General features: G+C 71.1%; 414 protein-coding genes, 2 tRNA genes, 1 other RNA gene, 7 pseudogenes and 3 riboswitches (2 of these 427 running past the window's edge). Of the genes and pseudogenes, 223 read left to right on the top strand and 201 right to left on the bottom strand.

Going from position 1 to position 455,986, the window contains the following annotated elements; genetic code table 11:
- From ACIBVL_RS03430 to ACIBVL_RS03415, 4 genes are all read right to left on the bottom strand, one after another.
- Positions 1-153, bottom strand: partial view of a hypothetical protein gene (locus ACIBVL_RS03430; protein ID WP_399090997.1) — the beginning only. The gene continues 819 nt to the left of window position 1, outside the view; only the first 153 of its 972 coding nucleotides appear in the window; its start codon is at positions 151-153; its stop codon lies beyond the left edge, outside the window.
- A gap of 111 nt (positions 154-264) precedes the next feature.
- Positions 265-1,269, bottom strand: coding sequence for a zinc-binding dehydrogenase (locus ACIBVL_RS03425; protein ID WP_399090994.1), 1,005 nt, complete (start codon positions 1,267-1,269; stop codon positions 265-267).
- Positions 1,266-2,426, bottom strand: coding sequence for a mandelate racemase/muconate lactonizing enzyme family protein (locus ACIBVL_RS03420; RefSeq protein ID WP_399090991.1), 1,161 nt, complete (start codon positions 2,424-2,426; stop codon positions 1,266-1,268). Before ACIBVL_RS03420 ends, ACIBVL_RS03425 begins: the two co-directional genes overlap by 4 nt.
- A 333-nt stretch (positions 2,427-2,759) precedes the next feature.
- Positions 2,760-3,092, bottom strand: coding sequence for a hypothetical protein (locus ACIBVL_RS03415; protein ID WP_399090988.1), 333 nt, complete (start codon positions 3,090-3,092; stop codon positions 2,760-2,762).
- An 81-nt stretch (positions 3,093-3,173) separates the two neighbouring features.
- On the opposite strand from ACIBVL_RS03415, the gene ACIBVL_RS03410 reads away from it, so the two are divergent.
- The 7 genes from ACIBVL_RS03410 (at position 3,174) to ACIBVL_RS03380 (ending at position 10,534) form a co-directional block, all read left to right on the top strand.
- On the top strand, positions 3,174-3,563 hold the full coding sequence (locus ACIBVL_RS03410) for a hypothetical protein (RefSeq protein WP_399090985.1): 390 nt from the start codon (positions 3,174-3,176) through the stop codon (positions 3,561-3,563).
- A gap of 346 nt (positions 3,564-3,909) precedes the next feature.
- On the top strand, positions 3,910-4,956 hold the full coding sequence (locus ACIBVL_RS03405) for a LacI family DNA-binding transcriptional regulator (protein WP_399090982.1): 1,047 nt from the start codon (positions 3,910-3,912) through the stop codon (positions 4,954-4,956).
- 136 nt (positions 4,957-5,092) lie between these two features.
- Entirely contained in the window at positions 5,093-6,097 is a 1,005-nt protein-coding gene (locus tag ACIBVL_RS03400; protein WP_399090979.1) for an ABC transporter substrate-binding protein, read from the top strand.
- Between the two features lie 237 nt (positions 6,098-6,334).
- A complete protein-coding gene (locus tag ACIBVL_RS03395) occupies positions 6,335-7,873 on the top strand; it encodes a sugar ABC transporter ATP-binding protein (protein ID WP_399090976.1) in 1,539 nt (512 codons plus the stop codon).
- Positions 7,870-8,979, top strand: coding sequence for an ABC transporter permease (locus ACIBVL_RS03390; RefSeq protein ID WP_399090973.1), 1,110 nt, complete (start codon positions 7,870-7,872; stop codon positions 8,977-8,979). Before ACIBVL_RS03395 ends, ACIBVL_RS03390 begins: the two co-directional genes overlap by 4 nt.
- A complete protein-coding gene (gene yjfF, locus ACIBVL_RS03385; RefSeq protein WP_399090969.1) occupies positions 8,979-10,004 on the top strand; it encodes a galactofuranose ABC transporter, permease protein YjfF in 1,026 nt (341 codons plus the stop codon). The genes ACIBVL_RS03390 and yjfF overlap by 1 nt, the downstream gene beginning before the upstream one ends.
- Before the next feature lie 332 nt (positions 10,005-10,336).
- A complete protein-coding gene (locus ACIBVL_RS03380) occupies positions 10,337-10,534 on the top strand; it encodes a hypothetical protein (RefSeq protein ID WP_399090966.1) in 198 nt (65 codons plus the stop codon).
- A 268-nt stretch (positions 10,535-10,802) separates the two neighbouring features.
- Here the strand turns inward: ACIBVL_RS03380 and ACIBVL_RS03375 are convergent, their stop codons facing one another.
- Positions 10,803-11,240, bottom strand: a complete 438-nt coding sequence (locus tag ACIBVL_RS03375; RefSeq protein ID WP_399090963.1) for a MarR family winged helix-turn-helix transcriptional regulator — start codon at positions 11,238-11,240, stop codon at positions 10,803-10,805.
- Positions 11,241-11,348: 108 nt separating this feature from the next.
- Between ACIBVL_RS03375 and ACIBVL_RS03370 the strand changes: the two genes are divergently transcribed.
- Positions 11,349-12,368 carry an NADP-dependent oxidoreductase gene (locus ACIBVL_RS03370; RefSeq protein WP_399090961.1) on the top strand — a complete coding sequence of 340 codons (1,020 nt, stop codon included), beginning with the start codon at positions 11,349-11,351 and terminating at the stop codon, positions 12,366-12,368.
- A 97-nt stretch (positions 12,369-12,465) separates the two neighbouring features.
- Here ACIBVL_RS03370 and ACIBVL_RS03365 read toward each other — a convergent pair whose 3' ends face one another.
- A complete protein-coding gene (locus ACIBVL_RS03365; protein WP_399090958.1) occupies positions 12,466-13,614 on the bottom strand; it encodes a serine hydrolase domain-containing protein in 1,149 nt (382 codons plus the stop codon).
- 199 nt (positions 13,615-13,813) lie between these two features.
- Here ACIBVL_RS03365 and ACIBVL_RS03360 point away from each other — a divergent pair, with 199 nt between their 5' ends.
- Together ACIBVL_RS03360 and ACIBVL_RS03355 are read left to right on the top strand one after the other, a co-directional pair.
- Positions 13,814-14,599: a hypothetical protein gene (locus tag ACIBVL_RS03360; protein WP_399090955.1), complete on the top strand. Its 786-nt coding sequence runs from the start codon at positions 13,814-13,816 to the stop codon at positions 14,597-14,599.
- Positions 14,600-14,645: 46 nt separating this feature from the next.
- A complete protein-coding gene (locus ACIBVL_RS03355; RefSeq protein WP_399090952.1) occupies positions 14,646-15,437 on the top strand; it encodes an EI24 domain-containing protein in 792 nt (263 codons plus the stop codon).
- A gap of 30 nt (positions 15,438-15,467) precedes the next feature.
- On the opposite strand, the gene ACIBVL_RS03350 is transcribed toward ACIBVL_RS03355, so the two are convergent.
- Positions 15,468-16,718 carry a pyroglutamyl peptidase gene (locus ACIBVL_RS03350; protein WP_399090950.1) on the bottom strand — a complete coding sequence of 417 codons (1,251 nt, stop codon included), beginning with the start codon at positions 16,716-16,718 and terminating at the stop codon, positions 15,468-15,470.
- Between the two features lie 43 nt (positions 16,719-16,761).
- Positions 16,762-17,325 carry a TetR/AcrR family transcriptional regulator gene (locus ACIBVL_RS03345; protein ID WP_399090947.1) on the bottom strand — a complete coding sequence of 188 codons (564 nt, stop codon included), beginning with the start codon at positions 17,323-17,325 and terminating at the stop codon, positions 16,762-16,764.
- Positions 17,326-17,456: 131 nt separating this feature from the next.
- Between ACIBVL_RS03345 and ACIBVL_RS03340 the strand changes: the two genes are divergently transcribed.
- Positions 17,457-19,895, top strand: coding sequence for a beta-glucosidase (locus ACIBVL_RS03340; protein WP_399090944.1), 2,439 nt, complete (start codon positions 17,457-17,459; stop codon positions 19,893-19,895).
- A 66-nt stretch (positions 19,896-19,961) separates the two neighbouring features.
- On the opposite strand, the gene ACIBVL_RS03335 is transcribed toward ACIBVL_RS03340, so the two are convergent.
- Both ACIBVL_RS03335 and ACIBVL_RS03330 read right to left on the bottom strand, forming a co-directional pair.
- Complete coding sequence (locus tag ACIBVL_RS03335; protein WP_399090941.1) at positions 19,962-20,939, bottom strand: aldose epimerase family protein; 978 nt, start codon at positions 20,937-20,939, stop codon at positions 19,962-19,964.
- 15 nt (positions 20,940-20,954) lie between these two features.
- The gene (locus ACIBVL_RS03330) at positions 20,955-21,848 is read right to left on the bottom strand and encodes an SGNH/GDSL hydrolase family protein (protein ID WP_399090938.1); all 894 of its coding nucleotides are present in this window, start codon (positions 21,846-21,848) and stop codon (positions 20,955-20,957) included.
- Positions 21,849-22,142: 294 nt separating this feature from the next.
- Between ACIBVL_RS03330 and ACIBVL_RS03325 the strand changes: the two genes are divergently transcribed.
- Positions 22,143-22,637, top strand: a complete 495-nt coding sequence (locus ACIBVL_RS03325) for a DUF3145 domain-containing protein (RefSeq protein ID WP_399090935.1) — start codon at positions 22,143-22,145, stop codon at positions 22,635-22,637.
- An 80-nt stretch (positions 22,638-22,717) separates the two neighbouring features.
- On the opposite strand, the gene ACIBVL_RS03320 is transcribed toward ACIBVL_RS03325, so the two are convergent.
- From ACIBVL_RS03320 to fasR, 5 genes are all read right to left on the bottom strand, one after another.
- Complete coding sequence (locus ACIBVL_RS03320; protein ID WP_399090932.1) at positions 22,718-23,998, bottom strand: beta-ketoacyl-[acyl-carrier-protein] synthase family protein; 1,281 nt, start codon at positions 23,996-23,998, stop codon at positions 22,718-22,720.
- A gap of 80 nt (positions 23,999-24,078) precedes the next feature.
- Positions 24,079-24,327: an acyl carrier protein gene (locus tag ACIBVL_RS03315; RefSeq protein ID WP_015660680.1), complete on the bottom strand. Its 249-nt coding sequence runs from the start codon at positions 24,325-24,327 to the stop codon at positions 24,079-24,081.
- A gap of 81 nt (positions 24,328-24,408) precedes the next feature.
- The gene (locus ACIBVL_RS03310) at positions 24,409-25,410 is read right to left on the bottom strand and encodes a ketoacyl-ACP synthase III (RefSeq protein ID WP_399090929.1); all 1,002 of its coding nucleotides are present in this window, start codon (positions 25,408-25,410) and stop codon (positions 24,409-24,411) included.
- Positions 25,411-25,422: 12 nt separating this feature from the next.
- Entirely contained in the window at positions 25,423-26,337 is a 915-nt protein-coding gene (locus ACIBVL_RS03305) for an ACP S-malonyltransferase (protein WP_399090926.1), read from the bottom strand.
- Between the two features lie 89 nt (positions 26,338-26,426).
- Positions 26,427-27,632, bottom strand: a complete 1,206-nt coding sequence (gene fasR, locus ACIBVL_RS03300; RefSeq protein WP_399090923.1) for a fatty acid biosynthesis transcriptional regulator FasR — start codon at positions 27,630-27,632, stop codon at positions 26,427-26,429.
- A 95-nt stretch (positions 27,633-27,727) separates the two neighbouring features.
- Between fasR and ACIBVL_RS03295 the strand changes: the two genes are divergently transcribed.
- The gene (locus tag ACIBVL_RS03295) at positions 27,728-28,384 is read left to right on the top strand and encodes a pirin family protein (RefSeq protein WP_399092021.1); all 657 of its coding nucleotides are present in this window, start codon (positions 27,728-27,730) and stop codon (positions 28,382-28,384) included.
- Positions 28,385-28,434: 50 nt separating this feature from the next.
- Here the strand turns inward: ACIBVL_RS03295 and ACIBVL_RS03290 are convergent, their stop codons facing one another.
- Entirely contained in the window at positions 28,435-29,256 is an 822-nt protein-coding gene (locus tag ACIBVL_RS03290) for a serine hydrolase domain-containing protein (protein WP_399090920.1), read from the bottom strand.
- Between the two features lie 19 nt (positions 29,257-29,275).
- On the bottom strand, positions 29,276-29,746 hold the full coding sequence (locus ACIBVL_RS03285) for a GNAT family N-acetyltransferase (protein ID WP_399090917.1): 471 nt from the start codon (positions 29,744-29,746) through the stop codon (positions 29,276-29,278).
- Between the two features lie 98 nt (positions 29,747-29,844).
- On the opposite strand from ACIBVL_RS03285, the gene ACIBVL_RS03280 reads away from it, so the two are divergent.
- Both ACIBVL_RS03280 and ACIBVL_RS03275 read left to right on the top strand, forming a co-directional pair.
- Complete coding sequence (locus ACIBVL_RS03280; protein WP_399090914.1) at positions 29,845-30,339, top strand: MerR family transcriptional regulator; 495 nt, start codon at positions 29,845-29,847, stop codon at positions 30,337-30,339.
- On the top strand, positions 30,336-31,352 hold the full coding sequence (locus ACIBVL_RS03275; RefSeq protein WP_399090911.1) for an aldo/keto reductase: 1,017 nt from the start codon (positions 30,336-30,338) through the stop codon (positions 31,350-31,352). The genes ACIBVL_RS03280 and ACIBVL_RS03275 overlap by 4 nt, the downstream gene beginning before the upstream one ends.
- On the opposite strand, the gene ACIBVL_RS03270 is transcribed toward ACIBVL_RS03275, so the two are convergent.
- The 3 genes from ACIBVL_RS03270 to ACIBVL_RS03260 form a co-directional block, all read right to left on the bottom strand.
- Positions 31,353-32,216, bottom strand: a complete 864-nt coding sequence (locus ACIBVL_RS03270; protein ID WP_399092017.1) for a DUF4429 domain-containing protein — start codon at positions 32,214-32,216, stop codon at positions 31,353-31,355.
- Between the two features lie 57 nt (positions 32,217-32,273).
- Entirely contained in the window at positions 32,274-33,491 is a 1,218-nt protein-coding gene (locus tag ACIBVL_RS03265; protein WP_399090908.1) for an alpha/beta hydrolase, read from the bottom strand.
- A gap of 92 nt (positions 33,492-33,583) precedes the next feature.
- On the bottom strand, positions 33,584-34,210 hold the full coding sequence (locus ACIBVL_RS03260; protein WP_399090905.1) for a TetR family transcriptional regulator: 627 nt from the start codon (positions 34,208-34,210) through the stop codon (positions 33,584-33,586).
- 65 nt (positions 34,211-34,275) lie between these two features.
- Here ACIBVL_RS03260 and ACIBVL_RS03255 point away from each other — a divergent pair, with 65 nt between their 5' ends.
- Together ACIBVL_RS03255 and ACIBVL_RS03250 are read left to right on the top strand one after the other, a co-directional pair.
- Entirely contained in the window at positions 34,276-35,919 is a 1,644-nt protein-coding gene (locus ACIBVL_RS03255) for an MFS transporter (protein ID WP_399090902.1), read from the top strand.
- Between the two features lie 257 nt (positions 35,920-36,176).
- Complete coding sequence (locus ACIBVL_RS03250; protein WP_399090899.1) at positions 36,177-36,479, top strand: small hydrophobic protein; 303 nt, start codon at positions 36,177-36,179, stop codon at positions 36,477-36,479.
- 36 nt (positions 36,480-36,515) lie between these two features.
- Here the strand turns inward: ACIBVL_RS03250 and ACIBVL_RS03245 are convergent, their stop codons facing one another.
- Both ACIBVL_RS03245 and aceE (ACIBVL_RS03240) read right to left on the bottom strand, forming a co-directional pair.
- On the bottom strand, positions 36,516-37,253 hold the full coding sequence (locus tag ACIBVL_RS03245; RefSeq protein ID WP_399090896.1) for a potassium channel family protein: 738 nt from the start codon (positions 37,251-37,253) through the stop codon (positions 36,516-36,518).
- Between the two features lie 70 nt (positions 37,254-37,323).
- Positions 37,324-40,071, bottom strand: coding sequence for a pyruvate dehydrogenase (acetyl-transferring), homodimeric type (aceE, locus tag ACIBVL_RS03240; protein WP_399090893.1), 2,748 nt, complete (start codon positions 40,069-40,071; stop codon positions 37,324-37,326).
- Positions 40,072-40,416: 345 nt separating this feature from the next.
- Here aceE (ACIBVL_RS03240) and ACIBVL_RS03235 point away from each other — a divergent pair, with 345 nt between their 5' ends.
- The 6 genes from ACIBVL_RS03235 (at position 40,417) to ACIBVL_RS03210 (ending at position 45,071) form a co-directional block, all read left to right on the top strand.
- Positions 40,417-40,854 carry a DUF3052 domain-containing protein gene (locus ACIBVL_RS03235; RefSeq protein ID WP_399090890.1) on the top strand — a complete coding sequence of 146 codons (438 nt, stop codon included), beginning with the start codon at positions 40,417-40,419 and terminating at the stop codon, positions 40,852-40,854.
- Positions 40,855-40,993: 139 nt separating this feature from the next.
- The gene (locus ACIBVL_RS03230) at positions 40,994-41,461 is read left to right on the top strand and encodes a peroxiredoxin (RefSeq protein ID WP_399090887.1); all 468 of its coding nucleotides are present in this window, start codon (positions 40,994-40,996) and stop codon (positions 41,459-41,461) included.
- Between the two features lie 148 nt (positions 41,462-41,609).
- Complete coding sequence (locus tag ACIBVL_RS03225; RefSeq protein WP_399090884.1) at positions 41,610-42,185, top strand: calcium homeostasis/redox stress adaptation protein; 576 nt, start codon at positions 41,610-41,612, stop codon at positions 42,183-42,185.
- A 119-nt stretch (positions 42,186-42,304) separates the two neighbouring features.
- Positions 42,305-42,880, top strand: a complete 576-nt coding sequence (locus tag ACIBVL_RS03220) for a TerD family protein (protein WP_399090882.1) — start codon at positions 42,305-42,307, stop codon at positions 42,878-42,880.
- A 183-nt stretch (positions 42,881-43,063) separates the two neighbouring features.
- A complete protein-coding gene (locus ACIBVL_RS03215; protein WP_399090879.1) occupies positions 43,064-44,206 on the top strand; it encodes a DUF475 domain-containing protein in 1,143 nt (380 codons plus the stop codon).
- A 130-nt stretch (positions 44,207-44,336) separates the two neighbouring features.
- Complete coding sequence (locus ACIBVL_RS03210; protein WP_399090876.1) at positions 44,337-45,071, top strand: Tellurium resistance; 735 nt, start codon at positions 44,337-44,339, stop codon at positions 45,069-45,071.
- A 36-nt stretch (positions 45,072-45,107) separates the two neighbouring features.
- On the opposite strand, the gene ACIBVL_RS03205 is transcribed toward ACIBVL_RS03210, so the two are convergent.
- The gene (locus ACIBVL_RS03205; RefSeq protein ID WP_399090873.1) at positions 45,108-45,860 is read right to left on the bottom strand and encodes a TerD family protein; all 753 of its coding nucleotides are present in this window, start codon (positions 45,858-45,860) and stop codon (positions 45,108-45,110) included.
- Between the two features lie 187 nt (positions 45,861-46,047).
- Between ACIBVL_RS03205 and ACIBVL_RS03200 the strand changes: the two genes are divergently transcribed.
- The 3 genes from ACIBVL_RS03200 to ACIBVL_RS03190 are packed head-to-tail and all read left to right on the top strand — an operon-like array spanning position 46,048 to position 50,509.
- The gene (locus ACIBVL_RS03200) at positions 46,048-47,220 is read left to right on the top strand and encodes an HpcH/HpaI aldolase/citrate lyase family protein (protein WP_399090870.1); all 1,173 of its coding nucleotides are present in this window, start codon (positions 46,048-46,050) and stop codon (positions 47,218-47,220) included.
- Positions 47,221-47,243: 23 nt separating this feature from the next.
- Positions 47,244-49,700 (top strand): phosphoribosyltransferase, encoded by a 2,457-nt coding sequence (locus ACIBVL_RS03195; RefSeq protein WP_399090867.1) that lies wholly within the window; start codon positions 47,244-47,246, stop codon positions 49,698-49,700.
- Positions 49,700-50,509 carry an HAD family hydrolase gene (locus tag ACIBVL_RS03190; RefSeq protein WP_399090864.1) on the top strand — a complete coding sequence of 270 codons (810 nt, stop codon included), beginning with the start codon at positions 49,700-49,702 and terminating at the stop codon, positions 50,507-50,509. The genes ACIBVL_RS03195 and ACIBVL_RS03190 overlap by 1 nt, the downstream gene beginning before the upstream one ends.
- Before the next feature lie 6 nt (positions 50,510-50,515).
- On the opposite strand, the gene ACIBVL_RS03185 is transcribed toward ACIBVL_RS03190, so the two are convergent.
- Positions 50,516-50,740 carry a zinc ribbon domain-containing protein gene (locus ACIBVL_RS03185; RefSeq protein ID WP_399090861.1) on the bottom strand — a complete coding sequence of 75 codons (225 nt, stop codon included), beginning with the start codon at positions 50,738-50,740 and terminating at the stop codon, positions 50,516-50,518.
- 289 nt (positions 50,741-51,029) lie between these two features.
- Between ACIBVL_RS03185 and ACIBVL_RS03180 the strand changes: the two genes are divergently transcribed.
- The 3 genes from ACIBVL_RS03180 to ACIBVL_RS03170 all read left to right on the top strand — a co-directional run bounded on the left by ACIBVL_RS03180 (position 51,030) and on the right by ACIBVL_RS03170 (position 55,834).
- The gene (locus ACIBVL_RS03180) at positions 51,030-53,231 is read left to right on the top strand and encodes a transglycosylase domain-containing protein (RefSeq protein WP_399092015.1); all 2,202 of its coding nucleotides are present in this window, start codon (positions 51,030-51,032) and stop codon (positions 53,229-53,231) included.
- A gap of 46 nt (positions 53,232-53,277) precedes the next feature.
- Positions 53,278-54,552: a hypothetical protein gene (locus tag ACIBVL_RS03175; RefSeq protein WP_399090858.1), complete on the top strand. Its 1,275-nt coding sequence runs from the start codon at positions 53,278-53,280 to the stop codon at positions 54,550-54,552.
- Between the two features lie 127 nt (positions 54,553-54,679).
- Complete coding sequence (locus ACIBVL_RS03170) at positions 54,680-55,834, top strand: amidase domain-containing protein (RefSeq protein WP_399090855.1); 1,155 nt, start codon at positions 54,680-54,682, stop codon at positions 55,832-55,834.
- Here the strand turns inward: ACIBVL_RS03170 and ACIBVL_RS03165 are convergent.
- Together ACIBVL_RS03165 and ACIBVL_RS03160 are read right to left on the bottom strand one after the other, a co-directional pair.
- Positions 55,822-56,403 carry a DUF4383 domain-containing protein gene (locus tag ACIBVL_RS03165; protein WP_399090852.1) on the bottom strand — a complete coding sequence of 194 codons (582 nt, stop codon included), beginning with the start codon at positions 56,401-56,403 and terminating at the stop codon, positions 55,822-55,824. The two genes, ACIBVL_RS03170 and ACIBVL_RS03165, sit on opposite strands and share 13 nt — an antisense overlap.
- A gap of 81 nt (positions 56,404-56,484) precedes the next feature.
- Complete coding sequence (locus ACIBVL_RS03160) at positions 56,485-57,882, bottom strand: hypothetical protein (protein WP_399090849.1); 1,398 nt, start codon at positions 57,880-57,882, stop codon at positions 56,485-56,487.
- Between the two features lie 188 nt (positions 57,883-58,070).
- Between ACIBVL_RS03160 and ACIBVL_RS03155 the strand changes: the two genes are divergently transcribed.
- Positions 58,071-58,145: transfer RNA gene (locus tag ACIBVL_RS03155), tRNA-Val, on the top strand.
- Between the two features lie 64 nt (positions 58,146-58,209).
- On the opposite strand, the gene ACIBVL_RS03150 is transcribed toward ACIBVL_RS03155, so the two are convergent.
- Entirely contained in the window at positions 58,210-58,554 is a 345-nt protein-coding gene (locus ACIBVL_RS03150) for a hypothetical protein (RefSeq protein WP_399090846.1), read from the bottom strand.
- 240 nt (positions 58,555-58,794) lie between these two features.
- Here ACIBVL_RS03150 and ACIBVL_RS03145 point away from each other — a divergent pair, with 240 nt between their 5' ends.
- Positions 58,795-59,337: a GNAT family N-acetyltransferase gene (locus ACIBVL_RS03145; protein ID WP_399090843.1), complete on the top strand. Its 543-nt coding sequence runs from the start codon at positions 58,795-58,797 to the stop codon at positions 59,335-59,337.
- A gap of 8 nt (positions 59,338-59,345) precedes the next feature.
- Here ACIBVL_RS03145 and ACIBVL_RS03140 read toward each other — a convergent pair.
- Positions 59,346-59,576, bottom strand: a pseudogene (locus ACIBVL_RS03140) (ketopantoate reductase family protein); the annotation flags it as partial.
- A 121-nt stretch (positions 59,577-59,697) separates the two neighbouring features.
- Between ACIBVL_RS03140 and ACIBVL_RS03135 the strand changes: the two are divergent.
- Positions 59,698-59,922 carry a DUF2277 domain-containing protein gene (locus ACIBVL_RS03135; protein WP_399090840.1) on the top strand — a complete coding sequence of 75 codons (225 nt, stop codon included), beginning with the start codon at positions 59,698-59,700 and terminating at the stop codon, positions 59,920-59,922.
- 33 nt (positions 59,923-59,955) lie between these two features.
- Here ACIBVL_RS03135 and ACIBVL_RS03130 read toward each other — a convergent pair whose 3' ends face one another.
- The 4 genes from ACIBVL_RS03130 to ACIBVL_RS03115 all read right to left on the bottom strand — a co-directional run bounded on the left by ACIBVL_RS03130 (position 59,956) and on the right by ACIBVL_RS03115 (position 65,248).
- Positions 59,956-60,582: a DedA family protein gene (locus tag ACIBVL_RS03130; RefSeq protein WP_399090837.1), complete on the bottom strand. Its 627-nt coding sequence runs from the start codon at positions 60,580-60,582 to the stop codon at positions 59,956-59,958.
- 220 nt (positions 60,583-60,802) lie between these two features.
- Positions 60,803-62,743: an FAD/NAD(P)-binding protein gene (locus ACIBVL_RS03125; RefSeq protein WP_399090834.1), complete on the bottom strand. Its 1,941-nt coding sequence runs from the start codon at positions 62,741-62,743 to the stop codon at positions 60,803-60,805.
- Positions 62,744-62,887: 144 nt separating this feature from the next.
- Positions 62,888-64,525 carry an alkaline phosphatase D family protein gene (locus ACIBVL_RS03120; RefSeq protein WP_399090831.1) on the bottom strand — a complete coding sequence of 546 codons (1,638 nt, stop codon included), beginning with the start codon at positions 64,523-64,525 and terminating at the stop codon, positions 62,888-62,890.
- Positions 64,526-64,603: 78 nt separating this feature from the next.
- A complete protein-coding gene (locus tag ACIBVL_RS03115; protein WP_399090828.1) occupies positions 64,604-65,248 on the bottom strand; it encodes an HNH endonuclease family protein in 645 nt (214 codons plus the stop codon).
- A 373-nt stretch (positions 65,249-65,621) separates the two neighbouring features.
- Between ACIBVL_RS03115 and ACIBVL_RS03110 the strand changes: the two genes are divergently transcribed.
- Positions 65,622-66,203, top strand: a complete 582-nt coding sequence (locus ACIBVL_RS03110) for a TMEM165/GDT1 family protein (protein WP_399090825.1) — start codon at positions 65,622-65,624, stop codon at positions 66,201-66,203.
- Positions 66,204-66,349: 146 nt separating this feature from the next.
- Positions 66,350-67,006 carry an HAD family hydrolase gene (locus ACIBVL_RS03105; RefSeq protein ID WP_399090822.1) on the top strand — a complete coding sequence of 219 codons (657 nt, stop codon included), beginning with the start codon at positions 66,350-66,352 and terminating at the stop codon, positions 67,004-67,006.
- A 476-nt stretch (positions 67,007-67,482) separates the two neighbouring features.
- Here the strand turns inward: ACIBVL_RS03105 and ACIBVL_RS03100 are convergent, their stop codons facing one another.
- Positions 67,483-68,511: a peptidoglycan-binding protein gene (locus tag ACIBVL_RS03100; protein ID WP_399090819.1), complete on the bottom strand. Its 1,029-nt coding sequence runs from the start codon at positions 68,509-68,511 to the stop codon at positions 67,483-67,485.
- A gap of 181 nt (positions 68,512-68,692) precedes the next feature.
- Between ACIBVL_RS03100 and ACIBVL_RS03095 the strand changes: the two genes are divergently transcribed.
- Positions 68,693-70,744, top strand: coding sequence for an MFS transporter (locus tag ACIBVL_RS03095; protein ID WP_399090816.1), 2,052 nt, complete (start codon positions 68,693-68,695; stop codon positions 70,742-70,744).
- On the opposite strand, the gene ACIBVL_RS03090 is transcribed toward ACIBVL_RS03095, so the two are convergent.
- Together ACIBVL_RS03090 and ACIBVL_RS03085 are read right to left on the bottom strand one after the other, a co-directional pair.
- A complete protein-coding gene (locus ACIBVL_RS03090; RefSeq protein WP_399090813.1) occupies positions 70,725-71,216 on the bottom strand; it encodes a GNAT family N-acetyltransferase in 492 nt (163 codons plus the stop codon). The two genes, ACIBVL_RS03095 and ACIBVL_RS03090, sit on opposite strands and share 20 nt — an antisense overlap.
- Before the next feature lie 4 nt (positions 71,217-71,220).
- The gene (locus ACIBVL_RS03085; RefSeq protein WP_399090810.1) at positions 71,221-71,481 is read right to left on the bottom strand and encodes a hypothetical protein; all 261 of its coding nucleotides are present in this window, start codon (positions 71,479-71,481) and stop codon (positions 71,221-71,223) included.
- Between the two features lie 161 nt (positions 71,482-71,642).
- Between ACIBVL_RS03085 and ACIBVL_RS03080 the strand changes: the two genes are divergently transcribed.
- A complete protein-coding gene (locus ACIBVL_RS03080) occupies positions 71,643-72,371 on the top strand; it encodes a hypothetical protein (protein WP_399090807.1) in 729 nt (242 codons plus the stop codon).
- A gap of 6 nt (positions 72,372-72,377) precedes the next feature.
- Positions 72,378-72,962 carry a hypothetical protein gene (locus ACIBVL_RS03075; RefSeq protein ID WP_399090804.1) on the top strand — a complete coding sequence of 195 codons (585 nt, stop codon included), beginning with the start codon at positions 72,378-72,380 and terminating at the stop codon, positions 72,960-72,962.
- Here the strand turns inward: ACIBVL_RS03075 and ACIBVL_RS03070 are convergent.
- The gene (locus ACIBVL_RS03070) at positions 72,951-73,385 is read right to left on the bottom strand and encodes a DUF1992 domain-containing protein (protein WP_399090801.1); all 435 of its coding nucleotides are present in this window, start codon (positions 73,383-73,385) and stop codon (positions 72,951-72,953) included. The two genes, ACIBVL_RS03075 and ACIBVL_RS03070, sit on opposite strands and share 12 nt — an antisense overlap.
- Before the next feature lie 126 nt (positions 73,386-73,511).
- On the opposite strand from ACIBVL_RS03070, the gene ACIBVL_RS03065 reads away from it, so the two are divergent.
- On the top strand, positions 73,512-73,904 hold the full coding sequence (locus tag ACIBVL_RS03065; RefSeq protein WP_399090798.1) for a hypothetical protein: 393 nt from the start codon (positions 73,512-73,514) through the stop codon (positions 73,902-73,904).
- A 63-nt stretch (positions 73,905-73,967) separates the two neighbouring features.
- Here the strand turns inward: ACIBVL_RS03065 and ACIBVL_RS03060 are convergent, their stop codons facing one another.
- On the bottom strand, positions 73,968-74,639 hold the full coding sequence (locus tag ACIBVL_RS03060) for an O-methyltransferase (protein WP_399090795.1): 672 nt from the start codon (positions 74,637-74,639) through the stop codon (positions 73,968-73,970).
- Positions 74,640-74,770: 131 nt separating this feature from the next.
- A complete protein-coding gene (locus tag ACIBVL_RS03055) occupies positions 74,771-76,579 on the bottom strand; it encodes a DUF2330 domain-containing protein (RefSeq protein WP_399090792.1) in 1,809 nt (602 codons plus the stop codon).
- Between the two features lie 336 nt (positions 76,580-76,915).
- Here ACIBVL_RS03055 and ACIBVL_RS03050 point away from each other — a divergent pair, with 336 nt between their 5' ends.
- Both ACIBVL_RS03050 and ACIBVL_RS03045 read left to right on the top strand, forming a co-directional pair.
- A complete protein-coding gene (locus ACIBVL_RS03050) occupies positions 76,916-78,967 on the top strand; it encodes a phosphatase PAP2 family protein (protein WP_399090789.1) in 2,052 nt (683 codons plus the stop codon).
- Between the two features lie 209 nt (positions 78,968-79,176).
- Positions 79,177-79,713: an AAA family ATPase gene (locus ACIBVL_RS03045; protein ID WP_399090786.1), complete on the top strand. Its 537-nt coding sequence runs from the start codon at positions 79,177-79,179 to the stop codon at positions 79,711-79,713.
- A 212-nt stretch (positions 79,714-79,925) separates the two neighbouring features.
- Here the strand turns inward: ACIBVL_RS03045 and ACIBVL_RS03040 are convergent, their stop codons facing one another.
- Positions 79,926-81,095, bottom strand: a complete 1,170-nt coding sequence (locus ACIBVL_RS03040; protein WP_399090783.1) for a steroid 3-ketoacyl-CoA thiolase — start codon at positions 81,093-81,095, stop codon at positions 79,926-79,928.
- A 163-nt stretch (positions 81,096-81,258) separates the two neighbouring features.
- Here ACIBVL_RS03040 and ACIBVL_RS03035 point away from each other — a divergent pair, with 163 nt between their 5' ends.
- Positions 81,259-82,494 (top strand): cytochrome P450, encoded by a 1,236-nt coding sequence (locus tag ACIBVL_RS03035; protein ID WP_399092012.1) that lies wholly within the window; start codon positions 81,259-81,261, stop codon positions 82,492-82,494.
- A 457-nt stretch (positions 82,495-82,951) separates the two neighbouring features.
- On the opposite strand, the gene ACIBVL_RS03030 is transcribed toward ACIBVL_RS03035, so the two are convergent.
- From ACIBVL_RS03030 to ACIBVL_RS03020, 3 genes are all read right to left on the bottom strand, one after another.
- Positions 82,952-83,368 (bottom strand): transglycosylase SLT domain-containing protein, encoded by a 417-nt coding sequence (locus ACIBVL_RS03030; RefSeq protein WP_399090780.1) that lies wholly within the window; start codon positions 83,366-83,368, stop codon positions 82,952-82,954.
- 429 nt (positions 83,369-83,797) lie between these two features.
- On the bottom strand, positions 83,798-84,259 hold the full coding sequence (locus ACIBVL_RS03025) for a nuclear transport factor 2 family protein (protein WP_399090777.1): 462 nt from the start codon (positions 84,257-84,259) through the stop codon (positions 83,798-83,800).
- Positions 84,260-84,332: 73 nt separating this feature from the next.
- Positions 84,333-85,376, bottom strand: coding sequence for an MBL fold metallo-hydrolase (locus ACIBVL_RS03020; RefSeq protein ID WP_399090774.1), 1,044 nt, complete (start codon positions 85,374-85,376; stop codon positions 84,333-84,335).
- Between the two features lie 111 nt (positions 85,377-85,487).
- Here ACIBVL_RS03020 and ACIBVL_RS03015 point away from each other — a divergent pair, with 111 nt between their 5' ends.
- Both ACIBVL_RS03015 and ACIBVL_RS03010 read left to right on the top strand, forming a co-directional pair.
- Positions 85,488-86,945, top strand: a complete 1,458-nt coding sequence (locus ACIBVL_RS03015) for an aldehyde dehydrogenase (RefSeq protein ID WP_399092009.1) — start codon at positions 85,488-85,490, stop codon at positions 86,943-86,945.
- 5 nt (positions 86,946-86,950) lie between these two features.
- On the top strand, positions 86,951-87,223 hold the full coding sequence (locus ACIBVL_RS03010) for a ferredoxin (protein ID WP_399090771.1): 273 nt from the start codon (positions 86,951-86,953) through the stop codon (positions 87,221-87,223).
- Between the two features lie 70 nt (positions 87,224-87,293).
- A riboswitch (TPP riboswitch) is annotated at positions 87,294-87,469 on the top strand.
- A gap of 8 nt (positions 87,470-87,477) precedes the next feature.
- On the opposite strand, the gene ACIBVL_RS03005 is transcribed toward ACIBVL_RS03010, so the two are convergent.
- Positions 87,478-88,095, bottom strand: coding sequence for a TetR family transcriptional regulator (locus ACIBVL_RS03005; RefSeq protein WP_399090768.1), 618 nt, complete (start codon positions 88,093-88,095; stop codon positions 87,478-87,480).
- Between the two features lie 225 nt (positions 88,096-88,320).
- Here ACIBVL_RS03005 and ACIBVL_RS03000 point away from each other — a divergent pair, with 225 nt between their 5' ends.
- The 3 genes from ACIBVL_RS03000 to ACIBVL_RS02990 are packed head-to-tail and all read left to right on the top strand — an operon-like array spanning position 88,321 to position 91,492.
- Complete coding sequence (locus ACIBVL_RS03000; RefSeq protein ID WP_399090765.1) at positions 88,321-89,697, top strand: glycosyltransferase family 4 protein; 1,377 nt, start codon at positions 88,321-88,323, stop codon at positions 89,695-89,697.
- Complete coding sequence (locus ACIBVL_RS02995; RefSeq protein WP_399090762.1) at positions 89,691-90,425, top strand: methyltransferase domain-containing protein; 735 nt, start codon at positions 89,691-89,693, stop codon at positions 90,423-90,425. Before ACIBVL_RS03000 ends, ACIBVL_RS02995 begins: the two co-directional genes overlap by 7 nt.
- Positions 90,422-91,492, top strand: a complete 1,071-nt coding sequence (locus ACIBVL_RS02990) for a prenyltransferase (RefSeq protein WP_399090759.1) — start codon at positions 90,422-90,424, stop codon at positions 91,490-91,492. The genes ACIBVL_RS02995 and ACIBVL_RS02990 overlap by 4 nt, the downstream gene beginning before the upstream one ends.
- Positions 91,493-91,590: 98 nt before the next feature.
- Here ACIBVL_RS02990 and ACIBVL_RS02985 read toward each other — a convergent pair whose 3' ends face one another.
- The 7 genes from ACIBVL_RS02985 to ACIBVL_RS02955 all read right to left on the bottom strand — a co-directional run bounded on the left by ACIBVL_RS02985 (position 91,591) and on the right by ACIBVL_RS02955 (position 97,688).
- Positions 91,591-91,884: a hypothetical protein gene (locus ACIBVL_RS02985; protein WP_399090756.1), complete on the bottom strand. Its 294-nt coding sequence runs from the start codon at positions 91,882-91,884 to the stop codon at positions 91,591-91,593.
- Between the two features lie 319 nt (positions 91,885-92,203).
- Positions 92,204-93,217, bottom strand: coding sequence for an LLM class F420-dependent oxidoreductase (locus ACIBVL_RS02980; protein ID WP_399090753.1), 1,014 nt, complete (start codon positions 93,215-93,217; stop codon positions 92,204-92,206).
- Positions 93,218-93,330: 113 nt separating this feature from the next.
- A complete protein-coding gene (locus ACIBVL_RS02975; protein WP_399090750.1) occupies positions 93,331-94,152 on the bottom strand; it encodes a DUF5336 domain-containing protein in 822 nt (273 codons plus the stop codon).
- Between the two features lie 170 nt (positions 94,153-94,322).
- The gene (locus ACIBVL_RS02970) at positions 94,323-95,303 is read right to left on the bottom strand and encodes an N-acetylmuramoyl-L-alanine amidase (RefSeq protein WP_399090747.1); all 981 of its coding nucleotides are present in this window, start codon (positions 95,301-95,303) and stop codon (positions 94,323-94,325) included.
- A gap of 72 nt (positions 95,304-95,375) precedes the next feature.
- Positions 95,376-96,203: a hypothetical protein gene (locus ACIBVL_RS02965; RefSeq protein WP_399090744.1), complete on the bottom strand. Its 828-nt coding sequence runs from the start codon at positions 96,201-96,203 to the stop codon at positions 95,376-95,378.
- Positions 96,203-96,745: a SigE family RNA polymerase sigma factor gene (locus tag ACIBVL_RS02960; protein ID WP_399090741.1), complete on the bottom strand. Its 543-nt coding sequence runs from the start codon at positions 96,743-96,745 to the stop codon at positions 96,203-96,205. Before ACIBVL_RS02960 ends, ACIBVL_RS02965 begins: the two co-directional genes overlap by 1 nt.
- A gap of 250 nt (positions 96,746-96,995) precedes the next feature.
- Entirely contained in the window at positions 96,996-97,688 is a 693-nt protein-coding gene (locus ACIBVL_RS02955) for a TetR/AcrR family transcriptional regulator (RefSeq protein ID WP_399090738.1), read from the bottom strand.
- Positions 97,689-97,741: 53 nt separating this feature from the next.
- Here ACIBVL_RS02955 and ACIBVL_RS02950 point away from each other — a divergent pair, with 53 nt between their 5' ends.
- The 4 genes from ACIBVL_RS02950 to ACIBVL_RS02935 all read left to right on the top strand — a co-directional run bounded on the left by ACIBVL_RS02950 (position 97,742) and on the right by ACIBVL_RS02935 (position 103,049).
- The gene (locus ACIBVL_RS02950; protein ID WP_399090735.1) at positions 97,742-98,860 is read left to right on the top strand and encodes an FAD-dependent oxidoreductase; all 1,119 of its coding nucleotides are present in this window, start codon (positions 97,742-97,744) and stop codon (positions 98,858-98,860) included.
- 372 nt (positions 98,861-99,232) lie between these two features.
- The gene (locus ACIBVL_RS02945) at positions 99,233-99,754 is read left to right on the top strand and encodes a hypothetical protein (RefSeq protein WP_399090732.1); all 522 of its coding nucleotides are present in this window, start codon (positions 99,233-99,235) and stop codon (positions 99,752-99,754) included.
- A 790-nt stretch (positions 99,755-100,544) separates the two neighbouring features.
- Positions 100,545-102,278: an MFS transporter gene (locus tag ACIBVL_RS02940; protein ID WP_399090729.1), complete on the top strand. Its 1,734-nt coding sequence runs from the start codon at positions 100,545-100,547 to the stop codon at positions 102,276-102,278.
- Between the two features lie 102 nt (positions 102,279-102,380).
- A complete protein-coding gene (locus tag ACIBVL_RS02935) occupies positions 102,381-103,049 on the top strand; it encodes a class I SAM-dependent methyltransferase (RefSeq protein ID WP_399090726.1) in 669 nt (222 codons plus the stop codon).
- A 99-nt stretch (positions 103,050-103,148) separates the two neighbouring features.
- Here the strand turns inward: ACIBVL_RS02935 and ACIBVL_RS02930 are convergent, their stop codons facing one another.
- Both ACIBVL_RS02930 and ACIBVL_RS02925 read right to left on the bottom strand, forming a co-directional pair.
- A complete protein-coding gene (locus ACIBVL_RS02930) occupies positions 103,149-103,781 on the bottom strand; it encodes a response regulator (RefSeq protein WP_399092006.1) in 633 nt (210 codons plus the stop codon).
- Between the two features lie 32 nt (positions 103,782-103,813).
- Complete coding sequence (locus ACIBVL_RS02925) at positions 103,814-105,070, bottom strand: sensor histidine kinase (RefSeq protein ID WP_399090723.1); 1,257 nt, start codon at positions 105,068-105,070, stop codon at positions 103,814-103,816.
- 280 nt (positions 105,071-105,350) lie between these two features.
- On the opposite strand from ACIBVL_RS02925, the gene ACIBVL_RS02920 reads away from it, so the two are divergent.
- Genes ACIBVL_RS02920 through ACIBVL_RS02910 form a run of 3 tightly spaced genes read left to right on the top strand, consistent with a single transcriptional unit; the run spans position 105,351 to position 108,298 of the window.
- A complete protein-coding gene (locus ACIBVL_RS02920) occupies positions 105,351-106,208 on the top strand; it encodes a MaoC/PaaZ C-terminal domain-containing protein (protein ID WP_399090720.1) in 858 nt (285 codons plus the stop codon).
- 55 nt (positions 106,209-106,263) lie between these two features.
- On the top strand, positions 106,264-107,340 hold the full coding sequence (locus ACIBVL_RS02915) for a Zn-dependent alcohol dehydrogenase (protein WP_399090718.1): 1,077 nt from the start codon (positions 106,264-106,266) through the stop codon (positions 107,338-107,340).
- 19 nt (positions 107,341-107,359) lie between these two features.
- Positions 107,360-108,298, top strand: coding sequence for a 3-oxoacyl-ACP reductase (locus tag ACIBVL_RS02910; RefSeq protein WP_399090715.1), 939 nt, complete (start codon positions 107,360-107,362; stop codon positions 108,296-108,298).
- A gap of 63 nt (positions 108,299-108,361) precedes the next feature.
- On the opposite strand, the gene ACIBVL_RS02905 is transcribed toward ACIBVL_RS02910, so the two are convergent.
- Positions 108,362-108,520, bottom strand: a complete 159-nt coding sequence (locus ACIBVL_RS02905; protein ID WP_399090712.1) for a hypothetical protein — start codon at positions 108,518-108,520, stop codon at positions 108,362-108,364.
- 93 nt (positions 108,521-108,613) lie between these two features.
- The gene (locus ACIBVL_RS02900) at positions 108,614-109,774 is read right to left on the bottom strand and encodes a hypothetical protein (protein ID WP_399090709.1); all 1,161 of its coding nucleotides are present in this window, start codon (positions 109,772-109,774) and stop codon (positions 108,614-108,616) included.
- Positions 109,775-110,239: 465 nt separating this feature from the next.
- Here ACIBVL_RS02900 and ACIBVL_RS02895 point away from each other — a divergent pair, with 465 nt between their 5' ends.
- The 3 genes from ACIBVL_RS02895 to ACIBVL_RS02885 are packed head-to-tail and all read left to right on the top strand — an operon-like array spanning position 110,240 to position 113,313.
- The gene (locus ACIBVL_RS02895) at positions 110,240-111,097 is read left to right on the top strand and encodes a Nif3-like dinuclear metal center hexameric protein (RefSeq protein WP_399090706.1); all 858 of its coding nucleotides are present in this window, start codon (positions 110,240-110,242) and stop codon (positions 111,095-111,097) included.
- On the top strand, positions 111,094-111,837 hold the full coding sequence (locus tag ACIBVL_RS02890) for a zinc ribbon domain-containing protein (RefSeq protein WP_399092003.1): 744 nt from the start codon (positions 111,094-111,096) through the stop codon (positions 111,835-111,837). Before ACIBVL_RS02895 ends, ACIBVL_RS02890 begins: the two co-directional genes overlap by 4 nt.
- A gap of 12 nt (positions 111,838-111,849) precedes the next feature.
- Positions 111,850-113,313, top strand: coding sequence for a bifunctional RNase H/acid phosphatase (locus ACIBVL_RS02885; protein WP_399090703.1), 1,464 nt, complete (start codon positions 111,850-111,852; stop codon positions 113,311-113,313).
- Here the strand turns inward: ACIBVL_RS02885 and eda are convergent.
- A complete protein-coding gene (gene eda, locus ACIBVL_RS02880; RefSeq protein ID WP_399090700.1) occupies positions 113,285-113,947 on the bottom strand; it encodes a bifunctional 4-hydroxy-2-oxoglutarate aldolase/2-dehydro-3-deoxy-phosphogluconate aldolase in 663 nt (220 codons plus the stop codon). The genes ACIBVL_RS02885 and eda overlap by 29 nt on opposite strands.
- Before the next feature lie 76 nt (positions 113,948-114,023).
- A complete protein-coding gene (gene yaaA, locus ACIBVL_RS02875; RefSeq protein ID WP_399090697.1) occupies positions 114,024-114,815 on the bottom strand; it encodes a peroxide stress protein YaaA in 792 nt (263 codons plus the stop codon).
- A gap of 76 nt (positions 114,816-114,891) precedes the next feature.
- Between yaaA and ACIBVL_RS02870 the strand changes: the two genes are divergently transcribed.
- Positions 114,892-116,340 carry an RNB domain-containing ribonuclease gene (locus ACIBVL_RS02870; protein WP_399090694.1) on the top strand — a complete coding sequence of 483 codons (1,449 nt, stop codon included), beginning with the start codon at positions 114,892-114,894 and terminating at the stop codon, positions 116,338-116,340.
- Here the strand turns inward: ACIBVL_RS02870 and ACIBVL_RS02865 are convergent.
- Positions 116,282-116,893 carry a hypothetical protein gene (locus ACIBVL_RS02865; protein WP_399090691.1) on the bottom strand — a complete coding sequence of 204 codons (612 nt, stop codon included), beginning with the start codon at positions 116,891-116,893 and terminating at the stop codon, positions 116,282-116,284. The two genes, ACIBVL_RS02870 and ACIBVL_RS02865, sit on opposite strands and share 59 nt — an antisense overlap.
- On the bottom strand, positions 116,890-117,645 hold the full coding sequence (locus ACIBVL_RS02860; RefSeq protein ID WP_399090688.1) for a MerR family transcriptional regulator: 756 nt from the start codon (positions 117,643-117,645) through the stop codon (positions 116,890-116,892). The genes ACIBVL_RS02865 and ACIBVL_RS02860 overlap by 4 nt, the downstream gene beginning before the upstream one ends.
- Positions 117,646-117,815: 170 nt before the next feature.
- On the opposite strand from ACIBVL_RS02860, the gene ACIBVL_RS02855 reads away from it, so the two are divergent.
- The 7 genes and pseudogenes from ACIBVL_RS02855 to ACIBVL_RS02825 all read left to right on the top strand — a co-directional run bounded on the left by ACIBVL_RS02855 (position 117,816) and on the right by ACIBVL_RS02825 (position 122,998).
- On the top strand, positions 117,816-118,394 hold the full coding sequence (locus tag ACIBVL_RS02855; protein ID WP_399090685.1) for a Uma2 family endonuclease: 579 nt from the start codon (positions 117,816-117,818) through the stop codon (positions 118,392-118,394).
- A gap of 43 nt (positions 118,395-118,437) precedes the next feature.
- A pseudogene (locus ACIBVL_RS02850) lies at positions 118,438-118,718 on the top strand (AraC family ligand binding domain-containing protein); the annotation flags it as partial.
- 58 nt (positions 118,719-118,776) lie between these two features.
- A pseudogene (locus ACIBVL_RS02845) lies at positions 118,777-118,950 on the top strand (EamA family transporter); the annotation flags it as partial.
- A 115-nt stretch (positions 118,951-119,065) separates the two neighbouring features.
- Positions 119,066-119,468, top strand: an RNA gene (gene rnpB / locus ACIBVL_RS02840) — RNase P RNA component class A.
- 296 nt (positions 119,469-119,764) lie between these two features.
- The gene (locus ACIBVL_RS02835; protein WP_399090682.1) at positions 119,765-120,931 is read left to right on the top strand and encodes a DUF262 domain-containing protein; all 1,167 of its coding nucleotides are present in this window, start codon (positions 119,765-119,767) and stop codon (positions 120,929-120,931) included.
- The gene (locus ACIBVL_RS02830) at positions 120,928-122,037 is read left to right on the top strand and encodes a DUF3696 domain-containing protein (RefSeq protein ID WP_399090679.1); all 1,110 of its coding nucleotides are present in this window, start codon (positions 120,928-120,930) and stop codon (positions 122,035-122,037) included. Before ACIBVL_RS02835 ends, ACIBVL_RS02830 begins: the two co-directional genes overlap by 4 nt.
- Positions 122,015-122,998: a hypothetical protein gene (locus ACIBVL_RS02825; RefSeq protein WP_399092094.1), complete on the top strand. Its 984-nt coding sequence runs from the start codon at positions 122,015-122,017 to the stop codon at positions 122,996-122,998. Before ACIBVL_RS02830 ends, ACIBVL_RS02825 begins: the two co-directional genes overlap by 23 nt.
- Before the next feature lie 234 nt (positions 122,999-123,232).
- Here the strand turns inward: ACIBVL_RS02825 and ACIBVL_RS02820 are convergent.
- Positions 123,233-123,644 (bottom strand): annotated as a pseudogene (locus ACIBVL_RS02820) (TetR family transcriptional regulator); the annotation flags it as partial.
- A gap of 66 nt (positions 123,645-123,710) precedes the next feature.
- A complete protein-coding gene (locus ACIBVL_RS02815; protein WP_399090676.1) occupies positions 123,711-124,202 on the bottom strand; it encodes an FBP domain-containing protein in 492 nt (163 codons plus the stop codon).
- 148 nt (positions 124,203-124,350) lie between these two features.
- Here ACIBVL_RS02815 and ACIBVL_RS02810 point away from each other — a divergent pair, with 148 nt between their 5' ends.
- Positions 124,351-124,920 carry a TetR/AcrR family transcriptional regulator gene (locus ACIBVL_RS02810; RefSeq protein WP_399090673.1) on the top strand — a complete coding sequence of 190 codons (570 nt, stop codon included), beginning with the start codon at positions 124,351-124,353 and terminating at the stop codon, positions 124,918-124,920.
- A gap of 16 nt (positions 124,921-124,936) precedes the next feature.
- Here the strand turns inward: ACIBVL_RS02810 and ACIBVL_RS02805 are convergent, their stop codons facing one another.
- Both ACIBVL_RS02805 and ACIBVL_RS02800 read right to left on the bottom strand, forming a co-directional pair.
- Complete coding sequence (locus ACIBVL_RS02805) at positions 124,937-125,329, bottom strand: MazG-like family protein (protein ID WP_399090670.1); 393 nt, start codon at positions 125,327-125,329, stop codon at positions 124,937-124,939.
- A 42-nt stretch (positions 125,330-125,371) separates the two neighbouring features.
- Positions 125,372-125,941 carry a DoxX family protein gene (locus tag ACIBVL_RS02800; RefSeq protein ID WP_399090667.1) on the bottom strand — a complete coding sequence of 190 codons (570 nt, stop codon included), beginning with the start codon at positions 125,939-125,941 and terminating at the stop codon, positions 125,372-125,374.
- A 143-nt stretch (positions 125,942-126,084) separates the two neighbouring features.
- Between ACIBVL_RS02800 and ACIBVL_RS02795 the strand changes: the two genes are divergently transcribed.
- Positions 126,085-126,411, top strand: a complete 327-nt coding sequence (locus tag ACIBVL_RS02795; RefSeq protein WP_399090664.1) for a nuclear transport factor 2 family protein — start codon at positions 126,085-126,087, stop codon at positions 126,409-126,411.
- 61 nt (positions 126,412-126,472) lie between these two features.
- Here ACIBVL_RS02795 and ACIBVL_RS02790 read toward each other — a convergent pair whose 3' ends face one another.
- Together ACIBVL_RS02790 and ACIBVL_RS02785 are read right to left on the bottom strand one after the other, a co-directional pair.
- Positions 126,473-127,201: an ABC transporter ATP-binding protein gene (locus tag ACIBVL_RS02790; protein WP_399090661.1), complete on the bottom strand. Its 729-nt coding sequence runs from the start codon at positions 127,199-127,201 to the stop codon at positions 126,473-126,475.
- Between the two features lie 97 nt (positions 127,202-127,298).
- Positions 127,299-128,762: an ABC transporter permease gene (locus ACIBVL_RS02785; RefSeq protein ID WP_399090658.1), complete on the bottom strand. Its 1,464-nt coding sequence runs from the start codon at positions 128,760-128,762 to the stop codon at positions 127,299-127,301.
- 232 nt (positions 128,763-128,994) lie between these two features.
- Between ACIBVL_RS02785 and ACIBVL_RS02780 the strand changes: the two genes are divergently transcribed.
- A complete protein-coding gene (locus tag ACIBVL_RS02780; protein ID WP_399092091.1) occupies positions 128,995-129,234 on the top strand; it encodes a hypothetical protein in 240 nt (79 codons plus the stop codon).
- 334 nt (positions 129,235-129,568) lie between these two features.
- Here the strand turns inward: ACIBVL_RS02780 and ACIBVL_RS02775 are convergent, their stop codons facing one another.
- A complete protein-coding gene (locus ACIBVL_RS02775) occupies positions 129,569-130,339 on the bottom strand; it encodes an SDR family oxidoreductase (protein ID WP_399090656.1) in 771 nt (256 codons plus the stop codon).
- 159 nt (positions 130,340-130,498) lie between these two features.
- On the opposite strand from ACIBVL_RS02775, the gene ACIBVL_RS02770 reads away from it, so the two are divergent.
- Complete coding sequence (locus ACIBVL_RS02770; protein ID WP_399090653.1) at positions 130,499-132,139, top strand: alkaline phosphatase D family protein; 1,641 nt, start codon at positions 130,499-130,501, stop codon at positions 132,137-132,139.
- Positions 132,140-132,155: 16 nt separating this feature from the next.
- Here ACIBVL_RS02770 and ACIBVL_RS02765 read toward each other — a convergent pair whose 3' ends face one another.
- Genes ACIBVL_RS02765 through ACIBVL_RS02755 form a run of 3 tightly spaced genes read right to left on the bottom strand, consistent with a single transcriptional unit; the run spans position 132,156 to position 135,591 of the window.
- Positions 132,156-133,142, bottom strand: a complete 987-nt coding sequence (locus ACIBVL_RS02765; RefSeq protein ID WP_399090650.1) for a small ribosomal subunit Rsm22 family protein — start codon at positions 133,140-133,142, stop codon at positions 132,156-132,158.
- 47 nt (positions 133,143-133,189) lie between these two features.
- Complete coding sequence (locus ACIBVL_RS02760) at positions 133,190-134,254, bottom strand: serine hydrolase domain-containing protein (RefSeq protein WP_399090647.1); 1,065 nt, start codon at positions 134,252-134,254, stop codon at positions 133,190-133,192.
- 56 nt (positions 134,255-134,310) lie between these two features.
- A complete protein-coding gene (locus ACIBVL_RS02755) occupies positions 134,311-135,591 on the bottom strand; it encodes a multidrug effflux MFS transporter (RefSeq protein ID WP_399090644.1) in 1,281 nt (426 codons plus the stop codon).
- A gap of 87 nt (positions 135,592-135,678) precedes the next feature.
- Here ACIBVL_RS02755 and ACIBVL_RS02750 point away from each other — a divergent pair, with 87 nt between their 5' ends.
- The 3 genes from ACIBVL_RS02750 (at position 135,679) to ACIBVL_RS02740 (ending at position 138,149) form a co-directional block, all read left to right on the top strand.
- The gene (locus ACIBVL_RS02750; protein WP_399090641.1) at positions 135,679-136,674 is read left to right on the top strand and encodes a Gfo/Idh/MocA family protein; all 996 of its coding nucleotides are present in this window, start codon (positions 135,679-135,681) and stop codon (positions 136,672-136,674) included.
- Positions 136,675-136,690: 16 nt separating this feature from the next.
- Positions 136,691-137,314: a TetR/AcrR family transcriptional regulator gene (locus tag ACIBVL_RS02745; protein WP_399090638.1), complete on the top strand. Its 624-nt coding sequence runs from the start codon at positions 136,691-136,693 to the stop codon at positions 137,312-137,314.
- A 106-nt stretch (positions 137,315-137,420) separates the two neighbouring features.
- Positions 137,421-138,149 carry a bifunctional DNA primase/polymerase gene (locus ACIBVL_RS02740; protein ID WP_399090635.1) on the top strand — a complete coding sequence of 243 codons (729 nt, stop codon included), beginning with the start codon at positions 137,421-137,423 and terminating at the stop codon, positions 138,147-138,149.
- Between the two features lie 12 nt (positions 138,150-138,161).
- Here ACIBVL_RS02740 and ACIBVL_RS02735 read toward each other — a convergent pair whose 3' ends face one another.
- The 6 genes from ACIBVL_RS02735 to ACIBVL_RS02710 all read right to left on the bottom strand — a co-directional run bounded on the left by ACIBVL_RS02735 (position 138,162) and on the right by ACIBVL_RS02710 (position 144,617).
- On the bottom strand, positions 138,162-139,169 hold the full coding sequence (locus ACIBVL_RS02735; protein WP_399090632.1) for a hypothetical protein: 1,008 nt from the start codon (positions 139,167-139,169) through the stop codon (positions 138,162-138,164).
- The gene (efeU, locus tag ACIBVL_RS02730) at positions 139,117-140,001 is read right to left on the bottom strand and encodes an iron uptake transporter permease EfeU (RefSeq protein WP_399090629.1); all 885 of its coding nucleotides are present in this window, start codon (positions 139,999-140,001) and stop codon (positions 139,117-139,119) included. The genes ACIBVL_RS02735 and efeU overlap by 53 nt, the downstream gene beginning before the upstream one ends.
- Positions 140,002-140,004: 3 nt before the next feature.
- The gene (gene efeB / locus ACIBVL_RS02725) at positions 140,005-141,252 is read right to left on the bottom strand and encodes an iron uptake transporter deferrochelatase/peroxidase subunit (protein WP_399090626.1); all 1,248 of its coding nucleotides are present in this window, start codon (positions 141,250-141,252) and stop codon (positions 140,005-140,007) included.
- Positions 141,253-141,261: 9 nt separating this feature from the next.
- Complete coding sequence (gene efeO / locus ACIBVL_RS02720; protein ID WP_399090622.1) at positions 141,262-142,401, bottom strand: iron uptake system protein EfeO; 1,140 nt, start codon at positions 142,399-142,401, stop codon at positions 141,262-141,264.
- 188 nt (positions 142,402-142,589) lie between these two features.
- Complete coding sequence (locus tag ACIBVL_RS02715) at positions 142,590-143,408, bottom strand: heme ABC transporter ATP-binding protein (protein WP_399090619.1); 819 nt, start codon at positions 143,406-143,408, stop codon at positions 142,590-142,592.
- Between the two features lie 123 nt (positions 143,409-143,531).
- Positions 143,532-144,617, bottom strand: a complete 1,086-nt coding sequence (locus tag ACIBVL_RS02710) for a FecCD family ABC transporter permease (RefSeq protein ID WP_399090616.1) — start codon at positions 144,615-144,617, stop codon at positions 143,532-143,534.
- A gap of 81 nt (positions 144,618-144,698) precedes the next feature.
- On the opposite strand from ACIBVL_RS02710, the gene ACIBVL_RS02705 reads away from it, so the two are divergent.
- Positions 144,699-145,352, top strand: a complete 654-nt coding sequence (locus ACIBVL_RS02705; RefSeq protein WP_399090613.1) for a PhzF family phenazine biosynthesis protein — start codon at positions 144,699-144,701, stop codon at positions 145,350-145,352.
- Positions 145,353-145,471: 119 nt separating this feature from the next.
- Positions 145,472-145,885 carry a hypothetical protein gene (locus ACIBVL_RS02700; RefSeq protein WP_399090610.1) on the top strand — a complete coding sequence of 138 codons (414 nt, stop codon included), beginning with the start codon at positions 145,472-145,474 and terminating at the stop codon, positions 145,883-145,885.
- A 75-nt stretch (positions 145,886-145,960) separates the two neighbouring features.
- On the opposite strand, the gene ACIBVL_RS02695 is transcribed toward ACIBVL_RS02700, so the two are convergent.
- On the bottom strand, positions 145,961-146,608 hold the full coding sequence (locus ACIBVL_RS02695; RefSeq protein WP_399090607.1) for a heme oxygenase (biliverdin-producing): 648 nt from the start codon (positions 146,606-146,608) through the stop codon (positions 145,961-145,963).
- 130 nt (positions 146,609-146,738) lie between these two features.
- Positions 146,739-147,596, bottom strand: a complete 858-nt coding sequence (map, locus tag ACIBVL_RS02690) for a type I methionyl aminopeptidase (protein WP_399090604.1) — start codon at positions 147,594-147,596, stop codon at positions 146,739-146,741.
- A 58-nt stretch (positions 147,597-147,654) separates the two neighbouring features.
- Here map and ACIBVL_RS02685 point away from each other — a divergent pair, with 58 nt between their 5' ends.
- The gene (locus ACIBVL_RS02685; RefSeq protein WP_399090601.1) at positions 147,655-147,888 is read left to right on the top strand and encodes a hypothetical protein; all 234 of its coding nucleotides are present in this window, start codon (positions 147,655-147,657) and stop codon (positions 147,886-147,888) included.
- Here ACIBVL_RS02685 and ACIBVL_RS02680 read toward each other — a convergent pair whose 3' ends face one another.
- Both ACIBVL_RS02680 and ACIBVL_RS02675 read right to left on the bottom strand, forming a co-directional pair.
- Positions 147,889-149,178, bottom strand: a complete 1,290-nt coding sequence (locus tag ACIBVL_RS02680) for an MFS transporter (protein ID WP_399090598.1) — start codon at positions 149,176-149,178, stop codon at positions 147,889-147,891.
- A 75-nt stretch (positions 149,179-149,253) separates the two neighbouring features.
- Entirely contained in the window at positions 149,254-149,853 is a 600-nt protein-coding gene (locus tag ACIBVL_RS02675; RefSeq protein WP_399090595.1) for a hypothetical protein, read from the bottom strand.
- A gap of 102 nt (positions 149,854-149,955) precedes the next feature.
- Here ACIBVL_RS02675 and npdG point away from each other — a divergent pair, with 102 nt between their 5' ends.
- The gene (npdG, locus tag ACIBVL_RS02670; RefSeq protein WP_399090592.1) at positions 149,956-150,684 is read left to right on the top strand and encodes an NADPH-dependent F420 reductase; all 729 of its coding nucleotides are present in this window, start codon (positions 149,956-149,958) and stop codon (positions 150,682-150,684) included.
- A gap of 57 nt (positions 150,685-150,741) precedes the next feature.
- Positions 150,742-150,912 carry a hypothetical protein gene (locus ACIBVL_RS02665; protein ID WP_399090589.1) on the top strand — a complete coding sequence of 57 codons (171 nt, stop codon included), beginning with the start codon at positions 150,742-150,744 and terminating at the stop codon, positions 150,910-150,912.
- Here ACIBVL_RS02665 and ACIBVL_RS02660 read toward each other — a convergent pair.
- Positions 150,902-151,699: a site-2 protease family protein gene (locus ACIBVL_RS02660; protein WP_399090586.1), complete on the bottom strand. Its 798-nt coding sequence runs from the start codon at positions 151,697-151,699 to the stop codon at positions 150,902-150,904. The genes ACIBVL_RS02665 and ACIBVL_RS02660 overlap by 11 nt on opposite strands.
- A 337-nt stretch (positions 151,700-152,036) precedes the next feature.
- Here ACIBVL_RS02660 and ACIBVL_RS02655 point away from each other — a divergent pair, with 337 nt between their 5' ends.
- On the top strand, positions 152,037-155,363 hold the full coding sequence (locus tag ACIBVL_RS02655; RefSeq protein WP_399090583.1) for an AfsR/SARP family transcriptional regulator: 3,327 nt from the start codon (positions 152,037-152,039) through the stop codon (positions 155,361-155,363).
- A gap of 16 nt (positions 155,364-155,379) precedes the next feature.
- Here ACIBVL_RS02655 and ACIBVL_RS02650 read toward each other — a convergent pair whose 3' ends face one another.
- The 3 genes from ACIBVL_RS02650 to panB all read right to left on the bottom strand — a co-directional run bounded on the left by ACIBVL_RS02650 (position 155,380) and on the right by panB (position 158,264).
- Positions 155,380-156,198 carry an ABC transporter permease gene (locus tag ACIBVL_RS02650; RefSeq protein WP_399090580.1) on the bottom strand — a complete coding sequence of 273 codons (819 nt, stop codon included), beginning with the start codon at positions 156,196-156,198 and terminating at the stop codon, positions 155,380-155,382.
- Positions 156,195-157,220 carry an ATP-binding cassette domain-containing protein gene (locus ACIBVL_RS02645; protein ID WP_399090577.1) on the bottom strand — a complete coding sequence of 342 codons (1,026 nt, stop codon included), beginning with the start codon at positions 157,218-157,220 and terminating at the stop codon, positions 156,195-156,197. Before ACIBVL_RS02645 ends, ACIBVL_RS02650 begins: the two co-directional genes overlap by 4 nt.
- A gap of 177 nt (positions 157,221-157,397) precedes the next feature.
- Complete coding sequence (panB, locus tag ACIBVL_RS02640; RefSeq protein WP_399090574.1) at positions 157,398-158,264, bottom strand: 3-methyl-2-oxobutanoate hydroxymethyltransferase; 867 nt, start codon at positions 158,262-158,264, stop codon at positions 157,398-157,400.
- Positions 158,265-158,458: 194 nt separating this feature from the next.
- Between panB and ACIBVL_RS02635 the strand changes: the two genes are divergently transcribed.
- The 4 genes from ACIBVL_RS02635 to ACIBVL_RS02620 all read left to right on the top strand — a co-directional run bounded on the left by ACIBVL_RS02635 (position 158,459) and on the right by ACIBVL_RS02620 (position 163,338).
- Positions 158,459-160,051 (top strand): MFS transporter, encoded by a 1,593-nt coding sequence (locus ACIBVL_RS02635; RefSeq protein ID WP_399090571.1) that lies wholly within the window; start codon positions 158,459-158,461, stop codon positions 160,049-160,051.
- Positions 160,052-160,125: 74 nt separating this feature from the next.
- Positions 160,126-160,746, top strand: a complete 621-nt coding sequence (locus ACIBVL_RS02630; protein ID WP_399092000.1) for a TetR/AcrR family transcriptional regulator — start codon at positions 160,126-160,128, stop codon at positions 160,744-160,746.
- Positions 160,747-160,932: 186 nt separating this feature from the next.
- Positions 160,933-162,000, top strand: a complete 1,068-nt coding sequence (locus ACIBVL_RS02625) for an endonuclease/exonuclease/phosphatase family protein (protein WP_399090568.1) — start codon at positions 160,933-160,935, stop codon at positions 161,998-162,000.
- A 114-nt stretch (positions 162,001-162,114) separates the two neighbouring features.
- Positions 162,115-163,338 (top strand): MFS transporter, encoded by a 1,224-nt coding sequence (locus ACIBVL_RS02620; RefSeq protein WP_399090565.1) that lies wholly within the window; start codon positions 162,115-162,117, stop codon positions 163,336-163,338.
- Positions 163,339-163,467: 129 nt separating this feature from the next.
- Here ACIBVL_RS02620 and ACIBVL_RS02615 read toward each other — a convergent pair whose 3' ends face one another.
- From ACIBVL_RS02615 to ACIBVL_RS02600, 4 genes are all read right to left on the bottom strand, one after another.
- Positions 163,468-165,504, bottom strand: a complete 2,037-nt coding sequence (locus ACIBVL_RS02615; RefSeq protein ID WP_399090562.1) for an NAD(+) synthase — start codon at positions 165,502-165,504, stop codon at positions 163,468-163,470.
- 125 nt (positions 165,505-165,629) lie between these two features.
- Entirely contained in the window at positions 165,630-167,570 is a 1,941-nt protein-coding gene (locus ACIBVL_RS02610; RefSeq protein ID WP_399090559.1) for a protease pro-enzyme activation domain-containing protein, read from the bottom strand.
- A gap of 186 nt (positions 167,571-167,756) precedes the next feature.
- Positions 167,757-168,377: a DUF305 domain-containing protein gene (locus ACIBVL_RS02605; RefSeq protein ID WP_399090556.1), complete on the bottom strand. Its 621-nt coding sequence runs from the start codon at positions 168,375-168,377 to the stop codon at positions 167,757-167,759.
- On the bottom strand, positions 168,374-169,045 hold the full coding sequence (locus ACIBVL_RS02600) for a DUF3105 domain-containing protein (RefSeq protein ID WP_399090553.1): 672 nt from the start codon (positions 169,043-169,045) through the stop codon (positions 168,374-168,376). Before ACIBVL_RS02600 ends, ACIBVL_RS02605 begins: the two co-directional genes overlap by 4 nt.
- Positions 169,046-169,206: 161 nt before the next feature.
- Here ACIBVL_RS02600 and ACIBVL_RS02595 point away from each other — a divergent pair, with 161 nt between their 5' ends.
- Both ACIBVL_RS02595 and ACIBVL_RS02590 read left to right on the top strand, forming a co-directional pair.
- Positions 169,207-169,644: an RrF2 family transcriptional regulator gene (locus ACIBVL_RS02595; protein WP_399090550.1), complete on the top strand. Its 438-nt coding sequence runs from the start codon at positions 169,207-169,209 to the stop codon at positions 169,642-169,644.
- Positions 169,645-169,724: 80 nt separating this feature from the next.
- Complete coding sequence (locus tag ACIBVL_RS02590; protein WP_399090547.1) at positions 169,725-170,795, top strand: ferritin-like protein; 1,071 nt, start codon at positions 169,725-169,727, stop codon at positions 170,793-170,795.
- 10 nt (positions 170,796-170,805) lie between these two features.
- On the opposite strand, the gene ACIBVL_RS02585 is transcribed toward ACIBVL_RS02590, so the two are convergent.
- Complete coding sequence (locus ACIBVL_RS02585; protein WP_399090544.1) at positions 170,806-171,999, bottom strand: globin domain-containing protein; 1,194 nt, start codon at positions 171,997-171,999, stop codon at positions 170,806-170,808.
- 321 nt (positions 172,000-172,320) lie between these two features.
- On the opposite strand from ACIBVL_RS02585, the gene glnA (ACIBVL_RS02580) reads away from it, so the two are divergent.
- Positions 172,321-173,682 carry a type I glutamate--ammonia ligase gene (gene glnA / locus ACIBVL_RS02580; RefSeq protein ID WP_399090541.1) on the top strand — a complete coding sequence of 454 codons (1,362 nt, stop codon included), beginning with the start codon at positions 172,321-172,323 and terminating at the stop codon, positions 173,680-173,682.
- Positions 173,683-173,797: 115 nt separating this feature from the next.
- On the opposite strand, the gene ACIBVL_RS02575 is transcribed toward glnA (ACIBVL_RS02580), so the two are convergent.
- Together ACIBVL_RS02575 and ACIBVL_RS02570 are read right to left on the bottom strand one after the other, a co-directional pair.
- On the bottom strand, positions 173,798-174,403 hold the full coding sequence (locus ACIBVL_RS02575) for a dihydrofolate reductase family protein (RefSeq protein WP_399090538.1): 606 nt from the start codon (positions 174,401-174,403) through the stop codon (positions 173,798-173,800).
- Between the two features lie 210 nt (positions 174,404-174,613).
- Positions 174,614-175,054 (bottom strand): VOC family protein, encoded by a 441-nt coding sequence (locus tag ACIBVL_RS02570; protein ID WP_399090535.1) that lies wholly within the window; start codon positions 175,052-175,054, stop codon positions 174,614-174,616.
- A gap of 159 nt (positions 175,055-175,213) precedes the next feature.
- Between ACIBVL_RS02570 and ACIBVL_RS02565 the strand changes: the two genes are divergently transcribed.
- Positions 175,214-178,213 (top strand): bifunctional [glutamine synthetase] adenylyltransferase/[glutamine synthetase]-adenylyl-L-tyrosine phosphorylase, encoded by a 3,000-nt coding sequence (locus ACIBVL_RS02565; protein WP_399090532.1) that lies wholly within the window; start codon positions 175,214-175,216, stop codon positions 178,211-178,213.
- Between the two features lie 31 nt (positions 178,214-178,244).
- A pseudogene (locus ACIBVL_RS02560) lies at positions 178,245-178,753 on the top strand (amidohydrolase); the annotation flags it as partial.
- Between the two features lie 2 nt (positions 178,754-178,755).
- On the opposite strand, the gene ACIBVL_RS02555 reads toward ACIBVL_RS02560, so the two are convergent.
- Both ACIBVL_RS02555 and ACIBVL_RS02550 read right to left on the bottom strand, forming a co-directional pair.
- Positions 178,756-179,616 carry a phosphatase PAP2 family protein gene (locus tag ACIBVL_RS02555; RefSeq protein WP_399090529.1) on the bottom strand — a complete coding sequence of 287 codons (861 nt, stop codon included), beginning with the start codon at positions 179,614-179,616 and terminating at the stop codon, positions 178,756-178,758.
- Between the two features lie 131 nt (positions 179,617-179,747).
- Positions 179,748-180,782 carry a LacI family DNA-binding transcriptional regulator gene (locus ACIBVL_RS02550; RefSeq protein ID WP_399090526.1) on the bottom strand — a complete coding sequence of 345 codons (1,035 nt, stop codon included), beginning with the start codon at positions 180,780-180,782 and terminating at the stop codon, positions 179,748-179,750.
- Between the two features lie 408 nt (positions 180,783-181,190).
- Here ACIBVL_RS02550 and ACIBVL_RS02545 point away from each other — a divergent pair, with 408 nt between their 5' ends.
- The 5 genes from ACIBVL_RS02545 to ACIBVL_RS02525 all read left to right on the top strand — a co-directional run bounded on the left by ACIBVL_RS02545 (position 181,191) and on the right by ACIBVL_RS02525 (position 187,311).
- Entirely contained in the window at positions 181,191-182,465 is a 1,275-nt protein-coding gene (locus tag ACIBVL_RS02545) for an extracellular solute-binding protein (RefSeq protein ID WP_399090523.1), read from the top strand.
- A gap of 147 nt (positions 182,466-182,612) precedes the next feature.
- Positions 182,613-183,617 carry a carbohydrate ABC transporter permease gene (locus ACIBVL_RS02540; protein ID WP_399090520.1) on the top strand — a complete coding sequence of 335 codons (1,005 nt, stop codon included), beginning with the start codon at positions 182,613-182,615 and terminating at the stop codon, positions 183,615-183,617.
- A gap of 14 nt (positions 183,618-183,631) precedes the next feature.
- Complete coding sequence (locus ACIBVL_RS02535) at positions 183,632-184,540, top strand: sugar ABC transporter permease (RefSeq protein ID WP_399090517.1); 909 nt, start codon at positions 183,632-183,634, stop codon at positions 184,538-184,540.
- 203 nt (positions 184,541-184,743) lie between these two features.
- Positions 184,744-186,417: a glycoside hydrolase family 13 protein gene (locus ACIBVL_RS02530; RefSeq protein ID WP_399090514.1), complete on the top strand. Its 1,674-nt coding sequence runs from the start codon at positions 184,744-184,746 to the stop codon at positions 186,415-186,417.
- A gap of 111 nt (positions 186,418-186,528) precedes the next feature.
- Positions 186,529-187,311 (top strand): Fpg/Nei family DNA glycosylase, encoded by a 783-nt coding sequence (locus tag ACIBVL_RS02525; RefSeq protein WP_399090511.1) that lies wholly within the window; start codon positions 186,529-186,531, stop codon positions 187,309-187,311.
- 48 nt (positions 187,312-187,359) lie between these two features.
- On the opposite strand, the gene ACIBVL_RS02520 is transcribed toward ACIBVL_RS02525, so the two are convergent.
- From ACIBVL_RS02520 to ACIBVL_RS02510, 3 genes are all read right to left on the bottom strand, one after another.
- Entirely contained in the window at positions 187,360-187,677 is a 318-nt protein-coding gene (locus ACIBVL_RS02520) for a hypothetical protein (protein WP_399090508.1), read from the bottom strand.
- Between the two features lie 182 nt (positions 187,678-187,859).
- Positions 187,860-188,165, bottom strand: coding sequence for a carbohydrate-binding module family 20 domain-containing protein (locus tag ACIBVL_RS02515; protein WP_399090505.1), 306 nt, complete (start codon positions 188,163-188,165; stop codon positions 187,860-187,862).
- Between the two features lie 64 nt (positions 188,166-188,229).
- Positions 188,230-188,388, bottom strand: a complete 159-nt coding sequence (locus tag ACIBVL_RS02510; protein ID WP_399090502.1) for a hypothetical protein — start codon at positions 188,386-188,388, stop codon at positions 188,230-188,232.
- Positions 188,389-188,576: 188 nt separating this feature from the next.
- Here ACIBVL_RS02510 and pulA point away from each other — a divergent pair, with 188 nt between their 5' ends.
- Together pulA and ACIBVL_RS02500 are read left to right on the top strand one after the other, a co-directional pair.
- A complete protein-coding gene (pulA, locus tag ACIBVL_RS02505; protein WP_399090499.1) occupies positions 188,577-193,970 on the top strand; it encodes a pullulanase-type alpha-1,6-glucosidase in 5,394 nt (1,797 codons plus the stop codon).
- Between the two features lie 158 nt (positions 193,971-194,128).
- Positions 194,129-194,497, top strand: a complete 369-nt coding sequence (locus tag ACIBVL_RS02500) for a 5-carboxymethyl-2-hydroxymuconate Delta-isomerase (RefSeq protein ID WP_399090496.1) — start codon at positions 194,129-194,131, stop codon at positions 194,495-194,497.
- 3 nt (positions 194,498-194,500) lie between these two features.
- Here the strand turns inward: ACIBVL_RS02500 and ACIBVL_RS02495 are convergent, their stop codons facing one another.
- The 3 genes from ACIBVL_RS02495 to ACIBVL_RS02485 form a co-directional block, all read right to left on the bottom strand.
- Positions 194,501-195,190 carry a TetR/AcrR family transcriptional regulator gene (locus ACIBVL_RS02495; RefSeq protein WP_399090493.1) on the bottom strand — a complete coding sequence of 230 codons (690 nt, stop codon included), beginning with the start codon at positions 195,188-195,190 and terminating at the stop codon, positions 194,501-194,503.
- A 68-nt stretch (positions 195,191-195,258) separates the two neighbouring features.
- Positions 195,259-197,181 (bottom strand): hypothetical protein, encoded by a 1,923-nt coding sequence (locus ACIBVL_RS02490; RefSeq protein WP_399090491.1) that lies wholly within the window; start codon positions 197,179-197,181, stop codon positions 195,259-195,261.
- A 49-nt stretch (positions 197,182-197,230) separates the two neighbouring features.
- On the bottom strand, positions 197,231-197,734 hold the full coding sequence (locus ACIBVL_RS02485) for a tetratricopeptide repeat protein (protein ID WP_399091997.1): 504 nt from the start codon (positions 197,732-197,734) through the stop codon (positions 197,231-197,233).
- 111 nt (positions 197,735-197,845) lie between these two features.
- Here ACIBVL_RS02485 and ACIBVL_RS02480 point away from each other — a divergent pair, with 111 nt between their 5' ends.
- Entirely contained in the window at positions 197,846-198,292 is a 447-nt protein-coding gene (locus ACIBVL_RS02480; protein WP_399090488.1) for a hypothetical protein, read from the top strand.
- A 70-nt stretch (positions 198,293-198,362) separates the two neighbouring features.
- Here the strand turns inward: ACIBVL_RS02480 and ACIBVL_RS02475 are convergent, their stop codons facing one another.
- The 7 genes and pseudogenes from ACIBVL_RS02475 to ACIBVL_RS02445 all read right to left on the bottom strand — a co-directional run.
- Positions 198,363-199,910: a DUF1996 domain-containing protein gene (locus ACIBVL_RS02475; protein ID WP_399090486.1), complete on the bottom strand. Its 1,548-nt coding sequence runs from the start codon at positions 199,908-199,910 to the stop codon at positions 198,363-198,365.
- Positions 199,911-200,081: 171 nt separating this feature from the next.
- The gene (locus tag ACIBVL_RS02470; RefSeq protein WP_399090483.1) at positions 200,082-200,738 is read right to left on the bottom strand and encodes a LuxR C-terminal-related transcriptional regulator; all 657 of its coding nucleotides are present in this window, start codon (positions 200,736-200,738) and stop codon (positions 200,082-200,084) included.
- On the bottom strand, positions 200,723-202,000 hold the full coding sequence (locus ACIBVL_RS02465) for a sensor histidine kinase (RefSeq protein WP_399090480.1): 1,278 nt from the start codon (positions 201,998-202,000) through the stop codon (positions 200,723-200,725). Before ACIBVL_RS02465 ends, ACIBVL_RS02470 begins: the two co-directional genes overlap by 16 nt.
- 88 nt (positions 202,001-202,088) lie before the next feature.
- Positions 202,089-203,096 carry an NAD-dependent epimerase/dehydratase family protein gene (locus tag ACIBVL_RS02460; RefSeq protein ID WP_399090477.1) on the bottom strand — a complete coding sequence of 336 codons (1,008 nt, stop codon included), beginning with the start codon at positions 203,094-203,096 and terminating at the stop codon, positions 202,089-202,091.
- 71 nt (positions 203,097-203,167) lie between these two features.
- A complete protein-coding gene (locus ACIBVL_RS02455) occupies positions 203,168-203,725 on the bottom strand; it encodes a winged helix-turn-helix domain-containing protein (RefSeq protein ID WP_399090474.1) in 558 nt (185 codons plus the stop codon).
- Between the two features lie 365 nt (positions 203,726-204,090).
- Positions 204,091-205,122 (bottom strand): glutamine synthetase, encoded by a 1,032-nt coding sequence (glnII, locus tag ACIBVL_RS02450; RefSeq protein WP_399090471.1) that lies wholly within the window; start codon positions 205,120-205,122, stop codon positions 204,091-204,093.
- A 273-nt stretch (positions 205,123-205,395) separates the two neighbouring features.
- Positions 205,396-205,803 (bottom strand): annotated as a pseudogene (locus tag ACIBVL_RS02445) (MarR family winged helix-turn-helix transcriptional regulator); the annotation flags it as partial.
- Between the two features lie 49 nt (positions 205,804-205,852).
- Here ACIBVL_RS02445 and ACIBVL_RS02440 point away from each other — a divergent pair.
- A complete protein-coding gene (locus tag ACIBVL_RS02440; RefSeq protein ID WP_399090468.1) occupies positions 205,853-206,296 on the top strand; it encodes a hypothetical protein in 444 nt (147 codons plus the stop codon).
- A gap of 3 nt (positions 206,297-206,299) precedes the next feature.
- Here ACIBVL_RS02440 and ACIBVL_RS02435 read toward each other — a convergent pair whose 3' ends face one another.
- The 3 genes from ACIBVL_RS02435 to ACIBVL_RS02425 form a co-directional block, all read right to left on the bottom strand.
- Entirely contained in the window at positions 206,300-207,001 is a 702-nt protein-coding gene (locus ACIBVL_RS02435) for a hypothetical protein (RefSeq protein WP_399090465.1), read from the bottom strand.
- A gap of 117 nt (positions 207,002-207,118) precedes the next feature.
- On the bottom strand, positions 207,119-207,913 hold the full coding sequence (locus ACIBVL_RS02430; protein ID WP_399090462.1) for a hypothetical protein: 795 nt from the start codon (positions 207,911-207,913) through the stop codon (positions 207,119-207,121).
- A 66-nt stretch (positions 207,914-207,979) separates the two neighbouring features.
- Positions 207,980-208,339 carry an arsenate reductase family protein gene (locus ACIBVL_RS02425; RefSeq protein WP_399090459.1) on the bottom strand — a complete coding sequence of 120 codons (360 nt, stop codon included), beginning with the start codon at positions 208,337-208,339 and terminating at the stop codon, positions 207,980-207,982.
- Positions 208,340-208,592: 253 nt separating this feature from the next.
- Between ACIBVL_RS02425 and ACIBVL_RS02420 the strand changes: the two genes are divergently transcribed.
- Complete coding sequence (locus tag ACIBVL_RS02420; RefSeq protein WP_399090456.1) at positions 208,593-208,907, top strand: hypothetical protein; 315 nt, start codon at positions 208,593-208,595, stop codon at positions 208,905-208,907.
- Between the two features lie 64 nt (positions 208,908-208,971).
- Here ACIBVL_RS02420 and ACIBVL_RS02415 read toward each other — a convergent pair whose 3' ends face one another.
- Positions 208,972-210,156 carry a winged helix DNA-binding domain-containing protein gene (locus tag ACIBVL_RS02415; RefSeq protein WP_399090453.1) on the bottom strand — a complete coding sequence of 395 codons (1,185 nt, stop codon included), beginning with the start codon at positions 210,154-210,156 and terminating at the stop codon, positions 208,972-208,974.
- A gap of 285 nt (positions 210,157-210,441) precedes the next feature.
- Here ACIBVL_RS02415 and ACIBVL_RS02410 point away from each other — a divergent pair, with 285 nt between their 5' ends.
- Both ACIBVL_RS02410 and ACIBVL_RS02405 read left to right on the top strand, forming a co-directional pair.
- Positions 210,442-211,938 carry a DUF2252 domain-containing protein gene (locus ACIBVL_RS02410; RefSeq protein WP_399090450.1) on the top strand — a complete coding sequence of 499 codons (1,497 nt, stop codon included), beginning with the start codon at positions 210,442-210,444 and terminating at the stop codon, positions 211,936-211,938.
- A 172-nt stretch (positions 211,939-212,110) separates the two neighbouring features.
- Positions 212,111-212,374 carry a hypothetical protein gene (locus ACIBVL_RS02405; RefSeq protein ID WP_399090447.1) on the top strand — a complete coding sequence of 88 codons (264 nt, stop codon included), beginning with the start codon at positions 212,111-212,113 and terminating at the stop codon, positions 212,372-212,374.
- 39 nt (positions 212,375-212,413) lie between these two features.
- Here the strand turns inward: ACIBVL_RS02405 and ACIBVL_RS02400 are convergent, their stop codons facing one another.
- From ACIBVL_RS02400 to glnA (ACIBVL_RS02385), 4 genes are all read right to left on the bottom strand, one after another.
- Positions 212,414-212,998, bottom strand: coding sequence for a hypothetical protein (locus ACIBVL_RS02400; RefSeq protein ID WP_399090444.1), 585 nt, complete (start codon positions 212,996-212,998; stop codon positions 212,414-212,416).
- 3 nt (positions 212,999-213,001) lie between these two features.
- Entirely contained in the window at positions 213,002-213,922 is a 921-nt protein-coding gene (gene htpX / locus ACIBVL_RS02395; RefSeq protein WP_399090442.1) for a zinc metalloprotease HtpX, read from the bottom strand.
- A gap of 147 nt (positions 213,923-214,069) precedes the next feature.
- Complete coding sequence (locus tag ACIBVL_RS02390) at positions 214,070-214,327, bottom strand: hypothetical protein (protein WP_399090439.1); 258 nt, start codon at positions 214,325-214,327, stop codon at positions 214,070-214,072.
- A gap of 116 nt (positions 214,328-214,443) precedes the next feature.
- Positions 214,444-215,853, bottom strand: a complete 1,410-nt coding sequence (gene glnA / locus ACIBVL_RS02385; RefSeq protein ID WP_399090436.1) for a type I glutamate--ammonia ligase — start codon at positions 215,851-215,853, stop codon at positions 214,444-214,446.
- A 200-nt stretch (positions 215,854-216,053) separates the two neighbouring features.
- Between glnA (ACIBVL_RS02385) and ACIBVL_RS02380 the strand changes: the two genes are divergently transcribed.
- Entirely contained in the window at positions 216,054-216,521 is a 468-nt protein-coding gene (locus ACIBVL_RS02380) for an RDD family protein (RefSeq protein WP_399090433.1), read from the top strand.
- 121 nt (positions 216,522-216,642) lie between these two features.
- Here ACIBVL_RS02380 and ACIBVL_RS02375 read toward each other — a convergent pair whose 3' ends face one another.
- The 4 genes from ACIBVL_RS02375 to lipB form a co-directional block, all read right to left on the bottom strand.
- Positions 216,643-217,344, bottom strand: coding sequence for a DUF4191 domain-containing protein (locus ACIBVL_RS02375; RefSeq protein ID WP_399090430.1), 702 nt, complete (start codon positions 217,342-217,344; stop codon positions 216,643-216,645).
- A gap of 89 nt (positions 217,345-217,433) precedes the next feature.
- Positions 217,434-217,637 (bottom strand): hypothetical protein, encoded by a 204-nt coding sequence (locus ACIBVL_RS02370; protein ID WP_399091994.1) that lies wholly within the window; start codon positions 217,635-217,637, stop codon positions 217,434-217,436.
- A 298-nt stretch (positions 217,638-217,935) separates the two neighbouring features.
- Positions 217,936-218,901, bottom strand: a complete 966-nt coding sequence (gene lipA, locus ACIBVL_RS02365) for a lipoyl synthase (protein WP_399090427.1) — start codon at positions 218,899-218,901, stop codon at positions 217,936-217,938.
- Between the two features lie 75 nt (positions 218,902-218,976).
- A complete protein-coding gene (gene lipB / locus ACIBVL_RS02360) occupies positions 218,977-219,777 on the bottom strand; it encodes a lipoyl(octanoyl) transferase LipB (protein ID WP_399090424.1) in 801 nt (266 codons plus the stop codon).
- Between the two features lie 243 nt (positions 219,778-220,020).
- Here lipB and ACIBVL_RS02355 point away from each other — a divergent pair, with 243 nt between their 5' ends.
- A complete protein-coding gene (locus ACIBVL_RS02355) occupies positions 220,021-221,514 on the top strand; it encodes a regulator (RefSeq protein ID WP_399090421.1) in 1,494 nt (497 codons plus the stop codon).
- Between the two features lie 55 nt (positions 221,515-221,569).
- Here the strand turns inward: ACIBVL_RS02355 and ACIBVL_RS02350 are convergent, their stop codons facing one another.
- Entirely contained in the window at positions 221,570-222,985 is a 1,416-nt protein-coding gene (locus ACIBVL_RS02350) for an NAD(P)/FAD-dependent oxidoreductase (RefSeq protein WP_399090418.1), read from the bottom strand.
- A 238-nt stretch (positions 222,986-223,223) separates the two neighbouring features.
- Entirely contained in the window at positions 223,224-224,123 is a 900-nt protein-coding gene (locus ACIBVL_RS02345) for a TIGR01777 family oxidoreductase (protein WP_399090415.1), read from the bottom strand.
- 69 nt (positions 224,124-224,192) lie between these two features.
- Here ACIBVL_RS02345 and ACIBVL_RS02340 point away from each other — a divergent pair, with 69 nt between their 5' ends.
- Positions 224,193-224,690, top strand: coding sequence for a GNAT family N-acetyltransferase (locus ACIBVL_RS02340; protein ID WP_399090412.1), 498 nt, complete (start codon positions 224,193-224,195; stop codon positions 224,688-224,690).
- Positions 224,691-224,711: 21 nt separating this feature from the next.
- Here ACIBVL_RS02340 and ACIBVL_RS02335 read toward each other — a convergent pair whose 3' ends face one another.
- Complete coding sequence (locus ACIBVL_RS02335) at positions 224,712-225,896, bottom strand: MarP family serine protease (protein WP_399090409.1); 1,185 nt, start codon at positions 225,894-225,896, stop codon at positions 224,712-224,714.
- A gap of 190 nt (positions 225,897-226,086) precedes the next feature.
- On the opposite strand from ACIBVL_RS02335, the gene ACIBVL_RS02330 reads away from it, so the two are divergent.
- Positions 226,087-226,965: a peptidoglycan recognition protein gene (locus ACIBVL_RS02330; RefSeq protein WP_399090406.1), complete on the top strand. Its 879-nt coding sequence runs from the start codon at positions 226,087-226,089 to the stop codon at positions 226,963-226,965.
- A gap of 72 nt (positions 226,966-227,037) precedes the next feature.
- Positions 227,038-227,265: a hypothetical protein gene (locus ACIBVL_RS02325; RefSeq protein WP_399090403.1), complete on the top strand. Its 228-nt coding sequence runs from the start codon at positions 227,038-227,040 to the stop codon at positions 227,263-227,265.
- A gap of 16 nt (positions 227,266-227,281) precedes the next feature.
- On the opposite strand, the gene ACIBVL_RS02320 is transcribed toward ACIBVL_RS02325, so the two are convergent.
- The 10 genes from ACIBVL_RS02320 to ACIBVL_RS02275 form a co-directional block, all read right to left on the bottom strand.
- Positions 227,282-227,800 carry a DUF4240 domain-containing protein gene (locus tag ACIBVL_RS02320; protein ID WP_399091991.1) on the bottom strand — a complete coding sequence of 173 codons (519 nt, stop codon included), beginning with the start codon at positions 227,798-227,800 and terminating at the stop codon, positions 227,282-227,284.
- 58 nt (positions 227,801-227,858) lie between these two features.
- Positions 227,859-228,836 (bottom strand): helix-turn-helix transcriptional regulator, encoded by a 978-nt coding sequence (locus ACIBVL_RS02315; RefSeq protein WP_399090400.1) that lies wholly within the window; start codon positions 228,834-228,836, stop codon positions 227,859-227,861.
- Positions 228,837-228,913: 77 nt separating this feature from the next.
- Entirely contained in the window at positions 228,914-231,616 is a 2,703-nt protein-coding gene (aceE, locus tag ACIBVL_RS02310; RefSeq protein WP_399090397.1) for a pyruvate dehydrogenase (acetyl-transferring), homodimeric type, read from the bottom strand.
- A gap of 360 nt (positions 231,617-231,976) precedes the next feature.
- Entirely contained in the window at positions 231,977-232,447 is a 471-nt protein-coding gene (locus ACIBVL_RS02305) for a hypothetical protein (protein ID WP_399090394.1), read from the bottom strand.
- An 84-nt stretch (positions 232,448-232,531) separates the two neighbouring features.
- Positions 232,532-232,663 carry a hypothetical protein gene (locus tag ACIBVL_RS02300; RefSeq protein WP_399090391.1) on the bottom strand — a complete coding sequence of 44 codons (132 nt, stop codon included), beginning with the start codon at positions 232,661-232,663 and terminating at the stop codon, positions 232,532-232,534.
- Between the two features lie 65 nt (positions 232,664-232,728).
- Complete coding sequence (locus tag ACIBVL_RS02295; RefSeq protein WP_399090388.1) at positions 232,729-237,225, bottom strand: HAD-IC family P-type ATPase; 4,497 nt, start codon at positions 237,223-237,225, stop codon at positions 232,729-232,731.
- 245 nt (positions 237,226-237,470) lie between these two features.
- The gene (locus ACIBVL_RS02290; RefSeq protein ID WP_399090385.1) at positions 237,471-238,109 is read right to left on the bottom strand and encodes a GntR family transcriptional regulator; all 639 of its coding nucleotides are present in this window, start codon (positions 238,107-238,109) and stop codon (positions 237,471-237,473) included.
- A gap of 279 nt (positions 238,110-238,388) precedes the next feature.
- Positions 238,389-240,185: a 2-oxoglutarate dehydrogenase, E2 component, dihydrolipoamide succinyltransferase gene (gene sucB / locus ACIBVL_RS02285; protein WP_399090382.1), complete on the bottom strand. Its 1,797-nt coding sequence runs from the start codon at positions 240,183-240,185 to the stop codon at positions 238,389-238,391.
- 59 nt (positions 240,186-240,244) lie between these two features.
- A complete protein-coding gene (gene lpdA / locus ACIBVL_RS02280; RefSeq protein WP_399090379.1) occupies positions 240,245-241,633 on the bottom strand; it encodes a dihydrolipoyl dehydrogenase in 1,389 nt (462 codons plus the stop codon).
- Between the two features lie 293 nt (positions 241,634-241,926).
- On the bottom strand, positions 241,927-243,465 hold the full coding sequence (locus ACIBVL_RS02275) for a leucyl aminopeptidase (protein ID WP_399090376.1): 1,539 nt from the start codon (positions 243,463-243,465) through the stop codon (positions 241,927-241,929).
- Positions 243,466-243,926: 461 nt separating this feature from the next.
- On the opposite strand from ACIBVL_RS02275, the gene ACIBVL_RS02270 reads away from it, so the two are divergent.
- The 4 genes from ACIBVL_RS02270 (at position 243,927) to ACIBVL_RS02255 (ending at position 249,874) form a co-directional block, all read left to right on the top strand.
- A complete protein-coding gene (locus tag ACIBVL_RS02270; protein WP_399090373.1) occupies positions 243,927-245,945 on the top strand; it encodes a hypothetical protein in 2,019 nt (672 codons plus the stop codon).
- Positions 245,946-246,102: 157 nt separating this feature from the next.
- Entirely contained in the window at positions 246,103-247,641 is a 1,539-nt protein-coding gene (gene pelF / locus ACIBVL_RS02265) for a GT4 family glycosyltransferase PelF (protein ID WP_399090370.1), read from the top strand.
- Positions 247,638-249,074, top strand: coding sequence for a hypothetical protein (locus ACIBVL_RS02260; RefSeq protein ID WP_399090366.1), 1,437 nt, complete (start codon positions 247,638-247,640; stop codon positions 249,072-249,074). The genes pelF and ACIBVL_RS02260 overlap by 4 nt, the downstream gene beginning before the upstream one ends.
- Positions 249,071-249,874: an endo alpha-1,4 polygalactosaminidase gene (locus tag ACIBVL_RS02255; RefSeq protein ID WP_399090364.1), complete on the top strand. Its 804-nt coding sequence runs from the start codon at positions 249,071-249,073 to the stop codon at positions 249,872-249,874. The genes ACIBVL_RS02260 and ACIBVL_RS02255 overlap by 4 nt, the downstream gene beginning before the upstream one ends.
- Here ACIBVL_RS02255 and ACIBVL_RS02250 read toward each other — a convergent pair.
- Positions 249,871-250,665, bottom strand: a complete 795-nt coding sequence (locus tag ACIBVL_RS02250) for an adenosylcobinamide-GDP ribazoletransferase (RefSeq protein ID WP_399090361.1) — start codon at positions 250,663-250,665, stop codon at positions 249,871-249,873. The two genes, ACIBVL_RS02255 and ACIBVL_RS02250, sit on opposite strands and share 4 nt — an antisense overlap.
- Positions 250,666-250,732: 67 nt before the next feature.
- Here ACIBVL_RS02250 and ACIBVL_RS02245 point away from each other — a divergent pair, with 67 nt between their 5' ends.
- Positions 250,733-251,488 carry a hypothetical protein gene (locus ACIBVL_RS02245; RefSeq protein WP_399090358.1) on the top strand — a complete coding sequence of 252 codons (756 nt, stop codon included), beginning with the start codon at positions 250,733-250,735 and terminating at the stop codon, positions 251,486-251,488.
- On the opposite strand, the pseudogene ACIBVL_RS02240 reads toward ACIBVL_RS02245, so the two are convergent.
- From ACIBVL_RS02240 to cobT, 3 genes and pseudogenes are all read right to left on the bottom strand, one after another.
- Positions 251,472-252,107: pseudogene (locus ACIBVL_RS02240) on the bottom strand (hypothetical protein); the annotation flags it as partial. The gene ACIBVL_RS02245 and the pseudogene ACIBVL_RS02240 overlap by 17 nt on opposite strands.
- Positions 252,104-253,813: a phosphatidylglycerol lysyltransferase domain-containing protein gene (locus ACIBVL_RS02235; RefSeq protein ID WP_399090355.1), complete on the bottom strand. Its 1,710-nt coding sequence runs from the start codon at positions 253,811-253,813 to the stop codon at positions 252,104-252,106. The gene ACIBVL_RS02235 and the pseudogene ACIBVL_RS02240, both read right to left, overlap by 4 nt.
- Positions 253,814-253,885: 72 nt before the next feature.
- Positions 253,886-255,004, bottom strand: coding sequence for a nicotinate-nucleotide--dimethylbenzimidazole phosphoribosyltransferase (gene cobT, locus ACIBVL_RS02230; protein WP_399090352.1), 1,119 nt, complete (start codon positions 255,002-255,004; stop codon positions 253,886-253,888).
- Between the two features lie 151 nt (positions 255,005-255,155).
- Here cobT and ACIBVL_RS02225 point away from each other — a divergent pair, with 151 nt between their 5' ends.
- Positions 255,156-256,076 (top strand): class I SAM-dependent methyltransferase, encoded by a 921-nt coding sequence (locus ACIBVL_RS02225; RefSeq protein WP_399090349.1) that lies wholly within the window; start codon positions 255,156-255,158, stop codon positions 256,074-256,076.
- 83 nt (positions 256,077-256,159) lie between these two features.
- Here ACIBVL_RS02225 and ACIBVL_RS02220 read toward each other — a convergent pair whose 3' ends face one another.
- Positions 256,160-257,371, bottom strand: a complete 1,212-nt coding sequence (locus ACIBVL_RS02220; RefSeq protein ID WP_399090345.1) for a bifunctional adenosylcobinamide kinase/adenosylcobinamide-phosphate guanylyltransferase — start codon at positions 257,369-257,371, stop codon at positions 256,160-256,162.
- 114 nt (positions 257,372-257,485) lie between these two features.
- Between ACIBVL_RS02220 and ACIBVL_RS02215 the strand changes: the two genes are divergently transcribed.
- Complete coding sequence (locus ACIBVL_RS02215; RefSeq protein ID WP_307162898.1) at positions 257,486-257,698, top strand: hypothetical protein; 213 nt, start codon at positions 257,486-257,488, stop codon at positions 257,696-257,698.
- 375 nt (positions 257,699-258,073) lie between these two features.
- Here ACIBVL_RS02215 and ACIBVL_RS02210 read toward each other — a convergent pair whose 3' ends face one another.
- Both ACIBVL_RS02210 and ACIBVL_RS02205 read right to left on the bottom strand, forming a co-directional pair.
- The gene (locus tag ACIBVL_RS02210; RefSeq protein WP_399090341.1) at positions 258,074-258,784 is read right to left on the bottom strand and encodes a class I SAM-dependent methyltransferase; all 711 of its coding nucleotides are present in this window, start codon (positions 258,782-258,784) and stop codon (positions 258,074-258,076) included.
- An 83-nt stretch (positions 258,785-258,867) separates the two neighbouring features.
- Positions 258,868-259,464, bottom strand: coding sequence for a DUF3043 domain-containing protein (locus ACIBVL_RS02205; RefSeq protein ID WP_399090338.1), 597 nt, complete (start codon positions 259,462-259,464; stop codon positions 258,868-258,870).
- 329 nt (positions 259,465-259,793) lie between these two features.
- Between ACIBVL_RS02205 and ACIBVL_RS02200 the strand changes: the two genes are divergently transcribed.
- The 6 genes from ACIBVL_RS02200 to ACIBVL_RS02175 all read left to right on the top strand — a co-directional run bounded on the left by ACIBVL_RS02200 (position 259,794) and on the right by ACIBVL_RS02175 (position 268,507).
- Positions 259,794-260,570, top strand: a complete 777-nt coding sequence (locus tag ACIBVL_RS02200; protein WP_399091988.1) for a PspA/IM30 family protein — start codon at positions 259,794-259,796, stop codon at positions 260,568-260,570.
- Between the two features lie 22 nt (positions 260,571-260,592).
- Positions 260,593-260,913, top strand: coding sequence for a hypothetical protein (locus ACIBVL_RS02195; RefSeq protein WP_399090335.1), 321 nt, complete (start codon positions 260,593-260,595; stop codon positions 260,911-260,913).
- A 66-nt stretch (positions 260,914-260,979) separates the two neighbouring features.
- Positions 260,980-262,203, top strand: coding sequence for a sensor histidine kinase (locus ACIBVL_RS02190; RefSeq protein WP_399090332.1), 1,224 nt, complete (start codon positions 260,980-260,982; stop codon positions 262,201-262,203).
- Entirely contained in the window at positions 262,200-262,883 is a 684-nt protein-coding gene (locus ACIBVL_RS02185) for a response regulator (RefSeq protein ID WP_399090329.1), read from the top strand. Before ACIBVL_RS02190 ends, ACIBVL_RS02185 begins: the two co-directional genes overlap by 4 nt.
- Before the next feature lie 147 nt (positions 262,884-263,030).
- Complete coding sequence (locus ACIBVL_RS02180) at positions 263,031-266,135, top strand: efflux RND transporter permease subunit (RefSeq protein ID WP_399090326.1); 3,105 nt, start codon at positions 263,031-263,033, stop codon at positions 266,133-266,135.
- A gap of 110 nt (positions 266,136-266,245) precedes the next feature.
- On the top strand, positions 266,246-268,507 hold the full coding sequence (locus ACIBVL_RS02175) for a PQQ-binding-like beta-propeller repeat protein (RefSeq protein ID WP_399090323.1): 2,262 nt from the start codon (positions 266,246-266,248) through the stop codon (positions 268,505-268,507).
- Positions 268,508-268,528: 21 nt separating this feature from the next.
- Here the strand turns inward: ACIBVL_RS02175 and nadA are convergent, their stop codons facing one another.
- Positions 268,529-269,725: a quinolinate synthase NadA gene (gene nadA, locus ACIBVL_RS02170; protein WP_399090320.1), complete on the bottom strand. Its 1,197-nt coding sequence runs from the start codon at positions 269,723-269,725 to the stop codon at positions 268,529-268,531.
- 244 nt (positions 269,726-269,969) lie between these two features.
- On the opposite strand from nadA, the gene ACIBVL_RS02165 reads away from it, so the two are divergent.
- Positions 269,970-270,326 (top strand): iron-sulfur cluster assembly accessory protein, encoded by a 357-nt coding sequence (locus ACIBVL_RS02165; RefSeq protein ID WP_030582488.1) that lies wholly within the window; start codon positions 269,970-269,972, stop codon positions 270,324-270,326.
- Positions 270,327-270,400: 74 nt separating this feature from the next.
- Here the strand turns inward: ACIBVL_RS02165 and ACIBVL_RS02160 are convergent, their stop codons facing one another.
- Entirely contained in the window at positions 270,401-272,119 is a 1,719-nt protein-coding gene (locus tag ACIBVL_RS02160) for a hypothetical protein (protein ID WP_399090317.1), read from the bottom strand.
- Positions 272,120-272,243: 124 nt separating this feature from the next.
- The gene (locus tag ACIBVL_RS02155) at positions 272,244-272,453 is read right to left on the bottom strand and encodes a hypothetical protein (RefSeq protein WP_399090314.1); all 210 of its coding nucleotides are present in this window, start codon (positions 272,451-272,453) and stop codon (positions 272,244-272,246) included.
- A 131-nt stretch (positions 272,454-272,584) separates the two neighbouring features.
- Here ACIBVL_RS02155 and ACIBVL_RS02150 point away from each other — a divergent pair, with 131 nt between their 5' ends.
- Positions 272,585-273,559 (top strand): carbohydrate kinase family protein, encoded by a 975-nt coding sequence (locus ACIBVL_RS02150; protein ID WP_399090312.1) that lies wholly within the window; start codon positions 272,585-272,587, stop codon positions 273,557-273,559.
- A 25-nt stretch (positions 273,560-273,584) separates the two neighbouring features.
- Here ACIBVL_RS02150 and ACIBVL_RS02145 read toward each other — a convergent pair whose 3' ends face one another.
- Positions 273,585-274,934, bottom strand: coding sequence for a cysteine desulfurase/sulfurtransferase TusA family protein (locus ACIBVL_RS02145; RefSeq protein WP_399090310.1), 1,350 nt, complete (start codon positions 274,932-274,934; stop codon positions 273,585-273,587).
- A gap of 283 nt (positions 274,935-275,217) precedes the next feature.
- On the opposite strand from ACIBVL_RS02145, the gene coxB reads away from it, so the two are divergent.
- The 4 genes from coxB (at position 275,218) to ACIBVL_RS02125 (ending at position 279,698) form a co-directional block, all read left to right on the top strand.
- The gene (coxB, locus tag ACIBVL_RS02140; RefSeq protein WP_399090307.1) at positions 275,218-276,177 is read left to right on the top strand and encodes a cytochrome c oxidase subunit II; all 960 of its coding nucleotides are present in this window, start codon (positions 275,218-275,220) and stop codon (positions 276,175-276,177) included.
- Entirely contained in the window at positions 276,174-277,910 is a 1,737-nt protein-coding gene (gene ctaD, locus ACIBVL_RS02135; RefSeq protein WP_399090304.1) for a cytochrome c oxidase subunit I, read from the top strand. The genes coxB and ctaD overlap by 4 nt, the downstream gene beginning before the upstream one ends.
- Positions 277,907-278,305, top strand: coding sequence for a cytochrome c oxidase subunit 4 (locus ACIBVL_RS02130; protein ID WP_399090301.1), 399 nt, complete (start codon positions 277,907-277,909; stop codon positions 278,303-278,305). The genes ctaD and ACIBVL_RS02130 overlap by 4 nt, the downstream gene beginning before the upstream one ends.
- A gap of 130 nt (positions 278,306-278,435) precedes the next feature.
- Positions 278,436-279,698: an Ig-like domain-containing protein gene (locus ACIBVL_RS02125; RefSeq protein WP_399090298.1), complete on the top strand. Its 1,263-nt coding sequence runs from the start codon at positions 278,436-278,438 to the stop codon at positions 279,696-279,698.
- A 15-nt stretch (positions 279,699-279,713) separates the two neighbouring features.
- Here the strand turns inward: ACIBVL_RS02125 and ACIBVL_RS02120 are convergent, their stop codons facing one another.
- Positions 279,714-280,115 (bottom strand): hypothetical protein, encoded by a 402-nt coding sequence (locus tag ACIBVL_RS02120; RefSeq protein WP_399090295.1) that lies wholly within the window; start codon positions 280,113-280,115, stop codon positions 279,714-279,716.
- A 146-nt stretch (positions 280,116-280,261) separates the two neighbouring features.
- Between ACIBVL_RS02120 and ACIBVL_RS02115 the strand changes: the two genes are divergently transcribed.
- The 6 genes from ACIBVL_RS02115 to ACIBVL_RS02090 all read left to right on the top strand — a co-directional run bounded on the left by ACIBVL_RS02115 (position 280,262) and on the right by ACIBVL_RS02090 (position 287,387).
- Entirely contained in the window at positions 280,262-280,882 is a 621-nt protein-coding gene (locus ACIBVL_RS02115) for a heme-copper oxidase subunit III (protein WP_399090292.1), read from the top strand.
- A 77-nt stretch (positions 280,883-280,959) separates the two neighbouring features.
- Positions 280,960-281,772, top strand: coding sequence for a c-type cytochrome (locus tag ACIBVL_RS02110; protein WP_399090289.1), 813 nt, complete (start codon positions 280,960-280,962; stop codon positions 281,770-281,772).
- The gene (locus ACIBVL_RS02105) at positions 281,769-282,830 is read left to right on the top strand and encodes a Rieske 2Fe-2S domain-containing protein (protein ID WP_399090286.1); all 1,062 of its coding nucleotides are present in this window, start codon (positions 281,769-281,771) and stop codon (positions 282,828-282,830) included. Before ACIBVL_RS02110 ends, ACIBVL_RS02105 begins: the two co-directional genes overlap by 4 nt.
- Positions 282,827-284,464 (top strand): cytochrome bc complex cytochrome b subunit, encoded by a 1,638-nt coding sequence (locus ACIBVL_RS02100; RefSeq protein WP_399090283.1) that lies wholly within the window; start codon positions 282,827-282,829, stop codon positions 284,462-284,464. Before ACIBVL_RS02105 ends, ACIBVL_RS02100 begins: the two co-directional genes overlap by 4 nt.
- A 141-nt stretch (positions 284,465-284,605) precedes the next feature.
- Positions 284,606-285,670: an anthranilate phosphoribosyltransferase gene (gene trpD, locus ACIBVL_RS02095; protein ID WP_399090280.1), complete on the top strand. Its 1,065-nt coding sequence runs from the start codon at positions 284,606-284,608 to the stop codon at positions 285,668-285,670.
- Positions 285,671-285,744: 74 nt separating this feature from the next.
- A riboswitch (SAM riboswitch) is annotated at positions 285,745-285,861 on the top strand.
- Positions 285,862-286,025: 164 nt separating this feature from the next.
- Complete coding sequence (locus tag ACIBVL_RS02090; protein ID WP_399090277.1) at positions 286,026-287,387, top strand: aminotransferase class V-fold PLP-dependent enzyme; 1,362 nt, start codon at positions 286,026-286,028, stop codon at positions 287,385-287,387.
- Between the two features lie 34 nt (positions 287,388-287,421).
- Here ACIBVL_RS02090 and ACIBVL_RS02085 read toward each other — a convergent pair whose 3' ends face one another.
- Both ACIBVL_RS02085 and ACIBVL_RS02080 read right to left on the bottom strand, forming a co-directional pair.
- Positions 287,422-287,703, bottom strand: a complete 282-nt coding sequence (locus ACIBVL_RS02085) for an Lrp/AsnC family transcriptional regulator (RefSeq protein ID WP_089101146.1) — start codon at positions 287,701-287,703, stop codon at positions 287,422-287,424.
- Positions 287,700-288,434, bottom strand: coding sequence for a rhomboid family intramembrane serine protease (locus ACIBVL_RS02080; protein WP_399090274.1), 735 nt, complete (start codon positions 288,432-288,434; stop codon positions 287,700-287,702). The genes ACIBVL_RS02085 and ACIBVL_RS02080 overlap by 4 nt, the downstream gene beginning before the upstream one ends.
- A gap of 169 nt (positions 288,435-288,603) precedes the next feature.
- Between ACIBVL_RS02080 and ACIBVL_RS02075 the strand changes: the two genes are divergently transcribed.
- The 5 genes from ACIBVL_RS02075 to ACIBVL_RS02055 all read left to right on the top strand — a co-directional run bounded on the left by ACIBVL_RS02075 (position 288,604) and on the right by ACIBVL_RS02055 (position 294,030).
- Entirely contained in the window at positions 288,604-288,843 is a 240-nt protein-coding gene (locus tag ACIBVL_RS02075; RefSeq protein ID WP_055541554.1) for a hypothetical protein, read from the top strand.
- Positions 288,844-288,915: 72 nt separating this feature from the next.
- Entirely contained in the window at positions 288,916-290,259 is a 1,344-nt protein-coding gene (locus ACIBVL_RS02070) for an NYN domain-containing protein (RefSeq protein ID WP_399090270.1), read from the top strand.
- A 214-nt stretch (positions 290,260-290,473) separates the two neighbouring features.
- Entirely contained in the window at positions 290,474-291,514 is a 1,041-nt protein-coding gene (locus ACIBVL_RS02065) for an NlpC/P60 family protein (protein ID WP_399090267.1), read from the top strand.
- A gap of 263 nt (positions 291,515-291,777) precedes the next feature.
- A complete protein-coding gene (locus ACIBVL_RS02060) occupies positions 291,778-292,800 on the top strand; it encodes an NlpC/P60 family protein (RefSeq protein WP_399090264.1) in 1,023 nt (340 codons plus the stop codon).
- Between the two features lie 39 nt (positions 292,801-292,839).
- Positions 292,840-294,030: a hypothetical protein gene (locus tag ACIBVL_RS02055; RefSeq protein ID WP_399090261.1), complete on the top strand. Its 1,191-nt coding sequence runs from the start codon at positions 292,840-292,842 to the stop codon at positions 294,028-294,030.
- Positions 294,031-294,269: 239 nt separating this feature from the next.
- Here ACIBVL_RS02055 and ACIBVL_RS02050 read toward each other — a convergent pair whose 3' ends face one another.
- Positions 294,270-295,508 carry a glycosyltransferase 87 family protein gene (locus tag ACIBVL_RS02050; protein WP_399090258.1) on the bottom strand — a complete coding sequence of 413 codons (1,239 nt, stop codon included), beginning with the start codon at positions 295,506-295,508 and terminating at the stop codon, positions 294,270-294,272.
- Between the two features lie 78 nt (positions 295,509-295,586).
- On the opposite strand from ACIBVL_RS02050, the gene ACIBVL_RS02045 reads away from it, so the two are divergent.
- Together ACIBVL_RS02045 and ACIBVL_RS02040 are read left to right on the top strand one after the other, a co-directional pair.
- Positions 295,587-296,729: a glycosyltransferase family 4 protein gene (locus ACIBVL_RS02045; RefSeq protein ID WP_399090255.1), complete on the top strand. Its 1,143-nt coding sequence runs from the start codon at positions 295,587-295,589 to the stop codon at positions 296,727-296,729.
- Between the two features lie 104 nt (positions 296,730-296,833).
- Entirely contained in the window at positions 296,834-298,420 is a 1,587-nt protein-coding gene (locus tag ACIBVL_RS02040; RefSeq protein WP_399090252.1) for a GMC oxidoreductase, read from the top strand.
- A gap of 13 nt (positions 298,421-298,433) precedes the next feature.
- Here the strand turns inward: ACIBVL_RS02040 and ACIBVL_RS02035 are convergent, their stop codons facing one another.
- Positions 298,434-300,230: an AMP-dependent synthetase/ligase gene (locus ACIBVL_RS02035; RefSeq protein ID WP_399090249.1), complete on the bottom strand. Its 1,797-nt coding sequence runs from the start codon at positions 300,228-300,230 to the stop codon at positions 298,434-298,436.
- Between the two features lie 295 nt (positions 300,231-300,525).
- Between ACIBVL_RS02035 and ACIBVL_RS02030 the strand changes: the two genes are divergently transcribed.
- The 6 genes from ACIBVL_RS02030 to ACIBVL_RS02005 all read left to right on the top strand — a co-directional run bounded on the left by ACIBVL_RS02030 (position 300,526) and on the right by ACIBVL_RS02005 (position 305,702).
- Positions 300,526-301,323 carry a metallophosphoesterase gene (locus ACIBVL_RS02030; RefSeq protein ID WP_399090246.1) on the top strand — a complete coding sequence of 266 codons (798 nt, stop codon included), beginning with the start codon at positions 300,526-300,528 and terminating at the stop codon, positions 301,321-301,323.
- A gap of 119 nt (positions 301,324-301,442) precedes the next feature.
- Positions 301,443-301,883, top strand: coding sequence for an SRPBCC family protein (locus ACIBVL_RS02025; protein WP_399090241.1), 441 nt, complete (start codon positions 301,443-301,445; stop codon positions 301,881-301,883).
- Between the two features lie 115 nt (positions 301,884-301,998).
- On the top strand, positions 301,999-303,165 hold the full coding sequence (locus ACIBVL_RS02020) for an ArsA family ATPase (RefSeq protein ID WP_399090239.1): 1,167 nt from the start codon (positions 301,999-302,001) through the stop codon (positions 303,163-303,165).
- Between the two features lie 100 nt (positions 303,166-303,265).
- Positions 303,266-303,757: a DUF5304 domain-containing protein gene (locus tag ACIBVL_RS02015; RefSeq protein ID WP_399090235.1), complete on the top strand. Its 492-nt coding sequence runs from the start codon at positions 303,266-303,268 to the stop codon at positions 303,755-303,757.
- Positions 303,758-303,921: 164 nt separating this feature from the next.
- Positions 303,922-304,875, top strand: coding sequence for an ROK family glucokinase (locus ACIBVL_RS02010; RefSeq protein WP_399090232.1), 954 nt, complete (start codon positions 303,922-303,924; stop codon positions 304,873-304,875).
- 71 nt (positions 304,876-304,946) lie between these two features.
- Entirely contained in the window at positions 304,947-305,702 is a 756-nt protein-coding gene (locus ACIBVL_RS02005) for an endonuclease/exonuclease/phosphatase family protein (RefSeq protein ID WP_399090229.1), read from the top strand.
- Here ACIBVL_RS02005 and ACIBVL_RS02000 read toward each other — a convergent pair.
- Positions 305,699-306,352: a hypothetical protein gene (locus ACIBVL_RS02000; RefSeq protein ID WP_399090226.1), complete on the bottom strand. Its 654-nt coding sequence runs from the start codon at positions 306,350-306,352 to the stop codon at positions 305,699-305,701. The two genes, ACIBVL_RS02005 and ACIBVL_RS02000, sit on opposite strands and share 4 nt — an antisense overlap.
- Entirely contained in the window at positions 306,345-307,124 is a 780-nt protein-coding gene (locus tag ACIBVL_RS01995) for an alpha/beta hydrolase (protein WP_399090223.1), read from the bottom strand. The genes ACIBVL_RS02000 and ACIBVL_RS01995 overlap by 8 nt, the downstream gene beginning before the upstream one ends.
- A gap of 158 nt (positions 307,125-307,282) precedes the next feature.
- On the opposite strand from ACIBVL_RS01995, the gene ACIBVL_RS01990 reads away from it, so the two are divergent.
- The 4 genes from ACIBVL_RS01990 (at position 307,283) to ACIBVL_RS01975 (ending at position 311,050) form a co-directional block, all read left to right on the top strand.
- A complete protein-coding gene (locus tag ACIBVL_RS01990) occupies positions 307,283-308,041 on the top strand; it encodes a lysophospholipid acyltransferase family protein (RefSeq protein ID WP_399091985.1) in 759 nt (252 codons plus the stop codon).
- Between the two features lie 31 nt (positions 308,042-308,072).
- A complete protein-coding gene (gene macS / locus ACIBVL_RS01985) occupies positions 308,073-309,299 on the top strand; it encodes a MacS family sensor histidine kinase (RefSeq protein WP_399090220.1) in 1,227 nt (408 codons plus the stop codon).
- Entirely contained in the window at positions 309,296-309,979 is a 684-nt protein-coding gene (locus ACIBVL_RS01980) for a response regulator (RefSeq protein WP_399090217.1), read from the top strand. The genes macS and ACIBVL_RS01980 overlap by 4 nt, the downstream gene beginning before the upstream one ends.
- Before the next feature lie 75 nt (positions 309,980-310,054).
- Positions 310,055-311,050 carry a 2-hydroxyacid dehydrogenase gene (locus tag ACIBVL_RS01975; protein ID WP_399090214.1) on the top strand — a complete coding sequence of 332 codons (996 nt, stop codon included), beginning with the start codon at positions 310,055-310,057 and terminating at the stop codon, positions 311,048-311,050.
- On the opposite strand, the gene ACIBVL_RS01970 is transcribed toward ACIBVL_RS01975, so the two are convergent.
- Together ACIBVL_RS01970 and ACIBVL_RS01965 are read right to left on the bottom strand one after the other, a co-directional pair.
- Positions 311,002-312,882 (bottom strand): anthranilate synthase family protein, encoded by a 1,881-nt coding sequence (locus tag ACIBVL_RS01970; protein ID WP_399090211.1) that lies wholly within the window; start codon positions 312,880-312,882, stop codon positions 311,002-311,004. The genes ACIBVL_RS01975 and ACIBVL_RS01970 overlap by 49 nt on opposite strands.
- Positions 312,883-312,984: 102 nt before the next feature.
- On the bottom strand, positions 312,985-313,050 hold the full coding sequence (locus tag ACIBVL_RS01965) for a trp operon leader peptide (protein WP_399091982.1): 66 nt from the start codon (positions 313,048-313,050) through the stop codon (positions 312,985-312,987).
- Positions 313,051-313,170: 120 nt separating this feature from the next.
- Between ACIBVL_RS01965 and ACIBVL_RS01960 the strand changes: the two genes are divergently transcribed.
- Both ACIBVL_RS01960 and ACIBVL_RS01955 read left to right on the top strand, forming a co-directional pair.
- Complete coding sequence (locus ACIBVL_RS01960; RefSeq protein WP_399090208.1) at positions 313,171-314,523, top strand: class II 3-deoxy-7-phosphoheptulonate synthase; 1,353 nt, start codon at positions 313,171-313,173, stop codon at positions 314,521-314,523.
- A 124-nt stretch (positions 314,524-314,647) separates the two neighbouring features.
- Positions 314,648-314,890 carry a bacterioferritin-associated ferredoxin gene (locus ACIBVL_RS01955; RefSeq protein ID WP_399090205.1) on the top strand — a complete coding sequence of 81 codons (243 nt, stop codon included), beginning with the start codon at positions 314,648-314,650 and terminating at the stop codon, positions 314,888-314,890.
- A gap of 10 nt (positions 314,891-314,900) precedes the next feature.
- Here the strand turns inward: ACIBVL_RS01955 and bfr are convergent, their stop codons facing one another.
- Positions 314,901-315,380, bottom strand: a complete 480-nt coding sequence (bfr, locus tag ACIBVL_RS01950; protein WP_399090202.1) for a bacterioferritin — start codon at positions 315,378-315,380, stop codon at positions 314,901-314,903.
- Between the two features lie 185 nt (positions 315,381-315,565).
- On the opposite strand from bfr, the gene ACIBVL_RS01945 reads away from it, so the two are divergent.
- Positions 315,566-316,198 (top strand): sulfite oxidase-like oxidoreductase, encoded by a 633-nt coding sequence (locus tag ACIBVL_RS01945; RefSeq protein ID WP_399090199.1) that lies wholly within the window; start codon positions 315,566-315,568, stop codon positions 316,196-316,198.
- A 13-nt stretch (positions 316,199-316,211) separates the two neighbouring features.
- Here ACIBVL_RS01945 and ACIBVL_RS01940 read toward each other — a convergent pair whose 3' ends face one another.
- The 5 genes from ACIBVL_RS01940 to thiO form a co-directional block, all read right to left on the bottom strand.
- A complete protein-coding gene (locus tag ACIBVL_RS01940) occupies positions 316,212-317,099 on the bottom strand; it encodes a deoxyribonuclease IV (RefSeq protein ID WP_399091979.1) in 888 nt (295 codons plus the stop codon).
- Positions 317,100-317,209: 110 nt separating this feature from the next.
- Positions 317,210-319,159, bottom strand: coding sequence for a Stk1 family PASTA domain-containing Ser/Thr kinase (gene pknB / locus ACIBVL_RS01935; RefSeq protein WP_399090196.1), 1,950 nt, complete (start codon positions 319,157-319,159; stop codon positions 317,210-317,212).
- A gap of 123 nt (positions 319,160-319,282) precedes the next feature.
- On the bottom strand, positions 319,283-320,077 hold the full coding sequence (locus tag ACIBVL_RS01930; protein ID WP_399090193.1) for a thiazole synthase: 795 nt from the start codon (positions 320,075-320,077) through the stop codon (positions 319,283-319,285).
- Positions 320,078-320,082: 5 nt separating this feature from the next.
- A complete protein-coding gene (gene thiS, locus ACIBVL_RS01925) occupies positions 320,083-320,283 on the bottom strand; it encodes a sulfur carrier protein ThiS (protein ID WP_399090190.1) in 201 nt (66 codons plus the stop codon).
- Entirely contained in the window at positions 320,280-321,446 is a 1,167-nt protein-coding gene (gene thiO, locus ACIBVL_RS01920) for a glycine oxidase ThiO (RefSeq protein ID WP_399090187.1), read from the bottom strand. The genes thiS and thiO overlap by 4 nt, the downstream gene beginning before the upstream one ends.
- Positions 321,444-321,555, bottom strand: a riboswitch (TPP riboswitch). It overlaps the preceding gene by 3 nt.
- A 53-nt stretch (positions 321,556-321,608) precedes the next feature.
- On the opposite strand from thiO, the gene ACIBVL_RS01915 reads away from it, so the two are divergent.
- From ACIBVL_RS01915 to ACIBVL_RS01890, 6 genes are all read left to right on the top strand, one after another.
- Complete coding sequence (locus tag ACIBVL_RS01915; RefSeq protein ID WP_399090185.1) at positions 321,609-321,959, top strand: hypothetical protein; 351 nt, start codon at positions 321,609-321,611, stop codon at positions 321,957-321,959.
- Between the two features lie 32 nt (positions 321,960-321,991).
- Entirely contained in the window at positions 321,992-323,239 is a 1,248-nt protein-coding gene (locus ACIBVL_RS01910) for an NAD(P)/FAD-dependent oxidoreductase (RefSeq protein WP_399090182.1), read from the top strand.
- A gap of 128 nt (positions 323,240-323,367) precedes the next feature.
- Entirely contained in the window at positions 323,368-323,733 is a 366-nt protein-coding gene (locus tag ACIBVL_RS01905; protein WP_399090179.1) for an Rv2175c family DNA-binding protein, read from the top strand.
- A gap of 85 nt (positions 323,734-323,818) precedes the next feature.
- Entirely contained in the window at positions 323,819-324,466 is a 648-nt protein-coding gene (gene thiE / locus ACIBVL_RS01900; RefSeq protein WP_399090176.1) for a thiamine phosphate synthase, read from the top strand.
- A gap of 116 nt (positions 324,467-324,582) precedes the next feature.
- Positions 324,583-325,506, top strand: coding sequence for a methylenetetrahydrofolate reductase [NAD(P)H] (metF, locus tag ACIBVL_RS01895; protein WP_399090173.1), 924 nt, complete (start codon positions 324,583-324,585; stop codon positions 325,504-325,506).
- A gap of 56 nt (positions 325,507-325,562) precedes the next feature.
- Positions 325,563-326,582: a hypothetical protein gene (locus ACIBVL_RS01890; protein WP_399090169.1), complete on the top strand. Its 1,020-nt coding sequence runs from the start codon at positions 325,563-325,565 to the stop codon at positions 326,580-326,582.
- Between the two features lie 59 nt (positions 326,583-326,641).
- Here ACIBVL_RS01890 and ACIBVL_RS01885 read toward each other — a convergent pair whose 3' ends face one another.
- The 4 genes from ACIBVL_RS01885 to ACIBVL_RS01870 all read right to left on the bottom strand — a co-directional run bounded on the left by ACIBVL_RS01885 (position 326,642) and on the right by ACIBVL_RS01870 (position 332,103).
- Positions 326,642-328,114 carry a phytoene desaturase family protein gene (locus ACIBVL_RS01885; protein ID WP_399090166.1) on the bottom strand — a complete coding sequence of 491 codons (1,473 nt, stop codon included), beginning with the start codon at positions 328,112-328,114 and terminating at the stop codon, positions 326,642-326,644.
- Between the two features lie 455 nt (positions 328,115-328,569).
- Complete coding sequence (locus ACIBVL_RS01880) at positions 328,570-329,196, bottom strand: TetR/AcrR family transcriptional regulator (RefSeq protein ID WP_399090163.1); 627 nt, start codon at positions 329,194-329,196, stop codon at positions 328,570-328,572.
- 44 nt (positions 329,197-329,240) lie between these two features.
- Entirely contained in the window at positions 329,241-331,325 is a 2,085-nt protein-coding gene (locus tag ACIBVL_RS01875; RefSeq protein ID WP_399090161.1) for a YhgE/Pip family protein, read from the bottom strand.
- Positions 331,297-332,103, bottom strand: a complete 807-nt coding sequence (locus ACIBVL_RS01870; RefSeq protein WP_399090158.1) for an ATP-binding cassette domain-containing protein — start codon at positions 332,101-332,103, stop codon at positions 331,297-331,299. The genes ACIBVL_RS01875 and ACIBVL_RS01870 overlap by 29 nt, the downstream gene beginning before the upstream one ends.
- A 178-nt stretch (positions 332,104-332,281) precedes the next feature.
- Between ACIBVL_RS01870 and ACIBVL_RS01865 the strand changes: the two genes are divergently transcribed.
- The 3 genes from ACIBVL_RS01865 to ACIBVL_RS01855 all read left to right on the top strand — a co-directional run bounded on the left by ACIBVL_RS01865 (position 332,282) and on the right by ACIBVL_RS01855 (position 334,493).
- Positions 332,282-332,845, top strand: coding sequence for an SAV_6107 family HEPN domain-containing protein (locus ACIBVL_RS01865; RefSeq protein WP_399090155.1), 564 nt, complete (start codon positions 332,282-332,284; stop codon positions 332,843-332,845).
- Positions 332,846-333,053: 208 nt separating this feature from the next.
- Complete coding sequence (locus ACIBVL_RS01860; RefSeq protein ID WP_399090152.1) at positions 333,054-333,824, top strand: methyltransferase; 771 nt, start codon at positions 333,054-333,056, stop codon at positions 333,822-333,824.
- Between the two features lie 276 nt (positions 333,825-334,100).
- On the top strand, positions 334,101-334,493 hold the full coding sequence (locus ACIBVL_RS01855) for a DUF3040 domain-containing protein (RefSeq protein ID WP_399090149.1): 393 nt from the start codon (positions 334,101-334,103) through the stop codon (positions 334,491-334,493).
- Between the two features lie 91 nt (positions 334,494-334,584).
- Here ACIBVL_RS01855 and ACIBVL_RS01850 read toward each other — a convergent pair whose 3' ends face one another.
- The 4 genes from ACIBVL_RS01850 to ACIBVL_RS01835 form a co-directional block, all read right to left on the bottom strand.
- Positions 334,585-337,089 (bottom strand): DUF3488 and DUF4129 domain-containing transglutaminase family protein, encoded by a 2,505-nt coding sequence (locus ACIBVL_RS01850; protein ID WP_399090146.1) that lies wholly within the window; start codon positions 337,087-337,089, stop codon positions 334,585-334,587.
- Entirely contained in the window at positions 337,086-338,462 is a 1,377-nt protein-coding gene (locus ACIBVL_RS01845) for a DUF58 domain-containing protein (RefSeq protein WP_399090143.1), read from the bottom strand. The genes ACIBVL_RS01850 and ACIBVL_RS01845 overlap by 4 nt, the downstream gene beginning before the upstream one ends.
- Positions 338,462-339,499, bottom strand: a complete 1,038-nt coding sequence (locus tag ACIBVL_RS01840; RefSeq protein ID WP_399090140.1) for an AAA family ATPase — start codon at positions 339,497-339,499, stop codon at positions 338,462-338,464. The genes ACIBVL_RS01845 and ACIBVL_RS01840 overlap by 1 nt, the downstream gene beginning before the upstream one ends.
- A gap of 250 nt (positions 339,500-339,749) precedes the next feature.
- Positions 339,750-340,358, bottom strand: a complete 609-nt coding sequence (locus ACIBVL_RS01835) for a beta-class carbonic anhydrase (protein ID WP_399091976.1) — start codon at positions 340,356-340,358, stop codon at positions 339,750-339,752.
- Positions 340,359-340,625: 267 nt separating this feature from the next.
- On the opposite strand from ACIBVL_RS01835, the gene rsmH reads away from it, so the two are divergent.
- From rsmH to ACIBVL_RS01755, 16 genes are all read left to right on the top strand, one after another.
- Positions 340,626-341,582, top strand: coding sequence for a 16S rRNA (cytosine(1402)-N(4))-methyltransferase RsmH (rsmH, locus tag ACIBVL_RS01830; RefSeq protein WP_399090137.1), 957 nt, complete (start codon positions 340,626-340,628; stop codon positions 341,580-341,582).
- Between the two features lie 49 nt (positions 341,583-341,631).
- Positions 341,632-342,204, top strand: a complete 573-nt coding sequence (locus tag ACIBVL_RS01825) for a septum formation initiator family protein (protein ID WP_399090134.1) — start codon at positions 341,632-341,634, stop codon at positions 342,202-342,204.
- A 5-nt stretch (positions 342,205-342,209) separates the two neighbouring features.
- Positions 342,210-344,174, top strand: coding sequence for a peptidoglycan D,D-transpeptidase FtsI family protein (locus tag ACIBVL_RS01820; RefSeq protein WP_399090131.1), 1,965 nt, complete (start codon positions 342,210-342,212; stop codon positions 344,172-344,174).
- Positions 344,175-344,245: 71 nt separating this feature from the next.
- Entirely contained in the window at positions 344,246-345,901 is a 1,656-nt protein-coding gene (locus ACIBVL_RS01815) for a UDP-N-acetylmuramoyl-L-alanyl-D-glutamate--2,6-diaminopimelate ligase (protein ID WP_399090128.1), read from the top strand.
- 4 nt (positions 345,902-345,905) lie between these two features.
- Positions 345,906-347,336 carry a UDP-N-acetylmuramoyl-tripeptide--D-alanyl-D-alanine ligase gene (gene murF, locus ACIBVL_RS01810; RefSeq protein ID WP_399090125.1) on the top strand — a complete coding sequence of 477 codons (1,431 nt, stop codon included), beginning with the start codon at positions 345,906-345,908 and terminating at the stop codon, positions 347,334-347,336.
- Positions 347,333-348,406, top strand: coding sequence for a phospho-N-acetylmuramoyl-pentapeptide-transferase (mraY, locus tag ACIBVL_RS01805; RefSeq protein WP_399090122.1), 1,074 nt, complete (start codon positions 347,333-347,335; stop codon positions 348,404-348,406). The genes murF and mraY overlap by 4 nt, the downstream gene beginning before the upstream one ends.
- The gene (gene murD / locus ACIBVL_RS01800; protein ID WP_399090119.1) at positions 348,388-349,818 is read left to right on the top strand and encodes a UDP-N-acetylmuramoyl-L-alanine--D-glutamate ligase; all 1,431 of its coding nucleotides are present in this window, start codon (positions 348,388-348,390) and stop codon (positions 349,816-349,818) included. The genes mraY and murD overlap by 19 nt, the downstream gene beginning before the upstream one ends.
- Before the next feature lie 122 nt (positions 349,819-349,940).
- Positions 349,941-351,305 carry a putative lipid II flippase FtsW gene (gene ftsW, locus ACIBVL_RS01795; RefSeq protein ID WP_399090116.1) on the top strand — a complete coding sequence of 455 codons (1,365 nt, stop codon included), beginning with the start codon at positions 349,941-349,943 and terminating at the stop codon, positions 351,303-351,305.
- A 6-nt stretch (positions 351,306-351,311) separates the two neighbouring features.
- Positions 351,312-352,409, top strand: a complete 1,098-nt coding sequence (gene murG, locus ACIBVL_RS01790; protein WP_399090113.1) for an undecaprenyldiphospho-muramoylpentapeptide beta-N-acetylglucosaminyltransferase — start codon at positions 351,312-351,314, stop codon at positions 352,407-352,409.
- Positions 352,410-352,430: 21 nt separating this feature from the next.
- Entirely contained in the window at positions 352,431-353,234 is an 804-nt protein-coding gene (locus ACIBVL_RS01785) for a cell division protein FtsQ/DivIB (RefSeq protein ID WP_399090110.1), read from the top strand.
- A gap of 277 nt (positions 353,235-353,511) precedes the next feature.
- The gene (ftsZ, locus tag ACIBVL_RS01780; protein WP_399090107.1) at positions 353,512-354,708 is read left to right on the top strand and encodes a cell division protein FtsZ; all 1,197 of its coding nucleotides are present in this window, start codon (positions 353,512-353,514) and stop codon (positions 354,706-354,708) included.
- Complete coding sequence (pgeF, locus tag ACIBVL_RS01775; RefSeq protein WP_399090104.1) at positions 354,705-355,433, top strand: peptidoglycan editing factor PgeF; 729 nt, start codon at positions 354,705-354,707, stop codon at positions 355,431-355,433. The genes ftsZ and pgeF overlap by 4 nt, the downstream gene beginning before the upstream one ends.
- A 5-nt stretch (positions 355,434-355,438) precedes the next feature.
- Positions 355,439-356,158, top strand: a complete 720-nt coding sequence (locus tag ACIBVL_RS01770; protein ID WP_399090101.1) for a YggS family pyridoxal phosphate-dependent enzyme — start codon at positions 355,439-355,441, stop codon at positions 356,156-356,158.
- Between the two features lie 128 nt (positions 356,159-356,286).
- Complete coding sequence (locus tag ACIBVL_RS01765) at positions 356,287-356,928, top strand: cell division protein SepF (protein WP_399090098.1); 642 nt, start codon at positions 356,287-356,289, stop codon at positions 356,926-356,928.
- A gap of 72 nt (positions 356,929-357,000) precedes the next feature.
- On the top strand, positions 357,001-357,285 hold the full coding sequence (locus tag ACIBVL_RS01760) for a YggT family protein (RefSeq protein ID WP_399090095.1): 285 nt from the start codon (positions 357,001-357,003) through the stop codon (positions 357,283-357,285).
- A 52-nt stretch (positions 357,286-357,337) separates the two neighbouring features.
- Entirely contained in the window at positions 357,338-358,597 is a 1,260-nt protein-coding gene (locus tag ACIBVL_RS01755; RefSeq protein WP_399090092.1) for a DivIVA domain-containing protein, read from the top strand.
- A 162-nt stretch (positions 358,598-358,759) separates the two neighbouring features.
- Here the strand turns inward: ACIBVL_RS01755 and ileS are convergent, their stop codons facing one another.
- The gene (gene ileS / locus ACIBVL_RS01750) at positions 358,760-361,897 is read right to left on the bottom strand and encodes an isoleucine--tRNA ligase (RefSeq protein WP_399090089.1); all 3,138 of its coding nucleotides are present in this window, start codon (positions 361,895-361,897) and stop codon (positions 358,760-358,762) included.
- 602 nt (positions 361,898-362,499) lie between these two features.
- Here ileS and ACIBVL_RS01745 point away from each other — a divergent pair.
- The 6 genes from ACIBVL_RS01745 to ACIBVL_RS01720 all read left to right on the top strand — a co-directional run bounded on the left by ACIBVL_RS01745 (position 362,500) and on the right by ACIBVL_RS01720 (position 368,556).
- On the top strand, positions 362,500-363,891 hold the full coding sequence (locus ACIBVL_RS01745; protein ID WP_399090086.1) for a TraR/DksA C4-type zinc finger protein: 1,392 nt from the start codon (positions 362,500-362,502) through the stop codon (positions 363,889-363,891).
- A 67-nt stretch (positions 363,892-363,958) separates the two neighbouring features.
- A complete protein-coding gene (gene lspA, locus ACIBVL_RS01740) occupies positions 363,959-364,567 on the top strand; it encodes a signal peptidase II (protein ID WP_399090083.1) in 609 nt (202 codons plus the stop codon).
- An 87-nt stretch (positions 364,568-364,654) separates the two neighbouring features.
- Positions 364,655-365,599, top strand: coding sequence for an RluA family pseudouridine synthase (locus tag ACIBVL_RS01735; protein WP_399090080.1), 945 nt, complete (start codon positions 364,655-364,657; stop codon positions 365,597-365,599).
- Positions 365,596-366,069, top strand: a complete 474-nt coding sequence (locus ACIBVL_RS01730) for a GNAT family N-acetyltransferase (RefSeq protein WP_399090077.1) — start codon at positions 365,596-365,598, stop codon at positions 366,067-366,069. The genes ACIBVL_RS01735 and ACIBVL_RS01730 overlap by 4 nt, the downstream gene beginning before the upstream one ends.
- A 65-nt stretch (positions 366,070-366,134) precedes the next feature.
- On the top strand, positions 366,135-367,721 hold the full coding sequence (locus ACIBVL_RS01725; protein WP_399090074.1) for a Na+/H+ antiporter: 1,587 nt from the start codon (positions 366,135-366,137) through the stop codon (positions 367,719-367,721).
- 94 nt (positions 367,722-367,815) lie between these two features.
- Positions 367,816-368,556 (top strand): SDR family NAD(P)-dependent oxidoreductase, encoded by a 741-nt coding sequence (locus ACIBVL_RS01720; RefSeq protein WP_399090070.1) that lies wholly within the window; start codon positions 367,816-367,818, stop codon positions 368,554-368,556.
- Positions 368,557-368,568: 12 nt separating this feature from the next.
- Here ACIBVL_RS01720 and ACIBVL_RS01715 read toward each other — a convergent pair whose 3' ends face one another.
- Positions 368,569-369,660 carry a mechanosensitive ion channel family protein gene (locus ACIBVL_RS01715; protein ID WP_399090067.1) on the bottom strand — a complete coding sequence of 364 codons (1,092 nt, stop codon included), beginning with the start codon at positions 369,658-369,660 and terminating at the stop codon, positions 368,569-368,571.
- A gap of 99 nt (positions 369,661-369,759) precedes the next feature.
- Between ACIBVL_RS01715 and ACIBVL_RS01710 the strand changes: the two genes are divergently transcribed.
- Positions 369,760-370,329, top strand: coding sequence for a dienelactone hydrolase family protein (locus ACIBVL_RS01710; RefSeq protein ID WP_399090065.1), 570 nt, complete (start codon positions 369,760-369,762; stop codon positions 370,327-370,329).
- A gap of 7 nt (positions 370,330-370,336) precedes the next feature.
- Here ACIBVL_RS01710 and ACIBVL_RS01705 read toward each other — a convergent pair whose 3' ends face one another.
- From ACIBVL_RS01705 to ACIBVL_RS01690, 4 genes are all read right to left on the bottom strand, one after another.
- Complete coding sequence (locus tag ACIBVL_RS01705; RefSeq protein WP_399090062.1) at positions 370,337-372,016, bottom strand: alkaline phosphatase D family protein; 1,680 nt, start codon at positions 372,014-372,016, stop codon at positions 370,337-370,339.
- Between the two features lie 80 nt (positions 372,017-372,096).
- Positions 372,097-372,909 carry a thioredoxin domain-containing protein gene (locus tag ACIBVL_RS01700; protein ID WP_399090059.1) on the bottom strand — a complete coding sequence of 271 codons (813 nt, stop codon included), beginning with the start codon at positions 372,907-372,909 and terminating at the stop codon, positions 372,097-372,099.
- A 105-nt stretch (positions 372,910-373,014) separates the two neighbouring features.
- A complete protein-coding gene (locus ACIBVL_RS01695) occupies positions 373,015-373,707 on the bottom strand; it encodes a hypothetical protein (protein ID WP_399090056.1) in 693 nt (230 codons plus the stop codon).
- Positions 373,708-373,775: 68 nt separating this feature from the next.
- Entirely contained in the window at positions 373,776-375,125 is a 1,350-nt protein-coding gene (locus ACIBVL_RS01690; protein ID WP_399090053.1) for a DUF2252 domain-containing protein, read from the bottom strand.
- Positions 375,126-375,362: 237 nt separating this feature from the next.
- Here ACIBVL_RS01690 and dnaE point away from each other — a divergent pair, with 237 nt between their 5' ends.
- Entirely contained in the window at positions 375,363-378,902 is a 3,540-nt protein-coding gene (gene dnaE, locus ACIBVL_RS01685) for a DNA polymerase III subunit alpha (protein ID WP_399090050.1), read from the top strand.
- A gap of 82 nt (positions 378,903-378,984) precedes the next feature.
- Here dnaE and ACIBVL_RS01680 read toward each other — a convergent pair whose 3' ends face one another.
- Complete coding sequence (locus ACIBVL_RS01680) at positions 378,985-379,149, bottom strand: hypothetical protein (RefSeq protein ID WP_399090047.1); 165 nt, start codon at positions 379,147-379,149, stop codon at positions 378,985-378,987.
- Between the two features lie 223 nt (positions 379,150-379,372).
- Between ACIBVL_RS01680 and ACIBVL_RS01675 the strand changes: the two genes are divergently transcribed.
- From ACIBVL_RS01675 to ACIBVL_RS01660, 4 genes are all read left to right on the top strand, one after another.
- Positions 379,373-380,593: an NYN domain-containing protein gene (locus ACIBVL_RS01675; protein ID WP_399090044.1), complete on the top strand. Its 1,221-nt coding sequence runs from the start codon at positions 379,373-379,375 to the stop codon at positions 380,591-380,593.
- Between the two features lie 118 nt (positions 380,594-380,711).
- On the top strand, positions 380,712-381,686 hold the full coding sequence (locus tag ACIBVL_RS01670) for an ABC transporter ATP-binding protein (protein ID WP_399091973.1): 975 nt from the start codon (positions 380,712-380,714) through the stop codon (positions 381,684-381,686).
- 112 nt (positions 381,687-381,798) lie between these two features.
- Positions 381,799-382,620: an ABC transporter permease gene (locus tag ACIBVL_RS01665; protein WP_399090040.1), complete on the top strand. Its 822-nt coding sequence runs from the start codon at positions 381,799-381,801 to the stop codon at positions 382,618-382,620.
- 34 nt (positions 382,621-382,654) lie between these two features.
- Positions 382,655-383,338, top strand: coding sequence for a hypothetical protein (locus ACIBVL_RS01660; RefSeq protein WP_399090038.1), 684 nt, complete (start codon positions 382,655-382,657; stop codon positions 383,336-383,338).
- A gap of 25 nt (positions 383,339-383,363) precedes the next feature.
- Here the strand turns inward: ACIBVL_RS01660 and ybaK are convergent, their stop codons facing one another.
- The 4 genes from ybaK to ACIBVL_RS01640 form a co-directional block, all read right to left on the bottom strand.
- Positions 383,364-383,867 carry a Cys-tRNA(Pro) deacylase gene (gene ybaK / locus ACIBVL_RS01655; RefSeq protein ID WP_399090035.1) on the bottom strand — a complete coding sequence of 168 codons (504 nt, stop codon included), beginning with the start codon at positions 383,865-383,867 and terminating at the stop codon, positions 383,364-383,366.
- 45 nt (positions 383,868-383,912) lie between these two features.
- Positions 383,913-384,653 (bottom strand): LON peptidase substrate-binding domain-containing protein, encoded by a 741-nt coding sequence (locus tag ACIBVL_RS01650; RefSeq protein ID WP_399090032.1) that lies wholly within the window; start codon positions 384,651-384,653, stop codon positions 383,913-383,915.
- Between the two features lie 11 nt (positions 384,654-384,664).
- Positions 384,665-385,708 carry a hypothetical protein gene (locus ACIBVL_RS01645; RefSeq protein WP_399090029.1) on the bottom strand — a complete coding sequence of 348 codons (1,044 nt, stop codon included), beginning with the start codon at positions 385,706-385,708 and terminating at the stop codon, positions 384,665-384,667.
- A gap of 130 nt (positions 385,709-385,838) precedes the next feature.
- Positions 385,839-387,407 (bottom strand): oxidoreductase, encoded by a 1,569-nt coding sequence (locus tag ACIBVL_RS01640; protein WP_399090026.1) that lies wholly within the window; start codon positions 387,405-387,407, stop codon positions 385,839-385,841.
- A 168-nt stretch (positions 387,408-387,575) separates the two neighbouring features.
- Between ACIBVL_RS01640 and hisD the strand changes: the two genes are divergently transcribed.
- From hisD to ACIBVL_RS01595, 9 genes are all read left to right on the top strand, one after another.
- Positions 387,576-388,943: a histidinol dehydrogenase gene (hisD, locus tag ACIBVL_RS01635; RefSeq protein WP_399090023.1), complete on the top strand. Its 1,368-nt coding sequence runs from the start codon at positions 387,576-387,578 to the stop codon at positions 388,941-388,943.
- Positions 388,940-390,079 carry a histidinol-phosphate transaminase gene (locus ACIBVL_RS01630; RefSeq protein ID WP_399090020.1) on the top strand — a complete coding sequence of 380 codons (1,140 nt, stop codon included), beginning with the start codon at positions 388,940-388,942 and terminating at the stop codon, positions 390,077-390,079. Before hisD ends, ACIBVL_RS01630 begins: the two co-directional genes overlap by 4 nt.
- A complete protein-coding gene (gene hisB, locus ACIBVL_RS01625; RefSeq protein WP_055632936.1) occupies positions 390,076-390,669 on the top strand; it encodes an imidazoleglycerol-phosphate dehydratase HisB in 594 nt (197 codons plus the stop codon). Before ACIBVL_RS01630 ends, hisB begins: the two co-directional genes overlap by 4 nt.
- Positions 390,670-390,673: 4 nt before the next feature.
- A complete protein-coding gene (locus tag ACIBVL_RS01620) occupies positions 390,674-390,838 on the top strand; it encodes a hypothetical protein (protein WP_399090017.1) in 165 nt (54 codons plus the stop codon).
- Entirely contained in the window at positions 390,835-391,479 is a 645-nt protein-coding gene (gene hisH / locus ACIBVL_RS01615) for an imidazole glycerol phosphate synthase subunit HisH (RefSeq protein ID WP_399090014.1), read from the top strand. Before ACIBVL_RS01620 ends, hisH begins: the two co-directional genes overlap by 4 nt.
- Positions 391,476-392,201: a bifunctional 1-(5-phosphoribosyl)-5-((5-phosphoribosylamino)methylideneamino)imidazole-4-carboxamide isomerase/phosphoribosylanthranilate isomerase PriA gene (gene priA, locus ACIBVL_RS01610; RefSeq protein ID WP_399090012.1), complete on the top strand. Its 726-nt coding sequence runs from the start codon at positions 391,476-391,478 to the stop codon at positions 392,199-392,201. Before hisH ends, priA begins: the two co-directional genes overlap by 4 nt.
- Positions 392,198-392,602: a RidA family protein gene (locus ACIBVL_RS01605; protein ID WP_399090009.1), complete on the top strand. Its 405-nt coding sequence runs from the start codon at positions 392,198-392,200 to the stop codon at positions 392,600-392,602. The genes priA and ACIBVL_RS01605 overlap by 4 nt, the downstream gene beginning before the upstream one ends.
- The gene (gene hisF, locus ACIBVL_RS01600) at positions 392,599-393,354 is read left to right on the top strand and encodes an imidazole glycerol phosphate synthase subunit HisF (RefSeq protein WP_399090006.1); all 756 of its coding nucleotides are present in this window, start codon (positions 392,599-392,601) and stop codon (positions 393,352-393,354) included. The genes ACIBVL_RS01605 and hisF overlap by 4 nt, the downstream gene beginning before the upstream one ends.
- A gap of 398 nt (positions 393,355-393,752) precedes the next feature.
- Positions 393,753-395,018, top strand: coding sequence for an MFS transporter (locus ACIBVL_RS01595; protein ID WP_399091970.1), 1,266 nt, complete (start codon positions 393,753-393,755; stop codon positions 395,016-395,018).
- Positions 395,019-395,051: 33 nt separating this feature from the next.
- On the opposite strand, the gene ACIBVL_RS01590 is transcribed toward ACIBVL_RS01595, so the two are convergent.
- A complete protein-coding gene (locus tag ACIBVL_RS01590; RefSeq protein WP_399090003.1) occupies positions 395,052-395,687 on the bottom strand; it encodes a TIGR03085 family metal-binding protein in 636 nt (211 codons plus the stop codon).
- Between the two features lie 83 nt (positions 395,688-395,770).
- Here ACIBVL_RS01590 and hisI point away from each other — a divergent pair, with 83 nt between their 5' ends.
- From hisI to lgt, 11 genes are all read left to right on the top strand, one after another.
- Entirely contained in the window at positions 395,771-396,166 is a 396-nt protein-coding gene (gene hisI, locus ACIBVL_RS01585) for a phosphoribosyl-AMP cyclohydrolase (protein ID WP_399090000.1), read from the top strand.
- An 11-nt stretch (positions 396,167-396,177) separates the two neighbouring features.
- Positions 396,178-397,656 (top strand): anthranilate synthase component I, encoded by a 1,479-nt coding sequence (locus tag ACIBVL_RS01580; RefSeq protein WP_399089997.1) that lies wholly within the window; start codon positions 396,178-396,180, stop codon positions 397,654-397,656.
- Between the two features lie 122 nt (positions 397,657-397,778).
- Entirely contained in the window at positions 397,779-398,429 is a 651-nt protein-coding gene (locus tag ACIBVL_RS01575; RefSeq protein ID WP_399089994.1) for a TIGR02234 family membrane protein, read from the top strand.
- A 144-nt stretch (positions 398,430-398,573) separates the two neighbouring features.
- Positions 398,574-398,825 (top strand): HGxxPAAW family protein, encoded by a 252-nt coding sequence (locus ACIBVL_RS01570; protein ID WP_399089991.1) that lies wholly within the window; start codon positions 398,574-398,576, stop codon positions 398,823-398,825.
- An 82-nt stretch (positions 398,826-398,907) separates the two neighbouring features.
- On the top strand, positions 398,908-399,342 hold the full coding sequence (locus tag ACIBVL_RS01565) for a DUF2752 domain-containing protein (protein ID WP_399089988.1): 435 nt from the start codon (positions 398,908-398,910) through the stop codon (positions 399,340-399,342).
- 121 nt (positions 399,343-399,463) lie between these two features.
- Complete coding sequence (gene trpC, locus ACIBVL_RS01560; RefSeq protein WP_399089985.1) at positions 399,464-400,273, top strand: indole-3-glycerol phosphate synthase TrpC; 810 nt, start codon at positions 399,464-399,466, stop codon at positions 400,271-400,273.
- Between the two features lie 21 nt (positions 400,274-400,294).
- Positions 400,295-400,531, top strand: a complete 237-nt coding sequence (trpM, locus tag ACIBVL_RS01555) for a tryptophan biosynthesis modulator TrpM (RefSeq protein WP_399089982.1) — start codon at positions 400,295-400,297, stop codon at positions 400,529-400,531.
- Between the two features lie 68 nt (positions 400,532-400,599).
- Positions 400,600-401,883 carry a tryptophan synthase subunit beta gene (gene trpB / locus ACIBVL_RS01550; RefSeq protein ID WP_399089979.1) on the top strand — a complete coding sequence of 428 codons (1,284 nt, stop codon included), beginning with the start codon at positions 400,600-400,602 and terminating at the stop codon, positions 401,881-401,883.
- Positions 401,880-402,698, top strand: a complete 819-nt coding sequence (trpA, locus tag ACIBVL_RS01545; RefSeq protein ID WP_399089976.1) for a tryptophan synthase subunit alpha — start codon at positions 401,880-401,882, stop codon at positions 402,696-402,698. Before trpB ends, trpA begins: the two co-directional genes overlap by 4 nt.
- Before the next feature lie 79 nt (positions 402,699-402,777).
- Positions 402,778-403,554, top strand: coding sequence for a DsbA family protein (locus tag ACIBVL_RS01540; RefSeq protein ID WP_399089972.1), 777 nt, complete (start codon positions 402,778-402,780; stop codon positions 403,552-403,554).
- Positions 403,555-403,636: 82 nt separating this feature from the next.
- Positions 403,637-404,668 (top strand): prolipoprotein diacylglyceryl transferase, encoded by a 1,032-nt coding sequence (lgt, locus tag ACIBVL_RS01535; protein WP_399089969.1) that lies wholly within the window; start codon positions 403,637-403,639, stop codon positions 404,666-404,668.
- Positions 404,669-404,761: 93 nt separating this feature from the next.
- On the opposite strand, the gene ACIBVL_RS01530 is transcribed toward lgt, so the two are convergent.
- Genes ACIBVL_RS01530 through ACIBVL_RS01500 form a run of 7 tightly spaced genes read right to left on the bottom strand, consistent with a single transcriptional unit; the run spans position 404,762 to position 412,678 of the window.
- Positions 404,762-405,592 carry an HpcH/HpaI aldolase/citrate lyase family protein gene (locus ACIBVL_RS01530; RefSeq protein WP_399089966.1) on the bottom strand — a complete coding sequence of 277 codons (831 nt, stop codon included), beginning with the start codon at positions 405,590-405,592 and terminating at the stop codon, positions 404,762-404,764.
- Positions 405,589-406,785, bottom strand: coding sequence for a CaiB/BaiF CoA transferase family protein (locus tag ACIBVL_RS01525; protein ID WP_399089963.1), 1,197 nt, complete (start codon positions 406,783-406,785; stop codon positions 405,589-405,591). Before ACIBVL_RS01525 ends, ACIBVL_RS01530 begins: the two co-directional genes overlap by 4 nt.
- Positions 406,782-407,675 (bottom strand): ribokinase, encoded by an 894-nt coding sequence (gene rbsK, locus ACIBVL_RS01520; RefSeq protein ID WP_399089960.1) that lies wholly within the window; start codon positions 407,673-407,675, stop codon positions 406,782-406,784. Before rbsK ends, ACIBVL_RS01525 begins: the two co-directional genes overlap by 4 nt.
- Positions 407,672-409,111, bottom strand: coding sequence for an ADP-ribosylglycohydrolase family protein (locus ACIBVL_RS01515; protein WP_399089957.1), 1,440 nt, complete (start codon positions 409,109-409,111; stop codon positions 407,672-407,674). Before ACIBVL_RS01515 ends, rbsK begins: the two co-directional genes overlap by 4 nt.
- A complete protein-coding gene (locus tag ACIBVL_RS01510; RefSeq protein ID WP_399089954.1) occupies positions 409,099-410,265 on the bottom strand; it encodes an ADP-ribosylglycohydrolase family protein in 1,167 nt (388 codons plus the stop codon). Before ACIBVL_RS01510 ends, ACIBVL_RS01515 begins: the two co-directional genes overlap by 13 nt.
- 8 nt (positions 410,266-410,273) lie before the next feature.
- The gene (locus ACIBVL_RS01505; protein WP_399089951.1) at positions 410,274-411,623 is read right to left on the bottom strand and encodes an ADP-ribosylglycohydrolase family protein; all 1,350 of its coding nucleotides are present in this window, start codon (positions 411,621-411,623) and stop codon (positions 410,274-410,276) included.
- Positions 411,620-412,678 (bottom strand): ADP-ribosylglycohydrolase family protein, encoded by a 1,059-nt coding sequence (locus ACIBVL_RS01500; protein WP_399089948.1) that lies wholly within the window; start codon positions 412,676-412,678, stop codon positions 411,620-411,622. Before ACIBVL_RS01500 ends, ACIBVL_RS01505 begins: the two co-directional genes overlap by 4 nt.
- Before the next feature lie 286 nt (positions 412,679-412,964).
- Between ACIBVL_RS01500 and ACIBVL_RS01495 the strand changes: the two genes are divergently transcribed.
- The 3 genes from ACIBVL_RS01495 to ACIBVL_RS01485 all read left to right on the top strand — a co-directional run bounded on the left by ACIBVL_RS01495 (position 412,965) and on the right by ACIBVL_RS01485 (position 420,132).
- A complete protein-coding gene (locus ACIBVL_RS01495; protein ID WP_399089945.1) occupies positions 412,965-413,696 on the top strand; it encodes a VIT1/CCC1 transporter family protein in 732 nt (243 codons plus the stop codon).
- A gap of 384 nt (positions 413,697-414,080) precedes the next feature.
- Entirely contained in the window at positions 414,081-418,676 is a 4,596-nt protein-coding gene (gltB, locus tag ACIBVL_RS01490) for a glutamate synthase large subunit (RefSeq protein ID WP_399089942.1), read from the top strand.
- The gene (locus ACIBVL_RS01485) at positions 418,669-420,132 is read left to right on the top strand and encodes a glutamate synthase subunit beta (protein WP_399089939.1); all 1,464 of its coding nucleotides are present in this window, start codon (positions 418,669-418,671) and stop codon (positions 420,130-420,132) included. Before gltB ends, ACIBVL_RS01485 begins: the two co-directional genes overlap by 8 nt.
- Before the next feature lie 152 nt (positions 420,133-420,284).
- On the opposite strand, the gene ACIBVL_RS01480 is transcribed toward ACIBVL_RS01485, so the two are convergent.
- Positions 420,285-421,211, bottom strand: coding sequence for a rhomboid family intramembrane serine protease (locus tag ACIBVL_RS01480; protein WP_399089936.1), 927 nt, complete (start codon positions 421,209-421,211; stop codon positions 420,285-420,287).
- Positions 421,212-421,318: 107 nt separating this feature from the next.
- On the opposite strand from ACIBVL_RS01480, the gene ACIBVL_RS01475 reads away from it, so the two are divergent.
- Positions 421,319-422,041: a vWA domain-containing protein gene (locus tag ACIBVL_RS01475; RefSeq protein ID WP_399089933.1), complete on the top strand. Its 723-nt coding sequence runs from the start codon at positions 421,319-421,321 to the stop codon at positions 422,039-422,041.
- 9 nt (positions 422,042-422,050) lie between these two features.
- Here the strand turns inward: ACIBVL_RS01475 and ACIBVL_RS01470 are convergent, their stop codons facing one another.
- The 4 genes from ACIBVL_RS01470 to ACIBVL_RS01455 all read right to left on the bottom strand — a co-directional run bounded on the left by ACIBVL_RS01470 (position 422,051) and on the right by ACIBVL_RS01455 (position 425,978).
- Positions 422,051-423,211, bottom strand: coding sequence for a GDSL-type esterase/lipase family protein (locus ACIBVL_RS01470; RefSeq protein ID WP_399089930.1), 1,161 nt, complete (start codon positions 423,209-423,211; stop codon positions 422,051-422,053).
- Between the two features lie 4 nt (positions 423,212-423,215).
- Entirely contained in the window at positions 423,216-423,800 is a 585-nt protein-coding gene (locus ACIBVL_RS01465) for a TetR/AcrR family transcriptional regulator (RefSeq protein WP_399091967.1), read from the bottom strand.
- An 82-nt stretch (positions 423,801-423,882) separates the two neighbouring features.
- Complete coding sequence (locus tag ACIBVL_RS01460; RefSeq protein WP_399089927.1) at positions 423,883-424,839, bottom strand: acyl-CoA dehydrogenase family protein; 957 nt, start codon at positions 424,837-424,839, stop codon at positions 423,883-423,885.
- Positions 424,839-425,978: an acyl-CoA dehydrogenase family protein gene (locus tag ACIBVL_RS01455; RefSeq protein WP_399089924.1), complete on the bottom strand. Its 1,140-nt coding sequence runs from the start codon at positions 425,976-425,978 to the stop codon at positions 424,839-424,841. The genes ACIBVL_RS01460 and ACIBVL_RS01455 overlap by 1 nt, the downstream gene beginning before the upstream one ends.
- Positions 425,979-426,026: 48 nt before the next feature.
- Here ACIBVL_RS01455 and ACIBVL_RS01450 point away from each other — a divergent pair, with 48 nt between their 5' ends.
- From ACIBVL_RS01450 to ACIBVL_RS01440, 3 genes are read left to right on the top strand one after another with little or no spacing between them, the layout of a single operon-like run.
- Positions 426,027-426,815: an SDR family oxidoreductase gene (locus ACIBVL_RS01450; protein ID WP_399089921.1), complete on the top strand. Its 789-nt coding sequence runs from the start codon at positions 426,027-426,029 to the stop codon at positions 426,813-426,815.
- A 26-nt stretch (positions 426,816-426,841) separates the two neighbouring features.
- On the top strand, positions 426,842-427,453 hold the full coding sequence (locus ACIBVL_RS01445; protein ID WP_399089918.1) for a TetR/AcrR family transcriptional regulator: 612 nt from the start codon (positions 426,842-426,844) through the stop codon (positions 427,451-427,453).
- 23 nt (positions 427,454-427,476) lie between these two features.
- Complete coding sequence (locus ACIBVL_RS01440; RefSeq protein WP_399089915.1) at positions 427,477-428,634, top strand: acetyl-CoA C-acetyltransferase; 1,158 nt, start codon at positions 427,477-427,479, stop codon at positions 428,632-428,634.
- A gap of 13 nt (positions 428,635-428,647) precedes the next feature.
- Here the strand turns inward: ACIBVL_RS01440 and ACIBVL_RS01435 are convergent, their stop codons facing one another.
- The 4 genes from ACIBVL_RS01435 to ACIBVL_RS01420 are packed head-to-tail and all read right to left on the bottom strand — an operon-like array spanning position 428,648 to position 431,999.
- Positions 428,648-429,694 carry an NAD(P)H-dependent flavin oxidoreductase gene (locus ACIBVL_RS01435; protein WP_399089912.1) on the bottom strand — a complete coding sequence of 349 codons (1,047 nt, stop codon included), beginning with the start codon at positions 429,692-429,694 and terminating at the stop codon, positions 428,648-428,650.
- Positions 429,694-430,413 carry a CoA-transferase subunit beta gene (locus ACIBVL_RS01430; protein WP_399089909.1) on the bottom strand — a complete coding sequence of 240 codons (720 nt, stop codon included), beginning with the start codon at positions 430,411-430,413 and terminating at the stop codon, positions 429,694-429,696. The genes ACIBVL_RS01435 and ACIBVL_RS01430 overlap by 1 nt, the downstream gene beginning before the upstream one ends.
- Positions 430,410-431,246, bottom strand: a complete 837-nt coding sequence (locus tag ACIBVL_RS01425; RefSeq protein WP_399089906.1) for a CoA transferase subunit A — start codon at positions 431,244-431,246, stop codon at positions 430,410-430,412. Before ACIBVL_RS01425 ends, ACIBVL_RS01430 begins: the two co-directional genes overlap by 4 nt.
- A complete protein-coding gene (locus ACIBVL_RS01420; protein ID WP_399089903.1) occupies positions 431,247-431,999 on the bottom strand; it encodes an enoyl-CoA hydratase family protein in 753 nt (250 codons plus the stop codon).
- A gap of 85 nt (positions 432,000-432,084) precedes the next feature.
- On the opposite strand from ACIBVL_RS01420, the gene ACIBVL_RS01415 reads away from it, so the two are divergent.
- Positions 432,085-432,831, top strand: a complete 747-nt coding sequence (locus ACIBVL_RS01415; protein WP_399089900.1) for an SDR family oxidoreductase — start codon at positions 432,085-432,087, stop codon at positions 432,829-432,831.
- Between the two features lies 1 nt (position 432,832).
- The gene (locus tag ACIBVL_RS01410; protein ID WP_399089897.1) at positions 432,833-433,741 is read left to right on the top strand and encodes an SDR family oxidoreductase; all 909 of its coding nucleotides are present in this window, start codon (positions 432,833-432,835) and stop codon (positions 433,739-433,741) included.
- A gap of 46 nt (positions 433,742-433,787) precedes the next feature.
- On the opposite strand, the gene ACIBVL_RS01405 is transcribed toward ACIBVL_RS01410, so the two are convergent.
- Positions 433,788-433,967, bottom strand: coding sequence for a hypothetical protein (locus tag ACIBVL_RS01405; protein ID WP_399089894.1), 180 nt, complete (start codon positions 433,965-433,967; stop codon positions 433,788-433,790).
- A 129-nt stretch (positions 433,968-434,096) separates the two neighbouring features.
- On the bottom strand, positions 434,097-434,993 hold the full coding sequence (locus ACIBVL_RS01400; protein ID WP_399089892.1) for a hypothetical protein: 897 nt from the start codon (positions 434,991-434,993) through the stop codon (positions 434,097-434,099).
- Positions 434,994-435,079: 86 nt separating this feature from the next.
- On the opposite strand from ACIBVL_RS01400, the gene ACIBVL_RS01395 reads away from it, so the two are divergent.
- From ACIBVL_RS01395 to ACIBVL_RS01370, 6 genes are all read left to right on the top strand, one after another.
- A complete protein-coding gene (locus ACIBVL_RS01395; protein WP_399089889.1) occupies positions 435,080-435,430 on the top strand; it encodes a chorismate mutase in 351 nt (116 codons plus the stop codon).
- 91 nt (positions 435,431-435,521) lie between these two features.
- Entirely contained in the window at positions 435,522-438,005 is a 2,484-nt protein-coding gene (gene pepN / locus ACIBVL_RS01390) for an aminopeptidase N (RefSeq protein WP_399089886.1), read from the top strand.
- A gap of 399 nt (positions 438,006-438,404) precedes the next feature.
- Positions 438,405-439,040, top strand: coding sequence for a DUF3800 domain-containing protein (locus ACIBVL_RS01385; protein ID WP_399089883.1), 636 nt, complete (start codon positions 438,405-438,407; stop codon positions 439,038-439,040).
- Between the two features lie 175 nt (positions 439,041-439,215).
- The gene (locus tag ACIBVL_RS01380; RefSeq protein ID WP_399089880.1) at positions 439,216-441,420 is read left to right on the top strand and encodes a hypothetical protein; all 2,205 of its coding nucleotides are present in this window, start codon (positions 439,216-439,218) and stop codon (positions 441,418-441,420) included.
- A gap of 123 nt (positions 441,421-441,543) precedes the next feature.
- Positions 441,544-442,902, top strand: a complete 1,359-nt coding sequence (locus ACIBVL_RS01375; RefSeq protein ID WP_399089877.1) for a pyridoxal phosphate-dependent decarboxylase family protein — start codon at positions 441,544-441,546, stop codon at positions 442,900-442,902.
- Positions 442,899-444,314: a lysine N(6)-hydroxylase/L-ornithine N(5)-oxygenase family protein gene (locus ACIBVL_RS01370; protein WP_399089874.1), complete on the top strand. Its 1,416-nt coding sequence runs from the start codon at positions 442,899-442,901 to the stop codon at positions 444,312-444,314. Before ACIBVL_RS01375 ends, ACIBVL_RS01370 begins: the two co-directional genes overlap by 4 nt.
- Before the next feature lie 28 nt (positions 444,315-444,342).
- Here ACIBVL_RS01370 and ACIBVL_RS01365 read toward each other — a convergent pair whose 3' ends face one another.
- Positions 444,343-446,157 carry a bifunctional metallophosphatase/5'-nucleotidase gene (locus tag ACIBVL_RS01365; protein WP_399089871.1) on the bottom strand — a complete coding sequence of 605 codons (1,815 nt, stop codon included), beginning with the start codon at positions 446,155-446,157 and terminating at the stop codon, positions 444,343-444,345.
- 163 nt (positions 446,158-446,320) lie between these two features.
- Here ACIBVL_RS01365 and ACIBVL_RS01360 point away from each other — a divergent pair, with 163 nt between their 5' ends.
- Positions 446,321-447,022 carry an SIMPL domain-containing protein gene (locus tag ACIBVL_RS01360; RefSeq protein ID WP_399089868.1) on the top strand — a complete coding sequence of 234 codons (702 nt, stop codon included), beginning with the start codon at positions 446,321-446,323 and terminating at the stop codon, positions 447,020-447,022.
- A gap of 163 nt (positions 447,023-447,185) precedes the next feature.
- Entirely contained in the window at positions 447,186-448,622 is a 1,437-nt protein-coding gene (gene pyk, locus ACIBVL_RS01355; RefSeq protein WP_399089865.1) for a pyruvate kinase, read from the top strand.
- Positions 448,623-448,822: 200 nt separating this feature from the next.
- Here pyk and ACIBVL_RS01350 read toward each other — a convergent pair.
- Positions 448,823-448,896: transfer RNA gene (locus ACIBVL_RS01350), tRNA-Leu, on the bottom strand.
- A 101-nt stretch (positions 448,897-448,997) separates the two neighbouring features.
- Between ACIBVL_RS01350 and ACIBVL_RS01345 the strand changes: the two genes are divergently transcribed.
- Positions 448,998-449,654 (top strand): ANTAR domain-containing response regulator, encoded by a 657-nt coding sequence (locus ACIBVL_RS01345; protein WP_399089862.1) that lies wholly within the window; start codon positions 448,998-449,000, stop codon positions 449,652-449,654.
- 80 nt (positions 449,655-449,734) lie between these two features.
- On the opposite strand, the gene ACIBVL_RS01340 is transcribed toward ACIBVL_RS01345, so the two are convergent.
- The 6 genes from ACIBVL_RS01340 to ACIBVL_RS01315 all read right to left on the bottom strand — a co-directional run.
- Complete coding sequence (locus ACIBVL_RS01340; protein WP_399089859.1) at positions 449,735-450,451, bottom strand: ABC transporter ATP-binding protein; 717 nt, start codon at positions 450,449-450,451, stop codon at positions 449,735-449,737.
- On the bottom strand, positions 450,448-451,326 hold the full coding sequence (locus ACIBVL_RS01335; RefSeq protein ID WP_399089856.1) for an ABC transporter ATP-binding protein: 879 nt from the start codon (positions 451,324-451,326) through the stop codon (positions 450,448-450,450). Before ACIBVL_RS01335 ends, ACIBVL_RS01340 begins: the two co-directional genes overlap by 4 nt.
- A gap of 6 nt (positions 451,327-451,332) precedes the next feature.
- Positions 451,333-453,147, bottom strand: coding sequence for a branched-chain amino acid ABC transporter permease (locus ACIBVL_RS01330; RefSeq protein ID WP_399091964.1), 1,815 nt, complete (start codon positions 453,145-453,147; stop codon positions 451,333-451,335).
- 5 nt (positions 453,148-453,152) lie between these two features.
- Positions 453,153-454,079 carry a branched-chain amino acid ABC transporter permease gene (locus tag ACIBVL_RS01325; RefSeq protein ID WP_399089853.1) on the bottom strand — a complete coding sequence of 309 codons (927 nt, stop codon included), beginning with the start codon at positions 454,077-454,079 and terminating at the stop codon, positions 453,153-453,155.
- 135 nt (positions 454,080-454,214) lie between these two features.
- Positions 454,215-455,453 carry an ABC transporter substrate-binding protein gene (locus tag ACIBVL_RS01320; RefSeq protein ID WP_399089850.1) on the bottom strand — a complete coding sequence of 413 codons (1,239 nt, stop codon included), beginning with the start codon at positions 455,451-455,453 and terminating at the stop codon, positions 454,215-454,217.
- 287 nt (positions 455,454-455,740) lie between these two features.
- Positions 455,741-455,986, bottom strand: the 3' end of a protein-coding gene (locus ACIBVL_RS01315; RefSeq protein ID WP_399089847.1) for a Tat pathway signal sequence domain protein. It continues 486 nt past the right edge of the window; the window shows 246 of its 732 coding nt (coding positions 487-732); the start codon falls outside the window, past its right edge; it ends in the stop codon at positions 455,741-455,743.

The raw sequence follows: 455,986 nt of genomic DNA, 5'->3' as shown, positions 1-455,986 counted from the left end.
GCACGAAGGGACCTCGGTGCGCCAGCGGCCGCCGCCCGGGAAGGAGTGGGAAGAGGCGTCGGCGGGGTCGAGGGCGGGCGCGCCCAGGCCGAGCGCGGTCAGTGTCCGCTCACCGGGCCTGCGGGCTGCCGTGGCGGAAGCGTCGGTGGTCACATGCTGTCCTTCGTGTTCGGTATTTCGGACAAGGTTCGCGGCTCACGTCATACGAGGCTTGGGTGTACGCCGGTACGGGGACCGTCAGGTTGCCCCCGTACCGGCGTACGGCTAGGGGTGGAGCAGGACCTTCCCGACCTTCGGGTCCCCGGAGCCCACCAGTTCGATGGCCTGTGAGAACTCGGCCAGCGGCAGCTCGTGCGTGACCAGGGGCAGCGGGTCGAGCAGCCCGGCGCCGAACACCCGCACGGTGTGCGACCAGGCGTCCGGCGGCGCCCCGAAGACGGTGTGCACCTCAAGCTGCCGTACGACGAGATCGGTCGGGTCGAGCCCGTCCGCGCCCGGTGCCGGGATCCCCGTGAGGACCAGGCGGCCACCGCGCCTCAGCAGCGAGGCGGCGGTCTGCGCGGCGGACGCGGACCCGGCGGTCTCGATCACGACGTCGAAGTCGTCCGGGAGCTCCTGGTCCCGGGTGCGGAAGTCGGTGGCCCCGAACCGCCGGGACAGCGACTCCCGGTCCTTGCGCGTTCCCACGACCAGCAGCTCGGCCGGTGATCCGGCCTTCAGGAACTGGACGGCGAACATGCCCAGCGTCCCGGTGCCGACGACCGCGACCTTCTCACCCGGCAGGGCGTGCGCCTTGAGGGCGGCGGCCGCGATGCAGGCGGCGGGCTCCAGGAGTGCGGCGGCCGTGAGGTCGGCGTCGTCCTGGAGGGGATGCAGGAGCCGGGCCGGCAGGGTGAGGGTGGCCGCCATCGCTCCCGGCTGGGTGAAGCCGGTCTCCTCGTACCCGTCCGTGCACAGCGTCGTCTCGCCCGCGTGACAGCGGTCGCACACCTGGCAGTTGCGGAAGCCCTCACCGACGACCTTGCGGCCGACGAGGGAGGAGGGGATACCGGCGCCGACCTTCTCGACGGTCCCGGACCACTCGTGGCCCGGGGTGAGGGGGTAGCGGACGTACCCCTCGGGCCGGTTGCCCTGGTACACCTCCCGGTCGCTGCCGCAGATGCCGACGGCGTGGACGCGGACGAGCGCCTCGCCGGGCCCGGGCTCCCGGGGGGTGTGCTCCTCCAGGTGATGCTGCCCCGGCGCCTCGATGACGACAGCGGTGCTCACTTCTGCGTGCCCTTCGGCTTGCGCTGCTCCCATCCCTCGGCCCACAGGTCGAAGCGGGCCTGCTGCTGCGGGAACTCGGCTGCGGCGTCGACGTCCAGCTCGACACCGAGACCCGGGGCGTCGGAGAGGTGGAAGTATCCGTCGATCACCTCGGGGGCCCCCTTGACCACCTTCTTGATCTCCGCGTCGGCGAAGTCGTTGAAGTGCTCGAGGATCTTGAAGTTGGGGGAGGTGAAGCCGACCTGGAGAGAGGCGGCGGTCAGGACGGAGCCGCCCACGTTGTGGGGGGCGACGAGCATGTAGTGCGTCTCGGCGGTGGCGGCGAGCTTCCGGGTCTCCCAGATACCACCGATGTGGCCGACGTCCGGCTGGATGATGTCGACGGACTGGCTCTCGAAGAGCTCGCGGAACTCGATGCGGTCGTGGATGCGCTCACCGGTGGCGACGGGGATGTCGACCTTCGCGGCGACCTTCTCCAGGGCCTTCAGGTTCTCCGGCGGGCAGGGCTCCTCCAGCCAGGCGGGCTTGAACGGGGCCAGTTCGCGGGCGAGGCGGACGGCGGTGGCGGGGGAGAAGCGGCCGTGCATCTCCAGCATCAGCTCGGCGTCCGGCCCGATGGCGTCGCGCACGGCCTCGATGAGGGAGACCGCGTACAGGGTCTGCTCGTGGTCCAGCTCGAAGTGACCGGTGCCGAAGGGGTCGATCTTGAGGGCCTTGTAGCCGCGCTCAACGACCCCCTGGGCGGCCTTGTGGTAGGCCTCCGGGGTCCGCTCCGTGGTGTACCAGCCGTTGGCGTACGCCTTGACCTTGTCCGTCACCTTGCCGCCGAGCAGCTGCCAGACGGGGACGCCCAGGGCCTTGCCCTTGATGTCCCAGCAGGCCATCTCGACGACCGCGATGCCGGACATCACGATCTCGCCGGCCCGCCCGTAGTCGCCGTACTTCATGCGGCGGGTCAGGTCCTCGACAGCGAACGGGTCGGAGCCGAGAATGTGATTCTGCTCGGCCTCTCTCAGATAGCCGATCAGCGCGTCGGTGTGGCCCAGCATGCGGGTCTCGCCGACACCCGTGATGCCCTCGTCGGTGTGCACCAGGACGTAGGTCAGGTTGCGCCACGGCGTGCCGACCACGTGCGTGCTGATTCCGGTGATGCGCACGGAAGTTACCCTTCGGCTGTTCGAGATTTCGTCACATGTTCGAAATGCTGGGCAGACAGTAAGGATGCCGCGAGGGGAGTGTCAATGGGTCGAACAGGTAACGCTTTCGACTGTTTCGGTGTCGCTTTCGAAAATCGGGCGCGGCGGTGTGTGCCACATCACTCGAGTCACCGCGCCGGTATGGGCTGTTTACCACACAACTTTCACAGGCCGGCCTCGGAACCTGACCGCCGGGGAACCTAGTCTTCCCGCGTCATGGACTACTGCCACCCGTGCCGACGGCACCTCAACGGCGCCCTCGCCTGCCCGGGGTGCGGCGCACCTGCCGAACCGCTACGCGCGTATCCGCGGGGCGCGTACGAGCCGGGGCGGCAGGGCGACGCCGGTGCTCCCGTCGGTCATGGCGCCCTCGCCGGCCGCGCCGACGGCGATGATCACGCCGCTGACGACAGCCGGGACGACGGCGACCGCGGCGACGACGGCGACCGGGGTGATCGCGGCGATCCTGACGGTCCTGACGGTCCGGGCGCTCACGAGGGTGACGGCGGCGAGCCGCGGGGCCGTGCCGCGCGCCGTCGAGGGCAGGGCCGGGGTGGCCGGCGGGGCGGCGCCGGTGCGGCCGTCGCACCGGATGCGAGCCGTCGTGACCGCAAGGCCGCGGTCCACCGCAGGCGCCGCCGGCGCACGCTGCTGATCACCGCCGGGTTCGTCCTGGCGGCGGGTGGCCTCGGTCTGGCCGAACTCGGTGTGGACGCGCCAGGATTCTCCTCCCCGAACCCGGCGGCGGCCGGGGGCGAGTCGTCCGAGGTCGACGACTCCACGGCGCGTCCGAGCGCGTCCGCGCAGCCCCTGGACGACCGGTCGGACGCGGGTGACACCAAGGCCTCGTCCTCGCCCGACGTCTCCACCTCCCCCTCGGCGTCGCAGTCCTCCGACGACAAGGACGACTCCACCCCGACCCCGGACAAGGACGCCCAGTCGGCCACGATTCCCGGCTCCTCCGGATCGACCTCCGGCGCGACGACCCCGTCGGGCTCCGGTTCCACCCCGACCGCCGACCCGACGGCGCCGGACACCTCGTCCCCGGAACCCTCGCCGTCGGAGACGTGCACGCGGTTCCTGTGGTGGTGCTCGTAAGGCTCGGCGGCGTCGCCGACATCCCGGGCGTGGGCTGGGGTTGAGTGCCTCACGGCCGACCCGATCCACAAGTTCCGTCACGGTCTGCGTTATTCAACCGTGACGACCTTCCGGTGCAGCCCTCTTGACCGCCATGAATTGTTAGCGCTCACAATGACGTCCGCATTCACCAGTCAGTGTCCAGCGCCAGCGGGGGAGGTATGAGCGTCGTGTCCGCACTGCCGCGAATCGCCCTCCCCGTCACGGTCGTTGCACGTCCAGAAACCCCGGCGTGAAGCCGACGGCGCGGAGTGGTCCGCCCCCATCACAGGCCTTGTCCGCAGACGACCGCCAAGGAGGTGCGGCCGTGACACACGCGCAGCTTCGGCCGCCCACCATGGCCGACGTGGCACGCCTGGCCGGCGTGTCCCACCAGACCGTGTCCCGTGTGCTGGGTGATCACCCCAATGTGCGGGAGGAGACCCGGGCCAGGGTGCGGCGCGCGATCGAGGAGATGGGCTACCGCCGCAACTCCTCCGCACGGGCCCTGGTGACCCGGCGCACCCGGACCCTGGGTGTGGTCGCGTCCGACACCACCCTCTACGGGCCGGCCAGCACGCTGTTCGCGCTCGAGGAGGCGGCGCGTGCCGAGGGCTATCTCGTCTCGACGGTCAGTCTGCGCGAACTGACCATGGAGACCCTGTCCGAGGCCCTCGACCACCTCAGCGAGGGCGGGGTGGAAGGGGTGGTCGCCATCGCTCCGCAACGGTCGGCGGTGGACGCCCTGGCCGAACTGCGCCACCCCTTCCCGGTGGTGGTCGTGGGCAGCGGGCCGGGCGTGCACATCCCCAGTGTCAGCGTGGACCAGCACCTCGGGGCGCGGCTGGCCACCCGCCATCTGCTGTCCGCCGGCCACCACAAGGTCTGGCACCTCGCCGGGCCCGAGGACTGGCAGGAGGCGGCCGACCGGGCCGACGGCTGGCGGGCGACCCTCGAAGCGGCGGACGTCGAACCGCCCCTGATGCTGCGCGGAGACTGGAGTCCGCTGTCGGGCTACCGTGCCGGCCAGGAACTGGCGGGCTGGGTGGGCCGCGGGCTGACCGCCGTCTTCGTGGCCAACGACCAGATGGCGCTGGGGGTGTTGCGGGCCCTGCGGGAGGCGGGGGTGCGGACTCCCCAGGACGTCGCGGTGGTCGGCTTCGACGACATCCCGGAGTCGGAGTTCTTCGCTCCTCCCCTCACCACCGTCCGGCAGGACTTCTCGGCGGTGGGCAAGCAGGGCATCGCCCTGCTCCTGGGGATGATCGAGGGCAGTCCGTCCGCAGCCCCGCCGCGGGTCGCGATCGAGCCCCAACTCGTCGTCCGCGCCAGTACGTTCCCGCAGGCCTCGCAACCCGAAGGCGTGCCCCTCTGACAGACAGGCCCGTCGGCCGCTCCCCCAGCAGCGTGGCCGATATGCCGAACAATGATCGACAGGCTGGACGTAGTGCGGCCGGTCCCCCGAGTACCAGCAGGTCCGTCCCCGGGCCGGCTCTTCAAAGGAGAAGAACATGCTCAGCAGAAGGAACTTCCTCACCGCGGCGGTCGGCGTGGCGGCCGCGGGCGGCCTGGCAGCCTGCGCCAAGAAGGACGAGAGCGCCTCCAGCTCCTCCGCCGGGGGCAGCAAGACCATCACACTCGGCTTCTCCCAGGTCGGCTCGGAGAGCGGCTGGCGCAGCGCCAACACCACCTCGGTGAAGGACGCGGCCAAGGAGGCGGGGTACACCCTCAAGTTCTCCGACGCGCAGCAGAAGCAGGAGAACCAGATCTCCGCGATCCGCAGCTACATCGCGCAGAAGGTCGACGTCATCGCCTTCTCGCCGGTGGTCGTCACCGGCTGGGACGCGGTGCTCAAGGAGGCCAAGGCCGCGAAGATCCCGGTCGTCCTGACCGACCGCTCGGTGGAGACCTCCGACGACTCCCTGTACGTCACCCTGGTCGGCTCCGACTTCACCGACGAGGGCCGCCGCGCCGCCAAGATCCTCGAGAAGGTCCTGGAGAAGGCCGGCCACAAGGGCGCGGTCAAGATCGCCCAGCTGGAGGGCACCACCGGCGCCGCCCCGGCGATCGAGCGCGCCAAGGGCTTCAAGGAGGTCATGGACGCCGACCACGCGGACGACTGGAAGATCGTCGTCAGCCAGACCGGCGACTTCACCCGCGCCGGCGGCAAGCAGGTCATGGCGGCGTTCCTGCAGTCCAACCCGGACGTCAACGTGCTCTTCGCGCACAACGACGACATGGCCATCGGCGCCATCCAGTCCATCGAGGCGGCGGGCAAGAAGCCCGGCAAGGACATCCTGATCGTCTCGATCGACGGCGTGAAGGACGGCTTCGTGGCCATGTCCGAGGGCAAGATCAACGCCATCGTCGAGTGCAACCCGCTGCTCGGCCCCCAGTTGATGGACGTCGTGAAGAAGGTCAAGGACGGCGAGACGGTCGAGCGCTGGATCAAGACCAAGGAGGGCGACTTCATGCAGGACCAGGCCAAGGCCGCGCTCCCGAGCCGCAAGTACTGACCGACGCACCCACCGGCAGGGGCCTCCGGCCGACCGGAATGTCGGTCGGCCGGGCCCTGTGGGCCTGCAGCGGCTCGATCTCTCTCACGAGGAGCGCTGCCGTGACTCCGCCCCCGATGGGGCTTCCAGTCCGAAAGCTGCGGTCCAGCCCGAACCGGCCCCTTGCGGGGCGTAGTCAACCTAACGGACTGAAATCCCTCACCGGGCAAAGCCGGTGGTTCCCTCACAAGGAGAGGTATGGCAGAGCCGCGGCCCGTCCTGGAAATGACGGGCATAGTCAAAGAGTTCCCGGGGGTACGGGCTCTGTCGGACGTCGACTTCCGGCTCTTCCCCGGCGAGATCCACGCCCTGATGGGCGAGAACGGCGCGGGCAAGTCCACCCTCATCAAGGTGCTGACGGGGGTCTACTCCCTGGACGGCGGCACCATCACGCTGGACGGCAGGTCGGTGCGGTTCGGCAGCCCGCTGCAGGCCCAGCAGGCCGGCATCAGCACGGTCTACCAGGAGGTCAACCTCTGCCCGAACCTGTCGGTGGCGGAGAACATCTTCATCGGCCGCGAACCGACCCGCATGGGCCGCATCCAGTGGAAGCGGCTGCGCCAGGAGGCGGCGGAGCTGGTGGACCGGCTCGGCCTCGACATCGACGTCACCGCCCCCCTGTCCTCGTACCCGCTGGCGGTGCAGCAACTGGTCGCGATCGTACGGTCGTTGGGCACTGGTGACAGCGGCGGCGAGGGAGCAGGCACCAAGGTGCTGGTCCTCGACGAGCCCACCTCCAGCCTCGACCGCGACGAGGTCCTGCAACTCTTCGCCCTGATGCGGCGGTTGAAGGACCAGGGGGTGGCGATCCTGTTCGTCTCGCACTTCCTCGACCAGATCTACGAGGTCTGCGACCGGATGACCGTCCTGCGCAACGGCACCCTCGTCGGTGAGCACCTGGTGCGCGACCTCGACCAGGTCGGCCTCGTCCAGCTCATGCTCGGCAAGGCCATGGGCCAGCTCGAGGAGCTCCACGACCACCAGCTGCACTCCGACACGGGCGAGACGCTGCTCCAGGCCAACGGCCTCGGCAGGACCGGCGGTATCGCCCCCTTCGACCTGGAGATCAAGAAGGGCGAGGTGATCGGGCTCGCCGGACTGCTCGGCTCCGGCCGCACCGAACTCGCCCGCCTGCTCTTCGGCGCCGACCAGCCCGACAGCGGCAAGGTCTCCGTCGACGGCAAGCAGGTCTCGATGAGCGCCCCGAACGACGCGATCGGCGCCGGGGTCGCGTTCTGCTCCGAGAACCGCAAGAGCGAGGGACTGGTGCCCGATCTGACGGTGCGGGAGAACATCATCCTGGCCCTGCAGGCCGCGCGCGGCTGGACCAGGCCCATCCCGGCCGCCCAGCGCGACGAACTCGTCGCCAAGTACATCAAGGCGCTCGACATCCGCCCGGCCAACCCCGAGGCCAGGGTCGGCCAGCTCAGCGGCGGCAACCAGCAGAAGGTGCTGCTGGCCCGCTGGCTGATCACCCAGCCGAAGCTGCTGATCCTGGACGAGCCGACCCGCGGCATCGACATCGGCGCCAAGGCGGAGATCCAGAAACTCGTCGTCTCCCTCTCCGAGGACGGCATGTCCGTCCTGTACATCGCGGCCGAGCTGGAGGAGGTGCTCCGGCTCAGCCACACCATCGGAGTGCTGCGCGACCGCCGGCTGGTGGCGCGGATCACCAACGGGCCCGAGATCACCACCAGCAAGATCCTCGAGACCATCGCGAGCGGAGAACACCAGTGACCACCACCTCCCGCTGGCGAGCGCTGACGCACCACCATCTGTTCTGGCCGGTCGCGGTCCTGGTCGTCCTGCTGCTCGTCAACGTGCCCTTCACGCCCGACTTCTTCTCGATCAGGATGACGGACGGCCACCTCTACGGCAGCCTCGTCTCGATCGTCCTGTTCGGCTCGCCCCTCATCCTGGTCGCGGTCGGCATGACCCTGGTCATCGCCACCGGCGGCATCGATCTCTCCGTCGGCGCCGTGGTCGCCATCACCGGAGCCCTGACCTGCTCCTACATCAGCCACCGGGCCGACCAGGGCGCCCTGTCCGGGGTGCTGCTCGCGATGGGCATCGGCCTGCTGGCCGCCGTGGTCTGCGGTCTGTGGAACGGTTTCCTGGTCGCCCGGATGGGCATCCAGCCGATCATCGCCACGCTGATCATCATGGTCGCCGGCCGCGGTGTCGCCCAGCTCATCACCGACGGGCAGATCATCACCATCAACAGCGAGCCGTACAAGCTGATCGGCGGCGGCTACTGGCTGACGCTGCCCTTCTCCATCTTCGTCGTCGCCGTGGTCGTGGCCGTCACCGTGGCGCTCACCCGCCGCACGGCGCTCGGCCTGCTCGTCGAGTCGGTCGGCGGCAACGCCGAGGCCAGCCGTCTGGTGGGCATCAGGTCCCGCCGCATCAAGATCATGGTGTATGTGTTCTGCGCCCTGTGCGCCGGCATCGCGGGCCTGATGATCAGCTCCAACACCTCGGCCGCCGACGGCAACAACGCCGGCCTGTGGATCGAGCTGGACGCCATCCTCGCCGTGGTGATCGGCGGCACCTCCCTGCTGGGCGGCCGGTTCTCCATCGGCGGCACGGTGGTCGGCGCCCTCGTCATCCAGACCCTGACCACCACGATCTACACCATCGGCGTGCCGACCCAGACCAACCTGGTCTTCAAGGCCGCCGTCGTCATCGTCGTCTGCCTGCTGCAGTCCCCGAAGTTCCGCGCCAAGCTCTTCGGCGCCAGGTTCGGCGCCGGATCCGGCCCGAAGGCAAGCGCCAAGCCGGCCGCCGCCCCGGCGGACACCGCCTCGGCGACCGACGCCGCCCCCAAGATGGAGGTGTCGTGATGACCACGACCACCCAGAGCCCCACGGCTGCTCCGGACAGCCGTACCCCGTCCAGGGCGGCACGGCTGCTCGGCGACCGTCGCCTGCCCGTCGCGGCGACGGCCCTGCTGTTCCTCGTGATGTACGGCGTCGGCCTGGGCCGGTACCAGTACTACGGGTTCGCCGAACCGCAGGTCTTTCTGAACCTGTTCATCGACAACGGCTATCTGCTGGTCGCCGCCGTCGGTGTCACCTTCGTCATCCTGTCCGGCGGCATCGACCTGTCCGTCGGCTCGATGATCGGCTTCACGACGATGTTCACGGCCTGGCTGGTGGAACGCCAGGGCCTGCCGCTGCCGGTCGTGATCCCCATGGCGCTGGCCGTGGGCGCGTTCGGCGGCTTCCTGATGGGCTATGTGATCCACAACTTCGAGATCCAGCCCTTCATCGTGACCCTCGCCGGACTCTTCCTCTTCCGCGGCCTGTGCCTGGTGATCAGCAAGGAGTCGATCTCCATCACCGACTCCTCGGTGAGCAGCATGGCCCAGGCGCAGGTGTCGCTGGGCATGGGATTCCTGTCCATCGGCGCGGTGGTCTCACTGGTCGTCCTCGCCGTGGCCTTCTACGTCCTGCACTACACCCGCTTCGGCCGCCGGGTCTACGCCATCGGCGGCAACGAGCAGTCGGCCCTGCTGATGGGTCTCCCGCAGGGCGGCACCAAGATCGCCGTGTACACGGTGAGCGGCTTCTGCTCGGCCCTCGCCGGTCTTCTCTTCACCCTGTACATCCAGTCCGGCGACCCGCTGCACGCGACCGGAATGGAACTCGACGCGATCGCCGCGGTGGTCATCGGCGGCACCCTGCTGACGGGCGGCTCCGGGTACGTCCTGGGGACCCTCTTCGGGGTCCTGGTGCTGGGTCTGATCAAGAGCCTCATCCAGTTCGAGGGCACGCTCAGCTCCTGGTGGACGAAGATCGCCACCGGGGTGCTGCTGTGTGCGTTCATCCTGATCCAGCGGTTCATGACGACCCGCAAGAAGACCTGAGCGACAAGGCCCTCCCCGTGCGGGGAGGGCCTCTCAGGTGTCGTACGGCCGGCGCGATCCCAGCTCCTCGGCGCGCTTGCGGCTCCCGCCGGACACCCGGGGACATCTCTTCGGATCCCCGTCCGGAGTGCCGGCGCCGTGCCCCGGCGGGTACCAGGACTCCCGCACCACCTGGTCCCCCTCGCGACCCGGGCCCGACCGCGAAGACCGCCGGGAGGTATCCAGCCGGCCCGCAGCCGCTGGTCGGGGCACGAGCAGATCAACGGGAACCGGGCCCGTTCCGCGGACGTGTACAACTTCGGGGACCGAAGAAAGACACGAAAGAGGAGAGCGTGGAGATACTCGTCCTGATCGGATTGCTCGTGTTCGTGATCGGCGGATGCGTCTGCGTCGTGTGGGCGTCGCGCGGAGGCCCCCGCTGGGTGCGTGTGGTGGCCGCGGTGACGCTGGGGCTGGGTGAGGCGCTACGCGCGATGGACCGCAGGAGCCGGCGCTCGAGCTCCGGCAGTCAGTCGTACTCCGACGACTGAGGCGGGCGCTCCACCGGCGCTTGGCCGTGACCGGCCGGATTCCGGTCTTGTCCGGCTGTGGGAACGTTCCTACTCCTAATGCCGACGTCCTGGACGCCGCGTTGGCCGAGGGCGGCGACGCGTCGCGTGAGCAGGCGGTAGGGCGCATCCAGCGGTTCCTGCAGACGGCGGGCGCCGGCTGCCGGGCCACCCAGCAGCTGCTCACTCTCCTGGGCAACTGAGCGAAACCGGGCCACTGACACGAGACTCACCTCGCGACCCGCTCTCGTCAGGCGTCCAGCATCCGCCGCAACAACCCCCGCAACACCACCCGCTCCTGCTCCCCCAGGCCCGCCAGTGGTTCGCGGGCGAAGCGCAGGGACTCTCGCAGGCCCTTGGCGACCCTGCGGCCCTCCTCCGTCGCGGCCGCCAGCTTCACCCGGCGGTCGGTGGGGTCGGGTCGCCGCTCCACCAGGCCCCGGGTCTCCAGCCGGTCGACGATCCCCGTCACGTTGGACGGCTCGCACTTCAGCTTCTGGGCGAGTTTGCGCATGGGGAGCGGTTCGAGGGACAGGAGACTGAGGAGACGGGCCTGGGCGCCCGTCAGGGCGTGGTCGGCGGCCGCGTCCTCGTAGTCCTCGTAGAAGCGGGCCACGACCTCGCCGATCAGCTCGACGACCTCCATGGTCAGAGCGTCGGGGAGGGGGGTCCGTTGTGAGGTGGCCATGCGTCTCAGCGTACCCGTTTACTTGACATCCTGAAATGTTCAGGCGCATGGTTGTTTCAGGTAGTGAAGCTTTTTGATGTGAGAAGTGAAAGGCAAGGCGACCCTCCCATGACTGACTCCGCCGTCCCCGACACCAGCCGCGAGTGGCGTCTGCTCAGCCGTCCCGTCGGCTGGCCGAAGCCCGAGGACTTCGAACTGGCCGAGGCGGAGATACGGCAGCCCGGTCCCGGTCAGGTGCTCGTGCGCAACGCGTACCTCTCCGTCGACCCGTACATGAGGGGCCGGATGTCCGCCGCCAAGTCGTACGTCGCCCCCTTCGAGCTGGGCAAGGCCATGCAGGGCGGGGCCGTGGGGGAGGTCGTCGCCTCCGGGGCCGACGGGATCGCCGTCGGCGACCACGTCCTCCACTTCGGCGGCTGGCGCGAGTACGCCACCATCGACGCCAAGCAGGCCGTCAAGGTCGACCCCGAGGCCGCGCCCCTCTCCACCTACCTCGGCGTCCTCGGCATGACCGGCCTCACCGCCTACGCGGGCCTCCTGCGCACCGCCGCCTTCAAGGAGGGCGACTCCGTGTTCGTCTCCGGCGCGGCCGGGGCCGTCGGCAGCCAGGTCGGGCAGATCGCCAAGCTCAAGGGGGCCTCGCGGGTCATCGGGTCCGCGGGCTCGGACGACAAGGTCAAGCTGCTCGTCGAGGAGTACGGCTTCCACGCCGCGTTCAACTACAAGAACGGGCCGGTGGCCGAGCAGCTGCGGCAGGCCGCTCCCGACGGGATCGACGTCTACTTCGACAACGTCGGCGGGGACCACCTCGAAGCCGCCATCGGCTCCCTCAACCAGGGCGGCCGCATCGCCATCTGCGGCATGATCTCCGTCTACAACAACACCGAGCCCGCCCCCGGCCCGAAGAACCTCGCCCGTCTCATCCAGACCCGCGGCCGCATCGAGGGCCTGCTGGTCGGCGACCACTACGACCTGCAGCCGCAGTTCGTCCAGGAGGTCGGCGCCTGGGTCCGCTCGGGCGAGCTGAAGTACCGCGAGACGGTCGTCGAGGGCATCGAGAACAACCTGGAGGCGTTCCTCGGCGTCCTGCGGGGCGACAACACCGGGAAGATGATCGTCAAGATCTGACCCGTCTGAACTTCGGCGTGACGCCGGCTCGGCCCCGGTCGTTGCCTATGACGAGGGCCGCACCCCTGGACGTGGGGTGCGGCCCTCGTCTCGTACGTCACCTGGAAGCCAGCGCCGCCCTGTGGACGGCCGCCGCCAGCCGGTCGTTCTCCGGCGCCGCCCCGCCCGGGAAGGCGAACCGGCGCCTGGTGTACCCGTAGGCCAGCCCGCTGCGCGGATCCGCGAACGCCTGGCAGCCACCCGCACCGCTGTGCCCGAACGCCCCGACGCCCAGGAACGGGTGCCAGGTGTCCGCGACCGCCTGGAACCCCAGCCCGTACGACTTGTGCGTCCGCGCCACCAGGTCGTACCCGACCGAGTGGAACTGCCCGAACTCCGCCGCCGTGTCCTCCTTCAGCAGCGGCGCCTTCCCCTCCACCTCGCTGATCGCCGCCGCGTACAGCCCCGCCAGCCCGCGCGCCGAGGCGACCCCGCCCACCGAGGCCGGCCCCTTGGCCCGGACCAGCGGGTCGTTCGGGAGGAGTGCGAGGTCGGTGGGCTCGGCGGTGTGCCGGTTGAAGGCGATCGCGGCGAGCGTGTGCGGTCCGCCGGGCAGGGAGTCGAGCAGGGCCCGCTGCTCGGCCGTCGGCGCCATCGGCTGCGCGGTGCGGAAGCGCGGCTCGTGCGCCGCGGGCAGCCCCAGGAAGAAGTCCAGCCCATAGGGGGCGCGCACCCGTTCTTCGTACACCTCCTGGAGCGTACGGCCCGTGGCCCGCCGTACGACCTCACCCGTGAGCGCGCCGATGACCAGCGCGTGGTAGCCGAAGGCGGTGCCCGGGCGCCAGAACGGGCGCTGGTCGGCGAGGCGCTCGGCGAGCTGCCGGTCGTCGGCCAGTTCCTGCGGCGAGAAGCCGGTGTCCGTGCCGACCACCCCGGCCCGGTGCGCGATCAGCTCGCGCAGCGTCAGCTGGCCCTTGCCCTCGGCCGCGAACTCCGGCCAGTAGTACGTGACCTTGCGGTCCAGTTCGAGGGTGCCGTCCTGGACGAGCAGCGCGACCACCAGATGGGCCGCGCCCTTGGTCGACGAGTACACGCCGTACAGCGAGTCGGCGTCACCGCCCGCCCACAGGTCGACGACCCGCCGCCCGTGCAGATGAGCACACAACTGGCCCTCGTAATCCGGCTGTTCCTCCGCAACGAACGCGGCGAACTCCTGCCGCACCGCCTCGAAGCCGTCAGCCACGGTGCCGTGGATCTCCGTCGTCATCCGCTCCTCCTCCAGCTCAGCCGCCGGCCCTGCTTCCGCAGCTCGTGGGGCTTTCGTAGTTCGGTACGGCGAGGTGTACCCGTTCGACTCAACCGCGACAACACGGTGTTGGTGCCACCGATACCCCGGACCGCCCACGAGGGCCGCCGGGAGTGGGCATGCTGAGGGCACCGGGTGCGCGTGAGGCCAGGAGGATCCCATGGCAACGATCCCTTCCCTCCCCAGCAGGGACGACGTGCTGCGCATGGCCCGCAGCGCGACCGACATCACCGGCCAACTCCTCGACACGGCGGGCAACATCACGAAGATCGCGATCAACACCCTCGACCCGAGGGACGGTTCCGGCGGGGAGGCGCTGCGGATGCTGCGCTGGACGACCGCGCAGCTCGCGGACGCCGGCGCCTCTCCCGAGGCCCAGGAGGCCTTCTACCGCCTCGTCGCCGCCCTCGGGGACAGCCTGCAGCCGGTGCTGGACGGTGTGGAACCGGCGGTGGAGGAGCTCACGGCGGCGCTGGGCGAGCTGATCGAGGCGAGTTCGCCACTGCTCCCGGCGGGTGCCGGTCTGGCGGCGGGCACCCTGCTCGCCCTGGCCCCGCTGCTCCGAGCGGCGGCGGAGGTCCTGCGCGAGTCCTCCCCGGAGCTGCGCCGGATCGCGGACGCCGTGACGGCGGCCGTGGCGCCCCTGATGCCCGCGCAGGTGGCCCTCGCGGAACGGGCGGCGACGGCGGGAGCGGACGTCGTACGCGCCGCGCTGCCCGCCCTGGCCGACCTCACGGAGGCGGCGGCCGCCTCGGCGAATGCGGTACGGCCGGTGCTGGTGGCGGGGGAGGAACTGGTGGTGACGGGGCTGGAACAGCTCCGGCCCGCGCTGCTGGCGGGCGCCGCACGGGCGGGGCGGGTCGCGCGGGCGACGGCGGTGCGGGTGTCGGCGGTGGTGTCGCCGACGGGGGAGCGGGGGGTGGTGGTGACGGTGTCGGCGGGCTGATCACCCGAGCCGGAGACGATATGCACACGACCGATAGAGTTCGGCCATGCGAGATCTCGGGGCGGGTTTCCAGTATCTGATGAAGGGCCAGCGTTGGGTGGCCCGCAACGGCAAGCAGTACGGCTTCGGACTGCTGCCCGGTCTGATCACGCTCGTCCTCTACCTGGCGGCGCTCGTCGCGCTCGCCGTGTGGGGCACGGACTTCGTCGCCTGGGCCACCCCCTTCGCCGACGACTGGTCCAGCCCCTGGCTCGGCCTCTTCCGCGGCCTCCTCGTGCTCGTACTCTTCGCCCTCGGCCTCCTCCTCGCCGTCCTCACCTTCACCGCCGTCACGCTCCTCATCGGCCAGCCCTTCTACGAGAGCCTCTCCGAGACGGTCGACCGGGACGTGTCCCCCGACGGCACGGCACCGGAGTCGGGGCTGCCGCTCTGGCGGGAACTGTGGATCTCCGCACGGGACAGCCTGCGCATCCTGGTGCGCGCGGCCGTCTGGGGCATCCTGCTCTTCGCCGCCGGGTTCGTGCCGCTCGTCGGGCAGACCGTCGTGCCCGTGATCGGGTTCCTCGTCACCGGCTTCTTCCTCACCGAGGAGCTGACCGCCGTCGCCCTCCAGCGCCGCGACGTCGACCTGCGCGCCCGCCTCACCCTCCTCCGCTCCCGCAAGGCCCTGGTCTGGGGCTTCGGCACACCCCTGGGCCTGGCCTTCCTGATCCCCGTCGTCGCGGTGTTCCTGATGCCGGGCGCGGTCGCCGGCGCCACCCTCATGGCCCGTGACCTGCTGGGCGAGGAGATCCGGGAGGAGACCGGCGAAGCCGCCGAGGAGGAACTCACCGCATGACCGAGACGCCGTTCGCCGTCTGGTGGGTGTCTACTCGGCGGCGACGGCCACGGCCAGGATCGCCCGCACCTGGGCGATGATGTCCAGCCGGTTCCGTACGAACTCCGGGTCGGTCACCTCGCTCGTGTTCCCGGCGCCGAACTGCAGCACCGGCGTGTGCACATGCCCGCCCGGCAGCCGGTCGTGCAGCCCCAGCCGGTCCCGCAGCAGTGTCGCCCGGTACGCGATCTCGTTGGACAGGTAGTTCCCCCCGCCCCCGGCCCGGGCGGTCGACCCCGCCGTCGGCCCGTCCGCCCGCACCACGGCGTCCGTTCCGCCCGCCGGGATCTCGGTCACGCTCGTGTTGTCGTACACCGGGAACCGCCCGGTGTCCGCGGCGACCACGGCCGCGTACGGCAGGGTCGTCGCCGTCCACTGCGGCTGCGAGGCGGGATCGGCGACCGGGACGGTCTCGGTCCGCCCGATGTTGTCGTTGTCGGGGAAGCCCCCGCGCCAGGCGCCGTTCGTGCGCTCCACGTCGAAGCGCCCGATCCGCCCCTGGCTGACGGTCGCGAACAGGTCGACGTGCGGCAGATAGGGCCGCAGCGTGCGCTCCACCGTGCCGTCCGCGAAGTCCTGCCAGCGCACCGGGAACACGGCCGTCTCCACCCGGGCCGGCCCGTCCGCCGTCTCGATCACCGTGCCGTCGAGGGCGAGGGCGCTCGCGCCGGAGGGATTGGAGATCCGGATGTCGCGGTCCAGGGTGAACGGGTCGAAGCCGGTGACCAGGACGCGCTTGAGTCCCTTGGCGTGCCGCAGCGGGTGGTGGATGTCGGTCTGGCCGCGCGAGGTGCGCTCCAAGGCGTCGAGCAGGGCCGTCCGTTGGGCGCCCGTGAGACCGAACCCCGGCTCCCAGGTGCGTACTTCCCGGGTCATGCCGAGCCGGGCCCAGTACAGCGGCCGGTCGTCGTCCCGGCTCAGGTCACCGCCCGCCGGACCCCGCCCCTGCACCCGGTCGACGGCCCGCCGCCACAGCGCGGACCCCGCCCGCACGACGACGCGGCGTGCCTGCGCGTAGGAGCGGGCGGAGCCGAGGGCGGCGGTGAACTCGGGTGCCACGGAGTCGAATCCGGAGCGGGCGAGGATCTCCTGCGGTACGGCTTTCTCCAGCCGTTGTTCCTCGACGGTGGGGGAGGGCGCCACCTCGGAGGCGGTGGCGGAGGCGGCGGTCGGGGTCGTGGTGGACAGGCCGGCCAGCAGGGCCAGGCCGAGGATGCCGCTGCGAACGCGTAAGGAATTCACGGGGGTTGTATGCCCCACGGGTCACCCGTTCAACTCCCCGCGCTCAGCTCACGTCCTCGCCCAGCAGTCGCAGGAAGTCCCGGAACGCGCCCGGCATGTCCACCGACTCCGGGTCCAGCAGCCACTGGTACTGCAGGCCGTCCATCACCGCCACCAGCAGGGGAGCGGTGCGTTCGGGGGTGAGGCCGTTCGGGAGGCGGTCGCCGTACTCGGTGCGCAGGACCGCCGCCATGCTCTCGCGGACCCGGGTGTAGCGCTCGGTGAAGTACTCCCGTGCCGGATGACCCTCCGTCACGCTCTCGCCGAGCAGCGCCGAGAAGGTCTGGATGATGCCGGGCCGCATCGCGTTGTACTCCACGAGGGCGGCCAGCAGGTCGACCCGCCACCGCGAGTCCGGTACGGCGTCCCACTGGTCCCGTTCCTCGAGCACCGCGACCAGCAGTGCCTCCTTCGTCGGGAAGTGGTGCAGCAGCCCCTGCTGGGTCAGCCCGACCCGCTCGGCCACCGCCGCCAGGCTCGCCCCCCGGTAGCCGCGCTCGGCGATCACCTCCACGGCCGCCCGGACGATCTCGGCCCGCCGCTCCTCGCTCCTGGTTCTGGCACTCATGCCCGTCACGGTACGGCATCAGAGACCCTCGATATAACGTCAGGATAACGAAACCTACCGCTCTACAGGTGACCGATGCACGATGGAGGCACTGCACAGGCACGCAAGGCACTCGACGAGGAGGCATCGCCATGGCGGGAACCGAGGCGGACAGCGGGGCGGCGACGGAGGGGGCTGTGGAGGCAGCCCTCGACAAGCTCGACCTGGACGCCAAGACCCGGCTGCTGGCCGGCCAGGACATGTGGTCGCTGCCCGAGCTGCCGCAGATCGGCCTGAAGTCCCTGGTCATGTCCGACGGCCCGATAGGCGTCCGGGGCGTCCGCTGGACCGCCGACGACCCCTCCGTCGCCCTGCCCTCCCCGACCGCCCTCGCCGCCACCTGGGACCCGGAACTCGCCCGCCGCGCCGGCGTCCTGCTCGCACAGGAGGCCCGCCGCAAGGGCGTCCACGTCCTCCTCGCCCCCACGGTCAACCTGCACCGCTCCCCGCTCGGCGGCCGCCACTTCGAGGCGTACAGCGAGGACCCCTACCTCACGGGGCGGATCGGCACGGGGTACGTGACGGGCGTACAGGAAGGCGGCGTCGGCACCACCGTCAAGCACTTCGTCGCCAACGACGCCGAGACCGACCGCTTCACCGTGAACAACGTCGTCGGCGAACGCGCCCTGCGCGAGCTGTACCTCGCCCCCTTCGAGGCCATCGTCGCGAACGCCCGCCCCTGGGGCGTCATGACCGCCTACAACACGGTCAACGGCACCACGATGACCGAGCACCACCACCTGGTGAACGAGGTCCTGCGCGGTGAGTGGGGCTTCGACGGCTACAACGTCTCCGACTGGATGGCCGCCCGCGACACCGTCGGCGCCCTGAGGGGCGGCCTGGACGTGGCCATGCCCGGCCCGCAGACGGTCTACGGCGACGCCCTCGCCCGGGCGGTCCGCGAGGGCCGGCTCGACGAGTCCGAGGTCGACGAAGCCGTACGCCGCGTCCTGCGCCTGGCCGCCCGCGTCGGTGCCCTCGCCGACGCGGAGCCGGCCGTCCCCACGCCCCCCGCCCCCGTCGACGGCGAGGCCCTGGCCCGCGAGATCGCCCGCCGCTCCTTCGTCCTGGTCCGCAACGAGCGCGCCGCGCTGCCCCTGAAGCCCGGCACCGTCGCCCTCCTCGGCGCCGCCGCCCGTGACGCCCGCGTCCTCGGTGGCGGCTCCGCCACCGTCTTCCCGGCCCGGGTCGTCTCCCCGCTGGACGGCCTCACCGCCGCGCTCCCCGAAGGCACCCTCACCTACCGCGTCGGCGCCGACCCCACCACCGAACTCGCCGTCGCCGACAAGGGGTTCGCCCTCAGGGCCGTCTGCCGGGACACAGAGGGGACCGTCCTCGGCACCGGCTCCGCGCCCAACGGCCAGATCCAGTGGATGGGATCCGACCTCCCCGAGGGTGTCACCCACGACACCCTCCACACCGTGGAGCTGACCGGCACCTTCACCCCGCGCGAGAGCGGCCCGCACTCCTTCGGCGTCAAGGGCACCGGCACCTTCACCCTGACCGTCGCCGGGACGACGTACTTCGACGGCCTTCAGCCGCCCGCCGACGACAGCGACCCCTTCGAGGCGTTCTTCGGCGCCCCGGTGCCCCGCGCCCAGGTCGAACTGACCGCCGGCGAACCGGTCGACGTCTCCCTCACCCACGTCTTCGTCCTCCCCGAGGGCGTGCCCTTCAAGGTCATCGCCTTCGCCCTCGCCCACCAGGAGCCGCAGCGTGACGAGGACGAGCTGATCGCCGAGGCCGTCGAGGCCGCCCGCGCCGCCGACACGGCGGTGGTCGTCGTCGCCACCACCGACCGTGTCGAGTCCGAGGGCTTCGACCGCAAGGACCTCACCCTCCCCGGCCGCCAGGACGATCTCGTCCGCGCGGTGGCCGCGGCCAACCCGAACACCGTCGTGGTCGTGAACTCCGGCTCCCCGGTCGAGCTGCCGTGGCGCGAGGACGTCGCCGCGGTCCTGCTCACCTGGTTCCCCGGCCAGGAGGGCGGCGCGGCACTCGCCGACGTCCTCACCGGCGCCCACGAGCCCGGTGGCCGCCTCCCCACCACCTGGGGCTCCCTCAGCGACGCCCCCGTCACCCGGGTCGCCCCCTCCGACGGCGAACTCCCCTACACCGAGGACGTCTTCATCGGCTACCGCGCCTGGGAGAAGGAGGGCAGGACACCGTCCTACCCCTTCGGCCACGGCCTCGGATACACCGACTGGAGGTACGACTCGGTCGACGTCACCGGCGCCACCGTCACGGTGCGCGTCCGCAACACCGGCGAGCGGGCCGGCCGCGAGGTCGTGCAGATCTACCTCGCGCCGACCGAGCGGGACACCGGCCGCCCCGCCCGCTGGCTGGCGGGCTTCGCCGCCGCCGAGGCCGGGCCGGGCGAGACCGTCGAGGTCACCGTCGACCTCCCGCGGCGCGCCTTCGAGGTCTGGGACCAGGCCGCCCACCGGTGGTTGTTTGTGAAGGGTTCGTACGAAATCCAGGTGGGTAGCTCTATCGCGGACCGCAGGATCACCGCGACGGTTACCGTCTGATACGGGAACTCCTCACCCCATGAACAGCCCCGGTCCGGGACCTGACCCCTGGACCGGGGCTATTTCTCATCCGACCCGGAAGCCGTACACCGTCTCCGACCGGTACACCTCGCCCGGCCGCAGCTCGGTGCTCGGGAACTCCGGGCGGTTCGGGGAGTCGGGGAAGTGCTGGGTCTCCAGAGCGATGCCCTCGCAGGGCGCGAAGGGCTCGCCCAGGTGGTCCGCGGTGTACACCTGGATGCCCGGCTCGGTGGTCGCCACCGTCAGCACCCGACCGCTCGCCGGATCGTGCAGCTCGGCCACCTCCTCCGGCACGTCGGTGAGGCCCTTGTCGAGCACGAAGTTGTGGTCGTAGCCGTAGCCGGTCTTACGGGCCGTGCGGAAGTCGTGGGGGCCGCCCGCGACCGACGCCAGTTCCCCGGTCGGGATCAGATGGGTGTCCACCGGCGTGTACCGGGAGGCGGCCAGCCGCAGCTCGTGGCCGGTGGCGTCGCCGCTGCCCGGGCCGCCGAGGTTGAAGTAGCTGTGGTTGGTCAGGTTCACCACCGTCGGCGCGTCCGTGACCGCCTCGTAGACGAACCGCAGCGCCCCGGACGCGTCCAGCGAGTACGTCGCCGTGACCTCCAGCCGGCCCGGGAAGCCCTCCTCGCCGTGCGGGGACACCCGGCTCAGCCGCAGCCCGTGCCCGACCGGCTCCACCTCCCACACCCGCTTGTCGAAGCCGCGCGCACCGCCGTGCAGGGAGTTGGGCGCGTTGTTGGGCTCCAGCGCGTACGTCAGCCCGTCCAGCCGGAAGCGGGCCTGCGCGATCCGGTTCGCGTACCGGCCGACCAGGGCGCCGAGGTAGGGCTCCGGGTGGGTGAGATAACCGTCCAGGTCGGCGAAGCCCAGCACCACGTTCGCCGGCCGCCCGTTCCGGTCCGGGACCTCCACCGACTGCACGATCCCGCCGTACGACAGCACCCGCACCCGGGTGCCGGCCCGCTCCAGGGTCCAGCGATGCACCGGGGTGCCGTCGGAAAGTGTTCCGAAGTGTTCGCTCATGGTCGAAACCCTAAGTCACGAGACCTTCTCGGTGACTTTCCGGTACGCGATCTCCGCGAGCCGCGCCTGTCCGTCCATGCTCGGGTGGAACCAGTCCCAGTGACTCAACTGATCCGTGCCGAACCGGAAGCCGTACACCGCGCCCCCGTCGAAGCGGCACCGCTCGTCCTTCACGCAGACCTCCTCCAGCACCTTGTTGTAGTCCTCCACCCGCCGCTGCACGGTGTCGCGCCGCGCCGTCGCCGCCGCGTCCAGCGCGTCCGCGTCGCCGAGCATCGAGGGACAGATGCCGAGCTTCCAGATCCGCTTGCCCAGCGCGTTGGTCCGCCCCTGCGACCACAGCCGCTTCAGGTTCGGCACGCTCGCCACGTACACCTGCGCCTTCGGCAGCGCGCGGCGCAGCGTCCGCAGCGCCTCCTGGAACTCCGCGCGGAAGTCGACCACCGACGTCATCGCCCTCGTCGACGCCCGGCACGCGTCGTTCGCCCCCGCCATCACCGTCACCAACTGCGGTTTCTCCGCCGCCGCCTGCGTCATCTGGCCGGCCAGATCCGCCATCCGGGCCCCCGTCACCGCGTAGTTCCAGCTGTGCGTGGCCGCCTTCGAGGCACCCAGCAGCCGGACGGCGAGGCTGTTCACGTCGGCGCTGGCGCCGGTCGCCCAGGACACCTCGGGGCAGTCCTGCAGGACCGTACAGGCGTCGAAGCCCCGGGTGATGGAGTCGCCGACCGCCGCTATCGAGGCCGGGCTCGTGTCCCACAGCGGGGCCCGCGAAGGCTTCGCCCGCGCCGGGGCGCCCGGCCCCGAGCCGTCCCCGCCACCGCCCAGCGCGTCGCAGCCGGACACCCCCACGACGGCCGCGGTGACGACGGCGAGCACCGCCCGCACGCGCCGGTTTCGCTTCCGCATTCCCTGCCGATCCCCTCGCTCCTCGGGCCCCGTCGGACAAACGGCCCCTCCCATGACAACGCACGGGAGTTCCCGGACCCACCCGACCGGTCCGCAAGTGGTGCCCCACAAGAGGGAACGCTTCCCACCCGTACAGGCGTCCTGCCGAGTGAAAGGCGGACGTTCACGGCACCGGGACCGACGGTACGTCACACTCCTCGCGTCGCCGCACGGTAGCCTCGCCATCAACGCGGCTGCCCCGACACCGCCGCCATGCCAGCCAGCAAGACTGTCCCGCTCTGCCCGGAGGTCCCGGTGACGACACGTGGAGTTCTGTACGTGCACTCCGCGCCGCGCGCGCTGTGCCCGCACGTCGAGTGGGCCGTCGCCGGGGTGCTCGGCACGCGCGTCAACCTCGACTGGATCCGGCAGCCCGCCGCGCCCGGCACCTGGCGCTCGGAGTTCTCCTGGAAGGCCGAGGTGGGCACCGCCTCCAAACTGGCCTCCGCGCTGCGCGGCTGGCACCTGATCCGCTTCGAGGTGACCGCCGAACCCTGCGCCACCGCCGAGGGCGAGCGCTACAGCTGCACCCCCGACCTCGGCATCTTCCACGCCGTCACCGGCATCCACGGCGACATCCTCATCCCGGAGGACCGCCTGCGCGCGGCCCTGCTGCGCAGTCAGCGCGGGGAGACGGATCTGGAGGCCGAGCTGTCCAAGCTCCTGGGCAAGCCCTGGGACGACGAACTGGAGCCGTTCCGGTACGCCGGCGAGGGAGCTCCGGTGCGCTGGCTGCACCAGGTGGTCTGAGACATCGGTAAGCCCGAAGGGGCCCCACCTCTGCGGGTGGGGCCCCTTCAGCCGCGTACGAAATGTCGTACAGCCACGTCTCAGACCGTACGGAACGCCAGCACCACGTTGTGCCCGCCGAACCCGAACGAGTCGTTCAGGGCGGCGATACGGCCCTCGACGGGCAGCTTCCGCGCCTCCCCGCGGACGATGTCCGCGTTCGCCTCGGCCTCGGGGTCGATGTTCTCCACGTTGATGGTCGGCGGCGCCACCCGGTGGTACAGCGCGAGGACCGTCGCGACGGACTCGACACCGCCCGCACCGCCCAGCAGGTGACCGGTCATCGACTTGGTGGCGGAGACCGCCATGTGGTCCGCGTCGTCGCCGAACACCTTCCGCAGCGCCTTCAGTTCGGCGATGTCACCGGCCGGCGTGGAGGTGGCGTGCGCGTTGACGTGCACGATCTCCGCCGGGTCCAGGTCGGTGTGCTCCAGCAGGTTCTGCAGCGCGTGCGAGATGCCGCGGCCCCCGGGCTCCGGCTGCACGATGTCGTGGGCGTCGGCGGAGATGCCCTGCCCGACCGCCTCGGCGTAGACCCGCGCCCCACGCTTCGCAGCGTGCTCGGCGGACTCCAGGACGATCACACCGGCGCCCTCGCCCAGGACGAAGCCGTCGCGGGCGACGTCGTAGGGACGCGAGGCGCCCTGCGGGTTCTCGTTGTTCTTGGACATCGCCATCATGTTGCCGAACGCGGCGATGGGCAGCGGGTGGATCGCCGCCTCCGTGCCACCGGCGACGACGACGTCGGCCCGGCCGGTACGGATCATCTCGATGGCGTAGCCGATGGCCTCGGCGCCCGAGGCGCAGGCGGAGACCGGGGTGTGCACGCCGGCGCGGGCGCCCACGAGCAGACCCACGTTGGCGGACGGGCTGTTCGGCATCAGCATGGGCACGGTGTGCGGGGAGACGCGGCGGACGCCCTTCTCCTTGAGCACGTCGTACTGGTCCAGGAGGGTGGTCACGCCGCCGATGCCGGAGGCGATGACCGCGCCGAGCCGGTCGGGGTCGACCTTGCCGTCGCCGGAGTCCTCACCGGCCTTGCCGGTGAAACCGGCGTCCTTCCACGCCTCCTGAGCCGCGATCAGCGCGAACTGCGCCGAACGGTCCAGCTTGCGGGCCTGCGGACGCGGGATGACCTCGGTGGGCTCCACGGCGACCGGGGCCGCGATACGGACGGCCTGCTCGGCCGCCCACTCCTGCTCCAGGGGCTTGACGCCGGACTTGCCGGCGACCAGGCCCTCCCAGGTAGAGGCTGCGTCGCCACCCAGCGGTGTGGTTGCGCCGATACCGGTGACGACCACGGTGCGATTGGTCGGGCTCACGGATTCTTTCTCCAACGTTACGAGGATTCAGCGGCGCCACCGCCGGGTGGCGGGGCAGTTCAGCCCAGGGGACCGGTGGATCAGGCCTGGTGCTTGAGGATGTAGTCGGTCGCGTCGCCGACCGTCTTGAGGTTCTTGACGTCCTCGTCCGGGATCTTCACGTCGAAGCGCTCTTCGGCGGCGACGACAACCTCGACCATGGACAGCGAGTCGACGTCCAGGTCGTCGGTGAAGGACTTGTCCAGCTGGACGTCCTCAACCGGGATGCCGGCGATCTCGTTCACGATGTCGGCGAGACCGGCGACGATCTCTTCCTGAGTGGCGGCCATCTTGGCGCTCCTTCTTTGTTTTCCAGAGGGTGTGGCAGTGGTGCTCTCCCATACCGGACCGCATGATCCGGCACGGAGTGCCTAGGGGAGGGTAACGACAGTGGCGGCGTAGACGAGACCCGCCCCGAAACCGATGACGAGCGCGGTGTCGCCGCTCTTCGCCTCACCGGTCGCCAGGAGCCGCTCCATCGCGAGCGGGATCGAGGCGGCCGAGGTGTTGCCGGTGGTGCGCACGTCACGGGCGACCGTCACGGACTCCGGCAGTTTGAGGGTTTTCACCATCGAGTCGATGATCCGCTCGTTGGCCTGGTGCGGGATGAAGACGTCCAGCTCGTCGGCGGTGATCCCGGCGGCGTCCAGCGCCTCCTTGGCGACCTTCGCCATCTCGAACACGGCCCAGCGGAAGACCGCCTGGCCCTCCTGCGTGATCGCGGGGAACTTGGCGACCTCGCCGTCGCGGTAGTCCGTCCAGGGCACGGTCTGCTTGATGGTCTCCGACTTGTCGCCCTCGGAGCCCCACACCGTCGGGCCGATCGCCGGCTCGGCGGAGGGGCCGACGACGACCGCGCCGGCGCCGTCGCCGAACAGGAAGGCCGTGGCCCGGTCCTCCAGGTCGGTGAGGTCGCTCAGCCGCTCCACGCCGATGACGAGGACGTACTCCGCCGAGCCCTCGGCGACCATGCCCTTGGCGAGGGTGAGACCGTAGCCGAAGCCCGCGCAGCCGGCCGAGATGTCGAAGGCCGCGGCCTTGGCGGTGCCGAGCTTGTCGGCGATCTCGGTGGCGACGGCGGGGGTCTGCTTGAAGTGCGAGACGGTCGAGACGACCACGGCGCCGATCTGCTCGGCGGTGATCCCGGCGTTGGCGATGGCCTTGCCGGAGGCCTCGACGGACATGGCGGCGACGGTCTCCTCGTCGTTCGCCCAGTGCCGGGTCTCGATGCCGGAACGCGAGCGGATCCACTCGTCGGAGGAGTCGATCGTCTCCAGGATGACCTCGTTGGGTACGACCCGGGTGGGCCGGTAGCCGCCGACGCCGAGGATGCGCGCGTACGGATGGCCCTTACTGGGCTTGATCTTCGCCATCAGGGCTCCTTGTCAGGCACCGTGCTCGGCGATGAGCGCGCGAGCGGCGTCGAGGTCGTCGGGGGTCTTCAGCGCGAGCGTCGGCACGCCGGGCAGAGCACGCTTGGCGAGGCCGGTCAGGGTGCCGCCGGGGCACACCTCGACGAGGGCGGTCACGCCGAGCTCCTTGAAGGTCTCCATGCACAGGTCCCAGCGGACGGGGTTGGCGACCTGGCCGACCAGCCGCTCGAGGACCTCGGCGCCGGTGGCGACGGCCCGCCCGTCCTTGTTGGAGACGTAGGTGACCTTCGGGTCCGCCGGTGCCAGGTCCGCGGCGGCCTTCGCGAGGGTCTCCACGGCCGGGGCCATGTGGTGGGTGTGGAAGGCGCCGGCGACCTTCAGCGGGACGACCTTGCGGACGCCCTCGGGCTTGTCCTCGTTCAGCGCGGCGAGCTGCTCCAGCGTGCCCGCGGCGACGATCTGGCCCGCGCCGTTGATGTTCGCCGGGGTCAGACCGAGCTTCTCCAGGTGCGCGACGGACACCTCGGGGTCGCCGCCGAGCAGCGCCGACATCCCGGTCTCGGTGATCGCGGCGGCCTCGGCCATGGCCAGACCGCGCTTGCGTACGAGGGTCAGGGCGGCGGAGTCGTCGAGGACACCGGCGAAGGCGGCGGCGGTGATCTCGCCGACGCTGTGACCGGCGACCGCGCCCGGAGAAACGTCTCCGAGTGCCGTGGCGGACAGGATCCCGGCCGCGACGAGCAGCGGCTGGGCCACGGCGGTGTCACGGATGGCGTCGGCGTCGGCCTGTGTGCCGTAGTGGGCGAGGTCCAGGCCGACGGCGTCCGACCACGCGGCGACGCGGTCGGCGGCACCGGGCAGTTCGAGCCAGGGGGTCAGGAAGCCGGGCGTCTGGGCGCCCTGGCCGGGAGCGACGAGTACGAGCACTCTCACACTCTCTCTTGGGGACGGCCAACGCCGCCCGTGGGGACAGGGACGAAGAACGGCAGGGGGTTTTGTGGGCCCCCGACAAAAGCCTAGGTCTGGGGATCTCCATCGACGAGGCGCCCCAGGATGAGCGCGATCCGCAGGGTGAATGCGGAGCGTACATCCGACGGCGACCAACCGGTGACGTCAGTCACACGTCGAAGCCGGTAGCGCACGGTGTTGGGATGCACGAACAGCATCCGGGCCGCGCCCTCCAGGCTGCTCGCCTGTTCGAGATAGACGGAGAGCGTCTCCAGAAGTGCGGAACCGGCCTCCTCCAGCGGTCTGTAGATCTCCTCCACCAATTGCTCGCGCGCGCTGGGATCACCGGCGATCGCACGTTCCGGAAGCAGATCGTCCGCCAAGACCGGGCGCGGCGCGTCCTGCCACGCCGAACACGCCTTGAGTCCGGCGGCGGCGGCCTGCGCGGACCGGGTCGCGGCCAGCAGGTCGGGCACGACCGGCCCGGCGACGACCGGCCCGGCGGCGAACGGGCCGATCAGCGACTTGGCGACGGCGAGCGGATTGTCGCTCCCGCCGGCGATGACGACCAGCCGCGACCCGAGCACCCCGGTCAGCACCTGCAGCTTGGCGTGCCGGGAGGCCCGCCGGATGGCCTCGACGGTCAGCTCGGAGTCCCCGTCGGGAGCGGTCCCGAGGACGACGCACACGTGCTCCGGCGCGTTCCAGCCGAGCGCGGCGGCCCGGCTGACGGCCCCCTCGTCGGCCTCCCCGCTCAGCACCGCGTTCACGACGAGCGACTCCAGCCGGGCGTCCCAGGCACCGCGCGCCTCGGCGGCCTGGGCGTACACCTGGGCGGTGGCGAAGGCGATCTCCCGGGCGTAGACGAGCAGCGCCTCCCGCAGCATCCGCTCGTCACCGGGGGCCGCGACCTCGTCGATGGCGGACTCCATGACCTCGATGGTGGTGCGCACCATCTCCACGGTCTGCCGGAGAGTGATCGCCCGGGTCAGCTCGCGCGGCGCGGTCCCGAACACATCGGTCGAGATGGCCTGGGGCGCGTCCGGGTGCCGGAACCACTCCGTGAAGGCGGCGATACCCGCCTGGGCGACCAGCCCGATCCAGGAACGGTTCTCCGGGGGCATCGCCCGGTACCACGGCAGGGTCTCGTCCATCCGCGTGATGGCCTGGGCGGCGAGACTTCCGGAGGACTTCACCAGCCGCTTCAGGGTCGCGGGGTGCGGGTGGGCGGCGTTCGCTGTGGCGTCGGGGAGAGTGGTTTCGGGTTCGGGCACGTGGACAAGACTGCCTCATCGGGACGGCGGCATGCGCCGCCGGGTCGCAGGTGAGGCGTCCACCCTGCCATCGGCGGGTCTACGGTGGAGCCGTGATGGACGTACGCCGCGCCGACGAGCGCTACCCCGGCGGGGACCCGGCGGCCGGCATCGAGACCCGGCACGCCTTCTCCTTCGGCCCCCACTACGACCCCGGCAATCTCCGCTTCGGCGCGCTGATCGCCTGCAACGAGGAGCGGCTCGCCCCCGGCGCCGGCTTCGACGAGCACCCCCACAGCCACACGGAGATCGTGACGTGGGTGGTGGAGGGGGAGCTCACCCACCGTGACTCGACCGGCCACGAGACGAGGGTCCGCCCGGGAGACGTCCAGCGGCTGAGCTCGGCGGCGGGCGTCCGCCACGTCGAACGCAACGACGGTCCGGCCCCCCTCACCTTCGTCCAGATGTGGCTGGCCCCCCTGGACCCCGGCGGTGACCCGGCCTACGAGATCGTCCACGGCATCGCCGACTCCACCCCGTACGCCGTCCCGGAGGCGGCCGCCATGCTCCACGTACGGCGACTGGTGCCGGGGGAGCGGACGGCGGTGCCGGACGCGCCACGGGTGTACGTCCACGTGGTCCGGGGCGGCGTCCGGCTGGACGGCGCGGAGCTGGGCCCGGGCGACGCGGCCCGCGTCACGGAGGCCAAGGACATGGAGGTGGTGGGAGTGACGGAGGCGGAGCTGCTGATGTGGGAGATGGCACCCGCCTAGCCGCTCAGCGGCTCGGCCGCGGGCAGCCAGTCCCGTCCCGCCCCGGCGGTTCAGCCCCGCGACTCGGCCAGCACCGCGTCCGTGAAGCCGGGCCACGCCTCGATTGCCCACGGTCCGAACGCCCGGTCCGTCAGGGCGACCCCGGCGACCTGGGCGTCGGGGTCGATCCACAGGAACGTACCGGACTGGCCGAAGTGGCCGAAGGCGCGGGGCGAGGACGAGGAGCCGGTCCAGTGCGGGGACTTGGAGTCGCGGATCTCGAAGCCGAGGCCCCAGTCGTTGGGGTTCTGGTGGCCGTAGCCCGGCAGTACGCCTTTCGTGCCCGGGTACTGGACGGTCATCGCCTCGGCCATCGTGCGCGGGTCCAGCAGCCGGGGCGCCTGCACCTCCGCCGCGAACCTGAGCAGGTCCGCCACCGTCGAGACCCCGTCCTTGGCCGGGGACCCCTCCAGGGACGTGTCGGCCATCCCCAGCGGATCCAGCACCGCCTGCCGCAGATACTCGGCGAACGGGATGTCCGTGGCCTTCGCGATGTGGTCGCCGAGCTGCTCGAACCCGGCGTTGGAGTACAGCCGCCGCTCGCCGGGAGGGCCGGTGACCTTGTGCTCGTCGAAGGCCAGCCCCGAGGTGTGCGCGAGCAGATGCCGGACCGTCGCCCCGGGGGGACCGGCCGGCTCGTCCAGCTCCACCGCGCCCTCCTCGTACGCGACGAGGACGGCGTACGCGGCGAGCGGCTTGGTGACCGAGGCCAGCGGGAAGCGCTGCCCGACGGGCCCGTGGGTGCCCAGGACCGTACCGTCGGCCCGTACGACACCCGCCGCGGCGGAGGGGACCGGCCAGTTCTCGATCAGCGCGAGGCTCTTCAACGACATGCCGACGAGCCTATGCGCCTCACAGAAGCAGCTCCAGCAAGGGGTCCGGCTTGGGCTTGAAGCCGAGGGAGACGTAGAGCGGTTCGGCCTCGGCGGACGCCGTGAGGTGGACCTGGCGGACGCCCCGCTCGCGGAACCACTCCAGCAGCGCGTCCATGCACGCGCGCGCGTACCCCCGCCGGCGGGCGTCCGGGTCCGTCGCGACGCTGAAGACGAAGCCGACGGTGCCGAGCGGGTTGCCGGCCCGCCCGATCCGGTACTCGACCGTCCCGACCACCAGAGCGGCGAGCGACGCCGGCCGCTCCGGGTGGTCCACGACGAACGCGCCGAAGTCCCCGTCCGGCTCGGACAGCCGGGCCCGCAGCCCGGGCAGGGACTCGCTGTGCCAGTCGGTCGGCCCGGCGGTGTCGGCCATGGCGTCGATCATCACTTGACGCAGCCTCAGCACTTCGGCGGCGTCCTCGGGGAGCGCACGGCGTACAGGAGTCATGGCCCCGCACGCTAACCGGCGTGATCAGGCCGTGTCCCGCCAATTCTTTACCGATTCCGCTTGCTTGGAGCCCACTCCAAGGTCATAGCGTGGAGGCCATGACGGTGTTGCAGACCACGCCCGTGACCATCGAGCAATCCCCGAGCCCCGCAGACGTCTGCTCCGCGCCACCCCCGCGGCATCCCCGCCCCGACGGGCAGGACAGCTACACGATCAGCGAGGTCGTCGCGTTCACCGGCCTGACGGCCCACACCCTGCGCTGGTACGAGCGGATCGGGCTGATGTCCCACATCGACCGCTCGCACACCGGCCAGCGCCGCTACAGCAACCGCGACCTGGACTGGCTCGACCTCGTCGGCAAGCTGCGGCTGACCGGCATGCCGGTCGCCGACATGGTGCGGTACGCCGAGCTGGTGCGCGAGGGCGACAGCACGTACGGCGAGCGCTACGAGCTGCTCGAGGCGACCCGCCGGGACGTCCGGGCCCGGATCGCCGAGCTCCAGGACACGCTCGCCGTGCTCGACCGCAAGATCATGTTCTACTCGGACGCCGCGCGCGTCCAGGCGTACGAAGGCGAAAGGACCCCCCGATGACCGACAGCAGGATCCCGACCGCGCGACTCGGCGACAGCGGCCCCGAGGTCGGCGTCCAGGGCCTCGGCTGCATGGGCATGAGCTTCGCCTACGGCCCCTCGGACGAGAAGGAGTCCAGGGCCACCCTGGAGCGCGCCCTGGAGCTCGGGGTCACCCTCTACGACACCGCCGACGCGTACGGCGCCGGTGAGAACGAGCGGTTCCTCTCGCCGTTCTTCAAGGCACATCGCGACGAGGTCGTCATCGCCACCAAGTTCGCCCTGGCGATCCCGCCGGAGGACCCGACCCGGCGGATCATCCGCAACGACCCGCCGTACATCCGCGAGGCCGTCGAGGCGAGCCTGAAGCGCCTGGACGTCGACGTCATCGACCTGTACTACATGCACCGGCGCGATCCGGACGTGCCGATCGAGGACACCGTCGGCGTGATGGCCGAGCTGGTGCGCGAAGGCAAGGTCAGGCACCTCGGCCTGAGCGAGGTGACGGCCGGTGAGCTGCGGGCCGCGCACGCGGTGCACCCGATCGCCGCCGTGCAGTCGGAGTGGTCGCTGTTCAGTCGCGACATCGAGGCGAAGGTCGTTCCGGCCGCCCGTGAACTGGGCGTGGCCCTCGTCCCCTACTCCCCGCTCGGCCGAGGCTTCCTCACCGGCTCCTTCGCCGACGCCGACCAGGACCTCACCGCCGACGACTACCGCCGTACGCAGCCCCGCTTCACCGGCGAGAACGCGGCGGCCAACGCGGCCCTCCTGGACCCGATCCGGTCCGTGGCCAAGGCCCACGACGCCTCCCTCGGCCAGATCGCCCTGGCCTGGGTCCACCAGCAGTCCCGTGTCCACGGACTTCCGCTGGTGCCGATCCCGGGCACCCGCAAGCCGGGGAGGGTGGAGGAGAACGTCCGGGCGACCGCCGTCCGGCTGACGGAGGACGAACTGGCCGTGCTGGAGCCGATCGCGGGACAGGTGGCGGGAGACAGGTACCCGGACATGACGTTCACTTCTGTCGGGCGCGAGTAGCTACAGCTCCGCGAGCAGCTCCGCCTTCTTCACGGAGAACTCCTCGTCGGTCACCAGACCCGCCTGATGCAGTTCTCCGAGATGACGGATCCGCTCGGCGATGTCGGCGGGATCACGACGTGGGCCCGTGGCCGTGGCCGTGACCGCGGCCACGGGCCCACGGGTGCGCACGGCGGAAAGGACCGCCGCAGCGAACGGCAGCGACTCGTGCACCGGCCCGTACCCCAGCCCGAAGACGACGGTCGCCGGGTCCTGGTCCGCCTGCACCGCCCCGTCCTCCCCGCGCAACAACCGGAGGTGCCCTTCGAACACCTCCGGTGACCGCCACTCCACTCCGCTCAGCTCGGAGACGGCGAAGCTCTGGTCGCCGGCTTTCCACTTTGCCGACGACGCCCCCGTCCAGAACCACCGGAAGCGCACGGTCCGCCCGTCGAAGGACGCCTTGCCGTCGTACGCCTTGAAGGACAGCGGTGCCTCCGGGGCCGGTACGAGGTACCGGTCCGCCGGACCGGAGCCGGCCTCGGGAAGCCGGGACCGCAGCTCCTCGGCGTAGTACTCCGCGAGCACCTCCCGCTCGGCCGGCAGCACCAGCCGGTACGGGTCGCACCCTTCCTTCAGCTGCCCCGCCGCCGCCTCCATGAGGGGGTCGGCCCCGGGCCGCGGCTCGGCGCGCAGGACGACCGTCCCGCGTCTGCCGCGAGTGAGCGTCACGCCGGACAGAGCGGTGAGCGGAATTCTTCGTTCACCCAGCGCCGACAGCAGCTTGGGTGTGCGCATCCCCCGTTCGTAGCGGATGAGGACGGAGTCGGACTCGAACTCCCAGGTGGCTTGAAATCCGGCCAGTACGTCACCCATGCGGCTCATCGTATGCGGGACACGCATCTTCGTCCCCTCCCCACGCGCACCGCAATTCCTGCGTCTCTACGCGCGTCCGGCCGTGGTCGTGTCGGACAAACCCTCCTGGCAGGCGCCCGCATCGTCGGCGCACTCCACCGAGCGGTACGCGCCGGCGCCGATGCCGGCGAGGTTGCGCAGGCTGTCGGTGCCGGGCACGAAGTAGCCGCCGTGGCCCTCCGCGTCCCGGGAGGACAGCACTCGCGCGCCGAACGCCCGGTCCATCGGGTCCTCGCCGTGCCCGAGCCCGCCGACCTCCAGATGCGGTACGTCCCGCACCCAGTCGTCGGCGTCCCGCATCGCCCACACCCGGGCGTCGGTGCCCAGCTCGGCCGCCTTCTCCACCCGCATCCCGGGACTGCCGGCCACCGCTATGTCGGCGACCCGCTCCGGCATGGCGCGCGCGGCGACCCCGCACACCACGGAGCCGTAGCTGTGGCAGAACATCGAGACCGGCGCGGTGCCGGGGAGGGCGCGCAGCAGGGCGTTCAGGCGTACGGCGCCGGTCTCGGCGCGCATCGCGGTCGCCGAGTCGATGCCGAGGCCGTCGGGGGAGGTGTAGTCGGCCCAGGCGATCACCGCGGTCCGGGTCGAGGGGTTCACCTCGCGCTCGGCCGCGTACAGCGCTTCGGCCATGCCGACGGGCGCCGAGTACTTGCGGTTGGTGCGCTGGAAGGTGAGCAGATCGGTGTCGACGCCGGGGACGACGACGGAGATCCGGTCGGCCTCGTCCAGGTCGCCGAAGACCTCGGCGACCCGGCCCGAGCCCTCCGGGTCGAAGGCGAGGATCTGCCGGTGGCCGCGGCTCATCGCCTCGTAGCGGTGCATGCGCCGCCCGGCCTCCTGCTGCCCGGCGGGCGAGAGTCGGCTGTCGTGCACACGTCTGCGCTCCAGCCGCGTCTGCTGGCGCAGCGCGATCCGGTTGGCGCGGTAGCGCAGCTCGACCGGGGCGCCGTTCATATTGCCCACCGCGAGCGCGTAGTCCTGCACGAGTTCGGTGCGCTGGCGGGCGGTCAGCGAGGCGAAGAAGTGGGCGAGCCGGCCGGACGCCGCATCGGGCTCCGGCAGCTCGCGGCCGTCGATCCGGCCGTGTTCCCAGGCGGTGCGCGAGGCCTTCAGGGCGGTGGTCCCCTGGTGGTGGCGCAGGGCGGTCCAGCCCGTGGTCGCCAGCATCACGAACACCACGGCCAGGGCGAGCAGCGCGCGCCAGACGCTGAGTTGCGGGGAGGTGTCGAAGGAAGTCACTGGGAGGACACACTAGGAGAACGGGAGGGTCTCAGGTTAATAAAGTGACTGGGATCACGTTTGGACCGGCGTGTCGGTGGTCATGAACATTTTCAGGCCTCGCGCCAGCTCCCCAGCAGGGCCGGGCCCACCCGGTCGAGGTACTCGGACGTCAGCGCGTGGATGGCCGCCAGGCTGAACTCCTCGTTCACCAGCCACTGCCGTTCCGTCACCCGCATCACCCCGCTGAACACCGCCACGGCGAGCCGCGGCCTCGGGTCGGCGTCGACGTCCAGTCCCTCGCGCTCGGCGATCACCCGCGCCAGGGTCTCCTCGACCTCCACCGACCGCCGCAGGTGCGCGGCGAGCAGCACCGGCGTGGACTCGATCACCCGGTACATCCGCAGATACAGCTCGACGGGGGCGATGGACTCGACGATCTCGTTGAGCGAGTGCCAGCCCTCCAGCACGGCCTGGCGCAGCGCCTGCATCGGGGGTTCGTGGGGCGGCCGCTCCCGTACCGCCTGCACGAACCGCTCCACCGTCATCTCCACCAGGCCGAGCGCCGCCTCGTCCTTTCCGGCGAAGTAGCGGAAGAAGGTGCGCTGGGAGACGTCCACGGCCTCGGCGATCGCGTCGACGGTGGTCGCCTCGTACCCCTGGGTGGTGAACAGCTCCACCGCGGCCCGCAGCAGCGCGTCCCGGGTGCGCTGCTTCTTGCGTTCGCGCAGTGTTCGCATAGGTGTCAGTTACTGACTTGTGAACTGGTTTGTCAATTGTCAGTGGCTGTCATTAGCCTCACCGTATGACTAGTCAGACCACCATCGACACGACGGAGCCGGGGGACAAGGCCTCGTCGGCCCCGTCGGCCGGCCAGCCGGGCAGGGGACTGCGCGGCCATCCGTGGTTCACCCTCATCACCGTGGCCGTCGGGGTCATGATGGTGGCCCTGGACGGCACCATCGTGGCCATCGCCAACCCCGCCATCCAGAAGGACCTGGGCGCCACCTTCGCCCAGGTGCAGTGGATCACCAACGGCTACTTCCTCGCCCTCGCGGTCTCCCTGATCACCGCGGGCAAGCTCGGTGACCGCTTCGGCCACCGCCAGACCTTCCTGATAGGCGTCGTCGGCTTCGCCGCCGCCTCGGGCGCGATCGGGCTGTCCGACAGCATCGCGCTGGTCGTCACCTTCCGCGTCCTCCAGGGCCTCTTCGGCGCGCTGCTGATGCCGGCCGCGCTCGGCCTGCTGCGGGCGACCTTCCCGGCCGAGAAGCTCAACATGGCCATCGGCATCTGGGGCATGGTCATCGGCGCCTCCACCGCGGGCGGCCCGATCCTCGGCGGTGTGCTCGTCGAGCACGTCAACTGGCAGTCGGTGTTCTTCATCAACGTCCCGGTCGGCGTGCTCGCGCTCGTCCTGGGCGTGATGTTCCTGCTCGACCACCGCGCGGCCCTCGGGCGGAGCCCGGAGAACGGGAGCGCGCCGCGCTCCTTCGACCTGCTCGGCATCGCGCTTCTGTCGGCCGCGATGTTCTGCCTGGTCTGGGCCCTGATCAAGGCGCCCACCTGGGGCTGGGGCGACGGCAAGACCTGGGCGTTCGTCGTCGGCTCCATGGTGCTCTTCGCGGCCTTCGCCTTCTGGGAGACGAGGGTCGGGGAGCCGCTGATCCCGCTGGGGCTGTTCCGTTCCGTCCCGCTGTCGGCGGGCGTGGTCCTGATGGTCCTGATGGCCATCGCCTTCATGGGCGGCCTGTTCTTCGTGACGTTCTACCTCCAGAACGTCCACGGCATGAGCCCGATCGACGCCGGCCTGCACCTCCTCCCGCTCACCGGCATGATGATCGTCGGCTCCCCGCTGGCCGGTGCGATGATCACCAAGCTGGGCCCGCGCATCCCGCTGGCCGGCGGCATGGCGGCCACCGCGATCGCCATGTACGGCATGTCCACGCTGGACACGGACACCGGCAGCGCGGCCATGGCCCTCTGGTTCGCCCTGCTGGGCCTGGGCCTCGCCCCGGTCATGGTCGGCGCGACCGAGGTCATCGTCGGCAACGCGCCCATGGAGCTCTCCGGCGTCGCCGGTGGTCTCCAGCAGGCGGCCATGCAGATCGGCGGCAGCCTCGGCACGGCCGTGCTGGGTGCCGTGATGGCCTCCAAGGTCGACAGCGACCTGCCGTCCAACTGGACCTCCGCCGGCCTTCCCGAACTCACCCCCACCCAGCTGGACCAGGCCTCCGAGGCGGTCCAGGTCGGCGTTCCGCCGGTGGCCAAGGGCACTCCGCCGGAGATCGCCGCGAAGATCACGGACGTCGCCCATGACACGTTCATCTCCGGCATGAGCCTCGCGTCCCTGGTGGCGGCCGGGGTGGCGGTCGTCGCCGTGTTCGTCGCGCTGCTCACCAAGCGGGGAGAGAACGCGGAGGCGGGCGCGGGGGTCGGCCACATCTGACAGCCCCGAGGAACCGTCCGAACCTGACGGGATTTCAACGGAATTCCCCTATCAGGGTGACAACGCTAAAGGTTCCTCGCCTCCGGCACACGCCGCAGGTCACAGTTAGTCAAGCCCTCCGGATGGGAGGGCGGTCAGGGCCGCGACGCGCTGCCGGAGGGGGACAGCGCGCCGCGGCCTTGGCGTGTCCGTGCGCATGAACCGTGTGCCGTGGGTACCCGGCCATCGAAACATCCCCGGAACCCAGGGAGTTGACGATGGCCGGCTTCGGACACGGCACGCGCAGGTACCCCCGCTCACGTGGCCGGATGGGGTCACGGACCGGGCCGGACAGCGCGACGCTCGGCATCGTCGGCCTCGTCTGCGCGGTCGCCGGTTTCTTCACCCTCGGGATCGTCCTCGGTCCGGTGGCGATCGCCTGCGGCTGGCTGGCCATGGGCCGTACCTGGTCGGGCCCCCGCCCGATCCCGGCCCTGGTCGCCGTCGTCCTGGGTGCCATCGACACCCTGCTGGCGATCATCTGGCTGGCGGGGGCGGCGGGTCCGGGCAACGTGTGGTGAAGGCGGCGCCGCCCCGGGGCGCGACCGCGGCGCGGGTCAGTGCTTGAGGGAGGTTTCCTGCAACGCCGCCACCTCACGGCGCAGTGCCCGCACCTCCTCCGTCAGCGCGAGGATCGCCTCCGTCTGGGCACGCTCCTCCACGTCGTCCTTGTCGAAGCGCTCGATGAACCAGGCCGCGATGTTGGCGGTCACGACACCGAGCAGGGCGATGCCGGAGAGCATCAGGCCGACCGCGATCATCCGGCCCAGACCGGTGGTCGGGGCGTGATCGCCGTAGCCGACGGTCGTCATGGTGGTGAACGACCACCACAGCGCGTCACCCAGCGTGCGGATGTTCCCGTCCGGTGAGTCCCGTTCCACCGACAGCACGGCGAGCGATCCGAACATCAGCAGCCCGACGACCGCCCCCGCCACATACGTCGTCACCTGGATCTGCGTGGCCATCCGCGCCCGCCGTCCCACCAGCAGCAGGGTGGACACCAGTCGCAGCAGCCGGAGCTGCTGCACCAACGGCAGCACCACCGCGCACAGGTCCAGCCAGTGGGTGCGGACGAACGTCCGCCGGTCCGTCGTCAGCGCCAGTCGCACCAGGTAGTCCACGGCGAACGCCCCCCACACCACCCACTCGACGAGGGTGCAGGCGGACGTCAGCGAGTGCCCGGCCGACGTGTCCACGATCGGCACGGCGTAGGCGACGGCGAACACCACGGCGAGGGCCAGCAACGGCCTTTGGCTCCACTCTTCCCACCGGCCCTGTGCCGTTCGTTCGCGCATGCTCGCATCGTAAAGAACGAGTAAGGGGTGGCGGAGCCATCGGCTCCAACCACCCCGCGCCGCGCAGGAGCTACGCGTCGCCCCCGGCAGCCCCCGGGTCCGCCGCCGACACGTCCAGCAGCTGGTACCGGTCGATCGCCTGCTTCAGCACCGAACGGTCGACCTTGCCCTCCCTCGCCAGCTCGGTGAGCACGCCCACGACCACCGACTGCGCGTCGATGTGGAAGAACCGGCGGGCCGCGCCCCGGGTGTCGGCGAAGCCGAAACCGTCGGCGCCCAGCGACTGGTACGTCCCCGGCACCCACCGCGCGATCTGGTCCGGCACCGACCGCATCCAGTCCGAGACGGCCACGAACGGCCCCTCGGCCCCGGTCAGCTTCCGCGTCACGTACGGCACCCGCTGCTCCTCCTCGGGGTGCAGCAGGTTGTGCCGCTCCACCTCGACGGCCTCGCGCCGCAGCTCGTTCCAGGAGGTCGCCGACCAGACGTCCGCCCTGACGTTCCACTCCTCGGCGAGGATCTTCTGCGCCTCGACCGCCCAGGGAACGGCCACACCGGACGCGATGATCTGCGCCGGGATCTGGCCCGAGGTGCCCGCGCTGAAGCGGTGGATGCCCTTCAGGATGCCGTCGACGTCCACGTTCTCCGGTTCGGCCGGGTGCTGGATCGGCTCGTTGTAGACCGTGAGGTAGTAGAAGACGTCCTCGCCGTGCGGGTGCTCGGCGGAGCTGCCGTACATCCTCCTGAGGCCGTCCTGCACGATGTGCGCGATCTCGAAACCGTAGGCCGGGTCGTAGGCGACACAGCCCGGGTTCGTCGAGGCGAGCAACTGCGAGTGGCCGTCCGCGTGCTGCAGACCCTCACCGGTCAGCGTCGTACGGCCCGCGGTCGCGCCCAGTACGAAACCGCGCGCCAGCTGGTCCGACATCTGCCAGAACTGGTCGCCGGTGCGCTGGAAACCGAACATCGAGTAGAAGACGTAGACCGGGATCAGCGGCTCGCCGTGGGTGGCGTACGCCGAACCCGCCGCGATCAGCGACGCCGTGCAGCCGGCCTCCGAGATGCCGTCGTGCAGCATCTGGCCCGTCGGCGACTCCTTGTAGGCCAGGAGCAGGTCCCGGTCCACGGCCTCGTACTGCTGGCCCAGCGGGTTGTAGATCTTCGCGCTAGGGAAGAACGAGTCCATGCCGAACGTGCGGTACTCGTCCGGCGCGATCAGCACGAACCGCTTGCCGAGCTCCTTGTCCCGCATGAGGTCCTTGAGCAGCCGTACGAACGCCATGGTCGTGGCGATCGACTGCTGGCCCGAGCCCTTCTTCACGGTCGCGTACGTCTTGTCGTCCGGCAGCGCGAGCGGCTTGGAGCGCACGACGCGCGTCGGCACGTAACCGCCGAGACCCTTGCGGCGGTCGTGCATGTACTGGATCTCCTCCGAGTCCCGGCCCGGGTGGTAGTACGGCGGCGCGCCGGACTCCAGCTCCTTGTCGGAGATCGGCAGGTGCAGTCGGTCGCGGAAGCCCTTGAGGTCGGCGACCGTCAGCTTCTTCATCTGGTGCGTGGCGTTGCGGCCCTCGAAGTTCGGGCCCAGCGTCCAGCCCTTGACGGTCTTGGCGAGGATCACCGTCGGCTGGCCGGTGTGCTCCACGGCCGCCTTGAACGCCGCGTAGATCTTCTTGTGGTCGTGGCCGCCGCGGCCCAGGTGCAGCACCTGGTCGTCGGTCATGCCCTGGACCATCGCGCGCAACCGGTGGTCGTCACCGAAGAAGTGCTCGCGGATGTACGCGCCGGACTCGGTGGCGTACGTCTGGAACTGACCGTCCGGGGTCGTGTTCATCTTGTTGACCAGGATGCCGTCCCGGTCCTGCGCGAGCAGCGGGTCCCAGGTGCGGTCCCAGATCAGCTTGATCACGTTCCAGCCGGCGCCCCGGAAGACCGACTCCAGTTCCTGGATGACCTTGCCGTTGCCGCGCACCGGGCCGTCGAGCCGCTGCAGGTTGCAGTTGACCACGAAGGTCAGGTTGTCCAGGCCCTCTCGGGCGGCGATGGTCAGCTGGCCGAGCGACTCGGGCTCGTCCATCTCGCCGTCGCCGAGGAACGCCCACACATGCGACTTCGAGGTGTCGGCGATCCCGCGCGCGTGCATGTAGCGGTTCATCCGCGCCTGGTAGATCGCGCCGATCGGGCCGAGGCCCATCGACACGGTCGGGAACTCCCAGAAGTCGGGCATCAGCCGCGGGTGCGGGTACGAGGACAGCCCGTGCGGCGCCTTCGACTTCTCCTGGCGGAACGCGTCCAGGTTCTGCTCGCTGAGCCGGTCGAGCAGGAACGCGCGGGCGTAGATGCCCGGGGAGGCGTGGCCCTGGAAGAAGACCTGGTCGCCGCCGTCGCCCTCGTCCTTGCCGCGGAAGAAGTGGTTGAAGCCGACGTCGTAGAGCGACGCCGAGGACGCGAAGGTGGCGATGTGGCCGCCGACGCCGATGCCGGGCCGCTGGGCCCTGGAGACCATCACGGCCGCGTTCCAGCGGGTCGCGTTGAGGATCCGGCGCTCGATCTCCTCGTTGCCCGGGAAGAAGGGCTCGGCCCTGGTGGGGATGGTGTTGACGTAGTCCGTGCTGCGCATCTCGGGCACGGCCACGCGCTTCTCGCGGGCCCGCTCGATCAGGCGCAGCATGAGGTAGCGGGCCCGCTCCCGGCCGCGCTCGTCGATGGCGGCGTCGAGGGAGTCGAGCCACTCCTGGGTTTCCTCGGGATCGAAGTCAGGAACCTGACTCGGAAGGCCGCCAATGATGATCGGGTTGCGATCGGATCCGGAAGCCACGCTGTTCCTTACTCTCGCTGTCTGTTCTCCAGTAACTGCACCGACCCCATCGTGTACCTCGGGGGCGCAAACGTCATCTCTACCCCGAGGTAACCATCAGTCGTTCGAATCTCGTACCCTTGGATGGTTCTCAAATACGCAAACAGGGCAGATTGGTGTGGTGTACGTCACCATCCGTCCCGATCTCGTGCCTGAAGTTGCGTCGACACGGCCAGGATCGTCACCGTTTCGGCGGTCTGAACCGCCGGGTACTTGCGCGATCCGCCCCGCCCGTGTGGACTACGGCCAATGCTTCGCGCACGCGCGTGGCTGAGTTATTCCCAAGACATGATCAGGAGGCAACCCGTGAGCGCGACCGCGGACCACGCGGAGGAACGGACGAGCCCTGCCGTCAGGCTGGGTTTCCAGCCCGAGCAGGTGGTCCAGGAGATCGGCTACGACGACGACGTCGATCAGGAGCTCCGCGAGTCCATCGAGGAAGTCATCGGCAGTGACCTGGTGGACGAGGACTACGACGACGTGGCCGACGCCGTGGTGCTGTGGTTCCGCGACGAGGACGGCGACCTGACGGATGCGCTGGTGGACGCCACCACGTACATCGAAGAAGGCGGCTCGATCCTCCTCCTCACGCCGAAGACCGGCCGTGACGGCTACGTGGAGCCGAGCGACATCTCTGAAGCCGCGACGACGGCGGGTCTCTCCGCCTCCAAGAGCGTCAGCGTGGGCAAGGACTGGAGCGGCAGCCGGCTGGTGACGCCCAAGGCCGCCAAGTCCAAGAAGTGAAGTCCCAGCGGTGAAGTCCAGGCAGTGATGTGACCCCGGACGGGCCGAGCCTTCGTGTTCGGCCCGTCCGTCGGCTTCCGGGGGCCGCTGCGTAGGGTGTTCTCACCCAGACAGCCCCACCCGAAGGGACATCCCCGCGATGGCGATCCAGGTCGGCGACAAGGCCCCCGACTTCGAGCTCAAGGACAACCACGGCAGGGCCGTGAAGCTCTCCGACTTCCGGGGCGGCAGGGACGCAAAGAACGTCGTCCTGCTCTTCTACCCCTTCGCCTTCACCGGCGTGTGCACCGGCGAGCTGTGCGAGGTGCGCGACAACCTGCCGAAGTTCGCCGACCGCGACACCCAGGTGCTCGCCGTCTCCAACGACTCCATCCACACCCTGCGCGTCTTCGCCGAGCAGGAGGGCCTGGAGTACCCGCTGCTCAGCGACTTCTGGCCGCACGGCGAGGTCTCCCGCGCCTACGGCGTCTTCGCCGAGGACAAGGGCTGCGCGGTGCGCGGCACCTTCGTCATCGACAAGGAGGGCGTGGTCCGCTGGACCGTCGTCAACGCGCTGCCGGACGCCCGCGACCTCGGCGAGTACGTCAAGGCACTCGACACCCTCTGAGCCCCTTGGGCCCCAGTTGTCACCGACACCTGTGATTCATCGGCTCCAGGGCCTGCGGGGGGCGGGAACCCGTCACTAGGATCGACTCGTTGATCCGATATCCAACGCACGACGGGGCTCCCCGCCCCTGGACACCAATGGAGGACTCGTGGGAGTCAGCCTCAGCAAGGGCGGCAACGTATCGCTGACCAAGGAGGCCCCCGGCCTGACCGCGGTCATCGTCGGTCTGGGGTGGGACGTCCGCACCACGACCGGCACCGACTTCGACCTGGACGCGAGCGCGCTGCTGCTGAACAACTCCGGCAAGGTCGGCAGTGACGCGAACTTCGTGTTCTTCAACAACCTCAAGAGCCCCGACGGCTCTGTGGAGCACACCGGGGACAACATCACCGGTGAGGGCGAGGGCGACGACGAGCAGATCAAGGTCAACCTCGCGGCGGTGCCGGCCGACGTCGAGAAGATCGTCTTCCCGGTGTCGATCTACGACGCCGAGAACCGCCAGCAGTCGTTCGGCCAGGTCCGCAACGCGTTCATCCGCGTGGTGAACCAGGCCGGCGAGGCGGAGATCGCCCGCTACGACCTGAGCGAGGACGCCTCGACCGAGACCGCCATGGTCTTCGGCGAGCTCTACCGGCACGGCGCGGAGTGGAAGTTCCGCGCCATCGGCCAGGGGTACGCCTCGGGCCTGCGCGGTATCGCCCAGGACTTCGGCGTCAACGTCTGAGTCCGGGGCGCCCGATCGCTTCACCCATGTCCGGCGCCGCACCGTTTGGGGGCGGCGCCGGACGCGCAGGACAACCGAAGAAGCAGGACCTGAGCACCACCTAGGGGAGGACCAGCAAGATGGGTGTCACGCTCGCCAAGGGGGGCAACGTCTCCCTGTCCAAGGCCGCGCCGAACCTCACGCAGGTGATGGTCGGGCTCGGCTGGGACGCCCGCTCCACCACCGGAGCCCCCTTCGACCTCGACGCCAGCGCGCTGTTGTGCAACAGCGGGCGGGTGCTGGGGGACGATTGGTTCGTCTTCTACAACCAGCTCAAGAGCCCCGACGGCTCCGTCGAACACACCGGCGACAACCTCACCGGTGAGGGCGACGGCGACGACGAGTCGATCCTGGTGGACCTCTCCAAGGTGCCCGCCCAGTGCGACAAGATCGTCTTCCCGGTCTCCATCCATGACGCCGACGCCCGCGGCCAGACCTTCGGCCAGGTCTCCAACGCCTTCATCCGCGTCGTCAACCAGGCCGACGGCCAGGAACTCGCCCGCTACGACCTGAGCGAGGACGCGTCCACGGAGACCGCGATGATCTTCGGCGAGCTCTACCGCTACCAGGGCGAGTGGAAGTTCAGGGCGGTGGGCCAGGGGTACGCGTCCGGCCTCAGGGGCATCGCCCTCGACTTCGGCGTCAACGTCTCCTAGCCGGCCCGTCACCTCCCCCGGAAGCGCTGCTACCGACCGGTATGGGGGTGCCGGTGCCCTCCGGGGCCGCCGCCTCTAGACTTGCTCCGCAAGGTCAACGTTTTGTAAAGCCGAGTACGGCGCGGGGGAGACCCTCTCCCAAGCTTCACTCGGGGGGACCCCCAACACACGATTGGGTAGCCAGTGCTTCTGAAAACCTTCGGCTGGTCGTTCGCGATTACCGCGCTCGGCCTGGCCGCTGCGGTCATCTACGGGGGGTGGGAGGCCTTCGGCATCGTGGCGATCCTCTCCATCCTCGAGATCTCGCTGTCATTCGACAACGCGGTGGTCAACGCCGGAATCCTGAAGAAGATGAACGCCTTCTGGCAGAAGATCTTCCTCACCGTCGGCGTCCTCATCGCGGTCTTCGGCATGCGGCTGATCTTCCCCGTCGTGATCGTCGCGATCAGCGCCAAGATGGGCCCGATCGAGGCCGTCGACCTCGCGCTCAACAACAAGGACCGCTACCAGGAACTCGTCACCGACGCCCATCCGGCGATCGCCGCCTTCGGTGGCATGTTCCTGCTGATGATCTTCCTCGACTTCATCTTCGAGGACCGGGACATCCAGTGGCTGCGCTGGATCGAGCGCCCGCTCGCCAAGCTCGGCAAGGTCGACATGCTGTCGGTCTGCATCGCCCTGGTCGTCCTGCTCACCACCTCCTTCACCTTCGCCACCCACGCCCACCAGCACGGCGGCGGGCATGTCGACAAGGCCCAGACCGTCCTGATCGCCGGTATCGCCGGTCTGATCACGTACATGGTCGTCGGCGGTCTCTCCGGCTACTTCGAGGACAAACTCGAAGAAGAGGAGGAGCGCGAACACGAGGCGGAGGAGGAGGCCGCGCGGTCGGGCAAGCCGAAGTCCGCGGTGCTGCTCGCCGGCCAGGCCGCGTTCTTCATGTTCCTCTACCTCGAGGTCCTCGACGCGTCCTTCTCCTTCGACGGCGTGATCGGCGCGTTCGCGATCACCAACGACATCGTGCTGATGGCGCTGGGCCTCGGCATCGGCGCGATGTACGTCCGGTCGCTGACGGTCTACCTGGTCCGCCAGGGCACCCTGGACGACTACGTCTACCTGGAGCACGGCGCCCACTACGCGATCGGCGCTCTGGCCGTCATCCTGATGGTCACCATCCAGTACGAGATCAACGAGGTCGTCACCGGTCTCGTCGGGGTCGTCCTGATCGCCTGGTCCTTCTGGTCCTCCGTGCGTCGCAACAGGGCACTGGCAGCGGCAGAGGCGGAGGGCTCGGACGACAAGACCGAGGTCTCGTCCGGGGTCTGAGACACTCCGCGAGAGCCCGGCCGTGTGAACCGGGTTCCGCCGAGGAACGCTCTTTGCGGGGCGGCCGGTGAGGACACTGTCCTCCGCGGCCGCCCCGCCGGTTTGTCGTGTGAGAGACGTGGGGGCGGGAATGGGCATCTTCGACGGGCTGCTCGGCAGCCGTACGGCCGAGTTCGACTCAGGCAGCGCGGCGACCAACGCGATCGAGCTGACCAAACGGCATCACCAGGTGTCCCTGACCAAGCAGGGCGCGGCCACGGGGAACCTGCGGGTCAACCTCACCTGGCGGATGCGGACGTCCGACATCGGCGGACCGCAACGGGAGAGTCTGCTGCGGCACCCCTTCAAGGCGCTGCGGCCGCCGGAGGTCATCGGGCACAGCCAGAGCATGGTCAACGTCGACCTCGACCTCGGCTGTCTGTATGAGCTGGCCGACGGGACGAAGGGGGTCGTACAGCCGCTGGGCGGCCTGCTGGGGGACGTCAACGCGCCGCCGTACGTCAAGCTCAGCGGGGACGACCGGTTCGGGTCGGCGTCCGGGGAGACGATGTACGTCAACCTCGACCACCGGGACGACATCAAGCGGCTGCTGGTCTTCGTCTACATCTACGACCAGACGCCGGCCTTCGACCGGACGCACGCGATCGTGACGCTGTATCCCAGCAACGGGCCGCGGATCGAGATAGGTCTCGACGAGCGGCATCCCCAGGCCCGCTCGTGTGCGGTGGTGATGATCGAGAACGTGAAGGGGGAGCTGATGGTGCGGCGGGAGGTGCGGTTCGTGTACGGGTTCCAGGCCGAGCTGGACCGGCTGTACGGGTGGGGACTGCAGTGGGGGCGCGGTTACAAGAAGGTGGACAAGTAGCGCCCCGTCGAACGCCCCCGCCGTGCGGAGCTCCCCTCAGCGCCCGATGAACTGCGGGCCCTGCGGCGGCAGCTGGAAGGAACCGTCCGGGTACGCGTAGCCATGCGTCGGGAGGTTGGACGGATAGCCGTACGCCGGCTGCTGCGGCTGCTGGGGGACCGCCGACGTCGGCTGCTCCGGAGGCAAGGGCTGGGAGAGGCTCGGGGTGGGCGGGAGAGGAGCCGGGTCCGCGGTGTCCGGTGTCTCCTCCGACTCGTCGACCGAGATGCCGAAGTCCGTCGCCAGGCCCTTGAGGCCGTTGGAGTAGCCCTCGCCCAGGGCGCGGAACTTCCAGCCCTCGCCACGCCGGTACAGCTCGCCGCAGATCAGGGCCGTCTCCTCACCCGTCTCGGGGCGGATGTCGAAGGTCGCGATCGGCTCGCCCTCGGTCGACGCGTCGTAGAGCAGGATGCTGAGGGAACGCACGGTGTCGAAGGCGGCACCGTCGGCCGAAGCGACCAGGAGAATCTGGCTGACACCGGGCTCGACACCGGCCAGATCCGTCTGGATGGTGTCGGTGAGGCCCTCGGCGACCCGCTTCTTGCCGAGCCGCCAGACCTTCCCGGAAGGGTGCCGGGGCTGGTTGTAGAAGACGAAGTCCTCGTCGGAGCGCACACGACCGTCGGGGCCGAGGAGCAGCGCTGAGGCGTCGACGTCCGGGACTCCCTGCCCGGGCGTCCAGCGCAGCACGGCGCGCACCGTCGTGGCCTTGAGCGGGACGTTGGACCCCTTCAACATCGCGTGCGTCATGCGGTCATCCTGCCCTCTCGGTCCTGATCACGACAACGCGGGGTACACGGTCACACAGGGGAACCCACACGGGCGAGTTACCTGAAATTCATGCCCCGAGGGAACCCATGACATGGACTTCTACGTACTATTACCGGCCACCTCTTGGTGAAATCCACAGACTTACGTTGCAACACGGGGGAGATTTATGCGTCATTTCGGGCACCTCGCCCCGGAAGTGCGTCAGCGCCTCTTCCACCGGGAGCCGTGCGTCTTCGACGCGGACTCCCCGGCCAGGCTGCTCGCCGCGGCCCTGGGTGCCACGCTCTACAGCCCGGCCACGCGGTCGAGGCTGGCCGACGACATCGTCAAACAGACCGGGCGCGGTGTGGTCTCGATGGTGCTGTGCCTGGAGGACTCCATCGGCGACGAGGACGTCCTGGCCGGCGAGGAGAACCTCGTCCAGCAGTTCGCCGACCTCGCCGGACGTGCCGAACGGGGAGAGGAACTGCCGCTGCTCTTCATCCGGGTGCGCACCCCCGAGCAGATCCCCGACCTGGTGCAGCGGCTGGGAGCCACGACGAGGCTGCTGAGCGGGTTCGTGTTCCCGAAGTTCACCGAGGAACGCGGCATCCCCTTCCTGGAGGCCCTCGCCGCCGCCGAGCACGCGAGCGGCCGCCGGCTGTTCGGCATGCCCGTGCTGGAGACCCCCGAGCTGATGTACCGCGAGTCCCGCGTCGACGCCCTGGAGGGCATCGCCCGGGCCGTGGACAAGTACCGCCACCGCGTGCTAGCGCTGCGACTCGGGGTGACCGACTTCTGCTCCTCGTACGGCCTGCGTCGCGCGCCCGACATGACCGCCTACGACGTCCAGATCGTCGCCTCCGTGATCGCCGACGTGGTGAACATGCTGGGCCGCGCCGACGGCACCGGTTTCACGGTGACCGGGCCGGTGTGGGAGTACTTCCGCGTCCCCGAGCGCATGTTCAAGCCGATGCTGCGGCACAGCCCCTTCCTGGAGGGACAGGCCGTGGAACTGCGCGAGAAACTGATAGAGCACGCCATGGACGGGCTGCTGCGCGAGATCTCCCTCGACCAGGCCAACGGCCTGCTCGGCAAGACCTGCATCCACCCCTCGCACGTGCCGGCCGTGCACGCACTGTCCGTCGTCAGCCACGAGGAGTACAGCGACGCGGCGGACATCCTGCGGCCGGAACGCGGTGGTGGGGGTGTCCTCAGGTCCCAGTACACGAACAAGATGAACGAGGTGAAGCCGCACCGCGCCTGGGCCGAGCGGACCATGCTGCGCGCCGAGGTGTTCGGTGTGGCCAACGAGGACGTCAGTTTCGTCGACCTGCTCGCCGCCGGCATACCCGGCTAACTCGCCTCACTCTCTAGGGACGCATGAACAACGAAGTGAACAACGGGGTCTGGTCCGGGAGCTGGGTCGCCGAGCGACTCGGTCTCGAGCTCGTGGGGGACGACACGCTCAGCGACCTGCTGGGGCTGGCCCTGCGCCGCAACCCCAAGCGGGCGCATCTGCTGGTCTCCAACGTGCTGGGCAAGCACGTCCCGCAGTCCCCGTCCGTGGTCTACGGCTACGGCCACGCGCTCGGCCGCCAGGTGCGAGAGCTGCTCGGCGCGGAGGCGGCCGACGCCGTCGTGCTCGGCTACGCGGAGACCGCCACCGGCCTCGGCCACTCCGTCGCCGACGGCCTCGGCACCGCCCCCTGTCTGCACTCCACCCGCCGCCCGGTCGCGGGCGTCGCGGCGGCGGGCGGCTTCGAGGAGTCCCACTCCCACGCCACCTCGCATCTGCTGTTGCCGGAGGATCCGGCCCTGCTGGTCGGTAGCGGCCCGCTGGTGCTGGTCGACGACGAGTTCTCCACCGGCAACACCGTCATGAACACCATCCGCGATCTGCACGGGCGCTACCCGCGCCGACGGTACGTGATCGTCGCCCTGGTCGACATGCGCTCACCGGAGGACGCGGGCCGCCTAGAGCACTTCGCACGGGAGATCGGCGCGAGGGTGGACCTGGTGGCGGCGGCCTCGGGCACCGTCCGCCTGCCCGCGGGGGTGCTGGAAAAGGGCCGGGACCTGGTGGCGAAGCACGACCGTCACACCCCGGCCCCCACCGCCCCGCACCCGACGCACAAGCGAGTCGAACTGCACTGGCCCCGAGGCCTCCCCGACGGCGGCCGCCACGGCTTCACCCCGGCGCACCGCACACGACTGGAGGCCGCCCTCCCCGCGATGGCCGCGAGGCTCGCCGAGGCGCTGCCCGAGGACGCGCACCGGGTGCACGTCCTCGGCTTCGAGGAGCTGATGTACGCCCCGCTCAGACTCGCCCGCGAGCTGGAGCAGCTCGTGCCCGCCGAGGTGCGCTACTCGACCACCACCCGCTCGCCCGTCCTCGCGGTCGACGACCCCGGGTACGCGATCCGCAGCCGAATCGTTTTCCCGGCGCACGACGACCCGGCCGACGGCCCCGGCGAGCGTTTTGCCTATAACGTCGCAGGCGGCGGCTTCGACGCCGTGATCGCGGTCGTCGACTCGGTCGCCGACACGCCCGCCCTGCACGCTCCCGACGGCCTCCTGGCCCAGCTCGCCGCGCACACCCCGCACGTGGTCCTCGCGGTCGTACCGTCGTACGTCCCCGAGCCGCTGTACGCAGCCGCACTGCCCGAAAAGAGACCCGCCATGCTGCCCGAGCCCCTTCGCGGCCCCGCCTTCTCCTCGTACGCGCCGGAGGAGGTCGGCTGGCTGCTCCAGGACCTCTCGGACGTGACGCTGGAGGCGCCGACCGAGGAGCGCGAGGAGGCCATCCAGAGCGGCGGCGCGCACTACGCCGAGTCGCTGCCGGTGGAGTACCAGCCGAGCGAGCAGTACCAGGAGCTGTTCCACGCGGCCCTGGAGACCTCGGCGGCTCGTCTCGCGCAGGCCGTCGGGGCGGTGACCGAGATCGTGATCGCCGAGCGGTCGCCGAGGCCCGTGCTCGTCTCGCTGGCCCGCGCCGGGACGCCGGTGGGTGTGCTGATGCGCCGTTGGGCGCAGTACCGGCACGGCCTCGACCTGCCGCACTACGCCGTGTCGATCGTGCGTGGCCGGGGCATCGACGCCAACGCGCTGCGCTGGCTGGCGGCCCATCACGACCCGCGGGACGTGGTGTTCGTGGACGGCTGGACCGGCAAGGGAGCCATCACCCGGGAACTCGCCGCGGCGATCGAGGAGTTCGAGGCGGAGGGCGGCGCGGCCGGCTTCGACCCGGAGATCGCGGTGCTGGCCGACCCGGGTTCGTGCGTGCGGACGTTCGGCACCCGCGAGGACTTCCTGATCCCGTCCGCGTGTCTCAACTCGACCGTGTCGGGACTCGTCTCACGGACCGTGCTGCGGGCGGACCTGGTCGGCCCGGACGACTTCCACGGGGCGAAGTTCTACCGCGAGCTGGCCGGCGCGGATGTGTCCGTGGCCTTCCTGGACGCCGTCTCCGCCCGCTTCCCGGAGGTCGCGGAGGCGGTGGAGGCCGCGGCGAAGGAGCTGCTGACCGGTGACCGCACGCCGACCTGGGAGGGCTGGGCGGCCGTGGAGCGGATCAGCGAGGAGTACGGCATCCACGACGTGAACCTGGTCAAGCCCGGCGTCGGCGAGACCACCCGGGTGCTGCTGCGCCGGGTGCCGTGGAAGATCCTGGCCAAGGCCGGGGCGGGCGCCGACCTGGACCACGTACGGCTGCTCGCGGAGCACAGGGGAGTACCCGTGGAGGAGGTCGGCGACCTGCCGTACACCTGCGTGGGGCTCATCCACCCCCAGTACACGCGCGGGGCGACCGGCGCCGACGGCAAGGCGGTGGCGGTCTGATGCCGGTGCTGGTGGCGAGCGATCTCGACCGTACGCTGATCTACTCCGCGGCCGCGCTGGCCCTGACCATGCCGGACGCGCGGGCGCCCCGGCTGCTCTGCGTGGAGGTGCACGAGAGCAGGCCGCTGTCCTTCATGACGGAGACGGCGGCGCAGCTGCTGACCGACCTGGGGGACGCGGCGCTGTTCATGCCGACGACGACCCGGACGCGCAAGCAGTACCAGCGCATCAACCTGCCGGGTCCGCCGCCGAAGTACGCGATCACGGCCAACGGCGGCCATCTGCTCGTCGACGGGGTCTCCGACCCGGACTGGCACGCGGGCGTGACCGCGCGGCTCGCCGACCAGTGCGCGCCGCTCGAGGAGGTTCGGGCGCACCTGGAGCAGACCGCCGACCCGCTGTGGGTGCGCAAGCACCGGATCGCCGAGGACCTGTTCGCCTACCTCGTCGTGGAGCGCGAGCTGCTGCCCGAGGAGTGGGTGAAGGAGCTCGCCGCCTGGGCGGAGAACCGGGGCTGGACGGTGTCGCTGCAGGGCCGCAAGATCTACGCCGTGCCCAAGCCGCTGACCAAGAGCGCGGCCGTGCGCGAGGTGGCCCGACGTACCGGCGCCGAGCTGATCCTGGCCGCCGGTGACTCCCTGCTCGACGCCGACCTGCTGCTGGCCGCCGACCGCGGCTGGCGTCCCGGCCACGGCGAGCTCGCCGACACCGAGTGGACGGCCCCCGGGATCACCGCCCTGCCCGAGCGGGGCGTCCTGGCCGGCGAGCGGATCCTGCGGGAGCTCCTGAAGGGCTCCCGCGGGATGTGACAGGCGTCATCCGCAGCAACCCCCGCCGCAGCAGCCGCCCCCGCCCCCGCCCCCGCCGCCCGACCTGGGCGCGGGGGCGTTCGCCGTGCCGCCGACGGCGATGGTTGAGAGAAGCTTCACAGTGTCGTCGTGTCCCGCCGGGCAGTCGGCGGGGGCGGCGGACTCCGCCATCGGACGGCTCAGTTCGAAAGTGTCGCCGCAGGTCCGGCAGCGGTACTCGTAACGAGGCATGGCGACAGGTTAATCCTCATATGCCGGGCAGTCCCTACCAGAGTTTTGACCCTGTTCACTTCTGTCGATTTCTTATGTGGAGAATTTGCGAAGGGCGCTGGTAATTTGAGGGTGCCGCGATGAACCGCGAGGTCGGGGGGATTCAGGGTTTGCAGCCGAGTCCACGGCAACCATGCCAAACCCTCGTACGTCTGTACGTCTGCCTGTGCGAGCAACACGGAAGTGCGGAGGGAGACACGTAGTGACCCAGGTGGGGCAGGGGGAGGAGCCCCAAGAGCCGGACCAGACCATGCAGTTGAAGGTTCCCGCCTCATTCAGGGCGGACGAGACCATGCAGCTGCGAGTCTCGGACATACCTAATGTGTCGGACAAGTCGGAAGAGCGGCAGAAGTCGCGCTCCACGAAGAACCGCCGCAAAGCTCCTCGTCCTTCCCTCCCCGCCCGAATATCCGCGGCTCTGGGCCCCCGACTGGCCCCCCTCGTCGCCGCACTGGCCCCGTATGTGGCTCGTGTCACTCCCTACGCCCGCAAGCTGCGCCCGCAGTACCCGCGCCCGGGCCGTGCCGACTGGCGGCGCTGGATACCCTCCTGGCGGCAGTGCCTGGGAGGCGTTCTCGCGTCCATGGGTCTCAGCAGCGTCTTCCTCGTCGTCGCCTACGCGGCTACCGACATACCCGAGAACCTCAACTCGTACGCCACCCAGCAGGACAACGTGTTCTTCTGGTCCGACGGGACGCCCATGGCCCGCACCGGCTGGGTGCAGCGGCAGGCGATGCCGCTGAAGGACATCCCGGAGGACGTCCGCTGGGCGGTCCTCGCGGCCGAGAACGCGAGCTTCTACAGCGACCCCGGCATATCCTTCAAGGGCATCTCCCGCGCCCTGTTCCGCACCCTCGGCCAGGGCGACACCCAGGGCGGCTCCACGATCACCCAGCAGTACGTCAAAAACGTCTACCTGAACCAGAATCAGACGGTGAGCCGCAAGTTCACCGAGGCGATGATCGCCCTCAAGCTCGACAACCAGTTGAGCAAGGACGACATCCTGGAGGGCTACCTCAACACCAGCTGGTTCGGCCGCGGCACCTACGGCATCCAGCGCGCCGCCCAGGCCTACTACGGCAAGGACGTCAGCAAGCTCAACGCCAGCGAGGCCGCGTTCCTCGCCTCCCTCCTCAAGGGCGCGGGACTGTACGACCCGACCCTGAACGAGGAGAACCGCGCCCGCGCCGTCGAGCGCTGGTCGTGGACCCTGGACCGGATGGTCGAGATCGGGAAGCTGTCGAAGGCCGAGCGGGCCACGTACAAGACGTTCCCCGAGCCGTTGAAGACCAACCCGCTGTACGACACCGGTGAGCAGAGCGACTACCTGGTCGAACTCGCCTCCCAGTACGCCAAGAAGGCCGGCGGCCTCTCCGACAAGGACTTCGACCTCGGCGGCTACCAGATCTACACGACCTTCGACAAGAAGCGGGAGAAGCAGCTCACCGACGCCGTCACCAGGGCCCGCAAGAAGGCCCTCGAGGACGAGCCGAAGAAGGCGAAGACCGCACACTACGGCGCCGCGTCGGTGACCTCCGACGGACGGATCCTCGCCGTCTACGGCGGCCCCGACCACCGTACGCAGGGCTACAACGAGTCCAACGCCACCACCGTCCCGGCCGGCAGCGCCTTCCTGCCGTTCGTGTACGCCGCCGGGCTGGAGAACGGCATCCACAAGACCCGCGACGGGGACACCACGCAGGTCACCGGCCAGACGCTCTACAACGGCGACGACAAGGTGCTGCTGACCACCCCCGAGGGCTACTACTGGGATCGCAACGGCAAACGGGTCGCCGCCGAGAACGACGGGGGGAAGTCCTACGGGCAGATCTCCCTGCACCGCGCGCTGGAGCTGTCGGTGAACACGCCGTTCATGCAACTCGGCATGGACACCGGCCTGGAGAAGGTGCGTGAGACCGCGGAGGCCTCCGGCTTCCTGTCGTCCAGCATCGGCGCCCAGGTGCCCGCGCTGTCCCTGGGCAGCTCCACGCCCAGCGCGATCCGGATGGCGAGCGGCTACTCCACGTTCGCGGCCGCGGGCAACCACACCGAGCCCTACTCCGTGCGGAAGATCACCAAGAACGGCTCCAAGGTCGTCCTGGACACCCCTGCCACTCGCCGGGCGGTGCGTGCCGAGGTGGCCGAGGAGGTCACCTCCGCGCTCGCGGACTCCTTCCGCACCGCCCACCCCTCCCCCGTGTCCGCCGGGCAGCAGGCGGGCACGGCGGCCGGATCCGCCTCGTCCCCGCCGGCCGGCAAGGCAGGGACCACCGGCAACGACACCGCCGCCTGGTACGTCGGCACCGCGCGGTCGGTGTCCACGGCGGTCGTCGTCTACCGCATCGACCTCGCCAAGAGCCTTGAACCACAGCCGCTGGAGGGCCTCGCCGGCACCACCGACGACAGCGTCCCGTACGGCATCTGGTCAGGTGCCATGAGTCCGCTCGGCTGATCACCGAACGGGCCCCGCGTCCCCAACCCCGGAGAATGAGCCGCACATGAAGTCACCGTCGGGCCGCCGCCGCAAGGCCGCGGCACCGCGCCGTCCCGCCGCCACCCACCCAGGGTTCCTGACCCTGGCGGCGCTCCTCGTCGTCGCGTCCCTGGTGGCCGGCTACCTGGTGCTCAACCGCACGGACAACACCGAGCCGACCGCGTCCTCCGGGGACAAGAAGACGACGGTCAAGGCCACCCAGGAGCCGGAGTGGGACGGCAAGACCCATGTCCTGGGGGACGGCTCCACCTCGTACACCGGCCCGCAGACACAGCAGTTGAAGCCGGAACCGCTCAAGCCGGGTGAGAAGCCGCCGCAGTTCGTGGTCTTCTCCTGGGACGGCGCGCTGGCGGGCGACGACGGGCTCTTCGAGCACTACCGTGAGCTGGCCAAGGAGTACAACGCCCACATGACCTTCTTCCTCACGGGCATCTACCTGCTGCCCAAGAGCAAGAGGGACCTGTACTCCCCGCCCATGCACTCCAAGGGCTCGGCCGCGATCAGCTTCCCCACCGACGAGCACATCCGCACCACCCTGGGACAGCTCTCCAAGGCCTGGCTGGAGGGCAACGAGATCGGCACCCACTTCAACGGCCACTTCTGCGAGGCCAAGGGCGGCGGCTACTGGAGCGTCGAACAGTGGAAGAGTGAGATCGACCAGTTCTACGAGTTCGTCGAGAACTGGAAGACCAACACCGGCTACGAGAACATCGCCCCGCTGCCCTTCGATTTCAAGAAGGAGGTCGTCGGCGGCCGCGCGCCCTGTCTGGAGGGCCAGACGAACCTGCTGAAGGCCGCCAAGAGCTACGGCTGGCGATACGACGCGTCCAACCCGGGCGGCTTCCAGATCTGGCCGACGAAGAAGAAGGGCCTCTGGGACTTCCCGCTGCAGATGCTCCCGTACGGCGACATCCAGGCCCTGTCCATGGACTTCAACTTCCTCTACAACCAGAGCAACGGCCAGACCGAGGGCGACCCCGTCAAGTACCCCGAGTGGCAGCAGCAGACCACCGACGCCTACATGGCGGGCTTCAACCGCGTGTACTACGGCAGCCGGGCCCCGATGTTCATCGGCAACCACTTCGAGAACTGGAACGGCGGCATCTACATGAACGCCGTCGACGACGTCATCAAGAACGTGTGCACCAAGAAGGACGTCAAATGCGTGTCCTTCAAGGAGCTGGCCGACTGGATGGATGTGCAGTCCCCCGCCACGCTGGAACGGCTGCGCAGCCTGGACCCGGCGCAGAGCCCCGACTGGTCGACCGTGGTGAAGTGACGGTCGGGTAACTCCCTTGGCCCCACTGGGGCAACCCTCTTCACAACAGCCACACACGCCATGCAAAGATGCCCTCCCCGGCATCCCCAGCCGGGCAAGAGGGGAAACATCAGTGAAGTCAAGGAAATTGAGCCGAACGCGGCGTCGCGCCGCCATATTCGGGGCCGCCGCCGCTTCGGTCGTAGCGGGAGCGGCGCTGCTGCCCAACTGGTCCGCCGGTGCCGCGGTCGTCGACGACCCCACGGTGGACGCACAGACCAAGGCCACCTTCCAGCGGCTGGCGGACGCGGTCTTCACCGACCGCACCGACGCCCTGGTGACCGGCGCGCAGGGCGACCGCGAGAAGCCGCTGACCAACGGCTTCTCCGGTGACGTCAAGCTGTCCTCCGGAACGGCCCGCACCGAGGACTCCACCCTGTCCTCGCTGGGGCAGCGCAAGGACAGGCTGGCGAAGGCCGGCGAGAAGTACAGCAAGGCCAGCACCACCGTCACGCTGAACGCCACACGCGTGACGGGCCGTACGGCCAAGGCCGCGGTCACCGAGACCACGACCCTGACCTACGCGAACGCCCGGGGCAGCCAGCCGAAGACCACCGGCTTCCAGGCCGGCCACGAGCTCACCTTCAAGGCCGACCGGCAGGGCAACTGGCAGCTGACGGACATCCGCGACACCGACCAGGGCGGTCTCGCGGTGAACACCCTGTCCAAGCCGACGTCCGTCAAGGCGACCACCGCCGACGACACCATGCCGAACGCCCCGCGCGCGGCGACCACGCGCAACCCGGCCGCCGCACCGAAGACCGGCACGACGTACGACTACAAGGCGATGGCCACCTACGCCGAGAAGTACTGGAACGTCTACAACAAGGACTACCCGGACTTCAACGGCCACGGCGCGGGCGGCGACTGCACCAACTTCGTCAGCCAGTCGCTGAAGGCGGGCGGCTGGAAGCACGTCCCCGGCTACGTGTACGACTACACCAAGTGGTTCGGCAACGCCGACATCCAGTCGGACTCGTTCGTCGGCGTCAACGAGTGGTCCTGGTTCGCCCAGAACTCCAAGCGGACCACCCCGCTGGCCAACGTCTACCAGCTCGAGGTCGGTGACGTCCTGCAGATGGACTTCGACCGGGACGGGTCCAAGGACCACACGATGATCGTCACGTACAAGAGCGGCGGCGTGCCGTACGTGACGTACCACTCCAACAACACCCTCCGCAGGTCGCTGGCGAGCCTCGTGGCGTCGTACCCGAACGCGTACTACTACGCCTACCGCACCTGATCGGACGACGGGGGCGACGACGGGGGCCAGTTCTCCCTGAGCTCCCGGTGGCGGTCCCGCTCCTCGGCGAGGTCGGGGTGGCGGGCCCGCCAGTAGGGGTTGTCGTGCGGCAGGGCCGACCCGACCCTGCCGTACATCCCGAAGACCAGCAGCAGGATCCCGATCACGAAGCTGAGCATGCAGTTCTGGATCTCGAAGGCCAGGAAGTTGTAGTCCGTCTCCAGCAGGGCCATGTTCAGGAAGCCGCTGAGGATGAACAGCACGCCGAAGGTCATGTTCAGCGTGGAGGCGACGTTCCCGCCGATCACCATGCCCACGAAGAGCAGCAGCCCGACCGCGACGGACAGCCAGCTGAGGGCGCCGTTGGTGTTCAGGCTCCAGACCTCGTCCCCACCGGTGTCGAAGAAGCCGATCTTGTCGATGATGCCGAAGATCCCGAACACCAGCAGGCCCAGGCCCATCAGCCCGGCGCCGATCCGGTAGACCAGGTTCAGCCGGTGGTCGACCGGCAGGTGCTCGTCGAACCTGATCCGCCGCTTGGGCGGGGTGCGCAGTGCGTGTGAGGCCATCTCCGCCTCCCTGGGGGATGGACGTGCCGACGGAGGCCGTACATACCTTCAATATCCGCCCGCCGGGCCACGGGAGCAATGTCAGTGGCCGGTGCCGCGCTCCTCGCGGATCCGCGCCACCACCCCCGCCACCGTCCGCCGGACCGCCTCCGTCTCGGTGAGGAAGTGCCAGTAGTCGGGGTGGCGGCCCTCCAGACCGGAGATCGCCCGCTCCAGCCGGGCCACCGAGTCGTCCAGCGGGCGCGCGTCCCGGGGATCGGGCGTGTTGCGCCCCGCCATGGCCAGCCGCTGCGCGTCCCGGATCGCGAACCGGGTCCGGTCGATCTCCTGCCGCGGGTCCTTCTGCACGGCGTTCAGCCGGGTCAGCCGGTCACCGGCGGCCGAGACCGCCTCGTCGGTGGTGTTCAGCAGCGCCCGCGCCGTGGACAGCAGCGAGGTGGCGTCGGGCCAGCGCTGCGCGTCCCGCGCCGCCTGCGCCTCCCGCAGCTTCGCCTCGGCCTGCCGTACGTTCTCACCGGCCTGCTCGGGCACTCGCTGCAGGTCCTGCCAGCAGGCCGCCGTGAACCGGCGCCGCAGCTCGCTCAGGATCGGCTCCACCTGCCCGGCACGGGTCGTCAGCGCCTGGGCGCGGGTACGCAGCGACACCAGCCGGTGGTCGATCTCCGCGGCCTTCTCCGGCAGCCGCTCGGCCTCCACGCGGACCGCCTCGGCCTCCCGTGAGACCCGCTCGGCCCGCTCCAGCGTCTGCGGCACGCCGTGCTGGCCGGCGCCCTGGTTCAGCATGGTCAGCTCGGGGCCGAGGGCGGCGAGGCGCGCGGCCAGGTCGTCCGCCCGCAGCCCGGTCCGGCGTACGGCGTCCAGCGCGTTCGAGGCGGCCAGCAGCGCCTGCCGGGCCCGCTCCACGGCGGGCGCGAGCCGGGCCAGCTGGGTCTCGGCCTTGCCGAGCAGCGGGCCGAGCCCCTCGGTGAAACGATCCAGCTCCTTCTTCGCGTTGACCAGCTCGTCCTTGGCCCTCGTCAGCTCGGTGCGCGCCCGGGTGGCCGCCGAGGCCTCCAGGTCGTCCCGGTCGAGGTCATGGGCGTCGACCGCGTCGATGTACTGGCTGCTGACCTCGTCGATGCGCCGGCCGATCGCCTCGAAGTCGGAGACCGCGCGCCGGGCGGCCGGGGTGTCGTCGACCGCCGTGATCGTCTCTATCGAGATCCGCAGATCCCGCTGGGCGGTGTCCAGCTCGTAGAACGCGGCCGCCGCCGCGTCCTTGGCCGCCTGCGCCTCGGCGCGCTGGCTCTCCGCCCGCCCGCCGAACCAGCGCCGGGTGCCGCCGCCCGCGAACGCGGCGGGCAGGGCGAGGGCGGCGAGGAGCGGAAGGACGAGCAGGGTGAGGGTGTCCTTGGCGGCGGCCCTCGCGGTGTCCTCGAGCGCGGGACGGTGTGCGCGCGGCACCAACGGCGAGTACGACTGCGGTGGTGTCGCCGTCACATCCCTCTCCCGTGCTGTGATTCGCCCTGACCGGTGTTCATTCTCCCACCGGTTGAGGACGAACACACGGGCCTGTCAGTTCGCCGTCCGGACCGTGACTTTCCCGTGGGGACAACCTCCGCCGGTTGCCCCGCCCCAACCGGTTTGCAGGAGACCGCCCCGGGCAATGTAGGCTGTCGACTCGTTCTGGGTGCGTAGCTCAGGGGTAGAGCGCCTGCCTTACAAGCAGGATGTCGGCGGTTCGAAACCGTCCGCGCCCACCAGAAGGCGGAAGGGCCTCCGGAGAGATCCGGAGGCCCTTCCGCGTGCCCGGGGGGCCTTTGGGGGCTAGCCCTCCTCGCCGGATGCGCTCTCGTGCGCGTGCTTGAGGCGGGTGCGGGCGTCCACCCGGTCCTCGGCGGCCACCTCCGACCAGAAGCGGTGACAGCTGACGAACACCGCGAGCTCGTGCTCGCGCCGCCGGAGCTTCTCCACCTCGGCCTGCTCGTCGGCCGTCCAGCCGGGGGACGCGGGGCGTTCGATCTTGCGCCAGCCACCCTCGTCACTGAATCCGTCCAGGGGCTCCACCGACCAGGGGAGCCGCTTCAGCAGGGCCGACAGCTCGGCCCGGACCTGATGCAGCTCCTCCTGACCGGCGCGCAGGTCGCTGGGAAAGTCATAGGTCTTAGCCACACGACAATGCTACGCCTGTTCGATTTTAGGAGGCGAGCTCCTTTGGGTTGTTCGTGTGAACGTACGTTCGATTAGGTGGCGGAGGGGCTCAGGAGGCGGCCGCCCGGCTCCCTCGGCGCCGGGGGGACGAGGGGCGAGTGAGCAGAGCCGGGGGCGGCACCCGCAGTGCGGGGCGGTGGAACGCGCCACCGCAACCTGAGTGTCAGCATCGATGTCAGACCCTCGTTCTACGGTTGTCGCATGGACCTCACTGGTGTGGAACGGCGACTGGAGCAGGTGCGGCTCGTGCCCTGGGCGGAGGGTGACTTCTGGCTGCTGCGGCGGACCAACAGCCCGGAGATGACCGAGCACCTCGGCGGGCCGGAGACCGAGGAGCAGCTCGCCGTCCGGCACCGGCGGTATCTGGAGCTGGGCGCGGGGTGCATGTACCGGGTGACGCTGGCGGAGGGCGGGGAGACCGTCGGGACGATCGGGTACTGGGAGCGCGCGTGGCAGGGGACCACCGTGTGGGAGACGGGCTGGGGGGTCCTCTCCGAGTTCCAGGGCAGAGGCCTTGCCGCACAGGCCGCGCGGGCGCTCATGGCGGTCGTACGCCAGGAGGCCGGCCAGGGTGGCCACCCGGCCCTGCACGCCTTCCCCAAGGCGGACCACGCCGCGTCCAACGGGGTGTGCCGCAAGGCCGGGTTCACCCTGCTCGGCCAGGCCGACTTCGAGTACCCGAAGGGGAACCCGATCCGATCCAACGACTGGTACGTCGACCTGCGCCCCGCGGCCACCGGGTAGCGCCCTCCCGCAACTCCCCGCACGAGGCGGGCGGTCACCGGCACCGGCGCCCCGTGCCGCTCGGCCGCCCGCAGCAACGCCCCGCCGATCACGTCGAGTTCGAGCGGGCGGCCCGCCTCGTCGTCCCGCCGCATGGAGGACTTCGTGGCGGGCGGGCAGGCGTCGTACCGGGCGAGGGCCCGGGCGGGGTCGGCGGGGGCGCCGCAGGCGCTGCTGACGGCCGCGGTCTCCTCGACCACATGAGGCTGTGGTTCCTCTCGTCGGTCGGCCCCGACGATACGGGTGGCCGCCTCGGAGATGATCATGGCACGGGACCGGTGGCCGGGGGAGACTGTCGAGGAGCAGAGGGAGACTGGTGACATGTGCCGGAGTATCAAGACGCTGCGTCCGCCCGCGCTGCCCGAGCAGGCGACGGAGGACGAGATCCACGCCGCCGCCCTGCAGTACGTCCGGAAGGTGTCCGGGTTCCGGGCACCGGCCGCGCACAACAGGGAGGTGTTCGACCAGGCGGTCGAGATGATCGCCGAGGCCACGGCCCAGCTGCTCGACGGGCTGGAGGTACGAGGGGCGAGCCGGGCCTCGTAGCCCCCGACCGTGTCCGCACCGTGCGGACGCCGCCTACGACGTGCGCGCCTGCGCAGGCGGCCGGCGCATCACGTAGGCCGCGGCCGCCCCGGCGCCGAACAGGGCCAGGAAGGAGACTCCCGTGGCCAGCCAGGTCGTGCCCAGCCAGTGGGCGCCGAAGTAGCCGAGGGCGACGCTGTAGCCCGCCCAGGACAGGCCGGCCAGGGCGGACCAGGGGACGAAGTCGCGGGCGCGGCGGTGGGCCGCGCCCGCGATGAGGGAGACGACCGAGCGGCCGGCGGGGGCGAAGCGGGCCAGCACGACGAGCGGGCCGCCGCCCCGGGCGAGCGCCTCGCCGAGACGTTCCTGCGCGGTGGTCAGGCGCCGGGAGCGGGAGATCGCGCGGTCCAGGCGCTCCCCGCCCCGCCATGCCAGGCGGTAGGCCACGAGGTCACCCAGCACGGAGGCGGTCGTCGCCGAGAGGATCAGGGCCAGGATGTCCGGCACCCCGTCCGGGACCTGGCCGGTCGCCGCGCCCGAGCCCGCGGCCGCCGCGGTGGCCGCCGTGATGACGAGCACGCCGCTCGGCAGTACCGGCAGGAACACGTCGAGCAGGACCGACAGGCCCACCAACGCGTAGATCCAGGGACTGCCCAGCAAGGTCCCCACGCTCTCGAACACCGTTCGCTCCCCCGTGTCTCCCCCGTGTCGGCCCATCCGTGCCGCTGTGACGCGAGGGAGCGGCAGGTGCGGCCATAACAGCCATACAGCGTACGCCTCGGGTGTGACAGAGGATTCACGGGGGGCCAGTGCCGAGGCAGGCGCGGCGAGAGGGCGTGCCGGGCGTCGCGACGGGGCGAACGTTGCCTGCCACGGCACTGGTGTGTTCGGCACAGCGCGTTCACGAGGACGGGAACGCGCGGCGGACCCGATCGACGCTCGCGAGTTCGTCCTGCGGCCGTGGGCCGGCTTCCGTGCGCGGCTCCGGCCCGGCCGTCGCCGCCCGCAGGACGGCCCTCGCCACCGCGTCGGCGTCCGAAAGGGTGACCGAGTCCACGCCCGGACGGGCGCCCGCCGCGGTCACCCAGTGGACGCCCTCAGTGGGCACCCCGAAGGCGAACCTCCTTGCGTGCGCCCGGCCTTGACGGTCGATCAGGTGGTAGGGGCGTGGGGTCACGTCCAGGCCGCCGGTCACATAGCCGTCGACCGTGTGGGGACGGCACCGGCCGGTCTTCAGCAGCCGGGCGAGAAGGCCGTCGGCGGTGCGGCGCAGGTCGGGTTCCGGCAGCCGGGCCTCCACGAGGGTCGTCACCCGGACCGCCGAGCCCGGCACCTCCGGGGAGTGCGCCCGCCAGGCCCCGTCCTCCTCCCGTACCTCCAGACGCGGCCCGAGCACCTCCACCACCCCGGCCTCCACCAGCGCGGCCAGCTCCTCGATGCGGCGCCGGGGCGGGCCGATCGACAGGAAGGCGTTGAGCGGGGTGTACCAGCGGTCCAGGTGGTCCCGGCGGGAGGCGCCGGCCAGCCCGCCGTGGTCGACGACCAGCCGCAGCTCGTTGCGCAGATCGCGCAGCACGTCCAGGGCCGCCTTCAGCGGGCCCGCCACGTTCCCGCGCGCCGCTTCCCGCGCGTCCCGCCGCAGATACGCCAGCAGCCACTCCCGCCACTGCCCCGGATGCGCGAAGTCCCGGCCCGTGTACGGCCGGGAGACCAGATCCCAGCTCCAGCGGTCGGCCGGCGCCACCCCGAACTCGTCCAGGACACGGGCCTCTTCGGGGTCCCGGTGCGGCACGGCGAGAAAGCGGTCGGCGAACTCCGTACGACCCAGCAGGGCCGCGTAGTACACCGTCTCCACCTCCTTGGCCACCAACGGCCATACCTCCGCCAGGAAGTCGGGCGCCTCCCCGGAGTCCGCGCGCTTGCGCAGCCCCGAGATCACCTCCGGGGTCAGCACGAGCGGGGTGTGACGGCCGTAGGGCCCCTTGGCGTTGTCGCCGCGCGCCTGGTACGGGATGCCCCGCCGCGAGCCGGCGTGGAGCCGGGGCTCACGGCCGGAGGGTATGTAGCGCAGGCCCGAACCCGAGTCCGCGCCCGCGTGGACGAAGCGGCCGCCGCGGCCCGTGGTGAGGAGGGCCATGTGGTCGAAGAAGTTCAGGCCCAGGCCGCGCAGGAGAACCGGCTCGCCGGGGGCGAGGTCCGAGAGGTCGACGTCGGCCGGGTTGGCGGGCGGGATGTGACGCAGGCCGTGGCGCTCGGCGTAGGCGGCGTTGCGCTGCTGGGCGCTGTCGGGGACCTCGGGCAGATGGCCCTGGGCCAGGACGACGGCGGACAGACCGAGCAGCACCCGGCCGTCGTCCAGGGTGAGGATCTGATGGCCGTCGGCGGCGTCGTCGAGCCGGACGGCGCGAGCCCGGTGCGTCTCCACGCGCACCGACGGCGGTGCCTGGCGCACGGTCCGCTCGAACACCCACTCAAGGTAGCGGCCGTAATGGGCGCGGGTCGGGTACTCGTCCGGGCCCAGCGCGCCGCCCGCCCACTCGTGCAGGCTGGGGCCCGGCCGGATCGGGCCCGCGCAGTCCACGCTGTCGTCGGTGAACAGGGTCACCTGCGAGGCCACGGTGTTCATCAGCAGCTCCCGCGACTGCGCCGTGCGCCAGACACGGCCCGGGCCCGGCGGGCCGGGGTCGACGACGTGGACGGTCAGTCGCACCCCCGGCGGGAGGAGCTCCGGCGCCGAGGCGCAGAGACGTTCCAGGACGCTGGTGCCGCGCGGCCCGGCGCCGACCAGTGCGACGGCGACCGACGCCGGCCCGGCGGCCGCTTCCGCGTTCACTGAGGACAAGGGGTGACTCCCGGGCGTGTGGGGCGCGATGGAGCAGACCGCCCACAAGACCGCGGGGGGAAGCGGACGGTCCGCCTCATCATGCCGCCGGGCGTCACAGAAGCCAACGTGGGTCCCCCAGGCCCCAGTTGTCCCGCCTGACCCTCATCGGCGGGTCAAGTCCGACTCCTCCACCGTTGTCAGCGTGTCCTTCCCGCGCGCCTGCTCCAGCCGCAGCCGGGCCGAACGGCCGTGCAGGGACAGGGTCATGAGCTGGTTGCCGAACCACGGCCCGCCGGTCTTCCGCCAGTCGACGGGCGGCCGCCCACAGCGGCCGTGTCTGGCGAATCGCCGCCCGAGCGCACGGGCCACCGCGCTCCAGCCGAACCGGAAGCCCACGCGCATCGACAGCGGGATGGAGTTGTGCACCGGCGAACAGGTCAGCTGCAGCACGCGCGCGTCCGGGCCGGTCCCCTCGGGCCAGCGGGGCTCGGCGACGTACGCGTGGTGCACGTCACCGGAGAGGACGAGCACCGTCGCCGGCGCGCCCGCCCCCGAGCCCGCCTCACCCAGCAGGTCCGCCAGCGCGGCGAAGGAGCCCGGGAAGGCGGCCCAGTGCTCCAGATCCGCCGCCCGCCTGAGCCGTTCCCCGAACCGCGCCCAGCGCGCACCCCGCTCCCCCCGGCACAGGGCCGCGTTCCACGCCTCGGCGTCGTGCACCAGATGCGGCAGCAGCCAGGGCAGGGAGGTGCCGATGAGGAGGTGGTCGTAGGAGCCGCGGTCCTGGAGTGCCTGGGCGCGCACCCACTCGGCCTCGCCCGGGTCGAGCATGGCGCGCCCCTCCTCTGCCAGGACCCGCGCGGCCCGGGTGTCCACCATCAGCAGCCGCACCCGCCCGAAGTCACGCCGGTAGCTCCAGCGGACGGACGAGGGCTCGGCGTCGGCGCGGCAGGCGAAGGCGCGCAGGACGTCGGTGCCGTCGGGGGTGGCGCGTACGGCGGCGTAGAGCGGGTCGGCGGCGAGTTCGGCGGGGGAGAGGTTCCCCAGGTGCTGATGGACCCAGTACGACATCAGCCCGCTCAGGATCCGCTCGCGCCACCAGGGGGTGGCCCGCATGTCGGCCAGCCAGGCGGCGGAGGTGTTCCAGTCGTCGATGACGTCGTGGTCGTCGAAGACCATGCAGCTGGGCACGGTGGACAGCAGCCATCGCACCTCCGGGTCGAGCCAGGACTCGTAGTAGAGCCAGGTGTACTCCTCGAAGTCGGCGATCCCCGCGCCGGGCGGGTCGGCCAGTCCCCGGCGGGCCCGTATCCGTGCGCGTACGGCGTCGGAGACCTCGTCGGCGTACACCTGGTCGCCCAACAGCAGGAGGACGTCGGGCCGTTCGGCGTCCGGGTCGGTGGCGAGGCGGGCGGCCAGGCTGTCCAGGGCGTCGGGGCCGACGGGGTCGTCCGCGTCGGCCGGGGGCGCGGCCCAGCGGCAGGAGCCGAAGGTCACGCGGACGTCGTCACCGCCGTTCTCGGACAGGGTCCGGATGGCGGACGGAGGGAAAGGGGAGTCGGGCAGCGGCCACACGCGTGTGCCGTCGAGGAACACCTCGTACGCCGTCGCCGTGCCGGGGGGCAGACCGGTCACCGGGATCAGGGCGTAGTGATGGCCCGCCACCTGGAAGGTGCGGGCCGTGCCGCCGGCGCCGTCCGCGCAGCGCACCTCGGCGGTGCACGGGCGGCTCGCCTCGACCCAGACGGTCGCGGACGAGGCGTCGGCGAATCTCAGCAGGGGGCCCAGCCGCAGTCCGGCCACGCGATCACTCTCCTCCGTCGCCCCGTACGGTACGGAACGACGGAGGAGAGTGGGGAGTACCTGGCGCCTGCCGGTCGATCAGCAGTTGGCGAGGTAGCTGGTGAGCGCGGACTTCTCGGCGGAGTCGACGGAGAGGTCGTAGTAGTACTTCACCTGCACCCAGGCGCGGACGTAGGTGCAGCGGTAGGAGGTGACCGACGGCATCCACTCGGCCGGGTCCTGGTCGCTCTTGGACTGGTTGACGTTGTCCGTGACGGCGATGAGCTGCGGCCGGGTGACGTCGTTGGCGAAGGCCTGGCGCCGCGCGGTGGTCCAGGCGCTGGCGCCGGAGTCCCAGGCCTCGGCGAGCGGGACCAGGTGGTCGATGTCGAGGTCGGAGGCGGCGGTCCAGGTGGCGCCGTCGTACGGGGAGTACCAGCTGCCGCTGGTGGCGGTGCAGGCGGAGTTGGTGACGACGTTCGTACCGTCCCGCTTGAGGATGTACTCACGCGTGTTGCAGGTGCCGCTGATGGTGATCCAGGTCGGGAAGAGGTCCCGGTCGTAGCCCGTGCGGTTCTCGGTCGCCACGGTGAGCGAGGCGAGGTAGGTGCGGGCGGTGGCCGCGCTGACGGGGGTGGGGAGGGCGGCGGAGGCGGTGGGGGAGTTGAAAAGCGCGACGGAGGCTATGAGACCGGTGAGGGCCGCGAGTATGCTCACTCGTCGACGCGCGTAGAACCTGGGCATGCGAACTCCTTGGTGGAGCGGGGGCGTTGGAGTGCGAGCGGTGGAATGCTCGCCGTGTCGCGTTGCGGGGAGATGTGCGCTCGGTAAGAAGTTAGTGACGCGTACATGACAGAACAAGACGTGTGCGGAAACGATCTCGTATGATGGACGGCGCAGAAGGGGAGTAGCTCTTCGCCGGACCGTCGACATACTGCTCAGCTCGTCTGAGCCGGCGCCCGGAGGCGGGTCCTTCCACGGATCGGCCAGCGAGACCTTCGGCAAGCAGTGCACATCCGCGCCGTACGGCACGGGTGACGTGTGCTGCCGTGCCGAGGTGTCTCTTTCCTGAAGCTTCAGGACTCTCGGTGGGGCGGCCCCGACCGATTGAGGAATCTTGCTCAGCGTCACCGTCATGGCGGTCGTCTTCGGCGTCGTCTTCCTGGCCGAGCTGCCCGACAAGACCGCGCTCGCCGGTCTCGTCCTCGGCACCCGCTACCGCGCCTCCTACGTCTTCGCGGGGGTCGCCGCCGCCTTCGCGCTGCACGTCACCCTCGCCGTCGCGGCGGGGAGTGTGCTGACGCTGCTGCCGCAACGGCTCGTGCAGGCGCTGACAGGCGTGCTGTTCCTGGCCGGGGCGGCGATGCTGCTGCTCAAGCGGGACGAGGGGGACGAGGAGGTCCGGCGGCCGGAGAACCAGTCCTTCTGGAAGGTCGCGGGCGCCGGATTCATGCTGATCCTGGTCGCCGAGTTCGGTGACCTCACACAGATCATGACGGCGAATCTCGCCGCCCGCTACGACGATCCGCTCTCCGTCGGCCTCGGTGCGGTGCTGGCGCTGTGGGCGGTGGCCGGGCTGGGCATCGGGGGCGGGAAGGCGCTGATGAAGCGGGTGCCGCTGAAGCTGATCACGCGGATCGCGGCGCTGCTGATGTCGGGGCTGGGCGTGTGGAGCCTCTGGGAGGCGGTCGCCGGCTGAGCTGAACGCTCGGTGAACGGTGTCCGGCGGGGGTGGCGGTGGGCGCCCTTCATTTTGTACCGTGGGGGAACAAAGTGGCTCCCGCCCGTTTTCCCTGACCGGCGGGCGGGGCCGCCTTGTTTTTTCTACGTTCTCTGGAGCTGTCGATGCCGGTCCTGTCCGCACGTGCCCTTCTCCTCGACATGGACGGCACTCTCGTGAACTCCGACGCCGTCGTCGAGCGGATCTGGCGGCGCTGGGCCGAACGGCACGGGCTGGACGGCGACGAGGTGATGAAGGTCGTCCACGGGCGGCAGGGGCACGCCTCGATGGCCTTGCTGCTGCCCGACCGGCCGAGGGAGCAGAACCTAGCGGACAACGCGCGGCTGCTGGCGGAGGAGACGGCGGACCTGGATGGCGTGGTGCCGGTGCCGGGGGCACCGGAGTTCCTCGCCTCCCTGATCGAGCAGGGGATCCCGCACGCGCTGGTGACCTCGGCGGACGTCCCGCTGTCGACGGCCCGGATGGCGGCGGCGGGTCTTCCGCTGCCCGCGGTCCGGGTCACGGCGGAGTCGGTGGGGGCGAGCAAGCCGGACCCCGAGGGATTTCTGAAGGGCGCGGCCGAGCTGGGGGTCGCGCCGGGGGAGTGCGTGGTCTTCGAGGACTCCGGGGCGGGGATCGTGGCCGGGCGGGCGGCGGGGATGCGGGTCGTGGGAGTCGGGCCGAGGGCGGGTGTGCACGGGCCGGATGCGGGGGTGCGGGATTTGCGAGGGGTGCGGGTGGAGGCTGTGCCGGGGGCGGGTGTTCGGGTGCACGTCGGCTGAGACGGCGGCTGTGCCGGGGCGGGTGTTCGGGTGTACGTCGGCTTTCGGGTGTACGTCGGCTGAGGCGGCGGCCCGGTGCCGGTGCGCGCTGCCCGGCGCCGCGGGGGCCGCTGCGGGGTGCCGCCACGCCCACCCGTGCCGGCCCCGGCGCCACGACCGACGCTCACAGGTCTCCGGCTCGGACGTGAGCACGTGGAGTGGGTACGGCGGGCCGGGTGCGCCGGCGGAAGGCCGGCCGAAGCCCGGCGATCTGCCTCGAGGGACGTCCCCCGGCGATCACCATCGGCGGCCTGACGCATCCGCCGCTCAGGATGCCGGCGACACGCCGACGGCGGCCGCGGTGCAACGGGCGGCTGTGGGGGAGGGGACGCAGGCCGATGCCTGGCCGCGCCGGGCGTCCGCCTGACCCCCGGGCCGGGCGCGGTGTGAAAGAGCCCACCGACTCCCCGGGCAGGACTTTCCACCCGGTCGTGCGACTACGGCTCCTTGGTCTCCGCTTCCAGGCTCGCCCTCGTCGCCGCCCCGTACACCCCCGACTCGTCGTCCTGGATTTCACGGGACCACTGGTAGTTGCGCAGGGAGGTTTCGACCTCGCTGGTGAAGGTGCCGTTCGCCTCGCCGTTGTACAGGTACAACTGGCGCAGCCGAAGCTGGAGTTCGGTCACCTCATCGCCCGTGTCGCCGCGGCGCAGGACGGGGGCGGTGATGGTCTCCTGGCTGTCGTCGGCCTGGTTGTCGGGCCCGATGCTCCCGGTGGCGCGGGCCGTCGGCGCCGTCGCGCTCGCCTCGGCCGAGGCGGAGGCGGAGGAGGAGGCGGGGGCCGACGGTGAGGCGCTCGACTCCGAGGCGGACGGCGGCGGGCTCTCGCTCCCGTGGCGGGCCGGCGAGGTGCCGGTCGGTGAGGGGGAGGGGGAGCGGGGCGCGGCGGAGGACGCGGAGGCCGCGCCGGTCGAGGTGTCGGGTACGGCGGCCCGTACGTCCTTCGGGGCGGCGCCGTCGCGTGTCGGCTTCTCGTAACTGAACAGCCCGCCGGAGAATGCGGCCGCCGCCATCACCGCCACGGCGGCACCCGTGGCCGCGATCAGCAGGGTGCGGCGGCGCCGGCCGGGAGACGGTTCCTCGTCGTCGGGGGAGAGCCCGCCCTCCCCGTCCGGCGCCTCGTACAGGCTCAGCTCGGTGGTGCCGGGCTCGGCGCCGGGCCGGATCCGCCGCAGGGGCGTGGTCTCGTCGGCCGCCGGGACCGCCCGCAACGGCATCGTCGCGTCGGCCGCGTTGCCGTCCGCGCCGCCGGTCGTGCCCCCCAGTTCGACGTAGGGCCGTATCCGCAGCGGATCGAAGTCCTCCGCCGCGGCCGCCTCCGCCGTACGGGTGTCGCGCAGGGCGTCCGAGGCGCGCCGGGCGCAGGCGCAGGACGGGGTGTTGTCGGGTGCGCGCAGTGCTCCGCACTCCGGGCACGGAAGCCCCTGCGGCCCCGATCGCCCCTGCCGCCCCGTCCGATCGCTCACCTGTTCGTCCCTCCCCATGAGAAATCCAGAGTCTATGCGGATCCTCCACACGCCCGGTTCCCCGCGCCCTGGAATGTCTTCTCCCGTGGGGTTATCCCTCGGTACCCGGGAGGACTCGGGAAGCCATAACGGGACACACCGATCACGATGGACAGTGGCACGAGAGCCTCAGGAGGTATCCATGGCCTTGGACGCGCACAGCAGGACGGCGGATCCACGTCAGGAACACGTGTCCGGAAACGTCCTCGTCTCCATCGGGGCCCTGCTGCTCGGCATGCTCCTCGCCGCCCTGGACCAGACGATCGTGTCGACCGCCCTGCCCACGATCGTCAGCGACCTGGGCGGTCTGGAGCATCTGAGCTGGGTCGTCACCGCGTACATGCTCGCGTCGACGGCCGCCACCCCGCTCTGGGGCAAACTGGGCGACCAGTACGGGCGCAAGAGGCTCTTCCAGAGTGCGATCGTCCTCTTCCTGATCGGTTCGGCGCTGTGCGGAATGGCGCAAAACATGCCTCAGCTGATCGCCTTCCGGGCGGTCCAGGGGCTGGGCGGCGGCGGGCTCATGGTGCTGTCGATGGCGATCGTCGGCGACATCGTCCCGCCCCGGGAACGCGGCCGCTACCAGGGCATGTTCGGCGCGGTGTTCGGCGCCACCAGCGTCCTCGGACCGCTCCTCGGCGGGCTGTTCACCGAGCATCTGAGCTGGCGCTGGGTGTTCTACGTCAACCTGCCCGTCGGTGTCGTCGCGCTCGCCGTCATCGCGACCGCCCTGCGCATCCCGCGCAAGGAGACCCGGCACGTCATCGACTACCTCGGCACCCTCCTCATCGCCTCGGTCGCCACCTGCCTGGTGCTGGTCGCCTCCCTCGGCGGCACCACCTGGGACTGGGGCTCGCCGCAGATCGTCGGCCTCGCGGTGCTGGGCGTCGTACTCGCCGTGGCGTTCGTGGCCGTCGAACGGAAGGCGGCCGAACCGGTCCTCCCGCTCAAGCTGTTCCGTGTCCGCACCTTCACGCTCTCCGCCGTCATCAGCTTCATCGTCGGCTTCGCGATGTTCGGCGCCATGACCTATCTGCCGACGTTCCTCCAGGTGGTGCAGGGCGTCTCCCCGACCCTGTCCGGTGTGCACATGCTGCCGATGGTGGCCGGCATGCTGCTGGCGTCCACGGCCTCCGGGCAGATCGTCAGCCGCACCGGCCGCTGGAAGGTGTTCCCGGTGGCCGGCACCGCCGTCACCGCCATCGGCCTGCTCCTCCTCCACCAGCTCGACGAGCACAGCTCCACCGGCGGGATGAGCGCGTACTTCTTCGTCTTCGGCCTCGGCCTCGGACTGGTCATGCAGGTCCTCGTCCTCATCGTGCAGAACGCGGTCGCCTACGAGGACCTCGGCGTCGCCACCTCCGGCGCCACCTTCTTCCGCTCCATCGGCGCGTCCTTCGGCGTCGCCATCTTCGGTACGGTCTTCGCGAACCGCCTCGGCGAGAAGCTCACGGACGCCTTCCGGGGCGCACAACTCCCCTCCGGCCTCTCGGTGGACGCCCTGGAGTCCGACCCGCGCGGAATCTCCGAGCTGCCCTCCTCCCTGCAACCGCGGGCCCTGCACGCCTACGCGTCCGCCATCACCGACGTCTTCCTGTACGCCGCCCCCGTCGCCCTCCTCGGCTTCCTGCTGGCCTGGTTCCTCAGGGAGGACCCCCTGCGGGGCTCGGTCACGGCACCCGACGTCACGGAGACCCTCGCCAGCAATCCGGTCGAGCGGTCCTCCTACGACGAGGTGTGCCGGGCGCTGTCCGTCCTCGGCACCCGCGAGGGCCGCCGCGAGATCTACCGCAGGATCACCGCGCTGGCCGGCCACGACCTCCTGCCGGCGGCGAGCTGGCTGCTGCTGCGGATTAAGCGGTACGGCGGCGTCGAGCCGGGCAGGCTCGCCGAGCGCAGCACCGTCCCCCTTCCGGTGATCATCGAGGCCGCCCGCCAGGTCGAGGAACGCCGGCTCGCCGTACGCGAGGGCGTCGAGCTGGCCCTCACCCCGCAGGGCCGGGAGGTCGCCGAGGATTTGGCGCGGGTGCGCGAGGAGTCGCTGGCCGAGCTGCTGGGGGACTGGTGGGGCCCCGACCGGCCCACCGACCTCATCCAGCTGGTCAAGGAGCTGAACGACGAGCTGTGCGGCTCCGACCGCGAACAGCCGCACGACGAGCGGCCGGTGACCCGGCTCAGCCGAGAGCCTTCGTGAACCAGTGCTCGGCGTACGGGTCGTCGTTGTGCGGCTCGGTCTCCGTGTAACCGAGCCGGGCGTACAGGGCGCGGGCTTCGACCAGGTCGCTGCGGGTGTCCAGGATCATCCGCGAGGCACCGAGCGCACGGGCGGCGTCCTCGGCGGCCCGGACGAGGAGCGGCGCGCCGCCCTTCCCGCGCAGTTCCTCCCGGACGAACACCCGCGTCAGCTCGGCGGTCGCCGCGTTCAGCAGCCGTACGCCCGCACACCCGCCCGGCTCACCGCCGTAGCGCCCCACCAGCAACTGCCCGCTCGGCGGGGTGAGTTCGGACCCGCTGTGGGCGGCGATCTCCCGCTCCAGCTCGTCCGGACCGGTCCGCCGCCCCTCGCGCAGCAGATACCAGCGGTCGCTGACCTCCGTGTAGTACGCCCGCCAGAGCTCGGCGGCGACGGGGGAGTCGTGGGGTTCCGGGGTGATGGTCCAGGTCATGCGATCATTCTGCGGAGGCGGTGCGCGGGGCGCGCAACCCGATGTGTGTGAGCTCCGGGGAGTCGAGGACCTGCCTCTTCTCCCACTCGATGTGCCGCTCACCGAGGCCGTCGAAGAGCCGTCGTCCGCCGCACGCGAGCACCGGTACGACGTGCGGCGGCAACTCGTCGAGCCATCCGGCGCGGATGAACTGCTGGACGAGACCCGCACCGTCGGCCGGCGACCCGTTCAGGGACATGGCCGGCCGTGCGACGACCTCACCCATGGCACCCTCCTCTGCCGATGTCCGTCCTCACACGCGTGCGTCGAACGGGAGGCGGGCGGATCGACACGTGGGCGTGCGGTGTTCGGGGCCGTTTGGGAGGTGTCCTCCGGGCAACCCGGAACGGGAACCGGCCCGTGGGGCCGACACACCGGAAGGCAACCATGTCCACAGGCGTGATCATCGCTCTGATCGTGGCTGCGGCGGCCGTAGTCGCCGTGGCGGCGATCCTGGCCGTGCGGGCTCGGGGCTCGCACGGCGGACGGGGTCTGAAGCAGCGCTTCGGGCCCGAGTACGACCGGGCAGTGGCCCGGCACGACGGGGACGTCAAGGCGGCCGAGCGGGAACTCGGCGCGCTCGTGGAGCGGCACGGCGGGCTGCGTGAGCGGCCCCTGGAGCCCGCGGAGCGCGAGCGGTTCGAGGCCCGCTGGACGGCCGCGCAGGAGCACTTCGTCGACTCCCCCAAGGAGGCGGTCGCAGAGGCCGACCACCTTCTCGCCGAGGTGGCCGGCGCCCGCGGCTTCCCGGACGGCAACCAGTACGAGGAGCAGCTCGCCGCGCTCTCCGTCCACCACGCAGACCATGTGCACGGCTACCGGCGCGTGCACCGGGTGGCCCGGGTGCGGACCGGCGACGGCGATCTGTTCCACAAGGGCGCGGGGCGCAGCGAGGCGGGCATGCGGGACGCCGGCGAAACCGGCACCGGCGACGGCCGCGCGCCCGGCACCGAGGACATGCGGGCGGCCATGATCGAGGCCCGCGCCCTCTTCGACGACCTGCTGGGCCCGGCCCACCAGTCCGGCCGGCACCGCGCACAGCACCGCAGGACCGAGGCCGAACGCTCCCATCACCTGCCGTGGGGCTTCCACCGGCACCAGACGAAGGAAGGGTGAGGCGCGATGACCGACATGACACACGGCTCGGAGAGCCGTCGGCCCGTCACACCCATGGAGAAGGCACAGGCGGCGGCCCGCGGCCGGGCCGCCGCGGACACCGGGACGGCACCCGGCGCGGAGCCCGGGGACGAGCGCAAGGGCCCGGCCCCCGACGCGGCGGGGCACCGCGAGGCCGGCACGACCGGCACGACCGGCACGACCGGCACGACCGGCACGACCGGCACGTCCGTCGCCGACACCCGGGCCGAGACCGGAACCGTCGGACGCGGTGCCGGTCCCGACGACGGCGGTCACGGATCGCCGCTGCTGCCGCGCGACGAGTGCGACGAACTCTCCTCGCGGATGCAGCACGCCGTCGTCGGGTTCGTGGACGGCCCCCGGGACGCCGTCGCGGAGGCCGACCACGTCCTGGAGGAACTGGCCACGCGCTTCACCGACGCCGTGAACCAGCGGCGCCGCACCCTGCGCGGGTCCTGGCAGCTCGCCGAAGGCGGCAAGGCCAAGGAAGTGACCAGCGCCGACACCGAGCAGCTGCGGCTGGCCCTGCGGGACTACCGCGAACTGACGGAACGGCTGCTACACGTGTGACCCGTCCTCCGCGGACCCTGCCGCCGCCCGGCGCTCCCGCCATTCCCGTACGACCGCTTCCACGTCGTAGGGCTTCATACCCAGCGGGGGGCCGGGCGGCGGCTTGAACATCATGTCGCGGAGCTTGACGTTGACGTCCGTGATGATCTTCCGGACGATGCGCTCCGAGGGCGCCGCGTAGGCCGCCGCGAGGGCGTCCTCCGCCTCCTTGCGCAGAGCGAGGGCCGGAGGCAGCACCGAGAGCCCCTCACGGGCCATCTTGCCCCTGATCCACCAGAGTTCGTCGTACGACGTGTCGGTGCCCGGTGGCAACGGCTTGCCCGCGCCCGGGAGTTGGTCGAACTCGCCGCGCCGCTCGGCGTCACGGATCTGCTTGTCGACCCAGGACTCGAACGGCACACCCGGTGGCTTTCGCTCGGTCATGCGTCCATTGTGCCGGACGCGGCAGGCCCGGGCGATTTATCATGCGGCCGCTGTGCAAACACTGTTCAGCCGCTGGTCCAGTCACCATTACAGCCGTTGTCTCACGGTTTCACGAAGGAGCCGCACGTGCTCGAACTCACCATGGCCACCGTCTCCGGGACGGAAGAGGGTGCCACGGCCGGCATGCTCATGGCCGATGCGCCCAGTGAACCGGGCGCCGTGCTGCGGGTGGGCCGGGACAAGTCGGTGTGCCGCCTCGTGACGCCCGAGGACTGGCTGTTCGTCTCCCGTGTGCACCTGGAGTTCCTGTGCGGCCCCGAGGGCACCTGGCAGGTCTCCTGGCTGCGCGGCTCGCAGGACGAGCCCTCCTCCGAAGTACGGCTGATCGTCGGCGAGTACGCGCAGCCGGTCGTCTACGGCGGCACGGTACCGCTGCCGCGCGGCGGCTCCGGCGAGATCGTCGTCCTCGACCGCACCGGGCCGCGCAGCGTCAACGTGGGCTTCTACCACGAGGAGTAGACCGGGGGGAGTAGACCCGGGGGAGCAAGACCGGGGGAGCAGCCCTTGCCCGGGCTCCAGGGGCTACGCCAGGACGCGTGCCAGCGCGAAACCGTCGTAGCCCTTGGTGCCCACCGTCTGGATCGCGGTCCCGCTCAGCCGGGGGTGCGAGCCGATCAGCTCGATCGCCGCCCGGGTGCCCCGCACATCCCCTTCGTCGCTGTCCGCGGCGACGACCCGGCCGCCCCGCACGACGTTGTCGACGACGATGAGGCTGCCCGTGCTGGTGAGTCTCAGGGCCCACTCCAGGTAGTGCGGGTTGTTGGCCTTGTCGGCGTCGATGAAGACCAGGTCGAACGGCGGCGGGTTCTCGTCGGCCAGCCGCGGCAGCGACTCCAGGGCCGCGCCGACCCGCACGTCCACGATCTTGTCCAGGCCCGCGCGGGCGATGTTGCGTACGGCGACCTCCGCGTGCCGCGGGTCGTACTCCAGGGAGATCAGCCGCCCGTCGGAGGGGAGCGCGCGGGCCAGCCAGATCGTGCTGTAGCCGCCGAGGGTGCCGATCTCCAGGATCGCGCGCGCACCCTGGATCTCGGCCAGCAGCTGGAGCAGCTTGCCCTGGTTGGCGGTGACGTTGATCCCGGGGAGCCCGGCGGCCTCGCTGTCGCGCAACGCGGCCGCGGTCACCTCGTCGTCCGGGGCGAGGTGGGCCGTGAAGTAGGCGTCGACAGCGTCCCAGACCTGCGACTCGCTCATGCGCTCTGCCTCTTTCGTGTGCCTGCTGGTGACGTGGCATCTGGTGAGAGCCGCTCACCAGTCTGCCAACGGACCCGCCCGTGCGCGGGTTCCCCGGCGAGAGGTCCTCCCGGATGGCCTGCCGCGCGAATTCACCCGTTCGGCCGAGGCGCGACGGGGAGAGTGAAGGGCTTGGGGGGCGCCGGAGCAGCGGGGGCCGCAGGGGTCGGGGGGATCGGGGGCGGTGCGGAGGGCCGGGGAGGCGCGACGGGTGGGCGGAGCGGCCTCGGCGGGGTGACGGGTGGCGTGGAACGGGGCGGGGGCGCGGCCGGCCTCGGGGGTACGGCCGCGGCCGGCCCGGCCGGGTGCGTGGCTGACCTCGGTGGTGGGGCGGTCCTGACCGGGTGGGCGGCCGGCCTCGGGGGTGTGGCGGTCGGGGTGGGGCGTGTGGCCGGTTTGGGGGGTCTGGCCGGTTTGGGGGGTGTGGCGCTCGTGACGGGGCGGGTGGGCGGTCTCGGGGGTACGGCTGACCCGGCCGGGGTTGTGGCCGGCCTCGGGGGAACGGCTGCCTCGGCGGGACGGGAGGCCCGGTGCGGGGGGACATGGGTCGTGGCGGGGCGGGCGGTCGGCACCGGGGGTGGCACGGGGGCCCGTCGCCCCGCCGGTACGACCGGCGTGCTCCGCCCCGGCGCCGCTGCCGGAGGCGTCGGGCCCGGTGCGGTGGCCGGTGAGGCCGGAGGCGTCGGGCCCGGTGCGGTGGCCGGGGGCGCGGGACGGTGGCCCGAGGCGTGGCGGGGGCCCGGCTGGGCTGCCCGGCGTGCTCGTCGGGCCCGGAGCGCGAGGGCCACGCAGGCCGTGGTGAGCGCCGCGAGGCCGCCGAACACCGTCAGCAGCCACACCGGGACGTCGAGCACCCTGAGCAGCCGGTCCTCGTAGATCACCTGCCGGAACGCGGTGTCGGCGGCCGCCCGGCGCAGCTCGTGGTCCCCGGAGATCGCCCAGGGGCGCGGGAACTCCTGGGCGACCGCCGTCAGGAACGGCGTGCCCGCCGCCAGTTCGCCCAGCGGGCCCTCGGCCGACGTACCGATCCGTCCCGCGAAGGTGACCCGGGGCCGCTCACCGCCGATCCGGGACGCCGGTTCCATGCGGTGGGCGGCGAGGACGTACAGGCCCAGCGACTGCGGGGTGGCCGCCAGCCGGGACAGCCGCATCGGGTACACGGGGGCGTCGGCGGCGAAGGTGAGGTGGAGGGGGTCGAGCTCGCCGGTCAGGGCGGTGCCGGCGGTCTCGGGGGCCAGCCTGACCGCGACGTACTCCCACCGCTGGTCGACGTACGGCTGGAGGGCGGTCTCGAGGCGCGCCGGGAGGGTGAAGTCGTTCGAGGTGAGCCAGTCGTCGAGGGCGGCGGGATCGGTGGCCGTCAGCCGGGCCACGTCGAACGGCCCGAGCCGCTCGCGTCCGACCACGCCCACCTCGGCCCCGCCCGACTGCGGGGGCGGCGGGCGCCTCGCGCCGTCGTCGGCGGTCAGCGGCCAGTCGCCGTCCTGCGGCCAGAAGTGACTGCGGGTGCGCTGCACGGGCGCGGTGGCGGTCGCCAGCTGGTCGAACAGCCGCGCGTCACCGAGTTCCACCGTCGCCCGGTGCGGCACCGGCACGACCCAGGCGGCCCGTTCGGCGTCCCCACCGACCCGCAGGCTCATCACGATCTGCTCCTGCCGGCCGTCCCAGCGCACGACGGACACCTCCCGCCCGACCGTCAGCTGCCGCTGGTCGCCCGGGACCAGGGCTCCGCAGGCGCAGGCATGGGCCGGTGCGACGAGCGAATCGAGCTGGACCGCCAGCAGCGCCAGAAGGACGGCCGCGACCCGCGCGAGGGCCCGTGCGATCGGCCACGACCCGTCCCGCTCCCGCCGTCTCGCACGCCCCCTCGGTACACCGATCGTGCCGACCAAGCCGACCATGTGCCGCAGCCCCTTCGTCGTCCGTCACGCCCGTGTACCAGTCGCAGCCGTCCCGCTGCCTTCCGTGTCGCACGGGCGTACGACGGTACGGCTGAAGCGCCGCTTCCGTTCGGGAGAAGTGCCAGTTCCGGCCGCGCTGTGACCCACATCGCGCCCTGCGGAGGCAACCTCGGCCCCGGCGCACTATCGTCTTCCGGACAAAAGGAGGGCCGACGTCAGGTGAAGCGGGGGTTGCCTGCGTCTCCCCCCGGGGGCGGTGCGAGCCTCATAGGGTTCGTTCAGGGAACATCCACGCAACCGACGCGTGGCACGTACGGGGCGGGAGGCCGACGAGGCGTGGCGAATGCGGAGCACAGCGGGCGACCGGCGGAGGCCTTCGGGTCGACCGCGGTCGGCACGGCGAGGGCACGCCTGCGTGCGACCCGCCTCGGCCTCTGGCTGGTCGCGGCGGTCCTCGCCGTGCGCCAGGTGGCCGTCGTCCTCGGCACCCCGCGCGGGGAACGGCTGACGGACCTGGAGACCTGGGTCGGACCGGACGGCGTGTTGCACGTCAAGGGTTCGCTCTACGACTCCACGCGCTTCACCGGCACCCCCTTCGGCGGGCTCGTCCTCAAACCCCTCACTCGGTCGGCGGAACAGGCCCTCGGCTGGGGCTGGACCTTCGGCACACTGCTCCTGGTCGTCGCCCTGGGCCTGGTCGTCGCGCGGGCCCTGCCCCAGCCGGTGAGCAGACGTACGGCCCTCCTCGCCGCCCCGGTCGCGATCAGCCTGCTCATGCTCTCCCTGCCGGTCCGCAACACCCTCTGGCTCGGCCAGACCAGCATCATCCCCGTCCTGCTCGTCCTCCTCGGCTGCTTCGTCGCACGGGACTGGAGGGCCGCCGGCGCCCTGATCGGCCTGGCCGCGGCGCTCCAGCCCACGGTTCTCCTCTTCGCCGCGCTCCTCTGGTTCACCGGCCGCCGCCGGGCCGCCGCCGCGACCGGCGCCACGTTCGCCGGAGTCACCGCGCTCGCCTGGGCGGCGATGCCGCACGACTCGTACACCTACTGGGTGCACCACATGGCGGGCGTCGGCCTCGGCGGCAAGGCGGACGCCCTCGCCAACCAGTCCCTGCACGGCGCCCTGCTGCGCCTCGGTGTCTCCGGCCCGCTGGAGATCGGCCTGTTCCTGGCGCTCGGCGCGACCGTCGCGACCCTGGGCGTCCGCCGCGCGGTCCGTTACGCGCACGACGGCCAGATCCTGCTGGCGGTGGCCCTCACGGGCTGCGCGGCGATCACCGTCTCCCCGACGACCTGGCAGCACCAGCTGCTGTGGGTCCTGCTGGCGGTGGTGGGCCGGGTCGGCAAGCGCGCCTCGGACCGCTACGTCTGGCCCGTGGCGGTCATCCTCGTCATGACCCTCCCGGCGAAGATGATGCTGCCGAACATGGCGGCCCTGTACCCCCTGCGCGACAACGCGGTCCTCCTCGCCGCCATCGCCGCGGCCACGGTGATCCCGTTCCTCCCGCGCACGTCCCCGTACTACCGCTCCCCGATCCCCACGGAGTACGCGCCCCCGGTCCCGGCCCGCTGGAAGCACGTCCCCCTGCTGCCCTTCCTGCAGCGTGTCCTCACCCGCCCGAACCTCCTGATGGAACTGTTGCTGATCCGCGTGACGTACGCGGCGTACCAGCAGGTCCGGCTGGCGGCGACCGGAGGCTCGAATTCCGCGGGCCGGGTCCGGGCGGAGGTCCACGGCCAGCAGATCCTCGACCTCGAACGCTTCCTCCACATCGACATCGAGCACGGGATCAACCACTGGGTGGTGAAGGTCGACTGGCTCCGCGGCTTCTTCGACTTCTACTACGAGTCCTTCCACTTCGTGGTCCCCCTGTCGGTCCTGGCCGTCCTGTACTGGCGCCGCCCGGTCGACTACCGCTGGGCCCGCTCGGCCCTCGGCTTCGCCACGCTCCTGGCCCTGGTCGGCTTCTGGCTCTACCCGCTGGCGCCCCCACGTCTGATGCCGTCCCTGGGCGTCATCGACACCGTCCACGGCGTCCAGGACTTCTCCAAGCCGGACTACGGCACGCTCACCGCGTTGACCAACCAGTACGCGGCGATGCCGTCCCTCCACTTCGGCTGGTCACTGTGGTGCGGCCTGGTCATCGCGATCGTCGCCCCGAAGTGGTGGATGAAGGCCCTCGGCCTCCTCCACCCCTTCTTCACCGTCTCCGCGATCGTCGCGACGGGCAACCACTGGGTCCTGGACGCGGCGGGCGGCGCGGCGGTCGTCCTGGCGGGCTTCGGGCTGTCGTACGCCCTGATGGGGCCGCGGGCGGGGGTGGCGAGCGTGCCGGAGAGGGCCTCCGCGGAGCCCGCGGTGCCGGAGAAGGACCCGGCGCCGAGCTGATCAAGTCGGGGCGCCGGGCGCCTACGCCGGCTCGTCTCCAGCGCGCCCGGGTCCGTCCCCGTGGGGCCGGGCGCGTCGCCCCACCGGGGGTGTCCGGCCACAGGGGGAATCGCGAAGTCCCCCAGAGGGCGGTCGGCGAGGTCGAAGCTCCTCCTTCCCGATCGCCAAACGCGTCGCTGCCCCGGGGTGGTCACGTCTACCCTGGCGGCGTGCCATTGGTGTGGGTGACGGGCAACTCGGGGACTGGTAAGTCCACGGTCTGCGAGGCGTTGCGAGAGCGTGGCCACGTCGCGCTCGACGCCGACGAGGACGGCTTCAGCCGCTGGATCGACCGAGCCGGCGGCGAGATCGTGATGGATCCTCCGTATCCGGTCCCCCGGGGCTGGCTCGATCGATACGGGTGGGCGATCGTCCGCGAGCGCGTTGAGACCCTCGTCGAGGAGTCTCGTTTCCGCATCGCGTTCTTGTGTGGATCGGCGGAGAACGAGGCAGACGTCCGCGATCTTTTCGATCTCGTCGTGTGCCTGGTGATCGACGAGGACACCCTCCGCCACCGGCTCGCGACCCGTACTACCAACGCATTCGGTCAACATCCCGAAGAGCTTGCGGCGGCCCTGAAGTGGAATCCTCGGATGCGAGCGATCCACGAAAGCCGTGGCGCGACGATCATCGATGCGTCCAAGCCGGTGACCGAGGTGTTGGACAGTGTGATCGACGCAGCTCAGGAGCTGAGAGGCGGTGCGTAAGTTGATGTCCGTTCCGCTCTTTTTGATCTCGACGGCGACACGTCCACGTTCGTCTTCAGCGCTCACGGCGGCGAACCACGGGCGCGGGGGCTCTTCGGTGCCCTGACGCACCGCGTGGAGCGCGACCGGTCTGGCGCTCACGAACCCGGCGGGCCCGATCCTCACGATCGAGCCCGCCGCGTTCTCGACCTTCCTCAGCTGGACGGCGGCGTCTACAGCCGCTGAATGATCGTCCCCGTCGCCAGCGCCCCGCCCGCGCACATGGTGATCAGCGCGAACTCCTTGTCCGTGCGCTCCAGTTCGTTAAGGGCCGTGGTGATGAGGCGGGCGCCCGTCGCTCCCACGGGGTGCCCCAGGGCGATCGCGCCGCCGTTGACGTTGACCTTGGACAGGTCCGCGTCCAGTACCTTCGCCCAGCTCAACACCACTGACGCGAACGCCTCGTTGATCTCGACCAGGTCGATGTCCTTCAGCGACATGCCGGCCTTGCCGAGCACCGCTCGGGTCGCGTCGATCGGGCCGTCCAGGTGGTAGTGCGGGTTGGCGCCCACCAGGGCCTGGGCCACGATCCGCGCCCTCGGCTTCAGCTTCAGGGCGCGCGCCATCCGCTTCGACGCCCACATGATGGCCGCAGCGCCGTCGCTGATCTGGGACGAGTTGCCCGCCGTGTGGATCGCCGTCGGCATGACCGGCTTCAGACGGGCCAGGGCGTCCGCCGAGGTGTCTCGTAGGCCCTCGTCCTTGTCGACCAGGCGCCACATGCCCTGCCCCGCCGCCTGTTCCTCCTCCGTCGTCGGGACCTGGACCGCGAAGGTCTCACGCTTGAAGCGTTCCTCCGACCAGGCCACCGCCGCGCGGGACTGGGACAGCAGGCCCAGTTCGTCCACGTCCTGCCTCGTCAGGCCGCGGTTGCGGGCGATCCGCTCCGCCGCCTCGAACTGATTGGGCAGGTCGACGTTCCACTCCTCCGGGAACGGCTTTCCCGGGCCGTGCTTCGAGCCTGAGCCGAGCGGGACGCGGGACATCGCCTCCACCCCGCAGCTGATCCCGACGTCTATGACGCCCGCCGCGATCATGTTCGCCGTCATGTGCGACGCCTGCTGCGAGGAGCCGCACTGGCAGTCGACCGTCGTCGCCGCGGTTTCGTAGGGGAGGCCCATCGTCAGCCAGGCGGTGCGGGCCGGGTTCATGGACTGTTCGCCGGCGTGGGTCACCGTGCCGCCGACGATTTGCTCGACCGCGTCGGCGGGTATGCCGGTGCGGCCCAGGAGCTCGCGGTAGGTCTCGCCCAGGAGGTAGGCGGGGTGCAGGTTGGCGAGCGCGCCGCCGCGCTTGCCGATAGGGGTGCGGACTGCTTCCACGATCACGGGTTCGGCGGCCATGGGTGCGGATCCTCCTCCGAGGAACTAGTACGTGTTCTAGTTCGTCAGAGCAGTCTGCGGACGTGATGTGCGTCACCGCAAGGGTCTTGCAGCCTCAAGCGCCCTGAACTACCTTCACGGCAATCTGTATCTGATGACGTGTCAGATTTGGCTGGAGCTGCCCATGCCCTGTCCAGCGCTTCCCGACGGGTTCGACTTCACCGACCCCGACCTGCTGCACCACCGTGTGCCCCACCCCGAGTTCGCCGAGCTGAGGCTCGCCGAGCCGGTCCGCTGGATCCCTCAGCCGGGCAACGTCGCCGGCTTCCAGGACGAGGGGTACTGGGCGGTCACCCGGCACGCGGATGTGAAATACGTTTCCACCCACCCCGAGCTGTTCTCCTCCTGGGTCAACACCGCGATCATCCGGTTCAACGAGCACATTCCGCGTGAGTCCATCGACGCTCAGCGGTTCATCATGTTGAACATGGATCCGCCCGAGCACACGCGGGTGCGGCAGATCGTGCAGCGCGGGTTCACGCCCCGGGCCATCCGAGGTCTGGAGGAGCGGCTGCGGGCGCGGGCCACCGCCATCGCCGAAGCCGCCCGCGCCCACGACGGCCCCTTCGACTTCGTCACCGACGTCGCCTGTGAACTGCCGCTCCAGGCCATCGCCGAGCTGATCGGCGTACCCCAGGACGACCGGGCCAAGATCTTCGACTGGTCCAACAAGATGATCGCGTACGACGATCCCGAGTACGCCATCACCGAGGAGGTCGGACACCAGTCCGCCGCCGAGCTGATCTCGTACGCCATGAACATGGCTGCGGAGCGCAAGCGCTGTCCGGCGCACGACATCGTCTCCACGCTCGTGGCCGCCGAGGACGAGGGGAATCTCAACTCCGACGAGTTCGGGTTCTTCGTGCTGATGCTGGCTGTCGCGGGGAACGAGACCACCCGTAACGCGATCACGCACGGGATGCATGCCTTTCTCACGCATCCCGAGCAGTGGGAGTTGTACAAGGAGCGCAGGCCCGACACCGCCGCCGAGGAGATCGTGCGGTGGGCCACACCTGTCGTCTCCTTCCAGCGGACCGCCACCCAGGACACCGAACTCGGCGGCAAGCTGATCAGGAAGGGCGACCGGGTCGGGATCTTCTACGCCTCCGCCAACCACGATCCGGAGGTGTTCGACCGGCCTGACGAGTTCGACGTCACCCGGGATCCCAATCCTCATCTCGGATTCGGTGGCGGAGGGCCGCACTTCTGTCTCGGCAAATCGCTCGCCGTGCTCGAGATCAACCTCATCTTCAACGCCATCGCGGACGCCATGCCGGGGCTGCGGCTCGTCGAGGATCCCCGGAGGCTGCGGTCGGCCTGGATCAACGGAGTGAAGGAGCTGAAGGTCACCACCGGCTGAGTGTTCAGTCCTCCCCGGAGGCCACCACCGCCGGCACGCCCGACATCGCCGCCGCCGGCAGCAGCGGGGCGGCGATGCCGTGGTGGAGTGCCAGGGTCGCGCCGGAACATCGAGGTCACGGCCGCCGTAAGCCGACGTGAGCGGCGACCCGGGCCGCCGGCCGCGGGGGAGCCGGAGGCGAGGCCTCGGGGTCGTCGTCACCACGGTGGTCGTGGAGGGGGCGGGTACGGTCGGTTTCCGGACAATCCGTCGCGCGGGACGGCCTGGGCGCCCAGGGTGATCGGGGTCCAGGTGCGGCGAGAGCCGCCGCCGGTGCCCGGACGACCCGGCCGCCCGACGAGACCGAGATGGCTGACCGTGCCGATCAGGCCGCTGACACGGCCGACGGCGAAGGCGGCGGTCCCCGGGGATCGGGGGACCGCCGCCTTCGCGCGCGTCAGGGGGTGCTGGGCGTGGCTCAGTACCAGTGGTGCGCCTGCCAGAAGTTCCAGGCGCCGACCGGGCTGCCGTAGCGGGAGTTCATGTAGTTCAGACCCCACTTGATCTGCGTGGCGGCGTTGGTCTTCCAGTCGGAACCGGCCGAGGCCATCTTGGAGCCGGGGAGGGCCTGGACGAGGCCGTAGGCGCCGGAGGAGGCGTTGGTGGCGCTGACGTTCCAGCCGCTCTCGTGCTTCACGATGTTGGAGAAGGCCTTGTACTGAGCCGCGTCCGGGATCATCTTGTGCGCGATCGCCTGGGCCTGCGAGGCCGAGCTCGCGGTGGCCGCGTGGGCGGGCGCCGCGGACAGGGCCATACCGGCGGTGGCGGCGGCCACGGCGGCGGTGGTGAGGGCCTTCTTCGGGGAAGCGATGCGGCGGATGACGGAGAGGGACACGGAGAACCTTTTTTCTTCGGGGACGTGGTGGTCGCCCGCATGCCGGAGTCACGCGGTGCGTGGCCGCTCCGCGTGGGGTGCGGTGGGTGGCTGCATGCGTCGGCGCCGAGGCCCGTGGGCTTGTCGGCGCCGTGCGACGTCATCCAGAGAAGCAGGATCGAGAGGTGTCCGCAAAGACCCCTTTTGCTAGTTGTGGCCGTACTCGGGGTGAAGGTCGTTTCTGTGACCTGGCTCTCAATCCGCAGGTCAGAGGGCTGAATGGCGTGGACATGGCGTCCGATATGCACTACTGAAGTGATTAGTAGGTGATGTGGGTCATGTGGGGTGCTTCACCGGTCAACGGCCCTTGAACGTGACCGCGGTCTCGAACGCGGCGCTCCGTGTGGCTCTGCGTAGTGCCTTCGGTACCGGGCCCGCGCCGCCGACGGACTACAGGCGCGGTGTCGGGCTGCCGCAGGGCAGGAAGAGGACGCGGGCCGCCAGGAGCCAGGAGCCCTCGTGGGTGCGGTGGAGGGTGTCCTCGTAGTGGCCTATCCGGACCGGGGGCATGGCGCCCGGGGTGTCGTCGACGCGGTAGGTGGTGAAGTACGAGGTGGCCGTCGCCGTGTCCCGGGACGTCACCCGGACGCGGACGTCGGCCATCAGCCGGCGGGCGTGGCAGTCGGCGGGGCGGGAGCCGAAGTGGGCGCGCAGGTCGGCGCGGCCCTTGACCAGACGGTCGCCCTCGGGCCAGGCCCATGTGCCGTCCTCGGTGAACAGTTCGGCCACGGAGCCGGGTTCGCCGAGGTCGAGGCGGTGAACCAGGTCGAGGAGCAGGCGCTGACAGGCTCGTTCGGCGAGGAGTTGTTCGATCGGGTCCATGGGCGTCGCCACCAGAGGGTCCGGATGCATGTCAGGGGACCGTAGGGCGCGGTCGTGAACGGCACGGTTCCCCGGTGTGAACGGCACCGCTCACACAGACCCACTACACCGCCACGTACGTCACCGGTTCGCTCCCCGTCACCGCCTCCGCCCGCCCCAGCTTCACCAGGCGCCGCAGATGCGACTCCGCCTCCGAGACCGCGATGTTGCGGGAACCGTAGGGGATCTGGTCCCAGGGGCGGTTCCACTCCATGCGTTCGGCGAGCTGCCAGGGGGTGAGGGGGGTGGCGAGCAGGGCGAGGAGACCGGTGAGGCGGGTCTCGTGGTGGGTGAGCAGTTCCCGTACCCGGGACGGGGCGTCGGTGAAGGGGTGCTGGTGGGCCGGGAGGATCTCGGCGGGGGCGAGGCGGCCGACGCGTTCGAGGGAGTCGAGGTAGTCGCCGAGGGGGTCGGTGACGGTGACGTCGTCGGGATCCTCGTAGAGGCCGATGTGCGGCGTGATCTCGGGCAGGACGTGGTCGCCGGAGAAGAGACGGCCGTGGCCCGGGAGCCCGGCCGGGTGCTCCTCCTCCAGGTGGAGGCAGACGTGGCCCGGGGTGTGGCCGGGGGTCCAGATGGCGCGCAGCCGGCGGCCCGGCAGGTCGAGGAGTTCGCCGGGGGTGATCTCGCGGTCCGGGAGGGCGGGGGAGAGGCCGGGGAGCGTACGGCGGCGGGCCGTGCGCAGGGGGGCGATGTGGTCCTCGGGGGCGCCGGCGGCGGTCAGCTTGTCCGCCATGTAGGTGTACCAGCGTTCGGGGCGGGTCTCGCGGGTCCGCCGCACGATCGACGCGTCCGCCGCGTGCATCGCCACCCACGCCCCCGACGCCTCCCGCACCTGGCCGGACAGGCCGTGGTGGTCGGGGTGGTGGTGGGTGACGACCACCCCCCGGAGCTCGGAGACCGAGGTGCCGCAGGCGGTCAGTCCGGCGGTCAGGGCGTCCCAGGAGGCCGGGTCGTCCCAGCCGGTGTCGACCAGGACCGGGCCCCGGTCGGTGTCGACGACGTAGACGAGGGTGTGGCCGAGCGGGTTGTCCGGGATGGGGACCCGGAGGGAGCGGACGCCGCCGCCGTGGTCGTACACCCCGGGGTCGTCGCTGCTGCTCGTCATCTGCCCCTCCGTCCCGCGGCCCCTCCGGCGCCTGGCCATTGCCCACTATAACTAGAACTGGTATCAGTTTCTGAAACACCGTCAGAAACGATGCAGACGAAGGCAGTGGCCATGGCCGAGCTCGTGGAACACGGAAAGCTTTTCATCGGCGGCGAGTTGACGGACCCCCTGGGCGATGCCGTCATCGAGGTGATCTCGCCGCACACCGAGGAGGTCATCGGGCGGGTGCCGCACGCCTCTGCGGCCGATGTGGACCGGGCCGTCGCCGTGGCGCGGCGGGCGTTCGACGAGGAGCCCTGGCCTCGGCTGTCGCTGGACGAACGGATCGCGGTCGTCACCCGCATCAAGGACGGGATCCTCGCCCGCCACGAGGAGATCGCCCGGGTGATCTCCTCCGAGAACGGCTCCCCGTACTCCTGGAGCGTTCTCGCGCAGGCCCTCGGCGCGATGATGGTGTGGGACGCGGCGATCAAGGTCGCCGGGGACTTCCCCTACGAGGAGCGGCGCGACGGTGTGCTCGGGAAGATCCTCGTGCGGCGTGAACCGGTCGGCGTGGTCGCGGCCGTCGTCCCCTGGAACGTGCCGCAGTTCGTCGCCGCCGCCAAGCTCGCGCCCGCGCTGCTCACGGGCTGCACGGTGATCCTCAAACCGTCGCCGGAGTCCCCGCTGGACGCGTACATCCTGGCGGAGATCGCGCGGGAGGCCGGGCTGCCGGAGGGCGTGCTGTCGATCCTCCCGGCGGACCGCGAGGTGAGTGAGTACCTGGTCGGGCACCCCGGCGTCGACAAGGTCTCCTTCACCGGCTCGGTCGCGGCGGGCAAGAGGGTCATGGGGGTGGCGTCCAGGAACCTCACGCGCGTGACCCTGGAACTGGGCGGCAAGTCGGCGGCCGTCGTCCTGCCGGACGCGGACATCGCCACCGCCGTCCCCGGCATCGTCTCCGCCGCCTGGATGAACAACGGCCAGGCCTGCGTCGCCCAGACCCGTATCCTCCTGCCCCGCTCCCGCTACGCCGAGTTCGCCGACGCCTTCGCCGCGGCGGCCGACGCCCTCGTCGTCGGCGACCCGCTCGACCCGGCCACCCAGGTCGGCCCGCTGGTGGCCGAGCGACAGCAGCGCCGCAACCTCGACTACATCCGCATCGGCCAGGAGGAGGGCGCGAAGATCCTCACCGGCGGGGGCCGTCCGGAGGGCCTGACGCGCGGCTGGTACGTGGAGCCGACCCTGTTCGGCGATGTCGACAACTCCATGCGGATCGCCCGCGAGGAGATCTTCGGCCCGGTGATCTGCCTCCTCCCCTACGGCGACGAGTCCGAGGCGCTGAAGATCGCGAACGACTCCGACTACGGGCTGAGCGGCAGCGTGTGGACGGCGGACGTGGAGCACGGCATCGAGGTCGCGAAGCAGGTCCGGACGGGGACGTACTCCGTCAACACCTTCAGCCTGGACATGCTCGGCCCGTTCGGGGGCTACAAGAACTCGGGGCTGGGGCGGGAGTTCGGGCCCGAGGGGTACGGCGAGTATCTCGAGCACAAGATGATCCACCTGCCGGCCGGCTGGGAGGGCTGAGGGGGATGGAGGTACCTGCCGCGCGGGCCGATGCGGGCGTGGGGGCGGGCGATCGCTGGCACGTCGAGGTCGACCGCTCCCTGTGCATCGGCTCCGCCCAGTGCGTCCACCACGCCCCGGACGGCTTCCGCCTGGACAGCTCCCGCCAGTCCCGTCCGGCCGCCCCGGACACGGACGCGACCGAGCGGGTCCTGGCGGCGGCGGAGAGCTGTCCGGTGGAGGCGATCACGATCACGCTGGTGGGAAGCGGGGAGGCGGTGTTTCCGCCGGAGGACTGAAAATTTCCTCGAAATTCTCCCCAAAGGGTGTTGCATCCTGCTTCGCCCGTTTTATCCTAGTAGTGGCCTACGAGGCGAGTGAGGGAGTTCGACCGGAGTAGCCGACTTTGGCGAGACGCGAAGGCATCCGCTGAGGCCGACGTCGACGGACGGGCTGAGAGGCCGGAAGGCAGTAGTCGGGCTGGAAGGCGACCCCCATCACCTGATCCGGGTAATACCGGCGAAGGGAACCCGTCTCGTAGGTTTTTCGCGTGTCAGCCCGGTGAGCCGCCCGGATCCGTCACGTCGATCAGGCGGCAGACCGTTTCGATGTCGATCCGCACCTGCGCGATGGACGCACGGCCCGAGAGCCAGGTGATCAGGGCCGAGTGCCAGGTGTGCTCGATGACGCGGACCGCCGAGAGCTGCTCGGGGGTGGGGTCGGTGAGGCCCATCGCGTCGAGGATGATCGCCGTCGTCTGGCGGGAGACCTGGTCGACCTCGGGGGAGACGCTGCGGTCGGCGAAGGTCAGGGCCCGGACCATCGCGTCCGCCAGATGGGGCTCGCGCTGGAGGGCGCGGAAGGCGCGCATCAGCGTCTCCGCGACCCGGTCCGCCGCGTTCTCGCCGCTCGGCGGCTTCTTCCGCAGCGTGCCGTGCATCTGCTCCAACTGGTCCTGCATGGTGGCGACCAGCAGATGCACCTTCGAGGGGAAGTAGCGGTACAGCGTGCCGAGGGCGACCTGCGAGGACTCGGCGACCTCCCGCATCTGCACCGCGTCGAAACCGCCCCGGCTGGCCAACTGCGCGCTCGCGTGCAGGATGCGTCGTCGGCGGGCCTCCTGTCGCTCGGTCAGAGGGGAGGGGCGCTGGGGGGTCTCTTCCGCAGACATGGGTCGGGGTCCCGTCCGTGACAGTCGGTGAGGGTCGGTGATCACACAGCATGTCAGGTGGCCGGTCGCGGCGGAGTCGTGGCGTGAATCACCTGATCAACTTCTCCCCGCGCTCCTACCTGCCGGTAGATTCAGTGCCTCCCGAACGATCAAGTCTGAAACTTGTTCTAGATTAGCGTCCCGTCGTAGTCTCGCGGGACATCGCAGGCAGAAGGGGGCCCCGGAGTGACCGCTGAGGCCAGTCAGGCGGGGTCCCGGCATGACCTCGCCGCCGACGGCGAGCGACCGCTCAACATCGCGCTCCTCACCTATAAGGGGAACCCGTTCTGTGGGGGCCAGGGCGTCTACGTACGGCATCTGTCGCGGGAGCTCGCCCGCCTCGGCCACCGCGTCGAGGTCATCGGTTCCCAGCCGTATCCGGTGCTGGACGAGGGGCACGACGACCGGCTCTCCCTCACCGAGCTCCCCAGCCTCGACCTCTACCGCCAGCCCGACCCCTTCCGCACCCCCGGGCGCGACGAGTACCGGGACTGGATCGACGCCCTCGAGGTCGCCACGATGTGGACCGGCGGCTTTCCCGAGCCGCTCACCTTCTCGCTGCGGGCCCGGCGCCACCTCCGCGCCCGGCGCGGGGAGTTCGACGTCGTGCACGACAACCAGACGCTCGGATACGGGCTGTTGGGGGACGTCGGCGCGCCGCTCGTCACCACCATCCACCACCCCATCACCGTCGACCGGCAGTTGGAGCTCGACGCCGCCGAGGGATGGAAGCGCCGCTGCTCCGTGCGCCGCTGGTACGCGTTCACCCGCATGCAGAAGCGCGTCGCCCGCCGGCTGCCCTCGGTGCTCACCGTCTCCGGCACCTCCCGCCAGGAGATCGTCGACCACCTCGGCGTCCGCGGCGACCGCATCCACGTCGTCCACATAGGCGCCGACACCGACCTGTTCGCGCCCGACCCGTCGGTGCCCGTCATACCGGGCCGGATCGTGACCACCTCCAGCGCGGACGTGCCGCTCAAGGGTCTGGTCTTCCTCGTCGAGGCACTGGCCAAGGTGCGCACCGAGCACCCGCACGCCCACCTCGTCGTCGTCGGCAAGCGCCCCGCCGAGGGGCCCGTCGCCCAGTCGATCGAGCGGTACGGCCTCGAAGACGCCGTCGAGTTCGTCAAGGGCATCTCCGACACCGAACTCGTCGACCTGGTGCGCTCGGCGGAGGTCGCCTGCGTGCCTTCCCTCTACGAGGGCTTCTCCCTGCCCGCCGCCGAGGCCATGGCCACCGGTACGCCGCTCGTCGCCACCACCGGCGGCGCGATCCCCGAGGTCGCCGGACGGGACGGGGAGACCTGCATCGCCGTACCGCCCGCGGACGCGGGCGCCCTGGCGGCCGGTCTCGGCCGGCTCCTCGCCGACGCCGCACTGCGGGCGCGGCTCGGCGCGGCCGGGCGCGAGCGCGTGCTGCGGAACTTCACCTGGGCACGGGCCGCCGAGGGCACCGTGACGCGCTACCGCGAGGCCATGGCCGACGGCACCCGCCGACCGTCGTACACGGTCCCCCACGTTGTTGACGTTGAATCCGATCGCGAAAGCAGGGCCACGTGCTGACCGTCGACTTCTCCCGGTTCCCGCTCGCGCCGGGCGACCGAGTCCTGGACCTCGGCTGCGGGGCCGGCCGGCACGCCTTCGAGTGCTACCGGCGGGGCGCCCAGGTCGTGGCCCTCGACCAGAACGGTGAGGAGATCCGCGAGGTCGCCAAGTGGTTCGCGGCGATGAAGGAGGCGGGGGAGGCCCCCGAGGGCGCCACCGCGACCGCCATGGAGGGCGACGCGCTGGCCCTGCCCTTCCCCGACGAGTCCTTCGACGTCGTCATCATCTCCGAGGTCATGGAGCACATCCCGGACGACAAGGGTGTGCTCGCCGAGATGGTCCGGGTGCTCAAGCCGGGCGGGCGGATCGCGATCACCGTCCCGCGCTACGGGCCCGAGAAGGTCTGCTGGGCCCTCTCCGACGCCTACCACGAGGTCGAGGGCGGCCACATCCGCATCTACCGGGCCGACGAACTCCTCGCCAGGATCCGCGAGGCGGGACTGAAGCCGTACGGCACCCACCACGCACACGCGCTGCACTCGCCGTACTGGTGGCTGAAGTGCGCGTTCGGCGTCGACAACGACAAGGCGCTGCCGGTGCGGGCGTACCACAAGCTGCTGGTCTGGGACATCATGAAGAAGCCGCTCGCGACGCGGGTCGCCGAGCAGGCGCTGAACCCGCTGATCGGCAAGAGTTTCGTCGCCTACGCGACCAAGCCGCACCTCCCCCGGGTGGCGGCCAAGTGACCACCTCCCGGACAGAACACCTCGTCCTGCCCGGGGTCCTCACCGCCGAGCAGGCCGCCGCGACCGTCGCCGGCATCCTCGCCGTGCAGCGGGAGGACGGGGCGATCCCGTGGTTCCGGGGCCATCACCTCGACCCGTGGGACCACACCGAGGCCGCGATGGCCCTGGACGCGGCGGGCGAGCACGAGGCCGCCGAGCGGGCCTACCTGTGGCTGGCCCGGCACCAGAACGAGGACGGCTCCTGGTACGCGGCCTACGCCGACGGCGCCTTCGACGACGTCACCGACCGGGGGCGCGAGTCGAACTTCGTCGCCTACATAGCCGTAGGCGTCTGGCACCACTACCTGTCGACCGGCGACGACACCTTCCTGGACCGCATGTGGCCGGCCGTCCACTCGGCCGTCGAATGGGTGCTGCGGCTCCAGCAGCCGGGCGGGCAGATCGGCTGGCGGCGCGACGACGACGGCACACCCACCGCGGACGCGCTGCTCACCGGGTCCTCCTCGATCCACCACGCGCTGCGCTGTGCGCTGGCGATCGCCGATCAGCGCGAAGAGCCGCAGCCCGACTGGGAGTTGGCGGCGGGCGCGCTGCGGCATGCGATACGGCGTCACCCGGAGCGGTTCCTAGACAAGGACCGCTACTCGATGGACTGGTACTACCCGGTGCTGGGCGGCGCGTTGACGGGCCCGGAGGCCAAGTCCCGGATAGAGGCGGACTGGGAGCGCTTCGTCGTGCCCGGTCTCGGTGTGCGCTGTGTGGTGCCCAACCCGTGGGTCACCGGCGGAGAATCGGCCGAACTCGCCCTGGCCCTGTGGGCGATGGGCGAGTCCGACCGGGCGCTGGAGATCCTGCAGTCCATCCAGCACCTGCGGGACGCCGAGTCCGGCCTGTACTGGACGGGCTATGTGTTCGAGGACCAGGCCGTCTGGCCCCGGGAACTGACCGCCTGGACCGCTGGGTCACTGCTGCTGGCCGTGGCCGCGCTGGGAGGCCATGAGGCCACGTGCTCGGTGTTCGGCGGGGACCACCTGCCGACCGGCCTCGACCCTGACTGCTGCGCCTGAGAGCCGGGGGTACGGGGACGGCGGGTGCCGGCCGCGTGGGCTGATCGCGCCCGCCCGGCCGCCCCGCACAGGGAGACAGCCCCGCGCCCCATGGGGTGTCAGTGCCGGTGCACTCGATTGGCGATGGCGTGTCCGATGAACAGGTACACCACCGCCGCCAGACCGTAGCCGGCCACCACCCTCGCCCACGCCTCGTCGAACGTGAACAAGTCGTGCGACCAGCCCGCCAGCCAGCGGGCCGCGTCATGGATGAACTGCACGAAGTCGTTGCCGCGGTTGGCGTCGAACAGGTACATGAGGATCCACAGGCCCAGGATCAGGGCCATGATGTCGGCCACGGCCGCGATGACCGTGCCGGCCTGATTCGCACTGTTGCGATATCGAGGGGACATATCTGACGGGTTGCCCCTGCCCCGAGTCTGAAACCCGCCCTGCGGAGGGCCGCCGGTTCGCCTCCGTTGGTGTGGAGTTGACCCTTCCGGGGACGTTGTCCGAAGGGGTCTCCGATGATTCCCGCCCGGCGACCCCGCCGCCCAGGTACGGATCACCTGCGAGGCGGCCGGGGTCCGCGAGGGCTTCCAGAACGCCGAGTACTTCACCGGGGAGTTCCAGGCCCGCTGCCTCGGCAAGGTACCGACCTGGAGCCGCGACCGCGGCGAGCTGACGCTGAACCCGATCGCGATCTTCCTCTGAACGCTCCTCCGGCGCGCTCTACAGGGTGAGTTCGGCCAGCACCCGCAGGGTGTCCGGGTCCGGTGCCACCACCAGCAGGTCCGTCACCGGCCCCTTGCGCCACAGCTCCAGTCGCTCCGCGATCCGCTCACGCGGGCCGACCAGCGAGATCTCGTCGGCGAACGCGTCCGGCACGGCGAGCACGGCCTCCTCCCGCCGCCCCGCCAGGAACAGCTCCTGGATCCGCCGCGCCTCCTCCTCGTACCCCATGCGGCCCATCAGATCGGCGTGGAAGTTGCGGGTGGCGTGCCCCATGCCCCCGATGTAGAAGCCGAGCATCGCCTTCACGGGCAGCAGCCCCTCGGAGACGTCCTCGCAGACCCTGGCGCTGACCAGGGGGGCCACCATGAAGCCCTCCCGCAGCTCGCCCAGCCCCGGCCCGTACGCGTCCGGCCGGTTCGGCGACCAGTACAGCGGCAGCCATCCGTCCGCGATCCGCACCGTCTGCGCCACGTTCCGCGGCCCCTCGGCACCGAGCAGCACGGGCAGATCGGCCCTCAGGGGGTGGGTGATGGACTTCAGGGGCCGACCGAGCCCGGTGGCGTCCGGGCCGCGATAGGGGTGCGGGTGGAACCGCCCGTGGTCCAGCTCCACCGGCGCCTGCCTCCTGAGCACCTGCCGTACGACGTCCACGTACTCCCGGGTGGCCGTCAGCGGCGACTTCGGGAACGGCCGCCCGTACCAGCCCTCGACGACCTGCGGGCCGGACAGGCCCAGCCCGAGCATCATCCGCCCGCCCGAGAGGTGGTCCAGGGTGAGGGCGTGCATGGCGGTGGTGGTGGGGGAGCGGGCGGCCATCTGCGCGACGGCCGTCCCCAGCTTGATCGTCGAGGTCTGCGCGGCGATCCAGGTGAGGGGTGTGAAGGCGTCCGACCCCCACGACTCCGCCGTCCACACCGACCCGTATCCGAGCCGCTCCGCCTCCCGCGCCAGCTCCACATGGCCGGGGGAGGGGCCACGACCCCAGTAGCCGAGCGCGAGACCGAGCCGCATACCTGCCTCCTGACGGTCCGTCAGTTACCGGGCTGCGACTGTACGACAACGGCCCCCCGCCCGGAAGGGGCGAGGGGCCGTGCGGGCGACGGCGCGCAGAACGCGCGGCGGGCTCAGCCGCGCTGGATGCCGGAGGTGTCCCGCAGGACACCCCGACGACCGTCCTGCGTCTGGGCGACCAGACCCTGGGCGCCCTGCTCGACCGCGAGGTACCAGGTGCCCGGCGCCAGCTCCGCGATCGGCATCGGGGCACCGTCCTCCGCGTACAGCGGACGCGGCACCGGCACGGCGAACCAGAACGGCGAGAACTCCGGCGCCGGCGCCGGCGGCTGCGCGGCCGGACCGGGCTGGGCACCGAACGGCTGACCCGGCTGCCCCTGCTGCGGACCACCGAAGGCCGCCGGCTGCTGCGCACCCGGGTAGCCGTAACCGGCGGGCGGCTGGGCGCCGTAGGGCTGGGGCGCCGCCGGCTTCGGGGCCGGGATCAGACCGGCCTGCAGGGCGGGGACCAGGGGGGTGGCGATGGCGGCGGCGGCCAGCAGCAGGGTGGCGATGAGGGCGATGATCAGGCCGGTGCCGGCGTCCGGCCCGTTGGAGCTGTCACCGACGTTGTCGTAGCCGCCCGCCGGGTCGAAGACGTTGCCGAGCGCGCTCCACGCGGCGAAGACCGTGAAGGCCGCGCCGAACTGACGCAGGTCCAGCCCGACGATCTTGCGCTCCTGCGGCAGCACCCTGCTGACGACGACGAGCGCGGCGCCGATGATCCCCGCGAGGACGACACCCAGCAGAACCGGCCCGCTGCCCCACAGGCTCGGAAGGTCGATGTTGTCGGGCACGCCGTCGATCGAATAGAGGTCGAGAAACGACGCGATGAACAGCAACACCGCTGCTCCGATCACCACGCCGTCGCCTCGAGTGAGGGAGCGGATATTCACTTCAAGGTCCTTCGGTTCAGTCGTCTCGTCATCGGTACGTCCGTTGGAGGCGTCGCTGTCACAATGTCGCCTTAAGGCCCCGGTGTGAAGCGCGGGGGTGGCCCCTCATCGTGGGGACGACACTATCGTCCACACGATCGGGCTGTCCGCCGGGATCAGTGCCCTGATCGCTACCCGTGCAGGAAACTCACGATTCCCTCAGAGAGCCCTTGCGCCGCTTTCTGCCTCCAGGCGCCACTGGTCAGCAATGCCGCGTCCTTGGTATCGCGCATGTTGCCGCACTCGATGAACACCTTGGGAACCGTTGACAGATTGAGACCGCCCAGGTCCTCACGCGTGACGAGACCGGTGCCGTCGCCGACGTAGTTGGACGGCGAACTGCCCGTGCTGAGCGCGAAGTCGTCCGCGATCAGCTTTCCGAGGTCCTTCGACGGGGCGACGATGGCCCGGGTGTCGGCGGCGCCCTCGTGCACCGCGCCCGGCAGGATCACATGGAAGCCCCGGTTGCCCTCCGCGGAGCCGTCGGCGTGGATCGACACCACCGCGTCGGCGTGCGCCGCGTTCCCGATCCGGGCCCGCTCGTCCACGCACGGCCCGAAGGGCCGGTCCCCGTCCTGCGTCAGCTTCACCGTCGCGCCCTGCCGCTCCAGCAGAGCCCGCAACCGGTGCGCCACGTCCAGCGTGAACTTCGCCTCGCTGTAACCCGAGTTGGTGGACGTCCCCGTGGTGTCGCACTCCTTCCAGTTGGTGCCGATGTCCACCTTGCGGTTGATGTCGGCGGTGTGCTGGGAGTTGGTGAGGTTGTGCCCGGGGTCGATCACGACGACCTTGCCCTCGAGGGAGTCGCCGGTGCCGGCCCCCGTCGTCGGCCTCGCGTCGCCGTCCGTGCCGGTCGCCCCCTCCGCCGGGGAGCTGAGCACACTCGGCGTCGGCCCCGACCCGGCCACCCCGCCCGCTGCGCCGTCCCCGCCGCCCCCGCTCCCGCCCAGCGCCTCGTACGCCAGCCACCCCAGCAGCGCCCCGGGCACCAGCGCCGCGAGCGCCACGGTCAGGGGCCGCCGCAGCAGTGAGCGGCGTGGCCGCGGGGAGCCGTACGGGCCGTAGGGGTCGGTGGAGCCAAAGGGGTCGGAGTGCGGGCCGGAGGAAGACACGCCTGCCACCCTAACGGGCACCCCGGGCAGGGCTCAGGACGCGGCGACGCGCCGCCCTCCTCCCTGGGCGCCCTACTGCGTCACCTCCGCCGACTTGTACTCCGTGCCCTGCGGTGCCAGGCAGACGAACCAGTTGTACGGGGAGTCCTCGATCGTACGGATGGTGAGGTCGTCGCTCTTGATGTCGGCGTCCGCGGGGACCCTGCGGACCTCGGTCGTGGTGCCGTCCTTCCAGGCGCAGGTCACCCGCTGGACGGACTTCGCCACATAACCGATCACCAGACGGTCGGGCTTCCCGCCGGCCGGGGCGAGCGGGACCGCGACGGCGTCGACGTCCTGGCCCGACATGCTGTCGCCCTTGGCGGTCAGACCCTGCAGCGTCAGGTGCTCCCAGCCGATGCTGTTCTCCCCGGTGCCGCGGTGCACGAAGTAGGCGCTCCTGCCGACCAAGTCGGCGGGGGTGTTCACGCCCGCGGGGGCCTCGCCGTACTCCGCCATCGCGTTCATCAAGGACCGGGCGTCCTGGACGTCGACCGGAGCAGGCCAGACGTCGAGGGTGACCCGCCACTCCTCGCCCCCGTCGGTGCCGGTCGCGAGGGTGGTCCTGCCCTGCGGCTGGAAGGGTGTGGGGGTTCCGGTGACGGCCGGCTGTGTCGCCGGGGGCGCCGCCCGGTCCTCGTGCCCAGGCAGCCCGGTCAGCGCCAGCGCCCCCGTGGAGCCCGTGACCACCAGAGCCGTGGCCGCCGCCACCGCCCAGCGGCGGGCCTTGCGCCGGCGGCCGCCGCGGATCAGCGCCTGGGTGGGGGCTATACCGATCTCCACCTCGTCCGCCGCGTCGGCCAGCAGGAGGGCGATGTCGTGCTGTGTCATGTCGTGGTTCGTCTCCCGGTCAGCGCTCATCACTTCCGCCCTCCGTGCGTCACCATGTCCGCCAGTTCCGGTATGGCGCGGAGTTTCGCGATCCCCTTGGCCGCGTTGCTCTTCACCGCGCCGACCGAACAGCCCATCGCCTCGGCCGTCTGGGTCTCGGTCAGGTCCTCCCAGTAGCGCAGGACCACCGCCTCCCGCTGCCGTGGCGGCAACTCGGCCAGGGCCTTGAGCAGGGCGTGGCGGTCGTCGGCCTGGGCGATGCGGTCGCCGGTGTCGGCGATCTCGTGGGCCGGACCCGGGTCGTCGTCCCTCGGGGCGAGGAACTCGCGCAGTTTCCTGCGGTACCTGCGGGCGTGCGCGTTTATCATCACGCGCCGTACATACGCCTCCGGGTCGTCGGCCGAGGCGACCCGACGCCAGGCCACATAGACCTGTTCCAGTGTCGACTGGACCAGGTCCTCGGCGGCGTGCTGCTCCCCCGTGAGAAGAAACGCCGTGCGCATCAGCCGCGGCCAGCGGCCGATGACGAAGGCCTGGAACTCCGTGTTCCCGGCCTGCTTACGATCCCCCATGCGCACCTCCTAGATACATGAAGGAGGCCATGAGCGGCTCGGACCGTTGCCTCAGCCGAGAAGTCCGGGTTCATTGGACGCCCGCCGTGCCTGTCGTCAAACGATCGTTTGCCGACACCGAGTACCGTCATCCCGTGTCCGGCGCAGTGGCGACGCCTTCAGTGGCGTAACCCAGATCATCACCGAGTGCCGCCTTCACGGCCCATGGGCCCGGGCGCCGAGCTCGCTCACCTTCGGCAAGCGCCGAGCGTCATGCCGACGGCCGGGTGAGTTTGGCGGCCACGGCATCGAGGACCCAGTCCAGGCCGGTCTCGAAGGACGCCTCGGCGTCCACGTCCGTGCCGTCGTACACGGCCTTGGTCAGCGCGGGGAAGCGACCTGTGGCCAACATCCTTGTCAGATGCGGGCCGGAGGCGCGCTGCCAGTCGTGCTTCGACAGGCCCGTGGCGCGCTCGGCCCGCAGGTTCGCGATCTCGCGCCTGATCGCGCCGGTGAAGTAGGCGCCGACAGTCTCCACCGCGCGCATGGCGGTGTCGATGTCGGTGAGGCTGTCCAGGGCGGCCAGCGTGGCCTCGCCCACAGCGAGGGCGTTCGGGCCCAGGGCTGGGCGGCCGCCAAGCAGGTCGGCCAGCCATTCGTGCCGGAGAGCCGCGTGTCTGGTGCGCTGGGCGAGGGCACGCAGCGCTTCCCGCCAGTCGCCGGGCTGCTCCTGGGGGAGGATCTCGGCGTAGACCTCGTCCACCATCAGGTCGAACAGCTCCTGCTTGGTGGAGATGTATCCGTACAGCCGCATCGGGCCCGCGTTCAGCCGGGCGGCGACCTTGCGCACCGACACCCCGTCCAGTCCGCCCTCGTCGGCCAGCGCGATTGCGGCGGCCACGATCCGCTCCCGGTCGAGCGGTACGGGGCGAGTCGGCGGCTCCGGCCGGTCCCACACACTCATGGTTCACACCGTTCTGCTGCGATACGTCGTTTGGGGCAATACAGTGTATCGCCATGAGACATCGTATCGCCGTGGTCGGGAGCGGCCCGGGAGGCCTTGCCTTCGCCCGTGTCCTGCACCGCCACGGCTACCCAGCCGCCGTCCTCGAACGCGATCCCGCCCCCGACGTCCGCCCCCCGGGCGGCACGCTGGACCTGCACGAGGGGCTGGGCCAGCTCGCGCTGGACAAGGCGGGGCTGCTGGCGGAGTTCCGGGCGCTCTCCCGCCCCGAGGGGCAGGCCATGCGCATCCTGGACGCGGGCGGCACCGTCCTGCGTGACTGGCGACCCCGTCCAGATGACCGGGCCAATCCCGAGATCGACCGCGGGCAACTCCGTGACCTGCTGCTCGGCCCTCTCGACGTCCGGTGGGGGCGGAGCGTGACGCAGGTAGTGCCGGGAACCCGGGAGGGTGTTGTAGTCCGTTTCGCGGACGGACGACAGGAGACGTTCGACCTCGTGGTCGGCGCGGACGGCGCATGGTCCCGGACACGCCCGGCGGTCTCCTCGGTGACGCCGCACTACACCGGCGTCACCTACGTCGAATCCTTCCTCGACGACGTCGACACCCGCCATCCCGACCTCGCCCGGTTGATCGGCGACGGTTCCATGGCCGTGTACGGGGTGAACCGCGCTCTCGTCGCCCAGCGCAACAGCGGCGGCCACGTCAAGGTGTACGCCCAGTTCCGCGCGCCGCTGGACTGGCACGCGAACCTCGACCTGGCCGACGTTGAGGCCGTGCGATCGAGCCTGCTGGCGCTGTTCGACGGCTGGGCCGCTCCCGTCCTCGACCTCCTCCGCCACGCCACCGCTTTCGTCCACCGCCCCCTCTACGTCCTGCCCGTGTCCCACACCTGGACCCACGTCCCCGGGGTGACGCTACTGGGCGACGCCGCCCATCTGATGCCCCCATTGGGGGCGGGCGCGAACCTCGCGATGCTGGAGGGCGCCGAACTCGCCGAGTCCATCGCCACCGGCCCTGGAGATCTGGACGAGGCCGTCCGCGCCTTCGAGGAACAGATGTGGGCACGGGCCGGCAGGTGGGCGAAGATCACGACGGCCGGTCTGGAACGCCTCGTGAGTCCGGACCCCGCCGAAGCTCTCGCCCTCTTCGACCAAGTCCAGCCATCCTGACTGCCGAGCGCGAGAGCACCAGCGCCGACAGCTCGCCAAGGCCTCACGGGCCAGTACGGCACCACTACGGTCCCTTCCGGCGAAACCACCTCCCCGCCGGGGGCGAGGGCGTCAGTCCGTGTCGTCCTCGTCCTCTTCGTCGAGCTCGGGTGCATCCGGGTCGCGCAGTGGGCGCAGGGCGCCGGCGGTGAAGCTGTAGCGGCCGAGCAGGTTCAGGTTGCGGTGCCTGAGCGGGGAGAGCCGAGCGATGTCCTCTTGAACGGCTGGTCTTCGCGCAGGTAGAGCACCTGCGGACGCATCTGCAAGTGACGGTCCCTGATCGCGACTTGAAGGTGACAAACGCTCAGGGAACCTCGCTGGCACACTCTTCGCATGGATGCTGGAACGGCAGCGGTTCTAGGAGCTGGGGTGGGAGTGATGGGGACAACCCTGGCTGCAACTATTGCTGGGATAGCGGGGCAGCGGCAGGTTCGAGCTGAGCATCGTCACTGGCGTCGTCAGCTCCGCCGTGATGCCTACGCCGCCTTCACGGGCAAGGCCGACGAGGTTCATGAGGCCCTGCGGGGTATCGAGGCTGAGCTGGCCAGGCCAGGTCATGATCTCGACGGACTGCGTCACCTTCTCGAAGAGAGCCGCAGATTGCTTCGAGGGGACCTGGCGGATACCCAGACCGCGGTCGAGCTTGAAGGTCCGGAGGAATTGGCCCGGATGGCCGACGAGTTGCGACAGTCGCTGTCGGCTTGTGTGGCAGCGATTCAGGCGAGAATCCTTGGACGGGAGAGCGGCGATGCGATTGACGCGAACCAATCGCATCGCATCAGGAGTTACCTCGGCCATGCGTCGAATAAACGGCAGCAGTTTGTGAGCCATGCCCGCAGGGCCATCGATGTGTGAGGGTGTCAGGAGCAGGGGCTCTCAGGGCGGGTGGTGTGTCGGGGACCGAGGCTGCGTCGAGTTCGAGGGTCTCGCTCTGGGCGGCTTCGAGGGCCTGCCGCAGGGCTCGGACCTCGTCGCGGGTGGCGCCGCTTGAGCTCGGCGAGCTGGGCTGTGAGGGTGCGCACGACGCTGCTGGGTGAGTCGTCGGGCGGCTGTGTGGTTCGCTGTGGCGGGTGGCTTCGCTGCTGGTCCCGGAGCTGTTCGACGCGTCGGCGGAGCTCAGTGCACCGGTAGAAAAGTCGATGGAGACGTCGGCGGCCTGGGCAAGGCCGCGGAAGGTGATGAGCTGTCCGCGGCGGATCATCTCGCGCAGGCCCTTCTCGGCGCGGGCCTGGGCGGTGGCGCCCCTGCGGGCGGCGGCCTGGCGGAGATTGTCGGGGTTGCCGCGCATGCCGGTCAGCTCCCGTCCTGGCTGCGGGTGATCGCGCCGGTGCGGATGTCGACGCCGGCACCGCGGACGGCCTGTGGCCCGAGTGGACCGGGGCATGCCGGCGCCACGACCAGCCAGGCGGGGGAGTGGTACGGAGGGGGACGGCCGGGCTCGGGCGGTGTCGGCGGATTTCGGTATTCGTGTCATGGCCCCGAACGTTTTGCACCTCTTGCACCGGAATGTGCGCCTGCGACCCCGTCCGCACGTCAAGGAAAGTCAAAGAAATCGTTAGTACGCCAAAGCATCGGAATAGTTGCTCATGCATACCGGGTTCAGCTCTCACGTAACCCCGAACCGCCGCCCGGAGGCCCTCACCCCATGACGCACACGTCGACCGACCGGCCCACCCGCCAGGCGAGCGGAGCCGTCGTCCCGGTGCTCGCCTTCGCGGGCATCGTGGTCGCGGTGATGCAGACCCTGCTCGTCCCGGTCATCAAGGACCTGCCGCAGCTGCTCGGCACCGCGCCCAGCAACGCCACCTGGGTCCTGACCTCCACCCTGCTGTCGGGTGCCGTCGCCACCCCGATCATGGGCCGCCTCGGCGACCTGTACGGCAAGCGGCGCACGCTGATCCTCAGCCTGGCCGTGATGGTCGTGGGCGCGCTGGTCAGCGCGCTCACCAGCGACCTGGTCCCGATGATCGTCGGCCGCACCCTCCAGGGCTTCGCCATGGGGGCGATCCCGCTCGGCATCGGTCTGATGCGCGACATGCTGCCCCGCGAGAAGCTCGGCTCGGCGATGGCCCTGATGAGCTCCTCGATCGGCGTCGGCGGCGGCCTCGCCCTTCCCGCCGCGGCCCTCGTCGCCCAGCACGCCGACTGGCACGCGCTCTTCTACGGCGCCGCGGGGCTCGGCGCCCTCGCGATCGTTCTCACGCTCCTCGTCGTCCCCGAGTCCCCGGCGCGCGCCGAGGGCACCTTCGACGTCCTGGGGGCGATCGGCCTCTCCGCCGGTCTCGTCCTCTTCCTGCTGCCGATCACCAAGGGCAGCGACTGGGGCTGGGCCTCCGGCACCACCCTCGGCCTGTTCGCCGCCTCCGCCGTCGTCCTCCTCCTGTGGGGCGTGATGGAGCTGAGGGTCGCCGCGCCGCTGGTGGACCTGCGCACGACGGCCCGCCCCGCCGTCCTCTTCACCAACCTCGCCTCGATCATGGTCGGCGTCAGCTTCTACGTCGTCTCCCTGGTCCTGCCGCAGCTCCTCCAACTGCCCACCGCCACCGGCTACGGCCTCGGCCAGTCCATGGTCGTCGCAGGTCTGCTCGTCGCGCCGCTCGGTCTGACGATGATGGTCACCGCCCCCGTCTACGCCCGCGTCTCCGCCAAGTACGGCCCCAAGGTCACCCTGATCCTCGGCATGCTGATCATCGCGATCGGCTACGGAGCCGGCCTCGGCCTGATGAGCGCCGCCTGGCAGAGCCTCGTGATCTCGGTCGTCCTGGGCGCCGGCATCGGCCTCGCCTACTCCTCCCTGCCCGCGCTGATCGTGGGCGCGGTCCCGGCCTCGGAGACCGGCGCGGCCAACGGCCTCAACACCCTGATGCGCTCCATCGGTACGTCCGTGTCGAGCGCCGTCATCGGCATGGTGCTGGCCAACACCGCGAACGACGTGAACGGCGTCGCCGTCCCGACCCTGCACGGCTTCCGGGTCTCCTTCCTGATCGCCACCGGCGCGGTCGCCGTGGGCCTGCTGATGGCCCTGTTCCTGCCCAAGGCGAACCGCGCCCCCCAACTGCGGGCCAGCAGCGAGGAGGACGCCAACCTGGAGCGCGCCGAGGAGGCCCTGCGGGGCTTCCGCGGCCGGGTCCTCGACGCCGGGGGCAGCCCGGTCGCCCGCGCCAAGGTCACCCTGATCGACCGCCGGGGCCGCCAGGCGGGCGCCACCGTGTCGGCGGAGGACGGCAGCTACGCCCTGGCCGTCCCCGCCCGGGGCGCCTACGTCCTCGCCGCCAAGGCCGTCGGCCACGCCCCGCTCGCCTCCTCCGCTACCCACGCGGGCGACGAGCGGTCCGTGGAGCTGGACCTGGCGCTGCCGGAGGAGACCGTCAGCGCCTGACCCGTCCGTGACGGACGCCGTCCGCACCCCCCGTCGTTCCCACGGCGGGGGGCGTGGTGCACGATGGGCCGCCGGCACGCACGTACTACTGAAGGGACCCCGATGTCCGCGGCACCCAAGCCCGAGATCCTGGCCGCGTTCGAGGCGGCGAAGGGGTTCATGCCTCTGGACGAGGGGCTCGCGCTGTACGCGGCCGCGGTGGAGGCCGGGCGGCTCGGGCTGCCCCTGCTGGAGGTCGGCACCTACTGCGGGCGCTCCACGGTCCTGCTCGCCGACGCGGCCCGCGAGGCCGGGGTCACCGCGCTCACCGTCGACCACCACCGGGGCAGCGAGGAGCAGCAGCCGGGCTGGGACTACCACGACCCTCAGACCGTCGACCCCGAACTCGGCCTGATGGACACGCTGCCCACCTTCCGCCGCACGCTGCACCGGGCGGGTCTGGAGGAGCACGTCGTCGCCCTGGTCGGACGCTCCCCGCAGATCGCCGCGATCTGGAACTCGCCCCTCGGCCTCGTCTTCGTCGACGGCGGCCACACCGACGAGCACGCCACCGCCGACTACGAGGGCTGGGCCCCGCACGTCGCGGAGGGCGGCCTCCTGGTCATCCACGACGTCTTCCCGGACCCCGTCGACGAGTTCACCGGCCAGGCCCCCTACCGCGTCTACCTGCGCGCCCTGGAGTCCCGCGCCTTCACGGAGGTCTCCGACACCGGCTCGCTGCGGGTGCTGCGGCGCACGGGGGCGGGGCACCAGGGCGTGTTTGGACAGTAGCTCCGCGCCAGGCGTCGCGGGCCGGACGGGACTTTCGAAACACGCCCTCTTTTCCGGGCCCGTGCGACCGTTCCCGCCTTGCCGGGTGGCCGGTGGCCGTCAGAGCCAGCCCTGGTGGCGGGCCTCGCGCATCGCCTCCGTCCGGTTGCGGGTGCCCGTCTTGCCGATGGCGGAGGAGAGGTAGTTGCGGACCGTGGACTCCGACAGACACAGCCTCGCCGCGATGTCGGCCACCGTCGCGCCGTCCACCGATGCCTTCAGTACGTCGCACTCGCGGGCCGTGAGCGGATTGGGGCCGGCGCTGAGGGCGGCCGCGGCGAGCGCCGGATCGACGACCGTCTCGCCGGTCAGCACCCGGCGGATCGCCGCCGCCAGCTCCTCCACGGGACCGTCCTTGACCAGGAATCCCGCGGCTCCGGCCGCCATGGCCCGCCGCAGATAGCCGGGCCGGCCGAACGTCGTCAGTATCAGCACCCGGCAGTCGGGTGCCTCGTCGCGCAGCACGGCGGCGGCCTCCAGGCCGCTCATGCCGGGCAGTTCGATGTCCAGGAGCGCGACGTCCGGGCGGTGGATCAGGGCCGTGTCAACGATCGCGTCCCCGGCGCCCACCTGTGCCACGACCTCGATGTCCGGCTCCATGCCCAGCAGCAGGGCCAGCGCCCCGCGCATCATGCCCTGGTCCTCCGCCAGCAGGACCCTGATGGACTTGGCGGGACGGCGGTCGCGGGGCATCTCGTCCACGGGCCGGCGACCGGTCATGTCGTTCACGGCCCAAGCGTAGGGCCGGTGGGTGTCGAAGGCGCCCCCGCGTACGGCACCTTCGCCCCCTCGTACGACCGCTGCTCCGCCACGTCCACGGGGAGTTCCGCCGTGACGGTGAAGCCGCCGCCCGCTCCCGGACCGGCCGTCAGGGAACCGCCCGCCGCCGCGAGGCGCTCACGCAGCCCGGTCAGACCGGTGCCGCCGCCGTCCGCGCAGGAGGCGCCCGTGCCGTCGTCCGTGACCGTGAGACGGACGTGCCGTGGCGTGCCCGACACCGTGATGCCGCAGCGGGTCGCGCCGCTGTGCCGGACGACGTTGGTGACCGCCTCCCGCACCACCCAGCCCAGCAACGCCGCCGTCTGCGGCTCCACCGGCGTGCCCGACCGACTGATGGACGGTTCGACCCCCGCCGCCGTCAGGGCCGAACGGGCCCGGTCCAGTTCGGTGGCCAGACTGCTCTCGCGGTACCCGGTGACCGCCTCGCGTATCTCCGTCAGCGCCTGACGGCCCACCGACTCGATGTCCGCGATCTGGGCCAGGGCGGCGTCCAGATGGCCGGGTGCCAGTCGGCGGGCCGCCTCCGACTTCACCACGATCACGGAGAGGGTGTGCCCGAGCAGGTCGTGCAGATCGCGGGAGAACCGCAGGCGCTCCTTCTCCACCGCCCGCCGGGCCAGTTCCTCACGGGCGGCGCGCAGTTCCCGTACGGCCTCTGACATGATCAGGATCACGGCCGTCACGATCGTCGAGATCCAGGTGGCGTAGGCGGTCTCGATGCCGCCCCAGCCCTCGTGGACATAGGCGACCGCGCCCGCCAGGACGGCCAGGGCGATGCCCGTCAGACGCAGGGGCCGGCCGCGCAGGGCGGCGCCCGTCGCGAGGCCGAGCAGGGGGAAGAACTGCACCCAGCCGCCGCCGTACCCGAGGGCGAGACCGCAGGTCACTACCGCCATGACCGCCAGCGCCACCCGGGTGGAGACCGCCTCCCGCTTCTCCTTCACGAACGAGCGGACGGCGACGTAGACGTAGCAGGAGTTGAAGGTGAGCACCCCCAGGCCGCCGAGGAGCGGGTTGGGAGTCTCGCCCTGGAACAGATTGGAGAAGGCGCCCATGCCCAGCAGCAGCCAGGGCAGCAGGGCGAAGGGAAGCGGACCCGCCGGCTCGGCCTCCTTCTGTTCCGGCGTCCGTCGCACCCGCGCGCGCCAGGCGTTCCGTCGGCAGGCCGCCCCGCGCCGCCACTCCGTGTATGACCTCGTCATCCCTGCTGCCCCCGTTCCAGCGGTGTCCTCGTCCTCGACGCTACGGCTCCGGGCGGGCGTCCGGCAGAGAGGGATGTCATCAACCGGCCGGGACAAATGTCCCGGTCGCCCCGCCCGACCACACTGGTCTGACACTCCGTCAGGAGCCTTCACAACTGTCGAGCGCTGGGCTATACAGAGGGCGCCGGATTGGAACGCGTTCTAGATCGGCCCCGCGACGGCCTCGGTGCGCCCGACGGTGCGGACGGTCGCACCGAGGTCTTGGACACTCAGGAGCCCCATGCCCATCGACGCAGCCCAGGCACTCGCCGCCGAACCCCGCTCCGGCGAGATCTCCTGGACCCCGAAGGACGTCCAGCTCTACCACCTCGGGATCGGCGCCGGCGTCCCCGCGACCGACGCCGACGAACTGCGCTACACGCTGGAGTCCCGGCTGCACGTCCTGCCGAGCTTCGCCACCGTCGCGGGCTCCGGCTCGCCCGGAGTGATCAGCGGGCTGTCCATGCCCGGCGTCGACGTCGACCTCGCCCGCGTCCTGCACGGCGGACAGCGCCTGGAGATCCACCGCCCGATCCCCGCCGAGGGCCGGGCCACCGCCACCGGGCGCATCGCCGCCGTCTACGACAAGGGCAAGGCCGCCGTCCTCGTCATGCGCACCGAGGTGGCCGACGCCGACGGCCCGTTGTGGACCAACGACGCCGAGATCTTCGTAAGGGGCGAAGGCGGCTGGGGCGGCGACCGGGGCCCCTCCGCGCGCCTGGACCCGCCGGTCGGGGAGCCCGACAGGACGGTCGAACGAGCGGTCCGCGAGGACCAGGCCCTCCTCTACCGTCTCTCCGGCGACTACAACCCGCTGCACGCCGACCCCGAGTTCGCCAAGCGCGCCGGGTTCGAGCGGCCCATCCTGCACGGTCTGTGCACCTACGGGATCACCCTCAAGGCGGTCGTCGACGCCCTGCTCGACGGCGATGTGACCCGGGTGCGGTCGTACGCCACCCGCTTCGCCGGGGTCGTGTATCCCGGCGAGACCCTCCGCATCCGGCTGTGGCGGGGGGAGGGCGAGGTGCGGGCGGCCGTGAGCGCGGTGGAGCGGGACGACGCGGCGGTCCTCGCCGACACCGTCGTAGAGCACTCCTGAACCACCCATTTCCGTAAGGGGAACCGCCCGTAAGGGGACCGAGGGGAGCCGCACCATGCGCGCAGCCGTACTGCACGAGATCGGCCAGGACAAGCTGGAGGTCCTCGACGACGTCGAGGCGGTGGGCTTCGGGCCCGGCCGGGTCAGGATCCGGGTCCGGGCCACCGGGCTGTGCCACTCGGACCTCTCCGCGATGGGCGGGGTGCTGCCGCAGCCCGCGCCGTTCGTACCCGGACACGAGGGAGCGGGCGAGGTCGTGGAGGTGGGCGAGGGCGTCACCCGGCTCAAGCCCGGCGACCGGGTGGTGGTCTGCTGGCTGCCCGCCTGCGGCGCCTGTCCCGCCTGCAAGCGGGGCCAGACCGAGCTGTGCCTGGCCGGGTTCATGAACGCCGGCACACCCAACTTCCGCCGCTCGGGCGGGGACCTGTTCGGCTTCGCCGGGACCGGCACCTTCGCCGAGGAGGTCGTCGTCGACGCGGGCTGCGCGGTCCCCATCCCCGACGACGTGCCCTTCGACATCGCCGCGCTCATCGGCTGCGGGGTGACGACGGGGCTGGGCGCCGCACTCAACACCGCTGATGTGGAGGCCGGTTCGTCCGTCGCCGTCATCGGCTGCGGCGGGGTGGGCATCTCCGCGATCCAGGGCGCACGGCTCAAGGGCGCCGCCGAGATCGTCGCCGTCGACCCCGTCGCGGCCCGCCGGGAGGCCGCGCTCAAGTTCGGTGCCACGCAGGCGGTTTCGCCCGAGGAGCTGCCCGGAGCGAAACAACTGGTCACCGGCGGCGAGGGGTTCGACTACGTCTTCGAGGTCGTCGGCCGCTCCGCCACCGCCCGCACGGCCTACGAGAACACCCGGCGCGGCGGAACCCTCGTCGTCGTCGGCGCGGGCGCCCTGAACGACTTCCTCCAACTCAGCATGTTCGAGCTGTTCTTCGACGAGAAGCGGATCCTGCCCTCCATGTACGGCGGCGGCGACGTCCTGCGCTCCTACGAGCGGACCATCGCCCTGTGGCGGGCCGGCCGGATCGACCTCGCCGGCCTGATCACCCACCGTGTCCCGCTCACCGAGATCAACGAGGCGCTGGACCAGATGCGCACCGGCGCGGCTCTGCGTACCTGCATAGAGATCTGAGGGGACCCGGGAGACCGTCATGACACTGCCACTTGAGGGGCTGTCGGCCGTCGTCACCGGTGCCGGGCGCGGCCTGGGGCGGGCCGAGGCGCTGGAGCTGGCCCGGCTGGGCGCGGCCGTCGTCGTCAACGACTACGGACAGCCGGGACGCGACGGCTCGGGCCAGGCATCGGCCGGTCCGGCGGAGCAGGTCGTCGCGGAGATACGCGCGGCCGGGGGCACCGCGCTCGCCCACACCGGGGACGTGGCCGACTTCCCACAGGCACGTGAGCTGGTCGAGTTGGCGATCGCTGAGTTCGGCAAGCTGGACGTCGTCGTCAACAACGCGGGCATCCTGCGCGACCGCATGGTCTTCTCCATGGCGGAGGACGAGTGGGACTCGGTGATCCGGGTGCACCTCAAGGGCCACTTCAACACCACCCGCTTCGCCGCCGCGCACTGGCGGGAGCGGTCCAAGGCGGCGGGCGCTGCGGTGTACGGGCGGATCGTGAACACCGCGTCGGAGGCGTTCCTCGCCGGGTCGGCGGGGCAGCCCAACTACGCGGCGGCGAAGGGGGGAATCGTAGGGCTGACGACGTCCACGGCCCTCGCGCTCGCCAAGTACGGGGTGACGGCCAACGCGATCTGTCCGCGGGCCCGGACGCGGATGACGGCGGACGTCTTCGCCGGGTTCGAGCAGCCGGCCGAGGGGCTCGATCCGCTCGCGCCCGAGCATGTCGCTCCGCTCGTCGGGTACTTGGCCTCGCCGGCCGCCGCACGGATCAACGGGCAGGTGCTCGTGGCGCACGGCGGGATGGTCGCCGTCGTCGAACGGCCCCGGGTGCAGGCGAAGTTCGACAGCAAGCAGGACGCGTTCAGCTTCGAGGAACTGGACGGCGTCCTGGGCGCGCACTTCGCGGGCCGGCCCGAGGGGGAGACGTTCGCGGCGGCGGAGGTGCTGGGGCTGCGGCGGGGGTAGAAGCGCCGGGGAAGTGCGAAGGGGCTCGGCCGTTCTGGACGGTCGAGCCCCTTCGGCGTACTGTCAGGCAGCCGCCTCGGCCTTGTCCTCGGCCGGCTTGCGGTGCCGGCCGCTGGGTGCCGAGTCGCCGTCGTGGGACGAGACCGGGCCCCGGTGCCGGCCGTGACCGGCCGTCTCCTGGGAGTCGGCGGACAGCGGCTGCCTTGTGCTTGCGTCGCTCATTGGAGAGTTCACCCCGTCAACATGATCTTTTACAGCCGGGTGAGTTTATCCGGCACACCATGGGGCGAATCCAGGCGGCCACGCCAACCGCAGCTAGTTCGTTACAAGTCGCCCGAGCGGGGCTTGTTGGAGGGGGACCGGGCGGGGCGCGGCGGGCTCGGGAGCCGGGGGCGACTCCGGGTGCGCAGGGGCGGCCGGGGGTGCGGGGGCGGCGGTCGGTGGGGTCAGGTGGGCCACCGCACAGGGTTCCGTGTCCGTCGTGTACGGCAGCCGTAGTACGCCGTCCCGGGTCCACAGGCCACTCCCTGCCAACCATCCTTCAGGGGCGGCGAGTTGGTGCAGCTGTCGTCCCGCGGGGCGCCATACGCCGACCCAGCGGCCGAAGACGCCCTCGATGCGGAGCGCCACCGCGCAGCCCTCCGGGAGCAGCACCTGGCCGGGCTGGATGGCGAACGGCGTGAGCGTGCAGTCGGGCAGCCGCAGGGACTCCGGGAAACGGACCGGCAGCATGCTGCCCAGTACGCCCCAGCCCAGCCGGGGCTCGCCGGGGGAAGGGGCGTCCGAGCGGATGAGGAGCAGGCCGCTGTCCGGGTCGGCGAGCAGGAGGCGGTCGTCGCTGTCGGCGGCGATCTGCAGCAGCGGGGAGACCTCGCCACCGCGTTCCAGGTCCACCACGATCGCCTTGGTGCGGCCGCCGGTCTCACGGTCCAGCGCCAGCATGCGGCCCGTACGGTCCAGCCAGACGCCGCCCGAGCAGCGGCCCGGGATCTCGGCGAGGTGCTCGGGGCCGCAGGTGCCGCCGGCCACCTGCCAGAGGGCGGTGGTGTGCCGGCCCACGGCCAGGGCGTAGGCGCGTTCGCCGCAGGGGGCCGGGGGGAGCAGGTGCAGGCGGGTGCCGTGGTCCGGGCACGCCACGGAGCCCAGGGGGAGTTCGCCGGTGCCCGGGTCGGTGGGGTAGAGGAGGGAGAAGGTGTGCCGGTCCTGGACGCGCCGCCGGACCAGGACCCGTCCGTCGGCCATCGGCTGCACCTCCGTGCCGGGCTCCTCCGGCTGGTTCGCGGGAAGCGGTACGGCGTAGGGCTCGGGGCCGTCGAGGGTCCAGCGCTCCGGGAACCAGGAGTCGGGGCGGGGGCCGCGGGCGAGGCGGGCGGCGTAGGAGCCGTCCGCTGTGATCACGCAGGGGGTGGGCGAGGGGGGGGGGGTGGGGTCCTCGTCGCCGTCCTCCGCGGTGGGTTCGATCACACAGACCGTCATGGGTCGGTCACCTCCGGCGACGAAGCTAGTTTTCGTACGCGGGGGCGGGGGTGGTTGGAGGTGGGCTTCCCTCTTATGAGTGGTGCAGAAGCGATTCGTCTGAGGTGGGGGTGGGGGGTGTGTATCTGCCCGCCCGCCCGGCTCGGTGGGCAAGAGGTGACCGCCCGGGGCTCTGCCCCGGATCCCGGGTGGAGCTTGGCCCCTGCACCCCGGGGCTCTGACCCGTACGCCCGGCGGGGCTTCGCCCCTGCACCCCGGGGCTCTGCCCCGACCCCGGCCGGGTTCTGCCTCCCCCCGGGGCTTCGCCCCTCGGGGCTTCGCCCCCGCGTGCCTGCGGCGTTGTGCAGGCAGGCCACGTGCCGCCTGGAGGAGCGGGCGGGGGTGTGGGGTCGTAGGAGAGGGGCCCGCAGGGCTGGGCGGCGGCAGCGGTATTGCGGTGCAGGGCAGCCAGGTAGCCTTGCCTGCGTGCCCCGTCTGTCTGAAGTCATCGCCGCGCTGGAGAACCTGTGGCCCGCCGAGCGGGCCGAGTCCTGGGACGCGGTCGGTACCGTCGTGGGGGAGCCCGGTCAGGACGTGTCGCGCGTGCTGTTCGCCGTGGATCCGGTGCAGGACGTCGTCGACGAAGCCGTGAAGCTCGGCGCCGATCTGCTCGTCACCCACCATCCGCTCTATCTCCGGGGTACCACCACCGTCGCGGCCTCCACCTTCAAGGGGCGGGTCGTGCACACCCTCATCAAGAACGACATCGCCCTGCATGTCGCTCACACCAACGCCGACACCGCCGATCCGGGGGTCAGCGACGCCCTTGCCGGTGCGCTCGATCTGCGGGTCGTACGGCCGCTCGTGCCCGACCCGGGCGACAGTGAAGGCCGGCGGGGCCTCGGGCGGATCTGCGAGCTCGATCACCCCGTCACCCTCCGAGAGTTCGCCGCCCGCGCCGCCGAGCGGCTGCCCGCCACCGCGCAGGGCATCCGGGTGGCGGGGGATCCGGAGGCGGTCGTCAGGACCGTCGCCGTCAGCGGCGGGTCCGGGGACAGCCTCTTCGAGCACGTCCGGGCCGCCGGCGTCGACGCCTTCCTCACCGCGGACCTGCGGCACCACCCGGCCTCGGAGGCCCGGGCCCACAGTCCTCTCGCGCTGCTCGACGCGGCGCACTGGGCCACCGAGTGGCCCTGGTGCGAGCTGGCCGCAGCCCAGCTCGACGAGATCTCCGACCGGAAGGGATGGGGCCTGCGGGTCCATGTCTCCCGTACGGTCACCGACCCCTGGACCGCCCACGCGGCGTCCAACCCCACCACTAACGCCATGGGAGCCCCCAACTGAACGCCGCGCCCGCCGACCAGATCCGCCTCCTCGACGTCCAGGACCTCGACGTCCGTCTGCAGCAGCTCGCCCACAAGCGGAGGTCGCTGCCCGAGCACGCCGAGATCGAGTCGCTCGGCAAGGATCTGACGCAACTGCGCGACCTGCTCGTGGCCGCGCAGACCGAGGAGAGCGACACCGCCCGCGAACAGATCAAGGCCGAGCAGGACGTGGACCAGGTGCGCCAGCGTGCCGTCCGCGACCAGCAGCGCCTCGACTCCGGCGCGGTCACCTCCCCCAAGGACCTGGAGAACCTCCAGAAGGAGATCGTCTCCCTCGCCAAGCGGCAGGGCGACCTCGAGGACGTCGTCCTGGAGGTCATGGAGCGCCGCGAGTCCGTGCAGGAGCGGGTCGCCGAGCTGACCGAGCGTGTCGGCGCCGTCCAGGGGAAGATCGACGACGCGACCGCGCGCCGGGACGCCGCCTTCGAGGAGATCGACGGCGAGGTCGCCACGGTGACGAAGGAGCGCGAGGTCATCGCCGGGTCCATCCCCGCCGACCTGCTCAAGCTGTACGACAAGCTGCGCGAGCAGCAGGGCGGCATCGGCGCGGCCAAGCTCTACCAGCGCACCTGCCAGGGTTGCCGCCAGGAGCTGTCGATCACCGACATCAACGACATCCGCAAGGCCGCCCGCGACACGGTGGTCCGGTGCGAGAACTGCCGTCGGATCCTCGTGCGCACGTCCGAGTCCGGGCTGTAGGGGGCGTACGGCGTGCGGGAGTTCATCGTCGAGGCCGACGGCGGGTCGCGGGGCAACCCCGGGCCCGCGGGCTACGGCAGTGTCGTGATCGACGCGGTGACCGGGGAGACCCTCGTCGAGCGCGCCGAGTCCATCGGGGTCGCCACGAACAACGTGGCCGAGTACCGGGGACTGCTGGCCGGCCTGCGCGCCGCCCGTGAACTCGACCCGTCGGCCGCGGTGCGCGTCCGGATGGACTCCAAGCTCGTCGTCGAGCAGATGTCGGGCCGCTGGAAGATCAAGCACCCCGACATGAAGCCGCTGGCCGCCGAGGCCGCCCGGGTGTTCCCGGCCGGGCAGGTCACGTACGAGTGGATTCCGCGCGAGCAGAACAAGCACGCCGACCGCCTGGCCAACGAGGCGATGGACGCCGGGCGGCGGGGCGAGCAGTGGGACGCCGCCGCGTCCCGGGCCGCCCTCGACGCCCGTACGTCCATCGCCCCGTCGGCCCCGGTCGCCCCGGAGCCGTCCGGCCCGCCCGGCGACGCGACCGCCGGCGCGGCGAAGGCCCGAGAGGCGCTGGCCCGGGCCCAGACCCGCTCGACCCGTTCGACGGCTACTGCTCCGACGTCCGATTCGGCTACTGCTCCGACGACCGGGTCGGCGCCCGGCTCGGTGCCCGCCGCAACTCCCCGCCCGACAGCTGCCGCCGACACCGACACCGACACCGACCCCACGGCCGTCCCGACGGCCGAGGCCGATCTGCGCGCCGCCCGCACGGTCTCCACCTCGTCGGTCACGGAGACGCCCCCGGCCGCCACCACGGCCACCTCCGGCAAACCTTCCGTCGGCTGGGGTGCCGCCCCCGATCTCGGGGTGCCCGCCACCTTCGTGCTGCTCCGGCACGGTGAGACCCCGCTCACGCCCCAGAAACGGTTCTCCGGTCGCGGCGGCACCAACCCCTCCCTCTCAGACGTCGGCAGGGACCAGGCGGAGCGGGTGGCGGCCGCGCTCGCCCGGCGCGGGACCATCCAGCACATCCTCGCCTCCCCGCTCGCCCGCACCCGTGAGACCGCCGGCGCCGTCGCCGCCCGCCTCGGTCTGGAGGTCACCGTCGAGGACGGGCTGATCGAGACCGACTTCGGCGCCTGGGAAGGGCTCACCTTCGGCGAGGTCCGGGACCGTTACCCCGACGACCTGAACAAGTGGCTCGCCGATCCGGAGGCCGAACCCCCCGGGGGCGAGAGCTTCGCGGCCACCGCCACCCGTATCGCCGCCACCCGCGACAAACTGGTCGCCGCGTACGCGGGCCGCACGGTCCTGCTGGTCTCCCATGTGACCCCGATCAAGACGCTCGTACGGCTCGCCCTGGGTGCCCCGCCCGAGTCGATGTTCCGCATGGAACTCTCGGCGGCCTCCCTCTCGGCGGTGGCGTACTACGCCGACGGCAATGCCAGCGTGCGCCTCTTCAACGACACGTCCCACCTGCGGCCCTGAGGTAGGAGGCGGCGCGCGCCAGGCCCTCGATCCGCGCCCAGTCCCGCGCCGCCACCGCCTCCGCCGGAACCATCCACGTCCCGCCCACGCAGGACACGTTGGGCAACGCCAGGTACTCCGCCGCGTTGTCCGGGCCGATCCCGCCCGTCGGGCAGAAGCGGGCCTGCGGAAGCGGTCCGGCGAGCGACCGCAGATACGCCGTCCCCCCGGCCGCCTGCGCCGGGAAGAACTTCATGTCCCGCACCCCGCGCTCGAGGAGCGCCACCACCTCCGAGGTGGTCGACACCCCGGGCAGGAACGGCACCCCCGACGCCCGCATCGCCGTCAGCAGAACGTCCGTCCAGCCGGGGCTCACCAGGAACCGCGCCCCCGCCGCCACGCAGGCCGTCACCTGCTCCGGCGTGATCACGGTCCCCGCCCCGACCATCGCCTCCGGCACCGCCCCGGCGATCTCGCGGATCGCGTCGAGCGCGACCGGCGTCCGCAGCGTCACCTCGATCGCGGGCAGCCCGCCCGCCACCAGCGCCCGCGCCAGCGGTACGGCGGCGCGGACGTCGTCGACGACCACCACGGGCACGACAGGGGCGACGTCCAGTACCGAGGCAGCCGAAAAGGAGGGCAGCGGTGAGGTCATGCGCCTCATCCTGCCCCCGGCCTGCAACACACGCAAAGGTCATTGCGCATGCTGCAACGACATGGGTTCTGTCGGATCAGTGCACCTCGTCCACCAGCACATCCAGCGTCCACGCCGACCCCGCCCGGGCCGGCTCCCGCACCTCCACCACGTACCCGAGCTCGCGCAGCGCCTCCACCAGCTCCGCCGGGCCCTTCGGCGCGATCCCGGCCGTCAGCAGGCTCCGTACGATCCGGCCCTTCGTCGCCTTGTTGAAGTGGCTGACGACCTTCCGGGTCGGCGCGTGCAGTACCCGCACGGTCGCCGTCCGCCCGGCCACCTCGCCCTTCGGCTTCCAGGCCGCCGCGTACGCCGCCGAACGCAGGTCCAGCACCAGCCCGTCCCCGGCCGCCTCGGGCAGCACCGCCGCCATCGGCGCACGCCAGTGCGCGCCGAGCGCCCCCAGCCCCGGCAGCCTCACGTTCATCGAGCAGCGGTACGAGGGGATCCGGTCCGTCACCCGGACGGCGCCCCACAGCCCCGAGAAGACCAGCAGCGACCGAGCCGCGCGCTTCTTCGCGGCCGCGTCCAGGGAGGCCAGGCCGAGGGCGTCGTAGAGGACACCCGTGTAGATCTCACCGGCCGGCCGCGCGCCCGCCGTGCGCAGTTCCGCGTTCTTCGCGAGCTCGCCGCGCAGCCCCTCGCTCAGCCCGAGCACCTCGCGCGCCTTGTCGTTCTGGGAAGGGTCTCCCGCGCACAGCTCGACCAGCTCATCGAGCACGGCCTCACGGGCGGCCGTCAGCCCCGGCAGCGACAGCGACTCCGGCTTCAGCGGGGCGCCACGGCCGGAGGAGGCCTTGCCTTCGGAGGGGGGCAGCAGGACGAGCACGGGGGATCTCCTTCGAATGGGGCTCCGCGACAGCGTACGGCGTGCCACCGCGCGGCCCCGGTCCTAGGCTCATTGCATGCCCCGCCGCCACATTCGCGTGACCGGCGCCCCCGAAGCCCCTCTCCGGGCCGCGCTCGCCGCACTGCGTACGGAACTCGGCGTGCCGGTCGCCTTCCCGCTAGGAGTGCTGACCGAGGCCGAGCGGGCCGCGAAGGCCCCGTCCCTGCCTTCCCACGACGCCACCGACATCCCCTTCCTGACCCTCGACCCACCCGCCGCCACCGACCTCGACCAGGCACTGCACCTCTCCCGGCAGGGCAGCGGCTACCGCGTCCGGTACGCCATCGCCGACGTCGCCGCCTTCCTCGTACCCGGCGGACCGGTGGACGTGGAGGCCCACCGACGGGTGGCCACCCTCTACTTCCCCGACGGGAAGGTCCCGCTGCACCCGGCCGTGCTGAGCGAGGGGGCGGCGAGCCTGCTGCCCGGCCGGGACCGGCCCGCGGCTCTGTGGACCATCGACCTCGACGCGGACGGCCGTACGCTCGCCGTCGACCTGCGCCGCGCCCTCGTCCGCAGCCGGGCCAAGCTCGACTACGCGGGCGTACAGCGGATGATCGAGGAGGGGACGGCGGAGGAGCCGCTCCGGTTGCTGGCCACCGTGGGGCGGCTGCGGGAGGGGCTGGAGGCCGATCGCGGCGGGATCTCGCTCCACGTGCCCGAGCAGGAGATCGTCGAGCGGGACCACACCTACCACCTGACCTACCGCGCCCCATTTCCCGCCGAGGGCTGGAACGCCCAGCTCTCCCTCCTCACCGGCATGGCGGCCGCCGACCTGATGCTCGCCTCCGGCACGGGCATCCTGCGCACCCTGCCCCCCGCCCCCGACGGCGCCGTCGGCCGACTGCGCCGCACCGCGCACGCCCTGCACATCGACTGGCCGCACCACGTCTCGTACGCGCGGCTCGTCCGCTCCCTCGACCCGCACCGCCCGGCGCACGCGGCCTTCCTCCAGGAGTGCACGACCCTGCTGCGGGGCGCCGGATACACCGTCTTCCGGGACGGCGAACTGCCCGCCATCACCACCCACTCCGCCGTAGCCGCCCCCTACACCCACTGCACGGCGCCCCTGCGCCGCCTCGCCGACCGCTACACCACCGAGCTGTGCCTGTCCGCCGTCGTCGGCGAGACGCCGCCCGACTGGGTGCTCGCCGCGCTGGACGCCCTGCCGGAGGAGATGGCGGAGGGCGGGCGCCGCGCGAACGCCGTCGAGCGGGGCTGTGTCGACATCGTCGAGGCCGTGCTGCTGAGGGACCGGGTGGGGGAGGTGTTCTACGGGTGCGTGGTGGACGTCGACGAGCGGCGGCCGACCGTCGGCACCGTCCAGCTGGAGTCCCCGGCCGTCATCGGCCGCATCGACGGCGACGGCCACCACCTCCCGCTCGGCGAACGGCTGCGCGTCCGCCTCACCGCGGCCGATCCCGCGGCCCCGACGGTGCGCTTCGCCCCCGCATGGAGCGCGTGAGAGCCTGCACGAGACCGACGGCGTCATCGGCATGCAGACGCACCACGGTGACCTCCCGGCGGCGGCACAGGAAGGTGACATGCGTGACCGGCTCGGTCAGCCGGAGAGTGACCGAGGTCTGCGAGCCCACCGGGAGACTCAGTTCGCCGTCGGCGCGCTCGTGCGTGCCGCGCCGCTCGTGCCGTACCGCCGCGATCCGGTGCACAGGGATGCTCAGATCGACATGGGCGGCCTGGCGGACGCGCAGGACGTCGTCGTGGAGGACGTGCGGGCGGACGGTCCGGGCCGCGTGCAGGCCCGCCACGATCAGCAGGGTGTACAGGTCCAGGACCAGCGTCACCCCGCGCGCGGTGGGCCAGTCGCGCAGCAGTACGGACATCGTGAACGACTCCACCACGCACACGAACGCGAACCCGGCCGTCATCGGGCCCTGCCCCCGTGCGTACCCGAACGCCCGCCCCTCGCCCACCCCGTGCCGCCGCCGTGCCACCCACTGCAACAGGCTGGCCAGCAGTTGCAGTTCGTGTCGGACAAGGATGCCCGCGAGTCTCATGGCCCTTCCTCGGTGAGAATCCGCAGCGCCCGGCGGAGCGCCGCCGCCTGGGCCGGGGCGAAGTCGGCGTAGAGGGCGCGCAGGAAGCTGTTGTCCTGGTCGATGGCGGTTGTGTCCGGGAGCAGCTCGCGCGGGGTGCACTCGGCGAGCCGGCGGGCGGCCGTCTCCACCCGCGGGTCGTCGGGGCCGGCGTCGGTGAGCGCGTCGAGCAGGGCGTACGCCTCGTGGGCGCGGGCCACGGCCTCCGGGGACCGCACGACCGCGCCCACCGCCGCGAGCAGCCGCTCGCGTTCCTCGGGAGCGGCGGCCGTCTCGATCAGGGCGAGCACCTCGCGGTCCCGGGCGGCCATGGGGGAGTCGGACAACTGGTCGGCCGTCCGCGCGAACAGGGCGGAGAGTTCGGGGGAGACCGGTCCCTCGGCGGGCAGGTGGTCCGCGTCCAGCAGTGCCCGCAGCCGGGCCCGGCGGTCCCGGATCGCCGTCTCCTGGCGGGCCAGGTCCTCGTCGAGTTCGGTGAGCACCTCGACGAGGTCCTTGCCGGCGTCGTCCGCGACCACGTCCCGTACCTCCGCCAGGCCCAGGCCCAGCTCGGTCAGCCGCCGGATCCGGGCGAGGGTGACGGCGTGGCGGAGGGTGTACCGCCGGTAGCCGTTCGGGCGCCGCTCCGGCTCGGGCAGCAGGTCCAGGTGGTGGTAGTGCCGGACGGTCCGCGTGGTGACGCCGACGGCCTCGGCGAGTTCTCCGATGCGCATGTCGTCCAGTAGAGAGGTTGACGTCGCGGCAGGGTCAAGCGCGGGCGCGGCGGCGCCGTGCCTGACTGCGGCCCTGATCGTGTGCCACGATCGAGGGAACGGTTCCCGATCTCACGGACAGGTGATCCACCGATGCCCCAGTCTGCGAGCGACCGAAGGAGGGGCGTGACATGACTGCCATGGCCCATGAGCCGCTCACGCAGGAGGAGATCCTGTTGGACGGCTTTCTCGCCCTGGACACCCCTGAGGGTTTCCGGGCGGAGCTTGTCGAGGGGGAGACCGTTGTGACGCCGCCGCCGGACGGGGATCACGAGCACTACATCAGCCGGATCGTCCGCCAGGTGATCAAGCGGTCCCAGACCGACATGGACTTCTCAGGCAACAAGGGACTGAGGCTGAAGAAGGCGGAGGGTTGCCCCAAGGACCATGTGATCCCGGAAGGCACCTTCGCACCCGCGGCTCTGGAGCTCTATCGGGGTGCCGACCCCTGGATGCCGTGCCAGGGCGTAGTCATGGTGATGGAGGTGACCTCCACCAAGACCACGGCCGACCGCGAGATCAAGCGCCGCTGCTACGCCCGTGCGAGCATTCCGCTCTACTTGCTGGTTGACCGCGAAATCTCTGAGGTCACTCTCCTCGGCAACCCGAGGCAGGACGACTACCGCCGCCGCTACAGCATCCCCTTCGGCAAGCCCCTCACCCTCCCCGAGCCCTTCGCCTTCGACCTGGACACCTCGGACTTTCTCTGACCCACCCCGTGTTGCACCCCGACGAGGGAAGGGGCGCGACACGGAACAGGCACGGTGGACCAGAGCACGGCTCGGCCGGTGAGGCCGCCCCTCGACCTGCTCACCGCCCGCTTCGACAAACACGTCCACGCCCCGCACGCCCACGAGGAGTTCACGGTCGGCGTCTGCGTCGGCGGCTCCGAGATCATCGACTACCGGGGCGGCCGCATCCGCACCGGCCCGGGGTCCATCGTCGTCCTCGCCCCCGGCGAGACGCACACCGGCGGCCCCGGCAACACCACCGACGGTTACGCCTACCGCGCCCTGTACGCCGACCCCGCCCTGCCTGACCCTCGCGGCGCTCGTCTACGCACCGGCTGCGGCCGCCACCTGGCCCCAGCGGATGCCGTCGGCCACGGTCCTGGCGGCCCTCGCCGCTCTGGGGGTGATCTGCACGGCTGTCGCGTTCGTGGCGTTCCTGGAGCTGATCAAGGAGGTCGGCCCGACCCGGTCCACGGTCATCACGTACGTCAACCCGGCGGTGGCGGTGGCGGCGGGAGCCCTCTTCCTGGACGAGCCCCTCACGGCGACCGTCCTGGTGGCCTTCGCCCTGATCCTGGCGGGCTCGGTCCTGGCGACGGCCGCTGGTCCTCGGCGGGACACACGCCCGGTAACATGGTCGACACGGCAGACGAGCCGGGCGGACGGCCGCGTGGAGTCCCCCTAGGGGGCTTCCCGAGGAACGTCCGGGCTCCACAGGGCAGGGTGGTGGCTAACGGCCACCCGGGGTGACCCGCGGGACAGTGCCACAGAAAACAAACCGCCGGGGGCTTCGGCCGCCGGTAAGGGTGAAACGGTGGTGTAAGAGACCACCAGTGCCCAGGGTGACCTGGGCAGCTAGGTAAACCCCACCCGGAGCAAGGTCAAAAGGAAACACCCAGGTGTTTCTGCGCGGACGTTCGAGGGCTGCCCGCCCGAGTCCGCGGGTAGACCGCACGAGGCCGGCGGCAACGCCGGTCCTAGATGGATGGCCGTCTCCCCGGCCGCCGCGAGGCGACCGGGCGACAGAACCCGGCGTACAGCCCGACTCGTCTGCCGCTCTGCATTTTCGCAGGTCAGAGCCTGTTTCCTGAGTTGGTCAACCCCTCGGGGTCGAACCGCGCCGGCCATGCTGCAGCATCGCGGCCGGCTGCCAGCCGCCGCCCTGAACACACCGTGGACGGCGGACGCCAGTGCGGTCATCGCGCGGCCGTACGCGGCGAGGCCGACCCAGACCAAACCCGCGCTCGTACGCGCCTGTCGGGTACGCCGGGGAGGCGGAGCCGCCGCTGCCGGCGGGGATTCCGGCGACGGAACTGGTCCGGGACCAGGTCACGGATACGATCGGCCTCATGACCATCCCGGAGATCGAGAAGGCGCAGACCGTCCGAGAGGAGTACTTCCTCGACGAGGGCATGGACGTGGAGGTCGAGAGCGAGGCGGACGACGTCACGCTCGAGATCGCCAGGCCGTGGAATCCGGAGCAGATCAGGGTCAACACGAAGCAGTTCTCACTGCGCAACGCCCTGGACATGATCGACGACGAGTCGCTGGAGCTGGCTCCGGATTTTCAGAGGGGACGTGTCTGGAAGCCCGTCCAGAAGTCTCAGCTCATCGAGTCGGTCTTGCTGCAGATTCCCCTGCCTGCGTTCTACTTCGCGGAGGACGCGGACGGACTCTTGCGCGTAGTGGACGGTCTTCAGCGGCTCTCGACCATTCATGACTTCGTCCGAGGAGGGGAGAAGTCGGGTTTCGCGTTGAAGGGGCTCGAATACTTGGACGACGTGGTTGAGGGGAAGCGCTTCGATGAACTTCCCGCACCGTGGAAGCGGCGTATCAACAATGCCCAGATCATGGCGCACGTGATCGATCCGACAACTCCGCCGGAGGTCATGTACGACATCTTCAGGCGGATCAACACGCTGGGCACTCCACTCAACGCTCAGGAGATCCGGCACTGCATGAGCCGTGACCGGAGCCGTCACCTCCTCAAGGAGATGGCTGCGACGGACGCCTTCTACGAGGCGACGGGCATGCGCGAACACCTCCGGATGAACGACCGGGAGATGGCGCTGCGCTTCGCGGCGTTCTGGCTGATGGGTGTGGAGGGATACGTGGAGCACGCCGCCATGGATCCCTTCTTGCAGGAGGCAACCCGGCTTCTGGATTCGGTCAGCGAGGTCGATGATGACAAGGCATCCCGCCTTCTGGCAGATTTCAGCCGGGCCATGACCAACGCACGACTGGTCTTCGGGGATTATGCATTTCGGAAGTGGCCCGAGGGGGGCACGTGGCGGAACCCGATCAACCGTCCGCTCTTCGAAACGTGGTCCCTCACCCTTGCTCATTACGACGCCAAGGACCTCGAACGACGCAAGAACGCGATCGTGGCAGAGGCCCGCCGTCTGATGACGCGCGACATCAGCTATCTGGACGCCATCACGTCGTCCACCGGTGGCGTCAATCGTGTCACCTACCGCTTCCGCGCCACGGCGAAGGCGGCGGAGGCCGGCAAGTGATCACTTCTCTGGGCGTGAGTCACTTCAAGCGTTTTTCCGATGCGTCGTTCGAACTACGTCCGCTCACCGTGCTCACCGGCCTCAACGGCACAGGCAAGAGCACGGCCATTCAAGCCCTGCTGCTGGCCAGGCAGTTGGCCGACGTGCACAGCGGAAGCAGTGTGGTGCAGCTCAACGGGCCGTACGGGCTCGCGCTGGGCGAGGCGCACGAGGTACTGCACCCCGATGCGCCGGACTCGACCATCGAGTTCCGCCTCGCGAACGACAACGGCCAATCCGTCGTGTACCGCTTCGCCGTGCCCGATGAGCAGGCTCTCTACATCGAGGCGCTCGAAGCCCAGTTCGTGTTGCCGGAACTTAGCGGCTGGGGAAGCGAGTTCACGTATCTCTGCGCCGAGCGGCTTGGACCGAGGGACCAACTCGGTGTGTCCGCGGAGCACCCGAACGCCATCGGGGTGGGCGTCCAGGGCGAGTACACGGCCCAGGTTCTCGCCCTGCGCGACAGCGATCAGGTACCGGAAGCCCTGCTGCACCCGGACACCGAGGCGACGCACGGTGTCACCATCCTGCGCACCCAGGTCGAGACCTGGGCCTCCGACATCATCCGTCCGATCAAGATCACCGCCCAGTGGCCGCCGGGGATCACCGCGAGCACCATCAGGTTCCAGGAGCCGGGCCTGTTGAGCGAGCCGATCCGTCCCACCAACATGGGCTTCGGCTTCTCCTACGCCCTGCCCGTGATCGTCGCCGGACTACTCGCCCGGCCCGGTGATCTGCTGATCATTGAGAACCCCGAGGCCCATCTGCACCCCGGAGGCCAGTCCAAGCTGGGCCGGTTCCTGGCCCGGGTCGCGGGCACCGGCGTTCAGGTGATCGTGGAGACCCACAGCGACCATGTGCTCAACGGCGCCAGGATCGCTGTCGCGGAGGAACAGGTGCTGAACCCGGAGGGCGCGATTGTCCACTACTTCGGTGACCGGGAGGCCGGCTCGGTTCCGATCGGGTTCACGGAGCGGGGCGAGCTGACGAACTGGCCGCAGGGCTTCTTCGACCAGATCGAGCGGGACTTGGGGAGGCTGGCACGTGCCAGGCGCAGGGAGCGGTGAGCCGTACCGGTTCGTCGTGGACGAGACGTCATTCGACTTCCGAGGACTGCCGGAGGAACAGCTCACCGTTCTGCTCGACGACTTCAACGAATCCTTCGAGGAGTTACGGGAGCGCCACAAGGACAAGGTCGCCTTCTCGACCTCGTGGTACGAGGTGGAGTGCGTGGACGGGCTCAAGATCTATCAAGTGCTGTTCGAGCACGCACTTCCAGGCGTGGACCGCGACACCCTCATGAGAACACGCCTGTTGATGGACCGCTGCCCGTCCTGGGACACGGAGCCGTTCGATGGCCCGGAACTCGTCGAGGTGGACGGGGAGGTCGAGGTGGAGGCCCGGTCCATCGGCTATGCCTGGCATCACGCCAGAACCGGCCGCCATACGGCCTGCGTGGTCTTTCCCGTGGCGCACAGGCTTGGCTGGCAGGCCGTCTCCGCGGTGGAGGGTCCGAGTGGCGATCCCGAGACGGTGAAGGTCTTCTTCCTGGCCGAGCCCGCAGCCGTGACCGACTTCTGGCGGTCGCTGTTCAAACTGGAAAACGTCGCGGAAGCCGACTTCCTTGACCGTGCCAGGGAGGCGTTCCCGGGACTGGTCTTCGCCGACTCGCTCTCCTTCGGCAAGTTCGACGGCGTGTACCGGGAGCTGCGGGACTGGGTCGTGGACGTCCTGTCCGTGGTGCAGGACCACTTCGCGGATGCCCTGCGCAAGCATTCGGGCCAGCCCGATCGTGTCCAGGATGAACTCAAGCCGTACCGGCTCACGTTGTCCCCGGAGAGTTCCAATACGCACAGGAACAAGAAGGCCATGCGGCAGCGGGACGTCGACCACGACGGAGAGACCTACCGCTGCGAATGGCATGCCAAGAAGGACGGGCACCGCAACCGCGTGCACTTCAGCCTGCCGGAGCAGCGTCTCGGCGGCCGTGTCCTGATCGGCATCTTCGTGGATCACCTCGACACGTAGTGAGCGGACGGGGCGCGGCTCACCGTTGTTGAAGGGCGTAGTCGCCGATGACCTCGCCGTACGACTTGAGCAGTGACGAGTCCTGACCCGTTCGACACCGCCCTGACCCTGGCCGATTCGGGCCGCACAGAGGGCGGTCGCCTCTGCAAGTGCGGGCGGCGCGAAGAGTGTGTGGCGTGCGCCTCGCGGATTTCCGCGGACGCGTCGGCCAGGGTGCCGTGCTGGTGTGGCCTGTTCGACGCCCAGCAGCGCGAGGGCATTGTGGACGCCCTGCTCGAGGACCTCATCGGCGAGCTGCCGGTCGGCGGGGGCCCGCGAGAGCTGGAGCGTTCCGGCCATCATGGCGTAAGCGCTGAGTGTCTTCGTGCGGACCGAGAGCGGGTCGTCCGGCGCCAGGCGGGCCGCGATGCCGTCGGCGACCACCAGTACGCCGTCGGTGTAAGCCTGCTTGGTCGGGTGGGTGCAGCACCCTATCTTGTTCCTTGGACTCGAAGTGGGCGTAGAAGGCTCCGTTGGTGAGTCCGGCGTCCGACATCAGCGTGGCGATGCCGGAGCCGTCTATGCCGTCCTGCTTGAACCGGTGGCCGGCCCGCTCGATGATCCGCTGCCGCGTCACCTGCTTGTGTTCCTTGGTGTAGCGCGCCACAGGGTTCCTCCATCGACTCCGCCGGGCCGTTGCCTCGCATCCCCGCCGTCCTCGTGCCGGTTACCGCTACCAGAGCTTGTCCAGGAACGCGGCCAGGTTCGCCCGTGTGCGCTGGATCTTCTCGTCCACGCTGAGGGACTCCCTGGGGTGCCCTCCCGGCTGTACGCGCTTCAATCCCCGGACGTAGAGGGAACAGGCCAGGTCGCTGCAAATGTAGGTGCCGACCGTGTTGTAGTTGTCCCCGGTCGAGCGGGCCTTGTGCGCGGTCATCAGTTCCACGCCGCTGGCGGGGTGAGTGGTCAGGCACAGGGAGCACATGCTGCGGTGATGCGACCCGGCAACCCTCGCGGCGCGGCGGAACTCCACACCGACCAGTTCACCGCCGTGCTCGGTGACGATATAGCTGCGCTCGGGCGCTGACGAGTCGCGCCATCCCAGGAAGTCCAGGTCGTCCCAAGGGAGTTCGGACAGGAACCGAGGGACCGGGAGTCGCTTGGCTGCCCCTTTTGAGCAGTTGACGAACGATGCGCGGATCGCCGGCTCACTTATTTCCTTCATGCGCCGAATCATAACAAGGAAATGCCTATTGGTATTAGGCAATAAGCAAGTGGCACTAGGGATGGGGTGTGACCTGGCAGGCTGGATACACTGGGAAGCCGTCGGGACCGGGAAGGACTGGTGCGGCACATTGGGTGCGCATGCGGGGTTGACCGTCGAACGGATCACCCGGGCCGCGGCCGCTCTGGCCGATGAGGTCGGAATCGAAAAGGTCACCATTTCGGCGCTCGCGCGAGGCTTCGGTGTGAAGGACGCCAGCTTCTACTCGCACGTCAAGAACCTTCAGGAGATCCGGACGTCCGTGGCGATCCTGGCCTCCGGCGAGATGAACGACAGTATCGCCACCGCGATCGCCGGCCGGTCCGGCGGCGAGGCACTCACCGCGTTCGCCGACGCCTATCGGGACTACGCCCTCACGTACCCGGGCCGTTACGCGGCCACCCGGTTGCGGCTGGACCCGGCGAAGATCGAGGGAACCACGGTGTTCGCCCGCGGTGTCGAGCTGACCTACGCGGTGATGCGGTACTACGACCTGGACGAGCCCGATCTCACCGACGCGGTCCGCCTGCGGCGCAGTACCTTCCACGGTTACATCAGCATCGAGGCCACCGGGGGTTTCCGTCATCCTCGCCGGGTGGACGACTCGTGGCAGAAGACCGTAGCCGCGCTGCATCTGCTGCTGGAGCAGTGGCCGCGGACGGAGAGGCCCGCCTCATAGGCGCGGAAAGAGGGCTTCACCGGCCCAGCGAGCGCTCCGCCACGCGGCCCAGATGCGCTCCGAAGACCGCCTCCGTGTCCGGGGTCAGTGTCCGCAGGGCCACCAGCGCCGTGATCACCACGTCGCACAGCTCGCCCTGGACGTCCTCCCAGGTGTGGCTGACGCCCTTGCGGGGATTCTGGCCCATCGCGCCGATCACGGCTTCGGCGACCTCGCCGACCTCCTCCGAGAGCTTCAGCATCCTCAGCAACAGGCCCTCTCGGCCGCCGTGCGCCCGGTTGGCCTCCAGCCAGGTCCACAGGGCGTCCACCGTGGTCCAGATGTCCGGGGAAGGGGGAGGGGGAGGGGAAGGGGAGGGGCAAGGGGAAGCAGCGGAGGAGGTCTCGGGAGGGGTGGCCTGATCAGTCATGCGGGGCAGCTTGGCACGGCCGCCGCCCCCGGGGACACCGGGTCACTGCTCCCCGAACAGTGCCTCCTGCTCGTCGAACAGGGCCGCCTGCTCCCCCTGTTCCCGCCGCTCCAGCCGCCGGTTGCGCGCACCCACGACCAGTGCCGTCGCCAGACCTGTCACCGCGAGCGCCGCGGGCACCATCCAGCCCCGGTCGAAGACGTGCCGGAACGCGTGGTCGAGGGAGAGCCGGCCGGGGCCCGCGATCGCGAGGCCGGTGGTGGCCAGGCCCAGGGTCGCCGCGTACTCGTAGCCGCCTTCCTGGTTGAAGAAGCCGTTCGGCGCGTGCACCGCGGCCGCCCCCGCCATCGCGCCGGCCGCCGCCGCGCCCGCCGCCGGGGTGGCCAGGCCCAGCGCCAGCAGGGTGCCGCCGCCCGTCTCGGCGAGGCCCGCCGCCGTAGCGCTGGCCTTGCCCGGCTTGTAGCCGACGGTCTCCATGAACTGGCCGGTGCCCTCCAGGCCATGGCCGCCGAACCAGCCGAAGAGTTTCTGTGTGCCGTGCGCGGCCAGCACCCCGCCGGTGCCCAGCCGGAGCAGCAGCAGGCCCAGATCACGTCGGTCGAAAGAGGTCACGGTGACTCCCTGAGCAGACGGAGGAGAAAGACAGCAGGAACCCCCCCCACGCGTTTCCACGGTCGCATCCCTCACACCCCATCGGCCCCTCCTGCGTGCCGTTCGGGTGGCGGGGTTCGCGGGGCGGTGTGACGCTGGCCCGTATGACGATCCAGACCGGAAAACTCACCGACCCGGCCGTCCGGGCCTTCGTCACCGCCGTCAACTCCCATGACCGGGACGCGTTCCTCAGCCTTCTGACGCCGGACGCGACCATGGCGGACGACGGGTCCGACCGCGACCTCGCCGAGTGGATCGACCGGGAGATCTTCTCCTCCAACGGTCACATCGACGTCGAGCGGGAACGGGACGCGGGCCGCTCCCTCGTCGCCCGCTACCGCAACGACACCTGGGGCGAGATGCGCACCCGGTGGCAGTTCAGCGTCACGGACGACGGCCACATCTCCCGGTTCGAGACCGGTCAGGCGTAGCGCGCGACAGGGGCCGCCCACCTCGTCGGTGAGCGGCCCCTGCGAAAACCGTACGGAACGCTCAGTATCCCTGACCGCCCCCGTACGCCGCGGGCTCCGCGTACACGTGGGCGCCGCCCTGCTCGGTCAGCGTGATCCGGCCGGCCTTGATGGTGGCCAGGCGCGGTGCGCGGCGGGCGATGGACGAGTCGTGGGTGACCATGACGAAGGTCAGCCCGTACTCGTGCCACAGGCCTTCCAGCAGGCCCATGATGTCGTCGCGGGTGCCCTCGTCGAGGTTGCCGGTGGGCTCGTCGGCGAGCAGCACCTTCGGCTTCTTCACCAGCGCGCGGGCGATCGCGACACGCTGCTGCTGCCCGCCGGACAGTTCGGAGGGGGCGTGGCGGAGGCGTTCGCCCAGGCCCACCGAGCGCAGCGCCTCCGCCGCCCGCTCGCGCCGCTCGGCCGGCTTGACGCCGAGCGGGACCAGGGCCGTCTCGACGTTCTCCTGCGCGGTGAGCGTCGGGATGAGGTTGAACGACTGGAAGATGATGCCGATCTTCTCGGCGCGCAGCCGGGTCAGCCTGGCCTCGCTGATGCGGGCGAGGTCGACGCCGTCCAGCTCGACGCTGCCCTCGGTCGGCCGGTCCAGGCCGCCGATCATCTGCAGGAGGGTCGACTTGCCGCCGCCCGTCGGGCCCTGGATGACGAGCTGGTCGCCGTCCTCGATGGTGAGGTCGATGCCGCGCAGCGCCTCGACGGTGTCCTTGCCCCGGGAGTAGCGCTTGGTGACGCCGGTCAGTCTGTACATGGGTGGCTCCGTAGCCGCAGGGAGAAGAGAGAGGAAGGCGGGCGGGGCGCCGCGTCCCGGAGGGAAGGGGTCACGGCGCCCCCCGCGCGAGGGGGTGTTACGACACGCTGCGCAGGGCGTCCGCCGGGCGCATCCGGGAGGCGCGCCAGCCGCCCATCGCGCCGGCGATCAGACCGCCGGCCACCGCGAGGCCCACCGCGAGGGCGATGGTGGTGAGGGAGACGGGCGCCGACAGGGCGATCTCCATCGTGTTGGAGGCCTGCTGACCCGGGCCGCCGCCGGGGCCGCCGCCCATGCCGCCGGCGCCGCCCGTGTTGCCCAGCTCGGCCGTCAGCTTCGGGCTGACCGCGGTCACCGCGTACGCGGCCGCCAGGCCCAGGGCGATACCGAGGGCGCCGCCGAGCAGGCCGTTGACCATGGACTCGCCGACGACCTGCCGGGTCACCCTGCGGCTCGGCCAGCCCAGCGCCTTCAGGGTGCCGAACTCACGCACCCGGCGGGACACGGCCGAGGAGGTGAGCAGCGCGGCCACCAGGAACGCGGCGGCGAGAACGGCGATCGACAGCCACTTGCCGACGCTGGTCGCGAGGTTGGAGGCGGTGGAGAGGGAGCCGGAGACGGTCTCGGCCAGGTCGGCGGAGGTCGTCACAGTAGTACCGGAGATGTTCTCCTGGATCGTCGCCTTGACGGTGTCGATCTGCTTCGAGTCGGTCGCCTTGACGTAGATCGTGGTGACCTGGTTCTTGGCGTCGGCGAGGGTCTGCGCCTGCTTCAGGGGCAGGTAGACGTCGGTGGTGGAGTCGCTGCTGTCGGGTGTCGCGATACCGATGATCTCGTACTTGGTGCCGGAGATCTTCAGGGTCGAGCCGACCTTGTACTCGTTCTCCTTGGCGTACGACTTGCTGACGACGGCGACCTTCGCGTTGGTCTGCGTGGAGGTGAAGGTCCTGCCCGAGGTGATCTTCGAGCCGGCCAGCGGACCGAGGTCCTGGTCGGTGACGTCCACGCCGGCCACGGAGTAGGAGTTCACGTCGAAGGAGGCGCCGCCGCCCTGCACCTGCGGGGCCGCGGTGGAGCCGCTGTTCCCGCCGCCGGGGCCGCCCTGGCCGCTGGTGCCGGTGCCGCCGCTGGAGCTCTGCGCCTTGCCCTGGGTGAAGGAGCCGTCGACCTTGGTGACGTTCAGGGTGAGGGCGCCGACCGCGGACGCCACGCCCTTCTGCTTGGCGACCTGGGTCACCAGCGAGGACTTGAGGGCCTGACCGCCCTGGGTCATCACCCGGTCGGAGCTCTGCTCGGTGTCGTCGTCGTTCGACTTGGCGTCGAACTCGAATCTTGGCTGACCGGAGCTGTTGCCGGAGGGTGCCGTGCGGGCCTTGGTGACCGTCATGTCGGTGCCGAGGCCGTACAGCGACTGCAGGACCTTGTCCTGCGCCTGCGTCATGCCGGCCGACACCGAGTTGACGGTGATGACCAGCGCGATACCGAGCGCCAGACCCAGTGCGATGACCAGGGCGGCCTTCTTGCGCCGGCCCAGCTCGCGCTTGAGATAGATGCCAAACATCCCGTTCCTCGAAGGTTCTTGGCGCCCGCTGTGGGCGCGGCCCAAAAACTAGGGAGGAACCTTTGAGGCGGACTGAGTAAAGGATGTGTGAGGACTGAGAATGCGGGCCGAATCCGGGTCGCCGGATCAGAATTCCGTCAGACAGCTCATTCCTAAGCTGTGGAGGGGGTTTTCCCAGGTGGAGCGGGTTGGCTGCCCACAGGCTCCCCTTGTACCGTCAGGCCGTGCGCGCATGCTCCCGACGCTCTTCGCTGTCCTTCGCCGCGCTCGCCCCGCAGGCCCTGGCCACTCCGCCGCCGCGACGGGCACGGTGATCGGCGGGGCTCGGCTCGTCCGCGACGGCGTCCAGCCGACCGTCGAGCAGTTGGGGCAGGGCGTGTTCCTGCGCTCCGGCAACGACGCCGTGCACACCCTCGCCCTGATGAACGGCGGTGTCGCCAAGTCCGTCGCCGACACGGGACCCTGTCCCTAAGCGGCTGGGCGCCGGGGGGCGCGACAGGCCACGACGAACCCGCAGCCCGCGGACACCGGAACACCCCACCCCGAACCCGGCTGCCGCACTGAAAGTCGTGGCAGCCGTCCCACGCCCCCCCCCCGGGTGCTCACCTCGCGGTTCCGTGCGAGGCCCACCCCCCCCGGTGCCGTGGGACGGCTGCCCTTCCCCCCTCGGTATGGCCTCAACGGTCCACGCTGTGTGGAACCCTCGTGCTCCAAGTGTGAAGTTCTCGTGGAGAAGAGTTGAGCATAGAGTCACTACCGGCCGCAATGGGCCGGTTGGCCCCATTCCGCTTGTGCGGGTTGCGGAGTCAACCTCGCCCCACGTACGGCATCGCCGTCGCCAGTACCGTCGCGAACTGCACGTTCGCCTCCAGCGGCAGCTCCGCCATGTGCCGTACCGTGCGCGCCACATCGGCCACGTCCATCACCGGCTCCGGCGCGATCTCGCCGTTGGCCTGCAGCGCACCCGTCTGCATCCGGGACGTCATGTCGGTCGCCGCGTTGCCGATGTCGATCTGCCCGACGGCGATGCCGTACGCCCGACCGTCCAGCGAAAGCGACTTGGTGAGGCCGGTCAGCGCGTGTTTGGTCGCGGTGTACGGCGCCGACAGCGGCCGGGGTGTGTGGGCCGAGATCGAGCCGTTGTTGATGATCCGTCCGCCCCGCGGATCCTGCTCCTTCATCTGCCGGAACGCCGCCTGCGCGCACAGGAACGCCCCGTTGAGATTGGTGTCCACCACGTGCCGCCAGGCGTCGTAGGGAAGTTCCTCGAACGGCACGCCACCGGGTCCGAACGTCCCCGCGTTGTTGAACAGCAGGTCCAGTCGTCCGAACCGCTCGCGCACGGCGGTGAAGAGGGCGGCCACGTCGTCGGGGCGTGAGACATCCGTCCGTACGGCGAGACTCGCTCCCTCGGGCGCCAGGGCTGCCGTCCCCTCCAGCGTCTCGGTCCGCCGGCCGGCGAGCGCCACCGACCACCCCGCGCGCAGCAGTTCCACCGCGACGGCCCGCCCGATGCCGGAACCGGCGCCGGTGACGATCGCGATCTTCCCCTGGTCGGCACTCCGCTTGGCGTCCATGCCGCCGCAGCGTACGGCAGGCGGCCGGAAAGAGTCGTCCGCCAGGCGGAACGCGCCCGTCCGCCATCCGACTGTTGTGTACGTGTCAATCTGGCGCCGCTCCCGGGTCGTCCCCGGCCACTCCAATGCCAGGTACACCCACCGTCAGGGGAGGACCGGATGACACCCGCACCGCAACCGTCCCAGCACGCCCCCGAACTCCGGGAAGCCGCCCGCCACATCGGCCGCCGCCGCTTCCTCACTCTCACCGGCGCGGCCGCCGCCCTCGCCTTCGCCGTGAACCTGCCCGCCGCCGGCACCGCGGCCGCCGCCGAGATGAACCCCGCGCGCATCACCGACGACCCCTTCTCCCTCGGCGTCGCCTCCGGCGACCCGCTGCCCCACTCCGTGCTCCTGTGGACCCGCCTCGCCCCGGCCCCGTACCAGCCCGACGGCGGCCTCCCGGCCGAACGCGTCACCGTGCACTGGGAGTTGGCCCACGACGAGAACTTCCGCCGGACCGTCAGACGCGGCACGGCCACCGCGCACCCCGAGTTCGACCACACGGTCCACGTCGAGGTCGCCCACCTCGACCCCGACCGCGTCTTCCACTACCGCTTCCGCGTGGGCGGCTGGGTCAGCCCGACCGGCCGCACCCGCACCGCGCCCGCCACCCGCTCCCGCGCCTCGGCCCTCACCCTCGCCGCGGTCTCCTGCCAGGCGTACGCCGACGGCTACTACACCCCGTACGGCCATCTCGCCCAGGACGACGTCGACGTGGTCTTCCACCTCGGGGACTACCTGTACGAGTACGCCGTCAACGCGACCGGGAACAACCGCAAATACACCGACCGCACCCTCCCCGACCTGTTCAACCGCGAGACGATCACCCTGGAGGACTACCGGCTGCGGTACGCCCTCTACAAGTCCGACCCCGACCTGATGGCCGCGCACGCCGCACACCCCTTCGTCGTCACCTGGGACGACCACGAGACCGAGAACAACTACGCCGACGACACCCCCGAGAACGACGTCCCACCGGAGGAGTTCCTGCTGCGCCGCGCCTCCGCCTACCGCGCCTACTGGGAGAACCAGCCGCTGCGCCGCCCCCAGCTCCCGGACGGCCCCGACATGCGGCTCCACCGCCGCCTGCACTGGGGCGGCCTCGCCCAGTTCGACGTCCTCGACACCCGCCAGTACCGCTCCGACCAGGCCTACGGCGACGGCGCCCAGCTGCCCGGCCCCGACATCGACGACCCGGCGCGCACCATGACCGGCGACACGCAGGAGCGGTGGCTCATCGACGGCTGGCGCTCTTCCCGGGCGCTGTGGAACGTCGTACCGCAGCAGGTCACCTTCTCCCAGCGCAAGCTGGACCTGAACCCGGTGGCCAAGCTGTCGATGGACTCCTGGGACGGCTACCGCGCCTCCCGCCGCCGCGTCCTGGACGGCGTCAGGAGTGCCGGAGTCGACAACCTCATGGTCCTCACCGGTGACGTCCACGTCGGGTACGCCTTCGACATCAAGGACGACTTCGACGACCCGGCCTCACGGACCCTCGGCACGGAGATCGTGGCCACCTCGATCGCGAGCGGCCGCGACGGCTCGGACAAGCCCTCGAACTGGAACACCTACATGACGGCCAACCCGCACATGCGGTTCTACAACGGCCGCCGCGGCTACGTCACCGTCACCCTCGGCCGGGACGTCGCCCGCGCCGACTTCAAAACCGTCCCGTACGTCACCACCCAGGGCGCCCCGATCAGCACCGCCGCGTCCTTCGTGACGGAGGTCGGCGACCAGGGCCTCAAGCCCGCCTGAACCGCGTAGGGCCCTTTCACGACACCGGTGGCCAGGCGTCGCCCCAGTGCGCGTCCCGAGCCGCCTTGTACAGGTCGCCGTGCTTCTTCGTCACCGTCGTACGGCTCAGCCGCTCCTCGGTCTCGCACAGGTCGAGGAGCACCTGCCCCTTGCGGATCTGCGGCCGCCGCACCACCCGGGAGGCGGTGGGGGAGACGGGGAAACGGGCGGCGGCGACGTAGGAGAACTTCTCGTCCTCGTACGGCAGGGAGCCGCCCTTGACCTGCCGGTGCAGGGAGGAACGGCTGACCCGCGCCGAGAAGTGGCACCAGTCCTCGCCGGGCACGATCGGGCAGGCGGCGCTGTGCGGACAGGGCGCGGCGACCCGGAAACCGGCGGCGATCAGCCGGTCGCGGGCCTCGATCACACGGGCGTAGCCGTCCGGGGTGCCCGGCTCGACGATCACCACGGCCTGCGCCGCGGACGCGGCGGCGTCCACGAGGGCGGCGCGGTCGGCGGCGGCCAGCTCGTTCAGGACGTACGAGACGGTGACCAGGTCGGCGGGGTCCAGAGCCAGGGACGTGCCGATGCGGGCGCGCTGCCAGCGGGCGTCCCGGAGCGCCGGGTTCGCGGCGGCGACCTCGCGGCCCAGGGCCAGGGCGGGCGTGGCCCAGTCGAGCACGGTCACCGGGCGGATCCCCTCCCAGGTGTCGCTGACCGCCCAGGTCGCCGCGCCCGTCCCGCCACCGACGTCGACGTGGCTGCCCGGCGCCCACTCCGGCACCGCGTCCGCGAACGCCTCCAGCGCCGAGCGCACCGCCTCGAACGTCGCCGGCATCCGGTAGGCGGCATACGCGGCGACGTCCGCACGGTCGCGCAGGATCGGGGCGTCGGTCGGGGTGGCCCCCCGGTAGTTGGCGATGAGCCGCTCGACGGCTTGGGCGGCCTGCCTCGGCGGCAGGCCGTCGAGGAGCTCCCCGAGAGCGGTACGGAGGGTCTCGGCTGCGGAGACGGAGACGTTCACGAGCCGATTTTCTCAGGTCCCGGGTACGACTCGAACCGAGGAGGCCCTCACCGTACGGCCATCGCGAGACGCGTCCCGACCAGCGCCCGAGGCGAGCTGTCCGGCACCCGTCTCACCGGATGCACCGTGTTCGCCAGCAGGACGACGAACGTGTCCGTCGCCGGGTCCAGGACCAGCGAGGTCCCGGTGAACCCCGTGTGACCGGCCGCGCCCTCCCCGGCCAGCTCCCCCATGAACCACGGCTCGTCCACGGCGAACCCCAGCCCCGGCGGGGTCAGCAGCAGCTCCACGAAGTCGGGGCCGAGGATCCGGGCGGGGCCGTACGAACCGCCCGCGAGCAGGGTGCGGCAGAACACGGCCAGGTCGCGGCCGGTGGAGAACAGGCCCGCGTGGCCGGCGACCCCGCCCAGCGCCCAGGCGTTCTCGTCGTGCACCACGCCCCGCAGCATCCCCCGGTCCGCCTTGGCCCACGGGCGCCGCTGGTCCTCGGTGGCCGCCGCGCCCGGGCAGGGCCCGAAGCCCGTCGACGTCATCCCCAGCGGCCGGGTGATCCCCTCGCGCACGAGGACGTCGAGGGGGCGGCCGGTGAGGCGTTGAAGGAGCTGCTGGAGCAGAAGCATGTTCAGGTCGGAGTAGACGTACGTGCCCGGCTCGCGGACCGGCGTCTCCGCGCGCAGCAGCTCCAGCCGCTCGGCGGCGTCCGCGCAGTCGTACAGCGGCAGCTCGGGGCGGAGCCCGGAGGTGTGGGTGAGGAGTTGGCGGACGGTGAGGCCATGGGCGGCGGCCCCGCGGAAGTCGGGCAGGTAGGCGCCGACGCGGGCGTCGATGCCGAGCCGGCCCCGCTCGATCTGCTGCACCGCCGCGACCGAGGTGAACAGCTTGGTCAGCGAGGCCAGGTCGAACGGGGTGCCGACGGTCATCGGGACGCGTGCCCCGGGCGGCAGTTCCACGCCGGCGTCGCGCTCCGGGTCGTAGGCCGCGTAGCGCACCGCCCAGCCCACGGCCTCCGCCACGGCGATCACCGGGCCGCGCCCCGCGACCACCACGGCACCGGCCGCCCACGGCCGGTCGCCGACGGTCAGCTCCATGACGTCGAGCACGAGGAGGCGCATTTCCTCGGGGTCGAGCCCCGCCCGCTCCGGGGTGTCGACGCGCAGTCTCGGTGCGCTCAGTTCTCGGCTCCTTCTTCCGCCCGTGCCCAGGGACGGCACATTCCCACGAAGCAGGCGAGCGCCACCAGTGCGGCCACCAGTTGGACGACGGCCATCGGGACGGCGGTGTGCTCGCCGGCGATCCCGACGAGCGGGGAGGCGATCGCGCCGATGAGGAAGGAGGAGGTACCCAGGAGCGCGGAGGCGGATCCGGCGGAGTGGCGGACGCGCATCAGGGCGAGCGTCTGGGCGTTGGGCAGGCTGACGCCCATCGCGGACATCAGCACGAACAGGGCCGCCGCCACCGGGACGAGGCCCACCTCGCCGAACACGCCGGCCGCCATCAGCAGCAGCGCGGTCGCGGCCAGCGCCACCACCGTCAGGCCGAAGGCCAGCACCTTGTCCAGGCTGACCCGGCCCACCAGCACCTTGCCGTTGATCTGCCCGACCACCACCAGCCCCACCGAGTTCGCGCCGAACAGCAGACCGAACGTCTGCGGGGAGGCGCCGTAGATCTCCTGGACGACGAACGGGGAGGCCGAGATGTACGCGAACAGCGCGGCGAAGGCGAAGCCGCCGCTGAGCATGTAGCCGGTGAAGGGCAGGTCGGCCAGCAGACGGCGCATCGAGCGCAGGGCCTCGCCGACCCCGCCCGCGTGCCGCTCGACGGGCTCCAGCGTCTCCGGGAGCCTCGCCCACACCAGCGCGGCCAGCGCCAGCCCCACCACCGTGAGGACCGCGAACACACCCCGCCAGTCCGTCACCCGCAGGATCTGCGCGCCGATCAGCGGCGCCACCACCGGCGCCACCCCGGAGATCAGCATGAGGGTGGAGAAGAACCGGGCCATCGCCACACCGTCGTAGAGATCACGCACGACGGCCCGCGCGATCACGATCCCGGCCGCGCCCGCCAGCCCCTGGGCCAGCCGGAAGGCGATCAGCAGCTCGACGGTCGGCGCCAGGACGCACAGCACGGTCGCCACGACGTACACCGCGAGACCGGCGAGCAGCGGGCGCCGGCGGCCCCACTTGTCGCTCATCGGCCCGACCACCAGCTGTCCCAGCGCCATCCCGGCCAGACAGGCGGTCAGCGTGAGCTGGACGGTCGCGGCGGGCGCGTGCAGGGAGCGGGTGACCTCCGGCAGGGCCGGGAGGTACATGTCCATCGACAGCGGGGGAGTGGCGGTGAGACCGCCCAGCACGAGGGTGACGAGCAGACCGGTCCGGCGCAGGGCGCGCGGGGGCGGCGTCACGGCCGCCGTCTCCGGCACCTTCGGTATCGCCCCACCCTCCGGCATCCGGCCGCCCCTCCCTCTTCGATGTCTGCGCCACCTATGCTCTCAGCTCGAACGGACTGCTGGTACGGCCACGAGGGCGGGCGGGGTATGACGACGGACACGGTGCGATGGGGAATCCTGGCGACCGGCGGGATAGCCGCCGCCTTCACGGCGGACCTGATCGACCTGCCCGACGCGGAGGTCGTCGCGGTCGGTTCGCGCACGGAGACCTCGGCGCGCGCGTTCGCCGAACGCTTCGGGATTCCCAAGGCCTACGGCGACTGGGGTGCGCTCGCCGAGGACGGGGACATCGATGTCGTCTATGTCGCCACCCCGCACTCCGCGCACCGCACGGCGGCCGGGATGTGCCTCAAGGCGGGCCGGGCCGTGCTCTGCGAGAAGCCGTTCACGCTCAACGTGCGCGAGGCCGAGGAACTGGTCGCGCTGGCCCGGGACAACGGCCGCTTCCTGATGGAGGCCATGTGGATGTACTGCAACCCGGTGATCCGCCGCCTCAAGACCCTGATCGACGACGGCGCGATCGGTGACGTCCGCACGGTCCAGGCCGACTTCGGTCTCGAGGGCCCCTTCCCGCCCTCGCACCGGCTGCGCGACCCCGCCCAGGGCGGCGGCGCCCTCCTCGACCTCGGCGTCTACCCCGTCTCCTTCGCCCAGCTCCTGCTCGGCGAACCGTCCGGCGTCTCCGCCCAGGCCGTGCTGTCCGCAGAGGGCGTCGACCTCCAGACCGCGCTGGCCCTGTCCTGGGAGTCCGGCGCGCTCGCCGCCCTGCACTGCTCGCTCGTCGGCGGCACCGGCACCACCGCCTCCGTCACGGGTTCCCGGGGCCGCGTCGACATCCCGTCCGGCTTCTTCCACCCCGACCGGCTGGTCCTGCACCGGGCCGGCCGCGATCCCGAGGAGTTCACCGCCGACCCGGGCGACGGTCCCCGCACCACCTTCCGGCACGAGGCCCGCGAGGTCATGCGAGCGCTGCGGGCCGGCGAGACGGAGTCCCCGCTCGTGCCGCTCGACGGGACCCTCGCGGTGATGCGCACCCTGGATGCGGTACGGAAGCGGATCGGGGTGCGGTACCCGCACGAGTAGGCCGTACCGTCGACCCATGGTCACCAAGCCCGCCAGATCCACCCCCGACACCACCCGCCGCAGCGAGAGGTCCCGCCGCGCCATCTACGACGCGGCCCTCGCCCTCGTCGCGGAGGTGGGCTACCCGAAGACCACGATCGAGGGCATCGCGGCCCGCGCCGGCGTCGGCAAGCAGACCATCTACCGCTGGTGGTCGTCGAAGGCGGACGTGCTGCTGGAGGCGTTCCTCGACCTTGGCGAACAGGCCGCCGAGGCCGCCGGCCAGGTGCCGTACGCCATCCCCGACACCGGGGACCTCGCCGCCGATCTCAAGGCGGTCCTGCGCGCCACCGTCGACGAACTCCTCGACCCCCGCTTCGAGGCACCCTCCCGCGCCCTGTCCGCGGAAGGCGTGGTCAACGAGCAGCTCGGCCGTGAGTTCGTGGCCAAACTCCTCGAACCCCAGCTCCAGTTGTACGTCGACCGCCTGCGCTCCGCCCAGCAGAGTGGCCAGGTCCGCCCCGAGGTCGACCCGCGCATCGCGCTCGAACTCTTCGTCTCCCCACTGGCCCAGCGCTGGCTCCAGTACACGGGCCCCATCTCGTACGCCTACACGGACACGCTCGTCGACTACGCCCTGTACGGCCTCGCACCCCGCTGACCCGCCGGGCGGGGCTTTGCCCCGATTGGGGGTACCGGACCCCCGATGCGCGGGATGGTGGGACCATGAGGCATGCTGTCCGCACCACAGCGAGGCGAGGGGATAGATGAGCGCGGAGTTCGGCGGCCCGATCGGCCTGCGGGGCCGACTCACCCGGTGGCTGCGCGGAAGCGGCCCGACGGAAGCCGCCGACGGCGGCCGTGAGGCCCTGCTGCTCGCCGCCGCCGCTGCCGGACTGCCCCTCGCGCCCGCCGCGCACCCGGCCGCCGACTACCGCTGCTCCTGCGACCGCGTCGGCTGTCCGACCCCGGCCCGCCATCCGATCTCCTTCGCCTGGCAGACCCAGTCCACCACCGACCGCGCCCAGATCGAGCGCTGGGCCCGCCACCAGCCGCAGGCCAACTTCATCACCGCGACCGGCATGACCCACGACGTCCTCGACGTCCCCCTGGAGGCCGGCCGAGAGGCTCTCGACCGCCTCCTCGACTCCGGCGTCGAGGTCGGCCCGGTCGCCGAGAGCGACGACGGCCGCATGCTCTTCTTCACCCTCACCCGCGGCACCCCAGAGGACGAGGACGAGTGGTGGCCCTGCGAACTGGACTGCCACCCCGAGACCATGGACGAACACCCCGGCCTGCGCTGGCACTGCCGGGGCTCCTACGTCCTGATGCCGCCGGCCCGCCTGCCGGGCGACCACGGCCGGTCGGTGCGCTGGGTACGGGGCCTCGAACACGCTCTTCCCGACCCGCTGACCCTGCTCGAGGTCCTGACCGACGCATGCGCCCGCCACGGGGACCGACAGGACCGTGCGGGTACGGGATGGCAGCGTTTCTGAGGGGCGCCGGCCTCATTCCCCCTTCGCCCCGGTCAACCCCTCCAACCGACTGAGCACCGACACCGCACCGGAACCCCGCACCGGATCCACGGCGATCTCATTGGCGACGAACTCCATCGTCAACGACTGCTTCACCTCTCCGGTCGTCAACGCCCGCACACTCTTGTTGAGCGCCGGCACCGACGCCCCCGCCGCGGCCGTCTGCTTGACGTAGTGGTGGGAGGAGAAGAACACCAGCGCCCCGCCGTCCTTCGTACGCAACGCCAGCGGCGCGAAGTCGCCGCTCGTCAGGGGCTCGTCGATGTACTGCTGGACGAGCCCCGGCTTCTTCGCGTTCTTCGCGCGCGTGGCGCGCAACGTGCTGGTGTACGCCCCGTCCGCGAAGGTGCTGCCGCCGTCCTTGAGATAGGTGGCGTAGTCCTTGCTCAAGTCCGCGGGCATCCGCGTCAGTTCGGCGGAGTCGGCCGGTACGGCCTGCGCCCAGCCGTCCTTGTCCTTGGTGAACTCCGGCAGCGCGCCCGCCGCCACCAGCGTCAGATACGCCGCCTGCCACGGCTCGGAGAGATCGCCGCGGGTGAACACCAGCACCCAGCGGGCGTCGCCGCCCTTGTTGGCCTTGGCGTCGGCGACGAACCAGCGCGGCCAGCCCGCCTTCTTGGGGATCGTGTACGTCACGTCCGAGAGCACCAGCGGAGTGTGCTGCGGGTTGCCGTCCGGGCTGTTGGCCTGCCCGGCCTTCAGACGCGCCGCGTCGATGGCCCCGAGGGCGCCGGTGGTGTGCGCGGCGTCCAGGGAACCGTCGTAGGCCTTGTCGGCCTTGTTGTACGCGGTCGTGAACTGTTGCAGCGCCCTCGCGGCCTCCGCCTGCGTGGCCGCGGGCAGCATCTCGCGCTCCCCGTGCACCACCACACAACCGCTCGCCGTCAACGACAAAGCGGTCACGCAGGCCGCTGTCAGTGCGCTCCGGTCAAGCCTGCGGAGCCTTCGAGGGCCGCGACCCCTGGTCGTCAGGTGCGTCATCAGGTGCCTTCACCTTCCCCTTCCCGGAGGCGAACCCTACCGGGGCGAGGAACAGCGCGAGCGTCGGGACCAGGTACAGCAGCCACACCGTGACCTGGACAACGGTCGGATCGGGCTGGAAGTTGAGGACACCCTTCAGGAGGGTGCCGTACCAGCTGTCCGGCGGGATCGTATCGCTGATGTCGAACGCGAGGCTGTACTGGCCCGGGACCCAGCGGGCCTCCTGGAGGTCGTGGAAGCCGTACGCCAGCACGCCCGCGGCCACGACGACGAGCATGCCACCCGTCCAGGTGAAGAACTTCGCGAGGTTGATGCGCAGCGCCCCGCGGTAGAACAGCCAGCCCAGGAACACGGCCGTCGCCAGGCCCAGGGCGACGCCGATCAGCGGGCGCGGGGTGCCGTCGCCTGCCGCGTGCACCGACGCCCACACGAACAGGGCGGTCTCCAGGCCCTCCCGGCCGACCGCGAGGAACGCGGTGGCGACCAGCGCGCCCGTGCCCATGGCGAGGGCCGCGTCCAGCTTGCCGTGCAGCTCCGACTTCAGGTGCCGGGCGGTGCGCCGCATCCAGAACACCATCCATGTCACCAGCCCGACCGCGAGGATCGACAGCGATCCGCCGAGCGCCTCCTGCGCCTCGAACGTCAGCTCCTGCGAACCGAATTCGAGGACGCAGCCGAAGCCCATCGCGATGAGGACGGCGATGGCGATACCGGTCCACACCGGCTTCAGCGCGTCCCGGCGGCCGGTCTTCACCAGGTAGGCGATGAGGATGCAGACGACGAGCGAGGCCTCCAGCCCCTCACGCAGTCCGATCAGATAGTTGGAGAACACGGGCTACGCCTCCTCGGAGAACAGCGCCCGCCCCCACCAGTCGTCCTTGTCCCGGACGCCCGGCGGGACGGCGAAGACCGCCGAACCCACATGCTGGATGTACTCGTTGAGCGCGTCGGTCGCGAGGTTGCGCTGGATGCGGATGAAGCCCTCGCGCACGTCCCGCTGGTAGGCGAGGAAGAACAGCCCGGCCTCCAGCCGGCCCAGGCCGTCGGTGCCGTCGGTGAAGGAGTAGCCGCGGCGCAGGATGGTCGACCCGTGGTTGGAGTCGGGGTGCGCGAGCCGCACGTGCGCGTCGGGCTTCATCGCCTTCAGGAACGGCTCGTCGCGCTCCTTCGCCTTGCCGACCGGCGCGCCCTCGCCCTTGTCCCGCCCGAAGACGTCCTCCTGCTCCTGGAGGGAGGTGCGGTCCCAGGTCTCGATGTGCATACGGATCCGCCGGGCGACGAGATAGGATCCGCCGACCATCCAGTCGGGCCCGTCCTTCTCGCCGACCCACACGAACTTCTTCAGCCGGTCGGCCTCGGTCCCGGCGATGTTGCGGGTGCCGTCCTTGAAGCCCATCAGGTTGCGCGGGGTCTGCGCCTCGGGCGTGGTGGAGGAGGTCTTGCCGAAGCCGAGCTGCGACCAGCGGATGACGACCTTGCCCATGCCGATCCGGGCCAGGTTGCGGATCGCGTGCACGGCCACCTGTGGGTCGTCCGCGCAGGCCTGTACACACAGGTCACCGTTGGAACGGGCCGCGTCCAGTGCGTCCCCGGCGAACTTGGGCAGGTCGACGAGGGCGTCCGGCCGCTGGTCGGCGAGTCCGAACTTGGCGAAGAGGGAGGGGCCGAAGCCGATGGTGAGCGTCAGCCGCGAGGGCTTCAGCCCCAGGGCCTCGCCGGTGTCGCCCGGCGGGGCCTCGGCGAGCCCGCCGTACGCCCCGTCACCGACCGTGTTCCCGGCGGTCATCCGGCGCGCGGCGGCCGTCCAGTCCTTGAGCATCTGCACGAACGCGGCGCGGTCGGTGGTGTCCACGTCGAACGCGGCGAAGTGCAGCCGGTCCTGGACGGGGGTGGCGATGCCCGCCTGGTTGGCGCCGTGGAAGGCGACCGCGGCGCCCGTGTCGGCGGCCGTCGGCTCGACGTCGTCGCCGGTGCGGGTCATCGCCACCGCGCCGCCGGCCGCGACGGCGCCGAGTGCGAGCCCGGCACCGCCCCAGCCGATGAGCGAGCGGCGGGAAGGCGTGCTGCCCTCGGTCTCGGTCATGAGTGCCCCTTACTTGACCACGGCCGCGGCGAGCTTCGACAGGGGCTCCGCGAGCGCGTTCACCGCGTCCGAGAGCTCCTTGCGCTGCGCCTCGGTGACCTTGTCGTACGACACGAAGTCGTATGAGGTCTTGTCCGAGCGGTACTTGTCGAGCAGCGCGTTCAGCGCGGTGAACTGCTTGTCGAGTTCGGTGGTCAGCGCCTTGTCGTTGGTCTGCGCGACCGGCTTGAGCAGGTCGTAGGCCTTCTGCGCGCCCTCGACGTTGGCCTTGAAGTCGGACAGGTCGGTGTGCGAGTAGCGGTCCTCCTCGCCGGTGACCTTGCCGGTGGCCACCTCGTCGAGCAGTTCCTTGGCGCCGTTGGCCATGGAGGTCGGGGTGATCTCGGCCTTGCCGACCCGCTTCTGCCAGTCCTCGAGGTCGGTGACGAGCTGATCGGCGAGGGTCTTCTCCTCGTCACCGATCTTCTTGTCCTCCCACAGCGACTTCTCCAACCGGTGCCAGCCGGTCCACTTCTGGCCGTCCTCCAGGCCGTCCGCGCGGGTGTCGACCAGCGGGTCGATGTCACCGAAGGACTCGGCGACCGGCTCGGTGCGCTCCCAGCCGAGACGGGAGGGCGCGAACGCCTTCTGGGCGGCGGCGATGTCACCGGCCTTGACGGCCTTCACGAAGGTCTCGACGAGCGGGATGGTGGCGTCGGCCTGCTCCTGGGCGTACTCGCGGTACTCGGCGACGGCCTTGTCCAGTTCGGGGTTCCGCTTGGCGACGGTGCCGCCGGTGACCTTGAGGTCCTGACGGATGCCGTCGCCCTTCATGCCGGGCTTGCAGGCGATCAGATACGAGCCCGCCTTCACCTCGGCGGTGACCCGCTGCTTGGTGCCGGGTCCGATGTTCTCGCGCTCGCTGACGATCCGGTCGTCCGGGAAGAGGATGTAGACCTCGGTGACCTTGGAGCCCTTGTTCTCGACGGCGAGCTCGACGTGCCCGGCGGAGATCTCCTTCTTGGAGGTCTCGCACGCGGAGTCGGTGGCGGTCACCTTGATGACCCGATCGCCGTCCTTGGCGTCGCTCTTCTCGGTGCAGCCCGTGACGGCGGTCAGTGCGGTCACGGCGGCGACGGCGGTGGCGACGGACAGTCTGGCGGCTCGCATTCGGGCTCCCAGCGATGGCTGAATATTCACGTGAGCGGGCTCACAGGATTGGTGAGCCTCGCCTAACTTATCCAAGGCTTACCTGTGTAATACCCGGGCGGCCCGTGATTCAGCTCTCATAGACGGTGTAAGAGCACGAGCCGATCACGGTGGCTTAAAACGGACCCCAGCGTTCGGTCAAAGGTGATTCAAAGATTCCGCTTCGGGGTCACCAGAAGGGCCCCCGTGCGGGGGTGCGGAAGCACCTCGACGGGCTGCTCGTAGACGTCGGACAGCAGCCGCTCGCCGAACACCTCGGCAGGGGCCCCGTCCGCCACCACCCGGCCGGCGCACAGAATCGCGACCCGGTGCGCATAGGCGGCGGCGAGCCCCAGGTCGTGCAGTACGACGACCACCGCATCGCCCTCCCCGGCCCGCTCCCGGCACACCCGCAGCACCAACTCCTGGTGCCTGAGGTCCAGGGCGGCGGTCGGCTCGTCGAGGAGCAACAGCGGGGCGCGCTGGGCAAGCACCCGGGCAAGCGCCACCCGGGCCCGCTCCCCACCGCTCAACGCGGAGAACGACCGCCCCGCGAACGCGCTCACCTCGGCGGCTTCCATCGCCCCGGCGACCGCGAGATCGTCCTCGGCGGCCGAGGAGCGGTGGGGCGCCCGCCCCATCCGCACGACATCCTCGACGGCGAACGGAAAGGACAGACTCGCCGCCTGGGGCAACACGGCCCGCCGCAAAGCCAGTTCCGCCGCACTCCACTCCGCGGCGGGCCGCCCGTGAATCCGTACGACACCGTCGACGGCCACCAGGTCACCGGCGAGCGCGGCCAGCAGCGTGGACTTCCCTGCCCCGTTGGGCCCCACGAGGGCCAACACCTCCCCGGCCTGCGCCTCGACGTCCACCCCGCGCAGAACCTCCCGCCCCCCGAGCCGCACCCGCACCCCGACGGCCTGGGCGAGAACCGTCCCCGGGCCGGAGGGCGCCGACGGGTTCGGCCGACGACGAAGAAGTCTCATGGGGGCTCCTTGAGGGAAGCGAGGAAGGAAGCGGGGGCGCCGCGCCCCTTGGCCGGGGCACGGGTGGTCCAGGGGCGGATGACCTCTTGGCCGCGCGGGTCGGGTGGGTGGGTGAGCGAGGGCTCAGGCCCAACCGCCCTGCCGTCTCCGCGTCCTGCGCAGCAGCCAGAAGAAGAACGGGCTGCCGAGGAGAGCGGTCAGGACGCCCAGGGGCAGCTCGGCGGGGGCCGCCACCGTGCGGGACGCGAGATCCGCGGCGAGGAGGACCAGGGCGCCCAGCAGGGCACTCGCCGGGACCAGGAACCGATGACCGGGTCCCGCCGCCATCCGGAGCAGATGCGGGACGACCAGGCCGACGAAGCCGATGATCCCCGACACGCTCACCGCCGCCGCCGTCAGCAGCGCGATCACCAGGATCAGCACCATCCGCAACCGCTCCACCTCCACCCCCAGATGCCGGGCCGGCCGCTCCCCGAGCGCCAGCAGGTCGAGCCGGCGGGAGTGCACCGGGGCGAGGGCCAGCCCGATCACCGCACACGGCAGCACCGCCAGCACCTTCGGCCACGTCGCCTGCGACAGCGATCCCAGCTGCCAGAAGGTGATCTGCTGAATGGCCGCGGCGTCGGCGAAGAAGAGGAACAACCCGATCAGCGCCCCCGCGAACGCGTTCACCGCGATCCCCGTGAGGATCAGCGTCACCACCTCCGTGCGCCCGCCGGAACGCGCCATCGCGTACACCAGCAGCACGGTCCCGAGTCCCGCGAGGAACGCGAACGCCGACACCGTCCAGGTGCCGAGGACGTTCACGTCGAAGGCGATCGCGGCGACCGCCCCCACCGCGGCGCCCGAGGAGATGCCGATGACCCCCGGCTCGGCGAGCGGATTGCCGAACACGCCCTGCATCAGCGCCCCCGCGCACCCCAGCGAGGCCCCCACGAGCAGCGCCAGCACGATCCGCGGGAACCGCACGTTCCACAGCACGGACTCCGCGACCCGGTCCAGCTCCCCGCCCCCGAGGCCGATCCGGTGCTGCACGGAGGAGAGCACGTCCCCGACCGGGATCGGGTACGCCCCGAGCGCCCCGGCCACCGGCATCAGCGCGAGCAGCGCCAGGACCAGCCCTGCGGTGAGCAGCCGGGCCGCCCCGTGTCTCTTCTCCGGCACGGCCGGCACGGCCTCGGCCTCGGCTTGCTTGTCCAGGACGGTCATGGCGGTCATCTTAGGTTAGCCTTACCTACATTGAAACGCTCGTCGTTCGAACGGCTTCCCGCGCGGTGCTTCAATTCCCGAGTGACTGATTACGACGTGCTCCGCGTCTTCTGCGCGCCGAACGGCGGCTACGGCAACGAACTGGGCGTGGTCCGCGACGGCTCCGTGCTGCCCGACCGGGAGGACCGCCAGGCCCTCGCGGCGAAACTGGGCTTCAGCGAGACGGTGTTCGTCGACGATCCCGAGCGCGGGGTCATCGACATCTACACGCCCACCCTGCGCCTGCCCTTCGCGGGTCATCCCTGCGTCGGCGCGGCCTGGCTGCTCGACGTGCCCGAGCTGGTCACGCCGGCCGGGGTCGTGGGCGCCCGTCTGGACGGGGAGTTCAGCTGGATCGAGGCGCGGGCGGAGTGGGCCCCGCCGCGCACGTTCCGCCAGTACGCCACCGCCGCCGAGGTCGACGACCTGAGCGTGCCGCCGAAGGGTGAGTGGATCTACGCCTGGGCGTGGGAGGACGAGCCGGCCGGCCGGATCCGTGCCCGTGGCTTCCCCGGCCGTGACGACGGCATCGACGAGGACGAGGCGACCGGCGCGGCCGCCCTGCTGCTCACCGACCGGCTGGGCCGCGCCCTGAACATCACCCAGGGCGCGGGCTCCCAGATCCTGACCGCCCCCCAGCCGTACGGGTGGGTGGAGATCGGCGGCCGGGTCTTCCTCGAGGGCGCCGAATCCTGAGAGCGGGGGTACCGGCGTCCGTGGTGTTCCGGCCGCCCGTACGGGTGGTGTGGCGTGTGCGCGCGCAGGCGAACGGTTACCTCTGGGCGTGACCACTCCGCCTCCGTGAGAGGAGCATCATGCGTATCCGATCAGTCCTGGCCGCCACCGTCCTGGGGCTGGCCCTGGCCACCGCCGGGGCGCCGAGCGCCATCGCCGACGAGGGACCCCGGCACCACGCCTCGTACCAAGGGTCCGAGCACCACGGCAAGGACTACGGGTCCGAGCACCACGGCAAGGACTACGGGTCCGAGCACCACGGCAAGGACTACGGGTCCGAGCACCACGGCAAGGACTACGGCTCCGAGCACCACGGCAAGGACTACGGCTCCGAGCATCACGGCAAGCACTACGGGTCCGACCACTACCGCAAGGAGGAAGGGCGGCACCACCACTTCGGGGAGGGCGGCAAGGTCTGCAGCCCGTACGTCGGCAAGATCCACACGGCCTCCGGCGGCATCTTCTGGGCCGGCGCGCACTGCGGCTGGTTCTGACCGGGCCGGCCGGACCGACCCGTGGGGCGGGCCCCTTCCCCGCCGGGAAGGGGCCCGCCCCACGGGGCCCGGGGCTCACGCCGAGAGCCGGAACTCCTCGCCCAGCTCCCGGAACACGGCCGTGTTGAGGGCGAAGGCCCGCTTGCACTCGGCGACGATCCGCTGCTTCTCCAGGTCGTCCGCGCGCACCCCGTCCAGCAGCTCCCGGTAACCCCGCTTGAACGCCGCCGGGTTGCCGAGCTCCTCGAAGACGTAGAAACGGACGCCGTCGCCCTTCTTCTCGAAGCCCCAGGTCCGCTCCGCCCTGTCGCGGATGATCTGCCCGCCGGAGAGGTCGCCGAGGTAGCGCGTGTAGTGGTGGGCGATGTACCCGGCCGGCCAGTGCTCGGCGCATTCCCGCACCCGGTCCGCGTACTCCCGCGTCGCCGGCAGGGCCGCCAGTCCCGCCCGCCAGTCCGGTCCCCGCAGATGTGCCAGGTCCCGCTCCAGCGCGGCCAGCCGGAACAGCTCCGGCCGGATGAACGGCCCGGCCACCGGGTCCGACGCCAGCGGCTCGGCTCCCGCCTCCAGTGCCTCGTACACGCACCACAGTTGTTCGGTGTAGCGCGCGTACGCGTCCACGCCGAGTCGTCCGCCGAGCAGGTCGCTCATGAACGTCGAGGTCTCCGCCTCGACGTGCTGCTCGTGGGACGCGGTGCGGATGACGGTCGAGAAGGAGTCCATGGGCGATATCCTCCGAGGTTAGGCTTACCTAAGTCAATAGGTTTGCCGACACCGTGTCGGTAAAAGCGTACAAGCGAAAACCCGCCCCAGCGGGTGGGACGGGTCTCGACGGGTGCGGTCCGACCGGGTGCTACGGCAGCGTGAGGATCTCCGCCCCGCTCTCCGTCACCACCAGCGTGTGCTCGAACTGCGCCGTGCGCTTGCGGTCCTTGGTGACGACCGTCCAGCCGTCGTCCCACATGTCGTACTCGTGCGTTCCGAGCGTCAGCATCGGCTCGATCGTGAAGGTCATCCCGGGCTGGATGACGGTCGTCGCGTGCGGACTGTCGTAGTGCGGGATGATCAGCCCGGAGTGGAACGACGAGTTGATGCCGTGTCCCGTGAAGTCCCGGACCACCCCGTAGCCGAAGCGCTTGGCGTACGACTCGATGACCCGCCCGATGATGTTGATCTGCCGGCCCGGCTTGACCGCCTTGATCGCCCGGTCGAGGGACTCCCTGGTCCGCTCCACCAGCAGCCGCGACTCCTCGTCGACGTCACCCACCAGGTAGGTGGCGTTGTTGTCGCCGTGCACCCCGCCGATGTACGCCGTCACGTCCAGGTTGACGATGTCGCCGTCGCGCAGCACCGTCGAGTCCGGGATGCCGTGGCAGATCACCTCGTTGACGCTGGTGCACAGCGACTTGGGGAAGCCGCGGTAGCCGAGCGTGGAGGGATAGGCGCCGTGGTCGCACATGTACTCGTGCGCCACCTTGTCCAGTTCGTCGGTGGTGACCCCCGGCGCGATCAGCTTCGCGGCCTCCGCCATGGCCCGCGCGGCGATCCGCCCGGCGACGCGCATCGCCTCGATGGTCTCCTGGGTCTGCACCTCCGGGCCGGTGTACGGCGTCGGCGCGGGCTTGCCGACGTACTCGGGGCGACGGATGTTTCCGGGCACGGAACGGGTGGGGGAGAGGTCCCCGGGCACGAGCAGCGACTGGCCAGACATGCTCGCGAGTCTATCGAGCGGGTGTGGGGGAACATGTGGGTGGCGAGAGGAGCCGGTCATGCCCCTGTTCAAAAGGCGCGTCACGGGAAAACCGGGCGAGTGGTACTACTGCCTGGAGCACAAGAAGGTCGAGGAAGGGCCGGACTGCCCGGGCAAGGACCGCTTCGGCCCCTATGCCTCCCGGCAGGAGGCCCAGCACGCCATGGACACCGCCCGCGAGCGCAACGTCCAGTGGGAGAACGACCCGAAATGGCACGACGCCCCGGCGGGCGGGACCCCCGACGAGAGCTGATCACCCCTCGGCGACCGGAGCCGGCGCCCGCTGCTCGCGCAACCGCTGCGCGTGCTCGTCGGTCCGTACGTCGTACCGCATCAGCCCCGGCAGGCACAGTGCCAGCAGCCCCACCGCGGCGGCGCACAGCACCCCGCCCGACCAGACGGACGTCCGCACCCCCAGCCAGGCCGCGAAGCCGCCGCTGCGGACCTGGCCGACCGTCGGTCCCACCGAGTACGACAGCAGCTCGATCCCGGCGAGCCGCCCCCGCAGCTCGTCCGGGATCGTCTGGTTCCACATCGCGCCCCGGAAGATCCCGCTCACCATGTCGCAGGCTCCCGCGAGGGTGAGACAGAGCAGCACCAGCCACACGTTGCCGGCGAACCCGGCACCCGCGATCGCCACCCCCCACAGCGCGGCCGAGACGACGACCGCCCGCCCGTGCCGGTGGACCCGGGAGGTCCACCCACTCGTCAGGCTCACCAGCATCGCCCCGGCCGGCACCGTGGCGTACATCAGCCCCAGCGCCCACTCGGCGTCCAGCTCGTCGGCGAGGAACGGCAGCACGGCGAGCGGCATGGCGAGGAACATCGCGGCGAGGTCCACGGCGTACGTCCCGAGCAGCTCCTTGCGGCTCCAGGCGTACCGCGCGCCCTCGGCGATGGCCCTCAGGGACGGTTTCGCGGCCTCGTGCGCGGCGGGGGAGGAGGCGATCCGCACAACGAGGGCCACGGAGACGACGAAGGTGAGCAGATCGGCGCCGTAGGCCCAGCCGAGGCCCGCGTAGGCGACGACGATCCCGGCGAGCGCCGGCCCCGCGACCCCGCCGACGGTCCAGCGCAGCGCGTTGAGCGCGGTGGCGGCCGGCAGGTGCTCGTGCGCGACGATCCTCGGCCACAGCGAGTCCAGCGCGGGCCGCTGGACGGAGAACAGGACGGCGGAGAGCGCGGCGACGACGTAGAGCGGCCATACGGCCGGCCCCGGCAGCAGCGCGTTGACCAGCAGCGCGGCACTGAGCAGCCCCTGCCCGGCCTCCGTCCACACGATCAGCGTCCGTTTGTCGAGCGCGTCCGCGAGCGCCCCTCCGTACAGCCCGAACACCACGAGCGGCACGAGCTCCACGGCCCCGATCGCGCCCACCGCCGCCGCCGACCCCGTCAGCTCCTTCACCTGGACGGGAACCGCCACGAAGGTGAGGAAGCTGCCGAAGTTCGAGATCAGCCCCGATATCCAGAGCCTTCGGAAGTCGCGGGAGGCGCGCCACGGAGCGAGGTCGGGGAGGAGGCCGCGGAGGGTGTCGGACGTCACGAGGGGCCATGGTCGGGCGAGCCCGCGAGGAGGAGCAACCCCTTTTCTCCTCCTCCTCACCGAGGGGGAGCTTCCTCACCAAGGGGGCGGGGGCGGGGCCGTCAGTGACTCCGCCAGCCTCGACAGGCGGTCCCGGAGGCTGCGGCGGGCCCTCGCGGAGCGCCCCGCGTTCTCCCCGGCCGCCGCGCTGACCAGGTGCTGCACGGTGTCCAGGTCCAGTTCCGAGCCGTCCGGCACGGTCAGCGTCTCGTGCGCCAGGGCCGTCAGCTCGTCCTCGCCGGGGCCGAGGGTCAGCACGGTGAGCCCCGCCCGGCGCGCGTCGGACACCCGCTCGAGGAGCACGGCGTCCGCCTCCGGCGAGGCCACCAGCAGCGTCTCGCCCCGCCGGGCCGCCTCGATCCGGCCGAGCCCCACCGAGAGGTGCGCGGGGTCGGAGGGGCGCGCGTGATGCCGTACGAGAGTCGGTGCCAGCTCCGGCGTACCGGACCAGGCGGCCTCGTCCACCAGATGCGCCGCGAGATGCCAGGGCTCGTACTCCGCCGTCCCCACCAGCAGCAGCCCGCCGCCGTGCGACACCACCGACCCCCGCAGCACCGCGCCGAACCTCCGGGTGGCCCCCAGCCACTCCGTCCCGGCGAGCACCTCGCGCAGCAGCGCGACCCGTACGGCGTCCATGCGGCCGCATACTGCCCCACTCGGCCGGCGGGGTCAGGCGGTTCGCCGCTCGTTCACCCGGCACGGCGAAGGGGCCCCGCCACGCCCACGTAAAGTCGGGCCATGACCTCTACCGACAGTGCACACAACGCCCCCGCCGGCGCCCCCGCGAAGGCCCCCGCCAAGGACCCGTGGGACCTCCCCGACGTCTCCGGCCTGGTCGTGGGCGTGCTCGGCGGAACCGGACCGCAGGGCAAGGGCCTCGCCTACCGCCTCGCCAGGGCCGGCCAGAAGGTGATCATCGGCTCGCGCGCCGCCGATCGCGCCCGGACCGCCGCCGAGGAGCTCGGGCACGGCGTCGAGGGCGCCGACAACGCCGAGACCGCCCGCCGCAGCGACATCGTGATCGTCGCCGTGCCGTGGGACGGCCACGGCAAGACCTTGGAGTCCCTGCGCGAGGAACTGGCCGGCAAGCTCGTCGTCGACTGCGTCAACCCGCTCGGCTTCGACAAGAAGGGCGCCTACGCGCTCAAGCCCGAGGAGGGCAGCGCCGCCGAGCAGGCCGCCGCCCTGCTGCCGGACTCCCGGGTCACCGCCGCCTTCCACCACCTGTCGGCGGTCCTGCTCCAGGACCCGGAGATCGAGGAGATCGACACCGATGTGATGGTGCTCGGCGAGGAGCGGGCGGACGTGGAGATCGTCCAGGCGCTCGCCGGGCGTATCGCCGGGATGCGCGGCGTCTTCGCCGGCCGGCTGCGCAACGCCCACCAGGTCGAGTCGCTGGTCGCCAACCTGATCTCGGTCAACCGCCGCTACAAGGCGCACGCGGGGCTGCGGGTCACGGACGTATGAGCGCATGGGGGACACTGGACGGCACCAGCCGGTGTCCCCCCGAACAGGAGAGCAGCCATGCCCCGCCTCGCCGTCTACGCCCTCGTCGTCTGTCTCCTCGCGGTCGCGGCCGCCGTGGTGTCCTTCGCGCGGGGCAGCTGGCTGGGGATCGTGTGGGTGCTGCTGGCGGGGCTGTCCAGCAACATGTGCTGGTACTACCTCAAGCGCGGCAAGTCCGTCACGGGCTGACGCACAGCTCGGGGGTGCCCTGCCAGAAGCGGTACAGCCACTGGCCGCAGTCGATCTCCCCCGCCCGCACACCGAGCCCGTCCAGGACCGAGTAGATCAGGTGGAAGAACTCGCGGTTCACGGACGGAACCCACAGCAGCGCGAACACGAACAGCAGGCCGAACGGCGCGAACGGCTCCACCTGGCGCTTCACGTGGTACGACAGCCACGGCTCGATCACTCCATAGCCGTCCAGACCGGGGACCGGCAGGAAGTTGAGCAGCGCGGCGGTCACCTGGAGCATGGCGAGGAACGCCAGGGCGAACCGGAACTCGTCCGGCACCCCGTCCAGCGCGTCCAGCCAGAAGGGCGCGGTGCACACGGCGGCGAACAGGACGTTCGTCAGCGGGCCGGCCGCCGAGATGAGACTGTGCCGCCAGCGGCCCCGGATCCGCCCGCGCTCGATGAAGACGGCACCGCCCGGCAGACCGATCCCGCCCATGATCACGAAGATCACCGGCAGCACGATGCTGAGCAGGGCGTGCGTGTACTTGAGCGGGTTGAGGGTGAGGTAGCCCTTCTCGCCGACCGAGATGTCACCGCTGTGCAGGGCGGTCCGCGCGTGCGCGTACTCGTGCAGACACAGGGAGACGATCCAGGCCGCGGTCACGAAGAGGAACACGGCCACGCCCGGCCGCGCGGCGAACCCGGTCCAGGTCGCCCAGCCGGTGACCGCGGTCACGGCCAGGATCCCGACGAAGACGGGGCTGATCCGCCGGTCGCCGCTGCGGGTGGTGACGGTGGTCATGGGGCTCCCTGAGCTCGTCGGCACGCTTGGAACGGCCCGACCGTACCGGGCGCACCGGGAAAACGTCTCGCGGTGGGTCCAGGGTTCCGTGGAAGGGTGGGGACATGGGGCTTCGGCAGGTGTTCCCCGAAGGGAGGCGGAGGGAGGCAGGAGCGGCACCGGCGGCTTCGGGCCGCCTGACAACCCGGCCGCACCGGCGGCACCGGCGGCACCGGCCGCACCGGCCGCCCTGGTCGGGACCGGTCCGGCCAGCCGCTCAAGCCCGTAGCCCCCCTGTCCCCTCCGTCGGCGCCACCCCGGCGGAACCCCGTGACCGCCCCCGATCCCGCCGGAGAGAATGGACCTCGTGCGCTACCGCATCCTCGGCACCACCCAGGCAATCCGTACCGACGGCACCCCCGTCGCCGTCGGCGGGGCGCGGCTGCGTGCCCTGCTGACCGTGCTGGCCCTGCGGACCGGACGGAGTGTGCCGGCGGGGCTGCTCGTGGAGGAGGTGTGGGCAGGGGACCCGCCCGCCGACGCACCGGGCGCCCTGCAGGCGCTGGTCGGGCGGCTGCGCAGGGCCCTGGGCGCGGACGAGATCGCCTCCGCGGAGGGCGGCTACCGGCTCACCGCCGCCCCCGACGCCGTCGACCTGCACCGCTTCGAACGGCTCACCGCCGACGGCATCCGCGCCCTCGCCGACGGCGACCCCGTCAAGGCGGCCCTCCTCCTCGACGACGCCCTGGCCCTGTGGGAGGACCCGCCCCTCATCGACCTGCCCGACCGCACCGCCGAGGCGGCCCGCCGGGAGGCCCGCCGACTGGACGCCCTGCGCGCCCGCCACACCGCCGCCCTCGCCCTCGGCCACGCCGAACAGTCGCTGCCCGAACTCACCGCCCTCTGCGACGCCCACCCCCTGGACGAGCCCCTCCAGTCCCTGCGTCTGCGCGCCCTGCGCGACGCGGGCCGCCCGGCCCAGGCACTGGCCGCCTACGAGGACGTACGCCACCTCCTCGCCGAGCGCCTCGGCTCGGACCCGGGCCCGGAACTCCGCTCCCTGCACGCCGAGTTGCTCACCCCGACCGCGGCGGATCCCGACCCGGCCCCGCCCGCCGCGCACCAGCCGTCCCCCGGCTCACCCGCACAGAACGGCGCCGCCCCGGCCCCGCCCCCAGGCAACCTCCGTGCCCGGCTCACCTCCTTCGTCGGGCGGGAGACCGAGATCGGCGCCATTCGGGGGGATCTCGCCAGGGCACGGCTGGTGACGTTGCTCGGACCCGGTGGGGCCGGGAAGACGCGGTTGTCGCAGGAGGCCGCCGAGGCCGTGCGGCACGCCGCCCGGGACGGGGTGTGGCTGGCCGAACTCGCGCCCGTCGCCGACCCGGACGCCGTACCGCAGGCCGTGCTGACCGCCGTGGGAGCGCGCGAGACGGTGATGTACGGCGCCGGTGCCGAGGAGATCCGGGCGGCCGCCGAGCGGTACGACGACCCCGTGGAGCGGCTGGTGGAGCACTGTGCGCGCCGCCGGATGCTCATCGTCCTCGACAACTGCGAGCACGTCGTCACGGCCGCCGCCCGTCTCGCCGAAGAACTCCTCGGACGCTGCCCGGAGGTGACCCTTCTCGCGACGAGCCGTGAACCGCTCGGGGTGCCGGGGGAGTTGTTGCGGCCGGTCGAGCCGCTGCCGGAGCCCGTCGCGCTGCGGCTGCTCGCCGACCGGGGCGCGGCGGCCCGCCCGGGTTTCCGGATCGAGGACGACCCCGAGGCGTGTGCCGAGATCTGCCGGCGGCTCGACGGGCTGCCCCTGGCGATCGAGCTGGCCGCCGCCCGGCTGCGGATGCTGACGCCACGCCAGGTCGCCGACCGGCTCGACGACCGCTTTCGGCTGCTCACCTCCGGCAGTCGTACCGTCCTGCCCCGCCAGCAGACCCTGCGCGCGGTCGTGGACTGGTCCTGGGACCTGCTCGACGAGGAGGAGCGCGAGGTACTCGGCCGGCTGTCCGTCTTCGCCCGCGGCTGCGACCTCGCCGCCGTGGAGGCGGTGTGCGGGCCCGCCGTCCGTGACGCGCTCGACGCCCTCGCCTCCCTGGTCGACAAGTCCCTCGTCGTCGCCGCCCCCGCCGCCGACGGCGAGATGCGCTACCGGCTCCTGGAGACCGTCGCCGAGTACGCCGCCGAACGGCTCGACGAGACCGGCCGGAGGGCGGACGCCGAGCGCGCGCATCTGACGTACTACCGCGAACTCGCCCGCACCACTGAGCCGTTGCTGCGCGGCCCACGCCAACTCGCCGCCGTCGAACGCTTCCAGCTCGAGTACGAGAACCTCCGCACCGCGCTCGGCCGCGCCGTCGCCGCACGCGACGAGCAGGAGGCGCTCAGCCTCGCCCTCGCCCTCGTCTGGTACTGGCAGATGCGCGACCTGCGCATCGAGGCCCGCACCTGGTGCCGTGCGGTCATGGACCTCGGCCCCGACCCCTTCGCCGACCCCGTCCGCCCCGCCGCCCCCCTCTGGAAGCCCGTCACCGACGCCCCGCCGCCGCTGACAGGCGAGGTCCTCGAGGAGGCCCGCCGCGGGGTCCACCTCGTCCATCTCGCTTGCATGGACACCGAGTTGGAGGCCTGGCAGACCCCGGCGGCACAGCGCAAACTGCGGGTCATCACCGAGACCTACACGCCCGGCCTCCCACAGACCTGCCGCCCCCCGGGACTGCTCTGGTTCTACGCCGTGATGCTCGTCGACGGCATGGACCGCATCCGCGCCATCTTCGACGCCAACGTGGAGACCTGCCGCCGCACTCCCGGCTACGAGTACGAGCTCGCCGCCTGTCTGCACATGCGCGCCAACCTCCTCGCCCACCGAACCGAGTGGGCGGGCGACGCGACCCGGGACGCGGACGAGGCCCTGGAGATCTTCCGCCGCCTGGGCGACACCTGGGGCGTGGGCGAGGCCCTCTCCGCGCGCGCCGAGTCCCAGGAACGGCAGGGTGCCTTCCGGGAGGCCGCCGCCGACTACGAGGAGGCCATCCTCCAGGCCGAACGGCTGGGCGCCCGCCACCAGGTGGCGGTCCTCCGCGCCCGGCTGGGCAGCTCGCTCATCGAGGAGGGGGAGGAGGAGCGGGGTGAACGCCTGCTGCGCGAGGTGATCGACAGCCCCTGGGGCAGCGCCAACGAGGCGATGCCCGCCGCCCGTCTCTTCCTCGCCGGCTGGCTCGGCATCTCCGACCGCCGGGCCGAGGCCCGTGAACAGATCCGCCTGCTGCGCGAGGAGTTCAGCCTGGCGCGCTTCGTCGTCTTCGACGCCTTCATCCTGGGCGCGGAGGCCTTGTTGGACGCGGTCGAAGGCAACCACGAGGCGTCGCTGGTCGCCGTCCGTCAGGCCATGGAACGCGGCGGTGACCCGCTGTCCGTGACCATCGCCCCGCACATGCGCTCCTTCTACCTCTCCGTCGCCGCCCTCGCCCTGACCGGTGTCGACGGCGGCAGCCGGGCTCCGGACGCGGCCCGCTGCCTCGGCGCCGCCGCCGCCCTGCTGCCCCCGGGCCATGTCGCCGTCCGCCATGAGCGCGAGTGCGGACGGCTGGCCACCGCCGCCGTTCGGGCCGTTCTTGGCGACGAGGCGTTCGAGGCCGCGTACGCCGAGGGCGGCGGCCTCTCCTACGAGGAGGCCGCCGCCCTGGTCTGACCGGTCGTGCGGTGCTTCAGGTCTTGGTGCGGAACTTGTGGATCGCCACCGGCGCCATCACCGCCGTCAGCCCCACCGACCAGGCCATGGTCACCCACAGACCGTGCGCGACCGGCCCGCCCACCATCAGTCCGCGGGCCGCGTCCGCGAGCGAGGACAGCGGGTTGTACTCGGTGAAGTTCTGCAGCCAGCCCGGCATCGAGGCGGTCGGCGCGAAGATGGACGAGCCGAACTGCAGCGGCATCAGCACCAGAAAGCCCATCGCCTGCACCGACTGGGCGCTCTTCATCACCACGCCGAGCGTGAGGAACACCCACATCAGCGCCGAGCCGAACACCGTGGCCAGCCCCACGGCGGCGAACAGACCGGGCCAGTGGGTGATGTCGAAGCCCACCAGCACGGCCACCACCATGAGGATCACGCAGGCGACCAGCATGCGCATGAGCTCCACGGCGATCTTGGCGAAGAGCACCGAGCCCCGTCCGATGGGCAGGGACCGGAAGCGGTCCATGACCCCGGAGTTGAAGTCCGTGTTGAAGCCGGTGCCCACCCCCTGGGCCATGTTCATCCCCATCATGGCCAGCAGCCCGGGAATGACGTACTGGACGTAGGCCTCCTGGCCACCCCCCAGCGACTGACCGATGGAGCCGCCGAAGACATACACGAACAGCAGCGTGAAAATCACCGGGAAGAGGACCGCGTCGAACATCGACTCCGGGTCCTGCCGGATCCACAGCAGGTTGCGGCGGATCAGGGCGCCGGTGTGGCGGAGGTGGCCGCGCAGCGGGATGCGCGCGTCGGCGGTGAGGGGGGTGGTGGCGGTGGCGGCGCTCATACGGCGACCTCCTCGCGGGTGTCGGCGGGCACGGTGTCCTGCGGCGCACTGGCGCGGTGGCCGGTGAGCGACAGGAACACCTCGTCCAGGCTGGGCAGTTCGGTGGTGAGGGAGGAGAGGGTGACACCGCGCGCGGTGACCGCGCCGACGACGGCGGTGAGCTGCTCGTCGCTCAGCACCGGCACCAGCAGCGAGCCGCGCTCGGCGTCCACGACGGTGGCGGCGAGACCGGTGATGCCGAGCTCGTCGATCCAGCCCGCCAGCGGCCTCAGCTGCAGCGGATCGGCAGGCCGCACCCGCAGCGTCCGCCCGCCGACCTTCGCCTTCAGCTCCTCGATGCCACCGCCCGCGATCACCCGGCCCCGGTCGACGACGGTCAGCTCGGAGGCCAGCTGCTCGGCCTCCTCCATGTACTGGGTGGTCAGGACGACGGTGACCCCGTCCCCGACCATCGCCTTGACCTCGTCCCACACCTCGTTGCGGGTGCGGGGGTCCAGCCCGGTCGTCGGTTCGTCCAGGAACAGCACGGCCGGCCGCCCGATCATGGACGCGGCGAGGTCGAGCCGTCGCCGCATACCGCCGGAGTACGTGGCCGCGGGCCGCCTCGCGGCCTCCGTCAGCGAGAACCGCTCCAGCAGCTCGTCGGCCCGGGCCCGGGCGTCCTTCCTGGGCAGGTCGAGCAGCCGTCCGATCAGATACAGGTTCTCCCACCCGGGGAGCTTCTCGTCCACGGAGGCGTACTGCCCGGTGAGTCCGATGACCCGGCGCAGTTGCCGGGGCTGCCGTACGACGTCGTAGCCGACGACGGTCGCCTGCCCGGCGTCCGGGGCGAGGAGGGTGGACAGGATCCGCACGAGGGTGGTCTTCCCGGCCCCGTTCGGCCCGAGCACCCCCATCACGGTGCCCTCCCGCACATCCAGGTCCACCCCGTCCAGCGCCTTGGTCTCACCGTAGTGCTTGACCAACCCCCGAACGGTCACGGCGCTCCCCGCGCCACTGGGGTTCTTGTCGATTCGCGTCATGCCAGGAACAGTGCCAACCCCGACCGACAAACCACCGACATGCGGCCGACAGCGTCCGACAGCGGCCGACACCTCGCCCACAAGCCCGGGCCGGCCTTCCCGGGCGCGGCCGGAGCCACCACGCGCGGCAGCCCGCCGACGGGGGAAGATCGGCGGGCTGCTCTGTGCGGGGATGGCTCAGTGAACGCTGTGCTCCTCCAGCGGGAACGTCCCGCCGACGACGTCCTCCGCGAACGCCTTGGCCGCGTTGCCCATGACCTCACGCAGATTGGCGTACTGCTTGACGAACTTCGGTACGCGGCCGCCGGTCAGGCCCAGCATGTCGGTCCACACCAACACCTGCGCGTCCGTCTCGGGACCGGCACCGATCCCCACCGTCGGGATGTGCAGTACCCGAGTCACCTCGGCCGCCAGCTCCGCGGGAACGAGCTCCAGCACGACCGCGAACGCCCCGGCGTCCTGCACGGCCTTGGCGTCCCGCAGCAGCTGAGCAGCGGCTTCCTCGCCCCGCCCCTGCACGCGGTAGCCCATCGCGTTCACGGACTGGGGGGTCAGGCCGATGTGCGCCATGACCGGGATGCCCGACTCCACCAGCAGCTCGATCTGGCGGTGCGAACGCTCGCCGCCCTCCAGCTTCACGGCCCCCACCCCGGCCTCCTTGACCAGCCGGGTCGCGCTGCGCAGCGCCTGGACGGGGCCCTCCTGGTACGACCCGAAGGGCAGGTCGCCGACGATCAGGGCGCGCTGGGTGCCCCGTACGACCGCCGCCGACAGCATGGTCATCTCGTCGAGGGTGACGGGCACGGTGGTCTCGTACCCCAGGTGACAGTTGCCCGCCGAGTCGCCGACGAGCATCACGGGGATCCCGGCCTCGTCGAAGACCGACGCGGTCATCGCGTCGTAGGCGGTGAGCATGGGCCACTTCTCGCCGCGCTCCTTGGCGAGCGCGATGTCGCGGACGGTGATACGGCGTGTGCCCTTGCCCCCGTACAGCGCCTTGCTGCCGTCGACGGGCTTGGTCTGGGCAGCCGAAAGCTGCGTCATTGCAACGGCTCCTTACGTCATCTCGAGGCGCCCTCACGGCGTCCCCGGACCACTCCCCATGGTGGCACCTCGTGCCATCGAGGGCCAGACCACCCTCTGTGGCCAAAGACTCGTCGGTAAGAGCTGGGTAAGGGAATCGCGACACCATCCGATACGAGACGGTCTCGTATCGGAATTGATCTACGCTCGACCGTATGACTACTCCTGCAGTCCCCGCCGCGCCCCGGATACCGGAAGTGGTGCACCGGCGCCGTTGGGCGATCCTCGGCGTGCTGATGCTGAGCCTGCTGATCGTGGTGCTCGACAACTCGATCCTGAACGTCGCGATCAAGACCATCTCCACCCCGGCCCCCACCGGCCTCGGCGCCACGCAGAGCGAGCTGGAGTGGGCCATAAACTCCTACACGCTCGTCTTCGCGGGCCTGCTGTTCACCGCGGGTCTCCTCGGTGACCGCCTCGGCCGAAAGAAGGTCCTGCTCGGCGGTCTCGCCGTGTTCGGCATCGGCTCCGCGCTGGCCGCCGAGTCCGGTTCGCCGGCGCAGCTGATCGCCTTCCGCGCGCTGATGGCCGTCGGTGCGGCGTTCGTGATGCCGGCCACCCTCGCCGTCCTCATGAACGTGTTCGAGCGGGAGGAGCAGCCCAAGGCGATCGGCATCTGGGCCGGCGGCGTGGGCCTGGCCATCGCCATAGGACCGATCACCGGAGGCCTCCTCCTCGATCACTTCTGGTGGGGTTCGGTCTTCCTCATCAACGTGCCGATCGTGCTGCTGGCGTTCGGGCTGATGCTGTGGCTGGTGCCCGACTCCCGCGACCCGAACCCCGGCCGGATCGACCCCGTCGGCGTCGTCCTGTCCGTCGTCGGCCTCGTCCTGCTCGTCTACGGCATCATCAAGGGCGGCGAGCTGGCCGACTTCACGGACCTGACCGTGCTGTCGACCATCGGGGCCGGCCTGGTCGTCCTCGCCGCATTCGTCGTGTTCGAACAGCGCAGCGACCACCCGTCGATCGACGTCACCTACTTCAAGAACAAGGTGTTCTCGGCCGCGATGGCCGTCATCACCCTGGTGTTCTTCGCGCTGATGGGCGTGACCTTCTTCTCGGTCTTCTACACCCAGAGCGTGCGCGGTTACTCCCCGCTCCAGTCCGGCCTGCTCCTGCTGCCGCTGGCCGTCGCCCAGCTGGTCTTCGCGCCGCGCGCCCGGCTGGTCGTCGACCGCATAGGGGTCAGGGCCACCACCACGGCGGCGATGCTCGTCCTCACGGCGACCCTGGCCGCGTTCGCCACGCTCGACGCGGACACGCCGATCTGGCTGCTCGAGATCGTCTTCTTCTCCATGGGCGCCGGAATGGCCCACGTCATGACCCCGACCAGCGTCGTCATCATGCAGGCCCTGCCCCGCGAGAAGGCCGGCTCCGCCTCCGCGCTCAGCAACACCTTCCGCCAGCTCGGCGGCGCGCTCGGCATCGCCGTCCTCGGCTCCGTGCTGTCGGCCTCGTACCGCGACGGCATCGAGGGCAGGCTCGGCGCCCTGCCGACGGGCCTGCGCGAGACGGCGGGCGAGTCCATCGAGGCCACGCTGGGCGTCGCCGCGAAGCTCGGCGCACGCGGCAAGGAACTGGTCGCCCCCGCCAACGACGCGTTCCTGCACGCCATGCACATCACCGCGCTGTGCGGGTCCGTGGTGGCGCTCGTCGGCGCGGTCGTCGTGGCGCTGTACCTGCCCGGGAAGCCGAAGGCGGCTCAGGAGGGCGCCACCGAGGAGGAGTTGGTGCGCACCGAGTCGTAGACCCCGCCGTGAGGCGAGTCCCGGGCGAGCCCTTGGGTGAGAATCTCCCCACTACGACGAAAGGACCGATGGACGTGAGCCTTGCCGGCAGTGGCACCGACGCGGAGCAGCCCGTCAGGGGCCGGCCTCGCAGTGAGGCCGTGGAACGGGCCATCATCGAGGGCACGATGAAGCTCCTGGAGGACGGCGTTCCGCTCGCCGAGATCTCCATAGAGCGCATCGCCCGTACCGCCGGAGTCGGCAAGGCCGCCATCTACCGGCGGTGGAGCGGCAAGGAGGAACTCTTCGTCGACGTCCTGCGCGCCGCCGAACTCCAGGACCCCGAGCAACTCCCGGGCACCTCGATGCGGGACGACCTCGTCGTGCTCCTGGAGTCGCTGCGGCAGCGCGGCCTCGCCAACCGTTCCTCGACCATCCTGCACAACGTGCACACCCAGATGAAGAGCAGCCCCAAGATCTGGGCGGCGTACGAGAACTCGGTCATAGTGCCGCGGCGCAGAATCGGCGTGGAGGTCCTGCGGCGCGGTCAGCGCAACGGCGAACTCCGCGCCGACCTCGACGTGGAGCTGGTGAACGACATGGTCGTGGGTGCCATGCTGGTCCGCGCCGTGCTGCGTCCCGAGGCCGACCTCCCCGAGGGCCTTGCGGAACTGATCGTCGACACCCTGCTCGCCGGCCTGCGTCCCGTCGACTGACCCGGCGGAATTGTGCGCGTTTCGTCACAGCCCGGGCAGGGCGCCGCAGGCCCGGAACTCTCGGTGCCGCCCCGGTCGTCCTCGTGCGAGTACGGCCGTCGGGGGACGGCAGGATCGAAGGCGAACATCCCCTAGGGTCGTACCTACGGGGGAGACGGTGTGCACGGCAGGCAGTGAGGCGACGGTATGGCGCAGCAGGCGTACATGACGGAGACGGACGACAACGGCGGCTCGGGACCCGAGCGTCGGGGAGACCGGCTCCGGCGCCTGATCGGACGTCTGGCCGGCCGGCTGCCCGCCGGCTGGCGCGGCGACCCGCGCGTCTGGCGCCGCGGTCTGGTCGTCGCCGCCCTGGCCGTTCTCCTCTCGCTGGTGATGCTGCTGCACTCGCGCATCCCCAACCGCTACGGCAACCTCGGCAGCCTCACGGAGACCTTCCTGCCGTGGCTGGGTCTCCTCATCCCGCTGTTCCTCGTCCTCGCGTTGGTGCGCAGGTCCGCGAGCGCGCTGATCGCGGTGGTCCTGCCGGCCGTCGTCTGGCTGAACCTCTTCGGTGGGCTGCTCTCCGACAAGACCGGCGGCGGCGGCGATCTCACCGTCGCCACGCACAACGTCAACGCCGACAACCCCGACCCGTCCGACACCGCCCGTGACGTGGCCGCGTCCGGCGCGGACATGGTGGCGCTGGAGGAGCTGACCGCCTCGGCGGTGCCGGTGTACGAGAAGGCGCTGGCGGCGACGTACAAGTACCACTCGGTGCAGGGCACGGTCGGCCTGTGGAGCAAGTACCCGCTGAGCGGGGTGAAGCCCGTCGACATCAAGCTGGGCTGGACACGCGCGATGCGGGCGACGGCGGCGACCCCGGAGGGGAAGGTGGCGGTCTATGTCGCCCATCTCCCCTCCGTGCGGGTGAAACTGCAGGCCGGCTTCACCGCCCGGCAGCGCGACAAGAGCGCGGACGCGCTGGGCGAGGCCATCGCCGACGAGCCCTTGAGCCAGGTGATCCTGCTGGGCGACCTCAACGGCACGATGAACGACCGCTCGCTCAACGCCGTGACCTCCCAGATGCGTTCCACCCAGGGCGCGGCGGGCAGCGGCTTCGGCTTCAGCTGGCCGGCGTCGTTCCCGATGGCGCGGATCGACCAGATCATGGTGAAGGGCGTGGAACCGGTGACGTCGTGGACGCTCCCGCGGACGGGCAGCGACCACCTGCCGGTGGCGGCGCGTGTGAAGCTCACCACGTCGGCGTCCTGAAAAAGCCCACGGCAACCGGGACTTGACCTGCCGGAATATCGGACCGGGGAAAGTTTGTTCCGTCGTTGAACATACGATGGAAGCAATCCCCGACCCGAAAGGCTGCGTCCCCTCATGCCTCTGGCCCTGCTCGCCCTCGCCGTGGGTGCCTTCGGCATCGGCACCACCGAGTTCGTGATGATGGGCCTGCTGCCCGACGTAGCGGCAGACCTGCACATCTCCCTCCCCAGCGCGGGACACCTGGTCTCCGCGTACGCCCTCGGCGTCGTCATCGGCGCCCCGCTGCTGGCCGCGGTGACCGCCCGGATGGGACGCCGGACCCTGCTGATGTCGCTGATGGGACTCTTCGTCGCGGGCAACGCCCTGTCGGCCCTCGCCCCCGGGTACGACTGGCTGCTGGCCGCCCGCTTCCTCAGCGGCCTCCCGCACGGCGCCTTCTTCGGCGTGGGCGCGGTGGTGGCCACCAACCTGGTCGCGCCGGAACGCAAGGCCCGCTCGGTGTCGCTGATGTTCCTCGGCCTGACCGTCGCCAACATCGCGGGCGTCCCCGCCGCCACCCTCATGGGCCAGCACCTGGGCTGGCGGGCGACGTTCCTCGGCGTGAGCGCGATAGGCCTGGCGGCGATAGCCTCGCTGGCGCTGCTGATCCCGCGCCACATGGCCGGATCCCCCGCGGCGGGCCTGCGCGGCGAACTGGCGGCCCTGAAGTCGCTCCCGGTGTGGCTGGCGCTGGGCACGACGGTGGCGGGCTTCGGCGCGCTGTTCTCCGCGTACAGCTACATCACGCCGATGCTGACCGACGCCGCCGGCTATGCCGACTCCAGCGTGACCCTGCTCCTCGCGCTGTTCGGCGTGGGCGCGACGATCGGCAACCTCCTGGGGGGCCGCCTCGCCGACCACGCCATGCGCCGCACGCTGTTCGGCGGCCTGGTGGCGCTGGCGCTGGTCCTGGCCCTCTTCCCGCTGCTGATGACGACGCGGTGGGGCGGGGCGCTGGCCGTGGTACTGCTCGGCGTGGCGGCGTTCGTGGCCGGTACCCCGTTGAACCTGATGGTCCTGGAGAAGGCGGCGTCGGGCCCCTCCCTGGCCTCCTCCGCCAACCAGGCGGCCTTCAACCTCGCGAACGCCGGCGGCGCCTGGCTCGGCGGCCTCACCCTGGCGGCGGGCTTCGGCGTCACGTCCCCGGCGTCGGCGGGGGCGGTTCTGGCGACGCTCGGACTGGCGATGGCGGCGGTGGCGTACGGCGTGGACCGGCGCCGGGCGGCCACGGGCGTGGCCGGCCGGGAGCGGATCGTCGCGACGCATGTGCCGCAGCAGGCGGAGGCGCTCCACCACTGACGCCCACCACGCGCACGCCGGTCGGGCCTTCTCGGCCCGTCCGGCGCCTGAGGGCGGTACCGCCGGCGCCGGACGCGCGTCTTGTCCCGCCCGCCCTGCGGGCGGACGACGCTCCTTTCACCACACGCCCTAGTCGAAGCGGGCGAGGTCCCGCAGCCAGACCGTCGCCGAACTGTCGGACGGCGCGCGCCAGTCACCGCGCGGCGAGAGCGAACCGCCGGCCGAGACCTTCGGTCCGTTCGGCATCGCCGAGCGCTTGAACTGCGCGAACGCGAAGAATCGGCGGCAGAAGACCTCCAGCCAGTGCCGGATCTCCGGCAGCTCGTACGCCACCCGCTTGGCCTCCGGGAAGCCCGGCGGCCAGGCGCCGGTCTCCGGGTCGTGCCAGGCGTGCCAGGCCAGGAAGGCGATCTTCGACGGCCGGAAGCCGTAGCGCAGTACCTGGAACAGCGTGAAGTCGTGCAGCGCGTACGGGCCGATCCTCGACTCGGTCGACTGCATCTCCTCGCCCGGCACCAGCTCCGGGCTGATCTCGGTGTCGAGGATCGCGGCGAGGATCTTGCCGGTCTCCTCGTCGAACTGGCCGCTGCTGATGACCCAGCGGATCAGATGCTGGATCAGCGTCTTCGGCACACCGGAGTTGACGTTGTAGTGGCTCATCTGGTCGCCCACGCCGTACGTGGACCAGCCGAGCGCCAGCTCCGACAGATCGCCGGTGCCGAGCACGATGCCGCCGCGCTGGTTGGCGAGCCGGAACAGGTAGTCGGTGCGCAGCCCGGCCTGCACGTTCTCGAAGGTGACGTCGTACACCGGCTCGCCGGAGGCGAAGGGGTGGCCCATCTCCTTCAGCATCAGGCGCGCGGTCGGCGTGATGTCCAGCTCGGCCGCCGTGACGCCGAGGGCACGCATCAGCGCATGGGCGTTGTCCTTGGTGTGGTCGCTGGTGGCGAAGCCGGGCAGCGTCCAGGCCAGGATGTCGCTGCGCGGGCGGCCCGCGCGGTCCATCGCGCGGGCGGCGACGATCAGCGCGTGCGTGGAGTCGAGACCGCCGGACACCCCGATGACCACCTTCGGGCCGCCGATCGCGGCCAGCCGCTGCTGGAGGCCCTCGACCTGGATGTTGTACGCCTCGAAGCAGTCCAGGGCGAGGCGCTCGGCGTCGGCCGGCACGAACGGGAAGCGCTCCACGCGACGGCGCAGCCCCAGGTCGGTGAGTGGCGGATCGAGCTCGAACGCGACCGTCCGGAAGTCGCCGGTCCGCGCGCGGTGCGTACGGCGGTTGTCGTCGAACGTGCCCATCCGCTGCCGCTCCTGCCGCAGCAGGTCGAGGTCCACGTCGGCCACCGCGTACTCGTCGCCGAGCGGGAACCGCTGGGTCTCGGCCAGCAGCACGCCGTTCTCGTAGACCATGGCCTGGCCGTCCCAGGACAGGTCGGTGGTCGACTCGCCCAGTCCGGCCGCCGCGTAGACGTACGCGGCGAGGCAGCGGGAGGACGCGGAGCGGCACAGCAGCTTGCGGTCCTCGGCGCGCCCCACCGTGATCGGGCTGCCCGAGAGGTTGACGAGGAGCGTCGCCCCGGCGAGGGCCGCCTCCGCGCTGGGCGGCACCGGCACCCACATGTCCTCGCAGATCTCCGCGTGCAGCACGAGACCCGGGACGTCGTCCGCCGCGAACAGCAGATCCACGCCGAAGGGCACCGACTCGCCGCCGACGCGGATCGACCCGCCACGCTCGTCGGCGCCGTCGGCGATCTGCCGACGCTCGTAGAACTCCCGGTAGTTCGGCGGGTACGACTTGGGCACGACACCCAGGACGCGGCCGCGGTGCACGATCACCGCGCAGTTGTAGATCCGGTTGCGGTGGCGCAGCGGGGCACCGACGACCAGCACCGGCAGCAGCCGGGCCGACCCGGCCACCACCTCCCGGAGCGCCTCCTCGACCTGGTCGAGCAGTGCGTCCTGCAGCAGCAGGTCCTCGATCGAGTAGCCGCACAGCACCATCTCCGGGAAGACGGCGACGGCGACACCCTCCTCGGCGCACCGGTGGGCGTGGCGCAGGACCGCTTCGGCGTTGGCGTGCGGGTCCGCGATGACGGTGTGACCCGTACACGCGGCGACGCGTGCGAAGCCGTGCTGATAGATCGACCAGAAGTTCAAGGCAGGCACGGGCCCAGTGTAATCGTCAGAGCGACGCGATGGGTGGTGCGGGGTGTGGGCCGTGCCACGCACGGCGAAGGGGCGCGGCGTGAACACACCCCGCGCCCCCTCAGGTTGCCGTGGCCGGCGGTGCCTCAGCGGCGCTTGTACGACTCGACGTAGCCGTTCGTGGGCGTGCCCACGCCGGTGACGTCGTCGTAGCCCTTCACCGCGGACAGCGAGCTGTCCTTGCCGAGGCTGCGGACGGAGGTCAGCAGGCCGTCGGCGGCGTCGAAGCTGTTGGCGAAGTCGACGCGCGCGACCGCGAGACCGGAGCCCGTCGGGTTGTCCGTGACGTCGTGGTAGACCCGCGACCCGTACTTGGAGTAGATCGACGGGTTGGCGAAGCCGATCGCCGTGCCGCCGCGCGCCTCCTGGGCGAGAGCCTGGACGGCCGCGATGACCGGCGCGGCCAGCGAGGTGCCGCCGATGCGGTACTCGCTGTACTGCGCGGACCCGTCCGGGAAGGTCTGGGTCTGCCCGACCTTGAAGCCGGTGTTCGGGTCGGCGATCGCCGCGATGTCCGGGACGACGCGGTTGCCGGCCGCGTTGTTGGCCGTGGCCAGCGCGTTCGGGACGACGCCCTTCTGGTAGTACGGCTCGGCGACGGTCCTGCTGGTGCCGCCGCCCGCGCCCGAGGTGAACGCGCCGGGGAAGTTGGTCCAGCTCTTGCCGTCGTCCGACAGCAGGGCCTTCTCGGTGCCCCAGCCGGTCTCCCACAGGTACTTGTCGCCCTTGCCGACCGCCAGCGAGGTACCGCCGACCGCCGTCACCCAGGCCGAGTTGGCCGGGGTGTCGACCTGCTTCGTACCGGTGTTGGCGACCTCGTCGCCGTTGTCGCCGGAGGAGAAGTAGAAGCCGATGCCCTCGACCGCGCCGAACTGGAAGACCTGGTCGTAGGCGGCCGCCAGGTCCGGCGTCTGGTTGGCCTCGATGTCGCCCCAGGAGTTGGAGACGATGTCGGCCAGGTGGTTGTCGACGATCTTGCTGAGCGAGTCGAGCAGGTCGTCGTCGTAGCAGGACGAGGCGCCCACGTACGTGACGTTCGCGGCCGGCGCGACCGCGTGCACGGCCTCGACGTCGAGGGTCTCCTCGCCGTACCAGCCGGCCGCCCCGCACTCCTCGGTCTTGGTGTAGTTCTTCGGCAGGACCTGGGTCAGCTGGCCCGTCTTCCAGGCCGCGTCGCCGTGCGCCTTGGCGTAGGTGCCCGCGTCGTAGGCGATCGTCGGGGAGGCGTACGCGTCGGTGATGGCGATGCGCACGCCCTTGCCCGTGTAGCTGCCCGCGCCGTACGCGGCCCGCAGCTGCTTGCCGGTGTACCCCTGGACGGCGTACGGGATCTTCGTGCCGTACGCGTCCGGGAGGGTGCCCGCGATGTTCGAGCCGTAGTACGAGGAGAACGGCCCGGAGTTCTTGAACACCGCGTCCGGCGGCGGGAGCTGATCCTTGCTGCCGGCCTTGTGCGGCGCGTTGTCCAGGCCGGTGACGGTCAGCACGGCGCCGGCCAGGCTCGCGGGCGCCGACGCGGTCTTCGACGGCGCGCGGTAGGTCTTCGAGCCCTTGGCGTAGTTGTGCAGCTGGGTGCCGAACGCCTTCTCGGCGGCGGCCACATCACCGCTGACGGAGATGTAGTGCCGGCTGGTGCCCGTGACCTTCAGGCCGGCCGCCGTCAGCCACGCCTTGACCGCCGCCACCTGGGCCTCGGTCGCGCCGAAGCGGGACTGCGCCTGCTTGGCGGAGAGGTACTTGCCGTACGCGGGAGAGCTCGGGTCGGACACCGCCTTCGCGTACGCGGCGAGGCTGCCCGCGTTCCGGCCGGCGAGGTAGACACGGGCCGAGACCTGGGCGCTGTCCGAGGTCGCGCCCTTGTCCGCCTTGGCCGTCGCCCACGCGGGCTTGGTCCCGGCCAGCGTGTCACGGGCCGGACCGTCCGCGGCGTGCGCCGCGGGTATGCCGAGCGCCAGCGCGCCGGCGATCATGGGCAGTGTCGCCGCCATGCTCACCCCGGCGCGCCGTACGGCACGGTTGGATCTCATAGGACCCCCTGTATGTGGTTCGACGCGAGTGGATCACTCGACGTGCTGGCCACTCTTGCGACGAACCGTTCATGCAAGGGGAATGCGAACACCAAGAAGCGGCCAAGTGACCGCTTTCTGAGCCGGTTTGACGGATACGTCCGCGAAGTCGAGGGAAAACCCTATGGATTGGCCGGAAACCATGCGCTAAGGCTTGGCTCCCCGCTCCTTCAGCATGTCGGCCATGAGCTGGATCTCCGACTCCTGCGCGTCGACCATCCCCTGCGCGAGCCGCTTCTCCACGCCGACCGCGCACTTGGCGACACAGCCCTCGGCCATGTGGACACCGCCCTTGTGGTGATCGGTCATGAGCTGGAGGTAGAACACCTCGGCCGCCTTGCCGTTCAGCGTCCCGAGCTTCCTCATCTCGGCGTCGGTGGCCATTCCGGGCATGAGCGCGCCGTCCTCGCCGTCGCTCATGTCCCCCATGCCCATCCAGGTCATGGGCGGGTCGGACGACACCTTCGGCAGCCCCCACAGAGTGAGCCAGCCGAGCAGCATGCCGCGCTGGTTGGCCTGCGTCTGGGCGATGTCGTAGGCGAGCCGCCGCACGTCCTCGTCCGTCGTCCGGTCCCGCACGATGTACGACATCTCGACGGCCTGCTGATGGTGGACGGCCATGTCCCGGGCGAACCCGGCGTCGGCGGAGTCGGCGGAAGGGACCGAGGTGTCCGCCCCGCCGTCCTCGGCGACGGCGTAGGTGATCGCGCCGGCCCCGACGAGCGCCGCCGCGGTGACCGCCGCGATCCAGCCCGCGGGCTTCCTCACTTCATCGTCCCGCCGGTGCACGAGGCGCCCGGCTCGGGCGTCTGCTCGCCCTGCACGAACTCCTCGAAGAACGTGTTCACGGCCGGGTCGTCGGCACTCGTCACCGTCCGCTGCCTCCCCCACGCGGTGAGCATGATCGGGTCGGCCTGCTTGTCGTCCGGGCTCATGAACGTGTACGGCGTCTTCCTCACCTTCGCCGCGAGCGCGTCGACGTCGGCCTTGTCCGCCTTGCTCGTGTACGTCACCCAGACCGCCCCGTGCTCCAGCGAGTGCACGGCGTTCATGTTGTTGACCGGCTCGGTGTACACGGTGCCGTCGCAGGTCAGCCAGACCGGGTCGTGGTTGCCGCCGACCGGGGGCTCGGTCGGGTACTTCACGGTCTTGGTGACGTGCGTACGGCCCAGCTTCCCCGTCCAGGTCCTGACCCCGTCCGACCCGGTGACGAACTGCCCCGAGGACTTCGCGTCCCCGGCGGCCGCGGACGAGTCGTCCTTCCCGGACTGCGACGTCACGACGAACACCCCACCGGCGACCAGCGCGGCGACGGCGACGGCGCTGCCGCCGATGACGAGAAACCGGTTGCGCCGCTCCCGGGCCTGCTGGGCCCGCCGCATCTCCTCTATACGCGCCTTGCGCGCCGCGCTGCCGGTCGTGTTGGCGGAACCCATGAGGCCTGTCCTTCTGGGGGAAAGGGGGCGGGACGGTCGGGGGTGTTGCTCTGCTGTCCAGCGGGTCCGCTGATCGTAATGGGGGAGGTGGGGAATCTCGTAGGCAGATCACGGCCATGGATAATTTGAAGGAAGGATGCGCATTATCTAGCCTTCCTCTCATGCGGCTGCTGCGATCCACCGACCTGGCCCTGCGCGTCCTCATGCGCCTCGCGGTCGCGGACCAGACCACCCCCACGACACGCGAGGTGGCGGCCGCGATGGCGGTCCCCTACACCCACGCGGCCAAAGTCGTCGCCGAACTCCAGCACCTGGGCCTCCTGGAGGCCCGCAGGGGCCGGGGCGGCGGGCTGGCCCTGACGGAAAAGGGCCGTACGGCGTCCGTGGGCGCCGTGGTCCGCACCTTCGAGGGCGACGGTGACGTGGTCGACTGCGAGGGCACGACCCCGTGCCCCCTGAACACGGGCTGCCGCCTGCGCGGCGCGCTCCGCCGGGCCCAGGAGGCGTTCTTCGTGTCCCTGGACCCGATCACGGTCGCGGACATCGTGACGGAGCCGACGGGGCCGCTGCTGCTGGGGATCTCCAGGCCTGCGCCATAAGACTCCGAACATGCCGAAACCATCTCCCAATGCCAGACTGGACAGAAATCCGTCTTTTGTCCGCGCATAGGAGAATTTCCGTGACTGCGCTTCTCGACTACCGGAGCAACAGGATCGTCGAATTGCTGCAGGAGCCTGCCGAGCGACGCGACGCCGAGTGGTTGCGGCAGGCGTTGCAGCAAGCGGTCCTGCTGGAACTCGCCACCCTTCCGCCCTACTTGTGCGGTCTGTGGTCGATAGAGGACCCGAGCCGGGACGAAGGCGTCTTCACGGCCATTCGCGAGGTCGTCTTCGACGAGATGTCACATCTGGGCCTGGCCTGCAATCTGCTCACCACCATCGGTGGCGTCCCGCGTCTGGCGGACGAGAAGGTGGTGCCCAAGTATCCGGGCCCGCTGCCCGGTGGAGTGCGGCCCGATCTGACCGTCTTCCTGAGCGGGCTCACGAAGGATTCCCTGGACATGTACTCGAGCATCGAGGAGCCGGATCACCCGGTGGCGCATCTCGGGACGCACACCTCGATCGGGGCCTTCTACGACGCCGTCCTGGAGGCGTTCAGGAGCCGGCCCGACCTGATCACCGGTGCTCACCAGGTGACTCGGAACATGCAGCAACACGGGCAGGGCAACAGCATCGTGGCGCTCACCTCCCTCGCGGACGTCGAGGCGGCGATCGGAGTGATCAAGGAGCAGGGCGAGGGCACATCGGCCTCGCCCCGCAATCCGCACCCCGGGGAGCAGGAGGAGCTGGCCCATTTCTATGTCTTCCGGGAGATCTTCCACGGCCGAAAACTCGTCAAGACCGCGGACGACCCGGTCCGCTGGGAGTTCGTCGGCGACACGATCCCCATGCCGGTGTGCCGCCCCATGGCGACCGTCCCGTCCGGCGGCTGGGGAGCAGGGGGCACCGCGGCGCCCGACGCCGAGACCAGGGAGCTCCTCGACTCCGTGAACCACGCCTACAGCGAGCTCCTGCGGTTCCTGGAGGCGGCCTGGCAGGCGGATGCACCGGCCAAGGCGAAGGAGTTCCTGAACAAGGCCATCGGCCAGATGTTCGCCCTCCAGGGTCCCGCCCAGACGCTGATGGAGCGTCCCCTGCCGCAGGGCGGAGGCTCGACGTACGGGCCGGAATTCCGTTACGTCGCCCCATGAGCCCTTGGGGTCAGGCGCCGGCCAGCCACAGATCCGGCCCGAACACCTCGTAGTGGATGTCGGCCGCGCCCACACCCTTCTCGATCAGCTGCCCCCGCACCGCCCGCATGAACGGCAGCGGCCCGCACAGGTACGCGCGCGTGCCCGCCGGGACGACCACGTCCGTGAGGTCGACCAGGCCGGTACGGGCCCCCTCCGGCGCCTCGCGCTCGTACCAGAGGTGCACGGCCGCCTCCGGGAGCTTCGCCGCGTAGGCCGCGTGGTCGGTGCGCAGGGCGTGGCCGGCGGGGGAGCGGTCCGCGTGGACGACCGTGACCGGGGCGCGGTGGCCCGTCGCCGCCAGGTGGGCCAGCATCGCGACCATCGGGGTCACGCCGATACCGGCCGAGGCCAGCAACAGGGGCGTGTCCTCGGCGTCGTCGAGGACGAGGTCGCCGTACGGCTCGGAGAGCTCCAGGACACCGCCCTCGTGCACACGCGCGTGGAGGTGGTTCGAGACCTCGCCCTCCGGGGTCGCGGCGTCACCGGTGACGCGCTTGACACTGATCTGGCGCAGGGCGTCGGAGGCCGGGGCGCCGGACAGGCTGTACTGGCGTATCTGGCGCGCGCCGTCGGGGAGTTCGACGCGGACGGAGACGTACTGGCCCGCGCGGAAGTCGCGCACCGGTCCCCCGTCGAGCGGGCTCAGGCGGAGGGTGACGACGTCCTCGGTCTCTGCGACGCGCTCCACGACCTTCCACCGCCGCCACTCACCCGCGCCCCCGCGCTCCTCGTACAGCCGCCGCTCGATCGCGATCAGCGCGTTCGCCATCAGCCAGTAGACCTCGGTCCAGGCGGCCGCCACCTCGGGGGTGACCGCGTCGCCCAGGACGGCGGCGATGGCGCCGAAGAGGTGCTCGTGGACCACCGCGTACTGCTCGGGCGCGACGCCCAGGGAGGCGTGCTTGTGGGCGATGCGGGAGAGCATCGCGTCGGGGCGCTCGTCCGGGTGCTCCACGAGGTGGGTCGCGAAGGCGGCGATCGATCCCGCCAGGGCCTGCCGCTGGGTGCCGGCGGCCTGGTTGCCGCGGTTGAAGAGGTCGCGCAGCAGCTCGGGGTGGGCGGCGAAGAGGCCGGCGTAGAAGCGCTCGGTGATCTCGCCGATCGCCGCGCCCACGGCGGGGAGCGTGGCGCGGACGGTGGCTGCGGACTGCTCGGACAGCATGGGGTCTCCTCTGAGCTCGCCGGCGCGTGGGGCCGGCGTTCGGCTGGGCGGCACGTTAGTTAAACTTGCATCTTGGATGCAAATTAAGCCGGTGGGGGAGAGACGGAGGGGGCCGGGCATTACGGATGTCGGTCCGAGCAGGCAAGATGGGCAGCAGAGCAGTACACCTGCCGGACGTGAAGCGTTCAGGCCGGGGTCGCCGAGGCGATCATGGTCCGCAACGCGCACGAAATGGTGTTGTGGTGGGATGCTCAGGTGCCCGACCGCCTCTCGCGGGACGAGGGACAGGCGGCCTGACCAGCAAGGATGGGGAAGCGGAAGATGGACAAGCAGCAGGAGTTCGTGCTCCGGACACTGGAGGAGCGCGACATCCGGTTCGTACGCCTGTGGTTCACGGACGTGCTGGGCTTCCTCAAGTCCGTCGCCGTGGCCCCGGCCGAGCTCGAGCAGGCGTTCGACGAGGGGATCGGCTTCGACGGCTCAGCGATCGAGGGCTTCGCCCGGGTCTACGAGTCCGACATGATCGCCAAGCCGGACCCGTCCACCTTCCAGGTCCTGCCCTGGCGCGCGGAGGCCCCCGGCACCGCCCGCATGTTCTGCGACATCCTCATGCCCGACGGCTCCCCGTCCTTCGCGGACCCGCGCTACGTCCTCAAGCGCGCCCTGGCCCGCGCCTCCGACCTGGGCTTCACCTTCTACACCCACCCGGAGATCGAGTTCTTCCTGCTGAAGGACAAGCCGGTCGACGGCTCCCGCCCGACCCCCGCCGACAACTCCGGCTACTTCGACCACACCCCGCAGAACGTGGGCATGGACTTCCGCCGCCAGGCGATCACCATGCTGGAGTCGATGGGCATCTCGGTCGAGTTCTCCCACCACGAGGGCGCCCCCGGCCAGCAGGAGATCGACCTGCGCTACGCCGACGCGCTGTCCACGGCCGACAACATCATGACGTTCCGCCTGGTCATGAAGCAGGTCGCGCTGGAGCAGGGGGTCCAGGCGACCTTCATGCCGAAGCCGTTCTCCGAGCACCCGGGCTCCGGCATGCACACGCACCTGTCCCTCTTCGAGGGCGACCGCAACGCGTTCTACGAGTCCGGCGCCGAGTACCAGCTCTCCAAGGTGGGCCGTTCCTTCATCGCCGGTCTGCTGAAGCACGCCGCCGAGATCGCCGCCGTCACCAACCAGTGGGTCAACTCCTACAAGCGCATCTGGGGCGGCTCCGAGCGCACCGCCGGCGCCGGCGGCGAGGCACCCTCGTACATCTGCTGGGGCCACAACAACCGCTCCGCCCTGGTCCGCGTCCCCATGTACAAGCCCGGCAAGACCGGCTCCGCCCGCATCGAGGTCCGCTCCCTCGACTCCGGCGCCAACCCCTACCTGGCGTACGCCATGCTGCTGGCCGCCGGCCTCAAGGGCGTCGAGGAGGGCTACGAACTTCCCCCGGGCGCCGAGGACGACGTCTGGGCCCTCTCCGACGCCGAGCGCCGCGCCATGGGCATCGAGCCGCTCCCCCAGAACCTCGGCGAGGCCCTCACCCTCATGGAACGCAGCGACCTCGTCGCCGAGACCCTCGGCGAGCACGTCTTCGACTTCTTCCTGCGCAACAAGCGCCAGGAGTGGGAGGAGTACCGCTCCGAGGTCACCGCGTTCGAGCTGCGGAAGAACCTGCCGGTGCTGTAGGGGCGGGTCAGGGCGGGTTTCTCGCGGATTCGACGAGGGGGGCCGACGGTCTTGGACCGTCGGCCCCACCGTGTCTCACTGACTCTGGCCGTCCGGACCGGCGGACGGGGCGACGTCACGCAGGGAGGCCGAGCGGCGGGTGCTCGAGCACGCGGGGCTTGTACTCGACCAGCTGGATGCGGCCGTCGAAGGTGCGGTGCTCGATCATCTCGAGGGCAACGTCCGGATAGCCGTCGTAGATGCGTTCTTCGCCTGTGGCCCCGGTGATCACCGGAAACATCACGACCCGGAAGCGGTCGACGAGTCCGGCTCGTAGCAGGGACCGGCACAGGCTGAGGCTGCCGATCGTGCTGAGGAGCCCCGAGCCACTCGACTTCATGGCGCGGACCGCCTCGACGGCGTCGTCGCGGACGAGCGTGGAGTTGGCCCACGTCAGTGGCTCCTCGAGTGAGGAGGAGAACACCACCTTGGACGCCTGCGTGAGATTGTCGACGGACGCCTCTTCTTCGGGCCTGAACTCGTCCTGGCCATTCGGGACCTCGCCTGCCGCGAAGCCCGACATCAGGCGGTAGGTGTTCGCTCCCATCAGGTAGGTGGCCTCGGGCTGCTCGCCGAGCCACGCGAGGTACTCCGGGCCCTCGAGGCCCCAGAACCCGGGCCATCCCTCTCCCGATGCGTGGCCGTCGAGCGAGGTGATGAAGTCGACGAGAAGCTCCGACATGGCGCTGTCCTTTCCCAGGGTGTCACGAGCTTGGACCGGCCAGGGGCCACAAACTCATCGGCCGCGCCGTGGAGCAACGAGAAATCCCATGACGCCGCGGGTGATCTCCACGCGATGGGGAACGGCGGCTCGAGTTCTGTCAAAGCACCAGCTCAGCCCCACTCGCGAACGGCCCCGACGTCGGCTCCCCTGCGTTTCGCCGAGCCCGTCCTACTGCCCCCGCGCCGCCAGGTCTGCCAGCACCTTGTGCAGCGGTTCCGTCGCGCGGCGGCGGTATTCCTGGATCGCCCAGCCGTTGCCGTCGGGGTCCTTGAAGTACATGAAGGTCGCGCCGTCCTGGGGGGCGAACTGCTGGGGCTCGGTGACGTCGAGGCCACGGGCGGTGAGTTCCTCGTACGCCGCCTTGGCGTCCGTGACGCACAGCTGGAGACCGTGGTAGGTGCCTGGCTGCGGGGTGCCCGTGGGCACCTGGAGGCCGCTGACCAGGGCGATCGAGCAGCCTGAGCCGGGCGGGGTGAGCTGGACGATGCGTACTCCCGCCATGACCTCGCCGTCGAGGTCGACGTGGAAGCCGACCTTGTCGCGGTAGAACTCCTTGGCCCGGTCCACGTCGGACACCGGCAGCAGGATCACTTCTAGGGTCATGTCCATGTCTGACTCCTTCGTCGCGGACATCGCTCGCCACGGAACCTTCTCGCAGAACGCCTCTCGCGGAACGCCTCTCACAGAACCCGAATCCGGCACGGAGCGCCACCGAAAGGGCCGGGTTACGCTCGGTGCGTACGACCTTGATCCGAGGGAGGGCCGGGGATGGCGCCGGGGCGCAGGAGCAGTACCTTCACACGGCTGCTGCGGCACGGCTTCACGGACCCCTCCGCCGCCGAGCGGCTGTTGGACGGACCCGAGCTGTCCCCGGTGCGCAGCGATCCCTTCCTCCTGGAGGCGCTGGGGGCGACCGCTGATCCCGACCTCGCGCTGCACGGTCTCGTACGACTGCTGGAGGCGCAGCCCGGTCCCACCGCGCGGCGTGGACTGCTCGACACGCTGATAGCGGCCAAGCCGTTGCGGGACCGCCTGCTGGGGGTGATGGGGGCGTCCGCCGCGCTCGCCGACCATCTCGCCCGGCATCCGCGCGACTGGGAGGCGCTGGTCACGTACGAGCCCCGGGACCTGCACCCCGGGGTGGAGGAGTTCGAGCGGGGGCTCGCGGAGGCGACTGATCCGGTGTCGTTGCGGGTCGCCTACCGGCGGTGTCTGCTGTCGATCGCGGCGCGGGACGTGTGCGGGACGACGGACGTCGCCGAGACCGCCGCCGAGCTCGCCGACCTGGCCACCGCCACCCTGCGCGCGGCGCTCGGGATAGCGAGGAGCGCCGCGGCCGAGGAGGCGGCTCTGTGCCGGCTCGCCGTCATCGCCATGGGGAAGTGCGGCGGACACGAGCTGAACTACGTGTCCGATGTCGACGTCATCTTCGTGGCGGAGGCCGTCGAGGGGGCCGACGAGGGGAAGGCCCTGCGCGCCGCCACCAAGCTCGCCTCCCACTTGATGCGGATCTGCTCCGAGACCACCGTCGAGGGGTCCATCTGGCCCGTCGACGCCAATCTGCGGCCCGAGGGGCGCAACGGCCCGCTGGTGCGGACGCTCAGCAGTCATCTCGCCTACTACCAGCGGTGGGCCAAGACCTGGGAGTTCCAGGCGTTGCTCAAGGCCCGGCCGGTGGCGGGGGATCTGGAGCTGGGGACCGAGTACGTCGCCGCCGTCGAACCGCTGGTGTGGAAGGCCGCCGAGCGGGAGAACTTCGTCGCCGATGTGCAGAAGATGCGGCGGCGCGTCGTCGAGAACATTCCGGTCGCCGAGATCGAGCGGGAGCTCAAGCTCGGGCCCGGTGGGTTGCGGGACGTCGAGTTCGCCGTGCAGCTGCTGCAGTTGGTGCACGGGCGCTCCGACGCGTCGTTGCGGAGCGGAACGACCCTGGACGCCCTCCAGGCGCTGGCGGCGGGGGGCTATGTGGGGCGCGCCGACGCCGTACAGCTCGACGACGCGTACCGGTTCCTGCGGTCCATGGAGCACCGGATCCAGCTGTACCGGTTGCGGCGGACCCATCTCGTTCCCGAGGGCGAGGAGGATCTGCGGCGGATCGGGCGGTCGTTGGGGCTGCGGGCCGACCCGGTGGGGGAGCTGAACCGGGAGTGGCGGCGGCACGCGGCCATGGTGCGGCGGCTGCACGAGAAGATCTTCTACCGGCCGCTGCTGGATGCTGTGGCCCAACTCGCCACCGGCGAGGCCCGGTTGAGCCTCGAGGCGGCCCGGGAGCGGCTGGTCGCGCTGGGATACGCGGATCCCGCTTCCGCGTTGCGGCATTTGGAGGCGCTCGCGTCGGGCGTGTCCCGGAAGGCCGCGATTCAGCGCACTCTGCTGCCCGTTCTGCTCGGGTGGTTCGCAGATTCCGCCGATCCGGACGCCGGGCTGCTCAACTTCCGCAAGGTCTCGGACGCGTTGGGCAAGACCCCTTGGTACCTAAGGCTGTTGAGGGACGAAGGCGCGGCCGCCGAGAATCTCGCCCGGGTGCTGTCCGCCGGGCGGCTCGCCCCCGACCTGCTGATGCGCGCCCCCGAGGCCGTCGCGCTGCTCGGCGACGGTGACGGCGACGGGGGAGGGCTCCAGCACCGGGGGCGGGCGCAGCTGGAGCAGGAGATACTGGCCACGGTCGGCCGTGCCGGGAACGCCCAGCAGGCGGTCACCGCGGCGCGCGGGGTGCGGCGGCGCGAGCTGTTCCGTACGGCCGCGGGGGACATCGTCAGCTCGTACGGGACCGAGACCCGGCCCGCCGAGCCCGATCAGGGGGCGTTGGTGGACCGGGTCGGGGCCGCGGTGTCCGATCTGACGGCGGCCACCCTGGCGGGGACGCTGCGGGCCGTGGTGCGGGACGGGTGGGGGGACATGCTGCCCACCCGTTTCGCCGTCATCGGGATGGGGCGGTTCGGGGGGCACGAGCTGGGCTACGGCTCCGACGCGGACGTGCTGTTCGTGCACGAACCCCGGGAGGGGGTCGAGGAGCGGGAGGCCTCCGAGGCCGCCAACCGGGTGGTCTCCGAGATGCGGCGGCTGCTCCAGGTCCCGAGCGCCGACCCGCCGCTCCTGATCGACGCGGATCTGCGGCCCGAGGGCAAGTCGGGGCCGCTCGTGCGGACGTTGAAGTCGTACGACGCCTACTACCGGCGGTGGTCGCTGGTGTGGGAGTCGCAGGCGTTGCTGCGGGCCGAACCCGTCGCGGGTGACGAGGAGTTGGGGCGGCGGTTCATCGAGCTGATCGATCCGCTGCGATACCCGGCGGAGGGGCTGGGCGACGATGCCGTACGCGAGATCCGCCGGCTGAAGGCCCGTATGGAGTCGGAGCGGATGCCCCGGGGCGCCGACCCGAAGCTGCACACCAAGCTCGGTCCGGGTGGGTTGTCCGACGTGGAGTGGACCGTGCAGCTGCTGCAGTTGCGGCACGGGTGGGCGGAGCCCGGGCTGCGGACCACCCGGACCCGGGAGGCGCTGGGGGCCGCACGGGCGGCCGGGCTCATCCCGGGCGAGGACGCGGAGATCCTCGACGAGGCCTGGGTGCTGGCCACTCGGGTGCGGAACGCGGTGATGCTGGTGCGGGGGCGGGCCGGGGACACCTTCCCCTCGGAGGCCCGTGAGCTGGCCGCCGTGGGCAGGTACTTGGGGTATGTGCCCGGGCATGTGGGGGAGCTGCTGGACGATTATCGGCGTACTGCCCGGCGGGCCCGGGCAGTGGTGGAGCAGTTGTTCTACGCAGGGTGACCAGCCCGGCTTCTCATCGACTGCGCCTGCACCGGCCTTCCTGCGGCTCTACGATGGACACTCCGCGCTCGACACCGGCGCGGCGCTCGCCGCGGGCGTTCGCCCAGCGTTCGGAGGTGGTCTGCGACGCCGACGGGCGGCCCCCCGGACAGCTCGTCGAGCACGCCGCGACGGACCTGATGGCGGAGGTCGTGCCCCGGCCGTCGTACGCCGCCCGGCGGCAGCGGCTCGTCGAGCTGCTCACGGCGATGGCCGCGACCGGACTGACCGGGGCGCACGTCATGGACACCGGCGATCCGGAGCCGGTCGCGTCGCCGGCGCGGGAGACCGTGCTGCCGGTGCGGCCGCGGTTCGCGCCCTGGTACATGCCCGGGATCGACGAGGCCGGCCTCGCGGAGCTGCTCGAGCTGCGGGGGCGCCGTACGGCGACTGCGCCACCGCCGGGGTGCGTACGCCACGCACGCCATCGGGGACGCGGCCGTACGGCACGTCCTCGACGTGGTGGCCGGCCTGGGGGACCGAACCCGACGCCCCCGGCGAACCTAAGCCTTGGTCGGCAGCAGGGGGACGCCCGTCTCCCTCGCCGGTACCACCTTCGGCAGGGCGTACGGCAGGCTGCCGTACCAGAGGCGGGCCACCGTGAAACCGAAGGCGAGGCAGATCATGCCGCCCACCGCGTCCAGCCAGAAGTGGTTCGCCGTGGCGACGATGACCAGCAGTGTCGCCGCCGGGTAGAGCAGACCCAGGATGCGCACCCACGGCAGCCTGGCCAGCGCGAAGATCGTCAGGCCGCACCACAGCGACCAGCCGATGTGCATGGACGGCATCGCGGCGTACTGGTTCGACATGTGCTTCAGATCGCCCGAGGCCATCGAGCCCCAGGTCTGGTGCACCATGACGGTGTCGACGAAGGTCCCGCCGTGCATGAGGCGCGGGGGCGCAAGGGGGTAGAGGTAGTAGCCGACCAGGGCGACGGCGGTGGTGGCGAAGAGGACCAGGCGCGTCGCGGCATAACGGCCGGGATGGCTGCGGTAGAGCCAGGTCAGGACACCCAGGGTGACGATGAAGTGCAGCGTCGCGTAGTAGTAGTTCATGCCCACGATCAGCCAGGTCACCGAGTCCACGGTGTGGTTGACCGACTCCTCGAAGGCGATCCCCAGGTGGTGCTCCATCCGCCAGATCCAGTCCGCGTTGCTCAGCGCCTCGGAGCGCTGCTCCGGGACCGCGTTGCGGATCAGTGAGTACGTCCAGTAGCTCACCGCGATGAGGAGGATCTCGAACCACAGACGGGGGCGGCGCGGGGTGCGCAGCCCGTCGAGTCGGCGCCGGGGCGATTCAGCCGTGACGGAGTGAGGAACGGCCTGGTCACGGCCTTCCAGTGGCGTCACGGTCGATTCACCCATGGACACAGAGTCTGCCAGAAAAGCCCCCTCGGCCCGATCATCCTCCGGTCGGGTCCGACCCGCATGTTCTCCTACCGACAGACCTCATGGTCTCCTACCGGCGCACCGGAGGAAACCCCCCTTTCTCCACCCTAGGGACGATTCCGCTCCCCGGGGGCCGAAGCGGTCGAACCGCGTACCACCAGCTCCGGCATGAACACGAACTCGCTGTGGGGTGCCGGCGTCCCGCCGATCTCCTCCAGCAGCGTACGCACCGCCGCCTGGCCCATCGCGGGAACGGGCTTGCGGATCGTGGTGAGGGGCGGGTCGGTGAAGGCGATCAGCGGAGAGTCGTCGAAACCGACCACGGAGATGTCCTTGGGGACCGCCAGGCCCAGCTGCCGGGCCGCCCTTATCGCGCCGAGCGCCATCATGTCGCTGGCACAGACGATCGCCGTACAGCCCCGGTCGATCAGGGCCGCGGTCGCCGCCTGGCCGCCCTCCAGGGTGTAGAGGGAGTGCTGGACCAGCTCCGACTCGATCTTCTCCGCGCTCAGCCCCAGCTGCTCCTGCATGGTGCGCACGAAGCCCTCGATCTTGCGCTGCACGGGGACGAACCGCTTGGGACCCAATGCCAGCCCAATGCGGGTGTGGCCGAGCGAGACGAGGTGGGTGACCGCGAGGGTCATCGCCGCACGGTCGTCCGGCGAGATGAAGGGGGCCTGCACCTTCGGCGAGAAGCCGTCGACCAGCACGTAGGGGACGCCCTGCGCGCGCAGCTGCTCGTAGCGCTGCATGTCGGCCGTGGTGTCCGCGTGCAGCCCCGAGACGTAGATGATGCCGGCGACCCCGCGGTCCACCAGCATCTCGGTCAGCTCGTCCTCCGTGGAGCCGCCCGGTGTCTGGGTGGCGAGCACCGGCGTATAGCCCTGGCGGGTCAGCGCCTGCCCGATGACCTGGGCCAGGGCCGGGAATATCGGGTTCTCCAGCTCGGGCGTGATCAGGCCGACGAGGCCCGCGCTGCGCTGGCGCAGACGGACCGGGCGTTCGTAGCCCAGCACGTCCAGCGCGGCGAGCACGGACTGGCGGGTGGTGGCGGCGACGCCAGGCTTGCCGTTGAGGACGCGGCTGACGGTCGCTTCGCTCACCCCCGCTTGCGCGGCGATGTCGGCAAGCCGTGTGGTCACGGCACCGGACTGTACCGGCCGTATCGTCATCGCGGTCCCTTTGTTCTCGTCTGTTCTCGTCGGCGTCCCGCTCCCGCAAGGGATGATTCCCATGCCGGAGACGGATGGCAAGAGCTTGCAGAGTCTTGCACAACCGGGCCATTGCCCGCTCAGGCCCGTAAGACAAGGGTCTCGTGGCGGTCGACGAGGATCACGACGGGGTAACGTCCGCGCCCTCTTGCGCTTTTTTGCTGCAAGGACTTTCGCAACGCTTACATCGCTGTTACGTTCGGCGTCGCCCGGCGGCGTCCCCCACTCCCGAGCTCCCCCGAGCGGGGGTGGCCCCCATCGACGCGGTCGGCTCGGCAGGAGCGGCGGACGGGACCGCCTCCTGTTAGCTACACGGGCTTTCACCCTCAAGGAGAACTCATGCGGCGTGGCATAGCGGCCACCGCGCTGATGGCGTCCCTCGCCCTCGCGGCGACGGCCTGCGGCGGAGACGACAGCGGCAGCGACAACTCGAGCGGGCCGGTCACCATCACCTGGTGGGACACCTCGAACGCCACCAATGAGGCACCGACGTACCAGGCCTTGGTCAAGGAGTTCGAGGCCGCCAACAAGGACATCAAGGTCAAGTACGTCAACGTGCCCTTCAGCCAGGCGCAGAACAAGTTCGACACGGCCGCCGGCGCCTCCGGCGCCCCGGACGTGCTGCGCTCCGAGGTCGGCTGGACCCCCGCCTTCGCCAAGAAGGGCTACTTCCTGCCGCTGGACGGCACCGACGCCCTCACCGAGCAGGCCAAGTTCAAGTCGAACCTGATCGAGCAGGCCAAGTACGAGGGCAAGACGTACGGCGTGCCGTTCGTCACCGACACCCTCGCGCTGGTCTACAACAAGGAGCTCTTCGAGAAGGCCGGCATCACCGAGGCCCCGAAGACCTGGGACGACCTGAAGACCGCCGCCGCCACCATCAAGGCCAAGACCGGCGTCGACGGCTACTGGGGCTCCACCCAGGCCTACTACGCCCAGTCGTTCCTCTACGGCGAGGGCACCGACACCGTCGACGCCGACGCCAAGAAGATCACGGTCGACTCCGGCGCCGCGAAGAAGGCGTACGGCACCTGGCTGAGCCTCTTCGACGGCAAGGGCCTGCACAAGGCCGACGTCACCGCCGACGCCTACTCCCACATCCAGGACGCCTTCGTCAACGGCAAGGTCGCCGCGATCATCCAGGGCCCCTGGGAGATCACGAACTTCTACAAGGGCAGCGCCTTCAAGGACAAGGCCAACCTCGGCATCGCCACCGTCCCGGCCGGCTCCACCGGCAAGGCGGGCGCCCCGACCGGCGGCCACAACCTCTCGGTCTACGCCGGCTCGGACAAGGCCCACCAGGCCGCCGCGCTGAAGTTCGTCAACTTCATGACCTCCGCGAAGTCCCAGTCGACCATCGCGCTGAAGAACTCCACCCTGCCGACCCGCGACGACGCCTACACCACCGCGGTCAAGGCCGACCCGGGCATCGCCGGCTACGGCACCGTCCTGTCCGCCGCCCAGCCGCGCCCGGCGCTGCCGGAGTACAGCTCCCTGTGGGGCCCGCTGGACACCGAACTGCCCAAGATCGCGGGCGGCAAGGAGTCCCTCGACAAGGGGCTGAGCAACGCTGAGCTCGCCATCGCCAAGCTGGTGCCGGACTTCAGCAAGTGAGCCCCGCGTGGCCGTCGGGTCGGCCCCCACTCTCGACTTCGCCCGAGCGGGGGGACTCCCACTTCCCTGGGGGGAGCGACCCGGCGGCCACCGGCCTGTACGCCGTACACGCCCCTGATCTTCAAGCTTCGAGAAGGTTGTCGAACCATGACAGTCGCCATCGACCGCGCGACCGGCAAGCGCCGCGGTGACCGTGCGCCAGGGCCCGGGCCGGGCGAGCGCCTCAAGCGCGGATACCAGAAGCACTGGTACGCCTACGTCATGATCGCCCCGGTGGCGATCGTCCTCGGCGTCCTCGTGCTGTACCCCCTGGTGTACGGCTTCTATCTCACCCTCACCGACGCCAACAGCCTGAACACCGCGCGCACGATCGGCGTCAACCACATCGACGCCACCTACCAGTTCATCGGCTTGGACAACTACGCCGACATCCTCTGGGGGCCGACGGCGTACGACCGCTTCTGGTCGCACTTCATCTGGACGATCGTGTGGACGGCGGCCTGTGTCGCCCTGCATTACACCATCGGCCTCGGCCTCGCGCTGCTGCTCGACCAGAAGCTGCGCGGCCGTACGCTCTACCGGATGTTCCTGGTGCTGCCCTGGGCGGTGCCGACGTTCGTGACCGTCTTCGGCTGGCGTTTCATGCTCGCGGACGGCGGCATCATCAACTCCGCCCTCGACGCCCTCCACCTCCCCTCGCCGGCCTGGCTGGAGGACACCTTCTGGCAGCGGTTCTCCGCGATCATGGTCAACACCTGGTGCGGTGTGCCGTTCATGATGGTCTCCCTGCTCGGCGGCCTGCAGTCCATCGACGCCTCCCTCTACGAGGCCGCCGAGATGGACGGCGCGAGCGCCTGGCAGCGGTTCCGGTACGTCACCCTGCCGGGCCTGAGGACCGTCAGCTCGACCGTCGTCCTGCTGGGCGTCATCTGGACCTTCAACCAGTTCGCCGTGATCTTCCTGCTGTTCGGCAACACCGCGCCCGACGCGCAGATCCTGGTCACCTGGGCGTACTACCTCGGCTTCGGACAGCAGCCGCGTGACTTCGCCCAGTCCGCCGCCTACGGCATCCTGCTGCTGGCCATCCTGATCGTCTTCACCTCGTTCTACCGCCGCTGGCTGAACCGCAACGAGCAGCAGCTCGCGATCTGAGGCAGGAGTTCTTCATGAGTACGACCACCGTCGAGACCTCCGCCCAGGTCAGCAAGCAGAGCTCGGGGAAGGCGCCCCGCCGGGTCCGCCGCCGCGGCGAGACCGGCCTCGCCGGCTCCCTCGCCTCGCACGCCGTCCTGACCGTCGCGAGCCTGATCGCGCTCTTCCCGATCGCCTGGCTGTTCTATCTGTCCCTCGGCCCGGGCAAGGACGACTACCTCCACCCGGGCGGCATCTGGGACAAGATGACGATCGACAACTACACGTTCGTCCTCGAACACACCGAGTTCTTCGACTGGTTGAAGAGCTCGCTCATCGTCACGCTCGGCACCACCTTCATCGGCGTGCTGATCGCCGCCACCACCGGCTACGCGGTCTCCCGCATGCGCTTCCCCGGCTACAGGAAGTTCATGTGGGTGCTGCTGGTCACCCAGATGTTCCCGGTGGCCGTCCTGATGGTGCCGATGTACCAGATCCTCTCGGACCTGAAACTCATCGACACCTACGGCGGCCTCGTCCTCGTCTACTGCACGACGGTCATCCCGTACAGCGCCTGGCTGCTCAAGGGCTACTTCGACACCATCCCCTTCGAGATCGACGAGGCCGGACGCGTCGACGGGCTCACCCCCTTCGGCACCTTCTTCCGGCTGGTCCTTCCGCTCGCCAAGCCCGGTCTCGCGGTGGCCGCCTTCTACAACTTCCTCACCGCCTTCAGCGAGGTCGCCTTCGCCTCGACGTTCATGCTCAGCGACGACAAGTACACGCTCGCCGTCGGTCTGCAGTCCTTCGTCAGCGAGCACGACGCCCAGCGCAACCTCATGGCCGCGACCGCCGTACTGATCGCGATACCGGCCGCCGCGTTCTTCTACCTCGTGCAGAAGAACCTGGTGACCGGCCTCACCGCGGGCGGCACGAAGGGCTGAGCGGCCCGTTCGCGCACGAGACTCCCGCGTGCCTGAGCGCGCGGGTGGCGGCCGCGGGGTCCTTCCGACCCCGCCGACCCCGCGGCCGCCTGATCCACTCAACCCCACGTCACCCGCCGCAGGCCTCAACCGACCACGAACCCCACCCTCCCCCACTCTCGGCTTCGCCCGAGCGGGGGGACCGTCAACGCACCAAGGACGCCATGAGCCAGCAGCCCTCCGCCGCCCCGGCCCCCGCCCCCACCTCGGCCGTCGCCACCGTCGCCAAGCACCGCGACTGGTGGCGGGACGCGGTGATCTACCAGGTGTACCCGCGCAGCTTCGCCGACAGCAACGGCGACGGCATGGGCGACCTGGAAGGCGTACGCTCCCGCCTCCCGTACCTGCGCGACCTCGGCGTGGACGCCGTGTGGCTCAGCCCCTTCTACGCCTCCCCGCAGGCCGACGCCGGCTACGACGTCGCCGACTACCGCGAAGTCGACCCCATGTTCGGCAACCTCCTGGACGCCGACGCGCTGATCCGCGACGCCCATGAGCTGGGCCTGCGCATCATCGTCGACCTCGTCCCCAACCACTCCTCGGACCAGCACGAGTGGTTCAGGCGGGGGGTGGCGGAAGGCCCGGGCTCGCCGCTGCGGGACCGCTACCACTTCCGCCCCGGCAAGGGCCCGAACGGCGAACTCCCGCCCAACGACTGGGAGTCCATCTTCGGCGGCCCGGCCTGGACACGCGTCGCCGACGGCGAGTGGTACCTCCACCTCTTCGCCCCGGAACAGCCCGACTTCAACTGGGAACATCCGGCGGTCGCCGACGAGTTCCGCTCGATCCTGCGCTTCTGGCTGGACATGGGCGTGGACGGCTTCCGCATCGACGTCGCCCACGGCCTGGTGAAGGCGGACGGCCTCCCGGACCTCGGCTCCCACGACCAGCTCAAACTGCTGGGCAACGATGTCATGCCGTTCTTCGACCAGGACGGCGTCCACGAGATCTACCGCCAGTGGCGCCGGATCCTCGACGAGTACTCCGGCGAACGAATCTTCGTGGCGGAAGCCTGGACCCCCACGGTCGAGCGCACCGCGAACTACGTCCGCCCCGACGAACTCCACCAGGCCTTCAACTTCCAGTACCTGAGCACGGAATGGGAGGCGGAGGAACTCCGTACGGTGGTGGACCGCACCCTGGACGCGATGCGCCCGGTGGGAGCCCCCGCCACCTGGGTCCTGTCCAACCACGACGTGACCCGCCACGCCACCCGCTTGGCCAACCCGCCCGGCCTCGGCACCCAGATCCGCACGGCGGGCGACAGGGAGCTGGGCCTGCGGCGCGCACGGGCCGCGACCCTGCTGATGCTTGCCCTGCCGGGCTCGGCATACGTCTACCAGGGCGAGGAACTCGGCCTCCCCGACGTCGTGGACCTCCCCGACGAGGTCCGCCAGGACCCCGCCTACTTCCGCGGCGCCGGCCAGGACGGCTTCCGCGACGGCTGCCGGGTGCCGATCCCGTGGACGCGGGAGGGCTCGTCGTACGGCTTCGGCGCGGGCGGCAGCTGGCTGCCCCAGCCGTCGACGTGGGCGGAGCTGAGCGTGGAGGCGCAGGAGGGGGTCGCCGGCTCGACCCTGGAGCTGTACCGCTCGGCCCTCCGCATCCGCCGCTCCCAGCCCGACCTGGGCGCGGGCGACGCGGTCGAGTGGCTGAAGGCCCCGGAGGGCGTCCTCGCCTTCCGCCGCGGCGACTTCGTCTGCGTCGCGAACACTTCCGGCGAGTCGGTAAGCGTCCCCGCGTACGGCCGTGTCCTGCTCGCCAGTGGCGAGGTGGCCGAGACGGAGACCGAGGCGAAGGTCCCGGCCGACACGACGGTGTGGTGGACCACGGCCTGAGGCTCCACGCGGGCCCGCTGCTCCCCGGGGGGAGTGGCGGGCCTTCGTGCTGCTGCACCGGGGCCGGAGGAGCCACCATGGAGGAAGGGGGCGAGAGGGAGGACGTGTCCCATGCCCGAGCTGCCGGACGTCGAGGGGTTCCGGAAGGTGCTCGAGTCCTGCGCCAAGGGCAGGGTCGTGCGACACGTCGACGTGCGTGACCCGGGCGTCCTGCACGGAGTGACCGCACGACGGCTGAGCGACGCCCTGGAGGGCCAGCGTTTCACCGCACCGGAGCGGCACGGCAAGTGGCTGCTCGCCCGCACCGGCGGCCCCACCCTGATGTTCCACTTCGGCATGACCGGCCAACTGCTCTGCGCCCACCCCGACGACACGGCCGAGCCCCACGACCGCGTCCTGTTCACCCTGGCCCGCGACCGCCAGCTCCGCTACCGCGACCAGCGCAAGCTGCAGGGCCTCTGGCTGGCCGACGACGAGTCCGAGGTCGCACGGGTCCTGGGCCGCCTGGGCCCCGACGCGCTGGCGGTGGACCGTGAGAACTTCGAGGCCGCGCTCGCCGCGCACCCCCGGGGCAGTATCAAGACCGTCCTCACCGACCAGACCGTCCTCGCCGGACTCGGCAACCTGCTCGCCGACGAGATCCTGTGGCGGGCGAGCCTGCCCCCCAGCAGCCCGGCGAGGGACCTGTCCGAGGCCGACCGCCGCCGCCTGTACACCCACATGCGTCGCACCCTCCACTCCGCGATCCCCACCGGCCGCGTCCCCCCACGGGACTCCTGGCTCACCGGCCACCGCGACGACCCCGCCCCCGTCTGCCCCCGCTGCGGCAGCCCCCTGCGCCGCGCCCGCATGGCGGGCCGGGGCACGGTGTGGTGCCCGCGGTGCCAGCAGTGAGCAGGGGTTACCCGGCCGGGTCCAGGCCGCCCACGAGCCCCCACCGCCTCATGCGCGCATACCGCGCGCCCGCAGCACCCGACGCACCGCCCTGACAGCCAGCGCCAGCACGGTGAACGACAGCACGACGTTGAGCGTGTCCCCGGCCATGACGACGGCATGGGGCGCGAGCAGCAGGCTGGGCATCGTGCCGACGATCATCCCCACCCCCATGAGCAGAGGGAGCCACGCCCAGAGGAACCGCCCGCCCTGATCGGCACCCGCCCCCTCATACCGACCGGCCCGCTCCCACCACCGCCCGCCGAGACTCACGAGGACCAGCGCACACCCCAAGGCCACCACGGACCAGTCCATGAACCGCAGCATCACAACTCCCTCGATCGGCGGAAGGATCTTCCGCCCCGGAGGCGACCGCGGTCAAGGGAGGCAGCCCGCCTCGAGGCCGTCATCGACGCCGTGCCCGCAGTCCCGGCCGCCACGGGCCCGTGCGACACACTGCCATGGCGGCTGGGACTGCTCACCCGGACGAACTCGAACTGCTGAGACGTCTACGTCCAGGTGTCACTCGTGGAGTATCCGGACGCACTGCCCGTCGTGTACGAGCGGTTCGTCCCGGACGCCCAGGTCACGTTGCCCGAACCGTCCTTCTTCAGGAACTTGTACGCGAACGCCGTGCTCTTCGGGACGATCACCGTCCTGCTCCAGGTCGGGTACGAGGCCGACGACAGCGGGACGGCGTCGGCCGGCTTCCAGGAGCCCAGGGAGGCGATGGAGCCGACGACGTAGACGTTCGTGCCCCAGGCCGTCGTCGCGTCGACGTTGAAGGTGACGTCGGTGGCGCTCGCGTTCGCCACGTTCCAGGTGTTGTTCAGGCCGAGCGCCGCGGTCGTCGTGGTCGCCGGCCTGTTGGCGTTCGACTCATTCCCACAGGTTGGCGATGACGTCGCCCGCGGCGGCGGTGTCCGCGTGGGCGGCCGTGGCCGGCAGGGCGACGGCCCCGGCGAGGGCCAGGGTGGTGGCGGCCGCGACGGTCGCGGTGCGCCGTAGGACACCCGGGGGGTGGTGTCTGGTGGTCATGTGCGGCTCCGCAAAGGGGGGTTGGGTTTCAACAACCGGTGAGACCGCGTCAGTTGAGAAGGACACGTCAAGGCTTGCGTGAAAGTTCTTGCTGTGAATTGCAAGGCTCTTGCTGTAAAGCTTTCGTTGACGGTACGGTCGCGCGGGGTCGGACCCGACAGAGCCGTAATCGCAAGGAGTTCCCGCCTGTGATACCGAGATGGCCGGCGCCCTCGGCGCGCCGCACCGCGCAAGCCGGACGGGTCGCGGCCGTCACTGCGACCGCGCTGGCGGCAGCCCTCGTGCAGCCGCTCGCCGCCCACGCGGACAGCCCGCCCCCGCCCCCGTCCGACGCGAAGCTGGCCGCCGCGCCCGCCCGGCACGACGACACCCGCGAGCAGTTCTACTTCGTGATGCCGGACCGTTTCGCCAACGGCGACGCCTCCAATGACCGGGGCGGACTGACCGGCTCACGCCTCAGCACCGGGTACGACCCCACCGACAAGGGCTTCTACCAGGGCGGCGACCTCAAGGGCCTGACCCGGCGCCTCGACTACATCAAGGGTCTGGGCACCACCGCCATCTGGATGGCCCCGATCTTCAAGAACCGGCCCGTGCAGGGGACGGGCAGCAACGCCTCGGCCGGCTACCACGGCTACTGGATCACCGACTTCACCCGGGTCGACCCGCACTTCGGCACCAACAAGGACCTGGAGACCCTCATCTCCAAGGCGCACGCCAAGGGCATGAAGGTCTTCTTCGACGTCATCACCAACCACACGGCCGATGTCGTGGACTACGAGGAGAAGTCGTACGCCTACCTCTCCAAAGGCGCCTTCCCCTACCTGACCGAGGACGGCGAGCCCTTCGACGACGCCGACCACGCGGCCGGCGGCGAGAAGTTCCCCGCCGTCGACGCCGACTCCTTCCCCCGCACGCCGAAGGCCACCGCGAACTCCAAGGTCCCGTCCTGGCTCAACGACCCCACGATGTACCACAACCGGGGCGACTCCACCTACGCCGGCGAGTCCACGACCTACGGCGACTTCTCCGGCCTGGACGACCTGTGGACCGAGCGGCCCGAGGTCGTCGCCGGGATGGAGAAGATCTACCGGCGCTGGGTGCGGGACTTCGACATCGACGGCTTCCGGATCGACACCGTCAAGCACGTCGACATGGAGTTCTGGACCCAGTGGGCCACCGCCCTGGACGCGTACGCGGCCCGGCACGGGCGAGACGACTTCTTCATGTTCGGCGAGGTCTACTCCGCCGACACCTCGGTCACCTCGCCGTACGTCACCCAGGGCCGCCTCGACGCCACCCTCGACTTCCCCTTCCAGGAGGCGGCCCGCCAGTACGCCTCCCAGGGCGGCAGCGCGCAGGAGCTCGCCTCGGTCTTCGGCGACGACTACAAGTACACGACCGACAAGGCGAACGCCTACGAGCAGGTCACCTTCCTCGGCAACCACGACATGGGCCGCATCGGTTCCTTCCTGAACCAGGACAACCCGAAGGCGACGGACGCCGAGCTGCTGAAGAAGGACCGGCTGGCCAATGAGCTGATGTTCCTCAGCCGGGGCAACCCGGTCGTCTACTACGGCGACGAGCAGGGCTTCACCGGCGCCGGCGGCGACAAGGACGCCCGCCAGACGATGTTCGCCTCCCAGGTCGCCGACTACCTCGACGACGACGAGATCGGCACCGACCGCACCCACGCGAGCGACGCCTACGACACCTCCGCCCCGCTGTACCGGCAGATCGCCGCCCTGGCCAAGCTCCGCAAGGCCAACCCGGCCCTCACCGACGGCGTCCAGACCGAGCGGTACGCGGCCGACGGCGCCGGCGTCTACGCCTTCTCCCGGACGGGAAGCGACCAGACCGAGTACGTGGTCGCCCTCAACAACGCGGACACGGCCAGGACGGCGACCTTCGGGACCGGTTCCGCCGGCACGGCGTTCCGCGGTGTCTACGGCACCGAGGACACGGTCACCTCCGACGCCGGCAAGAAGGTCACCGTCACCGTCCCGGCGGGCTCGGCGATCGTCCTCAAGGCCGCCCGCGGGCTGCCCGCCCCCACCGCCGCGCCTGCCATCACCCTCCAGGCCCCCGCCACCGGCGCCACCGGCACGGTGGAGATCACCGCCGATGTCGACGGGGGCCGGCTCAACCGGGTCGTGTTCGCCGCCCAGGTCGGCAACGGCACATGGCGGACGCTGGGCTCCGCCGACCACGCCCCCTACAAGGTCACCCAGCTCATCGGCAAGGACGTGCCGGCCGGTACCGCGCTCCGGTACAAGGCGGTCGTCATCGACTCCGCCGGGCGAACGGCGAGCGCCACCGCCGCGTCGACCACCGGTACCCCGCCCGCCGAGGAGACTCCCACCGCCTCCTCCCGTGACTACGCGGTCGTGCACTACAAGCGCACCGACGGCGACTACGACGACTGGGGCCTGTACGCCTGGGGCGACCTGGCCGACGGCGAGTCGACGAACTGGCCGGACAGCCACCCCTTCACCGGCCGTGACGCGTACGGCGCCTTCGCCTACGTCAAGCTGAAGCCGGGCGCGTCGAGCGTCGGCTTCCTCGTCATCGACAAGGACGGCGACAAGGACGTCTCGGCCGACCGCACGATCGACGTGACGAGGACCGGAGAGGTCTGGATCGAGCAGGGCGAGGAGGCCGTCCGCACGGAGAGACCCGACTACCCTGCCCAGGACAGGACCAAGGCGATCCTGCACTACCACCGGGCCGACGGAAGCTACGACGGCTGGGGCCTGCACGTCTGGACGGGCGCCGCGCACCCCACCGACTGGTCGAACCCTCTGAAGCCGGTGAGGACCGACGCCTACGGCGCCGTCTTCGAAGTACCCCTCACCGACGGTGCGACCAGCCTCGGTTACATCGTCCACCGGGGCGACGAGAAGGACCTGCCCACCGACCAGTCCCTCGACCTCACCGCGAACGGTCACGAGGTGTGGCTGCTGAACGGTCAGGAGAAGTACCTGCTCCCGCAGCCCGCCGGGTCCGCCGCCGCGCTCGACCCGACCACCTCCAAGGCGATCTGGATCGACCGGGACACGGTCGCCTGGAACGGCTCCGAGGCGGCCGCCTCCACCCAGCTGCTGTACTCCCGCGACGGCTCGATCACCGTCCAGGACGGGAGGCTGACCAGCGACGACGAGCGATGGCTGCGGCTGACCGAGACCACCCTCACCGATGCCCAGAAGGCGAGGTTCCCGCATCTGAAGGACTACACCGCCTGGTCCGTCGACCCGCGTGACCGCGACCGGGTGCGTGAGGCGTTGAGCGGCCAGGTCCTCGCCTCCCAGCGGGCCGCGAACGGCGCGGTACTGGCGGCGACGGGCGTCCAGATCGCCGGTGTGCTCGACGATCTGTACCCTGCCGCGACGAAGGCCCGGTTGGGTCCGACCTTCCACGACGGCCGTCCCACCCTGGCCGTCTGGGCGCCGACGGCACAGAACGTGTCACTGGACCTCGACGGCACCACCGTCGCCATGCGCCGCGACGCCACCACCGGCGTGTGGTCCGTCACCGGCCCGAAGTCCTGGAAGAACAAGGCCTACCGGTACGTCGTCGAGGTGTGGGCGCCCAGCGTCCGGAAGGTGGTGACCAACAAGGTCACCGACCCCTACTCGGTCGCCCTCACCACCGACTCCGAGCGCAGCCTGGTCGTCGACCTGGACGACAGGTCCCTCGCCCCCAAGGGCTGGTCGTCGCTCGCCAAGCCCAAGGCCGTACCGCTCGAGGACGCCCAGATCCAGGAGCTGCACATCCGTGACTTCTCGGTGGCGGACAAGACGGCCACCGACCCCGGCACGTACCTCGCCTTCACCGACGAGGACAGCGACGGCTCCAGGCACCTGCGCGAACTGGCGAAGGCCGGGACGTCGTACGTCCATCTCCTGCCCGCCTTCGACATCGCCACCATCGCCGAGAAGGAGGCCGACCGGGCGAGCGCCGACTGCGATCTCGCCTCCTACCCGGCGGACTCCGAGAAGCAGCAGGAGTGCGTGGCCGCGGTCGCCGCGAAGGACGCCTACAACTGGGGGTACGACCCGTACCACTACACGGTCCCCGAGGGGTCGTACGCCACCGACCCGGACGGGACGGCCCGCACGGCCGAGTTCCGCGAGATGGTCAAGGCGCTGAACGAGGACGGGCTCAGGGTCGTCATGGACGTCGTCTACAACCACACCGCGGCGAGCGGCCAGGCGGACGCCTCCGTCCTCGACCGGATCGTCCCCGGCTACTACCAGCGGCTTCTCGCCGACGGATCGGTCGCCACCAGCACCTGCTGTGCCAACACCGCGACCGAGAACGCCATGATGGGCAAGCTGGTCGTCGACTCGGTCGTGACCTGGGCCAGGGAGTACAAGGTCGACGGCTTCCGCTTCGACCTCATGGGCCACCATCCGAAGGCCAACATCCTGGCGGTCAGGAAGGCCCTGGACGCGCTGACCCCGGCCAAGGACGGCGTGGACGGCAGGAAGATCATCCTGTACGGGGAGGGCTGGAACTTCGGCGAGGTGGCCGACGACGCCCGCTTCGTGCAGGCCACGCAGAAGAACATGGCCGGGACCGGCGTCGCGACCTTCTCCGACCGGGCGCGGGACGCCGTACGCGGCGGTGGTCCCTTCGACAGCGACCCCGGTGTCCAGGGCTTCGCGTCCGGGCTCTACACCGACCCCAACTCCTCCACCGGCAACGGCACTCCGGCCGAGCAGAAGGCCCGCCTGCTGCACTACCAGGACCTGATCAAGGTCGGCCTCTCCGGCAACCTGAAGGACTTCGCCTTCACCGACACCGACGGCAAGGAGGTCACCGGCGCCGAGGTGGACTACAACGGACAGCCCGCCGGGTACGCGGACGCGCCGGGCGACGCCCTCGCCTACGCCGACGCGCACGACAACGAGTCCCTGTTCGACGCCCTCGCCTACAAGCTGCCCGCGTCGACGAGCCCCTCCGACCGGGCCAGGATGCAGGTCCTCGCGATGGCCACGCCCGCCCTCTCCCAGGGCCCGTCGCTCTCCCAGGCCGGCTCCGACCTGCTGCGCTCCAAGTCCCTGGACCGCAACTCCTACGACAGCGGCGACTGGTTCAACGCGATCCACTGGAACTGCGCCGACGGCAACGGCTTCGGCCGCGGGCTGCCCCCGGCCGCCGACAACTCCTCCAAGTGGCCTTACGCCAAACCCCTGTTGAGCTCCGTACGGGTCGGCTGTCCGCAGATCACCGCCGCCTCCGCCGCGTACCGGGACCTGCTGAGGATCCGTACGACCGAGAAGGCGTTCTCCCTCGGCACGGCCGAGCGGGTGCGGTCGGCGCTGTCCTTCCCGCTGTCCGGCACGGAGGAGACGCCCGGTGTGATCACCATGGAGCTGGGTGATCTGGTCGTCGTGTTCAACGCGACCCCGGCCGAGCAGAAGCAGCGGATCGTTTCTCTCGCCGGCAAGGGCTATCGGCTGCATCCGGTGCAGGCGTCGGGCGCGGACTCCACCGTCAAGTCCTCTTCGTACGCGAGGGAATCGGGCACGTTCGCCGTTCCGGGTCGTACGGTCGCGGTGTTCTCCCGGGTCTCCTGATACCGGACCGCGTGGTGGGGCGGTCCCCGCTCGGGGCCGCCCCAGGACGCCCTGTGCGACCAGCTGCTCGTCCGCTTCGGCCACGACCAGGACGACGGCATCGCGATGCCGGCGCTGCGGTTAGGGTGAGTCCCCGGACGCCCAGAACAGGAGTGCTCATGCCGAACATCACCGTCGACTTCTCGGCTGCGATGGACGCCGACTTCGACAAGGCTGCCTTCGCGGAGGCCCTGCACGTGTCGGTGGTCGAGATCGCGGCCGCCAAGCCGGAGGCCTGCAAGACCCTGTTCCGCCGGGCCGGAATCACCGCCTACGGATACGAGGACCCCGTGGAGCAGCGGCACGCGGTCGTCCACGTCACCATCGGGCTGCTCGCCGGCCGCACCGACGAGACCAAGGTGAAGCTGACGGAGGCCGTGCTGGAACTGCTGCGCGAGCACGTCCCGGGGGGCGAGGGCGTCGTGCTGCACGCCTCTGCCGAGGTCCGCGACCTGGACCCGTCGTACCGCAAGCTCGAGTGGGAGTAGGGGCTATGACGCGAGGGCGATGAGCCGGGTGGCCAGGTCGCCGAAGGGACCGTCGGCCGGCTCGCCGCCCAGCATGGGACGGAGCAGGGCGCGCATCTCGTCGTCGTAGGCCGCGCTGACGGCGGTGAGCGCGGCGAAGTCGTGCACGAGCTGCACCTCCAGCTCCGCGCGCGGGATGCGCCGCCCGTCCAGCCAGATCAGCGCCGTCGACTCGGCGAGCGAGATCCAGGAGCGGACGACCAGTTCCAGGCGGGCGGGTGGGGCGGCGATCCCCAGGTGGGAGAGGATCTGCTCGTAGGCGGCCTGGCGTACGGAGTCGATGAGGGCGTTGGTGGTGGACGAGCCGACGGCCGGGCCGCCGCGCATGAGGGCGGAGAAGCCGGGGCCGTGCTCGTCGACGAAGTCGAAGTACCGGCGCATCACCCGCAGCAGCCGTGACCCGAGCGGCCCCTCGTGGGGCTCCACGAACCGGCCCGCGAGATCCTCCGAGGCCCGCTTCAACGCGGCCTCGTACAGGCTGAGTTTGCCGGGGAAGTAGTGGTAGACGAGCGGACGGGAGATGCCGGCGGCCGCCGCTATCTCGTCGATGGAGACCTCGTCGGGCGAGCGCTGGGCGAACAGTTCGAGGGCGACGCCGATCAACTGCTGCCGACGCTCCTCGACGCCCATTCTTCGACGAACCCCGGTAGTCATGCGCACACCTTACCGATCAAATCCGGCCGCGAACGGACCGGATCGACCGTGGACGTTCAGCGCGACGATCAGTTGAGCCCGCTGATCGAGCGTCCGTCCCGCAACGTGCCCTTGAGGTCCGCCTTCGCGCCCTGTCGCGCCGGGACGGCCAGCAGGTTGCCCGGGCCCGAGCCGTTCACCCCGCCGGTCGCCCGTACCGACCGGGTGCTCCTGTCGCCGGCCGCGAGGAGGTACCAGGTGCCGCCCTCCGACTTCCACAGCACCCCGGCGAGGACATGGGGATCGCGCGGCCCGCACGCCGGGACGTCCCCGGCCTTCGCCACGGCCGCCCCGAACAGCCCGCCCGGCGTGCGGAACTGGGCCAGGACCCGGCTTCCGTCACCCCGCCAGGTCTCCGCCCGGGTGCACACCCATTCCGCCGCGCCGCTCACATCGGGCAGCGGCTGGCGCGCGTACGACCACGCGTTGACCGTCCGTACACCCTGGCCGCGCACATCGGCCAGCGAGCAGGCGTACGGCGCCCAGGTGGTGAGCGCCTCGGAGCCCGTCGCCTCCTTGGGCGCCGTGGGCCGGCCCGTGGTGAGGCGGGCCGGGACCAGTTCACCGAGGTCGGTGAGGAGGTGGGGGCCGGCGGCGTCGGTGAGCTGGAGGACGTTCCAGGAGGTGCAGGTGCCGGTCTGGGTGGCGGGGCTGGCCAGCGGCGAGGTGATGCCGTCGGTGAGTGTCAGGGCCATCACTCCGGCGCCCGGCTTGGACAGGTCCCGTTCGCCCGCCCCGGTCACCCAGGGCGCCGTGAGCCAGCGGACGTTGCCGTCGGCCCGGTCCAGGACGATCGCGCTCGCCTCGGCGCCGGCCGCGCCGTCGACCCGGGCGAAGTCCAGGGCCGCCCGGGCCGTGCCGTCCTTCGGTTCGGCGTAGCGGGCGATGCGCAGACCGTCGTAGAGGATCACCACGCGCGCGTTGCCGAGGTCGCCCGCGTAGAGGAGCTGGGGCGGGCCGAAGGGGCCCCCGGAGGGCGTGTCGGGGGTGGCGGAAACCCGTACCGTCCGGCCCGGGCGGGCCCAGACGGCGAGGGCGCGGCGCAGCAGCGCGGTGTCGCGGGCGAGTGCGCCGCGGGCGGGCCACACCGAGAAGTCGGTGCGCGCGGAGGTCTTCCAGGCCACGGGGGAGACCCTGAGCAGCCGGCCCGGGTCGAGGGCGGCTTCGGCGGCCGGGTTCCGCGCGTACACCGGGGCGGCCGCGCCGTCCGGGCCCCAGCCGTCGCCGGGCAGGGTTGCCAGGGCGCCGCACACCGCGAGGGCGGCGGCGGCGGCGAGCGCGGCCTTGGTGTGCCGGCGGCGGCGCATCAGGTCGGTGGGGCGGGCCTGGAGCGAGCAGGGGTCGAACTCGGGGGAGTCGAGCAGCGCGTACTGGGCGGGAACCTCGTCGGCCTCGCGCAGTGCGCCGTCGGTGTCCTCCACGCCCGCCTCGGTGAGGACCTCGCGGACGTCGCCGTCCGGGAGCCTCTCCAGGCCGCGCAGGACGTAGACGGCGCGGGCCGGGCCGGAGAGGCCGGCCAGCCGCCGGTCCAGGGCGAGTTCGTCGGCGCCGCCGGAGCGGGGGAACAGCCGCAGCCCCCGGACCTGGGGCAGCAGCGGCGGGAGCTGGGCGCGCTTGGGCCACGCCCGGAGCCCGAGCGGCAGGCCCGCCTCCAGCGCCGTACGCACCACCTGGAGGCGGACGTAGGCGTATCCCGGGTCGCCGTCACGCCCCGTGGACTGGGCCGGGATGACGGGCGACGAGGCGCGGCCGCGGGGCAGGGCGCGCTGGACGAGGCCGTGGGCGGTCAGGACACGGCGGCCCCGGCCGAGGCCCGGCGGCAGCACCAGGTAGGCGAGCCGGACGAGACGCGGATAGTGCTCGACGAGCGCGGCCTCGGCCTGCTCGACGTCGACGACCCGGTCGGTGAGGGAACCGGGTGCGGGGCGCGGGGCGACATCCTGTGACTGCACGTCCAGCAGAACGAGCGGGGCGGTGGATGGTCACCCGGGTCGGCCGGCTCTACGGCTCGACGAGCGCGCGGGCGTAGTTCGCCGTCGAGCGCTGGTAGCGGGGCAGATGGGGGGCCAGCGCGCCGAGGACCAGGGACAGGCCCTCGCGGTCGCGGCCCAGACTCGACAGGCACAGGGCCAGACACGCGCGTACGGCGTCGTCCAACTCGTCGGAGGCGGCGTCCAGTTCGGGGGTGAGGAGCTTGACGCCCTCCTCGGCCCGGCCGATGTTCCGCAGGGAGCTGGAGAGCTGGATCTTGGCGCGGCGGGCCTTGTAGGCACTCACGTCGCTCAGTCCCAGGGCGAGGGCCTCCCGGTAGAGCGGGACGGCCTTGTCGGAGTGGCCGGTCGAATCCCACGCACAGGCCTGCTCGAAGGGGCCGAGGGGGCTGCCGCCGGGCAGTTCGGCGACGAGCGCGTCGATCACGGCCCGGAAGTCGGCGGCCCGCTCCTGCGGGTACTCGTCGAAGGCCGCCCAGGCGGCGGTCACGCGATCTTCCCAGTCCTGGTTCACGTCCTGTGTCACCGGCCCACTCTCGCACGCCGGTGCCCCGGTTGCGCCGGTATTTTGAGCGGACCGGACGCGGGAGCCGTATCCAGCACGAGGCTCTCGCAGGGAGGACATATGAAGGTGACCCGACCCATGCTCGTGGCGGCGGCCGCCGTGGCGGCGCTGACGATGGCGGGCTGCGGCTCCTCAGGCTCCGGGAAGGCGGAGGTGTCCGTCCCCACGGCGGCGACCGGCAGCCTGGAACACCTGGCCGCCGAGGTGGACTGCACACCGAACATGCAGACCGACGCCGACGAACTGCGTCAGGCGATCTGCAAGACCGCCGCCGGCAAGTTCCTCTTGCTGACCTTCGCCACCGACCGCGGGCAGCGTGAGTGGCTCAACGGGGCCAAGGACTACGGCGGTCACTACCTGGTCGGCCGCAAGTGGGTGGCGGTGGGCGAGGAGACCAGCACCGTGACGACGCTGCGCAAGACGCTCGGCGGCGACATCGAGGAGGGCACCGACCACTCGGCGATGACGCACGGTGCCTCGGACGGCGCCACGCACTCCGGTCACTGACACCGGACGACGCCGAAGGCCGGCGGTGAGGAATCCTCACCGCCGGCCTTCGGCGTTGTGTGTCAGGACGTCACTGGCAGTTCTTGCCGGTGTTGATGCAGTTGACCATCTTGTTCATCGTGTTCGCCGAGAAGAAGTTGATGAAGTCGTTGTGGTCGGTGATCGGCTTGTGCAGGTTCTCCGGGAAGGTGTCCACCGCGTAGGCGTTCTTCACGACACCGTTCTGGACGGTCGGCCGCGGAACGTTGTAGACCAGCCGGACCTGGAGCTGCGGGATCGCCTTGAAGCCGTTGGCGCAGGTACCGTCCGCCTGGACGAACGCCACGTGCGTCCGGTGGTTGGCGGAGTCGATGTTCTTGCCGTCCCAGCAGCTCTGGAAGGCGGTCGTACGGACGACCTGGCTGCCCTGCGGGCAGATCGGGTACTGGGTCTCCAGCTGCACCTTGTTCTCGAAGCCGGTGCAGGACCAGCTCACGTTGGCGTTGGCGTTGCCGTTGACGAAGGCCTTCGCGTCACCGGTGATGATGCGCAGGGCCGTCGGCATCGCGACGACGTTGCCCTTCTTGTTGCCGACGAACTTCAGCTGCGCCTGGGCGGGCTGAAGGATCTTGCCGACGTTGCCCTCCTTGCCGCCGCCGTCGTTGTTCTGGTCGAAGTCCTGCGAGCCGTCCTGGACTCGCAGCACCGGCCAGAAGTACGAGGACTTGTCGCCCTGGTTCTGGCAGCTGGTCTGGGCCGCCGCCAGCTCCTGGTCGCTCGCGAACGCGTCGTTGCTCTGGTTGCCCACGTAGTCGTGCAGGTGGTGAGCACCGTTGGCGGTACCCGGGGCCACGATCACGTTGTCCGTGTTGTGGTTCTTGTTCCCGTTGGTGCCGCACTTGGTGGTGAAGGTGCCGCGCGAACCGGAGTTGCCGTTGGCGGGCAGACCGTTGGCGCCCACGCCGAGCTGCGCGTTGCCCTGGACCTTCGTGATGTCCACGAAGTCCGCGGCCGTCGGGCCGTTGCCGCCCTGGCCGTTGGCGCCCGCCTGCTGCTGGCCACCGTTCTGCTGCTGGCCGCCGTTCTGCTGCTGGCCACCGTTCTGCTGCTGCTGGCCACCGTTCTGCTGCTGGCCGCCGCCCGCCTGACCGGCGTTGGTCTGGGCCGCCTGCGTGGTGCAGGCCGCGAGCTGGCTCAGCGAGCTGTTGAACTGGCCGCCGACGCGCTGGATGTCGATCCGGATCCGGTCGATCGTGGCGGCGCGCTTCTCCTTGAGAGGGCCGACGATCGCGTTCTGCACGAACCCGGAGTCGTTCGCCTGTGCCTGACGCGTGGAGGCGAGCCGCGCATAGGCCTCGGTGATCTGCTTGTCCAGGTTCGCCAGCTCGGTGGCGACGCCCTGCTTGGCCTTCTCCGGCACGTTCGTCAGCTTCTGCCCCACATCAGGGCAGGAGATGGTGGCGACCTGCGCTGCCGCGGTGGCGGCCTTGGTCGTGTTCTGACCCGAGGTGTTCGACTCGTGCGCCGAAGCGTAGAAGTTCGCCCAGATCAGCCCGCCCCCACCGAGCGCTAGGGCCGCCGATGCTGCCACGGCCTTCGTGGCCATCGACGAACGGCGTTTACGTATGTTGCGTCCCATGGAACTCCTCTGACTTCCTTGGCGGGGCAGCATCGAGGCGCCCGACAGGAGTGAAGCTGCTCCCTCTCTTACGCGCGTCGTACCGGTGGTGTTCAGCGGTCTCAGAAATTGATGAGAGGTCCTTAAGACAAATCGGCCCCAACGGCCGCACACGTCACAGCAGTTGCAGCCCTACCGGTCCCGGTCCAGATACGCCAGCACCGCCAGTACCCTGCGGTTGTCGTCGTCGGAGACCTCCAAACCGAGCTTCACGAAAATATTCGCGGTGTGCTTGGCGACGGCCCGCTCGGTGACGACCAGTTTGCCGGCGATCGCCGCGTTCGACCGGCCCTGCGCCATCAGCTCCAGGACCTCCCGTTCGCGCGGAGTGAGCCGGTCCACGGGGCCTCGCCCGTCGCCCGCGCGCCGGGCGAGGAGCTGCTGGATCACCTGCGGATCCATCGCCGTACCGCCCGCCGCGACCCGCCGTACGGCGTCCACGAACTGCTCCGCGTCGAACACCCGGTCCTTCAGCAGATAGCCGATCCCGCCGCTGCCGTCGGCGAGCAGCTCGCGCGCGTACAGCTGCTCGACGTGCTGGGAGAGGACGAGCACCGGCAGTCCGGGCTTTCTGCGGCGGGCCTCCAGGGCGCACTGCAGGCCCTCGTCCGTGTGCGTGGGCGGAAGCCGGACGTCGACGACCGCGACGTCCGGCTCCAGTTCCGCGAGGGCCCGCTCCAGCTCGGGACCGGTCTCCACGGCCGCGGCGATCTCGAAGTCGTAGGCCTCCAGCAGCCGGACCAGCCCGTCCCGCAGCAGGAACAGGTCTTCGGCTAGGACAACGCGCAAGGAATCTCCATGGTCACCATCGTGGGACCGCCCGCCGGGGAGCTGACGGCCAGGACGCCGTCGAATGTACCCAGTCGCCGCTCGATCCCGGCCAGGCCCGAGCCGGCCCCGGTCACCGCGCCGCCCCGGCCGTTGTCGGTGACGGAGATCCGCAGATGGCCGTCCGCGTGGTGCAGGTCGACCCAGATCCGTTCCGCGCCGGAGTGCTTGACCGCGTTGGTGAGGACCTCGCTGACGGCGAAGTACGCGGCCGACTCGACCGGGGCCTCGGCGCGTCCGGGCAGGTCCACGGTGACGTCCGTCGCGACCGGCAACCGCAGCGCCAACGCCCGTACGGCGTCACCCAGCCCGCGTTCGGCCAGCACCGGCGGATGGATGCCGCGCACCAGGTCGCGCAGTTCGGCGAGGGCCTCGGCGGAGGACTGCCGGGTCCGCGCGAGGAGCTGCTTGGCCTTCTCGGGGTCCTTGTCGACGAGCATCTCGACGGTGCCCAGGTCCATGCCCATCGCCACCAGCCGGGCCTGCGCGCCGTCGTGCAGGTCCCGCTCGATCCGGCGCAGTTCGGCGGCGGAGGTGTCCACGGCGTCCCGCCGGGTCTCGGTCAACACCTTCACACGCTCGGCCAGTTCGGCCTGACTGGGGGCGAGGAGGGCACGGGTGAGCCGGAAGTGGACCCCGAGCGCGCTCACGGCGTACCGGTCGGCGACCACCAGGAGGAGAACGCCGAGCGCGCCCGCGCCGATCGCGGTCGCCTGGTCGTCGACGGGCACGAAGGCGTACCAGTACGCGCCGCCCGCTCCGTCCGTCACGACCCGCCACAGCCCCGCCGCCAGCGCCAGCCCCTCCACGGGATAGAGGACCAGGACGACCGGCAGCAGCGCCGTCACCAGCCCCGCCACCGTGTCCACCAACAGCCACCGCAGGTCCCGCCAGGTCGCCGGGTCCCGCAGCAGCGCGTTGGTGCGCTTGAACGGGTTGGCGGTCCCGGGCGGCGGCCGGTACGCCGAGGGGATGCGTATCCCGCACCATCTCTCCGCGAGATCACGGCGGTTGTCCGCGAGGGCCCGCACCGCGGTCATGACCCAGGGGGTCGTGACGGCGCCGATGCCGAGCGGAATCAGCGCGAGGGAGACGAGGGCGAGGACGTAGGCCGCCACCGTCCAGGGCCAGACCGCGATGGCCAGCGCCAGCCCCTGTACGGCGGCGAGCACCATCTCCCGCGCCCTCGAACCGCCCTCGCGCCTCTTCGTGTCGGTGTTCATGCCGCCAGTCTGGACGAGCGGCGGCCGGGCAGGCACTGGCCCGAACACCCGTCTCAGGGGGTGGTGTCAGATACACCCTCGGTGCCGCTCACCCTGCCAGCACCTTGGCCTCCACCTCCGGGTCGAGCCCCTTGACCGTCCGGTCCGGGCGCTGCGGCGCGGTCCCGCCGATCGACCGCAGCCAGCTCCAGGTGTCGGCGACGGTCTCCTCGACGGGCCGGCAGGACAGCCCCGTCGCCACCGCCCGTGAGACGTCGGCGGAGTGCAGCGCGTCGTGCATGTCGGTGCCCGGCGGCACCCATACCGGCAGCTGCGTCCACGGCTCGATGCCCGCGCCGAGGACGGACTCCGGGTCGGTCCAGCGCAGTTCGGCGTCCGACCCGACGGCCCGCACACACGCGTCGAGCAACTCGCCCATGGTGGCGTGTCCTTGGGGACTCATCAGGTTGTACGGCCCGCTCAGCTCCCGCTCGACGGCCCCGAGGATCCATGCGGCGAGGTCGCGGACGTCGACGTACTGCAGGGGCAGATCCCGGGGCCCGGGTGCGAGGACCGGGCCGCCGCGCGCGATCCGGCCCAGCCACCAGGGGAGCCGGCCGACGTTCTCGTGCGGGCCGAGGATCAGCCCGGCCCGGACGAGGACGGAGTCCTCCGCGCCGAAGGCGTCCAGCGCGGCCAGCTCGCCGCCCCGCTTGTCACGGGCGTAGTCGGTCTGCCCCGCGTCCGGCTCGGCGCCCTCGACCACGGGCGCGTCCTCGGTGTACCCGGCGGGCGGGGCCCAGGTGTACACCGAGCAGCTGGACACGTACACGTACCGGCGGGCGCGGCCCCGCAGCAGCCGCGCCGCATCGAGCACCGGGCGGGGCGCCGCCGACCAGGTGTCGACGACGGCGTCCCAGTCCCCTTCGGCCCCTTCGCCCTCGGTCAGGGCGGCCGTCCCCCCGGGCGCGGTGCGGTCGCCCGTCAGCGACCGCACGCCGGGGACGGGTGTGTGCCGTCCCCGGTTCAGGACCGTCACCTCCCAGCCGCGCCCGACGGCCGCCTCGACGACCGCCCGTCCCGCGAACTCCGTACCACCCAGCACCAGAAGTCTCATGCCGGTGACTCTGCCCGGCCGGGACGCGGGACGGAACCGCGCTCTGCCGACAGCAGACGATCAGCGGAGGATCAACGGCCGGTCGGCGGGGTGTACTTGTAGCCGACCCGGCGCACGGTCCGGATGGTGTGGCGGTGTTCCGCGCCCAGTTTGCGGCGCAGCCGGGCGACATGGACGTCGACCGTGCGGCCGTCGCCGACATGGCCGTACCCCCACACCGTGGTGACGAGCTGATCGCGCGTGTGCACCCGGTCGGGGTGCGCCACGAGGTGCGCGAGGAGCTCGAACTCCAGGTAGGTGAGGTCCAGTTCCCGTCCGTCCACCTCGGCGGTGCGCCGCACGGGGTCGATGCGCACGAGCGGGTCGCCCGCGTCGGTGTCCGGCACCGGGACCGGCGGGAACGGCTGCTGCTGGTCCGCCGGGATCAGTACCAGGTAGCCGACCATCGCCGGCCGGCCGGGCAGGGTGGGCAGGGCGTGCGGTGGCGCGGGCAGCCAGGTGGCGCCGGGCGGCAGGAGATCCGCCACGTCGACCACCTCGTCCGGGGCGACGGCCCGCAGCCGGTGGCGGGAGCCGTTCTGGACGGGGCTGGTGGGAACGGCGGTGGAGAGAGAACGAGTGATCGCCATGAGAGGTCAGCTCTTTCGCGCGAGGAGTTCGTCGGAGGGGACGTACGTCGTCTCGCGCCGGCCGAAGACCGGGGATACGGCTTTAGAGGGCCGGCGCGTTCGTCGCGCGGCAACACACCCGGTCGAAGTCGTGGTGCTGACGGGAAGGCCAGAAGGGCTCGAGGTCATGGCGACCCGTCGCGGTGTACTTCTGGAAGCTGGCCATGGCCCCATTGAAGCAGACACCTGCCCGCGACAGGAGGTGTCTCTCACCGCTTGGACGCTTCCTTGGCGTGAAGTCGACGTCGGTCCGCGAGCGAGGGGGCACGACATGCGTCAGGGGCGCCCGCCGAGTCGGCGGGCGCCCCTGACGGGCAGAACCGGGATCAGATCTGGCCGGCCTTCTCCAGCGCGGAGCAGCAGGTGTCCGTGATCAGGCGGGTCACCAGGTACGGGTCGACGTTGGCGTTCGGACGGCGGTCCTCGATGTAGCCCTTGCCGTCCTGCTCGACCTGCCACGGGATACGGACCGAGGCGCCACGGTTGGAGACACCGTAGGAGTACTCGTTCCACGGGGCGGTCTCGTGCAGACCCGTCAGACGGTCGTCGATGCCGGCGCCGTAGTTCTTGACGTGGTCGAGCGGCTTGGAGCCCTCACCGAGCGACTCGCACGCGGTGATGATCGCGTCGTAGCCCTCGCGCATCGCCTTGGTGGAGAAGTTGGTGTGCGCGCCGGCGCCGTTCCAGTCGCCCTTGACCGGCTTGGGGTCGAGGGTGGCGGAGACACCGAAGTCCTCGGCGGTGCGGTAGAGCAGCCAGCGGGCCACCCACAGCTGGTCCGAGACCTCGAGCGGGGAGAGCGGGCCGACCTGGAACTCCCACTGGCCGGGCATGACCTCGGCGTTGATGCCGGAGATGCCGAGACCGGCGGCGAGGCAGTTCTCCAGGTGGGCCTCGACGACCTCACGGCCGAAGATCTCGTCGGCGCCGACACCGCAGTAGTAACCGCCCTGGGGGGCCGGGAAGCCGCCCTTGGGGAAGCCCAGCGGGTAGCCGTCCTGGAAGAAGGTGTACTCCTGCTCGATGCCGAAGATCGGCTCCTGGGAGCCGAACTTCGCGGCGACCTCGACCAGCGCGGCACGGGTGTTGGACTCGTGCGGCGTCATGTCGATGTTGAGGACCTCGCACAGGACGAGGACGTCGTCGCCGCCGCGGATCGGGTCGGGGCAGGTGAAGACCGGCTTGAGGACACGGTCCGAGGAGTGGCCCTCGGCCTGGTTCGTGGAGGACCCGTCGAAACCCCAGATCGGCAGCGCGTCGAGACCGGCGGGCTCGCCCGTCATGATCTTCGTCTTGGAACGGAGCTTCGCCGTCGGCTGGGTGCCGTCGATCCAGATGTACTCAGCCTTGAAGGTCACGGGCCACTTCCTTCGGGGTGTGTCTGACGCACTTGCGGGTGCTGCGGCGCTGCGGCACTGGGGCGCCGCGGTTGTTTGCCCGGCAGCTTGTCAACAGGCGATTTCCCGATCATTGCTCGAATGTGAACCCCGTGTTACCTGGTGGTTCTGTGGTGCGGCTCACTGTGTGAGGGCATCGGCCGGGCCCCGAGTTGCCGTTCGCGAGAGCAGACACGCCGGCGGGGAGTGACTCGTATGCGATGGGAATGCGGGGCGGGGAAAGGGGTACGGGTGTCATCGGCCGGCGTCGGCCGCCGCCTCCCGTACCCCCTCCAGGAACCCCCGGATCGCGGCCCGCTCGCCGTCGTCGCAGCCCTGGAACAGCTCCACGACCCGCCCGATGAGCGGCCCGAAGAAGGCCTGGCCGAGCTCGACCGCCCGCTCGTCCACCTCGATGACGATTCTGCGCCGGTCCGTCGCGCCCCGCCCCCGCCGGACGTGACCGGCCCGCTCCAGACGGTCGACGAGGGCGGTCGTCCCCGCCGAGTCCGGCCCGAGCGTGGCGCCCAGCCGTCCCGCCGTCATCTCCTCGGCCGCCCGCCGCGCGTCCATGAGGGCGATCGGGGCGCGCACGTCCGTCGGGGGCGTGCCGTTGCGGTTCGCGAACCGGGCGCTGTACAGGCCGGCTTCGACGGTCGTCGCGGACTGGCTGGATGCGCTGCTCGCGGGGCTCGGCGTCTAGCGGGCGGACGTGGGCGGGCACTCCTACGACGCCTGGATCGCCCTGCCACGCCCTGCCGATGCTGCTGCGGCCCACCCCGCGCCGGGTGCGGGCCTTCTGGAGGGAGAGACCGGGGGAGCGGTCGTGGACCCCGACCGGCTCCGGCTCCAGGAGGCCGCCGCGGGCTTCCCCTCGGGGCGGCCGGTGACCGGTCCGAGGCCCGCGTCGGCGGCGCTGCGGTCCTCGCACGTGCGGGCCCTGCTGCTCGTGGCCGCGAACAGCAGGACCCTCCCCCTCCGCTCGGCTTCGCCCGGGTGGGGGGACTCCCGTCACGTGCACGGTGGCGGCCGGGGCGGAGAGGGTGCTGGGGACGCGGTCGAGACGGTCGTCCTGCCGGACGTGTCCCCTCACTCGCTTCCGCACGCAGCGCCCTCGGACCTGGGCCGCCGCCTCATCGCCTTCCTCGGCGGTTGAGCCTCACCCCACCTTCTCGATCAGGGCCCGGCGGATCAGGAACTTGCCGGGCTCACGGACCTGCTCGAAGGCCGCGTTGTTGAGCAGCGCGCAGCTGCCGGAGACCGAGGTCACCTCGACGGTGATGGACTTGTTGTTGTCCAGGTTGGTGACCTTCAGCTTCGTCCCCGCCGGGAACTGGTTGCTGGACGCGGCGGGTGCCCCCGCCTCGCCGGAGAGGGTGACGGTCGAGCCGTTGCAGACCTGCTGACCGGAGGCGGCGGCACCGCCGTTTCCCGTGTTGCCGGTGTTTCCGGCCGGGGCGGAGGCCGCCGGGGCGGAGGCCGCCGGGGCGGAGGCGGTCTGCGAAGGCTGGGTGGGCTGCGTCGACTGGGAGTCCTGAGCCGACTCCCCAACGACGCACCCCGACGCCTTCTGCTGGACCTTGATCTGTGCGATGACCGCCTCGCGGTTGGCGATCCGGGCCGCCGACTGCGCGTCCGGAGCGGCCCGTTGGCCGTCGATGAACTTCTGGTTGTTGCCCAGGGCGGTGGCGAGCCCCTGGCAGACGGTCGAGTTCGCGGCGGACAGCGTCTGCGCCTTCTGGGGCGTCTGGGCGGCGTTCGAGCTGCTCGCCATGGCGAAGGCACCACCGCCCGCCACCGCCGCCGCGCTGACGAGCAACGCGACCTTCTTCTTCGTGCCGAGTGTTCTCCTGCGCGGCATGCGCGCCTCCTGCAGAGGTAGGGGAGCGTACGCCGCTATGTACGAGATCCCGAACGAGGTTACTCAGCGGTTACAGGAGTCAGTGAATGTGACGCGCGTCACGAATGCTTCGGTGGATCACGAGGTCCTCCCCTCCTCGTACGCCACGACCGTGTCGTCGACGGACTGCAGCAACCCCTCGGTCTGGCGGGTGAGTTCGGCCTCCCGGGTCTCCCTGCCGTCCCCCCACTGCCCGTTGGCGAACACCACCGAGCGGACCGTCATCACCCGCCGGTACACCCCGGCCGAGCCGGGCGGCACGGTCGGCAGACCGGCCTCCGGGGGCGGGTCGAGCGAGACGACCTGGTACGTCACCGGGTCCGTGGAGGCCATCATGAACACCCGCGAGGCGTCCTCGATCCGGGCGAAGCTCAGCACGGTGACCGTGATCTGTGAGGCCCGGTCGGCGTCGGTGAACAGCGCGGCCGTCAGCCGGGAGCACTTCTCGCCCTGTTCGACGAGCGCGGCGAGCTCCGGCGACATGCCCCGGGCGCAGTCGGTGGTGGTGGCGAGGTCCACACGGGTGTACCGGGAGCCGTCGTGGAGACGGACGTTCGTGGCCGGGAAGGCCTGCTCGGGCCGGATCACCGGCCGGGAGAGCAGGGAGGGGAGGGCGCTGGGGGCGCCGGACGGGAGGGTGACCTCGACGGAGGGCGCGCTCGCGGTGTCCGAGGCTGTCGCCGGTGGCCGCTCGTCACCTCCGTCCCCGAGCATCGCCGCACCGGCGGCGATCGTGGCGACGAGCACGACAGCGACCCCGGCGCCCACCGCCCGCCGTGCCTGCCGGCGCCGCCGTATGCGCTCCCGATCGGCCATGAACTGGGCGTACGGATCGGGCGGCCCGTATGTGAATCCTTGATCACCGAAGGTCATGGCGGCGGAGGGTAACAGCGGGAACCGGCTCGGCTCCCGCCGCCGGACGAACCCTTTCCCACCCGACTAACGGGACAGAGCGTCCCGTACGGCCTCATCGGTGCGCGCCACCACCGCGCTGCCGTCGTCGGCGGTGATGATCGGCCGCTGGATGAGCTTGGGGTGCTCGGCGAGCGCGGCGATCCAGCGCCCCCGCGAGCCGGCGTCCCGCGCCCACTCCTTCAGGCCGAGTTCCTTGGCCACGGCCTCCTGTGTCCGGGTGATGTCCCATGGCTCCAGCCCGAGCCGGTCGAGTACGTCCCTGATCTCGTCCTCGCTCGGCACGTCCTCCAGATAGCGGCGGACGGTGTAGTCGGCCCCCTCGGCATCGAGGAGCGTGAGGGCGCTGCGGCACTTCGAGCAGGCCGGATTGATCCAGATCTCCATGACGCCCACGGTAGTGGCCCCGGTCGAACCGCGACCGGAGCCAGGACCGGAGCGATGGCTCTGTTCGAATATTCGGTGCCCCGCGCGCAACTCTCGAACCTTGTGTGACATGGCGCCAATTACCCTGCTCACCTGGAGCTTTGATGGGGCTTCGGGCTCCCTGATTGTCAGTGGGGGGCGGTAAACTGGATGCAGTGTTCGAGAGTTCCGCCGGATGTCCCGGCGGGGTTCTGACCGCGACAGGAGGATGCCTGTGCCCGCTGCCGCACTGAAGCCGAAGACGGTGCCGACCCAGTCCACCGCGAAGCGTTCCGTTCAGCTCGATCTGCCCTATGTGCCCGTGGCGAAGCGGCCGTTGCCGGCCGGGCGGCCCCGGGAGTGGTACGTCGCGCACAACCGCCGGCTCAAGGCGATGCGCCTCGCCATAGCGCTGCTGGACCTGGGCGTCTTCATGCCGAACCAGGCCCGCAACGAGAAGATCCGCAGCACGGCGGAGCTGATCGGCGTTCACCCGCCGTCGGACACGACGTGCCACATGGTCAGGGCGTTCATGCGTTACTCGCGGTGAGCCGTGACGCCGGGTCCCGTCTCCCGCGACGGTGCCCGGCGTTCCCCGCGGCCCACCGGCCCCGTCAGGCTGCCAACTCCTTCTCCAGCGGCGTCCGGAAGCGGGGCGTGACCCGGGTGCCTCCCATGCACGCCGCGAGTCTCTCCGCCTCCGCCGCTGTCGCCGCCTCGGCCTCCCGGCCGACGCCCTCCTCGGCCAGCAGCCGCCAGACGATCTCGCCGTCGGCCCGCTGGGCCCAGCCCCCCACCACCCGGCCGTTCCACCACACCGTCGGCCCGATGTTCCCACTGCGGTCGAAGAGGGCGGAGTTCAGCTCGGGGGCCAGATACCAGTCCCGGGCCTGCCAGCCCATCGCCGTCGGATCGAGGGCCGGCAGCAGGGCGGCCCAGGGCTCGTCCGGAGCGATGACCGGGTCGACGTCCTCTTCCGCGACGTACGCCGTGCCCTCGTCCAGCCGCACCGCCCGCGCGCCGATCGCCGTCAGGGCCCGCCGGACGTCGGTCACCTTCCACCCCGTCCACCACTTCAGGTCCGCCTCGGTCGCCGGCCCGCACACCGTCAGCCAGCGGCGCAGCAGCTCGGCCTGGGCGTGCGCCGGGTCCAGTTCGGGATGGGCGGGGGCGAGGGCCCAGCGGAACTGCGTGGACGTCCAGGAGCCCAGAGGGCGTCCCCGGACCACCTTGCCCTCCACGCCCAGCAGCCGCAGCAGCCGGTTGGAGACGGTGTGGACGCCCTCGTAGCTCTTCCCGGCCGCGTACACGAACTGCTCCCGCAGCCGCGGTTCCTCCCGCGCCAGTTCCGCCGCCGTCGCCTGGCCCAGTCTGCCCAGCGCGGCCAGCGCCGACTCCTCGACCTCCTTCAGCCAGGCCGCGTCCGGGGCACCGGCCTTCGCCATGTCGTTCACCAGGGCGGCCCGCGTCCGCGCGGCGACCGCCAGGCCGGTCGAGGCGTGCACGACGGCCGTCAGCTCCGTGGGGAACACGAAGACGGTGTTCCGCATGCCGTGCATCCGCACGAGCGTCCGGTCCTCGTACAGTGCCCGTTCCGTCTCCGGCACCGTCCGCGCCGAGTCCCCGAGGCGGGCGCCGATCGCCAGGTACACCGTCGCAGGATCCGTGCCGTGCAGGGCCACCAGGGCGTCGGCCACCGCCTCGGGCGTGGCGGCCCGCGCCGCCGGGGCCAGCCGGTGCCGCAGGGCCAGCCGGGCCCGCCGCTCCGCCCCGTCGATGTACCGCGTCCCGTCACTCATCCCGGCCTCCACCGTCGTCCGCCGCCGTCGTCACCCGTCCCGATCGCATCCTCCCCGACGCCACTGACAATCGGGGCCCGTCCCCTCGTGTCACCCGTTCGCCGTATCCGGCATGCGCACGTCCCCCCACCCGTCCTTCACTGCGAACAGGGGGTTGGCGGGGGTGCGTACGAGTCGGGAGGCCCACATGGTGCGGAGACGACGTCGATGAGCGCCCTGAGCGGTTCCGGCGGGCCCCACGGTTCCAGGGGTTCCAGGGGTTCCAGTGGTTCCAGGGGGCCCCGCGTGTCCGGCGACCCAGGCGTCCCCGGTGTGCCCGGTGCAACCAGGATCCCGGGAGCACCCGGGGCTCCAGACGCTCGGCGGGCTGCACGCGCCTCCCGGGGTGCGGGCGCTCCGCCGGCTCCAGGTGCCTTCGGGGCTCTCGGCGCTCCCAGGACCTCCGGCACCCCCGCCGAGCGGGCCCGGCGTGGCAAGGAGGTCCGCAAGCGGCTCTCCCGGTCCGCGCACGCCGGCTGGCTGCCGCCCGTCGACCGGGCCGACCCCGTCGCCGTACTGGAGCGGCAGGGGCGGGACCGGCTGCCCGAGCTGCTGCCGGTCCGCCACGGGCGGATGGCCGCCTCGCCGTTCGCCTTCCTGCGCGGTGCCGCCGCCGTGATGGCCGCCGACCTGGCCGCCCGGCCGCACAGCGGGCTGACCGTGCAGCTGTGCGGCGACGCCCATCTGCTGAACTTCGGGCTGTACGCCTCCCCGGAGCGGGCGCTGCTGTTCGATCTGAACGACTTCGACGAGACGTTCCCCGGCCCCTTCGAGTGGGACGTCAAACGGCTCGCCGCCTCCGTCGCCGTCGCCGCCCGCGAGAACGGCCACCCCGAGCCGGGGGTGCGCGCCGCCACCGTGGAGAGCGTCGCCGCGTACCGCACCGCGATGCGGCGGCTGGCCGGGCTCGGCGAGCTCGCCGTCTGGTACGAGCGCATCGACGCCGACCGGCTGCTGCCGCTGCTGCGCTCCGCCCGCCACCGCCGGCGCGCGGAGGCCAGCCTCACTCGCGCCCGCCGGCGCACCAGCCTCCAGGCCCTCGGCACACTCACCGAACTCGTCGACGGGCGCCACCGCATCATCCACGACCCGCCGTTGCTCGAACCCGCGGGCGTCTCGGACTCCGCCGCCCTGCGCAAGCTCTTCAGCGACTACCGCTCCACGCTTCCCGAGGAGCGCCGGCTGCTCCTCGACCGCTTCCGCTTCGTCGACGCCGCCCGCAAGGTCGTCGGCGTCGGCAGCATCGGCCTGCGCTGCTTCCTCGTGCTGCTGGCCGGGCGGGACGCCGACGATCCGCTGTTCCTGCAGATCAAGGAGGCCCGCACCTCCGTCCTGGAGGCCCACCTGCCGAGCGGACCGTATCTGCATCCCGGCCATCGGGTGGTCGCCGGGCAGCGACTCCTCCAGGCGGCCGGTGATGTCTTCCTGGGGTGGATGACCGGGCCCCAGGGGCGCGCCTACTACTGGCGGCAGCTGCGTGATGTGAAGGGCTCCGCCGACATCGCCGGCATGACCCCGCGCGACCTCACGGCGTACGCTCGGCTGTGCGGCACCGCCCTGGCCCGCGCCCACGCCCGCTCCGGCGACCGGATCGCCATCGCCGGCTACCTCGGCGGCGCCGACACCTTCGACCACGCCGTCGCCGACTTCGCCCTGGCCTACGCCGACCAGACCACCGCCGACCACGCCGCTCTGGGCGCGGCGGTGGCGGCGGGGGTGGTGACGGCCGCACCGGACGTGTGAGGGCTTCCCGAATCAGCCGCCGCCCCCGTGAACCCGCTCGCACCGACGGAGTCGCCGACCATCGACAGGCGGTGACGTCCTCCGGCCGGGTCCTGTCGAAGCGGACGGCTTCGGCACCGAGCGCGGGGAAAAGCGGATGACGTTGAGTGACCGGATCCCTACCCTCGATGTCATGGGCACCATCGTCATCTCCGGGACCTTCGTCCTGGTCGTCCTGGGATTCGGAAACCACCTGTACTGGCTCGCCGCGGTCGCCACGCTCTACCTCTACGTGCAGTACGGCGGCGCGTCCTCCTCGTCCTCCTCGTCCGCCTCGTCTTCCTCGTCCTCCACCCCGGGCACGGGCTCGGCTCCGACGACGTACAAGGCCTACCGTGCCCGCCGCGACCTGCAGACCAAGTGGGAGCGCCGTTACGAGCGCGAGCGCGGCAAGTAGCGGACGGTCCGCCGAGAGCTCCACTCTTGTCCGGAGCTCTCAGAGGGCCGGGGCTCCCCACAGCGGGAACCATCGGCTCAGGTCCTGCTCGATCCGCAGATCGTCGGCCAGGGTCGCCTTCACCTGGAGTTCCAGCGCGTTGTCGCGCCGCTGCCCCCGCTCGGGCAGCGGCGCGAACGGGTAGAAGGTGCCGCGCTTGTAGAGGTACACGAGCGCGAGGGAACGCCCGGCGGGGTTCTCGAAACCGGCCAGGGAGCACAGCAGCTGCGGCCCGAAGCCGTTGATCTCCATCGCGCTGTTCACCGCGTGCAGATCGTTGACCAGGGCGGACAGCTCGTCGGGGGCGCGGCGCGAGAGCAGCCAGGAGTAGCCGTAGTCGTCCCGCAGCAGCTGGACCGGGGGACCGGTGCGCTCGGTGTCCGCGTCGAGGAGGGCCTGGACCTCGCGGTGCGTCTGCTCGAAGGCCCCGCCCTCCACGGTCGCGAAGCACACGGCGCCCTGCCCGGTCGGGGTGAACCCGGCCGCCGCCTCCAGCGTCACCGCCGCCGACGGCAGCGCGAACAGCTGGTCGAGGTCGGGTGTGACCGGCTTCGTCCGGCCGAGCAGGATGTCCAGCAACCCCATGTGTCAGTCTGCCTTCCCGGGTGTGGCCGCCTCGCCCAGCTCGGTGGAGATCCGTCCCAGCTGGTCGAGCCGCTGCTCCAGGCTCGGGTGGGTGGAGAAGTACCGTTCGACGCCGGGCTCCCTCCCGGTCGCCGGGGTGAAGTAGAAGGCGTTGAAGGCCTGGGCGGTGCGCAGGTCCTTGGTGGGGATCCGGGCGATGTCACCGGAGACCTTCGTCAGCGCGGAGGCCAGCGCCGAGGGCCGCCCGGTGAGCAGCGCGGCGGCACGGTCGGCGGCGAGTTCCCGATACCGGGACAGAGCCCTGATCAGCAGGAAGCTGATCGCGTACACGGCGGCCGACACCCCCATCACCACCGCGAAGACGGCGGCGGTGTTCTGGTCCCTGCGCCCGCCGCCGAACAGCTGGGAGTAGAAGGCGAACCGCACGATCAGCCCCGCGATCACACCGAGGAAGGACGCCACGGTGATCACGGCGACGTCCTTGTGCGCCACGTGCGACAGCTCGTGCGCGAGCACACCCTCCAGCTCCGCCGGCTCCAGCCGCCGCAGCAGGCCCGTCGTCACGCACACCACCGCGTTGTCGGGATTGCGCCCGGTGGCGAACGCGTTCGGCATGTCCATGTCGGACACGGCGACGACCGGCTTGGGCATGTCCGAGAGGGCGCACAGCCGGTCCACGACGGCGTGCAGCTCGGGATACTCCTCCCGCTCCACGACCCGCCCGTGCATGGCGAACATCGCGATGCGGTCGGAGAACCAGAACTGCGCGACGAACATCGCCGCCACGAGCACCACGACCAGCACCCACGACTTCAACAACACGATCAACGCGACGACGAAGGCCACGTACAGCAGCCCGAGCAGAAACAAGGTGACCGTCATCCGCACGGTCAGCCCCCGGTCGCTCCGGAAACGGCTCCGCATCTGCATCACCCCGCAGGCAGTCAGGCACTCGCCCCACTGCCAGTGTGCACCCGGGCACGCCCATGAAGCGGTCGCGATCGGCCCTAGGACCAGCAAAGGCTGCGCCCCACTCCCGGACGACCCGGGCCCCCCTGTCCGGGGCCTGTCCTAGTACGGGGCCTGGAACCGTGCCCACCCCAGGAGCAGGATCACCGCCGCCACGCAGCCCAGGACGATCGTCGTCGACACCCAGGACGACCGGCGCGGACCCGCGTGCTCCGGGTCGCCGCGGAAGGGCACCGGCTCCGGTGGGTTCTCCTTCCAGCGGGCGGCCAGCATCCGGGCCCGGGCCGAGGGCTCCTTGTGTTCGGCCTGGTCCGCCCACCTGAGGTCGAACTCCCGCTCCACGTCGTCCTGTTCGGGCATCGCCGTATCTCCCCGTCACCATTCTCGAACAGCAGTGCCAGAAACCATACGACGGCGCCCCCGCCCTGAGAAACAGGAACGGGGGCGCCGCCGGAAGCCGTACGGCCACGGTCCGATCACACGTCGAAGTACAGCTCGAACTCGTGCGGGTGCGGACGCAGCTGCAGCGGGGCGATCTCGTTGGCGCGCTTGAAGTCGATCCACGTCTCGATCAGGTCGGACGTGAAGACGTCACCGGCGAGCAGGAACTCGTGGTCGGCCTCGAGGGAGTTGAGGACGGCCGGGAGCGAGGTCGGGACCTGCGGGACGCCCGCGTGCTCCTCGGGAGCCAGTTCGTAGAGGTCCTTGTCGATCGGCTCGGCCGGCTCGATCTTGTTCTTGATGCCGTCCAGGCCCGCGAGCAGCAGGGCGGAGAAGGCGAGGTACGGGTTGCCGGAGGAGTCGGGCGCGCGGAACTCGACGCGCTTGGCCTTCGGGTTGGAGCCCGTGATCGGGATACGCATCGCCGCGGAGCGGTTGCGCTGCGAGTACACCAGGTTCACCGGGGCCTCGAAGCCCGGGACCAGGCGGTGGTAGGAGTTCACCGTCGGGTTGGTGAAGGCCAGCAGCGACGGGGCGTGCTTGAGGATGCCGCCGATGTAGTAGCGGGCGGTGTCCGACAGGCCCGCGTAACCGGCCTCGTCGTAGAAGAGCGGGGAGCCGCCCGCCCACAGCGACTGGTGGACGTGCATGCCCGAGCCGTTGTCGCCGAAGATCGGCTTCGGCATGAAGGTCGCGGTCTTGCCGTTGCGCCAGGCCACGTTCTTCACGATGTACTTGAAGAGCTGCAGGTCGTCCGCGGCGGCGAGCAGCGTGTTGAACTTGTAGTTGATCTCCGCCTGGCCGGCGGTGCCCACCTCGTGGTGCTGGCGCTCGACCTGGAGGCCGGCCTTGCCCAGCTCCAGGGAGATCTCGGCGCGCAGGTCGGCGAAGTGGTCGACCGGTGGGACCGGGAAGTAGCCGCCCTTGTAGCGGACCTTGTAACCACGGTTGTCCTCGAGGGCACCGGTGTTCCAGGCGCCGGCCTCGGAGTCGATGTGGTAGAAGGACTCGTTCGCGCTGGTCGCGAAGCGCACGGAGTCGAAGACGTAGAACTCGGCCTCGGGACCGAAGTACGCGGTGTCCGCGATACCGGTCGACGCGAGGTAGGCCTCGGCCTTCTTCGCCACGTTGCGCGGGTCGCGGGAGTACTGCTCGCCCGTGATCGGGTCGTGGATGAAGAAGTTGATGTTCAGCGTCTTGTCACGGCGGAACGGGTCCACCCGCGCGGTCGAGAGGTCCGCGCGCAGGGCCATGTCGGACTCGTGGATGGCCTGGAAGCCCCGGATCGACGATCCGTCGAACGCGAGTTCCTCGTCAGGGTCGAACGCCTCGACGGGCACCGTGAAGTGCTGCATGACGCCCGGCAGGTCGCAGAACCGGACATCGACGAACTTGACGTCCTCGTCCGCGATGAACTTCTTGGCCTCGTCGGCGTTCTGGAACATCCAGCTCCTCCTACTCCCGGCCGTTCCCGTGCCGGGGTGGTAGTTCGTTCGTGCGGCCAGTGCGGTGGCACACGCTGACCTCGACCCTAGGGACGGGTGATTTCTCATGCGTGACCCATTTGTTTCGCACAAGTTAACCGGACCTCGCCCGGTCCACCCCACCTGTCCGCATCGCGAAACGCCCGCAGTACGGTGGAGCCGTGGACAACAGGCAAGCACTCGGATCGTGGCTCTCCGGACCCCGCGCGGCCATGGAGGACGCCGGTGCCGACTTCGGATACCGGGGACAGCAGCTGGGCCTCCCGGAGGAGGGACCCGGCTCGATCGCCCGCCCCGGCCGCCGGCTCGGCGCGCTGGCGGTGGACTGGGGTCTGTGCCTCTTGATCGCATACAGCTTGATCACTGAGGGCTACACCCCCGCCACCAGCAACTGGACCCTGCTGATCTTCCTCGTGGTGAGCGTCCTCACAGTGGGGACGCTCGGCTTCACCCCCGGCAAGCGCCTCTTCGGCCTGCGGGTGGTGTCGGTGGAGACCGGCACGGTGAACCCCCTGCGCTCGGTGATCCGCACCGTGCTGCTCTGCCTCGCGATCCCCGCCCTGATCTGGGACCGCGACGGGCGCGGCCTCCACGACCGGCTGGCCCGCACGGTCGAGGTGCGGATCTAGGGCGTGTTGGGAAAGTCCCGCCTGCCCGGCGGCGCCTGGCACGCCCTTGCGGTGCGCATACGGCGATGGGGGCGCCCGGTGATCACCGGGCGCCCCCATCGCCGTATGCCTGCGAGCGAGGTCAGCGGGTCTTCGGCCCGCCCTTCGGGAGGCGCATCCCCTTGGGCATGGGCCCCTTCGGGAGCGGCATGTTGCTCATGAGGTCCCCCAACGCGCGCAGTCGGTCGTTGGTCGCCGTGACCTGCGGGCCGGTGAGGACGCGGGGGTACTTCAGCAGGGTGGTCCGCAGCTTCTTCAGCTCGGTCTGGCCCTCGCCCGTGCCGACGATCACGTCGTGCACCGGGACGTCCGCGACGATGCGGTTCATCTTCTTCTTCTCGGCGGCCAGGAGGCTCTTCACCCGGTTCGGGTTGCCCTCGGCGACCAGCACGATGCCCGCCTTGCCGACGGCGCGGTGCACCACGTCCTGGCTGCGGTTCATCGCCACCGCGGGGGTCGTCGTCCAGCCCCGGCCGATGTTGTCGAGGACGGCCGCGGCGGCGCCCGGCTGGCCCTCCATCTGACCGAAGGCGGCCCGCTCGGCCCGTCGTCCGAAGACGATCGCCGTCCCGAGGAAGGCGAGCAGGAAGCCCAGGATGCCGAGGTAGACCGGGTGGCCGATCAGGAAACCGATCGCGAGAAAGACACCGAAGATGAGGAGGAAGACACCCGCGAGCACCAGGCCGATCGTCTTGTCGGCCTTACGGGTCATCTTGTACGTCAGGGCGATCTGCTTCAGTCGCCCGGGGTTAGCGGCGTCCGCCGCGCTGTCACTTCTCGCCATGCCAGGAAGTCTACGTGGCCCCGGAAGCGCCGACGACGGCAGTGTCCGGGAGACGGGGGCATGGGTGGAGCGGGGTGGGGCAGCAGTAGTCAGGAGGTCCGGGCGGCGGTGACCGCTTCGAGGACGCGCTGCGCCTCGACCCGGTCCTTGGCGCGACGGCGGTCCTCCAGCACGGAGGTCCAGGCGTTGCGGCGGGCGGTGCGCTGTCCGCTGCTCATGAGCAGCGACTCGACGGCGCGCAGTGCGGTGGTGAAGGACGGGATCGCGGTGGCGCGAACGGGCGCGGCCTGCATGTGAAGGTCCCCCTCGGGCGGCTTCGGGTGGGTGTCGGTGTTCTCTACGTGCTGTGATACCAGCGTCACTGTTTGGTGTTACCAGGGCGTGACCGACCGGTCAAACGCCCATGAAGCCTTGATGTGGGGCATTCGGGGGGCGCGGAACGCCGACGCGGTCCCGACCGGGGCCCTCATCTGCGAGGACGGTCGGGACCGCGTCGAATCGGCCGTTACTGGCCAGTAGTACCTTGTGCGCGAATTCACACGCTTGCCCGGCGCCCGTACGGGGCACGGGGACCGGCCGATGTCTCCCAGGTCACACGGCCTGCGAGGCGACGTAGGTCCCCCGCTTCTCGACGGCCATCTGGTACAGCCGCCCGGCACGGTAGGAGGACCGCACCAGCGGACCCGACATCACCCCGGAGAAACCGATCTGCTCGGCTTCCTCCTTCAGCTCCACGAACTCCTGCGGCTTCACCCAGCGCTCGACGGGGTGGTGGCGCACGGAGGGGCGCAGGTACTGGGTGATGGTGATCAGCTCGCAGCCGGCCTCGTGCAGCTGCTTCAGCGCCTCGCTGACCTCCTCACGGGTCTCGCCCATGCCGAGGATCAGATTGGACTTGGTGACCAGGCCGTAGTCGCGGGCGTCGGTGATGACCTTCAGCGACCGGTCGTAGCGGAAGCCGGGGCGGATCCGCTTGAAGATCCGGGGGACCGTCTCGACGTTGTGCGCGAAGACCTCGGGCCGGGAGGAGAAGACCTCCGCCAGCAGCTCGGGGATCGCGTTGAAGTCGGGGGCGAGCAGCTCGACCTTGGTACGGCCGGCCTCGCGGGACGCCGTCTGCTCATGGATCTGGCGGACCGTCTCCGCGTACAGCCAGGCGCCACCGTCCTCCAGGTCGTCGCGGGCGACGCCGGTGATGGTGGCGTAGTTCAGGTCCATGGTGACCACGGACTCGCCGACCCGGCGGGGCTCGTCGCGGTCCAGCGCCTCGGGCTTGCCGGTGTCGATCTGGCAGAAGTCGCAGCGCCGCGTGCACTGGTCGCCACCGATCAGGAAGGTCGCCTCCCGGTCCTCCCAGCACTCGTAGATGTTGGGGCAGCCGGCTTCCTGGCACACGGTGTGCAGCCCCTCGCTCTTCACGAGGTTCTGCATCTTCGTGTACTCGGGACCCATTTTCGCCCGCGTCTTGATCCACTCGGGCTTGCGCTCGATGGGGGTCTGGCTGTTGCGGACCTCCAGGCGCAGCATCTTGCGTCCGTCGGGTGCGACTGCGGACACGACCGGCTCCCTAGCGTTTGATTCTTCGGCGTGCTCAAGCGTACGCCCGTGGATTCGAAAGCCTGTCGGCGTGCCTCAGGCCGCCGGTGTCTTCTCGATCACCCTCGGCCTGAGCTCCGCGTTCTCCATCACGTCCCGCAGGTGCCCCTCCACCACCGGCAGCACCTCGGCGATCGTGACGTCCCGGCCCAGCTCGCCCGCCAGGGACGCCACGCCCGCGTCCCGGATGCCGCACGGGATGATCCGGTCGAACCACTTGGTGTCCGGGTTCACGTTCAGCGAGAAGCCGTGCATGGTGACGCCCTTGGCCACCCGGATGCCGATCTGGGCCAGCTTGCGGTCCTCGCGGCGCTGGCCGGCGTTGGAGGGGGCGTACTCGGGGCCGTTCAGCCGCGGGTCGAACTCCTCGTCGGTGAGGCGCGGGTCGAAGTCCAGGGACAGCCCGCCGACCAGCGGCCGCTGCTCCACGGGGTCGCCCAGCACCCACACCCCGCTGCGGCCCTCGACCCGGGTGGTCGCCACGCCGAAGTCCGTACAGGTGCGGATCAGGGCCTCCTCCAGGCGGCGGACGTGCGCGACGACGTCCACCGGGCGGGGGAGCTTCTGGATCGGGTAGCCCACCAACTGGCCCGGACCGTGCCAGGTGATCTTGCCGCCGCGGTCCACGTCGACGACCGGCGTGCCGTCGAGCGGGCGCTCGTTGTCGGCCGTGCGCCGGCCGGCCGTGTAGACCGGCGGGTGTTCCAGGAGCAGCACGGTGTCGGGGATCTCGTCGGCGAACCGGGCCGCGTGCACCCGGCGCTGCTCGTCCCAGGCCTCCTGGTATTCCACGGCCTCGGCACCGAAACCCATACGGACGAACCGCAGCTCACTCACGGCAAGCGCCTCCCTGAAGGTCGTAAGGCACGAAACGCGCCCAAGCCACTGTACGTCCGCGCACTCCGCGTCAGCCGCACGGGCAATCCTCACACGATCGGATGAATGAACGTCGAGATGTGCGATCGGCTGCTTACGCTCCGCTACATTCGCGCCGTTCACGAGGCATCAGGCCTGATCACAGCTTCAGGGCACTTCATCCGGGCACGTCAGAGGCCCGGGAGGCAGGAGACCGCACCGCAGATGACGGAACGACCCGCGCAGCGCACTCCCAACCGCCAACTCGCCGCGCTCATCGCAGAAGCGGGCTTCTCCAACGCGGGTCTGGCCCGTCGTGTCGATCAGCTGGGCCTCGAACACGGGCTGGACCTCAGATACGACAAGACCTCCGTCACCCGGTGGCTGCGCGGGCAGCAGCCGCGGGGCACCACCCCCGCCCTCATCGCCGAGGTCTTCACCCGCCGCCTGGGCCGCCGGCTGACCGCCCAGGATCTCGGCCTGGACGCCTGCGCGCCGGTCTACGCGGGCCTGGAGTTCGCCGGCACCCCCGAGGAGGCCATCGACATCGTCGGCGGGCTGTGGCGCAAGGACTCCGGCAGTCATGCCGAGCTGCGCAAGATCGCCTTCACTCCGGCAGGGCTCGTCGTCCCGAGCCGGGACTGGCTGATCGGGCGGGCCGACGAGAAGGTGGCCCGCGGCGAACCGGTGCCCCGGGTCCCGGTCCAGGGCCGCCAGGCCCCCAAGTCCCCGGGCGCGCCCGCCAGGCCGACCCCCGGGATGCCGCTCGCCGTCCCCCGCCAGCGCGGCCAGGGCAGCGAACGCGGCCCCGGCCAGCGGGTCACCGGCGGCGACATCTCCGCGCTCCGCTCGGTCGGCGAGCTCTTCCGCACCCTCGACGACATGTACGGCGGCGGTCACGCCCGCCAGGCCCTCGTGCGCTATCTGGAGCACGAGTGCGAGCCGATGCTGCGCGGCACCTACGGCGAGCAGACCGGCCGCCGCCTCTTCGGCGCCGCCGCCGACCTCACCCGGCTGGCCGGCTGGACCTCCTTCGACATCGCCGCGCACGGCCTCGCCCAGCGCTACTTCGTCCAGGCCCTGCGCCTCGCACAGGCGGCCGGGGACCGGGCGTACGGCTCCTTCGTCCTCGTCACCATGAGCCGCCAGGCGGTCTACCTCGGCCACGGGCGGGAGGCGGTACAGCTGGCGCGGGTGGCCCAGCAGGGCGTGGGCACCGGTGCCCCGCCGGTCATGCAGGCGCTGCTGCACGCGGCCGAGGCGCGCGGGCACGGCATCCTCGGCGAGGTGCGGGCCTGCACCGCCGCCCTGGTGCGGGCCGAGCGTGCCCTGGAGGCGAACCGGCCCGGGGACGAGGTGCCGTACTGGGCGCGGTACTTCGACGAGGGACAGCTGGCCGACGAGTTCGGGCACTGCCACCGCGATCTCCAGCAGTTCCGGGCCGCCGCCCAGCACGCCGAACGCTCCCTTCAGCTGCGCCCCGCCGCCTACGCCCGCAGCCGCCTGTTCTGCCGCGTCGTCCTCGCCTCCGCCCGCCTGGGCCTCGGCGAACTCGACCAGGCCTGCCAGCTGGCCGCGGAGGCGGCCGGGCAGGCGGCGGAGATGCGGTCGGTCCGGGCGGTGGAGTACGTCAGGGACTTCGAGCGCAGGCTGGAGCCGTACAAGGACGCGGCCCCGGTACGGACCTACCGCGACAAGGTGGCGGCCGCGCTCGGCTAGCCAGGGGTGTCCGGCCGGTCGTGCCGCAGGCGGCACGTGATCGGCCGGACGGGTCTCAGGCGGCCCGGGCGGTGGTCGGTGTCGGGTCCGCCCTGTGCATCGGTCCCGCCGTCCCCAGGTCCGCCACGATCGCCGCGGCCGCCCTGTGTGCCGAGTGCAGGGCGCCCTGGACGGTGCTGGTGTCCCGGTGGTCGCCGCACACGTACAGGCCCGCGAGGAGCCGTACCGACCGTCGCAGATCGTGCGGCGGGCGCATCGCGGGGACGGCCTCGGCGGTGTGGTGGACGGCGAGGGTCTCCCAGCGCGCGGTCGAGGTGCCGTAGAGGCGGGACAGGTGCATCCGTACGGCGGTGTCGACGCCGTCGGGCGGGGTGCCCAGGACCGTGGAGGAGATCAGGGCGCGGCCCTCGGGCGCCCGGGCCGGGTCGACGGCGCTGACCACGGTCGTGTGCGCGACCGGGCCGCTCCGGTCGGCGTCCAGCAGGAGGGACGCGCCGGTCGCCGGGGGCTCGTCCGTGGTGTGGTGGACGACCGTCACGGGGTGGAAGTCGGGCACCCGCAGGCCGGGCAGCAGCTCGGCGGCGGCGCGGGCGTCGGTGGCCAGCAGTACCGCGCGGCAGCGGAACTCACCGTGCTCGGCGGTGGTCACCGAGGTCGTGGAGACCGAGGTGACCCGCACCCCGGTGTGCACGGTGCCCGGCGGCAGGGTCCGGGCGAGCAGCTCCGGCAGCACCTCGGCGCCGCCCTCCGGCACGCACAGCCGGCCCGCCGCGAAGGCGCGCAGCGCGAGGTCCGCGCACCGGCTGGAGGTGGTGAGGTCCGGGTCGCAGAGCAGCGCGGCGAGCAGCGGACGCAGGAACCCGTCGATCGTGCGGGCGGGCAGCCCCCGCGCCGCGAGGGCCTGGGCGGCCGCCGACTCCGGGCGGCGCAGCAGCCGTTCGGCGGGGGTGGCCGCGATCCGGGTGAGCGCGGCGCCCAGCCGGGCCTGGTCCACGGCCGTCCCCAGCGGAGCGCCGGGGCGGATCCGGGGAGGCTGCGCGGGCTGCCACGGCGAGCCGGTCCGGCTCAGGGCCCCGGCCCGTCCCCCCGGCAGCACACCCGGCCGAGGGGCGCTTGCCAGGGCGCGTACGGCATGGAGTGCGCCCCTCGCGCTCCCCGCGCCTGCCTGCGCTCCGGCGCGGTGATGGCGGCCGTCGCTGTGCAGCAGGACCCCGGGGGCGAAGGGGCGCAGCACCAGCGCGTCGAGCCCCGGTGTCAGGCCCAGTTCGGGATAGGCTGTGGAGAGCAGCTGCCCGATGCGGTCGAGCCGGAAGCCGTCGACCTTCTCGGTCGACATACGGCCGCCGACGCCATGGGCGGCCTCCAGGACCGCGGTCGTTATTCCTGCGCTGGTCAGCCGATGTGCGGCGGAGAGTCCGGCGACTCCGGCTCCCACGACGACGACGTCTGCCTGGTACGCGGGCTCAAGCACGTGCCCCTCCTCGAGGTTTGCGCGGCCGGTGGAGACGTCATGCCCCCAACTTCCGTTCGGGATGCCCGAGTTCGGATCGAGGTTAGGGCCGCGCCCGGTCAGGGACAGTCGCGCATGGGCAGGGCACGGTCGCACGGCGGTCGCATGCGGTCGGAAGGGGTCCCACGCCCGGTCGCACACTCCGTACGAGGCGGTCGCACATCCCGTACCAGGCCGCTCACGCCCCTCGCACGGCGTCTCACGCCGCCCGGATCGCGTCCTCGATCCCGGGGAACGCGAAGGTGAACCCGGACTCCAGCAGCCGCTTCGGCACCACCCGCGCGCTGCCCAGCACATCCCCGGCCATCTCGCCCAGCGCCGTCCGCAGCACCGGCGCCGGCACCGCGAACAGGGTCGGCCGGTGCAGCACCCGCCCCATCGCCGCCGTGATCTCACGGTTCGTCAGCGGCTCGGGCGCGGTCAGGTTGAACGGCCCCGACAGGTCGTCATGGTCCATCAGATGCCGGATCGCCGCGACCTCGTCGTGCAGCGCGATGTACGACCAGTACTGCCGGCCGTCGCCCATCCGCCCCCCGAGGCCCGCCTTGAAGAGCGGGAACAGCCGGCCCCAGGCCCCGCCCCCGCGCGCCACCACCAGACCGGTCCGGGTGAACACCGTGCGCACCCCGGCCTCCCGGGCGGGCGACGCGGCCGCCTCCCATTCCACGCACAGCTCCGGCAGGAAGCCGGTGCCGGCGGGCGCGCTCTCGTCCACGACCCGCTCGCCGGTCTCGCCGTAGATACCCATGGCGCTGCCGTTCACGAACACCCTCGGCGGCTCGTCGAGCGAGGCGATCGCCCTCGCCAGACCGGCCGTGGCATGCACCCGGCTGTCATGGATCCGCCGCTTGTACGCCTCCGTCCAGCGCTGGTCCCCGACCCCGGCCCCCGCCAGGTTGACCACGGCGTCGCACCCCGCGAGCGCCGCCGCGTCCACCTGTCCCCCCTCCGGATCCCAGCGCACCTCGTCCGCGCCCCCGGGCGCCCGGCGCACCAGCCGGACCACCTCGTGCCCGTCGGCGGTCAGGGACCGCACCAGGGCGCTGCCGATGAGACCGGAGGCGCCGGCCACCGCGATGCGCGCACTCTTCTGTTCCATGGCCTCATCCTGCCCGGTGGCCGGATAAAACCCCGTCGGGTCGCGTCGGCCCGCCTTAAGGTGGCGCCCATGTCCGACCACCCGCAGCCGTCCATACGTCCCGCCCGCGCGACCGACGAGGAGGACCTCGGCCGGCTCGACCGCGCCGTCTGGTCCTACCTGCACGCGGTCGCCCCCGCGCCGGAGCCGCCGTACGAGAGCTTCTTCCCGGTGCACGCGGGCCCGGAGGACCATCTGGTCGCCGAGCTCGACGGCCGCCTCGTCGGCTATGTGCGCCTGGGCTTCCCCACCTCGCTGGCCTCGAACGCACATGTGCGCCAGATCCGCGGTCTCGCCGTCGCCGAGGAGGCCCGGGGCAGGGGCGTCGCGCGAAGCCTGCTGCGCGCGGCCGTGGAGGAGAGCCGCCGAAGAGGGGCCCGCCGACTCACCCTGCACGTCCTGGGGCACAACAAACCGGCCCGCGCGCTCTACGAGTCCGAGGGGTTCGCCGTCGAGGGCGTGCTCCCGGAGGAGTTCTTCCTGGACGGCGCGTACGTGGACGACGTCCTCATGGGGCGCCCGCTGTGAGCGCCTGGACGACGCCGACGCTCAGGAACTGATCAGCCGGCCCGTGTCCACCGGCGCCGTCGCCGTGGCCGCCCGCTCGGCGTCGCCCGCCACCTCGGCCGCCGTCAGCACATAGCCGGTCTCCCCGTCGGAGGTGGAGCGGGCGAAGACCACGCCGAACACATCGCCGTCGGTGGTCAGCAGCGGGCCGCCGGAGTTGCCGGGACGGACCGTGGAGCGGATCGAGTAGATCTCACGGGTGACGGTCGCGTCGTTGTAGATGTTCCGGCCGGTGGCCTTCACCCGGTTCGCGACGGTCGCCGCCTGGAGGTCGAGGTCGCCGTCCTGCGGATAGCCCGCCACGACCGCCTCGTCGCCCCGCTTCGCGGAGTCGTCGAAGCCCAGCACCGGGGCGCGCAGCCGGGGCACGTACAGCACCGCCACGTCCTTGTCGGGGTCGAAGAGCACCACCGTGGCGTCGTACGACGACCCCACGCCGCCGACCCGCACGCTCGGGTGGTCGATGCCCGCCACCACGTGCGCGTTGGTCATCACATGCTCGCGCGCGTACACGAACCCGCTGCCCTCGCGGCCCTGGTCGCCCGAGGAGCCCTCGATCTTCACCGTGCTCAGCTTCGCGGCGTTGCTCGCCCGCACCGTGACGCTGTCGCCGCTGGGCTTGGCGACCCGGGCCGTCGACTCGTTCTCGAACGGGTTGAAGACCTGGGGGAAGCCCGCCTGGGTGAGCGCGGAGGTGGCGTTGGAGAACCACGCCGGGGTCGTGTCCGGCATGGCGTCCTGGACCGCGCCGAGCAGCTTGGAGTCCCGGATCGACGAGGTCACCGTCGGCGACGAGGACGCGCCCAGCACGCTCGCGGCCACCCAGGCCACGATCAGCACCGCCACCGCGTTCGCCGCCGCCCCGCCGACCCCGTCGGCCACCCGCAGCGGCCCCCGGTCCAGCTCGCGCCGCAGCCGCAGCGCGAGGCGTCCCGCCAGTTCGTGCCCGACCGCCGCCGGGACGAGCACCGTGAACACGGCCGTCACCGTCGCCGTCGTGGTCCCCGGGGTCACCAGGTTCATCATCCACGGCAGCGCCCACACGCCGACCACAGCGCCGCCCACGAACCCGGCCAGCGAGACACAGCCGGCCACCAGTCCGCGCCGGTAGCCGGAGCCGGCGTAGGCCAGGATCACCAGCACCAGCAGGATGTCGAGCAGGTCCACAGAGCCGCCTTTCTCTAGGACCCTTGAGTACGTGGGGGACGGGCCCAGTGATCAGCCGCACGCGCGCGTGCCTGAACGAGGTCGGAAACGCGTGCGTGCAGTTCGAAAAACGCCCCGGACCGTGACGATGGTTCCACCGGGTGGCACAACACACGTCGCGGGCGGAGCAAAACCGGCCGACAGTGGGTTCATGTGTGCCCTTCGACCGGCCCCCCGCAGGGCCCGGGGAGCGCGAAGACGAAGCCGCCCGGCGCGGATACCGGGCCCCCTCCTCGTGTTCCTGGGCTGCCTGCCCGGCCTCACCGCCGTCCTCGCCCTGGCGCTGTGCGCGAGCGGCGTCGACCGGACCGCCACGGCCCGGCTCACCGCCCGCGCCGACCACCCCACCCCGGCGCGCCCGGTGACGAGCGCGCACACCGCGCCCCGGCCGCACATCGTGCCCCGCTCCGCCTGGCTCGACGAACGCAGCCGGCACGCCCAGCCACCGCCGCGCTACGACGACAGGGTCGTCGCCGTCTTCCTCCACCACACCGACTCGCCCAACGGCTACGCCTGCGCCGACGCGCCCCGCATCATCCGCTACCTGTACGCGGGCCAGACAGGTGCCCGGGACTGGGACGACATCGGCTACAACTTCCTCGTCGACCGCTGCGGCACCATCTACGAGGGCCGCGCGGGCGGCGTCGACCGTCCCGTCACCGGCGCCCACACCCAGGGTTTCAACCACCGCACTGCAGGCATCGCCGCCCTCGGCACCTTCACCGCCGGTGTGCCCGTCCCGCAGGCGATGCTCGACGCGATCGCCGCCCTGACCGCCTGGAAGCTCGGCCTCTCCGACGTCGACCCGCGCGGCATGGCGCGCCTCACCTCCAGCAACAGCCTCAGCCGGTACGCCGCCGGAGCCGTCGCCAGCCTGCCCGCCCTCGCCGGCCACAACGACGGCTACATGACGAGCTGCCCCGGCGCCGCCCTCACCGCCCGCCTCCCGGAGATCCGCGCGACGGCCGCCCGCCTCCAGGGCCGCGCACCCGCCACAGCATCCTCAGGAAGGCTCACAGGAACGCCTTAGGCAGGATTCAGAGTTCTCCCATCCCCGCGTCCTACGGTCATGCACAACACAAACCGACTGGAGGTGCGGAAGATGAACAGCACTCACACCACGGAGCACACGGCCGCCGGATGGACCAGGGCCGCCCGCAGCCCCTGGATGGTCCTCTGCGCCGTCGCCGCGGTCGTCCTGGGTCCGGCCGCCGTCACCGCGTCCGCCCTCGAACAGGCCAACAAGGCCCCCCTGCACCACGCGGTCCGCGCCGACCAGGCACAGGCGTACATCCCGGCGGACACCATCCGTCGCAGGGCCGCGGCGTGAGGCCCGGCGCGGCGGCTCACTCCTTGAAGCGCCCCCACAGCCGGGGATACCGCTCCGCCAGCGCCCCCTCGTTCTCGAAGTCGACGGGCGTGCCCTCGGGTTCCGACGGTCCGGGCGCGATGCCCAGGTCCGGGGCGACGGTCCCGGTGAGCTGCTCGTAGGCCTCGTCGGCCGCGTAGCCGAGTTCCTCGCCGTCGCCGTCGATCTCCTCGTCGAACTCGTCCAGCAGATCGGCGAGCGCGTCCGGATCGTGCACCGCCCCCTCGAACACCTCCCGGCCCTGCCCGATCAGCCAGCACCGGAAGAAGTCGAAGGCGTCGTCGCTGGCCCCGTCGAGCAGCACCCACGCGGCGCCCCACAGGTCCCAGGTGTAGGCGCGGTTGTAGCGGGACTCGAAGTGCCGGGCGAAGTCGAGCACGGACTCCGGATCCATCCGGACCAGCCGCTCCACGATCAGGTCCGCCTGCTCCTCCGGGTCGCCCTCGGCGGCCTCGCGGGCGGCGTCCACCAGCTCCCAGAACTCCGACTCTTCCATCACGCGTCCAAGCATCGTGCCTCACAGGGCTGGACGCACCCCGGAGTACCGGGGTGTTTCACTCCGGACGGTACAACTCCGCCAGCCGTACGGCGTTCTCGGCGAGCCGCTTGCGCAGCGACTCGGGGGAGACCACCTCGGCCTCGGCCCCCAGCGCGGTGAGCTGAGTGTGCGCCACGTCCTCCGACTCCACCCGCAGTGTGACCGTCACCCACCCCTGCCCGTCAGGCTCCCCGGCCGCCGCCAGCGCGTCCCGCGCGGCCACCGGATCCACGGCGTGCGGCAGTCCGCGCACCCCGGCCTCCGACAGCCGTACGACGACCTCGGCGCGCAGGATCGAGCGCGCGAACCGCTCGGCCTGTCCGTCCCAGAACCCGGGCAGGTCGAAGTCCTGATCTCTGCTGAAACGATCCTTCAGGTGCTCCGCGCCGACGAACCGGTCGATCCGGTACGTCCGGAAGGCCCCGCCCTCGCGCACCCGGGCGCACAGATACCAGACCCCCGCCTTCAGCACGAGCCCGTACGGCTCCAGCTCCCGCTCGACCTCACCCTCCCCCCGCCGGTAGCGCGCCCGCACGCACCGGTCGTCCCACACCGCCTCCGCGATCACCGCCAGGAGCTCCGGCGTCTCCGGCTCCCGGAACCACGCGGGCGCGTCCAGATGGAACCGCTGCGCCGCCGCCCGCGGCGCGTCCCGCATCGAGGGCAGCAGCGCGGCGGCCACCTTCAGCCGGGCGGCGGAGGCGGCATCCTCCAGGCCCATCTCCCGCAGCGCCCCCGGCACCCCGCTCAGGAACAGCGCCTCGGCCTCCCCCCGGGCCAGCCCGGTCAGCCCCGTCCGGTACCCCCCGACCAGCCGGTACCCCCCGGCCCGCCCCCGCTCCGCGTACACCGGCACGCCCGCCTCCGAGAGCGCCTGCGCGTCCCGGGTGACGGTCCGCTCGGACACCTCCAGCTCCCGCGCCAACTCGGCGCCGGTCATGGCGGGGCGGGACTGCAGAAGCAGCACCATCTTGATCAGGCGGGCAGCGCGCATACGGTCATGATGCCGGGCTGCACCGACAGAGAAGGGGGGTACGGCAGCCGCCGCACCCCCCTTCCCCGAACCGTGACCTACAGGCCGTAGCGCTCGCGCGCCTCCTTCACCGCGGCCGCCTTGACCTCACCGCGCCGGGCCAGCTGGGCCAGCGCCGCGACGACGACCGACTGCGCGTCGACACCGAAGTGACGGCGGGCCGCCTCACGGGTGTCGGAGAGGCCGAAGCCGTCCGCACCCAGGGAGGACCAGTCCTGCTCGACCCACTGCGCGATCTGGTCGGGGACCTGGCGCATGTAGTCGGAGACCGCCAGGACCGGACCCTCGGCGCCCTGCAGCGCCAGCCGGACGTACGGCACCCGCTCCTCGCCGCGCAGCAGGGCCGCGTCGGCGTCCAGCGCGTCCCGGCGCAGCTCGGTCCAGGAGGTCGCGGACCACACGTCGGCGGCCACGCCCCACTCCTCGGCGAGCAGTTTCTGCGCCTGCAGGACCCAGTGGATCGCCGTGCCGGAGCCCAGGAGCTGGATCCGGGGCGCGTTGGCGACCGGGGAAAGTCCCGCCGACTCCGCCGTGTTGAAGCGGTACAGGCCCTTGACGATGCCCTCGTCGACGCCGGGGCCGGCCGGCTTGGCGGGCTGCGGCAGCGGCTCGTTGTAGACCGTCAGGTAGTAGAAGACGTTCGGGTCCTCACCCGGGGCGGCCTCGCCGTACATCCGGCGCAGACCGTCCTTGACGATCGTGGCGATCTCGTACGCGAACGCCGGGTCGTAGGCGAGGGCGGCCGGGTTGGTCGCCGCGATGACCGGGGAGTGGCCGTCGGCGTGCTGCAGGCCCTCGCCGGTGAGCGTGGTCCGGCCCGCCGTCGCGCCGACGAGGAAGCCGCGGCCGAGCTGGTCGCCGAGCTGCCACATCTGGTCGGCCGTGCGCTGCCAGCCGAACATCGAGTAGAAGATGTAGAACGGGATCATCGCCTCGCCGTGCGTGGCGTACGCGGTGGACGCGGCGATGAAGTCGGCCATCGAACCGGCCTCGGTGATCCCCTCGTTGAGGATCTGGCCGTTCTTGGCCTCCTTGTAGTACATCAGCTGGTCGCGGTCGACCGGCTCGTACGTCTGGCCCTTGGGGGAGTAGATCCCGAGGGAGGGGAACAGCGACTCCATGCCGAAGGTGCGCGCCTCGTCCGGCACGATCGGCACCCAGCGCCTGCCCGTCTCCTTGTCCCGGACCAGGTCCTTGACGAGCCGGACGAAGGCCATGGTGGTGGCCACGTTCTGGGAGCCGGAGCCCTTGTCGAAGGAGGCGAACGCCTTGTCGGCCGGGGCCGGCAGCGGGGCCACCGGGTGAACGCGACGGGCCGGGGCGGGGCCGCCCAGGGCAGCGCGGCGCTCCTGGAGGTAGCGGACCTCGGGGGAGTCGGCGCCGGGGTGGCCGTAGGGCACCACACCGTCGACGAAGTCGCTGTCCTTGATGGGCAGTTCGAGCAGGTCACGCATCGTCTTGAACTCGTCCACCGTCAGCTTCTTCATCTGGTGGTTGGCGTTCTTCGACGCGAAGCCCTCGCCGAGGGTGTGGCCCTTGACGGTCTGCGCCAGGATCACGGTCGGCGCGCCCTTGAACTCGACGGCGGCCTTGTAGGCGGCGTACACCTTGCGGGCCTCGTGACCACCGCGGGAGAGGTGGAAGCACTCGAGGATCTTGTCGTCGGACAGCAGCTTCGCCATCTCGACGAGCGCGGGGTCCTTGCCGAAGAAGTCCTGGCGGATGTAGGCGGCGTCGCGGGTCTGGTACGTCTGCACCTGGGCGTCCGGTACCTCGCGCAGACGGCGTACGAGCGCGCCGGTGGTGTCGAGCCGGAACAGCTCGTCCCAGGCCGAACCCCACAGCGTCTTGACGACGTTCCAGCCGGCGCCGCGGAACTGGGCCTCCAGCTCCTGCACGATCTTGAAGTTGGCGCGGACCGGGCCGTCCAGACGCTGCAGGTTGCAGTTGATGACGAAGGTCAGGTTGTCGAGACCCTCGCGGGAGGCGAGCGCGAGCGCCGCCGTGGACTCGGGCTCGTCCATCTCGCCGTCGCCGAGGAAGGCCCAGACGTGGGAGGCGGAGACGTCCTTGATGCCGCGGTTGGTCAGGTAGCGGTTGAAGCGCGCCTGGTAGATCGCGGAGAGCGGGCCGAGGCCCATCGACACCGTCGGGAACTCCCACAGCCAGGGGAGGCGGCGGGGGTGCGGATAGGAGGGGAGGCCGTTGCCGCCGGACTCGCGGCGGAAGTTGTCCAACTGGGACTCGTCCAGCCGGCCGTCGAGGAAGGCGCGGGCGTAGATGCCGGGGGAGGCGTGGCCCTGGATGTAGAGCTGGTCGCCCGAGCCGTCGGCCTCCTTGCCCTTGAAGAAGTGGTTGAAGCCGGTCTCGTAGAGCCAGGCCGCGGAGGCGAAGGTGGCGATGTGGCCGCCGACGCCGTATTTGGAGCCGCGGGTCACCATCGCGGCCGCGTTCCAGCGGTTCCACGCGGTGATCCGGCGCTCCAACGCCTCGTCACCGGGCACGCCCGGCTCGGCGGCGGTGGGGATGGTGTTGACGTAGTCGGTCTCGAGGAGCTTCGGCAGCGCGATGCCGCCCGCCTCCGCGCGCTCCAGCGTGCGGCGCATCAGGTACGCGGCACGGTGCGGGCCGGCCGCCTTGGCGACCGCGTCCAGCGAGGCCTGCCATTCGGCGGTCTCCTCGGGGTCGCGGTCCGGGAGCTGGTCGAGCTCGCTCGGCTGGATGGCGTTGGGGTCGGTCATGTCGCCGCCTTCCTCAGTCGAAGGGGGTTCCCTCATCGGCAAGGGGTTCGGGGGGTGCCCTTGGTCTTTGGCAGGACAGGGCAGCGGGGCCCTGGTGCTGTGACACCGTGCGGCTCGCGCCGCTTGGCCCGTCGGCGACTGTAACTCCCTGATCGATGATCGATCAAAGGGGGACAGGCAAAAACTCACGCTCGACAACAAAGTTGGCATTCCGTGCCAGTGATGTGGGCACGCCGTGCCGCATCTTCCCTGCTCGGATGAGCTCGGAGGGTCTTACGTGTGCGGCCGGGGAGGGTGGCTCCGGACGGCGTCCGGAGCCAGTGTGAGTGAGGGTCGTACACCCGTTTCCCGACGCGGGCCTTACCCCGTGGCCGCCTGTGCGGGGCGCGGCGCCTCCGTCCGGCCGGGCGCCTCCGTCCGGGCGGGCTCGGTGGCGGGCCGCTCGCGCTGCTCACCCTGCGCGCCCGCGGCGCGCTGCCGCTGCTCGCGGGTGATCACTTCGGTCGCGGCGCCGATGGCGAGCGCGACCGGCCACTCCAGGGCCTCCAGGGCGGCCATGCCGCCGAGAGCGCCGTAGAAGACCATCTTGCGCATCGAGGGCAGTCGCGAGGCCGCCGTGCGGGCGCCGGTGAACATGTCGCCGGGGGTCACGTACGGGATGGAGAGCTGCGGATGCGCGGTGTGCATGTGCACCACCTTGCCGCCCGCGTGCTTCTCCCCGCCCTCCGTTTCGGCCCCCCGCTGGGCGGGACCGGTCTCGGGAGCGTTCTGTTCCGCCTGCGTCGGCGGCGGTTCCTGCTGGGGTCTGGGCTGAGTCTGTGGAGAAGTCATCTCCGCCCTCCCTTGGTGGGAACGGATCTCTCCCTATGCCGCCTTCCATCCCCCGAGTCGGATAAACGGCCTGATACGCACGAATCAGGCGTAGTTCACCGCAGGGCGCCCGCCGGTGACGAACGACTTCCAGAGCATGACGGACAGGCGGAGCAGCGCGGCCTCGAGCAGGGCGATCGCCACGTGGGTCAGGGCCGTGGTCAGGATGTGCGGCATGGTGCGGCCGCCTTTCGTGTGCAAACGTGCGGGGACCGCTCCTTTGTCCGGTCTCATCCCGTCCGTCAGGCGGCGACCAGGTGTCCTTCAGGTGAACTCTCCCTTGCCGGACGGGCGCGCCGCACCACGGCGGGCACGAGGACCGACGCCACCGCCGACACCAGGGCGATCGTCCAGGCCGCGGGCCCCAGCGGGCGGCTGCCGAAGAAGTGGCTGAGCCCCGGCACGCTCACCACCACGGCCAGCGTCGCCAGAGACCCCACCACGGCCGCCGCGACCAGGGGATCGCGGCCCGCGTCCTGCAGCGTCTGCAGGAGTTGGGAGGAGACCAGCGCGACCAGGGCCACGGTGTCGGCGCGCCCCCTCGTGCCGGTCGCGCGGGCGACCACCCAGGCGCCGGCGGCGGCCGCCGTGGTGACGACGGCCCGCAGCCGCATATGGCGGGTGAGCGCAGCCCCGAGCGATGCCTCCGGCCCCTCCGCGAGCAGCCGGTCCGGGTCGTCGGCCGGCGGCCGGGCGGCGATCGCCAGGGCGGGCAGCATGTCCGTGAGCAGGTTGACCAGGAGCAACTGGCGGGCGTTGAGCGCGCTGCCGCCGGTGAGCAGACCGGTGGCCAGGGTGAAGACGATCTCCCCGACGTTGCCGCCGAGCAGGATGCCCAGCGCCTTGCGCACCGAGGCCCACATGGCCCGGCCCTCGACGATCGCGTCGACGATGGTCTCGATACGGTCGTCGGTGACCACCACGTCGGCGGCGGAGCGGGCCGCCGGCGTCGCCCGGGAGCCCAGGGCGATGCCGACGTCGGCGATCCGGATCGCGGGCGCGTCGTTGGCGCCGTCCCCGGTGACGGCGACGATCCGGCCGGCCGAGCGCAGCGCGCCGACGATACGGACCTTGTGCGCCGGGGTGACCCGGGCGAACACCGTGACGTCCGGCAGCGCCCCGGTAAGCGCGTCGTCGTCCAGGGCGTCCAGCTCCGCGCCCGTCATCAGCCGCGGTTCCCGGTCGGGCTGCAGCTCCCGGGCGATCGCGGCGGCGGTGCTGGGATGGTCGCCGGTGACCATGACGATCCGCACCCCGGCCCGGGCCAGCCGGTTCACACTCTCGGCGGCGGTGGCCCGCACCGGGTCCGCGAGCCCGAGCAGGCCCAGCAGACACAGACCGTCCAGGTTCTCGTCGCTGACGTCCGCGAGCCGGGCGAGCGCCCCGTCGTCCTGCGGCGCGTCCGGCGCCATGACGTGGTCGGCGACCGCGAGCACCCGCAGACCCTGCCGGGCCAGCCGGTCGACCTCCGCCTCGATCGCCTGCCGCACCCCGTCGTCGAACGGCTCGGTGTCGCCGTCGCGGCGCACCCGGTCGCAGCGGGCCAGGACGACCTCCGGCGCGCCCTTGACGACGATCCGCGCCCGGCCCCCGGACCGCCCCAGCACGGCGTGGAAGCCGCGCCCCGGCTCGAACGGCAGCTCCGTGACCCGTTCCCAGTCGTCCGAGGCGAGCCCGGCGGCCCGGGCCGGAGACGCCCCCAGCAGCTCGACCCCGGCCGCGATGGCCCGGTCGGTGGGATGGGCGAGCCCCGAGGCCGGACCCGGCGGACCCGCCAGCGCCGCCGTGGCCACGACCCGGCGCAGCGCAGGCGTCAGCCGGTCCGGGGGACGCCGCTCCAGCCCGTCGGACACCTGCTGAAGGCTGATCCTGCCCTCGGTCAGGGTGCCGGTCTTGTCGAAGCACAGCACATCCGTACGCCCCAGTGCCTCGATGGTGGAGGCACTGCGGACGAGGGTGTCGCGGGCGGACAGCCGACGGGCCGCGGCCAGTTCCGCCACCGTCGCGACGAAGGGCAGCCCCTCCGGTACGGCGGCCACGCACAGGCTCACCGCGGAGCCCAGGGCGGCGCCCAGCGGCCGCCTGCGCAGCAGGTCGACGGCGAAGAGCACGGCTCCCGCGGCCACGGACATCGGCAGGAACCACCGGCCCAGCGCCTTCAGCCGCCGCTCCACACCGCTCTCCGGCGGCCCTTCCTCGGGAGCGGCCTCGGCGGCGCCGCCCGCCTCGGTGGCGGTCCCGGTGGCGACGACCACGGCGAGCGCGTGACCCGCCGCCACCGTCGTCCCCTGGTAGAGCATGGAGGTCCGGTCCGCCACCGCCCGGGCCGCGTTCGGCGCGGAGCTCTTGGCGACAGGCAGCGACTCACCGGTGAGGCTGGACTCGTCGGCCTCCAGGCCGGTCGCCCGCACCACCCGGCAGTCGGCCGGGACCGCGTCACCGGCCCGCAGCTCGATCACATCCCCGCGCACCAGTTGCTCCGCCGGCACCTCGACCGGCTCGCCCCCGTCGGCCCGGCGCACCCGCGCCTGCACCGAGGTCGCCTCGACGAGCCGCTCCGCCGCCGCGTCCGCCCGCTGCCGCTGCACCCCGCCGACCAGCGCGTCCACCCCCAGGACCCCGCCGATCAGCACGGCGTCCAGCACCGAGCCCAGCGCCGCCGAGATGCCGCCGCCGATCGCCAGGACGGGCGTGAGCGGATTGGCCAGTTCCTCCACGATCCGGCCGGCCAGCGTCATGGGACCGTCGTGCCGGTCCCGGCCCTCCGACTGCCGCCGCCGGGCCGCCTCGGCCTCGTCCAGGCCACGGGAGGAGGTGCCGAGCCGCGTCATCACCTGACGTACCGTCATGGCGTGCCAGGGGGTGCGCTCGATGGCCGCCGGGGCCGGGCGGGCGTGCAGCCGCCGGCCCGCCCAGAACCCCGCCGTGATCCCGGCGACGGTCACTCCGTCGTTCACCAGCCGCGCCCGGGCCCAGGCGCCGGGACGGGGGACGAGGAAGGTGAGTGCCGAGGCCGCGAGGGCGCCGGCGCCCTCCAGGCGGGTGCACAGCACACTGACCCGCCGGGCCTCCGGCAGGGCGGACAGCAGCAGATGGACGACATCGGGCGGAGCGGCCACATGGGCCTCCCACGGCACCCGCCGGGTACCGGTGAGCACCCCGACGCCCAGGTCCGCACGGGCGAAGGCACGCCCGGCCCGGGCCGTCACCACCGCGACGCCATGACCCTCGGCCTGAAGCGAACGCACCAGCGCGGCCGTACGGCGATGTCCCGTGGGAACCGCCTCCTCCAGCCCGAACCGGCGGTGCAGCCCCGGCGGGCCGCCCACCAGGCGCACCTGCCCGCACTCACCCGCCGCGCGCACCAAGTGATGGGCCAGCGGATGCAGTTGAGGCACCAGTCCGGCCACGGCGACCGGCGTCCCCTCCCGCAGTACGATCACGACCTGCGCCCCCTCCTCCTCCCACCGCGCCGCCAGCGCGGCCGTCTCCCCGGCCGGACCGGCGCCCCCGTCCGCGACGGGCCGCAACACCCACCCCGACGGCTGCCGCGCGGCCTCCCGCCCACGCCGCTCGCTCCACTCGCCGGCCCCGATCAACTCATGGACCCGCGCATGGATTTCGTCGTCGCCCGGCCCGTCCGGCACGTCGCCGTCGCCGTCCGGCCCCCATGGCTCGCCGGCCGGGGTCAGGCGGGCCATGTGCCCGACCGTCCAGCCACCGCCCGTCAGGACACGGGCGTCGAGGACCACGGTGTCGATGCGGTCGAGGCGGCGCAGGGCCTCCGGGCGCAGGACAAGTGCTCCCCGGTCGGAGAGGGTCCGGGCCACCGAGGAGGCGAACGACTCGCGGCCGAAGCGGGGTCCCCGCGGCGTCCCGGCGGTCAGCAGCGCCAGCCCCCGGTCATGGCCGAGCGTGCCTGTCGCGGTGAGCCCGTACGCCGCCAGCGACACCGGCACCGCGAGGTTGGCGTACCGCTCGCCGGGCCCCGGCGGCAGCGGGGCGGGCCGCAGGTAGGCCGGTGCCGCGTCGTGCCGGTACGTCCCCTCGTGCGCGGCCAGCCTGGGCGCCCAGTCCTGCCACGCCCTGCGGCGGGCCTGCGCCTCCGTGTACCGGGCCCCGGCCAGCACGGTGCTCACCGCCGCGCCGAGCGGCCGGAACGTCAGCGTCGTCACCAGCAGGTTCGCCGCGGCCCAGCCCTGTTCGGCGGTCGTCTCGCCGAGCCGGGCCGCGACAGCCTCGCGCAGCCGTGGCGTGGCCTCCAGGAGTTGGAGCGCCGAGAGCACGATCGGCGGCAGACCGCGCAGGCGCAGTGCGTTGCCGACCGACGCCACCCCGACCGCCACCACACCCGCGCCGAGTTGTACGGCCGCCCCGAGCGCCGACCCCGCCGCACCGGGGAACCCGACCGGTCCCGAAGCCCGCCGCACACCGGCACCCCGCCCCTCCTCGTCACCCTCACCCCCGGCCTCGGCCGCCGGCTCCGGCGTGTCCGCGTCCGCTGCGGCGACCAGCGCCAGCACGCTCTCCAGCTCGGTCTCGGGCCCGCACGCGACGTAGACACAGCCCAGCACGCCGTTCACCTCGGCGCGGCGGACGCCCGGCACCTCGCGCAGCGCGGCCTCCATCGCGCGGGCGGCGTCGACCGTGCCGGGCCGGCCCAGGCGCCGCACCTCGATCTGTACGCCGCCGTCGACCGGCCAGTGCCGGGGCGCACCCGGCTCGGACCCGGAAGTCATCCATTCCGTAGCCGATCTGATGGTTCCCGACAGTACTGAACCAACTGCGGCAGACGCTGACAAAACGGAACGCGAAAGGGTGGACGGGGAGAGCACGGGCCAGATCACGCGGCCTCCATCGGCCAACGGTTTGTCGTGGTCGGCGCCCCGGAGGACACACGGTTTCCACCAGTATGTGCACATCCCGGTGGCATCGTCCTGCGCAGCCACGCCGGGATACGCCCGGGGAGGGAGCCCGCGGCCCGTCAGTCGTGCGGCTGGGCGGCCCGCGGGGCACAGCCGAGGACGTGCGCCTTCACCAGCTCGGCGATCCTCGGGTCCCGCCGGCGGAACGCCTCGACCAGCTCCTCGTGCTCCTCGGCGTAGGACTGCTGCCGCGTCCCCAGCCAGCGTATCGACAGGGCGGTGAACACCTCGATGCCGAGGCCCTCCCAGGTGTGCAGCAGCACGGAGTTGCCCGCCGCCCGCACCAGCTCCCGGTGGAAGCCGACGGTGTGCCGCACCTGGGCGGTGCCGTCGGCGTTGCGGTCGGCCTCGTGGAGCGCGGCGACATGCGGCTCGAGGGCCGAGCAGTCCTCCGCCAGCCGCTGGGCCGCCAGCTCGGCGGCGATCGCCTCCAGACCGGCCCGCACCGGGTAACTCTCCTCCAGGTCGGCCGCGGTCAGGTTCCGCACCCGTACGCCCTTGTTCGGCGCGGACTCGATCAACCGCAGCGACTCCAGCTCGCGCAGCGCCTCCCGCACCGGGGTCTGGCTGACCTCCAGCTCGGTGGCGATCCGCCGCTCCACGATCCGCTCACCCGGCTTCCAGCGACCGCTGACGATCCCCTCCACGATGTGCTCGCGGATCTGTTCGCGCAGCGAGTGGACGACGGGCGCGGTCATGAGTGCTCCTTAAGGAGGGGCCGCCCATGGGCCCCCGGGCGTTTGACGTTTAGACAATACGGCTGGTTCGCTTCGCCGACAGGGCGCGCGGGGGTGCTTTGTCCCAGGTGAGACGAGGCGCACACGGGGTCGGTCCGACCCGCCGGTGGGCGGTCGCAGGCCCAGTGTGGCTGGTCGCGCGGTTCCCCGCGCCCCCGGGGCGTGGGAGCGCCCGCCGGAAAAGGCGGCGCCCCGCCCGGAAAAGCCCGGACGGGGCGTCGTACTGCCTGATGAGGCGACTCAGAGGCCGAGCTCGACCTCGAACTCGCCCGCCTCCAGGATCGCCTTGACCGCGGTCAGGTAACGGGCCGCGTCGGCGCCGTCGACCAGGCGGTGGTCGTAGGACAGGGTCAGGTACGTCATGTCGCGGACGCCGATGACCGTGCCCTCCTCCGTCTCGATGACGGCCGGGCGCTTGACCGTGGCGCCGATACCGAGGATCGCGACCTGGCCCGGCGGCACGATGATCGTGTCGAAGAGCGCACCGCGCGAACCGGTGTTGGAGATGGTGAAGGTCGCGCCGGACAGCTCGTCCGGGGTGATCTTGTTGGCGCGGACCTTGCCGGCCAGGTCGGCCGTGGCCTTGGCGATACCGGCGATGTTGAGGTCGCCGGCGCCCTTGATGACCGGGGTCATCAGGCCCTTCTCCGAGTCCACCGCGATACCGACGTGCTCGGTGTCGAAGTAGGTGATCGTGCCCTCGGCCTCGTTGATCTTGGCGTTGATGACCGGGTGGGCCTTCAGCGCCTGGGCCGCCGCCTTCACGAAGAACGGCATCGGGGAGAGCTTGACGCCCTCACGGGCCGCGAAGGAGTCCTTCGCCCTGGCGCGCAGCTTCATCAGCCGCGTGACGTCGACCTCGACGACCGACGACAGCTGGGCCTGCTCGCGCAGCGCCTTGACCATGTTGTCGCCGATGACCTTGCGGATGCGCGGCATCTTGACGGTCTGGCCACGGAGGGGGGAGACCTCCAGCGCCGGAGCCTTCTTCGCGCCGGCGGCAGCCGGTGCGGCAGCGGCCGGAGCCGGAGCGGCGGCCGCGGCCTTCGCGGCCTCGGCGGCGGCGAGCACGTCCTGCTTGCGGATCCGGCCGCCGACGCCGGTGCCCTTGACGGAGCCCAGGTCGACAGCGTTCTCCGCGGCGAGCTTGCGCACCAGCGGGGTGACGTAGGCGCCCTCGTCGGTGGGCTGGGCTGCGGCGGGCGCGGCCGGAGCCGGGGTGACCGGAGCCGGAGCGGCCGGCGCGGGAGCCGGGGCGGCCGGAGCGGCGGCGACCGGAGCGGGCGCGGGAGCCGGGGCGGGAGCGGCCGGCGCGGGAGCCGGGGCGGCCGGAGCCGCGGGGGCGGCCGGGGCCTCGGCGGCGGGCGCCGGAGCCGGGGCGGCCGGGGCCGGAGCGGCGGCCGGAGCCGCGCCCGGGGCGCCGATGACGGCGAGCTTGGCGCCGACCTCGGCGGTCTCGTCCTCCCCGACGGTGATCTCGAGCAGCACACCGGAGGTGGGCGCAGGGATCTCGGTGTCGACCTTGTCGGTGGAGACCTCGAGCAGCGGCTCGTCGGCCTCGACGGAGTCGCCGACCGACTTCAGCCAGCGGGTCACGGTGCCCTCGGTGACGGACTCGCCGAGCGCGGGCAGGACGACGTCCGTGCCCTCGGCGGAGCCGCCGCCGGACGCGGCCTCGGCGGTGGGAGCCGGGGCCGGAGCCGCCTGCTCGGTGGACGGCTGGGCGGCCGGGGCCGGCTCGGGGGCCGGCGGCGCGACCTCCTCGGCGGCCGGGGCCGGAACGGCGGCGGGAGCGCCGGTGCCGTCGTCGATGACGGCCAGCTCGGCGCCGACCTCGACCGTCTCGTCCTCGGCGACCTTGATGGAGGCCAGGATGCCGGCGGCGGGGGAGGGGATCTCGGTGTCGACCTTGTCGGTCGAGACCTCGAGCAGCGGCTCGTCGGCCTCGACGCGCTCACCCTCGGCCTTCAGCCAGCGGGTGACAGTGCCCTCGGTGACGCTCTCGCCGAGCGCCGGAAGGGTTACGGAAACCGCCATGGTTTCGGTTGCTCCTTACGAGTTGCGGAAGTCTGTGTCGTCGCTTCGTCGACCGAGGGTCAGTCGTGCGAGTGCAGCGGCTTGCCCGCCAGGGCCAGGTGGGCCTCGCCCAGCGCCTCGTTCTGCGTCGGGTGGGCGTGCACGAGCTGGGCGACCTCGGCCGGCAGGGCTTCCCAGTTGTAGATCAGCTGGGCCTCGCCGACCTGCTCGCCCATGCGGTCGCCGACCATGTGGACGCCGACCACGGCACCGTCCTTGACCTGGACGAGCTTGATCTCGCCCGAGGTGTTAAGGATCTTGCTCTTGCCGTTGCCCGCAAGGTTGTACTTCAGAGCGACGACCTTGTCCGCGCCGTAGATCTCCTTGGCCTTGGCCTCGGTGATGCCCACGGAGGCGACCTCGGGGTGGCAGTACGTCACCCGCGGAACACCGTCGTAGTCGATCGGGACGGTCTTCAGACCGGCCAGGCGCTCCGCCACCAGGATGCCCTCGGCGAAGCCGACGTGCGCGAGCTGGAGGGTCGGGACGAGGTCGCCGACGGCGGAGATGGTGGGGACGTTCGTCCGCATGTACTCGTCGACCAGGACATAGCCGCGGTCCATCGCCACGCCCTGCTCCTCGTAGCCGAGGCCGGCGGAGACGGGCCCGCGGCCCACCGCGACGAGCAGGATCTCGGCCTCGAACTCCTTGCCGTCGGCCAGGGTGACCTTGACGCCGTCGGCGGTGTACTCGGCCTTCGAGAAGAAGGTGCCCAGGTTGAACTTGATGCCGCGCTTGCGGAACGCGCGCTCAAGAAGCTTCGAGCTGTTCTCGTCCTCGACCGGGACGAGGTGCTTCAGACCCTCGATGACGGTGACGTCCGCGCCGAAGGACTTCCACGCGGAGGCGAACTCGACGCCGATGACACCGCCGCCGAGGATGATCGCGGACTTCGGCACGCGGTCCAGGACGAGGGCGTGGTCGGAGGAGATGATCCGGTTGCCGTCGATCTCCAGACCCGGCAGCGACTTCGGCACGGAGCCGGTCGCGAGCAGCACGTGGCGGCCCTGGATGCGCTTCCCGCCGACATCCACGGAAGTGGGGGAGGACAGACGTCCCTCACCCTCGATGTACGTCACCTTGCGGGAGGCGACGAGACCCTGCAGGCCCTTGTACAGGCCCGAGATGACACCGTCCTTGTACTTGTGGACCCCGGCGATGTCGATGCCCTCGAAGGTGGCCTTGACGCCGAACTGCGCGCTCTCGCGCGCCTGGTCGGCGATCTCGCCCGCGTGCAGCAGGGCCTTGGTGGGGATGCAACCCCGGTGCAGGCAGGTGCCGCCGACCTTGTCCTTCTCGATCAGGGCGACGTCCAGACCCAGCTGCGCCCCGCGCAGGGCCGCGGCGTAACCGCCACTACCACCGCCGAGAATCACTAGGTCGAAAACGGTGCTGGCGTCGTTCGCCACGTCACGTCCTCCATGCATGTGCGCCGTGCGCCGGTCGTCGCTGACCGCCGGCGGCTGGTGTCCGGCCGCTCTTTCTTCGGCCCTGTGGTGGGGGCCCTGTCCTGCCGAGCCCCATCTTTGCACTTGAAGGAGACGAACGAGACGCCGGGCCGGGGTGTGAGACACCCCACGCTCACTTGTGACCAAGGGGAGCGGTCCTCCCCGGAGGCGCGGGACTGTGTCGATCTGCGGCTCCGCCGCGCGGGCGCGACCAGCCACGTGATCAGACACACAGTCCCGCTCCCCGCGGCGAATTAGCCGAGATCCCCCGCGGCGGTCAGCTCGGCCAGCCGCACCAGCGTCCGCACGGCCGTCCCGGTACCACCCTTCGGCGTGTACCCGAAGGGACCTCCCTCGTTGAACGCCGGCCCGGCGATGTCGAGGTGGGCCCAGGTGATCCCCTCACCCACGAACTCCCGGAGGAACAGCCCGGCGACGAGCCCGCCGCCCATCCGCTCACCCATGTTCGCGATGTCGGCCGTGGAGGAGTCCATGCCCTTCCTCAGGTGCTCCGGCAGCGGCATCGGCCACGCCGGCTCGCCGACCTCCTCGGCGGCCTCGTACACCGCCGTGCGGAACGCGTCGTCGTTGGCCATGATCCCGAACGTGCGGCTGCCCAGCGCCAGCATCATCGCGCCGGTGAGGGTCGCCACGTCGACGATCGCGTCGGGCTTCTCCTGCGAGGCGGCCCACAGCGCGTCGGCGAGGACCAGCCGGCCCTCGGCGTCGGTGTTGAGCACCTCCACCGTCTTGCCGCTGTACATGCGCAGCACGTCACCGGGGCGGGTGGCGGTGCCCGACGGCATGTTCTCGGCGAGCGCCAGCCAGCCGGTGACGTTGACCTCGAGGCCCAGGCGCGCGGCGGCGACCACGGCGGCGAAGACCGCCGCCGCACCGCTCATGTCGCACTTCATGGTCTCGTTGTGGCCGGCCGGCTTCAGCGAGATGCCGCCCGAGTCGTAGGTGATGCCCTTGCCGACGAAGGCGAGGTGCTTGTCCGCCTTCGAGGAGGTGTACGAGAGCTTGACCAGGCGCGGGGCCGAGGCGGAGCCGCCGCCGACGCCCAGGATGCCGCCGTAGCCGCCCTTGGCGAGCGCCTTCTCGTCGAGGACCTGCACCTTGATGCCGTGCTCCTTGGCCGCGCTCTGCGCCAGGGCGGCGAACGCCTCGGGGTTGAGGTCGTTGGGCGGCATGTTGATCAGGTCGCGGGCCCGGTTGAGCTCCTCGCCCACGGCGGCGGCACGGGCGAGCGCGGCCTTGTGGGCGGCGTCGCGCGGCTTCCCGCCGAGCAGGACGGCCTCGGCGAGCGGCGCCTTGGTGTTCTTGGCCTTGGCGTCGGCGCCGTTCTGCTTGTAGGCGTCGAACGAGTACGCGCCCAGCACCACGCCCTCGGCGACCGCGCCGACGTCGCCGGCGTCCGTGAGCGGCAGGGCGAAGGCGGCCTTCTTGGAGCCGGTGAGGGTGCGGGCGGCCACGCCGGCCGCCCTGCGGAGCGCCTCGGAGTCGAAGGAGAGGTCCTTCTCGGGCTCCGCGCCCAGCCCCACCGCGAGCACGAGCGGTGCCTTGAAGCCGGCCGGGGCGGGCAGCTTCGTCACCTCGCCCTCGGCGCCGGTGGCACCGAGGGTTTCCAGGACGCCGGCGAGGCGGCCGTCGTAGGCCTTGTCGACGGGCTCGGCGCCCGGGGCGACGAGCAGGGCCCCGGACCTGGACGCAGCGCCCTTGGCGACACCGATCACGATCGCGTCGGCCCGGAGGCCGGGCGCCGCGGCGGTGCTGAGAGTGAGAGCAGTCACGGTGGTGAAATCTCGCTTCCGATGTGAAGTTGCTGTGGCCGGAATGTGTGGGTCGACCGGGCCCGGCAGCAGACCCTAGACCGAGCCGCCGGACTCCCGCCTGTCTCGCCCTTCGGGCGGACGACGGGACTCCGACACGCACGGTCTGATCTCGGCCGAAGGAGCGGTCGCGTCCGGGGTCGGTCCCACCGGCGCGGCGAACCGGTGTGACGAACCCCGCAACGAGCGTACGCGTGCCTGCGCATTCGCTCATGCACGCGAGCGTTCACCTGTCGGTGGCGTCGTAGCCACTTCTGGATCCTCGCACTCCATGAGCTGGGTCACACTCGTCGAGTTCCGGCGAGCAGATCACTTCGCCGTTTCGCATGATTTCCACGGATTCTTCGCCGTATTGGCACAGCCATGCCCGCGCGCGGACATCCATTTCTGGGGGAGGACACACCATGGCGCAGCGTGCGCGCATGTGGAGAACCACCAAAAACGCCGCCGCTTTCCTGGCGGCCGCAGGGCTGACGGCGCTGAGTCTGGGGGCGGCACCCGGCGCCACCGCTGCGGGCGAGCCGCGGATCGACCTGAGGGTCCTGGTCGTCGACAACGGGGACAGCCCCGTGCAGGCGATCACCGCCCAGCTCAAGAGCACCGGCATCCCGTACACGATCGTCGACCTCAACTCCGCGAGCCGTCCGACGATCACCGCGGCCTTCCTGGCCGACACCGTGAACGGGACACCGAGGGCGAAGTTCCAGGGCGTGGTGCTGCCCAACGAGGCACCGTTCGGGGCCGGTTCGGCGGAGCAGACTGCCCTGGAGGCCTACGAGAGGACGTACGGCATCCCGCAGGTCGACGCCTACACCTGGGCGCATCCGGAGGTCGGCCTGGAGTACGCCTCGTACTCCGGCTCCCTCGACGGGCAGTCGGCGACGGTCACCACCGCCGGCAAGGGGGGCTGGTTCGGCTACCTCGACGGCGGCCTCACCTTCGAGGACAACTCACCGACGGTCGGCGAGAGTTACGGCTATCTCGCGGCGCCCCGCGCCGGCTACACCAGCTATGTCGACGCACCGCTGCCGGGCGGCGGCGGCACCGGCAGCCTGGTCGGCGAGTACACCCACGACGGACGCCGCGAGCTGGTCGTGACGTTCGCCTACAACCAGTACCAGCAGCAGTTCCGGCTGCTGGCCCGCGGCATCGTCGAGTGGCTCACCCAGGGCATCCACCTGGGCCAGGCCCGAAACTACTTCGCGGTGCACGTCGACGACGTGTTCGCGCCCGACGCCCGCTGGGACGCCGAGCGCAACTGCACGCCCGGCGACATCGACTGCGTCGGCGGCGGTGACGACGACGGCACCCCGATCCGGATGACCGAGGCCGACGCGGCCTACGCCGCGCAGTGGCAGCAGGAGCACGGCTTCACCATGGACATGGTGTACAACGCCGGTGCCGGGGAGGAGTGGAAGACCGAGAACGGCGGCACCGACGCCATGGCCGACCGGCTCCTCGCCGACAAGGCCAGGTACCGCTGGATCAACCACACCTACACGCACCCGTTCCTCGGCTGCGTCCAGGACACCTCCACCGTGCCGTGGAGCTGCGCGAAGAACGCCGACGGCTCCACGCAGTACATGAGCCGCGCCGACATCTCCGCGCAGATCCGCGACAACAACAACTGGGCGGCCGGCAAGGGTCTGCCGATCGACCGCACCGAGCTGGTCACCGGTGAGCACTCGGGGCTGAGGACGCTGCCGCAGCAGCCCAACGACAACCCCAACCTGGCCGGAGCCCTCTCCGACAACGGCGTCAAGTGGATCGCCTCGGACAACTCGCGCGAGCCCGAGCAGCGCGCGGTGGGCAAGGCGCTGACCGTTCCGCGCTACCCGATGAACGTGTACTACAACACAGGCACCAAGGCCGAGATGGCCGACGAGTACAACTGGATCTACACCTCCAGGGCGGACGGCGGCAGCGGCATCTGCGAGGGCAACGCGTCCTCGACCTGTCTGTCCCGGCCGCTGGACCCGGACACGGGCTTCAGCGACCACATCGTCCCGCAGGAGGCCCGCACCGACCTGGGTCACGCCATCAGCAACGACCCGCGTCCGCACTACGCCCACCAGTCCAACCTCGCCGAGGACCGCCTGCTCTACCCGGTCATGGAGAACGTGCTGGCCGACTACAAGGCGCTGTTCGCCGACAACACCCCGCTGGAGAACCTCCGCCAGAGCGCCATCGGCACCGAGCTCCAGCGCCGCGCCGCCTGGCAGGCCGCCGTCGCGAACAACAGGGTGACCGCCTACCGCATCGGCGCCACCGTCACCCTCACCGCGCCGAACGGGACGCAGATCCCGGTCACCGCGCCCGAGGGGACGAAGAAGCAGCAGCTCATCGGCAGCTCCGCGTTCGGCACGCCGTACGCCGGCCGCCGCTCGGACTGGACCACGCCGAACGGCCTGCAGACCTCGGTCACGCTCAAGCTGCCGTAAGAGCTCCGAACGACAACGCCCCCCAAGGGGCGCGGAGCCGCATGCGACATGCGGCTACCGCCGCGTGGCCGCGACCAGCCACAACGGAACTGCGGGCCGGGCTCCGGGCCGCAGTTCCCCACATCGACCGCGAAAAAGCAGGGGGAGCCGCGCAGCCATGCGCACAGGCCGTCATGTCACCATGCTCACCGAAGGCACCTATCCACTCGTCCACGGCGGGGTCAGCACCTGGTGCGACCAGCTCGTCAAGGGCATGCCCGAGGTCGACTTCCACATCGTCTCGCTCTCCGGCAGCGGCCGCGAACCCGTGACCTGGGAGCTGCCGCCCAACGTCCGCCGCCACACCTCCGTACCGACCTGGGGCCCGCGCCCCGGCCGCGACCGGCCCCCGTACGGCAGGGACCTGCGCCGTTTCGTGGACGCCTACGAACGCTTCCTGCTCTCCTTCCTCGACCCCGAGGCGCCCTGCGGCTTCGGTGAGAACCTCTACGAGCTCGCCGGACTCGCCCGCGCCGGACGGCTGTCGGCGGCCCTGCGCACCGAGACCGCGCTGCGCTCCCTGATGTGGATATGGACGATGCCGCACCTCCCCACCGCGGCCGCCGCGCCGACCGTGCACGACGCGCTCACCGCCACCGACCTGCTGGAACACGCCCTTCGCCCGCTCGGCGTCCGGATCGCCGAGCCCGCGGACCGCGCGGAGGGCACCGTCGCGCACGCCGTCAGCAACGGCCTCGCCACCCTCCCCGCGCTCACCGCCCACCACTTCGACGGCGTGCCGTTCCTCCTCACCGAACACGGCATCTATCTGCGCGAGCGCTATCTCGGCAGCCGCCGGGAGGCACGGCGCTGGCCGGTGAAGGCCTTCATGCTCGGCTTCCACCGCGCCCTCAACACCCTCGCCTACCGCACCGCGGACCTGATCACCCCCTGCAACCGCTACAACCGCCGCTGGGAGGAGCGCGGCGGCGCCGACCCGGAGAGGATCCGCACGGTCTACAACGGCGTCGACCCGCACGCCTTCCCGCACGCAGGCCCCGAGCCCGAGGTCCCGACCCTGACCTGGTGCGGCCGCGTCGACCCCATCAAGGACCTCGAGACCCTCCTGCGCGCCTACGCCCTGGTCCGCGCCGAACTCCCCGACACCCGGCTGCGGTTGTTCGGTCCGGTGCCCCCCGGCTGCGAGGACTACCTCACCCGCCTGGAGAAGCTCGCCGCCGAACTGGGCGTCACCGACGGACTCACCTTCGAGGGCCGCGTCACCGAGGTCTGGCGCGCCTACGCCGCAGGCCACGTCGTGGTGCTGTCGTCGATCTCCGAGGGCTTCCCGTTCTCCGTCATCGAGGCCATGTCCTGCGGCCGTACGACCGTGTCGACCGACGTCGGGGGAGTGCGCGAGGCGGTCGGCGACACCGGTCTCCTCGTCCCGCCCCGCGAGCCGGAGAAGATGGCCGCGGCCGCCCTGGCCCTCCTCACCGACGACGAACGACGCCTGAGACTCGGGGAGTTGGCCCGTCAACGGGTCATCGACCGCTTCACGCTCCGCCGCTCGGTCGACAACTTCCGCACCATCTACCAGGAACTCGCCGGCCTGCCCGAGGTCTACGAGCCCACCCTGGAGACGGTCGCCGACTGGACGAAGGAGCTGCGCGACCCGTGGTACCGGGCCGTGGCGACGGACGGGACCGACTGGTGAGCAACGACACGACCGAGCTGCCCGCCGTTCCCCGCCGGCGCACGACGACGCCCTCCTGGGCCGGCCCCGACCCCGTCGACCGACTCGCGGACCGGTTCGAGGAGTTCGTGGCCGCCGCCGTCCATCCGGACGAGATAGCCGCCCTGCTGGAGTCCGACGGCCTCTCCGACGACCAGATCCGCGAACGCTACGGCGTACGGAACTCCTTCGTGCTCGCCGAGGAGCTCTACGCCCGCGTACCGCGCCGCCACCCGGAACCCGACGGCCCCCTCGACGACCCCTGGCAGGTGGGCCTGCGGGCCTGTCTGCTGCGCGGCCTGGTCTTCGCCCTGCCCGGCTTCGCCTATGTGCTCGGCGCACCCCTGCTGACCGGCTCGCCGGGCGCCCTGGGGCTCCCCGCGGGCACGGTCCCGCTGCTGGCCGGCGCGCTGTTCGGCTGGACCTGGAACCAGGGGCTGTCGCATCGGGCGTACGCCTGGCTCGGTTCGGGCGACCGCCAGGCCGCCCGCCGCTGTCTCCTCGTGGGAGCACCGGTGGGCGCCCTGCTCGGCGCGCTCACGGCCCTGGCCGTGGCCGGCCCCGCCGACGGCACCGCCGTGGCCTTCGCCGCGGGCCAGGCCTGCTACCTCGGCGCCTCCACCACCCTGCTGGTCCTGGGCCGCGAACGCGCCCTGCCGGCCGCCCTGGCGCCGATGACGGCGGGCGCGCTGGTGGCGATGGTCCGCCCGCTCCCGGAGACGGCGGGCCTGATCCTGCTGCTGGGCTCACTGGCCGCGGTGATGCTGCTCGGGCTGTGGGAAGTGGCGCCCGCGGCAAGGAAGTCGGGCACACCCTCCGGCCCCGGCGGACCCTCGCCGGCCGCCTCCCTCCCGTACGCCCTGTTCGGCCTCGGCACCGGCGCCCTCGTCCTGTACGCGGCTCTCGGCGACGTCCTGGCGGGGGAGGAGCACAGCGCGTTGGCCGCGCCCGCCGCCGTGGCGCTCACCCTCAGCATGGGGCCGGCCGAACGGCTGCTGTACCGCTTCCGCAGCGGCAGCCTGACGGGCCTGCGCTCCACCGGCACCCCGGGCGCCTTCCAGCGGGCGACGACCCGTACCGGCGTGGAGTGCCTGGCCGCCTATCTGCTGGTCCTGCTGGCCCTGGGCCTGGCCGTCACCGCCCTGTGGCCGGACGCCCCCGCCCTGACCGCCGTACGCCTCGCGGACCTGCTCCTGCTGGGCGCGGTCCTGTGGACCGGGCTGCTGCTGCAGTCGTTCGGCGCGGTCCTCGGCACGGCCGCCGTCTGCTGCGCGGCCGCCCTCGCCCAGACCCTCGCGCTGCTCACCCACGTGGGAGACCCGCACACGGTGGCCCTTACGGTGTACGCAACGGCGGCCGCCGTCCAGGCGCTGCTGGTCCGCACACTCCTGGGAAGGGCGACAGCCCACCGATGAACACGCGATCCCTCCTCGCGGCCGCGTCCCTGCTCCTGCTGCTCACCGGCTGCACGACGGCCACGGACGACACACCGGAGTCCGGCGGGACCGAGACCGGCGAGCGCTGGCGGCCCCGCCCCGGCACCGACTGGCAGTGGCAGCTCAGCGGCAGACTGGACACCTCGGTGGACGTCCCGGTGTACGACGTCGACGGCTTCGACCAGACCGCCGAGACGGTCGCCGGCCTGCACCGGGACGGTCGCAAGGTCATCTGCTACCTCTCCACCGGCGCCTGGGAGGACTGGCGCCCGGACGCCGACGATTTCCCCGAGTCGGTGATCGGCGAGGGCAACGGCTGGGAGGGCGAGCAGTGGCTCGACATCCGCCGGACCGACGTACTCGAACCCCTGATGGCGGCACGCATCGACATGTGCAGGAAGAAGGGCTTCGACGCGGTCGAGCCGGACAACATGGACGGCTACAAGAACAGGACGGGCTTCCCGCTCAAGGCCGCCGACCAGCTCCGCTACAACCGTCTGATCGCCCGCCTCGCCCACGACCGGGGCATGTCGGTCGGCCTGAAGAACGACCTCGACCAGATCCCCGAACTCGTCGACGACTTCGACTTCGCGGTCAACGAGCAGTGCGCCCAGTACGACGAGTGCGCGGACACGACCCCCTTCATCGAGGCCGGCAAGGCCGTCTTCCACGTCGAGTACGAACTGCCCACCAGCCGCTTCTGCGCCGAGTCCAGGCGTCTGAAGCTGAGTTCCCTGCTGAAGAAGTACGAACTGGGCGCCTGGCGCAAGGCCTGTTAGCCGCCGAGCGTCAGCGCCACCAGCGCGGTCGTCGCCGCCGTCTCCGCCAGTCCGCCGAACACGTCCCCGGTGACCCCGCCGAAGCGCCGTGTGCAGTGGCGCAGGAGGAGTTCGGCGGCGGCGAGCGCGAGGACGATCGCGGCGGCCGTACGGACCGACCCGTACGCGCCGAAGAGTCCGCCCCCGGCGGCCGAGGCGATGGTGAAGGAGACGGCCACGGCCAGCGCGCCCGGCACCGGCACCACCCCGGCCACCGCCGCCCCCAGCCCCTCCGGCCGCGCGGCCGGAACCCCGGCGCGCGCGGCCAGCGTGAGCGCCAGCCGGGCCGCGACGGCCGAGATGACGGCGGCCGCCGCGCCCCGCGCCCAGGAGGCGCCGTAGAGCTGCGCCAGCGCCGCCACCTGGGCCAGCAGCGCGAACACGAGCGTGAGCACACCGAACGGTCCGATGTCCGACTGCTTCATGATCCGCAGCGCGTCCTCGGCCGGCTTGCCGCTGCCCAGGCCGTCCGCGGTGTCGGCCAGCCCGTCGAGGTGCAGACCACGCGTGAGGACGGCGGGTACGGCGGCGGAGGCGACGGCGGCGAGCAGCGGGCCCGCGCCCAGGAAGAGCAGCAGCAGACCCAGCCCTGCCGCACAGCCGCCCACGGCCAGCCCGACGACCGGGGCGTTCAGCATCCCGCCCCGGGCGGCCTCCCGGTCCCAGCGGTGCACCCTGACGGGGAGCACGGTGAGGGTGCCGAAGGCGAAGCGGAGACCGTCCAGCGGTGAAAGCGCCGATGTTGTGGACACGTCGGCAGACTAGCCCGGACGCCGCTCCCGCCGGGCAGCCCGTCCCGGTCCCCCCGAGACTGGGGACATGGGCCACTGGCTGCAGCGCAACATCGTCGAACCGGGGAAACTCCCCCTGCTCCTCGCCCTGACCGCGTTCGTGCTCACCTTCGTGATCACCCGGGTCGTCACACGTCTCATCCGGGCCGGCAAGGGGCCCTTCGGCAACATCAGTTCCGGCGGGGTGCACATCCACCACGTGGTCCCCGGGGTCGTCCTGACCGTGGCGGGCGGCTTCGGCGCGGTGGCGAGCGGCGCGCACGGCTTCGGCGCGGCCGCCTTCGCGGTGATCTTCGGCATCGGTACGGGACTCGTCCTCGACGAGTTCGCGCTGATCCTGCACCTCGACGACGTGTACTGGACCGAGGCGGGGCGCAAGAGCGTGGAGGCCGTCGTGCTGACGGCCGCTCTCGTCGGGCTGCTGCTGGTGGGGGCCACGCCGTTCGGGGTCAACGACATGAGCGACGACGAGCTCCAGGACCGGGGGACCGTCGTCTCGACCGTCGCGGTCAACTTCCTCTTCTCGCTGGCCGTCCTGTTCAAGGGCAAGGTCAAGACGGCCGTCTTCAGTGTGTTCATCCCGTTCGTCGGGCTGATCGGCCTGGTCCGGCTGGCCCGGCCCGATTCGCTGTGGGCCCGCCGCTTCTACCGGCGGCGGCCGCGGGCCCGGGCGAGGGCTCTGCTGCGGGCTTACCGGCACGACCGTCGGTGGGCCCGGCCCCGGAGGGTGCTCGGGGACTGGCTGGGGGGCAAGACGACGGCGGAACTCGAGCGGGGTGCCTGAGCCGCCTCGCCGCGCACAGCAGACCCACCGCCGCGATCGCCGCGAGGTGCTCCTTGCCGGCCAGGTTGTTCTTCAGCAGGACCTCCACGATCATCGCGAGGATCACGACGGCCACCGTCGCATACGCCCGATACCGCCACCCCAGGTACACCGCCAGGCCCACCACCGCCGCCGACGGGCCGGTGTCGACCACCACGGCGTCGGAGGCGGGGAGCCAGCCGCGGGTGATGCCGACCCGTGCGCAGAGGGTGCCGGCGAGGGTGGCGGCGTAGGCGATCACCAGGGTGCGCCACCGGCCCAGGCAGATCTCCGCGATCCCGAACACGAACAGGATCTGCGCGAGCGCGCCCCACACCGGCAGGTCCAGGGCGGGAACGAACAGGGACAGAGGGGTGCGCAGGAGGGCGGGCCAGAGAGGGTCGGCCGCCCGTACCGCCCCGAGGTCCTGGACCGGCCGGTAGCCCCAGGACTGGTTCTGGACGAGGTGTGTGACGGACGTCAGACACACCGCCGCGAGGGTCATCGGGGCCGCCCGCCACCGACGCTCCACCACCGGCCCGCGTACGGCCTCGAACAGCGGCCCCCCTTCGGTGCGGGCCCAGTGTGCGGTGCGGTTCATCGGTGGGTCTCCAGAGGTGTGCGGTGCAGCCACTGCGGCAGCTCCAGGAAGCCCTCGGCCCGCGCCGACGCCAGGCCGATGCGCGGCAGGTCCGCGCTCTTCTCGAAGAGCAGGAACCTCGGCTCCCAGATGGGCCGGTACTTGGCGTTGGCGCGGTACAGCGACTCGATCTGCCACCAGCGGGAGAAGAAGCTGAGCAGTGACCGCCACAGCCGCAGCACCGGCCCGGCGCCCAGACGTGCGCCACGTTCGAAGACCGACCGGAACACGGCGAAGTTGAGCGAGACCTGGCTGATCCGGATCTCCTGGGCGCGCCGGAGGAGTTCGATCACCATGAACTCCATCAGCCCGTTGTCGGAGTCCCGGTCGCGGCGCATCAGGTCGAGGGAGAGACCGTGCGGGCCCCAGGGCACGAAGGAGAGCAGGGCCCGCAGCTCACCGCGGGCGTCGGTGCACTCCAGCATCACGCAGCGCCCGTCCTCCGGGTCCCCGAGCCGCCCCAGCGCCATGCTGAACCCGCGCTCGGTGGCGCCGTCGCGCCAGTCGTCGGCACGGCGGACCAGGCGGGCCATCTCGTCGGCCGGGATGTCCTCGTGGCGCCGTACGCGGACCCGGTAACCGGCCCGGCGGACCCGGTTGCACGCCTGCCGGACGGTCCGCATGGCCCGCCCCTCCAGGGTGAACTCGGCGACCTCCACGATCGCCTCGTCGCCGAGTTCGAGGGCGTCCAGCCCGTGGCGTGCGTAGACCGTGCCGGCCTCCTCGCTCGCGCCCATCACCGCCGGGATCCAGCCGTGCGCCCGCGCCTCGGCGAGCCAGGGCTCGATCGCCCCCGGCCAGGCCTCCGGGTCCCCGAGCGGATCCCCGGAGGCCAGCGACACCCCGCCCACCACCCGGTAGGCGACCGCCGCCTTGCCGGTCGGCGACCAGCACACGCTCTTCTCCCGGCGCAGCGCGAAGTACCCGAGCGAGTCCCGCTCCCCGTGCCGGTCGAGGAGCTCCCGCAGCCGCTTCTCGTCCTCCGCGGTGAGCGGGTCCACCGCGCGCCGGGAGCGGAAGGCCGCGTACAGGACGGCGAGGACGAGGACCGTGCTCAGCGCGTTGACGGCGACGTCCACCCAGGTGGGGGTGGCGATGCCGGGGACGCGGTGGTCGTCCGCGGCGACGGAGACCAGCCGCAGGGTGCCGTAGCGCCAGCGTTCGAGGAAGGTGGAGGGGGCCGAGGCCCGGTTGGTGAGCGTCACCAGCAGCGCGGCCAGCAGCGAGGTGCCGAGCAGCCCGCCGAGGCCGACGAGGGCGGCGAGTCTCGGATTGGCGCGGTCGCCCTTGGCGTAGAACTCCCGCCGCCCCGCGAGCAGCGCGGTGACGAAGGCGGCGGTGAGGGCGAGCGAGACCCAGTTCTGCGGGTACCGGCGGATCTCCGGGAACGCCATGGCCGGCACGAACAGCCCCAGGAAGGCGCCGCTGAGGGCGAGGTTGAGGATCCACGCGGCCCGTTTGCGGCGCCGCATGGTGACGGCCAGGAACGCGGTGAACACCCCGGACGCGAACCCGGCCGTCAGCAGATACGGCGTGAAGAAGTCCTCCTGGTTGTGCCGCCGCACGTCCTGCCCCAGGGAAACCCACACCGCGCTGAGGAAGTTGACGAAGGCGACAGCACGCAGATACCAGACGGCGAAGGCGGCGGCGACCCGGGAACGTCCCATGATCGGTGATCATATGGGTGCACTTCACGGAAACCGCTCTTTTGGGTCGCCTGTCCCTTTTTGTCAGTGCCCCTAGGTGATGTCCTCGGTGTTCCCGGTCTCGTCGGCGTTCTCCGTGTCCTGCTCCGGCTTCTCGGGCGCGGTCTCCGGCTTCTCGGGAAGCTCCGCCGCCAGTGCCGCCGCGGCCTGCACCAGCGGCAGCGCGAGCAGTGCCCCCGCGCCCTCGCCGACCTTCACGCCCTGGTCGAGCAGCGGCTCCAGCGCCATCCGGTCCAGCGCCTTCGCCTGACCCGGCTCGCCGCTCTTGTGCCCGGCCAGCCACCAGTCCGGCGCCCGGAACGCGATCCGCTGCGCGACGAGCGCGCAGGCCGCCGTCACGACACCGTCGAGGACGACCGGCACCTTCCGTACGGCGCACTGCAGCAGAAAGCCCGTCATCGCGGCGAGATCGGCGCCGCCCACGGTCGCCAGCAGCTGCAGCTGCTCCCCGAGCACCGGCCGGGCCCGCCGCAGCGCGTCGCGGATGGCGGCGCACTTGCGCATCCACGCCAGGTCGTCGATGCCCTCGCCGCCCCGTCCGGTCACCACCGAGGCGTCGGTCCCGCACAGCGCGGCCACCAGCACCCCGGCGGCCGTCGTCCCGCCGACGCTCACATCGCCGAGGACGACCAGATCCGTTCCGGAGTCGGCCTCCTCGTCGGCCACCGCGACCCCGGCCCGGAAGGCGGCCTCGGCCTCCTCCACGGTCAGCGCGTCCTCGATGTCGATACGGCCGCTGCCGCGCCGCACCCGGTGCCGTACGACGTCCTCCGGGAACACGTCGGGCTCGCAGTCCAGCGCCATGTCGACCACCCGTACGGGGACCTCGAGCCGACGGGCGAGCACGGAGACCGGGCGGGCGCCCTCCAGGATCTCCCGCACCAACTCCGCGGCACCGCCCGCCGGCCGGACCGAGACATCGAGCTCGGCGACGCCGTGATCGCCGGCGAACAGCACCACCCGCGGCCGTACGACCGGCCGCACGGGCACCGAACCCTGCGCCGCCGCCAGCCACTCACCCAGGTCGTCCAGGCGCCCCAGCGATCCGGGGGGCACGATCTGACGTTCCCGGCGGGCCTCCGCGTCGCGGCGCACGCCGCCGTCGGGGCGCTCGATCAGATCGGTGAAGTCGTCGAGATTAAGCGAGCTCATTCGCCGAACAGTACCGGCACCGGCCGGGCGGTTCGGCGCCACATCGTCACCACACCCGCACGACGTCTTTGCACCCAAGATCGGCATCCCATACGTTCCGCTTTGCTGCGGAATGTCGTAGCTCCTGTCCGTCTGCCCACCGGAGCCGCTCATGTCCTCCAGGCCCAGGACCGGGCCCAGGCCGGTCCACGATCCGCGCCGTGACGACTGCCCCTGGTGCGGCTCGAAACGCCTGCGCACCCGACTGCGCGCACCCGATCTGCGGCACCGCAGACCGGGCACGTTCGTGGTCGAGGAGTGCCGGGACTGCGCCCACGCCTTCCAGAACCCGCGGCTGACCCCCGAGGGACTCGCGCTGTACGACGGCCGCGGCGACGAACGGTTCAGCCGCAGACACCTGAGGGCGACGGCCCGCGCGATGCTGCCCTTCCCGGAGCCGGAGAGCTGGCTGGACGTCGGCACGGGGCACGCGGCCTTCCCGGCCACGGCGAAGGGCCTGTTCACCTACACGGCCTTCGACGGTGTGGACCCGACCCCCAGGGTGCGGCGGGCAAGAGCGGCCGGCCGACTGGACGAAGCCCATGTGGGCCACCTGACGACCCCGGACGTCCTCTCCCGCCTCCGCGGCCGCTACGACGTCGTCAGCATGCTCCACCACCTCGAACACACCCCCGACCCGAAGGAGGAACTCGCGGCGGCCCTGACGGCCCTGCGCCCCGGTGGCCACCTCCTCCTCGAACTCGCCGACCCCACCAGCGCGTCCGCCACCCTCCTGGGCAAGTGGTGGCCCTCCCACGACCAGCCCCGCCACCTCCACCTGATCCCCCTGACCAACCTCCGCACGGAACTGGAGTCGAGGGGCTGCCACATCGTCGTGACGGACCGCAGGACGCCCCACACACCTCACGACCTCGGGAGGGCCGTCTCCCTCTACGTGAACAGAACCCGCCTGCACAGAGCGGCGGGACCCCTGTCGGCCCTGGCGACAACCCTGGACCACGCCTTGGCTCCGGTCCTGCGCCGCACCCGCTTCTCCAACGCGTACCGGGTCATCGCACGCAAAGTGCCGTAGCCGCGGGCGGTCGTGCCTTCCCCAGTGCCCTGAGGGACTGGGGCCCAGGCCCGCCCGCCCGCCGCCAGTTCACAGTCCCCGCCTCACCCCCGCAGCACCACCGCCTGCCCCGCCACCACCAGCACAACCTCCTCACACTCACCCGCCACAGCAGCGTTCAACCGCCCCAGCTCATCCCGGTACCGCCGCCCCGACGCCGTCGCCGGCACAATCCCCGACCCCACCTCGTTCGACACCAGCACCACGGTCCGCCGAGCCCCCCGCACCGCCCCCGCCAACTCGGCCACCCGCCCCCGCAACGCCCGCTCTCCCCCGTCCGCCCACTCCGCGTCGTCCCACGCCCCCACGGAGTCCATCGCATCCGTCAGCCACAACGACAGACAGTCGATCAGCAGCGGCGGCGCCCCCTCCTCCGCCAGCAAGGGCACGAGGTCGCACGTCTCCGCCGTACGCCACGACCCAGGCCGCCGCTCCCGGTGCGCCGCCACCCGCGCCGCCCACTCGGTGTCCCCGCCCCGCGATCCCCCGGTGGCGACGTACAGCACGTCCGGGAACGACTCCAGCCGCCGCTCCGCCTCCACCGACTTCCCCGACCGCGCCCCGCCCAGCACCAGCGTTCTGCGCGGTACGTCCGGCACGTCCTCGTACACCCCCACCACCAGCGTCGACCCGTCCGGCACCGCCCGCGCCCCCGCCGCCGCCAGCCGCCGCGTCAACTCTGCGCCAGGCGGTACGTCATGGTCCAGATGAACGGCGACGACATCCGTCGTCGGCCCCACCGACCCCACCGCCCGCAGCTTCGCCAGCGCGTCCGGCCGCCCCACGACATCCGTGAAGACCAAGTCGTAGCGCTCGGCGTACGCCGACCCCTCCTCCAGACCGGCCGGCGCACCCCCCGGCGGCAGATACAGCAGCCGCTGCCCCGCCGGACCGGTCACCGCGTACCCGGTGCCCGGCGCGTCCATCGCCACCGCCCGCACCCGATGCCCCGTCAGCAGCGCCAGCTCCCGCCCGTCCGGCACCCGCCCGGGCTGCGGCACCCCGGCCGGCACCTCCACCGGCGGCCCGTCGTGCGGATGCGACAGCAGCACCTGCCGTACGCCGCCCAGTGAGTGCCCCACCCGCGCCGCCGCGAACGCCGCACCCGGTGTCAGATCGAGCAGCAGCGCCCCGTCCACGAGCAACGCGGTCGCCGCACGCGCGTGCGCGCCCAGCGAGATCGCGCACACCGCGCAGGGGCAGTCGGGGCGGGGCAGTCCCGCGGGGGCACCGGTACCGAGCAGAGTCACTTCCACAAAGCTGATTTTCGCGTGTCTGACCTGCTCTTGCGCATCCGGCTAGGCTGCTCGGCAGGAGCCGGACCAAGATCCGGCTTCTGCTCTGCACGTGTTCATATCAGGGAGGCGTACATGGCGGCATGGACGTGGCGGTTCGAGAAGGCCGACGGGACGGAGGTCCAGCCCGCGGTGGAGCCGGAGGAGTTCACCACCCAGGGCGACGCCGAGTCCTGGATCGGGGAAGTGTGGAAGGACCTGCTCGAAGGCGGCGCGGACCAGGTGCGGCTCTTCGAGGACTCCACCGAGATCTACGGCCCCATGAGCCTGCACGCGAACGAGGCGTAGCCGCGTAGCCGTACGAGGGGGTCGCCGCCGCGCCGGGGCGACCCCCGTCTCACTGCTCACCCCATGTCACCTCCGCCTTCTTCCCGTCCCCGACGCGCGTGAAGGTGACCGTCGTGCGCGTCCCGGCTTCTCCTCGGCCGGCGTCTGCAGATCCGCCGTCCCGGGGGGCCGTCGTCGCCCGTGGCACGGCCCGGGTGGTCGTGGCCCTCGTCGTCGGGGACGAACCGGTCCCGGAACACCCGGCGAGCGGCGCGACGGAGCCCGCAAGCGCGGCGAGTCCCAGGACCCGGGTACGGGAAGCGTCCATGCCCCCGAGTCTCTCCTCGGGGTGAAGATCCGGCCTGCCCGGCTCACCCGAACGAGCGGATACCGCGGCTATCCGCGGACCCCGCACAGATGCAGCAGTGCCGCCACACTCCGATACGGATCGGTCCGCCCCGCCCGCTCCTCGACGGCCAGCAGCGCCTCGGTCCTCTCGGGATCCTCGGGCGCAGCCGTCCCGTCCGCCGCCGTGTCGGTGAAGACCCGCACCCCGTACCAGGTCTGCAGCGGCGCCCCGATCCCGGCCAGCGTGTCGGTCAGGGTGGCCAGCCGGTCCGCGCGCACGTCCAGGCCCAGCCGGTTCCGGTACGCGACGGTGTCGAACGCGGCCAGCGCGCCCGCCCAGTCACCGCTCAGCCCCGGCCGCATGGCCAACGCGTCCGCGTTCCGCACGAGCAGCGACAGCAGCCCGCCCGGGGCCAGCATCCGCGCGAGCCCGGCCAGCAGGGCGTCCGGCTCCTCGACGTACATCAGCACGCCGTGGCACAGCACCACGTCGAAGCTGCCGGGCAGGAAGTGCACGCCCGTGTCCCGGCCGTCGCCCTCGATGATCCGCATCCGCTCCCGGATGCCCTCCGGCTCCCGGGACAGCGCCTCGCGGGCCGCGGCGCACATGGTCGCGTCCTGCTCGAGCCCGGTCACCTGGTGGCCGAGCCGGGCGAGCCGCAGCGCCTGTGTGCCCTGGCCCATCCCGACGTCGAGCACCCGCAGCCGCTGCCCGATCGGATACCGCCCCGCGATCTGCTCGTCGAGCTGCCGGGCCACCAGCTCCTGCCGTACGACATCACGCAGCCCACCCAGCCCGCTCAGCCAGGCCTGGGCCGCCCCCCCGGAGAAAGACGTCGTGCTCAGGGCCGCTCTCCGCGCTTGACCTGCGGCTTGGGCAGCCGGAGCCGACGCATCTGCAGGGAGCGCATGAGCGCGTAGGCGACCGCGCCACGGCGGCTCTGGTCGGGGAAGCGCTCCGTGAGCCGCTTGCGCAGCCGGAAAGCTGTCAGGACCGAGTCGAGCACGATCAGCACGATCACGACCAGCCACAGCAGCAGCGCGATGGTCTGCAGCGAGGCGACCCGCACGATGCTCAGGGCCAGGATGACCACGGCCATCGGCAGGAAGAACTCCGCCACGTTGAACCGCGAGTCGATGAAGTCGCGCGCGTACTTGCGGACCGGACCCTTGTCGCGGGCCGGCAGGTACCGCTCGTCACCCCCCGCCAGCGCCTGGCGCTGACGCTCCAGCTGGCTGCGGCGCTCGTCGCGCTGTCGCTTGGCCGCCTCCTTGCGGTTCGTCGGCGTGTTGGCGACGCTGCGGCGCTGGGACTGGGCCTCATTGCGCTTGGGAGTCGGCCGGCCCTTGGGGGCCTGCGGGTCACGGGGCTGCTTGGAGTCGGTCACCACGGCCTTGTCGGCGGGGGCCTTCTCTTCCTTGGCACGGCTACGGAACACAAAACCCAAGGGTAAGCGCTCAGGGGCATGGACCCCAGCCCGGCGGGGAACGATCCGGCAACACCAGTCGTCTGTAGTGAAGACGGACCGGGACGGATCGGGGAAAACCTCAGGAAGAGAGGACGTAGGGGTGAGCCACCGCTCACCCTGAAGGTCACCTACTCCTTACGCCGGAGCAAGGTCTCGGTCAGTCGTTCTTGGGGAGGAGCGCATCCGTCCCCGAACAGTGCGTCAATGGATGCAGGGCCCGTACTGTGGGTTCTGTCGCAGAGCTGGAGCTGGACGTCAGAAGGGGGCGCGCGAAGCCCATGAGCGGTGTCATGAAGCGTATGGGGATGATCTTCCGCGCGAAGGCGAACAAAGCCCTTGACCGGGCCGAGGACCCGCGCGAGACCCTCGATTACTCGTACCAGAAGCAGCTGGAGCTCCTGCAGAAGGTCCGCCGCGGCGTCGCCGACGTGGCCACCTCCCGCAAGCGTCTGGAGCTGCAGCTCAACCAGTTGCAGTCGCAGTCCTCGAAGCTGGAGGACCAGGGTCGCAAGGCGCTCGCGCTCGGCCGGGAGGACCTCGCCCGCGAGGCGCTCTCCCGCCGCGCCGCCCTCCAGCAGCAGGTCACCGACCTCGAGACGCAGCACGCGACGCTCCAGGGCGAGGAGGAGAAGCTCACCCTCGCCGCCCAGCGCCTCCAGGCCAAGGTCGACGCCTTCCGTACGAAGAAGGAGACCATCAAGGCCACCTACACCGCCGCCCAGGCCCAGACCCGCATCGGCGAGGCCTTCTCCGGAATCTCGGAGGAGATGGGCGACGTCGGCCTGGCCATCCAGCGTGCCGAGGACAAGACCGCCCAGCTCCAGGCACGGGCCGGCGCCCTCGACGAGCTGCTCGCCTCCGGAGCCCTCGACGACCCGACCGGACTGGCGAAGGACGACATCCAGAGCGAGCTGGACCGGCTCTCCGGTGGTACGGATGTAGAGCTGGAACTGCAGCGCATGAAGGCCGAGCTGGCCGGTGGCACGTCCTCCGGGCAGCAGGCCATCGAAGGCGGCGCGAACCAGTCGCAGTCCCAGCAGCAGCCGCAGGACACCCCGCGCTTCGACAAGCAGTAGGGCCCACGCCGAGGGAGGCGACATGATCGTACGGATCATGGGGGAGGGGCAGGTGAGGCTGGACGACGGCCACCTCACCGAACTGAACAAACTGGACGACGAACTCCTCGCGGAACTGGAGGGCGACGACGCGGACGGGTTCCGACGGACCCTCGGTGCCCTTCTGGACGCCGTCCGCCGCCTGGGCACCCCCCTCCCCGACGACTCCCTCGAACCGTCGGAACTGATCCTCCCGTCCCCGGACGCGACGCTGGAGGAGGTCCGGGAGATGCTGAGCGGCGACGGGCTGATCCCGGGGGGAGACCAGCCGGCCCGTCCGGCGTTCGAGGACGAGGCCCCTTAAGGGCCGAAGCGGGGTCTGGGGGCGGCAGGCCCGCTTACGGCAGGGAAAGCGACGGTAACGACAACAGTGACCCCCCTCGCCCAGACCCGGCGCCGGCTGAAAGCACATCCCCTCGCCCTCGACTCGGCCCTCGCCGCAGGCGTCCTCCTGTGCATGCTCGCCGGCTCCTTCGTGGACCCCCACAGCGGCCACACCGTCAGCTGGAGCATCCGCACCCCCGACCACCTCAGCCTGCTCCTGATGACCCTCGGCGCCATCGCCCTGATCTTCCGCCGCAGCGCCCCCATGGCGGTCCTCACCGTCACCAGCACCCTCTCGGTCGTCGAGTGCGTCACCGGCGACCCCCGCGCCCCCGTCGCGATGTCCGCCGTGGTCGCCCTCTTCACCGTCGCCGCCGCCACCGACCGCCCCACCACCCTGCGCGCCGGCCTGCTCACCATGACGGTCCTGACCGGCGCGGCGATGCTGGCGGGCCCGCTGCCCTGGTACGCCCAGGAGAACCTCGGCATCCTCGCCTGGACCGGCATAGGGGCCACCGCCGGGGACGCCGTGCGCAGCCGCAGAGCCGTCGTCCAGGCCATCCGCGACCGTGCCGAGCGGGCCGAGCGCACCCGGGAGGAGGAGGCCCGCCGCCGGGTCGCCGAGGAGCGCCTGCGTATCGCCCGTGACCTGCACGACGTGGTCGCGCACCACATCGCCCTGGTCAACGTCCAGGCCGGGGTCGCCGCGCACGTCATGGACAAGCGCCCCGACCAGGCCAAGGAGGCCCTCGCCCATGTCCGCGAGGCCAGCCGCTCCGCGCTCAACGAACTCCGCGCCACCGTCGGCCTGCTGCGCCAGTCCGGCGACCCGGAGGCCCCCACCGAACCCGCCCCCGGCCTGGACCGTCTCGACGAGCTGGCCGGCGCCTTCCGCAACGCGGGAATCCAGATCGAGGTCGCTCACTGCGACCAGGACACCACACTCCCCGCCGCCGTCGACCTGGCCGCCTACCGGGTCATCCAGGAGGCGCTCACCAATGTCCAAAAGCACGCCGGACCGGACGCGAAGGCCGAGGTCAGCGTCGTACGCGTGGGACCCAACATCGAGATAACGGTCCTCGACGACGGGCGCCCCGAACCCGAGGAGACCCCGGTGACGGGCGGCGGCCACGGCCTCCTCGGCATGCGCGAACGCGTCACCGCCCTGCGCGGCACCCTCACCACCGGTCCCCGCTACGGCGGCGGCTTCCGCGTGCATGCGATCCTGCCGGTCAAGACCCGAACCCGTACAGCTGAGGACCCCGCATGACCATCCGTGTCCTGCTCGCCGACGACCAGGCGCTGCTGCGCAGCGCGTTCCGGGTGCTCGTCGACTCCGAGGCCGACATGGAGGTGGTGGGGGAGGCCTCCGACGGAGCGGAGGCGGTCCGGCTGGCGAAGGAGGAGCGCGCCGACGTCGTGCTGATGGACATCCGGATGCCCGGCACGGACGGTCTCGCCGCGACCCGGATGATCAGCGCCGACCCGGACCTCGCGCGGGTCCGGGTGGTCATCCTGACGACCTTCGAGGTCGACGACTACGTGGTGCAGTCGCTGCGCGCGGGCGCCTCCGGCTTCCTCGGCAAGGGCAGCGAGCCGGAGGAGCTGCTGAGCGCGATCCGGATAGCGGCCGGCGGCGAGGCCCTGCTCTCCCCGGCCGCGACCAAGGGCCTGATCGCCCGCTTCCTGGCCCAGGGCGACGCACTGGGCGACGACCGCGACCCCGAACGGGCGCAGCGCCTCGACGCGCTCACCGTGCGCGAGCGCGAGGTCCTGGTGCAGGTCGCCGGCGGGCACTCCAACGACGAGATCGCCGAACGCCTGGACGTCAGCCCGCTGACCGTGAAGACGCACGTCAACCGGGCCATGGCGAAGCTGGGCGCGCGCGACCGGGCGCAGCTCGTGGTGATCGCCTACGAGTCCGGACTGGTACGTCCAAGGGTGGACTGAGCTCCACCGGCCGTACTGCGGCCGGAGTAGGAGCGGCATAAGGAAATCGACCTGGGGATTACGGATTGCCATCCCGGCGTGCCACAGGGTGAAGGGGCCACATCTGGCACCCGCTTCTGCCGCTCACAGAAGAGAGACCTTTCACTCATGTCCTGGCTGTCCCGATTCAGCCTCGCGCAACGGGCCCTCATAGGCCTGATGTCCCTCGTCGCGCTCGTCTTCGGCGCGATCGCCGTCCCGCAGCTCAAACAACAGCTGCTGCCCACCATCGAACTGCCGATGGTGTCCGTGCTCGCGCCCTACCAGGGCGCCTCCCCGGACGTCGTCGAGAAGCAGGTCATCGAGCCGATCGAGGACAACCTCGAGGGCGTCGACGGCATCACCGGCGTCACCTCCACCGCGAGCGAGGGCAACGCCGTCATCGTGGCGTCCTTCGACTACGGCAACGACACCAAGCAGCTGGTCGCCGACGTCCAGCAGGCCGTGAACCGGGCCCGCGTCCAGCTCCCGGACGCCGTGGACCCTCAGGTCGTCGCCGGTTCCACGGACGACATGCCGACCGTGGTCCTCGCGGTCACCTCCGCCAAGGACCAGCAGGCCCTCGCCGACCAGCTCGACACGACCGTGGTGCCTGCCCTGCGGGACATCGACGGCGTCGGCCAGGTCACCGTCACCGGTGTCCGCGACCTCCAGGTCACCGTCACCCCGGACGACACGAAGCTCACGAAGGCCGGTCTGACCACGCAGTCCCTCGCCCAGGCCCTGCAGGCGGGCGGCGCGACCGTCGCGGCCGGTGCCTTCGACGAGGCGGGCAGCAACCGCACCGTCCAGGTCGGCGGCGGCTACACGTCCGTACAGCAGATCGAGGATCTGCGGATCCCCGGCGTGGGCGGCAAGAAGCCGGTCCGTCTCGGTGACGTGGCCGCGGTGAAGCAGGAGGAGGCCCCGGCCGACTCCATCACCCGCACCGACGGCAACCCCAGCCTCGCCGTCATGGTCACCATGGACCACGACGGCAGCGCGGTCGCCATCTCCAACGCCGTCGAGGACAAGCTGCCCGACCTCCGTGAGGACCTCGGCTCCGGCGCGACGATCACCGTCGTCAGCGACCAGGGCCCGGCCGTGTCGAAGGCCATCGAGGGCCTGACGACGGAGGGCGCGCTCGGCCTGCTCTTCGCGGTCCTCGTGATCCTGGTCTTCCTGGCGTCCGTCCGCTCGACGCTCGTCACCGCGGTGAGCATCCCGCTCTCGGTGGTCCTGGCCCTGATCGTGCTGTGGACGCGGGACCTCTCCCTCAACATGCTCACGCTCGGCGCGCTGACCATCGCCATCGGCCGGGTCGTCGACGACTCGATCGTCGTCCTGGAGAACATCAAGCGCCACCTCGGCTACGGCGAGGAACGCCGGACGGCGATCATCACCGCCGTCCGGGAGGTGGCCGGCGCGGTCACCTCCTCCACCCTCACCACGGTCGCCGTGTTCCTGCCGGTCGGTCTGGTCGGCGGCATGGTCGGTGCCCTGTTCGGCGCCTTCAGCCTCACCGTCACGGCGGCCCTGCTGGCCTCCCTGCTGGTGTCGCTGACGGTCGTCCCGGTCCTGTCGTACTGGTTCCTGCGTGCCCCGAAGGGCACCCCCGAGGACGCCGAGGAAGCCCGCCGCGCGGCGGAGGAGAAGGAGGCGAAGAGCCGTCTGCAGCGCTTCTACGTCCCCGTCCTGCGGTTCGCGACCCGGCGACGGCTGACGAGCGTGGCCATCGCCGTCGTCGTCCTGCTCGGCACCTTCGGCATGGCGCCGCTCCTGAAGACGAACTTCTTCGACCAGGGCGAGCAGCAGGTCCTGACGGTCAAGCAGGAGCTGAAGCCCGGCACCAGCCTCGCGGCGACCGACGCCCAGGCCGAGAAGGTCGAGCGACTGCTCGCCGGAATCAAGGGCGTGAAGGACTACCAGGTCACCGTGGGCTCCTCCGGCTTCATGGCGGCCTTCGGCGGCGGCACGGACACCAACCAGGCCTCGTACCAGGTGATGCTGGAGGACTCCGCCTCGCACGAGGATGTCCAGGACCGGATCGAGGACGGACTGAAGCAGCTCGAGGGCATCGGCACGACCACCGTCGCCGCCGGTGACGGCTTCGGCAGCCAGGACCTGAGCGTCGTGGTGAAGGCGGCCGACGCGGGAGTGCTGCGTACGGCGTCCGAGCAGGTCCGCAGGACGGTGGCCGGTCTCGACGACGTCACCGACGTCACCAGCGACCTCTCGCGGAGCGTGCCGCGCATCTCGGTCAAGGCGAACACCAAGGCCGCCGCGGCCGGTTTCGACGACCAGAGCCTGGGCGCGGCGGTCGCGCAGGCCGTGCGGGGGACGACGGCGGCGAAGGCGATCCTCGACGACACCGAACGGGACGTCGTCATCCGGTCCGCGAAGCCGGCGCGGACCCTGGCCCAGCTGAAGAACCTCCGGCTGGGCCCGGTGAAGCTCGGTGACATCGCCACCGTCCGGCTGGTCGACAGCCCGGTGTCGACGACCCGCATCGACGGTCAGCGCGCGGCCACCGTCACCGCCCGCCCGACCGGCGACAACACGGGCGCGGTGGGTACCCAGCTCCAGTCGAAGATCAACGCCCTGAAGCTCCCGGCGGGCGCCACGGCCGAGATCGGCGGTGTCAGCCAGGACCAGGACGACGCCTTCGCCAACCTGGGCCTGGCGATGCTCGCGGCGATCGCCATCGTCTTCATGCTGCTCGTCGCGACCTTCCGTTCGCTCGCCCAGCCGCTGATCCTGCTGGTCTCCGTCCCGTTCGCGGCGACCGGCGCGATCGGCCTGCTCCTGGTCACCGGTACCCCGATGGGTGTTCCGGCGATGATCGGCATGCTGATGCTCATCGGCATCGTGGTGACCAACGCGATCGTCCTGATCGACCTCATCAACCAGTACCGCAAGCAGGGTTACGGCGTCGTCGAGGCCGTGGTCGAGGGCGGCCGACACCGGCTGCGCCCCATCCTCATGACCGCGCTCGCGACGATTTTCGCCCTGCTCCCGATGGCCCTGGGCGTCACCGGCGAGGGCGGCTTCATCGCCCAGCCGCTGGCGGTGGTCGTGATCGGCGGTCTGATCACCTCGACGCTGCTCACCCTGCTCCTCGTCCCGACGCTCTACGCGATGCTCGAACTGCGCAAGGAACGCCGGGCCAGGAAGCGGGCCATGAAGAGAAGGGCCGCGCAGCCCGAGAAGACGCCCGAACCGGCCGGCGTCTGAGGGCAGATCGGCGCGACGGACTCCGTGTCCGTCGCGCCGACGCTCTTCCCCGCGCGTCGGTTCCTTATGCTGTGCCCCGAACTGCTCTGCGGCGGAAGGGAATCGGGACGGTGCCGCTGCACAAGGACGACCCGAGGACGCTCGGCGGATACAAGATCCTCGACCGGCTCGGGGCCGGAGGCATGGGGGTCGTCTACCGCGCCCGCTCACGGTCGGGGCGCGAGGTCGCCCTCAAGGTGGTGCACGCGCAGTACGCCGAGGACGCCGTCTTCCGCGCCCGGTTCCGACAGGAGATCGAGGCCGTCCGCAAGGTGAGCGGCGCCTTCACCGCGCCGGTCGTGGACGCCGACCCGGATGTGGCGCGGCCCTGGATGGCGACCCAGTACGTGCCCGGACGCTCGCTCGCCGACCGGATCCGCGAGGGCGGCCCGATCCGGGGCGTCGAAGTGCGGCGGGTGGCGCTGGGGTTGGTGGAGGCGCTGCGGGACATCCACCGGGCGGGCGTCGTACACCGCGATCTGAAGCCGGCGAACGTCCTGATCGCCGAGGACGGCCCCCGCGTCATCGACTTCGGGATATCCAGGGCGGCCGAGAACCACAACACCCTCACCGAGACCGGCCAGATGATCGGCACTCCGCCCTTCATGTCGCCGGAGCAGTTCACCGACGCCCGCTCGGTCGGCCCCGCCTCCGACGTCTTCTCGCTCGGGGCGCTGCTTGCGTACTCCATCACCGGCCGGGGCCCCTTCGACGCCGACAGCCCGTATCTGACCGCCTATCGGGTGGTCCACAACCAGCCCGAGCTGGACGGGGTGGCACGCCCCCTGCGCGACGTCCTGGAGCGCTGCCTCGTCAAGGAGGCGAAGGACCGGCCCGGACTCGACGAACTGGCCCACGAGTTCGCGGTCGTCCTGCCCGAGCCCGCGGAGGACGAGTTGCCCACGATGACCCTGCGTGTGGGCGCACTGCGGTCCGGTGCGGAGACCGATCCGGGGATCGCCGTCGGCCGCACGACCGGCACCGGCACCGGCACCGGCTCCGGCACCGGCTCCGGCCGTCGCGGCCGTACGCGTCCGCTGTGGGCCGTGGTCGGCACGGTCTGCGCGCTCGCCCTGGGGCTGGCGGGCTACATGCGGTTCGGGCCGGGGTTCGCGGACGACACCTCGCGGGTGAGCCCCGCCCCGTCCACGGCGTCCGCCTCCTCCCGCTGGGCCGCCCTCCCGGCGGGCTGGAAGCCCTGGCAGTCGACGGTGTCCGAGCAGGCCGAGAAGGGGGTGAAGAAGGCGCCGGGCGCGGACGGCGATCAGTCGCCGCTCTGCGGGACCGACCAGGGCGCCGTCTACTGCGCCGGCAACGCGATCCTCCCGGAGCGGATCGACGGCAGCACCGGCAGGACGCTCTGGCGCGCCGACGTCGCGCCCTCCGGGACGCCGGCCGACCTGTATCTGTCGTCCATCGTCGGTGTCCATGACGGCGTGGTCCTCGCGCAGATGCTCGTCAACGACAAGGAGGGCTGGACGAAGGAGCAGTTCGTCGTCGCCCTCGACAGCGGGAGCGGCGAGAGGATCTGGTCCCGGAAGGTGAGCGTCGACAGCCCCGGGTCGGTCTACGCCGCCGGTGTCGCCCTGATGCAGGAGGGCGACGGACGGACGCTGACCGGCCGCTCGGCCGTCGACGGCAGACAGCGCTGGAAGAGGTCTCTTCCCGCCGGGTACATCTGCTCGCTCTTCGCCAAGGACGACCGGCCGTTCGTGGAGTGCGTCATCGACAAGGAGGACTCCGACGCCACCCGGTTCTTCGTCGTCGATCCCGCCGGGGGGTCCCTGCGACCCCTGAAGTCACCGGCGGCCAGCGGCAGCTTCGCCGGCGTCCTCAACGGCCGGCTGGTGTTCGTCGAGTCGAAGGAGTCGGCCCTCAGCGGCGACCTGTCGTACAGCCGTATCGTGCGGGTCGATCCCGCCGACGGGAAACGCCAGGTGACGGACTTGTCCGAGAACTACCAGGGGAGCGTCGTACTGACACACGGCACCCTCTACTTCACCACCTCCAGCGGCAAGGTGACCGCCGTCTCGCCCCGTACGGGCGTCCGGAAGTGGGAGGCCCGCACCACCCTGGAAACACCGGGCGACGTCACGGTGGACGACTCCGGGCGCACCGTGTACCTGGCCAGCGGCAGCGGGCGGGTGGCGGCCCTGGACGCGGCGAAGGGCACCGTGCTGTGGGAGTCCTCCGCCCGCGCCGAGGTCCTGGGCAGCGCGATCCCGTCCACCGTGCTGCTCAACGAGGGCGCCCTGGTCGTGGTGACCGCCGACGGCACGGTCTTCACCCTCGACCCGGCCCACCCCGACCGGACACCGGTCTCGGCGGGGTGAGTCCGGGCCGACGCGCATCGGCTACGGCAGCGCCAGCATCCGCTCCAGTGCCAGCTTCGCGAACGCCTCGGTCTCCTTGTCGACCTCGATGCGGTTGACCAGCTTGCCCTCGGCGAGGGACTCCAGGGTCCAGACGAGGTGGGGGAGGTCGATACGGTTCATGGTCGAGCAGAAGCAGACCGTCTTGTCGAGGAAGACGATCTCCTTGCCCTCCGGTGCGAAACGGTTCGCCAGCCGGCGCACGAGATTGAGCTCGGTGCCGATGGCCCACTTGGAGCCGGCCGGGGCCGCCTCCAGCGCCTTGATGATGTACTCGGTCGAGCCGACGTAGTCCGCCGCGGCCACCACCTCGTGCCTGCACTCCGGGTGGACGAGCACGTTCACCCCGGGGATCCGGGCGCGCACGTCCTCGACCGACTCCAGGCTGAAGCGGCCGTGCACCGAGCAGTGGCCCCGCCACAGGATCATCTTCGCGTCGCGCAGCTGCTCGGCGGTCAGCCCGCCGTTCGGCTTGTGCGGGTTGTAGACGACGCAGTCCTCCAGGGACATGCCCATGTCCCGCACCGCTGTGTTCCGGCCCAGGTGCTGGTCGGGCAGGAACAGCACCTTCGTCGTGGCGGGCTCCCCCTGCTGGAAGGCCCACTCCAAGGCCCGCTGGGCGTTGGAGGAGGTGCAGATCGTGCCGCCGTGCTTGCCGGTGAACGCCTTGATGTCCGCGGACGAGTTCATGTACGAGACGGGCACGACCTGCTCGGCTATGCCGGCCTCGGTCAGCACGTCCCAGCACTCGGCGACCTGCTCGGCCGTCGCCATGTCGGCCATGGAGCAGCCGGCGGCGAGGTCGGGCAGGACCACCTTCTGGTCGTCCGACGTCAGGATGTCGGCGGACTCGGCCATGAAGTGCACGCCGCAGAACACGATGTACTCGGCCTCCGGGCGGGCGGCCGCGTCCCGGGCCAGCTTGAAGGAGTCGCCCGTGACGTCGGCGAACTGGATGACCTCGTCGCGCTGGTAGTGGTGGCCGAGCACGAAGACCTTGTCACCGAGCTTCTCCTTGGCCGCGCGGGCGCGCTCGACCAGGTCCGGGTCCGAGGGTGAGGGCAGATCGCCGGGGCACTCGACGCCCCGCTCGCTCCTCGGGTCGGCCTCACGGCCGAGCAGCAACAGGGCGAGCGGAGTCGGCTGTACGTCGAGCTCCGTGGTCTGGGCGGTGGTCACGACACGCACCCTTTCTACTTTTCGTCGAACTGACGCTATCTATCATAGCTTGCTTCGTGTCACTTTGACGATGGTCATCGCGTCGATGTGACATGAATCCCGGTGAGGCGTTTTCCGCTCGCAACGGCATGTGCGAGCATGAGAAGGGAACGAAAAAGACAAGAGCTGGGCCCGGAATGAATCCGGGGCCCCGTCGGTTGCAACCGTCGGCAAGCAGTCTCCGTACAACCCGGGAGAGATGTAGATGTCCGTATCGGACGAGACCAGCACCGTCACCGACGGCATCATCCTGTCCGACGCCGCCGCGGCGAAGGTCAAGGCCCTGCTCGACCAGGAAGGCCGTGACGACCTGGCCCTGCGTGTCGCCGTGCAGCCCGGCGGCTGCTCCGGCCTGCGCTACCAGCTCTTCTTCGACGAGCGTTCCCTCGACGGCGACGTCGTCAAGGACTTCGGCGGCGTCAAGGTCGTCACCGACCGCATGAGCGCCCCCTACCTGGGCGGTGCCTCCATCGACTTCGTCGACACCATCGAGAAGCAGGGCTTCACGATCGACAACCCGAACGCGACGGGCTCCTGCGCCTGCGGTGACTCCTTCAGCTAAGCCATGCGATGACCGCGCACGAAGGCGGCGGCCCCTCGTCGGAGGGGCCGCCGCCTTCGTCTCGTCCGCGACGCCTACCGGACGGGCAGCCGCGCGCCATCCTTCTCCAGTGGAATCGCCTTGCCGTCCGCCCCGACCACCTTCCGGCCGCCCAGTGGCTCGTCGAGCCGAACGGTCTGGTGGTACTCCTTGGCGATCATGATGCAGACCTTGCCCGGCCAGGGCGTCTCGGTCACGGTGACCGTCACCTGGTCCGCGCTCTCCTTCGCCGTCGCCTTGTAGTCGGCGCAGACCCCGCCGGTGAAGCTCACGACCAGCTCACTGCCCTCGGCGGTGTAGCCGTCCACCTGGACCTTCCTGGGACCGGACGTGGCGCTCGGCGTGGGGGTGGGCGCCGTCGCGGACTTCAGATACGCCGGGTCGACCGCCGGCTGGGTCACCCGGTAGCCATCCGCGGCTCCCGTCCCCTTCACCTCGAACAGCCAGGACGGTACGAGCACCTGCCGGCCGCCCGAGGCGTGCGGGGCGAGCCCGAGCACCGCGTCCCCGACCGTCACCGTCTCGCCCGACGGGGTGCCCGTGGACTTCGGGGTGCCCGTGGACGACCCGCAGGGGCTCTCCAACCGGTCCTTCAGCGGCATCGGGCTGGCACACCCGCCGATGCCCATCCGGTGCCGGGTTCCGGGCGCCGCGTTCAACGCGTCCAGTGCCTCCGCCGCGCTCAGCAGGGGGTACGAGTCACCCTCGACCGGCGCCTTCACCTGTCCGTTCCCCCCGATGACCACGCCGTCGGTGCCGACGCTGATGCCGGTCGTCCAGCCGTAGGTGGGCAGACCGCCGATCCCGGGGTCGGCGTTCACCACCCGCTGGGCGCCCATGGTCCGGCTCGCGTCCACCTTGGCGTCGTCCTGCCCCACGGCCTTGAGGATCGGCGCCGCCGCCTTCTTCGCGACCGCCTCGCTCACCGGGGCGGCGGTCGGGCTCGCGGGGTCCTTGGCGCACTTGGCGATCCCGCCGGTGCAGTTGTCGGTGCCGGGCGCGTACCGGCTGTACGTCCACATGCCCGGCGCCTGCCGGTTCACCCGGAGCACGGGGCCCGACCCGTCGTTCCCGGAGCCGACCTTCCAGGCCTGCCCGTCGACCACGGGTGTCCCCTCGACCCCCAGCGCCTTGGCCAGCCGGGCCACCTCGTCCTTGCCGACCTCGCCCTTCGCCCAGTACACGGGCGCGGAACCGGGACCGTCGGGGAGCGGGCCGTCGGCCTTGTACGTCACGCCGTACGGGTTCGGCTCACCGGGCGCGATGCCGTTCGAACCGCCGCCGGAGCCGCTCCCCGCGTAGTCGTCCAGGACCAGCGGCGCGGGGGTGCCGTCACCTGAGGGCGCCCCGGCACCGGATCCGCCCGTGGTCTGCGCGCTCAGGTAGACCCCACCGCCCCCGACCAGCAGCACTGCGGCGGCGACGGAGGCGACGAGGAGGGGGGAGCGGTGAGGCCGCCCGGAGGGCCGCTCGTCGTCGGCGGCGGAGAGACCGCCGACCTCCTTGGCCTCGGCCTTCCCGGCCTCGGGCTCCGCGTCCCGGACCTCACCGGCGACCTGCGCACCCTCTTCGGCGGTGGTGCCGGCGTCCTCGGCGGTGTCGGCCTTCTCAGCCTTCTCAGCCTTCTCAGCCTTCTCGGCGCTCGCGGCCTGCCCGGCGTCCTCGGCGTCCTCAGCCGTGTCGGCCCGCTCGGCGGAGCGCGTCTCCTCCGGCTCGCGCGCGGCGTCGTCGTTCTCGGGTCGCTCGGTGTTCACCGCATCGCTCCTTCGGCTGCCCTGCTGTCGTACCTCACATCCCCTTTACGGGGGACAGCGATGGGACGCGGCGGGGGAGCGCACGGTTCCCTTCCGGGCGCCGTACGGAGGAAAACCCGCGGCACTAGTTGCCGTACTCGGGCATCGCCTCCAGCAGTCGCGCCGATGTCGCCGGGACGGTCACGCCGTGGATGAGTGACGGGGAGACCGGGCGGGAAGCGATCTTCTCCGGGGCCGCCCAGTGCGGAGCCATCCGGGCGCAGTCCCCGCGCAGCGACGCGAGACCGCCGTCGAGGTCGGCCGGAGCGGGGGCGTGGACCTTGAGGTTCGTCATAGCGGCACCGTACGCACGCTCGAGGCCGCGAAGAAAGATCTACTATCGGGTAGTTTCGGCTGCTTCAATGGCGCCCCCCGGACCGGGTAGCGTGAACTGTCAATCCCCCTCCCCTCAGGAGAGTCCACGCCGTGCGCATCGCAGTCACCGGCTCCATCGCGACCGACCACCTCATGACGTTCCCCGGACGTTTCGCCGACCAGCTCGTCGCGGACCGGCTCCACACGGTCTCGCTCTCCTTCCTGGTCGACAACCTGGACGTACGCCGGGGCGGAGTGGGCGCCAACATCGCCTTCGGAATGGGACAACTGGGCACTCGGCCGATCCTGGTCGGCGCCGCGGGCGCGGACTTCGACGAGTACCGGGCCTGGCTGGACCGGCACGGCGTGGACACCGAGTCCGTCCGCATCTCGGAGACCCTGCACACGGCCCGTTTCGTGTGCACCACCGACGCCGACCACAACCAGATCGGCTCCTTCTACACGGGCGCGATGAGCGAGGCCCGCCTGATCGAGCTGAAGACCGTCGCCGACCGCGTCGGCGGCCTGGACCTGGTCCTGATCGGCGCCGACGACCCGGAGGCGATGCTCCGCCACACGGAGGAGTCCCGCTCCCGCTCGATCCCCTTCGCCGCCGACTTCTCCCAGCAGATCGCCCGTATGGAGGGCGAGGAGATCCGGATACTGCTGGAGGGCGCCACGTACCTGTTCTCGAACGAGTACGAGAAGGGCCTCATCGAGTCCAAGACGGGCTGGACGGACGCCGAGATCCTCTCGAAGGTCGGCCACCGCGTCACCACCCTCGGCTCGCGCGGCGTCCGCATCGAGTGCGCCGGCGAGGACCCGATCGAGGTGGGCTGCCCGGAGGAGGAGCGCAAGGTCGAGCCCACCGGCGTCGGCGACGCCTTCCGCGCCGGCTTCCTCTCCGGCCTGGCCTGGGGCGTCTCCCTGGAGCGTGCCGCCCAGATCGGCTGCATGCTGGCGACTCTCGTCATCGAGACCGTGGGCACCCAGGAGTACCAGCTGCGGCGGGGGCACTTCATGGACCGGTTCACCAAGGCGTACGGCGATGAGGCGGCCGAAGAGGTGCGCGCTCACCTTGCCTGAGTGAGCGTCGTCGCGCGCGGGTAGATCAGCCGGTCCGGCGGACAAGGTATGCCGTCCCCTTGTCCGCCGGCTCCTCGCCCACGTACTCCTGCCCCCGCATCTCGCACCACGCCGGGATGTCCAGCCGGGCCGCCTCGTCGTCGGACAGCACCCGCACCGTGCCCCCCACCGGCACGTCCCCGATGACCTTGGCCAGCTCGATGACGGGGATCGGGCACCGCTTGCCGAGGGCGTCCACGACAAGGGCGTCCTCCCGTACGGCCGTGGCCGGCGTCGGTGCCCCCAGTCTCTCCCGCACCCCCGCCACGGCCCCCGGCAGCACCGCCAGGAACCGCTCGACCTCGTCCTCGGCCGCCCCCGTCGGCAGCGAAACCCGCACATTTCCCTCACTCAGCACCCCCATCGCCTTGAGCACATGGCTCGGCGTCAGCGTGCTGCTGGTGCAGGACGACCCCGACGACACCGAGAAACCCTCCCGGTCCAGCTCGTGCAGCAGCGCCTCCCCGTCGACGTACAGACAGGAGAAGGTCACGATCCCCGGCAGTCGCCGTTCCGGATCCCCCACGACCTCCACGTCCGGAACCAGTTCGGGCACCCGCACCCGGATCCGCCCGGTCAGCTCCCGCAGACGTACGGACTCCCGGGCCGCCTCCGCCCGCACGGCCCGAAGGGACGCGGCGGCGGCCACGATCGCCGGAAGGCTCTGGAACTCCTCCGCCTCCCGCGCCGCGAACCGCACCCCCTTGCGCACCACGAGCAGTCCGACCCCCGACGGCCCACCCCATTTGTGCGCACTGGCGGTCAACACCGACCAGTCTCCGTCCACCCGCCCCCACCCCAGCGACTGCGCCGCGTCCACCAGCAACGGCACCCCGGCAGCCCGGCACACCTCGGCAACCTCCGCGACGGGCTGCTCGGTCCCCACCTCGTGATTGGCCGACTGCAGCACCGCGAGAGCGGTATCCGCCCGCAGCGCCTCGCGGTACGCGTCGACATCCACGACCCCGGTCCGGTCGACACCCACCCGCGTCACCGTCCCGCCGTCGTCCTCATGTCTTTCGGCCGAATGGAGCACCGAGGAGTGTTCGACGGATGACACGATCAGGTGACGCCCGACCCGCCGCCGCCCCGCCAACACCCCCGCGACGCCCGTCTGCACCGCCCGCGTTCCGGACGAGGTGAACACCAGCTCGTCGGCCCGGCAGCCGACGGCCTCCGCGGCCGCTTCCCGAGCCGCGTCAAGCAGCATCCGCGCCCGACGCCCCTCGCGGTAAAGGCGTCCGGGATCCGCCCACCCCTCCTCGAGGGAGGCCGACAACGCCTGACGGGCGACTGGATGCAGGGGAGCAGCTGAGGCGGCATCAAAGTAGGACACAGAGCAACGTTAAAACGTAGGGCGCGTCACGAAGGGGTGCGGGGAACCGCGCGACCAGCCACGAATCACCCGTACTCGCCAAACAAGCCGCAGTCACCGAGCCATGAGGCGCTTTCGGCTGAGCCCGCGGCGCGTACCCCACCCTCCCCGCGAGCCCCCGGAAGGCGTCGGCTAGGGTTTGGTCCGCATAAACATCCAAACCCCTGCCCGACGCAGGGCGGCGACCGACCAGCGAGAAGGCCGCAGCCAATCCGCGCGGGCGAGACTCTCGGGAAGGCGCTACGTGAGTCCCAACGGCTCCGACCGCTCGCCGCGGCGCCCGATGCGGCGGAAGCTGCTGCAGGCAATGACCGCGGGCCTGGTCCTGGCGACCGCCACCGGTTGCACATACAAGGACTTCCCCCGCCTTGGTATGCCCACCCCGACCACGGAAGAGGCTCCGCGGATCCTCTCCCTGTGGCAGGGCTCCTGGGCTGCCGCGCTGGCCACCGGCGTGCTGGTGTGGGGCCTGATCCTGTGGAGTGCTTTCTTCCACCGGCGCAGCCGCACAAAGGTCGAAGTTCCTCCGCAGACCCGGTACAACATGCCCATCGAGGCGCTGTACACGGTGGTGCCGATCATCATCGTCTCGGTGCTGTTCTACTTCACGGCACGCGACGAGTCGAAGCTGCTGAGCCTCGACAAGAAGCCCGACGTCACGGTCAACGTGGTGGGCTTCCAGTGGAGCTGGTGCTTCAACTACATCGAGAACGTCGAAGGTTCCACCGGCGACGCGAAGACCGACGAGAACCTGGCCGCGATCCCGGACCGGTACAAGAAGGACTTCCCGGCCGACGCGGGCGGCGTCTACACCTGCGGTGTCCCCGGTGAGCGGAACCCGCAGACCAACAACCCGGGCCCGACCCTCTGGCTCCCCGAGGGCAAGACGGTCCGCTTCGTCCTCACCTCGCGTGACGTCATCCACTCCTTCTGGGTGGTGCCGTTCCTGATGAAGCAGGACGTCATCCCGGGCCACACCAATGCCTTCCAGGTGACCCCCAACAAGGAGGGCACCTTCCTGGGCAAGTGCGCCGAGCTCTGCGGCGTCGACCACTCCCGGATGCTGTTCAACGTGAAGGTCGTCTCCCCCGAGCGCTACGAGCAGCACCTCAAGGACCTCGCCAAGAAGGGGCAGACCGGTTACGTTCCCGCGGGCATCGAGCAGACCGCCCATGAGAAGAACCGGGAGACGAACAACCTGTGAGCATCCTCAACGAACCCCAGGGTGCCGCGGCAGCTGAAGGCTCCTACGAGAACGAGCTGCCGGTCCGGCGCAAGCAGCCCGGCAATGTCGTGGTCAAGTGGCTCACCACCACCGACCACAAGACCATCGGTACGTTGTACCTGGTCACGTCTTTCGCGTTCTTCATGATCGGCGGCGTGATGGCGCTGTTCATGCGCGCCGAGCTGGCCCGTCCTGGTCTGCAGTTCATGTCGAACGAGCAGTTCAACCAGGCGTTCACGATGCACGGCACGATCATGCTGCTGATGTTCGCGACCCCGCTGTTCGCGGGCTTCACGAACTGGATCATGCCGCTGCAGATCGGCGCGCCCGACGTCGCCTTCCCGCGGCTGAACATGTTCGCCTACTGGCTGTACCTGTTCGGCTCGCTGATCGCCGTCGGCGGCTTCCTCACCCCCCAGGGTGCGGCCGACTTCGGCTGGTTCGCCTACTCCCCGCTGTCGGACGCGGTCCGCAGCCCGGGCATCGGCGCCGACATGTGGATCATGGGTCTGGCCTTCTCCGGCTTCGGCACCATCCTCGGCTCGGTCAACTTCATCACCACGATCATCTGCATGCGCGCACCGGGCATGACCATGTTCCGCATGCCGATCTTCGTGTGGAACGTGCTGCTGACCGGTGTCCTGGTCCTGCTGGCCTTCCCGGTCCTGGCGGCCGCGCTGTTCGCCCTGGAGGCGGACCGCAAGTTCGGTGCCCATGTCTTCGACGCGGCCAACGGCGGCGCGTTGCTGTGGCAACACCTCTTCTGGTTCTTCGGCCATCCAGAGGTGTACATCATCGCGCTACCGTTCTTCGGCATCATCAGCGAGATCATCCCGGTCTTCTCCCGCAAGCCGATGTTCGGCTACATGGGCCTGATCGCCGCGACGATCGCCATCGCGGGTCTCTCCGTGACGGTGTGGGCGCACCACATGTACGTCACCGGTGGCGTACTCCTGCCGTTCTTCTCCTTCATGACGTTCCTCATCGCCGTCCCGACGGGCGTGAAGTTCTTCAACTGGATCGGAACGATGTGGAAGGGCTCGCTGTCCTTCGAGACACCGATGCTCTGGGCGACGGGCTTCCTCATCACCTTCACCTTCGGCGGCCTGACCGGCGTCATCCTGGCCTCGCCGCCGATGGACTTCCACGTCTCCGACTCCTACTTCGTGGTGGCGCACTTCCACTACGTCGTCTTCGGCACCGTCGTCTTCGCCATGTTCGCCGGCTTCCACTTCTGGTGGCCGAAGTTCACCGGCAAGCTGCTCGACGAGCGCCTCGGCAAGATCACCTTCTGGACGCTGTTCATCGGCTTCCACGGCACCTTCCTGGTGCAGCACTGGCTGGGTGCCGAGGGCATGCCGCGCCGTTACGCCGACTACCTGGCGGCCGACGGCTTCACCGCCCTGAACACGATCTCGACGATCAGCTCGTTCGTCCTCGGTCTGTCGATCCTGCCGTTCCTCTACAACGTGTGGAAGACGGCCAAGTACGGCAAGCCGGTCGGTGTCGACGACCCGTGGGGCTACGGCCGCTCCCTGGAGTGGGCGACCTCCTGCCCGCCGCCGCGCCACAACTTCCTCACCCTGCCGCGGATCCGCAGCGAATCCCCGGCGTTCGACCTGCACCACCCGGAGATCGCCGCGCTCGAGCAGCTGGAGCACAGCGGTCACGGCGCGAGCGCCATCGCGGGCAGCAAGGAGGCCGGCAAGTGAAGATCCAGGGCAAGATGTTCATCTGGCTGAGCGTCTTCCTGCTCGTCATGGCGATCGTCTATGGCGTGTGGTCGAAGGAGCCGGCCGGTACGACGGCCCTCTTCCTGGCCTTCGGTCTGGCCATCATGATCGGCTTCTACCTGGGCTTCACCGCCCGGCGGGTGGACGCGGGTGCCCAGGACAACAAGGAAGCGGACGTCGCGGACGACGCCGGCGAGCTCGGGTTCTTCAGCCCGCACAGCTGGCAGCCGCTGTCGCTCGGCATCGGCGGCGCCCTCGCCTTCCTGGGTGTCGCGGTCGGCTGGTGGCTGCTGTACTTCTCCGTCCCGCTGATCATGATCGGCCTGTGGGGCTGGGTCTTCGAGTACTACCGCGGTGAGAACCGCACCCAGTAACACGCGCTGAGCGCACGGGAGCCCGGACACTCCGCCAGGAGAGTCCGGGCTCCTCCTTATGCCGTAATCACCGTCCTCCATACGTGGCGTCCAGCGCGCCGCGGTTGACGTGGCTCCCTAGCGTGAAGCCATGAGCCACACACCCCGCCCCCGCACAGTCGTCAGCCGCACGGCGCTGGTGATCGCCCTCGGAGCGGGCGTCGTCACCGCCTGCGCCTCGGACGGCGATCCCCTCGCCTCACGCCCCTACGACGCGAGCGACCAGATCTCCTTCAACGGCCCCGACGGCGACGGCAGGAAGAAGGCCGACCCGGACCAGCCCCTGGAGATCGTCGCGGAGGACTCCGACGAGCCCATCACGGACGTCACCGCCGTGGACGCCTCAGGCCGCTATGTGGCGGGCGAACTCTCCGCCGACGGCAGCCGCTGGCACAGCACCGAGCCGCTGGCCGCAGACGCCCACTACACGGTCCGGGTGAGCACCGAGGACGCCGACGGAGCCCCCGGCCGCAAGGTCCTCACCTTCGACACCGGCAAGCCCAACGGCAAGAAGCGCCTGGCGGTCGAGTTCGGCCCGGACTCGGGCACGTACGGCGTCGGCCAGCCCGTCACCGCCAAGCTGAGCGAGCCGGTCAAGGACCCGGTCCAACGGGCGATAGTCGAGCGGGGCCTCAAGGTCGACGCCACGCCCTCCGTGCAGGGCGCCTGGCACTGGGTGGACGACAAGGAACTCCACTACCGCCCCAAGGACTACTGGCCCGCCCACGCCACCGTCCGCGCCCACAGCAACCTGGACGGCATCAGGATCAGCGACCGCCTGTGGGGCTCCGGCTCCAAGGACGTCGAACTCGGCATCGGCGACCGCGTCATCGCGGTCACGGACGCCTCGTCCCACGCCCTGACGTTCTACAAGAACGACGAGGTGATCAAGACCATCCCCGTCACCACCGGCAAGCCCGGCTTCGACACCCGCAACGGGGTCAAGGTCGTCCTGGGCAAGGAGTACTACGTCCGTATGCGGGGCACCACGGTCGGCATCGCCGAGGGCTCCGCGGACTCGTACGACCTCCCGGTCTACTACGCCACCCGGGTCACCTGGAGCGGCGAGTACGTGCACGCCGCCCCCTGGTCGGTGGGTTCCCAGGGCTACGAGAACGTCAGCCACGGCTGCACCGGCATGAGCACATCCAACGCGGCCTGGTTCTTCGACCACGTCCGCGCCGGAGACGTGGTCAAGGTGATCAACAGCCACGGCCACACGATGGAACCGTTCGGCAACGGCTTCGGCGACTGGAACCTGGACTGGCCGAAGTGGAGGGAAGGCAGCGCATTGACCACCGGCAAGCACAAGACCCGGCCGGACACGTCGACCCTCCGGCCGGCGGCGCTGTGACCCGCCTGCGCCCCCTCAGGCGCTCAGCAGCCTCTTCTGCCGCAACAGGGCGGCCAGCGCCGCCGCGAACTCCACCGGCTCCACCGGCAACGTCACCGCCGCGTCGGCCCGGCTCCACGTCGCCAGCCACGCGTCCTGAGGACGAGCGATCAGCAACAGCACCGGCGGCGCCTGGAACACCTCGTCCTTGATCTGCCGGCACATGCCCATACCCCCCATGGGCACGGCCTCGCCGTCGAAGACGCAGACATCGATCCCGCCCTTGTCCAGCTCCCTGACGACCGCGTCGGGAGTCGCACACTCCAGGAACTCGACCACGGGCACATCAGGAGCCGGCCGCCTCCCGGAGGCGAGCCGCACCTGCTCTCGGGTGTTGGAGTCGTCGCTGTAGACCAGCACCGTGGCGGTCGGCTGCATTGTTCCTCCGAAGACGTCAGCGTCGTACGGACAGGCCAGTTGAGCCGGATGTTACTCCGTTCAACACCACGTCAACACCGGTACCGAGGGGAGAGACACTCCGAACGGCACCCCCCGGAGTGAGCGCGAGATAAGCGACCGACATAATGTCGGTCGTGGCGACAGCAACGACAGTAGATACCGGGCACGCGCACCCGTCGGTCAATCGGCCGAACCTCACCAGCGTCGGAACGATCATCTGGCTGAGTTCCGAGCTGATGTTCTTCGCGGCCCTCTTCGCGATGTACTTCACCCTGCGTTCGGTGACGGGTACCGAGCACTGGAAGGAAATGGCCGAGGCCCTGAACTTCCCGTTCTCGGCCACGAACACCACGATCCTGGTGCTCTCCTCCCTCACCTGTCAGCTCGGCGTCTTCGCGGCCGAGCGCGGTGACGTGAAGAAGCTCCGGGGCTGGTTCATCATCACCTTCATCATGGGTGCGATCTTCATCGGCGGTCAGATCTACGAGTACACCGAGCTGGTGAAGAAGGACGGGCTCTCGCTCTCCTCCGACCCGTACGGCTCGGTCTTCTACCTGACCACCGGCTTCCACGGCATGCACGTGACGGGCGGGCTCATCGCCTTCCTGTTCGTCCTCGGACGGACCTACGCGGCCAAGAGGTTCACCCATGAGCAGGCGACCGCCGCGATCGTCGTGTCCTACTACTGGCACTTCGTCGATGTCGTCTGGATCGGCCTCTTCGCCACGATCTACATGATCAAGTAGCCGGGCCCGTTCCGAGCGCCGCAGAAGCGCACCACCCAGAAGCATCGACGCAGAAGATCCTGACACCGGGGTAATCCGTGAAAAAGCTCTCCGTACGACGACGCCATCCGCTGGCGGCGCTCGTCGTCCTACTCCTCGCGCTGGCGTGCACGGGGGGGCTGTACGCCGCGTTCGCGCCCGCGAGCAAGGCGCAGGCAGATGAAACCGCCCAGTCCCTGGCCATCGACGAGGGCAAGAAGCTCTTCGCCGTAGGCTGCGCCAGTTGCCACGGCACCGCAGGTCAGGGCAGCTCCGACGGTCCGAGCCTGGTCGGCGTGGGCGCCGCGTCCGTCGACTTCCAGGTCGGCACCGGGCGCATGCCGGCGGCGACCTCCCAGGGCGCTCAGGTGCCGAAGAAGAAGGTCATCTACACGCAGGCCGAGATCGACCAGCTGGCCGCGTACATCTCCTCCCTGGGCGCCGGGCCCAACATCCCGACCGAGGCCGAGTACGGCCCCGAGGGCGCCGACATCGCCAAGGGCGGTGAGCTGTTCCGCACCAACTGCGCGCAGTGCCACAACTTCACCGGCGAGGGTGGTGCCCTCACCAAGGGCAAGTTCGCTCCTCCGCTCGAGGGCGTGGACCCGAAGCACATCTACGAGGCCATGCAGACCGGCCCGCAGAACATGCCCTCCTTCCCCGACACGACGCTGTCGGAGCAGAACAAGAAGGACATCATCGCGTACCTGCACGCGGTCAACGGTGACGAGACGACCAACCCCGGTGGTCTGAAGCTGGGCGGCCTCGGGCCGGTCAGTGAGGGCCTGTTCGCCTGGATCTTCGGTCTCGGTCTCCTGATCGCTGTCGCCGTCTGGGTCGCCGCTCGGACCGCAAAGGCCAAGAAGTCATGAGTAGCCAAGACATTCCAGAAGAGAACCTGCCCGCTGAGCAGGGCCACGCCCACGGTACGGCGGTAGGCGTCGCGGACGAGAAGAACCCGTTCGCCGACCCCGGGCTGCCGCCCCACGAGCACCGTGTCCAGGACATCGACGAGCGGGCCGCCAAGCGGTCCGAGCGTGCCGTCGCCTTCCTGTTCACGCTCTCGATGCTCGCCACGGTCGGCTTCATCGCCTCCTATGTGGCGATCCCCGCCGACAAGTCGATCTTCGTGTTCCCGATCGGCCACCTCAGCGCGCTGAACTTCGCGCTGGGTCTGACGCTGGGCACGGCGCTGTTCACCATCGGCGCCGGCGCGGTCCACTGGGCCCGCACCCTGATGTCGGACGTCGAGGTCGCCGACGAGCGTCACGCGATCGCGGCCGACCCCGAGGTCCGTGCGAAGGTCCACGCGGACTTCAAGCAGGGCGCCAAGGAGTCGGCGATCGGCCGTCGCAAGCTGATCCGCAACACCATGCTGGGCGCGCTCACCCTGGTGCCGCTCTCCGGTGTCGTGCTGCTGCGCGACCTCGGCCCGCTGCCCGAGGACAAGCTGCGCCACACGCTGTGGGCCAAGGGCAAGCTCCTCGTCAACATGAACACGAACGAGCCGCTGCGTCCCTCGGACGTCGCCGTCGGTTCGCTCACCTTCTGCAAGCCCGAGGGCCTGGAGGAGCACGACGAGGACTTCCAGAACGAGATCGCCAAGTCGGCCCTGATGATCGTCCGGCTGCAGCCGGACAACATCAAGGACAAGCGCGAGCTCGAGTGGTCGCACGAGGGCATCGTGGCGTATTCGAAGATCTGCACCCACGTCGGTTGCCCGATCTCCCTGTACGAGCAGCAGACGCACCACGTGCTGTGCCCCTGCCACCAGTCCACCTTCGACCTCTCCGACGGTGCCCGAGTGATCTTCGGCCCCGCCGGTCACGCCCTGCCGCAGCTGCGCATCGGTGTGAACGACGAGGGCTACCTCGAGGCGCTCGGCGACTTCGAAGAGCCCGTCGGTCCTGCTTTCTGGGAGCGCGGATGAGCACCACAGAGAACAACGAGGCCCGCGAGCGCGGGAAGGCGCCGGCCGGCGAGCGGATCGCCGACTGGGCCGACGGCCGGCTGGGGATCTACTCCCTCGCCAAGGCCAACATGCGCAAGATCTTCCCCGACCACTGGTCGTTCATGTTGGGCGAAGTGTGCCTGTACAGCTTCATCATCATCATCCTGACGGGTGTGTACCTGACGCTGTTCTTCCACCCGTCGATGAACGAGGTGGAGTACCACGGCAGTTACGTCCCGCTCCAGGGACAGCTGATGTCCGAGGCGTTCAGCTCGACCCTGCACATCTCCTTCGACGTGCGCGGCGGTCTGCTCATCCGGCAGATCCACCACTGGGCGGCGCTGATCTTCCTCGCCGGCATGTTCGTGCACATGATGCGCGTGTTCTTCACCGGCGCGTTCCGCAAGCCGCGTGAGATCAACTGGCTGTTCGGCTTCCTGCTGTTCGTCCTGGGCATGTTCACCGGCTTCACCGGTTACTCGCTCCCGGACGACCTGCTCTCCGGCACCGGTGTCCGCTTCACCCAGGGCGCCATCCTGTCGATGCCGATCGTCGGCACGTACATCTCGATGTTCCTGTTCGGCGGGGAGTTCCCGGGCCACGACTTCGTGGCGCGGTTCTACTCGATCCACATCCTGCTGCTGCCGGGCATCATGCTCGGCCTGGTGGTGGGCCACCTGATCCTGGTCTTCTACCACAAGCACACGCAGTTCGCGGGGCCCGGCAAGAGCAACAAGAACGTCGTCGGCATGCCGCTGCTGCCGGTGTACATGGCCAAGGCCGGAGGCTTCTTCTTCCTGGTCTTCGGCGCCATCGCGCTCATCGCGGGCATCGCGCAGATCAACCCGATCTGGGCCATGGGTCCCTACCGTCCGGACCAGGTGTCGACCGGCGCCCAGCCCGACTGGTACATGGGCTTCGCCGAGGGTCTGATCCGCTTCATGCCGGGCTGGGAGATCAACATCTGGGGCCACACCCTGGTCCTGGGCGTGTTCATCCCGCTGGTCCTGTTCGGTGTCGTCCTCGCGGCGCTCGCGCTCTACCCCTTCATCGAGTCGTGGATCACGGGCGACAAGCGCGAGCACCACATCCTGGACCGCCCGCGCAACGCCCCGACGCGCACCGCGCTGGGTTCCGCCTGGGTCACGATGTACATGATCACGCTGGTCGGTGGTGGCAACGACCTGTGGGCCACGCACTTCCACCTGTCGATCAACTCGATCACCTGGTTCGTCCGGATCTTCTTCTTCGTCGGACCGGTCATCGCGTACATCCTCACCAAGCGGATCTGCCTCGGCCTGCAGCGCCGCGACCGGGACAAGGTGCTGCACGGTCGCGAGACCGGCACCATCAAGCGCCTGCCGCACGGTGAGTTCATCGAGGTCCACGAGCCGCTCAGCCAGGAACAGCTCCACACCCTCACGGCGCACGAGCAGTACGAGCCGGCCGCGATCGGCCCGGCCGTCGACGAGAACGGCGTCGAGCGCAAGATCAAGCGGTCCGAGAAGCTGCGCGCCAAGATCAGCGACGCGTACTTCGGCGAGGACCAGCAGATCCCGAAGCCGACCGTCGAGGAGTACAAGGAGATCACGAGCGGCCACGGCCACCACTGATCGTCCGGCGTCGCCACGCCACGCAGAGGGCCCCGTCCGGTGTTCGGACGGGGCCCTTCGCCGTGCCCTGCGGCTGGATAGGGTGGGATCGCACTCTCCGACGAGAGACCTTTCGACCGGTACGACACCCAGGAGCGGCTGATGAGCGCTGTGACCCCCGCTGGAGGCGACACCGCGGCGGGCCGTTCCTGGCCCGAGGTGCTGAACGCCCTGCTGTACGGCCGTGACCAGAGCGCCGACGCCACGGCGTGGGCGATGGACCGCATCATGCAGGGCGAGGCGACGGACGCGCAGATCGCCGGGTTCGTGGTGGCCATGCGGGCCAAGGGCGAGACCGTCGAGGAGATCAACGGGCTCGTCCGGGCCATGTACGAGCACGCCAACGTGATCGAGGTGCCCGGGCGGACCGTGGACATCGTCGGCACCGGCGGCGACGGCGCCAAGACCGTCAACATCTCCACCATGTCGGCGATCGTCGTCGCCGGGGCGGGCGCCACGGTCGTCAAGCACGGCAACCGGGCCGCCTCCTCCGCGTCCGGCGCCTCGGACGTCCTGGAGAAGCTCGGCGTCAATCTGGAGCTGACCCCGCGGCGGGTGGCCGAGGTGGCCCAGGAGGCCGGGATCACCTTCTGCTTCGCGATCAAGTTCCACCCGGCGCTGCGCCACGCGGGCGCCGCACGCGGGCAGTTGGGCATCCGCACGGTGTTCAACATCCTCGGCCCGCTGACCAACCCCGCCCGGGTGCGGGCGCAGGCGGTCGGGGTCGCGGACCCGCGGATGGCGCCGGTCGTCGCGGGCGTCTTCGCCGAGCGCGGGAACTCCTCCCTGGTGTTCCGGGGTGACGACGGCCTCGACGAGCTGACCACCACGGCCACCTCCCGGGTGTGGGTGGTCCGTGACGGCAAGGTCACCGAGGAGGCCTTCGACCCGCGTGACGTCGGCATCGAGCTGGTTCCGGTGGAGGCCCTGCGGGGCGGGGACCCGTCGTACAACGCGGAGGTCGCCCGCCGCCTGCTGGACGGCGAGAAGGGCCCGGTCCGGGACGCCGTCCTGCTGAACTCGGCGGCCGCGCTGGTCGCCCTGGAGCCGGGCACGGGCACGCTCGCCGAGCAGATCCGGTCCGGCATGGACCGGGCGGCCGAGTCCCTCGACTCGGGCGCCGCCAAGCGGACGCTGGACCGCTGGGTGGCCGCCAGCAACGCGTAGCCGTCGGTGGTGCGGTCCCGTCATCCGGACACGAGTTGCGGGACCGCGATCACTTCACGTACGTTCCTGTACCAGGTCATGAGTGACAGTCATGAGGCCCCGGCCGACTGTCCGGCAACCCTCCGTCCGTGGCGGGGTGCCCCGGGTGAAGACCAGGCCGTGGACAGCAAGGTCCACGGCAAGCGCGGACCCCTCGCGAGACCAGGGGTCCTGGGTCGTTCGAGGGAGTCTCTCGTGAGCAAGCGAATGCGATAGGGCGTAGAGCCCCGCCTCCGCATCCCCTTTCCCCTTCCTCCGTGCTGGAGCCACACCCGCTCGCACGGCGGTTCCCCCTGCCTCTCACGGGAGTTCCCCCATGTCCGTCTCCACCGCTGCCGTCGCCCAGACCATTTGCTCCCCGTTGCCCGTTCTGGGCAGGGATGTCACCGTTCCGCTCGTCACGGGCGGCGAGGTCACCTACGCGGCCCTCGACTACGCGGCCAGCGCCCCCGCCCTGCAGCGCGTCTGGGACGACGTCGCGGCCTACGCCCCTTACTACGGCAGCGTCCACCGCGGCGCCGGCTACCTCTCCCAGCTGTCGACGGACCTGTTCGAGAACGCCCGCGCCACGGTCGCCGAGTTCCTCGACTGCCGCCCCGACGACCAGCTGGTCTTCACCCGCTCGACGACGGACTCCCTCAACCTCCTCGCCAGGGCCCTCCCCGCCGGCTGCCAGGTCTTCGTCTTCGAGACCGAGCACCACGCCTCGCTGCTGCCCTGGACGGACGCCCGCGTCACCTACCTCGACGCCCCGCGCACCCCGGGGCAGGCGGTGGCCACCCTGGAGCGCGCGCTCGCCGGCCGGGACCCGCACGGCCCGGCCCTGGTCTGCGTGACCGGCGCCTCGAACGTCACCGGCGAGCTGTGGCCCGTACGCGAGCTCGCGGCCGCCGCGCACGCCCACGGCGCCCGGATCGTCCTGGACGCGGCCCAGCTGGCCCCCCACCACCCCGTGTCCGTCCGTGACCTGGACGTCGACTGGGTCGCCTTCTCCGGCCACAAGCTCTACGCCCCCTTCGGCTCCGGCGTCCTGGCCGGCCGGGCCGACTGGCTGCGCGCGGCCGATCCGTATCTCGCGGGCGGCGGTGCCAGCCGCAAGGTCACCCGGCGCGAGGACGGGGGAGTGGACGTCGAGTGGCACGAGAACGCGGCCCGCCACGAGGCCGGCTCCCCGAACGTCATCGGCGCGTACTCCATCGCCTCGGCCTGCAAGGCCCTCACCGAGGCCGGCTTCGACACCCTGGTCGCCCGCGAGCGGTACCTGATCGAGAAGGTGCGGTCGGGCCTGGCCGAGGTCCCGCAGGTCAAGGTGCTGTCCTTGTTCGGCGACGACGCCCCGCGGGTCGGAGTGATCTCCTTCGTCGTCGAGGGCTGGAACAGCTCCCACTTCGCGGCGGCCCTCTCCGCCGAGTACGGCATCGGCGTCCGCGACGGCCTCTTCTGCGCCCACCCCCTGGTCCGCGCGCTGCTGGGGGGCGACCCGCAGACCCAGGGCGAGTGCGGCGCCCCCGAGGCGGCCCCGGGCGAGAAGTCCCTCAACGCCATCCGTGTCAGCTTCGGCGCCGGAACCCCCGACGAACACGTGGACCGCTTCGTCGAGGCCGTGCGGGAGCTGGTGACGGACGGCGCGCGGTGGACGTACAGGACGCAGGACGGCCGCTGCGTCCCCGCGGTCTAGTCGGGCTTGTCCGCCGGAGGCGGGGTTCGGACGGTCAGGAGTCGAGACCGATCGCGAACGCCGCCTCCAGGTCGTGCTGGGAGTACGTGCGGAACGCCACGTGCGTGTCCGTCGCCTCCACCCCGGGGATCTTGCTGATGCTCCCCGGAATGACCTCCGCGAGGTCCTCGTGCTGCTTCACCCGGACCATGGCGATCAGGTCGTACGTGCCGGTCACGGAAAACACCTCGCTCACCGAATCCAGCGCGGCGATCCGCTCAGCGATCTCGGGGATCCGGTCCACGCTGGTCTTGATGAGGACGATCGCGGTGATCACGGCTGGTTCTCTCCCTCGGGAGCCGGAGCTGGGGCGGCCCTCACTCTAGTCGCAGGACGAAAACGGGCCCACGCGCACGCGAAGCCCAGCCCGAAGCCCACCACGTGCGCCAGATAGGCCACCCCGGGCCCCTGGGTGGCCTGCCCCACCGCCACCCACTGCAGCGCCGCCCAGAACGGCAGCACGACCCACGCCGGGAACCGCAGCGGCAGGAAGAACAGGAACGGCAGGAGACTGGTGACGCGGGCCCGGGGGAACAGGTACAGGAAGGCGCCGAGGACCGCGGAGATCGCCCCGGAGGCGCCCACCAGCGACTGCGATGACGCGGCGTGCGCGGCCGCGTACCCCAGCAGGGCCAGGTAGCCGCAGCCGGAGTAGAAGAGGATGAACCGGACGCGGCCCATCCGGTCCTCCGTCATCGCCCCGAACACGTAGAGGAAGAGCATGTTGCCCAGGAGGTGCACCCAGCTGCCGTGGACGAAGAGAGCCGTGGCGGGCGTCAGGGTGGCTCGCGCGGAGCCGGCGAAGAGTTCCGCCGGGACCACGCCCCAGCGGCGGAAGTAGGCCCGCCGTGCGGCGAACAGCTCGTCGCCGGAGCCGTACGCCGGATTGAGTCCCGAGGCCGGGCCGATCACGAAGACCAGACAGCACAGGGCGATCAGTCCGTACGTCACCGGCGCCGAGGGGCTGCGGAGTGCTCTGCGGACGGTCCCGCTCCAGTTGCCGATCATGGACACAGAGCATGGCGTAAGGGGACGCACCAGCCCATATCGCCTCGCCGCCGTGGACGGATGGGCGGCGAGGACGTGGCAGGCCGTAGGGTTACGAGCCATGCACAGCGGGGAGCCTCCGGCGCGACCCGCATGGAAGACCGACACTAGAAGGAAGCGGACAGTCACGATGACGGTTCCCCTGCCGACCGCCACCACGCGGTGGCGCTGCACCCTCTGCGGCAACCTCACCCGGTTCGACGTGACGCGTTCGTCGAAGGTCGTCGAGTACGTCCACCTCGATCTCGCCGGTGAGCCGAAGGTGGAGGAGCGCGAGGTGGTCAGTGAGACCATCGAGTCGGTGCGGTGCCGCTGGTGCAACGCCGTGGACCAGGTGGAACTCGTGGATCGGCCGGGCGCCGGTTCCTGACGGTGGGGGTCCCCCCGCTCGAGCGAAGTCGAGAGTGGGCGAGGGGCCCGCACAGTATTGGGGTGGAGACGGATGGTGGAGAGCGCAGGCGGGGGGCCGGGCGACGGCGCCGCTGAGGTGCTCGACCGTCCGCTGCCCGACGGAGTGCGCCGCCGGGTCGTGCAGATCGTCTCCGACGGCTTCGGTGGTCTGACCGTCGGCGAACTTCCCGCTCAATTGAGGCAGTACGCCCGGTTCGCCCCCAATCGGCGGGCGAAGTTCGCGGGCAACGCGATGGCGGCCGCCCTGGAGACCGATCCGCTGTTCCGGCAGCGCATCGCCGAGAAGTACAGAGAAGCCCAGCCGGAGCTCTCCGGCGCTCTCGACTCCGGCTCGCCGACCCCGGCCGCGGACCCGCTCGACGTGGCGGCCGCGGCCTATGTGCTGCGGCCCGTCGGCTGGGTGAAGCTGGTGACCGCGGCCGGCGAGGAGGCGCAGCGGGCGGACGCCGAGCGCGCCGACGAGGAGAGCCGGGCCGAACTGGAGCGGCTGCGCGAGGAGCTCGCGCAGGCCCGCGAGCAGACCCGGCTGGACACCGAGCGGCTGCGGACCGAGCTGGACGCGGCGAAGAAGGAAGCGGAATCACTTCACCGCAAGCTGCGTTCGGCCCTCAGTGACGTCAAGCGCGGCGAGGCCGCGCTGCGCAAGGTGCAGGGCGAGATCGAGGCCGTACGCGCCGAGGGGCAGGCACAGGTGTCCGCCGCCGAGAGCGAGTCCCGGCGGCTGAAGGCGCGCCTGGGGGAGGCGGAGGCCGCCCTGGAGGCCACCCGGCGGGCGGCCCGTGAGGGGCGCAGCGTCGAGGACATGCGGCTGCGGCTGCTGCTGGACACCGTACTCGACGCGGCCCAGGGGCTGCGCCGCGAACTGGCCCTGCCGCCGGTGTCGGTGCGGCCGGCGGAGACCGTCGACGCGGTCGAACCGGGGCGCATGACCCCGAAGGACATCGCCGCGCGCGCCCTTTCGGAGAACGATCCGGCCATTCTCGACCAGTTGCTCGCACTGCCCCAGGCGCATCTGGTCGTCGACGGCTACAACGTCACCAAGACCGGCTATCCGCAGATGCCGTTGGAGAAGCAGCGGCTGCGGCTGCTGGGGCAGCTCTCGGCGCTCGCCGCGCAGACCGGAGCCGAGGTCACCTGTGTCTTCGACGGGGCCGAACTGGCCGCTCCGGTGCTGCTCGCGCCGCCGCGCGGGGTGCGGGTGCTGTTCTCCAAGGCGGGCGTGACCGCCGACGAGCTGATCCGCCAGCTGGTGCGCGCCGAGCCGCCGGGCCGGCCCGTCATCGTCGCCTCGACCGACCGCGAGGTCGCCGACGGGATCGCGAAGGCGGGGGCCCGGCCGGTGGCTTCCGCGGTACTTCTGAAGAGACTGTCCTGAAAGGGAGAAGTTGCAGGTTTAATGCCTGAATTGAGCGGGATCGTCACGCAACGTAGCGTCAATCACGTATCACCGCACGTGAGTTCCCGGGAAAAACTGCGTTGCGTAACGTGATTTTTGCGCCGGGGGATTTGATCTGATCACGGCGAGGTCACTAAGGTCTGGTGCTCGAACCTCCACACGGGTGATCACTCAAAAGAAGGAGCCCGTCTCCGTGGCGTCCCACCGTCGACCCAAGCAGCCGAGTCGCGCACGCGTGACCGTGCTGACCACCGCAGCCGCCGCTGCCGTCGCTCTGAGCTCCCAGGCCGCCAACGCGGCGCCGAGCGAGAAGCTCAGCAAGGACGAGGTAAAGGCCAAGGTCGACAAGCTCTACGAGGAGCAGGAGCAGGCCACCGAGAAGCTCAACGGGGCCGAGGAGAAGCAGGAGAAGCTCCAGAAGGAGATCTCCACCATCCAGGACAACGTCGCCCGCGGCCAGGAGGAGCTCAACGAGCTGCGTGACTCCATCGGCCTGGCGGCCGCCGCCCAGTACCGCACCGGCAGCATCGACTCCTCCCTCCAGCTCTTCCTGTCGTCGAACCCCGACGACTACCTGGACAAGGCGTCCGCCGCCGACCAGCTCAGCGCCCAGCAGGTCGAGGCGCTGAAGAAGATCCAGGAGAAGCAGCGAGAGCTCGCGCAGGAGCGCTCCGAGGCCTCCGAGAAGCTCAAGGACCTCGCCTCCACCCGGACCGAGCTGGCCAAGCAGAAGAAGATCGCGCAGGGCAAGCTCGCCGAGGCGCAGAAGCTCCTCAACTCGCTGACCGCCAAGGAGAAGGCCGCGCTGGCCGCCGAGCAGGACCGCGCCAGCCGCTCCTCCGCCGAGCGTGTCGACCTCGGCGACACGGGTTCCGCCTCCAGCCGCGCCGCAGCCGCGTTCGCCGCCGCCCAGTCCAAGCTCGGCTCGCCGTACGTCTACAGCGCGTCCGGCCCGAACTCCTTCGACTGCTCGGGTCTCACCTCCTGGGCCTACGCCCAGGCCGGCGTCTCCATACCCCGGACCTCGCAGGCGCAGGCCAACTTCGGCACGCGCATCTACTCCGTCAGCGACCTCAAGGTCGGCGACCTGGTGTTCTTCTTCAACGACCTGCACCACGTCGGCCTCTACGCGGGCAACGGCCAGATCCTGCACGCCCCGCGCACCGGCACCGTCGTCCGGTACGAGTCGATGAGCACGATCGGCGGCCCGTTCATGTTCGGCGTCCGCGTCTGACGCTCGAGCCCCGGGGGTTCGTCACTCCCACGGCTCCGTTCCAAGATCAGGACACGACACCGCCCGAACGGGCGAATTGCGACAACACGATGTGACCCCACGCCCCGCCGGTGACCTGCGTCAGCGGCGGGGCGTCACTGTGTGTGCCCGCCGAGGTCTTTGGCCCGCCCCTCGACACGGGGCTACTGTCTGCCGCGTTTCCTCCCGGGCCCCCGCCACGGGGGGACGGTCCCTGTCCGCCAGTGGAAGGAGCGCGGCTTCCCGTGGGGTCCCATCGCCGCCTTGCACCGTCCGGGTTCGACCGGGGCGCCACCAGCGCCCTGGGCGTGCTGTCCGCCGCGGCCGCCGCACTCGGCGCCCTGACCGCCGTACCGGCCTCGGCCGCGCCGCACGACGACACCCGCGCCGAGGTCGACCGGCTCTACGAGGAGGCCGAGCAAGCCACCGAGGCCTTCAACAAGGCCGGTGAGCGCGCCGGCGCCCTGCGCCGGGAGGTGGGCGACGCGCAGGACCATATCGCGCGGCAGCAAGGGCGCATCAATGACCTGCGCGAGACGCTCGGTTCGCTGGCCGGTGCCCAGTACCGCTCGGGCGGCCTCGACCCGTCCCTGGCGCTGCTCTTCTCCGACGACCCGGACGACTACCTCGCCAAGGCCTCCGTCCTCGACCGGATCACCACCCACCAGGCCGGTGAACTCAGGGAACTCCAGGACGCGATGCGCGAGCTCGCACAGGAGCGCACCGAGGCCGCCCGGAAGCTCGCCGAGCTGGAGAGGAGCCGCAAGGCCGTCGCCGGCCACAAGCGGACCGTCGAGCGGAAGCTCGCCAGAGCCCGGCAGTTGCTGAACGCCCTGCCGACCGCCGAACGCGCCGCCTACGACCGGGCCTCCCGCTCCGGCCGCTTCGACATGCCCGACCTCGCGGGCGCCGTCCCCGCCTCGGGCCGCGCGGCCGCCGCCCTCGCCGCCGCCCGCTCCGCGCTCGGCAAGCCGTACATCTGGGGCGCCAACGGCCCCTCCGGCTTCGACTGTTCGGGCCTGGTGCAGTGGTCGTACGCGCAGGCCGGGGTGTCCCTGCCCCGCACTTCGCAGGCCCAGGCGCACGCCGGCCGTCCGGTGCCGCTCTCCCAGGCCCAGCCCGGCGACATCGTCACCTACCGCTCGGACGCCAGCCATGTCGGCATGTACGCCGGCAACGGCCAGGTCATCCACGCTCCCTACCCGGGCGCGCCGGTGCGCTACGACCCGGTCGGGATGATGCCGGTCTCCTCGGTGACCAGGCCCTGACCGCGACCCGTTCGTGCGGGCCGCCGTACGATCAGGAGGATGGCTGGTCGTGGGCGGGTGCGCGGATCCGGGGTGCCGGGGCTCTGTCTGCTGCTCGTCTCGCTGGTCTCCTGCGGCGGAAATCCCGCGGCCGACACCGCGAAGGCCGAGGTGCAGCGGGTGCTGGACCGGCGGGCGGCGGCCGTCCTGCACCACGACGCGCCGGCGTACGCCGCCACCGGCACCCCCGAGGGCTACACCGACCTGAAGGCCCTGCCGCTGGCGGCCTGGTCGTACAAGGTGACCGCGGTGCGCCGGGACGGGGACTCCCTGACCGCCGACGCCGAGCTGAGCTATCGCGTCGAGGGCTACGACAGGGCCCCGGTGACCGCGGGCCGCGTCCTGCGCCTGACCCGGGACGCCGGCGGGTCGTGGTCCGTGACCTCCGAGAAGCCCGCGCGGAAGGCGGGAGAGCAGCTGTGGGACGAGGGCACGGTGGCCGTCGTGCACGGCGAGCACAGCCTGGTGCTGGGGGTCGGACAGCCCGTGGCGCGGCTGCGCTCCTTCGCGGACCTCGCCGACGACGCGGTCCCCGCGGTGTCGGCGGCCTGGGGTACGGACTGGGCGGGGCACGTCGTCGTCCTCGTACCGCGGTCGCTGGAGGGCATGGCGGGGCTGCTCGGCTCGCCCGCCTCCTCCTACCGGGGCATCGCCGCGGTCACCACCGGGGAGACCGGCGGCCGGACGAAGGCACCGGCCGACCGGGTGGTCGTCAACCCCGACGCCTACGCCCTGCTCGGCTCGGTCGGAAGGCAGGTCGTCCTCACCCACGAGACCACCCATGTCGCCACCCGCGCCCACACCAACGCCGCCACCCCGCTGTGGCTGTCCGAGGGATACGCCGACTGGGTCGGCTACCGGGGCACCGGGCGCACCCCGCCGCAGGTCGCGCCCGAGCTCCGGAGCGCCGTGGCCGAGGGCGGCCTACCGGCCGGGCTGCCCACCGACGCCGACTTCGGGTTCTCCGGCGACCCGGCCAGGCTGGCCCGGGCGTACGAGGGCGGCTGGCTGGCCTGCCGGATGATCGCCGAGCGGTGGGGCGAGGTGAAGCTGGACGCCTTCTACCGGGCGGTCGGCGCGCACCAGGAGCGGGCGGGAGCCGTCGAGGGCGCCCTGCGGAACGTGCTCGGCGTGTCCCTGACGGAGTTCACCGCGAACTGGCGGACGTATGTGCGGGATCAACTGGGCTGATCGAGGACCAGCGGCGGGCCATCGGACGGCAGGCCGTGGTCCTGTCGGGGCCGTCGGGCTCGTCGCGGCGGTCCCGCTGTTCGTCGGGGCCCCTGGATCATGGCCGCCTTCGGCGCCGGTGCTGCTGCGGATGACCCCGCCCGGTACGGCCGTTCGGCTGCCGCTCGTCCACGCGCTGTCGGGGCTCGGGCTGCCGGGCGTGTGCCTGGCGGCGTTGCCGGCGGTGGGGGCCTCCTGCGTCAGGAGGACGCGGCGGCGGTCTCGCTGGGACGCGCGGACTGATCGAGGACGGGGGCCTCCTCCGGCTCGGGGACCGTCGAGCGCCACAGCCGTACGGCGGCGCAGAGCGCGGCGGTGAGCAGGAGGCCGTTGCGCAGCGACAGGAGGGCCACGCCGAAGGGCGTGCTGTCGACGACGTCCGCGAACCGGACGGGGAACTCCAGCACCGTCACGGACGACGCGGCCAGGACCAGCACCGCCGGGCGGGTCATCGGGCCGGCGCGGAAGCAGAGGCAGACGGCCGCGAGACCGACCAGCCAGACCAGGTACTGGGGGCTGATCACCCGGCTGGTGACGGTGAACAGCAGCACCGCCGTGAACGCCGCGTCCGCGAGCGTGTGCGGTGCGAACCGTTTCGCCCTCAGCCGCCACAGCAGCAGCCAGCCGAGGGCGAGCGCGGTCAGACCCAGCGCGAGATCGCTCACCACCTGGACGTAGGGACCGAGGAACTCCACCGAGCCGTAGTTCAGCAGCACCCTGCCCCGCCAGCCGAACTGCCGGGCCACGTGGAAGACGAGGGCGCCCAGCGACTCCACCTCGGTGCCCCGGTCCCGCTGGAAGGTGAGGAAGGCGAAGGCGCCGGGCATCAGCAGGGCGAACAGACCCGAGAGCGCGGCGGCCGTCACCGCCGCGGCGCCCCACGCCCGGCGCCGCACCGCGCCCGCCAGCAGCAGCACCGGCCACACCTTCAGCAGCGCGGCGAACCCCGTCAGCGCCCCCATCACCCGCGGGCGCCGGGCGCCCGCGAGCAGCGCGGCCACCGCCACGGCGGTGACCATCACGTCGTAGCGGGAGTAGACCGTCGGGCCGAGCAGCGGGACGCCCGCCACCCACATCCAGGCGCCGCGCGGCGAGCGGCCGGGCCGCAGGCCGGCGTTGAGCAGCAGCATGAGGACGGCCAGGTCGGCGAGGAAGGCCAGGACGAAGAAGGCGGAGGCGTAGTCGAGGAAGGGGAGGAGGCCGGGCGAGAGGATGGCGAGGGCGGCGGCGGGCGGGTACTGCCAGGTGACGTCGGACTGCGGGAACGTGCCGGTGCGCAGGACGTCGTACCAGCCCTGGTAGATGGACGACACGTCGGTCGTGACGTCCGGGCCGGGGAAGACGAGCACCTGGAAGACGAAGAGCAGCAGAGCGAGCCGGGTCACGCCCCAGGTCGTCAGCAGCGAGGCCAGGGGTGGCCTCGCGTCCTTCGTCGTCATGAGGCCCATGATTCCCCGCCCTGCTGTGAGCCGCCGCCCCGAGCGGCTGTGCGTGGCGTTTGGATACAGTCGGCCTCGATGCACAAGACCCTGATCGTGACGAACGACTTTCCGCCCCGACCCGGCGGTATCCAGGCGTTCCTGCACAACATGGCGCTCCGGCTCGACCCCGACCGCCTCGTCGTCTACGCCTCGACCTGGAAGCGGAGCCGGGAGGGGGTCGAGGCGACGGCCGCCTTCGACGCCGAGCAGCCCTTCACCGTCGTACGGGACTCCACGACGATGCTGCTGCCGACGCCCGGGGCGACCCGGCGGGCGGTCGGGCTGCTGCGGGAGCACGGGTGCACGTCGGTGTGGTTCGGGGCGGCCGCGCCGCTCGGGCTGATGGCGCCGGCGCTGCGCAGGGCCGGCGCCGAGCGGCTCGTCGCGACGACCCACGGGCACGAGGCCGGATGGGCGCAGCTGCCCGCCGCCCGGCAGCTTCTGGGGCGGATCGGGGAGACCACGGACACGATCACCTACCTGGGCGAGTACACGCGCTCGCGGATAGCGACCGCGCTGAGCGCCGGGGCGGCCGGGCGGATGGTGCAGCTGCCGCCGGGCGTCGACGAGAAGACCTTCCACCCCGGGTCGGGCGGCGACGCGGTGCGGGCGCGGCTCGGGCTGACCGACCGGCCGGTGGTCGTGTGCGTCTCGCGGCTGGTGCCGCGCAAGGGCCAGGACACGCTGATCCTGGCCATGCCCCGGATCCTGGCCGCCGAGCCGGGCGCCGTCCTGCTGATCGTGGGGGGCGGGCCGTACGAGAAGGATCTGCGCAGGCTCGCGCACGAGACCGGGGTCGCCGCGTCCGTGCGGTTCACCGGGGCGGTGCCCTGGGCCGAGCTGCCCGCGCACTACGGCGCCGGCGACGTCTTCGCGATGCCGTGCCGGACCCGGCGGGGCGGGCTGGACGTCGAGGGGCTCGGGATCGTCTACCTGGAGGCGTCCGCCACCGGGCTGCCCGTCGTCGCCGGGGACTCGGGCGGGGCACCCGACGCCGTGCTCGACGGGGAGACGGGCTGGGTCGTGCGCGGCGGCTCCCCGGCCGACGCCGCCGAGCGGATCACCGCCCTCCTCGGGGACGCCGAGCTGCGCCGCCGGATGGGGGAGCGGGGGCGGCAGTGGGTGGAGGAGAAGTGGCGGTGGGACCTGCTCGCGGAGCGGTTGAAAACATTGCTCTAGACTTTTCCCCTTTTGCTCTAGCCGGACGGCGGCAATCCGCCGATGCTGCGCACATGACAGCAAAACTGATGCAGCGTCAGCTGACGAGACGTCACATACTTGGTATGGCCGCCCTCCAGACGGCGGCCACCCTCGGCTTCACCCGCGTCGGTCTCCAGTCGGCCCGCGCGGCCGAGCCCGCCGCGGTCGAGTCCGCCCCCGCGATCGTCGTCGGCTCCGGCTACGGCGCCTCCGTCGCCGCCCTCCGCCTGGGCCAGGCCGGCATCCGCACCCTCGTCCTCGAGATGGGCCGGCTGTGGAACACCGCCGGCGCCGACGGCAAGGTCTTCTGCAACACCGCCAACCCCGACCAGCGGTCCATGTGGTTCCGCACCCGCACCGAGGCGCCCCTGGCCACCTTCCTCTGGCTGGACGTCGTCAACAAGGACATCAGTCCCTACCCGGGCGTCCTGGACCGGGTGCACTTCGCCAACATGTCCGTCTTCGTGGGCCGCGGCGTGGGCGGCGGCTCCCTCGTCAACGGCTCGATGGCGGTCACCCCGCTCCGGTCCTACTTCGCCGAGCAGTTCCCGACCGTCGACGTCACGGAGATGTACTCCACGTACTTCCCACGCGCCCGCGCCATGCTCGGCGTCAACACCGTCGACCCCGCCTGGTTCGAGGCGACCGAGTGGTACCAGTTCAGCCGGGTCTCCCGGAAGCACGCGGCGAACACCGGTCTGAAGACCACCTTCGTGCCCAGCGTCTACGACTTCGGCTACATGCAGCGCGAGGCCGCCGGGACGGCCACCAAGTCGGCCCTCGGGCAGGAGGTCATCTACGGCAACAACTACGGCAAGAAGAGCCTCGACAAGACGTATCTGGCCGCCGCCCTCGGCACCGGGAACGTCACCCTCCACACCATGGAGAAGGTGAGGTCGATCAGCCGGGCGAGCGACGGCACCTGGCTGCTGACCGCCGACCGCATCGACGGCACCGGCGCGGTCGTCGAGACCAAGCAGTACGGCTGCACGTACCTGTTCCTCGGCGGCGGCAGCCTGGGGACGAGCGAACTGCTGGTGCGGGCCCGGGAGACGGGCACGCTCCCGGCGCTCGACGCGAGCGTCGGCACCGGCTGGGGCACGAACGGCAACGTGATGCTCGGGCGGGCCAACCACCTCTGGGACACCGTCGGAGCCAACCAGTCGACCATGCCGGTGATGGGCATCGACGACTGGGCCAACACCGACAACCCCGTCTTCGCCGAGATCGCCCCGCTGCCGACGGGACTCGAGCACTGGGTCAGCCTCTATCTGGCGATCACCAAGAACCCGCAGCGGGCGGCCTTCACGTACGACGCCTCGTCAGGGGGAGTGAAGCTGGGCTGGACTGCGGCCCAGAGCGCGGTCTCCGTGAGCATGGCGAAGAAACTGTTCGACCGGATCAACTCGGCGAACTCGACGATCTACCGGTACGACCTCTTCGGCTCCTCCAACAAGGTCTTCGCCGACGACTTCACGTACCACCCGCTCGGTGGCTGTGTGCTGGGGAAGTCGACCGACAACTACGGCCGGGTGAAGGGGTATTCGAAGCTGTACGTCACCGACGGCTCCCTGGTGCCCGGCAACATCGGGGTGAACCCGTTCGTCACCATCACCGCGCTCGCCGAACGCACGATGGCGCGGGTCCTCGCCGAGGACACCGCGCCATGAGCCGACTCGGGGACTACTTCGCGTAGATCGCCTCGATCTCCGTCGCGTAGTCCTTCGCCACGACGTTGCGCTTGAGCTTCAGCGACGGCGTGAGATGGCCCGAGTCCTCCGTGAACTGGGAGGAGAGAATGCGGAACTTCCGCACCGATTCCGCCTTCGACACCGCGGCGTTGCCGTCGTCGATCGCCGACTGGATCGCGGCCAGCAGGTCCGCGTCCTGGCTCAGCGACGCCGCGGTGGAGCCCGCCGGCTTGCCGTGCTCGGCGGCCCAACGGCCCAGGAACTCCTCGTCGATGGTGACCAGCGCGCCCACGAACGGCCGCCCGTCGCCCACCACCATGCACTCCGCGACCAGCGCGTGCGCGCGGATACGGTCCTCGATCACGGCCGGGGCGACGTTCTTGCCGCCCGCGGTGACGATGATCTCCTTCTTGCGGCCGGTGATCCGGAGGTAACCGTCCTCGTCCAGGGTGCCGATGTCACCGGTGTGGAACCAGCCGTCGGCCAGCGCCTCGGCGGTCGCGGCCGGGTTGTTCCAGTACTCCTTGAACAGGTGCTCGCCGTGCAGCAGCACCTCGCCGTCGTCCGCGATCCGCACCACCGAGCCCGGCAGCGGCTGGCCGACCGTGCCGATCTTCTGCCGGTCCCAGGGGTTGAACGCGGTCGCGGCACAGGACTCGGTCAGGCCGTAGCCCTCCAGCACGGTGAAGCCGATGCCGCGGAAGAAGTGCCCCAGACGCTCCCCGAGCGGGGCGCCGCCGGAGATCGCGTACTCGCCCTTGCCGCCGAGCACCGCGCGCAGCTTGCTGTAGACCAGCTTGTCGAAGACCTTGTGCTTGATCTTCAGGCCGAGGGGCGGGCCCGACGGCAGGTCCAGCGCCTTGCTGTACGCGATCGCGGTGTCCGCCGCCTTGTCGAAGATCGCGCCCTTGCCGTCGGCCTGCGCCTTGGCGCGCGCCGAGTTGTAGACCTTCTCGAAGACGCGCGGCACGCCCAGGATCAGCGTCGGCCGGAAGGACGCCAGTTCGTCGGTGAGGTTCTTGATGTCCGGGACCGTGCCGAGCTTGATCGGCGCCATCATCGGGGCGATCTGCACCAGCCGGCCGAAGACGTGCGCGAGCGGCAGGAACAGCAGGACGCTGCACTCGCCGGTACGGAAGAGGGGACGCAGCCGCTCCACGACGTTCCCGCACTCGGCGAAGAAGCTGCGGTGGGTGAGCACACAGCCCTTGGGCCGGCCGGTCGTGCCGGACGTGTAGACGATGGTCGCCGGGTCGTCGGCCTTGGCGAGCGAGCCGCGCTCCTCGACCGTCTGGTCGGAGACGTCCTGGCCGAGCCGCCCGAGCTCCTCGACACCCCCCGACTCGATCTGCCAGACGTGCTTCAGCGCGGGCAGCGCGTCACGCACCGACTCGACGGCGGCGGCGTGGTTGTCCAGCTCCACGACGATCGCGGTCGCGCCCGAGTCGGAGAGGATCCACTGCACCTGCTCCGCAGAACTGGTCTCGTACACCGGCACGGTGACCGCGCCCGCGCACCAGATCGCGAAGTCGAGCAGCGTCCACTCGTAACGGGTGCGCGACATCAGGCCGACCCGGTCGCCCGGCTGGACACCCGAGGCGATGAGGCCCTTGGCGGCGGCGTGCACCTCGGCCAGGAAGACCGTGGCGGTCACGTCCTGCCAGGCACCGCCCACCTTTCGGGCCATGACGGCGACGTCTGGATGCTGCGCGGCGTTTCTGCGGACGATGTCGGTCAGATTGCCGTCCGCAGGGACCTCGTACAAAGCCGGAAGGCTGAACTCGCGCAAGACTGCTGCTCCTCATAGGGCGCCGGCGCCACGACGTTGTGCGATGCGACGGTGCGGTCCAAGGCTCGGGCTGCGCTCAGGAACTCGGTCGTTGAAATCCTGAGCACGACTGGACGGCCCGGACGTTACCCGCCGGTATGGCTTCTTCGACAGGGGGGTCCGACGAGATGTTCGCTGCGTCACACAGATTGGTGTTTCCTCGCGCACAGTAGTCCACCCCTTTACTGACTGGCCAGTAACCGCTATTTCCGCCGTCACTGTTCACGTATGCCGCACACCCTTACTCTTGATCGACATGGCATCCACACCCTCCGACAGCCGCAGGACCCGCATTCACGTAGTCAGTGACGTGCACGGCAACGCCCGTGACCTGGCCCGTGCCGGAGAGGGTGCGGACGCCTTGATCTGTCTGGGCGACCTCGTCCTCTTCCTGGACTACGCCGATCACTCCCGCGGAATCTTCCCCGACCTCTTCGGCGTGGAGAACGCCGACAGAATCGTCGAACTGCGCACCGCCCGCCGCTTCGAGGAGGCCCGCGAACTCGGCGCCCGCCTGTGGGGCGGCATCGACGGCGACCGCGCCGCGCTGATCGAACAGGCCGTGCGCAGGCAGTACGCCGAGCTGTTCCCGGCGTTCCCGACCCCGACCTACGCCACGTACGGCAATGTCGACATGCCGCACCTGTGGCCAGAGTACGCGGGAGAGGGCACGACGGTCCTGGACGGCCAGCGGGTGGAGATCGGCGGCCGCGTCTTCGGCTTCGTCGGAGGAGGCCTGCGGACGCCGATGCGCACCCCGTACGAGATCAGCGACGAGGAGTACGCGGCCAAGATCGAGGCCGTCGGCGAGGTCGACGTGCTGTGCACCCACATCCCGCCCGAGGTGCCGGAACTCGTCTACGACACCGTCGCACGCCGCTTCGAACGCGGCAGCCGCGCGCTGCTGGACGCGATTCGCCGGACTCGCCCGCGTTACTCCCTCTTCGGACACGTCCACCAGCCGCTGGCCCGGCGGATGCGGATCGGCGCGACCGAATGCGTGAACGTCGGGCACTTCGCCGGGACCGGCAGGCCGTGGGCACTTCAGTGGTGAGCCGGCGAAGACGCGTTTCGGTGACCTGACGCCGGGTGAACTCGGCTGGTCGGGCGCGCGGTAGCCTTCACGCTGCACACACGTACCTTTACGGGCCCGCATCCGGAGGAGTCACGGCGATGGCGGAACACACCAGCTCGAGCATCATGATCGAGGCGGCACCGGCCGACGTCATGGCCGTGATCGCGGACTTCGCCCGCTACCCGGACTGGACCGGCGAGGTGAAGCAGGCGGAGGTCCTCAAGGAGGACGAGCAGGGCCGCGCCGAGCAGGTCCGGCTCGTCATGGACGCCGGCGCGATCAAGGACGACCAGGTCCTCGGCTACACCTGGACCGGCGAGCACGAGGTCTCCTGGACCCTGGTCAAGTCCCAGATGCTCCGCCAGCTCGACGGCTCCTATCTCCTGAAGCCGGCCGGGGCGGGCGCCACCGAGGTCACCTACCAGCTGACGGTCGACGTCAAGATCCCGATGCTGGGCATGATCAAGCGCAAGGCGGAGAAGGTCATCATCGACCGGGCACTGGCGGGCTTGAAGAAGCGGGTGGAGTCTGGGCGGTAGGGGGCGCGGCTCCCGTTCGGCTGCCGGGGCCTCGCGGCCGGCCGGGCCCGCGCGGCGGAGCCCCCGGAGGTGACGGCCCCGCGCCCCGGACAGGTCTCGGTTACCGTTCAGCCTCATGCGCACCATCCTGATCACCGGCCCCGGTGGCAGCGGCCGTACCACAGTCGCCGCCGCCACCGCCCTGCGCGCCGCCGGCAACGGCACCCGCACCCTCGTCCTCAGTGCCGACCGCACCGACACCCTCGGCGCCGCGCTGGGTCTGCGGACCGGGTCGAAGCCGGTGCAGGCGGGGCCGCACCTGACCGCCTGGCGGCCCGACGCCACCGCCGGCTTCCGGGACGACCTCGCCGGCTTCCAGGAGCGCGCCTCCACCGTCCTCGACCTCCTGGGCGCCTCCCGCCTCGACCCCGAGGAGGTCACCCCCCTGCCCGGCGCCGAGGAGCTGACCCTGCTGCGCGCGCTGCGGGACGCCGCCCTCGCCGAGGCGCACGACCTGCTCGTCGTGGACCTGCCCCCCACCGCGCAGGCTCTCGCGCTCCTCGCCCTCCCCGAGGAACTGCGCCGCTATCTGCGCCGCCTGCTCCCGCCGGAACGCCAGGCCGCCCGCGCCCTGCGCCCCGTACTCGGCCGCCTCGCCGGGGTGCCGATGCCCGCCGAGTGGCTGTACGAGACGACCGCCCGCTGGGACGTGGAGCTGGCCGCCGTGGAGGCGGTCCTCGCCGACCGCGACACCGTCGTGCGGCTGGTCGCCGAACCGGGGCCGGCCGGCGCCGACGCCGTCCGGGACGCCCGTCTCGGTCTCGCGCTGCGCGCGCTGCCCGTCGAGTCCCTCGTCGCCAACCGCGTCCTGCCGGAGGCGGCCGCCGACGACGGGTGGCTCGGCCGGCTCGTCACCCAGCAGCGCAAGGTCCTGGGGGAGTGGGGAGGGACCGCGCGTACCGTCGCCCACCTGGGCCACGACCCCCGGGGCGCCGACGACCTGACCGCGCTGGGCGTCCCCGGCGTCAACACGGCCACCTCCCCGGTCGAGTGGCTCGTCGCCGACCGGCTCGCCGAGGACGGCGTGCTCGTCTGGCACCTCCCGCTGCCCGGCGCCATACGCGACGAGCTCGACCTCATCCGGCGCGGCGACGAACTCGTCCTCGCCGCCGGGCCCTTCCGCCGGATCGTCCCGCTGCCCTCCGCCCTGCGCCGCTGCACCGTCGAAGGCGCCGCCCTGCGCGACGGCGAACTGCGCATCCGTTTCGCGCCGGATCCCGGCCTGTGGCCGCAGGGACGGTGAGCGACGTACCGCCGTTCGGGTAACGTCGAAGGAGACGATCCGTAACCAGGCGTCGTCCCTCAAGGAGCTTTCAGGAGCCAGGAGCCATCAGGAGTCCGTCATGAGCGAAGAGCGCCCCACGCCCGACGCCACCGGGGACGAGGCCGTCGCCGAGGAGCCCCGCGCGACCGACGCCGACGCCTGGGCCACCGCCTGTGCCGAGGACCTGGACCGGGAGAAGGCCCGCCGGCGTGCCGAGCAGGGCCGGCCGGAGGGCTCGGCCGCCGAGGAGCTGCGCAAACTCGTCGACGCCGTCGCCGACAAGCTCTCCGGCTTCCAGTCGCCGCTGCTCGGCGCGGTCGCGGGTCCCGCCGCCCAGCAGGTGGTCCGGCAGGTCGTCGAGCAGGCCAAGGCCGCCGTCGAGCCCGTCATCGAGCGCAACCCCGACGTCTTCGACCACCTCGCGGTGGCCGGCAGCGAACTGCTCGCCGCCTACCGCTCCGCGGTCCAGCACCAGGAACAGCGCTGGACCAGCCGCACCCAGGACCTGCGCGACGACCCACGCGACGGCGACGAGGGCACCGGTCCCGGCCAGCGCATCGACCTGGACTGAGGGCTGGGCGCGAGCACCCGCCGAGGGGTTCCCTCAGGATGTCGCCGGCCCTGTCCGCCGGGCCTCTCCGCCGGCCCTGTCCGCCGGACGGACGACGGGACCGGCGACGGCAGGGCCTCGGGTACCGTTGGCCGTAGCGGGGCTCGACCGAAACTGAGGGATTCATGGGACTCACCATCGGCGTCGACATCGGCGGCACGAAGATCGCGGCCGGCGTGGTCGACGAGGAAGGCAACATCCTCTCGACCTTCAAGGTGCCGACGCCCACCACGCCCGAGGCCATCGTGGACGCCATCGCCTCGGCGGTGGAGGGCGCCCGCGCGGGCCACGAGATCGTCGGCGTGGGCATCGGAGCGGCCGGTTACGTCAACCGCCAGCGCTCCACCGTCTACTTCGCGCCCAACATCGACTGGCGCCAGGAACCGCTGAAGGACAAGGTCGAGGCCCGCGTCGGGCTCCCGGTCGTCGTGGAGAACGACGCCAACGCCGCCGCGTGGGGCGAGTACAAGTTCGGCGCCGGCAAGGGTCACCGCAACGTCATCTGCATCACGCTCGGCACCGGCCTCGGCGGCGGCATCATCATCGGCAACAAGCTGCGCCGCGGCCACTTCGGCGTCGCCGCCGAGTTCGGGCACATCCGCATGGTCCCGGACGGTCTGCTGTGCGGCTGCGGCTCGCAGGGCTGCTGGGAGCAGTACGCCTCCGGCCGCGCCCTCGTCCGGTACGCCAAGCAGCGCGCCAACGCCACCCCGGAGAACGCGGAGGTCCTCCTCGGCCTGGGCGACGGCACCCCCGACGGCATCGAGGGCAAGCACATCTCCATGGCCGCCCGCCAGGGCGACCCGGTCGCGGTCGACTCCTACCGCGAGCTGGCCCGTTGGGCCGGCGCCGGCCTCGCCGACCTCGCCTCCCTCTTCGACCCCTCCGCCTTCATCGTCGGCGGCGGTCTCTCCGACGAGGGCGAACTGGTCCTCGACCCGATCCGCAAGTCCTACAAACGCTGGCTGGTCGGCGGCAACTGGCGCCCGGTCGCCGATGTCATCGCGGCCCAGCTCGGCAACAAGGCGGGCCTGGTCGGCGCGGCGGACCTGGCAAGAGAACCCGACCCGATCATGTAAGGGCGTTCCAGCAGGGCGGTGCCCGCCGTGTCCGGTCCCGGGACGGCGGGCACCGTCGTATGTTGATCGCTATGGCGACCACCTTGGTGCTTCCCAACTCGGTTACCGAACCGGACGGTTCAGCCGTCATCCGGGTTCTCACCTACAACATCCGCTCCATGCGGGACGACACGGACGCCCTCGCCCGAGTGATCTCCGCCTGCGCCCCCGACCTGGTCCTGATCCAGGAAGCCCCGATCTTCTTCCGCTGGCGCAAGAAACTGGCCCGTCTGGCCGCGGCCGCCGACCTGGTGATCCTGACCGGCGGCGGCACAGCCGCGGGCCCCGCGATCCTGTGCGACCTGCGCGTCACGGTAGAACGCACCGAGGACGTCCTCCTGCCCCTCACCCGCGGCCGGCACCGCCGCGGGTTCGCCACCGCCGTCGTCCGGATCGGGGGCGCCCGCCTCGGTGTGCTGAGCTGCCATCTGAGTCTGGACCGGCAGGAGCGCCACGAGCAGGGCGGCATGCTTCTCGACCGCCTCGCCGGAATGGGAGTGGAGCACGCGATCGCGGGCGGCGACGTCAACGAACGGCCGGGTGGCGCCACGTTCACCCGCCTCGCCACCGTCCTGCGGGACTGCCGCACGACCGCCCCGTGGGGCGACGACCGGACCTTCCCCGCCGCCGCCCCCGACCGCCGCATCGACGGCATCTTCGTGACGAAAGGGGTGGAGGTCCTGGGCTGCGGCGTACCCCGCGGCCTGCCCGGCGTCACCGACGACGACCTGAGGGCGGCCACGGACCACCTCCCGGTCCTCGCCGCCCTCAGAATCCCCGCTCCTTAGACGACGGCCCCTCGGCCGGGATCCCCTTCGTCCTCGTCGTCCGGCCGCATCCGCACCACCAGCGTGGCGAAGCCGCCGAGGAAGCCGCCGATGCAGACCGTCGTCAGCCACCACGTCATGTCCCAGCCGAGCAGGACCGCCAGCAACAGCAGCAACGGCCCGCCGATCACCCCGAGCCAGGCGAACTTGGCCGTGGTGTCGGCGGCCGGCAGCGGCGGTGGCTCCGGCGGGACGAAGTGGCCCTCGTCGTCCTCGTCGAAGTCGTCCTCGGCCGGCTCCGGCGTCGTGTAGTCGCGCGGTCCGACGCCGGGCGCGAAGGACACCGAGCTGCCCAGCGGCTTGGCCGGTTTCGGCGCCTGGTCCTCCTCCACATCGCGGGAATCACGGGATTCACCGGACTCACCGGAATCACGGGGCTCGTCGTCGTTCGTCACGGGCTCCGGGAGCGCCAGGTCCTCGATCGACTTGAACGGCCTGCTCCCCGGCGGGTCCGGGGGCTCCTTGCCGTACCCCGCGACGATGGCGGCCCACGCGGCCTCCTCGTCGAAGGGCACGCTCTGCTCCTCCGGCTCGCGGCCCCGGGGGGCATCCAGGCCGTCCCGCTCCTCCCGGTTCTCCCGGTCCTCGCGGTCGGAGTCGTGCTCAGCCACCTACGGCCGTCCCTTCCTTGCCGACACTGGGCGCGATCCGGGCGATGAACGTGTAGCTCTCCTCGAAGATCCGGTCCGCATCGTGGTCCAACGTTGCCACGTGGTAGCTCTGTTCCAGGAGGATCTCGGTCACGTCCGTGGACGACACCCGGCTCAGGATCCGGGCCGAGTCGGCGGCCGGGACGACATGGTCCTGGACGCTGTGCAGAAGCAGCAGTGGCTGCGTGACCTGGGGCAGCTCTCCGTCGACCTGCCGCAGGAAGGTCCGCAGGGAGTGCGCCGACCTGAGCGGCACCCGGTCGTACCCCGTCTCCAGGACGCCCTCCTTCGCGATGTCGCTCACGATGCCCTTCGTCGACCGCACGAAGTGGTGGGCCACCGGAAGGGCGTACGCGGACAGTCCGTGCACCCTGTTCGCCGGATTGACCACGACCACGCCCTCCACGCCCGCGCCGTGCTTCGCGGCCAGCCGCAGGGCCAGGGCGCCGCCCATGGACAGCCCGGCCACGAACACCTTCGAGCACCGCTCGCGCAGGGCGCGCAGCTCGCGGTCGACTTCCGCGTACCAGTCGGGCCAGCCGGTGGGCGTCATGTCCTCCCAGCGGGTGCCGTGCCCCGGCAGCAGCGGCAACGAGACGGTCAGGCCCCGGCCGGCCAGATACCGGGCCCAGGGGCGCAGCGACTGCGGGGAACCGGTGAAGCCGTGGCAGAGGAGGACCCCGACCTCCCCGCCCTCGTGGCGGTACGGCTGGGCTCCAGGAAGGACCGGCACCTTCGGTCTCCTGTCTTCGTCTGTTCTTCATGGGAGGGACGTGTGGTTCACGGTACGCGACCCCACTGACACCGACCAGGGCCGTCGGAGCCTTTGCCGCCGCTCCGGGTTAAGGTCTGATGACACATACAGGAGGCACTCGGGTGTTGTACGGCGCGATGAAGGTTGCTGTCGGGGGACCGCTGAAGGTCACCTTCAGGCCCTGGGTGGAAGGCCTCGACAACGTTCCCGCCGAGGGCCCCGCGATCCTGGCGAGCAATCACCTGTCGTTCTCCGACTCGTTCTTCCTGCCGGCGGTCCTGGACCGCAAGGTCACGTTCATCGCGAAGGCCGAGTACTTCACCACGCCCGGTGTGAAGGGACGGCTGACGGCGGCCTTCTTCAGGGGCGTCGGCCAGCTTCCGGTGGACCGCTCCGGAGCGCGCGGCGCGGGCGAGGCCGCGATCAAGAGCGGCATAGAAGTCCTGGAGCGCGGCGAGCTGTTCGGGATCTACCCGGAGGGCACGCGCTCGCCCGACGGGCGGCTGTACCGCGGCAAACCGGGCGGTCTCGCGCGGGTGGCACTCGCCACCGGAGCGCCCGTCATCCCGGTCGCCATGATCGACACGGAGAAGATCCAGCCGCCCGGCAAGGTGATGCCGAAGCTGATGCGGCCCGGCATCCGCATCGGCAAACCGCTGGACTTCAGCCGCTACGAGGGCATGGACCACGACCGTTTCGTGCTCCGCGCGCTGACCGACGAGGTCATGTACGAGATCATGAAGCTCTCCGGCCAGGAGTACGTCGACATCTACGCGACCGCCGCCAAGCGGCAGCTGGCGGAGGCGGCGAAGGCCGGGAAGGAAGCGGAGAAGGCCGCGAAGGCGGCGCTCGCGCAGGCCGAGAAGGACCAGGCCAAGAAGGAAAAAGAGCAGTAGTCGGCGCTCCGGGGGCGGGGGGACTTGGCGGATGGCCAGGCGCGAGAGAGTCATGAGGATGTCGGTCGAGCTGCCGCTGTGGCGTGCGCTGACCGGCTACCGGGTCCTGACGATGCTGTACGCGGTCGGCCTGTTCGCCTCCGCCTACGACGACTACGACCGTCCCGGCATCGCCGTCACCTACTACGCCGTCCTGCTCGTCTGGACGCTCGCCACCCTGCCCCGGGTGCAGAACGCGGCGGCCTGCACCAAGCGCTTCCTCGCGGTGGACCTCGCCGTCGCGCTCACCGGCATCGTCCTGACCCCGCTGGTCGTCAACGACCAGCACATCCAGGACGGCGGGCCCACGCTGCCCTCGATATGGACGGCCGGCTCGGTCCTCGCGTTCGCCATCAAGGGCGGCTGGCGCTGGGCCGCGTTCGCCTCCACTCCCGTCGCCGTCGCCAACCTGATCGAGCGCGGCCACCCGGCCCGCGACACCGTCCACAACGTGATCCTCGTCTGGGTCGCGTCCATCGCCATCGGCTACGTCGTCGAGGTCGCCCGCGCCTCCGAGCGCACTCTCGCCCGCGCCCTCGAGATCGAGGCCGCGACGAGGGAGCGGGAGCGGCTCGCCCGGGACATCCACGACGGCGTGCTGCAGGTGCTGGCCATGGTGCAGCGGCGCGGCGCGGTCATCGGCGGCGAGGCGGCCGAGCTGGGCCGGCTGGCCGGTGAGCAGGAGGTGGCGTTGCGCACCCTGGTCTCGGGCGGGCTCGTCCCGGTCTCCCGGGTGTCGGAGGACGTGGCCGAGGGGGCCGTCGTACGCCTCGTGGAAGAGCCCGAGGACAGCCACGGGCCGTTCGATCTGCGCACCCTGCTCGCGCCGTACGCCGCCGCCCGGGTCAGCCTCGCCGAGCCGGGCGCGCCGGTGCTGCTGGCGCCCGCCGCCGCGAGGGAGCTGGCCGCGGCCGTCGGCGCCGCCCTGGACAACGTACGCAGGCACGCCGGGGACGAGGCCCGGGCCTGGATCCTGGTCGAGGACGAGCCCGACGAGGTGATCGTCACCGTGCGGGACGACGGGCCCGGCATCGCGGAGGGGCGGCTCGCGCAGGCCGAGGGCGAGGGGCGGCTCGGGGTCGCACAGTCGATCCGGGGACGGCTGCGTGATCTCGGCGGCCGCGCCGAGTTGATCTCGACTCCGGGGCAGGGCACGGAGGTCGAACTGACGGTACCGAAGGAGAAGAGCGTGTGGCGGGGGAAGGCAGAACAGCGATGAGCCAGGAGCAGGGGCAGGGCCCGATCAAGGTCATGGTGGTCGACGACCACCCCATGTGGCGCGACGCGGTCGCCCGGGACCTGGCGGCGTCCGGCTTGGACGTGGTCGCCACCGCGGGCGACGGCGAACAGGCCGTGCGCCGCGCCAGGGCGACCACCCCGGACGTGCTCGTGCTGGATCTCAATCTGCCGGCCAAGCCCGGTGTCCAGGTGTGCAAGGAGGTCGTCGCCGCCAACCCGGCGCTGCGCGTCCTCGTCCTCTCCGCGAGCGGAGAGCACGCCGACGTACTGGAGGCGGTCAAGTCCGGCGCGACGGGCTACCTGCTGAAGTCGGCGTCCACGGAGGAACTGCTGGACGCGGTGCGCCGTACGGCCGTCGGCGACCCGGTGTTCACCCCCGGCCTGGCCGGACTGGTCCTCGGCGAGTACCGCCGTCTGGCCTCCGACCCCGGCCCGGCCTCCGGCCCCGACGAGCTCGACGCGCCCCGCCTCACCGACCGGGAGACCGAGGTGCTGCGGCTGGTGGCCAAGGGCCTGAGCTACAAGCAGATCGCCGAGCGTCTGGTCATCTCCCACCGCACGGTCCAGAACCACGTCCAGAACACCCTCGGCAAGCTCCAGCTGCACAACAGGGTGGAGCTGGTGCGCTACGCGATTGAGCGGGGTCTCGACGACGAGTGAGACGGGGTGTGCCCGGCTGAACCCAGGGGGCGCGGGTCGTATATTCGCCTGTAACCCGGCGAAAAGGGAGCGGCTGTGGAAATCCTCGCGTTCGGCGTCCAGGCCGACGAGAAACCCCTGATCGAGCGGGCCTTCGCCGGTCACCACGAGGTCCGCTGCCTGGACGTCTTCCTGAACGAGGACACCGCCCCGATCGCGGCCGGCTACGAGGCCGTCTCCACCAGCGTCAACGCCGTCCTCGACCGCCATGTCCTGAACATCCTCGCGGCCGGCGGGACCCGGATGATCGCCCAGCGCTCCACCGGCTTCAACAACATCGACCTCGCCGTCGCCGAACGTCTCGGCATGACGGTCGCGAGGGTGTCGTACTACTCGCCGTACGCCGTGGCCGAGTTCGCCTGGACCCTCGCCCTGGCCGTCAACCGCCGGGTCGTGCGGGCCTCCACCCGCACCCGTGACTTCGACTTCCGCCTGGACGGGCTGATGGGCCGGGACATGTACGGCCGCACCGTGGGCGTCCTGGGCACCGGGAAGATCGGCGAGGCGTTCACCCGGATCGCCCACGGCTTCGGCATGCGCCTGCTCGGCTGGGACGTCGCCGAGAACCCCGCCTGTATGGAGCTCGGCATGAAGTACGTCCCCAAGGACCGGCTCCTCGCCGAGGCCGACCTGGTCACCCTGCACGTCCCCCTCATGCCGGAGACCGTGCACCTCATCGACGCCGACGCCCTGAGGGCCATGAAGGACGACGCGATCCTGGTCAACTCCAGCCGCGGGGGACTGATCGACACCGCGGCCCTCGTCGCCGAACTGCGCGAGGGCCGCTTCAACGGCGTCGGCCTGGACGTCTACGAGGCGGAGGCGGGCCTGTTCTTCCAGGACCGGTCCCTGGAGGCCGTCGACGACGACACCCTGGCCCGCCTCGTCACCTTCCCGAACGTCCTGGTCACCTCCCACCAGGCGTACTACACCGAGGAGGCCGTCGGCCAGATCGTCGACGCCACGGTCCGGAACATCCTGGACTACACCGAGGGCCGCCGCTCGGAGAACGTGCTCGTCCCGCGCACCTGAGCCACCAGCTCCCGCACCACCGAGGCCCCGTTCAGCGTCAGCACGGACTCCGGGTGGAACTGCACCCCCGCGAACCCCGAGCCCCGTACGGCGTGCACCTCCCCGTTCGCGGCCCGGCTCACCCCGACCCCGTGCGCGGCCAGCTCGGCCAGGGCCTCGTCGTCGCAGCGGGCCACGAAGCTGTTGTAGAAGCCCACCGTCTCGGTCCGCCCGAACAGGTCGATCTCCGTCTGCGCCCCTTGGTACGGCACCTCCTTCCGTACGATGTCCAGCCCCAGCTCGGCGGCGATCAGCTCGTGCCCGAGGCAGACGCCGAGGACGCCGTGCCGGTGGTCCCGGATCACCCGTGCGGTCAGGTCCCGCAGCACGCGCATCTTGGGATCGTCCAGGTCGGAGGGGTCGCCGGGGCCGGGGCCCAGCACCACCGGCCCCTCGTGCGCGAGGACCGCCTCCCGCAGCCCGGGCTCGTCGTAGCGCCGGACGGTCACCTCCAGGCCGCCGGAGCGCAGCACGTGCGCGAGCATCGCCGTGAACGTGTCCTCACCGTCGACGACGAGGGCGTGACCGGTGAGATCCTCGGTCCGCTCCTGCATCCGCAGCCAGAACGGCGCCAGCGAACCCCGCCGCCCGTCCAGCGCGGCCCGCACCCGGGGGTCGTCGGCGAGCCGGGGGCGGGTGTGCTCCTCCCGGGGCCTGCCCGGCCGTACACCGAGCGCCGCCAGTACCCCCGCCGCCTTCGCGTGCGTCTCCGCGACCTCGCCCGCCGGGTCCGAACCCCGCACGAGCGTGGCACCGACCGGCACCCGCAGCCGCCCGGCCGCGTCGATGTCGGCGGTCCGGATGAGAATGGGGGAGTCGAGGGTCTGCGCTCCGCCCGAGTCCCTCCCCAGGAGCGCCAGCGCACCGGAGTAGTACCCGCGCCCCCCGACCTCGTGCCGCTCGATGACCCGGCAGGCGTTCTGCACCGGCGAGCCGGTCACGGTCGCCGCGAACATGGTCTCCTTCAGGACCTCCCGCACATCCAGCGAGGACTTTCCGCGCAGCTCGTACTCGGTGTGCGCGAGGTGCGCCATCTCCTTCAGCCGGGGGCCCACCACCACTCCGCCCATGTCGCCGACGGTGCACATCATCTTGAGCTCCTCGTCGACCACCATCGACAGCTCCTCGATCTCCTTGCCGTCCGCGAGGAAGCCCAGCAGGTGCTCCGGGGTGGGCCCTTCGGCCGGATAGCGGTACGTCCCGCTGATCGGGTTCATCACGACGGTCCCGCCGGACATCCGCACATGCACCTCGGGGCTCGCACCGACCAGCGTGCGCTCCCCGGTGTGCACGACGAACGTCCAGTAGGCGCCCCGCTCGCCTTCGAGGAGCCGCCGGAACAGCGCGAGGGCGTCCCGGCGCGAGAACCCCGGGATCGCCCCCTCGTACGTCCGCCGAATCACGAAGTTGGCGCCCTCGCCCCGCCCGATCTCGTCCCTCAGCACCCGCCCGACGATCTCGCCGTACTCCTCGTCGCCGACGTCGAAGCCTCCGCCCTCGACGCGCACGTCGTGCGCGGGGAGCTGGGCCAGCGCGTCGGCGAGCGGGATGTCGTGGCGCTCCTCGGGGGTGAGGACGGCGAGCGGTGTGCCGTCGTCGCGGACGTCGAAGCCCCGCTCGCGGATCTGGCGGAACGGGACGAGCGCGAGGCCGTCGTCGGGGAGGTCGGCGAGGCGGTCGTACGTGGAGACCGGGCCGAGGAGGAGTTCCACCGCGGTGTGGTCGTGGCCCGGTGTGCGGCGGCGCAGCAGGGCGAACGGGCGGGGGTCGTGGAGCAGGTCGAGCAGCTGCATGGGTCCGTGTCCTTCTCGCTGGGAGGAGAGAGGAGGAACGGACTCCGGAAACGCCGAAGGCCGCCCCTCGGGCGGCCTTCGCGAAGTCGTGCGTACGCGCAGTCAGTGGGCCGCCGGATGAGCGGTCCACCACCAGTTCCGGTTGGTCTGGGTCGAAAGCGCGAACATGGAGCGCACCTTATCCCATGGGCGTCGCGTGAGTGTCGCGTTTCACAGGTGAGCGGTACTCCGTCTCACCTGTCGAGCCGGGGGGAAAACGACGCGACACGACCCCGTAATGTTGAGTCCGTGACCGTGAACGCTAAGACCAGCTCCAGCGCTGGCAACACCTGGCGAGACCTGCCCGCGGCGCAGCAGCCCGAGTACCCCGACCCCGAGGCTCTGCGCGCAGTCGTTGCGGAGCTGGAGTCGTATCCGCCGCTCGTCTTCGCGGGCGAGTGCGACCAGCTGCGCGCCCGGATGGCGGCCGTCGCCAAGGGAGAGGCGTTCCTCCTCCAGGGCGGCGACTGCGCCGAGGCCTTCGACGCGGTGTCGGCCGACCACATCCGCAACAAGCTGAAGACGCTGCTCCAGATGGGCGCCGTGCTGACGTACGCCGCCTCGGTGCCGGTCGTGAAGGTCGGCCGGATCGCCGGCCAGTACTCCAAGCCGCGCTCCAAGCCGACCGAGACCCGCGACGGCGTGACGCTGCCGACCTACCGCGGCGACTCCGTCAACGGCTTCGACTTCACCGAGGCCGCCCGCATCCCGGACCCCGAGCGCCTGAAGCGCATGTACCACGCCTCGGCGTCCACGCTGAACCTGGTGCGCGCCTTCACCACCGGCGGCTACGCCGACCTGCGTCAGGTCCACGCCTGGAACCAGGACTTCGTGAAGTCGTCCCCCTCCGGCCAGCGCTACGAGCAGCTCGCCCGCGAGATCGACAACGCGCTGAACTTCATGCGGGCCTGCGGGACCGACCCGGAGGAGTTCAAGACGGTCGAGTTCTACTCCTCGCACGAGGCGCTGCTGCTCGACTACGAGTCGGCGCTCACCCGCGTCGACTCCCGCACCGGCCGGCTGTACGACGTCTCCGGACACATGGTGTGGATCGGTGAGCGCACCCGGCAGCTGGACCACGCGCACGTCGAGTTCGCCTCGAAGATCCGTAACCCGATCGGCATCAAGCTCGGCCCGACGACGACGGCCGAGGACGCGCTGCAGTACATCGAGCGCCTCGACCCCGACCGTGAGCCCGGCCGGCTGACCTTCATCGTCCGCATGGGCGCCGACAAGGTCCGCGACAAGCTGCCCGAGCTGGTCGAGAAGGTCACGGCGTCCGGCGCCGTGGTGGCCTGGGTGACCGACCCGATGCACGGCAACACCTTCGAGGCGGCCTCCGGGCACAAGACCCGCCGCTTCGACGACGTGCTCGACGAGGTCAAGGGCTTCTTCGAGGTCCACAAGGGCCTCGGCACCCACCCGGGCGGCATCCATGTCGAACTCACCGGTGACGATGTCACCGAGTGCGTGGGCGGCGGCGACGAGATCTTCGTCGACGACCTCCACCAGCGCTACGAGACGGCCTGCGACCCGCGTCTGAACCGCAGCCAGTCCCTCGACCTGGCGTTCCTCGTGGCGGAGATGTACCGCGACCAGTGATCGTGGAGAGCATGGCGGTGGGGCGCGGATCACATACGATCCGCGCCCCACTCCACTTTCGCCCTCACTGAGTGCCGGGTAAGGTTAGGTTAGCCTTATCGATCCCGGCGGGAGGTGAGTCCGCGTGTACGTCTGCAGTTGCTTCGGTGTGACCGAAGCGCAGGTCCAGCAGCATGCGGACAACGGAGCCTGTACCCCCCGCCAGATAGCCTCCGCCTGCAAGGCCGGGACGGACTGCGGCTCCTGCGTACGCCGGATCCAGGCGATCCTCGGCCGGGGCACGTGCCCGCGCCGTGAGCTGGTCGACCAGGGCCGGCCCTTGCTGACCTCGGTGGACGGACTGGAAGAACTGGACGAAGCCGCCTAGTGCCGCGGCACTAGCTCTCCGGCTGCTCGATCAGCTGCGCGATGTAGAGGGCCTCGCCGAGCTTCTCCAGCAGCTCCAGCTGGGTGTCCAGGTAGTCGATGTGGTGCTCCTCGTCCGCGAGGATCGACTCGAAGATGTTCGCGGACGTGATGTCGCCCTTCTCCCGCATCACCTTGATGCCCCGCCTCAGGCGGTCGATCGCCTCGACCTCGACCTGCCGGTCCGCCTCGAACATCTCCCTGACGGTCTGGCCCACGCGGACATGGAACAGCCGCTGGTAGTTCGGCAGCCCCTCCAGGAACAGGATCCGGTCGGTGAGCACCTCCGCGTGCTTCATCTCGTCGAAGGACTCGTGCCGGGTGTACTTGGCGAGCTTCGTCCAGCCGAAGTTCTCCTGCATCTTGGCGTGGAGGAAGTACTGGTTGATCGCGGTGAGCTCGCCGGTGAGCTGCTCGTTGAGAAACTCGATGACCTCGGGGTCGCCCTGCATCGCAGAGGCTCCTTCCACATGGGGAGTCGGGGAGGCTGCCGCCGCATGATTGCACCGGTACAGAAGATCGTCCAGTAAGTGCGTACTTAGTAAGTTAGTGCATGCTTAGTGTGAGTTGCCCGATTCCGGAGAAGGTGGCACATGCCTGGTCATGTGCACTGTGTCGGGTCTGTCAGGATGGAGACATGGGTCAGCCGGTGGAGCGCGAATCTGGAGCAGCAGCACCGTCCGAGCTTCCGCCGGGACAGCGACTGCAGCGGGGCTGGCCGGTCACCCACTACGGCCCGGTCCCCAAGTTCCGGCCCGAGCGCTGGGAGTTCCGGGTCTTCGGCGCGACCGCCGACGGGGAGAAGCGCTGCTGGAACCACGAGGAGTTCACCGCCCTCCCGTACACGACCGTCGTGGCCGATCTGCACTGTGTGACGAAGTTCAGCATGCTCGGCGCCGAGTGGGGCGGGATCCCGGCCCGGACGATCCTGGAGCTCGCCCCGCCCGCCGACGGTGTCACCCATGTGATGGTCTGGGCGGAGTACGGCTTCAGCTCCAACCTGCGCCTCACGGACTTCGCCTCCGAGCGCACGATCTTCGCCACCCACAAGGACGGCGAGCTCCTCACCGCCGAGCACGGCTTCCCGGTCCGCCTGGTCGTCCCTCACCTCTACGCCTGGAAGGGGCCCAAGTGGGTCCGCGGCGTCGAGTACATGACCGCCGATCGCCGGGGCTTCTGGGAGGAACGCGGCTACCACAACATCGGCGACCCCTGGAAGGAACAGCGCTACTCCTACCAGGAGGGGCCCGGGGAGGGTCCCGACCTCTGAGCCCCGGCCCGGCTCAGCCGTCCCGGAGTTTCTTCAGGCGTTCCACGTCCGCCGCGTGACCCTCCTTGCCACCGGGTGTCTCGATGACCAGGGGCACGTTCGCCGTCGCCGGGTGGGTCATCAGGGCGCGGAACGGGTCCTCGCCGATATGACCCGCACCGATGTTCTCGTGCCGGTCCTTGTGGGCACCGACGACGTCCTTGGAGTCGTTGGCGTGGATCAGCTTCAGCCGGCCCTCACCGACGGTGTCCACCAGCAGGTCGAGGGTCCGGTGCATGCCGGACGGGCCGGTCAGGTCGTGCCCGGCGGCGAACATGTGGCAGGTGTCGAGGCAGACGCCGAGCTTCGGGTGGGCGTCCAGCGCCTCGAAATACGGCCCGAAGTCCCAGGCCCGGGAGCAGAGGGAGGCGCCCTGCCCGGCGGTGGACTCCAGGAGCAGGAACGGGTCGTCGTCATGGGTCAGCTCGTCCAGCAGCGGCAGCAGATGGTCCCGCACCTGCTTCAGCGCCACGGACCGCTCCCGCCCGCCCGTCGCGCTGCCCGTGTGCACCACCACACCCAGCGCACCGATCGCCCGCCCCCGGCGCAGTGAGTGCCGCAGCGACTCCACCGACCTCTCCACCGTCGCCTCGGTGTGCGACCCGAAGTTGATCAGGTACGGCGCGTGGACATACGCCGGGATCGACTCCGCCGTACAGGTCTCCCGGAACGCCTCGTCCTGCGCCGGGTTGCCGGCCGGTGTGGCCCAGCCGCGCGGGTTGGCGACGAAGACCTGGACCGTCTCTGCCTTGAGGTCATGGGCGTACGACAGCCCCACGGAGTGCAGTCCGCCGGCCACCGGAACATGGCCGCCGACGGGGTTGCGGGACGGGAAGGCGCGGTTCGGAACGGGGTCGTTCAGGACGGAGTCGCTCGGGACGGCGGTGTTCGGGGGGACAGGGTGGTTCTGACTCACCCGTTCAGGGTGTCATGCCCCGAGCACCGCCCCGGCACCGCCCGCTCACTGGATGGTCACCGGATGGTGATCGTGATCGTCGACCCCTTGGGCGCGCTCTCGCCGCCTTCCACGGACTGCTTCTTCACGGTGTCGCCGAACAGTCCGAGCAGCCCGCGGTCCTCCTTGACCTCGAAGCCGGCGGCCTCCAGCGACTCCTTCGCGTCGTCGACGCTGTCGCCGACCACGTCCGGGACCTCGACCATCTCCGGGCCCTTGGACAGGGTCAGCGTCACCGTGTCGCCGTCGGCGGCCCGGCTGTCCGCCTCCGGGGTCTGCGCCGCGACCTGGCCCTTGTCGAACTCGGAGTTGACCTGCTCGGCGGCGACCTCCACCTTCAGGCCGGCCTCCTCCAGCTCGGCCTTGGCGTCGTCCAGGTCCTCGCCGGTGACGTCCGGGACGTCGATCGGGCTGCCCTGGCTGACGACGATCGAGACGGCGGACCCCGCACGCCGCTCGGTGCCTGCCGCCGGGGTGGTGCCGATCACGAAGCCCTTGACGACGTCGTCGCTGAACTCCTTGGTGACCAGCCCCGGCTCAAGGCCGTCGGACTCCAGCAGTTCCTTGGCCTTGTCCAGCCGGGAACCCGTCACGTCCGGCACCTTCACGGTCTGCGGGCCGTCGGAGACGGTGAGCGTGACCGAGTCGTGTTTGCGGATCCGCTCGCCCGGCCCCGGGTCCGTACTGATGACCGTCCCGCGCTTTACGGTGTCGCTGTAGGCGTGCTCGACCTTGCCGACTTCCAGCCCGGCCGCCTCCAGCCGCTTCTCGGCCTTCGCCCGGGTCTGCGTCAGCACCGCGGGGACCTTGGTGAACTGGCCCGAGTTGATGTACCAGACGCCGGCTCCGACGCCGATCACCAGCAGGACGACGGTGATGAGCGCGAGCATCCCACGCGGGGCCCGCGCGGAACGGCCCCGGGGCGGCAGCGGCGGCGGACTCTGCAACCGCGAGGTGTGGTCGAGGCCGAGGGGGCCACCCTCGGCGCCGGGCACATCGTCCTCGTCGACCGGCAGCAGCCGCGGCACGGTCAGCGAGCGCGGAATGACGCTCGTACGGTCCTCCGCGTTGTCGTGCCCGGCGGACACGGCCTGCGGGGGCAGGGCGTCCAGCTGCTCCTCGCTCAGGGCGGCGCGTGCGTCCCGGACCTGCCCGAGCAGCGCGACGGCGTCGTACGGCCGGACGTCCGGGGTGCGGGCGGTGGCCGACGCCACGAGTTCGTCCAGCTCGAACGGCAGCCCGGGCACGGCGGCGGAAGGCGGCGGAACGTTTTCGTGGAGATGCTTGTAGAGCACGATCGCGGGGGAGTCGCCGTCGTGCGGCTTCTCACCGGTGAGCATCTCGTAGAGGACGACACCGCACGCGTAGACGTCCACCCCGGGGGCGGCGGCACCGGGCTGCTCTATCTGCTCGGGGGCGAGATACGAGACGGTCCCGAGCACGGCACCCGTCGTACTGGTGACGGTGTCCACGGACCGCACCAGGCCGAAGTCCGCGACCTTGACCCGGCCGTCGTCCCCTATCAGCACATTCTCCGGCTTCATGTCCCGGTGGACGAAGCCGGCCCGGTGCGCGGCGCCGAGCGCGGCGAGCACGGGCTCCAGGATGTCGAAGGCGGCCCTCGGCTGCAGCGCCCCGCGCTCGCGCAGCACATCACGCAGCGTGCACCCGGCGATGTACTCCATGGCGAGATACACATACGACCCGTCGGTCCCCTGGTCGAACACCTGGACGACATTGGGGTGCGCGAGCCGCGCCACGGACTTGGCCTCACGGATGAACCGCTCGACGAACGACCCGTCGGCCGCGAGCGCCGGATGCATCACCTTGAGAGCGAGCACACGGTCGAGACGGGTGTCCACGGCCCGATAGACCGTGGCCATCCCGCCCACCGCGATACGCGCGTCGACGCGATACCGACCGTCGAGCACCTGCCCGACCAGAGGGTCCTGAAGGGTCGTGTCCACGCAGGCGAGTCTACGAGCCACCACTGACACGTCCCCCCCTTCCACCCCTTCGGAGCAGGACTGCAGCCGACCTGTGACGCGAACCACGGGCCGAGAGACGGAGGGAGCGCTTTCGGCGGGAGATCAGAAGGCGGGGCGCTCGGGGTCCAGGGCGGCCAGGCCCTCCGTGGGCGAGGACGCCTCCGCGAAGTAACGGCGGGGGATCCGGCCCGCGAGCCGGGCCAGCCTTCCCGCCTCGACCCCGGCCCGCATGGCCGACGCCATCCGCTCGGGGTCCGCCGCCCGCGTCACCGCCGACGCCAGCATCACCCCCGCGCACCCCAACTCCATCGCCAGCGCCACGTCCGACGCCGTACCGGCCCCCGCATCCAGAATCACCGGCACGCGCGCGTGCTCGACGATCAGCTGGAAGTTGTGGGGGTTGCGGATGCCGAGTCCCGATCCGATCGGGGACCCCAGCGGCATGACGGCGGCACAGCCGGCATCCTCCAGCTTCCGCGCCAGCACAGGATCGTCGTTCGTGTAGGGCAACACCGTGAACCCGTCGTCCACCAGCGTCTCCGCCGCCTCCAGCAACTCCACCGGATCCGGCAGCAGGGTCCGCTCGTCGGCGATGACCTCCAGCTTGATCAGCGAGGTGCCCAGCGCCTCCCGCGCCAGCCGGGCCGTCAGCACGGCCTCCCCGGCCGTGAAGCACCCCGCCGTGTTCGGCAGCACCCGGATGCCCAGCCGCTCGAGCACCGACAGCACGGAGCCCCGCACCTCTGGGTTCACCCGCCGCATCGCGACCGTCGTCAGCTCGGTCCCGGACGCCACCAGCGCCCGCTCCAGCACCTCCAGGCTGGGCGCACCCCCCGTACCCATGATCAGACGGGACGAGAAGGACGTACCCCCGAGGACGAAGAGATCGTCGGCCATGGCGCTCAGCCCCCCTGCACGGCGGTCAGGACTTCCACGCGGTCACCCTCGCGGAGCGCCGTGGCGGACCACTGCGCGCGCGGGACGACGGTTTCGTTGAGCGCGGCGGCCACCCCGGAGGGCGCCGGAGTCAGGGACCGTACGACGCTGTCGAGGGCCGTACCGGGAGCGACCACCTGCCGCTCGCCGTTCACCGAGATGTTCACGCGGGCTGCTCCGTGAGGGCGGCGGCACCGAAGCGCCGGGGTGTGAAGGGACGGACCTCGTCGGGGAGTTCACCGGTGGCAAGGGCGTGCGCCATCGCGTCACCGGTCACCGGTGTCAGCAGCACCCCGTTGCGGTAGTGCCCGGTGGCCAGCAGCAGCCCGTCCAGGTCCGTCGGCCCGAGCAGCGGCGCGTTGTCCGGGGAACCGGGGCGCAGTCCCGCGCGGGTTTCCGTCAACGGCAGTTCCGTGATCCCCGGCACCAGTTCGTGGGCGTCGCGCAGAAGTTCGTACACGCCCCCCGCCGTCACCGTCGTGTCCCAGCCCAGCTCCTCGCTCGTGGCGCCCACGACCAGCTCGCCGTTCTCCCGCGGCACCAGATACACCTGACTCCCTCGGACGACGGCCCGCACGGTACGGCTCAGGAACGGCGCGAACCGAGGCGGCACCGTCAGCCGCAGCACCTGCCCCTTCACCGGCCGGACCGGGGGCAGTACGTCCTCCGGGACGCCCGCGAGGCGCCCGCTGAGGCTTCCGGCCGCGAGTACCACCTGCCCCGCCTCCAACGCCGTGCCGTCCCCCGTCACGACCCCCGACGCCCGCCCGCCCGTCACGGACAGCCGTTCGGCCCACGCGCGGCGGAAGACCACGCCCGCCCGCTCGCACGCGGTGACGAGCGCGTCGGCCAGCCGCCGGGGATCGACCTGGTGATCGCCGTCCACCCGCAGCCCGCCCCGCACCCCGGGCGCGAGCATCGGCTCCAGGCGCCGGCACTCCCGCCCCGTGAGCCACTCCGACTCCAGCCCCGACTGCGCCTGCAGCATGTGCAGTTCCCGCAGGTGGGCGCGGTCGTCGGCGTCCAGCGCCACCGCGAGCGTGCCGCACCGGCGGTAGCCGAGATCCTGCCCGGTGACCTCCGTCAGTTCGGCCGCGAAGTCCGGATAGCGGCGGGCCGAGGCCAGGTTCAGGCCCAGCAGGGTCTGCTCGCCGTAGTGGAGCTCGGTGACGGCGGCCAGCATCCCGGCCGCCACCCGTGCGGCCCCACCGCCCGGCTCGGGGTCCACCACCGTCGTGGCGAACCCGCGCTGCGCGGCCCGCCAGGCCGTGACCAGGCCGATGATCCCGCCCCCGACGACCAGGACATCGGATGTACGTGTACGCGACATGGGCGTCCAGCCCCTCCCTTCGCCGGCATGACCCGGATCAGGTTCGTACGGTCGGAGGCCGCCAGCCTCCCTCTCAGCCCGGTGCGTCCGGGCTCCCGCGAGTGCTCTACGTTGGGTCACCCTAGCCCGTGGTTCCACGCCTGTGTAAAGGGAGCCTTCGTCATGCCCGGCTCGCTGGACGGCCTCGTCCTCGCCCCCGTCGCCGACCAGGCCCCGGGCCAGGTCGGCACCCGCACCCGCTTCACGTACCACGAGCGGGACGGCGTGATCTGGGCGGACTACGGGGGCGGCGACGTCGTACGCGGGCATCTCGTGGGTACCCGTGAGGGCGACCGGCTCGACTTCCGGTACGTCCAGCTCAAGCACGACGGGACGACGTCCTCGGGGCGCTGTGTGTCGACAGTCGTCGCACTGCCCGACGGCCGGGTGCGCCTGGAGGAGACCTGGGCCTGGGAGTCGCAGGAGGGCAGCGGTACGAGCGTTGTGGAGCAGGTCACGGCACACGACCGCTGACTGACTATTCGTCAGGTGTCTATGGTGATCAGGTGAGCGAGCAGACGCGGGAAGAAGACAGGCCGGCGGGGCGGCGGGTGGTCGTCGTCGGCGCGGGCATGGCCGGTGTGCAGACCGCGGTCGCGCTGCGCGAACAGGGCTTCGACGGCACGGTCACGCTGATCGGCGCGGAGCCGCACCAGCCCTACGACCGGCCTCCGCTGTCCAAGGCCGTCCTGCTCGGCAAGGCCGAGGGCTCCGCCTTCGACGTCGACTTCGAGAGCCTCGGCATCGAGTTGCTGCTCGGCCGCGAGGTGCTCGGCCTGCGCCCCGCCGACCACGAGGTGGACACCGAGGCCGGGCCGGTCCCCTACGACGTCCTCGTCCTCGCCACCGGTGCCGAACCGATCCGGCTGCCCGGCGCCGAGGGCGTCCCCGGCGTCCATCTGCTGCGCACCCTGGACGACGCCGAACGGCTGCGGCCGGTGCTCGCCCGGCAGCACGACATCGTGGTCGTCGGCGCCGGCTGGATCGGCGCGGAGTTCGCCACCGCCGCGCGCGAGGCCGGCTGCGCGGTCACCGTCGTGGAGGCCGCCGACCGCCCCCTCGCCGGTGCCCTGCCGGCCGAGGTCGCCGCCCCGATGACCTCCTGGTACGCCGACAGCGGCACCGATCTGCGCACCCACGCGCGCGTGGAGCGTGTCGAACCGGGCGCGGTCGTCCTCGACGACGGCTCCCGGCTGCCCGCCGGCGCCGTGGTCGTCGGTATCGGCGCCCGGCCCGCCACCGCCTGGCTGGCCGGCTCCGGCGTCGAACTCGGCGCGCACCACGAGGTCGTGGCCGACGCCCACCTGAGCACGTCCGTGCCGGACGTGTACGCGGTCGGCGACTGCGCGTCCTTCCCCTCGGGACGGTACGGCGAACGGCTCCTCGTCCACCACTGGGACAACGCCCTCCAGGGCCCGCGCACGGTCGCCGCGAACATCGTCGGCGCGGCCACCGGCGAGCCCCCGGCCGTCTACGACCCGGTGCCGTACTTCTGGTCCGAGCAGTTCGGCCGCTTCGTCCAGTACGCCGGTCACCACGCCGTGGCCGACCGCATGGTGTGGCGCGGTGACCGGTCCGGCCCGGCGTGGACGGTGTGCTGGCTGCGCGAGGACCGCCTGGTGGCCCTCCTGGCCGTCGGCCGGCCGCGTGACCTGGCCCAGGGCCGCCGCCTGATCGAGGCCGCCCGGCGCATGGACCCGGAGGCGCTCGCGGACCCGGCCCGCCCCCTGAAGGACGCGACTGCGGGGCCCTAGGGGGCCGGGCTCCGCCGAGGTTCGGCTCCGTCGCGGGGGCGCGCCCGGCCACGACGGCGCCGCGGACGGCCGGCGACTCGTCGCGGCCCGACTTCCGACTGTCAGTGGCAGATGGCAGGCTTGTTCTCGTGACCGAGATTGACGCAAAGATCGATGCTCTCGTCCCCGCCTGGCTCACCCTGCCCGACATCGCGGAAATGCTCGATGTCGACGTGACGCGCGTCCGGCAGCTGGTCAAGGAGGGCCAGCTCATCGCCGTGCGCCGCGGTGAGAACCGCGCGCTGCACGTCCCCGCCGCCTTCATCGACGGGGACAAGGTGGTCAAGGGCCTGTCCGGGACCCTGACGCTCCTGCGGGACGACGGCTTCACGGACGAAGAGATGCTCGAGTGGCTCTTCACCCCCGACGCGAGCCTGCCCGGCACCCCCGCGCAGGCCCTGAGCGAGAATCGTGGCACGGAGGTGAAGCGCCGCGCCCAGGCGCTCGCCGTCTGACCAGAGGAAGACAACCGACACACCCGGGGCGTACGAGGGCCGGTCCGCCGCCCTCGTACGCCGCCGCCCTGGGGGGAACTCACGCATGCCCGACACCGCCCGCGCCCGTTTCGCCGACGCCCGCCTCTACCTCTGCACGGACGCCCGCACCCGACAGGGCGACCTCCCTGAGTTCCTGGACGCGGTCCTGGCCGGCGGAGTCGACATCGTGCAGCTGCGGGACAAGGGCATGGAGGCGGCCCAGGAGCTGGAGCACCTGAAGGTGTTCGCCGACGCCTGTGCCCGGCACGGAAAGCTGCTGGCGGTCAACGACCGCGCGGACGTCGCCCACGCCGCCGGCGCCGACGTCCTCCACCTCGGCCAGGGCGACCTGCCGGTCCCCGCGGCCCGCGCCATTCTCGGCGACGAGGTCCTCATCGGCCGCTCCACGCACGCCGAGGCGGAGGCCGAGGCCGCCGCCGTCCAGGAGGGCGTGGACTACTTCTGCACCGGCCCCTGCTGGCCCACCCCCACCAAGCCGGGCCGCCACGCACCCGGTCTCGGCCTGGTCCGCCACACCGCCGCCCTCGGCACCGACCGCCCCTGGTTCGCCATCGGCGGCATCGACCTCGGCACCCTCGACGAGGTGCTGGAGGCGGGCGCCCGCCGGGTCGTGGTCGTCCGGGCGATCACCGAGGCGGACGACCCGGGTGCCGCGGCGGCGGAATTCGCGAAGCGCCTGCGCGAGCTCTGAGGGGCCGGTCGGGTTTCAGCCGAAGGCCTGTCCGAAGGGTGGACAACAAGCCGACAATTCGGGCAAATATCCGGCATTCGGTTGGGTGACCGTCGGCCGCTGGTTAACCTGCGGGTATGGCCCTTGGAACCGCATCCACCAGGACGGACCGCGCACGCACCGTGCGCGACATCCTGGCGACCGGCAAGACGACGTACTCGTTCGAGTTCTACGCGCCGAAGACGCCCAAGGGCGAGCGGAGCCTGTGGGACGCGCTCCGCAGGGTCGAGGCGGTGGCCCCGGACTTCGTCTCCGTGACGTACGGCGCCGGCGGCTCCACCAGGGCGACCACGGTCAAGGAGACCCAGCAGATCGTCGCCGACACCACCCTCACCCCGGTCGCGCACCTCACCGCCGTGGACCATTCCATCGCCGAGCTGCGCAACATCATCGGCCAGTACGCCGACGCCGGGATCCGCAACATGCTCGCCGTGCGCGGCGACCCGCCGGGCGACCCGATGGGCGACTGGGTCCCGCATCCGCGGGGCCTCACCTATGCCGCCGAACTCGTCCGGCTCATCAAGGAGTCGGGCGACTTCTGCGTGGGCGTCGCCGCCTTCCCCGAGATGCACCCGCGCTCCGGCGACTGGGACACGGACGTCGCGCACTTCGTCGACAAGTGCCGGGCCGGCGCCGACTACGCCATCACGCAGATGTTCTTCCAGCCCGAGTCGTATCTGCGTCTGCGCGACCGGGTGGCGGCGGCCGGCTGCGAGACCCCGGTCATCCCCGAAGTCCTGCCGGTGACGAGTGTGAAGATGCTGGAGAGGCTGCCGAAGCTCAGCAACGCCCACTTCCCTGACGCCCTGAAAGAGCGGATGCTCACAGCCAAAGACGATCCGTCCGCTGTACGCTCCATTGGCATCGACTTCGCCACGGAGTTCTGCGCACGGCTGCTGGCCGAGGGAGTGCCCGGACTGCACTTCATCACGCTCAACAACTCCACGGCGACGCTGGAAATCTACGAGAACCTGGGTCTGCACCACCCGCCGCAGGCCTAGACCGGTCGCACCCACATACGACACACTGCGTAGCGGCCACTGGGAGAGGGGCGTACATGGGCTGGACGGTCCTCTACATCGCGTTCGGCATCGTCGCGCTGTGGCTGCTGGGCGAGGTGCTGCTGCAGTACAAGGCGCGTCTGCGCTGGCGGCTGCTGGCGTTCGTCGGGTTCCTCGGTGTCGTGCTGGGTGTGCTGATTCCGTCGGTGATCGTGATCGGGCTGGGCGCGGCCGCCTTCGCCGTCGGCCAGACCTACGTCACCCTGTCGTTCCGCCGCGGCTTCGCCGAGGGCTGGGCCGTGCGGCGCGGGGAGGGCGAGGGGGCGCTCCCCATGAGCCTGACCAAGCGCCGCCGCGGCAAGGCCGAGCACCACGACCCGAGCCTGGAGGTCACCGACCTGGAGTCCGGAGACGCCGCCGGTTACGGCGGCGGCGCCGACCCCTCCTTCGGCGGCGACGGCATGGGATACGGCCAGGACAGGGACCCCTTCGCCGACAACGCCTCCCCGGCCGACGACGACTACGACCGCGACGACGTGTTCACCCCGGCCGCCCGCGGCGCTCAGCCGTCCGCCGCCGAGAGCACCGTGTACTCGCCGCAGCCCATGCCCGACGACACCAACGCCTACGGCATATACAGCGACGCCGCGTACGCGGCCGCCACCGGCCAGCCCCAGGACCAGTACGCGACGGCCGCTCAGGGCGCCGACCAGACCTACGGCTACGACGGCTACTCCGGGTACAACCAGCAGCAGTACGGCTACGACACCACCGGCGAGCAGCAGTACGCCGCCTACTCCGACCCGTACATCGGCACCCAGACCTACGGCGGCGGCTCCTACGACGCCGGTTACGGCCAGCAGCAGTACGGGCAGCAGGGTTACGGCCAGGACCAGTACGGCACCGGCGGCTACGGCGAGACCCCGGCCGGCGGTGTCTGGGTCCCCCAGCAGCGCAGCACCGACGACCCGTTGGGCGGTGACCTCCCGCCCGAGCAGCAGTACCCCTACCAGGGTGACGGGCAGGGGCAGCAGCACGGGCAGGGCAACGGGTACGACGACCAGTACCGGTTCTGACGACCAGGACCGGTTTCCGACCCGCGGTGTCGGTTCTCACGGGCCGTTCGCCGTCCCGCTCACTGTGAGCCGCGGAACTCCAGTCCCTCCACGATCAGTCCGGCCACCAGCGCGCCCGACATGCCCGAGTGGGGGAGTCCGCCGCCCGGGTGCGACCAGCCGCCGGCGGTGAACAGCCCTTGCAGGCCGGTGGAGTTCGCCGGGTGCAGCAGCCTGCCCCCGGCCGCGGCCAGCGCCGGCGCCGGTACGGCCCCGCCCGCCGCGCCGGTCTCCCGCGCGATGTCGGCGGGGGTGCGGACCACGCGCCACAGGACACGGTCGCGGACACCGGGTACGGCCCGCTCGGCGGCGGTGACCAGGGCCTCCACGTGCTCCTCGCGTATCGCCGCCCCGGCCGGGACCACGGCACCGACCGTGACCGCCTCGTGGTCGCCGTCCGGCACCAGCGCCGGGTCGTCGGGCCGCAGCACCGTGACCGTCGGCTCCGCGGGTACGCCCGGTGCCGTGCCGAAGAGGCTTTCCAGCTCGCCGTCGCGGTCCCGGGTGTGCACCACCGTCCGGTGCGCGGTCCCCTCCGGGCGTCCGCCGCGCAGTGCCAGCAGGACGGTCAGCCGGCTGGGCAGGCCCTGCTGGGGCGCCACCTCGCCCTCGCCCCGGACGGGAAGCCCCGCGGCACTGCCGGGCGCGACCACGAAGTCGGCGTCCGCCACGTGGCCGTCGGCCAGTTCCACGCCCGTCGCCCGGCCGTCCTTCTCCAGGACCCGGGTGACCTCGGCGCCGAAGACGAACTCGACCCGGCGGGCCACACACCGCTCGTACACCGCGCGGGCGAGCTCCCGCAGGCCCCCGCGCACGTACCAGGTGCCGAAGGCGTGCTCCATGTACGGCAGCACGGCGCAACTCGCCGGAGTGGCGCGGGGATCCAGGCCGTACGCGAGCGCGTGGCCCTCCAGGAGCGCGGCGAGCCGGGGGTCGCGCAGCTCCCAGGCACCGACCTCGGCGAGCGTGCCGGCCCGGCGGGTGCGCAGCAGACGCTTGTGCGGGACCGCCGGATAGGGTTCACGGTCCGCCAGCACCGACCAGTTCGGCCACAGGGGCTCCTCCAGCAGCGGGCGGCGGGTGCGGTCCCAGGCCTCGCGGGCGCGGACCAGGAAGTCGCCCCAGCGCTGCCCGGCGCCCGCTCCGAGTGCCTCGTCCAGGGCGGAGACGACGCCCGCTCGCGAGGCGTTCGGCAGGGACACCCCCGTGCCGTCCGCGAACACATGCCGTGCCGACGGGTCTACCTGGACCAGCTCGACGCGGGCCTCCAGCGGCTCCTTGCCGGTCTTGACGAACAGATCCCGGTAGACCGCGGGCAGGGGGAGCAGACCGGGCCCGGTGTCGAAGCCGAACCCGTCCCGCTCGAAGCGGCGCACCGCACCGCCGTACGTCTCCGTACGCTCGTACACCGCCACCCGGTGGCCCGCGACGGCCAGCCGGGCGGCGGCCGCCAGCGCGCCCATCCCGGCGCCGATCACCGCAATCCGTGCCATGGCTGCGACTTTATCGGCCGCCACCGACAGTCACGTCGCCAGCCCGGCGGGCCCGGGGGAGTACGGAGGCGGACGCTTTCGTGACCAGACGACCGCACAGCGTCCTGAGGTTGAGCGCCCAGCTCTGAGTACCCGTACCTAGGGAGGGAGATGAGTACGCGGGCGGATGGGGGCGGGCCCGCCCGGACGGGAGAGTGGAGGCACGGAAAGGGGCGCGGCTCCGGCACCGGCGACACGGGGCGCCGGAACGGAGCGGCCCTCGATCCGCTCCTTCCGCCGGCCGGTTCGGCGGGAGCGAGGCACGGGGGGAACCCGGGGGAACGACCGCACGGGGGAAACGGGGGATCGGGGGGAAACGGGGGAGCACAAGGAGGCGCCGGTTCGAGGTGGCCCGCGGGGGACGCGGCCACGGCGGGCCGGCGCTTCCGTGTGCCCGGCCCGCCGTGGCCGCGGCCTCAGCGGCCGCCGCTCACCCGCCCCTGCAACAGCCGCGACAGCGCCGAGTGCACGTCGTCCAGAGAGCGCTCCGGCTGGAACGCCTGCCAGTCCAGGGCGGCCACCAGGACCATGCCGACCAGCGCGGCCGCGGTCAGCTGGACGTCGATCTCGTCGCTGAACTCGCCGCTCTCCACGCCCTCGCGCAGCACGCCCTCGACGACGGCGACCGCCTCCTGCCGCACCACCATCAGGGTGGACTGCCAGGCCCGGTTGGTGCGCCACAGCTCGGCCACGTACAGCTGGGTGAAGGACGGGTAGCGCTCGATGAAGACGAGGCCCGCGCGGACCATCGCGTCCAGGGCGTCGACCTTGCCGCCGCCCTCGCGCGCGGTGCGCTCGGCGGCCTCCCTCAGGGAGGCGGAGAGGAGACCCACGCCGTGCCTCAGCAGTTCCTCGAAGAGGACCGACTTGCTCGCGAAGTTGTAGTAGACCGTGCCCTTCGCGACGCCCGCCCGCTCGGCGATCTCGTCCACCGTGGTGGCGGAGAAGCCCTGCTCGGCGATGAGCGTGACGGCGGCCTCGTAGAGCTTCTGCCGGGTGGCCTCGCGGCGGGTGCGGCCGCCCGGCGTGGTGCTGCTTTCCATGGTCCCGATTGTCACAGGAACCCGGCCTCCCGTACGCCGGATCTTCACAGGCTCAGTTCCGGGTGCAGCCGGTCCAGGGTCCACACCTGGCGGCGGCGGGCCGACAGGGCGGTGAGCGCGAGGGCGCCCGCGGTGAAGGCGACGAGCACCACGCACGCGTGCCACACCGGTTCGAGACCGCCGCCGGTGATGAGCCTGCGCAGGGCCTCCACGACGTAACTCATCGGCAGGTAGGGGTGGATGGCGTTGAAGAAGCCGGGGCTGGTCTGCACCGGGTAGGTGCCGCCCGCCGACGTCAGCTGGAGCATCAGCAGGGCCAGGACGAGGATCCGGCCCGCCGCGCCGAAGCGTGCGTTGAGCCACTGCACGAGCGCCGCGAAGCAGGCCGCCACCAGGAACAGGAAGCCCACCGTCCCGGCCGCGTGGGCCATCTCCAGGCCGATCGCCCAGTGCAGCACGGCCATCAGCGCAGTCGTCTGCAGTACCCCGACCGCGACCACCGGCAGCCAGCCCGCCAGCGCGATCCGCCAGGCCGAGGCGCCCGCGGCGAGTGCACGCCGGTTCATCGGCGGGATCAGCATGTACGCCACCATCGCGCCCACCCACAGCGACAGCGGGATGAAGTACGGGGCGAAACCGGTGCCGTAGTTCGCCGCCCGGTGCAGGTCCTTGGAGGCCAGCTGCACGGGGTCGGCCATGACCGCGGTGCGCGCGTCACGCTCCTGCTCGTCGTAGTCGGGGATCTGCTCGGCGCCGTCGTGCAGTCCGTCGGCGAGCCTCCCGGAGCCGTCGGAGAGCTTGAACATGCCGCCGTTGAGGTCCTCGGCGCCCGTCTTGAGCCGGCCGACGCCCTCGTTCAGGTCCCCGGCACCGGTGTTGGCGGTCCCGAGGCCGCTGTGCAGTTCCTTCGCTCCCGCGGCGACCTTCCTGGCGCCCGTGTTGAGGGCGTTGACCCGGGTGACGGCGTCGTCGAGGTCCTCGGACAGGTGCGGTGCGCGGTCAGCGAGGGCCTGCGCCTGCTGCTGGAGCGTGGCGAGACGGGTGCGCATCGTCTTCAGGTCGCCGTCCTGGTCGGCGATCAGCGTGTTGAGGTCGTCCGCGACGGTGGCGACGTCGGCGGCGTTCTCCTTGGCCTTCTTCAGGTCCGCGCAGGCGGGGTCGGGCAGCACCGGGTTCTCGCAGCGGGCCCGGTAGACGGCGGCGAGGGCGTCCGAGGCCGTGTGCGCGCCCTTGGCGGCGGTCGGCGCGGCCTTCACCAGGGTGTCGAGGTTGCCGCGGACCACCTCGGCGGAGTCGGCGACCAGCTGGGCGGTGTCCCCGATGGCCTTCTCGTTGTCCTTGAGGAAGGGCCCCGCCCTGCCGGCGAGCGCGTTGACCTTGTCGGCGAGTGCCTGGGTGCCGTCCGCGACCTTCCGGGAGCCGGTCTGGAGGTCACCGGAGCCGGTGTCGAGCTTCTGGAGGCCCTCGGAGAGTTCGCCGCTGCCGTTCTCGGCGTCCTTCAGGCCGTCGGCGAGAGCCTTGGAGCCCTTCTCGGCCTTGCCGATCCCGCCCTTGAGGTCGTCGGCGCCGTCGGCGGCCTTCGCGGTCGCGCCGTGGATGTCGGAGAACGAGACGAAGATCTTGTCCAGGAAGGACCGCGAGGCCTTCGTGGACGCGGCCGTGCGCACCTCGCTGAAGACCGTCCGAGAGATCTGCCCGACGATGTAGTTGTTCGCGTCGTTCGTCCGCACCTGGAGCGCGCCGGTCTCCGGCGAGTCGCCCGAGCTGGAGGCGATCCGCTTGCTGAGGTCGGCCGGCATGGTCAGCGACAGGTAGTACGTCCCGTCCTCCACACCCGCGCGGGCCTGTTCGGCGCTCACCCGGCGCCAGTCGAAGACCTCGCTGTCCAGCAGCCCCTCGGTGATGTCGTCGCCGGCGGTGATCCTCTTGCCGTCGGCGGTCGCCCCCTTGTCGTCGTTCACCAGCGCCACGGGGATGCGGTCGAGCCGGCCGTAGGGGTCCCAGAACGACCACAGGTACAGCGCGCCGTACAGCAGCGGCAGCAGCAGGAGCGCGACCAGCGCGGCCCGCGGAAGCTTCCCCCTGCCGAAGCGGCGCAGCTCAAGCGCGGCCAGTTTCGGTGAGCGCATCGGCCTTCTCCTCTCCCTCTCCCTGCTCGTCGTCTTCCGTCTCGTGCCCGGCGTCCGCCGGGTCGGTCCGCTCTTCCCGGGTGTCCTGCGGGGCGGTCCGGGTGGACACCGTCCGGACGCCTTCGGGGGCCTGCGCGCACACGGCCACGACGGTGGTCCCGTCCTCGGCGATCGCCGCCAGGAGGGCCCACACCTCGGCGCGTTCGGCCTCGGACAGCTTCAGGTCGGTGTCGTCCACCCCGAGCAGTCGGGGCCGTCCGACGAGGGCCAGCGCCACCGACAGCCGCAGCGCCTCGATCCGCTCCAGATCGCGTACGGCGGTACGCGAGCCCTTGGGCAGGGCCGCACGGTCGAGGCCGGCCGCGGCCAGCGCGGCGTCGATCCGCAACTCGGCCTCCGCGGCCCGCTGCGCGCGCGGACGCAGCAGTTCCCGTACGGAGTCGCCGAACCGCCGCTGCAGCAGGGCCCGTTCACGCAGGTGCTCGCCGACGGTCAGCGCCGGGTCGAGGTCGGTGACGCCGGTGACGTGCGCGAGCGCGCTGATCCGGCGCACGGCCGCCAGCTGCTTCGGCAGCCGTGCCGTGCCCACGGTCGCCGTCCCCTCGGTGGCCTTCATCCGCCCGGTGAGCGCGAGCAGCAGGCTCGTGCGGCCGGAGCCGGACGGTCCCTCGATCGCGATCAGTGAACCGGGTTCGGCGTCGATGCCGACGCCCTGGAAGGCCCATCCGCGAGGGCCCCTGAGGCCGAAGCCCTCGGCTGTGATGCGAACGCCGCTCACAGTCCCCCCTGCTTTCTGGTGACTTTTTGAACTGACTGGTCAGTGCAAAAACTAACCCGAACCTTCGATCGAAGCAAAAGCCCAGGTCAGAACGGATTGTCAGTGGCATACCTCACGATGGGCACATACGGCACCACCTGACAGGGCGTGCCGTCACACAGACGACAGGAGGTTCGTCATGGCCAGCTACCACGCAGCCGCCGCACACCGGCGCCGCGCCACCGGCCCTGCCCCCTCACTGACCGGCCCGGCCGGCGACGTGCACCCCGTGCTGCGCCGCACGACCGCCCCGCCCGCCGCCCTCGACCTGCTCGCCCAGGCCCGCGCCGGACTCGAGGAGGCGGCCGCCCTCGAGACCCCCAACGAGCGCTATGCCACGGCCCACCTCGCGGCCCTGCGCACCGCCGCCGCCGTGCTCGCCGCGCGGGGCCGGCCCGAACCCTCGCCCCGCAAGCGGGCGCGCATCCGGAGCGCCTGGGAAGTGCTCCCCGAGATCGCTCCCGAACTGACCGAGTGGAGCGCCCTGTTCGCCTCCGGGGCCCGGCGCCGAGCCCGGGCCGAGGCGGGCATCCAGGGGGCGGCCGGCCGCCGGGACGCCGACGATCTGATACGCGACGTGGCGATGTTCATCCGCCTCGTCGAGCGCATGCTGGTCCTCCAGCCGGTCCTGCCCCAGCCCCGGCAGGACGAGGACGATCCGGACGGCAGGGGAGCGGGACGGGCCATGCCGGACGCGGGCTGACCCGGCGGCGGCCCGATCGCAGCCGGGCGGTCCGCCCGACGCGCGCCGATCCGCGCGGCAGCGGTGACCAGGCGGGCTGCCGGAGGCAATAGGGTGGAAGGCGCCTAAAGCCTTCCCTCCGCCCGCCGGTGTTCCGGGCGGGGCCCGGGGAGGGCCCCCGTTCGCTCCGCCGCGCAAGAGGCGGTGCCGCGCCGAGGAGTCAACTGCCGTGTCGGACCCCATGCGACCCCGCGCCTCTCTCCGTACCGCCGTGGTCTGGGAGGTCCTCCAGGACGCCCTCGAACGCCGGGTCAAGGCCACCGGTCGCGACGTGCTGGACGTCCTCGACACCGGCGGCGGCAGCGGCAAGTTCGCGGTGCCGGTGGCCCGCCTGGGCCACCGCGTCACCGTCGTCGACCCCAGCCCCAACGCGCTGTTCGCCCTGGAGCGGCGCGCCGCCGAGGCCGGTGTCCCCGACCGTGTCCAGGGCGTCCAGGGCGACGCCCACGGCCTCTTCGACGTGGTCGAGCGCGGCCGCTACGACGCCGTCCTGTGCCACGGCGTCCTGGAGTACGTCGACGACCCCGCCGAAGGCGTCCGCAACGCCGTGGCCGCCCTGCGCTCCGAGGGCGTCCTCAGCCTGCTCGCCGCCGGCCTCGGCGGTGCCGTCCTCGCACGGGCCCTCGCCGGACACTTCAAGGAGGCCCGGCAGGCTCTCACCGACCCCGACGGCCGCTGGGGCGCCGGAGACCCCGTGCCGCGCCGCTTCACCGCCGAGCAGCTCACCGGGCTCGTCGAGGCCGCTGGCCTCGTAGTCGGCGCCGTGCACGGCGTGCGGGTCTTCGCCGACCTCGTCCCGGGCGTCCTCGTGGACACCGAGCCCGGCGCCCTGGACGCCCTGCTGAAGCTCGAGGAGGCGGCCGCCGAACTCCCCGCCTTCCACTCCGTGGCCACCCAGCTTCATGTGCTGGGTGAGACGCGGGGGACCGGCGGGGCCTGAGCCGCTCCCGGGGCGCGCCCGCTGATCAGGGGCTTGGCGGCACATGGAGTACGCCACAGGCCCCCCGTTCGGGCGCTGTGCGCCGTATGATCGAGGGAGACCGCCCGGCATGACGGGTCGGCCGCTGGGGAATGGAAGCCTCAGCGACCGGGACGCCCATGGCGGGCTCCGGTTGGCCAATTGGCGTAGAGGGGCGGGTTTCACGGGGGCGATTCCCTGCCTATCCTGAAGGGACCCCCCGAGTCGCCCCGGCGACTGCACGATGAGGAGGACTCCGTGCCGCTCTCGGAGCACGAGCAGCGCATGCTCGAGCAAATGGAGCGAGCGCTGTACGCCGAAGATCCCAAGTTCGCGTCGGCGCTCGAGGGAAGCGGGCTGCGTACGTACACCCGTCGGCGGGTCTACCAGGCGGTCGCGGGCTTTCTCGTGGGTATCGCGCTCCTCATGGCAGGAATGGTCGCCAAGCAGGTCTGGCTCAGCGTGGTGGGCTTCCTCGTCATGCTGGGCTGTGCGGTTCTCGCCGTGACCGGCTGGCGCAAGGCCCCCAAACCCGGCGAGCAGGCCGCAGGCGGCCCGCACGCGCGCGGTCAGGGACGGCAGAAGCGCTCGATGATGGACCGTATCGAGCAGCGCTGGCAGCGCCGCCGAGACGAACAGGGCGGCCACTGACACGGCCCTCCGCCCCGGAACATCGTTGAGGGGGTGACCACCCACCGGGTGGTCACCCCCTCACTGTTCCCGCCCCTCTAGTGCCGCGGCACTAGCCGCTCTGCTGGCCGGACGGCCGCCGCACCAGTGTCACCAGGTGGGCCGCTCGGGCCGCCCAGGACGCCTTGACGGCCGTCCAGCGGTCGGAGAGCTCCCAGACCGCACGAATGGCCGAGCGCGGCGCGACGACCGCCCGCACGCGCGTGGACCAGCCGACCCTGGCCCGCAGCGCCCCCCGCACCTGGTGGACGTCCTCGGACAACCCGGCCTCGGCCCGTGGCCGCGGGGCGAACAGCGCCTGCTCCACGGCTCCCGCCACCCGGTGCACCGACCGGCCCGCCGTCTCGTCCAGCTCCCCCATCCGGACGATCCGCGCCGCCGCCCGCCGGGGGGTCAGCGCCTCGTCCGGCTCGATGCCGTAGTCCCAGGCCGTGTCGATGAGCTCGCGCCAGACCGCCAGCACATGTGCCACGGCAGCCTCGGCGGCCTCCTGGGACGGCGCGTCCAGCAGGATCGCCGGACCGACGCCCTCCGCCTCCGGGCCGTCCGTACCGCCGCCCGGCCGCCGGACGGGAGCCGCGCCGGCCGCGGAGTGCTGGGCCGACGCCAGCCGGGCCGACCGTCGCCTCAGCCGCCACAGCATCGGCAGCAGCGGAAGGGCGAGCGCCGCGCCCCCCAGCAGCACCCAGCCCGCGATCGCGTACCACGGGGGACCCTGGTCGCCCTTCTCCGACTGGTCCAGCGGCAGCGCGGCCCCACAGCCCTCCAGCTTCTTGACCTGCGCCGAGCAGCTCGTGCTCGCCGAGGGCGCCGCCGAGGGCGCCGCGTCCGCGGACTCGGAGGACTGCGGCTGGTCCGGGGTGGTGGCACCGGGGCTGTCCGGCACCGTGTACGAGGGCGTCGTGCCCCGCGTCGGGGTCGGCTCGAAGCGGGTCCAGCCCACACCCTCGAAGTACAGCTCGGGCCAGGCGTGCGCGTCCTTCAGGCTCACCGCAACCGAACCGTCCGCCTGCGGGGAACCGGGCGCGAAGCCCACCGCGACCCGGGCCGGTATGCCCAGCGTGCGGGCCATCGCCGCCATCGCGAACGAGAAGTGCACGCAGAAGCCCTGCTTGTCCTTCAGGAACCGGGCGATCGCGTCGGGACCGGTGCCGACCTCCACGTCGGTGTCGTACTCGAAGCCGCCCGCCACCGCGAAGTAGTCCTGGAGCGCGACCGCCTTGTCGTAGTCGCTCGTCGCGCCCTCGGTGATCTCGCGGGCCTGCCGCGACACCACCTTCGGCAGCGACTTCGGCACCTCGGTGTAGTCGTTCCTGATCGATCTCGGGGCCTTGGGCGCCGCCGCCAGCTGCTCAGCCGTCGGCTGCACGTCGAGGCTCTTCACCTCGTACGTCCTGCCGCTGGTGTCCTGTCCGTGGTCGCCGACCAGGGTCATGCCGACCGGTTCGTACCGCCAGTTGCCCTTGATCTTCACGCTGCTCGGCGGGTACGGCATCGGCAGCCAGTTCTGGGCGTAGCCGCCGGCGGCCGAGACCCGCGTGGTGATCTCCGTGCGCTTGACGTCGGGGCTCAGGCCCGTGGGCGCGGGGAACTCGTCGGGGACGGCGACGATGTGACGCTTCGACGGCTTCCACGTGGTGCCGTCGAAGTCGTCCAGGGACACGATCCGCAGATACATGTCCGAGAGGTCGGTGGCGTTGGTGCTCAGCGTCAGGACCGTGCGGTCCTCGTCGACGTTCAGGCTGTCGCGCAGCGAGACCAGCGGGTTGATCGCGGAGATCGTGCCCCCGCCGCCGTTGCCCGGGCCCACGCCCGCCCCGGCGCCGGCCAGCAGGCCGCCCTGGATGGCCGGCAGGGGCAGCAGCGGTATCACGAGGGCCACGCCCAGGGCGGCCATGCCGATGCGCCGGCCGGTGCGCACCGGGGCGACCGGGCCGGGCTGCCCGCCCGGGGTGCGCGGGGCGCCCGCGAAGACTCGGCCCCACTGGGAGAGCCGCTCGCGGCCCTCGGCCAGGAGCAGCATCAGATAGCCGGCCGCGGCGACCAGGAACCACATCCAGTCGTACGAGCCTTCGGACAGGCCCGCGGCGACCGAGTACAGCGCGAGCAGCGGCAGGCCGGCCGGGGCGGCGTTGCGGAAGGTCACAGCGAGGGTGTCCACCGCCAGCCCGATCACCAGCACACCGCCGACCGTCATCAGCCGGATGCCGTCGGACAGCGGAGCCGGGATCGCGTACCGCCCGACGTCGTCGGCGCCCGCCTGGAACAGGTCGGCGAAGTGCTGGAAGGCCTCCGGGCCGGGGATCAGCCCGAGCAGGGCCTGCTCCCGGGCGAAGATCAGGGTCAGCAGCACCAGCGTGACCAGCGCCTGGACGGCCACGGTCAGCGGCCGGGCCAGCGGCGCGCGGCGCGCGGCAGCGCCCACCCCGGACTGGATCGCCAGCAGGAACGCCGCCTGGACGAACCACGTCGCCGGGTCGACGAGGGGCAGCAGGGCGCACGACGCCATCAGCGTGGCCGCCGCCGAGCACAGCGTCAGCCGAGCCCGTCCGCTCATGATCCCGCCTTCCGCGCGCTCGTCCCGCCCGCCGTCACGACACCCGCCCGCTCGCGGTCGGCCTGACGCCACAGTTCGTCCAGCGAGGCGCCCCGGGGCACGCTAAGGACGGTCCAGCCCGCCTCGCGCAGCATCCGCAGCCGCTCCTCCTGCCTGTTCATCGGATGGGCCATGCCGTTCGGTTCACGCCCCCACGCGTCACTGTCCAGCAGGAAGGCGAGCGCGCCCCCGCTGCGCTGGCGCATCTTCGCGGCGACCGCCGCCTGCTCCTCGTCGATGTCGCCGAGGAACGCCACCAGCAGTCCCTCGTTCCCGCCGCGCAGCACGTCGTACGCCCGCGACAGGCCCGCCCCGTCGGAGTGGTCGACCACCGCGAGGGTGTCCATCATCAGCCCGGCCGCGTCCGCCGACTCCTGGCTGGGCCCGGCGAACCCGTCGGCGCCCTCGCCGGGCACCGAGTTGCCGGTGTCCGTCAGCAGCCGTACCGAGAAGCCCCGCTCCAGCATGTGCACCAGTACGGACGCGGCGCCCGAGACCGCCCACTCGAAGGCCGAGTCCGGGCCGACGCCCGCGTAGGCGATGCCGCGGGTGTCCAGGAGCACCGTGCAGCGCGCCCGCTGGGGCTGTTCCTCGCGGCGCACCATCAGCTCGCCGTAGCGGGCGGTGGAGCGCCAGTGCACCCGGCGCAGGTCGTCGCCGTAGCGGTAGCCGCGCGGGATCATGTCGTCCTCGCCGGCCAGCGCCAGCGAGCGTTGCCGTCCCTCGCCGTAGCCCTTGGCCTCGCCGCTCAGCCGCACCGGCGGTAGCGGCTCCACGCGCGGGATCACCGTCAGGGTGTCGTACGTCGAGAAGGCCCTGGTCAGTTCGCACATGCCGAACGGGTCGCTCAGCCGCAGCTGGAGCGGGCCGAGCGGGTAGCGGCCGCGCAGGTCGGAGCGGACCCGGTAGGACACCTCGCGGCGTCCGCCGGCCTCCACCCGGTCCAGGACGAAACGGGGGCGCGGGCCGAGGACGTAGGGCACCTTGTCCTGGAGCATCAGCAGGCCGGTGGGCAGCCGCGAGACGTTGTCCATCCGCAGATGGACACGGGCCTCGCTGCCGGCCGACACGCGCGCGGGGGAGAGCCGGCGGCTGCCGGCGACCCGGTAGCGGGTGCGGTAGACGACGGCCGCGCAGATCAGCGGCAGCGCGGCCAGCAGCAGCCCGACCCGCAGCAGGTCGGGCTGTCCGAGGACGTAGGCGCAGATGGCGGCGGCTATGCCGGCGGCCAGGAAGGAGCGGCCGCGGGTGGTCAGACCGGCCAGGGCGGTCCGGGCGCCGCCCTTCTCGCGGCCTCCCGGTTGTCCGGTCTGCCCGGTCCCCCCGATGGTCATCAGAGCCTCCGCGGCGGCTGCTGGGGGTACGCGGGCGCGTCGTGGCCGAAGCCGCCGTAGGCGTGCTGCTGGGGACCGGAGGGCACCGGGGTGCGCTGCAGGATCTCCTCGACGACCTGCTCCGCCGTGCGGCGGTTGAGCTGCGCCTGCGCGGTCGGCAGCAGACGGTGGGCCAGGACGGCCACCGCGAGGTTCTGCACGTCGTCGGGCAGCGCGTAGTCCCGGCCGGAGAGGGCGGCGGAGGCCTTCGCCGCGCGCAGCAGGTGCAGCGTCGCGCGCGGGGAGGCGCCGAGTCTGAGGTCGGGATGGGTGCGCGTGGCGGCGACCAGGTCGACCGCGTAGCGGCGAACCGATTCAGCGACGTGGACTCCGCGGACCGCGTCGATCAGCTTCAGGATCTCGTGCGCGTGGGCCACCGGCTGGAGGTCGTCCAGCGGGCTGACCCCGCCGTGCACGTCCAGCATCTGCAGCTCGGCCTCGGGGCTCGGGTAGCCGATGGAGACCCGGGCCATGAAACGGTCGCGCTGGGCCTCGGGCAGCGGATAGGTGCCCTCCATCTCGACCGGGTTCTGCGTGGCCACCACCATGAAGGGACTGGGCAGCTCGTACGTCTGCCCGTCGATGGTGACCTGGCGCTCCTCCAGGGACTCCAGCAGCGCCGACTGCGTCTTGGGCGAGGCCCGGTTGATCTCGTCGCCGATCACGATCTGCGAGAAGATCGCGCCCGGCTTGAACTCGAAGTCACGGCGCTGCTGGTCCCAGATGGACACGCCCGTGATGTCCGAGGGCAGCAGGTCGGGCGTGAACTGGATCCGGCGCACGGAGCAGTCGATGGACTTCGCCAGTGCCTTGGCGAGCATCGTCTTGCCGACGCCGGGGACATCCTCGATCAGAAGATGTCCCTCGGCGAGCAGCACGGTCAGCGAAAGCCGTACGACCTCGGGCTTGCCCTCGATCACTCCCTCCACCGAACTGCGGACACGCTCCACAGTGGCGGTCAGATCTGTGAGGCTCGCTCGCTCGTCATAGGTCGTCACCCGGCCCTCCTCGGCCCGTACATCTTTTCCGGGCCGACGCTCTCTGCCGCGGACCGGCCCACCCCGAATCACGTGCGCCACCCGAGAAATGTTCGGCGTCGCGTCACAACCGCATTCTTGCTGCCGTTACCGATTCGTGTCACTCGCCTGTGGACAACTGCCCGCGATATGTCGGCTCTATGGCCTTTTGGGCTTCCAGGAGCCGGAAATCAACAGCGAAATGACAGCGAACGACGGCAGCGGAGGAGGGTTACGCCGGGTCGATCTCGCGCAGCAGGCCCGACTTCACGTCGAACACGAAGCCGCGCACGTCGTCGGTGTGCAGCAGGAACGGTGAGGTGCGCACCCGCTGCATGGACTGCCGGACGTCCTGGTCGACGTCCCGGAAGGCCTCCACCGCCCAGGCCGGACGCTGGCCGACCTCCATCTCCAGTTCGGTACGGAAATCCTCGGTGATCGCCTCCAGACCGCAGCCTGTGTGATGGATCAGCACGATGCTGCGTGTACCCAGCTTTCGCTGGCTGATGGTGAGCGAGCGGATCACGTCGTCGGTGACCACGCCGCCCGCGTTGCGGATCGTGTGGCAGTCGCCGAGCTCGAGGCCCAGCGCCGCGTGCAGGTCGAGACGGGCGTCCATGCAGGCCACGATCGCCACGTGCAGCACGGGGCGGGCGTCCATGCCCGGATCGGTGAAGGCGGCGGCGTACCGCTCGTTGGCGTCGACGAGGCGGTCGGTCACCGTGCCGCCGTATATGGCGCCTTCGGGCTCTGTGGGTACGGATGCGGAGGTCGTCATAACCATGACGGTACTGGTCACGGGCGTTCTGGTCCTGCTGTGAGAAGGGAAAAAGAGCGTCATCACGTCGTGTTTGTGAGGTAAGCCACAGGAGTGAGGAAGGGGCGTCCGGCCGGGTGATTTCCTCCGGTTCGCCGCTTCACCTCGGTGCCCGCCCGCGACGCGCAGGCCGGTTGATTGACCGCGAGTCACCGTGGACTAAAGTGACGCGAAGCGGGAGACGGTGATCTCCCTGCTGGACTGACTTCCCCGCGTGCCGCGGCAGGCCTTCCCCATACGAGAGGGCGGGGACCCGGCGGTGCGTCTTCCCGCCGGATCTGAGAGGGCCCCTTGAGCCAGAGTCGACACGTCCCGGTGATGCTCCAGCGGTGCCTGGACCTGTTGGCCCCCGCGCTGCAGCGGCCCGGAGCGGTCGTCGTCGACTGCACGCTCGGCCTCGGCGGCCACAGCGAGGCGCTGCTGACGCGGTTCCCCGAGGCGCGGCTCGTCGCCCTCGACCGCGACAAGGAGGCCCTCAGGCTCTCCGGCGAGCGTCTCGCCCCCTTCGGCGAGCGCGCCACCCTCGTGCACGCCGTCTACGACGAACTCCCGGACGTACTGGACCGGCTCGGCATCCCGCGTGTGCAGGGCGTCCTGTTCGACCTCGGGGTCTCCTCCATGCAGCTCGACGAGGCCGAGCGGGGCTTCGCCTACGCCCAGGACGCCCCGCTCGACATGCGCATGGACCAGACGACCGGCATCAGTGCCGCCGAGGTCCTCAACACCTACCCGCCCGGCGAGCTCGTCCGGATCCTGCGGGCGTACGGCGAGGAGAAGCAGGCCAAGCGGATCGTCTCCGCGATCGTGCGCGAGCGTGAGAAGGAGCCGTTCACCAACAGCGCGCGGCTCGTCGAGCTGATCCGCGACGCGCTTCCGCAGGCCGCCAAGCGGACCGGCGGCAACCCGGCCAAGCGGACCTTCCAGGCGCTGCGCATCGAGGTCAACGGCGAGCTGTCCGTCCTGGAGCGGGCGATCCCGGCCGCCGTCGGGGCGATCGACGTGGGCGGGCGGATCGCCGTGCTGTCGTACCACTCACTGGAGGACCGGCTGGTCAAGCAGGTCTTCGCGGCCGGGGCGGCGAACACCGCGCCGCCCGGGCTGCCCGTCGTCCCCGAGCGCTACCAGCCCCGGCTCAAGCTGCTCACGCGCGGTGCCGAACTTCCCACCGAGGAAGAGATCGCCGAGAACCGGCGCGCCGCCCCGGCACGGCTGCGCGGCGCCGAGCGCATCAGGGAGTCCATCGAATGAGGGGCGCGAGGCGGGCGAGGGTTGGAAAACCGGACTCCGGGGAGGGCGAGTGAGTAGGAAACCCGAACTGAAGGGCAGGGCCGCCCGGCTCGCACGTCTGTTCCCCGCCGGGCCGCGTCAGGCGGCCCGCACACCCTTCGTCCTTCTCGTCGTCCTCCTGCTCGGCGGCGGCCTCATCGGGCTGCTCGTGCTGAACTCCGCGCTCAGCGAGGGCGCGTTCCGGATGGACGACCTCCAGAAGGACACCAAGAACCTCACCGACGAGGAACAGGCGCTCCAGCGGGACATCGACTCCTACTCCGCCCCGGACGCCCTCCAGCGCCGCGCCCAGGAGCTCGGCATGGTCCCCGGCGGCGACCCCGCCTTCCTGGACCCCGACGGCACCGTGAAGGGCGTCCCCTCGGCCGCCGCCCAGCAGACCTCCCAGACCGCCGGGGTGGTACGGCCGCCCGAGGCTCTCACGCTCTCCCAGACGATCACGTCGCCGTCGGCGCAGTCGCCCGCTCCCGTCCTGTCGAGCGGCTCTCCCGCGCCGAACACGACTCCGCTGCCGAGCGGCGCTCCCGTGCAGGGCGCGGCCCCCGCTCCGACCGCAGCCCTTCCCACGACCCCCGGCAGGTGACGGAAGTGTCCGACAGGGAACCGCCCCGCCGTCGCGTGCCCGGCCCCGCCCGCTCCTCCCGCCCCGCCTCCGCCCAGCGGCGGCCGGGCCCCGGCGCCCGCCCGGCCCGCCGTCCGGCTCCGCCGCGCCCCCCTGCCCCGCGCATCATCCGGCTCGGCAGCCCCCGCCCCCGGCTGCGCATGGTCGGCCTCGCGCTGACCCTGGTGATGGCCGCCTTCGTCATCCGCCTCCTCCAGGTCCAGGCCGTGGACGCCGGCACCTACGCCGCCAAGGCGGACAGGAACCGCTACGTCGGCCAGGTGCTGGCCGCCGAGCGCGGCGAGATCACCGACCGCGGCGGGATCGCCCTCGCGAGCAGCGAGGACGCCTACGACATCACCGCCGACCCCACGATGTTCAACCGCGCGAACCTCAAGATCGACGACGGTCCCGAGCAGGCCGCGGCCCTCCTCGCGCCGATCCTCGGCCAGGAGCAGTCGACGCTGGTCAAGAAGTTGCGGCCGAAGGACGAGAAGGCGCGCTACGCCAAGCTCGCCAGCCGGCAGACCCCGCAGGTCTGGAAGCAGATCAAGGACCTGAAGGCCGCGCTCGGCGCCAAGGAGGGCGCGGACGGCACCACGGTCAACGTCCTCGCCGGGGTCTTCTCCGTTCCCAGCAGCAAGCGCGTCTACCCCAACGGCGACCTCGCCGCCTCCGTACTGGGCTGGGTCAACGCCGAGGGCAAGGGCGGCGGCGGTATCGAGCAGGAGCTGAACACGACCCTGGCCGGCAAGGACGGCAAGATCCGCTACGCCCAGTCCGGCGGCCGACAGGTGCCCACCGCGGGCGGCTCCACCGAGACCCCCGCCGTGCCGGGCTCCGACGTCGAGCTGACGATCGACCGGGACATCCAGTGGGCCGCCCAGAACGCCATCACCGAGCAGGTCGAGGCGTCCAAGGCGGACCGCGGCTACGTCGTCGTCCAGGACACCCGCACCGGCGAGATCCTCGCCATGGCCAACGCGCCCGGCTTCGACCCCAACGACCTCACGACCGCCAACCCGAACGCCCTGGGCAACGCGGCCCTCCAGGACGCCTACGAGCCCGGCTCCACCGCCAAGATCATGTCGATGGCCGCCGTCCTCGAGGAGAACGTCGCCACCCCGCTCACCCACGTCGTCGTACCGAACCGGCTGCACCGCGGCGACCGGCTCTTCAAGGACGACATCGACCACCCGACCTGGAACCTCACGCTCAACGGCGTGCTCGCCAAGTCCAGCAACATCGGCACCATCCTGGCCACCGGCCAGCTCGGCAAGACCCAGGCCGAGGCCAACCGGGTCCTCTACTCGTACCTGCGCAAGTTCGGCATCGGCAGCTACACCGGCGTCGACTTCCCCGGTGAGACGAAGGGCATCCTCGCCGCGCCGGACAAGTGGTCGACCTCGCAGCAGTACACGATTCCTTTCGGTCAGGGCGTGTCCCTCAACGCGCTCCAGGCGGCCTCCGTCTACTCGACCATCGCCAACGGCGGCGTACGCGTCGAGCCCACCCTGGTGCGCGGCACCCAGGGCCCCGACGGCCGCTTCGCTCCCGCCCCCGCGCCCGAGAAGACCAGGGTCGTCAGCGCGAAGACGGCGAAGACGCTCGCCCAGATGCTGGAGTCGGTCGTGGACGACCAGGAGGGAACCGGCACCAAGGCGCGCATCCCCGGCTACCGCGTCGCGGGCAAGACCGGTACCGCCAACCGCGTGGATCCGGCCACCGGCAAGTACAAGGGCTACACCTCGTCGTTCGCCGGTTTCGCGCCCGCGGACAAGCCCCGGGTCACCGTCTACTGCGCCATCCAGAACGCCACCCAGGGCAGCTACTTCGGTGGCCAGATCTGCGGCCCCGTCTTCAAACAGGTCATGGAGTTCGCCCTGAAGACCCTGCAGGTCCCGCCGACCGGCGCGAAGGCCGCCAGCCTCCCCGTCACCTTCACCCCCTGAAGCCAGCTCGTCCCCGCCCGCCCTGTCCCTGTCCACCGCTGTTCAGCGCCGAACCAGCCAGGAACCAGCCCGTGACCATGATCACTCCCGACCCCGGGAACCAGGCCCCGCCCGACTCCTCGCTTCGCCCGGAGGCGGGTGCGCCCGGTACGCTCACCGCCGTGCCACACGCTGATCAGTCCCCAACCACCCAGAAGGGCGCTTCCGTGACGTATCCGGGACCGCCCAGGCCGGTCCAGGTCTCCGCGACACCCCTCGCGGAGCTCGCCGGCCGGCTGGGGGCCGCCGTCGCGGAGAGCGCCACGACCGTCACGGGCATCACCCACGACTCGCGTGCCGTCCGCCCCGGCGACCTGTACGCCGCCCTCCCGGGCGCCCGTCTGCACGGCGCCGACTTCGTCACCCAGGCCGCCGGTCTCGGCGCGGTCGCCGTGCTGACCGACCCGACCGGCGCCGACCGCGCCGCCGCGACCGGTCTTCCGGTCCTGGTGGCCGACGACCCGCGGGCGCGGATGGGCGAGCTGGCGGCGACGATCTACGGCCGTCCGGGCCGGGATCTGCTCCAGATCGGCATCACCGGCACCTCCGGCAAGACCACCACGGCCTACCTCGTCGAGGGCGGTCTGAAGACCACCCGCGCCACCGGTCTCATCGGAACCGTCGAGATGCGCATCGGCGACGAGCGCATCAAGTCCGAGCGGACCACCCCCGAAGCCACCGACCTTCAGGCCCTGTTCGCCGTCATGCGCGAACGCGGCGTCGAGGCGGTAGCGATGGAGGTCTCCAGCCACGCCCTGGTCCTCGGACGGGTCGACGGCTGCGTCTTCGACATCGCCGTCTTCAACAACCTCAGCCCGGAGCACATGGAGTTCCACTCCGGCATGGAGGATTACTTCCGGGCCAAGGCGCAGCTGTTCACCCGGAAACGCAGCAAACTCGGCGTGGTCAACTTCGACGACGAGTACGGCCGCCGGCTGGTTCACGAGGCCGAGGTCCCGGTCGTCACCTTCTCCGCCGAGGGCCATCCCGACGCCGACTGGCGCGCGGCCGACGTCCACATCGGCCCGATGGACTCGACGTTCACCGTCCTCGGCCCGGACGGGGTGCGCGTCGCCGCCAGGTCGCCGCTGCCCGGCCCGTTCAACGTGGCCAACACCCTCGCCGCGATCGTCGCCCTCGCCGCCGCCGGAATCGACCCGCAGACCGCCGCCGACGGTGTCGCCGCCGTCCCGGGGGTGCCGGGCCGCCTGGAGCGCGTGGACGCCGGCCAGGCCTACCTCGCGGTCGTCGACTACGCCCACAAGACGGATGCCGTCGAATCGGTGCTCAAGGCGCTGCGCAAGGTCACCAAGGGCCGGTTGCACGTCGTCCTCGGCTGCGGCGGCGACCGGGACCGCACCAAGCGCGCCCCGATGGGCGCCGCCGTGGCCCGGCTCGCCGACACCGCCGTACTGACCTCCGACAACCCTCGCTCCGAGGACCCCCTCGCGATCCTCGCGACCATGCTCGAAGGCGCCGCGTCCGTGCCCGCGCACGAGCGCGGCGAGGTGCTCCTGTTCGAGGACCGGGCCGCCGCGATCGCCGCCGCCGTCACCCGCGCGCACGCCGGGGACACCGTGCTGGTCGCGGGCAAGGGTCATGAGCAGGGCCAGGACATCGCCGGGGTGGTCCGTCCGTTCGACGACCGCCAGGTGCTTCGCGAAGCTATCCAGCAGACCCAGGGATGAACTTGTGATCGCCCTCTCCCTCGCCGAGATCGCAGCAGTCGTCGGCGGGCAGACGCACGACATACCGGATCCGTCCGCGCAGGTCACCGGACCGGTCGTCCGGGACTCCCGCGAGGTGGCACCCGGCAGCCTCTTCGTCGCCTTCGTCGGCGAACGCGTGGACGGCCACGACTTCGCCGCCGCGGTCGTCGAGGCGGGTGCGGCGGCCGTACTGGCCTCGCGGCCCGTGGGCGTCCCCGCGATCGTCGTGGACGACGTCCAGGCCGCCCTCGGCGCCCTCGCCCGGCACGTCGTACGCAAGCTCGGCGCGACCCTCGTCGCGCTCACCGGCTCGGCCGGCAAGACGAGCACCAAGGACCTCATCGCGCAGGTGTTGCAGCGCAAGGCGCCGACCGTCTTCACGCCGGGCTCCCTCAACAACGAGATCGGGCTGCCGCTGACCGCCCTGTCGGCCACCGAGGAAACCCGGTTCCTGGTCCTCGAGATGGGCGCCCGGGGCATCGGACACATCCGCTACCTCACCGATCTGACGCCCCCGAAGATCGGCCTCGTCCTCAACGTCGGCACCGCCCACATCGGCGAGTTCGGCGGCCGCGAACAGATCGCACAGGCAAAGGGCGAGTTGGTCGAGTCCCTGCCCCCGGCCGGCGACGGCGGGGCCGCGATTCTCAACGTCGACGACCCGTTGGTCCGGGCCATGGCCTCCCGTACGAAGGCGAAGGTGGTCCTTTTCGGAGAGTCCGGCGAAGCGGACGTACGGGCCGAGAACGTACGACTCACGGACAGCGGACAGCCCTCCTTCAGACTTCACACACCCTCCGGGTGCAGTGACGTGACCATGCGCCTGTACGGTGAGCACCACGTGTCGAACGCGCTCGCCGCGGCCGCCGTCGCCCATGAGCTGGGCATGTCCGTCACTGAGATCGCCACCGCGCTCTCCGAGGCGGGCTCCCTCTCCCGCTGGCGGATGGAGGTCACCGAGCGCCCGGACGGCGTGACGATCGTCAACGACGCCTACAACGCGAACCCTGAGTCCATGCGAGCTGCTCTGCGTGCGCTGGCAGCCATGGGCGGAGCCTCACGGGCAAAGGGGGGCCGGACCTGGGCGGTGCTCGGCAAGATGGCCGAGCTCGGGGACGAGGCGCTCGCCGAGCACGACGCGGTCGGACGGCTCGCCGTCCGGCTCAACGTCAGCAAGCTCGTCGCGGTCGGGGGCAGGGAAGCCGCCTGGCTGCAACTGGGCGCATATAACGAGGGTTCGTGGGGTGAGGAGTCGGTGCACGTGTCCGACGCACAGGCGGCTGTCGACCTGTTGCGCAGCGAGTTGCGCCCGGGGGACGTCGTACTCGTGAAGGCGTCCCGTTCGGTCGGCCTCGAGAGCGTCGCGCAGGCGCTGCTCGCGACCGGTGCCGAGGGTGAGGTTTCCGCCCGATGATGAAGCAGATCCTGTTCGCGGGCGTCATCGGTCTCTTCCTGACGCTGATCGGCACCCCGCTGCTGATCAAGCTGCTCGCACGCAAGGGCTACGGCCAGTACATCCGCGACGACGGCCCGCGCGAGCACGCCAGCAAGCGCGGAACGCCGACCATGGGAGGCATCGCCTTCATCCTCGCGACGGTCGTCGCGTACTTCCTGTCCAAGGTGATCACCGGCAAGCCGCCGACCTTCTCCGGTCTGCTGGTGCTGGGTCTCATGTGCGGCATGGGCCTCGTCGGCTTCCTGGACGACTACATCAAGATCGTCAAGCGGCGTTCGCTGGGTCTGCGGGCCAAGGCGAAGATGGCCGGCCAGCTGATCGTCGGCATCGCCTTCGCGGTGCTCTCGCTGCAGTTCGCGGATGCCCGCGGCAACACCCCGGCCTCCACGAAGCTGTCGTTCATCACGGACTTCGGCTGGACGATCGGCCCGGTGCTGTTCGTCGTCTGGGCGCTGTTCATGATCCTCGCGATGTCCAACGGCGTGAACCTGACCGACGGTCTGGACGGCCTCGCCACCGGTGCCTCGGTCCTCGTCTTCGGCGCGTACACGTTCATCGGTGTCTGGCAGTACCAGGAGTCCTGCGCCAACGGCGAGACCCTGACCAACCCCAACGCCTGCTACGAGGTGCGCGATCCGCTCGACCTCGCGGTCGTCTCCGCCGCGCTGATGGGCGCCTGCCTGGGCTTCCTGTGGTGGAACACGTCGCCGGCCAAGATCTTCATGGGTGACACCGGTTCGCTCGCGCTCGGCGGTGTCCTGACCGGCCTGGCCATCTGCTCGCGCACCGAGCTGCTCGTGGCCATCATGGGTGGTCTGTTCGTCCTCATCACGATGTCGGTGGTCATCCAGGTCGGTTCGTTCCGGCTGACCGGGAAGCGGGTCTTCCGGATGGCGCCGCTCCAGCACCACTTCGAACTCAAGGGATGGTCCGAAGTCCTGGTCGTGGTCCGTTTCTGGATCATCCAGGGCATCTGTGTGATCGTCGGACTGGGTCTCTTCTACGCGGGATGGGCAGCAGACAAGTGACCGACTGGCAGGGGCTCTCCTGGGAGGGCAAGCACGTCACCGTCGCCGGGCTCGGCGTCTCCGGCGTCCCGGCGGCCAAGGTGCTGCACGGGCTCGGCGCGAAGGTCACCGTCGTCAACGACGGCGACGACGCACGCGCGCGTGAGCAGGCCGCCGAACTTCAGGCGCTCGGTGTCGCCGTGCGCCTCGGCGACGGGGCGACCCTGCCCGAAGGCACCGAACTCATCGTGACCGCACCGGGCTGGCAGCCCGACAAGCCGCTCTTCGCGGCGGCGGCCGAGGCGGGGGTGCCGGTCTGGGGCGACGTCGAACTCGCCTGGCGCCTGCGGCGCCCCGACGCGGCCCCCTGGCTCTGCGTCACCGGCACCAACGGCAAGACGACCACCACCCAGATGCTCGCCTCCATCCTGAAGGCGGCCGGCCTGCGCACGGCCGCCGTCGGCAACATCGGCGTCTCGCTGCTCGACGCGGTCCTCGGCGAGGAGGAGTACGACGTCCTGGCCGTCGAGCTCTCCAGCTATCAGCTGCACTGGGCGCCCTCCCTGCGCGCCCACTCGGCCGTCGTCCTCAACCTCGCCCCGGACCACCTCGACTGGCACGGCTCCATGGAGGCGTACGCCAGGGACAAGGGCCGTATCTACGAGGGCAATCGGGTCGCCTGCGTCTACAACGTCGCCGACAAGGCCACCGAGGACCTGGTGCGCGAGGCGGACGTCGAGGAGGGCTGCCGGGCCGTCGGCTTCACCCTCGGCACCCCGGGCCCCTCCCAACTCGGCGTCGTGGACGGCATCCTGGTCGACCGCGCCTTCGTCGAGAACCGGCAGAAGAACGCCCAGGAGCTCGCCGAGATCTCCGACGTCAACCCGCCGGTCCCGCACAACATCGCCAACGCCCTTGCCGCGGCGGCCCTCGCCCGGGCCTTCGGCGTGCCTCCCACGGCCGTACGGGACGGCCTGCGGGCCTTCACGCCGGACGCCCACCGCATCGCCCTTGTGGCCGACGTGGACGGCGTCGCGTACATCGACGACTCCAAGGCCACCAACACCCACGCCGCGGAAGCCTCGTTGGCGGCGTACGAGTCGATCGTGTGGATCGCCGGCGGGCTCGCCAAGGGCGCGACCTTCGACGAACTGGTCGCCAGGTCGGCACAGCGCCTTCGCGGAGTCGTCCTCATCGGCGCCGACCGCGCCCTGATCCGGGAAGCCCTCGCGCGACACGCCCCCGAAGTACCCGTCGTCGACCTCGACCGGACCGACACTGGGGCGATGCTCGCGGCTGTCCAGGAGGCCCGGCGGCTCGCCGTCGCAGGAGACACGGTGCTGCTCGCCCCGGCCTGCGCCTCCATGGACATGTTCGTCAACTACAAACAGCGCGGGGACGCGTTCGCTGAGGCAGTGCGCGAACTCGCCTGACGGCGGGTCTTTTGGAGGACGCGTGACTGTGTGGTTCGGGTGGGGGCGGGTGGGGGCTGGTCGCGCCCGCGCGGCGGAGCCGCAAATGTCATCGCCCCGCGCCCCCAGGGGGTGGCGGTCACGTGCCTGGTAGTCGTACCGGGCGGCCGCCCGTTCAGCGGGCCGTCCGTAGGCCCCCCGCCCCGCGGCCGGCCCGTGACAACCCGGTTCTACGGCTCTACACGCGTGCGCGTAAAGCCTGGGACCGGCCGCTGACCGCGTACTACGTGATCCTCGGCGGCAGTCTGCTGATCACCGTGCTCGGGCTGGTGATGGTGTACTCCGCCTCGCAGATCACCGCGCTGCAGATGTCCCTGCCGGGATCGTTCTTCTTCCGCAAGCAGTTCCTGGCCGCCTCCATCGGAGCCGTGCTGCTGCTGGTCGCCTCCCGGATGCCGGTCAAGCTGCACCGGGCGCTGGCCTACCCGATCCTCGCCGGAGCCGTCTTCATGATGGCCCTGGTGCAGGTGCCCGGGATAGGAATGGCCGTCAACGGCAACCAGAACTGGATCTCGCTCGGCGGCTCCTTCCAGATCCAGCCCAGCGAGTTCGGCAAGCTCGCCCTGGTGCTGTGGGGCGCCGACCTGCTCGCCCGCAAACAGGACAAGAAGCTGCTCGCGCAGTGGAAGCACATGCTGGTCCCCCTCGTACCGGTGGCCTTCATGCTGCTCGGGCTGATCATGCTCGGCGGCGACATGGGCACGGCGATCATCCTCACGGCGATCCTGTTCGGGCTGCTGTGGCTGGCGGGGGCGCCCACCCGGCTGTTCGTCGGCGTGCTGTCGATCGCCGCCGCCATCGGGATCCTCCTGATCAAGACCAGCCCGAACCGGATGGCCCGGCTGGCCTGCATCGGTGCCACCGAGCCCAGGTCCGGGGCCGCCGACTGCTGGCAGGCCGTCCACGGGATCTACGCTCTGGCCTCCGGCGGGATCTTCGGTTCCGGACTCGGGGCAAGTGTGGAGAAATGGGGTCAACTCCCCGAAGCCCACACCGACTTCATCTTCGCCGTCACAGGTGAGGAACTGGGTCTCGCGGGGACGCTGTCGGTCCTCGCCCTCTTCGCGGCTCTAGGCTATGCGGGTATCCGCGTGGCCGGACGCACGGAGGACCCCTTCGTGAGGTATGCCGCGGGAGGCGTGACCACCTGGATCACCGCGCAAGCGGTGATCAACATCGGTGCGGTGCTCGGTCTGCTGCCGATCGCCGGTGTCCCCCTCCCGCTGTTCTCCTACGGAGGGTCCGCCCTGCTGCCGACCATGTTCGCGATCGGGCTGCTGATCGCCTTCGCACGCGACGATCCCGCCGCGCGGGCGGCGCTTGCGATGCGGCAACCCCGCTTTGGTAGAAAGCGGGGGGCTGGGGGTTCCGCGCTGAAACGGGAACCCCGGAGATGGAACACGATGCGACGGCGTGCCTCGGCGGCGCGTTCGTCCGGAGAGCGGTGAATTTCGGTGCATGTCGTACTCGCTGGTGGGGGGACCGCCGGCCACATCGAGCCGGCGCTCGCCCTCGCGGATGCCCTGCGCAGGCAGGACCCCACCGTGGGGATCACGGCTCTGGGCACCGAGCGCGGTCTGGAGACCACGCTCGTTCCGCAGCGGGGCTACGAGCTCGCGCTGATCCCGGCCGTACCGCTGCCGCGCAAGCCCACCCCCGAACTGATCACCGTCCCGGGCCGGCTGCGCGGCACGATCAAGGCCGCCGAGCAGATCCTGGAGCGCACGAAGGCCGACGCCGTCGTCGGCTTCGGCGGCTATGTGGCGCTGCCCGGCTACCTCGCCGCCAAGCGTCTCGGGGTGCCGATCGTGGTCCACGAGGCCAACGCCCGCCCCGGCCTGGCCAACAAGATCGGCTCCCGGTACGCCGCCCGGGTCGCCGTCTCCACGCCCGACAGCAAGCTGCGGGACGCCCGCTACATCGGCATCCCGCTGCGCCGCTCCATCGCCACCCTGGACCGCGCCGCGGCCCGCCCCGAGGCCCGGCACATGTTCGGCCTCGACCCCAACCTGCCGACGCTGCTGGTCTCCGGCGGCTCGCAGGGCGCCCGCCGCCTCAACGAGGTCGTCCAGCAGGTCGCGCCCTGGCTGCAGCAGGCCGGCATCCAGATCCTGCACGCGGTCGGCCCGAAGAACGAACTGCCGCACGTCCAGCAGATGCCGGGAATGCCCCCCTACATCCCGGTACCGTACGTGGACCGGATGGACCTCGCGTACGCCGCCGCCGACATGATGCTCTGCCGCGCGGGCGCGATGACCGTCGCCGAGCTCTCCGCCGTCGGCCTGCCGGCCGCCTACGTCCCGCTGCCCATCGGCAACGGCGAACAGCGGCTGAACGCCCAGCCGGTGGTCAAGGCCGGCGGCGGACTCCTCGTCGACGACGCGGAACTCACCCCCGAGTGGGTCCGGGAGAACGTCCTGCCGGTGCTCGCCGACCCGCACCGGCTGTACGAGATGTCCCGCGCCGCCGGGGAGTTCGGCCGCCGGGACGCCGACGACCTGCTCGTCGGCATGGTGTACGAGGCGATCGCGGCAAGCCGCGCGCCTCGCTGACGTTCGAGGAAGGCAGGGAGCGTGGCCGGATCCACCACCGCCGAGCGCGGTGCACGCCAGGAGGAGTCGTCCGGCCCGCCCCTCGTCCGGAGGTTGGGTCCGCGCCGGCTCCGTATGATCATCATCCTTGTACTCGCCGTTGTCGTCCTCGGCGCGGGCGTCGTCTGGGTGTTGTACGGGTCCCCGTGGACGAGGGTCGAGCGGGTCTCGGTGTCCGGCACGGACGTTCTGACGCCCGACCAGGTGCGCGAGGCCGCCGCCGTACCGGTCGGATCGCCGCTGATTTCCGTCGACACCGGGGCGATCGAGACACGCCTGCGCGTGAACCTGCCCCGAATCGACGAGGTTGACGTGGTTCGTTCCTGGCCCCATGGAATCGGCCTGAAAGTGACTGAACGGCAGCCCGTTCTCCTCGTCCGAAAAGGGTCGAACTTCGTGGAAGTGGACGAGGAAGGCGTCCGTTTCGCCACGATTTCCGAAGCGCTGAAGAACGTACCGCTCCTCGAAATGGCCGCTTCCGCGCCGGATTCAGGCGGGTCGGGTGCCGCGAGCCTGCGCCGCTTCGGCGAGGACCGGCTCGTGCGCGAGGCGGTGAAGGCCGCGGGTGACATTCCGGCCGCGGTCGCGAGGCGGACCCGCGCCCTCAAGGTCCGTTCCTACGACGACATCTCCCTGGAGTTGACCGACGGCCGCACGGTCGCCTGGGGAAGCGCCGAGAAGGGCGCCTTGAAGGCCCGTACGCTCACCGCTCTCATGAAAGCCTCCCCGGCCGCGCGGCACTTCGATGTCAGCGCTCCCACGGCCCCCGCGTCAGCGGGGAGTTGACGCACATCCGCGCAGGCCAGCACCCTGGTTGGGCAGCGACACGGCTGATCACATAGGGTGAAAAGAAAAACGGGAGGTTCGGCGTGTTCGTTGAACGGGCGCCACTTGTCGACTTAGTGTCCTGTTCAGAAGACTCCAAGGAACAGACACACTGGTAACCCTAAACTTCAGCGTTAGGGTTCGGGTCGGCGAAACGGACCGTCCCATTCGGCATCAGTCGTCGGATCGCACCACCTGCGAGGCGGCGACACGTAACTCGAGGCGAGAGGCCTTCGACGTGGCAGCACCGCAGAACTACCTCGCAGTCATCAAAGTCATCGGTGTCGGCGGCGGTGGTGTCAATGCCATCAACCGGATGATCGAGGTCGGTCTCAAGGGCGTCGAGTTCATCGCCATCAACACCGACGCTCAGGCGCTGTTGATGAGCGACGCCGACGTCAAGCTAGACGTCGGCCGCGAACTCACCCGCGGACTCGGCGCCGGCGCCAACCCGGCCGTCGGCCGCAAGGCGGCCGAGGACCACCGCGAGGAGATCGAGGAGGTCCTCAAGGGGGCCGACATGGTCTTCGTGACGGCCGGTGAAGGCGGCGGCACCGGCACCGGCGGCGCGCCCGTCGTGGCCAACATCGCCCGCTCCCTGGGCGCCCTCACCATCGGCGTGGTCACCCGACCGTTCACCTTCGAGGGGCGGCGCCGGGCCAACCAGGCCGAGGACGGCATCGCCGAACTCCGCGAAGAGGTCGACACCCTCATCGTCATCCCCAACGACCGACTGCTGTCCATCTCGGACCGCCAGGTCTCGGTCCTGGACGCCTTCAAGTCGGCCGACCAGGTCCTGCTCTCCGGTGTCCAGGGCATCACCGACCTGATCACCACCCCCGGTCTGATCAACCTCGACTTCGCCGACGTCAAGTCGGTCATGTCCGAGGCCGGTTCGGCCCTCATGGGCATCGGCTCGGCCCGCGGCGACGACCGCGCGGTGGCCGCCGCCGAGATGGCGATCTCCTCGCCGCTCCTGGAGGCCTCCATCGACGGCGCCCGGGGCGTCCTGCTCTCCATCTCCGGCGGCTCCGACCTCGGCCTGTTCGAGATCAACGAGGCCGCTCAGCTGGTCAGCGAGGCCGCCCACCCCGAGGCCAACATCATCTTCGGCGCGGTCATCGACGACGCGCTCGGCGACGAGGTCCGGGTCACGGTCATCGCGGCCGGCTTCGACGGCGGACAGCCCCCGGCCCGCCGGGACAACGTCCTCGGCTCGTCCTCGGCCTCCACCCGCCGTGAGGAGCCCACTCCGGTACGGCAGCCGGAGAGCCGCCCGTCCTTCGGCTCGCTCGGCAGCGTCACGCCGAAGGAGGAGCCGGAGCCGGCGCCCGAGCCGGTGGCCGACCTCCCGGTCTCCCCTCCGGTGCCGCCGTCGCGGACCTACTCGGACAGCGCGGCCGAGGAGCTGGACGTGCCGGACTTCCTGAAGTGATAGGTCTGCGCGGAGACGCGAGCGGCGCGCACTTCGCCTTCACCGACCGGTGGGGCGGGGTGAGCGCCGCTCCGTATGAGGAGCTCAACCTCGGCGGCGCGGTCGGCGACGACCCCGCGGCCGTGCGCACCAACCGGGAGCTGGCCGCCAAGTCGCTGGGGCTGGATCCTGGAGACGTGGTCTGGATGAACCAGGTGCACGGCGCCGACGTGGCCGTCGTCGACGGGCCCTGGGGGGACGAGCCGGTGCCGCGGGTCGACGCGATCGTCACCGTGCGGCGCGGGCTCGCCCTCGCCGTCCTCACCGCCGACTGCGCCCCCGTCCTGCTCGCCGACCCGGTCGCCGGGGTCGCCGCCGCGGCGCACGCCGGCCGGCCCGGCATGGTCGCCGGGGTCGTCCCCGCCGCCGTACGGGCCATGGTGGAGCTCGGTGCCGAGCCGTCCCGGATCGTCGCCCGCACCGGACCCGCCGTCTGCGGGCGGTGCTACGAGGTGCCGGAGGCGATGCGGGCCGAGGTCGCCGCCGTCGAGCCGGCGGCGCACGCCGAGACGAACTGGGGCACGCCCGCGGTCGACGTGACCGCCGGGGTGCACGCCCAGCTCGACCGGCTCGGGGTGCGCGACCGGGAGCAGTCGCCGGTGTGCACCCGGGAGTCGGAGGATCACTTCTCGTACCGCCGCGACCGCGCCACGGGGCGACTCGCGGGATATGTCTGGCTGGACTGATGGGCATGGCGGACCGCAAGGACGAACTAGCCGGAAATCTGGCGAAGGTGGAGGAGCGCATCGCCCGCGCGTGCGCGGCCGCCGGACGGGGACGGGAGGACGTGACCCTGATCGTGGTCACCAAGACCTACCCCGCGAGCGATGTGCGGATGCTGGCGGAGCTCGGAGTGCGCCATGTCGCCGAGAACAAGGACCAGGACGCCGCGCCCAAGGCCGCGACTTGCTCGGACCTGTCTCTTTCCTGGCACTTCGTCGGCCAGTTGCAGACCAACAAGGTGCGATCCGTGGTCGGGTACGCGGACTTCGTGCAGTCCGTCGACCGGTCCCGGTTGGTGACCGCGCTGTCGAAGGAGGCGGTGCGGGCGGACCGCGAGGTCGGATGTCTGATCCAGGTCGCCCTTGACGCGGGTGAGAGCGCGCGGGGGGACCGGGGTGGCGTGGCACCGGGCGGAGTCGGGGAGTTGGCCGACCTCGTCGCCGGCTCGCCGGGGCTGCGGCTGGCCGGACTGATGACCGTCGCACCCCTGACCGGGGAATACGCGGGACGCCAACGAGCCGCCTTCGAGCGGTTGATGGATTTGTCGACTGACCTGCGCCGAGCCCATCCGGCTGCGAACATGGTCTCTGCAGGGATGAGTGCGGACCTCGAGGAGGCCGTGGCGGCCGGGGCGACACATGTGCGCGTCGGCACTGCGGTACTCGGAGTCCGCCCCAGGCTCGGGTAACGTCGCCAGGAAGTCGGACCACAGCAGAAAATATGGTCATTTCCGTCGAAAGGCGGGCACAAGGGCCACGTGGATCGCGGGACTTGGCAGTCGAAAGCCGATCCACCACAGAGCGGAGGACTCAGAGCATGGCCGGCGCGATGCGCAAGATGGCGGTCTACCTCGGCCTCGTGGAGGACGATGGGTACGACGGCCGGGGATTCGACCCCGATGACGACTTCGAACCCGAGCTCGACCCGGAACCCGAACGGGATCACCGGCGACACGAGCCGTCCCACCAGTCACACGGAGCACACCAGTCCCAAAGGGATGAAGAGGTGCGAATCGTGCAGCCGCCCGCGCCGCGTGAGCCGGTGGCCCGGTCCTCCGCGGCGGTCGCGGAATCCGGGCGCCCGGCGCGCATCGCGCCCGTGGCATCCATCACACAAGAACGTCAGTCCCTGGAGAAGAACGCACCGGTGATCATGCCCAAGGTCGTGTCGGAACGAGAGCCGTACCGGATCACCACACTCCACCCCCGGACCTACAACGAGGCCCGTACCATCGGGGAACACTTCCGTGAAGGCACCCCGGTGATCATGAATCTGACTGAGATGGATGACACGGACGCGAAGCGACTTGTCGACTTTGCGGCCGGTTTGGTGTTTGGTCTTCACGGCAGCATCGAGCGGGTGACCCAGAAGGTGTTCCTGTTGTCTCCTGCTAACGTCGATGTCACGGCGGAGGACAAGGCCCGCATCGCAGAGGGCGGGTTCTTCAACCAGAGCTGAGACGTATGACCGGAAAAGCAGTACAGAGCAGTACCGAACGGCACGGAAACAGGGGAGAGGGAAGCACCGAACATGGGCGTGGTCCTGGATGTCGTCTACATCGCCTTGATGGTGTTCCTCATCGTGCTCATCTTCCGGTTGGTCATGGACTACGTCTTTCAGTTCGCCCGCTCATGGCAGCCCGGCAAGGCGATGGTGGTCGTTCTGGAGGCCACCTACACTGTCACCGATCCACCGCTCAAGCTTCTGCGGCGGGTCATCCCGCCGCTGCGTCTCGGGGGCGTGGCGCTCGACCTGTCCTTCTTCGTACTGATGATCATCGTCTACATCCTGATCACGATCGTGAGTGGGCTGTGAGCGATGTGAACTACCGTCTTGCCGATGCCGACGACTACGTTGAGGTGAAGAGATGCCGTTGACCCCCGAGGACGTGCGGAACAAGCAGTTCACGACCGTCCGCCTCCGAGAAGGCTATGACGAGGACGAGGTCGATGCCTTCCTCGATGAGGTCGAAGCCGAACTGACCCGCCTGCTACGCGAGAACGAGGACCTGCGGGCCAAACTGGCCGCGGCCACGCGTGCTGCTGCCCAGAATCAGCAGAACATGCGCAAGCCGCCGGAGCCGCAGGACCAGCAGGGCGGTATGCCTCAGCAGGGTGGCATGCAGCAGGGCGGTATGCAGCAGGGCGGCATGCCGGGTGGCATGCAGCAAGGCGGCATGCAGCAGGGCGGTATGCAGCAGGGCGGCATGCCCCAGCAGGGGATGCCGCAGCAGGGCATGCGAGGTCCCGGCGCCCCGGTGCCCGCCGGCATATCGGGCCCGCCGCAGCAGCAGATGGGTGGCCCCATGGGTGGTCCGCCCCAGCTGCCGAGCGGTGCCCCGCAGCTGCCCGCCGGCCCCGGCGGTCAGGGTGGTCCGCAGGGTCCCGGCCCGATGGGTCAGGGTCCGATGGGCCAGGGCCCCATGGGTGGCCCGATGGGCGGTCAGCCCCCCATGCAGCAGCAGATGGGTGGCCCGATGGGCGGCCCCATGGGCGGTCCGATGGGCGGCCCCGGTCAGGGCCCCGGTGGCGACAGCGCCGCCCGTGTCCTCTCGCTGGCCCAGCAGACCGCCGACCAGGCGATCGCCGAGGCCCGCTCCGAGGCGAACAAGATCGTCGGCGAGGCCCGCAGCCGCGCCGAGGGTCTCGAGCGTGACGCCCGTGCCAAGGCCGACGCCCTGGAGCGGGACGCGCAGGAGAAGCACCGTGTCGCCATGGGCTCCCTGGAGTCCGCCCGCGCGACGCTGGAGCGCAAGGTCGAGGACCTGCGCGGCTTCGAGCGCGAGTACCGTACGCGCCTGAAGTCGTACCTCGAGTCGCAGCTGCGTCAGCTGGAGACCCAGGCCGACGACTCCCTCGCTCCGCCGCGCACCCCGGCCGCAGCCTCCCTGCCGCCGTCCCCGGCGCCTTCCATGGCTCCGGCCGGCGCGAGCGCCCCGTCCTACGGCTCCGGTGCGCCCGGTGGCATGGGTGCGCCCGGCCCCGCCGCGCCGTCCTACGGCGGGCAGCAGCAGATGTCCCCGGCCATGACTCAGCCGATGGCGCCGGTACGTCCGCAGGGTCCCTCCCCGATGGGCCAGGCTCCCTCGCCGATGCGTGGCTTCCTCATCGACGAGGACGACAACTGACGGCCAGTAGTACGCCTTAGGCGTCGGCAGCGTTCAAAGGGCGGGCCCCGGATTCCGATCCGGGGCCCCGCCCTTTTTCACGCGTGTTGACGATGTTGACGGAGTTGCCTGAGATGTCGAAGGGCCCGGTTCCCTCGGGAACCGGGCCCTTCCTGTACGCCGTTACGCCTTGCGCAGGCGGAACGTCAGGGTGAGGCCCTCGTCGGTGAACGGCCGGCCGTAGGTGTCGTCGCCGTCGCCCTGGGCGAAGTCGGTCGACAGCACCTCGTCGGCGATCAGGGCGGAGTTGCCGGTCAGGGCGTCGACGGTGGCCGGGTCGGTCGCGGTCCAGCGGAGCGCGATACGGTCGGCGACGTCGAGGCCGCTGTTCTTGCGGGCCTCCTGGATCAGGCGGATCGCGTCACGGGCCAGGCCCGCGCGGCGCAGCTCCTCGGTGATCTCCAGGTCGAGGGCGACCGTCGCACCGGAGTCGGAGGCGACCGACCAGCCCTCGCGCGGGGTCTCCGTGATGATCACCTCGTCGGGGGCGAGGGTGATCGTCTCACCGTCGACCTCCACCGACGCGGTGCCCTCCCGCAGGGCGAGGGAGAGCGCGGCCGCGTCGGCATTCGCCACGGCCTTCGCCACGTCCTGGACCCGCTTGCCGAACCGCTTGCCCAGGGCGCGGAAGTTGGCCTTGGCGGTGGTGTCGACCAGCGACCCGCCGACCTCGGAGAGGGAAGCGAGGGACTCGACGTTCAGTTCCTCCGTGATCTGCGTGTGCAGCTCGGGGGAGAGCGCGTCGAAGCCGGTGGCCGCGATGAGGGCGCGGCTCAGCGGCTGGCGGGTCTTCACGCCCGACTCCGCGCGTGTGGCACGGCCCAGCTCCACCAGTCGGCGGACCAGGACCATCTGCTTCGACAGCTCCGGGTCGATCGCGGAGAGGTCCGCCTCCGGCCAGGGGGAGAGATGGACGGACTCCGGTGCGCCGGGGGTGACCGGCACGACCAGGTCCTGCCAGACCCGCTCGGTGATGAACGGGGTCAGTGGCGCCATCAGCTTGGTGACCGTCTCCACGACCTCGTGCAGGGTGCGCAGCGCGGCCTTGTCGCCCTGCCAGAAGCGGCGGCGGGAGCGGCGGACGTACCAGTTGGACAGGTCGTCGACGAACGCCGAGAGCAGCTTGCCGGCGCGCTGGGTGTCGTAGGCCTCCAGGGCCTGCGTCACCTGGTCGGTGAGCGCGTGGAGCTCGGAGAGCAGCCAGCGGTCCAGGAGCGGGCGGTCGGCCGGGGCCGGGTCGGCCTCGCTCGGCGCCCACTCGGAGGTACGGGCGTACAGCGCCTGGAAGGCGACCGTGTTCCAGTACGTGAGGAGCGTCTTGCGCACGACCTCCTGGATGGTGCCGTGGCCCACCCTGCGGGCCGCCCACGGGGAGCCGCCGGCCGCCATGAACCAGCGCACCGCGTCCGCGCCGTGCTGGTCCATCAGTGGGATCGGCTCCAGGGTGTTGCCCAGGTGCTTGGACATCTTGCGGCCGTCCTCGGCGAGGATGTGGCCCAGGCAGACGACGTTCTCGTACGACGACTTGTCGAAGACCAGGGTGCCGACCGCCATCAGCGTGTAGAACCAGCCGCGGGTCTGGTCGATGGCCTCGGAGATGAACTGCGCCGGGTAGCGGGATTCGAACAGGTCCTTGTTCTTGTACGGATAGCCCCACTGCGCGAACGGCATCGAACCCGAGTCGTACCAGGCGTCGATGACCTCCGGCACACGCGTGGCCGTCTTTCCGCAGCCTCCCTGGGGGCAGGCGAAGGTGACCGCGTCGATGTACGGGCGGTGCGGGTCCAGCTCGGACTGGTCGGTGCCGGTCCGTTCGGTGAGCTCCGCGCGCGAGCCGACGACCGTGAGGTGATCGTCCTCGCAGCGCCAGATCGGCAGCGGGGTGCCCCAGTAGCGGCTGCGGGAGAGCGCCCAGTCGATGTTGTTGTTCAGCCAGTCGCCGAAGCGGCCGTGCTTGACCGTGTCCGGGAACCAGTTCGTCTTCTCGTTCTCCTGGAGGAGGCGGTCCTTGATGGCCGTGGTGCGGATGTACCAGGACGGCTGCGCGTAGTAGAGGAGCGCGGTGTGGCAGCGCCAGCAGTGCGGGTAGCTGTGCTCGTACGGGATGTGCCTGAAGAGGAGGCCGCGCTGCTGGAGGTCCTCGGTGAGCTGTTCGTCCGCCTTCTTGAAGAAGACGCCGCCGACCATCGGGACGGACTCCTCGAAGGTGCCGTCCGGGCGGACCGGGTTCACCACCGGCAGGCCGTAGGAGCGGCAGACCCTGAGGTCGTCCTCACCGAAGGCGGGGGACTGGTGGACCAGACCCGTACCGTCCTCGGTCGTCACGTACTCGGCGTTGACCACGTAGTGGGCCGGTTCCGGGAACTCAACCAGCTCGAACGGACGTTGGTAGGTCCAGCGCTCCATTTCGGCGCCGGTGAAGCTCTGGCCGGTGGTCTCCCAGCCCTCGCCGAGTGCCTTGGCGACGAGGGGCTCGGCGACGACGAGCTTCTCCTCGCCGTTGGCGGCGACGACGTAGGTGACCTCGGGGTGCGCGGCCACGGCCGTGTTGGAGACCAGGGTCCACGGGGTCGTCGTCCACACCAGGAGCGCGGCCTGGCCGGCGAGCGGACCGGAGGTGAGCGGGAAACGGACGTACACGGACGGGTCGACGACCGTCTCGTAGCCCTGGGCCAGCTCGTGGTCGGAGAGGCCGGTGCCGCAGCGGGGGCACCACGGGGCGACACGGTGGTCCTGGACCAGCAGGCCCTTGTTGAAGATCTCCTTGAGCGACCACCAGACCGACTCGACGTACTCCGGGTCCATGGTCCGGTAGGCGTCGTCCAGATCGACCCAGTAGCCCATGCGGGTCGTCAGCTCGGTGAAGGCGTCGGTGTGCCGGGTCACGGACTCGCGGCACTTGGCGTTGAACTCGGCGATGCCGTACGTCTCGATGTCCTGCTTGCCGCTGAAGCCGAGTTCCTTCTCGACCGCCAGCTCCACCGGGAGGCCGTGGCAGTCCCAGCCGGCCTTGCGGGCCACGTGGTAGCCGCGCATGGTGCGGAATCGGGGGAAGACGTCTTTGAAGACGCGTGCCTCGATGTGGTGGGCGCCCGGCATGCCGTTGGCGGTGGGCGGGCCCTCGTAGAACACCCACTCGGGGCGGCCCTCGGACTGCTCCAGGCTCTTGGCAAAGATCTTCTGCTCGCGCCAGAAGTCGAGCACCGCGTGCTCGAGGGCGGGCAGGTCGACCTGGGCGGGCACCTGACGGTACTGCGTCATCGATCTTCCTCCGGCGGACGTACTGCCTTCCGTCGGAGGGACGAGAGCCATCGTGCCTGTCTACGCCGTGTGCGGCGCGCTCCCGCGGTACCACCCTCCTTGGCCCTCCGATGCGCCGTACGCTCCGGTGAGCCCCCTCATTGGGGTCGCGATGCCGGTTCTACCAGCCCTTGGGCCTTCTTCCGGCGGCTCCGGGGTGATCTTCACGTCGCGCTCGCCCCCGGGCTTCCACCGTCCCCGGGTCGCTCTGGGCTGCGTACGCCGCTACTCGTCCCCATCCACGCTTTTCGCTCCGCCCAGTGTACGGCTCCGCACCGACAGCGGCCGACCGCTTTTCGGTGTCCCGGGCCGCGGGGCGCCACGGAGGGTGGGATACCCCGAATGGCGGGCCTCTCGACGGGGTACGCGTGTTCGGATTCCCGGGCCGGGCGGCTCGGCGGATTACCCGGCGGGGAGCTGGGCACAACGCAGGCAGGCCGGCCGCGTGGCGTGTGCGAGGCGGGCGATTCGGGCGGTGTGCCCCGTTGCCGAGCGCCTCAAGTCGATTTATCGTCCCAGCACGATTCGCGCGCAAGATCACAATATGTGAAGGGGCCGCGGCCATGGTGGCGAAGAAGACCGCCGTACAGCAGTCGGCGTCCGGCAGGTCCACGAGAGCCTCCGGCGGTGCGGCCAAGGACGTCGGCGGGAAGAAGAGCACGCGGGGAGAGGGCACGGGGCGTGCCGCCACGGCGGTGAAGACCGTGCGGGCGGCGGTCGGCGGGGGCGCCGCGACGACCAGGAAAACGGTGACCAAGAAGGCGGTGGCCAAGGAAGCCGCGACCAAGAAGGCGGTGGCCACGAAAGCGGTGGCCGAGGAGGCCGCGACCAAGGAGTCTGCGGCCAAGAAGGCGGTGACCAAGAAGGCGGTGGCCAAGGAAACGGCCACCAAGGAGGCCGCGACCACGAAGTCCGTGGCCAAGAAGGTGGCTGGGAGGGAAGCGACCGCCAGGAAGAGGGCCACCAAGGAGGCCGCGACCAAGAAGTCCGCGACCAAGGAGGCCGCGACCACGAAGTCCGTGGCCAAGAAGGTGGCTGGGAAGGAAGCGACCGCCAGGAGGGCCGCCAAGGAGAGCGCCGCTGAGAAGAGCACCGCCGGGAAGGCTGCTGCCAAGAAGGCAGGGGCCGAGCGGGCGGGCGGCAGGAAACCCTTGGGGAAGAAGACCGCTGCCAAGAAGGCGGCGGTGCAGGAGATCGCCGTCGAGGAGACGGTCGCTCCGACGGCGGCCGCGAAGAAGGCGGCTGCCAAGAAGACGGCTGCCAAGAAGACGGCCGCCCCCCGCACAGCCGCCAAGAAGACGGCCGCCCCCGGAACAGCCGCCGGAAAGGCGGTCGGCAAGAAGGCCGCGGCCCAAAAGGCCGTTGTCGTCGGGAAGGCCGCCGACGCCGAGGGCGTGGTTGCGGCGGGTGCGGGAAAGAAGAGCACGGCCAAGAAGGTGGGCGCGGCCTCGGCCGCGGAGCAGACGGGAGCCACGACAGTGGTTGCGAAGAAGACTCCTGGCACGGCCACGGCGGCGCAGACCGCCGTTCCCAAGGCACGCCTCGCCGCAGCGGAACCGGGCGACCTCGCGGTCCGCCCCGGGGAGGAGCCATGGACACCGGAGGAGGTCGAGGAGGCCCGCGCCGAGCTGCAGTCCGAGCAGGAGCGGCTGCGGGCGGAGCTCGCCTCGTCCGAGGCGGCCCTGGTGGGCCTCATGCGGGACTCCGGGGACGGGGCCGGCGACGACCAGGCGGACACCGGCACGAAGAACATCACGCGCGAGCACGAACTGGCGCTGGCCGCCAACGCGCGCGAGATGCTGATCCAGACCGAGCACGCCCTGGAACGGCTGGACGCCGGTACCTACGGCCTGTGCGAGAACTGCGGCGAACCCATCGGCAAGGCCAGGATGCAGGCCTTCCCCAGGGCCACGCTGTGCGTCGAGTGCAAGCAGAAACAGGAGCGCCGGTACTGATCGCGTGCGTGTGCGGGGGTGTGTCGTACCCTCGTCCTCAGTCAGGTACCTAGGTTGAGGGACTCACGTGGCAGAGGCGGAGCGCATCATCGGTACGCCGGATACCCCAGAGGCGGCAGGAGCCGGGCCGGAGCAGTCGTCCGGTCTGGACCTCCCGGACGGGCAGGAGAGCACCGAGGCGCGGCCCAGGGGCAAGCGCCGTATCGCCGTGCTCTTCGCCGTCGCCGCTTTCGCGTACGCCGTCGACCTGGTCAGCAAGATGATCGTGGTCGCCAAGCTGGAGCACCACGCGCCGATCGAGATCGTCGGGGACTGGCTGAAGTTCGAGGCCATCCGCAACGCGGGCGCGGCCTTCGGCTTCGGCGAGGCCTTCACGGTCATCTTCACGGTGATCGCGGCGGCGGTGATCGTGGTGATCGCCCGTCTCGCCCGCAAGCTCTACAGCCTGCCCTGGGCGGTCGCGCTGGGCCTGCTGCTCGGCGGTGCGCTGGGCAACCTCACCGACCGGATCTTCCGTTCGCCGGGTGTCTTCGAGGGCGCGGTCGTGGACTTCATCGCGCCGAAGCACTTCGCGGTCTTCAACCTCGCCGACTCGGCGATCGTGTGCGGCGGCATCCTGATCGTGCTGCTGTCCTTCAAGGGGCTGGACCCGGACGGCACCGTCCACAAGGACTGATCCACAGGGAGCGATCGACAGGACTGATCAACAGGGACCGAGGGCCTTGTTGACGGGGCTGTCGGAGGTGTCCGGCATACTCGACGGGTGAGCACGATTCCCGAGATCCGTACCCTGCCCGTGCCGGACGGCCTGGAGGGCGAGCGCGTCGACGCCGCCATCTCCCGTATGTTCGGTTTCTCCCGTACGAAGGCCGCGGAGCTCGCCGCGGCGGGGAAGGTCTCGGTCGACGGCTCGGTGGTCGGCAAGTCCGAGCGGGTGCACGGCGGCGCCTGGCTCGAGGTCGAGATGCCGCAGGCGCCCGCGCCGGTGCAGATCGTCGCCGAGCCGGTCGAGGGCATGGAGATCGTGTACGACGACGACGACGTGGTCGTGATCGTCAAGCCGGTGGGCGTGGCCGCGCACCCGTCGCCCGGCTGGAGCGGCCCGACCGTCATCGGCGGCCTGGCCGCCGCCGGCTACCGGATCTCCACCTCCGGTGCCGCCGAGCGCCAGGGCATCGTGCACCGCCTCGACGTCGGCACGTCGGGCCTGATGGTGGTCGCCAAGTCGGAGCGCGCGTACACCTCGCTCAAGCGCCAGTTCAAGGAGCGCACGGTCGACAAGCGCTACCACACGCTCGTCCAGGGCCACCCGGACCCGACGAGCGGCACCATCGACGCGCCCATCGGCCGGCATCCGCACCACGACTACAAGTGGGCGGTCACCGCCGACGGCAAGCCGTCCGTGACGCACTACGACCTGATCGAGGCGTTCCGCGCCGCTTCCCTGCTGGACGTGAAGCTGGAGACCGGCCGCACCCACCAGATCCGCGTCCACATGGCGGCCCACCGCCACCCCTGCGTCGGCGACCTCACCTACGGAGCCGACCCGACGCTCGCCAAGCGACTGCGGCTGACCCGCCAGTGGCTGCACGCGGTACGGCTGGGCTTCGAGCACCCCGGCGACGGACAGTGGGCGGAGTTCGCCAGCGACTACCCCGCCGACCTGCAGAAGGCCCTCGACCAGGTCCGCGAGGAGACCTACGGATGAGCGGCACGCGCGCGTACGTGGTCCGTGTGGCCGAGGACCCCGCCGATCTGGAGGCGTGCTTCGCGGTGCGCAAGGAGGTCTTCGTCGGCGAGCAGGGCGTACCGGAGGACCTGGAGTACGACGCGTACGACGCCGGCGCGGTGCATGTGCTGGCGGTGCGTGAGGACGGCGTACCGCTCGGGACCGGGCGGCTGCTGCACGGCGAGGCGGCCGCCGCGCGGACCGGCGGCGATCCCTCGGTGGGTTCGCTGGGGCGGCTCGCGGTGACGCGGGAGGCGCGCGGGCTCGGCGTCGGCGTCGCGCTCGTACGGGCCATCGAGGAGGCGGCACACGCACGGGGGCTCACGGCCGTGGACCTGCACGCGCAGACACGGGCGCTCGGGTTCTACGAGCGGCTGGGGTACGAGGCCTACGGGCCGGAGGACATGGAGGCGGGCATTCCGCACCGGTCCATGCGGCGTTGTCTGTAGGGACGGTGGCCGTGCGAGGCTGGAGGTCTGGATGTACTTGATCGTCTAGACCCGGAGCTCTGACCGTGGATCAGTTGGCCCTGTTGTTCGTCCTGTTGGTCGGGGCCGTGGTGAGCGTCCCGGTGGGGGACCGGTTCGGGCTGCCCGCGCCGGTGCTCATGACCTTGCTCGGGATCGTCCTCGCGGTGCTCGACTCCGTGCCCAATGTGGACATCCCGCCGGACCTGATCCTGCCCCTGCTGCTGCCGCCTCTGCTGTACGCGGCGGTACGGCGCACCTCGTGGCGGCAGTTCGCGGCGAACGTGCGGCCCATCCTGCTGCTCGCCGTGGCGCTGGTCTTCGTCACGACGGTGTGCGTGGCCGCCGTGGCCCACGCGATCGTGCCGGGGTTGCCGATCGCCGCGGCCGTCGCGCTGGGGGCGCTGGTCGCGCCGCCCGACCCGGTGGCCGCCACCGCCGTGGCCGGACAGCTCGGGCTGCCGCGTCGGCTGGTGTCCATCCTGGAGGGCGAGGGGCTGTTCAACGATGTGACGGCCATCGTGCTGTACCACGTCGCGATCGCCGCCGCCGTGAGCGGGTCGTTCTCGCCGTGGCGGGCCGGCCTCGACCTGGTGCTGTCCGCCGTGGTGGCGGTGGCGGTGGGCGTCGCGCTCGGATGGGGCGCGAACCGGCTGCTGGACGTCCTCGGTGACACCACGTTGCAGATCGGGCTGACGCTCCTGGTGCCGTACGCCTCGTACGTGCTGGCGGAGGAGTTCCACGGCTCGGGGGTGCTGGCCGTCCTGACCACGGCGCTGTTCCTCGCCGAGTACGCCACCGACCCCGACGACGTGCTGACCCGGCTGGCCGGTCACACCTTCTGGGACATCATCGACACGCTCGTCACGGGCGTCGCCTTCGGGCTGATCGGCCTGGAGCTGCACAACGCCATCCGCACGGCGTCCGGGCGCTGGGGGGAGATGCTCGGGTGGGCGGCGGTGATCGTGGCCGTGGTGGTGGGCGTACGGCTGCTGTGGCTGATGCCGGCGACCTGGCTGACGAAGCGGCTGCACGCCAGGCGGGACCACGACGAGGACATCCCGATGAGCTGGCGGGAGACCGTCGTCATGTGGTGGTCGGGGATGCGCGGGGTGGCGTCGGTCGCGTTGGCGCTGGCCGTTCCGCTGCAGACCGACGAGGGGGCGCCCTTTCCCGACCGGGACGAGATCGTCTTCATCGCGTTCGGCGTGATCATGGCGACGCTGATCCTGCAGGGTCTGACGCTGCCGTGGCTGGTGAAGCGGCTGGACGTGCGGTCCGACACCGACCGCGAGAAGGAGTTCGAGAAGGAACTGGCGGTGCGGGCGGCGAAGGCGGCGAAGCGGCGGCTGCGGGAGATCGAGGCGGAGGAGGATCTGCCGGAGGAGCTGTCCGAGCAGATGCTGCGGCGGGCCTTCGACATCGGGGTGCGGATCAGCCCGGACGTAGGGGAGGACGAGCGGCGGGAGGCGCACGAGCAGCGGGTCCGGCGGCTGAAGCGGGTACGGCGGATCCAGGGCGAGATGCTGAGCGCGGCACGGCACGAGGTGGTGGCGGCGCGCAGTGAGCCGGGCGCGGATCCGGAGATCGTGGACCGGGTGCTGCGGCATCTGGACGTCCGCAGCCTTCGGTGATCTCCCACCCCGCGCACCGCCCGTTTCCGTGAAGGGTGGGACGGCCTTCCGTGGCTTTCGCCGTCGGCGGCTGTCCCTTGGTTACGCTCGCCCTATGGTTCGTAATGTTGTAATCAGCGGTGGTGGCACGGGAATTGGGCTCGCTACGGCGCGGGCCTTCGCTGCGGACGGGGATCGGGTGCTGCTGCTCGGGCGGCGGGCGGAGGTGTTGGAGAAGGCCGGAGTCGACGGGGCGCTCACCTACGCCGGTGATCTCAGCGAGCCCGAGGTGGTGCGCGGGATCGCCCGGTTCGTCGCGGCCGAGTTCGGGACCGTCGACGTGCTCGTCCACGGCGCCGGCGGGGCAGGGCATCTGGAACCCTCCGCCGAGAGCGACGATCCGCTCGACCGGGTCGCGCACGACTGGACTGTGAACTTCCGGATCAACACCCTCTCCGCCGCCCTCCTCACCGAGGCGCTGAAGTACCGGCTCGCCTCCCCGGGCGGGAGGGTGCTGTTCATCAGCTCGATCGCCGCCTACCGCGGGTCCGGGAGCGGGGCCTACGGCGGTGCCAAGGCCGCGCTGCATCCGTACGCCCGCGATCTCGCGCGGGAGTTGGGGCCGCGCGGGATCACCGCGAACGTCGTGGCGCCCGGGTACATCGAGGACACCGGGTTCTTCGGGGAGGCGATCGATCCCGCCCGGCGCGAGCGGCTGGTCGGCGAGACCTTCGACGGGCGGGCCGGGACGCCCGGGGACGTGGCCGCCACCCTGCACTTCCTCGCCTCGCCGGGCGCCGCGCACATCACCTCGCAGGTCGTCCAGGTCAACGGCGGCGCCGAGCGGGGCAACTGAGCCGAGCCGGAGTCACAGGCGCTGCACCGCCGCCCCGTCCGGGGAGGAGGCCTGGCCGGGGAGGCGGCCCGGCGGCGGGGTCGCGTCGGCCGTGTTGACGCGCGGCAGCGCGTACGGATGCTCCTTGGCCAGCCAGCGGACCATCTGCTCGCGGACCGTGACCCGTACCGTCCAGATGTCGTCGGCGTCCTTCGCCGTGACCAGGGCCCGCACCTGCATGGTGTTCGGGGTGGTGTCCGTGACGTCCAGGCCGCAGGCGCGGCCGTCCCAGGCCGGGCACTCGCGCAGGATGTCGCGCAGCTTCTCGCGCATCGCGTCCACCGGCGCCGTGTGGTCGACATGCCAGTAGACGATGCCGGTCATCTGCGGGGTGCCGCGCGACCAGTTCTCGAACGGCTTCGAGGTGAAGTACGACACCGGCATGGTGATCCGCCGCTCGTCCCAGGTCCGCACCGTCAGGAAGGTCAGCGTGATCTCCTCGACCGTGCCCCACTCGCCGTCCACCACGACCGTGTCGCCGATGCGCACCATGTCGCCGAAGGCGATCTGCAGCCCGGCGAACATGTTGCTGAGCGTCGACTGGGCGGCCACACCGGCGACGATGCCGAGGATGCCGGCCGAGGCCAGCAGCGAGGCGCCCGCCGCCCGCATCGCCGGGAACGTCAGCAGCATCGCCGCCACCGCCACCACCCCGACGACGGCCGCCACCACCCGCATGATCAGCGACACCTGGGTCCGCACTCGCCGCACCCGGGCCGGATCGCGGTGCATACGGGCGTAGCGGGAGTACGAGGTCTCGACGATCGCCGCAGCGATGCGGATCACCAGCCAGGCCGCCGAACCGATCAGCACGAGCGTGAGGGTCCGGCCGATGCCGACCCGGTGCGCCTCCAGCAGCTTCGCCTCGTCGTACGACCCTCTCAGCATCGCCGCGCACAGCACGAGCTGGTACGGAATCCGGCCACGGCGCAGCAGACCCCACAGCGGGGTCTCGGGGTGCCGTCCATCGGCCTTGCACAGCAGACGGTCGGTGGCCCAGCCGATGAGCACTGTCAGTACGACCGAACCGCCGACCACGATCACGGGGCGGAGCAGGTTCTCCATGCCTTCGAACGTAACCGGGTCGGAGCGACCTTGAACATGCGGTTTCTGTGAGGAGGCGCACTCACAGGGTTGTCAGTGCAGGCTGGCACCATTGGGCGCATGAACATCATGCTCTTTCACTCGACCTACGGACTGCGTCCCGCCGTGCGCGCCGCGGCGGACCGGCTGCGTGCCGCCGGGCACGAGGTGTGGACGCCGGACCTCTTCGAGGGGCGTACGTTCGAGACGGCCGAGGAGGGCATGGCCCACAAGGAGGAGATCGGCAAGGACGAGCTGCTGAAGAGAGCCGTCCTGGCCGCCGCGCCCTACTCGGAGAGAGGGCTGGTGTACTCCGGGTTCTCGCTGGGCGCGTCGATCGCGCAGACCCTCGCCCTCGGCGACGAGAAGGCGCGCGGCCTGCTCCTCCTGCACGGCACCTCGGACCTCGCGCCCAACGTGTCGGTGGACGAGCTGCCGGTGCAACTGCACGTGGCGGAGCCGGATCCGTTCGAGACCGACGACTGGCTGAGCGCCTGGTACCTGCAGATGGGCCGCGCGGGCGCCGACGTGGAGATCTACCGGTACGCGGGCGCCGGGCACCTCTACACCGATCCCGACCTGCCGGACTACGACGGGGAGGCCGCCGAGGCCACCTGGCGGGTGGCGCTCGGCTTCCTCGAGACGCTGTAACCGGCGTTTACACCGGGTCGTACGTCCGCTCCACCTTCTGCGTACCGCTGCGCGTGCGGTACGAGCGGGACCAGGAGGAGGTCGCGGTGGCGCTCGTGCGGTCGGACAGGACGTAGTAGTCCATCTGCGCGCGGTCGGCGGTGATGTCCAGGACGCCGTAGCCGTGGCGGTCGGTGTCGACGAAGTGGACGTGCCGGTTGGCGGCCTTGATGATCGGCGCGGCGATCGCGGTGAGGGTGCCCTCGGGGACCTTGACGATGTCGTCGAGGTTGTCGGAGGTCACCGAGGTGACCACGAACTCCGTGGCGGCCGACGCCGACAGCGGGTACGTCCCGGCGTCCACCGGCACGTCGTTGGCCCACGCCATGTGAATGTCACCGGTCAGGAAGACGGTGTTGCCGATCGCGTTCGACCGCAGATGGGCGAGGAGTTCGCGGCGGTCGTCGGTGTAGCCGTCCCACTGGTCGGTGATGAGGCCCAGGCCGTCCTGGGGCAGGCCGAGCAGCTTGGCGAGCGGCTTGAGCAGGTCCGCGGAGAGGGAGCCGATGGCGAACGGCGAGATCATCACCGAGTTGCCGACCAGCCGCCAGGTGGTGTCGGACGCCTTCAGCCCGGCCTTCAGCCAGTCGAGCTGAGCACGGCCGGTGATCGTGCGGTCCGGGTCGTCGACCGAGCCGTTGCCGACCGCGACCTGCTGCGAGCGGAAGGAGCGCAGATCGAGCAGGGACAGGTCGGCGAGCTTGCCGAAGCGCAGCCGCCGGTAGGTGGTGCCGGCGATCGCCGGGCGGACCGGCATCCACTCGAAGTAGGCCTGCTTGGCGGCCGCCTGACGGGCCGACCAGGTGCCCTCGGTGCCCTCGGTGTGGTTCTCCGCGCCGCCCGACCAGGTGTCGTTGGCGAACTCGTGGTCGTCCCAGATCGCGATGACCGGCGCCTTGGCGTGCAGGGCCCGCAGATCCGGGTCCGTCTTGTACTTGCCGTGCCGGGTGCGGTAGTCGGCGAGCGTCAGGATCTCGTGCGCGGGCGAGGTCTGCCGGACGACGGTCCCCCGGGCGCCGTACTCGCCGGTGCCGTACTCGTAGATGTAGTCGCCGAGGTGCAGCCAGGCGTCCAGGTCGCCGCGGGCCGCGAGATGGCGGTACGAGGAGAAGTAGCCGGCCTCCCAGTTGGCGCAGGAGACCACGCCGAAGCGCAGGCCCGTGACGGCCGCGTCCGCCGCCGGCGCGGTGCGGGTGCGCGCCACCGGGGAGTCGGTGCCGCCTGCGGAGAAGCGGAAGTAGTAGTCGGTGGCCGGTTCGAGGCCGCGGATGTCGGCCTTCACGGTGTGGTCGGAGGCGGCGGTGGCGGTGGTGGAGCCCTGGGCGACGACGGTCGTCAGCGCCTTGTCCCGGGCGACGACCCAGCTGACCTCGGTGTCCGGGCCGAGCCCCGACCCGGGTACCGCCTCGGCGGTCGGCGTCACCCGGGTCCACAGCAGGACGCCGTCGGGCAGCGGGTCGCCGGAGGCGAGGCCGTGCAGGAAGGCCGGGGCCTCGGCCGCGCGGGCGGGCAGCGCGGCGACGACGGGGCCGGCCAGCACAGCGGTGGCCGCCGCGGCCTTGACGACCGTACGGCGGCGCGGCGACAGCGAGTTGGGGCGCTCTGACGGGATGCCGGCGCTCTCGGAGGATCTGTATCGACTGGTCACGGGCGATGAGATTACTGACCAGTACGACAAAAGAGCGGGCGAACGGGAAATGTTCGCCCGCTCTTTGACCGTGCGTCGGACTACGCCTTGAGCGCCGCCTCGATCGCCGTGTTGAAGTCGGCGACCGTCATCGGGGCGTTCTGGCCGTCCGAGCCGGTCAGCGTCTTGCCGTCCATCTTCAGGGTCGGGGTGCCCGTGACGCCGCTCTTGTCGAAGGTCTTGGACATCTCCAGCGCCCACCGGTCGTAGGTGCCGTTCTTCACGGCGTTCTGGAACTTGGTGTTGCCCTTGAGCTCCGGGACGGTGTCCGCCACCTTGATCAGGTAGGAGTCGTCCTTGAACTTGTCCTGGGTCTCCTCGGGGTGGTACTTCGCCGAGTACAGCGCGGTCTTGTACTCGAGGAACGCCTCGGGGCTGACGTTGAGCGCCGCGCCCAGGGCGCTCAGCGCGTTCTTGGAGCCCTCGCCGGTCAGGCTGCGGTCGAGGAAGGTGGCGCCGACGTACTGGAGCTTGAACTTGCCGTCGTCGTAGTCCTTCTTCACCGTCGAGCCGACGGTCTGCTCGAACTGGGCGCAGATCGGGCAGCGCGGGTCCTCGTACATCACGAGGGTCTTCTTGGCGCTCGCCTTGCCGAGGACGACCGTCGTGCCGTTCGTGCCGCTGGTGTTGGCCGGCTCGACCAGCTTGGCGGTCTTGGCCTCCTCCCAGTAGGTCGGCTTGTTGGCCTGCACGACGGCGTAACCTATGCCGCCGGCCGCGGCCAGCACGCCGACCGCCGAGGCGGCGACGATGATCTGCCGCTTGGCCTTGGCCCGCTTGGCCTGCTTCTCGCGCTCGATGCGCAGCCGCTCCCGGGCCGCCGTCTTCGCCGCCGCGCTGTTTCGCTTGCTCATGGTGGTGTTCTCCAAAAGGGGACGCGCACACGTCGTACGCGGAATACACAGGGGGACTGATGGGGTGCTCGTGCGGATGGTCCGGCGCAGACGCGGGCGTCCGTGTCAGACCGCGGCGGCCGGGCGCGGAGGTCCGCGCCGGCCCAGGGAGTGCACGAGGATCCGGTCCCGGGCGGTGTCCGTACGGTGCGTGGGCCGCGGCAGGCGGCGGGCCGCCGGGGCGCGTCGTACGGTCACGGCGGCGACCGCCAGCAGCAGGGGCCGGAACGTGGTCGCTGCGGCCGCTCCCAGCAGCTGGGCCAGCGCCCGCTCCCCCCGGCGCAGCCAGGCGGCCGCGATCAGGCCCACGGTGAGGTGCGCCGCGAGCAGCAGCCAGGCGGTGACCGGGTCGGAGTGGGCGAGGAGGCCGCCGAGCCGGTCGGGGTCGGTACCGGTGACCTGGGCGAGCGGGGTGCCCACCCGGGTGCCGTTGCCGCACAGCACGTCCCAGCCGACCGAGGCCAGCGGCCCGGCGACGGGGCCGCCGGCGCGGCCGTAGCAGAGGTGCTGGCCGGTGGTGAAGATCGTGTCGGCCGCCAGCTCCAGCGGGATCAGCAGGGCGGCGATCCGGCCGAAGCCGCACTCGCGGCCCGCCAGGGCGTACGCGAGGACGAACACGGCGGCCGCGACGGCGGCCACCGTGTTGAACGGCAGCGGGGCCCTGGACAGCAGCACGTGCGACGCGGTGCTGAGCGTCACGACGAGTGCCGTGAACAGCGCCGCGCGGAGCGCTCTGAGTCGGGTCCCGGATATGTCCATAGCGGAGGAGAGTGTGTCACGCGCTCCTGTAAGAGACCCCTAAAGGGTCCCTGTGAGAGCGCGGACTGTTAGAGACCTGGAATCCGGCCGTTGCGGAACAGGTCGACGAAGATCTGGTGGTCGGCACGCGCGCGTGCGCCGTAGCTGTGCGCGAAGTCCACCAGGAGCGGCGCGAAACCCTCCTCGTCGGCGGCGATGGCCGCGTCGATGGCCCGCTCGGTGGAGAACGGCACCAGGGACTCGCCGGAGGTGTCGTCCGCCGCCGCGTGCATCGTGGCCGTGGCGCGGCCCAGGTCGGCGACGACGCCCGCGATCTCCTCCGGGTCGTCGATGTCGCCCCAGTCCAGGTCGACGGCGTACGGCGAGACCTCGGCGACGAGCTGGCCCGCGCCGCCCAGCTCGGTCCAGCCCAGCCACGGGTCGGCGTGCGCCTGCAGGGCGCGCTGGGAGATGACCGTGCGGTGGCCCTCGTGCTGGAAGTAGTCGCGGATCGCCGGGTCGGTGATGTGCCGGGAGACGGCCGGGGTCTGGGCCTGCTTGATGTAGATCACGACGTCGTTCTCCAGGGCGTCGCTGTGCCCCTCCAGCAGGATGTTGTACGACGGCAGGCCGGCCGATCCGATGCCGATGCCCCGGCGGCCGACCACGTCCTTCACACGGTAGGAGTCGGGGCGGGCCAGGGAGGTCTCCGGCAGCGTCTCCAGATAGCCGTCGAAGGCCGCGAGGACCTTGTAGCGGGTGGCCGCGTCCAGCTCGATGGAGCCGCCGCCGGGCGCGAAGCGGCGCTCGAAGTCCCGGATCTCCGTCATGGAGTCCAGCAGACCGAAGCGGGTCAGCGAGCGGGCGTCGCGCAGCGCGTCCAGCAGCGGACCCTGGGCGGTGTCCAGGGTGAACGGCGGCACCTCGTCGCTCTTGGCTCCGGAGGCCAGGGCGCGCACGCGCTCGCGGTACGCGCCCGCGTACACCTGCACCAGCTCGGTGATCTGGTCGTCACTGAGCGCCTTCGCGTACCCGATGAGGGCGAGAGAGGCGGCGAGGCGCTTGAGGTCCCAGGTGAAGGGGCCGACGTACGCCTCGTCGAAGTCGTTGACGTTGAAGATCAGCCGGCCGTTGGCGTCCATGTACGTGCCGAAGTTCTCCGCGTGCAGGTCGCCGTGGATCCACACGCGCGAGGTGCGCTCGTCCAGGAACGGGCCACTGAGTGCTTTCCCACCACCCCGCCCGGCGTTCTCGGTCTCCAGGTCGTGGTAGAAGAGCGCCGCCGTGCCCCGGTAGAAAGCGAACGCCGAGGCCGCCATCTTGCGGAACTTCACGCGGAACGCGGCCGGGTCGGCGGCCAGGAGCTCGCCGAACGCGGTGTCGAAGACGCTGAGGATCTCCTCGCCGCGCTGCTCTTCGTTGAGCTGGGGGACCGACATCGCTGGGTGCCTCCTGGTACGGGTGATACGTGGCCTGGGGACGGATCGCCCGTCCACTTCCAACGCACGAAGGTACGCGGGAGTGCCCGGCCGCCCGTCACCCGGCCACCGTCTCTCATCGAGGCGTTTCGCGGCGCAGTGTTCACCTCACATGTCAGTGCCGAGGCATAGACTTCGACGCTGACCCCCAGACTGTCCGCCAGCCTGCCGTCGACTGTTTCCCTTGGAGGCCACGCCGTGTCAAAGCCGCCGTTCACGCACCTGCACGTCCACACCCAGTACTCACTGCTGGACGGTGCCGCGCGGCTGAAGGACATGTTCAACGCGTGCAACGAGATGGGCATGACGCACATCGCCATGTCCGACCACGGCAACCTCCACGGGGCGTACGACTTCTTCCACTCCGCGAAGAAGGCCGGAATCACCCCCATCATCGGCATCGAGGCGTATGTCGCCCCCGAGTCGCGGCGCAACAAGCGCAAGATCCAGTGGGGTCAGCCGCACCAGAAGCGTGACGACGTCTCCGGCTCCGGCGGTTACACCCACAAGACGATCTGGGCGGCGAACGCGACGGGTCTGCACAACCTCTTCCGCCTCTCCTCCGACGCGTACGCCGAGGGCTGGCTGCAGAAGTGGCCGCGGATGGACAAGGAGACCATCTCCCAGTGGTCCGAGGGGCTCATCGCGTCCACCGGCTGTCCCTCGGGCGAGGTGCAGACGCGGCTGCGTCTCGGCCAGGAGGAAGAGGCGCTGAAGGCCGCCGCCGACTACCAGGACATCTTCGGCAAGGACCGCTACTTCCTGGAGCTGATGGACCACGGCATCGACATCGAGCACCGGGTCCGTGAGGGTCTCCTGACCATCGGCAAGAAGCTCGGCATCCCGCCGCTGGTGACGAACGACTCGCACTACACGTACGCGCACGAGGCGACCGCGCACGACGCGCTGCTGTGCATCCAGACCGGCAAGAACCTCTCCGACCCCGACCGCTTCAAGTTCGACGGCACCGGCTACTACCTGAAGTCCACGGACGAGATGTACGCCATCGACTCCTCGGACGCCTGGCAGGAGGGCTGCGCCAACACCCTCCTGGTGGCCGAGCAGATCGACACCACCGGCATGTTCGAGGCCAAGAACCTCATGCCGAAGTTCGACATCCCCGAGGGCTACACCGAGGTCACCTGGTTCAAGGAGGAGGTCCGCCGGGGCATGGACCGCCGCTTCCCCGGCGGCGTCCCCGAGGACCGGCAGAAGCAGGTCGAGTACGAGATGGACGTCATCATCCAGATGGGGTTCCCGGGCTACTTCCTCGTCGTCGCCGACTTCATCATGTGGGCCAAGAACAACGGCATCGCGGTCGGCCCCGGCCGAGGCTCCGCGGCCGGCTCGATCGTCGCGTACGCCATGGGCATCACCGACCTCGACCCGATCCCGCACGGGCTGATCTTCGAGCGGTTCCTCAACCCCGAGCGCGTCTCCATGCCCGATGTCGACATCGACTTCGACGAGCGTCGGCGCGTCGAGGTGATCCGGTACGTGACCGAGAAGTACGGCGCCGACAAGGTCGCCATGATCGGCACCTACGGCAAGATCAAGGCCAAGAACGCGATCAAGGACTCCGCGCGCGTGCTGGGCTATCCGTACGCGATGGGCGACCGCATCACCAAGGCCATGCCCGCCGACGTCCTCGGCAAGGGCATCGACCTCAACGGCATCACCGACCCCTCGCACCCCCGGTACTCGGAGGCGGGCGAGGTCCGCGCGATGTACGAGAACGAGCCGGACGTCAAGAAGGTCATCGACACCGCCAAGGGCGTCGAGGGCCTGGTCCGGCAGATGGGTGTGCACGCCGCCGGCGTGATCATGTCCAGCGAGACCATCACCGAGCACGTCCCGGTCTGGGTGCGGCACACCGACGGCGTGACCATCACGCAGTGGGACTACCCGAGCTGTGAGTCGCTCGGCCTGCTGAAGATGGACTTCCTGGGCCTGCGCAACCTGACGATCATGGACGACGCCGTCAAGATGGTGAAGTCCAACAAGGGCGTGGACATCGATCTGCTGAGCCTCCCGCTCGACGATCCGACGACCTTCGAACTCCTCCAGCGCGGCGACACCCTGGGCGTCTTCCAGTTCGACGGCGGCCCCATGCGCTCACTGCTGCGCCTGATGAAGCCCGACAACTTCGAAGACATCTCCGCCGTCTCGGCGCTGTACCGGCCCGGCCCGATGGGCATGGACTCCCACACCAACTACGCTCTGCGCAAGAACAAGCTCCAGGAGATCACCCCGATCCACAAGGAGCTGGAGGAGCCCCTCGAAGAGGTCCTGGCCGTCACCTACGGCCTGATCGTCTACCAGGAGCAGGTGCAGAAGGCCGCCCAGATCATCGCCGGTTACTCGCTCGGCGAGGCCGACATCCTGCGCCGCGTGATGGGCAAGAAGAAGCCCGACGAGCTGGCGAAGAACTTCACCATCTTCCAGGCCGGCGCGAAGAAGAACGGCTACAGCGACGAGGCGATCCAGGCGCTGTGGGACGTGCTGGTGCCGTTCGCCGGCTACGCGTTCAACAAGGCCCACTCGGCCGCGTACGGACTGGTCTCGTACTGGACGGCGTACCTCAAGGCGAACTACCCCGCCGAGTACATGGCGGCGCTGCTCACCTCGGTCAAGGACGACAAGGACAAGTCCGCGATCTACCTGAACGAGTGCCGGCGCATGGGCATCAAGGTGCTCCCGCCGAACGTCAACGAGTCGGTGCACAACTTCGCCGCCCAGGGCGACGACGTGATCCTCTTCGGGCTGGAGGCCGTCCGCAACGTCGGCACCAACGTGGTCGACTCGATCATCAAGAGCCGCAAGGCCAAGGGGAAGTACGCCTCCTTCCCCGACTACCTCGACAAGGTCGAGGCCATCGCCTGCAACAAGCGGACCACGGAATCGCTGATCAAGGCAGGCGCGTTCGACACCCTCGGGCACACCCGCAAGGGACTCACCGCCCAGTTCGAGCCGATGATCGACAACGTGGTGGCGGTCAAGCGCAAGGAGGCCGAGGGCCAGTTCGACCTCTTCGGCGGCATGGGCGAGGAGCAGAGCAGCGAACCGGGCTTCGGGCTCGACGTCGTCTTCACCGACGAGGAGTGGGACAAGACCTATCTGCTCGCCCAGGAGCGGGAGATGCTCGGTCTGTACGTCTCCGATCACCCGCTCTTCGGTCTGGAGCACGTGCTGACCGACAAGGCGGACGCGGGCATCGCCCAGCTCACCGGGGGTGAGCACGCGGACGGCGCGGTGGTGACCATCGGCGGCATCATCTCCGGCCTCCAGCGCAAGATGACCAAGCAGGGCAACGCCTGGGCGATCGCCACCGTGGAGGACCTCGCGGGCTCCATCGAGTGCATGTTCTTCCCCGCGACCTACCAGCTCGTGTCGACCCAACTCGTCGAGGACGCCGTCGTCTTCGTCAAGGGCCGCCTCGACAAGCGCGAGGACGTGCCCCGCCTCGTCGCGATGGAGCTCATGGTCCCGGACCTGTCCAACGCGGGCACCAACGCGCCGGTGATCCTCACCATTCCGGCCACCCGTGTCACCCCGCCGATGGTCAGCCGGCTCAACGAGATCCTCACCCACCACAAGGGTGACAGCGAGGTCCGGATCAAGCTCCAGGGTCCGACCAAGACGACCGTCCTGCGCCTGGACCGGCACCGGGTCAAGCCCGATCCGGCGCTGTTCGGCGATCTGAAGGTACTGCTCGGCCCGTCCTGCCTGGCGGGCTGACGGTCACGAAGCGCGAGGGGCGCGTCCGGAACCGGACGCGCCCCTCGGTGTGCCCGGGCTGCAACAGCCCGGCGTGCGGAGATCAGTTGTGGCCGAAGCGCTTCTGCCGGCCCTTGCGGGCGATGTCCGCCGGGGTCACCTGAGCGATCTGCTGCTCGGCATGGTCCTGCATCGAGGACTGCTGGGCCGGCTGCTGACCACGTTCGGACTGCGGCTGCTTACGGTCCTGCTTCCGGTTCTTGGCCATGGTGATCTGCCTCCGTGGGGGATGTAGGGGCCAGGGCCGCGACCAGATTCACATAGGCTGACTTAAGGCGCATTTCGGATAATTACCGTCCGTGACAGGGGTTCTCGGAGCGCATCGGCTCGAAACGCCACGCCGAAGATCCAGTTCGGGCCGTTAACGCCCGCGCAGTCGGGCAGACTCGAAGGAAGCCCGAAGCAAACCTCCAGGGAAGAGGGTGAGTCGTGTGGACCGCTGCATCGTCCTGGTGGACGCCGGGTATCTGCTGGGGGCGGCGGCGAGCCTCCTCGCCGGAGAACCCTCGCGATCCCGGATCACCGTCGACCACTCCGCCCTCGTCCAGGGACTGCGCGAACAGGCCGAGTCCGACACCGAACGCCCGCTGCTGCGCATCTACTGGTTCGACGGCGCCCCCGACCGGGTCCCCCAGCCCGAGCACCGCCGGCTGCGCGTGATGCCCCGGATGACCGTCCGCCTCGGCGCCCTGACCCGCAGCGACGGACGCTGGGCCCAGAAGGGCGTCGACGCCGCCATGCACGCCGAACTGACCGAGCTGGCCCGCAACCGCGCCTGCTCCGACGTCGTCCTCGTCACCGGCGACGGCGACCTGCTGCCCGGCATGATGGCCGCCAAGGAACACGGCGTCGCCGTCCACCTGTGGGCCGTCCAGGCCGCCGACGGCGACTACAACCAGTCCGAGGACCTGGTCGCGGAGGCCGACGAGCGGCGCGTCCTGGACCGTACGTGGATCACCAAGGCCGTCCGCGCGAAGGAGTTCGGCGGGGTGTGCGCGCCGCCGCCCGTGCCCCGGCCGGAGATCGCCGCGATCCTCTCCGCGCCGCTGCCCGACTCCGGCCTCGCCCCCGCCGCCGAGCGCCCCGCCGAGGAACCCCAGCACACCTCCGTGGCCGCCGCCGACCGCAACGGCACACAGGAGCGCGCAGCCGCGCCCAAGGGCGTCCCCACCCCCAAGGACCTGGCCGCCCTGCGCGCCCCCGGCGCCCACCCCGCGCAGCACCCCGCCACCGCGACCCTGCGCTGGTCCTCCGACAAGGGCTGGATCGACCGGCCCGGAGTCGCCGCCGAGCCCTCCGAGGCCTCCTCGATGCCGACGCTGGCCCAGCTGACCACGGCCGAGCAGCGGTGGGCCGACCGCGAGGAGGACATCACCACCGTCGGCGGCGACGCGTACGAGGTGGGACAGGTCTTCGCCCGCCGGTGGATGGAGCGCCTCGGCGACCAGGGTCATCTGCAGAAGCTCTCCGGCATGTACCCGCGCATCCCGCACCGCATCGACGGCGAGCTGCTCAGGTACGCGGCCCGCTTCGGACTGCTCGCGCACAAGGACGACCAGATCGACGAGCACGACCGCTACGCCATCCGGGCGGGTTTCTGGCGCGAGATCGACGTCCGTACGGCCGCCGAGCAGCCGCCCGCGGGGGACTGACAGGGACCGGACCGGGCAGTCGCGGCGCCCCCAGCGGCGAGCAAATCTCCCCGACCCCGTAGTCTCGTCCCTTGTGAGTACGCGCACGGCATCGGCCATCCGGCACAACGACGAGGTCGTGTGTGCCGTGCGCGGACTGACCAAGACCTATCGGGCGGTACGGGGCCGTCGAGGCACCCCGGCGACCCCCGAGGTACGGGCCACCGACGAGGTGGAGCTGGACATCCGGCGCGGTGAGATCTTCGGGCTGCTCGGGCCGAACGGCGCCGGCAAGTCCACCCTCGTACGGCAGCTGACCGGGCTGATGCGGCCCGACACGGGCACCGTGGAGATCCTCGGGCACGACATCGTGCGCCATCCCGAGCGGGCCGCGCGCATCCTCGCCTACCTCGGGCAGGAGTCCACCGCTCTCGACGATCTGACCGTGTCGCTGGCCGCCGAGACGACCGGGCGGCTGCGCGGCCTCGACGCGCGGCGGGCCCGCCGGGAGCGGGACGCCGTCCTCGACGAGCTGGGGCTCACCCCGATCGCCGGGCGGCCGCTGCGCAAGCTGTCCGGCGGACAGCGGCGGCTGGCCTGCTTCGCGACCGCACTGGTGGGGGAGCGGCCGCTGCTGGTGCTGGACGAGCCGACCACCGGCATGGACCCGGTCGCGCGGCGGGCCGTGTGGTCGGCCGTGGACCGGCGGCGGGCCGAGCGCGGCACAACGGTTCTGCTGGTCACCCACAACGTCATCGAGGCGGAGACCGTGCTCGACCGGGTCGCCGTCCTCGACAAGGGACGGGTCATCGCCTGCGACACGCCCGCCGGGCTCAAGGAACAGGTCGCCGGCGAGGTGCGGGTCGAGCTGGTGTGGCGGGAGCGGGCGCCGCTGGACGTGCCCGAGGTCGCCGCGCTGCGCGAGCGGGCCGTGGAGTCCGGGCGCCGCTGGACGCTGCGGCTGGTCCCCGAAGAGGCCCGTGCGATCGTCGCCACCGTCACCGGCGGTGCCGCCTTCGCTGCCCTGGACGACTTCACCCTGGCCACGCCCAGTCTTGAGGACGTCTACCTGGCGCTGGGCGGGGCCGCACGGCAGGGACTGGTGCGGACATGAGCACGAGGGGCTTCGGGGCCGTATGGGACGGTGTCTTCGTCTCTGTGTGCGACGGTGCCTTCGTGCCCGTAGGGGACGGTGTGAGAGCCGTAGGGAAGAGGAGCAGCGCCACGTGAGTGTCGTACCCGCCGAGGTTCTGCCGGGCAGCGCCCGGGCCGTCCCGGAGACGGTCCGCGCGGCCGCCGAGCTGGGGCCGCGCGCGCGGCTGTGGCCGTCGCTCATGGCCGTGTACCGGGCGCAGCTGTCCCGGGCGCGGGTGGCACGGATTCCGCTGCTGTTCGTGGCGACCTTCCAGTCGGTCGGCATCCTGATCATGATGCGGGGTGTCGTGGACGGGGGCAGTGAGGCGGAGGCGGTCGTCGCCGGGTCGGCGGTGCTCGTCGTCGCGTTCGTCGCGCTCAATCTGCTCGCCCAGTACTTCGGGCAGCTGCGGGCGAGCGGAGGGCTGGACCACTACGCCACGCTTCCGGTGCCGCCGGCGGCCGTGGTGCTGGGGGCGGCGGGGGCGTACGCGTCCTTCACCGTGCCGGGGACGCTCGTGACGGCGGTGTTCGGGTGTGTGCTGTTCGGGCTGCCGCTGACGCATCTGTGGGTGCTCGCGGCCGTCATCCCGCTCGCGGGCGCCGCGCTGTCCGGGCTCGGCGCGGCCTTCGGGCTGCTCGCGCCGCGCCCGGAGCTGGCCACGGTCCTCGGGCAGCTCGGCATGTCGGCGGCGCTGCTGCTGGGGGTGCTGCCGCCGGACCGGATGCCGGAGGCGGTGCGGTTCGCCCGCGATCTGCTGCCGTCCACGTACGGGGTCGAGGCGTTCGCGCGGACGTTCGGACCGCATCCCGACTGGGCGTTCGTGCTGGGTGACCTCGCGGTGTGTGCCGGTGTGGGGTGTGTGTCCCTGGCCGTCGCCACCTGGGCCTACCGTCGGGCCGCCGTCCGGTGACGCGCCGCACGGGCGGGCCTGGCACGATGTCAGGGTGACCGCACCACTGACTCCGCCTCCGCCGCCGCACGAACCGTCCCCGCACGACGCCTGGCCGCCGCCGGGTGGGCATGCGGGGGTGGCCGCCGCGCCGCACGACGTCGCGTACGGACAGGACGGGCCCGGCATGAAGACCGAGTTGCGGGAAGCAGCCTTGATCACGGTGGTGACCGCGGTGGCCGGGGTGCTGCTCGGGCTGCTGTGGAAGTGGCTCGCGCCTTCGGTGCCGCTGGTCGGTGATGTGGTGAACGGCGGCTGGGTCGTCTACCTCAAGGACAGCGAGGGCGAGCAGGCGATCGGGGTGGACGGGACGTTCTCGCTGCTGGCGCTGGTCTTCGGGGCCGTGAGCGCCGGGGCGGTGTTCCTCTGGCGGCGACGTGGGGGTGTGCCGCTGGTGGTGGCGCTGATGGTCGGGGGCCTGCTGGGGTCGTTGCTGGCGTGGCGACTGGGGGTCTGGCTCGGGCCCGGCTCGGATGTGATCGCACAGGCCAAGGCGGCGGGCAAGGGCGTGACGTTCTCGGCGCCGTTGAAGCTGGGGGCGAAGGGGGCGCTGCTGGCGTGGTCCCTGGCCGCGCTGCTGGTCCACCTGGGGCTCACGGCGTTGTTCGGACCCCGGGACGCTGAGCCGTACGGCCAGGGGCCGGTACCGAAGGACTCCTACGGCGCGCCGCTCGAGTAGACGGTTCCCCGCCCCCCGGCACGGTTCAGCCTCGGCCGATGGGGGCCAGCACCGCCTGCGTCAGGGTGGCCAGGTCCGAGGGGGAGAGTTCCACCTCCAGGCCTCTGCGGCCCGCCGAGACGCAGATCGTGGCGTGGGTCGTCGCCGAGTCGTCGAGGACCGTGGGGAGTTTCTTGCGCTGGCCCAGCGGGGAGATGCCGCCGCGGACATAGCCCGTGGTGCGTTCCGCCAGGGTGGGGTCGGCCATGGCGGCGCGTTTGCCGCCCACCGCCGAGGCCAGGGCCTTGAGGTCGAGGGTGCCTGCCACCGGGACCACGGCCACCGTCAGACTGCCGTCCACGTCCGCCACCAGGGTCTTGAAGACGCGGTCGGGCGAGACGCCCATCGCCTCGGCGGCCTCCTCGCCGTAGGAGGAGTGGTTCGGGTCGTGGTCGTAGGCGTGGACCGTGAAGTCCACGCCCGCCGCGGTGAGGGCCACCGTCGCGGGGGTGCCCCCGGACTGCTGTTGCTTCTTCGACTTCTTCGCCATTAACCCGACTTCTTCGTCGCCGACTCGATCAATTTCGTGCGCCCCTCAGTTGAGACTGGTCGGACCGCGTGTCAGGTCCGCCGCGGGCAACGAGGGCAGGCTACGGATGATCGCCGTCTCCGCGCGAAGGAGTTTCAGCTCGTCACGGAGGCGGGAGGCGGTGTCGGGGGCCTGGAGGAGGTGCTGCTTGGCCGGGATGTCCAGCATCATCGCCGCGGCCACCAGGTACGACACCACCGAGGGGTCGTCGGGGAGGTCCGCACCCGTGGTCAGCGAGCGCTCTCGGGCGCCCGCCAGGCGCTTCTGGTACTGGCGGAAGGCCCGCAGTACGCCCTCGGCCAGCGCGCCCGCCTCCTCGCCCGGCTGCTCCGGGAGCTCCTCGAGCTCGGCGGTGAGGAACGGACCCGACGCGTCGACCGACACGAGGCGCACGCGCGTCGTGCCCGTCGCCAGGACCTCGAAGGTCCCGTCGGCGCGCTCACGGATCGTGGCCGCGTCGGCGACGCAGCCGGTGCCGTGGAACGCCTTGAGGGGCTCCTCGCCGAAGCCGGCCGCCGGGCCGCGCTCGGGCAGAGCCGTCTGGTCGGGCAGACCCTGGGCGCTGGGCGCGACCTCGTGGCCGTCGCGGATCGCGACGACGGCGAACCGGCGCGGTTCGTCCTCGGGGGTCTTGAGCAGATCGCGCATCATGGCGCGATAACGCTCCTCGAAAACGTTCAACGGAAGCACCAGCCCCGGGAACAGCACCGAGTTCAGGGGGAAGAGCGGCAGACGGACGGTGGTCACGGCGCAGAAGCCTAGTGGTCGTCCGGGTGCGCTCGGTCGTCGTGACCATTTCCTGGATGCCCGGCCCGCTGTACGGGGCCTCCCGAGCACACGGCCTCGCGGACGGCGAGGAAGTGGCCCAGCGGGTCGTCCGACAGCCGGCCCCAGGGGAAGGACGTGGCGTACGGGCCGATCAGACGCAGCTGTACGAGGGCGTCGTCGCGGCGGTCGAGGCGGGCGAGGACGTAGGCCAGCAGGTTGCGGATCTCGGCCGGCCACGGGTCCATGGAGGGGAAACGGGCGGAGAGGGCGATCGCGCGGTCGGCTGCCGCGTCCAGGCGTTCGCGCGGCACCTCGGGGCCGCAGCCGTCGGTGAGGTAGGCGAAGGCCGCTCGTACCGGCAGCGCCTGGACCAGCGAGTCGGCCGGGGCGTCCTGTGCGGCCCGGTCGGCGAAGTCGAAGCACTCGCGGTGCGAGCCGTGCCAGGACTCGGCGAGATAGCGCTTGGCGGCCACATGGCAGCCGTAGTGGTGGGGGGCGCGGCGCACGGCGGCCTCCCACAGCTCGCCGAAGTACTTGTGCCCGGCCCGGGCGCCGCGCGCGTGGTCCAGGGCGATCCGCCAGGGCACCGGGTCGCGGTGGTCGCTCTGCGCGGCCGCCGTGATCAGCGGGCTCACCTCGCGCAGCAGCTCGGCCCGTGCCGGGGACGGCCAGGCGCGCTCCACCGCCAGCTGGGCGGAGAGCAGCACCAGGTCGGGGTCGCGCGGAGCCGCGGCCCGCCATTCCTCGAACCACTCACCCCTGGAGAGGGCGAAGGAGGCGAGACGGGTCACATAGCGGTCGCGGTACTCCCACTCCGCCCGCTCACGCGTCCGGCGCAGCAGTTCGGCGGCGGTCTCGTACCCGCCCCGCCCGGCCGCGACCAACGCGGGGCCGAGCCGGTCGTCGGGTACGTCGAGGAGCACCTCGTCGTCGGCGGGGAGCCAGGCGCCAGGGTGGGGGGCTGCGGTCCGTGCCATCCGGGAGAACCGGGAGGCGCGGATGAAGGGGGGGAGCAGAGCCATGGTGCCGACCATTGAAAAGCCGCAGTTCGGCTTGCGCCAGAGGGTGCGGGCAACCTCACGAAAGTTGTACGGCGCGAGGTCAAGGAACCGTAAAAGGTGACTGTGCGGCGACTGTCCGTGCACCGACAACCAGGTTGGGGCGTCACCCTCGCTGCAGCAGCCGCGACGCCCCCGCCGCCACCGTCGTCGCCAGGATCCAGCCGAGCAGGATCAGCGCCGTCGACAGCCACTGCCAGCCACCGGTGAGCTGCCACTGGCCCACCTGGCCCAGGTCGATCACGGGCAGCAGCAGATCGAGGGCGAGCAGGGTCGGGTTCCAGGGCGGGTGCCCGTCGCGGTCGACGGGAGGATGCGGGGCGCTCGCGAAGGCCAGGGAACTCGTCGCCCACAGCACGGCCATCCACACCGCCGCCCGGCCCGGACGGTAGCCGTAGGCCACCGTCAAGTCCTGGACATAGCCCCAGAGCTTCGCGGCGGGCGGCAGCGTCTCCCGGCGGCGGCGCTGCTTGGCGAGCAGCACCTCGCGGGCGTCCTCGTCCTCGCCGCCGGCCCGCAGCACGGTCGCCAGCCGCTCGTACGGCTCCGGGTTGTACTCGGCGGTCGCGGCGGCCACCCACTCCAGTCGCTCGGCCAGCGGGAAAGGGCCCTGCGGCACCAGGTTCTCGTACGCGAAGCCGCCCATGTGCAGACTGCCGGGGCCCGGCCAGGCGCTCGCCCGGTCCACCAGGTTGATCACCCGGGCGCCGGACAGCACCACCTTGCCCTGCAGCGGCTTCTCGCCGAGGAAGCGCAGCTCGGGCGTCTGGACCCGGCGCAGCGACAGCTCCTGCTCCTCCGTGAAGGAGAACCGCGCCCGCTCCAGGTCCACGGCGTCCCCGAACCGCCCGTCGTCCAGGCGCAGCCCGCCCCGGCACTCGAACCGCTGGATGCGTGTCCCGCGCGCGGGCGTCGCCCCGCTCAGCGCCTGCCTGCCGACACCGGCCGGGGTCAGGTACAGGGACCGCTCCACCGTCAGCTGGGGCGCGTTCAGCGCGAGCCGGCCGTACGGGTTGGCCAGCCGGGCCCCGCGCAGGCTCAGCGACACGCCGATCTGGGCGCTGCGCAGACTCAGCTCGCCGTGCGACTCGAGGAGCTCGGCCTGCAGGTCCTGCCCGACCGTCATGCCGTCGGCGGCGATCGAGCGGCCGCTGCGGTCGCGGTAGACGATCGACTGGTTGAGCAGCAGGTCCGTGCCGATGTGCGCGTCGGTGAGCCGGACTCCGTTGTGGAAGCGGCAGCGGGGGAGATGCAGATCGCCCTCGGTCTGCAGCCGCGCGGCCTCCAGACGCGGCACCGAGCAGTCCACCATCCGCAGGGTCGTGAACCGCGCCTCCGGCAGCAGCACCTCCCGCTCGAACCGGCAGCGCTTCATCTCGACGTACGGCACCACCGTGCCACCCGCCAGGTCCAGGCTGCCGCTGACCTGCACGCCGACCAGCTTGAGCGAGGACACCCGGCCCGCCAGCGCGGGCGGCCCGTCCAGCAGCAGCCAGGCGACGATCCGGGCCCGCACGGTCCGTGTCCCGCCCCAGGGATGCCCGCCGTGCGGGTCGTCGACGACCGTGTCCCCGCTGCTCAGGTCGTACACGCTGCCGTTGCGGAAGGCCTGCCACATGCCGGCCTCGGCGGCGGTCAGGTCGTCCGGCGGGTCTCCGGCCTCCTCCGACGTCACGTCCCACCCCCCCTTTCGCACACGCACAGCCTTCGCACAGCGGTTGATGCCCGCTGCGTGACCGGACGAACGCTAGACGTGAGGGTGATCTTCCGGTTCCGGCCACGTTCTGTATCAGCCACTGATACGCGCGGACGGTGCCGGATCCCGGTCTGAGAGAATTGGACCGTGATCTCTCGAATCGATCTGCGCGGCGACGCCCTTCCCGAGGGCCCCGCCCTGCGTGACCTGCTGCCCCGAGCCGACTTCGACGTTCAGGCCGCCCTCGAGAAGGTGCGCCCTATCTGCGAGGCCGTGCATCATCGGGGCGACGCGGCGCTGATCGACTTCGCCGAGAAGTTCGACGGGGTACGACTGGAATCCGTCCGGGTTCCCGCACAGGCCCTCACCGACGCGCTGGAGCAGCTCGATCCGGCCGTGCGCGCGGCCCTGGAGGAGTCCATCCGCCGCGCCCGCCTCGTCCACCGCGAGCAGCGCCGTACGACCCACACGACCCAGGTGGTGCCGGGCGGCTCGGTGACCGAGAAGTGGGTGCCGGTCGAGCGGGTCGGGCTGTACGCGCCCGGCGGCCGCTCGGTCTACCCGTCCTCCGTGGTCATGAACGTGGTGCCCGCGCAGGAGGCCGGCGTGGAGTCCATCGCGCTCGCCTCGCCCGCCCAGGCGCCCGCTTTTGCAAATGATCCAGCCGGCGGCCTGCCGCACCCGACGATCCTCGCCGCCTGCGCCCTGCTGGGCGTCGACGAGGTGTACGCGGCCGGTGGCGCCACCGCCGTCGCGATGTTCGCGTACGGCACCGAGTCCTGCGCGCCCGCCAACATGGTCACCGGCCCCGGCAACATCTGGGTGGCCGCCGCCAAGCGCTACTTCACCGGCAAGATCGGCATCGACGCCGAGGCCGGCCCCACCGAGATCGCCGTCCTGGCCGACGCGACGGCCGACCCGGTGCACGTCGCCGCCGACCTGATCAGCCAGGCCGAGCACGATCCGCTGGCCGCCGCCGTACTGGTCACCGATTCCGTCGAGCTGGCGGACGCGGTCGAGAAGGAGCTGGAACCGCAGGTCGCGGCCACCAAGCACATCGACGACCGGATCGTCCCCGCCCTCAAGGGCAGGCAGTCCGCGATCGTCCTCGTCGACGGCGTCGACGAGGGGCTGCGGGTCGTGAACGCGTACGGCGCGGAGCACCTGGAGATCCAGACGGCCGACGCCGCCGCTGTCGCCGAGCGGGTGACGAACGCGGGCGCGATCTTCATCGGCCCCTGGGCGCCGGTCTCGCTCGGTGACTACGCCGCCGGGTCCAACCACGTGCTGCCCACCGGCGGCTGCGCCTGCCACTCCTCGGGCCTGTCGGTCCAGTCCTTCCTGCGCGGCATCCACATCGTCGACTACACGAAGGACGCGCTGGCCGAGGTCGCGCACCACGTGGTGACGCTGGCGGAGGCGGAGGACCTGCCCGCGCACGGCGCGGCGATCAAGGCGAGGTTTGTCGGAGACGAACAAATGTCGCGTGGGTGGAAGGTACCGGCGAGCAAGTGAACTTCGGAATCGACGATCTGCCCGTACGGGACGAGCTGCGGGGCAAGTCGCCCTACGGCGCGCCTCAACTGGAAGTCCCCGTACGGCTGAACACCAACGAGAACCCCTACCCGCTGCCCGAGCCGCTGGTCGAGCGGATCACGGAGCGGGTGCGCGAGGCGGCCCGCGACCTCAACCGCTACCCCGACCGGGACGCCGTCGAACTGCGCACCCGGCTCGCCAAGTACCTGACGGACACGTCCGGGTACGAGGTCGGCCTGGCCGGCGTGTGGGCCGCCAACGGCTCCAACGAGGTCATCCAGCAGCTGCTGCAGACCTTCGGCGGACCCGGCCGTACGGCGATCGGCTTCGAGCCGTCGTACTCGATGCACGGGCTCATCGCGCGCGGCACGGGCACGGGGTGGATCTCCGGTCCTCGCAACGAGGACTTCACCATCGACCTCGCGGCCGCCGAGAAGGCCCTCGCAGAGCACCGCCCGGACGTCGTCTTCATCACCACTCCCAACAACCCCACCGGCACCGCCGTACCAGCCGAGACGGTCCTCGCGCTGTACGAGGCCGCGCAGGCCGCCAAGCCGTCGATGGTCGTCGTCGACGAGGCGTACATCGAGTTCAGCCACGGGGACTCGCTGCTGCCGCTGCTCGAAGGTCGGCCGAATCTCGTCGTGTCCCGGACCATGTCGAAGGCCTTCGGCGCGGCCGGGCTGCGGCTCGGTTACCTCGCCGCGCACCCGGCGGTCGTGGACGCCGTACAGCTGGTGCGGCTGCCGTACCACCTGTCGGCCGTCACCCAGGCGACCGCGCTGGCCGCCCTGGAGCACACCGACACGCTGCTGAAGTACGTCGAGCAGCTGAAGTCGGAGCGCGACCGGCTGGTGACCGAGCTCCTCGCGATCGGCTACGAGGTCACGGCGTCCGACGCCAACTTCGTGCAGTTCGGCCGCTTCGCCGACGCCCACGAGGTCTGGCAGCAGATCCTCGACCGGGGCGTCCTGGTCCGGGACAACGGCGTGCCGGGCTGGCTGCGGGTCACCGCCGGAACCCCCGAAGAGAACGACGCGTTCCTCGACGCGGTACGTGAGTTGCAGTGTTTTGTGGGGGGCACCCCCACACCCCCGAAGGAGACGGACGCATGAGCCGCGTAGGACGTGTAGAGCGGACGACGAAGGAGACCTCGGTCCTCGTCGAGATCAACCTCGACGGCACCGGCAAGGTCGACGTGTCGACCGGCGTCGGCTTCTACGACCACATGCTCGACCAGCTCGGCCGGCACGGTCTCTTCGACCTGACCGTGAAGACCGACGGCGATCTGCACATCGACTCGCACCACACCATCGAGGACACCGCCCTCGCCCTCGGCGCCGCCTTCAAGCAGGCCCTCGGCGACAAGGTGGGCATCTACCGCTTCGGCAACTGCACGGTCCCGCTGGACGAGTCCCTCGCCCAGGTCACCGTCGACCTGTCCGGCCGCCCGTACCTCGTGCACACCGAGCCCGAGAAGATGGCGCCGATGATCGGCGAGTACGACACCACGATGACCCGGCACATCCTGGAGTCCTTCGTCGCCCAGGCGCAGATCGCGCTGCACGTGCACGTGCCCTACGGGCGCAACGCGCACCACATCGTGGAGTGCCAGTTCAAGGCGCTGGCCCGGGCCCTGCGCTACGCCTCCGAGCGCGACCCGCGCGCGGCCGGCATCCTCCCCTCGACGAAGGGCGCGCTGTAAAGCCATGAACGGTCTGTCGACCCTTCTGATCGTCGTCGGTCTCTTCCTGGCCGGCGGCATCTACTCCTTCGTCAAGCAGGACATGCCCAGGAGCCTGATCGTGCTGCTGTCGATCGGCGCCGGCATGTGTCTCGTCGCCGGTGTCATGAGGCTGGAGGTGTGGAGTTGAGCGCGGTGAGCAAGAAGGTCGTGGTCTTCGACTACGGCTTCGGCAACGTCCGTTCCGCCGAGCGGGCCCTCGCCCGCACCGGGGCCGACGTCGAGATCACGCGTGACTTCGACAGGGCCATGAACGCGGACGGGCTGCTGGTGCCGGGCGTCGGGGCCTTCGCCGCCTGCATGCGGGGGCTGAAGGAGGCGCGCGGCGACTGGATCATCGACCGCCGGCTGTCCGGCGGTCGCCCGGTGATGGGCATCTGCGTCGGCATGCAGATCCTGTTCGCGCGCGGCATCGAGCACGGCGTCGAGACCGAGGGCCTCGACGAGTGGCCCGGCGCGGTCGAGCCGCTCCAGGCCGAGATCGTGCCGCACATGGGCTGGAACACCGTGGACGCCCCGGCCGACTCCCAGCTGTTCGCCGGTCTCGACGCGGACGCCCGCTTCTACTTCGTGCACTCCTACGCCGTCCAGGACTGGTCCCTGGAGACGCACAACCCGACCATGCACGCGCCCAGGGTGACCTGGTCGACGCACGGCAAGCCCTTCGTGGCCGCCGTGGAGAACGGCGCCCTGTGGGCCACGCAGTTCCACCCCGAGAAGTCCGGCGACGCCGGCGCCCAGCTCCTCACCAACTGGATCGGAAGCCTGTGAGCAAGCTCGAACTCCTTCCCGCCGTCGATGTCCGCGACGGCCAGGCCGTCCGTCTCGTGCACGGCGAGTCCGGCACCGAGACCTCGTACGGCTCCCCGCTCGAGGCCGCCCTCGCCTGGCAGCGGGCGGGCGCCGAGTGGCTGCATCTGGTGGACCTGGACGCGGCGTTCGGCACCGGCGACAACCGGGACCTGGTCCGCGAGGTCACCGAGGCGATGGACATCAAGGTGGAGCTCTCCGGCGGCATCCGCGACGACGCCACCCTCGCCGCCGCCCTGGCCACCGGCTGCACCCGCGTCAACCTCGGCACCGCCGCCCTGGAGTCCCCGGAGTGGGTCGCCAAGGTCATCGCCGAGCACGGCGACAGGATCGCGGTCGGTCTCGACGTACGCGGCACCACCCTGCGCGGCCGTGGCTGGACCCGCGACGGAGGCGACCTCTACGAGACGCTGGAGCGGCTGAACAAGGAGGGCTGCGCCCGGTACGTCGTCACCGACATCGCCAAGGACGGCACGCTGCAGGGCCCCAACCTGGAGCTGCTGAAGAACGTGTGCGCGGCGACGGACCGGCCGGTCGTGGCCTCCGGTGGCGTGTCGTCCCTGGACGACCTGCGCGCCATCGCCGAGCTGGTACCCCTCGGTGTCGAGGGGTCGATTGTCGGGAAGGCGCTCTACGCGAAGGCGTTCACCCTGGAAGAGGCCCTGGAGGCTGTGTCGTCATGACGTCCGAAGCCGTGCGGCGCGTGCAGAGCGGAAGTCCCTGGGAAGAGAGTTTCGGTTTCGCACGTGCCGTCGCGGCGGGCGACCGTGTGCTGGTGGCGGGCACCACGTCCTTCAAGGGCGATGTGCTCTACGGGGAGGGCGACCCCTACGAGCAGGCCAAGGTGGCCTTCACCGGCGCGGTCGAGGCGATCGGCGAGTTCGGGCTCGGCGTCGAGTCCGTGATCCGTACCCGGATGTACCTGACGCATTCGCGGGACGTCGACGAGGTGGGCCGGGCCCACAAGGAGATCTTCGACGCGGTGCGTCCGGTGTCCACCCTGCTGGTGGTGGAGGGTTTCGTCGACCCGCGCATCCTGGTCGAAGTAGAGCTAGAGGCATTCAGAGGAGCCGTGAACTCATGACCCTGGCGGTCCGAGTCATCCCCTGCCTGGACGTGGACAACGGCCGGGTCGTCAAGGGTGTCAACTTCCAGAACCTGCGTGACGCCGGCGACCCGGTCGAGATGGCCAAGGTGTACGACGCCGAGGGCGCCGACGAGCTGACGTTCCTGGACATCACCGCCTCGTCGGGCAACCGCGAGACCACCTACGACGTGGTGCGCCGCACCGCCGAGCAGGTGTTCATCCCGCTGACCGTCGGTGGCGGGGTGCGCGCCTCCGAGGACGTGGACAAGCTGCTGCGGGCGGGCGCCGACAAGGTGGGCGTCAACACGGCGGCCATCGCCCGCCCGGAGCTGATCCAGGAGATCGCCGAGCGGTTCGGCAGCCAGGTGCTGGTGCTGTCGGTCGACGCGCGCCGTACCGCGTCGGGGTCCTTCGAGGTGACCACGCACGGAGGCCGCAAGGGCACCGGCATCGACGCGGTCGAGTGGGCGCACCGGGCGGCCGAGCTGGGCGCCGGCGAGATCCTGCTGAACTCCATGGACGCGGACGGCACCAAGGACGGCTACGACCTGGAGATGATCGCCGCCGTCCGCAAGCACGTGACCATCCCCGTCATCGCCTCCGGCGGCGCCGGCAAGCTCGCCGACTTCCCGCCGGCCATCGACGCGGGCGCGGACGCGGTGCTGGCCGCGTCGGTGTTCCACTTCGGCGACCTGCGGATCGGGGAAGTGAAGCAGGCGCTGCGGGAAGCGGGTCACCCGGTGCGCTGACACCGCACCCCGCCCGAGCCCCGGTCACCGGGTGGCCGGGGCTTTCCGCCGCCCGGATACGGAACCTGCACAGCGGCGACGGCCGGGAACGCTGCAAGCTCGCCGCCCAGGGCGCGCTGCCCCGCACCCTGCGGGAACAGCGTGTCGAGCGGTACCGGCGCCACTTGGACGAGTCCGGGTCCTGGAGCGACGCCTGGCGTTCGGCCGGGTTCGACGGCGAGTGGCTCCAGCGCCTCACCGCCGCCGAACTCACCGAACTCCGGGGCGACATGGGGGAGCTTCTCCGCAAGTACCAGGCCAAGGGGCGAGCCGCCGAGGAGGCGGGCGAAACCCAGGGCCGCGAGAACGTCGCATCCACCTGTACGGCTTCCCGTTCCGCGCCTGAGAGGACGCTCCCCATGACCGCGACCGGCACGGCACCGGCGCCCGCGACGACCGGCCCCGCCCACCGCGACGGCAACGTCCTGCGCTGGCTCGGCGCGTACGCGTCCTCGATGGCCGGTGACGGTGTCTACTACGTCGCCCTGTCCTGGGCCGCCGTACAGACGGGCTCCCCGGCCCAGGCCGGAATGGTGATGTCGGCCAGCGCGCTGCCGCGAGCGGTACTGATGCTGGGCGGGGGAGTGATCGCCGACCGGTGGGGGCCGCGCCGCGTCGTCATCGGCAGTGACGCCGTGCGCTGCGCGGCCGTGCTCGCGGTGGCGGGACTGCTGTTCCTCACCAGCCCGGGGCTGTGGCCGCTGGCGGTGCTCGCCCTGGTCTTCGGCGCCGTCGACGCCGTGTTCGTCCCCGCCGTGGGCGCGCTGCCCGCCCGGATCACCGGCACGGCGCAACTCGCCCGGGTGCAGGGGATGAGGGGCCTGGCGTACCGGTTCGCCGTCATCGTCGGCGCCCCGCTCGGCGGTATCGGCGTGGCGGCCGGCGGCGCCGCGGCCGCGTTCGGGCTCGCCGGGCTGCTGATCGCCCTGTCCCTGCCGCTGCTCATCTCCGTGCGCATAAGGGAACTGCCCTCCGACGACGGCCCGGCCGACAGCAGCCCGGGCTCCCGTGGCACCACCGCCTGGCGCCACCTCGTGACCGGACTGCGCCGCATCCGCCGTCACCGCGTGCTCGCCCCGCTGATGCTGGTCATCGCCCTGGGCGACCTCGGCTTCGTCGGGCCGTTCAACGTGGGCCTGACCCTGCTGGCCGACGAGCGCGGCTGGGGTGCCTCCGGCATGGGCTGGGTACTGGCCGGCTTCGGGACCGGGGCGGCGCTCGCCTCACTGCTGCTGGCGGTGCGGGGCCGGCTGCCCCACGCGGGGCGCGTGGCCGCGCACGCGATCCTCGCGGGGTCCGTGGCGATCGCTGCTCTCGCACAGGTCCCCGGCGTGGTCGCGGCCGTGGGCATCGCCCTGTTCGTCGGGCTGTCCGCGGGCCTCAGCGGCGCGGTGTGCGGCGCCCTGCTGCAGACCCAGGCCGACCCCGCGTACCTGGGCCGTGTCACGGCCGTCTCCAGCCTGGTCAGTCTGGGCCTGGCGCCGCTGACGATGCCGCTGTTCGCCGCGGCCGTCGGGGCCTGGGGCACCCGCCCGGTGTTCGTCGTCAGCGCCGTGCTCTGCGGGCTCGGCGGGGGCGTGGCCCTGTGCGTGAAGGACCTGCGCCGCGCGGAACTGCCCCGCTGACGCCCACCTTCGGCCGTGCGAGCCGCCTCGCCCTCAGATCCCCAGCTGCTTGCCGCTGTGCAGCTTCTCGATCGCTTCCTTCTCCCCGTCCAGCTCCACCTTCGCGGCGCTCTGCCGTCCGTACAGGAACAGCAGCAGCTCCGACGGCTCCCCGGTGACCGTCACCACCGGGGTGCCGCGCTGGGCGACCGCCGTACGGCCGTCCGGGCGGCGCAGCACCAGGCCGGTCGGGGAACCGCGGCCCATCAGGCGGGCGGTGCGCTCCAGACGGGACCAGAGGGCGTCCTGGAAGACCGGGTCCAGCTCGCGGGGCGTCCAGTCGGACTGCGCACGCCGGACGTCCTCGGAGTGGACGTAGAACTCGATCGTGTTCGACGCCTCGTCTATCTGCTTCAGCTGGAAGGGCGAGAACCGCGGCGGGCCGGTACGGATCAGCTGGATCAGCTCCTCGTACGGCTTCGCGGCGAACTCCGCCATCACCTTGTCGAGGCGGGACGCCAGCTGCTTGATCAGGATGCCCCCGGCGGCGTCCGGGCGACGCTCGCGCACCACCACGTGCGCGGCCAGGTCCTGTGTCTCCCAGCCCTCGCAGAGGGTCGGGGCGCCCGGACCAGCCGTTTCCAAGAGGTCGGCGAGAAGGAGCCGTTCACGCTTGGCGAAAGTCGACATGCGGTCAGCCTACGACCACGTAGCGGGTCCGCACAGTGGACGCACGTCCGCCACGGTCAGTGGCGCGCGGCACAATGGCACCCATGACCAGCACGCCCCAGCCCAGCAGCCTGGACCCCGAGATCGCCGCGCGCCTCAAGCGCGGCGCCGACGGGCTCGTCCCCGCCATCGCCCAGCAGTACGACACCGGTGAGGTGCTCATGCTCGGCTGGATGGACGACGAGGCGCTGCACCGCACGCTCACCACCGGCCGCTGCACCTACTGGTCGCGCAGCCGCCGGGAGTACTGGGTCAAGGGCGACACCTCCGGTCACTTCCAGTGGGTGAAGTCCGTCGCCCTCGACTGCGACGCCGACACCCTGCTGGTCAAGGTCGACCAGGTCGGCGCCGCCTGCCACACCGGCGCGCGCACCTGCTTCGACGCCGACGTCCTCCTCAAGGACGGCGCCGATTCCGGCGCCGCCGCCCCGGATCAGTAAGGTCAGCCGCCATGGACCTCGAGACGTTCCGCAAGCTGGCCACAGACCGCCGTGTCATCCCGGTCACCCGTAAGCTCCTCGCCGACGGAGACACCCCGGTCGCGCTCTACCGCAAGCTCGCGGCCGAGCGCCCCGGCACCTTCCTCCTGGAGTCCGCGGAGAACGGCCGGTCGTGGTCCCGTTACTCGTTCGTGGGCGTCCGCAGCGCGGCCACCCTCACCGCGCGCGACGGCCAGGCGCACTGGCTCGGCACCCCGCCCGTCGGTGTCCCCGTCGACGGCGACCCCCTCGCCGCCCTGCGCGCCACCATCGAGGCCCTGCACACCCCCCACCAGGAGGATCTGCCGCCCTTCACCGGCGGCATGGTCGGCTACCTCGGCTACGACATCGTGCGCCGCCTGGAGAAGATCGGCCCCGGCGAGCGCGACGACCTGGGACTGCCCGAGCTGACCATGCTCCTGACCAGCGACCTCGCCGTCATGGACCACTGGGAGGGCTCCGTCCTGCTGATCGCCAACGCGATCAACCACAACGACCTCGACACCGGCGTCGACGAGGCCCACGCCGACGCGGTGGCCCGCCTCGACGCCATGGAGGCCGACCTCTCCCGCCCGGTCGCCCAGCCCCCGGCCGTCCTCCCGCCCTCCGAACTCCCCGAGTACACCGCCCTGTGGGGCGGCCCCGACTTCCAGGAGGCCGTCGAGGACATCAAGGAGCGCATCCGAGCGGGCGAGGCCTTCCAGGTCGTCCCCTCGCAGCGCTTCGAAACGCCGTGCACGGCGAGCGCGCTGGACGTCTACCGGGTCCTGAGGGCGACGAACCCCTCCCCGTACATGTACCTGTTCCGCTTCGACGGGTTCGACGTCGTGGGCTCGTCCCCCGAGGCCCTGGTCAAGGTCGAGGACGGACAGGCCATGGTCCACCCCATCGCCGGCACCCGGCACCGCGGCGCCACCCCGCAGGAGGACCAGGCCCTCGCCGACGAACTGCTCGCCGACCCCAAGGAGCGCGCCGAGCACCTCATGCTCGTCGACCTGGGCCGCAACGACCTGGGACGGGTCTGCGAACCCGGCTCCGTCGAGGTCGTCGACTTCATGTCCATCGAGCGGTACTCCCACGTCATGCACATCGTCTCGACGGTCACCGGCAGGGTCGCCCGGGGCCGCACCGCCTTCGACGTCCTCACCGCCTGCTTCCCCGCGGGCACCCTCTCCGGCGCCCCCAAGCCCCGCGCCATGCAGATCATCGACGAACTGGAGCCCTCCCGGCGCGGCCTCTACGGCGGCTGTGTGGGCTACCTGGACTTCGCCGGCGACTCCGACACCGCCATCGCCATCCGCACCGCCCTGCTGCGCGACGGCACCGCCTACGTCCAGGCCGGCGCCGGTGTCGTCGCCGACTCCGACCCCGTCGCCGAGGACCAGGAGTGCCGCAACAAGGCGGCGGCGGTGCTCCGCGCGGTCCACACGGCCAACCGGCTCGGCGCGTAGGGCCTTCCGGGGCCGTCGGCGACTTGCCCGGGGCGTCGGGGCGCTTCAGGGGCGCTTTCGGGACAGGTGGGGCGAGTATCACGTGAGCCCCGGGTGACGGTGGGCCCGGGGTTCAGGCGATAGTGGACTCCGTGACTGCTGTACCTCATCCCCGTTCCGTACCCGCCGACTCCGCCCGGTCGAGCCGGCTGAGCCTCGCCCTCGCCCTGCTGTTCGGCGCGCTGGGCGCGGCCGTGGCCCTGCTCGCCACCCGGCAGCGCTGGTCGCAGGGCACGGCGACGGTGGCCGGCGGCGCCTTCCCCCTCACCGCCAGGGGCAGCGACGTCACGGGCGTGCCCGCGGCGCTCGCCATAGTGGGCCTCGCCGCGCTCGTCGCCGTCTTCGCCGTCCGCAGGGCCGGCCGCCTCGCGGTCTCCGCCCTGCTCACGCTCTCCGGCGCCGGTATCGTCGCCGCGGCCCTGGTCGGCGCCTCCGACGACTCCGCGCTCGACGAGCAGGCCGCGAAGGCCTCCGGCGACACCTCCGCCACCGTCGCCTCCTTCACGCACACCGCCTGGCCCTACGTCGCCGTCGCCGGCGGTGCCCTGATCCTCCTGGCGGGCCTGCTCGCCCTGCGCTACGGCCGCCAGTGGCCCGCGATGTCCGGCCGCTACGAGCGCGGCGACGCCCCCCGCCGGCAGCGCACCGCCGAGCCCGTCGACCCCGACCGGCCCGAGGAGATCTGGAAGGCCCTGGACCGCGGCGAGGACCCGACGGGCCCCGACCCCGCCTGACCAGGGAGCGGGGTCCGGTTCCCGATGTGGTGAATCAGACGCGATCGGAACCCACCCCCGCGTCCCGCACGCGCACGCGTACGGGACAATGGACGACGAGCGTCCGGCTCGGACAGACACTTGGACAGCAATGAGGAGCAAGTCATGGCGGGCAGCAGCCACGGACACACCCCGGCCGCCTGGACCGGCGTCACCATCGCCTTCATCGGTTTCTGCGTCGCGGGCGCGTTCATGGTGATGGCCGAGCCGCTGGGCTTCTGGGCCGGCATGGTGATCGTGGTCCTCGGGGGTGTCGTCGGCGCCGCGATGCGCGCCGCGGGCCTGGGCCAGCCGAAGGGCGCGCACCCCGTGCACAAGGTCGCCGCGACGCGCGAGCCCGCGAGCGTCGAGGGCTGAGCCCGGGAGAACGTCGCGTGAGGGGCGCCCGGCGTCCGCACCGGGCGCCCCTCACGCGCGCGTGCGGTCCGCGCAGGGCACAATGCGAGGCGTGAACGCCGACAGCCGACAGGTGAACTCGACGGCCCTGAGCCGGCTGGCCGTGCCCGCCGGGATCCTCGCCGCCGTCGCCGGGGCCTTCGCGTACGTGGCGGCCGTCGACCCCAACGAGCCCGGCCACTACCCGGTCTGCCCCCTGCTGCGCCTGACGGGCGTGTACTGCCCCGGCTGCGGCGGTCTGCGCAGCGCGCACGCCTTCGCGCACGGGGACCTCGCGACCGCCCTGCACGACAACGCCCTGGCCGTCGCCGCCTACCTGGGCTTCGCCGTCGTATGGACCGTCTGGGCAGTCCGCGCGGCTCGCGGACGGCGTCTGCGCATCGACCCCGGGCCGGTACTGATGTGGTCGGCGGGTGCGCTGATGCTGGCGTTCACGGTTGTCCGGAACCTGCCGTTCGGTGGCTGGCTGCATCCTTGATCAATGGGCGAATGTCCAGGTAGTGGGACCGCGGTCGGCCGGATGTGAGGCCTTCGCCCTCCTGCGGATACCATCGCAGTGACCATCGTTTTCCACTGGTTGTCGGAAGGGGGCCGCTCGCGTGAGTGTGCTCGACGAGATCATCGACGGAGTCCGTGCCGACCTCGCGGAGCGGCAGGCGCGCGTCAGCCTCGACGAGCTCAAGGAGCGCGCGGCGAAGGCCCCCGCCGCCAAGGACGGGGTCGCCGCACTCCGGGGCGACGGCGTCAAGGTGATCTGCGAGGTCAAGCGCTCCAGCCCCTCCAAGGGCGCGCTGGCCGCGATCGCCGACCCGGCGGGCCTGGCCGCCGACTACGAGGCGGGCGGCGCCGCCGTCATCTCCGTCCTCACCGAACAGCGCCGCTTCGGCGGCTCCCTCGCCGACCTCGAGGCGGTCCGCGCGCGGGTGGACATCCCCGTGCTGCGCAAGGACTTCATCGTCACCTCGTACCAGCTGTGGGAGGCCCGCGCGTACGGCGCCGACCTCGCGCTGCTGATCGTGGCCGCCCTCGACCAGTCGGCCCTGGAGTCGCTGATCGAGCGCGCCGTCTCCATCGGCCTCACCCCGATCGTCGAGGTGCACGACGAGGACGAGGTCGACCGCGCGGTGGACGCGGGCGCCAAGGTCATCGGCGTCAACGCGCGCAACCTGAAGACCCTGGAGGTCGACCGCTCCACCTTCGAGCGGGTCGCCCCCGAGATCCCCGACCACATCGTCAAGGTCGCCGAGTCCGGCGTCCGCGGCCCCCACGACCTCATCGCCTACGCCAACGCCGGCGCCGACGCGGTCCTGGTCGGAGAGTCCCTGGTGACCGGCCGTGACCCCAAGACGGCGGTGGCGGACCTGGTAGCGGCGGGCGAACACCCCGCACTGCGGCACGGGCGCAGCTGATCTTTCGCTAGGCTTGCCCCGATGACTCCGACGACCCCCGCGACCACCACGGACCGGTACGCCCGCCTCGCACGCGGCTGCCGCCCCCGTGGCTGCCGCGCGCCCGCACGCCGGGTGCACGGCCGCAGGGTCCGATACGTCATCGGAGACGAACCCGGACAGGTCAACGGCATGCGATGGCCGACCCATGAGGGGCGCGGGGCTCTTTTCGACGTGCGGCCACCGCCGCGCGAGCGCGACCAGCCAGCGACGGCCTGACGCCGCCGGCAAGGCCCCGCCCCCCACGGCGATCAGTGTTCTTCACAAACTCACCGTGAGGTTTCCGCATGCCCAGCGAGTTCTTCATCCCCGACCCGGAGGGTCAAGTCCCCACCGCCGAGGGCTACTTCGGCGCGTTCGGCGGCAAGTTCATCCCGGAGGCCCTCGTCGCCGCCGTGGACGAGGTGGCCGTCGAGTACGACAAGGCGAAGCACGACCCCGAGTTCGCCCGCGAACTCGACGACCTGCTCGTCCACTACACCGGCCGCCCCAGCTCCCTCACCGAGGTGCCGAGGTTCGCCGAACACGCCGGTGGCGCCCGGGTGTTCCTCAAGCGCGAGGACCTCAACCACACCGGTTCCCACAAGATCAACAATGTGCTCGGCCAGGCGCTGCTCACCAAGCGCATGGGCAAGACCCGCGTCATCGCCGAGACCGGCGCGGGCCAGCACGGCGTGGCCACGGCCACCGCCTGTGCCCTGTTCGGGCTCGAGTGCACGATCTACATGGGCGAGATCGACACCCGGCGCCAGGCCCTCAACGTGGCCCGGATGCGCATGCTGGGCGCCGAGGTCGTCGCGGTGAAGTCCGGCAGCCGTACGCTCAAGGACGCCATCAACGAGGCCTTCCGCGACTGGGTCGCCAATGTCGACCACACCCACTACCTCTTCGGTACGGTCGCGGGACCGCACCCCTTCCCGGCCATGGTCCGCGACTTCCACCGCGTGATCGGCGTCGAGGCCCGTCGTCAGCTCCTGGAGCGCGCCGGACGCCTGCCCGACGCGGCCGTCGCCTGCGTCGGCGGCGGTTCGAACGCCATCGGCCTCTTCCACGCCTTCATCCCGGACACCTCCGTCCGTCTGATCGGCTGCGAGCCGGCCGGACACGGCGTGGAGACCGGCGAGCACGCGGCCACCCTCACCGCCGGTGAGCCCGGCATCCTGCACGGTTCGCGGTCCTACGTCCTCCAGGACGACGAGGGCCAGATCACCGAGCCGTACTCCATCTCGGCGGGCCTGGACTACCCGGGCATCGGCCCCGAGCACTCCTACCTCAAGGACAGCGGCCGCGGCGAGTACCGCGCGGTCACCGACGACGCGGCCATGCAGGCCCTGCGCCTGCTGTCGCGCACGGAGGGCATCATCCCGGCCATCGAGTCGGCGCACGCCCTCGCCGGTGCCCTGGAGGTCGGCAGGGAACTGGGCGAGGACGGCCTGATCGTCGTCAACCTGTCCGGTCGCGGCGACAAGGACATGGACACCGCCGCCCGCTACTTCGGGCTGTACGACACCGACGCCGAGGTCGCCGCCAACGCGGCCGACACCGCCGAGATCGAGGGGGACGCCAAGTGAGCGGGAACATTCAGCTGCTGTCGGACACCCTCGCCGCCGCCAGGGCCGAGGGCCGCTCCGCGCTCATCGCCTACCTCCCGGCCGGGTTCCCGACCGTGGACGGCGGCATCGAGGCGATCAAGGCCGTCTTCGACGGCGGTGCGGACGTCGTCGAGGTGGGTCTGCCGCACAGCGACCCCGTCCTCGACGGTCCGGTCATCCAGACCGCCGACGACATCGCCCTGCGCGGCGGGGTGCGGATCGCGGACGTCATGCGCACGGTCCGCGAGACGTTCCGGGCCACCGGGAAGCCGGTGCTCGTCATGACGTACTGGAACCCCATCGACCGCTACGGCGTCGAGCGTTTCACCGCCGAACTCGCGGAGGCGGGCGGCGCGGGCTGCATCCTGCCCGACCTGCCGGTGCAGGAGTCCGAGCTGTGGAGGGATCACGCCGAGAAGCACGCCCTCGCGACGGTCTTCGTCGTGGCGCCGAGCAGCAAGGACGAGCGGCTCGCGCAGATCACCGCGGCGGGCAGCGGGTTCGTCTACGCCGCCTCGCTGATGGGTGTCACCGGCACCCGTGAGTCGGTGGGCGCGCAGGCCCAGGACCTGGTCGAGCGCACCCGGGCCACCGGCACCGACCTGCCCGTCTGCGTCGGCCTCGGCGTCTCCAACGCCGAGCAGGCCGCCGAGGTGGCCGGCTTCGCCGACGGCGTGATCGTCGGCTCGGCCTTCGTCAAGCGGATGCTGGACGCCCCGGACGACGCGGCCGGCGTCCAGGCGGTCCGTGAACTGGCGGGAGAACTGGCGAAGGGCGTACGCCGACAGGCGTGACGGAACATCCGGTCTCACCCGAACGGGTGGACCTGGGACCGGGGAGGCGCAATGCGCCTCCCCGGTTCGTTCTGGGGGTGTGAGCGAGAAGAACCGTGAGGGAAAGCGCACCGCCCGGGAGCGGCTGGCTGTGGAGCGCGAGAAGCAGAAGGCCGCCGAGCGGCGGCGGCGCACACTGATCGTCGGCGCGAGCGTCGTCTGTGTGCTGGGCCTGGCCGCGGTGATCGGCGTCCTCGCCGCGAACTCCGGCAAGGACGAGGACAGCGCCAAGTCCGGCCCGGTCGTGGCGCCCTCGGGGGCACAGGGCAAGGACGCCCTGGCGATCCCGGTCGGCAAGGACGGCGCCAAGTCCACCCTGACGGTGTGGGAGGACTTCCGCTGCCCGGCCTGCAAGGCCTTCGAGACGGCGTACAGACCGACGATCCACGAGCTGACGGACGCCGGGAAGCTCAAGGCCGAGTACCACCTGGCCACCCTCATCGACGGCAACATGGGCGGCAGCGGCTCCCGCAACGCGGCCAACGCGGCGGCCTGCGCCCAGGACGCCGGAAAGTTCACCGCGTACCACGACGTGCTGTACGAGAACCAGCCGGAGGAAACGGACGACGCCTACAGCAAGAACAGCAAGCTGATCGAGCTGGCGGCCAAGGTCGACGGCCTCGACACGCCGGCCTTTCGCGCCTGTGTCGAGAAGGGCACCCACAACAGCTGGGTCGTGAAGTCCAACCAGGCCTTCCAGGCCGGTGGTTTCGGCGGCACGCCGACCGTGCTGTTCAACGGGAAGAACATCTACCAGGACCGGACGATGACTCCGGCGAAGCTCAAGCAGATGGTGGAGGAGGCGAACCAAGAGTGAGTGTTTCTCCCCGGCCCGTTATGGAGCCGTAGCCGGGCTGCCTGCCGTGGGCGCGGTGCGGCAGGGTAGCGTCGACCTTGCCATGGAACTTGCCTACATTCCCAGCCCGTCGCGCGGGGTGCTGTACCTCGGCCCCGTTCCGCTTCGCGGCTACGCGTTCTGCATCATCATCGGCGTCTTCGCCGCGGTCTGGCTCGGCAACAAGCGCTGGCTCGCCCGGGGCGGGCGGGCCGGCACAGTGGCCGACATCGCGGTCTGGGCGGTGCCCTTCGGCCTCCTCGGCGGCCGGCTTTACCACGTGATCACGGACTACGAGCTGTACTTCAGCGAGGGCCGTGACTGGGTGGACGCCTTCAAGGTCTGGGAGGGCGGCCTCGGTATCTGGGGCGCGATCTCGCTCGGCGCGGTCGGCGCGTGGATCGGCTGTCGTCGCCGGGGCATCCCGCTGCCCGCCTACGCCGACGCCATCGCGCCCGGCATCGCCCTGGCGCAGGCCATCGGCCGCTGGGGCAACTGGTTCAACCAGGAGCTGTACGGCAAGGCGACCGACCTCCCGTGGGCCCTGCACATCACCTCCTCCGCGGACGGCCGGGTGCCCGGCTACTACCACCCGACGTTCCTGTACGAGTCGCTGTGGGACATCGGCGTCGCCCTGCTCGTCATCTGGGCGGACCGCCGCTTCAAGCTGGGCCACGGCCGGGCGTTCGCGCTGTACGTCGCCGCCTACTGCTCGGGCCGCGCCTGGATCGAGTACATGCGCATCGACGACGCCCACCACATCCTGGGCCTCCGGCTGAACGTCTGGACCGCGCTGATCGTGTTCGTGCTCGCGGTGACGTACATCGTGGTGTCGGCGAAGAAGCGTCCGGGCCGGGAAGAGGTCGTGGAGCCGGGCGCGGACACCTCCGCCGGTGAGGCCGGAGCCGACGGCGGGAGCAAGCCGGAGGACGAGCCCAGGACCGAGGCGAAGGACGAGGAGAACGAGCCCAAGGCCGAGCCCAAGACCGAGCCTGAGGCGAAGGCCGAGGCCGAAGCCGAGACCGCCCTCGACGCGGAGGACTCGGACAAGGACAAGGTCAAGGACGAGGCGGAGTCGGCGGGCAAGAAGAGCTGACGGCTGGTCCACGACGACGAGGGCGCCCGGGGTTCACCGGGCGCCCTCGTCGTGTGTGGGCGGGGCGTTCGAAACACCCCTGGTGCCACGGCACTAGGTCCGACGGGCCAGGGCCAGGGTGCGGTGGGCCGCTGCCACCACTGCCGCGTCGATGAATCTGCCGTCCGGGAGGGCCTGGGCGCCCGGGTCCGCCACCGCCGCCTTGACGATCGTCTCGGCCTCGTCCAGTTCCTGCTCGGTGGGGAGGTAGGCGCGTTCGATGATCGGGAGCTGGCGGGGGTGGATGGCCGCGCGGCCCAGGAAGCCGAGGGCGCGGCCGTGGGCGCAGGAGGCCGCGAGGCCGTTCAGGTCCCGGATGTCGGGATGGACGGACTGCGGCGGCGGGGCGAGTCCCGCGGCCCGGGCGGCGACGATCACCCGGGAGCGGGACCAGTCGAGGCCCGCGTCCTCGCGGATGCCCAGATCGGCGCGGAGGTCGGCCTCACCGAGGGCGATGCCCCGCAGGGCGGGGTGCGCGGAGGCGATGGCGTAGGCGTGTTCGACGCCGAGGGCACTCTCCAGGAGGGCGTACAGCGGGGGTGCGCCGCCGTCGGCCGGGGCGGTTGCCTCGGCGATACGGACGATCTGCCGCGGGGAGCTGACCTTCGGCAGCCGCAGGCCACGGACGCCGGGGAGGGAGGCCACCGCCTGGAGGTCGGCGGAGGCCAGCGGCCCGTCGAGGGCGTTCACCCGTACGTGGACCGGGACGGGCTGGGATTCGGAGAGGCGCTCGGCGGTGGCTTTGCGGGCGTACGCCTTGCGCTCCGGGGCGACCGCGTCCTCCAGGTCGACGACGACGACGTCGGCGCCGGAGGCGAGGGCCTTGCTGACGGTGTGCGGGCGGTCGCCGGGGGCGTACAGCCAGGTGAGGGGGAACGGCGTCACAGGGCGCCCTCCGCACGCAGGGCCGCCAGCTCGGCCGGGGTCAGGCCCAGTTCCGTCAGCACCTCGTCCGTGTCGGCGCCGTGCGGGCGGCCGGTCCAGCGGATCGCGCCGGGGGTGGAGGAGAGGCGGAAGAGGACGTTCTGCATGCGGATCCGGCCCAGTTCGGGATCGTCGACGGCGGTGACCGTGCCGAGGGCCTGGTACTGGGGGTCGGCCAGCACGTCCCGGACGTCCTGGATCGGGGCGACGGCGGCCTCCGCCTTCTCGAAGGCGGCGAGAACCTCGGTGCGGGTGCGGGCGGCGATCCAGGTGCCGACGGCCGCGTCCAGGACGTCGGCGTGGGCGGCCCGCTCGGCGCCGGTGGCGAACCACGGTTCGTCGACCAGGTCGGGGCGTCCGACCATGCGCATCACGCGTTCCGCGATCGACTGGGCCGAGGTGGAGACGGCGACCCAGGTGCCGTCGGCCGTGCGATAGGTGTTGCGCGGGGCGTTGTTGGCGGAGCGGTTGCCGGTGCGCTGCTGGACGTATCCCAGTTGGTCGTACCAGAGGGGCTGCGGGCCGAGGACCGCCAGCATCGGCTCGATGATCGCCATGTCGACGACCTGGCCCTCGCCGGTGCGCTCACGGGCGGCGAGAGCGGTCATGACGGCGTAGGCCGTGGCCAGGGCCGTGATGGAGTCGGCGAGGCCGAACGGGGGGAGCGTCGGGGGCGCGTCCGGTTCGCCGGTGATCGCGGCGAAGCCGCTCATCGCCTCGGCGAGGGTGCCGAAGCCGGGGCGATGGGCGTACGGGCCGAACTGACCGAAGGCCGTGACCCGGGTGAGAACCAGCCGCGGGTTGGCGGTGGAGAGTTCCTCCCAGCCCAGATCCCATTTCTCCAGGGTGCCCGGGCGGAAGTTCTCGATGATCACGTCGGCCGTGGCGGCGAGGCGCAGGAGGGTGCTGCGCCCGCCGCGGGTGGAGAGGTTCAGCGTGATCGTGCGCTTGTTGCGGCCGAGGAGTTTCCACCACAGGCCGATGCCGTCCTTGGCGGGGCCGTGGCCCCGGGAGGCATCCGGTTTCGTGGGGTGCTCGACCTTGATGACCTCGGCGCCGAAGTCGCCGAGCAGGGTGGCGGCGAGGGGGCCGGCGAAGAGGGTGGCCAGGTCGAGGACGCGCAGACCGTGGAGCGGGGTGGTGGTCCCGGTCATGACGTGTACTGCTTGTCGATCTCGGAGCGGTACGGCATCGAGGCGGAGGCACCGGGCCGTTGGACCGAGAGAGCGGCCGCCGCTGCCGCCCAGGCCAGGGCCTCCCGTACGGGCCGTTCCTCACCGATGGCCACCGCGAGGGCCCCGACGAAGGTGTCGCCCGCGCCGGTGGAGTCGACGGCCGTGACCCGCGGGGCGGGGACGGTGAGGGGTTCGGCGCCGCGGGCCGCGTAGAGGCTGCCGGCCGCGCCGAGGGTGATGACGACCTCCGGGACGCTGTCCAGGAGCGCGGTGGCCGCCTCGTGGGGGTCGGTGCGGCCGGTGAGGGTGGTGGCCTCGTGCTCGTTGGGCACCAACAGGTCGGTCGCGCTGAGGAGTTCGGGCGGCAGGGGCTGGGCGGGGGCCGGGGTGAGGACCGTACGGACGCCGTGCGCGCGGGCCGCGCGGGCGCCCGCGACGACGGCCGGCAGCGGGATCTCCAGTTGGAGGAGCAGCGCGTCGGCGGAGGCGATGAGTGCCTCGTCGCCGGGGACGAGGTGGTCGACGGTGCCGTTCGCGCCGGGGACGACGACGATCGCGTTGCCGCCCTCGTCGTCCACGACGATGTGCGCGGTGCCGGACGGGGACTCGACGGTGCGCAGATGGTCGGTGTTCACGCCGGAGTGTTCCAGGGTGGAGCGCAGGCGGGCGCCGAAGGAGTCGTTGCCGACCGCGCCGATCATCGAGACGGTGGCGCCCGCGTGGGCGGCGGCGATCGCCTGGTTGGCGCCCTTGCCGCCGGGGATCGTACGGAACTGCCGTCCCGTCACGGTCTCCCCGCGCTGCGGGGCCTTCTCGACGTAGGCGACCAGGTCCATGTTCGTGCTGCCGAGCACGACGATGTCGGTCATGGGCGGGATGCCTCCCGGTGGGTGAGGGACCAGGTGAGGTGGGCGAGGGCGTCGAAGCCGGTGCCGTCGAAGCCGGCGACGGAGGTGGCGAGGCGGTTCTTGAGGGGGGCCGTCCAGCGGTCGGGGAGCGCGGCGGGGTCGCCGGTGAGGAGGGCGGCGATGCCGCCGGTCGTGGCGCCGTTGGAGTCGGTGTCCCAACCGCCCGACACCGCACGGCAGATGGAGCCGGTGAAGTCGCCGTCCGCATGGGTGAGGGCGGCGGCGATCAGCGCGGTGTTGGGGACGGCGTGGACCCAGTGGGCCTTCTTGTGGGTGAGGTGGAGTTCGTCCACGACCGTGTCGAAGTCCTCGTGGGAATGAGCCAGTCGGATGGCGTGGGTGAGGGCTTTCGCGAGACGGGAGCGGGGTGGGACCACTGTCAGGCCGGTGCGGAGGCAGGTGTGGACGTCGTGCCTGCCGGTGGCGGCCGTCGCGATGGTGGCGGCCGTGAACATCGCCGCGTAGACACCGTTGGCGGTGTGGGTGAGGGTGGCGTCCCGGTGGGCCTGTTCCGCCGCGGCGGCCGGGTCGCCGGGGTTCGTCCAGCCGTGGACGTCGGCGCGGATGAGAGCGCCGATCCACTCACGGAAGGGGTTGCGGTGGCGGGCGGTGTGCGGGGGCTCGATGCCGGAGAGGAGGTTGCGGTAGGCGACGCGTTCGGCCGTGAAGGTGCGGCCGGCCGGGAGTTCGTCAAGCCAGACCCTGGCCACGTCGGTGGTGGTGAAGGCGCGGCCGTGGCGTTGGAGCAGGAGGAGGTTGAGGAGGGGGTAGTTGAGGTCGTCGTCCTCGGGCATGCCGTCGATGTTCTCGGCGAGGGAGCTTGTGGCTGAGCGGCGGTTCCAGGGGTGTGCGTCCAGGAGTTCGGGAGGGACTCCCAGGGTGGTGAAGTAGGCGTTCAGGGGCCAGTTGCCGGTGGACCTGGCCAGGGTGCGGATGACGTCGAGGGGGAGTTTTTCCACGGGTTTGCCCAGCAGGCATCCGACTGCCCGGCCCAGCCAGGCCGCTTCCAGCCGGGCCCGGGTGGGGGCTGCTGCGGAAGGTGGGTCGCTTGCCCGGCGCGGCGGTACCCCGCCTCCCACCGCCGGGCCGCCGGGGGGACCCCCGTCGCCCCGGCGGCCCGGCGGCCCGCAGCTCAGGACGATCCTCTCCCAGTCCGTCGGCTCGTCCTCCGCGAATCTGCTGGGCAGATCCGCCAGTTCGTCCAGCAAGTCCTCTGCCAGTTGGCGCAGGTAGCGGGAGGCGCGGGTGGGGGAGGCTCCTGCTCGGTCCGGGGCCTCCAGGCCCCCTGCTGATCTCCAGCGGGCCGCGATGGCCCAGGGTTCGCGGCCGTCCTCCGCCGCCTGGCGGAGTTCGTGGCCCAGGAGGTCCTCCGGCTGGACCCAGGTCAGGCGGAGCATCCTGGGCCTCCGAGGGTGGTGAAGGCCTCCTCGTGGGTCCGGCGTCCGTGGACGTCCTTCGCGAAGATCTCCCGGGTGACCTCGGTGAGGGTGCGGGGCGGTTCCCAGAGGTCCAGGCGGCTGGCCTCCGCCACCTGTTTCGACCAGTCGTCGGGGACCGGAGAGCCCAGGGCGCCGGCGATCGCGCCCGCCATCGTCGCGATCGAGTCGCAGTCCCGGCCGTAGTTCACGCAGCCGAGGACCGCTTGGCGGTAGTCGCCGTCCGCCACCAGCAACATGCCCAGCGCGACGGGGAGTTCCTCGATCGCGTGCAGGCGGGAGGGCCGGCGGGCGGCGAGGGAGGGGCGCCGGTAGTCGGGGCCCACCGTGTCGTACGGGGCCACCGCCTCCCGCAGGGGGAGCAGCGCCGACTCGAAGTCCTTGTGGCGGGAGGCCTCTTCGGAGACCTTCTCGATCGCCGTGCGGGTGCCGTCCTTCGCCAGGGCGAGGCAGGACGAGACGACCGACTCCGCCGTCGCTCCCGGTGCGCAGGCCGCCGCCACCGCCGCCGCGAAGACGCCGGCCGCCTCACGGCCGTACGAGGACTGGTGGGCGCCCGCGATGTCCAGGGCCTCGGCGTACGCTCCCGCCGGGTTGGCCGCGTTGACCAGGCCCACCGGGGCCATGTACATCGCCGCCCCGCAGTTGACGATGTTGCCGACGCCGGCTTCCCGGGGGTCGACATGGCCGTAGTGGAGCCTTGTGACCAGCCACTTCTCCGCCAGGAAGAGGCGGTGCAGGGGGAGGGCCTCCTGTTCCAGCTCCGGGATCCAGCGGGGGGTGGTCATCAGGTCCGGGACCAGGTGGTCGGTGATCGCGTAGGCGTCCAGGTGGCCGCGGACCTCGGCGTACACCCTGACCAGGGCGTGTGTCATCAAGGTGTCGTCGGTGACGTGGCCGTCGCCCTTGTGGTACGGGGCGATGGGGCGGGCGGTGCGCCAGGCGTCGCCGTTCCAGGGGCCGACCACGCCGTGGACCCGGCCGCCGTGGCGTTCCAGGATCTGGTCGGGGGAGTAGCCCTCGACCGGGCCGCCGAGGGCGTCGCCGACCGCCGCGCCGACGAGGGCTCCGGTGATCCGGTCTTCGAGGGTGGTTTCTGGCTCTTTGGGCGTCATGCCCAGAATCATCCTCCTGGTGGGGCCGGTTGTGTGGCTTCCAGAAGTCCGGCGAGTTCCACCAGATCGGTGCCGGTGAGGCGGGGGAGTACGCAGCCGGAGAGGGTGCGGCAGGAGTCGCGCCAGGAGGCGGGGATCGCGTCCTTGCCGCCCAGCGCGCCCGTCAGCGCGCCTGCCAGGGCCGGGGCCGAGTCCGCGACGCGGGACAGGCAGGCCGCCGCCGGTACCGCTTCGCAGATACGGCCGTGGGAGGCCCTGACCAGGGCCAGCGCCACCGGGACCGTTTCCGCGGCCGCGATGCCGTAGCTGTAGACGTGGTCGACGATCTGGTGTTCCAGGAGGGGGATGAGGGCGAAGGCGCTCTCCGCGCCGTGGGCGAGCCGGAGGGCCTGACGCGCGTTTCGGCCGATCTCCGTGTGCTCGGGGAGTTCCGCGAGGGCGGCTGTCACGCAGGCCTCGGGGGTCGCGCCGACGAGGGCCAGCGCGAGGGCCGCCGCCATTGCGCGGGCGCCGTGCACTCCGTCGCCGTCCTGCGTGTAGCGGGCGTCGAACTCGGCCAGGTCGGCGGCGAGTCGGGGGCTGCCGGGGTGGGCCACGGCGAGCACACAGGCCCGTACGCAGGCCGCGTCGTCGAAGTAGTGGGGGTTGTCGTGGCCGGTGGCGGGGGGCCGTAGGCCGGTGGCGAGGTTGCCCAGCCCGGCGCGGACGGAGATGCGGGCCCGCAGGGGGAGGACCGCGGACTCGATCTCGGGGGCGCGGTCGGCTGCCGCGGCCACCTCGCCGGCGACGGCGTTCCAGGTGAGGTCGATGGCGGCGCGCGTACGGCGTTCTCGGCTGAGGTCGCCGAGGGTCCTGTCGTCACCGGCCCTCAGGACCGCTTCCGCGGCGAAGGCGGCCCATTCGGCGTCGTCGGAGGGGCCGAGACGGAGGGGCTCGGGCGGTTGGTTGAGGGCGATGGGGACGGGGAGGGTGGTGGTGGCGTTCTGTTCGGCGAAGGTGTCCAGCTCGCGGGTGAGGCGACGGGTCCACTCGGGCATGCGGGCGGCGCGGTGCCGGGCGGCGGGCCAGCCGGCGGCGTCGCCCGCGGCGAGGCCGAGGAGGAGGCCCTCGATGCGGGCTCCCTGCGGGGGGCCGGCCTGGTCGACGGCCTCGGCTTCGCCTGGGGCCCGGGGCCTCCCAGCCGCACTGGCCGTACACCTTCCGTCGTCGCGTGCGGGTGGCCCCGGTGGGGCGCCCATGCCGTCGGCGGCCGCGGGCGCGTGCGGCTTCGCCGTGACCGCCGGTTCGGCGGCCGCGGGCGTGTCCACGGCCGGCGCCCCCGCTCCCGTCCCCTCGTCCCACGGCACAGGCGGCTTCACGAGTTCACCTCCGCCTCGTCGTTCGCCGCCGGTGCCGGGGTCCCCGGGTTCAGCAGGTTCGGTACGAAGTCCGGTACGACCAGGCCCTCGCCCCACTTCCCGCCCTCGCCCGGCACCAGCAACTCCGCCACGTCCAGTACGTGATGGCCCGCCATCGACGGCAGGCAGCTGCCCCGGGCCGGGCCGATCGCCGCCGCCCAGGCTGTGGGGATGGCCGCGACGCCCCTGGTCGCGCCGGCCAGGGCGCCCGCCACCGCCGCTGTGGTGTCGGCGTCGCGGCCCATGTTGACGGCCGTGAGGACCGCCTCCGGGAAGTCGCCGTCCGCCGCCGCGTAGGCCCCGAAGGCCAGGGCCACCGCCTCGGGGGCGAGGTCTGTCCAGGGGTAGCCGCCGATGACTACGGCGGAGCGGACCGCGCGTTCGCCGCGGTGGGCGACGGCGACCGCACGGCGGAGGGAACGTGCCGTCCAGGAGTCCTCGGGGACCACGGCCAGGGCGGACGCGACCACCGCGATCGTCGACGCGCCCGCCATGGCCGCCGCCACGCCCGCCGCGACCGCCTGGCCGCCGAAGATGCCCTCGCCGTCGTGGCTCACCGAGCCGTCGACGGCCACCAGTCGGGCCGCCTCGGCCGGGCGGCCGGCCGCGAAGACGCCGAACGGGGCCGCCCGCATCGCCAGGCCGTCGCTCCAGGCATGGCGGTGCTGGGCCGAGATCGGGGCCGCCAGACCCCGGCGGAGGTTCTCCAGCGTGCCGCGTTCGCTGAAGCCGGCGCCTCGGAAGGGGCCCTCGTCGCGGTCGGCGATCCACTCGTGCCAGGCCGCCTCGACGTGCGCCTGGGTGAGGGCCGAGCCGTGCCGGGCGAGGAGGAGGCCGGAGAAGATGGCGTACTCCGTGTCGTCCGTACCGGCCGGGTTGTCCGTCACGTAGCCCGTGATACGGCCCCAGCGGGCACGGATCTCGGACGGTCTCATGTTCTCGGCCGGTGCGCCCAGGGCGTCTCCGACGGCGAGGCCCAGCAGGGCGCCGCGGGCCCGTTCACGGATCGATGCCATTCGCGGCCTCTCCTCCAGAGGGCCCCGCACGGGCGCGGAACCCTTTGCGGATGTGTCCCACCATCGGCGGTTGACCCGAGCCTTCCCACCGCCCATATCACCCGGTCGACATTTGTGCGCACTCCCGATCGAATGAGCGCTCGATCGTAAAGTCGCAGGTTAGCCCAGCCTTTCCTTGCTGGCGAACGGGGAATGGTGAGGCGTAATTTGTCGTTGTCGGATATTAGAACTTGTCCAAAGTTAGCTTTGCCTTAGCTTTCCTGGCTCGCCTGCCCTGGGGGATTTCATGGCCATCATCGACATCGAGGCGCCGCTGCACGAGGCGCACCGTGACAACCACACGCACCGGGACGTCAACGGGGGCTGGCTGCGGCCCGCCGTGTTCGGCGCGATGGACGGCCTGGTCTCCAATCTCGCCCTGATGACTGGTGTCGCCGGCGGGTCCGTGAGCCAGCACACCATGGTGCTCACCGGGCTCGCGGGGCTCGCCGCCGGCGCCTTCTCCATGGCCGCCGGTGAGTACACCTCGGTCGCCTCGCAGCGGGAACTGGTCGAGGCCGAGCTGGACGTCGAGCGGCGCGAGCTGAGAAAGCATCCGCAGGACGAGGAGGCCGAGCTCGCCGCCCTGTACGTGGCGCGCGGCGTCGAGGCCGACCTCGCCCTGCGGGTCGCCGAGCAGCTCTCCCGCGATCCCGAGCAGGCCCTGGAGATCCACGCCCGCGAGGAGCTGGGCATCGATCCGTCCGACCTGCCGTCGCCGCTGGTCGCCGCCGTGTCGAGCTTCGGGTCGTTCGCGCTCGGCGCGCTGCTGCCCGTCCTGCCGTATCTCCTGGGCGCGAGCGCGCTGTGGCCGGCCGTCCTGCTGGCGCTGGTCGGACTGTTCGCCTGTGGGGCCGTGGTGGCCCGGGTGACCGCGCGGACCTGGTGGTACAGCGGACTGCGGCAGCTCGCGCTCGGCGGTGCGGCCGCCGGTGTGACGTACGCCCTGGGCAGTTTGTTCGGGACGGCCGTAGGATAGCTCGGCTGCTACTTATGCGTTGGGCCGCATAAGTAGCCGTTACTGACTGGTTTCGAGTGCTTAACCAGTGGGCATGAGCCGTAAGCGCTGTGGGCAATGACGCCTCCGGCGCACTCGCGGGGTGAGTGACGCCGCTCCTCCCGCCCTCCCGGGCCGTCGGACGCCGATCTGATCGATCTCGTCCCGTTCGGTCCCCACATACTTTCAGCCACGCGCGCGGTACCCCCGCCGCAACCGCGTGGCGTCCGCATGCTGGAACGGAGTATCCGGTTCCCGAGAACCGTTCCATCATGTAACCTGCACGAAATTTTGCGCACACGCAGAGGGCCAACGTCGTCCCTCGGCACGCCACACATGCCACTTGAGACGACGACGGGAGAGCCGATGCGTACGCCGCGCCAGCCGTCCCAGCATTCCGCGAATGGCCAGAACCGGTCCTTCATGGATGCTCGCCCTGCTGCGCAGGGTATGTACGACCCCCGCAACGAGCGCGACGCCTGTGGCGTCGGCTTCGTGGCCACCCTCACCGGCGAGGCGAGCCACACGCTGGTCGAGCAGGCGCTGACCGTTCTGCGCAACCTCGAACACCGCGGCGCCACCGGCTCCGAGCCGGACTCCGGCGACGGCGCGGGCATCCTCACCCAGGTCCCCGACGCGTTCTTCCGCCAGGTCGCCGGTTTCGAGCTCCCCGAGGCCGGTTCCTACGCCGTCGGTATCGCCTTCCTCCCCGAGGACGGCATGCAGGACGTCATCTCGCGCATCGAGACGATCGCCGCCGACGAGGGCCTCACCGTCCTCGGCTGGCGCGAGGTTCCGGTCGCCCCCGAGCTGCTCGGTGCCACCGCCCGCTCGACGATGCCGGCCTTCCGCCAGATCTTCGTGACGGACCATTCCAGCCAGGGCATCGCCCTCGACCGCAAGGCGTTCGTGCTGCGCAAGCGCGCCGAGCGCGAGGCCGGCGTGTACTTCCCGTCGCTGTCCGCGCGGACGATCGTCTACAAGGGCATGCTGACCACCGGCCAGCTGGAGCCCTTCTTCCCGGACCTGTCCGACCGCCGCTTCGCCTCGGCCGTGTCGCTCGTCCACTCGCGCTTCTCCACGAACACCTTCCCGTCGTGGCCGCTCGCCCACCCGTACCGCTTCGTCGCCCACAACGGTGAGATCAACACCGTCAAGGGCAACCGCAACTGGATGCAGGCCCGCGAGTCCCAGCTGGTCTCCGACCTGTTCGGCCCGCAGGAGACGCTGGACCGCGTCTTCCCGGTGTGTACCCCGGACGCCTCCGACTCGGCGTCCTTCGACGAGGTGCTCGAGCTGCTCCACCTCGGTGGCCGCTCGCTGCCGCACTCCGTGCTGATGATGATCCCGGAGGCGTGGGAGAACCACGACTCCATGGAGCCGGCCCGCCGCGCCTTCTACCAGTTCCACTCCACGATGATGGAGCCCTGGGACGGCCCGGCCTGTGTCACCTTCACCGACGGCACCCAGGTCGGCGCGGTCCTCGACCGCAACGGCCTGCGCCCCGGCCGCTACTGGGTCACCGACGAGGGTCTCGTCGTCCTCGGCTCCGAGGTCGGCGTCCTGGACATCGACCCCGCCAAGGTCGTCCGCAAGGGCCGGCTGCAGCCCGGCAGGATGTTCCTCGTCGACACCGCCGAACACCGCATCATCGAGGACGACGAGATCAAGGCGCAGCTCGCCGCCGCGGCCCCGTACGCCGAGTGGCTGGAGGCCGGCGAGATCGAGCTGGGCGACCTGCCCGAGCGTGAGCACATCGTGCACACCCACGCCTCGGTCACCCGCCGCCAGCAGACCTTCGGCTACACCGAGGAGGAGCTGCGCGTCATCCTGGCGCCGATGGCCAAGGCGGGCGCCGAGCCGATCGGTTCGATGGGCACCGACTCGCCGATCGCCGCGCTCTCCTCGCGCCCGCGCCTGCTCTTCGACTACTTCACCCAGCTGTTCGCGCAGGTCACCAACCCGCCGCTGGACGCGATCCGCGAGGAGCTGGTCACCTCCCTGCGCTCGTCGCTGGGCCCCGAGGGCAACCTGCTGGACCCGACCGCCGCGTCCTGCCGCAGCGTCACCCTGCCCTTCCCGGTGATCGACAACGACGAGCTGGCCAAGCTCATCCACATCAACGCCGACGGCGACATGCCCGGCTTCAAGGCCGCGACCCTCTCCGGCCTGTACCGGGTGCACGGCGGCGGTGACGCGCTGGCCGCGCGGATCGACGAGATCTGCGCCGAGGCCGACGCCGCGATCGACAACGGCGCCCGTCTCATCGTCCTGTCGGACCGCCACTCCGACGCCGAGCACGCGCCGATCCCCTCGCTGCTGCTCACCGCGGCCGTCCACCACCACCTCATCCGCACCAAGCAGCGCACCCAGGTGGGCCTGCTGGTCGAGGCCGGTGACGTCCGCGAGGTCCACCACGTCGCCCTGCTCATCGGCTACGGCGCCGCCGCCGTCAACCCCTACCTGGCGATGGAGTCCGTCGAGGACCTGCTGCGCGCGGGCACCTTCCTGAACGGCCTCGAGCCCGAGCAGGCCATCCGCAACCTGATCTACGCGCTCGGCAAGGGCGTCCTGAAGGTCATGTCCAAGATGGGCATCTCGACCGTCGCCTCCTACCGCGGCGCCCAGGTCTTCGAGGCCGTCGGTCTCGACGACGCCTTCGTCGAGAAGTACTTCAGCGGCACGGCCACCAAGATCGGGGGCGTCGGCATCGACGTCGTCGCCAAGGAGGTCGCCGCCCGCCACGCCAAGGCCTACCCGGCCAGCGGCATCGCGCCGGCCCACCGTGCCCTGGAGATAGGCGGCGAGTACCAGTGGCGCCGCGAGGGCGAGCCGCACCTGTTCGACCCGGAGACGGTCTTCCGCCTCCAGCACTCGACGCGTGCCAACCGCTTCGACATCTTCAAGAAGTACACGGACCGCGTGAACGAGCAGTCCGAGCGGCTGATGACCCTGCGCGGCCTGTTCGGCTTCAAGTCGGACCGCCCCTCGATCTCGGTCGACGAGGTCGAGCCGGTCTCCGAGATCGTCAAGCGCTTCTCCACCGGCGCCATGTCGTACGGCTCCATCTCCAAGGAGGCGCACGAGACCCTCGCCATCGCCATGAACCAGCTGGGCGGCAAGTCCAACACCGGTGAGGGCGGCGAGGACCCGGAGCGCCTGTACGACCCGGCGCGCCGCTCCGCGATCAAGCAGGTCGCCTCCGGCCGCTTCGGCGTGACGAGCGAGTACCTGGTCAACGCGGACGACATCCAGATCAAGATGGCCCAGGGCGCCAAGCCCGGCGAGGGCGGCCAGCTGCCCGGCCACAAGGTGTACCCCTGGGTCGCCAAGACCCGTCACTCGACCCCGGGTGTCGGTCTGATCTCCCCGCCGCCGCACCACGACATCTACTCCATCGAGGACCTGGCCCAGCTGATCCACGACCTGAAGAACGCGAACCCGCAGGCGCGGATTCACGTGAAGCTGGTCTCCGAGGTCGGCGTCGGCACGGTCGCGGCGGGTGTGTCGAAGGCGCACGCGGACGTCGTGCTCATCTCCGGCCACGACGGCGGTACGGGTGCCTCGCCGCTGACGTCGCTGAAGCACGCGGGCGGTCCCTGGGAGCTCGGTCTCGCCGAGACCCAGCAGACCCTGCTGCTCAACGGCCTGCGCGACCGGATCGTGGTCCAGACGGACGGCCAGCTGAAGACCGGCCGCGACGTGATCATCGCCGCGCTGCTCGGCGCCGAGGAGTTCGGTTTCGCCACCGCGCCGCTCGTCGTCTCCGGCTGCGTCATGATGCGCGTCTGCCACCTGGACACCTGCCCGGTCGGCATCGCCACCCAGAACCCGACCCTGCGCGACCGGTTCACCGGCAAGGCCGAGTACGTGGTGAACTTCTTCCGGTTCATCGCGCAGGAGGTCCGCGAACTGCTGGCCGAGCTGGGCTTCCGCTCGATCGAGGAGGCCGTCGGCCACGCCGAGGTCCTCGACGTCGAGCGTGCCGTGGACCACTGGAAGGCGCAGGGCCTGGACCTGGCCCCGCTGTTCTACGTCCCCGAGCTGCCCGAGGGCGCGGCCCTGCACCAGGTCATCGCCCAGGACCACGGCCTGGAGAAGGCGCTCGACAACGAGCTGATCAAGCTCGCCGCCGACGCGCTGGCCGCCGACTCGGCGACCGACGCCCAGCCGGTACGCGCCCAGGTCTCCATCCGCAACATCAACCGCACGGTCGGCACCATGCTCGGCCACGAGGTGACGAAGAAGTTCGGTGGCGCGGGCCTGCCCGAGGACACCATCGACATCACCTTCACCGGTTCCGCCGGCCAGTCCTTCGGCGCCTTCCTCCCGCGCGGCGTCACGCTGCGCCTGGAGGGCGACGCCAACGACTACGTGGGCAAGGGCCTCTCCGGCGGTCGCATCGTCGTCCGCCCGGACCGGGGCGCCGACCATCTCGCCGAGTTCTCCACGATCGCGGGCAACACCATCGCGTACGGCGCGACCGGCGGTGAGCTGTTCCTGCGCGGCCGCACCGGTGAGCGGTTCTGCGTCCGCAACTCCGGCGCGCTGGTCGTCTCCGAGGGCGTGGGCGACCACGGCTGCGAGTACATGACCGGCGGTCACGCGGTGGTCCTCGGCACGACGGGCCGCAACTTCGCGGCCGGTATGTCCGGCGGTATCGCCTACGTGATCGACCTCGAGCGCGACAACGTCAACGTCGGCAACCTCGACGCGATCGAGGCGCTGACCGACGACGACAAGCAGTGGCTGCACGACGTGGTGCGCCGCCACGCCGAGGAGACCGGTTCGACGGTCGCCGAGAAGCTGCTCGCCGACTGGGACGTGTCGGCGGACCGCTTCAGCAAGATCATCCCCAGCACGTACAAGGCAGTGCTCGCCGCCAAGGACGCCGCCGAGCAGGCGGGACTCTCCGAGTCCGAGATCACCGAGAAGATGATGGAGGCGGCGATCAATGGCTGACCCGAAGGGCTTCCTGAACCACGGCCGTGAGGTCGCCAAGTCCCGTCCCGTCGACGTGCGCCTGAAGGACTGGAACGAGGTCTACGTCCCCGGCTCGCTGCTGCCGATCATCAGCAAGCAGGCCAGCCGGTGCATGGACTGCGGCATCCCGTTCTGCCACAACGGCTGTCCGCTCGGGAACCTCATCCCCGAGTGGAACGACTACGCCTACCGCGAGGACTGGACGGCGGCCTCCGAGCGCCTGCACGCCACGAACAACTTCCCGGAGTTCACGGGCCGTCTGTGCCCGGCCCCGTGCGAGTCGGCGTGTGTGCTGGGCATCAACCAGCCGGCCGTGACCATCAAGAACGTCGAGGTCTCGATCATCGACAAGGCGTGGGACAGCGGCTCCGTCGCCCCGCAGGCGCCCGAGCGCCTGTCCGGCAAGACCGTCGCCGTCATCGGCTCGGGCCCGGCCGGCCTCGCCGCTGCCCAGCAGCTCACCCGGGCGGGCCACACCGTCGCCGTCTACGAGCGCGCGGACCGCATCGGAGGCCTCCTCCGGTACGGCATCCCCGAGTTCAAGATGGAGAAGCGGCACATCAACCGCCGTATCGAGCAGATGCGCGCGGAGGGCACCCGCTTCCGGACCGGCATCGAGATCGGCCGCGACCTCAAGGCGAGCGATCTGAAGAAGCGGTACGACGCGATCGTCATCGCCGCCGGCGCCACGACCGCCCGCGACCTCCCGGTCCCCGGCCGCGAGCTCAAGGGCGTCCACCAGGCCATGGAGTACCTGCCGCTGGCCAACAAGGTCCAGGAGGGCGACTACGTCACCTCCCCGATCTCGGCCGAGGGCAAGCACGTCGTGGTCATCGGCGGCGGCGACACCGGCGCCGACTGCGTGGGCACCGCCCACCGCCAGGGCGCGGCCTCCGTCACCCAGCTGGAGATCATGCCCCGCCCGGGCGACGAGCGGAACCCGGTCTCCCAGCCGTGGCCGACCTTCCCGATGCTGTACAAGGTCACGTCCGCGCACGAGGAGGGCGGCGAGCGGGTCTACTCCGTCTCCACCACCCACTTCGAGGGCGACGAGGACGGCAACGTCCAGTGGCTGCACCTCACCGAGGTCGAGTTCGTCGACGGCAGGCCGACCCCGAAGCCGGGCACGGAGCGCAAGATTCCCGCCCAGCTGGTCACCCTGGCGATGGGCTTCACCGGCACCGACCGTGACAACGGCCTGGTCGAGCAGTTCGGCCTGGAACTCGACGAGCGAGGCAACATCGCCCGCGACGCCGACTTCCAGACCAACGTGCCGGGCGTCTTCGTCGCCGGTGACGCGGGCCGCGGCCAGTCGCTCATCGTGTGGGCGATCGCGGAGGGCCGCTCGGCCGCCCGCGGCTGCGACCGCTTCCTGACCGGCGCGAGCGACCTGCCGGCTCCGATCCGCCCGACGGACCGTTCGCTGATGGTCTGACGTCCACCCGCCAGGGCCCCGAGCCCAGGAGGGCCCCCATACGTCCCGTACAACGGCGTACGGAACACAGACGGCGCCTGCCTCACAGTCCCCGACCGGACGACCTGGCAGGCGCCGCCGCATGCCCTCGGGAGGGCGTCGAGCGCCGCTGATCAGGTGAGCTGAGCGGCCTTGGCCAAGGCGCACACCACCAGCAGCGCCAGCAGGGCCACGCCGGCGCCCGCCTGGATCCACGGCCGGCGGTGGTCCCGGGGTGCGTAGGCGTACGCCAGTGTCACCGCGCCGCCCGCCAGCAGTCCGCCGAGGTGCCCCTGCCAGGAGGTGACGCCCGCGGAGATCACCAGCCACAGCAGCAGGCCGGCCATGAAACGGTTGACCTGACTCATGTCGGCGCCCAGCCGGCGGGCCAGGACGTAGTAGGCGGCGCCCACGCCGAAGATCGCGCCGGACGCGCCGACCGTGGCGTCGTCGGGGGCGATCAGCAGCACCAGCACCGAACCGCCCAGCGCCGCCAGCAGATAGAGGGCGAGATAGCGGACCCGGCCGAGCTGGGCCTCGACCACCCGGCCCAGGTTCCACAGGCACACCATGTTCATCACGATGTGCAGGATCCCGAAGGTGCCCCCGGTGGGCGGCAGGTGCAGGAACGCGCCGGTCAGGAGGCGGTACCACTCGCCGTCGGCGACGCCTTCGAGGTGGTACTCCGGTGAGTGGCCGGCCACCCAGAGGTAGTGCCCGCCGTCGGGGCCCACCAGCCCCCGGCCCAGCATCTCGAACCGGTCCACGACCTCCGGACGCACCGACTCGGCGAGATAGGCCAGGACGTTGAGCCCGATCAGGACGTACGTCACCAGCGGCACCGCCGACACCCGTCCGCCGACGACGGTACGGGCCCGGCGTATGGACCGCGCGCCTTCCCTCACGCATTCCGGGCACTGGTGGCCGACGGCCGCCTCGCGCATGCAGTCGGGGCAGATGAACCGCTCGCAGCGGGTGCAGCCGACGTGGGACTCCACCTTGGCATGGCGGTAGCAGGTGGTGACGGCAGGGTGGGAAGGCGTGGCGGACTCGGGCTCCACGGCCGGCTCCTCGGGGATTTCTCGGCAGGGCTGGGACAGGAATGAGCCGGTGGGGACGGCGAACGCACAAAATAGCGAACGCCGGTGAGTGTGGGAGGGTGGGGGCCATGGTCGCGATCAGTCTGAGCAAGGTCCAGGAGACCGCTCCCACGCTGGTGAACCTCTACAAGAGCGCCGGGATGTCCCTCACGAAGCACGGCCTCGACGGGCTGCGAGCGGCCGTCTATCTCGTGGTCGACTACTCGGGGTCGATGAAGCCGTACTACCAGGACGGCAGCGTGCAGGCGCTGGCCGACCGGGTGCTGGGCCTGTCCGCGCACCTCGACGACGACGGCCGGGTCCCGGTCGTCTTCTTCTCCACCGACGTCGACGCCGTCACCGACATCGCGCTCGCCGACCACCAGGGGCGTGTGGAGCGGATCGTGGCCGGGCTCGGGCACATGGGCAAGACCAGTTACCACCTGGCGATGGACGCGGTCATCGACCACTACCTCGACAGCGGCTCGCGCGAACCCGCGCTGGTCGTCTTCCAGACCGACGGCGGCCCGATCAACAAGCTCGCCGCCGAGCGTTACCTCTGCAAGGCGGCGAGGCTGCCGCTGTTCTGGCAGTTCATCGGTTTCGGCGACCGGGGCAGCAGGCAGTTCGACTTCCTGCGCAAGCTCGACGAACTGGCCGTACCGGGCAAGCGGGTGGTGGACAACGCCGGTTTCTTCCACGCCGGTTCCGACCCGCGCCGGGTGTCCGACGCGGAGCTCTACGACCGGTTGGTGGGCGAGTTCCCGAAGTGGCTGGTGGCGGCCCGGGCGGCGGGGATCGTCCGGCCGTAGGCCGGGCCGCTACACGGCGAGGAGCCGTTCGGCGAAGCGTTCCCCGATCCGGCGGTGGGTCGCGGCGTCCGGGTGGAGGCCGTCGGGGAGGGGGAGTTCGGCGGCGTCGGCCTCGCCGTACAGCTCGCGCCCGTCCACGTAGTGGAGGTTCGGGTCGTCGGCCGCGCGCGCCGCCACGATCCTGGCCAGTTCGTCGCGGATGACGCGCAGGGTCAGCTTGCCGCCCGCGACCTCGGCCGGGTCGCCCATCGGGTGGAACCACACCCGCCCGTCGGCGACCTTGGCGAAGTCGAGAGCGGTCGGGCCGGGAGTGTCCTCGTGCATGGGGCACAGGATCGGTGAGACGACCAGCAGGGGTGCGGTCGGGTGGCCCTCGCGGATGGTGTCGAGGAAGCCGTGGACGGCGGGGCCGAAGGCGCGCAGCCGCATCAGATCGGTGTTGACCAGGTTGATGCCGATCTTGACGCTGATCAGGTCGGCCGGCGTGTCACGCAGGGCGCGGGCGGTGAACGGGTCGAGCAGCGCGCTACCGCCCAGGCCCAGGTTGATCAGCTCCACTCCGCCGAGGGAGGCGGCGAGCGCCGGCCAGATGCCCGTGGGGGTCGCGGCGTCCGAGCCGTGGCTGATCGAACTGCCGTGGTGCAGCCACACCCTGCGCCCGCTGGGCGGGGCGGGCTCGACGGGGGCGTCGGTGCGCAGGGCGACGAGTTCGGTGGTCTCGTTGTGGGGCAGCCAGATCTCGATGTCCTTCGGCCGGTCGGGCAGACCGGTGAAGCGGACGGTGCCGGCCGGGCCGGACTCCGCGGTGGTGGTACCGGCGGCCAGGTCGATGGTCAGGGTGCGGCCGCCGCTTCTCACGCTGCCCTGTCCGGCGGGGCGGCCGTCGACGAGCAGTTCGTACACCCCGTCCGGGCGGGGCGGGGCGCCCACGTAGGCCCGCTTGGTGGGCAGGGTGTCCAGCTCGACGGCGGTGGCGCGGCTGCGGAAGACCAGCCGAACGCCCGAGGGCTGGGACTCGGCCATCGCGAGCTGTCCGTCGGAGCACTGGGCGCGGGCCCGGGCGGGCAGCCGGTGCGGCAGCACCCCGTGCTCGGTGCGTTCCAGGTCGAGGGCGCCGCGCAGCAGGCCCGCGGTGAGGGGCGTGGTGATCCAGTTCGGCGAGGTGTTCACTGCCTCAGGTTCCTGTGGGGGATGGGGCGGGCCAGTCGCGCAGGAGCGCGTCGAGGGCGTCCAGGACGCGGGTCCAGGACGCCTGGCTGTCGGGGGCGCTGTGGCTGAAACCGCCGCCCAGTTCCAGGGCGACGAAGCCGTGGAAGACGCTGCCCAGCAGCCGGACCGCGTGTGTCTGGTCGGGCTCGGTCAGGTCGTAGCCGCGCAGGATCGCGCGGGTCATCTGCGCGTGCCGGACGCCCGCACTGGCGGCTGCCGTCTGCGGATCGAGCCGGAGCTGCGTGGCGGCGTAACGGCCGGGGTGTTCGCGGGCGTAGTCGCGGTAGACGTTCGCCAGGGCGGTCAGCGCGTCCTTGCCGGCCCGTCCGGCCATGGCGTCGGAGGCCCGGTCGGCGAGCTCCTCGAGGGCGAGCAGGGCGATGCGGGTTCTGAGGTCCTGGGAGTTCCGCACATGCGAGTACAGGCTCGCGACCTTGACGTCGAACCGTCTGGCCAGCGCCGAGACGGTCACCTCGGCGAAGCCCACCTCGTCGGCGAGCTCCGCGCCCGCCCGGACCAGGCGATCGGTGGTCAGCCCCACGCGCACCACTGCCATCCCCGCCTTCGCCTTAATCGCTGGTCGCTTCTCCTGATAGAAGTATGCATCTCCCTAAGGGCTTTAGGCAAATCTGTTAGGCGCGGGCCGTGAGGACATCGGCCCTGCACTCCTGCGGGGTACCCCACGCAGTGCGCAGGGCGCGGGCCTTGGTCAGCCACAGCGACAGGTCGTACTCCGCCGTGTAGCCGAGGGCGCCGTGCGACTGCAGTGCCGTCCGGGCGGTCGCGTACGCCGCCTCGCAGGCGCTCACCTTCGCCGCCGCCACATCCGCCGGCGCCATCGTCACCGCGGCGCCCAGGACCAGCGGGCGGGCGAACTCCAACGCGATCCTCGCGTCCGCCAGCCGGTGCTTGACCGCCTGGAACGAGCCGACGGGGACACCGAACTGCGTGCGCTGCCCGACGTACGCCACGGTCCGGTCGAGCAGCGCCAGGCCCACGCCGAGCGCCTGCGCGGCGGTCGCGAGCCGGGCCCACAGCAGGGCGCGGTCCGTGGGCGGGGTCGCCGTGAGGAGTTCGCCGCCCGGCCGGAGGCGGATGAGCCGGCGGGCGGGGTCGAGGGAGGGGCGGACCGGAGCGGGGTCCGCGCCGGGTGCGAGGCGCAGACCGTCGGGCGCGAGCGACAGCCGTACGGCCGCCGCGTCGCCGTCCAGCGCGTACGCCCCCTGGTACGCCACCGTCGCCATGGACTCGCCCGAGGCCAGCGCGGGGAGGAACCGCTTGGCGGGCCCCGGGTCGACGAGGAGCGCCGCCGCCGCGACCGTCTCCACCAGTGGCCCCGGCACCGCGTGCCGTCCCAGCTCCACGAACGCCACGGCCAGGTCGACCGGCCGGGGGCCCAGCCCCTCGTACGCCTCCGGCACCGCCAGGGCGAACACCCCGGCCTCCGCGACACGGCCCCACAGAGCACGCCCGCTCCGGTGATCGCCACGGCTCCACTCCCTGATCACCCCCGGTGTGTCGGCGGCCTTCAGCAGGGCGCCCAGGGAGTCGGCGAACGCCCGCTGTTCGGTGTCCAGGAGGAAGCGCATCAGCGGCGTCCCTTCGGCAGGCCGAGCAGACGCTCGGCGACGATGTCGCGCTGGATCTCGTTGGTCCCCGCGTAGATCGGCCCGGCGAGCGAGAACACATACCGCTCCGCCCAGTCGGTGTCCGCCCGCTCGCCCTCCTCGCCGAGGAGATCGAGTGCCGTCTCGTGCAGCGCGATGTCGTACTCGGACCAGAAGACCTTGTTCAGGCTGGACTCCGGGCCGAGCCGCTCGCCCGCCAGGAAACGGGAGGCGGCCGCGTAGGTGAAGAGCTGGTGGGCGCGGGCGCCGATGAGGGCGTCGGCGACGCGTGCGGCCTGCTCCGGGGGGCCGCCCCGTGCCCGCCACAGGGCGTGGAGGCGGTCGGCGGCCGCGAGGAAGCGGCCGGGGGAGCGGAGGGTGAGACCGCGTTCGTTGGCGGCCGTCGACATCGCGATCCGCCAGCCCTCCCCGGGCGCGCCGATCACGTCCTCGTCCGGCACGAACACCTCGTCCAGGAACAGCTCGGCGAACGCCGGCTTCCCGTCGAGGCGGCCGATCGGGCGGACGGTGACCCCCGGGGCGCGCAGGCCGAACATGACGTACGTGAGCCCCTGGTGGGGCTTGGGGGTGCCGGGGTCGCTGCGGAACAGGCCGAAGGCGCGGTCGGCGAAGGCGGCGCGGGACGACCAGGTCTTCTGGCCGCTCAGCAGCCAGCCGCCGTCCGCGCGGACCGCCCTGGAGCGCAGCGAGGCCAGGTCCGAACCGGCCTCGGGCTCGGACCAGGCCTGCGCCCAGACGGTCTCGCCGGTGGCCATGGGCGGCAGGACGCGGGCCCGCTGCTCCCGCGTGCCGTGCTCCAGGAGGGTGGGGGCGAGCAGGCTGATCCCGTTCTGGTTGACGCGCCCGGGGGCGCCCGCCGCGTAGTACTCCTCCTCGAACAGCAGCCAGCGGACCAGTCCGCAGTCCCGCCCGCCGTAGGCCGTCGGCCAGTCGACCACCGACCAGCCGTCCGCGGCCAGTTCGGCCTCCCACGCGCGGTGCGCCGCGAAACCCTCCTCGGTCTCCAGGGAGGGCAGCGCGACGGCGGGCACGTGCGCGTCGAGCCAGGCGCGCGCCTCGGCACGGAAGGCCTCCTCTTCCTGCGTGAGGTCGAGATCCATGGACAGCCGTCCTTCCCTAACAAGTGTTTGGTAGGTTAGCTTGGCCCTATGACAGACGTCGAGAGTCCGGCGTACGTGCCCGGACACGGGCTGCTGGCGGGACGCACCGCCGTCATCACGGCGGCGGCCGGCGCGGGGATCGGCGGGGCGACCGCGCGCCGCTTCCTGGAGGAGGGCGCGCGGATCCTGATCAGTGACGCGCACCTGCGGCGGCTGAAGGAGTACGAGGCGCAGCTGGCCGGGGAGTTCGGCGCCGCGTCGGTCACCGCGGCGCCCTGCGACGTCACCGACGAGGACCAGGTCCGGGCCCTGTTCGAGACGGCCGTGGAGGCCCACGGACGGCTCGACGTCGTCGTCAACAACGCCGGTCTCGGCGGCACCTCACCGCTCGTCGACATGACGGACGACCAGTGGTCGCGCGTCCTGGACGTGACGCTGAACGGCACCTTCCGGTGCACACGCGCGGCGCTGCGCCTGATGCGGGAGACGGGCGAGGGAGTGATCGTCAACAACGCCTCCGTCGTCGGCTGGCGCGCCCAGGCCGGACAGGCCCACTACGCCGCGGCGAAGGCCGGGGTGATGGCGCTGACGCGGTGCGCGGCGGTGGAGGCGGCCGCGTACGGGGTGCGGGTCAACGCCGTCTCGCCGAGCCTCGCCATGCATCCCCACCTGGTGAAGGTCACCACGCCCGAACTGCTCGGGGAACTGACCGCGCGCGAGGCCTTCGGGCGGTACGCGCAGCCCTGGGAGGTGGCCAACGTGATCGTGTTCCTGGCGTCGGCCTACTCCTCGTACATGACCGGAGAGGTCGTCTCCGTCAGCAGCCAGCACGCCTGACGACCGGAGCAGCCCACAATGGACCCGTGCCGACCAAGAAGAAGCCCCAGGTGACCGCCGCACCCGCCAGGCGCCGCGAACTCCTCGACACCGCCGCCGAGGTCTTCGCCGAACAGGGCTACAACGCCACCACCGTACGCAAGATCGCGGATCACGCGGGCATGCTCGCGGGCAGCCTCTACTACCACTTCGACTCCAAGGAGTCGATGCTCGAAGAGATCCTGCGCACCTTCCTCGACGAGCTGTGGGACGGGTACGACACCGTCCTGGCCGCCGGGCTGGACCCCCGCGAGACCCTGAAAGCCCTCGTCACCGAGTCGTTCCGGGAGATCGACCGGCACCGCGCCGCCGTCGCGATCTACCAGAAGGAGAGCAAACAGCTCGTCGCGCAGGACCGGTTCGCGTTCCTCGCCGAGTCGCAGCGCAGGTTCGAGAAGGCGTGGCTGGCCACGCTGGAACGCGGGGTCGCCGACCGGGTCTTCCGGGCCGACCTCGACGTCCGCCTCACCTACCGGTTCGTCCGCGACACCGTCTGGGTCGCCGCGTCCTGGTACCGGCCCGGCGGACAGCACAGCCCGGAGGAGATCGCCCGGCAGTACCTCTCGATGGTGCTGGACGGGATCGCCGTACGCGTATAACCGTTGACGTCAGGGGAGTCGCCATGGCCGAGGCCTACATCGTCGAAGCGGTCCGCACGCCCGTGGGGCGGCGCGGGGGAGGGCTCGCCGGGGTGCATCCGGCGGACCTCGGAGCGCATGTCCTGAAGGAACTGGTCGCACGCCAGGACTTCGACCCGGCGGCCGTGGAGGACGTCGTCTTCGGCTGCCTGGACGCGGTCGGGCCGCAGGCCGGAGACATCGCACGCACCTGCTGGCTGGCCGCCGGACTGCCCGAGGAGGTGCCGGGCGTCACCGTGGACCGGCAGTGCGGGTCCTCGCAGCAGGCCGTGCACTTCGCCGCGCAGGCCGTGCTGTCCGGCACGCAGGACCTGGTCGTCGCCGGCGGGGTGCAGAACATGTCGCAGATCCCCATCGCCTTCGCCACCCGGCAGGCCGCCGAGCCGCTCGGCTTCACCCAGGGCCCCTTCGCCGGCAGCGAGGGCTGGCGCGCCCGCTACGGCGACCGGCCCGTGAACCAGTTCGCCGGAGCCGAGATGATCGCCGCCAAGTGGGGCATCAGCCGGCAGGACCAGGAGGAGTTCGCGCTGCGCTCCCACCAGCGGGCCGTGCGGGCGATCGACGAGGGGCGCTTCGCGCGGGAGACCGTCGCCCACGGCGAGGTCGCGGTGGACGAGGGGCCCCGCCGGGACACCTCCCTGGAGAAGATGGCCGGCCTCAAGGCCGTCATGCCCGGCGGGACCGTCACCGCCGCCTGCTCCTCCCAGGTCTCCGACGGAGCGGCCGCCCTGCTGCTCGCCTCCGAGCGGGCGGTGCGCGAGCACGGGCTGACCCCCCGCGCCCGCGTGCACCACCTCTCCGTACGCGGCGAGGACCCCATCCGCATGCTGACGGCACCGATCCCCGCCACCGCCCACGCCCTGAAGAAGACCGGTCTCACCATCGACGACATGGACCTCGTCGAGATCAACGAGGCCTTCGCCCCCGTCGTCCTGGCCTGGCTGAAGGAGACCGGTGCCGACCCCGAGAGGGTCAACGTCAACGGCGGCGCGATCGCCCTCGGCCACCCGCTCGGCGCCACCGGCGCCAAGCTGATGACGACGCTCCTGCACGAACTGGAGCGCACCGGCGGCCGCTTCGGCCTCCAGACCATGTGCGAGGGCGGCGGCCAGGCCAACGTGACGATCATCGAACGGCTCTGAGGAGGGACGGTCGTCAGGAGGCCGTGAGCCGGTCGCGGACCTGGTCGGCCTCCTTCATGATCCGCTCCAGCAGCTCCGCGCACGACGGCAGGTCGTCGATCACCCCGGCGACCTGCCCCGAGGCCATCACCCCCAGATCCGTACGGCCGTCCACCATCGCCGACTTCAGCAGCATCGGCGTGTTGGCGGCGAGCAGCACCTGGCTCCAGGACAGCTCCTTGCCGTGTCGCATGGCGAGCCCGTCACGGACCAGCTGCCGCCGGGTGAGCCCGGACAGCCGCCGGAAGCCTGCCGCCCTGCGCACCGCCTGCCACAGGGCCCTCGCCCGGCCGGAGTCCTCCAGCGCGGCCACCAGCTCCGTCCGCAGCATGCGATGCGGCAGCCCGTCCACCGCCCGGGTCACGGTGACGTCCCGTACCGTCGCCGCCAGATATTTCGCCTTCACCGCGTCCGGCACCGTCGAGTCCGAGGTCAGCAGGAACCGCGTCCCCATCGCGACGCCCGCCGCGCCGTAGGCCAGCGCAGCGACCAGGCCGCGCCCGTCGAAGAAGCCCCCTGCCGCCACGACCGGGATGTCCACGGCGTCCACCACCTGCGGCAGCAGCACCGTCGACGCCACCTCACCGGTGTGCCCGCCGCCCTCCCCGCCCTGCACGACCACCGCGTCCGCACCCCACGCGGCGACCTTCTCGGCGTGCCGGCGGGCGCCGACGGAGGGGATCACGACGACCCCGGCCTCCTTCAGCTCGGCGATCAGCTCCCGGGAGGGCGCCAGCGCGAAGGACGCGACCCGCACCCCCTCCTCGACGATGATCCGCACCCGGTCCCCGGCGTCCCCCGCGTCCGCCCGGAGATTGACCCCGAACGGCGCGTCCGTACGGGACCCGACCTCACGTATCGCCTCCCGCAGCCCGTCGACGGTCATCGTGGCGGAGCCCAGGATGCCCAGCGCCCCCGCGTTCGCCGCCGCCGACACCAGCCGCGGGCCCGCCACCCATCCCATCCCGGTCTGCACGACCGGATGCCGGACCCCGGTCAGCCGGGTGAGCGCGGTCTCCATCAGCTCCCGACCTCCCCGGCCCGGGTGGTGCCCGGATCGATCACCTCGCGGATCAGGCGCAGTTCGGTGGCGGTCGGTTCCCGGGTGTACGGCACCTCGTCCGGCACCACGAGGTCGAACCCCGTCGCCTCCCGTACCTGCTCGACACTCACCCCGGGATGCAGCGAGGCCAGCCGCATGGCGTGGTCGGGCGTGGCGAAGTCGAAGACACCGAGGTCGGAGACGACCCGCGGGATGCGGTGGTGGCGTGCGCCGGCCGCACGGTCGTACCCGACGCCGCACACCATGTCGACCTTCTCCACGAAGACCCGCCGGGAGTGCTTCGGTATCCAGTAACTCGTCGGATTGTTCAGGGTGTTGACCGGCGCTCCCCGTACCCCGAGCAACTGCCGCCTGGGTTTCGCCCAGTCACCTATGCAGGAGATGTTCTGGTTGCCGTACCGGTCGATCTGGCTCGCGCCCATCATCACGTGCCGCCGGCCCCCGGTGACCAGGGTCAGGTGCTGCCGGTAGGGCAGCCAGCCCTCGACCGTGCCGTCCACGCCGACGAGGAGTGCCTCACCGTCGGTCAGCAGCAGGTCCGGCGCGAAGCTGCGCCGGGCGAGGCGGGCGCCCACGGACGGGATCACGCCCATCGGACTGGCGAGGATCTCGCCCCCGCCGCGCCATGCCTCGGCACAGGCGACCACGCAGTACTCGGCCCGGGTGACCTCGCTCATGTCTCCTCCCCGACCGCCGTCTGGTACGCCTGTTCGTCCCCGTCGAGGAAGCGCGCCGCGAACTCCGCCCAGGGCGTGGTCGCGTACCGCTTCTGGAACGCCTCGTCCCGGCCGTAGTCGGGGGCGCAGGACGTGAAGTGCGCGCCGTTCGGGGCCTCGACGACCCCCGTCACCGTGTGCCGCTTGATCAGCAGCGACTGCGGCGCGGCCTCCTTCGTCAGCTCGGCGGTGTCGACGATCCGTTCGCACGAGACGTACGCCGTGTCCGCCGCCTCGCAGAACAGGTCGTCGAAGTACGGGTCAGGGCCCAGATACTGCCCGTTGCCCTGCCGGTCGGCCCGGTTGACGTGCACCAGGGCCGCGTCCAGCCGCAGGGCGGGCATGGCCACGAACGTCTCCTGGTCCTCGTAGGGAGAGGTCACCGTCCGCAGACCGGGGTTGACCCGCATCACGTCCGAGCCGATCCCGGCCCGCACGGGCAGGAAGGGCAGCCGGTTGGCGGCCGCGTGCAGCCCCCACATGAACATCGCCTCGTCGACCTCCATGAGCTCGAAGGACCCCTGCTCGCGGGCCGCGCGGTAGTGCGGTTCGAGGGGGATGGAGTCGAGGGTGGCGAAGGCGGCGACCAGCTTCCGGATCCGTCCGGCGGCGGCCAGCATGCCCACGTCCGGCCCGCCGTACGAGACGACGGTGAGATCGGTGATCTCCGACCGGAGCAACGTCCTGACCAGCGCCATCGGTTTGCGGCGCGAGCCCCAGCCGCCGATGCCGAGGGTCATGCCGCTCTCCAGCCGGGAGACGACCTCGTCGGCGGTCATCGTCTTGTCACTCATCTACGCACCCTCCTTCCCTGCCGTGCCGAAGGCGTCCCGGACCCGGTCGGCCACCCCGCTGACGCTCGCCTCGAACGTGAAGCCCTGCTCGAAGCGGTAGCTGCGGCGCACGTCGACCGGGTCGATGCCGTTGATGGCCTCCTTGGCCAGCCGCAGCAGCTCGCCGTCCTTGGCGGCGATCTCCCGCGCCAGCTCCAGTGCCGCCGCGCGCAGTTCCTCGCGCGGCACGACCCGCCACACCGAGCCGTGCGCGTGCAGCTCGGCCGCCGTGACCGTGCGCGAGGTGTAGTACAGGGCGCGCATCAGAGGGCGGGGGACCAGCCGGGCCAGATGCGTGGCCGCGCCCAGCGCGCCCCGGTCCAGCTCGGGCAGGCCGAAGGTGGCGTCCTCGCTCGCCACCACCACGTCCGCGTTCCCCACCAGGCCGATGCCGCCGCCCAGGCAGAAGCCGTGCACCGCCGCCAGCACCGGGACCTCGCACTCGTACACCGCGGCGAACGCCTCGAAGCAGCCGCGGTTGGCGCCGACCAGAGCGCTCGGTCCCTGCGCCTGTATCTCCTTGATGTCCACGCCGGCGTTGAACCCCCGGCCCTCGGCGGTGAGCACCACGCACCGGGTCTCCGGTTCGCGGCCCGCCGCGCGCACGGCGTCGGCCAGCGCGAACCAGCCCCCCACCGGCAGCGCGTTCACCGGCGGGTAGTCGACCGTGACGACGGAAATCCCTTTTTCCGGGGACGAGGTGGAGACACTCATCGGCGCATCAGCTACCTTTCCACCAAACGTTTGTTAGGTTCGATGCTTCGAAGCTAGCAGCCGACCCGGACAAGCGGGAGAGCCTGTGGACAACTCGCTGCACGGCAGGACCGTGATGGTCACCGGCGGCACCCGGGGCGTCGGCGCCGGCATCGCCCGGGCCTTCGCCGAGGCCGGCGCCGAGGTGCTCGTCTGCGCCCGCCGGCCGCCGGAGGTCCCGGTCCCCGGGACCGGGTTCATGCCGTTGGACGTGCGGGACGCCGACGCCGTACGGCGGTTCTTCGCCGCGCTGCCCCGGCTCGACGTCCTCGTCAACAACGCGGGCGGCGCCCCCTACCGCCTGCTCACGGACACCGGCGCCGAGCGGCACGCGCGCGTGATCGAGCTCAACCTCCTCGCGCCCCTGACCGTGTCCCTCGCCGCCCACGACCACCTCAGGCGCGCCCGGGGCTGCGTGGTGATGATCGGCAGCGTCAGCGGCACCCGACCTTCGCCCGGCTCGGCGGCGTACGGCGCGGCCAAGGCGGGCCTGGAGAACCTCGCACGGTCCATGGCCGTGGAGTGGGCGCCGGAGGTGCGGGTGAACACCCTGGTCGTCGGCATGGTCCGCACCGAACTGGCCCACCTCCACTACGGCGACGAGGACGGCGTCGAGGCCGTCGCCCGCACGGTCCCGCTGGGCCGGCTCGCCGTCCCCGACGAGGTGGGCGCGGCGGCCGTCTTCCTCGCCTCCGACGCGGCCGCGTACATCACCGGGGCCAGCCTCACCCTGCACGGGGGAGGGGAGCGGCCCGCCTTCCTCGACGCGGCGACCGCCAACAAGGAGACGTGAGATGAGCGGAATCTGCCACGGACGGGTCGTCGTCGTCACCGGCGCCGGACGCGGGCTGGGCCGGGCGCACGCGCTCGCCTTCGCGGCGGAGGGGGCACGGGTCGTCGTCAACGACCTCGGCGTCGGCCTGGACGGCAGGCCCGACGCCGACGGCCCGGCCGAGCGGGTCGTGGACGAGATCCGCGCGGCGGGCGGCGAGGCGGTCGCCCACGGCGGCGACATCGCCACGCCCGAGGGCGCCGCGTCCCTGGTCACCACCGCCCTCCAGGCGTACGGCCGGCTCGACACCCTCGTCAACAACGCCGGCTTCCTGCGCGACCGCATGCTGGTCAACCTGGACGAGGACGACTGGGACGCCGTCATACGCGTCCACCTCAGGGGCCACTTCCTGCCGCTGAAGCAGGCCGCCGCCCACTGGCGGACCGAGGCCAAGGCCGGCCGCACGCCCACCGCCCGGGTCGTCAACACCAGCAGCGGGGCGGGCCTGCTGGGCTCGGTCGGCCAGGGCGGCTACAGCGCGGCGAAGGCCGGGATCGTCGCCCTGACGCTGGTCGCGGCGGCCGAACTCGCCCGCTACGGCGTCCAGGCCAACGCGATCGCGCCCGCCGCCCGCACCCGGATGACGGAACAGACGTTCGCCGAGACCATGGCGGCCCCGGAGTCCGGGTTCGACGCCATGGCCCCGGAGAACGTCTCGCCCCTCGTCGTCTGGCTGGGCTCCGCCGCGAGCGCCGGCGTCACCGGCCGCGTCTTCGAGGCGGAGGCGGGACGCATCACCGTCATGGAGGGCTGGCGCCCCGGCCCCACCGCCGACAAGGGCGCGCGCTGGAGCCCGGCGGAGGCAGGGGAGGCCGTACAGAAGCTGCTGTCCGAGGCCGAGCCGCCGGGGGCGGTCTACGGAACCTCCTAGGTTCCTTCCATTGAACGGGCCGTGGCCTTGCGCTGGGCCTCGGTCGTCACGGCGAGGAACCGCCATCGAGGAACGCTCGGGCGGCCGCCCCGACGCCCTCGGCAGCCTCGTCCTGTCCGCCGTACCCGCCGACCCGGCCGGCGGCGCCTCCGGCGTCTTCTCCACCGCCCAGCGGTTCGGCGGTGCCCTCGGCGCGGCAGCGATCGGCACCGTGTTCCTCGGCCACACCGACATGGGCCTCACCCAGGCGCCGGGCACGGCCATGCCACGGGTGACCGGCGGGTTCGTGCTCTGCGCGGCCCTGTGCGCGTTGCTGCCGCCCACGGCGACCACCCACGACCGACCCACGACCGACTCAGGTGTCGCACTCCAGGACCGTCCGGCACAACCCGCACCGCGCCCGCACCCGCCCCTTCACCGGCACCCGGATCCGCTGGTGGCAGGTCGGACAGGGAAACGTCACCCGCAGCGGACCCCGCGGATCCGGAGCGAAGGAATACGGCGAGCCCGGGACCACCGCGACCGGCCGATGGTCCTCGGCATGCCGCCGGTCACGCGCGTACCGCCGCCGCCCCGCCCAGCCCGCCGCCGTCAACGGAGGCTGCCGCCCGTCATGACGAGCCCGCTCCAGACCCCGTCCGTACGCCGTGTACGCCTGCGCACTCGTGAACCACGTCGACGGATCCTCTCCGAACACCAGCGACCGCTTCGCCAGCACGTACCCGAACTCCTCCGGCGTCAGATACCCCAGCTTCTGCGAGGACACCCCGTCCTCCCGGTAGGCGTCCAGCAACAACCAGCCCGCCCCCAGATACGTCGTCGCCGTGTCCGTGAGGATCTCGTTGTCCCGCGTCGCCGGGAACGACAGATCAAGACGGTGCAGATAGACGTGCATGATCTCGTGGGCCAGCGCCGCGCCGATGTCCCGCCGGTGCCTTCGGAAGCGGTCGTTCAGCTCGACGAAGTACTCCGGGCCCGCCGTCAGTTCGATGTTCGCCGCCTGCTCCATCTCCCGGAACGCGACGATCACCCGGGCGTCCGGCAGCCGGAAGTGCCGCACCAGCTCACGCGCCACCCGCTGCGCCCCCAGATGCAGGTCGTCGGTGTCACAGAACGCCACGTCCGCCGGGGGCACACTGGTGGCGAACTGGTGGATGGTGTCGTACGACAACCGCCGGTACAACGCCGTGACAGCGGTCCGCACCGTCTCCAGATGCGGATAACCGTGCTCGACCGGTCCGCCGTTGGCCACGCCCGCACCCCCAAGACGTCGTGCACCCGATTCCACTCTACGGGCAGCACGGACGCCCGCGCGGGCATGCCCTAGGGTGATCGCCCATGACCACCAGCAACACCCCCCGGCCCGCCACCGGCGACGTCGACCCGGCCGTCCGCGAGGAGCTCGCCCGGCTGCGCGACAGCATCGACAACATCGACGCCGCCGTCGTCCACATGCTCGCCGAACGCTTCAAGGCCACCCAGCAGGTCGGCCACCTCAAGGCCCGCCACCAGCTGCCGGCCGCCGACCCGGCCCGCGAGGCCCGCCAGATCGAACGGCTGCGCACCCTCGCCGAGAACGCCAAACTCGACCCCGCGTTCGCCGAGAAATTCCTCAACTTCATCATCGCCGAGGTGATCCGCCACCACGAGCGCATCGCCGAGGCCGCCGCCGCACCCACCACCGGCTGACGGGCCCGGCGCCTCCGGCGCGAGCGGGAACAAAAGGCGCGTACCGATCCGCCCCTGTGCCCGCACTGCGGTATCAGGCAGCATGTCGTTCATGTCCGTACTGACGCGCGACGAAGCGCAGAACCGTGCCCAGCTCCTCGACGTCCACCGCTACACCATCGAGCTCGACCTGACCACCGGCGACGAGACCTTCGGTTCGCGCACCGTCATCGAGTTCACCGCGCGCGCCGATGGGGACACCTTCGTCGAGATCAAGCCCGCCGAACTGCGCTCCGTCACCCTCGACGGACACCCGATCCACCCCGACAGCCTGGACGACAACCGGCTCGCCCTGAAGAACCTCGGCGCGGGAGAACACGAACTGCGCGTCGACGCCACGATGCGCTACTCCCGCACCGGCGAGGGCATGCACCGCTTCACCGACCCCAGCGACGGCGAAACCTACCTCTACACCCAGCTCTTCATGGACGACGTCCAGCGGGTCTTCGCCGCCTTCGACCAGCCCGACCTCAAAGCCGTCTTCGACCTGACCGTCCAGGCCCCCGAGGAGTGGACCGTCCTCGCCAACGGCGTCACCGAACACCTCGGACAGGGCCGCTGGCAGGCCGCCCCCACCCCCCTGATCTCCACGTACCTCGTAGCCGTCGCCGCCGGCCCCTGGCACTCCGTGCGCACCGAACACCGCGGCCTGCCCTTCGGCATCCACTGCCGCCGCTCCCTGGCCCCCTACCTCGACGCGGACGCCGACGAACTCCTCGACATCACCCGCGCCTGCTTCGACCGCTACCACGAGAAGTTCGCGGAGCCCTACCCCTTCGACTCCTACGACCAGGCGTTCGTCCCCGAATTCAACGCCGGAGCCATGGAGAACCCCGGACTCGTCACCTTCCGCGACGAGTTCGTCTACCGCTCCGCCGTCACCGACACCGAACGCCAGACCCGCGCCATGGTCATCGCCCACGAGATGGCCCACATGTGGTTCGGCGACCTCGTCACCCTGCGCTGGTGGGACGACATCTGGCTCAACGAGTCCTTCGCCGAGTACATGGGCTACCACACCCTCACCGAAGCCACCCGCTTCACCGACACCTGGACCGACTTCGGCGTCGTCCGCAAGGCCTGGGGCTACGACGCCGACCAGCGCCCCTCCACCCACCCCGTCGCCCCCGAGAACGTCCCCGACACCGCTTCGGCACTGCTGAACTTCGACGGCATCTCCTACGCCAAGGGCGCCTCGGCCCTGCGCCAACTGGTCACCTGGCTCGGCGAGAAGGACTTCCTCGCCGGCATCAACACCCACTTCGCCCGCCACAAGTTCGGCAACGCCACCCTCGCCGACTTCATCGACTCCCTCGCGAGCAGCACCGAACGCGACGTCCACGCCTGGGCCGACGCCTGGCTGCGCACCACCGGCGTCGACACCCTCACCCCCGTCGTCACCGGCACCAACGGCGACCACTTCCTCACCGTCGAACGCACCGGCAGCCGCCCCCACCGCATCGCCGTCGGCCTCTACGACCAGGACCTCGCCGACGACGAGGGCCGCCTCACCCTGCGCGAACGCCTCGAACTCGACATCCCGCAGAAGGCACCCCAGCCCCTCGGCAAGCGCCCCGCCATGCTCCTGCTCAACGACGGCGACCTCACCTACGCCAAGATCCGCTTCGACGCCCGGTCCGCCCAGGGTGTGCACTCCACCCTCTCGGGCCTGCCCGACCCCCTCACCCGCGCCGTCGTCTGGAACGCCCTGCGCGACGCCGTCCGCGACGGCGAACTCGACCCGACCGCCTACCTCGACACCGCCCGCACCCACCTCCCGCACGAAACCGACCTCGCCCTCGTCCAGGGCGTCCTCGCCTTCGCCGGCACCCAGGTCGCCAACCGCTACCTCGCCCCCGAGCAACGCCCCGCCGCCCTCGCCACCCTTTCTTCCCTCTGCCGCGACCTCATCCGCCGCACCGAGGACGGCGACCACCCCGGCCTGCGCCTGATCGCCGTACGCCACTACATCAACGTCGCCGCCCATCCCGACACCATCGCCGCCTGGCTCGCCGACGGCACCGTCCCCGGCGGCCCCGAACTCGACCCCGACCTGCGCTGGCGCGTCCTCGCCCGGCTCGCGGTCCTCGGCGCCACCGACGAGACCGCCATCGCCGCCGAACTCGAGCGCGACCCCTCCGCCACCGGCCGGGAAGGCGCCGCCCGCTGCCGCGCCGCCCTGCCCGACGCCGAGGCCAAGGCGAACGCCTGGGCCGCGATGTTCGCCTCCGACGACCTCTCCAACTACCTCTTCACCGCCACCGCACAGGGCTTCTGGCAGCCCGAACAGGCCGACCTGCTACGGGAGTACGTCCCCCGCTTCTACGAGGACGCCGTCACCGTCGCCGCCCGCCGCGGCCCCGCCATCGCCGACGCCGCCGGCCACTGGGCCTTCCCCGCCCACGCCATCGATCCCGAATCCCTCCAGCACGGCGAGACCTGCCTGCGCGAAGCCGACCCGATCCCGGCCCTGCGCCGCAAACTCGTCGACCAACTCGACGACCTGAAGAGGGCGTTGCGGGCGAGGGGTGAGTGAACCCGGTGGCGCTCTCCCCGCTCGGGCGTGGGGGAGAGCGCCACTGGGGGCGCGGCTTAGAGAAGTTGACGGTGTGAAAGATGCGGGTCTAGCCTGAAAGGAGTACGAGCCCTTCATTGCTCCGCGACCAAGCAGACGGCACCAGGCCGGATGCCACTCGCACTCGAACTGGCGGACCCCAGAGATCGCTTGAATCTCAGCGGGCCACCGAGGGAGAGGACGAGGAGCGAAGCGATGGACGACGCAGCGCGTATCGCCCGAATCCGTTTGCCTGACCGGCCCGAAGGCCGGCTGGAGTGATCAGTTCGATGCGGTGCAGCCGCCTGTCGTTCTGACGACCCTTCGGATTCGAGCGAAAGGCCAGGAACAGCCATCAGCGCATCTCAGCCGGTCGATCGTGTGTACTACATCGACGACTCCGGCATTCCCAGCACTGGCCTCGCGCTCTATACCGCTGTGGGCGTCCCGAAGGCCGAAACCGCACGTGTTCTGCGTGCCTGGCAGGAACTGCGCGACCGTTGGTCGCGTGACCATGGAATCCCTCCCGAGTACGAGCTCCACGCGAACGGCTTCCTCGCCGGCCGCGGGCGTCCCGGTGGCCGCAACCCGCTCAAGATAGAGCGCTACCGCATGGCCCAGGAAGCCCTCGACGTGATCGCGGCGCAGCCGGACCTCGACATCGTCACCGTCTACACCCAGGATCCCGCCCACTGGGGACGGGCCAAGCGACGCGCCTACGACCGGCTTCTGCGCGTCCTTGACCAGCGGCTGGCCGAGACGGGCGAGAACGCCGAACTGGTCGTCGACGGAGACGGCAGCGAGCACCTCTACGACGAGGTGCACCTGAACCTGCGCCCGAGCCGCATCCCGCTCCCCGCCGTGGCGGTCCCGGCCCATGCCTCGCCGTGGCTGCAGATGGCCGACCTCGTGGCGTACTGCGGCTGCCAGACGATCGCCCGCCGGGAGAACAGGCAGTTCATGTGGGGGTGGTACGCCCGGCACCTGCCCAAGGCACCCGCACCCGAGCGGTGCTGACCGCCACCTACTACATGACGAACCCCGGCCGATGGCCGGGGTTCGTGGAAGCAGACCTGGCACGCGCTTCCGCGCGGCCCTGACTGCACCTTCGAGTCTACCGGTCTGGTTGGCACCGGGCCAGTGAACAAGCGAGCGATTTACGGGACCTCGGCGGCCCAAAGGAAGGAAGAATGTGAGTACATCCACGGAATCCCAGGATCTGATCGACTCCAGTCAGCATATCGAAGCCTCCGAAGACGGCCCCGAGACGATCTCGTTCACCTTCGAAGGCGAGGAATTCACCGTCTCGGGCTTCGAACGCACCCTGCCCGATCCCTCCACCCCCGGCGACCGCGCCCAACTCGTCAAGGCCGGCCTGCAGGCCGACGGCGCCGCCCTCGACGAGGACGCTTGGCACGCCGTCGCCCGCGCCATCATCTCGCCCGAGGCCGCCGCCGCCCAGTTGCGTTCCGCCAAGGGACAGGCCTCGGCCCTGATCGAGGAGCACGTCGAAGGCGCCACCCTGCGCTCACTGCACACCAGGGTCTGGCTGACCGAACTGTTCCCCGGGCACCAGCCACGCACCAGCCAGGGTGCCCTGCCCGTCGAGGATCCCGAGGTCCACGGCGATGTGGACGAGCAGGGCCGCCCCTACGCCCGGGTCGTCTACCGCTACCGCGACAGGAAGCATCTGCGTGACCACCTGGCCCAGACCATACAACAGACCAGGCACGCCAACCCCAACCCCTACGACCGTTCGATCCTCGCCCGGCGGATCACCCGGGCCGTCATCGCCCACCCTTGCCGACTCGAATTCGCCGACGGCGACGAACACATGGACGTCCTGGCCGTACGCGACGGCATCACCCGGCTGACCAGCGCATGGGCCCTCCTCACGGAAGGCACCTCGCCCTACGCCGACGACATCGCCGCCACCGCGCTGCGCATGCTGACCGCCGAGAAGACGCAGCGACGAGGCTCCGCCGAGAGGTCCCTCAGCCAGCGCATGGCGCTGGGGCGGCAGGAAGCACTCAACGGGCTCCTGGCGGAATTCCAGCGAGGCGTCAATCAGCCGCAGCCCGCGGACCGTTCCGTACGGCTCGGTCAGACGCTCGTCGTGCCCGCCCAGATCACCGTCGGGATCCACCGGCACGGCTCCGCGGGACTCTCCGCCGAGGAGGTCTTCGACGACGCCGTCCGCTCCATCCTCGCCTCGATCCACGTCGAATTCCGGCACTGGGAGGCCGCCGCACAGAACGTGGAGGTCGGAAGCCGTGCGATCAGCAGAGTGCGCCTCCCAGGCCTCCCGCAGAACAGCCTGCTCGACGGAATCATCGGCCTCGCCCTGGGACGCCGCAAGCCGGAGGACCTGCCCGCCGTCTTCGGCAGGAACGACATTCCTGGAACCCCTCTCTGGCGCGCCGTCTACCTGACCCACTTCCTCACCCGGCCCGAGGTCCTCGAGCAGGTGAAGAAGTTCGCCAAGGACATCAAGGGCACCAGCCAGATGAAGACCTCGGGGTACGCCGAACTCCTCGGTCCCGTGATCGACCTGCCCTGGCGCGGCTACAAGGCGGGCTCACTCCAGCAGGCCCGCAACGCCTGGGCCAACGGCGGCGTACTCACCAAGAAGGTGCTGAGCGACTGGCAGCCCACCCCCAGCCAGGACTTCATCGACCTCGTCGAACCGGCGCTGAAGGGGAACAACCACGCCCGCCAGACCCTCGCGGTCGCGGGCGGAATCGCGCTCATCGCGGACAAACTCATCACCCGCAACGTCGGGTCGGCCGTGGGCAAGACCGTTCCGTTCCGCGCCAACACAGACCAGATCGTCGCCGGCCTCGCCGAATCAGAGGAAGGACTGTGGAGCCTTGCCTTTGCGGCCCGGGCCTTCGAGGCCAAACGAGAGTGCCTGAACTCCTTCACGGACGCCCAGCTTCTGGCGCGCAACCCGGCCGACATGTACACCATCCCGGCCGTCGACCTGACCGCACCGGACAAAGTGGCACGCGACGCCGGTGGCCGAGCTGTCCAACCGCTCGACCAGTGGACTGTCGTCGCCCTCTCCAACCCCGACAAGGCACAGCAGGCCGAACAGGAGCGCCAGCAGCAGAACGAGGACGCCGCTGACTCCGAGCAGACCGTCGCCGACAAACTCGCCGTCGAACGGCGTGCCCTGCGACAGGCCGTCACCGATGCCAGGTCCGCTGTGGAGCGGTTGCTGAAAATCGCGGACGGTCCCGAGGCCAGAGCCACCACCGTGCACCCCTTCGGCTCGCAGGAGGAACTGGATCGAATGATCGCCGAGGTGCGTCAGCTCGTCGGCCAGATCACCCTGCACAGGCAGGCGACCGAAGCGGACCCGGAGGAAGAGGAGGACGACGAGTTCACGGACTGACCCGCCACTCCGCGACGATCGGTACCCCCTTTCGGGTACCGATCGTTGCTCTTTTCAGGCCTGTCTCCGCATCGGCGTACAAGCTGGAACCCCCTTCTGATCCGCGCCCGCCCGGAGGACACCATGAGCACCCCGCCGCTCGCCTCAGGCCCCGAAGGCACGGACGCCCTACGACCGTTGCTCGACACCGTCCTCGATGCCCTCGACGCCGGCACACGCGCGAGGGGCGGCCCGCTGCCCGCGGGCGGCCCGGAAGCGGTCGCCACCCGGCTGAGGGACGCCCTGGGGGAGGTACTGCCCCGGCACGGCGACCCCCACGCCCTGCCCACCCTCGTCCGCGCCCTCGCCGAAGGCGCCGCCGACCCTGCACACCCCCACTGCGTCGCCCACCTCCACTGCCCACCCCTTGCCCTCGCCACCGCCGCCGACCTCGCCGTCTCTGCCCTCAACCCCTCGATGGACTCCTGGGACCAGGCCCCCGCCGCCTCCGAACTGGAGGCGCTGGTCACCACGGCAGTGGCCCGGCTCGCGGGCCAGAGCGACGCCCTCGTCACCACCGGCGGCACCGAATCCAACCAACTCGCCCTCCTCCTGGCCCGCGAGAGCCATGGCCCCGCAATCCGCCTCGTCTGCGGAGCCAACGCCCACCACTCGCTGCCCAGGGCCGCCTGGCTCCTCGGTCTGCCCGACCCCCTCGTCCTGCCCACCCCCACCGGCACCCTCCACCCCGACGCCCTCGCCGACGCCCTCACCACCCTCCCCGGCCCCGTCCTCGTCGCCGCCACCGCCGGCACCACCGACGCCGGAGTCATCGACCCCCTCCCCGACATCGCCGCCCTCTGCCACACCCACGGCGCCCGCCTGCACGTCGACGCCGCCTACGGAGGCGGACTGCTCTTCAGCGACCGCCACCGCCCCAAACTGGCCGGGCTCGCCGCCGCCGACACCGTCACCCTCGACCTGCACAAACTCGGCTGGCAACCCGTCGCCGCCGGCCTCCTCGCCGTCCGCGACCCCGCCGACCTCACCCCCCTCCACCAGCACACCGCCTACCTCAACGCCGACGACGACACCGAAGCCGGCCTCCCCGACCTCCTCGGCCGCTCCCTGCGCACCACCCGACGCCCCGACGCCCTCAAGATCGCCGTCACCCTGAAAACCCTCGGCCGCCACGGCCTCGGCACCCTCGTCGACCAAGTCTGCGATCAGGCCCAGCAGTTCGCCGCCCTCATCCACGACCACCCCCACCTCGAACTCCACGCCCCACCCACCATCAGCACCGTCCTCTTCCGCCCCACCGGCGCCACCGACGCCACCGTCGCCGAGATACGCCGCCGCCTCCTCACCCAGGGCCACGCCGTCCTCGGCCGCGCCCGCCTCGACGACCGGCTCTGGCTCAAGACGACCCTCCTCAACCCCCACACCCACCCCCACGACCTGGCCGCCCTCCTGCACCTGGTGGAAGGAAACACCCCCGCATGAACACGCCCCCCGACACCGACACCCCCCGCGACCTGGTCGGCATCGGCATCGGCCCCAGCAACCTCTCCCTCGCCGCCCTCGCCCACCCCCTCGCCGAACTCGACACCGTCTTCTACGAACAACGCCCCCGCTTCGACTGGCACCCCGGCCTCCTCATCGACGGCGCCCGCATCCAGGTCCCCTTCCTGGCCGACCTCGTCACCCTCGCCGACCCCACCAGCCCCTGGACGTTCCTCAACTACCTCAAGGCCCACCACCGCCTCTACCCCTTCTACTTCGCCGAGCGCTTCCACATCCAGCGCGCCGAATACGACACCTACTGCCGCTGGGTCGCCGACAGTCTCCCCGGACTCCACTTCCGCCACCAGGTCGACGCCGTCCGCTGGAACCCCGATCGTGACCTCTTCGAAGTCGACTTCACCCAACTCGACGCCGACGGAGAAGCCGAAGCCCTCGGCCGCACCTACACCAAGAACGTCGTCCTCGGCATCGGCACCGAGCCCCACGTCCCCGACCCCCTGCGCCCCCTCGTCGACGCCCCCGGCGTCCCCGTCCTGCACGCCACCGACTACCTCGCCCACCGCGACAGCCTCCTCACCGCGGGCCACGTCACCGTCGTCGGCTCAGGACAGTCCGGCGCCGAGGTCTTCCTCGACCTCCTCCGCCACCGCCCCCCGGGCCACGAACAACTCCACTGGATCGGCCGCACCGAAGCCTTCGCCCCCATGGAGTACTCCAAGCTCGGCCTCGAACACTTCACCCCCGACTACACCCGCTACTTCCACACCCTCGCCGAACCCGTCCGCGACCGGCTCCTCGCCGCCCAGTGGCAACTCCACAAAGGCATCGACGCCGGCACCCTCGCCGCCATCCACGACGAGCTCTACCGCCGCACCCTCCACGGCGACTGGCCCGACGCCGTCCTCACCCCCGGCGTCCACGTCCGCACCGCAGGCCGCATCGCCACCACCAGAATCGAACTCCACCTCGAACACACCCAGCAGAACACCCGCTCACGCCTCATCACCGACGCCGTCGTCCTCGCCACCGGCCACCGCGAACGCCCCCTCGACCGCATCCTCGCCGGACTCGACCCCTACATGCGCCGCGACAACAGCGAACGCCCCCGGATCGACGAACACTTCCGCCTCCTCCTCGACCCCTCCGTCACCGGCGCCGGCTGCAACGTCTACGTACAAAACGCCGAACGCCACACCCACGGCGTCGGCGCCCCCGACCTCGGCCTCGCCGCCTGGCGCAGCGCCACCGTCCTCAACACCCTCACCGGCAAGGACAACTACCCCCTCCCCACCCGCACCGCCTTCACCACCTTCGGCCTGGAACAGCGACAGCCCCAGATCCCGCCCGCACGCCGGCCGAAAAAGCTGACGCCCCTCAGGGACGGAATCTGAGGCTGCCCACCTCACCCGGAAAATCCCCCTAGAACACCGGCGTACCGTCCCGCGTGAGCTTCCAGTCCACCGACGCGAAGTCCTTCGGGTCCAGCACACCCTTCGCGGTCACCCACTCCGCGATCCGCGTCCGGATCTCCGTCGACTCCGACCAGACCTCGGTGGCGGAGGCCACGTGCGGGAACGCACCGCCACCGTTCGCACGGTAGTTGTTCACCGCGAACACGAACTGCTGGGCGTCGTCCAGCGCCGCCCCGTCGTACGTCAGGTTCCTGATCCGCGAACCCGCCGCCTGCGCGATGTCGATCTCGTACGACAGCCCTGACACATAGTCGTAGTTGTAGTCCGGACGGCTGTTCGCGTTCGTCAGCTTCTCCACGTCGACGACCGCGTCCGCCGCCGTCTGCACGAAGTACTCCGCCGAATACTCCAGGTACGCCTTGATCTGCGCACCCGTCAACAGCTTCGCCACCAGCGTGTTGTCGTACACGTACAGGCTCGACAGATCCCGGATCGTCACATTCCCCGCCGGGATCTCCGAGGTGCGCGAGAACGGCGACGCCTGCGCGATCACCGGCAGCGACGCGTACGACGTCCCCGCCAGCGCCGCCTTCACGACGTCCTCCTGGACCTTCGTGATCAGGTCGATGATCGGGGCATCCTTGTACCGCGCCTCGACCGTCGTCAACGTCTCCGTCGCCGTACCGACCACCTGGTTGACGTACTCCACGACCTTCGCGTGCTCGTCGCTGAGCAGCTTGGTGATCTTCGGATCGTCGGCCACGGTGTTGGAGTTCAGCACCTTGGACGACACGGACTCGACCGCCCACCGACCCTTCTCGAACACCAGCTCGACATCAAACACCGACAGTCGCTCCGCATACGCCAGCGGCTCCGACAACACCACGGTCTTCCCGGTCTTCGCGTTGACGACCTTCAGCTCGGGAATCTCCACATGCGCGTGCCCGACCAGCACCGCGTCGATGTCCGGCACCTGCTGCGCCACCAGCGCCGCCGAGTTCTCGACGTACGGCAGCTGATCACCGTACGACGACGTCCCGGACGACCCCGAGTGCGCCGACACCACGACCACATCCGCACCCAGCGACTTCAGCCTCGGCACCCACTTCGCGGCCTGCTCCTCCAGACCCGGGAACGCCAGCCTGCCCTGCACATACGCCTTGTCCCAGATCGCGATTCCGGGGTTCGTCAGACCCAGAACCGCCACCTTGACCGGCGGCGCGCCCTTCACACAGAACGTCTTGATGACGTAGGGAGGAAACGCCGGCTTCAGCGTCTTCGCGTCCACCGCGTTCGCACCCAGCAGCGGGAACCGCAACTGCGACTCGAACTTCCGCAGCGTCTCGATGCCGTAGTTGAACTCGTGGTTGCCCAGCGCCGCCGCGTCGTACCCGATCGCGTTCATCGCCTGCGCCATCGGATGCACCGGACCACCCTCAGCGGTGATCGGGTCCACCTTGGCGTAGTAGTACGTCAGCGGAGTGCCCTGGATCGTGTCACCCGCGTCCAGCAGCAGCGTGTTCTCCCGCCCCTTCTCGGCGCGGATCCCGTTGACCAGGGTGGAAATGCGCGCCAGCCCCTGAGCGTTCCCGGCCTTGTCCGTGTACTCCGCGTTCTTGAAGTAGTCCCAGTTGAAGACATGACCATGCAGGTCCGTCGTCCCCATCACGGTCAGCGCGTACCGCTTCGGCTGCCTGGCGGGCTTCTTCGCCCCGGCGACCTCCGCAGCCTGCGCCGCCGGAGCCGCAGCCGCGCCCGCGATCGCCACCCCCGCCCCGGTCACGGCGGACTTCTTCAGGAACTTCCGGCGGTTCAACGGCATGTCTCGTGCTCCTAGGGGAAAGGTCAACGACGCGCGTAGACAAACGCGCGTAGATTCTGACCCGGGCATGACCGACGGCAACAGGTCCAGGAGGTTTCGATCTGATGACCAGAGCGGCCGACTCCGGCCCGGCAAACGGTAAAGGCATGACAAGGTGGGGCGTATGACCGCACCGCAGCTTCCGCCGTACGGCACACCCGACGCCCCCCTCCTCGCGGTACGCGGCGAGGCCGAACTGGAGGTCGACCCCGAACTCGCCCGCATCGGCGTCACCGTCACCGCCCGCGGCCGAGACCGCCGCACGACGCTCGACGACCTCACCCGCCGCAACGCGACGGCCCTCGACCTCGTCAAGTCGTACGGCGACGCGGTGGAGGACGTGTCCACGGGCGCCGTGTCCATCACCCCCGAACTCGGCCAGCGCGGCCGGGGTGAACGTGTCCGGACCTATCACGGCCGCGTCCACCTCACCGCCGGACTGACGGACTTCACCGCCCTCGGCGAACTCACCACCCGCCTCGCCGACCTCGACCTCACCCAAGTCGACGGCCCCTGGTGGGTCCTGCGCCCGGATTCGCCCGTGTACCGCCAGGCCCGCCGGCAGGCCGTACGGGACGCCGTGCAACGGGCGAAGGAGTACGCGGAGGCGCTGGGGACGACGGTGGCGGCGCTGGTCGAGCTGGCCGACACCGGGATGGGGTCGGCAGGCGTACGGCCCCAGGGCGCCTTCGGCGGCCGTATGACCCGATCGGCGGCCATGGCGAAAACCGAACAGGCAGCCGAACCCCTCGACCTGGAACCACAGCGGATGCAGGTGCGGGCGGAGGTGAGCGCGCAATTCACGATGGTTCCCCCGAACCTGTGAATGCGTGAATTCACTCTTTCAGGGAATGTGAGCGGATGTAAATGTGCTCATAAGAGCGGCACCCCGCACAATTAAACACTTGTCAACTGCCCTTCACTCAAAGGTTGTTGAGCAGTCACGTCCTCCCAATTCGCTACCGATCGGTAAGACATAGGCTCGAAACATGCGCCGAGCAAAAATCGTCTGCACCCTGGGCCCCGCCACCGACTCCTACGACCAGCTCAAAGCCCTGGTCGACGCAGGAATGGACGTCGCCCGCTTCAACCTCAGCCACGGCAGCCACGCCGAACACGAGGAGCGCTACCACCGCGTCCGCAAGGCCGCCGACGAGACCGGCCGCAGCGTCGGCATCCTCGCCGACCTTCAAGGCCCGAAGATCCGCCTCGGCCACTTCGCCGAAGGCCCGGTACTCCTTGAACGCGACGACACCTTCACGATCACCGTCGAGGAGGGCGTGGCAGGCGACGGCACGCGCTGCGGCACGACACACGCCGGCCTCGCGGAGGACGTCGCACCCGGCGAACGCATCCTCGTCGACGACGGCAGGGTCTGCCTGGAAGTCACGCAGGTCGACGGACCCCGGGTTCACACCCGGGTGGTGGAGGGCGGCGTGATCTCCGACCACAAGGGACTCAACCTCCCCGGCGTCGCGGTCTCGGTCCCCGCCCTGTCCAAGAAGGACGAGGACGACCTGCGCTGGGCACTCCGCACCGGCTTCGACGTCGTCGCCCTCTCCTTCGTGCGCAGCGGGCGGGACATCGTCGACGTCCACCGGATCATGGACGAGGAGGGGCGACGGCTGCCCGTCATCGCCAAGGTGGAGAAGCCGCAGGCGGTCGAGAACATCGACGAGATCGTCGCGGCGTTCGACGGGGTCATGGTGGCCCGGGGAGACCTGGGCGTCGAGATGCCGCTGGAACAGGTCCCGATCGTCCAGAAGCGAGCGATCAAGCTGGCCAAGCGGAACGCCAAGCCGGTCATCGTCGCCACACAGATGCTCGACTCGATGATCGAGAACTCGCGCCCGACCCGCGCGGAGGCCTCGGACGTCGCCAACGCCGTCATCGACGGCACGGACGCGGTGATGCTGTCGGGCGAGACGAGCGTCGGCAAGTACGCCGTACAGACCGTCCGCACGATGGCGAAGATCGTCGAGGCGGCGGAGGAGGACATCCTGGCCAAAGGTCTGCCGCCCCTGACGGAGAACAACAAGCCCCGCACCCAGGCCGGGGCGGTCGCCCGCGCGGCGGCCGAGATCGGCGACTTCCTCGGCGCGAAGTTCCTGGTCGCCTTCACCCAGAGCGGCGACACGGTCCGCCGCCTCTCGCGCTACCGCTCCCCGATCCCCCTCCTGGCCTTCTCCCCGGAGCCGGCGACACGGTCGCAGTTGAGCCTGACGTGGGGCGTGGAGACGTTCCTCGGCCCGGCCGCGGCGTCGACGGACGCGATGGTCGACCAGGTGGACGAGCTGCTGCTGAAGTACGGGCGGTGCGAGAAGGGCGACGTGGTCGTGATCACGGCCGGCTCCCCGCCCGGGGTGTCGGGATCCACGAACCTGGTCCGGGTGCACCATGTCGGGGAGGACGACAGTCCCAAGTAGCGGTCAGGGCCTGGGCCTACGGGGGTGTCGAGGCGACGGAGGCTTTCTCGGCGACCGAGATGTTCTCGGTGTTCGCCTGCTTTCAGTCGACGCCCAACGTAGTCGAGGGCCGCGGTGAAGAGACGGGCGAGGACACTCGAAAAGCGGATGTTCACGAGAACCGGAACATCCGCTTTTGGTAACTTCAAATCCAAGGTAAGTGCCCCGGGTGGGATTCGAACCCACACTGAATACCTTTTGAGGGTATCGTCTCTGCCGATTGGACTACCGGAGCCTCTTCGAACCGAAGGTCAGTGTAGCCCCTCGGTGCCTCAAACATACAGGAGATAGGTAGGCTCTTGTCAGCAGTACCCCTGCCCTGAACGAGGAGCCCCCGTGACCGCCCCCGAGTCGCCCCAGCCCGAAGACGCGCCCGACGACGACAAGTCGCACGTGCCTCCGCTGACGACCCGTGTCGTCATCGCCGAGGACGAGGCCCTGATCCGGCTCGACCTCAAAGAGATGCTGGAGGAGGAGGGCTACAGCGTCGTCGGTGAGGCCGGTGACGGCGAGCAGGCCATCGAGCTCGCCCGCGAGCACCAGCCCGACCTCGTCATCCTCGACGTGAAGATGCCGAAGCTGGACGGCATCTCCGCCGCCGAGAAGATCGCCGAGGAGCGGATCGCCCCGGTGCTGATGCTCACCGCCTTCTCGCAGCGGGACCTGGTCGAGCGGGCCCGTGACGCCGGTGCCATGGCGTACCTCGTGAAGCCGTTCAGCAAGAGTGATGTCGTGCCGGCCATTGAGATGGCCGTGTCCCGGTTCACGGAGCTGAAGGAGCTGGAGAAGGAGGTCGCCGACCTCACGCTCCGCCTGGAGACCCGCAAGCTCGTCGATCGGGCGAAGTCCATCCTCCAGACGGAGTACGGGCTGACCGAGCCGGCCGCCTTCCGGTGGATTCAGAAGACGTCGATGGACCGGCGGATGTCCATGCAGCAGGTCGCCGAGGCGGTCATCCAGGACGCCGAGGAGAAGAAGGCGAACAAGGGCTGATCCCCACTGCGCATACGACGAGGCCCGCGCCCGGAGAAGGGGCGCGGGCCTCGTTGCCTGGGAGGGCCTGGAGCGGGGGCTCAGTCCTCGCCGAGGTATGCCTTGCGGACGGACTCGTCGTGCAGGAGGTCCTGGCCCGTGCCGGACAGGACGATCTTGCCGATCTCCATGACGTGACCGTGGTCGGCCAGGGACAGCGCCGCCTGGGCGTTCTGCTCGATGAGCAGGATGGTCATGCCCTGGGACTTCAGCTCGGCGATGGTGGCCATGATCTTCTGCATCATGATGGGGGAGAGGCCCATGGAGGGCTCGTCCAGCATGAGCAGCTTGGGCTGGGACATGAGCGCGCGGCCCATGGCCAGCATCTGCTGCTCGCCGCCCGAGAGGGTGCCCGCGGCCTGGTTGCGGCGTTCCCCGAGGATGGGGAAGAGGTCGTACGCCCGCTGGATGTCCTTTTCGATGCCTTCCTTGTCCTTCCTGAGGAAGGCGCCGAGCTGGAGGTTCTCGAAAATCGTCAGGCGCGGGAAGATGTGCCGCCCCTCGGGGGAGTGGGCGAGGCCCAGGGAGACGATCTTGTGAGCCGGGACGCCGCTGAGCGGCTTGCCGTCGAACATGATCTTGCCCGAGGAGGGCTTCAGCAGGCCCGACAGCGTACGGAGCGTGGTCGTCTTGCCGGCACCGTTGGTACCGATCAGCGTGACGACCTGTCCCGCCTCGACGCTGAACGAGATGCCCTTGACGGCCTCGATCTTGCCGTAGGCGACCCTGAGGTCCTCGACCTCGAGCAGTGCGGTCACTGGGCCTCTCCCTTGGTGGTGCTGGTGCTGCTCTCCGCGTCGACGGGCGCCGTGCCGGCGGCGGCCTCGGCGGCCTCGACCTCCGCCGCCTCGGCGTTCCCGGGGGCACCCTCGAAGGGCTCGCCCAGGTAGGCGGCGATCACGCGCTCGTCGGCCTGGACGACGTCGGAGGTTCCCTCGACCAGCTTCTCGCCCTGGACGAGGACGGCGACGCGGTCGCTGAGGTTGAAGACGAAGCGCATGTCGTGCTCGATGAGGAGGACGGCGATGCCCTTCTCGCGGATGGCGAAGACCAGTTCCTCCGTGGCGCGGGTCTCCTGTGGGTTCATGCCGGCCGTCGGCTCGTCGAGCAGCAGCAGTCCGGGCTCGCTTGCCAGCGCCCGCGCGATCTCCAGCTTGCGCTGCTCGCCGTAGGGCAGGTTGCGGGCGAGGTGGTCGCGCTTGTGGGCGAGGCCGATGAACTCCAGGAGTTCCATGGCCCGTTCTTCGGACGCCTTCTCGGCCTTCTTGAAGCCGGGGCCGCGCAACAGGGCCGACCAGAGGCCTTCCTTGGTGCGGGTGTGGCGGCCGACGAGGACGTTCTCCAGGACGGTCATGTTGGCGAAGAGCCGGATGTTCTGGAACGTGCGGGCGATGCCCGCTTGCGTCACCAGGTGCGGCTTCGGCGGCAGGACCTTGCCCTTGTAGGAGACGGTGCCCTCGGTGGGGACGTACAGACCCGTGAGGCAGTTGAAGAACGTCGTCTTGCCGGCGCCGTTGGGGCCGATCAGGCCGACGATCTCGCCGCTGTTGACGGTGAAGTCGACCGAGCGGACGGCGGTCAGGCCGCCGAAGCGCATGGTGACGTCGCGGGCTTCGAGTACAGGTGTGGTCATCTCAGGTCACGCCCCCGCCTTGGTGACGGCCGGTTCGTCGGCGAGTGTTTCTGTGTCGGGTACGTCGAGTTGGCCGGTCTCATGGAATTCGAGTTGACGACGGCGGTTGGCGACGATGCCCTCGGGACGGAAGCGCATCAGCAGGATGAGCGCGAGTCCGAAGGCCAGCAGTGACTTCTCCTGGAGGAAGACCAGCTTTTCGGGGAGCAGGTACAGCAGCGCGGCGCCCAGCAGGGGTCCGGCCACGGTGCCCATGCCGCCGAGGACGACTGCGGCGAGGAGGAAGGCCGAGTTGGGCGGCGTCGAGCCCGCGAACTGGTAGGGGTTCGGGACCACGCTGTACGTCACGTGGGCGCTGACGGTGCCGGCGAGGCCGGCGAGCGAGGCGCCCAGCGCGAACGCGATGAGCTTGACGCGGAAGCCGTTGATGCCCATGGCGGTGGCGGCGGTCTCGTCCTCGCGGATGGCGATCCAGGAGCGGCCGATACGGGAGTCGGCGGCGCGCGTGTAGACGAGCACCACGATCGCCATGACCAGGACCATGAGGAGGTAGTAGTTGGCGAACCGACCGAGCGTGAACCCGGCGATGTCGTGCGCCTCACCGAAGTTGAACCCGAAGAACTCGAGGTCGGGGATGGAGGGGATGCCGTTCGGGCCGTTGGTGATGTCCGGGCCGGAGTCGCCGTCCATGTTGTTCACGGCGATACGGAAGATCTCACCGAAGCCGAGCGTCACGATCGCCAGGTAGTCGCCGCGCAGACGCAGGGTCGGGGCGCCGATGAGGACACCGAAGACGAGGGACGCGGCGGCACCGGTGAGCGCGGCTGCCCAGAAGGGGAACTGGACGTCGGCGAACCGGGAGAACTCGGAGCCGGAGACCAGGGCCGCGGTGTACGCGCCGACGCCGAGGAAGGCGACGTAACCGAGGTCGAGGAGGCCCGCCAGGCCGACCACGATGTTGAGGCCGAGGGCCACGGTTCCGAAGATCAGGATGTTGACGCCGATGTTGGCGTAGTGGTCGTCGGACTGTGTGAACGGGAAGGCGATGGCGGCGGCGAAGCCCATCGCGAGGGTGAAGCTCCGGTTGCCCGCGACCAGGTGGGAGAACCGGTCGAGGAGGCCTGCGGTGTGCATCGCCCACACGGAGAAGACGACCACGATGAGGTAGCCGATGAACAGCTCGCCGTACTCGGTGTCGATGCCGTAGGTGAAGGTGGCCAGACCGACGATGGTGACGGCGGTGATGACGAGTCGCTGCGTCCAGCCGGCTGTGGCCTGCGCGGCGGGGATCTTGTCCGGCTTGGCGATGTAGCCGCGCAGGACTGCCCCTGTGGGTTCCTCGCCGGCGCCCGGCTCGGGCAGGGCGAGGGCGCCGACGACCGGCAGAATCGAGGCGACTGCGGCGATCCAGCCGCCGGGCTCCAGGTTGACGAGGCCGCCGAGGTTCGTGGTGATGGCTATCACCGTGAACCAGGTGACGCCGAAGCCGCCGAGAGCGGTGAGGACGACGGGGGCGTTGTTGCGGGCCGGGACGAGCCAGCCCAGGCCCTTGACGCCGTACAGGGACAGCGAGAACAGGGCGGTGAGGACGCCTGCGGTGAAGGTGAGCCACTGCAGGCCGCCCGGGTAGCCGTAGACCGTCAGGTCACCGGGGAACGCGGAGGTCCAGGTCCAGGCGAGGAACGCGGAGGCCGCCGTGGCGACACCGCCGACGAGGGCGAGTGCGCGGGCCGCGCCGGACGGCAGCGGGATGATGCCGCGCTGGGTGGGCGCAGGCGTGGGCGCGGAGTTCGTGGGAGGGGTCTTGGTGGTGTCTGTCATGTCGCTCACGCCCTGTCCGCAACGCGCTCACCGAGCAGACCTTGTGGTCTGAACAGCAGTACGAGGATGAGGAGGCAGAAGGCCCAGACGTTCGCCCAGCTCTGGCCGCCGAGCTGGCCCATGCCGGGGACTCCGTCGATGTAGGCGGAGGCCAGGGTCTCGGCGACGCCGAGGACGAGGCCACCGAGCATGGCGCCGTAGATGTTGCCGATGCCGCCGAGGACGGCTGCGGTGAACGCCTTGAGCCCCATCAGGAAGCCCATGTCGTACTTGACGTTGCCGTACTTCATGCCGTACGCGACGGAGGCGACGGCGGCGAAGAAGCCGCCGATGGCGAAGGCGATGACGATGATCCGGTTGGTGTCGATGCCCATCAGCTGCGCGGTGTCCGGGTCCTGCGCGGTGGCCTGCATGGCGCGGCCGGTGCGGCTGCGGCGGACGAAGAGCGCGAGGGAGGCCATACAGACGGCGGCGGCGACGATCAGGAAGATGTCGGCGTCCTTGATGGTGACGGAGCCGATCTCGTGGCTGCTGTCGAGGCCTGGGAAGGCGCGGGCGCGGTCGGCCTCGGGGTAGAAGTTGCGGACGACTTCTTGGAGGGCCAGGGAGAGGCCGATGGCGGTGATGAGTGGTGCCAGTCGTGGGGCTCCGCGCAGTGGTCGGTAGGCGAATCGTTCCGCTCCGACGGCGATGAGGACAGCGACGATGCCGCCCCCGATCAGCATCAGTGGCACGGCGACCACCATGGAAACGTCAGAGGGAAGGATGAGGTAGACGGAGAGTGCGCCGAAGCCTCCGGTCATGAAGATCTCGCCGTGCGCGAAGTTGATGAGCTGGACGATGCCGTACACCATCGTGTAGCCGATGGCGATCAGCCCGTACATCGAGCCTAGGAGCAGCCCGTTGGCCAGCTGCTGCGGCAGGGTGTTCACCGCATGGCCTCCATAGTCGCTGGTCGTCACGCACCTGTGCGGTGCGTGTGAGAGGTAGGGGTAAAGGAGCGGGCCGCGCGGTCGGGGTCCTCCTTCCGCGCGGCCCGTCGTGAGGTGCTACTGAGGGATGGACCGTCAGCCGGCGTCGTACGTGCCGGTCTTCACAGCCTTCCACGCACCCTTTTCGACCTGGTAGACGGTGAGCTGCTTGTTGGTCGTGTCGCCGAACTCGTCGAAGGAGACCTTGCCGCTGATGCCTTCGAAGTCGCTCTTCTGGACCTCGTCGACGACCGTGGAACGCAGCTTGTTCATGTCGCTGGGAACCTTGCCGTCGTTGGCGTCCACGGCGGCCTTCACGGCGTTGATGATCGCCATGGTCGCGTCGTACGAGTAGGCACCGTACGCGCCGTAGTCGCCCTTGTAGCCCTTGGACTTGTAGGTCTCGACGAAGGACTTGGCGGCGGGCAGGGTGTCGACGGGGACACCGACGGCCGTGGCGAGGTCGCCCTCGGCCGCGTCGCCCGCGGTCTCCATGTAGGTGGTGGCGTACATGCCGTCACCGCCGAAGAGCGGGATCTTGACGCCGGTGTCCTTGAGCTGCTTGGTGATCAGCGCGGACTCGTCGTACTGGCCACCGTAGTAGAGGATGTCGGCGCCAGAGTTCTTGATCTTGGTGACGAGGGAGCCGAAGTCCTTGTCGCCCGTGTTCACGTGGTCGGTGGCGACGACCTGGCCGCCGAGCTTCTTGAACGACTCGTTGAAGATCTTCGCCAGACCGGCACCGTAGGTCTGCTTGTCGTCGACGACGAAGGCCTTCTTCTTCTTGAGGTCCTTGTACGCGTAGTCGGCGGCGAAGCCACCCTGCAGGGCGTCGGTGGTGGCGGTGCGGAAGTACGTCTTGTAGGGACGCTTCTTGTCCGTCTGCCAGTTCTTGCCCATGGTCAGCTCGGGGTTGGTGTTCGACGGGGAGATCTCGACCATGTTGGCCGAGGCGAACACCTGCTGCATCGACTGGGCGACACCGGAGTTCAGCGGGCCGACGGTGCCGACGACGGTCTTGTCGCCGACCAGGGCGGTGGCGTTCTGCTGACCGTTGGCGGGCTGGGCCTTGTCGTCCAGGGCCTTGATCTTGAACGTGACGCCGTCCACGAGCTTCTTGCTGTTGGCGTCGTCCACGGCGATCTGGGCGCCGTACTGGATGCCGAGGCCCGTGGTCGAGTTCTCACCGGAGAGCGGGGCGTCCACGCCGATGGTGATGGTGGTGCCGGCGCTGTCGGAACCCTTGTCATCACTGTCGCGCGAGCCGCAGGCGGTGAGGGTGAGTGCTCCCGCAGACAGCGCAGCGGTGATGGCGATGAGCGAACGTTGACGCACGTTCCAGTCCTTTCCCTGGGCGGCCCTCCCCCCTGGAAGAGGCCGAGTCGAGCGCTGAGCTGAAGGGGTATTCAAGCGGCGCGGTGACTGGGCGTGACTCTAGGCCGGTGGAGGGAACGGGGAGGAGGGTCTGAACCATGCTGTGACGCTCTTGTTATGACACGAGGTAATGCAGAGCGGTACTTCGTGGGTGGAACAGCGGAATTCAGGCCGATTCGCCCTGTCCGTATGCTGAGAACGTGCAGGATGGCCCCTGGTGGGTTCAGGTGTCTCGAGCGTTTTGGTGATTACCTGAAATCGTTGCTGCAGGCGACCTGTAGGGCCTGGGAGAGGTCCTGGGCATAGCGGGGCCCCAGGATGAAACTCTGGACTTGTATTGCGCGCGCATTACGTAGAGTTACGCCGAGGAAAGGGAGTCGGGCGTTCTCCGGCACTTTCCCGCATTCCGTCACATGCATGGTGATCACAAGCTTTCGGGCGGAACCCGCCTTGGTCCGGAACGGGGTCCGTGGGGCCGAGGTCACGGAGAGGCC

It is taken from the genome of Streptomyces sp. NPDC049687 (assembly GCF_044465285.1).
Classification (GTDB): Bacteria; Actinomycetota; Actinomycetes; order Streptomycetales; family Streptomycetaceae; genus Streptomyces.
Note: the sequence above shows the minus strand (reverse complement) of the source record. Positions and strands in the feature narration are given on the sequence as shown.

Bases quoted from the DNA above. Each gene is read 5' to 3' on its own strand.
- ACIBVL_RS02165 (WP_030582488.1), top strand. From the start codon at position 269,970: ATGTCCGTATCGGACGAGACCAGCACCGTCACCGACGGCATCATCCTG.
- ACIBVL_RS01500 (WP_399089948.1), bottom strand. From the start codon at position 412,678: ATGGCATCGATCCGTGAACGGGCCCGCGGCGCCCTGCTGGGCCTCGCC.
- ACIBVL_RS03180 (WP_399092015.1), top strand. From the start codon at position 51,030: ATGCAGTTGAAGGTTCCCGCCTCATTCAGGGCGGACGAGACCATGCAG.
- ACIBVL_RS02610 (WP_399090559.1), bottom strand. From the start codon at position 167,570: ATGAGATCCAACCGTGCCGTACGGCGCGCCGGGGTGAGCATGGCGGCG.
- ACIBVL_RS01440 (WP_399089915.1), top strand. From the start codon at position 427,477: ATGGCCGAGGCCTACATCGTCGAAGCGGTCCGCACGCCCGTGGGGCGG.
- ACIBVL_RS02315 (WP_399090400.1), bottom strand. From the start codon at position 228,836: ATGCGCGCTGCCCGCCTGATCAAGATGGTGCTGCTTCTGCAGTCCCGC.
- ACIBVL_RS02795 (WP_399090664.1), top strand. From the start codon at position 126,085: ATGACGATCCAGACCGGAAAACTCACCGACCCGGCCGTCCGGGCCTTC.
- ACIBVL_RS03285 (WP_399090917.1), bottom strand. From the start codon at position 29,746: ATGACTCCTGTACGCCGTGCGCTCCCCGAGGACGCCGCCGAAGTGCTG.
- ACIBVL_RS02185 (WP_399090329.1), top strand. From the start codon at position 262,200: ATGACCATCCGTGTCCTGCTCGCCGACGACCAGGCGCTGCTGCGCAGC.
- macS (WP_399090220.1), top strand. From the start codon at position 308,073: ATGGCCAGGCGCGAGAGAGTCATGAGGATGTCGGTCGAGCTGCCGCTG.
- ACIBVL_RS02635 (WP_399090571.1), top strand. From the start codon at position 158,459: ATGACTACTCCTGCAGTCCCCGCCGCGCCCCGGATACCGGAAGTGGTG.
- ACIBVL_RS01605 (WP_399090009.1), top strand. From the start codon at position 392,198: ATGACGTCCGAAGCCGTGCGGCGCGTGCAGAGCGGAAGTCCCTGGGAA.
- ACIBVL_RS03280 (WP_399090914.1), top strand. From the start codon at position 29,845: ATGACGGTGTTGCAGACCACGCCCGTGACCATCGAGCAATCCCCGAGC.
- ACIBVL_RS03055 (WP_399090792.1), bottom strand. From the start codon at position 76,579: ATGGTCGGCTTGGTCGGCACGATCGGTGTACCGAGGGGGCGTGCGAGA.
- sucB (WP_399090382.1), bottom strand. From the start codon at position 240,185: ATGGCGGTTTCCGTAACCCTTCCGGCGCTCGGCGAGAGCGTCACCGAG.
- ACIBVL_RS01990 (WP_399091985.1), top strand. From the start codon at position 307,283: ATGAAGGTTGCTGTCGGGGGACCGCTGAAGGTCACCTTCAGGCCCTGG.
- ACIBVL_RS02340 (WP_399090412.1), top strand. From the start codon at position 224,193: ATGTCCGACCACCCGCAGCCGTCCATACGTCCCGCCCGCGCGACCGAC.
- trpM (WP_399089982.1), top strand. From the start codon at position 400,295: ATGACTCCGACGACCCCCGCGACCACCACGGACCGGTACGCCCGCCTC.
- ACIBVL_RS02075 (WP_055541554.1), top strand. From the start codon at position 288,604: ATGACGGTTCCCCTGCCGACCGCCACCACGCGGTGGCGCTGCACCCTC.
- ACIBVL_RS02465 (WP_399090480.1), bottom strand. From the start codon at position 202,000: ATGAACACCGACACGAAGAGGCGCGAGGGCGGTTCGAGGGCGCGGGAG.
- ACIBVL_RS03085 (WP_399090810.1), bottom strand. From the start codon at position 71,481: ATGGGTGAGGTCGTCGCACGGCCGGCCATGTCCCTGAACGGGTCGCCG.
- ACIBVL_RS02575 (WP_399090538.1), bottom strand. From the start codon at position 174,403: ATGTCGGAGCTTCTCGTCGACTTCATCACCTCGCTCGACGGCCACGCA.
- ACIBVL_RS02290 (WP_399090385.1), bottom strand. From the start codon at position 238,109: ATGACCGCGCCCGTCGTCCACTCGCTGCGCGAACAGATCCGCGAGCAC.
- ACIBVL_RS02735 (WP_399090632.1), bottom strand. From the start codon at position 139,169: ATGACGCACCTGACGACCAGGGGTCGCGGCCCTCGAAGGCTCCGCAGG.
- ACIBVL_RS01915 (WP_399090185.1), top strand. From the start codon at position 321,609: ATGCCCGGCTCGCTGGACGGCCTCGTCCTCGCCCCCGTCGCCGACCAG.
- ACIBVL_RS01875 (WP_399090161.1), bottom strand. From the start codon at position 331,325: ATGCGCTCACCGAAACTGGCCGCGCTTGAGCTGCGCCGCTTCGGCAGG.
- ACIBVL_RS03345 (WP_399090947.1), bottom strand. From the start codon at position 17,325: ATGAGTGCCAGAACCAGGAGCGAGGAGCGGCGGGCCGAGATCGTCCGG.
- ACIBVL_RS01755 (WP_399090092.1), top strand. From the start codon at position 357,338: ATGCCGTTGACCCCCGAGGACGTGCGGAACAAGCAGTTCACGACCGTC.
- ACIBVL_RS02770 (WP_399090653.1), top strand. From the start codon at position 130,499: ATGACACCCGCACCGCAACCGTCCCAGCACGCCCCCGAACTCCGGGAA.
- ACIBVL_RS01475 (WP_399089933.1), top strand. From the start codon at position 421,319: ATGGTCGCGATCAGTCTGAGCAAGGTCCAGGAGACCGCTCCCACGCTG.
- ACIBVL_RS02660 (WP_399090586.1), bottom strand. From the start codon at position 151,699: ATGACCACCGTCACCACCCGCAGCGGCGACCGGCGGATCAGCCCCGTC.
- ACIBVL_RS02915 (WP_399090718.1), top strand. From the start codon at position 106,264: ATGCGCGCAGCCGTACTGCACGAGATCGGCCAGGACAAGCTGGAGGTC.
- efeO (WP_399090622.1), bottom strand. From the start codon at position 142,401: ATGCGAGCCGCCAGACTGTCCGTCGCCACCGCCGTCGCCGCCGTGACC.
- htpX (WP_399090442.1), bottom strand. From the start codon at position 213,922: ATGCGGAGCCGTTTCCGGAGCGACCGGGGGCTGACCGTGCGGATGACG.
- ACIBVL_RS01485 (WP_399089939.1), top strand. From the start codon at position 418,669: ATGGCTGACCCGAAGGGCTTCCTGAACCACGGCCGTGAGGTCGCCAAG.
- ACIBVL_RS02225 (WP_399090349.1), top strand. From the start codon at position 255,156: ATGTCCTCCAGGCCCAGGACCGGGCCCAGGCCGGTCCACGATCCGCGC.
- ACIBVL_RS02755 (WP_399090644.1), bottom strand. From the start codon at position 135,591: ATGCCGGAGGGTGGGGCGATACCGAAGGTGCCGGAGACGGCGGCCGTG.
- ACIBVL_RS02945 (WP_399090732.1), top strand. From the start codon at position 99,233: ATGGATGCTGGAACGGCAGCGGTTCTAGGAGCTGGGGTGGGAGTGATG.
- ACIBVL_RS02050 (WP_399090258.1), bottom strand. From the start codon at position 295,508: ATGACGACGAAGGACGCGAGGCCACCCCTGGCCTCGCTGCTGACGACC.
- ACIBVL_RS02905 (WP_399090712.1), bottom strand. From the start codon at position 108,520: ATGAGCGACGCAAGCACAAGGCAGCCGCTGTCCGCCGACTCCCAGGAG.
- ACIBVL_RS02535 (WP_399090517.1), top strand. From the start codon at position 183,632: ATGAGTACGACCACCGTCGAGACCTCCGCCCAGGTCAGCAAGCAGAGC.
- ACIBVL_RS01395 (WP_399089889.1), top strand. From the start codon at position 435,080: ATGACCACCAGCAACACCCCCCGGCCCGCCACCGGCGACGTCGACCCG.
- ACIBVL_RS02125 (WP_399090298.1), top strand. From the start codon at position 278,436: ATGAGCCACACACCCCGCCCCCGCACAGTCGTCAGCCGCACGGCGCTG.
- thiE (WP_399090176.1), top strand. From the start codon at position 323,819: ATGCCCGACACCGCCCGCGCCCGTTTCGCCGACGCCCGCCTCTACCTC.
- ACIBVL_RS02115 (WP_399090292.1), top strand. From the start codon at position 280,262: ATGTCGGTCGTGGCGACAGCAACGACAGTAGATACCGGGCACGCGCAC.
- ACIBVL_RS02005 (WP_399090229.1), top strand. From the start codon at position 304,947: ATGGCGACCACCTTGGTGCTTCCCAACTCGGTTACCGAACCGGACGGT.
- ACIBVL_RS02375 (WP_399090430.1), bottom strand. From the start codon at position 217,344: ATGGCGAGAAGTGACAGCGCGGCGGACGCCGCTAACCCCGGGCGACTG.
- gltB (WP_399089942.1), top strand. From the start codon at position 414,081: ATGCGTACGCCGCGCCAGCCGTCCCAGCATTCCGCGAATGGCCAGAAC.
- trpD (WP_399090280.1), top strand. From the start codon at position 284,606: ATGAGCGCTGTGACCCCCGCTGGAGGCGACACCGCGGCGGGCCGTTCC.
- ACIBVL_RS01645 (WP_399090029.1), bottom strand. From the start codon at position 385,708: ATGGTCGGCACCATGGCTCTGCTCCCCCCCTTCATCCGCGCCTCCCGG.
- pyk (WP_399089865.1), top strand. From the start codon at position 447,186: ATGCGCCGAGCAAAAATCGTCTGCACCCTGGGCCCCGCCACCGACTCC.
- ACIBVL_RS01410 (WP_399089897.1), top strand. From the start codon at position 432,833: ATGAGCGGAATCTGCCACGGACGGGTCGTCGTCGTCACCGGCGCCGGA.
- ACIBVL_RS01680 (WP_399090047.1), bottom strand. From the start codon at position 379,149: ATGGCCAAGAACCGGAAGCAGGACCGTAAGCAGCCGCAGTCCGAACGT.
- thiO (WP_399090187.1), bottom strand. From the start codon at position 321,446: ATGTCGCGTACACGTACATCCGATGTCCTGGTCGTCGGGGGCGGGATC.
- ACIBVL_RS03185 (WP_399090861.1), bottom strand. From the start codon at position 50,740: ATGCCTCGTTACGAGTACCGCTGCCGGACCTGCGGCGACACTTTCGAA.
- ACIBVL_RS02980 (WP_399090753.1), bottom strand. From the start codon at position 93,217: ATGCGGCTCGGTCTCGCGCTCGGCTACTGGGGTCGTGGCCCCTCCCCC.
- ACIBVL_RS02415 (WP_399090453.1), bottom strand. From the start codon at position 210,156: ATGAGTGACGGGACGCGGTACATCGACGGGGCGGAGCGGCGGGCCCGG.
- ACIBVL_RS02900 (WP_399090709.1), bottom strand. From the start codon at position 109,774: ATGACGGTCTGTGTGATCGAACCCACCGCGGAGGACGGCGACGAGGAC.
- ACIBVL_RS03095 (WP_399090816.1), top strand. From the start codon at position 68,693: ATGGCCTTGGACGCGCACAGCAGGACGGCGGATCCACGTCAGGAACAC.
- ACIBVL_RS01710 (WP_399090065.1), top strand. From the start codon at position 369,760: ATGAACATCATGCTCTTTCACTCGACCTACGGACTGCGTCCCGCCGTG.
- ACIBVL_RS02960 (WP_399090741.1), bottom strand. From the start codon at position 96,745: ATGGGGGATCGTAAGCAGGCCGGGAACACGGAGTTCCAGGCCTTCGTC.
- ACIBVL_RS02700 (WP_399090610.1), top strand. From the start codon at position 145,472: ATGCGTATCCGATCAGTCCTGGCCGCCACCGTCCTGGGGCTGGCCCTG.
- eda (WP_399090700.1), bottom strand. From the start codon at position 113,947: ATGACCTCACCGCTGCCCTCCTTTTCGGCTGCCTCGGTACTGGACGTC.
- ACIBVL_RS02540 (WP_399090520.1), top strand. From the start codon at position 182,613: ATGACAGTCGCCATCGACCGCGCGACCGGCAAGCGCCGCGGTGACCGT.
- ACIBVL_RS02555 (WP_399090529.1), bottom strand. From the start codon at position 179,616: ATGGGTGAATCGACCGTGACGCCACTGGAAGGCCGTGACCAGGCCGTT.
- ACIBVL_RS02390 (WP_399090439.1), bottom strand. From the start codon at position 214,327: ATGCCCGAACAGGACGACGTGGAGCGGGAGTTCGACCTCAGGTGGGCG.
- ACIBVL_RS01930 (WP_399090193.1), bottom strand. From the start codon at position 320,077: ATGGCCGACGATCTCTTCGTCCTCGGGGGTACGTCCTTCTCGTCCCGT.
- rbsK (WP_399089960.1), bottom strand. From the start codon at position 407,675: ATGACCGACATCGTCGTGCTCGGCAGCACGAACATGGACCTGGTCGCC.
- ACIBVL_RS02600 (WP_399090553.1), bottom strand. From the start codon at position 169,045: ATGGGTTCCGCCAACACGACCGGCAGCGCGGCGCGCAAGGCGCGTATA.
- ACIBVL_RS02425 (WP_399090459.1), bottom strand. From the start codon at position 208,339: ATGGAGATCTGGATCAATCCGGCCTGCTCGAAGTGCCGCAGCGCCCTC.
- ACIBVL_RS02270 (WP_399090373.1), top strand. From the start codon at position 243,927: ATGTGGAGAACCACCAAAAACGCCGCCGCTTTCCTGGCGGCCGCAGGG.
- glnA (WP_399090541.1), top strand. From the start codon at position 172,321: ATGGACAAGCAGCAGGAGTTCGTGCTCCGGACACTGGAGGAGCGCGAC.
- ACIBVL_RS02180 (WP_399090326.1), top strand. From the start codon at position 263,031: ATGTCCTGGCTGTCCCGATTCAGCCTCGCGCAACGGGCCCTCATAGGC.
- ACIBVL_RS02715 (WP_399090619.1), bottom strand. From the start codon at position 143,408: ATGAGACTTCTTCGTCGTCGGCCGAACCCGTCGGCGCCCTCCGGCCCG.
- ACIBVL_RS03075 (WP_399090804.1), top strand. From the start codon at position 72,378: ATGACCGACATGACACACGGCTCGGAGAGCCGTCGGCCCGTCACACCC.
- ACIBVL_RS01370 (WP_399089874.1), top strand. From the start codon at position 442,899: ATGAACACGCCCCCCGACACCGACACCCCCCGCGACCTGGTCGGCATC.
- ACIBVL_RS02030 (WP_399090246.1), top strand. From the start codon at position 300,526: ATGGCATCCACACCCTCCGACAGCCGCAGGACCCGCATTCACGTAGTC.
- ACIBVL_RS03355 (WP_399090952.1), top strand. From the start codon at position 14,646: ATGCGAGATCTCGGGGCGGGTTTCCAGTATCTGATGAAGGGCCAGCGT.
- ACIBVL_RS02695 (WP_399090607.1), bottom strand. From the start codon at position 146,608: ATGGACTCCTTCTCGACCGTCATCCGCACCGCGTCCCACGAGCAGCAC.
- ACIBVL_RS03315 (WP_015660680.1), bottom strand. From the start codon at position 24,327: ATGGCCGCCACTCAGGAAGAGATCGTCGCCGGTCTCGCCGACATCGTG.
- ACIBVL_RS02775 (WP_399090656.1), bottom strand. From the start codon at position 130,339: ATGGACGCCAAGCGGAGTGCCGACCAGGGGAAGATCGCGATCGTCACC.
- ACIBVL_RS03365 (WP_399090958.1), bottom strand. From the start codon at position 13,614: ATGACGACGGAGATCCACGGCACCGTGGCTGACGGCTTCGAGGCGGTG.
- ACIBVL_RS03190 (WP_399090864.1), top strand. From the start codon at position 49,700: ATGCCGGTGCTGGTGGCGAGCGATCTCGACCGTACGCTGATCTACTCC.
- ACIBVL_RS02815 (WP_399090676.1), bottom strand. From the start codon at position 124,202: ATGAAGGAAATAAGTGAGCCGGCGATCCGCGCATCGTTCGTCAACTGC.
- ACIBVL_RS03310 (WP_399090929.1), bottom strand. From the start codon at position 25,410: ATGGCGAAGATCAAGCCCAGTAAGGGCCATCCGTACGCGCGCATCCTC.
- ACIBVL_RS02565 (WP_399090532.1), top strand. From the start codon at position 175,214: ATGGCGCCGGGGCGCAGGAGCAGTACCTTCACACGGCTGCTGCGGCAC.
- ACIBVL_RS02855 (WP_399090685.1), top strand. From the start codon at position 117,816: ATGACTGCCATGGCCCATGAGCCGCTCACGCAGGAGGAGATCCTGTTG.
- ACIBVL_RS02685 (WP_399090601.1), top strand. From the start codon at position 147,655: ATGCCCCTGTTCAAAAGGCGCGTCACGGGAAAACCGGGCGAGTGGTAC.
- ACIBVL_RS03250 (WP_399090899.1), top strand. From the start codon at position 36,177: ATGGCCGGCTTCGGACACGGCACGCGCAGGTACCCCCGCTCACGTGGC.
- ACIBVL_RS01730 (WP_399090077.1), top strand. From the start codon at position 365,596: ATGAGCGGCACGCGCGCGTACGTGGTCCGTGTGGCCGAGGACCCCGCC.
- ACIBVL_RS03035 (WP_399092012.1), top strand. From the start codon at position 81,259: ATGCCCTGTCCAGCGCTTCCCGACGGGTTCGACTTCACCGACCCCGAC.
- ACIBVL_RS02320 (WP_399091991.1), bottom strand. From the start codon at position 227,800: ATGGAAGAGTCGGAGTTCTGGGAGCTGGTGGACGCCGCCCGCGAGGCC.
- pelF (WP_399090370.1), top strand. From the start codon at position 246,103: ATGCGCACAGGCCGTCATGTCACCATGCTCACCGAAGGCACCTATCCA.
- aceE (WP_399090397.1), bottom strand. From the start codon at position 231,616: ATGACCGACCCCAACGCCATCCAGCCGAGCGAGCTCGACCAGCTCCCG.
- ACIBVL_RS02835 (WP_399090682.1), top strand. From the start codon at position 119,765: ATGACCATCCCGGAGATCGAGAAGGCGCAGACCGTCCGAGAGGAGTAC.
- ACIBVL_RS02665 (WP_399090589.1), top strand. From the start codon at position 150,742: ATGCCCCGCCTCGCCGTCTACGCCCTCGTCGTCTGTCTCCTCGCGGTC.
- ACIBVL_RS02675 (WP_399090595.1), bottom strand. From the start codon at position 149,853: ATGGACGCCGTACGGGTCGCGCTGCTGCGCGAGGTGCTCGCCGGGACG.
- ACIBVL_RS02935 (WP_399090726.1), top strand. From the start codon at position 102,381: ATGTCCGCGGCACCCAAGCCCGAGATCCTGGCCGCGTTCGAGGCGGCG.
- ACIBVL_RS03135 (WP_399090840.1), top strand. From the start codon at position 59,698: ATGTGCCGGAGTATCAAGACGCTGCGTCCGCCCGCGCTGCCCGAGCAG.
- ACIBVL_RS03375 (WP_399090963.1), bottom strand. From the start codon at position 11,240: ATGGCCACCTCACAACGGACCCCCCTCCCCGACGCTCTGACCATGGAG.
- ACIBVL_RS02655 (WP_399090583.1), top strand. From the start codon at position 152,037: ATGGACCTCGTGCGCTACCGCATCCTCGGCACCACCCAGGCAATCCGT.
- ACIBVL_RS02215 (WP_307162898.1), top strand. From the start codon at position 257,486: ATGGCGGCATGGACGTGGCGGTTCGAGAAGGCCGACGGGACGGAGGTC.
- ACIBVL_RS02070 (WP_399090270.1), top strand. From the start codon at position 288,916: ATGGTGGAGAGCGCAGGCGGGGGGCCGGGCGACGGCGCCGCTGAGGTG.
- ACIBVL_RS01850 (WP_399090146.1), bottom strand. From the start codon at position 337,089: ATGAGCGGACGGGCTCGGCTGACGCTGTGCTCGGCGGCGGCCACGCTG.
- ACIBVL_RS03080 (WP_399090807.1), top strand. From the start codon at position 71,643: ATGTCCACAGGCGTGATCATCGCTCTGATCGTGGCTGCGGCGGCCGTA.
- ACIBVL_RS02295 (WP_399090388.1), bottom strand. From the start codon at position 237,225: ATGACTTCCGGGTCCGAGCCGGGTGCGCCCCGGCACTGGCCGGTCGAC.
- hisF (WP_399090006.1), top strand. From the start codon at position 392,599: ATGACCCTGGCGGTCCGAGTCATCCCCTGCCTGGACGTGGACAACGGC.
- ACIBVL_RS02910 (WP_399090715.1), top strand. From the start codon at position 107,360: ATGACACTGCCACTTGAGGGGCTGTCGGCCGTCGTCACCGGTGCCGGG.
- ACIBVL_RS02620 (WP_399090565.1), top strand. From the start codon at position 162,115: ATGCCTCTGGCCCTGCTCGCCCTCGCCGTGGGTGCCTTCGGCATCGGC.
- ACIBVL_RS02460 (WP_399090477.1), bottom strand. From the start codon at position 203,096: ATGAGACTTCTGGTGCTGGGTGGTACGGAGTTCGCGGGACGGGCGGTC.
- ACIBVL_RS01745 (WP_399090086.1), top strand. From the start codon at position 362,500: ATGGTGGCGAAGAAGACCGCCGTACAGCAGTCGGCGTCCGGCAGGTCC.
- ACIBVL_RS02645 (WP_399090577.1), bottom strand. From the start codon at position 157,220: ATGACGCGAATCGACAAGAACCCCAGTGGCGCGGGGAGCGCCGTGACC.
- hisB (WP_055632936.1), top strand. From the start codon at position 390,076: ATGAGCCGCGTAGGACGTGTAGAGCGGACGACGAAGGAGACCTCGGTC.
- ACIBVL_RS02545 (WP_399090523.1), top strand. From the start codon at position 181,191: ATGCGGCGTGGCATAGCGGCCACCGCGCTGATGGCGTCCCTCGCCCTC.
- ACIBVL_RS01885 (WP_399090166.1), bottom strand. From the start codon at position 328,114: ATGGCACGGATTGCGGTGATCGGCGCCGGGATGGGCGCGCTGGCGGCC.
- ACIBVL_RS03010 (WP_399090771.1), top strand. From the start codon at position 86,951: ATGGAGGTACCTGCCGCGCGGGCCGATGCGGGCGTGGGGGCGGGCGAT.
- ACIBVL_RS02045 (WP_399090255.1), top strand. From the start codon at position 295,587: ATGCACAAGACCCTGATCGTGACGAACGACTTTCCGCCCCGACCCGGC.
- ACIBVL_RS02965 (WP_399090744.1), bottom strand. From the start codon at position 96,203: ATGAGCGCTGACCGGGAGACGAACCACGACATGACACAGCACGACATC.
- ACIBVL_RS02860 (WP_399090688.1), bottom strand. From the start codon at position 117,645: ATGCGCATCGGAGAACTCGCCGAGGCCGTCGGCGTCACCACGCGGACC.
- ACIBVL_RS03400 (WP_399090979.1), top strand. From the start codon at position 5,093: ATGCTCAGCAGAAGGAACTTCCTCACCGCGGCGGTCGGCGTGGCGGCC.
- hisI (WP_399090000.1), top strand. From the start codon at position 395,771: ATGACCAGCACGCCCCAGCCCAGCAGCCTGGACCCCGAGATCGCCGCG.
- ACIBVL_RS01455 (WP_399089924.1), bottom strand. From the start codon at position 425,978: ATGGATCTCGACCTCACGCAGGAAGAGGAGGCCTTCCGTGCCGAGGCG.
- ACIBVL_RS02500 (WP_399090496.1), top strand. From the start codon at position 194,129: ATGCCGAACATCACCGTCGACTTCTCGGCTGCGATGGACGCCGACTTC.
- ACIBVL_RS02625 (WP_399090568.1), top strand. From the start codon at position 160,933: ATGGCGCAGCAGGCGTACATGACGGAGACGGACGACAACGGCGGCTCG.
- ACIBVL_RS02570 (WP_399090535.1), bottom strand. From the start codon at position 175,054: ATGGACATGACCCTAGAAGTGATCCTGCTGCCGGTGTCCGACGTGGAC.
- ACIBVL_RS01700 (WP_399090059.1), bottom strand. From the start codon at position 372,909: ATGAGCAAGCGAAACAGCGCGGCGGCGAAGACGGCGGCCCGGGAGCGG.
- ACIBVL_RS01760 (WP_399090095.1), top strand. From the start codon at position 357,001: ATGGGCGTGGTCCTGGATGTCGTCTACATCGCCTTGATGGTGTTCCTC.
- ACIBVL_RS02940 (WP_399090729.1), top strand. From the start codon at position 100,545: ATGACGCACACGTCGACCGACCGGCCCACCCGCCAGGCGAGCGGAGCC.
- ACIBVL_RS02495 (WP_399090493.1), bottom strand. From the start codon at position 195,190: ATGACTACCGGGGTTCGTCGAAGAATGGGCGTCGAGGAGCGTCGGCAG.
- ACIBVL_RS01695 (WP_399090056.1), bottom strand. From the start codon at position 373,707: ATGGACATATCCGGGACCCGACTCAGAGCGCTCCGCGCGGCGCTGTTC.
- ACIBVL_RS03145 (WP_399090843.1), top strand. From the start codon at position 58,795: ATGGACCTCACTGGTGTGGAACGGCGACTGGAGCAGGTGCGGCTCGTG.
- ACIBVL_RS01420 (WP_399089903.1), bottom strand. From the start codon at position 431,999: ATGAGTGTCTCCACCTCGTCCCCGGAAAAAGGGATTTCCGTCGTCACG.
- ACIBVL_RS01945 (WP_399090199.1), top strand. From the start codon at position 315,566: ATGGGTCAGCCGGTGGAGCGCGAATCTGGAGCAGCAGCACCGTCCGAG.
- ACIBVL_RS02870 (WP_399090694.1), top strand. From the start codon at position 114,892: ATGCCCCGCCGCCACATTCGCGTGACCGGCGCCCCCGAAGCCCCTCTC.
- ACIBVL_RS02435 (WP_399090465.1), bottom strand. From the start codon at position 207,001: ATGCCGCGCAGGAGAACACTCGGCACGAAGAAGAAGGTCGCGTTGCTC.
- ybaK (WP_399090035.1), bottom strand. From the start codon at position 383,867: ATGGCGAAGAAGTCGAAGAAGCAACAGCAGTCCGGGGGCACCCCCGCG.
- ACIBVL_RS03090 (WP_399090813.1), bottom strand. From the start codon at position 71,216: ATGACCTGGACCATCACCCCGGAACCCCACGACTCCCCCGTCGCCGCC.
- ACIBVL_RS02305 (WP_399090394.1), bottom strand. From the start codon at position 232,447: ATGACTTCTCCACAGACTCAGCCCAGACCCCAGCAGGAACCGCCGCCG.
- ACIBVL_RS03360 (WP_399090955.1), top strand. From the start codon at position 13,814: ATGGCAACGATCCCTTCCCTCCCCAGCAGGGACGACGTGCTGCGCATG.
- ACIBVL_RS01770 (WP_399090101.1), top strand. From the start codon at position 355,439: ATGGCGGACCGCAAGGACGAACTAGCCGGAAATCTGGCGAAGGTGGAG.
- ACIBVL_RS03060 (WP_399090795.1), bottom strand. From the start codon at position 74,639: ATGAGCGAGTCGCAGGTCTGGGACGCTGTCGACGCCTACTTCACGGCC.
- ACIBVL_RS01515 (WP_399089957.1), bottom strand. From the start codon at position 409,111: ATGCTCCGCCTGACCTGGGTCCAGCCGGAGGACCTCCTGGGCCACGAA.
- ACIBVL_RS03245 (WP_399090896.1), bottom strand. From the start codon at position 37,253: ATGCGCGAACGAACGGCACAGGGCCGGTGGGAAGAGTGGAGCCAAAGG.
- ACIBVL_RS02785 (WP_399090658.1), bottom strand. From the start codon at position 128,762: ATGTTTGGCATCTATCTCAAGCGCGAGCTGGGCCGGCGCAAGAAGGCC.
- ACIBVL_RS03230 (WP_399090887.1), top strand. From the start codon at position 40,994: ATGGCGATCCAGGTCGGCGACAAGGCCCCCGACTTCGAGCTCAAGGAC.
- ACIBVL_RS01890 (WP_399090169.1), top strand. From the start codon at position 325,563: ATGGGCTGGACGGTCCTCTACATCGCGTTCGGCATCGTCGCGCTGTGG.
- ACIBVL_RS01715 (WP_399090067.1), bottom strand. From the start codon at position 369,660: ATGGAGAACCTGCTCCGCCCCGTGATCGTGGTCGGCGGTTCGGTCGTA.
- trpB (WP_399089979.1), top strand. From the start codon at position 400,600: ATGCCCAGCGAGTTCTTCATCCCCGACCCGGAGGGTCAAGTCCCCACC.
- ACIBVL_RS01690 (WP_399090053.1), bottom strand. From the start codon at position 375,125: ATGTCGGTCCCCCAGCTCAACGAAGAGCAGCGCGGCGAGGAGATCCTC.
- ACIBVL_RS02080 (WP_399090274.1), bottom strand. From the start codon at position 288,434: ATGATCGGCAACTGGAGCGGGACCGTCCGCAGAGCACTCCGCAGCCCC.
- ACIBVL_RS03200 (WP_399090870.1), top strand. From the start codon at position 46,048: ATGCGTCATTTCGGGCACCTCGCCCCGGAAGTGCGTCAGCGCCTCTTC.
- ACIBVL_RS03020 (WP_399090774.1), bottom strand. From the start codon at position 85,376: ATGACGAGCAGCAGCGACGACCCCGGGGTGTACGACCACGGCGGCGGC.
- ACIBVL_RS03255 (WP_399090902.1), top strand. From the start codon at position 34,276: ATGACTAGTCAGACCACCATCGACACGACGGAGCCGGGGGACAAGGCC.
- ACIBVL_RS02710 (WP_399090616.1), bottom strand. From the start codon at position 144,617: ATGACCGTCCTGGACAAGCAAGCCGAGGCCGAGGCCGTGCCGGCCGTG.
- ACIBVL_RS01365 (WP_399089871.1), bottom strand. From the start codon at position 446,157: ATGCCGTTGAACCGCCGGAAGTTCCTGAAGAAGTCCGCCGTGACCGGG.
- ACIBVL_RS02925 (WP_399090723.1), bottom strand. From the start codon at position 105,070: ATGACGAGGTCATACACGGAGTGGCGGCGCGGGGCGGCCTGCCGACGG.
- ACIBVL_RS02300 (WP_399090391.1), bottom strand. From the start codon at position 232,663: ATGCCGCACATCCTGACCACGGCCCTGACCCACGTGGCGATCGCCCTG.
- murD (WP_399090119.1), top strand. From the start codon at position 348,388: ATGGGCAGCAGACAAGTGACCGACTGGCAGGGGCTCTCCTGGGAGGGC.
- ACIBVL_RS02370 (WP_399091994.1), bottom strand. From the start codon at position 217,637: ATGCAGGCCGCGCCCGTTCGCGCCACCGCGATCCCGTCCTTCACCACC.
- pepN (WP_399089886.1), top strand. From the start codon at position 435,522: ATGTCCGTACTGACGCGCGACGAAGCGCAGAACCGTGCCCAGCTCCTC.
- ACIBVL_RS01335 (WP_399089856.1), bottom strand. From the start codon at position 451,326: ATGACCACACCTGTACTCGAAGCCCGCGACGTCACCATGCGCTTCGGC.
- ACIBVL_RS01865 (WP_399090155.1), top strand. From the start codon at position 332,282: ATGGCCAGCTACCACGCAGCCGCCGCACACCGGCGCCGCGCCACCGGC.
- ACIBVL_RS01425 (WP_399089906.1), bottom strand. From the start codon at position 431,246: ATGAGTGACAAGACGATGACCGCCGACGAGGTCGTCTCCCGGCTGGAG.
- ACIBVL_RS01720 (WP_399090070.1), top strand. From the start codon at position 367,816: ATGGTTCGTAATGTTGTAATCAGCGGTGGTGGCACGGGAATTGGGCTC.
- ACIBVL_RS03025 (WP_399090777.1), bottom strand. From the start codon at position 84,259: ATGCATCCGGACCCTCTGGTGGCGACGCCCATGGACCCGATCGAACAA.
- ACIBVL_RS03015 (WP_399092009.1), top strand. From the start codon at position 85,488: ATGGCCGAGCTCGTGGAACACGGAAAGCTTTTCATCGGCGGCGAGTTG.
- ACIBVL_RS02585 (WP_399090544.1), bottom strand. From the start codon at position 171,999: ATGCTGTCCGAGCAGTCCGCAGCCACCGTCCGCGCCACGCTCCCCGCC.
- ACIBVL_RS03290 (WP_399090920.1), bottom strand. From the start codon at position 29,256: ATGTCGTTGAAGAGCCTCGCGCTGATCGAGAACTGGCCGGTCCCCTCC.
- ACIBVL_RS03175 (WP_399090858.1), top strand. From the start codon at position 53,278: ATGAAGTCACCGTCGGGCCGCCGCCGCAAGGCCGCGGCACCGCGCCGT.
- ACIBVL_RS03005 (WP_399090768.1), bottom strand. From the start codon at position 88,095: ATGTCTGCGGAAGAGACCCCCCAGCGCCCCTCCCCTCTGACCGAGCGA.
- ACIBVL_RS03340 (WP_399090944.1), top strand. From the start codon at position 17,457: ATGGCGGGAACCGAGGCGGACAGCGGGGCGGCGACGGAGGGGGCTGTG.
- ACIBVL_RS02245 (WP_399090358.1), top strand. From the start codon at position 250,733: ATGGGCCACTGGCTGCAGCGCAACATCGTCGAACCGGGGAAACTCCCC.
- ACIBVL_RS01835 (WP_399091976.1), bottom strand. From the start codon at position 340,358: ATGACGCTCTTTTTCCCTTCTCACAGCAGGACCAGAACGCCCGTGACC.
- ACIBVL_RS02040 (WP_399090252.1), top strand. From the start codon at position 296,834: ATGGCCGCCCTCCAGACGGCGGCCACCCTCGGCTTCACCCGCGTCGGT.
- ACIBVL_RS01595 (WP_399091970.1), top strand. From the start codon at position 393,753: ATGACCGCGACCGGCACGGCACCGGCGCCCGCGACGACCGGCCCCGCC.
- ACIBVL_RS02650 (WP_399090580.1), bottom strand. From the start codon at position 156,198: ATGAGCGCCGCCACCGCCACCACCCCCCTCACCGCCGACGCGCGCATC.
- ACIBVL_RS02025 (WP_399090241.1), top strand. From the start codon at position 301,443: ATGGCGGAACACACCAGCTCGAGCATCATGATCGAGGCGGCACCGGCC.
- ACIBVL_RS03195 (WP_399090867.1), top strand. From the start codon at position 47,244: ATGAACAACGAAGTGAACAACGGGGTCTGGTCCGGGAGCTGGGTCGCC.
- ACIBVL_RS03295 (WP_399092021.1), top strand. From the start codon at position 27,728: ATGGACGTACGCCGCGCCGACGAGCGCTACCCCGGCGGGGACCCGGCG.
- ACIBVL_RS01460 (WP_399089927.1), bottom strand. From the start codon at position 424,839: ATGCGCTTCCTCCTGGACACCGAACAGCGGGCGTTCGCCGACTCCCTG.
- ACIBVL_RS02930 (WP_399092006.1), bottom strand. From the start codon at position 103,781: ATGCCCCGCGACCGCCGTCCCGCCAAGTCCATCAGGGTCCTGCTGGCG.
- ACIBVL_RS02405 (WP_399090447.1), top strand. From the start codon at position 212,111: ATGGGCACCATCGTCATCTCCGGGACCTTCGTCCTGGTCGTCCTGGGA.
- ACIBVL_RS02780 (WP_399092091.1), top strand. From the start codon at position 128,995: ATGCTCCCGACGCTCTTCGCTGTCCTTCGCCGCGCTCGCCCCGCAGGC.
- ACIBVL_RS02155 (WP_399090314.1), bottom strand. From the start codon at position 272,453: ATGACGAACCTCAAGGTCCACGCCCCCGCTCCGGCCGACCTCGACGGC.
- ACIBVL_RS01375 (WP_399089877.1), top strand. From the start codon at position 441,544: ATGAGCACCCCGCCGCTCGCCTCAGGCCCCGAAGGCACGGACGCCCTA.
- ileS (WP_399090089.1), bottom strand. From the start codon at position 361,897: ATGACGCAGTACCGTCAGGTGCCCGCCCAGGTCGACCTGCCCGCCCTC.
- ACIBVL_RS02805 (WP_399090670.1), bottom strand. From the start codon at position 125,329: ATGACTGATCAGGCCACCCCTCCCGAGACCTCCTCCGCTGCTTCCCCT.
- ACIBVL_RS02745 (WP_399090638.1), top strand. From the start codon at position 136,691: ATGGTCACCAAGCCCGCCAGATCCACCCCCGACACCACCCGCCGCAGC.
- ACIBVL_RS02355 (WP_399090421.1), top strand. From the start codon at position 220,021: ATGACGGAACGACCCGCGCAGCGCACTCCCAACCGCCAACTCGCCGCG.
- ACIBVL_RS02530 (WP_399090514.1), top strand. From the start codon at position 184,744: ATGAGCCAGCAGCCCTCCGCCGCCCCGGCCCCCGCCCCCACCTCGGCC.
- ACIBVL_RS03370 (WP_399090961.1), top strand. From the start codon at position 11,349: ATGACTGACTCCGCCGTCCCCGACACCAGCCGCGAGTGGCGTCTGCTC.
- cobT (WP_399090352.1), bottom strand. From the start codon at position 255,004: ATGAGCTCGCTTAATCTCGACGACTTCACCGATCTGATCGAGCGCCCC.
- panB (WP_399090574.1), bottom strand. From the start codon at position 158,264: ATGACGCAGCTTTCGGCTGCCCAGACCAAGCCCGTCGACGGCAGCAAG.
- ACIBVL_RS03395 (WP_399090976.1), top strand. From the start codon at position 6,335: ATGGCAGAGCCGCGGCCCGTCCTGGAAATGACGGGCATAGTCAAAGAG.
- ACIBVL_RS02950 (WP_399090735.1), top strand. From the start codon at position 97,742: ATGAGACATCGTATCGCCGTGGTCGGGAGCGGCCCGGGAGGCCTTGCC.
- ACIBVL_RS02120 (WP_399090295.1), bottom strand. From the start codon at position 280,115: ATGCAGCCGACCGCCACGGTGCTGGTCTACAGCGACGACTCCAACACC.
- ACIBVL_RS01495 (WP_399089945.1), top strand. From the start codon at position 412,965: ATGGCCATCATCGACATCGAGGCGCCGCTGCACGAGGCGCACCGTGAC.
- ACIBVL_RS01525 (WP_399089963.1), bottom strand. From the start codon at position 406,785: ATGACCGGGACCACCACCCCGCTCCACGGTCTGCGCGTCCTCGACCTG.
- ACIBVL_RS03210 (WP_399090876.1), top strand. From the start codon at position 44,337: ATGGGCATCTTCGACGGGCTGCTCGGCAGCCGTACGGCCGAGTTCGAC.
- ACIBVL_RS01330 (WP_399091964.1), bottom strand. From the start codon at position 453,147: ATGACAGACACCACCAAGACCCCTCCCACGAACTCCGCGCCCACGCCT.
- ACIBVL_RS03040 (WP_399090783.1), bottom strand. From the start codon at position 81,095: ATGGCCGCCGAACCCGTGATCGTGGAAGCAGTCCGCACCCCTATCGGC.
- ACIBVL_RS02200 (WP_399091988.1), top strand. From the start codon at position 259,794: ATGGGGATGATCTTCCGCGCGAAGGCGAACAAAGCCCTTGACCGGGCC.
- mraY (WP_399090122.1), top strand. From the start codon at position 347,333: ATGATGAAGCAGATCCTGTTCGCGGGCGTCATCGGTCTCTTCCTGACG.
- ACIBVL_RS02055 (WP_399090261.1), top strand. From the start codon at position 292,840: ATGGCTGGTCGTGGGCGGGTGCGCGGATCCGGGGTGCCGGGGCTCTGT.
- ACIBVL_RS01570 (WP_399089991.1), top strand. From the start codon at position 398,574: ATGGCGGGCAGCAGCCACGGACACACCCCGGCCGCCTGGACCGGCGTC.
- ACIBVL_RS01360 (WP_399089868.1), top strand. From the start codon at position 446,321: ATGACCGCACCGCAGCTTCCGCCGTACGGCACACCCGACGCCCCCCTC.
- ACIBVL_RS02520 (WP_399090508.1), bottom strand. From the start codon at position 187,677: ATGCTGCGGTTCATGGACTGGTCCGTGGTGGCCTTGGGGTGTGCGCTG.
- efeB (WP_399090626.1), bottom strand. From the start codon at position 141,252: ATGACCGAGACCGAGGGCAGCACGCCTTCCCGCCGCTCGCTCATCGGC.
- ACIBVL_RS03165 (WP_399090852.1), bottom strand. From the start codon at position 56,403: ATGGCCTCACACGCACTGCGCACCCCGCCCAAGCGGCGGATCAGGTTC.
- ACIBVL_RS02955 (WP_399090738.1), bottom strand. From the start codon at position 97,688: ATGAGTGTGTGGGACCGGCCGGAGCCGCCGACTCGCCCCGTACCGCTC.
- lgt (WP_399089969.1), top strand. From the start codon at position 403,637: ATGGAACTTGCCTACATTCCCAGCCCGTCGCGCGGGGTGCTGTACCTC.
- ACIBVL_RS02015 (WP_399090235.1), top strand. From the start codon at position 303,266: ATGAGCGAAGAGCGCCCCACGCCCGACGCCACCGGGGACGAGGCCGTC.
- ACIBVL_RS01435 (WP_399089912.1), bottom strand. From the start codon at position 429,694: ATGGAGACCGCGCTCACCCGGCTGACCGGGGTCCGGCATCCGGTCGTG.
- ACIBVL_RS01970 (WP_399090211.1), bottom strand. From the start codon at position 312,882: ATGCAGCTGCTCGACCTGCTCCACGACCCCCGCCCGTTCGCCCTGCTG.
- ACIBVL_RS03205 (WP_399090873.1), bottom strand. From the start codon at position 45,860: ATGACGCACGCGATGTTGAAGGGGTCCAACGTCCCGCTCAAGGCCACG.
- ACIBVL_RS02525 (WP_399090511.1), top strand. From the start codon at position 186,529: ATGCCCGAGCTGCCGGACGTCGAGGGGTTCCGGAAGGTGCTCGAGTCC.
- ACIBVL_RS03330 (WP_399090938.1), bottom strand. From the start codon at position 21,848: ATGCGGAAGCGAAACCGGCGCGTGCGGGCGGTGCTCGCCGTCGTCACC.
- ACIBVL_RS01565 (WP_399089988.1), top strand. From the start codon at position 398,908: ATGCGAGGCGTGAACGCCGACAGCCGACAGGTGAACTCGACGGCCCTG.
- metF (WP_399090173.1), top strand. From the start codon at position 324,583: ATGGCCCTTGGAACCGCATCCACCAGGACGGACCGCGCACGCACCGTG.
- ACIBVL_RS01980 (WP_399090217.1), top strand. From the start codon at position 309,296: ATGAGCCAGGAGCAGGGGCAGGGCCCGATCAAGGTCATGGTGGTCGAC.
- ACIBVL_RS02595 (WP_399090550.1), top strand. From the start codon at position 169,207: ATGCGGCTGCTGCGATCCACCGACCTGGCCCTGCGCGTCCTCATGCGC.
- ACIBVL_RS02105 (WP_399090286.1), top strand. From the start codon at position 281,769: ATGAGTAGCCAAGACATTCCAGAAGAGAACCTGCCCGCTGAGCAGGGC.
- glnA (WP_399090436.1), bottom strand. From the start codon at position 215,853: ATGTTCCAGAACGCCGACGAGGCCAAGAAGTTCATCGCGGACGAGGAC.
- ACIBVL_RS02455 (WP_399090474.1), bottom strand. From the start codon at position 203,725: ATGGCGATCACTCGTTCTCTCTCCACCGCCGTTCCCACCAGCCCCGTC.
- ACIBVL_RS03335 (WP_399090941.1), bottom strand. From the start codon at position 20,939: ATGAGCGAACACTTCGGAACACTTTCCGACGGCACCCCGGTGCATCGC.
- ACIBVL_RS02090 (WP_399090277.1), top strand. From the start codon at position 286,026: ATGTCCGTCTCCACCGCTGCCGTCGCCCAGACCATTTGCTCCCCGTTG.
- ACIBVL_RS01580 (WP_399089997.1), top strand. From the start codon at position 396,178: ATGGACCTCGAGACGTTCCGCAAGCTGGCCACAGACCGCCGTGTCATC.
- map (WP_399090604.1), bottom strand. From the start codon at position 147,596: ATGTCTGGCCAGTCGCTGCTCGTGCCCGGGGACCTCTCCCCCACCCGT.
- ACIBVL_RS02430 (WP_399090462.1), bottom strand. From the start codon at position 207,913: ATGACCTTCGGTGATCAAGGATTCACATACGGGCCGCCCGATCCGTAC.
- ACIBVL_RS02020 (WP_399090239.1), top strand. From the start codon at position 301,999: ATGCGCACCATCCTGATCACCGGCCCCGGTGGCAGCGGCCGTACCACA.
- ACIBVL_RS02760 (WP_399090647.1), bottom strand. From the start codon at position 134,254: ATGCGCCTCCTCGTGCTCGACGTCATGGAGCTGACCGTCGGCGACCGG.
- ACIBVL_RS01880 (WP_399090163.1), bottom strand. From the start codon at position 329,196: ATGGAAAGCAGCACCACGCCGGGCGGCCGCACCCGCCGCGAGGCCACC.
- bfr (WP_399090202.1), bottom strand. From the start codon at position 315,380: ATGCAGGGCGACCCCGAGGTCATCGAGTTTCTCAACGAGCAGCTCACC.
- ACIBVL_RS02920 (WP_399090720.1), top strand. From the start codon at position 105,351: ATGCCCATCGACGCAGCCCAGGCACTCGCCGCCGAACCCCGCTCCGGC.
- ACIBVL_RS02480 (WP_399090488.1), top strand. From the start codon at position 197,846: ATGAAGGTGACCCGACCCATGCTCGTGGCGGCGGCCGCCGTGGCGGCG.
- yjfF (WP_399090969.1), top strand. From the start codon at position 8,979: ATGACCACGACCACCCAGAGCCCCACGGCTGCTCCGGACAGCCGTACC.
- ACIBVL_RS03105 (WP_399090822.1), top strand. From the start codon at position 66,350: ATGCCGGTCCTGTCCGCACGTGCCCTTCTCCTCGACATGGACGGCACT.
- ACIBVL_RS02400 (WP_399090444.1), bottom strand. From the start codon at position 212,998: ATGGGGTTGCTGGACATCCTGCTCGGCCGGACGAAGCCGGTCACACCC.
- ACIBVL_RS02750 (WP_399090641.1), top strand. From the start codon at position 135,679: ATGACGACGGACACGGTGCGATGGGGAATCCTGGCGACCGGCGGGATA.
- ACIBVL_RS02345 (WP_399090415.1), bottom strand. From the start codon at position 224,123: ATGGAACAGAAGAGTGCGCGCATCGCGGTGGCCGGCGCCTCCGGTCTC.
- ACIBVL_RS01510 (WP_399089954.1), bottom strand. From the start codon at position 410,265: ATGACGCCCAAAGAGCCAGAAACCACCCTCGAAGACCGGATCACCGGA.
- ACIBVL_RS03275 (WP_399090911.1), top strand. From the start codon at position 30,336: ATGACCGACAGCAGGATCCCGACCGCGCGACTCGGCGACAGCGGCCCC.
- ACIBVL_RS02790 (WP_399090661.1), bottom strand. From the start codon at position 127,201: ATGTACAGACTGACCGGCGTCACCAAGCGCTACTCCCGGGGCAAGGAC.
- ACIBVL_RS02010 (WP_399090232.1), top strand. From the start codon at position 303,922: ATGGGACTCACCATCGGCGTCGACATCGGCGGCACGAAGATCGCGGCC.
- ACIBVL_RS03070 (WP_399090801.1), bottom strand. From the start codon at position 73,385: ATGACCGAGCGAAAGCCACCGGGTGTGCCGTTCGAGTCCTGGGTCGAC.
- ACIBVL_RS02330 (WP_399090406.1), top strand. From the start codon at position 226,087: ATGTGTGCCCTTCGACCGGCCCCCCGCAGGGCCCGGGGAGCGCGAAGA.
- ACIBVL_RS02235 (WP_399090355.1), bottom strand. From the start codon at position 253,813: ATGGGACGTTCCCGGGTCGCCGCCGCCTTCGCCGTCTGGTATCTGCGT.
- ACIBVL_RS03220 (WP_399090882.1), top strand. From the start codon at position 42,305: ATGGGTGTCACGCTCGCCAAGGGGGGCAACGTCTCCCTGTCCAAGGCC.
- ACIBVL_RS03270 (WP_399092017.1), bottom strand. From the start codon at position 32,216: ATGAGCCGCATGGGTGACGTACTGGCCGGATTTCAAGCCACCTGGGAG.
- ACIBVL_RS03260 (WP_399090905.1), bottom strand. From the start codon at position 34,210: ATGCGAACACTGCGCGAACGCAAGAAGCAGCGCACCCGGGACGCGCTG.
- ACIBVL_RS01845 (WP_399090143.1), bottom strand. From the start codon at position 338,462: ATGACCATCGGGGGGACCGGGCAGACCGGACAACCGGGAGGCCGCGAG.
- ACIBVL_RS02195 (WP_399090335.1), top strand. From the start codon at position 260,593: ATGATCGTACGGATCATGGGGGAGGGGCAGGTGAGGCTGGACGACGGC.
- ACIBVL_RS02100 (WP_399090283.1), top strand. From the start codon at position 282,827: ATGAGCACCACAGAGAACAACGAGGCCCGCGAGCGCGGGAAGGCGCCG.
- ACIBVL_RS01430 (WP_399089909.1), bottom strand. From the start codon at position 430,413: ATGAGCGAGGTCACCCGGGCCGAGTACTGCGTGGTCGCCTGTGCCGAG.
- ACIBVL_RS02475 (WP_399090486.1), bottom strand. From the start codon at position 199,910: ATGGGACGCAACATACGTAAACGCCGTTCGTCGATGGCCACGAAGGCC.
- ACIBVL_RS02510 (WP_399090502.1), bottom strand. From the start codon at position 188,388: ATGACCACCAGACACCACCCCCCGGGTGTCCTACGGCGCACCGCGACC.
- ACIBVL_RS01620 (WP_399090017.1), top strand. From the start codon at position 390,674: ATGAACGGTCTGTCGACCCTTCTGATCGTCGTCGGTCTCTTCCTGGCC.
- ACIBVL_RS02255 (WP_399090364.1), top strand. From the start codon at position 249,071: ATGAACACGCGATCCCTCCTCGCGGCCGCGTCCCTGCTCCTGCTGCTC.
- ACIBVL_RS02325 (WP_399090403.1), top strand. From the start codon at position 227,038: ATGAACAGCACTCACACCACGGAGCACACGGCCGCCGGATGGACCAGG.
- npdG (WP_399090592.1), top strand. From the start codon at position 149,956: ATGACCTCTACCGACAGTGCACACAACGCCCCCGCCGGCGCCCCCGCG.
- ACIBVL_RS02985 (WP_399090756.1), bottom strand. From the start codon at position 91,884: ATGTCCCCTCGATATCGCAACAGTGCGAATCAGGCCGGCACGGTCATC.
- ACIBVL_RS02740 (WP_399090635.1), top strand. From the start codon at position 137,421: ATGAGCGCGGAGTTCGGCGGCCCGATCGGCCTGCGGGGCCGACTCACC.
- ACIBVL_RS03115 (WP_399090828.1), bottom strand. From the start codon at position 65,248: ATGCCCAGGTTCTACGCGCGTCGACGAGTGAGCATACTCGCGGCCCTC.
- ACIBVL_RS02865 (WP_399090691.1), bottom strand. From the start codon at position 116,893: ATGAGACTCGCGGGCATCCTTGTCCGACACGAACTGCAACTGCTGGCC.
- ACIBVL_RS01765 (WP_399090098.1), top strand. From the start codon at position 356,287: ATGGCCGGCGCGATGCGCAAGATGGCGGTCTACCTCGGCCTCGTGGAG.
- ACIBVL_RS01590 (WP_399090003.1), bottom strand. From the start codon at position 395,687: ATGTCGACTTTCGCCAAGCGTGAACGGCTCCTTCTCGCCGACCTCTTG.
- ACIBVL_RS01450 (WP_399089921.1), top strand. From the start codon at position 426,027: ATGACAGACGTCGAGAGTCCGGCGTACGTGCCCGGACACGGGCTGCTG.